General features: G+C 62.5%; 392 protein-coding genes, 5 tRNA genes, 1 other RNA gene, 2 pseudogenes and 2 riboswitches (1 of these 402 running past the window's edge). Of the genes and pseudogenes, 172 read left to right on the top strand and 228 right to left on the bottom strand.

Annotated features, from left to right (window positions below):
• Positions 1-521: 521 nt before the first annotated feature.
• Positions 522-1,955 (bottom strand): aldehyde dehydrogenase family protein, encoded by a 1,434-nt coding sequence (locus M8997_RS11495; RefSeq protein WP_250019822.1) that lies wholly within the window; start codon positions 1,953-1,955, stop codon positions 522-524.
• A gap of 191 nt (positions 1,956-2,146) precedes the next feature.
• On the opposite strand from M8997_RS11495, the gene M8997_RS11490 reads away from it, so the two are divergent.
• Positions 2,147-2,914, top strand: a complete 768-nt coding sequence (locus M8997_RS11490) for an SDR family oxidoreductase (RefSeq protein ID WP_250019823.1) — start codon at positions 2,147-2,149, stop codon at positions 2,912-2,914.
• Complete coding sequence (locus tag M8997_RS11485) at positions 2,911-3,411, top strand: gluconokinase (RefSeq protein WP_250019825.1); 501 nt, start codon at positions 2,911-2,913, stop codon at positions 3,409-3,411. Before M8997_RS11490 ends, M8997_RS11485 begins: the two co-directional genes overlap by 4 nt.
• A gap of 10 nt (positions 3,412-3,421) precedes the next feature.
• On the opposite strand, the gene M8997_RS11480 is transcribed toward M8997_RS11485, so the two are convergent.
• From M8997_RS11480 to M8997_RS11460, 5 genes are all read right to left on the bottom strand, one after another.
• The gene (locus M8997_RS11480; protein WP_250019826.1) at positions 3,422-4,312 is read right to left on the bottom strand and encodes a DMT family transporter; all 891 of its coding nucleotides are present in this window, start codon (positions 4,310-4,312) and stop codon (positions 3,422-3,424) included.
• Between the two features lie 35 nt (positions 4,313-4,347).
• Positions 4,348-4,761 carry a DUF1178 family protein gene (locus tag M8997_RS11475; protein WP_250019828.1) on the bottom strand — a complete coding sequence of 138 codons (414 nt, stop codon included), beginning with the start codon at positions 4,759-4,761 and terminating at the stop codon, positions 4,348-4,350.
• Positions 4,758-5,624 (bottom strand): carbon-nitrogen hydrolase family protein, encoded by an 867-nt coding sequence (locus M8997_RS11470; protein ID WP_250019830.1) that lies wholly within the window; start codon positions 5,622-5,624, stop codon positions 4,758-4,760. Before M8997_RS11470 ends, M8997_RS11475 begins: the two co-directional genes overlap by 4 nt.
• A gap of 9 nt (positions 5,625-5,633) precedes the next feature.
• Positions 5,634-5,903 carry a glutaredoxin 3 gene (grxC, locus tag M8997_RS11465; protein WP_250019831.1) on the bottom strand — a complete coding sequence of 90 codons (270 nt, stop codon included), beginning with the start codon at positions 5,901-5,903 and terminating at the stop codon, positions 5,634-5,636.
• A 977-nt stretch (positions 5,904-6,880) separates the two neighbouring features.
• Entirely contained in the window at positions 6,881-7,684 is an 804-nt protein-coding gene (locus M8997_RS11460; protein WP_371929551.1) for a ComF family protein, read from the bottom strand.
• A 44-nt stretch (positions 7,685-7,728) separates the two neighbouring features.
• Here M8997_RS11460 and M8997_RS11455 point away from each other — a divergent pair, with 44 nt between their 5' ends.
• Positions 7,729-8,622, top strand: a complete 894-nt coding sequence (locus tag M8997_RS11455) for a methyltransferase domain-containing protein (protein ID WP_250019833.1) — start codon at positions 7,729-7,731, stop codon at positions 8,620-8,622.
• A 5-nt stretch (positions 8,623-8,627) separates the two neighbouring features.
• Here the strand turns inward: M8997_RS11455 and M8997_RS11450 are convergent, their stop codons facing one another.
• The 5 genes from M8997_RS11450 to M8997_RS11430 all read right to left on the bottom strand — a co-directional run bounded on the left by M8997_RS11450 (position 8,628) and on the right by M8997_RS11430 (position 12,504).
• A complete protein-coding gene (locus M8997_RS11450; protein ID WP_250019834.1) occupies positions 8,628-8,948 on the bottom strand; it encodes a hypothetical protein in 321 nt (106 codons plus the stop codon).
• Positions 8,949-9,121: 173 nt separating this feature from the next.
• Entirely contained in the window at positions 9,122-9,535 is a 414-nt protein-coding gene (locus tag M8997_RS11445) for a (deoxy)nucleoside triphosphate pyrophosphohydrolase (protein ID WP_250019835.1), read from the bottom strand.
• Positions 9,532-10,284 (bottom strand): GNAT family N-acetyltransferase, encoded by a 753-nt coding sequence (locus tag M8997_RS11440; protein ID WP_250019836.1) that lies wholly within the window; start codon positions 10,282-10,284, stop codon positions 9,532-9,534. Before M8997_RS11440 ends, M8997_RS11445 begins: the two co-directional genes overlap by 4 nt.
• 11 nt (positions 10,285-10,295) lie before the next feature.
• Entirely contained in the window at positions 10,296-11,537 is a 1,242-nt protein-coding gene (gene argJ, locus M8997_RS11435) for a bifunctional glutamate N-acetyltransferase/amino-acid acetyltransferase ArgJ (RefSeq protein WP_250019837.1), read from the bottom strand.
• 73 nt (positions 11,538-11,610) lie between these two features.
• Complete coding sequence (locus M8997_RS11430) at positions 11,611-12,504, bottom strand: peptidylprolyl isomerase (protein ID WP_371929550.1); 894 nt, start codon at positions 12,502-12,504, stop codon at positions 11,611-11,613.
• A gap of 227 nt (positions 12,505-12,731) precedes the next feature.
• Here M8997_RS11430 and secA point away from each other — a divergent pair, with 227 nt between their 5' ends.
• From secA to bspF, 3 genes are all read left to right on the top strand, one after another.
• On the top strand, positions 12,732-15,443 hold the full coding sequence (gene secA, locus M8997_RS11425; protein ID WP_250019839.1) for a preprotein translocase subunit SecA: 2,712 nt from the start codon (positions 12,732-12,734) through the stop codon (positions 15,441-15,443).
• A 149-nt stretch (positions 15,444-15,592) separates the two neighbouring features.
• A complete protein-coding gene (locus tag M8997_RS11420) occupies positions 15,593-17,014 on the top strand; it encodes a lipopolysaccharide biosynthesis protein (protein WP_250019840.1) in 1,422 nt (473 codons plus the stop codon).
• Positions 17,014-18,324 (top strand): type IV secretion system effector crotonyl transferase BspF, encoded by a 1,311-nt coding sequence (gene bspF, locus M8997_RS11415; RefSeq protein WP_250019841.1) that lies wholly within the window; start codon positions 17,014-17,016, stop codon positions 18,322-18,324. The genes M8997_RS11420 and bspF overlap by 1 nt, the downstream gene beginning before the upstream one ends.
• A gap of 22 nt (positions 18,325-18,346) precedes the next feature.
• Here the strand turns inward: bspF and M8997_RS11410 are convergent, their stop codons facing one another.
• The 4 genes from M8997_RS11410 to M8997_RS11395 form a co-directional block, all read right to left on the bottom strand.
• Entirely contained in the window at positions 18,347-19,150 is an 804-nt protein-coding gene (locus M8997_RS11410) for a sulfotransferase (RefSeq protein ID WP_250019842.1), read from the bottom strand.
• 130 nt (positions 19,151-19,280) lie between these two features.
• A tRNA-Leu gene (locus M8997_RS11405) sits at positions 19,281-19,365 on the bottom strand.
• 182 nt (positions 19,366-19,547) lie between these two features.
• On the bottom strand, positions 19,548-20,555 hold the full coding sequence (locus tag M8997_RS11400) for an alpha/beta hydrolase (RefSeq protein ID WP_250019843.1): 1,008 nt from the start codon (positions 20,553-20,555) through the stop codon (positions 19,548-19,550).
• Positions 20,548-21,441, bottom strand: coding sequence for an MBL fold metallo-hydrolase (locus M8997_RS11395; protein ID WP_250019844.1), 894 nt, complete (start codon positions 21,439-21,441; stop codon positions 20,548-20,550). The genes M8997_RS11400 and M8997_RS11395 overlap by 8 nt, the downstream gene beginning before the upstream one ends.
• Before the next feature lie 87 nt (positions 21,442-21,528).
• Between M8997_RS11395 and M8997_RS11390 the strand changes: the two genes are divergently transcribed.
• The 4 genes from M8997_RS11390 to M8997_RS11375 all read left to right on the top strand — a co-directional run bounded on the left by M8997_RS11390 (position 21,529) and on the right by M8997_RS11375 (position 24,465).
• On the top strand, positions 21,529-22,464 hold the full coding sequence (locus M8997_RS11390) for a LysR family transcriptional regulator (RefSeq protein WP_250019846.1): 936 nt from the start codon (positions 21,529-21,531) through the stop codon (positions 22,462-22,464).
• Positions 22,465-22,614: 150 nt separating this feature from the next.
• Positions 22,615-23,214 (top strand): ankyrin repeat domain-containing protein, encoded by a 600-nt coding sequence (locus M8997_RS11385; RefSeq protein WP_250019847.1) that lies wholly within the window; start codon positions 22,615-22,617, stop codon positions 23,212-23,214.
• A gap of 113 nt (positions 23,215-23,327) precedes the next feature.
• The gene (locus M8997_RS11380; protein WP_250019848.1) at positions 23,328-23,918 is read left to right on the top strand and encodes a YqaA family protein; all 591 of its coding nucleotides are present in this window, start codon (positions 23,328-23,330) and stop codon (positions 23,916-23,918) included.
• Between the two features lie 40 nt (positions 23,919-23,958).
• On the top strand, positions 23,959-24,465 hold the full coding sequence (locus tag M8997_RS11375) for a disulfide bond formation protein B (protein ID WP_250019849.1): 507 nt from the start codon (positions 23,959-23,961) through the stop codon (positions 24,463-24,465).
• Positions 24,466-24,495: 30 nt separating this feature from the next.
• On the opposite strand, the gene M8997_RS11370 is transcribed toward M8997_RS11375, so the two are convergent.
• Positions 24,496-25,053 carry an HNH endonuclease gene (locus tag M8997_RS11370; protein ID WP_250019850.1) on the bottom strand — a complete coding sequence of 186 codons (558 nt, stop codon included), beginning with the start codon at positions 25,051-25,053 and terminating at the stop codon, positions 24,496-24,498.
• A gap of 109 nt (positions 25,054-25,162) precedes the next feature.
• A complete protein-coding gene (locus M8997_RS11365) occupies positions 25,163-25,807 on the bottom strand; it encodes a DNA-3-methyladenine glycosylase (protein ID WP_250019852.1) in 645 nt (214 codons plus the stop codon).
• 78 nt (positions 25,808-25,885) lie between these two features.
• On the opposite strand from M8997_RS11365, the gene gluQRS reads away from it, so the two are divergent.
• On the top strand, positions 25,886-26,737 hold the full coding sequence (gene gluQRS / locus M8997_RS11360; protein WP_250019951.1) for a tRNA glutamyl-Q(34) synthetase GluQRS: 852 nt from the start codon (positions 25,886-25,888) through the stop codon (positions 26,735-26,737).
• 73 nt (positions 26,738-26,810) lie between these two features.
• Positions 26,811-27,695 carry a DMT family transporter gene (locus M8997_RS11355; protein ID WP_250019854.1) on the top strand — a complete coding sequence of 295 codons (885 nt, stop codon included), beginning with the start codon at positions 26,811-26,813 and terminating at the stop codon, positions 27,693-27,695.
• Here M8997_RS11355 and M8997_RS11350 read toward each other — a convergent pair.
• The gene (locus M8997_RS11350) at positions 27,662-28,516 is read right to left on the bottom strand and encodes a YhjD/YihY/BrkB family envelope integrity protein (protein ID WP_250019952.1); all 855 of its coding nucleotides are present in this window, start codon (positions 28,514-28,516) and stop codon (positions 27,662-27,664) included. The two genes, M8997_RS11355 and M8997_RS11350, sit on opposite strands and share 34 nt — an antisense overlap.
• A 101-nt stretch (positions 28,517-28,617) precedes the next feature.
• Between M8997_RS11350 and M8997_RS11345 the strand changes: the two genes are divergently transcribed.
• The 10 genes from M8997_RS11345 to M8997_RS11300 all read left to right on the top strand — a co-directional run bounded on the left by M8997_RS11345 (position 28,618) and on the right by M8997_RS11300 (position 37,187).
• On the top strand, positions 28,618-29,448 hold the full coding sequence (locus M8997_RS11345; protein ID WP_250019855.1) for an SDR family oxidoreductase: 831 nt from the start codon (positions 28,618-28,620) through the stop codon (positions 29,446-29,448).
• A gap of 37 nt (positions 29,449-29,485) precedes the next feature.
• Complete coding sequence (locus M8997_RS11340) at positions 29,486-29,683, top strand: twin transmembrane helix small protein (protein ID WP_250019857.1); 198 nt, start codon at positions 29,486-29,488, stop codon at positions 29,681-29,683.
• Positions 29,684-29,691: 8 nt separating this feature from the next.
• Complete coding sequence (locus M8997_RS11335) at positions 29,692-30,273, top strand: cob(I)yrinic acid a,c-diamide adenosyltransferase (protein ID WP_250019858.1); 582 nt, start codon at positions 29,692-29,694, stop codon at positions 30,271-30,273.
• Positions 30,274-30,291: 18 nt separating this feature from the next.
• Positions 30,292-31,053, top strand: a complete 762-nt coding sequence (locus M8997_RS11330; RefSeq protein WP_250019859.1) for a rhomboid family intramembrane serine protease — start codon at positions 30,292-30,294, stop codon at positions 31,051-31,053.
• A gap of 192 nt (positions 31,054-31,245) precedes the next feature.
• Complete coding sequence (locus M8997_RS11325; protein ID WP_250019861.1) at positions 31,246-31,995, top strand: electron transfer flavoprotein subunit beta/FixA family protein; 750 nt, start codon at positions 31,246-31,248, stop codon at positions 31,993-31,995.
• Positions 31,996-32,017: 22 nt separating this feature from the next.
• Entirely contained in the window at positions 32,018-32,947 is a 930-nt protein-coding gene (locus tag M8997_RS11320; protein WP_250019863.1) for an electron transfer flavoprotein subunit alpha/FixB family protein, read from the top strand.
• A 124-nt stretch (positions 32,948-33,071) separates the two neighbouring features.
• Entirely contained in the window at positions 33,072-33,953 is an 882-nt protein-coding gene (locus M8997_RS11315; protein ID WP_250019864.1) for a 3-hydroxybutyryl-CoA dehydrogenase, read from the top strand.
• Positions 33,954-33,985: 32 nt separating this feature from the next.
• Positions 33,986-34,573: an exopolysaccharide biosynthesis protein gene (locus tag M8997_RS11310; protein WP_250019866.1), complete on the top strand. Its 588-nt coding sequence runs from the start codon at positions 33,986-33,988 to the stop codon at positions 34,571-34,573.
• A gap of 9 nt (positions 34,574-34,582) precedes the next feature.
• A complete protein-coding gene (locus M8997_RS11305) occupies positions 34,583-35,059 on the top strand; it encodes a YaiI/YqxD family protein (RefSeq protein ID WP_250019867.1) in 477 nt (158 codons plus the stop codon).
• A gap of 217 nt (positions 35,060-35,276) precedes the next feature.
• Positions 35,277-37,187 carry a DEAD/DEAH box helicase gene (locus M8997_RS11300; protein ID WP_250019869.1) on the top strand — a complete coding sequence of 637 codons (1,911 nt, stop codon included), beginning with the start codon at positions 35,277-35,279 and terminating at the stop codon, positions 37,185-37,187.
• Positions 37,188-37,194: 7 nt separating this feature from the next.
• On the opposite strand, the gene M8997_RS11295 is transcribed toward M8997_RS11300, so the two are convergent.
• Positions 37,195-37,872: a TlpA disulfide reductase family protein gene (locus tag M8997_RS11295; protein WP_250019871.1), complete on the bottom strand. Its 678-nt coding sequence runs from the start codon at positions 37,870-37,872 to the stop codon at positions 37,195-37,197.
• A gap of 31 nt (positions 37,873-37,903) precedes the next feature.
• Here M8997_RS11295 and argH point away from each other — a divergent pair, with 31 nt between their 5' ends.
• The 4 genes from argH (at position 37,904) to M8997_RS11275 (ending at position 43,679) form a co-directional block, all read left to right on the top strand.
• Complete coding sequence (argH, locus tag M8997_RS11290) at positions 37,904-39,304, top strand: argininosuccinate lyase (RefSeq protein WP_250019872.1); 1,401 nt, start codon at positions 37,904-37,906, stop codon at positions 39,302-39,304.
• A gap of 91 nt (positions 39,305-39,395) precedes the next feature.
• Positions 39,396-39,578: a lipoprotein gene (locus tag M8997_RS11285; RefSeq protein WP_250019874.1), complete on the top strand. Its 183-nt coding sequence runs from the start codon at positions 39,396-39,398 to the stop codon at positions 39,576-39,578.
• Positions 39,579-39,648: 70 nt separating this feature from the next.
• On the top strand, positions 39,649-40,914 hold the full coding sequence (gene lysA / locus M8997_RS11280) for a diaminopimelate decarboxylase (protein WP_250019876.1): 1,266 nt from the start codon (positions 39,649-39,651) through the stop codon (positions 40,912-40,914).
• A 158-nt stretch (positions 40,915-41,072) separates the two neighbouring features.
• The gene (locus M8997_RS11275; RefSeq protein WP_250019877.1) at positions 41,073-43,679 is read left to right on the top strand and encodes a TIGR02302 family protein; all 2,607 of its coding nucleotides are present in this window, start codon (positions 41,073-41,075) and stop codon (positions 43,677-43,679) included.
• 3 nt (positions 43,680-43,682) lie between these two features.
• Here the strand turns inward: M8997_RS11275 and hpt are convergent, their stop codons facing one another.
• Positions 43,683-44,219: a hypoxanthine phosphoribosyltransferase gene (hpt, locus tag M8997_RS11270; protein WP_250019878.1), complete on the bottom strand. Its 537-nt coding sequence runs from the start codon at positions 44,217-44,219 to the stop codon at positions 43,683-43,685.
• A gap of 192 nt (positions 44,220-44,411) precedes the next feature.
• Here hpt and ftsE point away from each other — a divergent pair, with 192 nt between their 5' ends.
• From ftsE to M8997_RS11250, 4 genes are all read left to right on the top strand, one after another.
• On the top strand, positions 44,412-45,071 hold the full coding sequence (ftsE, locus tag M8997_RS11265) for a cell division ATP-binding protein FtsE (RefSeq protein WP_256473233.1): 660 nt from the start codon (positions 44,412-44,414) through the stop codon (positions 45,069-45,071).
• Positions 45,064-46,062, top strand: coding sequence for an ABC transporter permease (locus tag M8997_RS11260; RefSeq protein WP_250019880.1), 999 nt, complete (start codon positions 45,064-45,066; stop codon positions 46,060-46,062). The genes ftsE and M8997_RS11260 overlap by 8 nt, the downstream gene beginning before the upstream one ends.
• A gap of 136 nt (positions 46,063-46,198) precedes the next feature.
• Positions 46,199-46,846 (top strand): ElyC/SanA/YdcF family protein, encoded by a 648-nt coding sequence (locus M8997_RS11255; RefSeq protein ID WP_250019882.1) that lies wholly within the window; start codon positions 46,199-46,201, stop codon positions 46,844-46,846.
• 81 nt (positions 46,847-46,927) lie between these two features.
• Positions 46,928-47,725 carry a 1-acyl-sn-glycerol-3-phosphate acyltransferase gene (locus tag M8997_RS11250; RefSeq protein ID WP_250019883.1) on the top strand — a complete coding sequence of 266 codons (798 nt, stop codon included), beginning with the start codon at positions 46,928-46,930 and terminating at the stop codon, positions 47,723-47,725.
• Positions 47,726-47,737: 12 nt separating this feature from the next.
• On the opposite strand, the gene M8997_RS11245 is transcribed toward M8997_RS11250, so the two are convergent.
• A complete protein-coding gene (locus M8997_RS11245; protein ID WP_250019885.1) occupies positions 47,738-48,265 on the bottom strand; it encodes a gamma-glutamylcyclotransferase in 528 nt (175 codons plus the stop codon).
• Positions 48,266-48,296: 31 nt separating this feature from the next.
• On the opposite strand from M8997_RS11245, the gene M8997_RS11240 reads away from it, so the two are divergent.
• A complete protein-coding gene (locus tag M8997_RS11240; protein ID WP_250019886.1) occupies positions 48,297-49,349 on the top strand; it encodes a DUF2125 domain-containing protein in 1,053 nt (350 codons plus the stop codon).
• 10 nt (positions 49,350-49,359) lie between these two features.
• Here M8997_RS11240 and M8997_RS11235 read toward each other — a convergent pair whose 3' ends face one another.
• Both M8997_RS11235 and hisC read right to left on the bottom strand, forming a co-directional pair.
• On the bottom strand, positions 49,360-50,286 hold the full coding sequence (locus M8997_RS11235) for a prephenate/arogenate dehydrogenase family protein (RefSeq protein WP_250019887.1): 927 nt from the start codon (positions 50,284-50,286) through the stop codon (positions 49,360-49,362).
• A 3-nt stretch (positions 50,287-50,289) separates the two neighbouring features.
• Positions 50,290-51,396: a histidinol-phosphate transaminase gene (gene hisC, locus M8997_RS11230; RefSeq protein ID WP_250019889.1), complete on the bottom strand. Its 1,107-nt coding sequence runs from the start codon at positions 51,394-51,396 to the stop codon at positions 50,290-50,292.
• A 178-nt stretch (positions 51,397-51,574) separates the two neighbouring features.
• Here hisC and M8997_RS11225 point away from each other — a divergent pair, with 178 nt between their 5' ends.
• Positions 51,575-52,756: a homoserine O-acetyltransferase gene (locus M8997_RS11225; RefSeq protein ID WP_250019891.1), complete on the top strand. Its 1,182-nt coding sequence runs from the start codon at positions 51,575-51,577 to the stop codon at positions 52,754-52,756.
• On the top strand, positions 52,753-53,367 hold the full coding sequence (gene metW / locus M8997_RS11220; RefSeq protein WP_250019893.1) for a methionine biosynthesis protein MetW: 615 nt from the start codon (positions 52,753-52,755) through the stop codon (positions 53,365-53,367). Before M8997_RS11225 ends, metW begins: the two co-directional genes overlap by 4 nt.
• 53 nt (positions 53,368-53,420) lie before the next feature.
• Here the strand turns inward: metW and M8997_RS11215 are convergent, their stop codons facing one another.
• A complete protein-coding gene (locus tag M8997_RS11215) occupies positions 53,421-54,179 on the bottom strand; it encodes a class I SAM-dependent methyltransferase (protein ID WP_250019895.1) in 759 nt (252 codons plus the stop codon).
• A 111-nt stretch (positions 54,180-54,290) separates the two neighbouring features.
• Here M8997_RS11215 and gloB point away from each other — a divergent pair, with 111 nt between their 5' ends.
• A complete protein-coding gene (gloB, locus tag M8997_RS11210; RefSeq protein WP_250019897.1) occupies positions 54,291-55,061 on the top strand; it encodes a hydroxyacylglutathione hydrolase in 771 nt (256 codons plus the stop codon).
• The gene (locus M8997_RS11205; protein ID WP_250019899.1) at positions 55,061-55,510 is read left to right on the top strand and encodes a cupin domain-containing protein; all 450 of its coding nucleotides are present in this window, start codon (positions 55,061-55,063) and stop codon (positions 55,508-55,510) included. The genes gloB and M8997_RS11205 overlap by 1 nt, the downstream gene beginning before the upstream one ends.
• Before the next feature lie 14 nt (positions 55,511-55,524).
• On the opposite strand, the gene M8997_RS11200 is transcribed toward M8997_RS11205, so the two are convergent.
• Positions 55,525-56,352 (bottom strand): EamA family transporter, encoded by an 828-nt coding sequence (locus M8997_RS11200; RefSeq protein ID WP_250019955.1) that lies wholly within the window; start codon positions 56,350-56,352, stop codon positions 55,525-55,527.
• A gap of 72 nt (positions 56,353-56,424) precedes the next feature.
• Positions 56,425-57,216, bottom strand: a complete 792-nt coding sequence (locus M8997_RS11195; protein WP_250019900.1) for a DUF3108 domain-containing protein — start codon at positions 57,214-57,216, stop codon at positions 56,425-56,427.
• Between the two features lie 282 nt (positions 57,217-57,498).
• On the opposite strand from M8997_RS11195, the gene rpmB reads away from it, so the two are divergent.
• Both rpmB and M8997_RS11185 read left to right on the top strand, forming a co-directional pair.
• A complete protein-coding gene (gene rpmB / locus M8997_RS11190) occupies positions 57,499-57,798 on the top strand; it encodes a 50S ribosomal protein L28 (protein ID WP_250019902.1) in 300 nt (99 codons plus the stop codon).
• Positions 57,799-57,876: 78 nt separating this feature from the next.
• Positions 57,877-58,527, top strand: coding sequence for a queuosine precursor transporter (locus M8997_RS11185; protein WP_250019904.1), 651 nt, complete (start codon positions 57,877-57,879; stop codon positions 58,525-58,527).
• Here M8997_RS11185 and M8997_RS11180 read toward each other — a convergent pair.
• From M8997_RS11180 to M8997_RS11165, 4 genes are all read right to left on the bottom strand, one after another.
• Positions 58,500-59,507: an esterase-like activity of phytase family protein gene (locus M8997_RS11180; protein WP_250019905.1), complete on the bottom strand. Its 1,008-nt coding sequence runs from the start codon at positions 59,505-59,507 to the stop codon at positions 58,500-58,502. The two genes, M8997_RS11185 and M8997_RS11180, sit on opposite strands and share 28 nt — an antisense overlap.
• Positions 59,504-61,393, bottom strand: a complete 1,890-nt coding sequence (gene cobT / locus M8997_RS11175; protein WP_250019906.1) for a cobaltochelatase subunit CobT — start codon at positions 61,391-61,393, stop codon at positions 59,504-59,506. Before cobT ends, M8997_RS11180 begins: the two co-directional genes overlap by 4 nt.
• A gap of 18 nt (positions 61,394-61,411) precedes the next feature.
• Positions 61,412-62,398 carry a cobaltochelatase subunit CobS gene (cobS, locus tag M8997_RS11170; protein WP_250019907.1) on the bottom strand — a complete coding sequence of 329 codons (987 nt, stop codon included), beginning with the start codon at positions 62,396-62,398 and terminating at the stop codon, positions 61,412-61,414.
• Between the two features lie 89 nt (positions 62,399-62,487).
• Entirely contained in the window at positions 62,488-63,138 is a 651-nt protein-coding gene (locus M8997_RS11165; protein WP_250019908.1) for a J domain-containing protein, read from the bottom strand.
• A gap of 146 nt (positions 63,139-63,284) precedes the next feature.
• On the opposite strand from M8997_RS11165, the gene M8997_RS11160 reads away from it, so the two are divergent.
• Positions 63,285-63,587 carry a BolA family transcriptional regulator gene (locus M8997_RS11160; RefSeq protein ID WP_250019909.1) on the top strand — a complete coding sequence of 101 codons (303 nt, stop codon included), beginning with the start codon at positions 63,285-63,287 and terminating at the stop codon, positions 63,585-63,587.
• Positions 63,588-63,626: 39 nt separating this feature from the next.
• Here the strand turns inward: M8997_RS11160 and aroB are convergent, their stop codons facing one another.
• Complete coding sequence (aroB, locus tag M8997_RS11155) at positions 63,627-64,751, bottom strand: 3-dehydroquinate synthase (protein WP_250019910.1); 1,125 nt, start codon at positions 64,749-64,751, stop codon at positions 63,627-63,629.
• Complete coding sequence (locus tag M8997_RS11150) at positions 64,738-65,364, bottom strand: shikimate kinase (protein ID WP_250019911.1); 627 nt, start codon at positions 65,362-65,364, stop codon at positions 64,738-64,740. The genes aroB and M8997_RS11150 overlap by 14 nt, the downstream gene beginning before the upstream one ends.
• A 116-nt stretch (positions 65,365-65,480) precedes the next feature.
• Here M8997_RS11150 and M8997_RS11145 point away from each other — a divergent pair, with 116 nt between their 5' ends.
• The 7 genes from M8997_RS11145 to M8997_RS11115 all read left to right on the top strand — a co-directional run bounded on the left by M8997_RS11145 (position 65,481) and on the right by M8997_RS11115 (position 70,183).
• Positions 65,481-65,639 (top strand): histidine kinase, encoded by a 159-nt coding sequence (locus M8997_RS11145; protein ID WP_250019913.1) that lies wholly within the window; start codon positions 65,481-65,483, stop codon positions 65,637-65,639.
• 2 nt (positions 65,640-65,641) lie between these two features.
• Positions 65,642-66,568 carry a site-specific tyrosine recombinase XerD gene (locus M8997_RS11140; RefSeq protein WP_250019915.1) on the top strand — a complete coding sequence of 309 codons (927 nt, stop codon included), beginning with the start codon at positions 65,642-65,644 and terminating at the stop codon, positions 66,566-66,568.
• A gap of 64 nt (positions 66,569-66,632) precedes the next feature.
• Entirely contained in the window at positions 66,633-67,115 is a 483-nt protein-coding gene (locus tag M8997_RS11135; protein ID WP_252597198.1) for a hypothetical protein, read from the top strand.
• 135 nt (positions 67,116-67,250) lie between these two features.
• The gene (locus M8997_RS11130) at positions 67,251-68,204 is read left to right on the top strand and encodes an acetyl-CoA carboxylase carboxyltransferase subunit alpha (protein WP_250019918.1); all 954 of its coding nucleotides are present in this window, start codon (positions 67,251-67,253) and stop codon (positions 68,202-68,204) included.
• 109 nt (positions 68,205-68,313) lie between these two features.
• Positions 68,314-68,390: transfer RNA gene (locus tag M8997_RS11125), tRNA-Arg, on the top strand.
• Between the two features lie 452 nt (positions 68,391-68,842).
• Positions 68,843-69,349 (top strand): GNAT family N-acetyltransferase, encoded by a 507-nt coding sequence (locus M8997_RS11120; protein ID WP_250019920.1) that lies wholly within the window; start codon positions 68,843-68,845, stop codon positions 69,347-69,349.
• Positions 69,350-69,607: 258 nt separating this feature from the next.
• Entirely contained in the window at positions 69,608-70,183 is a 576-nt protein-coding gene (locus M8997_RS11115; RefSeq protein WP_250019922.1) for a class I SAM-dependent methyltransferase, read from the top strand.
• Between the two features lie 292 nt (positions 70,184-70,475).
• Here the strand turns inward: M8997_RS11115 and M8997_RS11110 are convergent, their stop codons facing one another.
• Together M8997_RS11110 and M8997_RS11105 are read right to left on the bottom strand one after the other, a co-directional pair.
• Positions 70,476-70,874 (bottom strand): DUF805 domain-containing protein, encoded by a 399-nt coding sequence (locus M8997_RS11110; RefSeq protein WP_250019923.1) that lies wholly within the window; start codon positions 70,872-70,874, stop codon positions 70,476-70,478.
• 163 nt (positions 70,875-71,037) lie between these two features.
• Positions 71,038-71,976 carry an AraC family transcriptional regulator N-terminal domain-containing protein gene (locus M8997_RS11105; RefSeq protein WP_250019956.1) on the bottom strand — a complete coding sequence of 313 codons (939 nt, stop codon included), beginning with the start codon at positions 71,974-71,976 and terminating at the stop codon, positions 71,038-71,040.
• Between the two features lie 83 nt (positions 71,977-72,059).
• Here M8997_RS11105 and M8997_RS11100 point away from each other — a divergent pair, with 83 nt between their 5' ends.
• On the top strand, positions 72,060-72,887 hold the full coding sequence (locus tag M8997_RS11100) for an oxidoreductase (RefSeq protein ID WP_250019925.1): 828 nt from the start codon (positions 72,060-72,062) through the stop codon (positions 72,885-72,887).
• Positions 72,888-72,936: 49 nt separating this feature from the next.
• On the opposite strand, the gene M8997_RS11095 is transcribed toward M8997_RS11100, so the two are convergent.
• Positions 72,937-73,428, bottom strand: coding sequence for a DUF2195 family protein (locus M8997_RS11095; protein ID WP_250019926.1), 492 nt, complete (start codon positions 73,426-73,428; stop codon positions 72,937-72,939).
• Between the two features lie 72 nt (positions 73,429-73,500).
• On the opposite strand from M8997_RS11095, the gene M8997_RS11090 reads away from it, so the two are divergent.
• Positions 73,501-73,812, top strand: coding sequence for an I78 family peptidase inhibitor (locus M8997_RS11090; RefSeq protein ID WP_250019928.1), 312 nt, complete (start codon positions 73,501-73,503; stop codon positions 73,810-73,812).
• Positions 73,803-74,342: a hypothetical protein gene (locus tag M8997_RS11085; protein ID WP_250019929.1), complete on the top strand. Its 540-nt coding sequence runs from the start codon at positions 73,803-73,805 to the stop codon at positions 74,340-74,342. The genes M8997_RS11090 and M8997_RS11085 overlap by 10 nt, the downstream gene beginning before the upstream one ends.
• A gap of 6 nt (positions 74,343-74,348) precedes the next feature.
• On the opposite strand, the gene M8997_RS11080 is transcribed toward M8997_RS11085, so the two are convergent.
• Positions 74,349-75,269: an AraC family transcriptional regulator gene (locus tag M8997_RS11080; RefSeq protein WP_250019931.1), complete on the bottom strand. Its 921-nt coding sequence runs from the start codon at positions 75,267-75,269 to the stop codon at positions 74,349-74,351.
• Between the two features lie 140 nt (positions 75,270-75,409).
• On the opposite strand from M8997_RS11080, the gene M8997_RS11075 reads away from it, so the two are divergent.
• A complete protein-coding gene (locus M8997_RS11075; RefSeq protein ID WP_250019933.1) occupies positions 75,410-75,919 on the top strand; it encodes a nuclear transport factor 2 family protein in 510 nt (169 codons plus the stop codon).
• 25 nt (positions 75,920-75,944) lie between these two features.
• On the opposite strand, the gene ureG is transcribed toward M8997_RS11075, so the two are convergent.
• From ureG to urtA, 13 genes are all read right to left on the bottom strand, one after another.
• A complete protein-coding gene (gene ureG, locus M8997_RS11070; protein ID WP_250019935.1) occupies positions 75,945-76,586 on the bottom strand; it encodes an urease accessory protein UreG in 642 nt (213 codons plus the stop codon).
• Entirely contained in the window at positions 76,583-77,281 is a 699-nt protein-coding gene (locus M8997_RS11065; protein WP_250019958.1) for an urease accessory protein UreF, read from the bottom strand. Before M8997_RS11065 ends, ureG begins: the two co-directional genes overlap by 4 nt.
• A complete protein-coding gene (locus M8997_RS11060) occupies positions 77,256-77,729 on the bottom strand; it encodes an urease accessory protein UreE (protein ID WP_250019936.1) in 474 nt (157 codons plus the stop codon). The genes M8997_RS11065 and M8997_RS11060 overlap by 26 nt, the downstream gene beginning before the upstream one ends.
• A gap of 35 nt (positions 77,730-77,764) precedes the next feature.
• The gene (gene ureC / locus M8997_RS11055) at positions 77,765-79,477 is read right to left on the bottom strand and encodes an urease subunit alpha (protein ID WP_250019938.1); all 1,713 of its coding nucleotides are present in this window, start codon (positions 79,475-79,477) and stop codon (positions 77,765-77,767) included.
• Between the two features lie 16 nt (positions 79,478-79,493).
• Positions 79,494-79,799 (bottom strand): urease subunit beta, encoded by a 306-nt coding sequence (locus tag M8997_RS11050; protein ID WP_250019940.1) that lies wholly within the window; start codon positions 79,797-79,799, stop codon positions 79,494-79,496.
• Between the two features lie 3 nt (positions 79,800-79,802).
• The gene (locus tag M8997_RS11045) at positions 79,803-80,372 is read right to left on the bottom strand and encodes a HupE/UreJ family protein (protein ID WP_250019941.1); all 570 of its coding nucleotides are present in this window, start codon (positions 80,370-80,372) and stop codon (positions 79,803-79,805) included.
• A 27-nt stretch (positions 80,373-80,399) separates the two neighbouring features.
• A complete protein-coding gene (locus M8997_RS11040; RefSeq protein ID WP_034503828.1) occupies positions 80,400-80,702 on the bottom strand; it encodes an urease subunit gamma in 303 nt (100 codons plus the stop codon).
• 11 nt (positions 80,703-80,713) lie between these two features.
• Entirely contained in the window at positions 80,714-81,556 is an 843-nt protein-coding gene (locus M8997_RS11035) for an urease accessory protein UreD (protein ID WP_250019959.1), read from the bottom strand.
• Between the two features lie 22 nt (positions 81,557-81,578).
• Positions 81,579-82,274 (bottom strand): urea ABC transporter ATP-binding subunit UrtE, encoded by a 696-nt coding sequence (gene urtE, locus M8997_RS11030; protein WP_250019942.1) that lies wholly within the window; start codon positions 82,272-82,274, stop codon positions 81,579-81,581.
• A gap of 3 nt (positions 82,275-82,277) precedes the next feature.
• A complete protein-coding gene (gene urtD / locus M8997_RS11025) occupies positions 82,278-83,027 on the bottom strand; it encodes an urea ABC transporter ATP-binding protein UrtD (protein ID WP_250019943.1) in 750 nt (249 codons plus the stop codon).
• Positions 83,028-83,036: 9 nt separating this feature from the next.
• A complete protein-coding gene (gene urtC, locus M8997_RS11020; protein WP_250019944.1) occupies positions 83,037-84,197 on the bottom strand; it encodes an urea ABC transporter permease subunit UrtC in 1,161 nt (386 codons plus the stop codon).
• Complete coding sequence (urtB, locus tag M8997_RS11015) at positions 84,194-85,774, bottom strand: urea ABC transporter permease subunit UrtB (protein ID WP_250019945.1); 1,581 nt, start codon at positions 85,772-85,774, stop codon at positions 84,194-84,196. The genes urtC and urtB overlap by 4 nt, the downstream gene beginning before the upstream one ends.
• A 109-nt stretch (positions 85,775-85,883) precedes the next feature.
• Positions 85,884-87,176, bottom strand: a complete 1,293-nt coding sequence (gene urtA / locus M8997_RS11010; RefSeq protein WP_250019946.1) for an urea ABC transporter substrate-binding protein — start codon at positions 87,174-87,176, stop codon at positions 85,884-85,886.
• A gap of 210 nt (positions 87,177-87,386) precedes the next feature.
• Here urtA and M8997_RS11005 point away from each other — a divergent pair, with 210 nt between their 5' ends.
• Both M8997_RS11005 and M8997_RS11000 read left to right on the top strand, forming a co-directional pair.
• Positions 87,387-90,803, top strand: coding sequence for an ATP-binding protein (locus tag M8997_RS11005; protein ID WP_250019947.1), 3,417 nt, complete (start codon positions 87,387-87,389; stop codon positions 90,801-90,803).
• Positions 90,748-91,719 (top strand): response regulator, encoded by a 972-nt coding sequence (locus tag M8997_RS11000; RefSeq protein WP_371929549.1) that lies wholly within the window; start codon positions 90,748-90,750, stop codon positions 91,717-91,719. Before M8997_RS11005 ends, M8997_RS11000 begins: the two co-directional genes overlap by 56 nt.
• Before the next feature lie 24 nt (positions 91,720-91,743).
• Here the strand turns inward: M8997_RS11000 and M8997_RS10995 are convergent, their stop codons facing one another.
• Positions 91,744-92,385 carry a glutathione S-transferase family protein gene (locus M8997_RS10995; RefSeq protein ID WP_250019949.1) on the bottom strand — a complete coding sequence of 214 codons (642 nt, stop codon included), beginning with the start codon at positions 92,383-92,385 and terminating at the stop codon, positions 91,744-91,746.
• Positions 92,386-93,059: 674 nt separating this feature from the next.
• Positions 93,060-93,875, bottom strand: a complete 816-nt coding sequence (locus M8997_RS10990; protein WP_250020037.1) for a DUF2189 domain-containing protein — start codon at positions 93,873-93,875, stop codon at positions 93,060-93,062.
• A 239-nt stretch (positions 93,876-94,114) separates the two neighbouring features.
• Between M8997_RS10990 and M8997_RS10985 the strand changes: the two genes are divergently transcribed.
• The 3 genes from M8997_RS10985 (at position 94,115) to M8997_RS10975 (ending at position 96,728) form a co-directional block, all read left to right on the top strand.
• The gene (locus tag M8997_RS10985; protein WP_371929548.1) at positions 94,115-94,612 is read left to right on the top strand and encodes a low affinity iron permease family protein; all 498 of its coding nucleotides are present in this window, start codon (positions 94,115-94,117) and stop codon (positions 94,610-94,612) included.
• A gap of 209 nt (positions 94,613-94,821) precedes the next feature.
• Complete coding sequence (locus M8997_RS10980) at positions 94,822-94,971, top strand: DUF1127 domain-containing protein (RefSeq protein WP_250020039.1); 150 nt, start codon at positions 94,822-94,824, stop codon at positions 94,969-94,971.
• A 200-nt stretch (positions 94,972-95,171) separates the two neighbouring features.
• Positions 95,172-96,728, top strand: coding sequence for a VOC family protein (locus M8997_RS10975; RefSeq protein ID WP_250020040.1), 1,557 nt, complete (start codon positions 95,172-95,174; stop codon positions 96,726-96,728).
• Here M8997_RS10975 and M8997_RS10970 read toward each other — a convergent pair.
• Complete coding sequence (locus M8997_RS10970; protein WP_250020041.1) at positions 96,715-97,665, bottom strand: ring-cleaving dioxygenase; 951 nt, start codon at positions 97,663-97,665, stop codon at positions 96,715-96,717. The two genes, M8997_RS10975 and M8997_RS10970, sit on opposite strands and share 14 nt — an antisense overlap.
• A 168-nt stretch (positions 97,666-97,833) precedes the next feature.
• Between M8997_RS10970 and M8997_RS10965 the strand changes: the two genes are divergently transcribed.
• From M8997_RS10965 to M8997_RS10950, 4 genes are all read left to right on the top strand, one after another.
• Positions 97,834-98,775, top strand: coding sequence for a LysR family transcriptional regulator (locus tag M8997_RS10965; RefSeq protein WP_250020042.1), 942 nt, complete (start codon positions 97,834-97,836; stop codon positions 98,773-98,775).
• 204 nt (positions 98,776-98,979) lie between these two features.
• On the top strand, positions 98,980-99,255 hold the full coding sequence (locus M8997_RS10960) for an HU family DNA-binding protein (protein WP_250020043.1): 276 nt from the start codon (positions 98,980-98,982) through the stop codon (positions 99,253-99,255).
• Between the two features lie 253 nt (positions 99,256-99,508).
• Positions 99,509-100,762, top strand: a complete 1,254-nt coding sequence (locus M8997_RS10955) for a murein L,D-transpeptidase family protein (protein WP_250020107.1) — start codon at positions 99,509-99,511, stop codon at positions 100,760-100,762.
• 4 nt (positions 100,763-100,766) lie between these two features.
• A complete protein-coding gene (locus M8997_RS10950; RefSeq protein WP_250020044.1) occupies positions 100,767-100,994 on the top strand; it encodes a sulfurtransferase TusA family protein in 228 nt (75 codons plus the stop codon).
• Between the two features lies 1 nt (position 100,995).
• Here the strand turns inward: M8997_RS10950 and M8997_RS10945 are convergent, their stop codons facing one another.
• Both M8997_RS10945 and M8997_RS10940 read right to left on the bottom strand, forming a co-directional pair.
• Positions 100,996-102,183 (bottom strand): GTP-binding protein, encoded by a 1,188-nt coding sequence (locus tag M8997_RS10945; protein ID WP_250020045.1) that lies wholly within the window; start codon positions 102,181-102,183, stop codon positions 100,996-100,998.
• Positions 102,183-103,316 carry a D-alanyl-D-alanine carboxypeptidase family protein gene (locus M8997_RS10940; RefSeq protein ID WP_250020046.1) on the bottom strand — a complete coding sequence of 378 codons (1,134 nt, stop codon included), beginning with the start codon at positions 103,314-103,316 and terminating at the stop codon, positions 102,183-102,185. The genes M8997_RS10945 and M8997_RS10940 overlap by 1 nt, the downstream gene beginning before the upstream one ends.
• Before the next feature lie 153 nt (positions 103,317-103,469).
• Between M8997_RS10940 and M8997_RS10935 the strand changes: the two genes are divergently transcribed.
• From M8997_RS10935 to M8997_RS10910, 6 genes are all read left to right on the top strand, one after another.
• On the top strand, positions 103,470-104,639 hold the full coding sequence (locus M8997_RS10935; RefSeq protein ID WP_250020047.1) for a M20 aminoacylase family protein: 1,170 nt from the start codon (positions 103,470-103,472) through the stop codon (positions 104,637-104,639).
• 61 nt (positions 104,640-104,700) lie between these two features.
• Positions 104,701-104,777: transfer RNA gene (locus tag M8997_RS10930), tRNA-Arg, on the top strand.
• A gap of 230 nt (positions 104,778-105,007) precedes the next feature.
• A complete protein-coding gene (locus M8997_RS10925) occupies positions 105,008-105,511 on the top strand; it encodes a hypothetical protein (RefSeq protein WP_250020048.1) in 504 nt (167 codons plus the stop codon).
• The gene (locus M8997_RS10920; protein WP_250020049.1) at positions 105,495-105,869 is read left to right on the top strand and encodes a helix-turn-helix domain-containing protein; all 375 of its coding nucleotides are present in this window, start codon (positions 105,495-105,497) and stop codon (positions 105,867-105,869) included. The genes M8997_RS10925 and M8997_RS10920 overlap by 17 nt, the downstream gene beginning before the upstream one ends.
• Positions 105,862-106,320 (top strand): hypothetical protein, encoded by a 459-nt coding sequence (locus tag M8997_RS10915; protein WP_250020050.1) that lies wholly within the window; start codon positions 105,862-105,864, stop codon positions 106,318-106,320. The genes M8997_RS10920 and M8997_RS10915 overlap by 8 nt, the downstream gene beginning before the upstream one ends.
• 185 nt (positions 106,321-106,505) lie before the next feature.
• Complete coding sequence (locus M8997_RS10910; RefSeq protein ID WP_250020051.1) at positions 106,506-106,667, top strand: hypothetical protein; 162 nt, start codon at positions 106,506-106,508, stop codon at positions 106,665-106,667.
• A 24-nt stretch (positions 106,668-106,691) separates the two neighbouring features.
• Here the strand turns inward: M8997_RS10910 and M8997_RS10905 are convergent, their stop codons facing one another.
• A complete protein-coding gene (locus M8997_RS10905) occupies positions 106,692-107,729 on the bottom strand; it encodes a putative sulfate exporter family transporter (protein WP_250020052.1) in 1,038 nt (345 codons plus the stop codon).
• Between the two features lie 60 nt (positions 107,730-107,789).
• On the opposite strand from M8997_RS10905, the gene M8997_RS10900 reads away from it, so the two are divergent.
• Positions 107,790-108,677 (top strand): LysR substrate-binding domain-containing protein, encoded by an 888-nt coding sequence (locus M8997_RS10900; RefSeq protein ID WP_250020053.1) that lies wholly within the window; start codon positions 107,790-107,792, stop codon positions 108,675-108,677.
• Between the two features lie 6 nt (positions 108,678-108,683).
• Here M8997_RS10900 and M8997_RS10895 read toward each other — a convergent pair whose 3' ends face one another.
• Together M8997_RS10895 and M8997_RS10890 are read right to left on the bottom strand one after the other, a co-directional pair.
• Complete coding sequence (locus M8997_RS10895; protein ID WP_250020054.1) at positions 108,684-109,091, bottom strand: DUF6314 family protein; 408 nt, start codon at positions 109,089-109,091, stop codon at positions 108,684-108,686.
• Entirely contained in the window at positions 109,081-109,587 is a 507-nt protein-coding gene (locus M8997_RS10890) for a GAF domain-containing protein (protein ID WP_250020055.1), read from the bottom strand. The genes M8997_RS10895 and M8997_RS10890 overlap by 11 nt, the downstream gene beginning before the upstream one ends.
• Positions 109,588-109,700: 113 nt before the next feature.
• Between M8997_RS10890 and M8997_RS10885 the strand changes: the two genes are divergently transcribed.
• Positions 109,701-110,060: a winged helix-turn-helix domain-containing protein gene (locus tag M8997_RS10885; protein ID WP_250020056.1), complete on the top strand. Its 360-nt coding sequence runs from the start codon at positions 109,701-109,703 to the stop codon at positions 110,058-110,060.
• Here M8997_RS10885 and M8997_RS10880 read toward each other — a convergent pair.
• Together M8997_RS10880 and M8997_RS10875 are read right to left on the bottom strand one after the other, a co-directional pair.
• Positions 110,026-110,469: a DUF3592 domain-containing protein gene (locus tag M8997_RS10880; protein WP_250020057.1), complete on the bottom strand. Its 444-nt coding sequence runs from the start codon at positions 110,467-110,469 to the stop codon at positions 110,026-110,028. The two genes, M8997_RS10885 and M8997_RS10880, sit on opposite strands and share 35 nt — an antisense overlap.
• Positions 110,470-110,484: 15 nt before the next feature.
• The gene (locus M8997_RS10875; RefSeq protein ID WP_250020108.1) at positions 110,485-111,711 is read right to left on the bottom strand and encodes a sodium:proton antiporter; all 1,227 of its coding nucleotides are present in this window, start codon (positions 111,709-111,711) and stop codon (positions 110,485-110,487) included.
• Between the two features lie 288 nt (positions 111,712-111,999).
• Between M8997_RS10875 and M8997_RS10870 the strand changes: the two genes are divergently transcribed.
• A complete protein-coding gene (locus M8997_RS10870) occupies positions 112,000-112,893 on the top strand; it encodes a DMT family transporter (protein WP_250020058.1) in 894 nt (297 codons plus the stop codon).
• On the opposite strand, the gene M8997_RS10865 is transcribed toward M8997_RS10870, so the two are convergent.
• From M8997_RS10865 to M8997_RS10845, 5 genes are all read right to left on the bottom strand, one after another.
• Positions 112,894-113,637, bottom strand: coding sequence for a 5'/3'-nucleotidase SurE (locus tag M8997_RS10865; RefSeq protein WP_250020059.1), 744 nt, complete (start codon positions 113,635-113,637; stop codon positions 112,894-112,896).
• Positions 113,638-113,646: 9 nt separating this feature from the next.
• Positions 113,647-114,798, bottom strand: coding sequence for an MBL fold metallo-hydrolase (locus M8997_RS10860; protein ID WP_250020109.1), 1,152 nt, complete (start codon positions 114,796-114,798; stop codon positions 113,647-113,649).
• Positions 114,798-115,871, bottom strand: a complete 1,074-nt coding sequence (locus tag M8997_RS10855; RefSeq protein WP_250020060.1) for an ABC transporter ATP-binding protein — start codon at positions 115,869-115,871, stop codon at positions 114,798-114,800. Before M8997_RS10855 ends, M8997_RS10860 begins: the two co-directional genes overlap by 1 nt.
• On the bottom strand, positions 115,859-117,490 hold the full coding sequence (locus tag M8997_RS10850) for an iron ABC transporter permease (protein WP_250020110.1): 1,632 nt from the start codon (positions 117,488-117,490) through the stop codon (positions 115,859-115,861). Before M8997_RS10850 ends, M8997_RS10855 begins: the two co-directional genes overlap by 13 nt.
• Positions 117,491-117,566: 76 nt before the next feature.
• A complete protein-coding gene (locus M8997_RS10845) occupies positions 117,567-118,553 on the bottom strand; it encodes an ABC transporter substrate-binding protein (protein WP_250020061.1) in 987 nt (328 codons plus the stop codon).
• Positions 118,554-118,784: 231 nt separating this feature from the next.
• Here M8997_RS10845 and M8997_RS10840 point away from each other — a divergent pair, with 231 nt between their 5' ends.
• A complete protein-coding gene (locus tag M8997_RS10840) occupies positions 118,785-119,717 on the top strand; it encodes a sugar-binding transcriptional regulator (RefSeq protein WP_250020062.1) in 933 nt (310 codons plus the stop codon).
• Here M8997_RS10840 and M8997_RS10835 read toward each other — a convergent pair.
• The 5 genes and pseudogenes from M8997_RS10835 to cbiE form a co-directional block, all read right to left on the bottom strand.
• A complete protein-coding gene (locus M8997_RS10835) occupies positions 119,714-120,079 on the bottom strand; it encodes a hypothetical protein (RefSeq protein WP_250020063.1) in 366 nt (121 codons plus the stop codon). The two genes, M8997_RS10840 and M8997_RS10835, sit on opposite strands and share 4 nt — an antisense overlap.
• 64 nt (positions 120,080-120,143) lie before the next feature.
• Entirely contained in the window at positions 120,144-121,142 is a 999-nt protein-coding gene (locus tag M8997_RS10830) for an AI-2E family transporter (RefSeq protein WP_252597197.1), read from the bottom strand.
• Positions 121,143-121,259: 117 nt separating this feature from the next.
• Positions 121,260-121,904 (bottom strand): annotated as a pseudogene (locus tag M8997_RS10825) (UdgX family uracil-DNA binding protein); the annotation flags it as partial.
• Positions 121,905-122,102: 198 nt separating this feature from the next.
• Positions 122,103-123,149 carry a DUF475 domain-containing protein gene (locus M8997_RS10820; RefSeq protein ID WP_250020065.1) on the bottom strand — a complete coding sequence of 349 codons (1,047 nt, stop codon included), beginning with the start codon at positions 123,147-123,149 and terminating at the stop codon, positions 122,103-122,105.
• Between the two features lie 151 nt (positions 123,150-123,300).
• The gene (gene cbiE / locus M8997_RS10815; RefSeq protein ID WP_250020066.1) at positions 123,301-124,515 is read right to left on the bottom strand and encodes a precorrin-6y C5,15-methyltransferase (decarboxylating) subunit CbiE; all 1,215 of its coding nucleotides are present in this window, start codon (positions 124,513-124,515) and stop codon (positions 123,301-123,303) included.
• Between the two features lie 111 nt (positions 124,516-124,626).
• On the opposite strand from cbiE, the gene cobG reads away from it, so the two are divergent.
• The 5 genes from cobG (at position 124,627) to purU (ending at position 129,780) form a co-directional block, all read left to right on the top strand.
• On the top strand, positions 124,627-125,997 hold the full coding sequence (gene cobG, locus M8997_RS10810; protein ID WP_250020067.1) for a precorrin-3B synthase: 1,371 nt from the start codon (positions 124,627-124,629) through the stop codon (positions 125,995-125,997).
• Positions 125,990-126,616 (top strand): precorrin-8X methylmutase, encoded by a 627-nt coding sequence (locus tag M8997_RS10805; RefSeq protein ID WP_250020068.1) that lies wholly within the window; start codon positions 125,990-125,992, stop codon positions 126,614-126,616. Before cobG ends, M8997_RS10805 begins: the two co-directional genes overlap by 8 nt.
• Positions 126,616-127,356: a precorrin-2 C(20)-methyltransferase gene (locus tag M8997_RS10800; RefSeq protein WP_250020069.1), complete on the top strand. Its 741-nt coding sequence runs from the start codon at positions 126,616-126,618 to the stop codon at positions 127,354-127,356. The genes M8997_RS10805 and M8997_RS10800 overlap by 1 nt, the downstream gene beginning before the upstream one ends.
• Positions 127,353-128,768, top strand: a complete 1,416-nt coding sequence (gene cobJ / locus M8997_RS10795) for a precorrin-3B C(17)-methyltransferase (protein WP_250020070.1) — start codon at positions 127,353-127,355, stop codon at positions 128,766-128,768. Before M8997_RS10800 ends, cobJ begins: the two co-directional genes overlap by 4 nt.
• Before the next feature lie 157 nt (positions 128,769-128,925).
• Positions 128,926-129,780, top strand: coding sequence for a formyltetrahydrofolate deformylase (gene purU, locus M8997_RS10790; protein ID WP_250020071.1), 855 nt, complete (start codon positions 128,926-128,928; stop codon positions 129,778-129,780).
• Positions 129,781-129,845: 65 nt separating this feature from the next.
• Here purU and M8997_RS10785 read toward each other — a convergent pair whose 3' ends face one another.
• A complete protein-coding gene (locus M8997_RS10785) occupies positions 129,846-130,769 on the bottom strand; it encodes a 2-hydroxyacid dehydrogenase (protein WP_250020072.1) in 924 nt (307 codons plus the stop codon).
• Positions 130,770-130,950: 181 nt separating this feature from the next.
• Between M8997_RS10785 and M8997_RS10780 the strand changes: the two genes are divergently transcribed.
• Positions 130,951-132,141 (top strand): alpha-hydroxy acid oxidase, encoded by a 1,191-nt coding sequence (locus M8997_RS10780; RefSeq protein ID WP_250020073.1) that lies wholly within the window; start codon positions 130,951-130,953, stop codon positions 132,139-132,141.
• 181 nt (positions 132,142-132,322) lie between these two features.
• Here M8997_RS10780 and M8997_RS10775 read toward each other — a convergent pair.
• Both M8997_RS10775 and M8997_RS10770 read right to left on the bottom strand, forming a co-directional pair.
• A tRNA-Glu gene (locus M8997_RS10775) sits at positions 132,323-132,397 on the bottom strand.
• 100 nt (positions 132,398-132,497) lie between these two features.
• A complete protein-coding gene (locus tag M8997_RS10770) occupies positions 132,498-132,893 on the bottom strand; it encodes a fimbrial protein (RefSeq protein ID WP_250020074.1) in 396 nt (131 codons plus the stop codon).
• Between the two features lie 54 nt (positions 132,894-132,947).
• Here M8997_RS10770 and M8997_RS10765 point away from each other — a divergent pair, with 54 nt between their 5' ends.
• On the top strand, positions 132,948-133,952 hold the full coding sequence (locus M8997_RS10765; protein WP_250020075.1) for an RluA family pseudouridine synthase: 1,005 nt from the start codon (positions 132,948-132,950) through the stop codon (positions 133,950-133,952).
• Between the two features lie 230 nt (positions 133,953-134,182).
• A complete protein-coding gene (gene rpoH / locus M8997_RS10760; protein ID WP_250020076.1) occupies positions 134,183-135,094 on the top strand; it encodes an RNA polymerase sigma factor RpoH in 912 nt (303 codons plus the stop codon).
• Positions 135,095-135,179: 85 nt separating this feature from the next.
• On the opposite strand, the gene M8997_RS10755 is transcribed toward rpoH, so the two are convergent.
• From M8997_RS10755 to M8997_RS10645, 23 genes are all read right to left on the bottom strand, one after another.
• The gene (locus M8997_RS10755) at positions 135,180-136,925 is read right to left on the bottom strand and encodes a hypothetical protein (RefSeq protein WP_250020077.1); all 1,746 of its coding nucleotides are present in this window, start codon (positions 136,923-136,925) and stop codon (positions 135,180-135,182) included.
• Positions 136,926-136,980: 55 nt separating this feature from the next.
• Complete coding sequence (locus tag M8997_RS10750) at positions 136,981-138,273, bottom strand: adenylosuccinate synthase (RefSeq protein ID WP_250020078.1); 1,293 nt, start codon at positions 138,271-138,273, stop codon at positions 136,981-136,983.
• A 177-nt stretch (positions 138,274-138,450) separates the two neighbouring features.
• A complete protein-coding gene (locus M8997_RS10745) occupies positions 138,451-138,966 on the bottom strand; it encodes a GNAT family N-acetyltransferase (RefSeq protein ID WP_250020079.1) in 516 nt (171 codons plus the stop codon).
• An 11-nt stretch (positions 138,967-138,977) separates the two neighbouring features.
• Positions 138,978-140,573, bottom strand: coding sequence for a phosphoglycerate dehydrogenase (serA, locus tag M8997_RS10740; protein WP_250020080.1), 1,596 nt, complete (start codon positions 140,571-140,573; stop codon positions 138,978-138,980).
• A gap of 67 nt (positions 140,574-140,640) precedes the next feature.
• A complete protein-coding gene (locus M8997_RS10735) occupies positions 140,641-141,819 on the bottom strand; it encodes a phosphoserine transaminase (RefSeq protein WP_250020081.1) in 1,179 nt (392 codons plus the stop codon).
• A gap of 183 nt (positions 141,820-142,002) precedes the next feature.
• Positions 142,003-142,773 (bottom strand): outer membrane protein, encoded by a 771-nt coding sequence (locus M8997_RS10730; RefSeq protein ID WP_250020082.1) that lies wholly within the window; start codon positions 142,771-142,773, stop codon positions 142,003-142,005.
• Between the two features lie 221 nt (positions 142,774-142,994).
• Positions 142,995-144,338 (bottom strand): phosphoglucosamine mutase, encoded by a 1,344-nt coding sequence (glmM, locus tag M8997_RS10725; RefSeq protein WP_250020083.1) that lies wholly within the window; start codon positions 144,336-144,338, stop codon positions 142,995-142,997.
• Between the two features lie 175 nt (positions 144,339-144,513).
• Positions 144,514-146,445 (bottom strand): ATP-dependent zinc metalloprotease FtsH, encoded by a 1,932-nt coding sequence (gene ftsH / locus M8997_RS10720; RefSeq protein WP_250020084.1) that lies wholly within the window; start codon positions 146,443-146,445, stop codon positions 144,514-144,516.
• A gap of 93 nt (positions 146,446-146,538) precedes the next feature.
• On the bottom strand, positions 146,539-147,870 hold the full coding sequence (gene tilS / locus M8997_RS10715; RefSeq protein ID WP_250020085.1) for a tRNA lysidine(34) synthetase TilS: 1,332 nt from the start codon (positions 147,868-147,870) through the stop codon (positions 146,539-146,541).
• Positions 147,845-148,807 carry a tol-pal system protein YbgF gene (gene ybgF / locus M8997_RS10710; protein ID WP_250020086.1) on the bottom strand — a complete coding sequence of 321 codons (963 nt, stop codon included), beginning with the start codon at positions 148,805-148,807 and terminating at the stop codon, positions 147,845-147,847. The genes tilS and ybgF overlap by 26 nt, the downstream gene beginning before the upstream one ends.
• A 158-nt stretch (positions 148,808-148,965) precedes the next feature.
• Positions 148,966-149,466, bottom strand: a complete 501-nt coding sequence (gene pal, locus M8997_RS10705) for a peptidoglycan-associated lipoprotein Pal (protein WP_250020087.1) — start codon at positions 149,464-149,466, stop codon at positions 148,966-148,968.
• Positions 149,467-149,687: 221 nt separating this feature from the next.
• Positions 149,688-150,953: a Tol-Pal system beta propeller repeat protein TolB gene (gene tolB, locus M8997_RS10700; protein WP_250020111.1), complete on the bottom strand. Its 1,266-nt coding sequence runs from the start codon at positions 150,951-150,953 to the stop codon at positions 149,688-149,690.
• An 85-nt stretch (positions 150,954-151,038) separates the two neighbouring features.
• Positions 151,039-152,139 (bottom strand): hypothetical protein, encoded by a 1,101-nt coding sequence (locus M8997_RS10695; RefSeq protein WP_250020088.1) that lies wholly within the window; start codon positions 152,137-152,139, stop codon positions 151,039-151,041.
• Between the two features lie 5 nt (positions 152,140-152,144).
• On the bottom strand, positions 152,145-152,594 hold the full coding sequence (gene tolR, locus M8997_RS10690; protein ID WP_250020089.1) for a protein TolR: 450 nt from the start codon (positions 152,592-152,594) through the stop codon (positions 152,145-152,147).
• A gap of 45 nt (positions 152,595-152,639) precedes the next feature.
• A complete protein-coding gene (tolQ, locus tag M8997_RS10685; RefSeq protein WP_250020090.1) occupies positions 152,640-153,347 on the bottom strand; it encodes a protein TolQ in 708 nt (235 codons plus the stop codon).
• Between the two features lie 212 nt (positions 153,348-153,559).
• A complete protein-coding gene (gene ybgC, locus M8997_RS10680; protein ID WP_250020091.1) occupies positions 153,560-154,021 on the bottom strand; it encodes a tol-pal system-associated acyl-CoA thioesterase in 462 nt (153 codons plus the stop codon).
• Entirely contained in the window at positions 154,021-155,061 is a 1,041-nt protein-coding gene (gene ruvB, locus M8997_RS10675) for a Holliday junction branch migration DNA helicase RuvB (protein WP_250020092.1), read from the bottom strand. Before ruvB ends, ybgC begins: the two co-directional genes overlap by 1 nt.
• A gap of 152 nt (positions 155,062-155,213) precedes the next feature.
• Positions 155,214-155,831 (bottom strand): Holliday junction branch migration protein RuvA, encoded by a 618-nt coding sequence (gene ruvA / locus M8997_RS10670; RefSeq protein WP_250020093.1) that lies wholly within the window; start codon positions 155,829-155,831, stop codon positions 155,214-155,216.
• An 86-nt stretch (positions 155,832-155,917) separates the two neighbouring features.
• Positions 155,918-156,442, bottom strand: a complete 525-nt coding sequence (gene ruvC, locus M8997_RS10665) for a crossover junction endodeoxyribonuclease RuvC (RefSeq protein WP_250020094.1) — start codon at positions 156,440-156,442, stop codon at positions 155,918-155,920.
• Positions 156,443-156,525: 83 nt separating this feature from the next.
• Complete coding sequence (locus M8997_RS10660; protein ID WP_250020095.1) at positions 156,526-157,053, bottom strand: DUF1465 family protein; 528 nt, start codon at positions 157,051-157,053, stop codon at positions 156,526-156,528.
• A gap of 368 nt (positions 157,054-157,421) precedes the next feature.
• Positions 157,422-159,095: an acyl-CoA synthetase gene (locus M8997_RS10655; protein WP_250020096.1), complete on the bottom strand. Its 1,674-nt coding sequence runs from the start codon at positions 159,093-159,095 to the stop codon at positions 157,422-157,424.
• An 84-nt stretch (positions 159,096-159,179) separates the two neighbouring features.
• Complete coding sequence (locus M8997_RS10650) at positions 159,180-160,376, bottom strand: OpgC family protein (protein WP_250020097.1); 1,197 nt, start codon at positions 160,374-160,376, stop codon at positions 159,180-159,182.
• Between the two features lie 132 nt (positions 160,377-160,508).
• Positions 160,509-161,282 (bottom strand): sulfite exporter TauE/SafE family protein, encoded by a 774-nt coding sequence (locus M8997_RS10645; protein ID WP_250020098.1) that lies wholly within the window; start codon positions 161,280-161,282, stop codon positions 160,509-160,511.
• A gap of 199 nt (positions 161,283-161,481) precedes the next feature.
• On the opposite strand from M8997_RS10645, the gene M8997_RS10640 reads away from it, so the two are divergent.
• The 6 genes from M8997_RS10640 to M8997_RS10615 all read left to right on the top strand — a co-directional run bounded on the left by M8997_RS10640 (position 161,482) and on the right by M8997_RS10615 (position 166,926).
• Positions 161,482-162,144, top strand: a complete 663-nt coding sequence (locus tag M8997_RS10640; RefSeq protein ID WP_250020099.1) for a thiamine phosphate synthase — start codon at positions 161,482-161,484, stop codon at positions 162,142-162,144.
• A gap of 77 nt (positions 162,145-162,221) precedes the next feature.
• Entirely contained in the window at positions 162,222-163,193 is a 972-nt protein-coding gene (locus tag M8997_RS10635; protein WP_371929565.1) for a tetratricopeptide repeat protein, read from the top strand.
• Between the two features lie 117 nt (positions 163,194-163,310).
• Positions 163,311-163,874: an elongation factor P gene (gene efp, locus M8997_RS10630; protein ID WP_250020101.1), complete on the top strand. Its 564-nt coding sequence runs from the start codon at positions 163,311-163,313 to the stop codon at positions 163,872-163,874.
• A 62-nt stretch (positions 163,875-163,936) separates the two neighbouring features.
• Positions 163,937-164,728: an inositol monophosphatase family protein gene (locus tag M8997_RS10625; RefSeq protein WP_250020102.1), complete on the top strand. Its 792-nt coding sequence runs from the start codon at positions 163,937-163,939 to the stop codon at positions 164,726-164,728.
• 144 nt (positions 164,729-164,872) lie between these two features.
• Positions 164,873-165,892, top strand: coding sequence for a MotA/TolQ/ExbB proton channel family protein (locus M8997_RS10620; protein ID WP_250020103.1), 1,020 nt, complete (start codon positions 164,873-164,875; stop codon positions 165,890-165,892).
• A gap of 2 nt (positions 165,893-165,894) precedes the next feature.
• Entirely contained in the window at positions 165,895-166,926 is a 1,032-nt protein-coding gene (locus M8997_RS10615) for a peptidoglycan -binding protein (protein ID WP_250020104.1), read from the top strand.
• Positions 166,927-167,051: 125 nt separating this feature from the next.
• On the opposite strand, the gene M8997_RS10610 is transcribed toward M8997_RS10615, so the two are convergent.
• The gene (locus tag M8997_RS10610) at positions 167,052-168,857 is read right to left on the bottom strand and encodes an ABC transporter transmembrane domain-containing protein (protein WP_250020105.1); all 1,806 of its coding nucleotides are present in this window, start codon (positions 168,855-168,857) and stop codon (positions 167,052-167,054) included.
• A 207-nt stretch (positions 168,858-169,064) separates the two neighbouring features.
• Between M8997_RS10610 and rpmE the strand changes: the two genes are divergently transcribed.
• Both rpmE and M8997_RS10600 read left to right on the top strand, forming a co-directional pair.
• Positions 169,065-169,286 carry a 50S ribosomal protein L31 gene (rpmE, locus tag M8997_RS10605; protein WP_250020106.1) on the top strand — a complete coding sequence of 74 codons (222 nt, stop codon included), beginning with the start codon at positions 169,065-169,067 and terminating at the stop codon, positions 169,284-169,286.
• A gap of 1,426 nt (positions 169,287-170,712) precedes the next feature.
• Complete coding sequence (locus M8997_RS10600) at positions 170,713-172,131, top strand: APC family permease (protein ID WP_250020167.1); 1,419 nt, start codon at positions 170,713-170,715, stop codon at positions 172,129-172,131.
• 91 nt (positions 172,132-172,222) lie between these two features.
• Here the strand turns inward: M8997_RS10600 and M8997_RS10595 are convergent, their stop codons facing one another.
• The 7 genes from M8997_RS10595 to ssrS all read right to left on the bottom strand — a co-directional run bounded on the left by M8997_RS10595 (position 172,223) and on the right by ssrS (position 176,565).
• Positions 172,223-172,972, bottom strand: a complete 750-nt coding sequence (locus M8997_RS10595; RefSeq protein WP_250020166.1) for a YebC/PmpR family DNA-binding transcriptional regulator — start codon at positions 172,970-172,972, stop codon at positions 172,223-172,225.
• Positions 172,973-173,038: 66 nt separating this feature from the next.
• The gene (locus M8997_RS10590) at positions 173,039-173,485 is read right to left on the bottom strand and encodes a DUF1284 domain-containing protein (RefSeq protein WP_250020165.1); all 447 of its coding nucleotides are present in this window, start codon (positions 173,483-173,485) and stop codon (positions 173,039-173,041) included.
• Complete coding sequence (locus M8997_RS10585; RefSeq protein WP_250020164.1) at positions 173,482-174,057, bottom strand: biotin transporter BioY; 576 nt, start codon at positions 174,055-174,057, stop codon at positions 173,482-173,484. Before M8997_RS10585 ends, M8997_RS10590 begins: the two co-directional genes overlap by 4 nt.
• A 27-nt stretch (positions 174,058-174,084) precedes the next feature.
• Positions 174,085-174,828 carry a TerC family protein gene (locus M8997_RS10580; protein WP_250020163.1) on the bottom strand — a complete coding sequence of 248 codons (744 nt, stop codon included), beginning with the start codon at positions 174,826-174,828 and terminating at the stop codon, positions 174,085-174,087.
• A gap of 82 nt (positions 174,829-174,910) precedes the next feature.
• On the bottom strand, positions 174,911-175,735 hold the full coding sequence (locus tag M8997_RS10575) for a YmdB family metallophosphoesterase (protein WP_250020162.1): 825 nt from the start codon (positions 175,733-175,735) through the stop codon (positions 174,911-174,913).
• Complete coding sequence (locus M8997_RS10570) at positions 175,732-176,388, bottom strand: 5-formyltetrahydrofolate cyclo-ligase (RefSeq protein WP_250020161.1); 657 nt, start codon at positions 176,386-176,388, stop codon at positions 175,732-175,734. The genes M8997_RS10575 and M8997_RS10570 overlap by 4 nt, the downstream gene beginning before the upstream one ends.
• 20 nt (positions 176,389-176,408) lie before the next feature.
• Positions 176,409-176,565: non-coding RNA, 6S RNA (gene ssrS / locus M8997_RS10565), on the bottom strand.
• A 171-nt stretch (positions 176,566-176,736) separates the two neighbouring features.
• Between ssrS and M8997_RS10560 the strand changes: the two genes are divergently transcribed.
• Positions 176,737-177,183, top strand: a complete 447-nt coding sequence (locus M8997_RS10560; protein ID WP_250020160.1) for a GNAT family N-acetyltransferase — start codon at positions 176,737-176,739, stop codon at positions 177,181-177,183.
• Positions 177,184-177,236: 53 nt separating this feature from the next.
• Here M8997_RS10560 and phoB read toward each other — a convergent pair whose 3' ends face one another.
• The 6 genes from phoB to M8997_RS10530 form a co-directional block, all read right to left on the bottom strand.
• Entirely contained in the window at positions 177,237-177,923 is a 687-nt protein-coding gene (gene phoB, locus M8997_RS10555) for a phosphate regulon transcriptional regulator PhoB (protein WP_250020159.1), read from the bottom strand.
• A gap of 172 nt (positions 177,924-178,095) precedes the next feature.
• Positions 178,096-178,818 carry a phosphate signaling complex protein PhoU gene (gene phoU, locus M8997_RS10550; RefSeq protein WP_250020173.1) on the bottom strand — a complete coding sequence of 241 codons (723 nt, stop codon included), beginning with the start codon at positions 178,816-178,818 and terminating at the stop codon, positions 178,096-178,098.
• Positions 178,819-178,844: 26 nt separating this feature from the next.
• Positions 178,845-179,618 (bottom strand): phosphate ABC transporter ATP-binding protein PstB, encoded by a 774-nt coding sequence (gene pstB, locus M8997_RS10545; protein ID WP_250020158.1) that lies wholly within the window; start codon positions 179,616-179,618, stop codon positions 178,845-178,847.
• Between the two features lie 66 nt (positions 179,619-179,684).
• Positions 179,685-181,001 carry a phosphate ABC transporter permease PstA gene (gene pstA, locus M8997_RS10540; protein ID WP_250020157.1) on the bottom strand — a complete coding sequence of 439 codons (1,317 nt, stop codon included), beginning with the start codon at positions 180,999-181,001 and terminating at the stop codon, positions 179,685-179,687.
• On the bottom strand, positions 180,998-182,464 hold the full coding sequence (gene pstC / locus M8997_RS10535) for a phosphate ABC transporter permease subunit PstC (protein ID WP_250020156.1): 1,467 nt from the start codon (positions 182,462-182,464) through the stop codon (positions 180,998-181,000). The genes pstA and pstC overlap by 4 nt, the downstream gene beginning before the upstream one ends.
• An 83-nt stretch (positions 182,465-182,547) precedes the next feature.
• The gene (locus M8997_RS10530) at positions 182,548-183,591 is read right to left on the bottom strand and encodes a substrate-binding domain-containing protein (protein ID WP_250020155.1); all 1,044 of its coding nucleotides are present in this window, start codon (positions 183,589-183,591) and stop codon (positions 182,548-182,550) included.
• 194 nt (positions 183,592-183,785) lie between these two features.
• Between M8997_RS10530 and M8997_RS10525 the strand changes: the two genes are divergently transcribed.
• From M8997_RS10525 to ligD, 4 genes are all read left to right on the top strand, one after another.
• A complete protein-coding gene (locus M8997_RS10525; protein ID WP_250020154.1) occupies positions 183,786-184,463 on the top strand; it encodes a FadR/GntR family transcriptional regulator in 678 nt (225 codons plus the stop codon).
• Positions 184,460-185,743, top strand: a complete 1,284-nt coding sequence (locus tag M8997_RS10520) for an MFS transporter (protein WP_250020153.1) — start codon at positions 184,460-184,462, stop codon at positions 185,741-185,743. Before M8997_RS10525 ends, M8997_RS10520 begins: the two co-directional genes overlap by 4 nt.
• A 79-nt stretch (positions 185,744-185,822) precedes the next feature.
• Entirely contained in the window at positions 185,823-186,671 is an 849-nt protein-coding gene (locus tag M8997_RS10515; protein ID WP_250020152.1) for a Ku protein, read from the top strand.
• A gap of 3 nt (positions 186,672-186,674) precedes the next feature.
• Entirely contained in the window at positions 186,675-189,260 is a 2,586-nt protein-coding gene (gene ligD, locus M8997_RS10510; protein ID WP_250020151.1) for a DNA ligase D, read from the top strand.
• A 19-nt stretch (positions 189,261-189,279) separates the two neighbouring features.
• Here ligD and M8997_RS10505 read toward each other — a convergent pair whose 3' ends face one another.
• Complete coding sequence (locus tag M8997_RS10505) at positions 189,280-190,086, bottom strand: Ku protein (protein WP_250020150.1); 807 nt, start codon at positions 190,084-190,086, stop codon at positions 189,280-189,282.
• A 397-nt stretch (positions 190,087-190,483) separates the two neighbouring features.
• On the opposite strand from M8997_RS10505, the gene M8997_RS10500 reads away from it, so the two are divergent.
• Complete coding sequence (locus M8997_RS10500) at positions 190,484-190,780, top strand: hypothetical protein (RefSeq protein ID WP_250020149.1); 297 nt, start codon at positions 190,484-190,486, stop codon at positions 190,778-190,780.
• Positions 190,781-190,844: 64 nt separating this feature from the next.
• Here M8997_RS10500 and M8997_RS10495 read toward each other — a convergent pair whose 3' ends face one another.
• Positions 190,845-192,605 carry a bifunctional diguanylate cyclase/phosphodiesterase gene (locus tag M8997_RS10495; RefSeq protein WP_250020148.1) on the bottom strand — a complete coding sequence of 587 codons (1,761 nt, stop codon included), beginning with the start codon at positions 192,603-192,605 and terminating at the stop codon, positions 190,845-190,847.
• A 192-nt stretch (positions 192,606-192,797) separates the two neighbouring features.
• Here M8997_RS10495 and M8997_RS10490 point away from each other — a divergent pair, with 192 nt between their 5' ends.
• From M8997_RS10490 to M8997_RS10480, 3 genes are all read left to right on the top strand, one after another.
• A complete protein-coding gene (locus tag M8997_RS10490) occupies positions 192,798-193,400 on the top strand; it encodes a CDP-alcohol phosphatidyltransferase family protein (RefSeq protein ID WP_250020147.1) in 603 nt (200 codons plus the stop codon).
• Positions 193,401-193,537: 137 nt separating this feature from the next.
• Complete coding sequence (locus M8997_RS10485) at positions 193,538-194,158, top strand: lysophospholipid acyltransferase family protein (protein ID WP_250020172.1); 621 nt, start codon at positions 193,538-193,540, stop codon at positions 194,156-194,158.
• Entirely contained in the window at positions 194,151-195,089 is a 939-nt protein-coding gene (locus tag M8997_RS10480) for a phosphatidate cytidylyltransferase (RefSeq protein ID WP_250020146.1), read from the top strand. Before M8997_RS10485 ends, M8997_RS10480 begins: the two co-directional genes overlap by 8 nt.
• Positions 195,090-195,176: 87 nt before the next feature.
• Here M8997_RS10480 and M8997_RS10475 read toward each other — a convergent pair whose 3' ends face one another.
• On the bottom strand, positions 195,177-196,331 hold the full coding sequence (locus M8997_RS10475; RefSeq protein ID WP_250020145.1) for a fumarylacetoacetate hydrolase family protein: 1,155 nt from the start codon (positions 196,329-196,331) through the stop codon (positions 195,177-195,179).
• Positions 196,332-196,520: 189 nt separating this feature from the next.
• On the opposite strand from M8997_RS10475, the gene M8997_RS10470 reads away from it, so the two are divergent.
• The 6 genes from M8997_RS10470 to M8997_RS10445 all read left to right on the top strand — a co-directional run bounded on the left by M8997_RS10470 (position 196,521) and on the right by M8997_RS10445 (position 202,715).
• Entirely contained in the window at positions 196,521-197,417 is an 897-nt protein-coding gene (locus tag M8997_RS10470; protein WP_250020144.1) for a DMT family transporter, read from the top strand.
• An 86-nt stretch (positions 197,418-197,503) separates the two neighbouring features.
• Entirely contained in the window at positions 197,504-198,991 is a 1,488-nt protein-coding gene (locus M8997_RS10465; RefSeq protein ID WP_250020143.1) for an ATP-binding protein, read from the top strand.
• Positions 198,992-198,995: 4 nt separating this feature from the next.
• Positions 198,996-199,433 (top strand): response regulator, encoded by a 438-nt coding sequence (locus M8997_RS10460; protein ID WP_323748422.1) that lies wholly within the window; start codon positions 198,996-198,998, stop codon positions 199,431-199,433.
• An 11-nt stretch (positions 199,434-199,444) separates the two neighbouring features.
• A complete protein-coding gene (locus M8997_RS10455; protein ID WP_250020142.1) occupies positions 199,445-200,479 on the top strand; it encodes a histidine kinase dimerization/phosphoacceptor domain -containing protein in 1,035 nt (344 codons plus the stop codon).
• A 188-nt stretch (positions 200,480-200,667) separates the two neighbouring features.
• Positions 200,668-201,276 carry a TRAP transporter small permease subunit gene (locus M8997_RS10450; RefSeq protein WP_250020141.1) on the top strand — a complete coding sequence of 203 codons (609 nt, stop codon included), beginning with the start codon at positions 200,668-200,670 and terminating at the stop codon, positions 201,274-201,276.
• The gene (locus tag M8997_RS10445) at positions 201,273-202,715 is read left to right on the top strand and encodes a TRAP transporter large permease subunit (protein ID WP_250020140.1); all 1,443 of its coding nucleotides are present in this window, start codon (positions 201,273-201,275) and stop codon (positions 202,713-202,715) included. The genes M8997_RS10450 and M8997_RS10445 overlap by 4 nt, the downstream gene beginning before the upstream one ends.
• On the opposite strand, the gene M8997_RS10440 is transcribed toward M8997_RS10445, so the two are convergent.
• The 9 genes from M8997_RS10440 to M8997_RS10400 form a co-directional block, all read right to left on the bottom strand.
• Positions 202,716-203,258 (bottom strand): DNA-3-methyladenine glycosylase, encoded by a 543-nt coding sequence (locus tag M8997_RS10440; RefSeq protein ID WP_250020139.1) that lies wholly within the window; start codon positions 203,256-203,258, stop codon positions 202,716-202,718.
• A gap of 40 nt (positions 203,259-203,298) precedes the next feature.
• Complete coding sequence (locus tag M8997_RS10435; RefSeq protein ID WP_250020138.1) at positions 203,299-203,652, bottom strand: DUF779 domain-containing protein; 354 nt, start codon at positions 203,650-203,652, stop codon at positions 203,299-203,301.
• Between the two features lie 57 nt (positions 203,653-203,709).
• Entirely contained in the window at positions 203,710-205,227 is a 1,518-nt protein-coding gene (gene adh / locus M8997_RS10430) for an aldehyde dehydrogenase (protein WP_250020137.1), read from the bottom strand.
• A 177-nt stretch (positions 205,228-205,404) separates the two neighbouring features.
• A complete protein-coding gene (locus M8997_RS10425) occupies positions 205,405-206,376 on the bottom strand; it encodes a GAF domain-containing protein (protein ID WP_250020136.1) in 972 nt (323 codons plus the stop codon).
• A 120-nt stretch (positions 206,377-206,496) separates the two neighbouring features.
• Complete coding sequence (locus tag M8997_RS10420) at positions 206,497-207,276, bottom strand: ATP-binding cassette domain-containing protein (RefSeq protein WP_250020135.1); 780 nt, start codon at positions 207,274-207,276, stop codon at positions 206,497-206,499.
• Positions 207,273-208,268: an iron ABC transporter permease gene (locus M8997_RS10415; RefSeq protein WP_250020134.1), complete on the bottom strand. Its 996-nt coding sequence runs from the start codon at positions 208,266-208,268 to the stop codon at positions 207,273-207,275. The genes M8997_RS10420 and M8997_RS10415 overlap by 4 nt, the downstream gene beginning before the upstream one ends.
• Entirely contained in the window at positions 208,265-209,113 is an 849-nt protein-coding gene (locus M8997_RS10410; protein ID WP_250020133.1) for an ABC transporter substrate-binding protein, read from the bottom strand. The genes M8997_RS10415 and M8997_RS10410 overlap by 4 nt, the downstream gene beginning before the upstream one ends.
• Positions 209,114-209,118: 5 nt before the next feature.
• Positions 209,119-211,077 carry a TonB-dependent receptor gene (locus tag M8997_RS10405; protein ID WP_250020132.1) on the bottom strand — a complete coding sequence of 653 codons (1,959 nt, stop codon included), beginning with the start codon at positions 211,075-211,077 and terminating at the stop codon, positions 209,119-209,121.
• A gap of 34 nt (positions 211,078-211,111) precedes the next feature.
• Entirely contained in the window at positions 211,112-211,351 is a 240-nt protein-coding gene (locus M8997_RS10400; RefSeq protein ID WP_250020131.1) for a hypothetical protein, read from the bottom strand.
• 91 nt (positions 211,352-211,442) lie between these two features.
• A riboswitch (cobalamin riboswitch) is annotated at positions 211,443-211,699 on the bottom strand.
• Between the two features lie 241 nt (positions 211,700-211,940).
• On the opposite strand from M8997_RS10400, the gene M8997_RS10395 reads away from it, so the two are divergent.
• On the top strand, positions 211,941-212,600 hold the full coding sequence (locus M8997_RS10395) for a peroxiredoxin (protein ID WP_250020130.1): 660 nt from the start codon (positions 211,941-211,943) through the stop codon (positions 212,598-212,600).
• A 135-nt stretch (positions 212,601-212,735) separates the two neighbouring features.
• The gene (locus M8997_RS10390) at positions 212,736-212,954 is read left to right on the top strand and encodes a hypothetical protein (RefSeq protein WP_250020129.1); all 219 of its coding nucleotides are present in this window, start codon (positions 212,736-212,738) and stop codon (positions 212,952-212,954) included.
• A gap of 29 nt (positions 212,955-212,983) precedes the next feature.
• Here the strand turns inward: M8997_RS10390 and M8997_RS10385 are convergent, their stop codons facing one another.
• The 3 genes from M8997_RS10385 to M8997_RS10375 form a co-directional block, all read right to left on the bottom strand.
• The gene (locus tag M8997_RS10385) at positions 212,984-213,403 is read right to left on the bottom strand and encodes an OsmC family protein (protein ID WP_250020128.1); all 420 of its coding nucleotides are present in this window, start codon (positions 213,401-213,403) and stop codon (positions 212,984-212,986) included.
• A gap of 104 nt (positions 213,404-213,507) precedes the next feature.
• Positions 213,508-214,242, bottom strand: coding sequence for an SDR family oxidoreductase (locus M8997_RS10380; protein ID WP_250020127.1), 735 nt, complete (start codon positions 214,240-214,242; stop codon positions 213,508-213,510).
• Between the two features lie 34 nt (positions 214,243-214,276).
• Positions 214,277-214,618: an Atu4866 domain-containing protein gene (locus M8997_RS10375; protein ID WP_371929564.1), complete on the bottom strand. Its 342-nt coding sequence runs from the start codon at positions 214,616-214,618 to the stop codon at positions 214,277-214,279.
• Positions 214,619-214,853: 235 nt separating this feature from the next.
• Between M8997_RS10375 and M8997_RS10370 the strand changes: the two genes are divergently transcribed.
• A complete protein-coding gene (locus M8997_RS10370) occupies positions 214,854-215,768 on the top strand; it encodes a LysR family transcriptional regulator (protein WP_250020125.1) in 915 nt (304 codons plus the stop codon).
• A 36-nt stretch (positions 215,769-215,804) separates the two neighbouring features.
• On the opposite strand, the gene M8997_RS10365 is transcribed toward M8997_RS10370, so the two are convergent.
• From M8997_RS10365 to M8997_RS10345, 5 genes are all read right to left on the bottom strand, one after another.
• Entirely contained in the window at positions 215,805-216,059 is a 255-nt protein-coding gene (locus M8997_RS10365; protein ID WP_371929563.1) for a DUF2312 domain-containing protein, read from the bottom strand.
• A gap of 177 nt (positions 216,060-216,236) precedes the next feature.
• Entirely contained in the window at positions 216,237-216,542 is a 306-nt protein-coding gene (locus M8997_RS10360) for a DUF1244 domain-containing protein (RefSeq protein ID WP_250020123.1), read from the bottom strand.
• Entirely contained in the window at positions 216,539-217,342 is an 804-nt protein-coding gene (locus M8997_RS10355) for an N-formylglutamate amidohydrolase (protein ID WP_250020170.1), read from the bottom strand. The genes M8997_RS10360 and M8997_RS10355 overlap by 4 nt, the downstream gene beginning before the upstream one ends.
• A 65-nt stretch (positions 217,343-217,407) precedes the next feature.
• Positions 217,408-218,106: an RES family NAD+ phosphorylase gene (locus M8997_RS10350; protein ID WP_250020122.1), complete on the bottom strand. Its 699-nt coding sequence runs from the start codon at positions 218,104-218,106 to the stop codon at positions 217,408-217,410.
• Complete coding sequence (locus tag M8997_RS10345) at positions 218,100-218,513, bottom strand: MbcA/ParS/Xre antitoxin family protein (RefSeq protein ID WP_250020121.1); 414 nt, start codon at positions 218,511-218,513, stop codon at positions 218,100-218,102. Before M8997_RS10345 ends, M8997_RS10350 begins: the two co-directional genes overlap by 7 nt.
• Positions 218,514-218,878: 365 nt before the next feature.
• On the opposite strand from M8997_RS10345, the pseudogene M8997_RS10340 reads away from it, so the two are divergent.
• Positions 218,879-219,271 (top strand): annotated as a pseudogene (locus M8997_RS10340) (DUF1036 domain-containing protein); the annotation flags it as partial.
• A complete protein-coding gene (pyk, locus tag M8997_RS10335; RefSeq protein ID WP_250020120.1) occupies positions 219,268-220,704 on the top strand; it encodes a pyruvate kinase in 1,437 nt (478 codons plus the stop codon). The pseudogene M8997_RS10340 and the gene pyk, both read left to right, overlap by 4 nt.
• A gap of 47 nt (positions 220,705-220,751) precedes the next feature.
• On the opposite strand, the gene M8997_RS10330 is transcribed toward pyk, so the two are convergent.
• The 5 genes from M8997_RS10330 to M8997_RS10310 form a co-directional block, all read right to left on the bottom strand.
• Entirely contained in the window at positions 220,752-221,441 is a 690-nt protein-coding gene (locus M8997_RS10330) for a hypothetical protein (RefSeq protein ID WP_250020119.1), read from the bottom strand.
• A 59-nt stretch (positions 221,442-221,500) separates the two neighbouring features.
• The gene (gene ykgO / locus M8997_RS10325; protein WP_250020118.1) at positions 221,501-221,626 is read right to left on the bottom strand and encodes a type B 50S ribosomal protein L36; all 126 of its coding nucleotides are present in this window, start codon (positions 221,624-221,626) and stop codon (positions 221,501-221,503) included.
• 166 nt (positions 221,627-221,792) lie between these two features.
• A complete protein-coding gene (locus tag M8997_RS10320) occupies positions 221,793-222,872 on the bottom strand; it encodes a 5-(carboxyamino)imidazole ribonucleotide synthase (RefSeq protein WP_250020117.1) in 1,080 nt (359 codons plus the stop codon).
• Positions 222,869-223,366, bottom strand: a complete 498-nt coding sequence (gene purE / locus M8997_RS10315) for a 5-(carboxyamino)imidazole ribonucleotide mutase (RefSeq protein WP_250020116.1) — start codon at positions 223,364-223,366, stop codon at positions 222,869-222,871. Before purE ends, M8997_RS10320 begins: the two co-directional genes overlap by 4 nt.
• 66 nt (positions 223,367-223,432) lie before the next feature.
• The gene (locus M8997_RS10310; protein WP_250020115.1) at positions 223,433-223,636 is read right to left on the bottom strand and encodes a YdcH family protein; all 204 of its coding nucleotides are present in this window, start codon (positions 223,634-223,636) and stop codon (positions 223,433-223,435) included.
• 225 nt (positions 223,637-223,861) lie between these two features.
• Between M8997_RS10310 and M8997_RS10305 the strand changes: the two genes are divergently transcribed.
• Positions 223,862-224,041, top strand: coding sequence for a YdcH family protein (locus M8997_RS10305; RefSeq protein ID WP_250020114.1), 180 nt, complete (start codon positions 223,862-223,864; stop codon positions 224,039-224,041).
• Between the two features lie 91 nt (positions 224,042-224,132).
• Here M8997_RS10305 and M8997_RS10300 read toward each other — a convergent pair whose 3' ends face one another.
• From M8997_RS10300 to M8997_RS10290, 3 genes are all read right to left on the bottom strand, one after another.
• Positions 224,133-224,396 (bottom strand): helix-turn-helix transcriptional regulator, encoded by a 264-nt coding sequence (locus M8997_RS10300; RefSeq protein WP_250020113.1) that lies wholly within the window; start codon positions 224,394-224,396, stop codon positions 224,133-224,135.
• Between the two features lie 59 nt (positions 224,397-224,455).
• Positions 224,456-225,697, bottom strand: a complete 1,242-nt coding sequence (locus M8997_RS10295; RefSeq protein WP_371929547.1) for an MFS transporter — start codon at positions 225,695-225,697, stop codon at positions 224,456-224,458.
• An 89-nt stretch (positions 225,698-225,786) separates the two neighbouring features.
• Positions 225,787-225,972: a DUF1192 domain-containing protein gene (locus M8997_RS10290; protein ID WP_250020112.1), complete on the bottom strand. Its 186-nt coding sequence runs from the start codon at positions 225,970-225,972 to the stop codon at positions 225,787-225,789.
• Between the two features lie 885 nt (positions 225,973-226,857).
• Here M8997_RS10290 and M8997_RS10285 point away from each other — a divergent pair.
• The gene (locus tag M8997_RS10285) at positions 226,858-227,862 is read left to right on the top strand and encodes an NAD(P)H-quinone oxidoreductase (protein ID WP_250017174.1); all 1,005 of its coding nucleotides are present in this window, start codon (positions 226,858-226,860) and stop codon (positions 227,860-227,862) included.
• A 46-nt stretch (positions 227,863-227,908) separates the two neighbouring features.
• Here the strand turns inward: M8997_RS10285 and M8997_RS10280 are convergent, their stop codons facing one another.
• Complete coding sequence (locus M8997_RS10280; RefSeq protein WP_250017172.1) at positions 227,909-230,104, bottom strand: esterase-like activity of phytase family protein; 2,196 nt, start codon at positions 230,102-230,104, stop codon at positions 227,909-227,911.
• A 248-nt stretch (positions 230,105-230,352) separates the two neighbouring features.
• Here M8997_RS10280 and M8997_RS10275 point away from each other — a divergent pair, with 248 nt between their 5' ends.
• On the top strand, positions 230,353-231,045 hold the full coding sequence (locus tag M8997_RS10275; RefSeq protein WP_250017170.1) for a DUF1013 domain-containing protein: 693 nt from the start codon (positions 230,353-230,355) through the stop codon (positions 231,043-231,045).
• Between the two features lie 31 nt (positions 231,046-231,076).
• Here M8997_RS10275 and M8997_RS10270 read toward each other — a convergent pair whose 3' ends face one another.
• The 5 genes from M8997_RS10270 to M8997_RS10250 all read right to left on the bottom strand — a co-directional run bounded on the left by M8997_RS10270 (position 231,077) and on the right by M8997_RS10250 (position 235,657).
• The gene (locus M8997_RS10270) at positions 231,077-231,787 is read right to left on the bottom strand and encodes a YafY family protein (protein WP_250017168.1); all 711 of its coding nucleotides are present in this window, start codon (positions 231,785-231,787) and stop codon (positions 231,077-231,079) included.
• A 47-nt stretch (positions 231,788-231,834) separates the two neighbouring features.
• Positions 231,835-232,464: a DJ-1/PfpI family protein gene (locus M8997_RS10265; RefSeq protein WP_250017166.1), complete on the bottom strand. Its 630-nt coding sequence runs from the start codon at positions 232,462-232,464 to the stop codon at positions 231,835-231,837.
• Positions 232,465-232,517: 53 nt separating this feature from the next.
• The gene (locus tag M8997_RS10260) at positions 232,518-232,811 is read right to left on the bottom strand and encodes a DUF1127 domain-containing protein (RefSeq protein ID WP_250017217.1); all 294 of its coding nucleotides are present in this window, start codon (positions 232,809-232,811) and stop codon (positions 232,518-232,520) included.
• A 115-nt stretch (positions 232,812-232,926) separates the two neighbouring features.
• Complete coding sequence (locus M8997_RS10255) at positions 232,927-233,709, bottom strand: SDR family NAD(P)-dependent oxidoreductase (protein WP_250017164.1); 783 nt, start codon at positions 233,707-233,709, stop codon at positions 232,927-232,929.
• 31 nt (positions 233,710-233,740) lie between these two features.
• Positions 233,741-235,657, bottom strand: coding sequence for a propionyl-CoA synthetase (locus M8997_RS10250; protein WP_250017161.1), 1,917 nt, complete (start codon positions 235,655-235,657; stop codon positions 233,741-233,743).
• Between the two features lie 111 nt (positions 235,658-235,768).
• Between M8997_RS10250 and M8997_RS10245 the strand changes: the two genes are divergently transcribed.
• The gene (locus M8997_RS10245) at positions 235,769-235,933 is read left to right on the top strand and encodes a hypothetical protein (RefSeq protein ID WP_250017159.1); all 165 of its coding nucleotides are present in this window, start codon (positions 235,769-235,771) and stop codon (positions 235,931-235,933) included.
• Between the two features lie 6 nt (positions 235,934-235,939).
• On the opposite strand, the gene M8997_RS10240 is transcribed toward M8997_RS10245, so the two are convergent.
• The 5 genes from M8997_RS10240 to tkt form a co-directional block, all read right to left on the bottom strand.
• Complete coding sequence (locus M8997_RS10240) at positions 235,940-236,692, bottom strand: SGNH/GDSL hydrolase family protein (RefSeq protein WP_250017157.1); 753 nt, start codon at positions 236,690-236,692, stop codon at positions 235,940-235,942.
• Between the two features lie 83 nt (positions 236,693-236,775).
• Positions 236,776-237,801 (bottom strand): class I fructose-bisphosphate aldolase, encoded by a 1,026-nt coding sequence (locus M8997_RS10235; RefSeq protein ID WP_250017154.1) that lies wholly within the window; start codon positions 237,799-237,801, stop codon positions 236,776-236,778.
• Positions 237,802-237,978: 177 nt separating this feature from the next.
• A complete protein-coding gene (gene pgk, locus M8997_RS10230; RefSeq protein WP_250017152.1) occupies positions 237,979-239,172 on the bottom strand; it encodes a phosphoglycerate kinase in 1,194 nt (397 codons plus the stop codon).
• A gap of 92 nt (positions 239,173-239,264) precedes the next feature.
• Positions 239,265-240,272 (bottom strand): type I glyceraldehyde-3-phosphate dehydrogenase, encoded by a 1,008-nt coding sequence (gap, locus tag M8997_RS10225; protein WP_250017149.1) that lies wholly within the window; start codon positions 240,270-240,272, stop codon positions 239,265-239,267.
• A 55-nt stretch (positions 240,273-240,327) separates the two neighbouring features.
• Complete coding sequence (gene tkt, locus M8997_RS10220) at positions 240,328-242,313, bottom strand: transketolase (RefSeq protein ID WP_250017146.1); 1,986 nt, start codon at positions 242,311-242,313, stop codon at positions 240,328-240,330.
• A gap of 324 nt (positions 242,314-242,637) precedes the next feature.
• On the opposite strand from tkt, the gene M8997_RS10215 reads away from it, so the two are divergent.
• Together M8997_RS10215 and M8997_RS10210 are read left to right on the top strand one after the other, a co-directional pair.
• The gene (locus tag M8997_RS10215) at positions 242,638-242,910 is read left to right on the top strand and encodes a DUF4164 domain-containing protein (protein WP_250017136.1); all 273 of its coding nucleotides are present in this window, start codon (positions 242,638-242,640) and stop codon (positions 242,908-242,910) included.
• Between the two features lie 18 nt (positions 242,911-242,928).
• Positions 242,929-243,294, top strand: a complete 366-nt coding sequence (locus M8997_RS10210) for a cell division protein ZapA (RefSeq protein WP_250017134.1) — start codon at positions 242,929-242,931, stop codon at positions 243,292-243,294.
• Positions 243,295-243,304: 10 nt separating this feature from the next.
• Here the strand turns inward: M8997_RS10210 and M8997_RS10205 are convergent, their stop codons facing one another.
• From M8997_RS10205 to M8997_RS10190, 4 genes are all read right to left on the bottom strand, one after another.
• Positions 243,305-245,131 (bottom strand): ABC-F family ATP-binding cassette domain-containing protein, encoded by a 1,827-nt coding sequence (locus M8997_RS10205; RefSeq protein ID WP_250017131.1) that lies wholly within the window; start codon positions 245,129-245,131, stop codon positions 243,305-243,307.
• A 153-nt stretch (positions 245,132-245,284) separates the two neighbouring features.
• Positions 245,285-245,647 (bottom strand): YMGG-like glycine zipper-containing protein, encoded by a 363-nt coding sequence (locus tag M8997_RS10200; protein ID WP_250017215.1) that lies wholly within the window; start codon positions 245,645-245,647, stop codon positions 245,285-245,287.
• Positions 245,648-245,786: 139 nt separating this feature from the next.
• Positions 245,787-246,068, bottom strand: coding sequence for a hypothetical protein (locus M8997_RS10195; protein WP_250017129.1), 282 nt, complete (start codon positions 246,066-246,068; stop codon positions 245,787-245,789).
• Between the two features lie 85 nt (positions 246,069-246,153).
• Entirely contained in the window at positions 246,154-246,798 is a 645-nt protein-coding gene (locus tag M8997_RS10190; protein ID WP_250017127.1) for a thiamine diphosphokinase, read from the bottom strand.
• 149 nt (positions 246,799-246,947) lie between these two features.
• Between M8997_RS10190 and pcaD the strand changes: the two genes are divergently transcribed.
• The 5 genes from pcaD to M8997_RS10165 all read left to right on the top strand — a co-directional run bounded on the left by pcaD (position 246,948) and on the right by M8997_RS10165 (position 252,932).
• Positions 246,948-247,745 carry a 3-oxoadipate enol-lactonase gene (pcaD, locus tag M8997_RS10185; RefSeq protein WP_250017125.1) on the top strand — a complete coding sequence of 266 codons (798 nt, stop codon included), beginning with the start codon at positions 246,948-246,950 and terminating at the stop codon, positions 247,743-247,745.
• 41 nt (positions 247,746-247,786) lie between these two features.
• Positions 247,787-247,901, top strand: a riboswitch (TPP riboswitch).
• A 71-nt stretch (positions 247,902-247,972) separates the two neighbouring features.
• A complete protein-coding gene (gene thiB / locus M8997_RS10180) occupies positions 247,973-248,956 on the top strand; it encodes a thiamine ABC transporter substrate binding subunit (RefSeq protein ID WP_250017214.1) in 984 nt (327 codons plus the stop codon).
• Complete coding sequence (gene thiP, locus M8997_RS10175) at positions 248,956-250,566, top strand: thiamine/thiamine pyrophosphate ABC transporter permease (RefSeq protein ID WP_250017213.1); 1,611 nt, start codon at positions 248,956-248,958, stop codon at positions 250,564-250,566. Before thiB ends, thiP begins: the two co-directional genes overlap by 1 nt.
• Positions 250,553-251,305 (top strand): thiamine ABC transporter ATP-binding protein, encoded by a 753-nt coding sequence (thiQ, locus tag M8997_RS10170; RefSeq protein ID WP_250017123.1) that lies wholly within the window; start codon positions 250,553-250,555, stop codon positions 251,303-251,305. The genes thiP and thiQ overlap by 14 nt, the downstream gene beginning before the upstream one ends.
• A 145-nt stretch (positions 251,306-251,450) precedes the next feature.
• A complete protein-coding gene (locus tag M8997_RS10165) occupies positions 251,451-252,932 on the top strand; it encodes a M48 family metalloprotease (protein WP_267227202.1) in 1,482 nt (493 codons plus the stop codon).
• Positions 252,933-253,040: 108 nt separating this feature from the next.
• Here the strand turns inward: M8997_RS10165 and M8997_RS10160 are convergent, their stop codons facing one another.
• From M8997_RS10160 to M8997_RS10135, 6 genes are all read right to left on the bottom strand, one after another.
• Positions 253,041-253,652, bottom strand: a complete 612-nt coding sequence (locus M8997_RS10160) for a CarD family transcriptional regulator (RefSeq protein WP_250017121.1) — start codon at positions 253,650-253,652, stop codon at positions 253,041-253,043.
• A gap of 316 nt (positions 253,653-253,968) precedes the next feature.
• Positions 253,969-254,307, bottom strand: coding sequence for a ferredoxin FdxA (fdxA, locus tag M8997_RS10155; RefSeq protein ID WP_250017211.1), 339 nt, complete (start codon positions 254,305-254,307; stop codon positions 253,969-253,971).
• Positions 254,308-254,601: 294 nt separating this feature from the next.
• Entirely contained in the window at positions 254,602-255,003 is a 402-nt protein-coding gene (locus M8997_RS10150; RefSeq protein ID WP_250017119.1) for an RNA-binding S4 domain-containing protein, read from the bottom strand.
• Positions 255,004-257,979: a helicase-related protein gene (locus tag M8997_RS10145; protein WP_371929546.1), complete on the bottom strand. Its 2,976-nt coding sequence runs from the start codon at positions 257,977-257,979 to the stop codon at positions 255,004-255,006.
• Positions 257,980-258,348: 369 nt separating this feature from the next.
• Entirely contained in the window at positions 258,349-259,074 is a 726-nt protein-coding gene (locus tag M8997_RS10140; RefSeq protein WP_250017115.1) for a beta-ketoacyl-ACP reductase, read from the bottom strand.
• Between the two features lie 106 nt (positions 259,075-259,180).
• The gene (locus M8997_RS10135; RefSeq protein WP_250017113.1) at positions 259,181-260,365 is read right to left on the bottom strand and encodes an acetyl-CoA C-acetyltransferase; all 1,185 of its coding nucleotides are present in this window, start codon (positions 260,363-260,365) and stop codon (positions 259,181-259,183) included.
• 253 nt (positions 260,366-260,618) lie between these two features.
• Here M8997_RS10135 and phaR point away from each other — a divergent pair, with 253 nt between their 5' ends.
• Entirely contained in the window at positions 260,619-261,245 is a 627-nt protein-coding gene (gene phaR, locus M8997_RS10130) for a polyhydroxyalkanoate synthesis repressor PhaR (RefSeq protein ID WP_250017111.1), read from the top strand.
• 18 nt (positions 261,246-261,263) lie between these two features.
• Positions 261,264-261,545, top strand: a complete 282-nt coding sequence (locus M8997_RS10125; RefSeq protein WP_250017109.1) for a cupin domain-containing protein — start codon at positions 261,264-261,266, stop codon at positions 261,543-261,545.
• Here M8997_RS10125 and M8997_RS10120 read toward each other — a convergent pair whose 3' ends face one another.
• The 3 genes from M8997_RS10120 to mtgA form a co-directional block, all read right to left on the bottom strand.
• Entirely contained in the window at positions 261,546-261,950 is a 405-nt protein-coding gene (locus M8997_RS10120; RefSeq protein ID WP_250017107.1) for a hypothetical protein, read from the bottom strand.
• Between the two features lie 80 nt (positions 261,951-262,030).
• A complete protein-coding gene (gene rpmF / locus M8997_RS10115; protein WP_008121851.1) occupies positions 262,031-262,213 on the bottom strand; it encodes a 50S ribosomal protein L32 in 183 nt (60 codons plus the stop codon).
• 162 nt (positions 262,214-262,375) lie between these two features.
• Entirely contained in the window at positions 262,376-263,035 is a 660-nt protein-coding gene (gene mtgA / locus M8997_RS10110; RefSeq protein ID WP_250017210.1) for a monofunctional biosynthetic peptidoglycan transglycosylase, read from the bottom strand.
• A 234-nt stretch (positions 263,036-263,269) separates the two neighbouring features.
• Between mtgA and M8997_RS10105 the strand changes: the two genes are divergently transcribed.
• On the top strand, positions 263,270-264,187 hold the full coding sequence (locus M8997_RS10105) for a polyprenyl synthetase family protein (RefSeq protein WP_250017105.1): 918 nt from the start codon (positions 263,270-263,272) through the stop codon (positions 264,185-264,187).
• 9 nt (positions 264,188-264,196) lie between these two features.
• Here M8997_RS10105 and ispG read toward each other — a convergent pair whose 3' ends face one another.
• Positions 264,197-265,447, bottom strand: coding sequence for a flavodoxin-dependent (E)-4-hydroxy-3-methylbut-2-enyl-diphosphate synthase (gene ispG / locus M8997_RS10100; RefSeq protein WP_250017103.1), 1,251 nt, complete (start codon positions 265,445-265,447; stop codon positions 264,197-264,199).
• 186 nt (positions 265,448-265,633) lie between these two features.
• On the opposite strand from ispG, the gene M8997_RS10095 reads away from it, so the two are divergent.
• Together M8997_RS10095 and M8997_RS10090 are read left to right on the top strand one after the other, a co-directional pair.
• Positions 265,634-266,413, top strand: coding sequence for a 3-hydroxybutyrate dehydrogenase (locus M8997_RS10095; RefSeq protein ID WP_250017101.1), 780 nt, complete (start codon positions 265,634-265,636; stop codon positions 266,411-266,413).
• Positions 266,413-267,525 (top strand): patatin-like phospholipase family protein, encoded by a 1,113-nt coding sequence (locus M8997_RS10090; RefSeq protein ID WP_250017099.1) that lies wholly within the window; start codon positions 266,413-266,415, stop codon positions 267,523-267,525. The genes M8997_RS10095 and M8997_RS10090 overlap by 1 nt, the downstream gene beginning before the upstream one ends.
• Here the strand turns inward: M8997_RS10090 and M8997_RS10085 are convergent.
• The 10 genes from M8997_RS10085 to M8997_RS10040 all read right to left on the bottom strand — a co-directional run bounded on the left by M8997_RS10085 (position 267,514) and on the right by M8997_RS10040 (position 281,056).
• Complete coding sequence (locus M8997_RS10085) at positions 267,514-268,707, bottom strand: MFS transporter (RefSeq protein ID WP_250017097.1); 1,194 nt, start codon at positions 268,705-268,707, stop codon at positions 267,514-267,516. The genes M8997_RS10090 and M8997_RS10085 overlap by 12 nt on opposite strands.
• A 149-nt stretch (positions 268,708-268,856) precedes the next feature.
• The gene (gene pyc, locus M8997_RS10080) at positions 268,857-272,315 is read right to left on the bottom strand and encodes a pyruvate carboxylase (protein ID WP_250017095.1); all 3,459 of its coding nucleotides are present in this window, start codon (positions 272,313-272,315) and stop codon (positions 268,857-268,859) included.
• Positions 272,316-272,466: 151 nt separating this feature from the next.
• Entirely contained in the window at positions 272,467-273,585 is a 1,119-nt protein-coding gene (locus M8997_RS10075; protein ID WP_250017093.1) for a branched-chain amino acid ABC transporter substrate-binding protein, read from the bottom strand.
• 125 nt (positions 273,586-273,710) lie between these two features.
• Positions 273,711-274,064: a DUF6867 family protein gene (locus M8997_RS10070; RefSeq protein WP_250017082.1), complete on the bottom strand. Its 354-nt coding sequence runs from the start codon at positions 274,062-274,064 to the stop codon at positions 273,711-273,713.
• A 19-nt stretch (positions 274,065-274,083) separates the two neighbouring features.
• The gene (locus tag M8997_RS10065) at positions 274,084-274,815 is read right to left on the bottom strand and encodes an ABC transporter ATP-binding protein (RefSeq protein ID WP_250017080.1); all 732 of its coding nucleotides are present in this window, start codon (positions 274,813-274,815) and stop codon (positions 274,084-274,086) included.
• Positions 274,815-276,230, bottom strand: coding sequence for an ATP-binding cassette domain-containing protein (locus tag M8997_RS10060; protein ID WP_250017078.1), 1,416 nt, complete (start codon positions 276,228-276,230; stop codon positions 274,815-274,817). Before M8997_RS10060 ends, M8997_RS10065 begins: the two co-directional genes overlap by 1 nt.
• The gene (gene livM / locus M8997_RS10055; protein WP_250017076.1) at positions 276,230-277,627 is read right to left on the bottom strand and encodes a high-affinity branched-chain amino acid ABC transporter permease LivM; all 1,398 of its coding nucleotides are present in this window, start codon (positions 277,625-277,627) and stop codon (positions 276,230-276,232) included. Before livM ends, M8997_RS10060 begins: the two co-directional genes overlap by 1 nt.
• A gap of 4 nt (positions 277,628-277,631) precedes the next feature.
• Positions 277,632-278,540 carry a branched-chain amino acid ABC transporter permease gene (locus M8997_RS10050; protein WP_250017074.1) on the bottom strand — a complete coding sequence of 303 codons (909 nt, stop codon included), beginning with the start codon at positions 278,538-278,540 and terminating at the stop codon, positions 277,632-277,634.
• A 268-nt stretch (positions 278,541-278,808) separates the two neighbouring features.
• Positions 278,809-279,810, bottom strand: coding sequence for a 4-hydroxyproline epimerase (locus M8997_RS10045; RefSeq protein ID WP_250017072.1), 1,002 nt, complete (start codon positions 279,808-279,810; stop codon positions 278,809-278,811).
• Positions 279,811-279,817: 7 nt separating this feature from the next.
• On the bottom strand, positions 279,818-281,056 hold the full coding sequence (locus M8997_RS10040; protein WP_250017070.1) for an FAD-binding oxidoreductase: 1,239 nt from the start codon (positions 281,054-281,056) through the stop codon (positions 279,818-279,820).
• 322 nt (positions 281,057-281,378) lie between these two features.
• Between M8997_RS10040 and M8997_RS10035 the strand changes: the two genes are divergently transcribed.
• On the top strand, positions 281,379-282,032 hold the full coding sequence (locus tag M8997_RS10035) for a GntR family transcriptional regulator (protein WP_250017067.1): 654 nt from the start codon (positions 281,379-281,381) through the stop codon (positions 282,030-282,032).
• A 63-nt stretch (positions 282,033-282,095) separates the two neighbouring features.
• On the opposite strand, the gene M8997_RS10030 is transcribed toward M8997_RS10035, so the two are convergent.
• Complete coding sequence (locus M8997_RS10030) at positions 282,096-283,592, bottom strand: CoA-acylating methylmalonate-semialdehyde dehydrogenase (RefSeq protein ID WP_250017065.1); 1,497 nt, start codon at positions 283,590-283,592, stop codon at positions 282,096-282,098.
• A gap of 113 nt (positions 283,593-283,705) precedes the next feature.
• Between M8997_RS10030 and M8997_RS10025 the strand changes: the two genes are divergently transcribed.
• Both M8997_RS10025 and M8997_RS10020 read left to right on the top strand, forming a co-directional pair.
• A complete protein-coding gene (locus M8997_RS10025) occupies positions 283,706-284,587 on the top strand; it encodes a LysR family transcriptional regulator (RefSeq protein ID WP_250017063.1) in 882 nt (293 codons plus the stop codon).
• A 169-nt stretch (positions 284,588-284,756) separates the two neighbouring features.
• Complete coding sequence (locus tag M8997_RS10020) at positions 284,757-285,071, top strand: DUF3011 domain-containing protein (RefSeq protein WP_250017060.1); 315 nt, start codon at positions 284,757-284,759, stop codon at positions 285,069-285,071.
• On the opposite strand, the gene M8997_RS10015 is transcribed toward M8997_RS10020, so the two are convergent.
• From M8997_RS10015 to rplU, 11 genes are all read right to left on the bottom strand, one after another.
• Entirely contained in the window at positions 285,072-287,018 is a 1,947-nt protein-coding gene (locus M8997_RS10015) for a MacB family efflux pump subunit (protein WP_250017058.1), read from the bottom strand.
• A gap of 31 nt (positions 287,019-287,049) precedes the next feature.
• Positions 287,050-288,318: an efflux RND transporter periplasmic adaptor subunit gene (locus M8997_RS10010; protein WP_250017056.1), complete on the bottom strand. Its 1,269-nt coding sequence runs from the start codon at positions 288,316-288,318 to the stop codon at positions 287,050-287,052.
• A gap of 218 nt (positions 288,319-288,536) precedes the next feature.
• Positions 288,537-289,019, bottom strand: a complete 483-nt coding sequence (rlmH, locus tag M8997_RS10005) for a 23S rRNA (pseudouridine(1915)-N(3))-methyltransferase RlmH (RefSeq protein ID WP_250017054.1) — start codon at positions 289,017-289,019, stop codon at positions 288,537-288,539.
• Positions 289,020-289,112: 93 nt separating this feature from the next.
• The gene (gene rsfS, locus M8997_RS10000; protein WP_250017209.1) at positions 289,113-289,496 is read right to left on the bottom strand and encodes a ribosome silencing factor; all 384 of its coding nucleotides are present in this window, start codon (positions 289,494-289,496) and stop codon (positions 289,113-289,115) included.
• Positions 289,497-289,632: 136 nt separating this feature from the next.
• Positions 289,633-290,223, bottom strand: a complete 591-nt coding sequence (locus M8997_RS09995) for a nicotinate-nucleotide adenylyltransferase (RefSeq protein ID WP_250017208.1) — start codon at positions 290,221-290,223, stop codon at positions 289,633-289,635.
• Positions 290,224-290,270: 47 nt separating this feature from the next.
• A complete protein-coding gene (locus M8997_RS09990) occupies positions 290,271-291,554 on the bottom strand; it encodes a glutamate-5-semialdehyde dehydrogenase (protein WP_250017052.1) in 1,284 nt (427 codons plus the stop codon).
• A 3-nt stretch (positions 291,555-291,557) separates the two neighbouring features.
• Complete coding sequence (gene proB / locus M8997_RS09985) at positions 291,558-292,742, bottom strand: glutamate 5-kinase (protein ID WP_250017049.1); 1,185 nt, start codon at positions 292,740-292,742, stop codon at positions 291,558-291,560.
• Positions 292,743-292,759: 17 nt separating this feature from the next.
• The gene (gene obgE / locus M8997_RS09980; RefSeq protein ID WP_250017047.1) at positions 292,760-293,794 is read right to left on the bottom strand and encodes a GTPase ObgE; all 1,035 of its coding nucleotides are present in this window, start codon (positions 293,792-293,794) and stop codon (positions 292,760-292,762) included.
• Between the two features lie 107 nt (positions 293,795-293,901).
• Complete coding sequence (locus M8997_RS09975) at positions 293,902-294,522, bottom strand: GNAT family N-acetyltransferase (protein ID WP_250017045.1); 621 nt, start codon at positions 294,520-294,522, stop codon at positions 293,902-293,904.
• A 120-nt stretch (positions 294,523-294,642) separates the two neighbouring features.
• Positions 294,643-294,912, bottom strand: coding sequence for a 50S ribosomal protein L27 (gene rpmA, locus M8997_RS09970; RefSeq protein WP_250017043.1), 270 nt, complete (start codon positions 294,910-294,912; stop codon positions 294,643-294,645).
• Positions 294,913-294,936: 24 nt separating this feature from the next.
• The gene (rplU, locus tag M8997_RS09965) at positions 294,937-295,410 is read right to left on the bottom strand and encodes a 50S ribosomal protein L21 (RefSeq protein ID WP_250017031.1); all 474 of its coding nucleotides are present in this window, start codon (positions 295,408-295,410) and stop codon (positions 294,937-294,939) included.
• A 331-nt stretch (positions 295,411-295,741) separates the two neighbouring features.
• On the opposite strand from rplU, the gene M8997_RS09960 reads away from it, so the two are divergent.
• Positions 295,742-295,831, top strand: a tRNA-Ser gene (locus M8997_RS09960).
• A gap of 194 nt (positions 295,832-296,025) precedes the next feature.
• On the opposite strand, the gene M8997_RS09955 is transcribed toward M8997_RS09960, so the two are convergent.
• Positions 296,026-297,264 carry an MFS transporter gene (locus M8997_RS09955; RefSeq protein ID WP_250017029.1) on the bottom strand — a complete coding sequence of 413 codons (1,239 nt, stop codon included), beginning with the start codon at positions 297,262-297,264 and terminating at the stop codon, positions 296,026-296,028.
• Positions 297,265-297,447: 183 nt separating this feature from the next.
• Positions 297,448-297,915 (bottom strand): Lrp/AsnC family transcriptional regulator, encoded by a 468-nt coding sequence (locus tag M8997_RS09950; RefSeq protein WP_250017026.1) that lies wholly within the window; start codon positions 297,913-297,915, stop codon positions 297,448-297,450.
• Between the two features lie 104 nt (positions 297,916-298,019).
• Here M8997_RS09950 and M8997_RS09945 point away from each other — a divergent pair, with 104 nt between their 5' ends.
• A complete protein-coding gene (locus M8997_RS09945; protein WP_250017024.1) occupies positions 298,020-298,634 on the top strand; it encodes a LysE family translocator in 615 nt (204 codons plus the stop codon).
• Positions 298,635-298,636: 2 nt separating this feature from the next.
• On the opposite strand, the gene M8997_RS09940 is transcribed toward M8997_RS09945, so the two are convergent.
• Positions 298,637-298,858, bottom strand: a complete 222-nt coding sequence (locus tag M8997_RS09940) for a hypothetical protein (RefSeq protein WP_250017019.1) — start codon at positions 298,856-298,858, stop codon at positions 298,637-298,639.
• Positions 298,859-298,904: 46 nt separating this feature from the next.
• On the opposite strand from M8997_RS09940, the gene M8997_RS09935 reads away from it, so the two are divergent.
• On the top strand, positions 298,905-299,504 hold the full coding sequence (locus tag M8997_RS09935) for a TetR/AcrR family transcriptional regulator (protein ID WP_250017010.1): 600 nt from the start codon (positions 298,905-298,907) through the stop codon (positions 299,502-299,504).
• A 94-nt stretch (positions 299,505-299,598) separates the two neighbouring features.
• Positions 299,599-300,087 (top strand): Rrf2 family transcriptional regulator, encoded by a 489-nt coding sequence (locus M8997_RS09930; protein ID WP_250017002.1) that lies wholly within the window; start codon positions 299,599-299,601, stop codon positions 300,085-300,087.
• A 161-nt stretch (positions 300,088-300,248) separates the two neighbouring features.
• Here M8997_RS09930 and M8997_RS09925 read toward each other — a convergent pair whose 3' ends face one another.
• Genes M8997_RS09925 through M8997_RS09915 form a run of 3 tightly spaced genes read right to left on the bottom strand, consistent with a single transcriptional unit; the run spans position 300,249 to position 301,972 of the window.
• Positions 300,249-300,665, bottom strand: a complete 417-nt coding sequence (locus M8997_RS09925) for a cupin domain-containing protein (RefSeq protein ID WP_250016994.1) — start codon at positions 300,663-300,665, stop codon at positions 300,249-300,251.
• 11 nt (positions 300,666-300,676) lie between these two features.
• Positions 300,677-301,438 (bottom strand): SDR family oxidoreductase, encoded by a 762-nt coding sequence (locus tag M8997_RS09920; protein ID WP_250016987.1) that lies wholly within the window; start codon positions 301,436-301,438, stop codon positions 300,677-300,679.
• Between the two features lie 54 nt (positions 301,439-301,492).
• Positions 301,493-301,972 carry a carboxymuconolactone decarboxylase family protein gene (locus tag M8997_RS09915; protein ID WP_250016971.1) on the bottom strand — a complete coding sequence of 160 codons (480 nt, stop codon included), beginning with the start codon at positions 301,970-301,972 and terminating at the stop codon, positions 301,493-301,495.
• Positions 301,973-302,190: 218 nt separating this feature from the next.
• On the opposite strand from M8997_RS09915, the gene gcvA reads away from it, so the two are divergent.
• Positions 302,191-303,066, top strand: coding sequence for a LysR family transcriptional regulator (gene gcvA, locus M8997_RS09910; RefSeq protein ID WP_250016963.1), 876 nt, complete (start codon positions 302,191-302,193; stop codon positions 303,064-303,066).
• Positions 303,067-303,076: 10 nt separating this feature from the next.
• Here the strand turns inward: gcvA and M8997_RS09905 are convergent, their stop codons facing one another.
• The gene (locus M8997_RS09905) at positions 303,077-303,256 is read right to left on the bottom strand and encodes a hypothetical protein (RefSeq protein WP_250016948.1); all 180 of its coding nucleotides are present in this window, start codon (positions 303,254-303,256) and stop codon (positions 303,077-303,079) included.
• A 66-nt stretch (positions 303,257-303,322) separates the two neighbouring features.
• The gene (locus M8997_RS09900) at positions 303,323-303,613 is read right to left on the bottom strand and encodes a DUF6074 family protein (RefSeq protein WP_250016940.1); all 291 of its coding nucleotides are present in this window, start codon (positions 303,611-303,613) and stop codon (positions 303,323-303,325) included.
• A gap of 294 nt (positions 303,614-303,907) precedes the next feature.
• On the opposite strand from M8997_RS09900, the gene M8997_RS09895 reads away from it, so the two are divergent.
• Complete coding sequence (locus tag M8997_RS09895; RefSeq protein WP_250016936.1) at positions 303,908-304,267, top strand: hypothetical protein; 360 nt, start codon at positions 303,908-303,910, stop codon at positions 304,265-304,267.
• Positions 304,268-304,373: 106 nt separating this feature from the next.
• Positions 304,374-305,624, top strand: a complete 1,251-nt coding sequence (locus tag M8997_RS09890) for an aminopeptidase (RefSeq protein WP_250016930.1) — start codon at positions 304,374-304,376, stop codon at positions 305,622-305,624.
• A gap of 112 nt (positions 305,625-305,736) precedes the next feature.
• Here M8997_RS09890 and M8997_RS09885 read toward each other — a convergent pair whose 3' ends face one another.
• Positions 305,737-306,840: a saccharopine dehydrogenase family protein gene (locus M8997_RS09885; RefSeq protein WP_250016914.1), complete on the bottom strand. Its 1,104-nt coding sequence runs from the start codon at positions 306,838-306,840 to the stop codon at positions 305,737-305,739.
• A 121-nt stretch (positions 306,841-306,961) separates the two neighbouring features.
• Between M8997_RS09885 and M8997_RS09880 the strand changes: the two genes are divergently transcribed.
• Positions 306,962-307,390, top strand: a complete 429-nt coding sequence (locus M8997_RS09880; RefSeq protein WP_250016909.1) for an Lrp/AsnC family transcriptional regulator — start codon at positions 306,962-306,964, stop codon at positions 307,388-307,390.
• Between the two features lie 24 nt (positions 307,391-307,414).
• Here the strand turns inward: M8997_RS09880 and M8997_RS09875 are convergent, their stop codons facing one another.
• The 3 genes from M8997_RS09875 to M8997_RS09865 all read right to left on the bottom strand — a co-directional run bounded on the left by M8997_RS09875 (position 307,415) and on the right by M8997_RS09865 (position 310,159).
• Entirely contained in the window at positions 307,415-307,654 is a 240-nt protein-coding gene (locus M8997_RS09875; protein WP_250016902.1) for a DUF768 domain-containing protein, read from the bottom strand.
• A 92-nt stretch (positions 307,655-307,746) separates the two neighbouring features.
• Positions 307,747-307,938: a CsbD family protein gene (locus M8997_RS09870; RefSeq protein ID WP_250016894.1), complete on the bottom strand. Its 192-nt coding sequence runs from the start codon at positions 307,936-307,938 to the stop codon at positions 307,747-307,749.
• 226 nt (positions 307,939-308,164) lie between these two features.
• Positions 308,165-310,159, bottom strand: coding sequence for an AI-2E family transporter (locus tag M8997_RS09865; RefSeq protein ID WP_250016886.1), 1,995 nt, complete (start codon positions 310,157-310,159; stop codon positions 308,165-308,167).
• A 174-nt stretch (positions 310,160-310,333) separates the two neighbouring features.
• Here M8997_RS09865 and M8997_RS09860 point away from each other — a divergent pair, with 174 nt between their 5' ends.
• From M8997_RS09860 to M8997_RS09845, 4 genes are all read left to right on the top strand, one after another.
• Entirely contained in the window at positions 310,334-310,492 is a 159-nt protein-coding gene (locus tag M8997_RS09860; RefSeq protein WP_250016878.1) for a DUF3309 family protein, read from the top strand.
• Positions 310,493-310,618: 126 nt separating this feature from the next.
• A complete protein-coding gene (locus M8997_RS09855) occupies positions 310,619-311,479 on the top strand; it encodes a PRC-barrel domain-containing protein (protein WP_250016870.1) in 861 nt (286 codons plus the stop codon).
• Between the two features lie 127 nt (positions 311,480-311,606).
• Positions 311,607-311,942: a YqjD family protein gene (locus M8997_RS09850; protein ID WP_250016862.1), complete on the top strand. Its 336-nt coding sequence runs from the start codon at positions 311,607-311,609 to the stop codon at positions 311,940-311,942.
• A gap of 3 nt (positions 311,943-311,945) precedes the next feature.
• Positions 311,946-312,413 (top strand): hypothetical protein, encoded by a 468-nt coding sequence (locus tag M8997_RS09845; protein WP_250016853.1) that lies wholly within the window; start codon positions 311,946-311,948, stop codon positions 312,411-312,413.
• Here the strand turns inward: M8997_RS09845 and M8997_RS09840 are convergent.
• Positions 312,393-313,823: an HWE histidine kinase domain-containing protein gene (locus tag M8997_RS09840; RefSeq protein ID WP_252597196.1), complete on the bottom strand. Its 1,431-nt coding sequence runs from the start codon at positions 313,821-313,823 to the stop codon at positions 312,393-312,395. The genes M8997_RS09845 and M8997_RS09840 overlap by 21 nt on opposite strands.
• A 326-nt stretch (positions 313,824-314,149) precedes the next feature.
• Positions 314,150-314,902, bottom strand: a complete 753-nt coding sequence (locus M8997_RS09835; RefSeq protein WP_250016839.1) for a Crp/Fnr family transcriptional regulator — start codon at positions 314,900-314,902, stop codon at positions 314,150-314,152.
• Between the two features lie 171 nt (positions 314,903-315,073).
• Here M8997_RS09835 and M8997_RS09830 point away from each other — a divergent pair, with 171 nt between their 5' ends.
• Positions 315,074-315,433 carry a hypothetical protein gene (locus M8997_RS09830; RefSeq protein ID WP_250016835.1) on the top strand — a complete coding sequence of 120 codons (360 nt, stop codon included), beginning with the start codon at positions 315,074-315,076 and terminating at the stop codon, positions 315,431-315,433.
• 5 nt (positions 315,434-315,438) lie between these two features.
• Here M8997_RS09830 and M8997_RS09825 read toward each other — a convergent pair whose 3' ends face one another.
• Both M8997_RS09825 and M8997_RS22255 read right to left on the bottom strand, forming a co-directional pair.
• Complete coding sequence (locus tag M8997_RS09825; RefSeq protein WP_250016833.1) at positions 315,439-315,990, bottom strand: RNA polymerase sigma factor; 552 nt, start codon at positions 315,988-315,990, stop codon at positions 315,439-315,441.
• Positions 315,991-316,004: 14 nt separating this feature from the next.
• Entirely contained in the window at positions 316,005-316,211 is a 207-nt protein-coding gene (locus M8997_RS22255) for a NepR family anti-sigma factor (RefSeq protein ID WP_250016822.1), read from the bottom strand.
• A gap of 164 nt (positions 316,212-316,375) precedes the next feature.
• Between M8997_RS22255 and M8997_RS09815 the strand changes: the two genes are divergently transcribed.
• The 5 genes from M8997_RS09815 to M8997_RS09795 all read left to right on the top strand — a co-directional run bounded on the left by M8997_RS09815 (position 316,376) and on the right by M8997_RS09795 (position 321,580).
• Positions 316,376-317,170, top strand: a complete 795-nt coding sequence (locus M8997_RS09815) for a response regulator (RefSeq protein WP_250016820.1) — start codon at positions 316,376-316,378, stop codon at positions 317,168-317,170.
• A gap of 81 nt (positions 317,171-317,251) precedes the next feature.
• Positions 317,252-317,416 carry a DUF1328 domain-containing protein gene (locus M8997_RS09810; protein WP_027231091.1) on the top strand — a complete coding sequence of 55 codons (165 nt, stop codon included), beginning with the start codon at positions 317,252-317,254 and terminating at the stop codon, positions 317,414-317,416.
• A gap of 787 nt (positions 317,417-318,203) precedes the next feature.
• Positions 318,204-319,565, top strand: a complete 1,362-nt coding sequence (locus tag M8997_RS09805; protein WP_250016818.1) for a murein hydrolase activator EnvC — start codon at positions 318,204-318,206, stop codon at positions 319,563-319,565.
• Entirely contained in the window at positions 319,555-320,880 is a 1,326-nt protein-coding gene (locus tag M8997_RS09800; RefSeq protein ID WP_250016815.1) for a S41 family peptidase, read from the top strand. The genes M8997_RS09805 and M8997_RS09800 overlap by 11 nt, the downstream gene beginning before the upstream one ends.
• 166 nt (positions 320,881-321,046) lie before the next feature.
• A complete protein-coding gene (locus M8997_RS09795) occupies positions 321,047-321,580 on the top strand; it encodes an RNA pyrophosphohydrolase (RefSeq protein ID WP_250016813.1) in 534 nt (177 codons plus the stop codon).
• 93 nt (positions 321,581-321,673) lie between these two features.
• Here M8997_RS09795 and M8997_RS09790 read toward each other — a convergent pair whose 3' ends face one another.
• From M8997_RS09790 to M8997_RS09760, 7 genes are all read right to left on the bottom strand, one after another.
• On the bottom strand, positions 321,674-322,081 hold the full coding sequence (locus M8997_RS09790; protein WP_250016811.1) for a F0F1 ATP synthase subunit epsilon: 408 nt from the start codon (positions 322,079-322,081) through the stop codon (positions 321,674-321,676).
• A 133-nt stretch (positions 322,082-322,214) separates the two neighbouring features.
• A complete protein-coding gene (atpD, locus tag M8997_RS09785; protein WP_250016808.1) occupies positions 322,215-323,855 on the bottom strand; it encodes a F0F1 ATP synthase subunit beta in 1,641 nt (546 codons plus the stop codon).
• A gap of 18 nt (positions 323,856-323,873) precedes the next feature.
• Positions 323,874-324,752, bottom strand: coding sequence for a F0F1 ATP synthase subunit gamma (locus tag M8997_RS09780; RefSeq protein WP_250016806.1), 879 nt, complete (start codon positions 324,750-324,752; stop codon positions 323,874-323,876).
• Between the two features lie 19 nt (positions 324,753-324,771).
• Positions 324,772-326,301, bottom strand: a complete 1,530-nt coding sequence (atpA, locus tag M8997_RS09775; protein WP_250016803.1) for a F0F1 ATP synthase subunit alpha — start codon at positions 326,299-326,301, stop codon at positions 324,772-324,774.
• Complete coding sequence (locus M8997_RS09770; protein WP_250016801.1) at positions 326,301-326,861, bottom strand: F0F1 ATP synthase subunit delta; 561 nt, start codon at positions 326,859-326,861, stop codon at positions 326,301-326,303. The genes atpA and M8997_RS09770 overlap by 1 nt, the downstream gene beginning before the upstream one ends.
• 241 nt (positions 326,862-327,102) lie before the next feature.
• Positions 327,103-327,492 (bottom strand): DUF4345 family protein, encoded by a 390-nt coding sequence (locus M8997_RS09765; RefSeq protein ID WP_250016799.1) that lies wholly within the window; start codon positions 327,490-327,492, stop codon positions 327,103-327,105.
• A gap of 35 nt (positions 327,493-327,527) precedes the next feature.
• Complete coding sequence (locus M8997_RS09760) at positions 327,528-329,711, bottom strand: primosomal protein N' (RefSeq protein WP_250016796.1); 2,184 nt, start codon at positions 329,709-329,711, stop codon at positions 327,528-327,530.
• Positions 329,712-329,818: 107 nt separating this feature from the next.
• Here M8997_RS09760 and fsa point away from each other — a divergent pair, with 107 nt between their 5' ends.
• The gene (fsa, locus tag M8997_RS09755) at positions 329,819-330,472 is read left to right on the top strand and encodes a fructose-6-phosphate aldolase (RefSeq protein ID WP_250016794.1); all 654 of its coding nucleotides are present in this window, start codon (positions 329,819-329,821) and stop codon (positions 330,470-330,472) included.
• A 121-nt stretch (positions 330,473-330,593) separates the two neighbouring features.
• Here the strand turns inward: fsa and lptE are convergent, their stop codons facing one another.
• Positions 330,594-331,172: an LPS assembly lipoprotein LptE gene (gene lptE, locus M8997_RS09750; protein ID WP_250016792.1), complete on the bottom strand. Its 579-nt coding sequence runs from the start codon at positions 331,170-331,172 to the stop codon at positions 330,594-330,596.
• Positions 331,159-333,777, bottom strand: coding sequence for a leucine--tRNA ligase (gene leuS, locus M8997_RS09745; protein WP_250016789.1), 2,619 nt, complete (start codon positions 333,775-333,777; stop codon positions 331,159-331,161). Before leuS ends, lptE begins: the two co-directional genes overlap by 14 nt.
• 135 nt (positions 333,778-333,912) lie before the next feature.
• Between leuS and M8997_RS09740 the strand changes: the two genes are divergently transcribed.
• Positions 333,913-334,578: a YggS family pyridoxal phosphate-dependent enzyme gene (locus tag M8997_RS09740; RefSeq protein WP_250016786.1), complete on the top strand. Its 666-nt coding sequence runs from the start codon at positions 333,913-333,915 to the stop codon at positions 334,576-334,578.
• A gap of 173 nt (positions 334,579-334,751) precedes the next feature.
• The gene (gene acs / locus M8997_RS09735; protein WP_250016784.1) at positions 334,752-336,704 is read left to right on the top strand and encodes an acetate--CoA ligase; all 1,953 of its coding nucleotides are present in this window, start codon (positions 334,752-334,754) and stop codon (positions 336,702-336,704) included.
• A gap of 46 nt (positions 336,705-336,750) precedes the next feature.
• Here acs and M8997_RS09730 read toward each other — a convergent pair whose 3' ends face one another.
• On the bottom strand, positions 336,751-338,019 hold the full coding sequence (locus M8997_RS09730) for a cyclopropane-fatty-acyl-phospholipid synthase family protein (RefSeq protein ID WP_250016782.1): 1,269 nt from the start codon (positions 338,017-338,019) through the stop codon (positions 336,751-336,753).
• A 547-nt stretch (positions 338,020-338,566) separates the two neighbouring features.
• Between M8997_RS09730 and M8997_RS09725 the strand changes: the two genes are divergently transcribed.
• A complete protein-coding gene (locus M8997_RS09725) occupies positions 338,567-339,943 on the top strand; it encodes an MATE family efflux transporter (RefSeq protein ID WP_250016780.1) in 1,377 nt (458 codons plus the stop codon).
• Positions 339,944-339,979: 36 nt separating this feature from the next.
• On the opposite strand, the gene M8997_RS09720 is transcribed toward M8997_RS09725, so the two are convergent.
• Complete coding sequence (locus tag M8997_RS09720) at positions 339,980-340,222, bottom strand: DUF1674 domain-containing protein (RefSeq protein ID WP_250016769.1); 243 nt, start codon at positions 340,220-340,222, stop codon at positions 339,980-339,982.
• Between the two features lie 111 nt (positions 340,223-340,333).
• Between M8997_RS09720 and htpX the strand changes: the two genes are divergently transcribed.
• The 6 genes from htpX (at position 340,334) to purH (ending at position 348,587) form a co-directional block, all read left to right on the top strand.
• Positions 340,334-341,281, top strand: coding sequence for a zinc metalloprotease HtpX (gene htpX, locus M8997_RS09715; RefSeq protein WP_250016766.1), 948 nt, complete (start codon positions 340,334-340,336; stop codon positions 341,279-341,281).
• A complete protein-coding gene (locus M8997_RS09710) occupies positions 341,278-342,654 on the top strand; it encodes an RsmB/NOP family class I SAM-dependent RNA methyltransferase (RefSeq protein ID WP_250016764.1) in 1,377 nt (458 codons plus the stop codon). The genes htpX and M8997_RS09710 overlap by 4 nt, the downstream gene beginning before the upstream one ends.
• Positions 342,655-342,714: 60 nt before the next feature.
• Positions 342,715-344,424 carry a heparinase II/III family protein gene (locus M8997_RS09705; protein ID WP_250016762.1) on the top strand — a complete coding sequence of 570 codons (1,710 nt, stop codon included), beginning with the start codon at positions 342,715-342,717 and terminating at the stop codon, positions 344,422-344,424.
• Positions 344,425-344,575: 151 nt separating this feature from the next.
• Positions 344,576-345,631: an aldo/keto reductase gene (locus M8997_RS09700; RefSeq protein WP_250016760.1), complete on the top strand. Its 1,056-nt coding sequence runs from the start codon at positions 344,576-344,578 to the stop codon at positions 345,629-345,631.
• A gap of 36 nt (positions 345,632-345,667) precedes the next feature.
• On the top strand, positions 345,668-346,888 hold the full coding sequence (locus M8997_RS09695) for an MFS transporter (RefSeq protein ID WP_250016758.1): 1,221 nt from the start codon (positions 345,668-345,670) through the stop codon (positions 346,886-346,888).
• Positions 346,889-346,970: 82 nt separating this feature from the next.
• Positions 346,971-348,587 (top strand): bifunctional phosphoribosylaminoimidazolecarboxamide formyltransferase/IMP cyclohydrolase, encoded by a 1,617-nt coding sequence (gene purH / locus M8997_RS09690; protein ID WP_250016756.1) that lies wholly within the window; start codon positions 346,971-346,973, stop codon positions 348,585-348,587.
• 75 nt (positions 348,588-348,662) lie between these two features.
• Here purH and M8997_RS09685 read toward each other — a convergent pair whose 3' ends face one another.
• The 4 genes from M8997_RS09685 to M8997_RS09670 all read right to left on the bottom strand — a co-directional run bounded on the left by M8997_RS09685 (position 348,663) and on the right by M8997_RS09670 (position 355,673).
• Positions 348,663-353,441 (bottom strand): NAD-glutamate dehydrogenase, encoded by a 4,779-nt coding sequence (locus tag M8997_RS09685; RefSeq protein ID WP_250016754.1) that lies wholly within the window; start codon positions 353,439-353,441, stop codon positions 348,663-348,665.
• A gap of 108 nt (positions 353,442-353,549) precedes the next feature.
• The gene (locus M8997_RS09680) at positions 353,550-354,182 is read right to left on the bottom strand and encodes a TPM domain-containing protein (protein ID WP_250016752.1); all 633 of its coding nucleotides are present in this window, start codon (positions 354,180-354,182) and stop codon (positions 353,550-353,552) included.
• A 3-nt stretch (positions 354,183-354,185) separates the two neighbouring features.
• Entirely contained in the window at positions 354,186-354,974 is a 789-nt protein-coding gene (locus tag M8997_RS09675; RefSeq protein WP_250017207.1) for a YgcG family protein, read from the bottom strand.
• Between the two features lie 84 nt (positions 354,975-355,058).
• Positions 355,059-355,673, bottom strand: coding sequence for a LemA family protein (locus M8997_RS09670; protein WP_250016750.1), 615 nt, complete (start codon positions 355,671-355,673; stop codon positions 355,059-355,061).
• Between the two features lie 121 nt (positions 355,674-355,794).
• On the opposite strand from M8997_RS09670, the gene M8997_RS09665 reads away from it, so the two are divergent.
• The 4 genes from M8997_RS09665 (at position 355,795) to M8997_RS09650 (ending at position 359,147) form a co-directional block, all read left to right on the top strand.
• Positions 355,795-356,031, top strand: a complete 237-nt coding sequence (locus tag M8997_RS09665) for a hypothetical protein (RefSeq protein ID WP_250016748.1) — start codon at positions 355,795-355,797, stop codon at positions 356,029-356,031.
• 77 nt (positions 356,032-356,108) lie between these two features.
• On the top strand, positions 356,109-356,996 hold the full coding sequence (pdxY, locus tag M8997_RS09660; protein ID WP_250016745.1) for a pyridoxal kinase PdxY: 888 nt from the start codon (positions 356,109-356,111) through the stop codon (positions 356,994-356,996).
• A gap of 61 nt (positions 356,997-357,057) precedes the next feature.
• Positions 357,058-357,723 carry a carbonic anhydrase gene (locus M8997_RS09655; protein ID WP_250016743.1) on the top strand — a complete coding sequence of 222 codons (666 nt, stop codon included), beginning with the start codon at positions 357,058-357,060 and terminating at the stop codon, positions 357,721-357,723.
• Between the two features lie 320 nt (positions 357,724-358,043).
• Positions 358,044-359,147 carry an NADH:flavin oxidoreductase/NADH oxidase gene (locus tag M8997_RS09650; RefSeq protein ID WP_250016741.1) on the top strand — a complete coding sequence of 368 codons (1,104 nt, stop codon included), beginning with the start codon at positions 358,044-358,046 and terminating at the stop codon, positions 359,145-359,147.
• A 10-nt stretch (positions 359,148-359,157) separates the two neighbouring features.
• Here the strand turns inward: M8997_RS09650 and M8997_RS09645 are convergent, their stop codons facing one another.
• Both M8997_RS09645 and M8997_RS09640 read right to left on the bottom strand, forming a co-directional pair.
• Complete coding sequence (locus tag M8997_RS09645) at positions 359,158-360,615, bottom strand: sensor domain-containing diguanylate cyclase (protein WP_250016739.1); 1,458 nt, start codon at positions 360,613-360,615, stop codon at positions 359,158-359,160.
• 129 nt (positions 360,616-360,744) lie between these two features.
• Positions 360,745-361,566, bottom strand: coding sequence for a lytic transglycosylase domain-containing protein (locus M8997_RS09640; RefSeq protein WP_250016737.1), 822 nt, complete (start codon positions 361,564-361,566; stop codon positions 360,745-360,747).
• Between the two features lie 478 nt (positions 361,567-362,044).
• Here M8997_RS09640 and ffh point away from each other — a divergent pair, with 478 nt between their 5' ends.
• Genes ffh through rpsP form a run of 3 tightly spaced genes read left to right on the top strand, consistent with a single transcriptional unit; the run spans position 362,045 to position 364,393 of the window.
• Positions 362,045-363,622 carry a signal recognition particle protein gene (gene ffh / locus M8997_RS09635; RefSeq protein ID WP_250016735.1) on the top strand — a complete coding sequence of 526 codons (1,578 nt, stop codon included), beginning with the start codon at positions 362,045-362,047 and terminating at the stop codon, positions 363,620-363,622.
• 2 nt (positions 363,623-363,624) lie between these two features.
• Positions 363,625-363,933 (top strand): chorismate mutase, encoded by a 309-nt coding sequence (locus tag M8997_RS09630; RefSeq protein ID WP_250016726.1) that lies wholly within the window; start codon positions 363,625-363,627, stop codon positions 363,931-363,933.
• A gap of 16 nt (positions 363,934-363,949) precedes the next feature.
• Positions 363,950-364,393, top strand: coding sequence for a 30S ribosomal protein S16 (gene rpsP, locus M8997_RS09625; protein WP_250016724.1), 444 nt, complete (start codon positions 363,950-363,952; stop codon positions 364,391-364,393).
• Between the two features lie 87 nt (positions 364,394-364,480).
• Here rpsP and M8997_RS09620 read toward each other — a convergent pair whose 3' ends face one another.
• Positions 364,481-365,092 (bottom strand): TetR/AcrR family transcriptional regulator, encoded by a 612-nt coding sequence (locus M8997_RS09620; protein ID WP_250016722.1) that lies wholly within the window; start codon positions 365,090-365,092, stop codon positions 364,481-364,483.
• Positions 365,093-365,194: 102 nt separating this feature from the next.
• On the opposite strand from M8997_RS09620, the gene M8997_RS09615 reads away from it, so the two are divergent.
• Complete coding sequence (locus M8997_RS09615) at positions 365,195-365,935, top strand: 3-oxoacyl-ACP reductase family protein (protein WP_250016720.1); 741 nt, start codon at positions 365,195-365,197, stop codon at positions 365,933-365,935.
• A 12-nt stretch (positions 365,936-365,947) separates the two neighbouring features.
• On the opposite strand, the gene M8997_RS09610 is transcribed toward M8997_RS09615, so the two are convergent.
• Complete coding sequence (locus M8997_RS09610) at positions 365,948-366,517, bottom strand: methylated-DNA--[protein]-cysteine S-methyltransferase (RefSeq protein WP_250016718.1); 570 nt, start codon at positions 366,515-366,517, stop codon at positions 365,948-365,950.
• Between the two features lie 73 nt (positions 366,518-366,590).
• On the bottom strand, positions 366,591-367,358 hold the full coding sequence (locus tag M8997_RS09605) for a DeoR/GlpR family DNA-binding transcription regulator (protein ID WP_250016715.1): 768 nt from the start codon (positions 367,356-367,358) through the stop codon (positions 366,591-366,593).
• A 363-nt stretch (positions 367,359-367,721) separates the two neighbouring features.
• On the opposite strand from M8997_RS09605, the gene M8997_RS09600 reads away from it, so the two are divergent.
• The 6 genes from M8997_RS09600 (at position 367,722) to ppa (ending at position 375,986) form a co-directional block, all read left to right on the top strand.
• Positions 367,722-368,609: a choline/ethanolamine kinase family protein gene (locus M8997_RS09600; RefSeq protein WP_250016714.1), complete on the top strand. Its 888-nt coding sequence runs from the start codon at positions 367,722-367,724 to the stop codon at positions 368,607-368,609.
• 40 nt (positions 368,610-368,649) lie between these two features.
• Positions 368,650-371,091 carry an FAD-dependent oxidoreductase gene (locus M8997_RS09595; RefSeq protein ID WP_250016712.1) on the top strand — a complete coding sequence of 814 codons (2,442 nt, stop codon included), beginning with the start codon at positions 368,650-368,652 and terminating at the stop codon, positions 371,089-371,091.
• A 203-nt stretch (positions 371,092-371,294) separates the two neighbouring features.
• Entirely contained in the window at positions 371,295-372,668 is a 1,374-nt protein-coding gene (gene mgtE / locus M8997_RS09590; protein ID WP_250016709.1) for a magnesium transporter, read from the top strand.
• Between the two features lie 128 nt (positions 372,669-372,796).
• Complete coding sequence (gene typA / locus M8997_RS09585) at positions 372,797-374,626, top strand: translational GTPase TypA (protein WP_250016707.1); 1,830 nt, start codon at positions 372,797-372,799, stop codon at positions 374,624-374,626.
• A gap of 119 nt (positions 374,627-374,745) precedes the next feature.
• The gene (locus tag M8997_RS09580) at positions 374,746-375,252 is read left to right on the top strand and encodes a GNAT family N-acetyltransferase (RefSeq protein WP_250016705.1); all 507 of its coding nucleotides are present in this window, start codon (positions 374,746-374,748) and stop codon (positions 375,250-375,252) included.
• Positions 375,253-375,443: 191 nt separating this feature from the next.
• Positions 375,444-375,986 (top strand): inorganic diphosphatase, encoded by a 543-nt coding sequence (ppa, locus tag M8997_RS09575; protein ID WP_250016703.1) that lies wholly within the window; start codon positions 375,444-375,446, stop codon positions 375,984-375,986.
• A gap of 69 nt (positions 375,987-376,055) precedes the next feature.
• On the opposite strand, the gene M8997_RS09570 is transcribed toward ppa, so the two are convergent.
• Positions 376,056-376,370, bottom strand: coding sequence for a DUF167 family protein (locus tag M8997_RS09570; RefSeq protein WP_250016701.1), 315 nt, complete (start codon positions 376,368-376,370; stop codon positions 376,056-376,058).
• Positions 376,371-376,661, bottom strand: a complete 291-nt coding sequence (locus M8997_RS09565; RefSeq protein WP_250016699.1) for a YggT family protein — start codon at positions 376,659-376,661, stop codon at positions 376,371-376,373.
• A gap of 278 nt (positions 376,662-376,939) precedes the next feature.
• Between M8997_RS09565 and aqpZ the strand changes: the two genes are divergently transcribed.
• Both aqpZ and M8997_RS09555 read left to right on the top strand, forming a co-directional pair.
• Positions 376,940-377,626, top strand: coding sequence for an aquaporin Z (aqpZ, locus tag M8997_RS09560; RefSeq protein ID WP_250016685.1), 687 nt, complete (start codon positions 376,940-376,942; stop codon positions 377,624-377,626).
• Between the two features lie 141 nt (positions 377,627-377,767).
• Positions 377,768-379,009: an MFS transporter gene (locus M8997_RS09555; RefSeq protein WP_256473221.1), complete on the top strand. Its 1,242-nt coding sequence runs from the start codon at positions 377,768-377,770 to the stop codon at positions 379,007-379,009.
• A gap of 10 nt (positions 379,010-379,019) precedes the next feature.
• On the opposite strand, the gene M8997_RS09550 is transcribed toward M8997_RS09555, so the two are convergent.
• The 6 genes from M8997_RS09550 to hemC all read right to left on the bottom strand — a co-directional run bounded on the left by M8997_RS09550 (position 379,020) and on the right by hemC (position 385,068).
• Positions 379,020-379,781, bottom strand: a complete 762-nt coding sequence (locus tag M8997_RS09550) for a glutamine amidotransferase (protein WP_250016682.1) — start codon at positions 379,779-379,781, stop codon at positions 379,020-379,022.
• A 12-nt stretch (positions 379,782-379,793) separates the two neighbouring features.
• Positions 379,794-380,270 (bottom strand): TerB family tellurite resistance protein, encoded by a 477-nt coding sequence (locus tag M8997_RS09545; RefSeq protein WP_250017205.1) that lies wholly within the window; start codon positions 380,268-380,270, stop codon positions 379,794-379,796.
• Positions 380,271-380,366: 96 nt separating this feature from the next.
• Positions 380,367-382,040 (bottom strand): heme biosynthesis protein HemY, encoded by a 1,674-nt coding sequence (locus M8997_RS09540; protein ID WP_250016679.1) that lies wholly within the window; start codon positions 382,038-382,040, stop codon positions 380,367-380,369.
• On the bottom strand, positions 382,037-383,278 hold the full coding sequence (locus M8997_RS09535) for a mitofilin family membrane protein (RefSeq protein WP_250016675.1): 1,242 nt from the start codon (positions 383,276-383,278) through the stop codon (positions 382,037-382,039). Before M8997_RS09535 ends, M8997_RS09540 begins: the two co-directional genes overlap by 4 nt.
• A 156-nt stretch (positions 383,279-383,434) precedes the next feature.
• The gene (locus M8997_RS09530) at positions 383,435-384,139 is read right to left on the bottom strand and encodes a uroporphyrinogen-III synthase (RefSeq protein ID WP_250016642.1); all 705 of its coding nucleotides are present in this window, start codon (positions 384,137-384,139) and stop codon (positions 383,435-383,437) included.
• A complete protein-coding gene (hemC, locus tag M8997_RS09525) occupies positions 384,139-385,068 on the bottom strand; it encodes a hydroxymethylbilane synthase (RefSeq protein ID WP_250016639.1) in 930 nt (309 codons plus the stop codon). The genes M8997_RS09530 and hemC overlap by 1 nt, the downstream gene beginning before the upstream one ends.
• A gap of 83 nt (positions 385,069-385,151) precedes the next feature.
• On the opposite strand from hemC, the gene tsaD reads away from it, so the two are divergent.
• The 5 genes in view from tsaD to M8997_RS09500 are tightly spaced (at most 8 nt apart) and all read left to right on the top strand, a layout consistent with a single transcriptional unit that may run on beyond the window.
• A complete protein-coding gene (tsaD, locus tag M8997_RS09520) occupies positions 385,152-386,234 on the top strand; it encodes a tRNA (adenosine(37)-N6)-threonylcarbamoyltransferase complex transferase subunit TsaD (protein WP_250016636.1) in 1,083 nt (360 codons plus the stop codon).
• A complete protein-coding gene (locus M8997_RS09515; RefSeq protein ID WP_250016632.1) occupies positions 386,231-387,214 on the top strand; it encodes an NAD(P)H-dependent glycerol-3-phosphate dehydrogenase in 984 nt (327 codons plus the stop codon). The genes tsaD and M8997_RS09515 overlap by 4 nt, the downstream gene beginning before the upstream one ends.
• A gap of 3 nt (positions 387,215-387,217) precedes the next feature.
• Positions 387,218-387,508 (top strand): YciI-like protein, encoded by a 291-nt coding sequence (locus tag M8997_RS09510; protein WP_250016629.1) that lies wholly within the window; start codon positions 387,218-387,220, stop codon positions 387,506-387,508.
• A gap of 8 nt (positions 387,509-387,516) precedes the next feature.
• Entirely contained in the window at positions 387,517-387,945 is a 429-nt protein-coding gene (locus M8997_RS09505; RefSeq protein ID WP_250016626.1) for an EVE domain-containing protein, read from the top strand.
• Positions 387,942-388,115, top strand: the start of a protein-coding gene (locus M8997_RS09500; protein WP_250016622.1) for a methyltransferase. It continues 507 nt past the right edge of the window; only the first 174 of its 681 coding nucleotides appear in the window; it begins with the start codon at positions 387,942-387,944; the stop codon falls past the right edge of the window. Before M8997_RS09505 ends, M8997_RS09500 begins: the two co-directional genes overlap by 4 nt.

The following is a 388,115-nucleotide window of genomic DNA, read 5'->3' as shown; positions in this document are numbered from 1 at the left end:
ACAAACCATGCCGCCCACGTTTCTCTTTCTTCTGTATGAAATTGTCAAAGAACCGACAACGATAGAACCGCCGTCAAAATCAACCGGACAAAAAACACCGAAAAGGACCAAAGCCCTCCCCGACAATACCAATCCATCCAGTCAGGAACCACCGAGAACCTTAGGGCGCAACCAGCAACCGCCAGCGGCGTCCCGCCCTCGTTGGTGCCGTATATAGACAACCTAACTCATAAGTGTCAACTCCAACCGACAAGTTTTTTCTGCCTTTTTGCAACTATTCCAAAATCACCCTCAATCATCCAGGCCCAAACCCGCTTTCGGCCCACGTTCAAGCTGCATTTGGACCGCCTGCTCCGCCGCAAATCCCTCAAAACCAACGAAAATCCAGCCAGACCGCCCCAGCCCCGCAAAATCCATACTTATCCACAACCCCACCATCGCGGGCAGCCAGCCGAGAAACAGCACAAAACAAAATGGCGGGGCAAACGCCCCGCCAGCATGGCAGACTAAAGTTTCAGACCTCAGGCCAGCGTATAGGCCGTCTTCACCGTCGTATAGAACTCGGCGGCATATTTGCCCTGTTCGCGCGGTCCATAGCTCGATCCCTTGCGCCCGCCAAAGGGCACATGGAAATCGACGCCCGCCGTCGGCAGGTTCACCATCACCATGCCGGCCTCGGCATTGCGCTTGAAATGCGTCGCATGCTTGAGGCTCGTCGTGGCAATGCCGGACGAAAGACCGAACTGCGTGTCGTTCGCCGTATGCAGCGCCTCCTCGTAATCCTTGACGCGGATGACGCTCGCCACCGGCCCGAATATCTCCTCGCGGGAAATGCGCATCTGGTTGGTCGCCTCGGTGAACAATGCCGGCTGCAGGTAGAAGCCGGGCGTCGCCCGCTCCAACCGCTCGCCGCCATAGGCCAGCCTGGCGCCTTCCTGCTTGCCGATCTCGATATAATCGACGTCCTGCTTGAGCTGGCCCGCATCGACGACAGGACCGATATGCGTGCCGTCCTTCAGCGCGTCATCGACGACCACCTTCTGCAGGCGCTCGGTCATGGCCACGACGAAACGGTCATGGATCCCTTCGGTGACGATGATGCGCGAAGATGCCGTGCAGCGCTGGCCCGTCGAGAAGAACGCACTGTTGACGGCAGCATCGACGGCGACGCCGAGATCCGCATCGTCGAGCACGACGAACGGGTTCTTGCCGCCCATTTCCAGCTGGAACTTGCGCATGTGTTCGATGGAGGCCGCAGCGACGCGCTTGCCCGTGCCGACCGAGCCGGTGAAGGTGATCGCATTGACGTCGGCGCTGTCGAGAATGGCCTGGCCAACCACCGAGCCCTTGCCCATGACGAGGTTGAGCACGCCCTTGGGCAGGCCGGCGCGATGCAGGATATCGACGATCGCCCAGGAACAGCCCGGCACGAGGTCGGCAGGCTTGAACACGACCGTATTGCCATAGGCCAGCGCGGGCGCGATCTTCCAGGCCGGAATGGCGATCGGGAAGTTCCACGGCGTGATGATGCCGACGACGCCGACTGGCTCGCGGGTGATCTCGACGCCGATATTCGGCCGGGCGCTCGGCAATACCTCGCCGGCAAGCCGCAGCACTTCCCCGGCGAAGAAATCGAAGATCTGCGCGGCCCTCACGGTTTCGCCGATGCCTTCGGCGAGCGTCTTGCCCTCCTCGCGCGACAGGAGGCGGCCGATCTCCTCCTTGCGGGCGGTGATCTCATCGGCCGTCTTGCGCAAGATGGCATGGCGTTCGAGGATGCCGCTGCGCGACCATGCGGGGAGCGCCGCCTTGGCTGCAGCGATTGCCTTCAATGTATCGTCTGCCGTGGCGCGGGCATATTCGCCGACCACGTCATTTGTGTTGGACGGATTGATATTGGCGATCGCGTCCCCACCGACCCATTCGCCGGCAATCAGATTCTGGTGTAACGTCATTCTCTCATCCTCTTTGGCTGAAACAATAGTATAGGTACCGAGAGCCTCAACACCAAGTTGCAGCTCCCATTCTGTTCGAACTTTCTCCCCGGCATCGCCTGACGACACTCCCTGGTTGACTCGCACATAGGCGAATCGACCAAAGCGTGTAATGTGATCGCTCTGAGTGCATTATCGTAGGAACTCCCGTCATGCCATACCCTCTGTTCAGTCTCGAAGGCAGACTGGCGCTCATCACCGGATCCAGCCAGGGGATAGGCTTCGCCATCGCCCGCGGACTGGCGATGCACGGCGCCGCCGTCATCATCAATGGACGCGACGAGGCCAAGGCCGGGACCGCCGCGGAGGAATTGCAGCGCGAGGGCCTGACGGCCCATGTCTCGGCCTTCGACGTCACCGATCCGGCCGCCGTGCACGCTGCAGTCGATGCGATCGAGACCGAAAAAGGCGCCATCGACATATTGGTCAACAATGCCGGCATGCAGCATCGCGCGCCGCTGGAAGAGTTTCCCCATGACAAATGGCATCAATTGCTGGAAACCAACATATCGAGCGTGTTCTATGTCGGGCAAAGCGTGGCGCGGCACATGATCGGCCGCGGCCGCGGCAAGATCATCAATATCGCTTCGGTCCAGAGCGAGCTTGCCCGCCCGTCGATTGCCCCCTATACGGCGACCAAGGGCGCCGTCCGCAATCTGACGCGCGGCATGTGCACCGATTGGGCAAGACATGGGCTGCAAGTGAACGCGATCGCACCGGGCTATTTCAAGACACCGCTGAACAAGGCGCTGATCGAGAATGCCGAATTCTCCACCTGGCTCGAAAAACGCACCCCGGCGGGACGCTGGGGCGATGTGGAAGAGCTTGCGGGCGCCGCGGTCTTCCTGGCAAGCGACGCATCCTCCTTCATCAATGGCCAGGTCCTGCATATAGATGGGGGCATAACGGCTTCGATATGATTCGCGTGATCGTGATGGGAGTGAGCGGCTCCGGCAAATCAACCGTGGGCGAGGCTGTCGCCAAGGGACTTGGCCTGCCATTCGTCGAAGGCGACGTGCTGCACCCGAAAAGCAATGTGGAGAAGATGGCGGCGGGCATTCCGCTGACCGACGAGGATCGCTGGCCCTGGCTGCGGCGGATCGGGCGTGAACTGGCCGAGGCGGACAATGGCATCGTCGTCTCCTGCTCGGCGCTGAAGAAGAGCTATCGCGACCTGTTGCGGCAGGAGGCGGGCGGCCCCCTCGCCTTCATCTATCTCGATGGCAGCCTCGAGGTGCTGCGGGACCACATGGGCAAGCGGACCGGCCACTTCATGCCGCTTTCCATGCTCGACAGCCAATTGGCGACGCTCGAGGTTCCGACGGGAGAACCGCTGGTATTGCGGCAGGACATTTCGCACAGGCCGGAAGATATCATCTCGGCGAGCATGGAGTGGTTGCGGGAGACGAACGGCTGACAGGCGAGGTTCAGGCGCGCGCCATCTGCTGCGCCCGCGTCGTCATCAACACGCCGGCGACAATGATCGCCGCGCCGAGCCAGGTGGAGAGCCGGTAGGTCTCGCCGAGGAACAGGGTTCCCGCCAGCAGCGCGACCGCCGCGCCGACATAGCCGATCTGGCTGAGATAGACCGGGCCGCCGACTGCCTGCAGCCGGAAATACAGCGCGAACATCGCCGTCGAGGCGACGACCTGCAACAATACGAGCAGCGGCGCATTGCCGAGCGGCGCCAGCGGGAACGATCCCGTCAGGACGAGAATGGCCGGCACGAGCAGGACCGCCGTCATGATGTGGCTGCCCGCCGCAAGCTCGGTCGGATGGGCATCCTGCGGCCAGTCGAGCGTGCGATAGACATTGCCCAGCGCCAGCAGCACCGGGATGAGCAGCCCGACGATCACCCACAGCGTCTCGGCCGGCTGGCCGACCTGGCCGCGCGTGAACGCCACCACCACGGCACCGGCGAAACCGGTGAAAATACCGCACAGCCCCAGCATGTTGGGGCGGCGCATGCCGAACAGCAGCGACAGAAGCAGGGTGAAGATCGGCGAGAGCGTATACATGATGCCGGTATAGCCGGCGCCGAGATGGGGTATGGCGGAGAGCGTCATCACATTGGGCGCGGCATAGGATATGAGCGCCGCGACGAGATAATAGCGCAGCCTGTGCCCATCGAGGCGCGGCCGGCCGCCGGCGAAGAGATGGGCCGCCAGCAGGACCACGCCGGCCCCCGTCGATATCACCCAGGCCCAGACCGACGGGCTGATGCCGGCGGCGAAGGCAAGCTTGCCGAATGGCAGGGTGAGGCCGAGGAATGCGCCCGTCAGGACGAGAAGAACCGGCGCGGAGTTGAAAAGGGGCATGGCTGGCTTCCGCGCTGGGACTGGCTTCGAAAAGATCAGTTGTGGTCTTCCGGGAAGACCGGCAGAGGCATCACCTCGACCCCGTCATCCAGCAATTCCTCCACGTCGTCAGGCGTCGCTTCGCCATAGATGCCGCGCGGCGCGATCTCGCCGAAATGCATCTTGCGCGCCTGCTCGGCGAATTCCGCGCCGACATAATCGGCGTTTTCGCGGATCCTGCGCGCCAGTTCCTTCATTTCCCGGGTCATCTGGCTGACGGCGACGGCAATCTTCTCCTTCTGCCGCCCGGTCGAGACCGAAGGCGCCATCAGCGCCTTGCCGATCGCGCGCGAGCCGCAATTGGGGCAGGAGATCAGGCCTTTTTCCGTCTGCGCGTCGAAATCGGCATTGCTTCGGAACCACCCCTCGAATTCGTGATCCTTGTCGCAATGCAGCGAGAACCGTATCATGATGCAGCGGCCAGCCTCTCCGTCTCGCCCTTGTTCTCGACGATCACGCCGAAGGGCCGTGCATTCTTCAGATTGGGCACCTTGCCGCGTGCGGCGAGACTCAGCGACGGGTCGATATCGGCGACGATGACCGCAGGGTCGGCATGATCCGCCTCGGCCAGGACGTCGCCCCATGGGCCGACGATGATCGAATGGCCATAGGTCTCGCGGCCGTCCTCATGCACGCCGCCTTGCGCGGCCGAGATCATGAAGGCGCCGTTCTCGATCGCCCTCGCCCGTTGCAGCACCTGCCAATGCGCCTCGCCGGTCTGCCGGGTGAATGCCGCGGGCGCGGTGATCACCGCCGCGCCGGCCAGCGCCTGCGCCCTGAACAATTGCGGAAAGCGGACGTCGTAGCACACGGCAAGGCCGATCCGCGCGAAGGGCAGGTCGAGGACGACCGTATCGAGGCCCGGCTCGTAGGCTGCCGATTCGCGCCAGCTTTCGCCATTGTCGAGATCGACGTCGAACATGTGGATCTTGTCGTAGCGGCCGATCACCTTGCCGTCCGGGCCGAAAACAAAGGCCCGGTTGGCGATCTTGCCGTCGTCCCGCGCTATGGCCGTCGAGCCGATGTGAAGATGGATGCCGTGCCTTGCCGCAAGCTCGGAGGCGGTGCGAACGATGACGTCGTCACGCTCGTCCTTCAGCACGGCGCGCAGCGCGGCCCGGTCCCGCTGCAGCGAGCCGGTCATTTCCGGCGTCTGCACATAGGCGGCGCCCTTGCCGGCAGCCTCGGTGACAAGCCGGGTCAGGTCGGCGGCATTGCGCTCCGGATCGACCCCGGATCGCATCTGTATGGCGGCAGCTCGAAAAACGCTCATCTTTCTACCTCAAACCAGTTCGCCGGTGGCGAGGAGGCTGTCGAGCCGCCCGGCATTTTCCAGCGCATAGAGATCGTCGCAGCCGCCGACATGGGTCTTGCCGACGAAAATCTGCGGAAACGTCGTCCGGCCATTGGCTCGCGCCAGCATCTCCTGCCGCGCCGATGGATCGATGCTGGCATTGTGCTCGACGAATTCCGCCCCCTTCTTCTTCAGGAGGCTCACCGCAGCCGTGCAAAAGCCACAACCATTTCGCGTATAGATCGTTACATCAACCATAACACTCTCCACTTTAGCCCTATATAGGCAGCAAATAATGCGACGAAAAGAGCTGTTTTGCCGGATCGGTTGGGAGCTTGAGTATGAAACTTCGCAGAACCACCACCCTGCAAACCTCCATTTCCCTCATGCTGAGCTTGCCTCCCTCATGGTGAACTAGTCGAACCACGAACCACGCACGATCTTGATGCGACCAAAAAAAGAGATTGCACAAACGTTGCTGCGCCCTTCGACAAGCTCAGGATGAGGGAATTGGGTGTTTGGTAGGGGGATAATTCTGCGAGGTTTCCAATCTGGGCTCCCTGCTTTTCTGCAATCAAATCAATCATCCTCATCCTGAGCCCCTCATGCTGAGCCTGTCGAAGCACGAAGGACCCCACAACAGTAATGCAACACACGTCGCCTCTGGTGGGATAAATGGAAACTTATCCCACCACTTTGAAACCGGGTTATTGTGATTCGGTCCTTTCCAGTGGGGGAGCAGCTTCCGGTGCTGTTTCGATTGCTGGGAAAGGGTGGCGTTGCCGAATGGTCGGAAGTGACAACCCCGACCGGCCGGCAAACTGCAGAAGGAAACGGAGGTGGCGCTTCGTTTTCCGGGTTGTTGCGTCTGACAAGCGTAACAATAGCAGGCAAAGACGTCGCGGGCGGTCTTCGGACCTCGACCCTGATATAATACTGACGCGCTGAAGACCGCCCGTCTCCCCCATTTCAATGACCAGACGCGATTTCGCGGGCGTGGTGCGGATTTTCCGTATCCAGCATCTCGAAAAGGGATTGCACCCCACCTCCCTCATCCTGAGCTCCCACCTCCCTCATGCTGAGCTTGTCGAAGCACGCACTATCTTGATGCAGCTCTAGAGGGATTGCAGCAACGTTGCAGCGCCCTTCGACAAGCTCAGGATGAGGGGAAATAGAGTTTTGCAGGGTGGTAGTTCTGCCAGCACGCGGGAAGTGGCTGGCAAAAGCGGAAGAAGCTAGACCGGCAGCTCCTGTTTTATCGCGCGGCCGAATGTCAGCACGTCGACCCGCGCCGCGCCCGATCGCAGCAGCGCGCGCGCGGCGGCCTTCACCGTTGCGCCCGTCGTATAGACATCGTCGATCAGCAGCACATTGCGGCCGCGAACCAGTATTTCCCGGTCCGGCGGCACCTTGAAGGCACCCTGCACATTGGCCGTTCGCTGGCTCAGGCCCAGCCCGACCTGCTGGCGCGTGCGCTTCACGCGTTTCAGCGCGTCCGGCTCGAAAGGCCTGTCGCTCCGGCGGGCAACATGGCGGGCAAGTTCGGCGGACTGGTTGGAGCGGCGCATCCAGAAGCGGCGCGCATGCAGCGGCACCGGTACGATCACATCGCAATCGGCCAGCAGCTCGGCGCCGGCCCGCGCCAGCCACGCCGCCATCCAGGGAGCGAGATCGAGCCGGTCATTATATTTCAGGCTGTGGACCATCTCGCGGATGATGCCCTCATGCACCGCGACGGATCGCGACCGCGCGAATGGCGGCGGGTCGGCTATCGCTTCGGCCGAGAGAATCTCGGCACCGAGATCATGGCTGAACGGCGTGCCCAGCACGGGGCAATAGGGCTTGTCGATAAAGCGGACCTCGGCCCAGCATGGACCGCAGAGGCTGCCGGCCCGGGCCAGATGCTCGCCGCAGCCGGCGCAGGAGGGTGGGAACAGCAGGTCGGAAGCCGTATTCGCCAGCCGCAGAAAAGCACCGCGTGCCACCGCCAGGGAAGTTTTCAACCATGCCTCATTGCAATTCTCCCGGCGACGCCGCATTTAGCACGGGACTACTCATACACCAGCGATAAGAGACGCGAAACTTGGCAAAGGACAGCCACGCAATTTTCGATCGGGACCTGCTCCTCGCAAGGCAGAGGCGGGCATTGCGGCAGCACGGCCATGCCGGCGATTTTCTTCTCGCCCGCGCCGCCGATGACCTCGGGGAGCGGCTTTCGGCGGTCGAACGCCAGTTCGGCATTGCCGTGGCGCTGGCCAGTCTTGGACGTCACGCCGCCGACGCCGTGCGGCAAAGCGGCAAGGCCGATGCCATCTACCGGGCCGAACGCGACCCTGCCCTGCTCGACCCGGCCTATCCGGCGATCGTCGCCGATGAGGAATTCCTGCCGCTGCGGCCCGCCAGCGTCGATCTGATTGTCTCGCTGCTCTCGCTGCACCTGACCAACGACACGCCGGGAACGCTGCTGCAGATTCGCCGCGCGCTGCGGCCCGACGGGCTCTTCATCGGGGCGATGGCGGGCGAGGACACATTGTCCGAGCTGCGCCAGTGCATGATCGCCGCCGAGGCCGAAATCAGCGGCGGCGCCGCCCCGCGCGTCGCGCCCTTCGCCGATGTGCGCGACGTGGGCGGCCTGCTGCAGCGCGCGGGCTTCGCCCTGCCGGTCGCCGATATCGAGACCTATACGGTGCGCTATGATTCGGTATTCGGGCTGTTTCGCGACCTGAGGGCCATGGGCGCCCAGAACATCCTGTTCGGACGCTCGCGCAAGCCGCTGACCCGGCGCTTCTTCGCCCGGGTGGCGGAAATCTATGCCGAACGCTACAGCGATCCGGACGGCCGGATCAGGGCGACATTCTCATTCATATGGATGTCCGGCTGGGCCCCTCACGAATCGCAGCAGAAGCCGCTGAAGCCCGGCTCGGCCAAGGCGTCGCTTGCCGATTTCCTCAAGAATGCCGCCTCGGAGCCCGATTAGGGGCTTCAGCAGTCGCCCGACCTCGTGCCGTCGCGTTCGAGGATGCAGACCGCCGTCGGCGTGTTCTGCAGCACGCTGCGCCGGATCGTGGAGATGGACGGTTCCGCCCGCTTGATCGAACCGGTCGATATCTGGTCGATGGATTGTCCCGCCGAAACGTCGACGAGCGCGTCGCTGGTGCGATGCGCAAGGGGCGCGATGATCAGCGCCAGCGCAACTGCCGCCGAGCCGAACAGCAAGGCGCAGCGCAGCACGCTTCCCGCCGCCCGCTTATAGCCCCTCTGTTGCAGAAGATCGTCGTCAAGATAATCGCTCTTGCGCTGCATGCCCCACCTGAAATCACGTCACAACTATTGATTAAACCTCTCTTAAACCGGTGAAAGTTCCCTTAAGCATCAGGGTTAACGGGGAGATTTAGCGCGTGTGGTCGGGTGGGACGGGTTCTATGGATTGCATCAACATAGTGCGTGCTTCGACAAGCTCAGCATGAGGGGGGTGGTTAGAGCAGGTCGATCAGAAACGGGATCAATGGCAGGTCGGCCGGCGGCATCGGATAGTTGCGCATGTCGGTCGGGCGCACCCATTTGAGCGCCTGGCCTTCAAGCGGCTGGGCGATGCCCTCATAGCGCCTGCAGATGAACAATGGCATCAGCAGATGGAAAGTCTCATAGCCGTGGCTGGCGAACGTCAGCGGGGCGAGGCACGCCGGTTTCACCGTCAGGCCCAGTTCCTCCTTCAATTCGCGGATGAGGCTCTCCTCGGGCGATTCGCCCGGCTCCACCTTGCCGCCGGGGAATTCCCACAGGCCGGCAAGGCTCTTGCCCTCGGGTCGCTGCGTCAACAGCACGCGTCCGTCGGAATCGACGAGCGCGCAGGCGGTGACCAGCAGGATCGGCAGGGGGGCACTGCTCATCGGCCTGCCATCCGCATGTAATGATATCGGTAGATGTCCTGGAAGCCGAAGCGATGGTAAAGCGCGATCGCCGCGCCATTCGACAATTCCACCTGCAGCCAGGCCTTGCGCGCGCCCCTTTGCGCGGCCCAGTCCAGCGCTGCCCGCACCAGCCGCGTCCCGACGCCGCGGCGGCGCACATCCGGCGCCGAGATGATGTTGAACAGTCCGGCAAGGGCTCCGTCGCGCACGCAGATACCCGCCGCGACGACGCGCCCGTCATCGACGATCGTCAGCAGGGCCTTTTCCGGCTGGATTGCGTCGAGGGTCCCGGTCAGCCCGCGCCTCAGGCCGTCATTGCCCGGTTGCAGGACGAGATAGGCATCGACGAAACCGTCGACATCATTGTTCGTCACCCCGACGCCGGAAGCCGCCGGCAATGTATCGGCAAGATCGAAGGCCATGACCAGCGAATCGTCGAACCGCTCCCAACCGGAAGCCGCGAGATGCGCGGCCAGCGGCGGCGGGGCCAGCGGCGACAGGCGGAACATCGGTTTCACGCCCTGCTGCCGCATGCGCTCCACATCGGCGGCGATGCGCGACTCCATATTGCCGATATCGGAAGGATCGAGCGGATTGATGGAATTCAGCCGCTTTGCCGGATGGTTCGGCGTCGTCCGCACCGCCCAGCTGCCATCATAATGAACATGCGCCGCCGGCCAGGCGCGGAAGCCCGCTGCTTCGAATTGCCTGATCTGCGGTAATTCCATCATTCCTCCGATCAGCTGCGATAATCGCCGTTGATCGCCACATATTCCTTGGTGAGGTCGCAGGTCCACACCGTCGCCTTGCCCTTGCCGAGGCCAAGGTCGACGCGGATCCTGATATCCTCGTTCTTCATGTAGCTCGAAGCCGCGCTTTCCGAATAGTCCGGATCGCGCTCGCCCTCGCGCGCCACGCGAATATCGCCGAACCAGATGGCAAGCCGGTCGCGATCCGCCGGCTCCCCGGCCTTGCCCACGGCCATGACGACGCGGCCCCAATTGGCATCCTCGCCGGCGGCAGCTGTCTTCACCAGCGGGGAATTGGCGATCGACAAAGCGATGCGCTTCGCCGATTTCGCCGATGTTGCGCCGGTAACGGTGATCTCGAGCATCTTGCGGGCGCCCTCGCCGTCGCGCACCACCTGGAGGGCGAGGTTCTTCAGCACCCGCTCCAGCGCCCTGGCAAACGGCTTGAGCCGCCTGTCGGCGGCGTTGTCGATGGGTGCCGCGCCGCGCTCGGCGGCAGCGCCGGTGGCAAACAGCAGCAATGTGTCGGATGTGGATGTATCGCTATCCACCGTGACGGAGTTGAAACTGCCGCCCACGGCGGACGAAAGCAGCTTCTGCAGCACGTCGGCGGCAATCGGCGCGTCGGTGGCGACGAAGCTGAGCATGGTCGCCATGTCGGGCGCGATCATGCCTGCACCCTTGGCTATGCCATTGATCGTCACGGGCACGCCGCCGATGAGCACGGTTTCCGTCGCCACCTTCGGAAAGGTGTCGGTGGTCATGATCGCCTCGGCCGCCTCCTGCCAGCGGCCGGGGACCGCCTGCTTGGCCAGGCCGCCGAGAAGATGGCTGAACTTCGCCGCATCGAGCGGTTCGCCGATCACGCCGGTCGAAGCGAGGAAGACCTCGCTTGCCTTGCAGCCTACCGCCTCGGCGGCGGCGGCAGCGGTGAGATCGGTGGATTCGCGGCCCTTCCTGCCGGTGAAGGCATTGGCATTGCCGGAATTGACCACGACGGCGCGCGCCACGCCGCCGGCAAGGCTGGAGCGGCAGAAATCAACCGCCGCCGAGGGGCATTTCGACCGGGTGAACACGCCTGCGACGGCGGCCGGCCGGTCGAAAACCAGCATCATGACATCGGTGCGGTTCTTGTATTTGATCCCTGCTTCCGCCGTCGCAATGCGAAGACCCTGTATTTCGGGCATTGCTGGCACATGTCTGGGCGCCAAGGGGGAGACCGATGTCGACATCTGGAACCTCGAAATGGGCTGGCTTATCGTGGAGGTGGGACGAGCCCGGACGGATGCCGGGCTCGATGGAACGTTACTTCTGGGCTTCCGTCGCGGCCTTGAAGGCCTTTTCCACTTCCGGATCGGCATAGACGATCTTCAGGGAAGCGCGTTCCTTCTTGATCAGGTCCATGTAGCGCTCGCGGATGACCATCGACTTGACCTGCTCCTTGACCTGGTCGAATGCCGGCGGCTGCTTCGCCCGCTTGTCCTCGAGCTTGATGACGTGGAAGCCGAACTGAGTCTGCACCGGAACTTTCGTATATTTGCCGATTTCCAGCTCGTTTGCGGCCTTGTCGAACTCCGGAACCATCTGCCCCTGGCCGAAATAGCCAAGATCGCCACCCTGCGCGGCGGAACCGTCGGTCGATTTCGTCTTGGCGATCTCCTCGAAATTGGCGCCGCTGTCGAGCTGCTTGATGATCGCCTCTGCCTCTTCCTTGGTCTTCACCAGGATGTGACGGGCGCGGACTTCGTTCTCGGCCGGCATCGCGGCGATTTCCTTGTCGTAGCGGGCGCGAACGTCCGCATCGGTGATCTTGTCGACGATCTGCTGCTTGAAATATTCATTGTGCAGCGCGCGTTCCTTGAGGAAGTCCATGCGCGACTTGAATTCGGCAGTCTCGTCGAGCTTCTCGGCCTCGGCCTTCGTCGCGAACGACTTGATGTCGATGATGGCCGCAAGGGCGGCCAGACGCCGCTGGTCCTCGGGCAACTGCGAAATCTGCGGGTCGAGATCGGCGGAAGCCTGGTCCAGGTCCTTCTGGGTAATCTCGGTGCCATCGACCGTGGCCAGCACCTTGTTCGGCTCCTGCGCCAACGCAAAGGTTGAAACGCCAGCCAAAATAGCGGCCGTGGCCAGCAATGAAATTTTATTCTGCAAACGGGTCATCATCAATTTCTCCTTGGGAGGAACGGTACGAGCCATGAATATGGCAGAATTTGGCCATTTTGAAGCATTGGGCCGCAGCGCTTCAACATTGACATAATTCAAGGCCCCTCTTATCTGTCCAACGGCTTTGCGTCCAGATAGCTTGGCGGAAGATGCACTTATACCTTGGGAGTGGTGCCCGGGTCTATCGCAGCTTCTTGGTCTCAGTCCGGTGGCTCCACTCCGGGGTCCGCCGATGGAACGAATTATAGAGAGGACCAGGGATGGTCAGTTTCGGCGGCCTCGCCCGCAAGATTTTCGGCTCGTCAAACGAGCGTCGCGTCAAAGGTTACAAAGCGCGTGTGGACGCCATTAACGCATTGGAGCCCGAAATCGCGGCCCTGAGCGATGAGCAGTTGCAGGCAAAGACCGCAGAGTTCCGCGAAAACCTCGCTTCGGGCGTAAAGCTCGACGATCTTCTCGTGCCCGCCTTCGCCGTCGCCAGGGAAGCTGCAAAGCGCGTCCTCGGCATGCGGCCCTTCGACGTGCAGCTGATCGGCGGCATGGTCCTCCACCAGGGCGGCATTTCCGAGATGCGCACCGGTGAAGGCAAGACGCTCGTCGCGACGCTCCCCGTCTATCTGAACGCGCTCGAGGGCAAGGGCGTGCATGTCGTCACGGTCAACGACTACCTCGCCAGCCGCGACGCCCACTGGATGGGCCAGATCTACAATTTCCTCGGCCTGAGCTATGGCATCATCGTCCACGGGCTCGACGACGAGGAACGCGCCCGCGCCTATAATGCCGACATCACCTACGCCACCAACAACGAGCTCGGCTTCGACTATCTGCGCGACAACATGAAGTATGAGCGCTCGCAGATGGTGCAGCGCGGCCATCATTACGCGATCGTCGACGAGGTGGATTCCATCCTCGTGGACGAGGCGCGCACGCCGCTCATCATCTCCGGCCCGCTCGACGATCGCTCCGACTTCTACAATCTGATCGACACGTTCATCCTGCCGCTGAAGCCGGAGGACTACGAGATCGACGAGAAGCAGAAGACCGCGATCTTCACCGAGGAAGGCACCGAAAAGCTCGAGAACCTTCTGAGGGAGGCCGGCCATCTCAAGGGCGAGAGCCTCTACGACATCGAGAACGTCGCCGTCGTCCACCATGTCAACAATGCGCTTCGCGCCCACAAGCTGTTCCAGAAGGACAAGGACTATATCGTCCGCAATGACGAGATCGTCATCATCGACGAGTTCACCGGCCGCATGATGCCGGGCCGCCGCTTCTCCGAAGGGCTGCACCAGGCGCTGGAGGCGAAGGAACATGTGACGATCCAGCCGGAAAACCAGACGCTGGCCTCGATCACCTTCCAGAACTATTTCCGCATGTACAAGAAGCTTGCCGGCATGACCGGCACGGCTTCGACGGAAGCCGAGGAATTCGGCAATATTTACGGCCTCGAAGTCACGGAAATCCCCACCAACAACCCGGTGCAGCGCATTGACGAGGACGACGAGGTCTACCGGACCGTCGAGGAGAAATACCGCGCCATCGTCCGCGATATCCGCGAGGCCGCGGACAAGGGCCAGCCGGTCCTCGTCGGCACGACCTCGATCGAGAAATCCGAATTGCTCGCCGAGCGCCTGCGCAAGGAAGGCTTCAAGGATTTCCAGGTGCTGAACGCGCGCTACCACGAGCAGGAAGCCTATATCGTGGCGCAGGCGGGCGTGCCGGGCGCAATCACCATTGCGACCAACATGGCCGGCCGCGGCACGGACATCCAGCTCGGCGGCAATCTCGAAATGCGCACGCACCAGGAACTGGGCGACATGCCGGAAGGCGAGGAGCGCAGCGCCAGGGAAGCGGCGATCCGCGAGGATATCGCAAGGCTGAAGGAAAAGGCGCTTGCCGCCGGCGGGCTCTATGTCCTCGCCACCGAGCGCCATGAAAGCCGCCGCATCGACAACCAGCTGCGCGGCCGCTCCGGCCGTCAGGGCGATCCGGGCCGGTCGAAATTCTTCCTGTCGCTGCAGGACGACCTGATGCGCATTTTCGGCTCCGAACGCATGGACGGAATGCTGCAGAAGCTCGGCCTGAAGGAAGACGAGGCAATCGTCCATCCCTGGATCAACAAGGCGCTGGAGAAGGCGCAGAAGAAGGTCGAGGCACGCAATTTCGACATCCGCAAGAACCTGCTGAAATATGACGACGTCATGAACGATCAGCGCAAGGTGATCTTTGAGCAGCGCATCGAGCTGATGGACGGTTCCGATCTCAGCCAGACCACCCGTGAAATGCGCGAGGATGTCGTCGACGACCTGATCGCACGGCATACGCCCGAGGGCGCCTATGCCGAGCAATGGGCGGTGCAGCAGCTGGACGAGGATGTCCGCAACATCCTCAATCTCGACCTGCCCGTCACCGAATGGGCGATGGAAGACAATATCCAGCCCGACGACATCAGGGAGCGCATCATGGAAGCGGTCGAGAAGGCCGCCGCGGACCGCGCCGAACGCTTCGGGCCGGAAATCATGGCCTATGTGGAGAAGTCGGTCATCCTGCAGAGCCTCGATGCCCTGTGGCGCGAACATCTGGTCAATCTCGACCATCTGCGCTCGGTCGTCGGCTTCCGCGGCTATGCGCAGCGCGACCCGCTCAACGAATACAAGACCGAGGCCTTCGAGCTGTTCCAGGCGATGCTGGCGAACCTGCGCCAGAACGTGACATCGCAGCTCATGCGGGTCGAACTCGTCCGCGAGGCCGCCGATGCCCCGGAACCGGCGCTGCCGGCGATGGAAGGCCATCATATCGACGGCACCACCGGCCAGGACGATTTCAACGAGGCCGAGGAGGATCTGCGCATCGTCGATCCCGTCGATCGCGATCCGAACAATCCCCGCACATGGGGCAAGGTGGGGCGCAACGAGCTTTGCCCCTGCGGCTCCGGCAAGAAGTACAAGCACTGCCACGGCTCGTTTGCCTGATGAACAAGGAGGACCGCAGTTCAAAAGGCTGCGGTCCTTTTCTTTGCAGGAGGAGCCCGCCGCGCTGTAAACCGTCGTCCGGGCGCTAGAACCGTTTCTAAAGGTTTAGCCCCTTATAGAACTTGCGGTTGCAACATTTGGAGAGCTCCTTGCGAAATACTGCGGTCAAAACTGCAGGCCGGCTCCTGCCCGACAAGATGGCGCAGCGGCTGGTTCCCTTGCTGGCGAGGATCGACCAGGTTCTGGAGGGCAGCGGCGAGCAGGCCGTCGCACAGCGTGTCTCCCTTATCGCCTTCGCCATAAGGATCGTCAGTGCCGCCATCGCACTTCTGTCGCAGGTGGTTTTCGCGCGGTGGATGGGCCAGTTCGAATATGGGATTTTCGTTCTCGTCTGGGTGACCGTCGTCATCCTCGGCAATCTCTCCTGCCTTGGCTTCCAGACCAGCATCATCCGCTATGTGCCGCAATATCTGGACAGGAACGAGCCCGACCTGCTGCGCGGCATCCTGTTCACCAGCAAGACCTTCGCCGTTTCCGTCACCACGCTCATCGCGCTGCTCGGCGCCGCGGGCGTCCATGCCCTGCGGGACTCGCTCGAATCCTATTACGTCGCGCCATTCCTGATCGGCTTCATCTGCCTGCCGATGATCGCCCTCGGCGATACGCTGGACGGCACGGCGCGCTCGCGCTCCTGGGCGCTGATCGCCCTGACCCCGACCTATATCGTCAGGCCGCTTCTGACGCTGCTGATGATGAGCCTCGCCCACGTGGCCGGTTTTCCGCCGACTGCGGTCGTGGCCGTCATTTCCGCCATCCTTGCGACCTATCTCACCACGCTGACGCAGCTCGCCATCGTCTGCCGGCGTTTTGCCGAGGTCGTTCCGCCGGGGCCGCGGGAAATCCACTTCGCCGAATGGTTCAAGGTCTCGCTGCCGATATTCCTCGTCGAAGGCTTCTTCTTCCTGCTGACCAATGCCGACGTGCTGATGGTAGGGCGCTTCATGCAGCCCGACGAAGTCGCCGTCTATTTTGCCACCGTCAAGCTGCTCGCCCTCGTGCATTTCGTCTATTTCTCGGTCAAGGCCGGCGCCGCGCAGCATTATTCCGTGCTCATGCAGGGACAGGACCACCGGCAACTGGCGAAATTCGCCAGCGACACGGCGCGATGGACCTTCTGGCCCTCGCTCGCCATGGCAATCATCCTGCTCATCCTCGGCAAGCCCCTGCTCTACCTCTTCGGCGCGCAATTCACGGCCGGCTATCCGCTGCTGTTCATCATGGTTGTCGGCGTCGTCGCCCGCGCCTCGATCGGCCCCGCCGAAAGCCTGCTCAACATGGCCGGCAAGCAGAAGATCTGCGCGACGGTCTATGCGGTCACGCTGGCCGTTAACATCTCTCTCAGTATGGTGCTGATACCCTTGTACGGACTTGCGGGAGCGGCGATCGCCACGGGACTGTCCATGGTGTTCGAAGCCTCCGCCCTGGCCTGGACGGTTCGCAACAGGCTGAAGATAACCATGTTCGTTTTCGCCGGCAGTTCTGATCGAGAACCCGTCAAGGAAGAAATCTGATGGCAGCTATACCGATTCTCGAGGAATTGGCGGCGGGACCCTCCGCGCAGATCATCGCGCAATTGTCGGGCCTGGAGCCGATCCGGGAATCGACCCGCCATATCGAGGAGACCCTCGGCAGCACCCCTGGCAGCACCCTTGGCAGCAGAAACATTCCGCGCAAGCTTTCCATCTATTCGGCCTCGGCCGGCTTCGATCTTCTCGAAGAGCTGGACTATCTGACCTACCGGACCATCGAGCCGAACGTCTTCTTCAATCCGCGTTTCCTCGCGCCGGCAATGCCGCGCCTCGACGATCGCCAGGTTCGCCTGATGCTGATCCGCGACGAGAACGAGGTGAAGAGCCGCCTGCGTTTCCTCATGCCCTATACGATCGAGCGCGCCGGCTTTGCCATGTCGGGCGCGATCATGCGTGCATGGGCGACGCCTTTCGGGCCGCAGAGCACGCCCCTCATCGACCGGGACGATCCGGTCGGCGTGCTCAACGATCTCTTCGACATGCTGGGCCGCAAGCACCTGAAGCTGCCGGACATACTGGTGCTGCCCGAAATGCGCCTCGACGGGCCGGTCGCCCAGCTGATCCGCACCATCGCCATCGACCGCAACCTGCCGCTTGTGACGGCGAGCCAGGTCGAACGGCCCATCCTCCAGAGCGCCATGGACGGCGACGACTATCTTCGCCAGGCAATCGGCGGCCGCCGCGTCAAGGAATATCGCAGGCTTTGGCGCAGGCTCGCCGAAAAGGGCGACCTCGCTTATGTCGTCAGCCGCAACGAGGACGATATCCGCATCAAGCTCGAACAGTTCCTCGTCGTCGAGGCCAGCGGGTGGAAGGGCCAGCGGCGTTCGGCCATGGCCGTCGATCGCTTCCGCGCCGCCTTTGCCCGCGAGGCGGTCAACAATCTCGCGGCGCGCGACCTGGTGCGGATCCATTCCCTCGAACTCGATGGCCGGGTGATCGCCATCCTCATCGTCTTCGTCGAGGCCGGCGAGGCCTGGACCTGGAAGATCGCCTATGACGAGAAGCTCGCCGCCTTTTCGCCGGGCGTTCTGCTGATGGTCGAAATGCTGAAGAACCATCTCGACGACCCGAACATCGTCAGGACCGATTCCTGCGCCGTCCCCGATCATCCCGTCGCCTCCCGCCTGTTCAGCGAGCGCGAAAAGATCGGCACATTGGTGATCGGCCTCAATCCCGCAGCGGACCGCGCGGCCCGCAAGGCCGCCTCGCAGCTGCATCTCTATCGCCGCACCCAGAACCTGGCGCGGCTGGTGCGCGAGCGATTGCGCCAGATGACGGGACGCGATTAGGCGCCATCCCCTGCGACGCCCGCTAGCCTGCCGGCTCCGTCAGCGCATTCGCCTCCATATAGCCGAGCGCCCGCAGATGGCGCATCGCGCCTGCCGGAATATCGGCATCGGAGAACTGGTCGTGATAGGCGCCCTTGTGCTTGAACGGGTTCTTCGACACATAGTCCGCCGGCGACTCCGCATCCGCCCCGAGCACGACATAGCCGGCATGATCGGCACTTCTGAGCGGGAACGAGCAATATCGGGCGATATCGACGGCAACGCGCTCGGGCTGGCCCAGCAGGTCCTCCTGCCGGATGGCGAGATGGTCGAATTCCTTTTCCCAGCCGCGCCACGCCTCGATCGTATCGACCCAGAGGCGGAAGGCCTCCGCCACCGAGCCTGCCATGCCCTTCCTGAGCATGCTTGCAGCGACATCGCGGCCGTCACGGTAGATGTAGAGTATCTTCGCATCGGGAAAATGCGCCTTGATATCGCGCACGTGGAACACATAGTCCGACCATTTGTCGCCCCAGGTCCAGCGCGGCCTGTTGCCATAGACCGAATGCAGCGCGGGGGCGAAACCCTTGTCGGCCTCGTCGCCAGCAAGCACGATCTTGAGGTGCCAATGCTGCAGCCACGGATCCTGATCGACCGCCGCCCGCTTGTTCTCCAGCCATTGCCGCAGGGAGAGCTTGTGCTGCCAGCTCGGCCAGGCGAACAGCGCCCATTCGTTGGAGATCATGATGCCATTGTCATTCATGATCCGCACCAGGGCGGTGGTGCCGCTTCGCTTGCAGCCGCAAATGATGATAGGGGCAGATTCGCCGGAATTTGTCTCGCTCATTGGAAAATCATTCCACGGCGCCGCCAATCGCCGCAATACACATTGCGACAAACCGCCATAAAATAGTGCGGGGCGCGGTGAGGCCGCCGGCCGGCACCGACGATCGATTGTTCAGGCGCGTGGATAGGTATGGTGCCCCCTGCCGGAATCGAACCAGCACTCCTTTCGGAACCTGATTTTGAGTCAGGCGCGTCTACCAATTCCGCCAAGGGGGCCGCAATGAGCGCGGACCATGGCTCGCCATGATCCGAGCAGTGAAATACATGTATAGGCCGGCATCGGTCAACCGTCCTGAACGGTTTTCTTGCGAGAATGCACGCATGCGCCGGGGCCCCTGAAAGCTTCGCGGGAGCCGGCAGGGGCGCGACGGTCGCGATAGCGGCCGCCAGCTCGCCTGCTATTCCGGCTCGAAGCATTCGTCGAAGAACCGCGCTATCTCCACATAGGCCTGCATGCGGTTGCTCTCCATGAGCGCCAGATGCGTCGCCTCGCCCAGCTCGAGCCAGCGCCTGTAGCGCGCGCCGGTCAGTTCGCCGAAATAGGCGCGCGCCAGGTCGAGCGGCACGTCGATGTCCCATTCGCCATGCAACAAGAGCACCGGCGCTCGAATCTCGCCCGGCTGATAATAGGGGTTCCCGGCTCGCCAATAGGTCCGGATATCCTGTATCGGCCCATTCGTGGCCCGTATATGGCCTCGTTCCCTGTCGGCTTCCGACACTTCCTCCGCAAGGACGAACCTTGCCCAGAGGTCGAACCAGCCTTGCGGAACAAGGCGCTCGCGCGCATGTTCGGGCGCGGTGCCGAGCCAGCGCGCCAGCGCCGCATGGACCGGAACAAGCCTGTAGCAACCAAGGGCGCCACCGGAATCGATCGGAATGGGGGCTTCGCTCAGCCATTGCGGCGCGAGCAGCGCGAGCTTGAGCACCTTGTCGCCATTGCGCGCGGCGTAAGCGCCGGCCACGCTGCCGCCCCATGACATGGCGAACACATTGACTGCCTGCAAGCCGCGAAGCCGAAGGACGAATTCCACAGCCGTTGCGAGATCCGCGACGCCGGTGCCGGTGTCCACCAATGGCGGGTTGAGGTCGGGGGCTACCTGCATTTCGGGCGGGCGGCCCGATTTCCCATAGCCGCGCACATCGACCGCAAAGACGTCGAAACCCTGATGCGCGAGATAGTCCATGAAGGACATTCCGTTGAAGGGAACATCGTAAAGGCTTCCCGACGAGAAGGTTGCCCCGTGCATCATCACGATGGTCTTCTCCGCGAGAAATTCCTCGTGGTCCATCCTGCGCTTGTTGCGGAGATAGAGCTTGATGCCGTCGGTTCCGCTGTCGACATGATGCTCATCGAATATAATTTCGCCCGCGTCGAAGCTTGACGATGTGAGTTTGTCTTTAGGCATAGGACCACCTGAACCGGTTACCGTTGCGGGTGACATGACCCGCGGACGAGCCGGGGAAATGCGTGGAGAAATAAAGGGCGCGATTGTCGGCAGCGAGTTCGAGGATACGCCGTCTGGACCGGGTAGCCTGATCTGCGAATTCGCAGAAGACAGTGTTGAGATCGGGACGCTCCACCTGGATCGGATGGTGCATGACATCGCCGCCGAAGATCGCCGCTTCGCCGCCTGCTTCCACCAGAACCGACATGTGACCGATACTGTGGCCGGGCGTCGGCAGGAAGGTGAACCGATCCAGGAACGAACCGCCCGTGCTGTCGATGAAGTCGGCGAGCCCGCCGTCGATTATCGGCCAGACACTGTCCTCATAGACGCCAAGACTGGGAATGTTCACGTCATTGTGGCTGGCCGTCGACGAGTAATATTCCTGTTCGGCCCGCGGAAAGACATAACGCGCGTTCTTGAACGTCGGCACCCATTTTCCATGCTCCAGCACGGTATTCCAGCCGGAGTGGTCGACGTGGAGATGGGTATTGATGACGAAATCGACATCGCCCGGCTCCACGCCTGCATGGTGCAGCCGCTCCAGAAACGGAATGGACTGATGGTGAAAGCCGGGATTGCGCGGCCTTTCCTTGTCGTTTCCCGAGCCCGTATCGATCAGGATGACGTGATCGGGCGTCGTCACGAGCCAGGTGTGAATGCTCACGACCAGAGTTTCGCGCTCGTCGTCCATGTCAGCCGCGGCCAGACCGGGTTCGATCGCCTCGATCTCTTCTACCGTGGCGGCCGGATAAAGAAAGGAAGGCGCCACCTGGCGCAGATATTGCTCCTGCACCTTCCGCACCGTCACTCCGGCAATATGATATTCTTTTCCAAGATCGCTCATGGAATCTCCTGTCATTGATACTGAACGGGGACAGCGCTGCCTGATCGCTATGGACAAGTAGGGCATGTTCGTGCAACGATCAAATCGATGAATGAGATAGCCTCCATCGATCATTTCAATCTTTGGTCCTTCGACCTGAACCTGCTCGTCGCATTCGATGCGCTGATGCGCGAGCGGAGCGTGACGAAGGCGGCAGCCCGGCTGAAAATCCAGCAGCCGGCCATGAGCCACAATCTCGCAACGCTTCGCACATTGTTTCAGGACGAATTGTTCGTGCGTGTCGGCCAGGTCATGCAGCCGACGCATCGGGCCTTGCGCCTCGCCGAAGCCGTGGAGCAGATTCTGAGCCACACGCAGCAGACGATCGTCACGCCCGCGGCGTTCGAGCCTGCGCGGGCAAGGCAGATATTCCGGATCGGGTTTTCCAGCGAACTGGAGGTACTGCTCGTGCCTCGCCTTGCCGCGGTCCTGAACGAAGCTGCGCCCGGCATCAAGGTGCTTGCCCGCGCGGTCAACCCCGAACTGGTCCACAGGCTTCTCGACGATAACGTCATCGACCTGGCCGTAGGCTGCTATGAAGACGGCAGCAACAGGCATAGGCGCCGCCTGCTGTTCGAGCAGTCGCTCATGTGCTGCTACAATCCGGGCCTGCTCGACCTGCCGCAGGCGCTGGACCGCGATCTGTATCTCACGCTGAAGCATGCCCTCGTTTCACAGAAGGACGCGATCGAAGGCTGCATCGACGATGCTCTGAAGCGCGCCAACGTCCGCCTGGACGTATCGGTCGCGGCGCCGGAGTTCCTCACCGTGCTTACGGCCGTGCGCGAAACACCGTTGATCGCGACCCTGCCGACCAGAATCGTCAAGCGCTATGCCGGCCTGTTTGGCCTCGCAATGGCCGAGGTGCCGCTCGATTTGCGGGTCAGCCCGATTTCCATGGTGTGGTCAGCGGCAACGGACAACGACCCCGCCAACCGCTGGATGCGCGATCAGGTGATGCAGGTCGTTGCAGAATACAGCTAGACGCAGGCAGGCTCGCCTTCAGCGATGCCGCTGGAACAGGGAACAACCATATTGCGGAAACGATCCGGGCCGATGATGATCGCGACCATTCTTGGCCTCGTCTTGCGGGTCGGATTGCCGATCATGTTACTGCCGATAGTGGGGATGACCATGGCTGAAGCGACGGAGCAGGGATTGATCGAAGCCGCAGGCCGCGGCGATGCCACGACTGTTCGGCAGTTGCTGGCGGACGGCGCACCCATCGATGCGCGCGACGGCAGGGGGCGGACGGCCCTTCTCGCCGCCACCCATGCCAACCGGATCGAGACCGCGAAACTGCTGGTAGAGGCCGGAGCCGATGTCAACGCCAGGGACGACATCAACGACAGCCCCTATCTTTATGCCGGTGCGCGCGGGCATCTTGAAATCCTGCGCATGACGCTGGCCCATGGCGCCGATCTCAAAAGCACCAACCGCTATGGCGGCACCGCCCTGATCCCGGCCGCCGAGCGTGGCCACGTCGAGACCGTGCGTACCTTGATCGCCGCCGGTGTCGATGTGGATCATGTCAATAAACTTGGCTGGACGGCGCTGCTTGAAGCCATCATCCTCGGTGACGGCGGCAGCCGGCATTTCGAGATCGTCCGCCTGCTCCTGGAGGCCGGGGCGCGGCCCGACCTCGCGGACAAGGATGGCGTCACTCCGCTGCAACATGCGCAAGCCCGCGGATATGACGACATCGCCGCATTGCTGACGGCCGCCCGGCGCTGATACGAGCAGACCGCGATCTTGCCCGCGACCGAGGCAAAATCGACGCCCCCGATTCCCATCGGCGATAATTTGCTCTAAGAGACGCACCAGACCAACCCAATACAGGACCTCACATGCTGCGCAGACTCTATGACTGGACGATGTCCCTTGCTGCGCGCAAATCGGCCGAGGCCTGGCTGGCCGTCATTGCCTTCATCGAAAGCTCGGTGTTTCTGGTTCCCGCGGACGTGCTCTATCTGCCCATGGCGCTGGCCCGGCCCGACCGCGCCTATCGCTATGCGATCGTCGCCACCGTCGCTTCGGTGCTCGGCGGCATCGCCGGATGGATGCTCGGCTATTACGCCTATGAGGCGCTGGCGAAGCCCATCCTCGAAGTCTATGGCAAGCTCGATACCTTCGAGCAATTGCGCGGCTCGACCAGCGCCGACGCCATCCTGCTGCTGCTCATCACCTCCGGCCTGGCGCACCTGCCGCCGATCAAGGTGGTGACGATCCTTTCCGGTGCCGCCGGCATCAACATCTGGCTCTTCATCGTCTCGGCGGTGGTGGCGCGCGGCGCACGCTTCCTTTTCCTGGCATGGCTGCTGCGCCGCTATGGCGAGCCGATCCGGGAATTCATCGAGAAGCGTCTCGGATTGATTGCCGGAGCAGTGGCCCTCGTCTTAATTCTGCTCTACGCGCTGTTCCACTATCTCCATCTCTAGCAGGCTCCCTTCATACCAGACGAGGAATATCCACATCATCATGAGCAGCCAAAGCGCCCATCTGAAAACCGCCCTCTTCCTCCTCGTCGCGATGGCGGCGACGGTCGGCGCGGCCCTCGGCTTCCAGTATCTGGGCGGTTACCTGCCCTGCAAATTGTGCCTGGAACAGCGCTATCCCTATTATGCCGGCATACCGCTGATGCTCGTTGCCGCCGCTGCCGCGGCGTTGCGCTGGCCGGCCGGCCTGACACGGCTGCTGCTGGCACTGGGCGGCGTATTGATGCTGATCGGGCTCGGACTGGCGATCTTCCACGCCGGCGTGGAGTGGAAGTTCTGGGCGGGACCAGCGGATTGCACGGCCGTCTCGATGTCCATAACCACCGATGCCGGCAGCCTGCTGAACGACATGAACGCGATCCGTCCGCCCGCCTGCGACAACGCGGCGCTGCGCGTCCTCGGCCTGTCCTTCGCCGGATGGAACGCCATTGCAAGCTTCGTCCTGATGATCGTGGCGTTTCGCGGCGCCATGATCCCGGGCAGGCGCTAACCGACCCGGAAAAACGGACGAACCGGAAGATCAGGGCTCCAGTTCGACATCCCAGTAGAGATAGTCCATCCAGCTTTCATGCAGATGGTTCGGCGGGAAAAGCCGGCCATTATTGTGCAGGTCGTGCACCGTCGGCTGGTAGGGTTTCTGCCGCGGCCACATCTTGGCCTGGTTGGGCATCATGCCGCCCTTGCGCAGATTGCAGGGCGAGCAGGCCGCAACCACGTTTTCCCAGATCGTTTCGCCGCCCGCGCAGCGCGGCACGACGTGATCGAAGGTCAGATCCTCTTCGGAACCGCAATACTGGCATTCGAACCGGTCGCGCAGGAACACGTTGAACCGCGTGAAGGCCGGGTTGCGCGAGGGCTTTATGTAACTTTTAAGCGAAACCACGCTCGGCAGACGCATCGCGAAGGATGGCGAGGAGACCTCATGCTCATATTCGGCGACGATGTTCACACGGTCGAGAAAAACCGCCTTGATCGCGTCCTGCCAGGACCAGAGCGACAAGGGGTAATAACTGAGCGGACGATAATCCGCGTTGAGCACCAATGCCGGCAACCCGTCCGGCGAGACGGCTATTGTCAAGGAATCAACTCCCGTTCCAACCATCAGGCCCTAATATTGTAAGCCGGACGTGACAGGATTGTGAAGCAAATAGCGTTGGGGCCGTTGGAAAAACACCACAAATTCAACTTCATGCGACAGGTGTGCCATCCCGGCCACGCGTCGCGGCGTAATAGGCCCATAAAAGCCTGGCCGCAACGCCCCGCCAGGGGCTCCATCGTTCGGCAAAGGCGCGCAGGGATTTCGAATCGGGCCGCGCTGATTCGCCATAGGCATGGGCATAGGCATGCTGGAGCGCCACATCGCCGGACGGAAACACATCCGCATGGCCGGCTGAAAACAGAAGATAGACTTCCGCCGTCCACGGCCCGATGCCTTTCACCCGGGTCATCTGCTCGATCGCATCCTGGATCGGCACTTCCGTCAGGGCGGCAAGATCGAGCCCGCCCGCAAGGATGGCGCGGCTGATCCGTTCCAGCGTCGCCTGCTTGGCCCGCGACAGGCCGGCGGCGCGCCATATGTCCTCGCCGGCGGCGAGATAGGTCACGGGCGTCAGCGGCTGGACCAGTTCGTTCAACCGGCGCCACATGGAATCGGCGCTGGCCCTGGAGACCTGCTGCGACACGACGATCGATGCAAGACTTGCAAATCCCGGCTCCGAGCGCCGCAGCGGCAATGGCCCCGCCCGCTCGGCAATGGCGGCAAGTTCGGGATGCGTGCCTATGAGTTCGCTCAGTCCCTCTGCTATGTCGTCGAGCGTATCGATCCGCCGCATCGGCCGTTCCTTTGCACTTGCAACTGAAACACCGTATCAATCCGCGTCCCGTCCTTTCAAGATCATGCGTCGATGCTCATGACAAAACCGGTGTTCCGCTTCGCTCCAAGCCCCAATGGCCATCTCCATCCGGGCCATGCCTATTCGGCGCTGCTCAACCGGAAATTCGCCGATGACCATGATGGCCGGTTGCTCCTGCGCATCGAGGACATCGACCGCGAACGCTGCACGCCCGCCCTCGAACGGGACCTTCTCGACGATCTCGCCTGGATCGGATTCGAATGGGACGGCACTTTTCGGCGCCAGTCCGAGCATTTTGCCGATTATTCCGCCGCGCTTGGCAGGCTCGTGGAGCTTGATCTCGTCTACCCCGCCTTTATGAGCCGGAGTGAACTCAGGCAGCGTGTCGGAACCGGCGACTGGCCGAAAGACCCCGATGGCGCGCCGCTCTATCCGCATGACGAGCGCGAAATCTCCCGGCGGGAGAGGCAGGAAAGAACGACCGCCGGCATGCCTTTTGCCTGGCGGCTGAACATGGACAAGGCCGTGGCCCATATCGGCGCGGCGCTCGCCTGGGACGAGTTCGGTCCGGAAGGCGTGCGCCAGGTCGCGGCAAAGCCGGAGGCATGGGGCGACGTCGTCGTGGCGAGACGCGACACGCCGACGAGCTATCACCTCGCGGTGGTGGTGGACGATGCGCTGCAGGGCATCACCCATGTCGTGCGCGGCAGGGACCTGTTCTTCGCAACGGCGGTTCACCGCGTCCTGCAGCAGATCCTCGGCCTGCCCGCGCCGGTCTATCACCATCATGAACTCATTCTCGACGCATCGGGGGAGAAACTGTCGAAGAGCCGCCGCGATACCTCGCTGCGCTCATTGCGCCAGGCCGGGAAAACACCGGACGACATCAGGCGGATGGTAAATCTCTAGCGCCGCCGCTGTTCGCCGCCGCCGCGATGGTATATTGGAAAGCCCTCCGCTCCATCCAATCTGGTTCCCTCCCATGCCGGTCAGCCTGTTCCCCGCCTTGTTCGTCGTTCTCTGGGCCACCGGCTTCATCGGCGCGCGCTATGCGATGCCCTATATGGAGCCGTTTCTGTTCCTCATGCTGCGCTTCGCCATCGCCGGCGCCATTCTCGGCGTCTGGGTCGCCGTCACGGGCAACAAATGGCCGGACCGCCGCGGCGCGCTGCATGCCATCATTGCCGGATGCCTGATCCACGGCGCCTATCTCGGTGCGGTATTCTGGGCCATCCACAATGGCCTGCCGGCCGGCATGTCGGCGCTCGTCGTCGGCCTGCAGCCATTGATCACCGCCGTGGTGGCGGGCATCGCGCTCGGAGAGACGATCGAGCGGCGGCACTGGGCCGGCCTTGCAGTCGGCTTTATCGGCGTGTCGATGGTCCTGTGGCCGAAGCTTTCCATTTCGGCGCAAGGCATAACGCCGGTCAACGTCGCCGCGGCGCTGTTTTCCGTCGTCGCAATCAGCATCGGCACCGTCTGGCAGAAGCGGTTCGTCGGCCAGATCGACCTGAAAGCCGGCACAACGCTGCAATATTTCGGCGCGATGATCCTCATGGCGGCGATGACCTTCGCCTTCGAGACCCATCAGATCGTCTGGTCCGGCGAACTCGCATTCGCGATGGCGTGGCTGGTGCTGGTCCTGTCCATCGGGGCGGTCCTGCTGCTCATGGTGCTCATCAAGCAGGGCGCGGTTTCCAGGGTGGCGTCGCTGTTCTATCTCGTCCCCGCCGTGACGGCGCTGATGGCCTATGCACTCTTCGGCGAGACGCTTTCGCCGTTCCAGCTCGTCGGGATGCTGATAGCGACGCTCGGCGTCGCGCTCTCCACGGCTCAGAAATGCTCCGCCCGCTTGCCCTCCCGGTAACGGATGATGGCGGCATTGATCTCCGCGCCGATGATGAAGATCGCCGCGATGATATAGAGGAACACGATGGCGGCCATGATCGAGGCGAGGCCCGCATAGGTGGTCACATAGGAGGCGAACGTCTCGAGATAGCTGGCGAAGATGGTGGCGCCGATGGTCCAGGCGAGCAGCGTCAGCAATATGCCCGGCAGGATATCGAACAGGCCGCGCCTGCCCGCCGGCAGCCAGAGGTGAACCACCAGCAGCGCCACGATCAGCACGGCCGAGGCAATGCAATAGCGCCAGAAACGGATCGTCCCGGAAATCAGCGTCAGTTCGGGCAGCCATCGTGTGGCGATGCTCATCGCCAGCGGCGCGAGCACCAGCAGGAAGCTGATCGCCATGATGCCGATCGTGGCGATGATCACGTAGCCAAGGCTTTGCAGCCTGCAATAGATGATGGAGCGCGTGTCGATGACACGGTAGGCGCGGTTCAGCGCCACCCGCAGCGCTTCGACGCCGTTGGAGGCGAAATAGGCGGCGGCGATGACGCTGATCGTCAGCAATCCGCTGCGCTGGACATTGAGGACATTGCGCACTTCCTGGGCGATCGGCGTCGCTATGACCTCGGGCCAGGTGTCGAAAACCACATGCACCGCCGTATCCGTAAAGGCGCTGGCGCCGAGAAAGCTGGCGAGTGCCGTGGCGAAGATCAGGAACGGGAACAGCGCCATGATGCCGGAAAGCGCGACATGACTGGCCAGGGCCCAGCCATCATCGGAGTTGAAATGACCGAGCGCATCTGCGGCTATGCGCCAGGTGAAGGTCAGGACTTTCCGTATTCCCAATGATCGGCCCCTCTGATTTGATAAGCGAGATTGCAAGCCACAGGCAAATATGTGAAGTCATTTTCTGCGCAATCGATTGATTTAGATACCAAAACATGACCCCATCCAAAACGATCCTGATAACGGGAGGTTCCAGCGGAATGGGCGCCTATTGCGCCCGGGCCCTGAAGGCCGATGGCTGGACCGTGTTCGTCACCGCGCGGCGGGAATTCGATATCGATGCGCTGCGGGACGAAGGTTTCTCCGCCCATTACCTCGATTACCGCGATTCCGCCTCGATAGCATCGACCCTGGCGGCAGTCCTCGAAAGCACCGGCGGAACGCTGGATGCGCTCTACAATAACGGCGCCTATGCGATACCCGGCGCGGTGGAGGACCTGCCGGTGGCTGCATTGCGCGAGCAGTTCGACGTGGCATTTTTCGGCTGGCATGAGCTGACCCGGCTCGTCATACCCGTGATGCGGCGCCAGGGTCACGGCAGGATCGTCCATTGCTCGTCGATCCTCGGGCTGGTGCCGATGAAATGGCGCGGCGCCTATGTTGCGGCGAAATTCGCGCTGGAGGGGCTGATGACGACGCAGCGCATGGAGCTGGAGGGTAGCGGCATTCATGTCTCGCTGCTGGAACCCGGTTCCATCGAAACCCGGTTCAGGGCCAATGCGATCGAGCATGTCGAGAGCCATATCGATACGGGCAGCTCGCCCCATGCCGACGTCTATCGCAGGGAAATCGAGCACGCCCGCACCGGCCGCAGGCAGCCATTTGCCCTCGGGCCCGAAGCCATCTACAAGGTGCTCAAACACGCGTTGGAGAGCAAGCGGCCCAGACCGCACTACATCGTGACCCTGCCGGCGAAATTCGCCGATCTCGCCCGCCGGCTGCTGCCGTCACGTGCGTTATATCGTCTGCTTGCGGGCAAATCATAACAGGAGCAGACTGGCCGACAGTCTGAGGAATAGAGTTATGGACGTCATTTTCAAATTCCTGGCGGTTATCGCCATCGCCGCGGTCACCGTCGTGCTGCTCGTCGGCCTCCGCAACATGATGCGGGGCGGCGATGCGAACTTCTCGAACAAGATGATGCAGTTGCGGATATTCCTGCAGCTCGTCGCCATCATCCTGATCGTCGGCGCGATCTATTTCCACCGCACTGCGGGCTAGATCGGCGAATGGTAAAGCTCAACAAGATCTATACCCGTACCGGCGACGACGGCACGACAGGACTGACGCAGGGGCCCCGCCGGCTCAAGCACGACATCCGCGTCGAAGCCTATGGCACGGTGGACGAGGCCAATTCCTGCATCGGCCTGGCGCGCATCCATACGCAGAACCTCGATCCCGAACTGGATGCCGCCCTCTTTCGGGTGCAGAACGACCTCTTCGATCTCGGCGCGGACCTCTCGACGCCCGATACCGGCGAGGCCATGGCGCATGAACCGCTTCGGATCGTCGAAAGCCAGGTGCTGCGGCTGGAGCAGGACATCGATGCGCTCAACGAAAGGCTGAGCCCGCTTCGCTCATTCGTGCTGCCGGGCGGATCACCGGCGGCGGCGGCGCTGCATCTGGCGCGAACGGTGGCGAGACGCGCCGAGCGCCGCATGGTGGAACTGTCGCAGGTCCCCGGCGAGCGCGTGACGCCTGCCGCCCTGAAATATATCAACAGGTTGTCGGACCTGCTGTTCGTCGCGGCGCGCGCGGTCAATGACAATGGTGCGACGGACGTGTTATGGGTTCCGGGCCAACATCGTTGACATGGAGACCCGGCGCCAATGTTCATTCCCCTGCATGACGCCAACAGTCTCAAACATATCCGGCTTCAATATGTAACCCTCGGGCTGATCGCGGCGAACGTTCTGGTATATGCGCTCGTCAACATCAGCGGCAGTCATCTCGAAGCCGCCGTCCTCGGTTTCGGCTTCATACCGGCGCTCGTGCATGATCTGGCGACGCTTCCCGCCTCCTACGAGGTGATCCCGGCCGATTTCAGCTATGTGACCTATGCCTTCCTTCACGCCGATATTTTCCACCTCGGCGGCAACATGCTGTTTCTCTGGGTATTCGGCGACAATGTCGAGGATGCGCTCGGCCATCTCAAGTTCCTGCTGTTCTACCTGCTCTGCGCGGCGGCGGGCGCCTTCCTGCATGGGGTGATCATTCCGCAATCGGAAGCGCCGCTGATCGGCGCGTCGGGCGCCATAGCGGGCATCGTCGCCGCCTATCTCCTGCTCCACCCGCGCGTGAAAGTCTGGGTCCTGGCCTTTGGCCGTATCCCGCTGCGCATACCGGCGCTCTACCCCCTGCTTCTGTGGATCGCGGCGCAATTCCTGATGTTGTTCTGGAAAGGCGACGAGCAGGTTTCCTGGCCCGCCCATGTCGGCGGCATCGTCGCCGGCGCATTGCTGACCCTCGTCCTGAAACGCCGGAACGTGCCGCTTCTCGACCGCGAGGTCGTTTCGCCGAAAGCCGTCATTTCGGCACCGGTGGAGGATTCTGCCGCCGTGCCGCCGGAGCCGGTCAAATGGGGGCGCTGAGCCGCATATAATAATCGTTTGAAGTCGCAAAACTCCGGCGTTTCGCATTGACGTGTCCGGAAGTCATATTTACGGTCCCGCGCTGTTCGCACTGATGTGCGTCGCATTTTTTACCTCAATGTCGGCATCCGGCAAGCAGGTACCTTCGAATGGCGGCTAAAGCTGTCAAAGGTTCATTGAGAGGGAGTCCCCATGAAAGTCCTCGTACCGGTAAAGCGGGTGGTCGATTACAACGTCAAGATCAGGGTCAAGGGAGACGGGTCGGGCGTAGAACTGGCCAATGTCAAGATGTCCATGAACCCGTTCGATGAAATCGCGGTCGAGGAAGCGCTCCGTCTGAAGGAAGCCGGCAAGGCCGAAGAAGTGGTCGTGGTCTCCATCGGCCCGGCCCAGGCGCAGGAAACCATCCGTACCGCCCTTGCCATGGGCGCCGATCGCGGCATCCTCGTCAAGGTCGACGATGTGGTCGAACCGCTCGCCGTCGCGAAGATCCTGAAGGGCGTCGTCGATGCCGAACAGCCGCAGCTCGTGATCCTCGGCAAGCAGGCGATCGACGACGATGCCAACCAGACCGGGCAGATGCTGTCGGCGCTTCTCGGCTGGAGCCAGGGCACCTTCGCCTCCAAGCTGGAGCTGGATGCCAGCTCGGCCAAGGTCACCCGCGAGGTCGATGGCGGCTTGCAGACCATCGAGATCAGCCTCCCCGCGATCGTCACCACCGACCTGCGGCTCAACCAGCCGCGCTATGCCTCGCTGCCCAACATCATGAAGGCAAAGAAGAAGCCCTTGGACGAGAAGGCTGCGGCTGACTATGGCGTCGATACCGCGCCCCGCCTGAAGGTCCTGAAGACCGAAGAGCCGAGCGGACGCAAGGCCGGCGTCAAGGTGAAGGACGTCGCGGAGCTCGTCTCCAAGCTCAAGAACGAAGCTGGCGTGCTCTAAGGTCAGGAAAGGATTATTTGACATGGCTATTCTTCTGTTTGCCGAACACGACAACGAGGCGCTTTCCGACCAGACCGCCAAGGCCCTGACCGCCGCGCTCGCGATCGGTTCCGACGTCCACGTCCTGGTGGCCGGCAAGGGTGCACAGGGCGTTGCCGATCAGGCCGCCAAGCTTCAAGGCGTGACGAAGGTCCTGCTCGCCGACAGCGACGATCTTGCCAACCGCCTCGCCGAGGCCACGGCCGCACTGATCGTTTCGATCGCGGGCAACTACGACACCATCATTGCGCCCGCCACCACCAACGGCAAGAACGTCCTGCCCCGCGTTGCCGCCCTGCTCGACGTGATGCAGGTCTCGGACATCGTCGAGGTCGTCTCGCCCGATACGTTCAAGCGCCCGATCTATGCCGGCAATGCGATCCAGACGGTGCAGGCAACGGACCCGAAAAAGGTCATCACCGTGCGCACCGCGACATTTGCGGCGGCACAGGAAGGCGGCTCGGCGCCGGTCGAGACCGTCTCGGCAGCAGCCAATCCCGGCCTTTCCAAGTTCATCGAGGCAAAGCTTTCGGGCGGCGACCGGCCGGAACTGACTTCGGCGAAGATCATCATTTCCGGCGGCCGCGCGCTCGGCTCGAACGAGAAGTTCAAGGAAGTCATCCTGCCGGTGGCCGACAAGCTCGGTGCCGCCGTCGGTGCTTCGCGCGCCGCGGTGGATGCCGGCTACGCGCCGAACGATTGGCAGGTGGGCCAGACCGGCAAGGTCGTGGCACCGGATCTCTATATCGCGGTCGGCATTTCGGGCGCCATCCAGCACCTCGCCGGCATGAAGGATTCGAAGGTCATCGTCGCCATCAACAAGGATGAGGAGGCCCCCATCTTCCAGGTGGCGGATTACGGTCTCGTCGGCGACCTTTTTGTCGTATTGCCGGAGCTCGAAAAGGCGCTCTGACCGCTTAGCCACCGGGCGCGCCGCAACGGGATGCGCCCCGCAACGAAATTGTCTGGCCGGGGTAGACGAACGCTACCCCGGCCATTTAGTTTGTCTTTCGTCAAAACAAAAAATGGATGGAAACATGGCCGGGACAATCAAGACTGTAGGCATTATCGGCGCGGGCCAGATGGGCAGCGGTATAGCCCATGTATGCGCCGTCGCCGGCTATAAGGTCTTGATCCACGACCAGGCCCCGGAGCAGCTTGAAAAAGCCATCGCCACGATCAATGGCAACATGGCGCGCCAGGTTTCCCACGGCAAGCTCAGCGAGGCCGACCGCGTCTCGGCGCTCTCGCGGATAAGCCCGGCCTTGCGCATGGAAGACCTTTCCAGCGTCGATCTCGCCGTCGAGGCGGCGACCGAGGACGAAACCGTCAAGCGCAAGATTTTCGCCCAGCTTTGCCCGACGCTCAACCCCGAGGCGATACTCGCCACCAATACGTCCTCGATCTCCATCACGCGGCTTGCGGCGACGACGGACCGTCCGGAGCGCTTCATCGGCATTCATTTCATGAATCCCGTGCCGGTCATGAAGCTCGTTGAGCTTATTCGCGGTATCGCCACCGAGAATTACACCTTCGAAACGGCGCGCGATTTCGTCAACAGCCTCGACAAGACGCTGACCGTCTCCGAGGATTTCCCGGCCTTCATCGTGAACCGCATATTGCTGCCGATGATCAATGAGGCGATCTACGTGCTCTATGAGGGCGTCGGCTCGGTCGATGCCATCGACACGGCGATGAAACTCGGCGCCAACCACCCGATGGGCCCGCTGCAACTCGCGGATTTCATCGGCCTCGATACATGTCTTTCGATCATGCAGGTCCTCTATGACGGCCTGGCGGATTCCAAATACCGCCCCTGCCCGTTGCTGGTCAAATATGTCGAAGCCGGCTGGCTCGGACGGAAGACCGGGCGCGGCTTTTACGACTACCGTGGAGAGACCCCGGTTCCGACACGCTGACGGCACGCCACTTGACCCCGGAAAGCCAGCCTTTGCCGCGACTTTCGACGATCCTGCTGGGCCTGGCCGATGGACCGGCGGAGCGCGTCTCGTTCGACGATATCCTCACCGCCCTGTCGGACAGGAGCTTCGGCGCGTTGCTGATCCTCTTTGCCGCGCTCAACCTGCTGCCGCTGCCGCCGGGTTCCTCCACCATCTTCGGCATCCCGCTCGTGCTATTGTCGATCCAGATGCTGATCGGCTTCAAAAAGCCGTGGTTTCCCGCGTTCCTCCGGCGCAAATCCATGCGTTCGGCGACCTATCGCAAGGCCATTGCGCGGCTGGAGCCGATCCTGATGAAATTCGAGCGGCTGGCCCGGCCGCGCTACTGGCTCGTGCCGCAGATGATCGCCGAGAGGATCGTCAGCATCGTGGCGCTGTTCATGTCGCTGATCGTCCTTCTGCCGATCCCGCTGATCAACCAGATTCCGGCCTTGAGCATCGTTCTCCTTTCCATCGGCCTCGGCGAGCGCGATGGCGTCTGGCTGGGTACCGGACTGCTCGTCGCGGCGCTGGCGGCCGGGATCGCCATCGGGCTCGGCGCTTCGCTTGGCCTCGCCGCGCTGCAGATATTCGGATAGGCTGGCGCAATGGACCTCAAGCCGATCACAATCTACGTCGACGCGGATGCGTGCCCCGTCAAACCTGAAATATACCGCGTGGCGGAGCGGCACGGCCTGAAGGTCTATGTCGTTTCCAACGCGATGATGGCCATTCCGCGCGACCCGATGATCGAGCGGGTGATCGTCAGCGACGGGTTCGATGCGGCGGACAACTGGATTGCCGAGCGCGTATCGCGCGGCGACATCGTGGTAACCGCCGATATTCCGCTGGCGAGCAGATGCGTCAAAGCCGGCGCCGACGCCATTTCGCCGACCGGTCGCGCCTTCACCGAGGCTTCCATCGGCAATACGCTCGCAACCCGCAACCTGATGGAGGAACTGCGTTCCGCCGGCCAGATAACCGGCGGGCCAAGGCCATTTTCGCCGCGCGATCGCTCGGCATTCCTCTCGGCGCTGGACCTCGCCATCGTAAGGCTGAAACGGGCTGGCCATCCCGGCTCTTGATGCGGCTTCCGCAAGATGATCTGTTATCGCACATGGCTCGCGCAAAGCCGCAGCCGCCGGGATTGGAGGGCCCTGGAAAGGTCCGGCTGCAGGGGAGCTATGCGTTCCTGCCATTGACGGATGGCACGCCAAGCACTAGGGAGAGCGCAACAACGCGATTTATGTGCCGCTCGTCTCGATTGACGCCGCACACGCATCACATCACTGAAAGTTTGCAATGACCTCTTTCGATTCCATCGCTCCGGCGCTTTCCGGTGCATTGACTGCCCGTGGCTACACAAGCTTGACGCCTGTGCAGACCGCCGTTCTCGCACCTGAAGCTGCCGGCGCCGACCTTCTCGTTTCCGCCCAGACCGGCTCCGGCAAGACCGTTGCCTTCGGTATCGCCATTGCTCCGACCCTGCTCGGCGACAGCGACCGCTTCGCCACGATCGGCGCTCCCTTCGCGCTGATCATAGCGCCGACGCGCGAGCTCGCACTTCAGGTAAGGCGCGAATTCGAATGGCTCTACGAGAAGACCGGGGCGCGCATCGCTTCCTGCGTCGGCGGCATGGACATGATGAAGGAGCGCCGCGCCCTGCAGCAGGGCGCTCATATCGTCGTCGGCACGCCCGGCCGCCTGCGCGACCACATTACCCGCGGCTCTCTCGACATGTCCGAACTGCGCGCCGTCGTGCTCGATGAGGCCGACGAGATGCTCGACCTCGGCTTCCGCGAAGACCTTGAATTCATCCTGGCCGAAGCGCCGGAAGACCGCCGGACGCTGATGTTCTCGGCAACCGTGCCGAAACCCATCGCCGCGCTTGCCAAGCAGTTCCAGAACAATGCCCTGCGCATCTCGGCGACGAGCGAGCGGGAGCAGCATGCGGACATCGAATACCACATCATGCCCGTTGCCCCGCGCGAGCGGGAAAACGCGATCATCAACTCGCTGCTCTATTACGACGCCCAGAATACGATCATCTTCGGCTCGACCCGCGAGGCCGTGAAGCACCTGACGAGCCGCCTTTCCAACCGCGGATTTTCCGTGGTTTCGCTGTCGGGCGAACTCAGCCAGGCCGAGCGCACCAATGCGCTGCAGGCAATGCGCGACGGGCGGGCGCGGGTTTGCGTTGCCACCGACGTTGCCGCCCGCGGCATCGACCTGCCGAATCTCGATCTCGTCATCCATGCGGACCTGCCGAACAATTCCGAGACGCTGCTGCATCGCAGCGGCCGCACCGGGCGCGCCGGGCGCAAGGGCATCTGCGTGCTGATTGTCCCGGCATCGCGGCGCCGCACGGCGGAACGGCTGTTGCAGGGCGCCAAGCTCGCGACGACGATGGTGCCGCCGCCCAATGCCGATGCGATCAACCAGCGCAATCGCGAGCGGATCTTCAATGACGCCCAGCTGCGCGAGCCGATCGTCGAGGAAGAGGCGGAAGACGTTGCCGCGCTGCTCGAACTGCATTCGGTCGAACAGATCGCCGCCGCCTATCTGCGCCAGCAATTTGCCGCGCGCCCGGCTCCCGAAGAGCTTTCCAATACGCCGGCGCATGTGCTCCAGCCGATCCGTGAATCAGGCCGCAGGGGGAGTGACGACGACCGCCCGCAGCGCGGCGAGCGCGGCGCGCGTTCCGAACGCCGCGACCATTTCGAGAGCGGCGGCTGGTTTGCCCTCAATGTCGGCCGCAAGCAACGCGCCGAGCCGCGCTGGCTGCTGCCGCTGATCTGCAAGGCCGGCGACATCACCAAATCCGACGTAGGCTCGATCAAGATCCTCGATGGGGAAACCCGTTTCGAGATCTCCGCCGACAAGGCCGACGCCTTCCTCGCCCGCATCAAGCAGTTCGGCTCGGGTGAAAAAGGCGTGAACATCACCCGCAGCGACGCTCCCGGTTTCTCGGGACGCGGCAGCGGCGATTTCAAGCCGAAGAAGCAGTTCGGTCGCGAGCGCGACGAACGCGGCTACAAGCCGGACCGCACGTTCGAGCCTGCCGGCAAGCCGGGCGGCTGGACTGCCGAAAAGCCGGCAAAGGCGAAGAAGGCGCCGAAGGAACGCAAGCCAGGCGATCCTACCGGCTTCGAAAAATATCAGGCCAAGAAGGCCCGCAAGGCTGCCGCCGGCGGCGGCGACAAGGCCGAATAGGCCTCGCCTAGAGCTTTTTCGCCGCGTCTATCAGCCGGACTGCGTCCTCGCCGGACCAGTCCGCCGGGCCGTTCATCGCCGCCACCTGGCAACCATCCTTGTCCACCAGCATGGTGACAGGCAGCCCGAAGGCGAGGTTCTTGCGTTTCAGATCGTTGAAGACGCCCATCGTCGCATCGCGGTAGAGCGGTAGCGACTTCACGCCGATCTCGGTCATGAAAGCCTGCGGTTTCTCGGCATCGCCGGTGTCGATATTGATCGTCACCACCTCGAAATCGGCGCCGTTCTTCTTCGCGGCGAGCGCGTCCAGCGCCGGCATTTCTTCCCGGCACGGCGCGCACCAGGTCGCCCAGAGATTGACCAGCAAGGTCTTGCCCTTGAAATCGGAAAGCCGGGCGGGCTTGCCGTCCGGCGCCATGAACGAAAGCGACGCCATCGACTGGGGCGTGTCCGCACCGCGCATCGCCGCCACAGCGCCGGTCGCCAGTCCGTCCAGCGACTTTGCCGCTTCGGTCTTGAGGCTGCATTGATCGGTCGAAGCTACCCCAGCAACAATATTGCCAGATGGCCGTTCCATCACGTATACCCCAAGCGCACCGGCGGCGATGCCTGCGAGCGCAGCAAGAGCGATGATCTTCTTGCTGCTGTTGCGTGTCTGTTTCGGTGTGCCGTCGCCGTCTATCATCCTATTCCTACCCTTTCAGCCAAGGCTCATCATGTCCGACAAGAAGAACAGCAACGAAATGTGGGGCGGTCGTTTCGCTTCGGGTCCGGCCGCGATCATGGAAGAGATCAACGCTTCCATCGGCTTCGACCAGAAACTCTACGCCCAGGACATTCAAGGTTCTCTCGCCCATGCGGCCATGCTTGCAAAGACGGGCATAATTGCGGCGGACGATTACGACAAGATATCGGGTGGCCTGAACACGATATTGTCAGAGATCGAGAGCGGAAACTTCACTTTTTCACGCAAACTTGAAGACATTCACATGAATGTCGAGTCTCGCCTCGCCGAACTCATCGGCCCCGCTGCGGGCCGCCTGCACACCGCGCGGTCCCGCAACGACCAGGTGGCGGTCGATTTCCGCCTTTGGGTCAAGGCGGAGTTCGAAAAGACCGCCGCCGCATTGAAGAGGCTGATCGAAGCCTTCCTCGAAAGGGCTGCCGAACATTCGGCCACGCTCATGCCCGGCTTCACCCATCTTCAAACGGCGCAACCGGTGACATTCGGCCACCATTGCATGGCCTATGTGGAGATGTTCGGACGCGACGTCAGCCGCGCCAGGGACGCCATCGAGCGCATGGACGAATCGCCGCTCGGCGCAGCGGCCCTCGCCGGTACCGGCTTTCCCATCGACCGCCACATGACGGCGAAGGCGCTCGGCTTCCGCGAACCCACCCGCAACTCGCTCGACAGCGTCTCCGACCGCGACTATGCGCTCGAATATCTGGCGATGGCTGCCATTGCCGCGACGCATCTTTCCCGTCTTGCCGAGGAGATCGTCATCTGGTCGACGCCGCAATTCGGCTTCGTGCGTCTTTCCGACGGCTTCTCCACCGGCTCCTCGATCATGCCGCAGAAGAAGAACCCCGATGCGGCCGAGCTCGTCCGCGCCAAGACCGGCAGGATTACCGGCTCTCTCGTCGGGCTCCTGACCGTCATGAAAGGTCTGCCGCTGACCTATTCGAAAGACATGCAGGAAGACAAGGAAGCCGTGTTCGACGCCGCCGAGACGCTGGAACTCGCCATCGCGGCCATGACCGGCATGGTGCGAGACATGACGATCAATACCGCCGCAATGAAGAAGGCGGCGGGCTCGGGCTATTCGACGGCGACCGATCTCGCCGACTGGCTGGTGCGCGAACTCGGCCTTCCCTTCCGCGAGGCGCATCATGTCACGGGGCGCGCCGTGGCGATGGCGGAGCAGAAGAAGGTCGATCTGGCCAAGCTGTCCCTCGAGGACCTTCGGCAGATCCACCCTGATATCACCGATGCGGTGTTCGGCTTCCTGACCGTCGACAAATCCGTGCGCAGCCGCAAATCCTATGGCGGCACGGCCCCGGATCAGGTGCGCAGGCAGATAAGATCATGGCACAAGCGCCTCAGGACACTCTGACGGGCCTAAACGAAGTTTGAAAGGCAATGGGGGATGCAAACGCCGCCCCCATGGGCTAGAGATAGATACCTTGCTGATTACAGGATAACCCATGCGCCGTTCCTTACTGACGACAGTTCTGATGATTGCCGCGATCGCCGGCGCCGTTACCGCCTGTGGGCGAAAGGGACCTCTCGAAGCGCCGCCCGCTTCCTTGACCACCGCGCCGGGCGAGCCGAAGCCCGCGCCACAGCCGGCACAGGACAAACGGTTCATCCTCGATCCCTTGATCTGACAGCAATTCATTTCACCGGGCGTCGCTGAGCGGCGCTGTCTATCAAGCCAGAAGATTGCCAGGCTGTTTCGTGAACCATTTTCATTATATCGATGGCGTGCTGCATGCCGAATCCGTCAGCGTGGAAGAGATCGCACGCGCGGTCGGAACGCCGTTCTACTGCTACTCGACCGCCACCATCCAGCGTCATTACAACGTCTTCGCCGCAGCATTCGCCGATATGGATGCGCTGGTCTGTTATGCCTTGAAGGCCAATTCCAACCAGGCCGTGCTGACCACCCTCGCGAAACTCGGCTCCGGCGCCGACGTCGTCTCGGGCGGCGAATTGCGGCGCGCGCTTGCCGCCGGAATTCCGGCCGAAAAGATCGTCTTTTCGGGCGTCGGCAAGAAGGCCGACGAGATCGACCTCGCTCTTTCCGCCGGGATCCACTGTTTCAACGTCGAATCCGAGCCGGAACTGGAACTCCTGTCCAGCCGCGCCACCGCGGCGGGCAAGACGGCGCGCGTTTCGCTGCGCATCAATCCGGATGTCGATGCGCGCACCCACAAGAAGATTTCCACCGGCAAGTCCGAAAACAAGTTCGGCATTCCGCTCGCACGCGCCAGCACCGTCTATGCCCACGCCGCAAAATTGCCGGGGTTGAAGGTTGCCGGCGTCGACGTCCATATCGGCAGCCAGATCACCGATCTCGAACCATTCGACAACGCATTCCGGCTGCTCGCCGAACTGGTGGGGCAATTGCGGGCCGATGGTCATGACATAAGGCATGTCGATGTCGGTGGCGGGCTCGGCATTCCCTATCAGCTCGACAATGACCCGCCGCCCCTGCCCGATGCCTATGCGCAGATCGTGCAGAAGCACCTCAAGCCGCTCGGGTTGAAGACCATATTCGAGCCGGGACGGCTGATCGTCGGCAATGCGGGCGTGCTGGTAACCGAAGTGATCTTCGTCAAGGAGGGTGACGCGCGCAACTTCGTCATCGTCGATGCCGCGATGAACGATCTGATCCGGCCGACGCTCTATGAAGCCTATCATGCGATCAAGCCGGTAAGGGAACCGCGCGCCGATCATCCACGCATTCGCGGCGACGTCGTCGGCCCGGTATGCGAGACCGGAGATTATCTCGGCCTCGACCGGGACCTGCCGCGGCCGGCCGCGGGTGAACTCCTCGCCATCGGCAGCGCAGGCGCCTATGGCGCGGTGCAGGCGGGCACCTACAATACGCGCCTGCTGGTGCCCGAGGTGCTTGTCCATCAGGACCGTTTTCATGTCGTCCGGCCCCGTACGACCTATGAGGAACTGATCGGCCTCGATTCCGTGCCGGATTGGCTCTAGTTGTGAGCTTTCAAGGGCTTCGTTGACCCGCCCGCTGACCTGAACGCGGACCTACAACACGGAAGTATGATCGCATTTGGCGCCCTATGGCCTCGCCTTTGCCATTTTGAGTGCTATTCTTTCCCTGAGTTGACGGCCACCAAGCGGATGGAGTGAGAATGACCGGTCAACACCCCGATCATCGGGAAGAGGCCAAAAGGGGCATTGCGGCATTCGGGAAACCGGATGGGCCGCGCCTCTTTGCCTGGCTTGCCATTGCGCTGGAACGCCTGTGGCCGCTGCTTCTTCCGCTGCTGCTGCTGGGTACGGCCTTCCTCATTCTTTCCTGGTTCGGCATCTTCCGCGCTTTGCCGGATCTGGTGCGCATGGGGCTGCTTGGCGTGTTCGCGCTGGCTGCAGCAGCGGCGGCCTACCTGCTTTTCAAGTTTCGCCTGCCGAACCGGAGCGATGTCACCCGGCGGCTCGAAGGCGTCAATGCGCTCGAGCATCAACCGATTTCAATCCAGACGGAGGCGCTGGCCTCGAGTTCGGACGATCCCTTTGCGGTAGCATTGTGGAACGAGCATCGCCGGCGCATGGCCGAGCGCATCAACAATCTGAAGAGCGGTCTGCCGGCGACGCGCGTCGCCGAGCGTGACCCGCTGGCGCTGCGCGCCATCCTGGGCCTGCTCCTGATCGTTGCCTTCGCCTTTTCGACCGGACCGTTCGGAGGACGCATCAGCGACGCCTTCGTCAGCCATGCCCGCAGCAACGCCGTCCCGCCGCGGATAGACGCCTGGGTCACGCCTCCGCGCTATACCGGGCGGCCGCCGGTGTTCCTGACATCCACGGCCAATGCCGGGGATCAGCAATTTTCCGTTCCTGAGGGCAGTACGCTCATCGTCCGCATCATCGGAGGCTCGGGCTGGGAGAAACTGACGCAGACGCTGGACGGCAAGACGGTCGATGTCGAGGCGCGCAAGGCAGAGGGAGAGGCCACCCCGGAGGCCGCGAGCCAGAAGCCGCGCAACTTTGAATTGACCCTCGGTGCCAACGCAACCGTTGCTCTGGCCGATGGCGGCACCAGCCTGTCCAGCTGGACCTTCAACGTGAAGCCCGACGCCGCCCCGACGATCCGGTTTACCAAGGACCCGACCAGTGCCGCGAACGGCACCATGGACGTGTTCTACGAGATCGGCGACGATTATGGTGCGGCAAGCGCCGAGGCGAAGTTCGAGCAGGCGGTTCCGCCGTCGAAAGATGCCCGGCCGCTGTTCGCGCCACCGGAATTGCCGCTTGCCTTGCCGCGCCGGGGCGAGCAGCCGAAGGAGACGAAGACGACCAAGGACCTGACGGAACATCCATGGTCCGGCTCCGAAATCCGGATGAAGCTCGTAGCCGCTGACGATGCCAAGCAGGAAGCCAGCAGCGAGACCAAGACGCTGGTGATGCCCGAACGCCCCTTTGCCAATCCCCTGGCGCGGGCGGTGGTCGAACAGCGCCGCAATCTTGCGCTCGACGCCAATGCCAAGCAGGACGTGCTGAACGCGCTCGATGCGATCACGATGTGGCCGGAGGAGACGATCAACAACGCCACCCATTACATTGCCTTGCGCAGTATCCATACCCGGCTGCAGCTGGCGAAATCCGACGATCAGCTGCGCGAGGTCGCCGCCTATATGTGGCAGGTGGCGCGCGGCATAGAGGACGGCGCGCTATCGGATGCGGAGCGGCGCCTGCGGCAGGCGCAGGAGGCGCTGCGGCAAGCGATCGAACAGGGGGCGAGCCCCGAGGAAATCGAGAAGCGCATGGCCGAGCTGCGCGAGGCGATGAACCAGTACCTGCGCGAATTCGCCCAGAAGAACCAGAACAATCAGAACATGGCGCAGATGCCCAATCCCAATGTGCAGGAACTGCGGCAGGAAGACATCGACAGGATGCTCGATCGGATAGAGGATCTGGCGAAGCAGGGTTCCCGCGACCAGGCGCAGCAATTGCTGTCCGAACTCGAGAACATGATGAACAATCTGCAGATGGGCCAGCAGCAGGCGCAATCGGGCCAGCAGAACCCGATGAAGCAGCAGATGGACAAGCTCGGCGATCTGATGCGTCGCCAGCAGGACCTCATGAACCAGACCCATCGCCTCGAGCAGCAGCGCCAGAACGGCCTGCAGCAGGGCTTCGACCAGGAAGGCGAGCAAGGTCAGCAGGGCCAGCAAGGCCAACAAGGTCAGCAAGGACAAGAGGGGCAGCAGGGCCAACAGGGTCAGGAAGGGCAGATGTCGGAGGAGGACATCGCCCGTGCCCTGCGCGACCTTCAACAGGGCCAGGGCCAGTTGCAGTCCGAGCTCGGCCGGATGATGAAGGAGCTGGAAGGCATGGGCATCCAGCCGGGCGAAGGTTTCGGCGAGGCGGAAGGCTCCATGGGCGATGCGGGCAAGGCGCTCGGGCAGGCCGATGGCGGCCAGGCGCTGGATCGCCAGAGCAATGCGCTCGACGCCTTGCGGCGCGGCGGCCAGGATATGATGCGGCAAATGCAGCAGGCCATGGGCCAGGAGGGCCAGACCGGACAGTCGGGCCAGCAGCGCGGCGAAAACCGCGATCCGCTCGGCCGGTCCAACCGCTATGGCGGCCCGTTCGACGAAGGATCGCAGACCAAGGTTCCGGGCGAGATCGACGTGCAGCGGGCAAGGGAGATCCTCGATGCCATCCGCAAGCGGCTCGGCAATGCCCTCAGCCCCCAGATGGAAAAGGAATATCTGGAGCGGCTGCTCAACTTCAACTGAGGCCTAGTCGGTGACGATGCCCACATAGGGCAGTTGCCGGAACGAATGACCCACATCCATTCCATAGCCGACGACAAAATAATCGGGACATTCGAAGCCCTTGAAATCCGCCTCGATATCCATCTTGCGCTTGACGCTCTTGTCGAGCAGCACCGCGATATAGACATGCCGCGCGCCACGCTCCAGCATGAGTTCGCGCGTGAATTTGAGCGTCTTTCCGGATTCCAGTATGTCATCGACGAGAAGGACGTCGCGGCCGTGGACATCGCTGTCGATATCCCGCAACAGCCGCACCTCGCCGCTCTCGGTACCCTTGCCATAGCTTGAAACGGTGATGAACTCGACATCGGGCTCGGCCCCGGCATCATGCATCGCCCGGATGAGATCGGCGGCGAAGATGAAAGAACCCTTGAGGATCGAGATCACCAGGAGGTCCTTCATGTCATGCGCGCGGATCGCCTTCGCAAGTTCCAGATTGCGCGCCGCAATCTGTTCGGCGCTGAATAGAACCTCTATGTTTTTCCCGCCGACCTTTGGCATGCTGATTCCCGTTTTTTCCGATCTCGCCTGGGCGCAGCTATGCCCGATCCCGCCTGAAATTGCAAAAGCTGCTCCCGCCACGGTCTCGCCCCACAAATTTCATGTTTACGTCGATGGTGTGCACCATTGATGGGTGGTCAAACCCGCTCGGCCTGAATAAAACAGCGTCACGATGGCAATGGAATTCAACACTTGATTCGTTTTGAAAATGTCGGGTTGCGCTATGGAATGGGCCCGGAGGTATTGCGCGATGTCAGCCTCCACATTTCACCGCGATCCTTTCAGTTCCTGACCGGACCATCCGGAGCGGGCAAGACCTCGCTGTTGCGGCTGCTGTTCATGTCGCTGAAGCCGACGCGCGGGATGATCACCGTCTTCGGCAAGGACATTGCGACGATCTCTTCGAAGGAAATGCCACTCCTGCGGCGGCGCATCGGCGTCGTCTTCCAGGACTTCCGGCTGCTCGACCATATGACCACCTACCAGAACATAGCCCTTCCCCTGCGCGTGCGCGGCAAGGAGGAGGCTACCTACCGGGCGGAGGTGGAGGAACTCCTGCACTGGGTGGGGCTGGGCGAACGCATGCACGTCCTGCCGCCTGTGCTTTCCGGTGGGGAAAAGCAGCGCGCTGCCATTGCCCGCGCGCTCATCGACCAGCCGGAGATCCTTCTTGCGGACGAGCCCACCGGCAATGTCGATCCGCCGCTCGCCCGGCGGCTGCTGCGGCTCTTCGGCGAGTTGAACCGTTCCGGCACCGCCGTCGTCATAGCCACGCACGACCTGACCCTGATGGACCAGATCAACGCGCGCCGCATGATCCTCGATCAGGGAAGGCTGGACATCTATGATTGATGCCGCCGCACTGAAGGACCGGGCGGTCGATCTCGCGGCCGTGCTCTACCAGCGCCTGCGGCAGGGCAGCGGCCAGGCGCCAATCGTGCCGGCCGGCAATGTCGTCGGCCATGCGCTGATGATCGTCATCGCCATCATGACCTTTCTCGCCTGCCTGACCATCGGGGCGGTCAGCCTGGTGCAATCGACCGCCGCGACCTGGCAAAGCCAGATATCGACCGAAGCGACGATCCAGATCCGGCCCGTCGAGGGGCAGGACATGGACGAGATGCTCAATCGCGCCAGTGCCATCGCCCAGGGCTTCGCCGGCGTCACCGCGACGCGTATCGTCGATCGCGAGGCGACTTCGCGGCTGCTGGAGCCATGGCTCGGAACCGGGCTCGACCTCGATGAGCTTCCAGTCCCCCGCCTGGTGATCGTCAGCCTCGATGAAGAAACGCCGCCGGATTTCGGCGCGCTCCGGGCTGCCCTCGTCGGCGAAATACCGGCCGCCAGCTTCGACGACCACCGCAACTGGGTCGATCGGCTGGTATCCATGGCCCGTTCCACGGTGCTGATCGGCACCGGGGTGCTTGCCCTCGTCCTCGCCGCCACCGTGCTGACGGTGATCTTCGCCACGCGCGGAGCCATGGCAGGCAATGGTCACATCATCGAAGTGCTGCATTTCATCGGCGCGGACCAGAAATTCGTGGCACGCCAGTTCGAACGGCACTTCTTCTGGACCGCGCTAAAGGGGGCGCTTTGCGGCGGTGCGCTGGCAATGCTGATCTTCCTGATCATCGGCTGGTGGTCCTCGCGCAATCTCGCCACGCCCGAGGCCGACCAGGCGACAGCGCTGTTCGGCAATTTCTCGATCGGTTCTGGCGGCTATACGGGCGTCATCCTCATCATACTTGCCGTCAGTGTTCTAACCATGATTACGACAAGAATGACGGTCATTGCTCATCTGCGCCAGATTGACGGGCGCATGGGTGAAAGCCATGATGGGTAGGCGTCCATTAGAACCTTATTTCAATTGATATTGTAGCCATTCCCGAATTTACACCAACAAGGCAATTGCAGCGCAGATGGACCGCAACGACGACAGCAACGGACCACAGCCTGGCCGCCAGAGCAGAAGAAAGCGGGTGCTTTCACTGCTGCGCCGCAGCGTCGCTCCGGTGATCTTCATCCTGCTTGTCGGAGCCATCGGCGTCTTCATCGGCGGTTTCGTCATCTTCAGCGACAGGGTGACGACGCTCGACGTGCCTGAACTGGCGCAGCCGGCCGATGGCATCGTCGTGCTCACCGGCGGTTATTCGCGGATCGAGGGGGCGCTGGACCTGCTGAAATCCGGCCACGGCAAGCGGCTCTTCATCAGCGGCGTGCATTATTCGACCAAGCGCAGCGAACTGCAGCGCGTCACCGGCGGCGACCCCGAACTGTTCGAATGCTGCGTGGATATCGACAGGTCGGCGCTGGATACGGTCGGCAACGCCGAAGAGAGCATCAAATGGGCGACATCCCGCGGCTATCGGCGCCTCATCATCGTTACCAACAATTACCACATACCGCGCGCGATGGTCGAACTGGGCCGCGCGTCCAAGGATATCGAGTTCATCCCCTATCCGATCGTCAACACGGATCTGCGCCAGGGCGACTGGATTTCGCGCGGCCAGGTCGTAAGGGTGCTTTTCGTCGAATATGTCAAATATGTCGGCGCCCTCGCGCGCTCCTACCTGCCGGAGAACTGGTCGCAATTTGCATTGGACCTCGTTCATAGAATTAGACGCTAGCGAGAAATCAGGGTAAATCCACTTCACGCTGTGCCGCACCCAGGCTCCGCGGGCAGCAATCAGCACTCTTCCGGGATTTCCATGACGATCATCCGATCAATTCTCTTCAACACCTTCTTCTACGCCAATCTGATCGTGCAGATGATCATCTTCACGCCCTATTACTTCCTCAGCCCGCGCAAGCGGGCCTGGGCCATACCGAAGAACTGGGCGCGCTCGAATCTGTGGCTGCAGAAGGTGCTGGCGGGCACGGACATCAAGATCGACGGATTGGAGAATATTCCCGTTGGTCCCTATATCTGCGCCCCGAAGCACCAGTCCTTCTGGGACGTCTACGCTTTCCTGCCCCATATTGCCGATCCGGTCTATATCCTGAAACGCGAGCTGATGTGGATACCGCTCTTCGGCTGGTATGTGCAGAAGATGCGGATGGTGCCGATCGACAGGGGCAAGCGCTCGGCGGCCATGAAGGCGGCGGTGCGCGGCGCGCGCCTGGCCGTCGCGGAAGGCAGGCAGTTGATGATCTATCCCGAAGGCACCCGAACGAGCCCCGGCGCGCCGCCGAACTACAAATATGGCATAGCGCATATCTATGGCGAACTCGGCGTTCCCGTGCTGCCCATCGCCCACAATGCCGGGCTCTACTGGCCGAGGCGCAAATTCCTGCGCCATCCGGGCGTGATCCATTGCAAGATCCTGCCGCCGATCCAGCCCGGCCTCGACAACGATGCCTTCCTGAAAAAGCTGGCGGAGGTCACGGAGGCGGCGTGCGATGAATTGCTGGTCGAAGCGGCGCGCTCGCCCAATCCCCCGCCGATGCCGCCCAGCGCCATAAAGCGTCTGGCCGAGCTTGGCGTCACCGATATCGGAGCCCCGTAGTAGCCGGGAGCTTCAATTCCCGGGGCTATCCATGGCGGCAGCGACGGCTTCCATCCAATGGTCGCTGATGTTCATCTTGTGCATATGTTCGAGCGTGTTGCGGACGTAGTCCTCGTTCCGGCCCGATTGCCCCACCGAGCCGCGCACTGCCGCGGCGGCCTCCTCGACGGTCAGCGATCCCGCATATTGCACATGCTGCCTGTCGACGATGTAGGTCAGCGCTTCGACCTTGCGGCCATCGGCCAGGCGAATACCGAGCTTGCGCTCAAGATAGACGTGGGTGACGAGCTCGCGTTCACGCAGATAGGCCACCACTTCGTCTTCCAGTTCTCCCGGGACACGAAAGGCCATGCCCAGACAGGAACCACCGCGATCCAGCCCGAGCACGAGACCGGGCCGCTGCGGCGTGCCCCGATGCACATGCGAACGCACGCAAAGCGACCGGCGGTAGCCATGCAGACGGGCATGATGCGTCTCGACATGTGCAAAGCCGGGCTTCCACATAAGAGATCCGTAGCCAAAGACCCAAAAATCGCCCATATCCATCCTGATAGCTCACCTGATAGCTCAAATGACACATCTGACCGATAGCGAGGCCCGGACCATGCCGTCAAGCACTGCCGACACCGACCGCAAGCGAGGAAGGCTCGTCCTCTACATTCTGGCCTTCCTCGTCGCATTGGCCGTGATCTATACCGGCGCCTGGTTCTATTTCGCGCGCGAACTCGAAAACCGCGTGGCAACCAATCTCGCGGCATTCAAGGAGAGAGGCATAGACGCCGCCTGCGAGAATGCCAATGCGAGCGGCTATCCCTTGCGGCTCGGCCTGCATTGCACGCGCGTCATTTGGGCCGATCAGGCGAAGAACCTGTCGATCGCGACCGGCAGCCTCAACGCCTCCGCCCGCATCAACGACCCGATGCGGATCGTCAGCGATATCGAAGGCCCCGCCACGATCGATGCGCCCGGATTGATGCCGCTGGAGGTCGTTTGGGCGAAACTCAATTCCGACGTCCGGCTGGACAAGCCATTGCCCCGGCAACTGGCCGTCGAGGGCGCCGATCTGGTCGTGAAGGAGCGCGGCGCGGCGGCAGAATCTCCACCCCTGGCGGTCCTGAAGCAGGGCAGCCTGGCATTTTCGACCAATGAGCCGGAGATGAATGTGGCGCTTGCCTTCGCCAATCTGAAGCTTTCGGACAATGTGGTGTTCGATCGCCCCCTGCCCGAGCTGACGGGTTCGGCCGATATCCAGCTCGCCAATGGATTTGCGCTGCTTGGAAAGCCGGAGCGCGATCTTTCTGCCCTTCGCGGCCAGAGTGGCGTGCTGCGCAATGTCGATCTCGGCCTTGCCGATGGCAGCGGCCTTGTGGTGAGCGGCCCCTTCTCCATCGCCGAAGACGGACGCATCACCGGCGAGTTCAACATAACGATGCGCAATGCCGAGCGCGTGGCGCAGGCGCTGCAGGCCGTCTTTCCCGAGGAGAAGCGCACGATCTCGTCGGCGCTTCAGGCAATGGCGTTCATGCCCCGGGACGCCAGCGGCTCGCCGACGCTCCCCCTGAGCGTCAAGGAGGGCAAGATGTCGATCGGTTTCATCCGCATCGGCCGCCTGCCCCCCGTATAATTTCGAGGACTCAGCTCGGATTTATCTTCTGACGGCCGAAATCCGGTGCATCTATTTCCTGGCCGGCATCGATGATGCCTCGCCTTACGGCGCGCGTCCGCGTGAACAGATCGAACAATGCCTCGCCGTCTCCCCACCGCACCGAACGCTGCAGCGATGCCAGGTCTTCCGAGAAGCGCGCAAGCATCTCGAGGATGGCATCCTTGTTGTGCAGGCAGACATCGCGCCACATCGTCGGATCGGATGCGGCGAGCCGGGTGAAGTCCCGGAAGCCCGAAGCGGAATATTTGATCACTTCGGAATTGGTGACTTCCTCGAGATCGCTGGCGGTGCCGACGATATTATAGGCGATGAGGTGCGGCAGGTGCGAGACGATCGCCAGTACGCGGTCATGATGAACGGGGTCCATCGTGTCCAGCCGCGAACCGCAGGCCTCCCAGAACGCGCGCAGGCGCGCGAGAGCGTCGGGATCGGTGCCTTCGAGGGGTGTGAGGATGCACCAGCGATTGGTGAACAGCTCGGCAAAACCCGCATCCGGGCCCGAATACTCCGTGCCGGCCAGTGGGTGCCCCGGAATGAAATGGACATTGTCCGGCAGTTCGGGCTGCATCTGCGCTATGACGGAGCTCTTGGTCGAGCCGACATCGGTGACGATCGCTCCCGGCTTCAGGCTGGCGGCGATTTGCCTGGCAACGGCACCCGACGAGCCGACCGGCACGGATATGATGACGAGATCGGCATCATTAACCGCTTCGGCGCCGTCGATGGTGTAGGCATCGCCGAGGCCGAGTTCACGGGCGCGCGCCAGGGTGGCTTCGCTGCGCGTGGAAATGACGATGCGCTCGGCCAGCCCCTCGCGCCTGATGACGCGTGCCAGCGATGATCCGATCAGCCCGATGCCGATCAGGGTGATGGTGTTGAAATGTGCTTTGGACATTGTTTACTTCAGGAATTCGGAGAGTGCAGCGACTACGCCGCGATTTGCTTCTTCGGATCCAATGGTAAGGCGCAACGCGTTCGGAAATCCGTATCCCGTGACGCGGCGCAAGATATAGCCCTTGCTCGTCAGATATTCATCGGCCGCCGCCGCGGATTTCGAAGCGGCCTCGGGGAAGTGCACGAGCACGAAATTGGCGACGGAGGGCGTCACCCGCAGGCCGAGCGCCGTCAGCTCGGCAGTAAGCCATTCGCGCCATTCATCGTTGAACGCCACGGTTCTGTCGACATGGGCCCGGTCGCGGATCGCTGCCGCCCCGGCCTTGATCGCCGCCGAATTCATGTTGAACGGGCCGCGAATGCGGTTGAGCGCATCGACCACATGCGTCGGCGCGAACATCCAGCCGATCCGCAATCCGGCAAGCCCGTAGATCTTGGAGAACGTCCGCGTCATGACGACGTTTTCGAACGAAGAGACGAGCTCCATCCCGGATTCGTAGTCGTTGCGGCGCACATATTCGGCATAGGCCGCGTCGAGCACGAGGAGAACGTGCTTCGGCAGCCCGGCATGAAGCCGGCGGACCTCCTCGAACGGCAGGTAGGTGCCGGTCGGATTGTTGGGATTGGCCAGGAAGACGATCTTCGTACGCGGCGTCACGGCAGCGAGAATGGCGTCGACTTCCGCCATTTCATCGCGCTCCCTGGCGACGATGGGCGTACCGCCCGCCGCCATGATGTAGATCTTGTACACCATGAAGCCGTGTTCGGTGTAGACAGCCTCGTCCCCGGGCGAAAGATAGGTCTGGCACAGCAGTCCCAGCAATTCGTCCGAGCCATTGCCGCAGAGAATATTGGCGGTGTTCAGCCCATGCACTTCGGCAATCGCTTCCTTCAGCGCCATGGCCTGCCCGTCCGGGTAGATTTCGAGATTGGCCGCCGCCGCCGCGAACGCCTCGACGGCATGTTGGCTCGGCCCGAGCGGCGTCTCGTTCGAGGACAGCTTGTAGACCTTCGCCACCCCATGCGCATGCTCCTTGCCCGGCACATAGGCTGCAATATCGAGCAGTCCGGCTTTGGGGGTCGGTCGCAAGGGCTGGAGCGTCGTCGTCATGGCTTTCATCTGTCCCATGTCTTCGGGGTTTGGCGGAAAATGGACCGTGCGGACATACCGCTCCCCGGCTCATATGTCGAGAGCTACTATCGGCTGCGGCGGGCGGAACTCAAAGAAGCCATTGACTTTGCTGGCCGCACCCCGATAGCTACGCTCGGAAAAACCAGATACATGCACAATGACAAAAGCGGAACGACCCACAGCTCCAAACAGCCGGCACAATGAAGCGACGCACCCCCACAGCCCCGTGGTCGAGTTCGGCGCCGACAAGCCGTTGCAGCTCGACAGCGGCGTGCAGCTTTCACCCTTTCGCATCGCCTATCAGTCCTACGGGACGCTGAACGCCGACAAATCCAACGCGATCCTGATCTGCCACGCCCTGACAGGCGACCAGCATGTCGCCAATGAACATCCGGTGACGGGCAAGCCCGGCTGGTGGGAGCTGCTGGTCGGCCCTGGAAAGCCGATCGATACGGATCACTACTTCGTGCTTTGCTCCAATGTGATCGGCGGCTGCCTCGGCTCTACCGGTCCTGCCTCGATCAATCCTGCCACTGGCAAGCCCTATGCGCTGGACCTGCCGGTGATCACGATTGCCGACATGGTGCGAGCCCAGGCGATGCTGGTGGATCATTTCGGCATCGACCAGCTCTTTGCCGTCGTCGGCGGGTCGATGGGCGGAATGCAGGTGCTCGAATGGGCATCCAGCCATTCGGACCGAGTGTTCTCGGCCGTGGCGCTGGCGACGGGCGCCCGTCATTCATCGCAGAACATCGCGTTTCATGAAGTCGGACGCCAGGCTATCATGGCCGATCCCAAATGGAACAATGGCCGCTATCTCGACGCCGGCGCGCTGCCCCGCAAAGGGCTTTCCGTCGCCCGCATGGCAGCGCATATCACCTATCTTTCCGAGGCCGCCCTGCACAGGAAGTTCGGGCGCAACCTTCAGGACCGGCAGAGCGTCACCTTCGGCTTCGACGCGGATTTCCAGATCGAGAGCTATCTGCGCCATCAGGGCACGACTTTCGTCGATCGTTTCGACGCCAACTCCTATCTCTACATGACACGGGCCATGGATTATTTCGACCTGGCGGCCGAGCATAATGGCCGGCTGGCCGACGCGTTTGCAGGGACCAAGACCCGTTTCTGCATCGTGTCCTTCACCAGCGACTGGCTGTTCCCGACCAGCGAGAGCCGCACCGTGGCGCATGCACTGAACGCGGCAGGCGCTTTCGTTTCGTTCGTCGAGATCGAATCCGATCGCGGCCACGATTCCTTCCTGCTCGACGAGCCGGAGATGTTCTCCGCCATCAATGGTTTCATCCGCTCCGCGGCACGTGCGAGAGGGCTGGCGATATGAGCGTCAACAGCCACCCGCGCGTCGATTTCACCGTCATCGCATCGCTCGTCGAGCCGGGTTCCCGCGTGCTCGATGTCGGTTGCGGCGATGGCGAGCTGCTGGAGCTTCTGCAGACGACGAAGGCGGTCGATGGCCGCGGCGTCGAGCTTTCGCAGAAGGGCGTGAACGAATCGGTTGCGCGCGGCCTGTCGGTGATCCAGGGCGATGCCGACAGCGACCTGAAATATTATCCCGATTCCGGCTTCGACTATGTCATCCTGTCGCAAACGCTGCAGGCGACACGAAACCCGAAATATGTCCTGACCGAGCTGCTGCGTATCGGCGGGAAGGCGATCGTTTCCTTCCCCAATTTCGGCCATTGGCGCGTGCGCGCCTCGCTGGCCGTCAACGGCCGCATGCCGGTGACGCTGGACCTGCCCTATAGCTGGTACGATACGCCCAATATCCATTTCTGCACGATCAACGATTTCGTCGACGTGACGAAGGAAATCGGCGCCCACATCGAAGCCGCCGTGGCGCTGAACGCCATGGGCGAACGGCTGGCATTCAACATGCCGTGGGGCTTCTGGAACCTGTTCGGCCAGCAGGCGGTATTCCTGCTCCGGCGCTGAGGGCGCCGATCCTGCCTCAGGCGCTAGGGCGCCGGTCGATCCTGCCAAAGGCGCTAGGGCGCCGGTCGATCCTGCTTCTCGCGCCGCATCGCGGTGCCCTGGGGCGAGAGGACTGGCACGAATACGCGACGTGACGAGCGCTTGGCGACGGGCAGGCCCTGATAGACCCGCTTCTGCGCCTCGACGATCAGAACCCCGGAGAACATCGGCCAGAGGCGCCTGCCCATGCGCTCGATCAATGCGGATGGCCGCATCATGAGGCGACGCGAAGACGGGGCGAAATAGAGCGCCTCGCTCCACGGGCCGGGCGTGAAATTCGTCTCGCGCAGCAGCCGCGTCAGCTGGCTTCGGCTATAGGGCCGGCCGCTGCCGAACGGCGTATGTTCGAACCGCGCCCACAGGCCGCGCCTGTTCGGCACGATGATGACGAGGCGGCCATTGGGCGCCAGGACGCGCCACATTTCCTTGAGCGTCTCGCGGGGATCTTCCGCATGTTCCAGCGCATGAACGAGCAGGATCCTGTCCACCGCCGAATCGGGCAGCGGCAGTTCCTCCTCGAAGACCAGCGCGGTGGAAGATGCCTCGGCGGGAGGCCAGCTCGCGGCACCCTGCCCCGCCGGCATGAAGGCGAAGGTGCGTTCCGTATCGCCCCGAAACCTGTCCAGATAGGGCACGGCATAGCCAAGGCCGACGAGCCGCTCACCGGGCAGCTTCGGCCATAGGGGAACCAGCGCCATGGTGATGGACTGCTCGGCCAGATGCCCGAGCGTCGAGGCGTAGAACGAACGTAGATCGATAATATCGAGATGCATGCGCGGCACCGTAGCACGCGAAATGACAACTTCAAGAAAAGGCCGGTCAAATAGCTTGCGATTGAGCGCGGCCTGCTTATCCTGCATCCGAAGAACCAACAGAGCAGCAGCATGTCAGATTTGCAGATCGAACAATTTCCGGCACGTACCGACAATTACGGCGTTCTCGTCCATGATCCGGCCGCGGGCCTCACCGCCGCGATCGATGCGCCGGAGGAACAGGCCATCCTCGCGGCTTTGAAGCGGCGGGGCTGGAAGCTGACCCACATACTGACGACGCATCATCACAACGACCATGTCGAGGCCAATCTCGCTCTGAAGCAGCGCTTCGGTATCGAAATAATCGGTCCCGAGGCAGAAAAGGCCTCGATTCCGGGCATCGACCGCACCGTGAAGGACGGCGACCAGTTCAAATTCGGCAATTACGACGTCAAGGTGATCTCGACGCCGGGCCATACGGCCGGAGAGGTCTCCTATTTCCTGCCCGAGGCGAAGGTGGTGTTCGCCGGCGACACGCTGTTTTCGCTCGGCTGCGGCAGGCTGTTCGAGGGAACGCCCGCCACGATGTTCAGATCGCTGCAGAAGCTCGTGGCCCTGCCCGTCGAAACCACCGTCTATTGCGGCCACGAATATACCGAGAGCAATGCCCGCTTCGCCCTCGCGATCGATCCGGACAATTCGGCGCTCAAGGAACGGGCAAGGGAGGTCCAAGTCCTGCGCGAAGCCGGCCTGCCGACGCTGCCGACGACGATCATGCGCGAGATGGCGACCAATCCGTTCCTGCGCTGGCATGATCCGGCCATCCGCCGCAACCTGAAGCTGGAGCATGCCTCCGACGAGGCGGTCTTCACCGAGATCCGCAAGCGCAAGGACAATTTCTGATGGCTCTGACCGCCGACGACATCAAGCGCGTACTTGGATTGGAGCCGCATCCGGAAGGCGGCTGCTACGTCCAGACCTTCCGTGACAATCGTACCGAGTGGCCGGTTGGCGGGCGCGGCCATTCCACCGCCATCTATTTCCTTCTGGAAGAGGGCGAAGTATCGGCCTGGCACCGGGTGAAGGACGCAGCCGAGGTCTGGCACTGGTATGGCGGCGCGCCGCTGCTGCTTTCCATTGCCGCCGACGACGGCGTCACCGAAACGCACCGGCTGGGCATGTCGCTTCTCGAAGGAGAGCGCCCGCAGGCCATCGTTCCGGCGGGACATTGGCAGATGGCCCGCTCCCTTGGCGCCTGGACGCTCGTCGGCTGCACGGTCGCCCCCGGTTTCGACTTCGCGCAATTCGAAATGGCCGAGCCCGGCTGGGCTCCGGCTTCGACGAAGGACTGAGAACGGGCTTCCCGCTAGCGCCTCTTCAGCAGCATGTCCTTGGCGGCCAATGCGGCGCCAAGCGTGATGAGCAGGCAGGCGAGGAATATCCGCCAGCTCGGCTCGGTCGCCCCGGCGAAGATCAGCACCAGTGTCGACAGCAACGGTGCGGCATAGCTCGACGAGCCCAGCACCTGTATATTGCCGTGCTTCACGCCGTAATCCCAGGCATAGAACGCCGCTCCGACCGGAAACAGGCCGAGGCCGAGCACCGCCAGCCATTGCACGATCCCTTCGGGCCAGATCGTCTGCTCGAGCAGCAGGTGCGAGATCAGCGACAACAGCGCGGTAGCAATGCAGAAGCCGGTGACGGCATCGGTCGGCACCCGCGAAAACCGCCGCGACAGCAGCGAGTAGCCGGACCACGTCAGGGCACACAGGGCGGCCATGGCGTAGCCGAAGCCATAGCGGGCATCGAAGCCGAACCCGCCGCCCTTGGTGATGATCAGCACCGTTCCGGCAAGCCCGAGCAGCGTGCCGGCCACATGGAACCAGCGCAGCCGCTCGCCGGGCATCAGCGCCGAACCGACGACGATGAACAGCGGCCAGAGATAGGCGATGAGGCTGGCATCGATGGCGGGCGCATTGCGCAACGCGGTAAAATAAAGGAAGTGATAGCCGAACAGGCCTGCAACGCCGAGCAGCCACACCTTTGCCGGTTGGCGCAGATGTCGCGCAGCGCCGGGCCGCCAGAGCCATGAAACCAGGCCAAGGCAGGAACCGATTGCGAATGTCATGGCCGTCAGCTGGAAAGGCGGCACCTTGCCCGACACATCGGTGAAGAGCGCAAGCATCGCCCACATGATGATTGCCAGAAAACCGATTATCGTCGCCAATTGCCCCCTCCACAATCGAAGGCGGGCCCGGCGGCCCGCCTATTTCAGAACTTCGAGACGGGTCGCAGCAACCTTGACCGTACCGATTCGCGTGCCGATCGACGCCTGCACGGGCGAATAGATAGCGGAGTTGCCGAACGATGCAAAGGTGAGGCCGATCTTGCTGCTGTTCTTCAGATATTCGATTGCCTTGCGGTCAGAACGGTAACCGGAGATGGGGACGAACTTGGCGGCGCAATCGATCGATTGCCCCTTGAAGCCCTTAATGTCCAGGGGCTTCGGCCCTCCATTGGCCGAAAGCACGAGATCGACGCGGGTCTGGCCGTCATAAAGATGCAGCGTCCGGTTGCATATCTTGTTCAAATCGTCCGTTACGACCATTACGCCGGAAATGGGATCGAACACCGATCGCAGGTCTTCGGGCTTCAAATCCACCCATTTTCCCTTCTTCCTGACCGGCGGCACGTTGACGGTGTTGGCGACATCGCCATTGTTGAAGGCGATCGTCGTGCTCTTGTCCTTGTTGCCATGCTTGTATTTGACGACGTAATTGCTAGGCACGGGCCCTGACTTGCCGATGCGGCCTTCTACGTCCAGCGTACCGCTGGTATCGTCGAACAGGCTGCCTATGCCCGAGCTCGACAGGTGTCCCTTGACTTTAAAGGCCCCGTCGGGCGCGAGATCTGTCGAAAAACTCGCCTCCGCGATCGACAACCCGTAAAGCGAGACACGATAATCCGCCTTGTACGCGCGCGGTTGCTCCGCATGGGCGCCGCTCGGCATGAAAGCTGCGAGCATCAGCGTGAAAGTGAGATTCAAGCGAAGATTCATGGCTCTTTTCCTGCAGCCACGGCGTGGCGCGTGTTCATCCTTGCCCCCACTCATGGGTAGAATGCGGGCAAAGTTGTGTTAAACTCAAGCATCGATGCGTTATTGCCGCCAACCGGCTCGCAATAAAACACAAGCAGACTTGACGCAGAAGCCTCATATCACTATAGAAACGCGACTTCCCAAAAGGCCGCCTGTCCGATAGCGCGCCGCTGCATGGCAACGTGCGATGGTTCAACGAGACATTCGGACGGCCTGGTAACGAAATTTGAAGGTGAGACCAAAATGTCCCGCACATGTGAATTGACCGCCAAATCGGTACAGTACGGCAACAATGTAAGCCACGCGAACAACAAGACGCGCCGCCGCTTCCTGCCAAACCTGTGCCATGTCACGCTTATCTCCGAAGCCCTCGGACAGAGCTTCCGCCTGCGCGTTTCGGCAAATGCCCTGCGCAGCGTCGAGCATCGCGGCGGCCTCGATGCCTTCCTCGTCAAGGCTGACGAGAAGGAACTTTCGCAGCGCGCCCGCCTCTTGAAGCGTCAGATCGCCAAGAAGCTGCTCGAGGCTCCTGTCGCCGCTTGATAGGCTGACACTTCACGCTCGTTCGAAGGCCAGCCACGCGCTGGCCTTATTGCTGGTTCCATTACCCAGGATAAAAAAATGCCGGTTTCCCGCGCTTATACCCAGTCTGACTATATTCTTCCGGTCATCGCCATGTGCGCGGTCGTCGCCGCGTCGAACTTTCTGGTCCAGTTCCCGTTCGATCATTTCGGCCTCGGCCAGGTCCTGACCTATGGCGCGTTCACCTATCCGATAGCGTTTCTCGTCAACGACCTGTCCAACCGCCGCTTTGGCCCGACCTTCGCGAGACGCGTCGTCTATGCCGGCTTCACCATCGCCGTCATCCTGTCGATCTGGCTGGCAACGCCGCGCATCGCCGTTGCCTCAGGCACGGCGTTCCTCACGGCACAGCTCCTCGACATCACCGTGTTCAACCGGCTGCGGCAGCTCTCCTGGTGGAAGGCGCCCTTCGCCTCCGCCATCGTCGGCTCGATGCTAGACACGCTGCTGTTCTTCTCCATCGCCTTCGCCGCGCGCTTCGCCTGGATCGACGCCATGACGGGGCAACCGGATTCCTCGCTGGCGATGCCGGTACCTTTTCTCGGCCAGGAAATACCGCTCTGGGCATCTCTCGGCCTCGGCGACCTGGTGGTGAAGATCGTCATGGCCGTGGTCATGCTGGTGCCCTATGGCGCCATCCTGGCGATTTTCGCGCCGGCCATTTATTCCGCCAGCCGGAACTCAAGATAGAGATTGCGCTGCACGATCGAACGATTATCGTCCGAGATCATCGACAGATGCGTGCTTCCATCCTCGGCCTGCCATATGTCGAGCCCCTCCATGTTGTCGATCTGCGAGCGCAGATCGGCTTCCAGCATGGTCGTGCCCTGCAAGGTAGCACCCGCCCGGATATCGTCCGCCGCGATCCGCCGCAGACGAATTGAGACGCCGCTGATGACGCGGAACTTGCGCTCCAGCAGCACAAGATCACCGTTCGGAAGGAAATCGCCGTCGCTGATGTCGAAATCGTCGCGGCGAGCCACGTAGAACACGCCTTTTCGCGGCCCCTCCAGCACGGCGCCGAACATGTCGCCGGCGGCATTGAGGCTCATTTCGCTGACGGCGATCCGCGCGCCTTCGAGCGGGCTGGCCGCGGGCGATCGCGCCACTGTCTCGATGCCGCGATTGGTGCGCAGCTCGTGGCGGGGCATCGGCAGCGGCAATGTGACCGGCGTGGAGGCGAATTTATCGAGGTCCAGCGCATATTCGGCGATACGATGATTGCGTTCGAAGGAAATTGTAGCGATCCCATCGCTTACATCGAGCCCTTCCGCATCGCCATTACGCTTGCCGCGCACCGCGTCGCCCTCGCCGCTGCGTATGGGTGCCAGCCGGAAATCCGCGACTGAAACAGGCCTGCCATCGCCGTCGCGCTGCATTGTTCCGGCATACCAGAAACCGGTATCCGTCACTCCGACGAAGCTGCGGCCAACGTCGAGATAGCGGAAGGCGGAAAATCCGCCGAAATCATCATTGCTGGCGCGCAACTCCAGCCCGCCGACGAACTCCAGCGGACCGAAGCGCGTTTCGGCCGATCCGATGCGGAACTGGCTGAACGTCGCCGACCGAACGTCCAGCGCCGTGACATCGGTTTCGCTGGCGCAGGCGCTGATATCGAGCGCGAGCGAACACATCAACAGGATCGAGAAATGCAGCCGCTTGCGGCTCACCGGCTGCCATACTTCCTGGCGGCCCGCTGCTCCTGCTCCTCGAAGAGCGAAGCAAGCTGCTCGGTCATGGCGCCGGCAAGTTCTTCGGCATCGACGATGGTGACGGCGCGGCGGTAATAGCGCGTCACGTCATGGCCTATGCCGATCGCGATCAGTTCGACCGGCGAACGCGTCTCGATCTCCTCGATCACCGCACGCAAATGCCGCTCCAGGTAATTGCCCGGATTGACCGACAGCGTCGAATCGTCGACCGGCGCGCCATCCGAGATCATCATCAGGATGCGCCGTTGCTCGGGACGCGCCAGCAGTCTCTGGTGAGCCCAGATCAGCGCTTCGCCGTCGATGTTTTCCTTCAGCAGGCCCTCGCGCATCATCAGGCCGAGATTGCGCCGCGACCGCCGCCATGGCGCGTCGGCGCGCTTGTAGACGATGTGCCGCAGATCGTTGAGCCGCCCGGGCGTCGCGGGCTTGCCGCGCTCCAGCCAGGCCTCGCGCGCCTGCCCGCCCTTCCAGGCCTTTGTCGTGAAGCCCAATATCTCGACCTTGACGCCGCACCGCTCAAGCGTCCGCGCCAGGATGTCCGCGCATGTCGCAGCGACGGTGATCGGCCGGCCACGCATGGAGCCCGAATTGTCGATGAGGAGCGTCACCACCGTATCGCGGAAATCCGTATCGCGCTCCTGCTTGTATGAAAGCGGCTGGGTCGGATCGATCACGATGCGCACGAGCCGGGCAGAGTCGAGATATCCTTCCTCCAGATCGAAATCCCAGGAACGGTTCTGCTGGGCCATCAGCCGGCGCTGCAGCCGGTTGGCGAGCCGTCCGACGACACCGGAAAGATTGGCGAGCTGCTTGTCGAGAAAAGCCCGCAGCCGATCGAGCTCCGCCTCGTCGCAGAGCTCTTCCGCATCGGTCATCTCATCGAATTCCTGGGTGAAGACCTTGTAGCCGCTCTCCGCGCCGAGATTGGAGAAGGGTGGATTGGGCCGGCGCGCCTCGCCCGGAATCTCGGCATCCGCATCGGAATCATCATCCATGTCGTCGGAGGATGCTTCCGCCGCTTCCGTCTCGCCGGCCTGGCTGTCGTCGCTGGCATTCTCGGAATCGTCATTTTCGGACGAATCGCTGCCCTGCTCCTCTTCCGAGCCGCCCTCATTGTTCTCCTCGGGCTCGGGGGCATCGTCATCATTGTCCTGGCTCTCGTCTTCCTGGCTGTCCTGCGCCAGGTCCTCGGCCATTTCCATCGATGCGAGCATTTCCCGGATAACGCGGGCAAAGGCATTCTGGTCGTTGATCTTCTCGGAAAGGTGCTCGAACTTGGTGGCAGCCTTTTCCTCGATCCAGTCGCGCCAGAGATCGAGCACGTTGCCGGCCGTTTCCGGCGCCTTGCGACCCGTCAGCTTCTCCCGCACCAGAAGCGCAATCGCCTCTTCCAGCGGCGCTTCGTCCTTGTCGGTGATCGCCGGAAAATTCGCCCGGGCATATTTGTCGCTGAGCATCGAGGTGATGTTCTCGGCCACGCCATCCATGCGCAGCGAGCCGATCGCCTCTACCCGCGCCTGTTCGACGGCATCGAAAATGGCGCGCGCCTGCTTGCCTTCCGGCGCGAGCGTGGCGTGAATCCGGTCATTATGGCACGCACGGCGCAACGCCATGGAATCGCCGATGCCGCGCGTGACGGCGATATCATTGGCGCTCGGCCGCTTCGGCAGATCGGGGAGCCGGGCACGATGACCCGTCAGCGCCGGCTTGTCGTTGCTGAAGGCGACTTCCATTTCATGATCGCCGGCGATGGCGCGAACACAGGCCGTGACGGCGCGCTTGAACGGCTCGGCGTCGACCAAACCCTTCGCAGTCGCTCGTGAATTGTCTCCGGGTCCCGCCATGTTATCCCGATATTCCTACTACGCCATCACCACGTTGGCGGTGGATTCCGGCAGTTCCTTGCCAAAGGCGCGCTGGTAGAATTCAGCGACGATCGGCCGCTCCAGCTCATCGCATTTGTTGAGGAAGGTCAGGCGGAAGGCGAAGCCGACATCCTTGAAGATGTCCGCGTTTTCGGCCCAGGTGATGACCGTGCGCGGGCTCATCACCGTCGAAAGATCGCCATTGATGAAGGCGGCGCGGGTCATGTCGGCGACACGCACCATCTTGGAGACGATCTCCTTGCCTTCCTTGTTCTGGTAATGCTTCGCCTTGGCCGCAACGATGGCCGCTTCATTGTCATGCGGCAGGTAGTTCAGCGTGGTCACGATCGACCAGCGATCCATCTGCGCCTGGTTGATCTGCTGGGTGCCGTGATAAAGGCCGGTCGTATCCCCAAGGCCGACCGTGTTGGCGGTGGCGAACAGGCGGAAAGCCGGGTGAGGCCGAATGACGCGGCTCTGGTCGAGCAGGGTCAGGCGGCCCGACGATTCCAGCACGCGCTGGATGACGAACATGACGTCCGGACGCCCGGCATCGTATTCGTCGAATACCAGCGCTACATTGTGCTGATAGGCCCAGGGCAGGATGCCGTCGCGGAATTCCGTGATCTGCATGCCTTCCTTGACGACGATCGCATCCTTGCCGACGAGGTCGATACGGCTGACATGGCTGTCGAGATTGACGCGGACACAGGGCCAGTTGAGCCGTGCTGCCACCTGCTCGATATGGGTCGACTTTCCGGTGCCGTGATAGCCTGAAACCATGACCCGGCGATTGAAGGCGAAGCCGGCGAGAATGGCGAGCGTCGTCTGCTTGTCGAACAGGTAATCGGGATCGATCTCCGGCACATAGGCATCGCCGGCCTTGTAGGCGGGCACCCGCATGTCAGAATCGAAGCCGAACACTTCGGCAACGGAAACCGTCGTATCCGGCAAATTCGCAATATCGCGATCAACCTTGTTCATCATGCCTCCTGCGCGACTGCGGGCGCAGACGCATAAAGATAGTCACAGTCGTAAAACCCCGAAGGGTTTCGAATTCAGCCCGAGCGTGGTTAGCAGAAACCGGCCGTCTTGAGCAATTGATAGGCTTGGATCACGTCACGGAAACGGTCCTCGGAAGCCCGATCACCGCCATTGGCGTCCGGGTGATGGCGCTTCACAAGTTCTTTATAGCGCGACTTTATGTCTTCGCCAGTAGCTTTTGCACCGAGCCCGAGCGTATCCAGCGCTTTTGATTCGAGCGGCTTCAATTTGCGCACGTGAGTCCGCACGCCGCCGAACACGCTGTTCGGGTCGCGGAAGCGGTTCTGGTAGGCCGCCCGGCCGGAGCGCATCTTCGAGAAATCCGGCGATGCCTTGCCGGTGCCGCCGGCGCTGGCGGATCGGGCGCTCGGTCCGGCGCCGCTCCCCGGCAGGCCCGCAACGGTCCATGTCGGACGGTCGCCGGTCAGCGCTTCCTTCTGGTAGCGCGCCACTTCGACATCCGACAATCCGGAGAAGTAATTATAGCCCTTGTTGTATTCGCGCACATGATCGATGCAGAAATGGAAGAACTCGCCCTCCTTTTCGCGTCCGACAGGCGCGCGGTGCGGCCCCGGCTTGTCGCAGCCGTCCCACTGGCAGATATGCTTGTGTGATTTCTCCTCCTCTGCCTTTTTGGGGCGGATTCGGATACTGTCAAAATATTTCGAGTTCGAAGTCATCTATTCAGAGGATCGCTGCCTGATTGGTTAAGGACACAACAATTGACATTTGCCCATGGTTCAACCTAACGCCTGAAATGGCGGTAAATTTGTGATCATGTTCGGATTTGCCAAGTGAAACTACCATATGGGCGCAGGAGAGCGAAATGTCCACACAGTCAGCCATCGAAAACAAACTGACGAAGGCTTTTCATCCGATTTCATTGGCCGTGATCAATGAAAGCCATCTTCACGCTGGCCACCACCATTCCGACGGCGAGCATCATGCCACATTCGACGGCTCGGGCGAAACGCATTTTCGTGTGCGGATTGTCGCGGAAGCCTTTTCAGGCATGTCGCGTGTCGAGCGTCACCGTTCCATCAACAAGGTTCTAGAGGACGAGCTCAAGGGCACCGTGCATGCGCTGGCGCTGGAGCCATCGGCGCCGGACGAGGCGGCACGGCGCTAGGTCGAGCGAGACCACGCTTGCGGCTTTGCGGCCTGGGGCCTATTTGCCCCGCTTCTCCTGCAGAAAGCCCAGGACGGCCGAAGCGGGCACGTCCCTGGCGATGAACGAGCGGCCAATTCCCCGCGTCAGGATGAAGGTCAGCGCACCGCGCGAAACCTTCTTGTCCTGCGCGATGTAATCCATCAGCTTTTCCGCCGGCGGTATCTCCCCCGCGATCGCGTCGATCGAGACCGGCAGGCCGACCTCGCTCAAATGCGCCTCGACGCGGGCGGCATCGTCAGGGCTCGCAAGGTTCATCCTGGCGGAGAACTGATGCGCCAGCACCATGCCGATCGCCACGCCTTCGCCATGCACCAGGCGGGCGGAATCATATCCGGTCGCCGTTTCGAGCGCGTGGCCGAAGGTGTGGCCGAGATTGAGCAGCGCGCGGTCACCCGTCTCGCGCTCGTCGCGGGCCACGACATCGGCCTTTGCCCTGCAGGAAACGGCGATGGCTTCGGCTCTTTCGGGGCCGCCATCGAAGATGCCCTGCCAGCTCCGCTCCAGCCAGGCGAAGAAGTCCGGCCTGTCGATCAACCCGTATTTGGCGACCTCGGCATAGCCCGCCCGGAATTCGCGCTTCGACAGCGTGTCGAGCACGTCCATATCCGCCAGCACCAGTTGCGGCTGGTAGAACAGGCCGACGAGGTTCTTGCCGTGGGCGGTATTGATACCGGTCTTGCCACCCACCGAACTATCGACCTGGGCCAGCAGCGATGTCGGCATCTGCACGAAATCCATGCCGCGCCGCGCAATTCCCGCGGCAAATCCGGCCAGATCGCCGATCACGCCGCCACCAAGGGCGATCACGATATCGCCGCGCTCCAGCCGTGCCGAAAGAATGGCATTCGTGACCGTCTCCAGCGTACCGAAGCTCTTGGATTTCTCGCCGGGCGCGACGAGCACCGGCGTCGACTGGATGCCGGCCGCAGCCAGACTGTCCGCAAGGCGTCCGAGATGGAGCGCGGCCACGGTCTCGTCGCTGACGATCGCCGCCTTCACCTTGCCAAGACGGGCAGCGATCTCCTGCCCCGCCCGCTCCAGCAGGCCGGAGCCGATCAGAATGTCATAGGAGCGGTCCCCGAGCTGCACGGGTACGAGCGTCGGGGCATCATGCTTGGACATGGGCGTCTGTTCCATCATTGGCGGCGTCGAGAAGGTGGGCGGCAAGAGCCTGCATGGCTTCCAGCGCGATTATTTCTTTCTTTTCATCCCGCGAATGGATGGTCAGATCCGCCTGGGCATAGACCGGATAGCGTTCGGCCATCAGGCGCTCCATGACGCCGCGGGGGTCGCTGTTCTTCAGCAGCGGGCGGTTCTGCTTGCGCTGGACGCGCGCCATCAGGATGTCGAGCTCCGCCTTCAGCCACAGCGATATGCCTTCGCTGGCGATGGCGCCCCTCGTCTGCTCGTTCATATAGGCGCCGCCGCCGGTCGCAAGGACGATGGGGCCCTCCTCCAGCATGCGGGCGATGACCCGCCGCTCGAGATCGCGGAACTCAGCCTCGCCATAGGCCTCGAACAATTCCGGTATGGTCATCGTCGAGACTTTTTCGATCTCGTGATCGGCATCGAAAAACGGCAATTCGACCATCGACGCCAGCTTCTTGCCGACGGTCGACTTGCCGGCGCCCATCAGGCCGACAAGCACGATCGACCGATGACCCAGCTGCTCGCGGATCGATCGGGCGAGTTCCGGCAGGTCGGCAGGAAGCGTTGCATCGTCGGTCGTGTTCATAAAGCGTTTCGACAGGAAAACCCGGGCGGCGTCAAGCAGACTGTAGCGTCGATTCATCAAATGCTAAGGCTTTTTCGGCAGGATTATGGAACCGAAATCCGTATGATCGCTTCGCAATGCCAACGCTTACCAGATTGATCATCGTCCTCGCCGTTCTGGCCTGCATCATTTATGCGGGCATGCTCGCGCTTGCCGCGTTCGTGGAGCCCAGGCAGGCCGAGATGACGATTCGCGTTCCGAGCGAGAAACTCAACCCCAAGCCGCAGAAACCGTGACCATGCGTGCCGCAGCCGCTATCGAAACCTTCCTTGAGATGATGAGCGCCGAGCGCGGCGCCGCCCAGAATACGCTCGACTCCTACCGGCGCGATCTCGAGGATGCCGCCGCATTCACATCGGCGAAGGGAACGCAGCTGACCGTGGCCGGCTCCGACCTGATCCGCTCCTATCTCGACGATATTGCCGGGCGTGGCTTCGCGGCCACGTCACAGGCGCGGCGGCTTTCTGCCCTGCGCCAGTTCTTCCGCTTCCTCTACGTCGAGAATATCCGCACGGACGATCCGACCATCACGCTGGACGCGCCGAAAAAGGGCCGCAGCCTGCCGAAAATATTGAGCGAGGCGGATGTGGGCAAGCTTCTCGCGCGGGCGGAACTGGAAGCGCAATCGCCGGAAACCGCGCCGGGCGGACGGCTCCAGGCGCTTCGCCTGCATGCGCTGCTCGAAATACTCTACGCATCCGGCCTGCGCGTTTCGGAACTGGTCGGATTGCCGGCCACCGTGGCCCGTTCGGACAGCCGTTTTCTGATGGTCCGCGGCAAGGGCGCCAAGGATCGCATGGTGCCGCTTTCGGGCAAGTCGCGGACGGCGATGGCCAGCTATCTTGCGGCCCGCGATGCCATCGATAGCGCCGCCGACAATCCATGGCTCTTCCCGGCGCTGTCGGAGACCGGGCACCTCGCCCGGCAGGTGTTCGCCCGGGAACTGAAGGGACTGGCTGCCCGCGCCGGCCTGCGCAGCACCGCCATATCGCCACATGTGCTGCGCCACGCCTTTGCCAGCCATCTCTTGCAGAATGGCGCCGATCTGCGTGCCGTGCAGCAGCTTCTCGGCCATTCCGACATTTCCACCACGCAAATATACACACATGTGATGGAAGAGCGGCTGCACCAGCTTGTCACCGAGCATCACCCTCTGGCAGACTGATGAGGGAGGCGTCCGATGATCGGCGCCAGAGGCAAAGCCGGCCATGTGGCGCTTGTTGAAAAGGTTGTTCGGATCTGAAGCGGCATCCGCGCCGGCAGCCGACGACCGCGAGATGATCCGCATCGATGCGCAGGGCTTCCATCGCTCCACTCCGGCGACGCGATCGATGCGATGGCGCGAGGAATGGAGCTGGGACGAGATCGATGGCTTCGGTTTCTCGTTCAAGCCGGCATTGTTTCCCGACCCCTGGTTCGGCGACTATATGGAGAGCGAATGGTTCTTCATCGTTTCGAGCGGCAGCGGCCCGGAAAAGATCCATTTCGACGTGACCTGGCTGGATATCGACCGGCTTCCGGCGGCTCTCGCCGAAAACATGCCGGATATCGATCTCGGCAAATTGCGCACCGGCCTCGCCACTGCCGCCAGGGGCCCGCAACATTATGAAGGCGAGGGCGAATGGCTGGCCTGGAGCCGGCCGAAACGCCGACGGAAGAAAGCCGCACCCGCCAGGAAGCCGCGGCAGACGCGCACCAAGCGGGCCGGCTAGCCACCACACCTTTGCCCGAATCCGCCCTATAAATCCGCTGCCGGAGTTTCTTCCCACCATGCTTCCTTGACATGAGCGCCGGCAGCAGCCAGTTAGAAACAAAAAATTCACCGTTTGCAGGCAGACATTTCGCCCATGTACAACTATCTCGATTTCGAAAAACCGGTTGCCGATCTCGATGGCAAGATTCTCGAGCTGAAGAAACTCGCCGAAGAGGGCGGTGCGCTCGACACGAACGACGAGATAGCGCGGCTGGAGAAACGTTCTGCCGAAGCTCTGCGCGATCTCTATCGCAAGCTGACGCCATGGCAGAAGGCGCAGATCGCCCGTCATCCCGACCGGCCGCACTGCCTGGACTATATCGGCCGGCTGTTCACGGATTTCACCCCCCTCGCCGGCGACCGCAATTACGCCGACGACGAGGCGGTCCAGGCTGGCCTTGCCCGCTTCAACGGCCAGGCTGTCGCCGTTATCGGACAGGAGAAGGGCAGCGACACCAAAACCCGCCTGAAGCACAATTTCGGCATGGCCATGCCCGAAGGCTACCGCAAGGCGGTGCGCATCATGGAACTGGCGGACCGCTTCCAGCTTCCGGTCCTCACGCTCGTCGATACCGCCGGCGCGTTTCCGGGCATCGCCGCCGAGGAACGGGGACAGGCCGAGGCGATCGCCCGCTCCACGGCCGCCTGCCTCAATGTGAAGGTGCCGATCGTTTCCGTCATCATCGGCGAAGGCGGCTCGGGCGGCGCGATCGCGATCGCCACGGCGAACCGGGTCTACATGCTCGAACATTCGATCTATTCGGTGATTTCACCGGAAGGCGCCGCCTCGATCCTCTGGCACGATTCGACCCGGGCGAAGGACGCCGCCACCTCCATGCGCATCACGGCCCAGGATCTCTATGAACTGAAGATCATCGACGGGATCATCCCCGAGCCGGTCGGCGGCGCGCATCGCGGCAAGGATGCGGCCATCGAAGCAACCGGCAACATCATCAATGCCGCATTGAATTCGATGAGCAACATGGACGGCGAAACATTGAAGCGCGACCGCCGCGAGAAGTATCTCGCGATCGGCCGCAATCTCTAGAAACGACAGGCCGGCGATAAATTGTTGCGGTTTTTTGTCAAACCGGCTTGCAATTCATCGACCGACCCATTAGGAACCGCGCTGCGCAGACAAATGCGCAATGTGGCACGCGCCCGTAGCTCAGCTGGATAGAGCACCAGACTACGAATCTGGGGGTCAGAGGTTCGAATCCTTTCGGGCGCGCCATTTTTTCCCACTGTTGTCGAATGACACGATATTTGGCCTTTTGGCCACTATCTTGCCTTTCGGTCAGGATTGCTGACTTTTTCTCCGGTCGAAATCCCATCTGGCCAATGAAGTCCGAGCTGGGTTGCTCCATCGACAGCGATTTCGAACCCGATTGGGAGTACCTGGTCTCACGGCTGGACACTACGTAGGTGGCGAAGATCAGACGCCAGGCGGAGATAGAAAATACCCTTGTCCTGATTGATCATAAGGCCCTCGGAGACGAACCCTCGGAGTTCGGGTCCACCGGTAGGCTGACCTATCACGGGCGTCACAAAGCCCCTTCAAAATAGTCGTCGCCGACGCCTCCAGGATTGTAGCTATGTATTCGCGACATTTGCTTTCGGGGCCGCTGCCGCTAGTAATCTGTCCTAGCCCCCCCCCAGAACTCCGTCGAACACTGGACCTTACGCATGAATTTCCGGATCGCCCGACCATCTGACGCTCCAATACTGGCCGCCATATCAATCGAAGTTTGGCTCGGAACCTATATCCGGCGAGGAGTGAACGCCTTCTTCGCAGAATATGCGCTGAATGAGTTCACATCGGATAAGCTCAAAGCGTTGCTCGAAGATCGGAATGAACATGTCATCGTGTCAGAGAACGAAGATGGCCTTGATGGATTCATTCGCGTCAGTCACGGGAAAGCAGCACCCGTCGCGAATTGTCCCACCATGGAAATATCCACCCTTTACGTTCGGCCACGCCACCATGGGAAAGGACTTGGAAAGGCTCTCCTAGAACAAGGGTTGGATTACGTGCGGGCTAGTGGAAGCCCGTCGGTCTGGCTGACTACCAATTCCGAGAATACCTCGGCCATAGCTTTTTATCTGAAGCAAGGCTTCGAAAAAGTTGGCACCACGCACTTTCGCATACAGGATCAGGCATATTTGAACGATGTATTCAAACGTGCCTGTTGATTTCCGTTGAGTATGCCCCTCGGCACCAGAGGCTCACATCGCCAATTCATTGTCGCCGATCCTGATGGCTACCTATTGCGCTTTTACGAAGAGCTGGGAACGCGACATCGCTTGATTCCGAAGTCGTGAACGAAAGGACAATCTTCGCTTACGATGTTCATCGTCGAGCTTCGCGCATTAAAGCCAAATCTTTGTCCAAGGCAGCGCACTGCGATCGCCGTTTATGATAGCTTGATATGCGCTTAGGGTGGGCAGTACATGACAATAGAATTTTACAATTCCAACGCCGCTGAATATGCAGCCGATTGGAATACTCATAATCCAAGACTCTTTTCTTTCCTGAACCGCTGCAAACCGGGTGGCAGGATTCTTGAGTTAGGCACAGGCGGGGGCGTCGATGCCCAAGCGATCCTCAATGCAGGGTTCCATCTGGATGCTACCGATGGGTCTGCCGAACTGGCTGCAATTGCCTCGGCCCGCATAGGTCAACCCGTAAGAACGATGGTGTTCAACGAACTCTGTGCCATCGAAGAGTATGACGGCGTATATGCCTGCGCTTCACTGACTCATGCCCCCAGAAACGAATTGGGCCCTGTAATCCAGAAAATCTATTCTGCGCTTGTAGATGGCGGCATTGTCTGGGCCAGCTTCAAGACAGGGACGGCTGAGGGGCTGGACGGCCTTGGCCGATATTACAATTATCTGTCGGTCGCAGATCTTATGAAATGTTGGCACGATAACGCACCTTGGACCAGTCTCGATATAGAATGCTGGACAGGAGGTGCTTACGATCAGCGACCTACGGAATGGGCGGCGATCACCGCCGTTCGATAGAGCATTCTTTCCTTAATTCCTAAATTTCGCAGCGAGATCACCGATGCTGATTTTCCAGGGCAGTATGGTTGCCACGGCACGTGTCTCCGCCGCACCACCCTTGGGTCAGGATTGCCAACATTTTCCAGTGATTTCAGCCGTTGCCAGGCCGATACCGTCGCTTCCGCCGGTGATCACCACGACCTTGTCTTCAAAGCGCTTCGCCATCTGAATACCTTTGCTGAAAATGGAGGGTTGCTCCACTTATAATATGGAGGCTGTCTCCACTTAGCAAGGCCGTGCGGGAATGAGTTTAATCGCGTGGCTCTTCGTTGAGCCAGAACAGGGCGACGATCGTACCGATAGGCGGCATAACCCATGTGACGAGCTGAAACCAACCGCTTCTGTTCGTATCGTGCAGGCGGCGGGCGGTGACGGAGAAGAACGGCACCATCGTGACCACCAGCAATATCGTAACAACGAGGTCCGGGAGATTGAACAGGGCCAGCACGAACAGCAGCAACACATAGAAAAGCATGGCATACCAGAATTCCGTACGGCTCGCCCGGCCCTTGAAATCGAAGTATCCGGTAAAAAATCTCCGCACCGCGGTTTGAAAATTGACGGGCGAAGCCGCCATGCCGAAGCGGTTGGGGCCTTGCGGTGGTTTGTTCTTGTAGGACACCACAAACACAAAAAGCAGCGAAACCAATATGCCGAACGCGAAAACCCAATGCATTAATCCGGAATCTCCTTTTTACCCCACAAGCCGGAAATACCGTCAGACACTTGGCTTCGCAAGGAACCGATATCGAATATCGGTCGAGTGTCGTTCCACACGATTTGTGTCGAATGCAATGCTAAATTGCGTTCGCCTATAGTCCCAGGGCAAATGCGCCGAGATGCTGGCGGACCCATTTCGCCTCTTCCGAAGCGGTACGGCGGAAGTGTCGTTTGAAGTCGCGGCTGAACTGGGCGGGGCTGACATAGCCGACCGAGAGAGCGACTTCCGCGATCGTCCTGTCTTGGCGCGCCAGCATCAGTCTGGCCTCGTGAAGCCGCATGGCCTTGACATATTGCATCGGGCTGCTGCCCGTCAGCGCCTTGAAATGCGCGTGATAGGACGGAACGCTCATGCCGGCGTCGCTGGCCAGCGCAGCAACGGAAACCTCCGAGCAGCAGGTCTCGCGCAGCCGGGCAAGGCTTTGCACGATTTTCCCGGCCGTACCTCTCTGCTGCAGCGCCGCTATCATCGCCGCGCCCTGGGGACCGACGAGAACCCGATAGTGCAGTTCGCGCAGGATGCCTGGGCCCAGCACCGCCGTTTCCATGGGATCGGCCAGCACCTTCAACAGACGCAGCAGCACATCCTCGATATCGGGTTCCATCCTGCTGGAAACGAGGCTTTTCGCCCTGGCGGCCGACGGTGCCGAAGATCGCTTCTCGATTTCCGAGGCAATCTCGGCGGCCAGCGGCATGTCGAATTCCACATAGATCGCAAGCAGCGGCCGTTCCGCGCTGGCGACGGATTCCATCCGGAATGGAACGGGCACTGAAACCGCCAGATAGTGCTCCTCGTCATAGCGATACACATCGCCTTCAAGCATGCCCTGCTTGCGCCCCTGCAGCACGAAAACGGCTCCCGGCCTGTAGAGCACGGGAACATCGTGAAGGACCGCCTCGGTCCTGAGAATGCGGACATTGGCAAGCCCCGTCGGGTTGTATCCCTCGCCAGTGGCGATATTTCCGGCCAATTGCACCAGCGCCTGGCGCGTCGCCTGCGCGCACTCCAGACTCATAGGATTTGGCAAGATATTCATAGATTTTGCCCTCGGCACATTGAATATTGAAGACTATCAGTCAATAGCACCATCAAACAAGACCGGAAAGTGGAAACATGTCCAGGAAGACCTTCTTCATCACCGGAGCCAATTCGGGCTTCGGCCTTGCCATCGCCACGGCGGCCAGCAATCTCGGCCACACGGTTGTCGGCACCGTCCGCTCCGAGACATCGCGGGCAAGCCTTGCGGAGAGCCTGCCGGCGGTCCGCACCGTCCTGTGCGACGTCACCGAATTCGACCGGATAGCCGAAATCGTCGAACAGGTGGAGACAGACCACGGGGCGGTGGACGTCCTCATCAACAATGCCGGCTATGGCCACGAAGGCATTCTCGAAGAATCGCCGCTCGAAGAGATGCAACGCCAGTTCGATGTGAATGTTTTCGGCGCCGTCGCGGTCGCAAAGGCCTTCCTGCCGCGTTTCCGGCAAAGACGTCGCGGTTTCATCGTCAACGTCACCTCGATGGGCGGCATGATCACCATGCCCGGCATTGCCTATTATTGCGGCAGCAAGTTCGCCCTCCAGGGTATCTCCGAGGTCATGCGCGCCGAAATGGCGCCGTTCGGCGTGCATGTCACCGCGCTGTGCCCCGGCTCGTTCCGAACCGACTGGGCCGGGCGTTCGATGACCCGCACGGAGAGGTCTGTTGCCGACTACGATGCGCTGTTCGATCCGATCAGGCAAGCGCGCCAGGAAAAGAGCGGCAGGCAGCTCGGCGATCCGGCCAAACTCGCAATGGCCGTGTTGCGGCTGATCGCATCCGACGCGCCGCCGCCGCAACTGCTGCTTGGCAGCGATGCGCTCGAACTCGTCTCCGACAGGATCGCGCGCTTGCAGCAGGAGATCGAAAGCTGGAAATCCGTCACTGTGTCGACCGACGGCTGATGGACAATGCAACCATAGCGGCAAGCGCGTCCTTGCCGCAACTTGCCAATCAGGCCGGCGGCGCGCAAGCGAGCTGGATCGTGAATTGTCCGTCGGTAAACGAGGCTGCATCGGTCGCAAGCACCAGCTCTCGCCGTCCGCCGGCTGTGAGGCCAAAGGTTCCCTGCTGCACGATCAGTTGACGGCCGCCCTGCTCGACGCTGCTGACATAGGCCGCCAGCGCCGACTTGCAGCCGCACTCCGCAATCGAGCTGTTCAATTGAAAATCGGCATCGACGCGCAGGAGATTGACGGTCACAACCGGCTTTCCCGCGTCGACTTTCACGCAGGCCGCCAGCTGGTTGTCGATCGTGACGCTTTTGCCGCTGGCGCCAAAGGCCGATCCGCATACGAGTTGCACGAAAATTGCAGCGGTAATGAATTTACGCATAGATATCCCTGCGTTACCTTCCACGCGGAACTTGAGTCGGGTCTGCACTGAACCACTCGCCAGCGGCTGATAGTGTAGCCTGCGTTCGACGGCGCCGGCAAGCGCCGCCAATCGATCCGATGCTTACGCTTTTCGCCAGGGTGAGCTACCCTTGGCGTTGCAACGATCCCGAGGATGTCTCCCATGCTGTCTCCCATGCCCAGAACCTGCCGCCTTTTGCCCCTCCTGCTCATCGGCCTGCTGCCGGCCCTGGCGTCATGCCAGAACGACGTTGCCGCGACACAGCCATCTGGCGGCCCCTGCAAGGCCGAAGCGGCGCAGGCATTGGTCGGCAAGCCGAAGCCGACCGACGACGAGGCGATGCGCCTGACAAATGCGAAGACGGTGCGCCAGATTACGCCCGGCCAGATGGTCACGCAGGATTTCCGCGAAGACCGCGTCACGATCGAAACGGACCCTGCCACCGGCCGCGTCGTCGCTGCAAGATGCGGCTGATCGCCGGGGCCTGGCTACTGCTCGGCGCTATCCTGCTTGTCCCGGCCGGTACGCGCGAAAGCAGGTCGCAGGATGATTTCGCAGCGATGACGCCGGCCGAGCTCAAGAGCAATATCGAGGCCAGTCATCCGGCAGCCTACTATGTTCTCGCGTCGAAGCTGTTCAGTGGCGGCACGCGCGACGAAGCCGTCGTCTGGTTCTATGCCGGCCAGCTGCGCTATCGTTTTCATCTCGCCGCCCATCCCGACCTGCCGGCAGATGGCGACCGGGCGCTTCTCGCTTCGCTGTCCGAGGTAGTCGGCCGTCCGATCAATGAATATGCGGCCGGCAACGTCGAGGAATGGGCAAGCGCCATGCAGGGCGCGCTTGATTGGGACGAGCAGCACGACAACGGCTTCACATCCAAGTCGGCCTATGCTGAACAATGGTTGCAACAGCGCGCCGGCCTTGCCAAACTGCGCGCCAATGTTCGTGCACAGGCGGCCGAGATCCGCCAGCAGCGCCTGGAGAACGGCCTTGAAAACCGCTGAGCCGTCCTAGACGACAGTTTCCGACAGTCCCGGCCCGCCCAGCGTGCTGCGCAGCTTGCTTGCGTGCCTGGCCGGAGGCATGCCGAAAAGCCGGGAATAATCCCGGCTGAATTGCGAGGGGCTTTCATAGCCGACGAGAAAGCCGGCACTCGCCGCGTCGCTCGATCCGGTGACCATGAGACGGCGAGCCTCCTGCATGCGAAGATGCGTGCGGAATTCGAGCGGGCTCATCGTGGTGATGGCCTTGAAGTGCAGATGAAAAGTCGAACGGCTCATCCCCGCGACATCTGCCGCCTGGTCGATCGGGCAGGCATCGCGGAAATTGGCGCGTATCCACAATATCGCCCGCGATATCTGGTTCAACCGGCTGTCGCGGCGCGCCATGTGGCGAATGACGTTCCGGCTGCTACCCGTGAGCAGGCGGTAGAGCATCTCGCGGATTGTCAGCGGCCCCAGCGCCTCCAGATCCCGCGGCGCGTCGAGCAATGCGGTCAGCCGGACAGCCGCATCCAGCAGCTCCGGCGAGGTTGCATTCAAGGTCAGCCCGGCCGGCGAGATCTTCGGTTCGGCCTGTTCGTCGGGATAGCGGATCGCCAATTCGCCGAGCTCCGCCATGTCGAGGTCGAGCTGCAGGCAAAGATAGGGGCGATCCTCGCTTGCCTCGACGACCGAGCCCATGACCGGCAGGTCCACCGAGGCGACCAGGAAGTGGGCGGGGTCGTAGACGAAGGATTTCGTGCCCAGTGCCGCCTGTTTCCGTCCCTGCGCGACGAGGCAGACCGTCGGTTCGTAGATGACCGGCATCGGCGTGGTCGGCTGGGATGCCCGGATCAGCTTGACGCCCTTGAGGCCACATTCATGGGTACCGTCCGCGGGCGCGTGGCGGGCTATCGCGGCGGCAAGGATATCGAGCTTCCCGATGGTCATCTTCTTGCGCGTTCCTTGATCTGGACAGAGGTTTTTTACACCAATCGGATGATCCGGCAAGTTTTCCAGACAATCAAGCTACCCCATCGGAGGCGGCAATTGCGAGGCTGGAGGCATCGCAACTTCTGAAGGAGGCAAACATGGGCAACCATTTCAAGTCCACCAATTGGCTGATGGCCGTCATCCTGCTCGCATTCACGCTTGCCGCGGCCCCGGCCAGTTCCAATACCGCCGCCGACACGGCCGAAAGCCGCAACGAGGCGATCGTTCGCGAGGCATTCGACGGCTGGAGCAAGGGCGAGAACGTCTTCAGGATCCTGTCGCCGCAGGTGAAGTGGACCATCATGGGATCAGGCCCGATAGCGGGCGTCTATAACAGCCGGGACGATCTCGTCGGTCGCGGCGCCGGGCCGCTGGTGAGCCGCCTCGCCGGCCCATTGAAGCCCGTCCTGCATCATGTCTGGGCTTCGGGAGACAAGGTGATCATCAGGTTCGACGCCAGTGCGCCGACATCCTCGGGCGCCACCTACAGCAACAGCTTCGTCTGGATCTTCACGATGAAGGATGGCGAGGTGACGGAAGCCGAGGCATTCCTCGACCTCGTCGCCTATCAGGACGTGCTCGACAACAATTCGCCACGGTCGCAGTAATCTCGCCCGTTTTCCCCGGCCGGGACTACCCGGCCAAAGCGGCCGGCGCGCCTCGTACAAGGCCGCCTGCCGATTCGATGAAGCCGATGACTTCGTCCAGCCCTTGCCGGCGCAGCATGTCGGTGAAGACGAACGGTTTCGCTCCGCGCTGGACCTGCGCATCGCGGTTCATCACATCGAGATCGGCGCCGACATAGGGCGCGAGGTCCTTCTTGTTGATGATCAGCAGGTCGGAGCGCGTAATTCCGGGGCCGCCCTTGCGCGGGATCTTTTCGCCCTGGCACACCGAAATGACATAGATGGTGATATCAGCCAGATCCGGGGAGAAGGTCGCGGCCAGATTGTCGCCGCCGGACTCGATGAACACGATGTCGAGATCCGGGTGGCGGCGGTTCATCGCCGCTATCGCCTGAAGATTGATCGTCGCATCCTCGCGTATGGCGGTGTGGGGACAGCCGCCTGTCTCCACGCCCATGATCCGGTCTTCCGGCAGGGCCTGCAGGCGATTGAGGATGAGCGCGTCTTCCTTGGTGTAGATATCGTTCGTCACCACGGCGAGCGAATAATGCGCGCGCATCGCCTTGCACAGCATCTCCGTCACGGTGGTCTTGCCCGATCCCACGGGTCCGCCTATGCCGACGCGCAAGGGTCCATTGTTGAAGCTCATGATCTGAAAATCCTCGAATATTGCGTTTCATGCCGCATGGCCATGATTTCGGACATGATGGCGGCGCTGCCGAGATCGGCGAGCGACGAGCGGCAGCCCCGCTCCGCAACGCCCACCAGGCGATGCTCCAGGCCGGCCAATATGGCCACGCCGTCCTTCTGGCCAAGGGGAACGAGCCGGATGGCGCCCTGCACCAGATTGGCGACGAAACTGTGCAGATAGGCCGAAAGCGAAGCCTTCATGTCGATGCGATGCGCGCCGGCCAGCGCGCCGACCGCGACCGGCATTGCCGCTTGGCTCGGCAGGCTCTGCAGGATCGGATGCGGCCAGGCGCGGGCGGCAGCGAGAAAAGCCTCGCCCTGCAGCATCGTCTCCATATGGCGCTCGCTTGAACCGGCCATCGCTTCGGCAAGTTCGCAGATATCCACCCAGTCGGACTGTTCCCGAGCCCCCTGCTCGCGGTTGGCCAGCCGGTAGCTCCCGGCAAACAGCACCGCATCGTTCCAGGCCGAGCCATGGCCGAGGAGATCGACCAGCCATTCATGCAATGAACCGCGATCGACGACCAGCCCGTCATGCACCGCCCGCTCGATGCCATGGCTATAGGAGAAGGCCCCGACCGGGAACGCCGGGGACAGCCATGTCATCAACCGCAGCAGGGCGACATTATCAATCATGATGGTGGTCGTGCCCATCATGCCCATGCCCATGACCATGCCCGTGATAGGCGCCGCGCAAGGGCTGGAACGTCCCGACGACTTCCTTTACCTGCGCGCCCAGTCCCTCGAGCATCTGCTTGATGACATGGTCGCGGAGGATCAGGATATGGTCGTCCTCCAGCTGCGCCGGCAAATGCCGGTTGCCGAGATGCCAGGCCAGTTCGACGAGATGCTGCCGGTTGCGCGGCAGGACTTCGAACAGCGCTTCCTCTGCCGCGACGATCTCCGCCATGCGGCCGTCTTCAAGGACGAGAACGTCGCCATGGGCAAAGGCCACCGGCTCCGGCAGGTCGATCAATATCCTTTCGCCCTGCTGCAGGCTGATCACCTTGCGCCGCAGGTGACGTTCATCATGGGCAAGCACGACGCGATCGAAGGGAATGCCGTGATATTGGCCGTGATGATGGTCGATGACACGTTTCATTTCATATTCCTCCACGGTTGGGCTTCCGGCGGCGCCTAGAACAGGAAATAGCGCTGCGCCATCGGCAATTGGGTCGCGGGCTCGCAGGTGAGCAGTTCACCATCGGCACGCACTTCATAGGTTTCAGGGTCCACCTCCACATGCGGCGTGGCGCTGTTGTGGACCATCGACGCCTTGGATATGCCGCCACGGGTATTTTCGACGGCGACGAGCTGCTTTTCCACGCCGAGCCGCTCGGCAAGACCCGCCTCGATGGAGGCCTTGCTGACGAAAGTCACCGACGAGGCAGTAAGATTCCTGCCCAACGCGCCGAACATCAGCCGGTAGTGCACCGGCTGCGGCGTCGGTATCGAGGCATTCGGATCGCCCATGGGCGCGGCGACGATGGAACCGCCGAGCAGCACCATATCCGGCTTGACGGCAAAGAAGGCAGGGTTCCACAGCACCAGATCGGCGCGCTTTCCAACCTCGACGGAGCCGATATGGGCGGAAACGCCATGGGCGATGGCGGGATTGATCGTATATTTGGCGATATAGCGCTTCACCCGGTAATTGTCGTTGTCGCCGGTTTCCTGCGGCAGCGCGCCGCGCTGGCGCTTCATCTTGTCGGCCGTCTGCCATGTGCGGATCAGGACTTCCCCGACCCGGCCCATGGCCTGGCTGTCCGACGATATGATCGAAAAGGCGCCGATATCGTGCAGGATGTCCTCGGCGGCGATCGTTTCCTTGCGGATGCGGCTTTCGGCGAAGGCGACATCCTCCGGTATGGAGGCCGACAGGTGATGGCAGACCATCAGCATGTCGAGATGTTCCGCAATCGTATTGTGCGTATAGGGCCGGGTCGGGTTGGTCGACGAGGGAATGACATTGGGCAGGCCGCAGATCTTGATGATGTCCGGCGCATGCCCGCCGCCCGCGCCCTCGGTGTGAAAGGCATGGATGGTCCGGCCCTTGAACGCCGCGACAGTATCCTCGACGAAGCCGGACTCGTTCAGCGTGTCGGTGTGGATCATCACCTGCACGTCGAAGGCATCGGCGACCGCGAGGCAATTGTCGATCGCCGCCGGCGTCGTGCCCCAATCCTCATGCAGCTTCAGGGAACAGGCGCCGCCGAGGATCATCTCCTCCAGCGCCTGCGGACGCGAGGCATTGCCCTTGCCCGACAGGCCGAGATTCATCGGAACGCCGTCAAAGGCCTGGATCATGCGGCCGAGATGCCATGGCCCCGGCGTGCATGTCGTCGCCAGCGTGCCATGGGCCGGGCCAGTGCCTCCGCCGAGCATCGTCGTCACGCCCGACATCAGCGCCTCGTCGATCTGCTGCGGGCAGATGAAATGGATATGGGCGTCCATTCCGCCCGCCGTCAATATCCTGCCTTCGCCGGCGATGATCTCCGTTCCCGGCCCGATGACGATGGTCACGCCGGACTGCGTATCCGGGTTGCCGGCCTTGCCGATGGCGGCGATCCGCCCGTCGCGCAGGCCGACATCGGCCTTGTATATGCCGGTCGCATCGACGATCAGCGCATTGGTGATGACGGTATCGGCAGCGCCTTCGGCACGGGTCACCTGGCTCTGCCCCATCCCGTCGCGGATCACCTTGCCGCCGCCGAACTTCACCTCCTCGCCATAGAGCGTGAGATCCTTTTCGACCTCGACGAAAAGCTCCGTATCGGCAAGCCTCACCTTGTCGCCGGTGGTGGGGCCGAACATTCGCGCATAATCGGACCGGGAGATATTCAAGGGCATGGTAATTTCTTCCTGTTCAGAGCTTTCCCATGATCTTCTGCTGAAAACCATAGATCGTCCGGTTGCCGCCGATGGGGATCAGTACGACGTCGCGCTCCTGGCCCGGTTCGAACCGGACCGCGGTGCCGGCGGCGATGTCCAGCCGCTTGCCCCGCGCCCGTTCCCGGTCGAAGACAAGCCCCGCATTCGTCTCGTAGAAATGATAATGCGAGCCGACCTGTATCGGGCGGTCGCCGCTATTGGCGACCTTCAGGACAGTGGTTTCCGCACCGGCATTGAGCTCGATGTCGCCGGCGGCGGTGATGATTTCTCCCGGTATCATCGCTCAGCCTCCGATACCGGCTGCCAGGCACAGGCTGGCGAGCGCGGTAGCGGCGCCCGCGGTGCGAATGGCGATCCTGCCGAGGCCGTCGCCGAAGGCGATGCCGACGCCGTGCAGCACTGCCGTGGCGAGGGCGAAGCCGCCGGCATAGGCAAGCGCTCCGGCCGATCCCATCTCGCCGCCATGGGCATAGCCATGGAACAGCGCGAAGAAGCCGACGAGCGCGGCGCCGACGGCAATGTCCACCTTCAGCGCGACTGCCGCGAGCAGGCCGATGACCACGCCGGAGGCGAGGATCGCCGGTTCCACGAAGGGCAGGCTGCCGCCGAGAAGCGCGAGGAGGAAGCCGGCCATCATGGCGACCACGAAGGCCGCCGGCACGAGGAAGCGACCGCGCGGCGGAAGCAGTGCTGCCCACAGGCCGACGGCGACCATCGCCAATATATGATCGAGGCCGGAGACCGGATGGGTGAAGCCGGCGGCAAACGAGCCGTGCTCCACCGGATCGAGATGGGCGAGCGCCGGCGTCGCCAGAAACAGCATTGGCAGGAGGATGAACGCAGTTTTTCTCATGTCGGGTATCCCTTCTGGTCTCGCAGATTATCGGATCGGTTCGTGAACGGTGACGAGCTTGGTCCCATCGGGAAACGTCGCCTCGACCTGCACGTCATGGATCATTTCGGCGATGCCTTCCATCACCTGGTCGCGCGTGATCACATGGGCGCCGGCCTCCATGAGCTCGGCGACCGGGCGGCCGTCCCTCGCACCCTCGACGACGAAATCGGTGATCAGCGCTATCGCCTCCGGATGATTGAGCTTCACCCCCCTTTCGAGGCGGCGGCGTGCCACCATCGCAGCCATGGATATCAGCAGCTTGTCTTTCTCGCGCGGCGTAAGGTTCATTCGTTATTCCTCTATATCGACCAGACTCTGGGCAATGGCCGCCCCCGGTTAAGCAATGCCAGCAGCGGCAGCAGCCGCTTGCGCAGCTGGTAGGCATCGACATCCACCAGTCGGGCGAGCAGCTTGCCCATCCAGAAGGAAGCGCCGCCAAGCGCGCCGACGATCGAGCGCACCGGCTCCAGCAGCTTCTCGGCAGCGTCCGAAACCAGCAGGATCGTCGCCACCGCGCCATTGCCGCCGATGAGGGCGGGCCGCTGCATCGATTCGCCGTTGCTGGCGTTCAGCACAAAATTCTCCGCATGGATCAGCCGGCCGTTGCGGCGGATGCGCCATTGATCGGAAAAGCGCACATCGTTCACGACCTCCCCCATGGCCCGGCGGCCGAATATGGTCGATTCGACCAGCAGCGCCTCCGCATTTTCCGCAAGATCGACCTCGAGCCGGCGCTGCAGCGCGGAATTGTCGAAGAGGATAGCCTCCTGCGGCAACCATGCGGCATAGGCGCCGCGCCCGGCCCTTATCGAGGTGGTTACATTTGCAACCATCCCGTCCGAAGCCCGGTAGATCTTCTCGCAGGCCTGGGTCGTGAGCTGCGCGGAACAATGATCCGCGAGGTCGAAAGACCATCCGAGCCTGTCGCCGCCGGTCAGGCCACCGGCGGTATTGATCATCACGGCCTCCATCGCGCCGGTTTCGGACTGCGGGAACCGCAGTTTCGCACAGCCTTCCTGATAGAGGCCGGCTATGCGCGTCCTGCCGTTCGCCTGCTTCAACGACAGGGAGCCCTCGCCCGACGCACGCTGCGCCGACGGGCGGAGCAGCGGCCGCTCTTCAGTCGTTGCAAGGTGATGAATGTCCAACCGAGCCCCCAAAAGCCTAGACGGTCAAGTGCCGCCGCGCCGCTGCCGTATCCAGAATATCGGCAGCGCCTTCCAGCACGATCTCGCCACGATCCATGATGAGGACATGGTCGGCGAGTTCGCGGCAAAAGTCGAGATATTGTTCGACCAGAAGAACGGCCATGCCCATGGAATCGCGCAGATAAACGATGGCCCGGCCGATATCCTTGATGATTGAAGGTTGTATTCCTTCCGTCGGCTCATCCAGAACGAGCACTTTCGGACGCATCACCAGCGCGCGGCCAATCGCCAGCTGTTGTTGCTGCCCGCCCGATAGATCGCCGCCGCGCCGCGCCATCATGCTGTGTAGCACCGGAAACAGGCTGAAGACATCGTCCGGAATGGTTCTGTCCCGCCGCGCCAGCTGCGCAAAGCCGGTTTCGAGGTTCTCCTTCACCGACAGGAGCGGGAATATCTCCCTGCCCTGCGGCACATAGCCGATGCCGCGCCTGGCCCTCGAATAGGGCGCGAGGCCATCGATCGGCCGGCCGTCGAGGGATATGCTGCCGGAGCTGGTCGTGTGCTGGCCGGTGATGGCGCGCAACAGGCTGGTCTTGCCGACGCCGTTGCGGCCGAGCACGCAGGTGATGCGGCCGGGCGCCGCCGTCAGCGAGACCCCGCGCAGCGCCTGCGCCGCGCCATAATGCAAACCGATATTGTCGACCGCAAGCATGTTTCACCTGCCCAGATAGTTTTCAATGACGTTGGGATCGTTGCTGACGAAATCGATCGAGCCTTCGGCGAGCACCGATCCTTCCGCCAGGCAGGTCACCCGCACATCGAGATCGCGGATGAAGCCCATGTCGTGCTCGACGACGACGACCGCCCGCGTCCTGGCGATCTCCTTCAGCAGAACGGCCGTTTCCGCCGTTTCGGCATCGGTCATGCCGGCCACCGGCTCGTCGACGAGGAGAAGCTTCGGCTCCTGCGCCAGCAGCATGCCGATTTCCAGCCATTGCTTCTGGCCGTGGCTCAGATTGGCGGCAAGCTCGTCTCTCCGGCCGGTCAGCCGGATGGTCGCCAGTATCTCGTCGATCCGGTCGCTGTCGCGCGCGGTCAGCTTGTAGAACAGCGTCGCAAACGGGCTGCGGCCACGGTTCAGCGCCAGCTCGAGATTGTCCCAGACCGTATGGCTCTCGAACACGGTCGGCTTCTGGAACTTCCGCCCTATGCCCAGCCGCGCGATGCCGGCCTCGTCCCGGGTGGTAAGGTCGATCGTATCCTCGAAGAACACCTGGCCGCTATCGGGCCGCGTCTTGCCGGTGATGATATCCATCATCGTGGTCTTGCCGGCGCCGTTCGGCCCGATGATGGCGCGCAGTTCGCCCGGCGCAACCACGAAGGACAGCGCATTCAGCGCCTTGAAACCATCGAAGGAAACCGAAACATTGTCGAGATAGAGCAGGCTTCTCGGGCTTGTGTCCATGATGGGCTCCTATTCCGCCGCCAGAGGTTCGGCATCGGCCACGGCCGGCTTCGGCCGTTCAGCCGCCGGTTCGGCCTTCTTTCGCGGCGTCATCTTGTCCCGCAGGGTGCCGACGATGCCCTTCGGCAGGAACAGCGTCGTCGCGACGAACAGGCCGCCCAGCGCGAATAGCCAGAATTCGGGGAACTCGGCGGTGAATACGCTCTTGCCGAGATTGACCAGCACCGCGCCGAGCACGGGGCCGATGAGCGTCCCGCGGCCGCCGACCGCCGTCCAGATGACCACCTCGATCGAATTGGCCGGGGCGAACTCGCCGGGATTGATGATGCCCACCTGCGGCACGTAGAGCGCGCCGGCGACCCCGGCCATCATGGCCGAGACGGTGAACATCAGCAGCTTGTAGTTCTCGGGCCTGTAGCCGAGGAACCGGGTGCGGCTTTCCGCATCGCGGATGCCGACGAGGACCTTGCCGAACTTGGACCGCACCAGCAGCGAACTCACCAGCAGCGCCAGCGACAGCGCCAATGCCGAGGCGACGAAGAGGCCGAGCCGCGTGCCCTGCGCCTGGAGGTTGAAGCCGAGCAGCTCCTTGAAATCGGTCAGGCCATTATTGCCGCCAAAGCCCATCTCGTTGCGGAAGAAGGACAGGAGCAGCGCATAGGTCATGGCCTGGGTGATGATCGACAGGTAGACGCCGGTCACCCGCGAGCGGAAGGCGAGCCAGCCGAAGACGAAGGCAAGCGTTCCCGGGACGAGGAGGACCATCAGCGCCGCGAACCAGAAATGGTCGAAACCATACCAGTACCACGGCATTTCCTGCCAGTTGAGGAAGACCATGAAATCAGGCAGCAGCGGATTGCCATAGACGCCCCGGGAGCCGATCTGGCGCACGAGATACATGCCCATCGCATAGCCGCCGAGGCCGAAGAACGCCGCATGGCCGAGCGACAGGATACCGCAGAAGCCCCAGACCAGGTCGAGCGCCAGCGCCAGCAGGGCATAGGTCAGGTATTTGCCGAACAGCGATACCGCATAGGTCGGCACGTGGAAGGCGCTCTGCGCCGGCACCAGCAGGTTGAGCGCCAGCACCAGAATTGCAACCGCCATGATGGCGCCGGCAAAGAGCACGATGTTTCGGTGCGACGAACGTCTTATGGATGCTGAAATCATGCTTCGACCGCCCTGCCCTTGAGTGCGAACAGGCCGCGCGGCCGCCTCTGGATGAAAAGAATGATCAGCACCAGCACCAGTATCTTGCCGAGCACGGCGCCCGCATAGGGCTCCAGCAGCTTGTTGACGATGCCGAGCGAGAACGCGCCGACGAGCGTGCCCCAGAGATTGCCGACGCCGCCGAAGACCACCACCATGAAACTGTCGATGATGTAGCTCTGGCCGAGATTGGGCGACACATTGTCGATCTGCGACAGCGCCACGCCCGCCATGCCGGCAATGCCCGAGCCGAGCGCGAAGGTCAGCGCATCGACCCACGGCGTCCTTATGCCCATCGAGGAAGCCATGCGCCGGTTCTGCGTCACCGCCCGCATCTGCAACCCGAACCGCGAATGCTTGAGCAGCACGAGCAGCGTCACGAAGACGGCGAGCGAGAAGACCACGATCCACAGGCGATTATAGGTCAGCGTCAGGCCGCCGAAATCGAAGCCGCCAGACATCCATGTCGGATTGCCGACCTCGCGATTGCTCGGCCCGAAGATCGAGCGGATGGCCTGTTGCAGGATCAGCGATACGCCCCAGGTCGCCAGCAGCGTCTCCAGCGGCCGGCCATAGAGAAACCGGATGACACCGCGCTCCAGCAGGAACCCGGCAAAGCCAGCGACAAGGAAGGCGGCCGGCAGCGCCAATGCCAGCGACCAGTCGAACCATTGCGGAAAGGAGGCGCGGATGACGTCCTGCACGACATAGGTCGTATAGGCGCCGATCATCACCATCTCGCCATGGGCCATGTTGATGATGCCCATCACGCCGAAGGTGATGGCGAGGCCGATCGCCGCGAGCAGCAGCACCGAGCCGAGCGAGACGCCATACCAGACATTCTGCCCCATGTCCCACCATGCCTGCCGCGCCTGAAGATCGCCGATGGCGCGGTCGATGCCGAGGCGCAGATCGCCATCCGCGCCGGCGCGGAAGGACGACAGAATCGACATGGCGTCCCTGTCGCCGCGCGCGGCTATCCGCTCTATCGCGCCCTGCTTTTCCGCTATGGACCGGTCCGACTTCAGCAGTGCCGCCGCTTTCGCATCTTCGAGGGCGCTGCGGATTTCCGCATCCGTCTCGCTTGCCAGCGCCGTCTCCACCAGCTCGAGGGAATCGTCCGCCGGCGCCGCGAACACCGCTTTCGCCGCCTGCAGCCGGGCGGCCCTGTCCGGGCTCATGAGGCTCAGCGCGCCGATGGCGGTCCGCACCGCGCGGCGAAGATTGTTATTGACGCGGATGCGCTCGAACCCGGCTTTCGGCGCATCGCCCGCCGCCGCTCCCGTCAGCGCATCGGTCAGTGCCAGGCCGGAACCCTTTTCGCTGGCGATGAACACCGTGCCGTCCGACTTGCGCGCATAGAGCGCGCCATCGCCAAGCGCTTCGAAAACCGGCACCAGACGCAGATCGCCGCTGCGCGCGAGTTGCTGCACCCCTTTCGCGACCTGCGCGAAATTGCCCTTGCCGAGACCGTCTATGCCCGCGCGCAGGTCGTCAGCCCGCGCGCCTGCTGCGGCAGCGACGGCGAGAAGGAGCATCAGGACGATTCTGATTGCGATCTGCATGGCTAACGAGGGCGACGGGCCCTGTCCTCTGTGAGATTGAAGTGGGGGCCGCGGCTGATCCCGCGACCCCGCTGGAAGCGTGTCAGGAACCCTTGCCGCCGCACTTGCCGCTGACGACGTTGAAGTTTCCGCACGACATCGGCTTGCGCCAGTCGGAGATGAGATCCTTCGAGTCCGGCAGATAGTCGGACCATTCGTCGCCGACCACGAGGCCGGGCGTTTCGAACACGGTCTCGAACTGGCCATCGGTCTGGATTTCGCCGATGAGCACCGGCTTGGTGATGTGGTGGTTGGGCATCATCGTGGAATAGCCGCCGGAAAGGTTCGGCACCGAGACGCCGACGATCGAATCGATCACCTTGTCGGGCTCCGTGGTGCCGGCGGCCTCGACGGCCTTAACCCACATGTTGAAGCCGATATAATGCGCTTCCATCGGGTCGTTGGTCACCCGCTTGTCGTTCTTGGTGAAGGCCTTCCAGGTCTTGATGAACTCCGCATTGGCGGGCGTGTCGACCGACTGGAAATAGTTCCAGGCCGCGAGATGCCCGACCAGCGGCGACGTGTCGAGGCCGGCGAGCTCTTCCTCGCCCACCGAGAAGGCGACGACGGGAATGTCCTCGGCCTTGACGCCCTGATTGCCGAGCTCCTTGTAGAAGGGCACGTTGGCATCGCCATTGATGGTCGAGACGACGGCGGTCTTCTTGCCGGCAGAGCCGAACTTCTTGATGTCGGACACGATCGTCTGCCAGTCCTTGTGGCCGAACGGCGTGTAGTTGATCATGATGTCCTCGGCCGCGACGCCCTTGGCCTTGAGATAGGCTTCGAGGATCTTGTTCGTGGTGCGGGGATAGACATAGTCGGTGCCGGCCAGAACCCAGCGCTCGACGCCTTCGTTCTCGGCAAGGTAGTCGACGGCGGGAATGGCCTGCTGGTTCGGAGCGGCGCCGGTGTAGAATACGTTGCGCTGGCTCTCCTCGCCCTCATATTGCACCGGATAGAACAGGATATTGTCGAGTTCCTCGAAGACGGGGAGGACCGATTTGCGCGAAACGGAGGTCCAGCAGCCGAAAACCGCCGCCACCTTGTCCTTTTCGATCAGGTCGCGGGCCTTTTCGGCAAAAAGCGGCCAGTCGGACGCCGGATCGACGACGACGGCCTCGAGCTTCTTGCCGAGCACGCCGCCCTTCTTGTTCTGCTCGTCGATGAGCATTAGCATCGCATCCTTGAGCGTCGTCTCGGAAATCGCCATCGTTCCCGAAAGCGAATGGAGGATGCCGATCTTGATCGTGTCTTCCTGGGCGAAGGCGCCTTGAAACGCCGTCGCGGCCAGCATGCCGGCCAAGGCCGCCGCATGGATGCTTGTCCTGATTTTCATGTCTGATCCCCTTTTTTGCTTTGTCTGGCGCCGGAGGGCTGTGGCTTCAGCCGTTCGGGCGTGCTACCGGCCACTATCGGACAGGCGGGATCGAAGCCACATACGTTAAACGACGTAGCCGGCATGACCGAACATTGCATGTCGGCGCTTCCTTCCCGCGGCAAAGCCGTGCTTAAGTGGCCCGGATGAAATCAGGGGAAGCCAGGGTGTATGGTTGCGCGTCAACGCATCATTCCCGTAAGACGCGAGTACAATCGCTGGGTTGCGGATCAGACGCTGGAAGACTACGCGCTGCGCTTCACCGCCAAGAGCGCCCGGCGCTATTCCTCGCAGCGCATCGCGCAGACGGCGATCGGGGCGATATCGTTTCTCGCGCTTGAGGCGATCGGCGCGACGATCACCCTTTCCTACGGCACGACCAATGCCATTGCCGCAATTCTCGTCGCCTGCGCGCTGATGCTCGCGATCGGCCTGCCCATATGCCGCTATGCGGTTCGCCACGGCGTCGATATCGATCTCCTGACGCGCGGCGCGAGCTTCGGCTATATCGGCTCGACCATCACCTCGCTGATCTATGCGAGCTTCACCTTCCTGCTCTTCGCCATCGAGGCGTCGATCATGTCGGGCGCGCTCGAACTGGCATTCGGCATTCCGCTGTGGGCCGGCTACATCATAAGCTCGGTCGCGGTCATTCCCCTCGTCACCTATGGCGTGCGGATGATCAGCAAGTTCCAGCTGGCGACGCAGCCGTTCTGGATCATCCTGAACGTCGCGCCCTTCATCGTCATTGCGCTGGTCGACTGGGAAAAGTTCGACCTCTGGCGGGCATTTGGCGGCATAGCATCGCCCATGGCATCGTCCATGGCATCGTCCGGAACCGGGGAAGAACAGCGGATGATCGCGCCCTTCGTCCTGGCGCAGTTCGGCGCGGCGAGCGCGGTGATACTGGCCCTGATGGCGCAGATCGGCGAACAGGTGGATTTCCTGCGCTTCCTGCCGCCCGACGGCCACCGCAACTGGCGCCAGCGCATCGCGATCTTCCTCGCCGGCCCCGGCTGGGTGATCATGGGCGCGCCCAAGCTCCTCGCCGGCTCCTTCCTCGTGGTGCTGACGCTGAGCAGCGGCGTCCCCCTCGAAAAGGCCGCAGATCCCTCATGGATGTACCTGACGGCATTCGGCTACATGACCCCTTCCACCACCCTCGCGCTCGTCCTCATGGTCGTCCTCGTCGTGGTCTCGCAATTGAAGATCAATGTGATGAACGCCTATGCGGGATCGCTCGCCTGGTCGAACTTCTTCTCGCGCCTGACCCACAGCCATCCCGGACGGGTGGTGTGGCTGATGTTCAACGTCATGATCGCGCTGCTGTTGATGGAACTCGGCATCTACCGGCTGCTGGAGGAGACGCTCGGCATCTTCTCGCTGGTGGCGATGGCATGGCTCTGCACCATTTCCGCCGATCTCTTCGTCAACAAGCCGCTGGGGCTGGCGCCGCCCGGCATAGAATTCAAGCGCGCGCATCTCTACGATCTCAACCCGGTCGGCCTCGGCGCGATGGGCGCCGCCACCGCCACGTCGCTTGCCGCGCATTTCGGCCTGTTCGGCGCCATGGCAGCGGCGCTGGCGCCCTTCATCGCCCTTGCCGTGTCCTTCCTGGTCTCGCCGCTGATAGCCTGGTGGACGAAGGGCAGATATTACCTCGCCCGCACCGCCCCATCCCAATGGCGGAAGGTGCAGACGCTGCAATGTTCCATTTGCGAGCATCCGTTCGAGACGGAGGACATGGCCTGGTGCCCGGCCTATGCGGCGCCGATCTGCTCCCTCTGCTGCTCGCTCGACAGCCGCTGCCATGATCTGTGCAAGCCGACGGCTTCCACCAATGCCCAGGTCAGCGCCGTTGCCGCGTCGCTGTTGCCGGAAAGGGCGATCCGCGCCCTCGGCTCGCGGCTGGGGCGCTACGCCCTCACCGTATCGGTCTCGCTCACCGGCATAGCGGCGGTGCTGGCGATGATCGCCTACCAGACCAGCGGCCCGGCCGACGCATCCGCCGTGGTGCACCGGACGCTGCTGATCGTGTTCTTCGTTTTCGCGGTGGTGAATGCCATTGCCTGCTGGTTCTACGTGCTCGCCCATGACAGCAGGGTCTTCGCCGAGGAGGAATCCTCGCGCCAGAACACGCTGCTGCTCAAGGAAATCGCCGCGCATGAGAAGACGGATGCCGCGCTGCAGGAGGCGAAGGAGGCCGCCGAGGCCGCAAACCGCGCCAAGAGCCGTTATGTCGTCGGGCTGAGCCATGAACTGCGCACGCCGCTCAATGCGGTGCTGGGCTATGCGCAGATATTGGAGCGCGACGAGACGATACCCGCGCCGCGCCAGGCCGCGATCCGCGTCATCAAGCGCAGCGCCGACCATCTCTCCGGGCTGATCGACGGATTGCTCGACATTTCGCGGATCGAGGCCGGCCGCCTGAAAGTGTTCTCCAACGAGATCAATCTTGGCGATTTCCTCGACCAGATCGTCCAGATGTTCCAGCCGCAGGCGGATGCGAAGAAGCTCATCTTCAAGCACAGCCGCTCCGCCGGAATGCCGGTCTTCGTGCGCACCGACGAGAAGCGCCTGCGCCAGATACTGGTCAATCTCCTGTCGAATGCGATCAAGTTCACCGATGGCGGCACCGTCACGTTCGACGTCTCCTACCGCAGCCAGGTCGCGACCTTCACCATCAGCGATACGGGGCGCGGCATCCCCGAAAGCGAATTGCCGAGGATCTTCGAACCGTTTCACCGCGGCGAGGCCGAGAACATTCGGCCCATGCCGGGCCTCGGCCTCGGCCTCACCATCACGCGGCTGCTGACCCAGACGCTCGGCGGCGAGATCCTCGTCGACAGCACCCATGGCAAGGGTTCGACCGTCCGTGTCCGGCTCATGCTGTCCGCCGTCCTGCGGCCGCAGATCCCGGCATCGCCGTTGCGCAGGATCCGCACCTATTCCGGCCAGCGCCGCACCATCGTCGTCGTCGACGACAATGAGGATCATCGCGAAATGGTGCGCGAAATCCTTGCGCCGCTGGATTTCGTCGTCCTCACCGCCGCCAGCGGGCCGGAATGCCTGACGCTCATCGAAGGGGTGAAGGCGGATCTCTTCATCATCGACATATCGATGCCGCAGATGAATGGCTGGCAGCTCGTCTCCCGCCTGCGCGAGGCGGGAGATAAATCGCCCATCATCATGCTTTCGGCCAATATCGGCGATGGCCCTTCCTCCGAGCAATCCGACCAGCACAACGACACGCTGGCCAAGCCCTTCGACGTGCGGCAGCTGCAGGACCGGATCGCCCGCCTGCTGGGGCTGGAATGGGTCTATGAAGACGCCTCGCCCCAGCCGCCGGCACCGGAAGACCGCCCGCTCGTCAGCCCCGGCGAAACCCACCTGCGCGAATTGATCCGCCTCGGCGAGATAGGCTATGTCCGCGGTATCGAGATGAAGCTGACGGAACTTGCCAGGCTGGAAGAACATCGCCCCTTTGCCGACGAAGTGAGGCATTATGTCCAGGCATTCGACATGGCCGGCTATGAACGTTTCCTGCTCGACCTGGTGCACAACAAGGAAAGCGGCCACCGTGACTGAAGCCACCCCGCGCGATATCGTGCTGATCGTCGACGACTCGCCCCAGACGCTGGGCTTCCTGACCGACGCGCTGGAGCAGGCGGGATCGTCCGTGCTCATCGCCACCTCCGGCGCGGCCGCGCTGAAGGTCGTCGAGCGCATCACGCCCGACCTCATCCTCATGGATGCGGTCATGCCCGACATGGACGGCTTCGAGACCTGCCGCAAGATCAAGAGTACCGCCTCGGTGGCGCAGGTGCCGGTGATCTTCATGACCGGCCTTTCCGAGACGGAGCACATCGTTCATGCGCTGGAATCCGGCGGCGTCGACTACCTGACCAAGCCCATCAATATCGACGAGCTGCGGGCGCGCATCCGCGTCCACCTCGGCAATGCCCGCTCCGCCCAGAACGCCCGCGTGGCGCTTGATGCGGCGGGGCGGCATCTGCTGGCGATCGGCCGCGACGGCAGGCCGCGCTGGACGACACCGCAGGCGACGCATCTGATGGAGCAGACGCTGGGCAGGGCCGAGGAGGCGCATCGGCTCATCAGCGACAAGGTGGCGGCATGGCTGCGGGAGCGCGCGGCCGAACGCGCCGGCGCCCGCGACGAAACCGTCGAGATCGACGGCGCCATGGGCGGGCTGCACCTCACCTATCTCGGGGCGCTGACCGCCGACGAATATCTGTTCCGCCTGACGCTGGCGAACCAGGCCAGCGGCGATGAATTGCTGCGCCAGAGCTTCGGCCTCACCCAGCGCGAATCGGAGGTGCTGCTGTGGATAGCCAAGGGCAAATCCAACCGCGATATCGGCGAGATCCTCAATCTCAGCGCCCGAACCGTCAACAAGCACCTGGAACAGATCTATGTGAAAATGGGCGTCGAGAACCGCGCCACGGCAGCGGTCAAGGCGGCGCATGTCCTGCACGACCGTTGAGGCGGGCTTTCCAGGGCTCGATCGTTACTGACCCGTGAATACTGCCAATTGTGCCGCAAAGGCGCGTGCATAGGCCGGGCGTGCTTCGCCGCGGGCGACATAGGCCGACAGATTGGCATGGTCTTCCACGATACCGGACCCGCCCAGCCGTTGCAGCACCGAGATCATCAGCAGGTCGCCGGCGGTGAAGGTGCCCTCGAGCCATTCCTTGTCGCCAAGCCAGCGGGAAAGCTCGCCGAGCCGTTTGCGCACGTGCTCCTCGACGACGGACAGGCGCTGTTCGTACCAGGGCTCACCGCGCTCCAGCAACACGGTCGTCGACCGGTCGATAATGGGCGGCTCCACCGTGTTGAGCGCCGCGAACATCCAGGTGATGGCGCGCGCCCGCCCCTTCGCATCGTGCGGCAGCAGACCGCCATGGCGCTCCGCGACATGCAATATGATAGACCCGGATTCGAACAGAGCGAGATCGCCATCCTCATAGGTCGGGATCTGCCCGAATGGCTGGAGCGCGAGATGCGCCGGCTGCTTCAACGCCTGGAACGACAGAAGCCTGACATCATAGGGCTGGCCCACTTCTTCCAGCGCCCAGCGGACGCGCGTATCGCGCGCCAGGCCCTTGCCTCGGTCCGGCGACCGTTCGAATGCGGTGATAATGGCGGTCATCGGCGACCTCCTACGGTTGATCTCATGGCGTTTCTCCTTCGTTCCATTGCTCAAAGGACGAAGGACAAGGCGAGATCCCGACATCCGGCCGCCAATTAAACCGGGGACTGCCATCTCTCGTTCTCCGGGCCCTGAACGGGGGCAAACTGGCCCATGCGGTGGGATAGATTCTCGGCCTAAAAAAATATTTTGCCCTGCAAGCCAATGATTTCGCTCATTCTTCCTTCCGGCACGCAAAAAAACTTATCCCCCCTGTTTGAAGCCGGGGTATTCTGCACAAATCCTTTCCAGTGGGGGAGCAGCTTCCGGAGCTGTTTCGATTGCTGGGAAAGGGTGGCGTTGCTGAATAGTCGGAAGTGACAACCCCGATTGACCAGCAAACTGCAGAAGGAAACGGAGGTGGCGCTTCGTTTTCCGGGTTGTTGCGTCTGACAAGCGCAATGATAGCAGGCAAAGACGTCGCGGGCGGTCTTCGGACCTCGACCCTGATACCACTACTGACGCGCTGAAGACCGCCCGTCTCCCCCCATTTCAATGACCAGACGCGATTTTCGCGGGCGTGGTGAGGATTTTCCGTATTTAACAGGTGTTGCACCACCGTTGCTGCGTCCTTCGACAGGCTCAGGATGAGGGGTTGGGTTTGATTGCAGGGTGGTAATTCGCCAGCTTGAACCTCAGCGCCGGGTTTCATCGTGCGGCGAGACAACCACCGCACGATAGAGATGCCATGTTGCATGGCCGAGGACCGGAATGATGATGGCGAGGCCGACGAACAGCGTCAGGAACCCCACCGCCAGCAGGACCGCGACGATCAGCCCCCACAGCAGCATGGGCAGCGGATTGGTGAACACGGCCCTGGCCGATGTCGCCACCGCGGCATAGGCGCCGACGTCCCGGTCGAGCAGCAGCGGGAACGCGACGACCGTGGTGCACAGCACGAAGAGCGCGAAGACGAAGCCGATCGCATTGCCGACGAGCATCATGTTCCAGCCCTCGGGCGTCGTGAACAACTGGTCGAGGAAGACCGCCAGCGATGCGGGCGCGCTGTCGCCGAAATGGCTCGTATAGACGGCCTGCGCCGTGAGCAGCCATGCCAGAAACGTCGCGAAGAGCATGACGCCGACGGCGATGATCGAGGGGAGCGCGGGAGAGCGCACCACGTTCGTCGCATGGCGCCAGGAGGCGTCCATGTCCAGCTCGCGCCGCCGGCTGATTTCATAGAGGCCGAGCGCCGCAACCGGACCGATCAGCGCAAATCCCGACATCAGCGGAAAAACCAGCGGCAGCGCATTGGCCCCGGCCGACAGGCGCAGCAGCACCAGCCCGGCCACGGGATAGATAAGGCAGAGGAAGACGTAATGCGAAGGCTTGGCCCAGAAATCGCCCAGGCCGCAGCGCAGCGCCGTGAATATGTCGCTAAAGCCGATCTCCCGCACCTCGGGATGAATGATGGTCTCGCCATCGCCGGCTATGACGTGAAAATGTGCCATGATGGTACCTCCCTGATTCATAGAACCGGACAGTCCATGTGGCCGTGCCTGGCCCACAGGGACCCTCAGCATCATCGCCAAGCATACGCCTCCCGCCGACGTTTTTAAAGGATTATGTCGGCGCGAGCCGCACCCGGACTGCCGCAACCGCAACTGGAACCGCAACCGGAACCATTGCAGTCGCATTCCCGTTTAAGTGCCACTGCACGCTGATGCACGGTCTTCGGGGAGTCGCCACATTGAACCAGTTCTTCACCAATATCGCCAATTACGTCGCGATGCTGGCCGGGCGGCCGCTGACCTTCATCCTGTGCGTGACCATCGTCATCGTCTGGGCCGTAAGCGGGCCGATCTTCGGTTTCAGCGATACGTGGCAGCTCATCATCAATACCGGCACGACGATCATCACGTTCCTCATGGTGTTCCTCATCCAGAATACACAGAACCGCGACAGCGTGGCGCTGCAGACCAAGCTCGACGAATTGCTGCGGGTCAGCAAGGCCAAGAATTCCTTCATCGGCATCGAGCATCTCACGGAGGAGGAAGTGGAGGCCTATCGCGAACAGTCGGAAGCGGCGGCGAAGAAAGCCGATGCCGAAATGGAACGCCGCTCCCGCAAACGCGCGAGCAAGCGCACCGGCCCTGCAAAATCGGCGAATGCCCAGACGGGCACCAAGGCAAATGCCAGGGCGAGAGGCCAAAAATCGGGCAGCCAGGCGGCCAAAAGCACCGTTTGAGCCTGCTCCGGCAGCGCGATGATGCGGGATTCATGCCGCCAAAGCCGAATATGGTCAATTTGAAGGCATAATCCGCCGCAAACGAAGGCATTCAGCCCATATTTCTTGCAAACCAGCTATGCAAACTTGTCACTGCAAGTCTCGCCGGCACTCGCCTATATGCAGCTCAACAGAATGATCCACAAAATTTAAATCGCAAGGTGAGTGAAATGAACCTGATCCGCTCTTACAATAACTGGCGCCGTTACCGCGACACTGTCAACGAACTGAGCCGCCTTTCCGCACGTGAACTGAACGACCTCGGCATCTCCCGCGGCGACATTTCCTTCGTGGCAAAGAAGGCCGCTTCGGCGTTCTAAGAAATACCCCGATCGCGGCGACCTCCTCCTCCCAAGGCCGCGATTACCCAAGACGGTTTTCCTCCCAGAACCGTTCTTTGTGCAACACCCATCGCTCCTCCCAGCGGTGGGTGTTTCTTTTTTGCCTTCCGCCCAGACCTTGCGAGTTGCGCGCCGGGGACATTCTCCCTATCACTCCGGCCAGCAACGAGGACGCTTCCATGGCCGGCATTCACCACATCACGCTGATCGCGCGCAAGGTTCAGGCCAATGTCGATTTCTATGCCGGGTTTCTCGGGCTGCGGCTCGTCAAGCGCACCGGCGGCTTCGAGGATGCGGCGCAGCTGCACCTGATTTATGGCGATGCGATCGGCTCGCCCGGCACGCTGGTCACCTTCCTCGTCTGGGAAGACGGCTCGCCCGGCCGCGTCGGTTACGGCCAGCCCAGCGAGATCGCGCTGGCGGTACCGCTGGAAAGCATCGGCTACTGGCTGACACGGGCGATGACCCATAATGTCGCCGTCACCGGTCCCGCGCAGGAATTCGGCGAACCCGTCCTGCGCTTTCACGATCCCGACGGCGTCATCGTCAAGCTCGTCGGCGTGCGGCAGGCACGAGCCACGGAGCCATGGACGGGCAGCGGCATCCCCGCCGAAAGCGCGATCCGCTCCATCCATGCCGCAACGGTGCTGACGGAGCAGCCGGAAGCGACCGCGCAATTCCTCCAGCATTATTTCGGTTGCGATGCACGGGAGCAGAGCGGCACCATCACCCGCCTGACCTCGCCGGCCGGAGACCATGTCGACGTGCGCGATGCCTCCGGCTTCTGGAGCTCGGCGCCGGGCACCGGTACGATCGACCACATCGCCTTTCGCGCCGACGACATTGCGGCGGTCTCGACCGTCTTCGACAGGTTGATCGCGGATGGGGCCGATGCCACCGCCATACATGACCGCAAATATTTCCATTCGATCTATGTGCGCGAACCGGGCGGCAGCCTGCTCGAGCTCGCCTCGGACGGGCCGGGCATGCTGCTGGACGAGCCCTATGAAACGCTCGGAACGAAGCTGTTCATCCCGCCGCATTTCGAGGCCGAGGCGGAGAATTTCCGCATCGTCCTGCCCCAGTTCGGGATGCCCGGCGAGAAAAGATTCATCTACCGCGACCTGCCGTTCATCCACCGTGTCCATCTGCCGGAGGAGGCCGAGGATCTGACGCTCGTGCTGCTGCATGGCTCGGCGGGAAGCGAGACCAGCCTCATGCCGCTGGCGGCAGCCGCCGCACCCGGGGCAAGGCTGATCGGCCTGCGCGGCCGCAGCACCGAGGAGGGCATCGCCCGCTGGTTCCGCCGCTATGGCCCGCTGAGCTTCGACCAGGCCGACATCCGCTCCGAAGCCGAGGCATTCAATGCCTTCGTCGAAGGCGCGGTGGAGGCCTATGGGCTCGATCTCGACCGCACCGTTTTCATCGGCTATTCGAATGGCGCAAACCTGCTCGCGGCGATGATGCAGCTTCACCCCGGCCTCGTGAACAACGCCGTGCTGCTTCGTGCGGGGAAGGTGCTTAAGGAGACGCCCGGGGCGGATCTGTCGGGCGCGAAAATCCTGATGGTGGTCGGCGAACATGACGTCTTCGGCGCCCACGCCGCCGGCCTAGAGGCGGATTTGCGGGCCGCAGGCGCAGAGATCGACACATTGAGGATCGATGCGGGGCACGAGACCGGACCGCTCGATATCGAGGCGGTCCGGTCGTGGCTGGCGGGCTTCAGAGCGGCTTGAGGCCGGCTTCGATGGCTTCGCGCTTCGGCTCCAGGAATGGCGGCAGCGACAGAGCCTCGCCCAGCGTCTCCAATGGCTCGTCGACGGTAAAGCCGGGTCCATCCGTTGCGATCTCGAACAGGATGCCGTTCGGCTCCCTGAAATAGAGCGAGCGGAAGTAATAGCGCTCCACCTCGCCGCTGGAAGGCACGCGGAAGCTCTTCAGCCGCTCGGTCCATTCATGCAGCTGGGCGATGTCGGGCGCGCGGAAGGCCACGTGATGCACCGCTCCGGCGCCCTGCCGCGCGGCGGGAAGCTTGGGTTGGACCGCCACGTGAAGTTCGGCCGCCGGGCCGCCCTCGCCCATGGCGAACACATGCACATCCCCTTCGCCGTCCGGCGACGGATATTCCCGCACCTTGCTCATGTTCATGATGTGCACGAGGATGGCTTCCGTATTGGTTATGTCCGGCACGCTGATCACGATGGGTCCCAACCCCCTGATCTGATGCTCCGCCGGCACCGGGCTCCTGTCCCAGGGATAGGCTTCGCCGCTGCCGCCATCATCGACGAGGCGGAACCTCTGGCCTTCCGCATCCTCGAAATCGAGCGATGCGTGGCCGCCGGTTTCGGTGACCTCGCCCGATGTCACGCCGAGCTGCGCGAACCGTGCCTTCCACCAGTCGAGGCTGGCGCGGCTGCCGACCCTCAGGCCCGTGCGGGCGATGCTGTGCGTGCCCCGGCGTTCAGGCGTCGCCGGCCAGTCGAAGAACGTAAGATCGGTGCCGGGCGTCGCCTTTCCATCCGCATAGAACAGATGATAGGCGCTCGTATCGTCCTGGTTGACCGTCTTCTTGACCAGCCGCAGGCCGAGGGTCTGCGTGTAGAACCGCACATTCTCCGGCGCATTGGCCGTGATCGCGGTCAGATGATGAATTCCCGTCAGTTGCAAGCTCATGAGAGCCTCCTTGGTTCGATTGGGCCGGGCAATATTGCCGTTGGCTGCAATATCGAGGCTTCCGGGCGCCGCATAAAGCCCGCAAATTCCGTATCCGGGTTCGACAGCATCGAACCATAAGCGCTGTTTGCGCTGTTCCCGGTCGATCTTGTGCGATACAGTCGCACCATGAACTGGCGTTTTGACGATCTTCTCACTTTTCTCGACGTGATGGAAACCGGCAGCATCACGGCTTCCGCGGCACGGCTCAACCTGTCGAAATCCGTGGTCAGCAAGCGGATAGCCGATCTCGAGGCCGCGCTTGGCGTCGAATTCTTCCAGCGATCGCCGCGCAAGCTGCTGCCTTCGGCGCATGCGGTGGATTTCATGGAGCAGGTTCGCCCGCTGGTGAAGGACATCATGGACGCTGCCGAGACCGCCGGCCGGCGCAGCGGCGCCGTGCGGGGCACGCTGCGCATCACCGCGCCGATGACCTTCGGCACGCTCTATCTCGGCAGGATGATCGCCGACTTCGCCCGCCAGTACGGCGAGCTGGAACTGGCCGTGGAGTTCGACGACCGCATGACCGACCTCGTCCGCGGCGGCTATGATGTCGGCATCCGCATCGGGGTGCTGAAGGATTCCAGCCTCGTCGCCCGCAAGCTCTGCGAGGACCCGCGGATCGTCTGTTGCAGCCCGTCCTTCGCGCGCGAACACGGCCTGCCGCAATCGATCGAGGCGCTCGGCGATTATAGCTGCATCGATTATTCCAACGTCAATACGAGCCAGCTCTGGCAATTCGAGAATCCGGCAGATCCGCACGAACCGATCGCGGTTGCGATGCGCGGCAGGATCGTCACCAATAATGGCGAGGTGATGCGCGACATGGCCGTTGCGGGGCTTGGCCTGGCGCTGCTGCCCATGTTCATCGCCGCCGAGTCCCTGCGCAACGGAACGTTGATCCCCGCCCTGCCGGGCGCCACGCCGATACCCTATGCGATCCATGCGGTGTACCCGCCGACACGCCACGTTCCGCCGAAAGTTCGCGCCTTCATCGACCATGTGGTCCGCCATATCGGCAACCCGCCGATCTGGCGCCTCAGCGCGCAGTCACCGGCTTCCGGCAGCTGAATGCGATACAGGCAAGCCGAATCACTTGACCCTGCCCGGCGGCGACCGACGCGCGCATGGAGCGGTTTTTGGCGTCACTTTGCGAAAAAACCCCGTAAACACTGGGTATAAACGTGCATTTTGGGTTGTGCTGCTGATGACAGACCGGCCGCCCCATGCCATACAGACCCCTCCGATCAACGAATATACTGAGGAAACCGCCAAATGAATACGTCCGATCTCGTTGAAAAGCTCGTAGCTGATCAGGGTCTTACAAAGGTTCAGTCAAAGGCGATTGTTGACAGCATTCTTAAAAACATCACCGATTCAGTTGTAGCTGGCGATGAAGTTTCGCTGCCAGGCTTTGGCAAGTTCAAGGTACAGGCGCGCGCTGCTCGTGAAGGCCGCAACCCTGCAACAGGCGCAACCATCAAGATTGCAGCTTCCAAGAAGGTCGCGTTCCAGCCCGCAAAGGCGCTCAAGGATGCGCTCAACGGCTAATGTCGCGATCAATGGCATAAATTAACAAGGCGGCCTTTGTGCCGCCTTTTTAATTTTGCCGCTTTAGGTTAAAAATCATCCGCTGCTTCGCCATAAATCCGCCCTCACTCCATGACAGGGGACATCTGCGTGATCGCGAATTTGTGTGGTCGCAGTAAGTCTTTATCAACTATAACGGGTGCATTTAGTAGATTGGACCCGCGGTCGAACCGACCAGACGGACGTTTTTGTGGCCACTGCAACAGTTGAAGCGATGAAGATACCGACCAAGATCCTTGCGCCCCTGATGCTCACGCTCTTCCTTGCCGGCTGCCAGGGATCGTCGATCGACGACATGGTTCCGAATGGCGCGAACACGCCCATCCCGCCCAAGCTGGTGAAGGTGATGAAGACCAAGGGCATGACGACGACATCGCCGATCATGGTCCGCATCTTCAAGGAAGAGAATGTCCTCGAGATCTGGAAGCAGAAGGACAATGGCCGCTACGACATGGTGACCAGCTACCAGATCTGCAAATGGTCGGGCAAGCTCGGTCCCAAGTTCATCGAAGGCGACCGCCAGGCACCGGAAGGCTTCTACGCCGTCCGTCCCGCCCACATGAATCCGAAATCCAACTATTACCTCTCGTTCGACACCGGCTTCCCCAATGCGCTCGACCGTGCGCTTGGCCGCACCGGCGCCAACCTCATGGTGCACGGCGCCTGCTCTTCATCCGGCTGCTACTCGATGACGGATGCCCAGGTGGCGCAGATCTACGCCTTCGCGCGCGACGCCTTCAAGGGCGGCCAGCAATCGATCCAGCTGCAGGCATTCCCGTTCCGCATGACCGCCGCCAACATGGCGCGCTACAAGGATGACCCCAATTACGCCTTCTGGAAGAACCTGAAGGAAGGCTATGATCATTTCGAGATCACCAAGGTGCCGCCGAAGGTGGATGTGTGCGAGAAGAAATATGTCTTCAACCACACGACCGATCCCAATGCTCCGATAGCCGCCACCAGCATCTGCCCGCCGGCGAACCAGCCGGAATCGCTGCGCATGGCCTATCAATCCTATCAGAGCACCTATGAATCCGCTTTCTCGTCCATGGCCGGCAAGGGCAAGACCCAGCCGCCGAGCCGCTCGATCAAGGGCCTCGAGGAAGCCCGGATCATCGCCGACTGGAGCGCACGCCGCGCCCGCGGCGAACGGGTGACGATGGAGCCGCCATCGCTTTCGCCGCAGGACGAGGGCTCTGCCTCGAAGCCGCAGGTCATGGTGCGGCTGGCTTCGGCTGTCGCAGCCGACAAGGCGAAAGAGGAAAAGGAAGGAAGGCGGACCCGCATGAGCCGGCCAGCCTCCCAGACCGCAGCGACCACGGCAACGCCGCCGGGCACTTCGCCGCAGACCACGGCGTCGATTGCGCCGGCGCAGCCTGCCCAGACGCAGGCACAGCCGACGCAGGCACAACCGACGCAAACGCCCGCCCCCGCCAAGAAGGCCTGGTGGAAGATCATGGGCGAATAAGCCGATGACGGACCAGGAAATCTATGATCTGCGCGGGCTGAACTGCCCGCTTCCGGTGCTCAAGACCCGGCGGAAATTACAGGATTTTGCGCCCGGCGCGCGTATCTGGGTGGAGACGACCGATCCCCTCGCCGTCATCGACATGCCGAATTTCTGCATGACCGAGGGCCACCGCCTGATCGAAACCGTCAATGTCGATGGCGGGCACCGCTTCCACATCGAGCGCGGCTGACCTACTGCGAAAGCTTCATGCCTGAAATTGCCAGCGGATTGTCCTGCATCGCCGCCCGGTCGGGCGTGTCGATCTGCGGCTCGTTGAGGAACGCCGCGAACAGCTGCCGCACATAGGTTTCCGGCAGGTCCTTGACGATCATCACCAGCCGCGTTTCCCGCTTTCCGGCCGGCCAGGCCGGCAGCCGCGCCGGCGGATGGAATATCTGCTGGACGCCATGCAGCACGAGCGGATGTTCCGGATCGTCTTCCAATTGCACAATGCCCTTCACCCGCAGCAGCTTCTCGCCATGCGCCGAGCGCAGCAGGTCGATGAACATGTCGAGCGCCGACAGCGGTATCGGCCGGTCATGGGTCAGCGAGAACGAACGGATCGACGCGTCGTGCCGGGTGACGTCATGATGGTGATGATCGTGCGAACCATGGTCGTGATCATGATCATGATCATGGTGGTGATGATCGAGACTGTGATCGAGACTGTGATCGAGACTGGCGCGCTCCCGGTCCCTGTCGCGATAGGCCTCGCTGTTCAGCCAGCGCTGCACATCGACGGTCTTGGTCTCGGGATTGTAGACGCCGCATTCGAACAGCCCGGCATAGCCGGCGCGCTGTTCCGACGCGTCGATGATCTCGGCGCCGGGATTGAGATCGGCCAGCCGATCGCGCAGGAGCCTGCCCTGCCCCGCCGCCTGGCGCAGGTCGCCCTTGGTCAAGACGATGCGATCGGCCACGGCGGCCTGTTTCACGGCTTCCTCATGGGCATCCAGCGTTGCCATGCCATTGACCTGGTCGATGGCGGTGATCACGCCGTCGAGGCGGTAGGCATGCAGCAATACGGGGTGGCCCATGATCGCATGCAGCACCGGCGCCGGATCGGCGAGGCCTGTCGTCTCGATGACGACGCGCTTCAGCCGTTTGATCCTTCCGGTTTCCAGCCGGTCGATCAGGTCGGCCAGCGTGTCGACGAGCTCGCCGCGAACCGTGCAGCAGAGGCAGCCATCGGACAGTTCGATAATGCCCTCGCTGGCCTTCTCCACCAGCAGGTGATCGATGCCGACATCGCCGAACTCGTTGATGATCACGGCGGTATCGGAAAGCGCCGGGTCCTTCAGCAGCCGGTTCAGCAGCGTCGTCTTGCCGGCGCCGAGGAAGCCGGTCAGCACGGAAACGGGTATCGGCGCGGCAGCCATCAGTTGATCGCGGCCCTAGCCGCATTGCCGGCATCGCTCAAGGCGCGTTCCGGCCGCTGTCTCGGCACGGGAATGCGGTTCATTTCCATGCCGAGCGCATTGAGCTTGGCCGGGAGCAGCGCCACCTTCTCCGCCACGGGCTGGCGGTCCATGCGCTTCATATAGGGCGAGCCCGCGACGATATGGCCCTCGAGATCCTTGCCGTCCCAGCTGTCCGAGCCGGACGTCTTGGAGCAGACCTCGGGCCGCATGTTGATCGCGACATCCCTGGTCGCCTCGCCATAGGGCTGCAGCGTCTCGATGGTCTGCCCGGTGCCGCGCCCGGAGGCGCTCGTCTCGAAGCCTTTTGCCAATAGCTCCGCGGCCTTGGTCGCCCGCGAGGAAAGCTTCAATTCGCCGAGGACCACGGCGACGATCGTCCTGCCATTGCGCGTTGCGGAGCCGATGAGATTATAGCCGGAAGGGCAGACGAAGCCGGTCTTCATGCCATCGGCGCCCTCGAACCGGCCGATCAGCGCGTTGAGATTGGGCTGCGGTTTCTTGCCGCCGTAATCGATCGCCTCGATATCGAAATAATGGGCGAATTGCGGATAATCGCGGCGCAGATGCCATGTCATGATCGCAAGGTCGTGCGCCGTCGTATAATGATCGTCGGAATGCAGCCCGTTGGGATTGACGAAATGCGAACCGGTCATCCCGATGCGCCGGGCCTCCTCGTTCATCAGCGCCGCGAACTTCTCCGAGGAACCGCCCAGCGTTTCGCCGACGGCCATGGCGATGTCATTGGCGGATTTCACCATCATGATCTTCAGCGCGTCGTCGAGCGTCAGTTCCGAGCCGACCTTGTAGCCCATCTTGCTTGGCGGCTGCCTGGCGGCGAGCGCGGTGATGCGCACGGGCGTGTCGAGCCTGACCTGGCCGGATTCCAGCATGCGGAAAGCGACATAGACGGTCATCAGCTTCGTCAGCGAAGCCGGATACCAGCGCTGGAACGCATCCTTTTGCGACAGGATCTCGCCCGTGCCGGCATCGAAGGTGATATTCGCCTCGGCGCGTGCCGAAGAAACGGCGCCAGGGGCCGAAAGCGTTGACAACGCCGCGCCAAGTAGAAAAAGTGCTACAGTTTTCCGCATTCCTGAAACCCAGCCTGTCTGTATAAACGTGGAAGGCGGCCGATGCTGCGCTTCACGTGGGGCGGCAATGGCCTTATCTATCTTATGTGGCAGGCAAAAGGCAAAGCCCTTTAATCGCCATAAAAATTGCAATGAACCTGGAGTGATCCCCGAATGCCCTTGCTCAATCGCGCCATCGACATGCAGGAAGAAGTTGCGCAGTGGCGACGCCATCTGCACCAGCATCCGGAATTGATGTTCGACGTGCACCAGACAGCGCAATTCGTCGCGGAAAAGCTGCGGGAATTCGGCTGCGACGAGATCGTCACCGGCATCGGCCGCACCGGCGTGGTCGGCATCATACGCGGCGCGCGCGGCGAAGGCGCGACGATCGGGCTGCGCTCCGACATGGACGCCTTGCCGCTCGTCGAGATCACCGGCAAGCCCTGGGCATCGCGGACAGCGGGAAAAATGCACGCCTGCGGCCATGACGGCCACATGGCCATGCTGCTCGGGGCGGCGCGCTACCTTGCGGAGACGCGCAATTTCAGCGGTTCGGTCGCAATCATCTTCCAGCCCGCCGAAGAGGGCGGCGGCGGCGGCCGCGAGATGGTCAAGGACGGCTTGATGGAGCGCTTCGCCATTTCGGAAGTCTATGGCATGCACAATATTCCGGGCCTTGCCGTCGGCGAATTCGCCATCTGCAAGGGCCCGATCATGGCCGCCACCGACGAATTCAACATCACCATCGACGGCAAGGGCGGCCACGCCGCGCAGCCGCATACGACCATCGATCCGGTCGTCATCGGCGCGCAGCTCGTCGGCGCCCTGCAGACGATCGTTTCGCGCGGCACCGATCCGCTGGATTCGATCGTCCTGTCCGTCACCAAATTCCACGCGGGCGACGCCCATAACATCATCCCCGAAAAGGCCGAGCTGGCCGGAACGGTGCGGACATTGCGCGCCGAATCGCGCGACTTCGCCGAACGGCGCATCAAGCAGGCGGCGGAGGGCCTGGCTTCGGCATTCGGCGGCAGGATCGAGGTCGAATATATGCGCAATTATCCGGTGACCTTCAATCACGGGCGCGAGACGGAATTCGCCACGAAAATCGCCCGCACCGTCGCCGGCGACGGTCTGGTGGACGATGAAGCCGCACCGATGATGGCGGGCGAGGATTTCTCCTACATGCTGGAAGCGCGTCCCGGCGCCTTCATCTTCATCGGCAATGGCGTCAGCGCATCGCTGCACAACCCCGCCTATGATTTCAACGACGAGGCCATCCCGCACGGCATAAGCTATTGGGTGCAGCTGGCGGAAAATGCACTGGCGCCCGCCGCCTGACGCCATTTTCGCCATCTTCGGACTTGGCCTTTGCGACGAAAAACAGTATGTCTCGGCCGATGGTCCCGTAGCTCAGTAGGATAGAGCGACAGATTCCTAATCTGTAGGCCACTGGTTCGAATCCAGTCGGGATCACCACCTCCATCGCTCCCAGCCCGATACTCATGTTGCATCGTGTTGCGACTGGCGGAAGCTGATTTCCATCGATCTTCTGCGACACTCGGTGGCAAGCGCAAGCCTGCACATCGAAGGGCTGCCACGGCGCTGGCAGTTCGATATTTCAAATTTAATTCAATAATGTATATGGTCCGACTCGCACTCTGAATGCCGCGATCTGGAAAAATTAGCGCCTTGATAAGAAAAGTGTGTTGACTTATATGGCAACAATACATCAACTCGAAAGAGAGGGAGTGTTAGCAAGAATCCAGTTCAAACTAACGCGCTTTGAGTTTCCTTCTCGGGAGCTATACGCATCTCCTGGTCTTGTCGAGTGGATCAAGGGACCGCTGCACAAAATGAAACCGATCGACAATTTGAACAGTCAACCGCGCGAACAAGCTCATGCGCTGTTGAAGAAGTTTGTCCTTGGGGGAAGTTTTACGACACCACGGATGTTTAGACAGCTTCGGCCCTTGGAAAGCGACGTCTACGAACTGAAAACTCCGGACCTGCGCTTCTTTGGTTGGTTTCATCAGCGAGACAGGTTTCTGGCAATATGCGCGGAGCATATCGAAGTGCTGAAGGAACCAGAGAGCGGTCCCCTGCGATACGACGCTTTGATACGAGAGGTTTGTGCTTTTCGCGATACGATAGACTTGGATGAACCCAAATGCCTGACGGGAGCGCGTGTTAGCGATGTCATATCTCTTTGAACTAGACCCGAAGGCGGAAGCAGCATCTGCCCTCATTTCCGATGTTGGATCGCAGCTTCAAGAGGCTGTTCTTTGCGAGCGGGCTAAAAGAAAACTTACTCTGCAAGAAATTGCCAACCGCTTGGACATTGGCCGCGCCCAAGTGCATCGTATGCTGTCAGGACACAGCAATCTAACCTTAAGATCGCTGGCCGAGATAGTTTATGCACTCGACTATACCGTGACGATCAATATCGAACCGAAGACCAACGAACGTGACTGTAACTTTTTCGAACCACATGAGTTCAGAACCATATTGGGAAAGACTCCGCCGTCTCAGAGCCTTTCGCAAGTGATTTATGAGTTTGACGATGCCTGACCTGTCCGGACACGTAGTCTTCTGCGAAGATATTCGATCGGAACTTGGGGACCAGGTAAGTTATATCGGAGTGTATCCCCGAAACCGGGGGACATTCGAGGTTGATGACGATGGCGATATTGTTCTTTCGAGATTCGCTTTAGCCTGTTATCTGGCGATGCCAGTTGAGTTTAAAGGCGAAAGCCCATCGTTAACGATAACCCAAATAGATAAAAATAAACGGGAAAAGCAAATCGCGTCAGAAATACTTCCTGAAATTCCGGATCGATCAGAACGGGAAGTAGTTACCGCAATGCTGCACTTTCAGTTCCAAGGTGTTCTCGCAAAGCCAAGCGATATAATTGTGGTCGATTTGTCGGTTGCTGGAGAAACTGCCAGGATCGGTTCGTTCCGGTTCGCTCCCAAGAAGCCCTCTGCGGGCTCCTCGAAGCCAGACGAAACGAATCCATAGTCCGCATTGTGCTTGCATTGCGAGGGTATCTTACAGCTCATTATGCTGGAGCACGTTAGCTTTCCAACAAGGTTGACATGACTTGTAGGATCGCCCGTACGCCGAAGTCGGGATCACCACCCTCCATCGCTCCACATCGGAACCATCTTTTCGCTCCGTGGTTCGTTTTCAAACGGAGAGAGTGGATGACAGAATATTTCTGGTTTTTCGTCGTCGTGGGTGGGCCCGTCATCCTGGGCATCGTCATCGCCTATGGCATGGCCAGGCGGCGGCGGCTGACGGCAGCCGAGAAGACGGCGCGGGATCGCCAGACCCGCGCGGGCTATCATGACCGCAGCGACATGTGACCCCGCACAGTAAGTGTGGCCGGCTCAGGAAATCCGCAGCGCCAGGATCAGCAGATAGCCGATAGCGGCAAGTGCCCCAAGAGAGAGCGTGGCGGCGGCTATCACCCTGCCGCCGGCATGGGCGATAGTGCGGATATTCACCGACAGGCCAAGCGCCGCCATCGCCACCAGCGTCAGCGCTTCGGCCGCGTCGGCGACGGGCCTCTGAACCGCATCCGGCAGGAGCCCCATCGACTGCATCGCCATCATCAGCCCGAAGCCGACGATGAACCAGGGCAGGACAGGTGCCGACCGCCGCGCGCCTGCATCCCTGCTGATCGTTCCGAGAACCATCAGGACCGGACCAAGCATCAACACGCGGACGAGTTTCACCAGCGTGCCGATCTGCACGCTCAGCGCTCCCGCGGGAGCGGCGGCCGCCAGCACCTGCGGCACGGCATAGACGGTCATGCCCGCGAGAACGCCGTATTTCGATGCGCCCATTCCGGCATAGGCGTAAAGCAGCGGCAGGAGGAAGACCGTGGCGATCCCCAGCACCGCGGTGAACGCCAGCGCGGCGGCGATTTCCTCGCGCCCGGCCTTGATGACCGGGGCGACGGCGACGATCGCCGAGTTGCCGCAGATGGAATTGCCACAGGCAATCAGCGTGGCAAGCCTCGGCGCAAGGCCCATCCAGCGGCCGATCATATAGCTGACGCCGATCGAGACGAACACGGCCAGCGTGATCCCGGCGACGAGAGCCAGGCCGGCGCCCTGCAATGCCTGCAGGCTGATCGAAGCCCCGAGCAGCACGATCGCGACTTCGAGCAAGGTCTTCGAACTGAACATTATTCCGGCCTCGAAGCGACCGCCCGGCGCCAGCGCCTGGGCGACGACCAGCCCCAGCGCGATAGCCAGGATCGGCCCGCCCAGCCAGACAGCACCGGCAAGCGCGAACTCGGCCTTCGTCGCGACAAAGGCGGCCGCGGCGACGCCGAAGGAAAGGGCCATGCCAGGCAGGCAGTTGATCAGGTTTTTGCAGGACGGAATTTCATTGTGCATCGTACCTGAAGAATAGGTCACTCGATATATCGACTTCCATCGAATATTATTCTACAAATCATTCGATAGGATCGAACGATCATGACATTCGAACAATTGGCCATCTTCGTTGCCGTCGCCGAGCGCGAGCATCTCACCCGCGCCGCTGCCGATATCCATCTCACGCCGTCCGCCGTCAGCAGCGCGATCAGGAACCTCGAGAATTTCCATGGCGTCGAGCTTTTCCATCGTGTCGGCCGCCGCATCGAACTGACCGAGCTCGGCCGCGATTTTCTCGGCGAGGCCAAGGCGACATTGGCGCGCGTGCGCTCGGCGGAACTGCTGCTGTCCGAACTCGGCGGCCTCAGCCGGGGCCGGCTGGCGCTATGGGCGAGCCAGACCATTGCGAGCTACTGGCTACCCCCGGTCCTGATGCGTTTTCACCGGTCCTATCCGGGCATCGAGATCGACCTCAAGATCGGCAATACCCGCTCGGTCGCCGAGGCAGTATTGAATGGCGAGGCGGAACTGGGCTTTGTCGAAGGGGTTTTCGACGCGCCCGTGCTGGCCTCGCGCGAAATCGCCGAGGACGGGCTGATCGTCATCGTCGCCCCGGATCATCCATGGGCGGCGGGCGAGCCGCTCGGCGTCGACGATCTCGTGCAGCGGACGAGCTGGGTCTTTCGCGAGGAGGGTTCGGGGACGCGCTCGGAATTTCTCGCCGCCATAGCGAGAATGGGCGCCGATCCGCGCGAATTCCGGGTGGCGCTGACACTGCCTTCCAATGAAGCCGTGCTTGCCGCCGTGGCGGCGGGCAGCTGCGCGGCCGCGCTTTCCGGCGCCGCCGCCCGGCCCTATCTCCAGCAAGGCTTGATCCGCGTAGCGTCGTTCGATCTTCCGCCGCGCCGCTTCCGCATGCTGCGGCACAAGGAAAGGCGCGGCAGCAAGGCGTCGAAGATGCTGGAAGACCTGTGCACGGCGCGGGGCTGATCGCGCCTAGGCCATCCTTCGGTAGAGGCTGAGGCTCGCATAGTTCTTCCTCGGCCCGATCACGCGCCAGCGCTCCGCCCATTCGTCATTGCCGCGAAAGAAGAAGCGCCCGCGATAATCATCGGCGCCGCAGAGATGATGCACCCGCTGGTCCGGCATCGCGGCAAGCGTTATGAACGGACGGCCATCGGCGAAAAACACCTCGATGCCCGTGTCCTTCGCCACGAGATCATACTGTCTCGTCGCAGGAAACTCGTTTGCGCCGAGTGAAACGGTTCCGGTTTCGGCGAAGCTGCCGCCGTCGATCGTCGCCGTACCGGCGAAGCGGTAACTCGACCTCGCCAGATAGTCGATGACAAGGCGGCGGACCATCCACCTGCCTTCATAGCGGGGCGCGGCGTTGTCAGCCGGCATGTTCTTCCCATTTGCAGGCGGCGACATAGATGGCGGCCAATTGCTCGAAACCCGCCCGGTCGAGGACGTCGAAGCGGCCCGGCGAGGGACTGTCGAGATCGAGCACGCCGAAGACCCGATCCCGATGGATCAGCGGCACGACAAGTTCGGAGCGCGAGGCGGGATCGCAGGCGATATGTCCGGGGAAGGCGTGCACGTCTTCGACGATGATGGATTCGCCCTTTTCCATGGCGGTGCCGCAAACGCCGCTGCCGATGGCGATGCGAACGCAGGCCGGCTTGCCCTGGAACGGCCCGACGACGAGTTCGCCTTCCGGCCGGAGAAAATAGAACCCGGCCCAGTTCAGGTCCGGCACCATCTGGAAGATCAGCGCCGCGGTATTGGCGGCATTGGCGGTCGGGTCGCTCTCGCCATCCAGAAGCGCGCCAAGCTGTGTCGCCAGCTCGCGATAGAACTCGGATTTGTCGTCCTGGACGATCTCTTGTGCCGCAAACATCGCTGGCTCCTCTGTCTCGCTTTTCGGCCCCTGCCGCGGATCATGTACAATCACAGTTCGATCGTTATAGATAGGGTCTCGATCATTGCGGTCAATATGAAGAGAGGGAGCAAGTGCGAGGCGGCCTGAAGACCCATGTTCGCATCGATTTCCCCGACAGGCAGCGCCTGGGCCCGGGCAAGATGCAGCTTCTCGAACTCATCCGCCTGACGGGCTCCATCTCCGCTGCCGGCAGGGCAATGGACATGTCCTATCGCCGCGCCTGGCTGCTCGTCAGCGCCATGAACGCGATGTTCGCCGCGCCCGTGGTCGATTCCCAGCGCGGCGGCAGGCAGGGCGGAGGCGCCGCGGTCACGCCATTCGGCGAAGAATTGCTGCAGCGCTATCGCGCCATGCAGGAAAAGGTGGATCAGGCGCTGGCGGGCGATTTCGAATGGATCAACGCGAACCGCGCGCCCGACGCTGACGATTGAAGCTGACCCTGTAATAAAGCCCGCAGGTGAGCGCTGCGAACACCAGCGCAAGTGCGCCGACGATCGCCGCGCCGCCCCAGAGCGACAGCCAGTCGCCGACCTGGGCCGAGTGCGGATCTTCCGGATCATAGAACACCTTGACGATGTCGCCGGCTTTGTTCGTCGGTTCCGATGAACTCCATGCCGAGGAAAATTCGATCACTTCGCCGGAACCGGAGCGGAATTCCACCACCGGATAATAGAGCATCTGCCGCTTGCCCGGCTTCTCTTCCAGCCTGACCACCCGGCCCTCCGCCTGTTCGGCATTGCGAATGAAGAGGCGTTCCTGGATGACGCAGAAGCCGAACACGCCGAACAGGATAGTGGTGACTGCAATGAGCAGTCTTCTATGCCAGACCGTCGCTTTCATGGCGTCCCGAATTCCTCAACCGCGTTCCAGATAACGCATCACCGGCGTCACCGCAATTCCGTGCAGGATGATGGAGATCAGCACTACGAGCGAAACCGTCACCCAGAGAACATCCGCTCGGGCGAAGCCGGCATGGCCGAGCGCATAGGCGAGGTAATAGAAGGAGCCGAGGCCGCGAATGCCGAAGAACGAAATCGCGGCGGCCTCATGCGGCGGTATGCGGCTGCCGATCAGCCCGATCCAGCCGCAGATCGGCCGCACCAGAAAGATGATCGCGAGCGCCGTGGCGAAGATGCGCCAGTCGAGCGCCGCAAACACCGTCCCCTCGGCGATGGCCGCGCCGAAGCAGACGAGGACGACCATCATCAGCAGCCGCTCGATCTGCTCGGCGAAATCATGCAGGTCTTCGTGATAGCCGCTGTCCCGCTCGGCATTGCGCAGCGTCAGCGCGGCGACGAAGACGCCGATAAAGCCATAGCCATGCGCGATCTCGACGAGCCCATAGCTGAGGCAGGTTATGCCGAGCGCCACGAAGCCGTCGCCGGTTCGCGCCAGCTTTGCCGGTTGCGGCAGGCGGAATGTCAGATAGCCGAGAATCTTGCCGACGCCCCAGCCGATGCCCGCGCCTGCGCCGATCCGCCAGATGACGTCATAGAGCATCCAATGGCCGAACCACGCGCCGTCATGGGCCGATATGCCGGCAATCGCTATGGCGAGATGCACGAAGGGAAAGCTCAGCCCGTCATTCAGCCCCGCCTCGGATGTGAGCGCAAAGCGAACCTCCTTCTCCTCGCCGGACTGGGGCGGACCGACCTGAACGTCGCTGGCCAGCACCGGATCGGTCGGAGCGAGCGCGGCGCCCAGCAGCAATGCCGAGGCGACGCCAAGCCCGAGATAGCTCCAGCCGAGCACCGCGATCGCAAGGATCGTCAGCGGCATGGAGATCGCCAGCAGCCGCCACGTCGTCTGCCAGCTGCGCCAGCCGAAGATCCTGTCGATCTTGAGCCCGGCGCCCATCAACGAGATGATGACCGCAAATTCCGTGACTTTCTCGGTAATATAGCGGCTATCGAGCGGATTTTCTCCGAGAACGCCGGATAATGGCGGCCAAACGAAGATCGTGCCGAAGGCGATGCAGATGATGGGCAGGGAAAGCGGATAATCCTTCAGCACCATCGGCAGCCACGCCGTCAACAGCACGACCAGTCCAAACAGCGCCAGGAGGAGAATGTGGGTGTCCAGCGGCGGCATGGCCGGTTACGCCCGGGCCGCGGAAAAAGACCGGCGACAGGTCAAGGCGCCCCCGCGGCATCGCCTGGCTTTACGGTGGCAGTGAGGGTTTCCATGGCGTTTTTCCTTCGTGGGGACTGCTCAAAAACCCTCCGGAAGCGGCTTTGGTTCCACCATGGCAGGCGGGAGCGCTGGTCCAGACGCGGCGGCTCTTCAATTTTATGAATGAATGGCTGAAATCATCTGAATATTCACGCTCTGCCAATTGCTGTAGAGGAGAGGTCAATCCGGAAACATGACATGGCCACTTCCTCGTCCGACGCTGCCCCAGCCACCAATCATCTCGCCCTGGCAGCATTGCTGCTCGGCGGCATGGCCATCGGCGGTTCGCCGATTTTCGTTCGCCTGTCGGAAGTCGGGCCCATGGGCACGGCCTTCTGGCGCGTGGCGATCGCGTTCCTGCCGCTGCTGCTTTGGCCCAATCCGGCGGGAGCCATTGTCAGGAATGCCCGCCCGCAGGGCCTGTCCGATTATTTCTGGCTGGCGGCCCCGGGTGTCTTCCTTGCCGCCGATCTCGCGGCCTGGCATCTCGCGCTCCACATGACGTCTGTCGCGAACGCTACCCTTCTGGCAAATCTGGCCCCGATCTTCGTCACGCTCGGCAGCTGGCTCCTGTTCAGGTCCAGGGTCAGCGGCGTCTTTCTGATGGGCCTCGCCCTTGCCGTCGTCGGCGTCATCGTGCTCAAGGGCGGGCCGGCCGCGCTTGGCGACGGCCACCTCGCCGGCGATGCGACGGCCGCTTTCGCAGCGGTGTTCTATGCGGGCTATATTCTGGTCATCGGCCGCCTGCGCTCGCGCTTTTCCACGCGGACGATCATGCTGTGGAGTACGGCGACGGCTGCGGTGTGCATGCTGCCGATCGCGCTGATCTTCGAAACCGATCTCCTGCCGCTGACAATGTTCGGCTGGGCGATGCTGGTCGGCCTCGCCTTCGTCTCCCATGCGGGCGGGCAAGGCATGATCACCTTCGCGCTGGCATTTCTTCCCCCGGCCTTCTCCTCGCTGACGCTGCTGCTCCAGCCTGTCGTCGCAGCGATCCTCGCCTGGGTCCTGCTCAGCGAGCCGATCGGTCTCGTTCAGGCGATCGGCGGCGTCATCGTCATCTGCGGCATCCTTGTCGCCCGGCGCGGATGATCAGGCCGAAAGCCGCGCCAGGAACGCCTGATCTAGCCCGGCCTGGCCGAACCAGTTCAGCCGGTTGATACAGACATTGCCGCTATCTATAAGGTCGTTCTCGTCGCCGGCTTCGGTGCTGTGCGCCCGGCCGCGCGGCACGATGAGCGTGGTCAAGTCGCCATCGCTGGCCGTGACTTCAGAGCGGGTCGCGATCTTGTCGCGGCCGATGCGCGGCTGCCGGATCGGAGCGGGCAATGAATGCGGGAGATTGACGCCCAGCCAGTGGCCCTCCAGCACCCAGTCCTGCCGCTGCTGCCAGGCGGCCCGGATGAAAGCGGCGAGCCATTCGACATCGCCGTCGCCGGGTTCGAAATTCTTCACGCGGGAAAAGCCGATCGCCGGCACGCCCCAGAACGATGCCTCGCGGGCAATGCCCAGCGTGCCGGAATAGACGATATCCTCGGCGACATTCCGGCCATCATTGATGCCCGACAGAACGATGTCGGGCCGTTGCCGATCCTTGAACAGCCAGGTCATCGCGGTCACGACGCAATCCGCCGGCGTTCCCGAACAGGAAAAGCGGCGCGGCTCGATCTCGCGCATCACCAGCGGCCGGCCCACCGTTATGGATGCGCTTGCCGCAGTGCGCTTGCCGTCCGGCGCCACGATCCAGACATCGTCGCTGATCCTGGCGGCAGCTTCGGCAAGCACGCCGAGACCCGGCGCCTCTATTCCATCGTCGTTACAAACGAGTATTCGCATGCGCATGCCTCACAGAAACAGATGGTCGCCGGATATAATGGCGTCGTCGAGCCTCGGCATATGCGCTTTCAGGGCTTGCAACGCGCCACGCTCGCAGGAATGGCCGACCGCCAGTGGCTGACCGGCCTCGTGCCAGATTTTCACGTTTGCCGGCCTCGTCGGGTGCGTCGGCAGGCGGATCCACGCCGCGCGGCCCGCCCCGTGCAGCGAACTTGCCGGCGTATTGGCCGGAATATGGCCGGTCAGCAGAACGGGATAGTCCTGCGCGGCGGCGGCGGCGATGGCTTCAACCGAGGGGCCGGCGCTGCCCATGCCGTCAAAGGTCAGCAAGGGGCAATCGGGCAGCGCATCGCCGTCCGACCAGTCCACCGCCCGTTGCAGCTTGCGCTCAAGCAGCGCGCGGGCGCCATGCTTCAGCGCATTGCCGGCGGAGACCTGCGCCGCAATGGCGTCGCGCATCGACGCATGGACGGCGAAGCGCTCCGGCAGGATGGCGATCAATTCCAATGGCTTGCCCGATAGCGGTACCGGCAGGAGGCAGCCGCTGGACTGTTCTTCTATCCAGGCCTTTATGGCATGGGCGCGATCCGCCCCTGAAATGGCGTCATCGCCATAGGAGGCGTCGAAGACCAGCAGGTCGCAGGCCGGTATCGGGTCCATGGCGAAGACAGCGCTGTCGGGAACGATGTCGGCGGTGTAGACGATGCGCCTGCCCTCCAGCCTCGCCGCATACCAGACCCCGCCGGCGACATGGCCGGAGCGGCCGGTGCCGACCTCGATGCCGCCTATGGTGATATCGTCGCCGGGTTCGAACAGTTCGACATGCGCCGCAAGCTCCGGCAGCGCGCCGAGATGCTCGGCCTCGCCATATTGTGCGAGCATGGCCGGCATCTCGGCCAGAGTTTCCGCCGTCATGGCGATGCGGCCGCGAAAGCCCTGCGCCCAGAGCCAGGCCAGGCCGCCAATATGATCCTCATGCGCATGGGAGATGAACACCGCGTCGAGTGCCGCCGCGGCGTCGGCCTCGATCATGGGGTAGTAGTCGCGCCCCTTCGCGCCGACCTTGATGCCGGCATCGAAAAGCAGGTTTGAATTGCCCTCGGATATGCCGAGGCTGGTGCGGCCCTTTTCACCAAAGCCGCCATGGAAGTCCACGCGCATCAAGCTGCCCCCTCGGCGGGTATGACCCAGCCCGACCCGATGGAAATGCGCGCGGTGGCGCCCTCCTCCAGCCGGTGCGGATCGGCGAGCTCGAAATGCAGGTCGACGGATTCATCCGCCTTGGCGACTGCCTCGATGCGCGAGCCGCCGCCCTTGTAGACGCTGCGCCTGACGATGACGCCGATGGGGCCATCGCCGCCGGCGCTGATATCGGCCGAGCGTATGCACACCTTTGCATCAGCGGTCACGCCTTGGCCTTTGCGGCAGCGGAATTCCGCCTCCTGTCCCAGCACCCGCACCCGGCAGCGACCGTTCGTCTCGTTGGAGAGAACTTCGCACGGTACGACCATGCCCTGCGCGATGAAGGAAGCGACCATTTCCGTTGCGGGCTCCTCGTAGAGTTCGCGCGGCGTCGCGAACTGGATCAGGCGGCCGCGATCCATCACCGCAATCCGGTCCGCGAGGGCCATGGCTTCCGCCTGGTCGTGGGTGATGTAGATGATCGTCGTGCCGGTGCGCTTGTGAAAGGCGGCGAATTCATCCTCCATCGCGGCGCGGAGATGCACGTCGAGATTGGCAAGCGGCTCATCGAATAGCACCAGCGACGGCGCGGATACGAGGCAGCGCGCAAGCGCCACGCGCTGGCGTTGGCCGCCGGAAAGATTGGCCGGCCGGCGGTCGCCATAACCCTGCAGATCGACCAGTGCCAGCGCATCGGCCACCCGCTTCTCCCGCGTCGCCCTGTCGACCTTGGCGACTTTCAGGCTGTAGCCGACATTTTCCGCCACGGTCATGTGCGGCCACAGCGCGTAGTTCTGGAAGACGATGCCGACGCGCCGCAGTTCCGGCGGCACGCTCTGCCCGGGCGCGGACATCACCTCGCCGCCGACGATGATCTGCCCGGCGTTCAATTGCTCGAAGCCCGCCACCAGCCGCAGCAGCGTGGTCTTGCCGCAGCCCGAAGGGCCGAGCACGGCAACGAACTCGCCATTGGCGACATTCATGGAGACATTCGAGACGGCGTCATGATCGCCGAATGTCTTGGTGACGTTTTCAAGCTTCAATCCCGCCATGGGAGTACTCCGGATGGTAGATGCCGTGCAAAGAGGTTGGTGAAGAGCATCAGCACGAAGGTGACCAGCACGGTCAGGGTCGAGACCGCGGCGGCATAATTGGAATCGCCGCCCTGTTCGAACGAGAAGATGACGACGCCGATCGTCTCCGAGCCGGAGGCCCAGAGCAGCGCCGAAACCGTCAATTCGCTGAAAGCGGTCATGAATATCAGCACGCCGCCCGCCAGCGTCGCCGGTGCGACAAGCGGGAATACGATGGTCCGCAAGCGGCGATACAGACCGGCGCCGGCGACCTGCGCCGCCTCTTCGAGCGACCTGTCGATCTGATGCAGCCCGCTGATGGTCGGCCGCAGCGCAAGCACCAGGAAGCGGGCAAGATAGGCATAGAGGATGATCCAGATCGTATTGTAGATGTGGAGCCCGATCACCGGCAGCGGCTTGAGAAACAGCAGCAGCGAGGCGATGGCCAGCACCACGCCCGGCAGCGCATAGGGAAGCTCGGCGGAAAGATTGAGGAAACGTGTCCACCAGCGCTTGCGCCAGGTGATGAGATAGGCGAGCGGCACCGCGATCACCACGGCGAAGGCCGCGGCGGCCAATGACAGGCCGAAGCTGTTGAAGAAGGCGCGCCTGGCGGCCGCGTGCTCGAACAGGACGAACTCGTAATTGGCGAGGGTGACCGTCTTCATGGTGAGCGGCACGCCATAGGCCGCGACGAGCGAGGTCAGCAGCAGTCCGAGGATCGGCAGGACCAGCACCACGATGACCACCAGCCACATCAGCAATTCGGCGAGCGGCCGCCACTTTCCAAGCGTGAATGGCGCGGCGGTGAGAGAGGCGGATGTGATACGATAGTCGCGCCGCCTGGCGGCGAAATCCTGCGCCAGTATCCCCGCCATCGCGATCAGCCCGATCAGCATGGAGAGGACGGCGACCTCCGACAATACTGCGGGCCCGCCGCTTGCAAGCCGCTGATAGATCAATGTCGGCAGGACGAGATAGCCGGCGGGAATGCCGAGAAAGGCGGGAATGCCGAAATTCCCGACGCAGGAGACGAAGGCAAGGGCGGTCGCCCCGATGATGGAAGGCGTCATCAATGGCAGGATGATCGTGCCGACCACCGTCCACCGCCCGGCGCCGCTGCTCAAGCCCGCCTCGACCAGTTCGCGCGGCAGCTTGCGCAGCCCTGCCCGCACCATCAGGAACACCAGCGGCGCATATTGCACGCCGAGCAGCGCGATGATGCCGCCGGTCGAATAAAGCGGATTGCGGGTGCCGAGCGGCGGCGCCATGCCGATAAGCTTCAGGAAGGGGCTCGCCGGGCCGAAAAGCTGCAGCCATGCAAGGGCGGTCACCTGCGGCGCGATCAGCAGCGGCACGACGTAGAAAAGCACGAAGGGGCCACGGCCGCGCACATCGGTCAGGCTGACGAGAAGCGCAACCGCCGTGCCGAGCACGACGGCAAGCAGGGTGCCGCCAATGCCGACCTGAAGCGAATGCAGCGTCGCCGTCCAGGTGGCCGAACCCGAGAGCGCGGCGATGGTGGGGGCCGCCGAGAGGCTGCCCTGAGGCATGACAATTTCGAATGCGAGACGAAACATCGGCACGATGGACAGCATCGCCACGATGATCGCCACGCCGGCAATCAGGGCTCCATCCGAGCCCTGATATTTCCTTGCGCCAGTCAATGGCAAATCAGCCACCGAACATTTGGCCGAACTTCGCCTTGTCGGCATCGGTCTGCTGCAGAACCTTCTGCGTCTCGATCGGCATGACCTTGACCTCGACGCCTTCCGGCAGCCAGCCCGGCCGGCCGATGCTGGGCTTCGCCGGCAGATATCCCTGTTCGAGCGCCAGTTTCTGGCCTTCGTCGGACAGGATGAAGTCGACGAATTTCTGCGCTGCCGGTACGTTCTTGGCGCCGGCCATGATCGCAACCGGCTCGGTGACCGCAGGAACGCCTTCGCTCGGGAACACGAACTCGATCGGCGAACCCTTGGCCTTGGCGTTGAGCGCCATGAAGTCGACGAGAATGCCATAGGGCTTCTCGCCGCTGGCGACCGACTTCAACACCGCGCCATTGCCACGGACGCTGACCGTTTCATTGGCCTTCAGCTTCTCGAAATAGTCCCAGCCGAACTCGGGATTGGCGACGAAGCCGCTCAGGAGATAGGCGGCAGCGCCCGAGTAAAGCGGGCTCGGCATCACGATCGCGCCCTTATATTCCGGCTTCGCCAGATCGGCCCAATGCGCGGGCTTGCTCGGAGCGGCCGAATTGTAGGCGATGCCGGTGGTGATCAGCTTGCTACCGAAATAGGTCTTGCCGGGATCGTAGGAATCAGCGGCGAAACCTTCGACATTGGCTTTCTCGTAAGCCTGGAGCTTGTCCTGCTTCTTCAGGCTTTCCATGCTGACGGCATCGGCGATGAGCAGGACGTCGGCCTGGGCGGCACCGGCGGCGAATTCCGCCGCAAGCTTGCTCATGATCTCGCTCGTGCCCGAACGATAGACCTGGACTTCGATATCCGGATTGACCTTCTTGAACGCTTCCACCGTCTTGGCGGCATCGGCATCGGGTTGCGACGTGTACAGGGTAAGATTTTCCGCCCAGGCACTGCCCAGGGCCAGCGAAGCTGCCAGCAGTACCGGCGCGCCCAACAACATTCTTGCGACTTTTTTCATTTTCTTTCTCCTCCCAGGGATTCTGGTGTTCGGTGGAAAGGTTGCGGTTCCACGAAAATCATCCTCCACGCATGGCCGGCCATTGTATAGCTTCGACCATGCTGGCAATGATAGTTCATGTTCATTTGTCACTTGTCAAATACATTTGAACAATGAAGCTTATATGACAGTTTGGGCATGCTAGCAGATATTCCGAAGGGGGAGATTGGGATGGAACAGGCGGAACTTCCGATGACTTCGTCGAATTTGAAGGTGAAGACGGCCTGGCTCTATTATGTCGAGGGGCTGACGCAGGAACAGATCGCGGAAAAGCTGCAGGTGAGCCGGGTAAAGGTGATGCGCACGCTGGCGGCGTGCACGTCCGAAGGCATTGTCGTCACCACCATCAACGGCGTGACGGCAGAGCAGATCGCGCTGGAGCGGGAACTCGAAAAACGCTGGAACCTGTCTTCGGCCATCGTCATCCCGACGCCCAGCAGCGAAGAACACCTCGAAACGGCGATAGGCCATGCGGTGGCCTCCTATCTCGGCGAATCGATGCAGGACGGCATGACGCTCGCCATCGGCGGCGGCGCCACCCTCTATGCCAGCCTGCGCTTCATCGAAAAGCGCCAGCTGAAGGATGCGTCGGTCGTGGCGCTCGTCGGCAGCCTGCCGCATTCCCGCTGGGTCAACCCGTCGATCGTCGCCGCCCGCGTCGCGGAGGCCTATGGGGTCGACAGTTACCAGATCACCGCGCCGGTGGTGGTCGACAATGCTTCCTTGCGCGACGCACTGTGGCAGCAGGAGTCGCTGAAGGACGTCAAGCAGCGCGCGGAGGCGGCTGACATCGCCCTCCTGACCGTCGGGGGCATAACGCCGGAATCGACCATATTCAGGCATGACATCCTGTCGGCGAGCCTGATCGGGCCTTTGACCGCCAAGGGCGCGGTGGCGAACATATTATGCTACGTCATCGACGCGGAGGGGCGCCTGATCGACCACGAGGTGAACCGGCAGATCATGGCGATCGACCTTCCAACAGTGGCGCGCATTCCGAATGTGGTGCTTGCCGCCGGCGGAACTGCCAAGACCGAGGCCATCCGCGCTGCATTGAAGGTCGTCGCCGCCAAGGTGCTGATCACCGACAGCGATACCGCCGCGGCGCTGCTGGCGAAATATTAGAGGACGCCGCGGCTGCGCAGGAAATCCATCAGCCCCATATGCGTGATCGCCTCGAACTCCGCCGCCGCATCGGCAAACTTCTTGCGCTGCTTGATCAGCATGCCGAATACCTGCTTCATCTCCGACGACACGCCGAAGCGCTCCCAGCGCTCCGCCACATGCGCCGGCAGCTCCAAATCCTTGCAGAAATCGGAAATATTGCCGTAGCCGAGTTCGGCGAGATGGGATTTCACCTCGTCGGCCGGCATGCGCTCTTCCACCGCATGATCGTGAAGCCGCTGCGCCATGAGCCGCAGATCCGCCGGCGACGAACCCATGACCCGGTTGAGAATGGATCTGACCTCATTGGGAAATGGCGGCATGGTGGACTCCAGATTTGCTGTGCCGCCAGTCTAGCCGCAACCGGTTGGCCGGACCAGAGGATTCTCAGATGAGGTGGCGCTGTTTCAATTCATCCTTGGCGTAGGCGTAGTAGATCGGCGCCGCTATCAGCCCCGAAATGCCGAACCACGCCTCCAGCACGATCATGGCGAGCAGCAATTCCCACGCCCGCGCCTTGATGCGCGACCCGATGATCTTCGCATTCATGAAATATTCGAGCTTGTGGATGATCACCAGGAAGGCCAGCGAACCGACCGCGGCGACGAAGGAAACGCTCAGCGCCACGATCACGATCACCGTGTTGGAGATGAGGTTGCCGATCACCGGCAGCAGCCCGACCAGGAATGTCACGGCGATCATCGTCTTGACGAGAGGCAGATGCACGCCGAAGGCCGGAAGCACCCCGGCAAGGAATATCGCGGTGAAGAAGGTATTGAGCGCTGAAATGCGCAGCTGCGAAAAGACGATGTTGCGGAAGGCGTTGCTGAGGAATTCCGCCCGCTCCGTCAGCGCCACGGCCAGCGGCCCGGGCCACCTGCTGTCAGCAAAGGAGGTCAGGGCAATGAGGCCGCCGACGACCATGCCGAGGACGACGCGGATGATCAGCACGCCGATGTCCCTGCCGACGAGCTGCAGTTGCCCGGCATGATCGCGGAGCCAGCGGGCTGCGAGACTCTCGAGTTCTTCGAGATTGCTCGGGAAATATTCGCGCGCCCAGGCCGGCAGGTGAACCTGCGCCGTATCGATGATCTCCGCCATCTTCTGAAACAGCGACACGATGCCTTCCGTATTGTCGGCGAGCAGCGAAACGGCGCTCGTCACCCCGACGACGATGAGCACGATGAAGATCAGGCTCAACAGCGCGAGAGCGAGCGTCCGCGTGAATCCGTTCGACACACCGAGGCGGCCGAGAACGGGAGCCGCCATGTGGACGAGACTGTAGACCAGCAGGCCCGACAGCAGGGCCGAGAGCAGACCGAGTTGCAGCACGCCGAACAGGGCGGCCGCGGCCAGAACATAGGAAGCGATCTGGGACTTTGACAATGTTTGCAAATCTGGCACCGGCAATGAGCGATTGGGTCTTGAGTTTTTGTCGCACAGTCAATCCAGCGATTGGCCCGCCCAGTCAAGTAATATCTCCAATCGGCGCCGCACGGCGGACTAGTCCGGATAGGCCAGCTTCCTGATCTGCCGCATATCCCTGACGAACTTCGCGGTTTCCATCTGCTTCGAACCGGCATCCGGAATCCGCAGCAGATAGGAAGGATGAACGGTCGTATAGAGCTGCTGGCCGTCACCGAAAGCCACGGCGCGGCCGCGGAAATCCGCAAGCCTTTCCGTTCTTTGCATCAGGGCGGTCAAGGCCGTTGCGCCGAGCGCGACCACCAGCTTCGGCTTGACGATGCCGAGCTCATGTTCGAGCCACCAGCGGCATGGCCGGATTTCGCCCATGTTCGGCTTCTGATGGATGCGGCGCTTGCCGCGCGGCGTGAACTTGAAATGCTTGACGGCATTGGTGACATAGACCTGCGACCGGTCGAGTTCCGCCTCCTTCAGCGCCGCATCGAGCATCTTGCCCGCCGGGCCGACGAAGGGCTGGCCGGCAAGATCCTCCTGATCGCCCGGCTGCTCGCCGACGAACATGATCCTCGCATCCTGCGGCCCTTCGCCGAATACGGTCTGCGTCGCCGATTTGTAGAGATGGCAGCGCGTGCAATGTTCCGCCTCGTGCCTGACCTCTTGCAATCCTCCCGGCAGCGTTTCGACTTTGGACGCACGCGGTCGGGCGTTGCCGGCCCGGGCGGCGGGGCCGTTCGACGCTGCAATGGTCCAGCCCATGAGCAAGCCTCCTTTGGCAGAACGGAGCTTCACGTCTCCATAAAGCCCGACGGCACGGCAAATGTTCCCCGGTCCGCGCACCTGGGCATTTTCCAGGGCGCAAAAGGAAAGGCGCCGGACTTTCGCCCGGCGCCTTGCGAAACCTCGAAAGAGCCTGCCTGGACTTCAGGCCGCTTCCACCTCGCCGTTCCGCCGCCGATAGACGATGGACGAGAACAGCGACATCAGGATCAAGGCAGCGCCGATCAGGCCGGTGATGACCTCGGGGATGTGCACCAGCGTCTGGCAATACATGATCACGGCGAGCACCAATATCGCGTAGAATGCGCCATGCTCGAGGTAGCGGTACTGGCCGAGCGTCTGTTTCTCCACCAGCATGATCGTCAGCGAGCGCACATAGAACGCGCCGATGCCGAGACCGATGGCGATGACGAAGAGATTGGTCGAAAGCGCGAAGGCGCCGATGACGCCATCGAAGGAGAAGCTCGCATCGAGCACTTCGAGATAGAGGAACGCGCCAAGGCCGCCCTTGTGCACGCTGTCCATCTGCTCCTGGGTCGCGTCGAGAATGGCACCGAGACCTTCGACCACGAGGAAGGTGAGCAGGCCATAGATGGCGGAGGTAAGGAAGGTGATGGATTCCGCTCCTTCCAGCTGGCGCGAGAAGAAGATGATCAGGGCCAGCACCACGCCGACCTCGATGCCCTGGATGGAGGCAAAGCGCGAGGCCCGGCTTTCGATGACCTTGATCCAGTGAATGTCCTTCTCATGGTCGAAGAAGAATTTCAGCCCGACCATCATCAGGAACGTTCCGCCAAAGGCGGCGATGCCCACATGGGCTTCATTCATGATGCGCGCATATTCGCCCGGATTGGAAATCGCGAGCTTCAAGGCCGAAATCGGATCGATCCACGCCGCCACGGCGACGATCGCCAGCGGAAAGATGATGCGCATGCCGAAGACGGCGATGATGATGCCCCAGGTCAGGAAGCGATGCTGCCATTTCGGCGTCATATCCTTCAATATCTTGGCATTCACGATGGCATTGTCGAAGGAAAGCGAAATCTCGAGAATTCCGAGTACGGTACAGATGAACAGAACCGACAAGGCGCCCTGCAATGTTCCCGAATAGACGAACCCTATCCAGGCTCCCAGCGCCAGACCCACGATCGTGAACATGATGGGCCATATGAAGTACCTGTAAGTTGCCATGCGTGTTTCCTGCTCCTGACTCCCGATCTGCATGGGATCCCCCTGCCTAGCCGAAGCTAAGAACAGGAATAGTCGCCCAAATGCAATCTCCCGCCTCCCTTAGAGAGCATAATCCTGTCGTAATCCTGTCGCGGGACGAGGCCGAACAAGGCTATCTCTGCTTGCGAACGCTATAGATAGTGACGGGAAGCGCCGCCCGCCAGCCATCAAAGCCGCCAATTGCCTGAATGTGCGAAATCTGCAGCTTGGCGAGATCGCCGCCATGCGTCGACCGCCAGTTGAACAACAACATCTCGCTTTGCACGGTGACCGCATTGGCGACGAGCCGGCCGCCGGGTTTCAAGGCCTCCCAGCACGTTTGAATGACGCCTTCATCCGTGACGCCGCCGCCGATGAAGACAGCGTCGGGTGCCTCGAGGCCGGTCAGTGCCGCCGGCGCCTCGCCGCATATCAATGTCAGGCCCGGCACGCCGAGGGAGCGGGAATTATGCGTTATGAATTCCTGCCGCGCCTGATTGGCCTCGATGGCGATGGCCCGGCATGATGGATGCGAGCGCATCCATTCGATGCCGATGGAACCGCAGCCCGCCCCCACGTCCCACAGCAGCTGGCCGGGCAGCGGCGCAAGATGCGACAGCGTAACGGAGCGGATATCCCGCTTCGTCAATTGCCCGTCGTGGCGAAAAGCCCCGTCGGGCAGGCCCGCCACCAGCGGCAGGCTGTCCGTGTCAGATGAAGGCTCGCCGCATTCGATGGCGAGGACGTTGAGATCGGCGCAGCGTCCATGCGGCCAGTCCCTCGCAGTCGCGTCGATGCGGCGCTCGCTCCCGCCGCCCAGATGTTCGAGCACCGTAAGCCGGGAGCTACCGAAGCCGGCATCGCAAAGCAGCCGCGCGGCCGCGGCGGGCGTATCGCCATCATTGCTCAGGACGAGCAGGCGCGCACCGGGCGCAAGATGGGCGCGGATCGTTTCCAGCGGCCGGCCATGGACGCTCAGAAGCACGCTGTTCTGGATCGGCCATCCCATGCGCGCCGCGGCCAGCGAGAAGGATGACGGCGCCGGCAGGATGTGCATTTCCTCGGCGGCGACATATCTCGTCAGGGTCGCCCCCATGCCGAAATACATGGGATCGCCGCTCGCCAGCACGGCGACGGGCTCGCCGCGCCGTTCGAGCAGCAGCGGATAGGCATCGGAGAAGGGCGTCGGCCAGGCTATGCGCCGCGCCGAAACCTGCTCGGGCAGATGGTCGAGATGGCGCTGTCCGCCAAAAACCGTTCGCGCTTGCGCCAGCGCATTGCGCGCCGCCTCACCCAGCCCCGAATAGCCATCTTCCCCGATGCCGATGATTGTCAGCCACTGTCTCATCATGTTTCCCGAAACTCGCTGCGCCCCTGCATGCCCGAAACCGCGGAACCGGTCAACGACAGGGTGATGGCGGCAGTTGGCAGGCGCAAAGCCATACTGTAGTTTCGCCCGATGATTTCCGCTTCCACCATAGACCGCCCGCGAAGCAGCGGCGACCGGCGCTCGGCCTGTCCAGGCCTGTTTCGCATGGTCGAAGCGCGCGATGGCGGCATTTGCCGGCTCAAGCTCACCTTCGGCGAACTGACGGCGCAGCAGGCACGCGGCATCGCCGATGCAGCGCGACGCTTCGGCAATGGCATCATCGATATAACCAACCGCGCCAATCTGCAGCTGCGCGGCGTCGCGCCGGAGCACCGGACGGCGCTGATCGATGCGCTGCTGGCGGCCGGACTCGGTCCCTTGACGGATGAGGGCGACGATGTCCGCAATGTCATGATCAATCCGACGGCGGGTTTCGAGCCGGCGCTGATCGATGCCCGGCCTCTGGGCCTGCAACTGCTCGCGGCGCTGCAAACCCGCACCGATTACCAGTCTCTTTCACCCAAATTCTGCATCCTGATCGATGGCGGCGAAACCGTCGCCAAGCTCGATCACCCGCATGATCTATGGCTCTCTGCCGCCGATATCGCCGGATCAGGGCCGGGTTTCTGCTTCGGCTTCGCCGGCGTGCCGCCGATCGCCGCCGACGACAGGCCGGCCAGCGGTTTCGTCATGCGCTCCGGGGCCGGCCACTTCATCGAAGCAGTGCTCGATCTCTTCCTGGATTGGCGCGCCGATCGGCCTGAATCGCTGCGCATGCGGCATTTGCTGGCGGAAATGCCGGCGGAAACCATCGTGGCGAAGCTCCGGCAGGGCGCAGGGATAGAACCGGCCGGGAACTGGCGGCGCGCGGCGCCGGACCGTGGCGGACATCTCGGCCGGATCCATGCGGCAGGAGACCATCATCTTGTCGGCGCACTGCCTGCGCTGGGGCGGCTATCCGCGGCATCGATGCAGCGGCTCTCCGCGCTCGCCCTTTCCCATGGCGACGGCCGCATCCGCATGACCCCGTGGCAGAGCGTGCTCATCGCCGCCACATCGCCGGATATTGCGGCGGCGCTCATTGGCGAGCTGCAAGCGGCTGGCTTCACGACCGATATCCGTGCGCCGCTTGCCAACATGATCGCCTGCTCGGGCTCGACCGGATGCGGCGCGGCATTGGCCGATACGCAGGCGGATGCGGCGCAACTGGCCGACAGGCTTGCCGGCGTACCGGGTCTTCCGCATGTCCACCTGACCGGCTGCGCCAAATCATGCGCTTCGCCATTGGCGCGGCAGGTGACGCTCGTCGCCACTTCTCCCGGGCATTATGACATCTTTCTGCATGCGACCGGTGGACCGTCGCGATTTGGCAAGCTATTGGCTGGCGACCGCACTATCGAGGAAGCCGCCGAATTGATCGGCGCCAGATTTTCCGGCTCCGGGGGGCCATTTGATGCTTGACTATATCCGCGATGGCCAGGCGATCTATGATCGTTCATTCGCCATCATCCGCGCCGAAGCCGACCTCAGCAGGATCCCGGCCGATCTCGAAAAGCTCGCCGTGCGCGTGGCCCATGCGAGCGGCATGGTGGATGTCATCGACGAACTGGCCTTTTCCCCGGGCGCCGGTGATGCCGGCCGGCAGGCGCTGCTGCGCGGCGCCCCGATCCTGTGCGATGCCCGCATGGTATCGGAGGGCGTGACGAGGGCCCGCCTTCCGGCGGCAAACGAAGTCATCTGCACCCTGGGCGAAGCGTCGGTGCCCGAACTTGCCCGCAAGATCGGCAATACGCGCTCGGCGGCCGCGCTTGAATTGTGGCGGCCCCGGCTCGCAGGTTCGGTCGTCGCCTTCGGCAATGCACCGACCGCGCTTTTCCGCCTGCTCGAGATGATCGCGGAAGGTGCGCCGAAACCAGCGCTCATCCTCGGCTTTCCAGTCGGATTTGTCGGCGCGGCGGAATCCAAGCAGGCGCTGGCGGAGAATGATTTCGGCATCCCCTATGTCGTGGTGCACGGCCGGCGCGGCGGCAGCGCCATGGCCGCCGCCGCGGTCAACGCGCTGGCTTCGGAGAAGGAATAATGCCGCACAAAGGACGGCTTTTCGGCCTCGGCGTCGGTCCGGGAGACCCTGAACTCATCACCTTGAAGGCCCTGCGCCTGCTGCGGGCGGCACCGGTGGTCGCCTATCACGCGGCGCGCGGCAAGAAGGGCAATGCCCTTTCGATCGTGGAAGAATACCTGACGGCGGAACAGCAGCTGGTCCCGCTGATCTATCCGGTGACGACGGAGATCCTGCCGGCCCACATGAATTATGATGCGATCGTCAGCGACTTCTACGGCGACATAACGAGGCTGCTGCGTGAACACCTCGATGCCGGGCGCGACGTCGCCGTCATCGCCGAGGGCGATCCGTTCTTCTACGGCTCCTTCATGTATATCCACGACCGCCTGGCCGAACATTACGAGACGGTGGTCGTGCCCGGCGTCTGTTCCATTCTCGGCGGTGCCGCGGTGCTCGGCGCGCCGCTCGTCTACCGGAACCAGACGCTGACGGTTCTGTCCGGCGTGCTCGAAGCCGACGAACTGAAAAGCCGGCTGGCCAATACGGAAGCCGCCGCCATCATGAAGCTGGGCAAGAACCTCGACAAGGTGCGCGGCGTCATCTCCGAGCTTGGACTGATGCAGCGGGCCCTCTATGTCGAGCGCGCCACCATGGACGCGCAGCGTATCCTGCCCTTGAGCGAGGTCGATCCCTCCAGCTCTCCCTATTTCTCGCTGATCCTCGTCCCGGGCGAAAAGTGGAAGGGAACCGGAGAATGACCGCTCCGGCGCCGATCCTGATCGTATTGTCGGCACTCGGGCTCGAAACCGCCCGAAAGATCAAGGCTGGCCTGCCGCAGGCGATCATCCACGGCCTCGCCAGCCGCGCTGCCGGCGCGGACGAGCCATTCGACGATTTCGGCGCCACGGTCCGCGGCAAATATCGCGAGGGGCATCCGATCGTCGCGCTCTGCGCGGCGGGTATCACCATTCGCGCCCTCGCGCCCATCCTCGGCGAGAAGGGTGCCGAGCCGCCGGTGCTGGCCGTCGCCGATGATGGCAGCGCCGTGGTTCCCCTGCTTGGCGGGACGACAGGCGTCAATCCGCTCGCCCGCACCATTGCATCGATCCTCGGCATAGCGCCCGCCATAACGACATCCGGGGAATTGCGCTTCGGCACGTGCCTGCTCAACCCGCCGCCGGGCTATGTGCTGAAGAACCCGGAGGACGCCAAGACCTTCATCGCCGACATGCTGGCCGGAAAGAAGGTCCGCATCGAAGGCGACGCGCCGTGGCTGGCCGATGCCCGCCTGCCGGTCGACGACGAAGGCGAGCTTCGCATCCGCATAGGCAGCGACGACGCGGCGCCCGGCGAGGCGGAACTCCTGTTCGTGACAACGCCCGAAGCGGCGCCGGCATCACCCCGGCGAGGTCGGCTGGTCGTCGTCGGCCTCGGTCCTGGCGATCGCGACTACATGATCCCCGCCGTTCAGCAGGAATTGCAGCGGGCGGAAGACGTTCTCGGCTACGAGACCTATGTGCGCATGGCCGGGCCGTTTCGCCCGGATCAGCGCCTGCACATGACCGACAACCGGGAAGAGATGCAGCGGGCGCGGCACGCGTTCGAACTTGCGGCGGGCGGACGTTCGGTGGTGATGATTTCTTCCGGCGACCCCGGAATCTTCGCCATGGCCGCCGCCGTCATCGAAGCGCTGCACGAATCCGCCGACCCGGCCTGGCATGAGATCGAACTCGTCGTTCTGCCGGGTGTCTCGGCCGCGATGGCGGCAGCGAGCCGCAGCGGCGCGCCGCTTGGCCATGATTTCTGCATTCTGTCGCTCTCCGACAATCTGAAGCCCTGGGAAATCATCGAGAAGCGCATCGCCCTCGCCGCCGAAGCCGATCTCGCCATGGCATTCTACAATCCGATTTCGAAGCATCGCCCCTGGCAATTGCCGCGCGCCATCGAAATATTGCGGCAACATCGTTCGCCCGCGACACCCGTCGTTCTCGGCCGCGACATCGGCCGCCCCGGCGAAGCGCTCACCACCATCGCGCTCGGGGAGCTGACGCCGGAACAGGTGGACATGCGGACTGTCATCATAGTCGGCTCCTCGCTCACCCAGCGCTTTCCGCGCGCTGCGGGCGGCGAATGGGTCTATACGCCGCGCTGGTACGGCGCCAAACCGTAGACCGTGACCGCGCCGAAATTCATCGCCGGATGAGCAAACTTCGTTTGACGCCGGCGGACGATGCCGGAAAAAGGACTATGCGCTTCGCTTTTGCATCGCCGGAAGCCGGGCGCGCGCCCTATCATCCCGCCACATTCATTTGACAGCCGGAGTTCCCATGCCAGACAAAAACTACGTTCTGACCCTCACTTGCGAAGACCGTCCGGGCATCGTCGCCTCCGTCACGACCGAGCTGGCGGGGATGGACGCGAATATCGCCGAGAGCAATCAGTTCTGGGACCGGCAGACCAACAGGTTCTTCATGCGCATCGCCTTCACCGCCGCCGAGGGCACCACGAAGGACGACGTGGAGCGCGGATTGCGGCCGGCGATCGAACGCTTCGACATGAAGACGACATTGGTCGATCAATCGAAGAAGCCGAAGATCGTCATCATGGTTTCACGCTTCGACCACGCGCTGCAGCACCTGATCTACCAGATCAATGTCGGCTGGCTCGATGCCGAAGTCGTGGCGATCGTCTCCAATCATGAAGACAGCCGCCGCTTCGCCGATCATGAGGGAATTCCCTACCATGTCCTGCCGGTATCGCGGGAGAACAAGAAGGAGCAGGAAGACGCCCTGCTGAAGATCGTCAAGGACACCGGCGCCGATCTCGTGATCCTGGCGCGCTACATGCAGGTCCTGTCCGACAATCTGTCGAAGCGCCTGTTCGGCAAGGTCATCAACATCCACCACTCCTTCCTGCCGAGCTTCAAGGGTGCAAAGCCCTATCACCAGGCTTTCGAGCGGGGCGTGAAGCTGATCGGCGCCACCGCGCATTACGTCACGCCGGACCTCGACGAGGGCCCGATCATCGAGCAGGAGACGGAACGCGTCACCCATGCGATGAGCGCCGAGGATTTCGTGGCGACCGGCCGCGACATCGAAAGCCGCGTCCTCGCCCGCGCGGTCAAGAAGCATCTCGAATCCCGCGTCATGCTCAACGGTCACAAGACCGTGGTCTTCGGTTGAGCAGAATCGCGACGGCACAGCGCTGACCGCCGGGCCGCCAAGCGCCCGGCGATGTGGAACAGGCTCTACTTCGCGGCGAAATAGGCTTCCAGATTGGTCACGACGCGGTCGGCCATGGCCTTGCGCGTCTCGACGGTGGCGCTGCCCATATGCGGCTGCAGCACGACATTGTTGAGCGCGAACAGCGCCGTCGGTACATTCGGCTCATCGACGAAGACATCGAGCCCTGCCCGGCCAAGCTCGCCGGATTGCAGCAGCTCGACCAGCGCCTCCTCGTCGACCACCGTCCCGCGCGCGACATTGACGAACGTGCCTTGCGGCCCGAGCGCCTTCAACACGTCGCGCGAGATGACGCCCCGGGTCGCTTCGCCGCCGGGTAGAATGGCTATCAGCGCCGCGCAGTCGCGCGCCATTTCGATCAGGTCGCCATAATAGCCATAGGGGCTGTCGGTGCGCTGATTGCGCGTGTGATAGACGATTTCACAACCAAATGCGGTGAGCTTTGCGGCAATGACGCTGCCGATCCGGCCGAGCCCGACGAGCCCCACCTTCTTGCCCTCGATGCCCTGGGCCAGCGGCGCCGTCTCGCCGCGCGCCCAGCGGCCTTCACGCACGAAACGGTCATTGGCGACGATGTCGCGCGTCGACGCCAGCAGCAGGGATATCGCCATATTGGCCGTATCCTCGTTCAGGACGTCCGGCGTATTGGCGATCTTGATGCCCTTCGTCGCGGCATAGGCGACGTCGAGCGAATCCATCCCGACGCCGAAGGAGGAAACGATCTTCACCGCGGGCAGCAGATCTATCATATCCGCCTTGAGGCCGGTAAAGGTGCTGGTGACCGCAGCTTCGAAGCGATGCGCATTTTCCTGGAGATATCCGAGCGCATCCTCTTTCTCATAGAGCTTTTCCAGCGCATATCTCTTTTCGAGCTCCTCGATCAGATAGGGCATGAGGGGTCCAAGCACGAGAATGGGTGGTTTCGCCATTGTATTTCCTGTGGGTTGCGGGGATGCGGACAGCAAGGCATACAACATAGACAATGTTGCGGATGGACAACAAGCCATTTACTCGTGAAGCGCCTGCCCGTATATGATTATCCAAGCTCCAGGCTTGCCTACCAGCCTGCAACAGGTTGAAACAACCTCGTCGAAACGAAGAGAATAATCCATGGCCAAGACAGTAGAGATCGCCGATCTGAAGCGGATTGCAAAGCGCCGGGTGCCCAAGATGTTTTTCGACTACGCCGATTCCGGCGCCTGGACGGAAACCACCTATCGCGCCAATGAGGCGGATTTCGCCAAGATCCAGCTGCGCCAGCGCGTGGCGGTGGACATGACCGAGCGCACGCTGGAAAGCACCATGGTTGGCCTGCCCGTTTCGATGCCGGTCGCGCTCGCGCCCACTGGCCTCACCGGCATGCAGCATGCGGATGGCGAAATACTGGCCGCACAGGCCGCCGAGGAATTCGGCGTGCCGTTCACCCTGTCGACGATGAGCATCTGCTCGATCGAGGACGTGGCGGCAGCGACCACCAGGCCGTTCTGGTTTCAGCTCTATGTCATGCGCGACCGCGAGTTCATCTATAATCTGATCGATCGCGCCAAGGCCGCAAAATGTTCCGCGCTGGTGCTGACGCTGGACCTGCAGATACTCGGCCAGCGGCACAAGGATTTGCGCAACGGCCTTTCCGCCCCGCCCAAATTCACGCCGAAGCACATCTGGCAGATGGCGACGCGGCCGCAATGGTGCCTCGGCATGCTGAACACGAAGCGCCGCACCTTCGGCAATATCGTCGGCCATGCCAAGGGTGTCGCCGATCTCTCCTCGCTTTCCGTCTGGACCGCCGAACAGTTCGATCCGCGCCTTTCATGGAGCGATGTCGGCTGGATCAAGGAGCGGTGGGGCGGCAAGATCATCATCAAGGGCATTCTCGACGTGGAGGATGCGAAGATGGCCGCTGCGACCGGCGCTGATGCCATCATCGTCTCCAATCATGGCGGACGCCAGCTCGATGGCGCCCCCTCCTCGATCTCCGTGCTGGCCGAGATCGTCGATGCGGTAGGCGACAAGATCGAGGTGCATTTCGATGGCGGCATCCGCTCGGGACAGGACGTGCTCAAGGCGCTGGCCATCGGCGCCAAGGGCACCTATATCGGGCGCGCCTTCCTTTACGGCCTCGGCGCCGGCGGCAAGCGCGGCGTGACCGAGGCCCTCGAGATCATCCGCAAGGAGCTCGACATAACCATGGCGCTTTGCGGCGAACGGGACGTGAAGGTGCTCGATCGCAACAATCTCTACAAGAGCGGCCTCGAAACCAAGCCGCGCATGGCGCAGGTGAAGAAGAAACGCCAGGGATGAGCGGCAACCCGGCGAAGCGGCCGGAAACACGCGTCGTCATCGCCGTGGCGCATCCGAAATCCGACCTTCTGTCCCGCCTCGGGCCGGATGGTCGATTGGACGCGTAAACGCTGGAACGGATCGATCGGCCGAAGCCAGGCCTCGGCAGCCGAGGCTGTGATAGGACAATATATTTGGAAATTGGTACGCCCAAGGGGAATCGAACCCCTGTTTGCGCCGTGAGAGGGCGCCGTCCTGACCGCTAGACGATGGGCGCAAGCAGTTTGTGAGCGCGATATAACCAAGCGGAACGAAAAGTGCAATGACTAATATGCGGTTCGTTCCATGCGCGGCCGACCAAACCTCCGGGCTCGACGCTAGTTGATGGCCTCGCCGATCCTTGCGACCACCCGCTTGGTGGCGATGTCATAGATCAGGATCTGCCGCGTACCGTCGACGAGGCGCGTTTCCAGCGAAAGCTGCCCGCCGGAAAGATTGTGCGACAGGATGCGCGTGCCGGGATCGAGCGTGATCGCCTCGCCAGCCAGCGCGTCGCCGAGCGGCTGGCCAGGGACCGCCGGCGCTGCAGGCCTCGCCACCTCGCCGATCGGCTGGTTTATCTTGTAGACAATGGCGGCGAGCACAGCCATAAGACCAACGACCATGATGCCGATGGAAACAGCCAGAAGGCGGATCATCTTGCGGCGCACCCGCTCCATGGTCGGGTCCAGCGGCTGTTCTTCGCCATCCATATCTGGGCTGATATTCGCCATGCAAGGCATCTCCGAGGTTTCAGTCGAGGCCTCTGTAACGAAGGGACCGGTTTTTTGAAAGTCTTAATTGCCGATACGGAAGCGACTGGCAAGCGGCTGGATGCCTGGCTCACCGCGCAGCTTGCGCCGGATCTTTCGCGCAATCGCATACAAGCTCTCATAGCCGATGGCCAGGTCCAGGTCGACGGCCGCACCACGCTCGAGACGAAGCACAAGCTTCGCGAAGGCAATGAGGTCGCCATTGTCATCCCGGAGCCGGCGGAAGCCGAGCCCAAGGGCGAGGAAATCCCGCTCGACATCCTGTTCGAGGACAATGACCTGATCGTCATCGACAAGCCCGCCGGCCTCGTCGTGCATCCGGGCAATGGCAATTGGACAGGCACGCTCGTCAATGCGCTGATCCACCATTGCGGCGATACGCTTTCGGGCATAGGCGGCGTCAAGCGGCCGGGCATCGTCCACCGCCTCGACAAGGATACCAGCGGCGTCATCGTCGTGGCGAAGAACGACAATGCCCACCGCCATCTCAGCGCGCAATTCGCCGATCATGGCCGCACCGGCGATCTCGAACGCGCCTATCTCGCCCTCGTCTGGGGCGCTCCCGACCGCGCGACCGGCACGATCGATGCGCCACTGGGCCGTTCGCACAAGGATCGCACCAAGCAGGCCATCGTGCACGAGGAACGGGACGATGCCCGCCATGCGGTGACGCATTTCGAAGTTCTCGAACGCTATGGCGCCAGGGAAGATGCCACCGCCTTCGCCTCATTGGTGGAATGCCGGCTGGAGACCGGACGGACGCACCAGATCCGCGTGCACATGGCGCATATCGGCCACCCGCTGGTCGGCGATCATGATTATGGCAGCGCGTTCAAGACCAAGGCGAACAAGCTCGGCGAGCCGCTGCAGACTTTGGTGAAAGGCTTTGCCCGCCAGGCGCTGCACGCGCGCCTCCTCGTCTTCGAACATCCGACGACCGGCGAGATCATGGAATTCGAGGCGCCGCCGCCGAAAGACATGGCAGAGCTTCTGGCAGCGTTCCGCACGCATTTTTCCTGATCTGGCGGGAACTTTTCGGCCCTTTGGCCGTTCACGAGAATAAATGCAAACATGAGCGCGTCGTTCACATTCATGTGACGGTTTGTTTCGCGACGCAATGCACCGTGTTTTTGCCAAAATACTACCTATATATGCATAGCATCAGAGTGTCCGCGCCAGTTCCTGGGCGGGCAGACGCTGCGAACCTGCCGAAAATGGAGGTTCATATTCTAAATGAGGAGGGGTGCTAAGTGGCCCAAAATCTTCCGACTATCCTGAGTGGTGACGGTGGACTTACCCGCTACCTGGAAGAAATCCGTAAGTTTCCCATGCTGGAACCGCAGGAAGAGTACATGCTCGCCAAGCGGTATCTGGAACATACCGACGCCAAGGCGGCACACAAGCTGGTGACAAGCCATCTGCGGCTCGTCGCCAAGATCGCCATGGGCTATCGCGGCTATGGCCTGCCGATCGGCGAAGTGATCTCCGAGGGCAATGTCGGCCTGATGCAGGCGGTCAAGCGCTTCGAACCGGAGCGTGGTTTCCGTCTGGCGACCTATGCAATGTGGTGGATCAAGGCTTCGATCCAGGAATATGTGCTGCGCTCCTGGAGCCTGGTCAAGATGGGTACGACCGCCAACCAGAAACGCCTGTTCTTCAACCTGCGCAAGGTCAAGAGCAAGATCCAGGCGCTGGACGACGGCGATCTGAACCCTGAGCAGGTCAAGGAAATCGCGACGCGCCTGAGCGTTTCGGAGGACGAGGTCATCTCGATGAACCGCCGCCTGTCCGGCGATGCCTCGCTCAATGCTCCCATCCGCTCGTCGGATGGCGAAGCGGGCGGCGATTGGCAGGATTGGCTCGTGGACGACCATGACAGCGCCGAGACCATGCTGATCGAGCAGGACGAACTCGAAAACCGCCGCGAGATGCTGACCGGCGCAATGTCATCGCTGAACGACCGCGAACGCCGCATCTTCCAGGCGCGGCGCCTGTCGGACGATCCGGTGACGCTCGAGGACCTTTCGACCGAGTTCGGCATCAGCCGCGAGCGCGTGCGCCAGATCGAGGTCAGGGCGTTCGAGAAGGTGCAGGACGCGGTCAAGGCGGCCGCGCTGAAGCAGCAGAAGGCTCTCGTCAGCACGGGGGCCGACGCCCGCTAGGAACCGGAAATTCGAATGATGAAGAAAAGGCCGCGGATGCGGCCTTTTTGTTATCTATTCCCGCCGACTATTGTGTGCCGGCAGATTATTGTGTGCCGGCAGATTTGGCGGCCCAGGATCGCAGCACTTCCTCGAAGGCTTTTTCACCCGGCAGGCCCTTCTCCAGCGTGATCAGGGCACGGCGGCCGGTCTTGTAGGCGATGGGGATGTCGATCCAGGATTGCCGGCGCATCAGCGACATGTTGGTGTCGATCGCGGTCTTTGCGTCGTTCATCGCGATGATGAAGAAATTGTCGGCGATCTTTGCCGGAATGGCGACGAGCGGGCTTCCCGGCGCCTGTTCGGTATCCTTGAAGGTCATCCGCGACACGGTTTCGATCGCGCCGCCGGCAAAGCCTTCGGGCACGGTGAAGATCATCTCGATCAGATGGCTGGCCGGCAGGGTCTTGTCGCCATTGCGGCGAATGATCATGCGCAGGTTGATGCCACGCTCCGGCACCGTGACTTCCGCCTTGATGGCCGGTTCCGGCGGCAGATCATTGCCCGGCGATTCCTGGACGACCGACCAGACGACACCGCCCGATTCGGCAGTGCCCGCATCCTGTCCCGAGCGCTCCTCGTAGAAAAATGCCTTCTGGCCGATCGGCAATGCCGCCGGTGCCTGTGCGTTCGGCTCGTTCGGCGCGGCAGGCTGGTCCGGCGTCGAGGTCGCTACGGACGTGCCCTCGCCGAGCGACGGCGTGTCATTGGCCCGGCCGGGATCGACCTCCTGCCCATCCGGCAGCAGGCGCTGCGTCAATTTCGGCTCGGCCTGCGGCTCGGGCGTTGCCGGCGCGGGCGAAGCCTCGTTCGTCGGCGCAGGCTGCCCCGGCGTTGCCGGCTGCGGCTCCTGGCTGGCCTGCTGTTCGGCGGGCGCTGCCGGTGGCTGCTGCCCGCCCTCGTCGCTCGACGAAGTGAGGCTGGCGAGATAATCCTTGGCCGCGCCCGCACGCTCGACGAGCGAATCGCGCCAGACATAGCCGGCATAGCCCAGGCCGGCCAATGCTATCAGCACGACGGCGGCGGCGATGATCGGCGTCAGCGAACGGCGCTGCGTCGGATGCTTGAGTGGTTTGCGCGTATAAACGCCGTAGTCGCTGCGGTCTTCACCATCAGCGGCGATGGCTGGTTCGCCCTCCACGCGGTGGTCGGCAAGATCGTCCTGCCACTGCGGTCCCGTCGAAACGGGCTGGTCTTCCTGCGGTTCGTCACGCTTGTCCGCCTGACGCTGGCCGGTAAGAAAATCCTCCAGCGCGTCCGGCTGCGACTGCACCGGCGTGTAGTTGGACGGCGCGTAACTGGTCGGCGCAGCCTCTACGGGCACGTCCTCGCGATCGAACTCATAGCCTGTCTCGCCCTTCTCCGCCCGCAGCAGCTCCGACATTTCCGACGAAGGAGCCGGCTCGGGCACGGAAGACGGTGCGGGTGCCACGAAAGACGGCGGAGCGACGGGCGTCGGCGGCAGTGGCCGGGGCTGGGGTTGGGACGCTACCGTTTCGGGTTGAGGCTCGGGTTGGGGGCCCTGTTGGGACTCGGCGGGTGCGGGTGGTGGTTCGACCGGTTCGGGAGCGGCGGCCGCCGGCGGCGGCGGTGCGAAGCTCGATTCGACTTCGGCGATTGCATCGTCCAGCGCCTGCGTCTGCCGCGCAGCCACCGCTTCGGACGCATTGAGGGCGACCAGTTTCTGCTCAATCGTTGCACGAGCCTTGGCATATACGCGTTGCCGGAGCTCCGGCGTAGGATCCGCGAGACCGTCAATTGTCTTTCTCAATACTGCAACGAAATCGGCCATTCACCCAAACCTATGGTTTTACTGCGAGATTGCTTCGTAATTCTCGCGCCCGAGTCTAATCATGAAACGGGTCAGTAACAAGTATCGTATCGTCCCGCTCCGGACTGGTCGAAAGCAGCGCGATCGGCGCACCGATCAGTTCCTCGACATAGCGGACATATTTGACGGCCTGCGCCGGCAATTCGCTCCAGCTGCGCGCGCCGGCAGTGGTGCCTTCCCAACCTTCCATGGTGGTGTAGATGGGTTTCACCCGCGCCTGCTGGCCCTGGCCCGCCGGAAGATAATCGATGGTCTCGCCATCGAGCTCATATCCGGTGCAGACCTTGATCTCCTTCAATCCGTCCAGCACATCGAGCTTTGTCAGCGCAATGCCGCTGATGCCATTATTGGCGACGGCCTGGCGCACCAGCACCGCATCGAACCAGCCACAGCGGCGCTTGCGGCCGGTGACCGTGCCGAATTCATGGCCGCGCTCGCCGAGGAACTGCCCGACCTCGTTGTCCTGCTCCGTCGGGAACGGCCCTTCGCCGACGCGCGTGGTATAGGCCTTGGTGATGCCGAGCACGTAATGCAGCGAACCCGGGCCGATGCCCGAGCCGGCGGAGGCCTGGCCGGCAACGGTGTTCGACGAGGTGACGAAGGGATATGTCCCATGGTCTATGTCGAGCAGCGTGCCCTGCGCGCCCTCGAACAGGATGCGTTCGCCCGCCCGCTTCTTCTGGTCGAGAACATACCAGACGCGGTCCATGAAGGGCAGGATGTGCGGCGCCGCCTCGTTGAGTTCCGCAAGCAGCTTCGCCGCATCGACTTCTTCTATGCCGAGGCCGCGGCGCAGGGGATTGTGGTGCGCAAGCAGCCTTTCGATCTTGGAGGGCAATGTTTCGGGGTCCGCCAGATCGAGCACATGGATGGCGCGGCGGCCGACCTTGTCCTCATAGGCCGGGCCGATGCCGCGGCCGGTCGTGCCGATCTTCGTGCCCGAATTGGAGGCCTCGCGGCGGCGGTCGAGCTCGCCATGGATCGACAGGATAAGCGTGGTGTTCTCGGCGATTTTCAGCGTTTCGGGCGTGACCTTCACCCCCTGCGCCTCAAGGCGGCTTTTCTCGGCGATGAACGCATGCGGATCGAATACGACGCCATTGCCGATGATCGAAAGCTTGCCCTGGCGCACGACGCCGGAGGGAAGCAGCGAGAGCTTGTAGGTGACGCCGTCGACGACCAGAGTATGGCCGGCATTATGACCGCCCTGGAAGCGAACGATCACATCGGCGCGCTCGGAAAGCCAGTCGACGATCTTGCCCTTGCCCTCATCGCCCCACTGCGAGCCGATCACAACCACATTAGCCATTCAAAACTCCTCGAGCCACATCCTCTTATCGCGCATTTTTTCGGTAAATGCGGTGCTTCTATACAGGCTGGATTGGAAAAGTGCGACCATTCTTTGAGTTCGGGGGGAAATTGTTAAGCAAAACCATGATCCGGAGGCATGGGCCGCGAATGGTCGCGCAACTGAGCCGCCGAAGCGTCAGCGAAGCCGCCGCAGCATGAACCGGGCATCGTCCGAATAGGTCCTGAGCTTCGCTTCGAGCTCGGGCCGGTCGTCGATCTCGAAGCCGTGCTTCTGCCAGAAGCCGGCCGAATTATTGACCGCCACCAGCGACATCGTATCGAACCCCTGCTCGCCGGCATGAGCCGCCAGGAGCGAAACGATCCTGCCCGCCGCGCCGGTGCCGCGCGCCGCCGGCATCAGGGCGATGTCGTGCAGGTAATAGGTGCTCGGCGTCGTCGGCAGCCGCTCCAGCATGCTGTTGAGCGCCGGCATGGAATAGAGGCGCCAGGGATGGGTTATGGCATAGCCGAGCGCCTCGCCCGACGCCGCCTGCAGCAGATGGCAGCCTTCGGGATAGAGTTCGAGGCGCTCGCTGTAGATCGCGTCTTCCTCGAAGAAGCCGGTATGGATGATGGCGGCCATGCGGCTGACGGCGGCGAGATCACCCGCCGCCATCCTCCGCCAATGGAGTGCATTGCTATCCGCCGACATCACCCTCTCCGTCAGGCGACGTCGAATTCCAGCGGCTTTGCCGAAACGATGACCTTGTTGACCCGCAATTCCTCGAGGACGTGATCGGGGATGCGCTCGTCGAGATAGAGCATGGCAATGGCATTGCCGCCCGGATGATCGCGGCCGAGCGCGAAGTTTGCGATGTTCACATTGTTCTTGCCGCAGATGGTGCCAAGCAGGCCGATCATGCCCGGCGTATCATTATTGGTCGTATAGAGCATGTGCTGCCCGACTTCCGCATCGAGGTTGATGCCCTTGATCTGGATGAAGCGCGGCTTGCCATCCGAGAAGCAGGTGCCGGCTATGGCCCGCGTCAGGGAAGCGGACTTGACCGTGAGCTTGATATAGCCGTCGAACACGCCCGACTTGTCGCGCCGCACTTCGGAGAGGATGATGCCGCGCTCCTTCACCATGATCGGCGCCGACACCATGTTGACGTCCGCCACCTGCGGCCGGATCAGTCCGGCAAGCGCCGCGCTGACCAGTGCCCTGGTGTTCATGCCCGCCGTCGAACCGTCGAACAGGACCTCGACTTCCTCGATGGGCTCTTCCGTGACCTGGCCGACGAATGCGCCGAGAACTTCCGCGAGCTTGACGAAAGGCTTGAGGCGGGGCGCCTCTTCCGCCGTGATCGAAGGCATGTTGATGGCATTGGAGACGGCGCCCTTGATGAGGTAGTCCGACATCTGCTCGGCAACCTGCAGGGCGACATTCTCCTGCGCCTCGCTGGTCGATGCGCCGAGATGCGGCGTGCAGACCACGTTGGGCAGATGGAAAAGCTCGTTTTCCGTCGCGGGCTCGACCTCGAACACGTCGATGCCGGCGCCGGCGACCTTGCCCGACTTCAGTGCCGCCACGAGGTCCTTCTCGACGATCAGGCCGCCACGCGCGCAATTGATGATCCGCACGCCGTCCTTCATCTTGGCAAGGGCTTCGGCATTGATGATGCCGCGCGTCTTGTCGGTCATCGGCGTGTGCAGGCTGATGAAATCGGCACGGGCAAGGAGTTCGTCGAGCTCGACCTTTTCGACGCCGAGCTCCTCGGCGCGATGATCGGAAAGGAAGGGATCGAACGCCACCACATGCATCTTGAGGCCGACGCCGCGGGTAGCGACGATGGAGCCGATATTGCCGCAGCCGATGACGCCCAGCGTCTTGCCGGTGATCTCGACACCCATGAAGCGGTTCTTCTCCCACTTGCCGGCGCGCGTCGAAGCATCGGCTTCCGGCAGTTCCCGGGCAACGGCGAACATCAGCGCGATGGCATGTTCGGCCGTGGTGATGGAATTGCCGAAAGGCGTGTTCATGACGATGATGCCGCGGCGCGATGCAGCGGGAATGTCCACATTGTCGACGCCGATGCCGGCGCGGCCGATCACCTTGAGGTTCTTCGCGGCGGCGATGAGCTTCTCCGTGACCTTGGTGGCCGAGCGGATGGCCAATCCGTCATATTGCCCGATGACCTCGAGCAGTTTCTCCTTGTCCTTGCCGAGATCCGGCAGGTAATCGACCTCGACGCCGCGATCCTTGAAAATCTGCACGGCAGTGGGCGAAAGTTTGTCCGATACGAGTACGCGCGGTGCCATGAAGGCCTCCATTCATGAAAATCGAAAGGGATGATTTGTCGGTGGCGGCCATTGCCGCCACGCCTGGTCAGGCAGCCGCTTGCCGCAGCGCCGCTTTTTGCGTCTGGAATGCCCATTCGAGCCAAAGCGTCAACGCCTCGAGATCGGAGGCCTCCACCGTGGCGCCGGCCCAGATGCGCAGGCCCGAAGGCGCGTCGCGATAGGCGCCGATATCATAGGCGACGCCCTCTTTCTCGAGCAGGGCGACCAGGTTCTTGGCGAAACCGGCCTGTGCCTCGGCATCGAGCGCGACGATCTCGGGATCGGCGATCGTCAGGCACACCGACGTGTTGGACCGGGTCTCCGGCACGCGGGCGAGATTGGCGGCCCAGGTCGATTTCGCGACGAAATCGTCGAGCACGGCGAAATTCGCCTCTGCCCGGGCGACAAGCCCGTCGAGGCCGCCGATGGACTTGGCCCAGTTGAGCGCGTCCAGATAATCCTCGACGCAGAGCATCGACGGCGTATTGATGGTCTCGCCGGCAAAGATGCCTTCGATCAGCTTGCCGCCCGATGTCAGGCGGAAGATTTTCGGCAAGGGCCAGGCCGGCTTGTAGGTGAGCAGGCGCTCTACCGCGCGCGGGCTGAGGATGAGCATGCCATGGGCGCCCTCGCCCCCGAGCACCTTCTGCCAGGAATAAGTGACGACATCGAGCTTGTCGAAGTCGAGACGTTGCGCAAAGGCCGCCGACGTCGCGTCGCAGATCGTCAGGCCTTTGCGGTCGGCCGGGATGAAATCGCCATCGGGCACGCGCACGCCGGAAGTCGTTCCGTTCCAGGTGAAGACCACGTCGCGGTCGAAATCGATGGAGGAAAGGTCCGGCAATTCGCCATAGCCGGCCTCGATCAGCCGCGTGTCGGCCAGCTTGAGCTGCTTGACGACATCCGTCACCCAGCCGGCGCCGAAGCTTTCCCAGGCGACCATGTCGACACCACGTTCGCCAAGCAGCGACCACAGCGCCATCTCGACGGCGCCGGTATCCGAAGCCGGAACGATCCCGATGCGGTAATCCGCCGGAACCTGCAGAACTTCACGTGTCAGATCAATGGCTTGCTTGAGCTTTGCCTTGCCGACCTTGGCGCGGTGGGAGCGGCCGAGGGGCGCATCGGCAAGCGCTTCGAGCGACCAGCCGGGACGTTTGGCGCAGGGGCCAGATGAAAAATTGGGATTGGCCGGGCGCAATGCCGGCTTCGAAAGCGTCGTCATGTTTTCTCCTATCCTCTCAGATAGCACGCCTTTCGTTGGGGAAAGGTGGCCCGCTGCGGGAATTAGGAGAAATGTCGCTGACAGTCAAGAAATATGTTCCGCGGCGACACGATTTCCCTGCCGCCCATGAAAAATGGCGGATCCCGTGGGACCCGCCATCCAAATAAAGCCTGTGCGACCGGCCTAGAAGGCGTAGCGCACGCCCAGCTTGAAATCATGCGAGGTGATATCCTTGAACGTCACCTGCTCGCCGCGCGTCGAGCCATTGTCATTGTAGAACGTGCCCGTCTTGGCATCGCCCAGATCGACATAGCTGTAGCCGAGATCGATGGTCATCCGCTCGGTGGCCTGGATGCCGACACCGGCATGAAGCGCCCAGGCAAGGTTCCATTCGGAATTGCTGCCCGCATAGCCACCGCCGGCATTGAGGACGTTGACGTCCCTGAATTCGGAGATCGTATTGCGCGAGGCGCCGATACCCGCGCCGATATAGGGCGTGATGCCGGCATAGGTGCCGAGATCGGCATAGGCATTGGCGAGGAACAGCCATTCGGACTTCTTGGCGCTGTATTCATTGGTGCCCGATCCGAACGCCGGATTGCTCGGGTTCGAATAATAGTCGAGCGCGCTGAATTCGGTCTTGCCGCGATACTGCGCCGTGACGTCCGCACGCAGCCAGTCATTGAACTGGTAGCCGACGCCGATCTGGCCGGTGATGCCGGCATCGAAATCGCCATCATTGTGCCAGCCGAAGATTTCCGGCGCGTCGAAGCCGGAATAGTCGAGCTTGTCGAGACGCTGGTTGCTCATGCCGATATCGCCGCGCAGATACCAGCCGCCGAATTGCTGGACCTCGACGACGGGCGCCTCCTGAATGTCCGCCGCGAGGGCCGGAGCGGAAAGGAGACAGGCGCCCAAGGCCGCCAGTACATTGTATTTAGTCAGGATCGTCATTTCCGTTTCCCTCGTCAGGCCCATGGACCGGTGCACGCGATGCAGCCGGTGATTGCAGCCGACTATCGAGGAAAAAAGTTAAATCCCGCTTAACCGTGTTTGTTCACCATATCCGTTAAGGAAATTGCCCGCATGGTGGCGCAACCTGGCGCTATTCAGGACAAGCCAAACAAAAAGAGCCCCGCGAGGGGCTCCTTGCATGTTCTCGTCGGCAGGGCCGATCAAGCCGCCGATGAAATGACCGAGATGATGTCGTTGACGACGGTTTCGACCAGCTTGCGGTCGTCGCCTTCGGCCATGACCCTGATGAGCGGCTCGGTGCCGGAGGGGCGGATGACCAGGCGGCCGGTATTGCCCAGCCTGTTGCGCGCCTCGTCGATGGCGCTCTTCACCTGCTTGTTCTCCAGCGGCTTCTTGCCGGTCGTACGCACGTTCTTCAACAGTTGCGGCACGGCGTCGAACTTGCGGCAAACTTCGCTCACCGGCCGTCCCTGCTCCTGCACGACGGCAAGGATCTGCAGCGCCGAAACCAGGCCGTCGCCCGTCGTCGAGAAATCGGAAAGCACGATATGGCCGGATTGTTCGCCGCCGACATTGAAGCCATGATTGCGCATGTGTTCGACCACGTAGCGGTCGCCCACCTGGGTGCGCGCCAGCGTCAGGCCGCGATCGCCGAGGAACCGCTCGAAGCCGAGATTGGACATGATCGTCGCCACCACGCCGCCGCCGACGAGGCGGTCCGATTCCTGCCAAGACTGCGCGATGACCGCCATGAGCTGGTCGCCGTCGATCACGGCGCCATTCTCGTCGACGATGAGCACGCGGTCCGCATCGCCGTCCAGCGCGATGCCGATATCGGCCCGCACCTCATGCACCTTCTTGATGAGGCCGAGCGGATGGGTGGAGCCGCAATCCTCGTTGATATTGGTGCCGTTCGGCTCGTTATTGATGGTGACGACTTCGGCGCCGAGTTCCCAGAGCGCCGCGGGAGCCACCTTGTAGGCGGCGCCGTTGGCGCAATCGACAACGATGCGCAGGCCGCTCAGCGAGATGTTCTTCGGCATGGTGCGCTTGGCGAACTCGATATAGCGATAAATGTCGCCATCGACGCGTTTGGCGCGGCCGAGCGCCTCGGAACCGGATAGCCGGTCGCCCAGATCCTCATCCATCAGCCGCTCGATATCGAGCTCGATCTCATCGGAAAGCTTGAAGCCGTCCGGGCCGAAGAGCTTGATGCCATTGTCGCTGAAAGGATTGTGCGAGGCCGAGATCATCACGCCGATATCGGCACGCAGCGAGCGGCACAGCATGGCGACGGCCGGAGTGGGGATCGGGCCGAGCAGGAATACGTCCATGCCCGTCGAAGTGAAGCCCGCGACCAGCGCGTTTTCGATCATGTAGCCGGAAAGCCGCGTATCCTTGCCGATCACCACGCGATTGCGATAATCGCCTCGCTTGAAGGCGAGGCCGACGGCCATGCCGACTTTCATCGCGATATCGGGGGTCATGGGATAGGAATTCGCTCTGCCGCGGATTCCATCTGTGCCGAAATATTTGCGCGCCATATTGAAGGTCCAGTTACGGGGCGAGGACCGTCCCAATCAAGTCTGTTCTGCTTATGGCAGAAGGCCGGTCATGCCGCATTTCACAAATTGTGTTGCTAATATACTAAAAGCAAGAGGTGAACAATTAGTACAAAATGGCCGGAAATGACCGGCCATTTTATCTATGTATTCAAGCTCAGGATTGCGGCTGAGGCTCGAAACCCTTGTCGGGCTCGTCACCCTTGCGCGGCTTCTTCGCCCCCGCCTTCGGCACGGCGGAGCCCCGCGAAGGCGGCGTATCGTCGCCGAGATCGCGCGCAGGCTTGTCGCCGGCCATCAGCGCCTTGATCTCCTCGCCGGTCAGCGTCTCGTATTCGAGCAGCCCCTCGGCAATGGCGATCCATTCCTTCTTCTTCTTGGTCAGGATGCTGCGCGCATGCGAATAGGCATCGTCGATGAGCTTGCGCACCTCGGCATCGATGAGCTGGGCGGTCTCTTCCGAGACGTTCTGGGTCCGTGCGACCGAGTGGCCGAGGAATACTTCCTCCTGGTTCTCGCCATAGGCGACCTGGCCGAGCTTGTCGGAAAAGCCCCAGCGGGTGACCATGGCGCGGGCCAGTTTCGTCGCCTGCTCGATGTCGGAAGACGCGCCGGAGGTGATGTTCTCCTTGCCGAATTTCAGCTCCTCGGCGATACGCCCGCCCATCATGATGGCGAGGCGGGAAATCATCCATTTGTAGCTCATCGAATAGCGGTCGGCTTCGGGCAGCTGCATGACCATGCCGAGGGCACGGCCGCGCGGGATGATCGTCGCCTTGTGCAGCGGATCGGCCGCCTCGACATTCAGCGCGACAATGGCATGTCCGGCCTCATGATAGGCGGTGAGTTCCTTTTCCGCCTGCGTCATGGCCGTGGATCGCCGCTCGGCGCCCATCATGATCTTGTCCTTGGCGTCCTCGAATTCCAGCATGGTGACGAGGCGCTTGTTGCGTCGCGCGGCCATCAAGGCGGCTTCGTTGACGAGGTTCATCAGGTCGGCGCCGGAGAAGCCGGGCGTGCCGCGGGCAAGCACCTTCAGATCGACATTGGGCGCCAGCGGCACGTTGCGCGCATGGACCTTCAGGATCTTCTCGCGGCCGGAAACGTCCGGGTTCGGCACGACGACCTGGCGGTCGAAGCGGCCCGGGCGCAGCAGCGCGGGATCGAGAACGTCGGGACGGTTGGTGGCGGCGATCAGGATCACGCCCTCATTGGCTTCGAAGCCGTCCATCTCGACCAGCAGCTGGTTCAGCGTCTGCTCGCGTTCATCATTGCCGCCGCCAAGTCCGGCGCCGCGATGGCGGCCGACGGCGTCGATCTCGTCGATGAAGATGATACATGGCGCGTTCTTCTTCGCCTGTTCGAACATGTCGCGGACGCGCGATGCGCCGACGCCGACGAACATTTCGACGAAGTCCGAGCCGGAGATGGTGAAGAAGGGCACATTGGCCTCGCCGGCGATGGCGCGGGCAAGCAGCGTCTTACCGGTACCGGGAGGGCCGACGAGCAGCACGCCGCGCGGAATCCGCCCGCCGAGCCGCTGGAACTTCTGCGCATCGCGCAGGAACTCGACGATTTCCTCAAGGTCTTCCTTGGCCTCGTCAACACCGGCCACGTCCTGGAACGTCACGCGGCCATGGGCCTCGGTCAGGAGCTTCGCCTTGGATTTTCCGAACCCCATGGCGCCGCGCGAACCACCCTGCATCTGGCGCATGAAGAATATCCAGACGCCAAGGATGAGGATCATCGGCAGCCAGGAAATCAGCATTCCGACCAGCGAGGTCGAACCATCGGATTCAGGCCGTGCGGCGATCTGTACATTCTTGCTTTCGAGGCGGCCCACAAGCCCGGCATCGCCCGGCGAATAGGTCTGGAAGCTGGCATTGCTGTCGGAATATACGCCTGTAATGCGGTTGCCCGAGATCGTTACCGATTTGACGCGCCCGCTGTTCACATCGCTGATGAACTGGGAATAGGGAACATCGCTCGATCCCGAACGCGATGTGGGGCTCTGGAATAGGTTGAACAACGCGATCAGGAGCAAGGCGATAATCGCCCACAGCGCGAAGTTCCTGTAGTTAGGATTCATATCGGGTCCCATCAATTGCAACCGCACATGCGGAATTCTATCGTAACATAGGTTCGAAGCGTGGCCTTGCCAAGGCTAGCAGTCCAACTCGGGTCAATTCTTGTTAATCTGGTTTACAGGCGGCGCCGGATAGGCCTGCAACTTCAAGATGTGCGCAAAAGATTGAGCCAGTGCCACATCATATCCTGAAAGAACCCGGTCGAACAGGGAAAGGTGCCGGGTGACGCTGACGCAGGCCGAGGCGAAGTCCTCGACCAGCGTGCCGTCGCTTCGCACGAGCGAGGGCGCCGATGCGGCCGCCCGCCGCTGCAATGGCGAAGGCTGGCCCGCCGCATCCGCCCGGTAGCCGCGCGGCATGATCGTGACCGGCGTATGGCCGCCATTGCTCACGCGGTAGCGGCCGTCCCAGACGATCGTCGCGCCGGGCTCGACGATATGGGTCGGGATTCCCCGCAATTCACGGTAGATCGCGGTGGATTGGCGCCGGCTTTCGAGGATGCAGCGGGCAAGCGAGGCTTTCTTGCCGGCCTCGCCATCGGCCAGAAACGCAACTGCCCTGTCGCATTGCGCGGCAGCGGGCAGGAATTCCTGGCCGCCGATGATGGCGAGAATGGCGCCGGTCGCCAGCCGCTGCGGATCGGGCCCGGCAGGCTGGCGCGAGACGACCGCAAGGTCGTCACCCTCCATCGCCAGAAGCGACGGCAGCAGCGTCGCCGCATCCGCGCTCAGCCCCTGCCGCCGCGCTGCATGTCCGGCAATGTGCTGCTGCAGCGGCGCCCGGTCGCCGCCGCGCAGCCGGTTTCGTACCCGCACGCGCTCATAGTCGACGTTTTCGTTGCTCGGGTCGTCGCGCCACTCGATACCGGCCTGTTGCAGATAGCGACGCAGCGTCTCCCGGGACGTGCCGAGCAAGGGCCGGAGCAGCCAGTAGCGCCGCTCGAGCAGGGTCGCCGGCGCCATTGCGGCAAGGCCGCGCGCATCGCTGGCTTCCTTTGCCCGCTCAAGGCGCATGGCATAGGTTTCGATCTGGTCGTCGAGCGTGTGGCCGGTGAGGATCGCCTGCGCGCCAAGATCGGCGGCAGCCTCGCACAACAGCCGGTAGCGCGCTTCCCTGGCCTTCGACGAAAGTGCACTATCGGGCTTCGGCCCCTCCCACCGCATGGTGCGATGGGCGATGCCGGCCCGTTCGCACAGCTGCGCGACATAGGCTGCCTCGGCGGCGGATTCAGGCCGCAGCCCGTGATCGACGGTCACCGCGGCGATCCTCGGAAAAGCCGCTTCCCGCTTCGAACGGTCGAGCAGGAGATATAGCAGGGCCAGCGAGTCGCTGCCGCCGGAGACGGCGACCACGACCGAGTTCAGGCTGGCGAAGTCGATGGACGCGAAGGCTGCCGCAGGATCAGCACTTGTTGGCGGCACGTTCATTCTTCACGCGCTCTTTAACCGCCTGCGAAACATTGGGGTAGCGCGATGTGACGGAGGAAAAGGTGGCGCAGGCCACTTCATGATCCTTCATCCTGGCCAGCGTCATGCCGAGCTTGAGCAGATTTTCCGGGCTCTTCTTGGCGTCCGGATATTGCTTGTGATTGTCGAGAAAGACCGACGCCGCCTGCTGGTAGCGCCCGAGGCCGTAGAGCGATTCTCCCAGCCAGTAGCGGGCATCGGGATTGGCCGGATCATTGGGGAAACGCTCGACATGGCTGCGGAACGCCGCCTCGGCGCTGCGATAGTCGCCCGAGAGGAAAAGCTGGTAGGCCTGGTCGTAGAGCGATTTCGGATCGTCGGTCTGCGGCAGGGCGGCGACGATGGTATTGTCGGCACCGGCCGGCGCATTGCTGGCCGTTCCACCGATTACGTTGCCATTGGCATCAAACTGTATCTGGCCGAGCGTGCGCGGCGGGGCGCCGAACAACACGTCGCCGGAAGAATCAGGCTGATTTTCAACAGCAGCGGAATCGGTGGCGGAGGCATCGTCAGATGCCTCCCCATCGTCCGGCCGGGCTGGAGCGGAGGCGACGGCGCGGTCGCTCTTCTGCCCGGCATCGCTGCGCTTGCCCTTTTCGATTTCCTCGAACCGGAATTCATTGTCTTCCTGGACCTTGCGCATCTGCTCCTGCATCTGCAGCAGCTGGAAGTTCAGTTCCTCGATCTTGCCCGTCAGCTGGCGCACCTGCTCTTCAAGCTGGCTGACACGCGGATCGCCCGCCTGCGCCATGATGATCGGGGCGCCGCCCTGGCCGATATCCGTCTTCGGCGCGGGCGGAAAAAACCCGCCGCCAATGCCGGCCGCATGGCTCGCGCCGCCAGCCAGAAACGGCACGACGGTCATCGCCCACACGAAATACTTCAAACGTCTCTTCATCCTTCACCGCCCTGAAAATGGGAAATTACCTTGGATTTTCATCCTGGCGTCGTATTTAACACGAGCAGTGTGACTTCGGCCAAATTTTGTTTCAAGACAATACAAAACGAAAAAAGCGGCCGTTACAGCCGCTTTTTTCCTGGTGTTGTTGCTTTGTATCAGCTGCCGGCGCCGCCGAGAACGGTGATGGCGCGGCGGTTCTGCGACCAGCAGGATTCGCTGTCGCAAACGGCGACCGGGCGCTCGTTGCCGTAGGAAAGCGTCTTGATGCGCTGGGCCGGGATGCCGCGGGCGGCAAGGAAGTTGCGGGTGGCAGCCGCACGGCGCTGGCCGAGCGCCAGATTGTATTCACGCGTGCCGCGCTCGTCGGCATGGCCTTCGATCGTGATCGAGTAATTGGGGTAGCGCTGCAGCCACTGGGCCTGCTTGGACAGCGTCTGCTGGGCATCGGCACGGATGACGGACGAGTCGACATCGAAGAAGATGCGGTCGCCGACATTGACGGTGAAGTCCTGCGTCGAGCCGGGCGTGGCGCTTCCGGCAAGACCAAGATCACCGGCGTTGTTGATGTTTTTCTTCGAAGCGCAACCTGCAACGGCGAGCGACAGGAAGAGGGCGACGAAAACGGGACTGCGGGCGATCATTTCGAAGCGGCGCATAGCCTGGACTCCTTAGGAATTGAATTGTGTCTGTCAGCAAGCAGTAACCATATCGAGGTTAAGGCTCGCTCAAGAAACAGGGTTAATCCACTCTTAACACCAGGACTAACGGCGAATTTATTGGTTGTGCCGCATCCTTAAGGGGAGGAATGCGGCGGAAAAACGACGATCGCGGCGAAGTGGGAACTCCGCCGCGATTAACCTTGCAATGATCCGCCATCCTATTCGAGCAAAGGCGACCAGGCCGGGTCGGACGCCAGGTTGGGCGTCTGGATCTGGCGGAGATTGCGGCCGGTCAGGTCCACGGTCATCAGATGCGGGCTGGCGCTGCCGGGAGGCATCCTGAAGAACATCAGCACGCGGCCGTTCGGCGCCCAGGTCGGGCCCTCGTCATGATAGCCGCTGGTCAGGATGCGCTCGCCCGATCCATCCGTCTTCATCACGCCGATCGAGAACTGGCCGCCCGACTGCTTGGTGAAGGCGATGAGATCGCCGCGCGGCGACCAGACCGGCGTCGAATACGAGCCGTCGCCGAAGGAGATGCGCTGCGGATTGGAACCGTCGGCGCCCATCTTGTAGATCTGAGGGCGGCCGCCGCGATCGGATTCGAACACGATCTGCGTTCCGTCGGGCGAATAGGACGCGCCCGTATCGATGGCGCTCGTGCTCGTCAGCCGGGTCGTGGTGCGGCTGCGCAGATCCATCGAATAGACATTGGCACTGCCATCTTCCTGCAGCAGGCTCATGATGACCTTCTGCCCGTCCGGCGAGAAGCGCGGCGCGATGGTCATGCCGGGGAAATTGCCGACAAGCTCGCGCTGGCCCGTTTCCAATTGCAGCAGGTAGATCTGCGGCCGGCCATGCTCATAGGACATGTAGGTGATTTCCTGGCGGCTCGGCGAGAAGCGCGGCGTCAGGACGAGATCCTTGCCATTCGTCAGATAGCGCACATTGGCGCCGTCCTGGTCCATGATCCCCAGGCGCTTGATGCGCTTTTCCTTGGAACCGGACTCGTCGACGAACACGACGCGCGTATCGAAATAGCCTTTTTCGCCGGTAAGCCGCTCATAGATCGCATCGGCGATGATATGGGCCACCCGGCGCCAGCTGTCCGGCGAGGTGAAGAACTGCTGCCCTTCCAGCTGCTGGCCGGCAAACGTATCCCAGAGACGGAATTCCGCCTTCAGCCTGCCGTCGCCCTGCTTGGTCACCCGCCCGGTCACCAGCGCCTGCGCATTGATGACCTTCCAGTCGTCGAAGCGCGGCTGTGCGTCCGGGTTGGAGATCTTCTCGATGAAGGCGCCCTTGTCGATCGGGGCGAAGAGCCCCGACCTCTCCAGATCGGCGGCGACCACGCTCGATATCTGCGCGCCCAGCTGATCGCCCGACAGGAAGTCGGTGATGGCGATCGGCAGCGGCTCGACCGTGCCCTTGGTGATGTCGATGACGACTTCTGCCCGGGCCGCCGCATTCATGGTCATGACCATGGCGAAGACCGCCGCAAAGGTTGGAAGAAGTATCCGGATTAGTTTCATCATAGCTTGGGGGCCCTCATCTGGCTGGCCGATTGGTTCAGAACATGTCACGCGGGTCGAAATTGACCGTCACGTCTGCCCAGGTGTCGTATTTCTCTTGCGGCAGGGAGTATGGTGCACAGCGCAGCACGGCGCGGCGTGCGCTCTCGACTGCCGCGCGCTGTACAGGCGAACTTCCCGAACCCGACACTTCGGGCGTGCCTTCTATCTCGCCGGAACGGGTCAGCCGCATCTTCACGGTAACCAGCAGTCCGTCGGCATCTTCCGCGCCTGCCGGAACGTTCCAGCACTTCTGGATGGCGCCCTTCAGAGCGTCCATCTCGCTCTGGCTGAGCTTCTCGCCCGTGCTCGGCTTCTGCGAACCGAGGGATGCCCGATCCGTCGACCGTTTGGCACCGCCGCCCGCCGGCTTCTGATTGTTGAGGAGCGCCGCGACCTCGTCGGCAATGCCCTTGTCCTTCGAAGGCGTCGAGGCCGTCTGCGTCTTCTTCGGCTTCTCGGTCGGTTCCTTGCGCTCCGGCGTCTTGGCGGTCTGGGCCGGCGGCGTCGGCTTTGCCTGGGGCATCGCCACCTTTTCCGGCAGCTTCATCTGTTCCTCGGCCGGCTTTTCGGCCACCGGCGCAGGCTCCGCCTTCGGCGCCTCGGTGGGGATCGTCGCCGTCCTGGTCTCGTTGATGGCTTCGGCAACGGGGTCGGGCTTGACCTCCTGCTGCGGCTCCGGTTTCGGCTTCACCTCGGTCGCGGGCACCGGCGTCGGCTCGGGCTGCACTTCGGGCTTCGGATCGGGCTGCGGTTCGGGCTTCTCGACCGGCATCTCGGAAGGCTTCGGCGCCTCGGCCGCCTCGACCGGCTTGGGCTTGGTCTCCGGCACCGGCTTGGTGTCGGTATCCGTATCGCTCTCGCCGATATTCTGCGCGTCGGGCACGGTCTGCGGCTTCTCGCTCGGCTTCGGTGCCGGCTTGTCGTTCTTCGCAGCGGTCTTGTCGCCCTGCTGCAGCTGGCTGACATCCGAGATGATTTCCACGGGCATCGATTCCGAATTCGCCATGTCCATCGGGCTCGGGGCGGAAAAGGACAACAGTCCCCAGCCCAGCACGACGGCGTGGATGATTGCGGATGATGTTATGCTGGCCCGCATTTGGATCAGTTGCCTTCCGGAAGGCTCACAAGGCCTATATTGCTGAAGCCCGAGCCCGAAATCCTGGCCATGACCTTCATGATGGTGCCGTAATCGGCGGCCTTGTCGCCCTTGACGAAAATCCGCTCCTTATAGCCTGTCTTGGCAATCGCCTGCAGCCGCGGCACCACCTCGTCGATGGTGATCTCGGTTTCCTGCAGATAGATCTGGCCCTGCGGATTGATCGTCACATAGATCGGGTCGGCCTCGCTGTTCAGCGTCTGGGCCGACGTCTCAGGCATGTCGATCGGCACGCCGACGGTCATCATCGGCGCGGTGACCATGAAGATGATCAGCAGCACCAGCATGACGTCGACGAGCGGCGTCACGTTGATCTCGCTCATCAAACCCTTGGAATGACGTCCGCGGCGCCGGCGCCCGCCGGCAGAACCGCTGTTACCCACTGACATGCCCATATCGTCAATCCCGTAAATGATATTGTTGCGCCATCAGTCCGGTACTCACGCCCGCGGCAGCTTCTCATCGATTTGCCGCGAGAGTATGGCAGAGAATTCATCGGCAAAGCCTTCCATGCGCGCGGTCAGCTTGCCCGCATCGCTCGACAGCTTGTTATAGGCGATGACCGCCGGAATGGCCGCGACGAGGCCGATCGCCGTCGCCAGCAGGGCCTCGGCGATACCGGGCGCCACCACGGCAAGGCTGGTCGATTTCGAACCGGCAATGCCCATGAACGAGGTCATGATGCCGATGACCGTTCCGAACAGCCCGATGAACGGGCCGGCCGATCCGATCGTCGCCAGCGAAGTGAGCCGTGCCGACAGGTAGTCGCTCTCGCGGGCCAGCGCCACGTCCATCGCCTTGTCGATACGCATCTGCAGGCCGATCGGCGAGCGCGCGCCCTTTTCGAACGATTTCTTCCATTCGCGCATCGCTGCGACGAATATCGCGCCCATGCCGACCGTTCGCTTGTCGCCGAGATTGCGATAGAGCTCCTCGAGCGACTGGCCCGACCAGAACACCTGCTCGAACCGGTCGAAGGCGCGCTTGGCCCGGCCGAAGCCGAGCATCTTGTCGATGATGATCGCCCAGGTCCAGATCGAAGCGCCCAACAACCCGATCATCACCAGCTTGACGATGAGGCCAGCCTGCCAGAACAATCCCCACAAGGATACGTCCGACGCTTGAACGGCAACCGCTAAATCTTCCATATTATCCTCGAATCCGAAAACCCGGCTTGGCGACCGGGCTGCAATCGTCTCTCATCCAGTAAACCTTAACGCGGCTTCTTGACGTTAATTTTGGTAAAACGAAGGCGTTAACGCCAAACGCCTCGTTCCCTGCCGTCTATTCATGATTTGTTATGGTTAAGGATCAGTTATGATTCAAATATTTGTTCGATTATAAGTTTTTTTACTCGAACTCACCGATGCGGGCGGAAAAGTTCGACCCATTCGGCCGGAAACCGCCGCGGCCGCCCTGCCCCGTTGACCAAGGCGGCTTCCACCGTCGCCGTCAGCAGCAGCTCGTCGCCGCGGCTGATCGACTGGGCCATCTTCACCCTCGCGCCGGAAATGGCTGCCGTATGGGTCTCGACGGTCAATATGTCGTCGATGCGCGCGGCCGAGCGGAAGTCGATCTCCATGCGCCGCACCACCCAGACGATGCTCTCGCCGAGCTTGCCCTCCGCAAGTTCCGAATGATGGACGCCGAGCAGGCGCAGGTAATCCGTCCTGCCGCGCTCGAGGAATTCGAGGTAGCGGGCATGGTAGACGACGCCGGAGAAATCCGTGTCGGCATAGTAGACGCGCGCCTGGAGACGATGGCCGTCGGCCGTCAGTTCACCAGCCAGCGCTGCGGCTGCATCCATCGGTTTGTCGGCCATCATTCGTCATCCTGGAACAGTGCGATCTGCTGCTGCACGATATCGGCCGGCGCGCTGAGCCCGAGATGCTTCCACGCATTGGCAGTCAGCACCCGGCCGCGCGGCGTCCGCTGGATGAACCCCTGCTGGATCAGATAGGGCTCGATAATGTCCTCGATCGCATCGCGCGGCTCCGACAGGCCCGCGGCGATGGTCTCGATCCCCACCGGCCCGCCGCCGAAATTATGCGCGATCATCGCCAGGTAGCGGCGGTCGAGCTGGTCGAGCCCGAGCTTGTCCACCTCGAGCCGCAGCAGCGCGCTGTCGGCTATCTCGCGGTCGATCCTGTCGCGGCCGTCGACGATGGCAAAATCGCGCACGCGGCGCAGAAGCCGCCCGGCAATGCGCGGCGTGCCGCGCGCCCGCCGCGCCACTTCCAGCGCGCCGTCATCGGTCATGCCTATGCCGAGGATGCGGGCGCCGCGGCGCACGATATGTTCCAGCTCCTCCACCGTATAGAAATTGAGCCGCACCGGAATGCCGAAGCGGTCGCGCAGCGGCGTCGTCAGCAGGCCGAGCCGCGTGGTGGCGGCGACGAGCGTGAATTTCGCCAGGTCGATCTTCACCGAACGCGCCGCAGGTCCCTCGCCGATGATCAGGTCGAGCTGGTAATCCTCCATCGCCGGGTAAAGGATCTCCTCGACAGCCGGATTGAGCCGGTGGATCTCGTCGATGAAGAGAACGTCGTTCTCTTCGAGATTGGTCAGAAGCGCCGCCAGATCGCCGGCTTTCGCGATGACCGGCCCGGAAGTGGAGCGGAAATTGACGCCGAGCTCCTTCGCCATGATCTGCGCGAGCGTGGTCTTGCCGAGGCCGGGCGGCCCGACGAAGAGGACATGGTCCAGCGCCTCGCCGCGAGCCTTCGCCGCATCGATGAAGACCTTGAGATTGGCGCGCGCGGCGGCCTGGCCGACGAAATCGGCCAGCGTCTGCGGGCGAAGACTGGTATCGAGGTCCTCTCCGCGTTTCTCCGGCGCCAGAAGGCGGTCGGTCTCACTCATTGGCGCCTCCCGCATGCGCTGCGATTGGGTGGAAGGTCGATATTGCCATGTGACGTGCGCTCAGCATGTTCCATGCAGCCTTATAGAAACTCTTTGCCGCAAATACCAAGCCCGGGCCGCCCGGCATAGTCGGGAACAGGTCTTTTCATCGTTCATCGCGCCAGTTCTTTGAGCCCCAGGCGGATCAGCTTGGCCGAATCGGCGCCCTCCCCGGCATCCTTGAGCGCGGCGGCAACGGCATTGGCGGCCTGGTCGCGGGAATAGCCGAGATTGGTCAGCGCCGAAACCGCATCGGTCACCGGCGCGGCGGCGACGCCTTCGCCGAGTTCCTGCTTCAGGCCGATCGTGCCCAGCGCCTCGCCCGCAAAGGCCGGCGCCTTGTTCTTCAGTTCCGTGACGATCCGTTCCGCCACGCGCTTGCCGACGCCCGGCGCGCGGCTGACCATGGCTATGTCGCGCAACGCGATCGCATTGGCGAGGTCCGATGGGGACAGCGTGCCGAGCACGCTCAGCGCCACCTTTGCGCCGATGCCCTGCACATTCTGCAGCAGGCGGAACCATTCACGCTCCAGCACCGTGCCGAAGCCGTAGAGGCGGATGAGATCCTCCCGCACATAGGTCTCGATCAGCAATGTCGCCGCTTCGCCCGCGCCGGGCAGGCTGGACAGCGTCCGCATCGAGCAATAGGCGACGTAGCCGACGCCGTGCACATCGAGAATGACGTGATCTTCGCCGATCTCGTCCACCGTGCCCTTCAACTTTCCGATCATGCCGCCACCCCGTGTTCAGAGCATCCCGATTGTCATGGTGCCGCCCGGAATCGGTGCCGCCCCAAAATTCCACCGCTTCCGGCAGCCTACAGCGCCGCCAGCTTCTGTTCTATCGCCAGCCGCCCGATCGCGCTCTGCCGGTGGTGCGCATGGCAGATCGCCACCGCAAGGGCGTCGGCCGCATCGTCGGTGTCGAATGTCGCCTTCGGCATCAGCACTTTCACCATCATGTGTATCTGCGCTTTTTCGCCATGGCCGACGCCGATCACCGCTTTTTTCACGGCGTTCGGCGCATATTCCGCCACTTTGAGGCCGGCCAGCGCCGGCACCAGCAGCGCTATGCCGCGCGCCTGCCCGAGCTTGAGCGTCGCCGTCGCATCCTTGTTGACGAAAGTATGCTCCACCGCCGACTCATGCGGCACGAGCTGGTGGATCACCGCTGCGAGGCCGTCATGAAGCTGGCAGAGCCGCGAGGCGAGGTCGAGCTTCGCATCCGAGCTGATCGTGCCCGAGGCAACGAAGCGCAGCGAATTGCCGAGCGTCTCGATAATGCCCCAACCGGTGCGCCTCAGCCCCGGATCGATGCCGATGATGCGAATCGCTTCTTTCATGTGCGGACCTTAATCCCGTGTCAGGCGACTTGACAGCAGAAAGGTGAACAAAAGAGAAACAAATTGTCGTTTCGACCGGCTTTTTACCGATGACCGAATGCGGTGGCGAGCAGGCTGATCTGGTCCGAAACCGGATTTGGCGTCAGGAAGCTCGGGCGCGGGGTCCTGCCGCCGCTGTAGATTTCGTCGTCCATCTGCCGCACCCGCGCCTGCAGGCGCAGCGAGCGGTGGACGATACCGCGATAGTCCTCCGGGATATCTTCCCAGCCGGCGGCGCTCTCGGGCGCCGAATCGGTATCGAGGCGAACCTTGGCCTTTTCGGAGAGGACCTGCTCCAGCGTCATTTCCCCGCTGCGCGAAGCCCGCTGCAGCAGCAGCCATGAGGCGACCTGCATCAGGCGCGTCGTCAGGCGCATCGATTCGGCCGCATAAAGCGTCGCGGCCGTGCGCGACATCGAGCGCGCCGCCTCGCGCCCCTCGCCGTCGAGATAGGCCGCAGCCTCCTCGACCAGGTTCATGCCCTCGTCGTAAAGCAGGTTGAAGCCCTCGGAGCGGACCATGCGGTCCGCCAGTCGAATCGTATTGTCAGCCCGAAATTCGTGTTCACCCATCATATGCCCTGTCATCTAATGCGCTGCCGCAATCCGCAATTTCGTCAAAGCAGTGCTTCTTACTGGCGCAGCAGGTCGAACATCACAACGGTTGGCGGGCGGTATTCCCCAGCAACCTGCCCGGTCGGATACATCAGCGCAAGTTTATCCTTAATAAAGGGTTAACGGCAGCGTGCCCGCGAGGATATGAACATAAAAAAAGAGCCGCAAAACGAGGCGGCTCTCAGGAGTCTAACAGGGAGGCGTCAAACAAAGTGGCCAAACCACTTGGTAAGAATCCAGAAAACTGGATGATCAATTTATAGATTGTAATGCTTAATGATCGGTTAACGCCGACAAGCGAATTGCATTTTCGCAGCCGCCCGGCCTCATGCGGACGGCCGTGCCTCCTGCCCGGCCATGGCGAATTCCTCCGCCCGCCTGCGCAGGGCGAATTTCTGGATCTTGCCGGTCGACGTCTTCGGAATGTCCTCGAACAGGACATGGCGCGGACATTTGAACGGGGCGAGCACCTTCCTGCAATGGGCGAGGATTTCCGCCGCCTCCGCCGCATGTCCCGGCTTCATCTCCACGAATGCCAACGGCGTCTCGCCCCATTTTTCGTCGGCACAGGCGACCACGGCACAGGTGCCGACACCGGGAAACTTGTAGATGGCATCCTCGACCTCGATCGACGAAATGTTCTCGCCGCCCGAAATGATGATGTCCTTGGAGCGGTCCTTCAGCTGTATGTAGCCGTCCGGATAGAGAACGCCGAGATCGCCCGAATGGAACCAGCCGCCGGCGAAGGCCTCGGCGCTGGCCTTGGCGTTCTTCAGATAGCCCTTCATGACGATATTGCCGCGGAACATCACCTCGCCGATGGTCCTGCCATCGGCGGGAACCGGCTCCAGCGTCTGCGGGTCGAGCACCGCGAGGTTCTCGAGCGAGGGATAGCGCACCCCCTGCCGGGCCTTGCGCGCCGCCCTTGCGCCCGGCTCCAGCGCATCCCACTCCTGCTGCCATTCATTGACCACTGCCGGGCCATAGGTCTCCGTCAGCCCGTAGAGATGCGTCACTTCGAACCCCGCCTCGGCCATGCCGGCGAGGATCGCTTCCGGCGGCGACGCGGCGGCGGTATTGAACGACACCGTATGGGGGAAGCGCCGCTTCTCCTCCTCCTTCGCATTGATCAGCGTCGACATGACGATGGGCGCGCCGCACAGATGGGTGACGCCATGATCGGCGATGGCATCGTAGATCGGCTTCGCCCGCACCCAGCGCAGGCAGACATGCGTGCCGAACTGCAGCGCCAGCGTCCAGGGAAAGCACCAGCCATTGCAGTGGAACATCGGCAGCGTCCAGAGATAGACGGCGTAGCGGCCGAGCCCCGAGGCGACGATATTGCCATAGCCCATGAGGGCGGCGCCACGGTGGTGGTAGACGACGCCCTTGGGATTGCCCGTGGTGCCGGAGGTATAATTGAGGCTGATCGCGTCCCATTCGTCGTCCGGCATCGACCAGGCGAATTCCGGATCGCCGGAAGCAAGGAAGCTCTCGTAGTCGAGGTCGCCGATCATCGCCCCCGCCGGATGCGGGGCATCGGCCGGATATTGCCCGTCCACCACATTGATGACCAGCGGCTTGACGCTGCACAGGTCGAGCGCGGCGGCGAAGACCTCCGCGAATTCCGTATCGACGATGGCGATCCTCGTCTGCGCATGGTCGAGCTGGAAGGCGATGATCGCGGCGTCGAGCCTGGTATTGAGCGAATGCAGCACGCCTTTCGTCATCGGCACGCCGAAATGCGCCTCCAGCATCGGCGGCGTATTGGGCAGCATCACGGTTACCGTGTCGCCCTTGCCGATGCCGGCGCGCTGGAGCGCCGATCCCAGCCGGCGCGATCTCGCGTAGAAGGTGGCGTAGTCCGTGCGTTCGGCGCCGTGGATGATGGCGGTGCGGGACGGATAGACCCGCGCGGCACGCTCCAGGAAGGAAAGCGGCGTCAGCGGCTGGTGATTGGCTTCGTTCCGGTCAAGATCCCGATCGAACATTCCACCCATGCACTGCCTCCCACATCACCAGACGACTCCCTGATGCGATAGAAGCAGGTCCGGCCGCCCTTGGCCAGTCTCTTTAGCCGAAACCTAGGCGAGGACGTTGCCGGCAACCTTGACCGAACCGGCCACCTGCACCTTGCCGGCGACAGGGCCCTTGGCCGGCAGGGCCGGCTTCGGAGCGGCCTTGGCGCCCCAGCCGATCCGCGGCAGCCATTCGAGGTAATAGGCAAGGGCGAACTGGGCCATGATGCCGCTGGCGATCAGCAGCGTATCGTCGAGCAGGCCGCCGGGATTCATCACCTTGACCACCTGGGCCACCATTGCGAGGATCGTTCCCGCCACGAAGACCGGCAGCGAATGCTTGCCGAGAATGGCCAGCGGATGATCGACCGCGGTGCGGGCGAGATTGGAGATCGCCGGCACCGAAACGATGATATAGGCCAGCGCAAGCACATGGGCGAGCCGCGTCAGCGACAGGAAGGTCTTGTCGAAGCCGGTGACCACCATCGGCAGGCCGAGCGAGGTATCGACGCCCCAGAGCGGCCAGCGCACCCAGACGAGCGCGATGAGGATATAGGCCGCCGACAGGGCGAACAGATATTTGTTGAAGGCGATGCTGCCGCCGCGGCGCACGTGCATGATGCCGGCGATGCCGATGACGAACAGGAACTGCCATGACAGCGGGTTGAGGAACCAGACGCCATCGGTCGGATAGTTCGGCGGCGCGATCTGGTAGACGCCGGAAACCAGCCACAGCACGCCCGAAATGCCGACCATGGCGCTGATGCTGACGCTGCCTATCGCCAGGAACAGCGGCAGCATGAGCAGGAGGACGCCATACATCGAAAGGATGTTGTTGTAGCCGAGCTGGTGGCCCATCGTCGCAAGGCCGATCAGCGCCTTGGCCGGCTCGTCCATCAGCGGGCCGATATTGATGAAGGACATGAAATCCGGCCGCTTCAGGTAGATGCCGGCGGCGCAGAAGATCGCCAGCGTCGCGATCGTCGTCAGTATATGGGTGCTGTAGAGCGTCGCCGCCCGCCGCCATGCCTTCAGCGTCATCAGGAAACGGCTGCCGGCCGAGAATTTGGAGCCATAGGCAAGCCCGACGGCTATTCCGGAGATGAGGACGAAGGCCTCGGCCGAGTCGGAAAAGCCGAAATTCTTGTGGGTCAGGTGCTCGTAGATCGTTCCCGGCACGTGATTGATGAAGATGGTCAACAGCGCCAGCGCCCTGAAGACATCGATGCGGGTGTCCCGCTGTTTTGTCTGGCTCTGTGTCATGTTGTTCACCACTTCCTGTCAGCAATCCGCAAGCTCGATGCCCGGGATTCGGGCTAGCGATTCAGCTTGGCTAGTCGGTTTGATTAATGTCTTCCTAAGGCAAAAGTTGCGGTATTGCCGATCAACTTTAGTTCAAGAATATAACAGGGCGACCACTCCGTCATATGTGAGCTTCAGCCCCATCAGCAGAATCATGCCGTACATGAAGGGGTAGAAAATCTCGGGTCGCATGCGCCTCACGATCCACGCGCCGGCGAAGGTCGCCAGCGGCGCCAGCGGCATCAGCGCCGCCGAGGCAAGGAGGTTCGTCCGGTCGAACTGGCCGAGCGCGAAATAGGGAATGACCTTCACCGCATTGATGATGGCGAAGAAGATCACGCTGGTTCCATTATAGACGCGCGGGTCCTGCCGCAGCGGCAGGGCATAGATCTGGTAGGGCGGCCCGCCGGCATGGGCGACGAAGCTGGTGAAGCCCGCAAGGCTGGACCACAGCGTCGCGGAGCCGGCATTGTGCGGCTGCGGCGTCGCGCGTCTTGCAGGGCTCGCCAGCATGTAGCGCGCGAAAAAGATGATCGCGATCAGCCCGACGATGAGCTTGACCATGTCGTCCGAGATCACCGAGGCCGTCAGCCAGCCGACGAATATGCCGACGAGGCCGCCGGGCAGCATGAGCCTGAGCGTCTGCACGTCCCTGAAGCCGCGCCAGGTCCAGAGGCTTGCGACATCCATCACCAGAAGAATCGGCAGCATGATCGCCGCCGCCTGCACCGGCGGCATGACCAGTGCCATCAGCGGCACGCCGATCTGTCCCATCGCGCCGCCCAGCCCGCCCTTGGAAAGGCCGATGAGGATGGTTGCGGGGACCGCAGCGGCAAAGAACCAGGGATTCGTCAGAAGATCGGGCATGGCGGAGATATCCGGGCGGGAGACACTGCCGTTTACGCCTGTTTGCGCCGGTTGAAAATGGCTGCGGCCGGCAAATCCCCTGTTTTGGCTGCAAAAATTCGCCGCCGCGCCAAATCGCGGCCTGTTCAAAACGCGCCCTATCCTTTATGCCCGAATTCCATCACTATTCTTGGACAGAACGGCCGACAGGGTAATCAGCATGAGTAACGACACCATTCCCCACCGTTGCCGCATCGTTCTTGTAGCGCCTGAAGCCGCTACCCCGGAAGAGCTGGCCGCGCGCCTGTCGCAGGCCCTTGCCGGGGGAGATGCGGCGTCGGTCCTGTTGCCGCCATACGATCTGGACGAGGCGCGTTTCCAGGATATGTGCGAGGCCGCGGTGCCGGTCATCCAGCAGGCCGGCGCGGCCGCCATCATCGTCGGCAACACCCAGATCGCCGGGCGCATCAAGGCCGACGGCGTGCATGTGGAAGGCAAGGCCGCCGAAATCGCCGACCTCGTTTCCCGACTGTCGCCGCGGCTGATCGTCGGTACGGGCAATATCAAGAACCGGCATTCGGCGCTCGAAATCGGCGAGGCGCAGCCGGACTACGTCCTCTTCGGCAAGATCGGCGCGGATGCCAGGCCCGATGCGCATCCCCGCAATGTCGAGCTCGCGGACTGGTGGGCCTCAATGGTCGAGATCCCCTGCATCATCCAGGCCGGCAGCAGCATGGAGAGCATAGGCGATGCGGCAAGCACCGGCGCCGAGTTCATCGCGCTCGGCTCGGCCATTTTCGGCGGCGACGACCCGGAAGCGGCGATGCGGGAAGCCAACCGGCTTCTGGACGAGACCGCGCCCATGTTCGAAGACCAGGAATGAAGGAGAGCAGATTGATCCGCTCCAGCCGTCTTGCCGCCAGAAACACAGCGCTCGCCCTGGTGCTGCTGGCCCCCGGCATGGCTTTCGGCCAGGACGCTTCCCCTGCTGCTGGATCGCCTGCTGCCCCTCAGGAACAGGCACCGGCGACGGCGCCGAAGCAGGACAAGCCGAAATCCGCCAACGAGAATGCGCAGGCGGTCAATCCGACGCGTTTCGGCAAGCCGCCGGAGGACGACGCCTTCGGTGCCTATCAGCGCGGCCTCTACAAGACCGCCTATAATCTCGCCCTGCCGCGGGCCGAGGCGGGCGACGCCGCGGCGCAGGTGCTGGTGGCGGAGATATTGTCGCGCGGCCTCGGCGTGCCGTTCAATCCCGCCGAAGCCGCCAAATGGTACGGCAAGGCAGCCGAACAGGGCTCGCCCGAAGCGCAGTTCCGCTACTCCGCCATCCTTCTCGACGGCCAATATGTGGCGAAGGACCCGGCAAAGGCCCGGCAGCTGACCGAGGCGGCCGCCAATGCCGGCAATGCCGCCGCCCAGTTCAATCTCGGCCAGATGCTGATGCAGGAGAAGCCCGGTTCGACCGGGCTCGACAATGCCTATCCATGGTTCGAGAAGGCGGCGAAGAAGGGCCTCGCGGACGCCGAATATGCGGTGAGCCAGGTTCTCGCCAATGGCACGCCCGGCATCAAGCGCGACGAGGCGCGGGCGCGGGTCTTCCTCATCAGCGCGGCGATCAAGGGCCACGATACGGCGCAGCTCGATCTCGGCACCTGGCTCGTCGAGGGGCGCGGCGGCAAGCGCGACTACAAGACCGGCTTCGGCTGGATGCTGCGGGCGGCGACCGGCGGCAATGTGGCAGCGCAGGCGAGGCTGGCGAAGCTCTATCGCGACGGGCTCGGCGTCGAGGGCGACAGCGTCAAGGCGGCCGCCTGGTACATCGTGGCACGGCGCGCCGGCTTGAACGATCCCGACCTCAATTCCTTCCTCGACGGGCTGGACGACAGCCAGATGGCGGCCGCCATCTCGGAGGCCAACAGGCTGCGATAAACCGCGCCCGGCTGCGGTTTTTCGCGCTTTCTCTTGCCTATCGCGTGATTTTGTGGTCTTGGAGCGCCATTATCGGTCGCCGCGGGCGCCAGTTCAAACTTCAATCCGGATAGACAAATGAAAATCAACGGCAATGAAATCCGTCCAGGCAATGTGATCGAACATGATGGCGGCCTTTGGGTCGCGGTCAAGACCAATGCCGTGAAACCGGGCAAGGGCGGCGCCTACAACCAGGTCGAGCTGAAGAACCTCATCAACGGCACCAAGCTGAACGAGCGTTTTCGCTCGGCCGAGACCGTCGAGAAGGTCCGCCTCGAACAGAAGGATTTCTCCTTCCTCTACGAGCAGGGCGACGCGCTGATCTTCATGGATACCGCAAGCTACGAACAGCTGGAACTGCAGAAGGATTTCGTCGGCGACCGCGCCGCCTTCCTGCAGGACGGAATGATGGTCACCGTCGAACTCTACGACGAGCGCCCGATCGGCATTTCGCTCCCCGACCAGGTGACGCTGACGATCACGGAAGCCGACCCGGTGGTCAAGGGCCAGACCGCTGCATCGTCCTACAAGCCCGCAGTGCTGGAAAACGGCATCCGCGTACTGGTTCCGCCGTTCATCTCGTCCGGCGAGCGCATCATCGTCGACACCAACGAACTCACCTATGTCCGCCGCGCGGACTGAGCATCGGCATGCGGCGACCGCATGTTGCCGCAACCCATCCTGACTGACGGAGATAAATTCGAATGGCGCGTTCAGCGATCCTCAATGTAATGGTGCAGGCTGCCATGAAGGCTGGCCGCTCGCTGGCGCGCGATTTCGGCGAAGTGCAGAATCTCCAGGTGTCGCTGAAGGGCCCGGGCGATTATGTCAGCCAGGCCGACAAGCGTTCCGAAGAGATCGTCTTCAGCGAATTGAAGCGCGCCCGCCCGGATTACAGCTTCCTGATGGAGGAGACCGGCGCGGTCGAAGGCAGCGACGGGCAGCATCGCTGGCTGGTCGATCCGCTGGACGGCACCACCAACTTCCTGCATGGCATCCCGATGTTCGCGGTATCCATCGCGCTGGAGCGCCAGGGGCAGATCGTCGCCGGCGTCATCTTCAATCCGGCCATGGACGAGCTCTATACGGCCGAGCGCGGCGGCGGTGCCTTCCTCAACGACCGCCGGCTGCGCGTTGCCGGGCGCACGAAGCTGGTCGATGCCGTCATCGGTACCGGCGTGCCGCATCTCGGCCGCGGCGACCATGGCAATTACCTGCTCCAGCTTCGCAATGTCATGGGCGAGGTTTCCGGCGTGCGGCGCCTCGGCGCAGCGGCTCTGGACCTCGCTTACGTGGCGGCGGGACGCTTCGACGGCTTCTGGGAAGACGGCCTCCATCCCTGGGATACGGGCGCGGGCATCGTCCTGATCCGCGAGGCCGGCGGCTTCGTCACCGATCTCGACGGCGGCCAGAACGTCATCGAGAGCAAGGCGCTCGTCGCCGGCAACGAAGCCATCCAGCGCGCGCTGCTGAAGACGCTCAAAAAGCCGGTCTGATCCGATTTGAAAGGCTGCGGCGGACAAAATGTCTTGCCGCCGCATTCCAACCTTCCAATTCGACCATATTTTCGGTTAGGCTCCGCGCAACCCCCTTGGTTTGCATACATATGATGTATGTACGGGCGATGCGGAGACGAGAATATGGCCGATTTCAGTTCGACCCATCACGGTCTGGACAATGATGATTACGACCCCTACCGGCTTTCAAGCCCACGTTTCGTACTTCTCTCCATGGCGATCTTCCTCGTCATCGTGGGTTTCCTCGGGGCAATCCTTTTTCGGCAGATATCGCAGTTCTTCACCACCAATCCCGGTCTGAACGGGCTTATCCTCGGCGTGCTGCTCGTCGGCATCCTGCTCGCCTTCGGCCAGGTCATCCGGCTGTTTCCGGAGGTGCGCTGGGTCAATTCCTTCCGCCGCGGCGACCACGATACCGACGCGAAGCCGACCATGCTGGCGCCGATGCGGGCGCTGATCGGGCGCCGGCAGTCCATGGCGCTTTCGACGAGCGCCATGCGCTCGATGCTCGACTCCATCGCCACGAGACTTGACGAAACCCGCGACATCTCGCGCTATCTCATCGGCCTGCTGGTATTCCTCGGCCTGCTCGGCACGTTCTGGGGCCTGCTCGAAACCATCGGCTCGATCGGCCAGACCATCCAGTCGCTCGATCCGCGCGCCGGCGACGCCAACAGCGTGCTCGATTCGCTGAAGGCGGGGCTGCAATCGCCGCTGCGCGGCATGGGCACGGCCTTCTCGTCGTCGCTGTTCGGCCTGTCCGGCTCGCTGATCCTCGGCTTCCTCGACCTGCAGGCCGGCCGCGCCCAGAACCGCTTCTATACGGAGCTCGAAAACTGGCTCTCCAGCGTCACCGATCTCGGTTCGGACCTTCACGCCCTCGATGCCGCAAGCGCCGGCACCTCGGATGAGCTGCGCGCGCTGGCGGAGCGCCTGCAGAACATGCAGGAGAGCGGCGGTTCCAACCAGCGCACCACGGCCGCGCTCGCCAACCTTGCCGAGGGCATCCAGGGCCTTGTCAAGAACATGCGGTCCGAACAGCAGATGATGCGCGACTGGGTGGAGAAACAGGCCGACGACCAGAAGGCGATACGCCACACGCTCGACCGGCTGGCCGACGCCATCCAGCGGAAAGAGCCCTGACGATGGCGCTTGCCCGCAACCGCAGACCTGTCCGCCATGTGGATTACTGGCCAGGTTTCGTCGATGCGCTGTCGACGCTGCTCCTCTCGATCATGTTCCTGCTCTCCGTCTTCGTGCTGGCGCAGTTCCTGCTCAGCCAGGAGATCACCGGCAAGGACGCCGTGCTCAACCGGCTGAACGCCCAGATCAACGAGCTGACGCAGCTTCTGTCGCTCGAACAGGGCAACAAGCAGGACCTGGAGGATACGATCGCCAACCTGCAGGCGTCGCTGTCCAATGCGCAGAACGAACAGTCGCGGCTGCAGTCGCTGCTGTCGCAAGGCGCTGGCGCCGGCGCGGCGGCCGAGGGCAGGATCAACGAGCTTTCCACCGGGCTCGAGAACGAAAAGCAGATCAGCGCGCGGGCGCTGTCGCAGGTGGAGATATTGAACCAGCAGATCGCGGCGCTGCGCCGGCAGATCGGCGCGCTCGAGGAAGCGCTCAATGCGTCGGAATCCCGCGACCGGGAGTCGAATGCCAAGATCGCCGATCTCGGCAAGCGCCTCAATGTCGCGCTGGCGCAAAGGGTGCAGGAGCTCAACCGCTACCGTTCGGATTTCTTCGGCCGCCTGCGCGAAATATTGTCGGACCGCGAGAATATCCGCATCGTCGGCGATCGTTTCGTCTTCCAGTCCGAAGTCCTGTTCGCCTCCGGCACGGCCGAGCTGAACCCTGCCGGATCGGAGGAGATGAAGAAGCTCGCGGTCGCCCTGATCGACCTGCAGCGGGAAATCCCCGAGGAGATCAACTGGGTATTGCGCGTCGACGGCCATACCGACGATGTCGCGCTGTCCGGCACCGGCCAGTTCAAGGACAATTGGCAGCTTTCCTCCGCCCGCGCCATCTCGGTGGTGAAGTTCCTCATGGCCAATGGCGTTCCCGCCAATCGGCTGGTCGCTGCGGGCTTCGGCGAATTCCAGCCATTGGAGCCGGGGAATTCGCCGGAAGTGCGGGCGCGCAACCGCCGCATCGAATTGAAGCTGACGGAACGCTAGTGACCCGAATCTGAAGTTCATCTGACGCTGCTGCAATAATGTCGTGAACTTCAGATTCGAAAGGATCACTAGCAACTATATATTTCTAGTGTGACCCGAGCTGAAGTTCACTCCAAGGGCTACCGCTATTCGGCGGCGCCCCTGAAGGCATTCGCGCCGGCCTCGAATTGCAGCTTGGCGAGGCTCGCATAGACGCCATTGGCCTTCACCAGCGTCTGGTGCGTCCCCTCTTCGACGATGCGGCCATGCTCGAGCACCAGTATGCGGTCGGCCTTCAGCACGGTGGCGAGGCGATGCGCGATGACGAGCGTCGTGCGACCCTGCATCAGATGGTCCAGCGCCTGCTGCACCAGCATCTCGCTCTCCGCGTCGAGGGCCGAAGTCGCCTCGTCGAGCAGCAGGATCGGCGCGTCGCGCAGGATCGCCCGGGCGATGGCGATGCGCTGGCGCTGGCCGCCGGAGAGCATGACGCCGCGCTCGCCGAGCTGCGTGTCATAGCCATGGTCGAGCTCAAGGATGAACTCATGCGCCAGCGCCGCCTTCGCCGCGGTCTCGATTTCGGCATCGTCGGCGCCCGGCCGGCCAAAGCCGATATTCTCGCGCGCCGTCGCGGCAAAGATCGTCGTATCCTGCGGCACGATGGCGATGCGGCTGCGTATATCGGCCGGATCGGCATCCTTCAGGTCGACGCCGTCGATGAGAATCCGCCCCGAAACCGGATCGTAATAGCGCAGCAGCAGCGCGAAGACCGTGCTCTTTCCCGCCCCGGACGGGCCGACGATGGCGATGGTCTCGCCGGGCCTTGCGGCAAAATCCAGCCCGTTCAAGGCCGGCGCATCCGGCCGCGCCGGATAGTTGAAGCCGACCTTCTCGAAGCTGATGCCGCCCCGGGCAGGACTCGGCAGCGGCACGGGCCTTGCCGGCGCGCGGATGGCCGGTGTCTCGTCGAGTATCTCGGCGAGGCGCTCCGCCGCGCCGGCAGCCTGGCTGAGTTCGCCCCATACCTCCGACAGGGCGCCGAGCGCACCGGCGGCGAAGACTGAATAAAGCAGGAACTGGCCGAGCGTCCCCGGCGTCATCGCGCCGGAGAGCACATCGCGCGACCCGAACCAGAGCACGGCGACGACGCTCGAAAAGATGAGAAAAATGGCAAAGGCGGTGAGGAATGCGCGGGCGAGCACCGAGGCGCGCGCCGCCGCGAAGGCGTCCTCCACCGCCTGGCCGAAGCGCGAGGTGGCGAGATGCTCGTTGGTGAAGGCCTGCACCGTGCGCATGGACACGATCGACTCGCTGGCATAGGCGGTGGCGTCGGCCAGCTGGTCCTGCGCCCGCCGCGAGCGCCGCCGCACCGAACGGCCGAAGGCGATGAGCGGTATGATGATGACCGGTATCGCCAGGATGACGAGGCCCGACAACTTGGCGCTGGTGATGATCATCATCGCCATGGCGCCGAGCGCCAGGATGATGTTGCGCAGCGCGATGGAGGCTGTCGCCCCCACGGTGGATTTGATCTGCGTCGTGTCGGCGGTCAGCCGCGAGACGATCTCGCCTGAGCGGCTATTGTCGAAGAAGGACGGCGACAGTGTGGTCAAATGTCCGAAGACGTCGCGCCTGAGGTCGGAGACGATGCGCTCGCCAAGGGTAATGACGAAATAATAGCGGCCGGCCGAGGCAATGGCGAGCAGCGCCGCGAGCAGCACGAGCATGCCGAAATAATTGTTGATGAAGGCGCCGTTGGACCCGGAGAAGCCGTGATCGATCATGCGGCGCACCGCGAGCGGCAGCGTCAGCGTCGTCCCCGCCGCAAGCGCCAGCGACACCAGCGCGCCCGCCAGCCACGGCTTGTAGCGCGTCATGTAGGGGATTATCCGCCGCAACGGTTTCAGCGTCCGCCGCTTCTTTTCGGCATCTTCAAACGCCAGTTCGGCCATTACCTCGATCTTCCTAACGCCGCGATGCGACTTTGCAGCCATACGGCCTTGTTATTGCTCCAAGGCTGATGTATAGGCTCGCCAACAGTTTTGGAAGCCCATGCCCTTGCGGCGTTTGGCTTCATCTCTAACAATCGGCACATGACCGACCAAATCCACGCAACCTCGTGGAACCGGTCCTGCGCCCACCAGTTCAGGAATAGACCGATGAAAGCCAATATTCATCCCGACTACCACAACATCAAGGTCGTCATGACCGACGGTACCGAATACATGACCCGTTCGACCTGGGGCAAGGAAGGCGACACGATGAACCTCGACATCGACCCGTCCACCCATCCGGCATGGACCGGCGGTTCCGCACAGCTCACCGATCGTGGCGGCCGCGTTTCCAAGTTCAAGAGCCGTTTCGCCAATCTCGGCATATAATATCTGCCTCCATGGCTTGTCTGACGGCTCCGATCTTTCGGGGCCGTTTTCTTTTTGGGGCCATTTTATTTGTGGCCACTTTATTTTGGGAGAGTGCAGTGCAGCCTTCCGGTAGATTGCAGTGATGTACCGCGTGCTTCGACAAGCTCAGCATGAGGGGTGTGGGCTGGTGGCAGGGTGGTAGTTCTGCAAGTCCTCACCACTTGCAAGCTCGCACAGCTACAACCCTGCAAAACTCTACTCTCCCTCATCCTGAGCTTGTCGAAGGGCGCAACAACGGTGATGCAGTCCCCTTACAGCGCTGCATCGAAATAGTGCGTGCTTCGACAGGCTCAGCATGAGGGAGGTTGGCTCACCATGAGGGAGGTGGGGTGCAATCCCTTGTTGGAGATGCCGGATACAGAAAATCCGCACCACGCCCGCGAAATCGCGTCTGGTCATTGAAAATGGGGGGAGACGGGCGGTCTTCAGCGCGTCAGTAGTGGTATCAGGGTCGAGGTCCGAAGACCGCCCGCGACGTCTTTGCCTGCTGTTCCTGCGCTTGTCAGACGCAACAACCCGGAAAACGAAGCGCCACCTCCGTTTCCTTCTGCAGTTTGCCGGCCAATCGGGTTTGTCACTTCCGATCTTTCGGCAACGCCACCCTTTCCCAGCAATCGAAACAGCACCGGAAGCTGCTCCCCCACTGGAAAGGATTTGTGCAGAATACCCCGGTTTCAAACAGGTGGGATAAGTTTCCATTTATCCCCCACGGAGGGCCGCGCGTTGCATTACTGTCGTGGGGTCATTCAACAAGCTCAGGATGAGGATGATTGATTTGATTACAGAAAAGTCGGGAGCCAGGATCTGAAACCTCGCTGAATTATCCCCCTGCAAAACTCTACTCTCCCTCATCCTGAGCCTGTCGAAGGGCGCAGCAACGTTTGTGCAATCGCTTTTTTATAGCACCGCATCAAAATAGTGCGTGCTTCGTGGTCGACGAACTCACCATAAAGGGCTCAGCATGAGGGACGTGGGTTGGTGGCGGGAAGGTTGGGAACCAAGATCTGAAACCTCGCAGAATTATCCCCCTGCAAAACTCTACTCTCCCTCATCCTGAGCTTGTCGAAGGGCGCAGCAACGTTTGTGCAATCGCTTTTTTATAGCACCGCATCAAAATAGTGCGTGCTTCGTGGTCGACGAACTCACCATAAAGGGCTCAGCATGAGGGACGTGGGTTGGTGGCGGGAAGGTTGGGAGCCAGGTTTGAAACCTTGCAGAACTATCCCCTCTGCAAAACTCTACTCTCCCTCATCCTGAGCCTGTCGAAGGGCGCAGCAACGTTGCTGCAATCCCTTTAAAGCGCTGCATCACCAGGCCTGTTTGACAAGTTTCTGATTCGCCAATAGCTTTTCCAACAGTTGTGGCGCGCAAGGGAGGATTATCCATGGCAAACGCGGCTTCCGCGACGAGCAAGACTGGCGCCGAAATCGAGCCCAGTCTGCATAGGGTCATGGGACCCTGGCTACTTCTTCTCTTCATAGTCGGCGATATTCTGGGCACGGGCATCTATGCCCTGACCGGCCAGGTCGCCAAGCAGGTTGGCGGCGTGGTCTGGCTGCCCTTCCTCATCGCGTTCGTCGTGGCCGTGGTGACAGCCTTCAGCTATCTCGAACTCGTCACCAAATATCCGAAGGCGGCGGGCGCCGCGCTTTATACCCACAAGGCTTTCGGCATCCATTTCATCACATTCATCGTCGCCTTCACCGTCATGTGCTCCGGCATCACCTCGGCGTCGACGGCATCGCGGGCATTCGCGGCCAATCTTTCAGGCGCGTTCCAGCTCAATCTCGAGGCGGGCATAGGGATCTCGCTTGTCGGCCTCGCCTTCATGGCGCTCGTCGCGATCATCAATTTCCGTGGCGTCGGCGAAAGCGTCAAGGCCAATGTCGTATTGACCATGGTCGAACTCACCGGCCTGCTGATCATCATCTTCATCGGCCTGTGGGCCATCGCCGGGGGACAGGGCGATGTTTCCCGCATCACCCAGTTCGCCTCGACGCCGGACAGCAGCATATTCTGGTCGGTCATGGCGGCAACCACCCTCGCCTTCTTCGCCATGGTCGGTTTCGAGGATTCCGTCAACATGGCGGAGGAATGCAAGAATCCGTCGGGCATCTTCCCGAAGGTTCTCCTTACCGGCCTGCTGATAACCGGGCTGATCTACGTGCTGGTCTCGATCTCGTCGATTACGCTCGTATCCCCCGCAGAGCTTGGCGAGGGCGAGACGCCCCTGCTCAAGGTGGTGCAGGCCGGAGCGCCCGGATTTCCGATCTGGATCTTCGGCTTCATCACCATGTTTGCCGTGGCGAACAGCGCGCTCATCAACATGCTGATGGCGAGTCGCCTCGTCTATGGCATGAGCCGCGAACATGTGCTGCCGCCGCTTTTCGGCAAGGTGCATCCGACGCGCCGCACGCCCTATTGGGCCATCGGCTTCACGACGCTGCTCGCCTTCGGCCTGATATTGTTCGTGGGCGAGGTGCCGGCCCTCGGCGGCACCACGGCGCTTCTGCTGCTCTTCGTGTTCACGATCGTCAATGTCGCGGTGCTCGTCCTGCGCCGCGAGAAGGTGGAGCACGACCACTTCCGCACCCCGACCCTGCTGCCGATCGTCGGCGCCATCTCCTGCGCCTTCTTCGCCGGCCCTTGGACCGGGCGCGATCCGGTACAATACAAGATCGCCGGCGTGCTCATCGCCGTGGGCGTGGTGCTGTGGGTCGTCACCGTGCTGGTGAACCGGGCAACGGGCGTGCAATCCACCGGCGATCTATCGGCGCTCGGCGGCGACGGGCCGGTAAACTAACGCGCACTCCTGTCTCCGGACGCTCAAGAAAACAAAAGCCCTGCCCGACACGCGTCGGGCAGGGCTTTCATCATCTGGTCGAGGCCGCGGTTCAGGCGGCGCTGAGCTTGGCGAGAACCTCGTCGCTGACTTCGAAATTGGCATAGACGTTCTGCACGTCGTCATCATCGTCGAGCGTCGCGATCAGCCGCAGCACCGATTGTGCCTTGTCTTCATCGACGGGAGCGGTGGTCGCCGGCTTCCAGATCGCCTTGACCGATTCGGCCTCGCCGAGCGCAGCTTCCAGCGCCTTGGAGACCTCGCCAATATCCTCGAAGGCGCAGAGGATGACATGGCCGTCCTCGTCGCTCTGCACATCCTCGGCGCCCGCCTCGATGGCGGCTTCCATGATCTTGTCGGCGTCGCCCGCCTCGGGCTTGTAGGTGATTTCGCCGACGCGGCTGAACATGAAGCCGACGGAGCCGGTTTCGCCCAGCGCACCGCCGGCCTTGGTGAAGGCGGCGCGCACATTGGAGGCGGTGCGGTTGCGATTGTCGGTCAGGGCTTCGACGATGACGGCGACGCCACCCGGGCCGTAGCCCTCATAGCGCACTTCCTCGTAATTGTCGCCATCGCCGCCGGCCGCCTTCTTGATCGCCCGCTCGATATTGTCCTTCGGCATGGACTGAGCCCTGGCGTTCTGCACCGCCAGGCGCAGGCGCGGGTTCATTGCCGGGTCCGGCAGGCCCTGCTTGGCGGCGACGGTGATTTCGCGCCCGAGCTTGGAGAAGATTTTCGACCGCACGGCGTCCTGACGCCCCTTGCGATGCATGATGTTCTTGAACTGTGAATGGCCGGCCATGGCGCCCCTGCATAGATTATCGCGATTTTGGAATGGCGCCCTTATAGGGAAAAACGCCCTGTTCGTCTACTGTGCCGTGTGCCGAACCGCACCGGCCACCAGCCTGACATTGTCGAAGCCCGATTTCGCCACGCGCGAGCAGAGATCCGCCCATTCGCAGCCGCCGCAGGCGCTGCGCGTCGCACCCTTGGCAAAGGCGTCGCGAAACGCCGCCAGCAGCCCGGCATCGAGCCGCATCGTGTCGCCGACGGCAAGGGGCCGCCCCTGCAGCAGCCCGACTTCGCGCAAGGCGTTGCGGTCGCGGACGGTTACGCTCTCCCGGTGGCAATGCGCATCGGCGGAAACGAGCAAGGGGCCGCAGACATCGTCCGGCCCCTCACATATCAGCACATCCTCGCCCGCCGAGAGCCTTGCTATGATCCTGTCGTAATTGTCGACGAAGGCCTCGCTATAGCCCTTGCCGACATAGGTCAGCATGCACAACAAGTGATGCGGGCGAAGCCTGACCGTCAAGACAGGCGCAGACCCCGGCGGCGCATGATCTCGATCGTCGCGGCCGCCAAGGCGGATTTGAGCACCGCGCCGGCAAGGAACGGTGCAACGCCGCTCGTCCAGGCGATTTCGAATCCGAACAGGTAGCTGAGCCATGCCGCGCCGAGCGCCAGGCAGATGACATTGCCGGCGAGCATGACGAGCGACGACGCCAGCGGATTGCGGGTCAGGCCGCGCTCTGCGAGGAAGCCGGCCGCTGCGGCTGCCGCCACGAAGCCCGCGAGATAGCCGGCCGTCGGCCCGACGAAATGGACGAAGCCGCCTGCCCCGCCGGCAAGAACCGGGAAACCGATCATCGCTTCGCCCAGCCAGGCGAGCACCGTGACAGCGCCGAGGCGCCAGCCATAAAGCGCGCCGACAAGCGTCACCGCGAAGGTCTGCATCGTCACCGGCACCGGATACATCGGCACCTCGATCCACGAGCTCGCGGCGAGAAATGCCGTGCCGAGGAGGACGGCGAGAACCTGGTAGGCGAGGTTCCCGTTCGCCAGTTTCAGCGGCACATAGGCCTCTGGCAGCACATTCGGGGTCATTTGGTACTCCTTGAAATCCGTTCGTTTCTAATGCTTCTTCTTGCGGCGCCGGGCAAGCATGTTGAGCCCTTCGACCAGTGCGGAGAAGCCCATGGCCGCGTAGATATAGCCCTTCGGCACGTGGAAGCCGAAGCCATCGGCGATCAGCGTCATGCCGATCATCAGCAGGAAGCCGAGCGCCAGCATCACGATCGTCGGATTGGCGGCGATGAAGCGCGAAAGCGGTTCCGCCGCGAACAGCATGACGCCGACGGCGGTGATGACCGCGATGATCATGATGACGATCTCATCGGTCATTCCGACCGCGGTAATGATGGAATCGACGGAGAAAACCAGGTCCAGCAGCAATATCTGCGTGATGGCGCCGCCCATCGTCAGGGTCACCTGCTTGCCGATCACGTCTTCCTTGGCATCCTCGTGGTCCACCGTGTGGTGGATCTCCTTGGTAGCCTTCCACACGAGGAAGAGACCACCGGCGATGAGGATAATGTCGCGCCAGGAGAAGCCATGCCCGAACGCCTCGAAGACCGGCTCCGTCAGCTGGACGATGATCGAAATGGTGAACAGCAGCGCGAGCCGCAGGATGAGGGCGGCGCCGATGCCGAGCCGGCGGGCACGGGCCTGCTGCTCCTGCGGCAGCTTGTTGGTCAGGATCGATATGAAGATCAGATTGTCGATGCCGAGCACGACCTCCATCACCACCAGGGTGACGAGCGCGATCAGGCCGGCTGGCTGATAGATGAAATCGAAATGAGAGAGCAGGGCTTCCATGGGGTCTTACATTCCTTGTTGAGTGACCGGATGGTGCGAAGCATTTGGGCGAATTAAGTCTGCATGTGCTGAAATGGTCAACTTATTTCCAGAATGCCGGTATGGTTTCTTCAAGCCGCGGTCCGATGCGCAGCGGTGCAATCCTTTCGGCAAGGCCGGTGCGGTCGGAAATATCGACACCGACGCCGCAGATCGTGGCCGGGCCGCTGGCGGCTTCGAAGCGGCCTTTCGGCACTTTCGACAGGAAACGGTTGAGCGGCTCCTCCTTTTCCATGCCGAGGGAGGAATCATAATCGCCGCACATGCCGGCATCGGACATATAGGCCGTGCCGCCATTGAGTATCTGCGCGTCGGCGGTCGGCACATGCGTATGGGTGCCGACGACGAGACTGGCCCTTCCATCGACGAAATGGCCGAAACACTGCTTCTCGCTGGTGGCTTCCGCGTGAAAATCGAAGACGACCGCATCCGCCTGCTCGCCGAGCGGACAGGCGGCGAGGATCTCCTCCGCCACCGTGAAGGGGTCGTGCAGGTCGGGATGCATGAAGACCCGGCCCATGATGTTGGATACGAGGATGCGCGCGCCGTTCCTGGCGAGATAGACGCCCGAGCCCTTGCCGGCCGTGCCGACCGGAAAGTTGGCGGGGCGCAGGAACCGTTCCTCGCGGGCGGCGAAGATGAGCGCCTCGCGCTGGTCCCAGACGTGGTTGCCGGTCGTCACCACATCGGCGCCGGCGCCGATCGTATCGCGGAAGATTTCCTCGGTAATGCCGAAACCGCCCGCCGCATTCTCACCGTTGACGATGACGAAATCGAGCTTCAGATCGACGATCAGCCCCGGCAGCTTCTCATGGACCGCGGTGCGTCCCGTGCGTCCAACCATATCACCAAGAAAAAGTAATCTCACACATCCATCCTGAAGGTATTTTCACTGGCTTTATCGGTCGTTGCGAAGCGGCGCAAGCCGCTTTCGGTGAGGATGGCCGCCAGCGGCACATCATGCGGCTCGTCGGGCACGGTCGCCACCTGCTGGCAGTCGAAGGCGATGCCGACGAGGCGCGGCCGGGCGCCCTTGCGGCGAAGCGCGGCGATCGCCCGGTCGTAATAGCCGGCGCCATAGCCTATGCGATGGCCGCGCGCATCGAAAGCGGCCAGCGGCACCAGCATCAGCCGCGGATCGAGCACGGGCGCATCCTCGGCGGGACCCGACGTGCCGAAGCCCGTCTCCACCATCGCCGCATCGTCGCGATGCTCGCGGAAGACAATGGTCTGCTTGTCGATGATGGCCGGCAGGCAAAGCCGCGCACCGCCCTGGGCCAGCGCGTGCAGCAGCGGCCGCAGGTCGACCTCGGAGCGGATGGGCCAGAAGCCGGAGACGATTTCGCCGGGCGCGACAGGAATAGTCTCGAGCCCCGCTGCCGCGATCCGCTGCGAGGCCTGCGCCCGATATTCGGCGGACAGCGCGTCGCGCCTGGCCAAAGCCTCGAGACGCAGCGTTTTTTTCAGCTCTTTGACGGAAGACGGATGATGCACGCGCTTGTTTTCATGAGGCGCCGGCAAGCCGGCTCGGGATGAAACAGTGGCGTCCACACAACCGATGGAGAAGTCGATCCCGGGAACCTACAAAGTAGGTGGGCGCCGTGTGAAGAGGCCCACGGGCCTCCTCAGGGACAGCTCCCTAAGGGATCATTAAGGCCCCGGGGAATATGTCTCTCCTGTCGAGAAGCGCAGAGCGCCGCGACGAATATAGGACGGGGCACGGTTTTCTGCCAGAGCGCCGATGACGATTTCTGCCGCCGGCGCCGGGCGATGCTTGTTGAAGGCCGGACACCGGACTACGATGCCGCACCACAGCGCTCACCCGCCCCCTCACACCCGACCCCACACACCCATGAGACGAGGAAAATCATGACCATCCTGATCCGCCCCCTGCGGCGTTCGGACGAGACCGAATGGCGCCGCCTCTGGACCGGCTATCTCGACTTCTACGAGACCAGCGTTGCCGAGGAAGTCTACCGGACGACGTTCGCACGCCTGAATTCCGCCAGCGATGGCGAATTCCGCGGCCTCATCGCCGAATGGGACGGCAAGCCGGTCGGGCTGACGCATTTTCTCTACCACCGCCACTGCTGGAGCGTGGCCAATGTCTGCTATCTGCAGGATCTCTATGCCGATCCGGACAGCCGCGGCAAAGGCGTCGGCCGCGCCCTGATCGAGGCGGTCCACGCGCAGGCGAAGGCGGACGATATCCACTCCGTCTACTGGATGACCAACCGGGACAATGAGACGGCGCGCCTGCTCTATGACCGGCTGGCCAAGGTGACGCCCTTCATCAAATATGTGAAGGCGATCTGAGCCATCCCAAGACGGGCGGCGCGCCCGCTGGAATATGCCCTGCCGGCAAACGCCTAGCCGAATGAATAGCCGGCGCCGCGTACCGTGCGGATCGGGTCCGGCGAGCGGCCGACATTGATCGCCTTGCGCAGGCGGCCGACATGGACATCGACCGTGCGGTCGTCGACATAGATATCGGCGCCCCAGACATTGTCGAGCAACTGGCCGCGCGAGAAAACCCGCCCCGGCGATTGCATGAGGAACTCCAGCAGCCGGAATTCGGTCGGCCCGAGCTTCAGTTCACGCTCCTTGCGGAAGACGCGATGCTGCTCGCGGTCGAGCTTCAGATCGCCGAAGCTGAGGACGTGCGACAACAGGCTTGGATTGACCCGGCGCAGCATGGCCTTGATCCTGGCCAGCAGTTCCGGCGTCGAAAACGGCTTGACCATGTAGTCGTCCGCGCCGGTGGCAAGGCCGCGCACCCGCTCGCTCTCCTCGCCGCGCGCCGTCAGCATGATGATCGGCAGCGTCTCGGTTTCGCGGCGCGTGCGCAGCCGGCGGCATAGCTCGATGCCGGAAAGGCCCGGCAGCATCCAGTCCAGTATGAGCAGGTCCGGAACCTTCTCGCGCAGGGCGATTTCCGCCTCGTCGCCACGGGCGATGGTGTCGACGAGATAACCCTCTGCTTCAAGATTGTATCGAAGCAGGACGCTAAGCGCTTCTTCATCTTCAACTACAGTGATCTTCGGAGCTATGGCCATGAGATTATCCGCTGACTAGAGCAAATCCTGGACGGTGGAACCGGCTTTCCGCGCGGGAACCGAGTGTGACAGGAGGCACCGCAAGGCGCCTCCTCCTGAAAACACCGGCATTCCCGATCCTGGGATCGCCGGTACCGGGTTGCGACGGGTTGCGAAATTCGGCATTGCGATCCTAGGACAGGTTGGCTTCATCGACCACGATGCTGTGGGTCTGGTCTTCCTTGGGCCGCTCGGCCGGCAATTGCGCACCGGTGACGATATAATAGACCGTTTCCGCGATATTGGTCGCGTGATCGCCGATCCGCTCGATATTCTTGGCGCAGAACAGCAGATGCGTGCAGGCCGAGATATTGCGTGGATCTTCCATCATATAGGTCAGGAGCTCGCGGAAGAGCGAGGTGTACAGCGCGTCGATCTCGTCGTCGCGCTCGCGCACGATATTGACCTGCTGGATCGAGCGCGTCGCATAGGCGTCGAGCACGTCCTTCAGCTGCGTCAAGGCGAGTTCGGCGATGGTCTGCAGGCCGCGATAGACGGAGAGCGTCTGCCGCGTTTCCGTCACGGCCACCACGCGCTTGGCAATGTTCTTGCCGAGGTCGCCGATGCGCTCGAGATCGGAGGAAATGCGGATCGTGCCGATGATCTCGCGCAGGTCGATCGCCATGGGCTGGCGCTTGCCGATGATGGTGATCGCCCGCTCGTCGATCTCGCGCTGGCCCGCATCGAGGATGAGGTCGTCCGAGATGACCCTTTGCGCCAGCGCGTTATCGGCATTGACCATGGCCGTGATGGCCTGTTCGACCATGCGCTCGGCATGGCCGCCCATCTCGGCGATCTTGTGGGTGAGGAACTTCAGTTCCTCGTCGTAGGCGCGTACCGTATGCTGGGATTGCAGGTCGGTCATGATTGTTCCTCCACCGCTTAGCCGAAGCGTCCGGTAATGTAGTCCTGTGTGCGCTTTTCGGTCGGATTGGTAAACATCGTCTCGGTATCGCCGACTTCCACCAGATTGCCGAGATGGAACATCGCCGTGCGCTGCGATACGCGGGCGGCCTGCTGCATCGAATGCGTCACGATGACGATCGTATAGTTCTGGCGCAGCTCGTCGATCAGTTCCTCCACCTTGGCGGTGGCGATCGGATCGAGTGCCGAGCAGGGCTCGTCCATCAGGATGACTTCCGGGCTGACGGCGATGGCGCGGGCAATGCACAGGCGCTGCTGCTGGCCGCCGGAAAGACCCGTGCCGGCCTCGTGCAGGCGGTCCTTCACCTCGTCGAAGAGGCTGGCGCGGCGCAGGCTCTTCTCGACGATTTCCTCGAGCTCCTGCTTGCCGCGGGCAAGGCCGTGGATGCGCGGGCCATAGGCGACGTTCTCGAAGATCGACTTCGGAAACGGATTGGGCTTCTGGAACACCATGCCGACGCGGGCGCGGAGTTCGACCACGTCGATCTTCGGATTGTAGATATCCTCGTCGTCCAGCGTGATCTGGCCGCCGACACGGCAACCTTCGATCGTATCGTTCATGCGGTTCAAGCTGCGCAGGAAGGTGGATTTGCCGCAGCCGGAAGGCCCGATCAGCGCCGTCACCATCTTCTCAGGAACATCGAGGCTGACACCGAACAGGGCCTGCTTGTCGCCGTAATGGACGGTGACATCCTTGCCTTGCATCTTGATCGCGTTGAACTGTGCGTTCATTTTTTCATTCACCGCTTTTTCGAGATTTCGTTCCGTCATCAGGTTCATAGGACAAGCCTTTTCGTTTTACCAGCGACGCTCGAAGCGCCGGCGCAAGATGATAGCCGTTATATTCATGACCGCCAGGAACAGCAGCAGGACGATGATCGCGCCGGAGGTGCGCTCGACGAAGGCGCGCTCCGCCTCGTTCGCCCACATATAGATCTGCACCGGCAGCGCGGTTGCCGGATCGAGCGGCGTTACCGGGCTGTTGGCGACGAAGGCCACCATGCCGATCAGCAGCAGCGGCGCCGTTTCGCCCAGCGCATGGGCAAGGCCGATGATCGTGCCGGTGAGGATGCCGGGCGCGGCGAGCGGCAGGACGTGATGGAACACCATCTGCGTCTTCGAGGCGCCGACACCGAGCGCCGCCGAGCGGATGGATGGCGGCACGGCGCGCAAGGCCGCGCGGGTGGCGATGATGATCGTCGGCAGCGTCATCAGCGTCAGCACCAGTCCGCCGACCAGCGAGGCCGAGCGCGGCAGGTTGAAGAAGTTGATGAAGACCGCGAGGCCGAGCAGGCCGAAGACGATGGAGGGCACGGCCGCGAGATTGTTGATATTGACCTCGATAATGTCCGTGAGGCGGCTCTTCTTGGCGTATTCCTCCAGGTAGATCGACGCGGCGACACCGATCGGCAGCGACAGGCCGAGCACGATCAGCATCATGTAGAGCGAACCGACCAGGGCGACGCCGAGGCCCGATGTCTCGGGGCGGCTCGACGCGCCATAGGTGAAGAGCCCGGAATTGAAGCGCTGCGTCATGGCGCCCTCGCCCTTCAGCTGCTCCATCCAGCCGAGCTGCCGGTCGGAGACCTTGCGGCGGCTTTCCTCGACGCTGATGTCGATCTGGCCCTTGAAGGCTGAATCGATGTCCGCGCCGGTCAGGACCCAGATATTCTGCGTCGTGCCGATGAGCGACGGATTGGCGGCAACGAGCTCGCGCAGCTGGCCGCGCACGCCATCCGAGAACAGCTTGCTCATCTCGCGCATGGCCGGGCGGTCCGTCTTGCTGACGCCGAGCTTCTCGGCCAGCGCATTGCGCGCCAGGACCGGATAATTGGCCGTCAAAAGCACCGAGGGATCGGTCGCGCGCTTGTTGTCGGGATCGATGACTTCCGGATCGAAATTGATCGCCAGGTTGACCTCGGTCTGCCAGAACGCCGTGTAGCCGTTCGAAATGACCGAATACAACAGTGCGGCCAGGAAGAAGATGCCGATGGCGATGGCGATGATCCCGTACATCTTGAACCGGCGCTCGGCGGCATAGCGGCGCTTCAGGCCGATATCGCGCCGGGCCGGCCTGGCCGCAACGGCCGGGGCATTGAGTGTCGTATCGGTCATTCGTATTGCTCCCGGTACTTGCGCACGATGTAGAGTGCGAAGATGTTCATGGCCAGGGTAATGAAGAACAGCGACAGGCCAAGCGCGAAGGCGACGAGGGTCTGCGGCGAGTTGAATTCGAGGTCGCCCGTCAGCTGGTTGACGATCTTGACCGTGATCGTGGTCATCGCCTCGAAGGGATTGATGGTGATCCGCGCGGCGACGCCCGCTGCCAGCACCACGATCATCGTTTCACCGATGGCGCGCGAGGCCGTGAGCAGCAGGGCGCCGACAATGCCTGGGAGGGCGGCGGGCAGGACCACCCGCTTGATGGTTTCGGAAGGCGTCGACCCGAGGCCGAGCGAGCCGTCGCGCAGCGAACGCGGCACGGCGGTGATGATGTCGTCCGACAGCGAGGAGACGAAGGGGATGAGCATCACGCCCATGACGATGCCGGCGGTAAGCACGCTCTGCGCCTGGATGAAGGCATAGCCGCCCGCCAGCGCCGCGCTCAAATCGCGCAGGAATGGCCCGACCGTGACGAGGGCGAAGAAGCCGTAGACGATGGTCGGGATGCCCGCCAGCACCTCGAGCAGCGGCTTGACCACCGAGCGCACCTTGGGACTGGCATATTCCGCCATGTAGATGGCCGCGAAAAGCCCGACCGGGACCGCGAAGAGCATGGCGACGAAGGCGATATAGAGCGTACCGGCCAGAAGCGGGATCAGGCCGAACTGGCCCTGCGAGCCGCCGGAGCCGGCATCGGCAAAACGCGGATCCCAGACGGTGCCGAAGAAGAAATTGAGCGGCGATACGGACTGGAAGAATGTGATGGTCTGGAACAGCATCGACAGGATGATGCCGACCGTGGTCAGGATGGCGATGGTCGAGGCTGCGAGCAGGCCCCAGAGCACGATCCGCTCGACATTGTTGCGGGCGCGCGAGCGCACCCCGACGCGCGACAGGCCGAATATCGCGCCGGCAAGCGCCAGTCCAATGGCGATCGTGCCGCCTATGACGCTCAGCCGCGTGGCATTCCTGTTCCATTCGACGGCGATCGGGATCATGAAATCCTGGCCTTCCGTCGCGAGAGCCACGCCCTTGCTGGAAAGAAGCGGCCGCAATTCGGCGAAGGTTTGCGGCAGGCTGGCCTTTTCCTCCTCGCTGAGGCGGGCGAGGCCGCGCGCAATGCCGCTGACCATGCCGATCTCGAGGCTCTGGCTGGCGATCACGCTTTCCGCATTGTGGACGGGAAGTTTCGAAATGGCGTTGCGCTCCAGATAGAGGCTGGATGCGGATGCCCATATGCCGAGGAAGATGATTGCGGGCAGGACGGAAACGAGAAAGACCCACCATCCGTGATAGTGCGGCAGGGAATGCGCCTTGGCGCCCGACTTCTCGTTGTGCACCGCGCGTTGCCGGCCGATGAAATAGCCGACGATGCCTATGGCAACGACAATCACAAATACCAGCAATGTGGACATCAGGGCTTCCTCGATCCGTCCGCCAATTCAGATTTTACAAGACCATGCGGCCACCTCGCGGCGGCCGCATGTTTCGATCATGCTTAGTTCTTGAGCGTTTCGCCGGCAGCGAAGGCGTCGCGCTGAGCCTTGCGTTCCGCTTCCGGGGCAGCGACGAGACCGTATTCGACCAGCGGACCGTCTTCACCGACCATCTGGTCGTCGAGGAAGAAATCCACATATTCCTTCAGGCCGGGGATGACGCCGAGATGTGCCTTCTTGACGTAGAAGAACAGCGGGCGCGAAACCGGGTACTTGCCCGAAGAGATGGTCTCGGTGCTCGGCACGATGCCGTCGACCGTTGCGACCTTCAGCTTGTCGGCATTGTTTTCGTAAAATGCCAGGCCGAATACGCCGACGCCGGTCTTGTTTGCATCGATGCGGGCGAGCGTCTCGGCATAATCGCCGTCGATGTCGATCGCCTTGCCGTCCTTGCGCACGGCGATGCAGGCTGCGGCAGCAGCCTTCTTGTCGAGGCCGAGCGTTGCGATGGTCTCGGATGCCTTGGTGGCTTCGCAGCCGGCAGCGAGGAGCTTTTCCTCGAAGACTTCACGGGTGCCGTGCTTTTCGCCCGGGATATAGGCGGCGATGTCCCAATCCGGCAGCTTCGGATTGACCTGGTTCCACTTGGTGTTCGGATTGTCGACGAGCTTGCCGTCGACGACGACCTTGGCTGCGAGGGCCAGGTATACGTCGCTCGGGCTCAGTGCCCAATCGGGGCCCTTGATGTCCGTGGCGAAGACGATGCCGTCATAACCGATGCGAACTTCCTGAACGTCCTTGACGCCGGCATCGACGCACGACTTCAGCTCGGTATCCTTCATGGCGCGCGAAGCATTGGCGATGTCGATGGTGTTTTCGCCGACGCCCTTGCAGAATTCCTTGATGCCTGCGCCCGAACCGCCGGATTCAACGACCGGGGTCTTGAAGTTCGGGAAGGTCTCGCCGAAAGCCTCGGCAACGATCTTGGCATAGGGAAGAACCGTGGAGGAACCTGCAACCTGGATCTGGTCGCGGGCGGATGCGGCGCCTGTCGAGGCGGCCACCGCAATGGCAAGCAAAGCGGCTTTGGAGAAATATTGGGTCATAGGAGCAGCTCCTGGGGTTGTAAAATCCGTGTGACGACTGCCGTCTATAGGACCAATATAACAGTCATATGACAGTTATTTAACAGTTCTGCGCACGTCGCCGGGATTCCCGTCGCGGACGCCCGTTGCGCCTGTTTGACGGCGGCCGGATTATCGTCTAATGATCAAATCATCAGATGACTTGAGGACTTCGCATGCAATCCGTCAACCGCACCAATCTTGCGGATGCCGCCATCGACAATATCCGCGCCGAGATCGTCTCGCGCCGCTGGAAAGTCGGCGAACGCATCCCCAACGAGACCGAACTCGCCGCCATGCTCGGCGTCAGCCGTGGCCCGGTGCGCGAAGCCGTGCGGGTGCTGGCCGCCAAGGGGCTGCTCGAGACGCGCCAGGGTTCCGGCACCTATGTGAAATCGACGCTGGACGTCGAAGAGGGCATGCTGCGCATGCGCCGCACCAGCCTGCGGGACCAGGTCGAGACCCGGTGCGCGCTGGAAGTCGAGGCAGCGCGGCTTGCAGCGCTGCGCGCCAACCCCGACGCCATCACCGACCTGCGCGTCCTGCTGGCGCGGCGCGGCGAATACGAACCTTCCCGCCGCTCGGTTTATATCCAGCGCGACTTCGCCTTCCACCGCGCGGTCGTGACCGCCTCCGGCAACAGGGCCTTGCTCGAAGTCTACGATTTCTTCTCGGCCTCGATCAGCGACGTCATCCAGGCGACGGTGACGGGCGAACTGCCGGAGCCCGACATGGCGGCGCATGTCGCCATCATCGACGCCATAGCCTCGGGCAAGCCGGACTTCGCGGCGGAGACCGCGCGCAAATTCATGGCGCCCATCATCGCCAAGCTCGACCGGTTGCTGGCATCATGAACCGCCAGATCGCCACCGACCTGTCGGGCGAACAGCTGATCGATGCCGAACTGGACAGCAAGCCCAGTCCGCGCCCGCCGGTTTTCCCGAACCGCGCCATCGCGATCGCCACCGGTCTCAGCCTCGTGCTGATCGCGCTCAACCTGCGACCGCTGTTTTCGAGCGCCTCGGCGCTGCTGCCGGAAATCATCGAGCAGACACGCCTCTCCTCCTTCGGCGCCGGTGTCCTTACCACGCTTCCCGTGGTCTGCCTCGGCGTCTTCGCGCCGCTGGCGCCCAAGCTGGCGCAGCGGATCGGCGCCGAGCGCACCCTGCTGGTCGTGCTTCTGCTGCTGGCGCTCGGCACGGCGCTGCGCGGTTTTTCGTCCCTGCCGCTTCTCTTCGCGGGGACGGCGCTTGCCGGCGCCTGCATCGCCACCGGCAATGTCCTTCTGCCCGGCCTGGTGAAACGGGATTTCCCCTCGCGCATGGGCATGATGACCGGGCTCTATACGATGGCGCTCTGCGCCGGCGCTGCCGGGGCCGCCGGCCTCACCGTGCCCTTGCGCAATCTCGCATCCGGCTCATGGTCGCTGGCGCTCGGCCTCTGGGCGGTCCCTGCCCTTGCGGTCGCCCTGCTCTGGCTGCCGCTTGCCGCCGGACGCAAGGTGCGGGTGAAACGGACCGGCTTCAAGGTGGAAGGCCTCTGGACGGATCGCCTCGCCTGGCAGGTGACGTTGTTCATGGGCTTCCAGTCGTCGCTGGCCTATTGCGTCTTCGGCTGGCTGTCGCCCATTCTTCGCGACCGTGGGCTCGATGCCGTCGCCGCCGGCGGCCTCGCATCGCTGTCTATCATGGCGCAGGTGCTCACCTGCCTCGCCATCCCTTCCATTGCCGTGCGCTGCGCCGACCAGCGCCTTATCGGCGCCGCGCTCGTCGCCTGCGCGACGGTCGGCCTCCTCGGGGTGCTGTTCGCGCCGATTTCCAGCCTCTGGGTCTGGGGCATCGTCCAGGGCATCGGCCAGGGCGGCCTCATCGCGCTGGCCATGACGATCATCGTGCTGCGCTCGCCCGATCCCCATGTCGCCGCCCATCTTTCCGGCATGGCGCAATGTATCGGTTACATGCTTGCCGCCATCGGCCCACTGCTGGTAGGATTGATCCACAGCCTGACGGAGAGTTACGGAGCGACTGCCTTTCTGTTCGTTTTTCTTGGCCTTGCCGCGGCGATCTTCGGGTGGGGCGCGGGCCGCGCCCTCCATGTCGGAGCACGCACGGTGGAACTGGCGGACAGAGACTGACCGGGCCATAGATTGCAGAGGCCCGGAACAAAATGCGCTCCACCGGCATTCCCTTCGTTGGTGAGTATGGGAGCGTATCGTGGCACCAAGGGCAAACTGGAAGGGCTTTCTCAAGGTCGGTGAGCTGACGGCGCCGGTAGCGCTCTACACCGCCGCATCCACCTCGGACCGCATCGCCTTTCACACGCTGAACCGCGAGACGGGCAACCGCGTGCACCGGCAATTCATCGACAGTTCTACCGGCAAGCCGGTCGAGCGCGAAGACCAGACCAAGGGCTACGAGGTTTCCGGCGGCGAGTATATCGTGCTCGAACCTGAAGAAGTGGCCGCAGCCGTGCCCGAAAGCGACAAGACGCTGGCGGTCGATGCCTTCATCCCCAGCGCCGATCTCGACGACGTCTATTTCGACAAGCCCTATTATCTGGCGCCGAGCGACAAGCATGGCGAAGAAGCATTCAACCTCATCCGTGAGGGCCTGAAGGCCAAGAAGGTGATGGCGCTGGCGCAGACGGTCATCTTCCGCCGCGTGCGGACCTTCCTCATCCGCGCCGAGGGTCGTGGCCTGGTGGCGACGACGCTGAACTTCAATTACGAGGTGCGCTCGGCCAGGGAAGCCTTCAGCGACATTCCAGACATGAAGATCAAGGGCGAAATGCTCGATCTTGCCAAGCATATCATCGAAACCAAGCATGGAAGCTTCGATCCTTCCGAATATGAGGACCGCTACGAGGCGGCGCTGGCCGAGCTGGTCAAGGCGAAGATGGAAGGCAAGGCCATCCCGAAGCAGAAGCCGCGCAAATCCGAAAAGGTCGTAGATCTCATGGAAGCCCTGCGGGAAAGCGCCGGCATCGGCAAGAAGACGGCGGCGCCGAAGAAGAAAACCGCGCGCAAGGCCACGGCAGAACCGGCCCGCCGGAAAGCGAGCTGATCCATGCCCGCGCTGGAGACCTATTGGAGGAAGCGCGACTTCAAATCGACCCCGGAGCCGCGCGGCCGCAAGGCACGCAAGGCGGGCAACAGCTTCACCATCCAGAAGCACGACGCCACCCGGCTTCATTACGATCTGCGCCTGGAAATGGACGGCGTGCTGAAAAGCTGGGCCGTGACGAGAGGACCGAGCCTCGTGCCGGGCGAGAAGAGGCTGGCGGTCCATGTCGAGGATCATCCGCTCGACTACGGCGATTTCGAAGGCACGATCCCGAAGGGCGAATATGGCGGCGGCACCGTGCTGCTGTGGGATCGCGGCACGTGGGAGCCCGTCGGCGATCCGCACCGCGGCTACAAGAAGGGCCATCTCGAATTCGAACTGCATGGCGAAAAGCTGGGCGGCCGCTGGCATCTCGTGCGGATACATGGCAGGCCGCGCGAAAAGCGCGAGAACTGGCTGCTGATCAAGGCTGAGGACGAGGTTGCCCGCGCGGCCGACGCCCCCGACATCCTCGAAGAGGAACCGGATTCGGTGAAGACCGGCCGCGATCTGGAGGAAATCTCCAAGGACGCGCCGGGCTGGTCGTCCAGGACCGGCAAGATCGAAAAGAAACCCCGTGCCAGGCAGAAAAATGGGGCAAGGAAAGCGAATGGAACCGGCAATGCCGGCGAGGCGGCCGGCACGACGGAAACCGATGCCATGCCCGATCCGTCATCGCTCAAGGGCGCGAAGAAGAAGCCGTTGCCGGATTTCGTCGAACCGACGCTTGCCTCGCTTTCGCCCAAGCCGCCGGAAGGCGACCGCTGGCTGCACGAGATCAAGTTCGACGGCTACCGCCTCCAGGTCCGGGTGGAGGCAGGCCGGGTGAAGTTCCTCACCCGCAGCGGCCTCGACTGGACCAAGAAGTTCGGCAAGGAGATAGCCGCCGCGTTCCAGGCGCTGCCGATGGGAACCGCCCTGATCGATGGCGAACTGGTGGTGGAAAACGCCGGCGGGGCCTCGGATTTCTCGGCCCTGCAAGGGGATCTGAGCGAGGGCCGCACCGACCGTTTCGTCTTCTACGTCTTCGACATGCTCTATCTCGACGGCTATGACATCACCAATGCGCCGCTGATCGAGCGCAAGCGGCTGCTGGAACAGCTCGTCGGCGCCGGCGCCGAGCCGATCCGCTATAGCGGCCACTTCGAAGCAAGCGGCGCCACCGTCCTCAGCCATGCCTGCCGCCTCAGCCTCGAGGGCATCGTCTCGAAGCTGCGCGACGCGCCCTATCGCTCCGGCCGCAGCAAGAGCTGGATCAAGTCGAAATGCTCGTCGCGGCAGGAATTCGTCATTGCCGGCTATGTGCCCTCCACGACCTCGCGCAAGGCCATCGGATCGCTGGTCATGGGCGTCTACAATGGCGGGAAGCTGGAGCATGTCGGCAGGGTCGGCACCGGCTACAGCGCCAGCGTCGCCGAGGATCTGTTCAGGCGGCTGGAGCGCATCCGCATCCCGTCCAGCCCCTTCGCCGAAAAGCTCGGCGCCGACGCCGCGCGGCAGGTGCGCTACACCAGGCCGGAGCTTGTGGCGGATGTGGAGTTCCGCGCCTGGACAGCCGACAACAATCTGCGCCATGCGGCGTTTCGCGGCCTGCGCGAGGACAAGGAGCCGACGGAAGTGGTGCGCGAGACGACGGCGGCCACTGCCAAGGCCGAACCCAGAGAGGAGAAGCCCGCCGTGAAGCTCACTCATCCCGATCGGATCTACTGGCCGGACGAAGGCGTGACCAAGCAGGGGCTGGCGGATTACTACACCGAGGTCTGGGATTGCATGGCGCCCTTCGTTACCGGACGGCCGCTGGCGCTGCTGCGCGGTCCGGAAGGCATCACCGGGCAGAGCTTCTTCCAGAAACATGCGTGGAAGGGGCTCAACGAGAACATCGTGCTGGTCAAGGACGCAACGGACGAGGAGAGCGAGGAGCCGCTCATCAGCATCAACGATCTCGATGGGCTGCTGGGGCTCGTCCAGTCGGCCGTGCTCGAGATCCATCCCTGGGGATCGACCGTGGCCGATTGGGAACATCCGGATACGATCATCATGGATCTCGACCCGGGCGATGGCGTCGAATGGCAAGACGTCATCGAGGCCGCGCAGGAGACGCGCCAGAGGCTGGAACAGGCGGGCCTCAACGCCTTCCTCAAGACCTCCGGCGGCAAGGGGCTGCATGTGGTGGCGCCGCTCAAGCCCAAGGCCGACTGGCCGCAGGTGAAGGAATTCACCAAGGCGATCGCCGATTCCATGGCGGCGGATACACCGGACAAATATGTCTCGACGATCACCAAATCGAAGCGCAAGGGCAAGATCCTCATCGACTATCTGCGCAACCAGCGCGGCGCAACGGCGGTGGCGCCCTACTCCACCCGCGCCCGTCCCGGCGCCGCCGTTTCCATGCCTCTCGACTGGGAGGAACTGACGCCGGGGATCGGGCCGGCCTATTTCACCGTGCTCAACACGCCGACGCGCCTCGCGGCGCTGTCGAAGAATCCGTGGGCGGATTTCAGGAAGGCCGAGGCGCCGCTGGCGCGCAAGACGCCATCAAAGCGGCGATAGCGAGGCTCCCATATGCGGCCTAGCCCTTCTTGCCCTTGCCTTCCCTGGCGAGGCTCTTGCGCAGCGCGTCCATGATATTGATGACATTGCTCGGCTCTTCCGCCCCGGCCGCCGGCTTCGGCTTGGCAGCGCGCTTGCCCTTTTTCTTGGCCGCGATGATATCGAGCAGCCGGTCCTGCACCGGATCCTCGATCATCTTCGGTTCCCATGATTTCGTCCGTTCGTCGATCAGTTTCTTGACCATCGTCATCAATTCGCCATCGGGCTTGCTGTCGCCGATCTTCTCGAAATAGGCTTCCTGGTCGCGCACCTCGTCGCCATAGCGCAGGGTCCAGAGCACGATGCCCTTGTCCCGCGGCTCGAGCATCACCGCGCGCTCGCGCCGATACATGACCAGCCGCGAAATGCCGACCCGGTCCGTGGCTGCCATCGCATCGCGTATGACGGAAAAGGCTTCCTCGCCCACCGGATCGTCCGGCACGAGATAATGCGGCTTGTCGTACCAGATCCAGCCGATACTGTCGCGCGGCACGAACATCTCTATGTCGATGGTGCGGGTGCTTTCGAGCGCCACGGCATCGATCTCGTCATCCTCGAGGACGATATATTCGTCCTCGCCGCGCTGATAGCCCTTGACCTCCTCGTCCTCGTCGACCGGCTTGCCGCTGACGGCATCGACATATTGGCTGACGACGCGATTGCCGGTCTTGCGGTTCAGCGTATGGAACTTGACCTTCTCATTGTCGGTCGTCGCCGGCGACATCGCCACCGGGCACGTTACGAGCGACAGTTTCAGATACCCCTTCCAGAATGAACGCGGCGCCATGGGCGTACCTTTCCGATCCAGTGCCGACAACGGACAGCCGGCATATTTGGTTCCACGGCGGGAACCGGTGTCGTGCGTCCGGCATTTCAAGGGGCCGGCACAGGAACAGTAAAACGCAGTTCGACCACCCCCATCATGCAGCAACTATCGGTTACAATCCAGGCGATCCGCAAAGGCGGACCGCCGCGCCAGAACCTGGCCGCGACCCTTCCTGCAAATTCCCGCCGCGGCTTCGCGATGATGCGGTGCGGTAAGTCCGCGACCATGCAGGCGAATCATTTTCGGTTTGATGTGGCAGGAAAAATGCGCTTAGCTTCATCATCATTGCCGAGCGCGGACCCGACGATCGCAGCGTCTGTCACCCCTCGCGCTTGCGCCACAAAAATGGAGGCGTGTAATGGCATTACTTGACAAGGATCGACGAATATTCGCTTCGAGCGATTGGGAAATCATGCAGGCGGCCCATGAACGGGCGTCGCGCATGCTCGACCGTTGTCCCAAGACTCATCCAAGGTGCAACGAGCTGGCCCGTACCATATTGACGCTGTTCGACAGCGGCATCCGGGACGAGGAGGAACTGGCGGCCATGGCCGCCAACCGCGAGCTCGGCGTACTCGCGGCGCGTGGACATTTCCACAAGCCGTTCCTGGCCCGCACCGCGGCCTCGGGGCTCACCTCCGATACCCGGCATTAGCACCCTGGCGAGACAGGCATTGCCCGGCGCAACCGGGCAATGCGGAGTACGGTAATATGAGGTCTCAGCGGCTGAGGACGAGCGTTGCCGCGCTCTGTTCGGCCAGCAACCGGTCGCCGATTGCCGCGGCGGCCGCCGGATAGGCAATGGCATAGCCCTGCAGCGTATCGCAGCCGAGGCGGCGCAGCAGCCGTGCATGTTCGGGCGTCTCGACGCCCTCTGCAATGACGCCGATGCCCAATGCCTTCGCAATGTCGACGATCGAGCGGACGAGGATGCGCTGCTCGCGCGATGTGGTGATCGGCATTACCAGCCGGCGATCGATCTTGAGCCGCTTCGGCTTCAGCTTCAAAAGGCCGATGATGGAGGCATGGCCCGAGCCGAAATCGTCGATCTCGATATCGACATCCATCCGCTCGAGCGTGGCGATGTTCATCAGCACGTCGTCGTCGATCTCGTCGAGGAACACCGATTCCAGCAATTCGAAGGAGATGGAGTGCGGCTCGATCCGAAGATGGCGCAACTGCTCGGAAAGACCGGGATCGGACAGCCGCGACGCGGATGTGTTGACGGCGATGCGAGGCACCGAAAGGCCGCACCCCTGCCATGTCCTGCGATCCTTGAGCACATGTTCGAGAATGACGGTGTCGAGTTCGGCCATGAGACCAAGCGTCGCCATGACCTTGAGGAAAGCTTCCGGGTCAAGCAAACCGCGCGTCGGGTGCTGCCAGCGCGCGAGGGCTTCCATGCCGACGATCTGCTGGGAACGGGCATCCACCTGCACCTGGTAATGCGGAATGAACTCGCCGCGTTTCAGGCCGAGTTTCACGTGTTCGGCGATGCGCCGGTCCCGCGAAAGCTCGACCTTGTGATGCGGCGCGAAGAATTCGACGCGGTTGCGGCCCCGCTTCTTGGCGCGGTAGAGCGCAAGATCGGACTCGGCCAGGAGATTTTCCGACCGGCCGTCATCGGTCCAGGCGACGCCGATCGAAACACCGGTCTGCAGCAGGACCTCGCCATAGGTCACGCCCTGCTTGAGCAGCCGAACGATATGCTGCGCCACCATTTCAAGTTCGGCCAGCGAGCCGAAATCCGGCAGGACGACGACGAACTCGTCCCCGCCCATGCGCGCGACGAAGCCGCTGGACGGCACCACCGACGCAACCATCAGCGCCGCCGATTTCAACACGAAATCGCCCGCCGCATGGCCGGCCGTATCATTGACCTGCTTGAAATAGTCGAGATCGACATGCAGCACCGCCAGGCGCTCGACATCGGCCTTGACCAGTTCGCGCAGGCGCTTGTCGAAATAGCGGCGATTGGGCAGGCCGGTCAGGTAGTCGTGCTCCGCCGCATAGGCGATCTGCGCCGTGCTTGCCTCCAGCGCGATCGAGCGCGCCTCGGCGATTGCCGTCTGGTTCTGCAACTCACGATTGAGCTGCACATCCGCGCTCACGTCCCATTCCGCGCCGATATAGGTCGTCGCCGCACCGTCTTCGTAGCGATAGGCGCGCGAGCGCATGTAGTGAATGCTGCCATCCGGCCAGACGATGCGGTAATCCGAGGAATAGTCGCCATGATTGCGCGCCGCCCGGTTGAAATCCTCGAGAGCCCGCGCCCGGTCGTCCGGGTGGATGGAATTCAGCCACAGCGCCGAATTTACCTTCTGTACGGAGAGGCCGGTGGCGTAGAGCCGGTGCATCTGCACGTCCCAATGCAGCTCTTCCGTATCGACATTGTGCTCCCATACGCCGATCTGCGAGGCATCGAGCGCAAGCTCCAGCCGCCGCAGAATGGCTTGAAATTCCCGTTCCGATCTGACCATCGTTCTGTTTTGGCTTCTTATACCTGCTCCCCTGCGAGCTTATCCTGAATGTATTCGTTTAAGAAACCATTGTTTTTCAAGGCGCAGTTGCATTTTCGTCCGGGCGCCGGGCCACTTACCGAGACCTGCGGATTTGGCTATAGATCGGGTTGGCGCCTGCGCCATGTCAAGGATCCAACCAGCGAGCCGCCCATGCCGACACTCTATTCGATCAAGCCCGCCTTCCAGAACCTGTTGCGTCCGCTCGTGAGCCACTTGGTGAAGGCCGGCATGACCGCCAACCAGGTGACGCTCGGCGCGGCGGCGCTGTCGGTGGCGGGCGGCATCGCCATGGCGGTCTTTGCCGCCAATCCCGGCATCTTCTGGATCGTGCCGGTCATCCTCTTCGTCCGCATGGCGCTCAATGCCATCGATGGCATGATGGCGCGCGAGTTCGGCCAGGCCTCGAAGCTCGGCGCCTATCTCAACGAGATCGGCGATGTGGTTTCCGATGTGGCGCTGATCCTGCCCTTCGCGCTCGTCGCGCCTTTCGGGGCTGCCGGCGTGGTCGCCTTCGCCATCGCCGCGCTGCTCGTCGAATATGCCGGCGTGCTCGGGACGATGGTCGGCGCCGGGCGCATCTATGACGGTCCGTTCGGCAAGAGCGACCGCGCGCTGGCGCTGGGCGTGCTGGCGGTCCTCATCGCCCTGCAACTCGTCCCGCGCTGGTTCGAGTGGCTGTTTCCGGTGCTCGCCCTCGTCTCGCTCTATACGATGGTCAACCGCATCCGCGCCGGCCTCGCCCGCGCCGGCTGAGCGGCGACCCGCATCCATCGAAACGGCATCTTGCTTTTGCCTCGCCGATTGTTCTATCTGCCAATCGGCCGGCACCCGACAACGACCGGCATTGGGGGGAAATTCACGTGAAAGCGGCGATCCAGCGGCTTGCGGCGATGGGACTGGCGGGCCTGGCGCGCGCCATAACCGGCGTGCGTCCGATATGGCAGGGCTGCGCGCCATCCGGCCGGCAGCGCATCTATTTCGCCAATCACAGCAGCCATGGCGATTTCATCCTGCTCTCGTCCAGCCTGCCGCCCTCCGAGCGCAGCCGCACGCGCGCCGTGGCGGGAGCCGATTACTGGCGCCGGAACAAGGTCCGCCATGTGCTGGCGCGGGACATTCTCAACACCGTGCTGGTGGAGCGCAACTGGGTGGAGCGGTCCGAGGACCCCATGGTCATCATGCTCGGCGCGCTCGAGCAAGGCAGCTCGCTGATCTTCTTTCCCGAAGGAACGCGCAACATGACCGAGGAGCCGCTGCTGCGCTTTCGCTCCGGGCTCTACAATCTTGCCGTCGCCCGCCCGGATGTCGAACTCGTGCCCTGCTGGATCGAGAACATGTCGCGGGTCCTGCCGAAGGGCGCGCTGCTGCCCGTACCGCTGCTCTGCCGCGTGATCTTCGGGGCGCCGGTCGTCCTCGAAGAGGGCGAGGACCGGCATGTTTTCCTCGACCGCGCGCGGGAGGCTCTCCTCGATCTTTCGCCGGAACGGCAGAAGGCGCTGGCCCATGGCTGAAACGATCTGGCTTTTCCTCGGGCTCCTCGGCGTCCTCACCCTCGCAAGCGCCATCGCCACGCTGCTCAGCTGGAAGAGCCGGCGCACCAGCGATGTCCTCCCCTCGACATTGGTCAATCTCAACGCCCGCATAAAGGCGTGGTGGATCATGATCGCGGCGATTTCCATCGCCTTCCTCTTCGGCAAGGGCGGGGTGATCTTCCTCTTCGCCTTCGTTTCCTTCGCCGCCCTGCGCGAATATGTGACGCTGACCCATACGCGGCGCGGCGACCACCGCATCCTGATCGGCATGTTCCTGGTGGTCATCCCGGTGCAGTACTACCTGCTCTGGATCGAATGGTACGGGCTCTATTCGATCTTCGTGCCAGTCTACTGCTTCCTCGCCATGCCGGCCCTGACCGCGATTTCCGGCGATACGGAGCGCTTTCTCGAACGCGTCAGCGAGCAGCAATGGGGGATCATGCTTTCCGTCTACTGCATCAGCCACGTGCCGGCACTGCTGACGCTCGCCATTCCCGGCTTCGAGGGCAAGGGCCTGCTGCTCATCGCATTCCTCATCGTGACGGTTCAGGGCAGCGACGTGCTGCAATATGTCTTCGGCAAGCTCTTCGGCAAGCGCAAGGTGGCGCCCAAAATATCGCCCTCCAAGACGTGGGAGGGCCTGATCGGCGGCATTGTCAGCGCCTCGCTGCTCGGTGCGGCGCTGGCCTGGCTGACGCCATTCGCACCGGCCGAGGCAGGCCTGATGGCGGCGCTGGCAGCGATCATGGGCTTCTTCGGCGGGCTCGTCGCCTCCGCCATCAAGCGCGACCGAGGCGTGAAGGACTGGGGCCACATGATCGAAGGCCATGGCGGCATGCTGGACCGCGCCGACAGTCTCATATTCGCCGCCCCGATATTCTTCCACATCGTCCGTTATTTCTGGACCTAGTGACCCTATGTTTCTAGTGTGCTGGAATTGAAATACGCCTCACTATGGCGGCAGGGGCCGGAGCGTATTTCAATTCCGAAACCCACACTAGAGAAGGCCCGCCTTCGCCAGATCGCGCATCAACTGGCTCGCGCCATAGGTCCAGGGCGCACATTCCGTCGAGAGCCGCACCCGGTTGGCCAGCGTGCCGAGCGTCGGCGTCGAAATGGAAACGACGTCGTTCATCTTGTGGGTGAAGCCCATGCCCGGGCCATCGCGATCCTTCACCGGCGCAAACATCGTGCCGAGATAGAGCACCAGCCCGTCCGGATACTGGTGATGCCGGCCGATCGTCGCCTCGACCAGCGATTCCGGCGTGCGCGAAATCTTCGCCATGTTGGAGTGACCTTCGAGGACAAAGCCGTCCGTACCTTCGACGCGCATGCTCAGCTCGGCGGATTTCACCGTTTCCAGGGTGAACGAGGCATCGAATAGCCGGATGAACGGCCCGACCGCGCCGGAAGCATTATTGTCCTTGGCCTTGCCGAGGAGAAGCGCCGAACGGCCTTCCACATCGCGCAGGTTCACGTCATTGCCGAGCGTCGCGCCGATGATCTCGCCCCTGCTGGTCACCACGAGCACGATTTCCGGCTCCGGATTGTTCCAGCTCGATACGGGATGCAGGCCGACATCGGCGCCATAGCCGACCGTCGACATGGGCTGGCCCTTGGTGAAGATCTCCGCATCGGGGCCGATGCCGACCTCGAGATACTGGCTCCAGACGCCGCGTGCGAGCAGTGCCTCCTTGACCTGCATGGCCGAGGGCGAGCCCGGAACGATCTGCGAAAGATCGGCGCCGATCAGTTCGAGCACCTCGCTGCGCAGAAGATCGGCCTTGGCCTTGTCGCCCTTGGCCTGTTCCTCGATAACGCGCTCCAGCAGCGAAGCGACGAAAGTGACGCCGGATGCCTTGACGGCCTGGAGATCGATCGGCGAGAGCAGGCTGGGCGCGGCCTCGTCGTGTTCCTCCTGCCAGCTGTTGGCGATGAGGGCGTCGATCTTTCCGACGGGCGTACCCGCAGCGCCGGCGACATAGGCGGCCGGATTGTCCAGTTCGCCGATATCCCGCACCGTCGGCGCCGCCTTGGCGGTAATGTCGAAGACTTCGCCGTTTCGCACCGTGACGACACGCGGATGATCATGGCCGGGCACCCTGGCCCTGCCGAGAAGAACAGCATTATCCGGAACGATTACATCAGGCATGGCGAAGCTTTCTGAATTGACTTGTGTTGCGTGAAGTGGGTGTGAGTTGCACTGCTTTATGCGGCAGGCCGCCCCCGCGATCAAGGCTGAAACCACTCCTGACATGGGGATGGCAGCATTGCACGCCGCGCCGCTTGCCAAAGGGCCGCACCGGCCCCACCATGGCCGCCACGCTCGCAAAGGACATCCATGACATCCGCATCCCGCGCCCTCGGCCTCGTTCTCGTCGCGCTTTCGGCGCTGGCCTGGAGCCTCGCGGGCCTCTTTACCCGCGTCATCCCGCTCGACAGCTGGACGATCCTTGCCTGGCGCGGCATTTTCGCGGCGCTCGGCCTGGCGCTGGTCGTCGCCATCATGGAGCGCGGCCGTACATTCCGGGTGTTCCTCGACATGGGCGCGGCGGGATGGTCTTTCGTCGCCGTCTCCGGCCTCGGCACGCTATTCTTCATCACCTCGCTGAAGGAAACCACCGTCGCGCATGTCGCCGTCGTCTACGCGACCATTCCCTTCGTCGCGGCGCTGCTCGCATGGCTGGCGCTGGGCGAACGGCCGCGGCGCAGCGCGATCATCGCCAGCGCCACCGCGCTCATCGGCATCGTCATCATGATCGGCATCAACAATGAGGGCACCATCCATGGCGATCTCCTCGCCTTCGGCATGACGCTGTGCATGGCGGTGCTGATGGTCATCGTCCGCCGCTCGCCCGACATCGCCATCATGCCGGCGGCCTGCATATCGGCGCTTGCGAGCGCGCTGGTCTGCTGGCCGATCGCCGCCGCCCCGCTCTCCGTCGCGGGCCCGGACCTGTTGATGCTGGCGCTGTTCGGACTGCTCGTCTCGGCCGTCGGGCTCGCCTTCTTCACCCTCGGCGCACGGCTGCTGCCGCCGGTCGAAACCGCGCTGCTCGGCTCGCTCGATGCGCCGCTCGCACCCTTGTGGATATGGCTCTTCTTCTCGGAAATGCCGGGCGGCAGCACTATCGCCGGCGGCACCGTGGTGTTTGCGGCCGTTCTCGCCTATGTGGCGGCGGAGGCGGCGCGGGCCGATCCGGTACTGGCGCAGCGACAGGAACCATCCACCGAATAGCGCTACTCCAGGTTGACGTTCTGGCTCCCACGGGTCAATTTGCGCTGGCCTGTCGATACGGCACGAACCCTAGCAGCAACGGTCGAATGTTCAGCACCAGATCCAGTTTCGCCCGCTCCACCCTCATCATGATTTCGATCGGCGGACTGATCCTGCTCGGGATCGTCGGCTCGACCATCTGGCTCGTACAGCAGAGCCGTCACTATTTCGACGAAGTCGTCTCGGCGCGCGCCATTCGCAGCGGCTCGACCGACCTGTTGTCGACGCTGCAGGACGCCGAAACCGGCCAGCGCGGCTATCTTCTTTCCCAGGAGGACAATTTCCTCGAGCCCTACAAATCGGCGCTGGAAAGTCTTTCCGCGCGGCGCGATACGCTCAGGCGCAGCGTGACGGGCAGGCAAAGCTATGAGAAGGACTTTCCCCGGCTCGACCAGCTGATCACGCAAAGGCTGGACGATCTCAATCATACCGTCGATCTCGCCATGGAAGGCAAGGCCGCGGAGGCCATTGCCATTACCCGCCGCGGCGCCGGCGAGCAAACCATGTCCGGCATCCGCGAGATCCTCAACAATTACATGGTGGCCTCGGAGATCGATCTGCAGGCCGCCCTCGACGAACAGTCGGAGGCGCTGGCCACATTGCAGCGCGCCACGATCATCGGCGCCGGCGCGATCGTGCTGGTGCTGGCCGGCGCCCTTTCCGTCATCTACCAGCACATCCGCGATCTCTCCCGCGCGCGGAGCGAGGTCGAGACCCTGAATGCCAGCCTCGAGGAGCGGGTGAACGAGCGCACGGAAGACCTCATCCGCGCCAACCAGGAGATCCAGCGTTTCGCCTATATCGTCACGCATGACCTGCGGGCGCCGCTCGTCAACATCATGGGTTTCACCAGCGAACTCGAAACGTCGCTCAATGCCATCCAGCCCTATGTCCTTTCCGAAGGCGAAATCCTCTCCGAGGACGAGATAAAGCTTGCCCGCGTCGCGGCGGAGGAGGACCTGCCGGAAGCCATCACCTTCATCCGCTCTTCGACCAAGAAGATGGACGGCCTGATCAACGCCATCCTCAAGATCTCGCGCGATGGCCGCCGCCAGTTGAAGCCCGAGCCTATCGACCTCAGGGAATTGCTCGAGACGAGCGCGGCGAGCATCCAGCATCAGGTCGCCGACCTCGACGGCAGCATCGAGATCGGCGGCAGGATGCCCAAGATCACCACCGACAAATTGTCTCTGGAGCAGATTTTCGGCAATCTCTTCGACAATGCGGTGAAATATGCCAGCCCCGACCGGCCGCTGCACATCGAAGTGCATGCCAGGCCGCAAGGGCCGAGGTTCATCCGTGTCGAAGTCAGCGACAATGGCCGGGGCATCGCGGAGGAGGATCTGGAGCGGATTTTCGAGCTCTTCCGCCGTTCGGGCCAGCAGGACAAACCGGGCGAAGGCATCGGGCTAGCCCATGTCCGCTCCCTGACCCGCAACCTCGGCGGCGACATCACGGTCCAATCCGAGATTGGAAAAGGTTCCACCTTTGTGCTACGGCTTCCCTCGGATTTGACGAAAGTCGCAGGAGTATGATGGCGTGAAAGGCACCGGCAAAGAAGTTACCATTGTCATGGTGGAGGATGACGAAGGTCACGCGCGCCTGATCGAGAAGAATGTGCGCCGCGCCGGCGTCAACAACGAGATCATTCCGTTCACGGACGGCAATTCCGCGCTCGATTTCGTCCTCGGCAAGGATAGAACCGGCGAGACTTCGAAGAACAGCTATCTGCTGATCCTGCTCGACCTCAACCTGCCGGACATGTCGGGCATCGACATCCTCGCCAAGATCAAGTCCAACCCGCACACGAAGCGACTTCCCGTCGTCATCCTCACCACGACGGATGACGAGGGCGAGATACAGCGGTGCTACGATCTCGGCGCCAATGTCTATATTACCAAGCCCGTGGAATATGACAGTTTCGCCAATGCCATCCGGCAATTGGGGCTGTTCTTTTCCGTCATGCAGATTCCTTGACAGGTAGGATCGTGCCAGGCCGCATTCTTTATGTCGATGATGATCCGGCATTCGTCCGCCTGGCGCAGAAGGCGCTCGGCCGCGCCGGCTATGAAGTCGTCCACGCCGCAACGACCGCCTCCGGCCTCGAAATCCTGGGCGGCGAGCAGGTCGACGTCATTGTCCTCGACCACTACTTGCAGAACACCACCGGCACTCAATTTCTCGGTGTGCTGCGCGAACATGGCATCACCGTCCCCGTCGTCTATGTCACCGGATCGAGCGAGGCGAAGATCGCCATTGACGCCCTGAAGGCAGGCGCTGCCGACTACGTCATAAAGACCGTCGGCGACGAATTCATGCCGCTGCTCGAAAGCGCCATCGCCCAGGCCATCGCCACCGCCGAGCTGCACCGCGACCGCGAGCGCGCCGACATGGAGATCCTGCGCGGCAAGGAACGGGCCGAAGTGCTGCTCGCCGAGGTCAATCACCGCGTCGGCAACAGCCTCGCCCTGGTGGCGGCGCTCATCCGCCTGCAGATCTCGAACAGCGAAGACGAAGCCGTGAAACATGCGCTGACGGAGGCGCAGGCGCGCATCACCGCCATCGGCGGCATGCATCGCAGCCTCTACAGTTCCGACGATGTGCGGCAGGTCGAGATGGACAAATACCTGACCAGCCTGATTTCGGAACTGCGCAGTTCGCTCGAACATGCCTCGCAGCGGCTGGAGATAAAGCAGGACGTCGAGGATATCCGCCTCTCCTCCGACCAGGCCGTCTCCATCGGCATGATCGTCACCGAACTCGTCACCAATGCGTTCAAATATGCCTATCCCGAGGGATCGAAGGGCACGATCCGCGTCTCGTTCCTCAAGAAGGGCGATGGCAAGGCCACGCTTTCGGTCGAGGATGACGGCATCGGCTGGTCCGAGGGCACCCAGCCCAAGGGCACTGGTCTCGGCACGCGGATCGTCAAGGCGATGGCGTCGAGCCTTGGCAGCAGCATCGAATATGTGACGCGGGACCGCGGCACGCGGGCCGAACTGACCATCGAGGCGAAAGCCTGAGGATTGCTGCTCACAGCCCACGCTTGGCCTATTCACGGCCCGTTCATTGGCCCGGTCAATGGCCCGTTCAATAGCATTGCATCACGCTGATCCATGGGGTAACTCTGTCGCCATCACAAGGCGGGCCGATACGAGCAAAGGGACGGTCGGCCCCGGCTCTCTTCATGTCGGCAATCGGGAGGGGATCAATGGCGCGGTGGCTCAGGGTCACAGGGTGGATCGACGAATTCAACCGTCGCATCGGCATCATTGCCATCTATTTCGTACTGTTCGCATCCATCGTATGCGCCTTCAATGCCCTGCTGCGCTACAGCATCGGCACGCTGATCTGGCTCGACCAGACCGTCGGCGCCGGCGGCATCTTCCGCGGCATCCTCGCCGTCTATGGCAGGAACTCCAATTCGCTCTCCGAACTGCAATGGTATCTCTTCGCCGGCATGGTGATGCTGGGCGGAGCCTGGACGCTCAAGCTGAACGAGCATGTGCGCGTCGATCTCGTCTATGGATCGGTCAGCGAGAAGACGCGGACGTGGATCGACCTTCTCGGCACGCTGCTTTTCCTGCTGCCGATCTGCGCGCTGATGATCTATTTCACCTGGCCATGGTTCGTTCTTTCCTATGTGACGAATGAAAGTTCGTCTAATGCCGGCGGCCTGCCGCTCTGGCCGGTCAAGCTCAGCCTGCCCATCGGCTTCTTCCTCGTCGGACTGCAGGGCGTGTCCGAGCTCATCAAATGCTATCTCGCCCTCACCACGGATTACGTGCGTGAGTTCGCCTACGAGAAACCTGTTCAATGATGCAATTCTTCTCCGACAACCTCGCCCCGTTGATGTTCTTCGGGCTGGTGATCTTCATGGTCATCGGCTACCCGGCTGCGTTCTCGCTGGCTGCCGTCGGGCTGTTTTTCGGTTTCGTCGCCATCGAGATGGGCGCGATCGGGCCGGATTTCCTCGGCAACCTGACCTATCAGATGTTCTCGGTCCTTTCGAACGAATTGCTGCTCGCGATCCCGTTCTTCACCTTCATGGGCGTCATCCTGGAGAAATGCGGCCTCGCCGAGGATCTTCTCGACGGCTTCGGCCAGCTCTTCGGCGGCGTCCGCGGCGGCCTTTCCTATGCGGTCATCCTCGTCGGCGCCATCCTCGGCGCGATCACCGGCACCGTGGCCGCATCCGTCATCGCCATGGGCCTGATATCCCTGCCTGTCATGGCCAAATACGGCTACAATATCCGCCATGCCACCGGCGTCATCGCCGCGTCCGGCACCATAACCCAGCTCATTCCGCCGTCGCTCGTGCTCATCGTCCTCGCCGACCAGCTCGGCAGGTCGCCCGGCGACATGTATATCGGCGCCACCGGAGCCAGCATCGTCCAGGTGCTGCTCTTTGCCGGCTGGGTCTTCGTCCTCAGCATCATCCGGCCGCACCACCTGCCGGCGCTGCCGCCGGAAGCGCGCACCCTGCGCGGCTGGCCGCTGTTCCTGCGCTGCGCGCGCGGCATGATCCCGTCGCTCGCGCTGATCTTCGTCGTCCTCGGCACGATCTTCCTCGGCCTCGCAACACCGACCGAGGCCGGCGCCATGGGCGTCGTCGGCGCCATGTTCATGGCGTGGATCAATCGCCGGCTGACCTGGGACCTCGTCTACCAGGCGATGACGATGACCATGCGCCTGACGGCCATGGTGGTCTTCATCCTGCTCGGCGCCCGCGTCTTCAGCCTGGTCTTCCAGGGCGTCGGCGGCGGCCACTGGATCGAGACCATGCTGACCTCGCTGCCGGGCGGCATCGTCGGCTTCCTGATATTCGTCAACATATTCATCTTCGTGCTGGCGTTCTTCCTCGATTTCTTCGAGATCGCCTTCATCATCATTCCGCTGCTGGCGCCGGCGGCAAGCGCGCTCGGCATCGACCTCGTCTGGTTCGGCGTCATGATCTGCGCCAACATGCAGACCAGCTTCATGCATCCGCCCTTCGGCTTCGCCCTGTTCTACCTGCGCGGCATCGCGCCGAAATCGATCAAGACCAGCGATATCTACATGGGCGCCATACCCTTCCTGTGCCTGCAATTGCTGCTGGTCGGCCTGCTGATCGCCTTCCCGGAAATGGTGACCTATTTCCTCGATGTCGCCGAGCCGGTGGACCTGAAGAATTTCCAGATCGAGCTGCCCAATGCGCCGGGGAACGATCTCGGCAGCCCGCCCTCGTTCGATCTCGGCCAGCCGCCGAAGTTCAACTGATCAGGCGAACCGGCGGCTGAGGAAAGGCGAGCCCTTCAGCCCGAAGCGCCACGGCGTTTCGGCGCCCTTGCTGATGCCGATGCGCGGCCCGAACGCGATTTCGCGCGCTGCGCCGGGCATCAGCTCGAAGGGCGGCTCGAACAGCGAAAGCCCGTCATGCGCCTTCGTCACGCCAAGCGCCTGCGCCAGCTTTCCGGGCCCCGAACAGAGCTGCGACGGCAGTTCGACGCCCCGCCTCAGCCGCATCGGCTCCAGCCCCGCCTGCGGCTCCAAGGCGCGGATGAGCACGGCGGAATCCGGCAGGCACACCATGTTGAGGCACCAGTGAATGCCATAGGAGCGATAGACATAGGCGTGGCCGGGCGGGCCGAACATGCTGCGGTTCGACGGCCCCTCGCCGCGAAAACTATGCGAGGCCGGATCGTCCTGCCGGTAGGCCTCGGTCTCGACGACCATGCCGCCGACGCCATCGACGAGCAACGTCGTGCCGATGAGCTCGCGCGCGACGACCACCGCATCACGGTCGAAAAAGTCGGGATTCATCCGCGCCGGGCCCCGCCTCCCGCCTGAAGCCCTGCTCGCCTCAAGAGGGAACGGCGCAGACGCGCGAACGGGTGAGGAACCGCACTTCGCGGCCATTGTCGAGCGAGAACATGCCGCCCCTGCCCGGCACGACGTCGATGATCAGTTCCGTATGTTTCCACACATCATATTGCGAGGCGCTGATATAGACCGGCGCACCGCCGATCTCGCCGAGCTTCACGTCATTGTCGCCGACGATGAAATCGCCCTGCGCATAGCACATGGGCGATGAGCCGTCGCAGCAGCCGCCCGATTGATGGAACATGATCGGTCCATATTCGGACTGCAATGTCGCGATGAGTTCGAGAGCCGCCGGTGTCGCGCTGACCTTGTCTTCCATGCCTGCGTCTTCCATCTCTGCCTCCTCGCGCGCCGGTGCCGCTGCTGCGGGCCGGCGCGCGGGCTGGTCCTGTCAGAAGAAGCCGAGCTTCTTCGGGCTGTAGCTTACCAGCATATTCTTCGTCTGCTGATAATGTTCAAGCATCTTCAGGTGGTTTTCACGGCCGATGCCCGATTGCTTGTAGCCGCCGAAGGCCGCATGGGCCGGATAGGCGTGGTAGCAATTCGTCCAGACACGGCCGGCCTGGATCGCCCGCCCGAAGCGATAGGTGGTGTTGACGTCGCGGCTCCAGATGCCGGCGCCAAGGCCGTAGAGCGTGTCGTTGGCGATGGAAAGCGCCTCGTCCTTGTCCTTGAACGTCGCCACCGAAACGACCGGGCCGAATATCTCCTCCTGGAACACCCGCATGCGGTTATGGCCCTTGAACACCGTCGGATGCACGTAATAGCCGCCGGCGAGATCGCCCGCGAGCATGTTGCGCTCGCCGCCGATCAGCACTTCCGCGCCCTCCTGCTTGCCGATGTCGAGATAGGAGAGGATCTTTTCCAGCTGCTCGCTCGACGCCTGCGCGCCGATCATCGTTGCCGGATCGAGAGGATCGCCCTGGACGATGGCCTCCACCCGCTTCAGCGCCCGCTCCATGAAGCGGTCATAGATCGACTCGTGGATGAGCGCGCGGCTCGGGCAGGTGCAGACTTCGCCCTGGTTGAGCGCGAACATGACGAAGCCCTCGATGGCCTTGTCGAAGAAGTCGTCATCTTCGGCAACGACGTCCTCGAAGAAGATGTTCGGCGACTTGCCGCCGAGTTCGAGCGTCACCGGAATGAGGTTCTGGCTGGCATATTGCATGATCAGCCGGCCGGTGGTGGTTTCGCCGGTGAAGGCAATCTTGGCGATGCGCGGGCTCGATGCGAGCGGCTTGCCGGCCTCGAGGCCGAAGCCGTTGACGATATTGACGACGCCGGGCGGCAGGATGTCGGCGATGAGCTCCATCAGGACGAGGATCGACGCCGGGGTCTGCTCGGCAGGCTTGAGCACCACGCAATTGCCCGCCGCGAGCGCAGGGGCAAGCTTCCACACCGCCATGAGGATGGGGAAATTCCACGGGATGATCTGTCCCACCACGCCGAGCGGTTCATGGAAATGATAGGCGACCGTATCATGGTCGATCTCGGATATCCCGCCTTCCTGCGCCCTGATGACGCCGGCAAAATAGCGGAAATGGTCGATGGCGAGCGGGATGTCGGCCGCGGTCGTCTCGCGGATCGGCTTGCCATTGTCCCAGGTCTCGGCCTGGGCCAGGACGGAGAGATTGTCCTCCATCACCTGCGCGATCCTGTTGAGCATGACGCTGCGTTCGGCAGCGCTGGTACGGCCCCAACCTTCCTTGGCGGCATGGGCGGCGTCGAGCGCCGCTTCCACGTCGCTGGCGTCCGATCGCGCCACCTCGCAAAGGACCTGGCCGTTCACCGGCGAGGTGTTCTCGAAATATCTGCCGGCCTTCGGTTCGACGAACTTGCCGCCGATGAAATTGCCGTATCTGGCCTTGAAGTTGGGTTTTACAGTGCGGTTGAATTCTACCTTGTTCATGGTTTCCTCCCTTGCGCCGGCTCCTGCAGCGGACTGCTGCAGATGCAATACGCGCGAATTTCCAGGCCGCCTCCTGCGGCTATGGAGAGCTTCGCGCGCCATGGCGCGGCTGTCATCCCGCCATGGCGAGTTGATGCCGGCATTTGTCGCATATCTGCGACAGGCGATCATCCCACACTAGTTCAGGCCGAGCTTCTTCAGCTTGCGGTGCAGCGTGGCGCGGCTCATGCCCATCATGCTGGCGGCAACGGAGACATTGCCATTGGCCCGGCGCAGCACGCGCTGGATGACGCTGCGTTCCGCCGCGGCGAAATCGGCGGCGGCGTCGCGTTCATGGCCCAGCAGATTGGCTGCCGGCAGCGGCGTCCGCAGGTTCTCGTCGGTGAGGCCCAGCAATTGCCGGGCGGAGCGCGACGCGCCGATGACGAGATCGTCCTGGTCGACCGCGATCAGCGCATTCAGCGCGCGCTCGCTGCCGGGGTCGCCCTCGGCCATGACGATGCGCGCCCGCGGGAAGGCCAGGCGGAAATTCTCGGCCTCCACCCGCCGCGCCGCGTCTGAGACCGCCATGCCGATCAGCCGCACCACGCCCTCGGTCAGGTCGGCGCGCGCCGAGGAAACGTCGATGACGGCCATCAGCCGGCCGCAATGATCGAAGATCGGCGCCGACGTACAGGAAAGCGCCGTATTACGGCTGCGGAAATGCTGGTCGCGATGGATCGTCAGCGGCCGCTGTTCGGCGATCGCCGTGCCTATGCCGTTGGTGCCCTCGCTTTCCTCGCTCCATACGGCGCCGGTCCACAGGCCGACCTTCGAGAAAGTCGCATCATCGCCCTCATAGCCGCGCCGGTCGACCGGCACGCCGTTCTTGTCGGCAAGCAGTACGCAGCAGCCGGCGCCGCCGACGGCGGAATAGAGGCGGTCGAGGGAAGCGGAGGCGGTGGATATCAGGGAGCCGAGCCTCTCGCGCGCTTCGCGCAATTCACGGTCGGTGAGGATGATGGTCGGCCTGCGCTCGTCATCCGGCTGCAAGCCATAGAGGCGCATCGATCGCCCCCATGAAGCGACAAGCGCCGATTTCGCCGCTGCATTGCCGGTCAGCGCCGTCTGAATCTGTTCGGCATGCAAGCCGTTCTGACTTTTCTCCAAGTCCCTCCTCCCGAAGTCTTGGTCATCAACTTCAACACTAGGCCAGAACCGCCGCAGGTCAAGCCCTGACGGGCGTTTGCGCCATCGATTCAGTGCTTCGGTTGCGCTCGAAAATTCAGTTCAACCTTGCCGTGTAGCAGCCATGGGCTGGAGGACGAGCCCTTGGGGCGTCTGCTCGATATGGGCCTCGATGCCATAGACGGACCGCAACCGTTCCGCGGTCAGCACTTCGCCCGGCGGTCCGTCGGCGACGATCCTGCCCTTGTCGAGGAGGACGAGCCGCGTGCACCAGCGTGCCGCCAGTCCGAGATCATGCAACGAGGCGATGACCGCTGATCCATCCGCCGCTATGTCGGCGAGCGATTGCATCAGCGCGATCTGGTGCGCCGGATCGAGCCCCGCAGTCGGCTCGTCCGCAATGAGCAGCGGCGCATCCTGCGCCAGCGCGCGGGCGATGAGGACGCGGGCTTTCTCGCCGCCGGAAAGCTCCGTCACCGGCCTTTGCCGCAAGGCGTCGAGCTCCATGCGCCGGATCGCCCTTTCGACGACTGCCCTGTCATGTGCGCCGGCCGCGGCGAAGAAGCCCGTATGGGGCGTGCGGCCAAGGGCGACCAGCTTTTCGACGGAGATCGCCCAGCCGATCTCGCGTTCCTGCGGCAGGAGCGCAACGAGCCTTGCCCGCTCGCGCAATGGCAATCGCCGCGCCGGCCTGCCATCGATGGCGATCTCGCCGACGGAAGGGACAAGGCCGAAGACGCTGCGGATGAGGGTCGATTTTCCCGCGCCATTCGGCCCGATGAGCCCGACCAGTTCGCCGCGCGAAACCGATAGATCGATCCCGTGCAATATCGGCCTCGGGCCGAGGGACACGCCCAGATCTGTCAGCTTCAGCAGGCTCACAGCATGGCCCTCCGCGTGCGGAAGACGAGCCAGAGGAAAAAAGGCGCGCCGACGAGTGCGGTCAGCACTCCGAGTTTCAGGTCCTTGCCCGGCGCGATCACCCGCACCAGCACATCGGCGAGAAGCAGCATCGACGCGCCACCAAGCGCGGACGCTGGCAGGAGCCGCGACGGTTGCGAACCGACAAGCGGCCGCAGGATATGCGGAACGACCAGTCCGACGAAACCGATGGCGCCGGCGACGGCGGTTGCCGCGCCGACGGCGAGCGCCGTGCCGGCAACCGCGACAAACTGCACCCGGCCTGTGTCGATGCCCATGCTGGCCGCGGCATCCGGCCCGAGCGTCAGCGCATCCAGAGACCGGCCGAGCCCGAGCAGCATCAGGCAGCCGAGCAGCATGAAAGGCGCCGAGAGCTGGACATGCAGCATCGACCGATCCGTGAGCGAGCCCAGCAGCCAGTAGACGATTTCCATGGCTGCGAAGGGATTGGGCGAGAGGTTGAGCGCCAGCGAGGTCATCGCCGCTGCGAAGCTCGAGACCGCGATGCCGGCAAGGATGATGGTGAGCGTGCCTGATCCGCGTCCCGCAAGTGCCTGCACGACAAGAACCGCAAGCCCGGCTCCGACGAGCGCCATGAGCGGCAGTGCCAGCGGGAAGACGAGGCTGAGCCCGGTATAGAGGGCGATGACAGCGCCGAGCGAAGCGGAAGCGCTGACGCCGAGCAGCGCCGGCTCCGCCAGCGGATTGCGCAGATGGCCCTGCAGCGCCGCGCCGGAAAGGCCGAGCGAAGCGCCGATCATCAATCCCAGCAGTGCGCGCGGCAGGCGGATCTCCCGCATGACCAGCGCAATCGCCTCATCATTGCCGGTCACGATCGCGGACAGACTGGTGCCGATGTCGAGCGCGGCAGGGCCGGTAAGCATCGACAGCAGGAACAATAGCAGCGTCAGCACGGCGAGACACAGGATGAGGGGGCCGGCGCGGTCCTTCATCGGCTCGCCGCCAGGATGCGAACCGCGGTCGCCGTGAACGGCCCGCCGCAGATCGTATATCGGTCGGGCACGTCTATCAGTCTTGACTCGCCCGACAGGGCGCGGAACGCCGGATGAAGCTGCGCCTCATAGGCAAGGGCCGGCGCCTTGTAGGGATTGTGCATGGCGATCAGGTCCGGCCGGGCCATGATCATCTGTTCCAGCGAGAGTTTCTGCGTACCGGACAGCCCAAGCTTCGCGCCGAGATTGACCGAGCCGGAATGCCGGATGACGTCATCGACCAGCGTGCCGCTGCCGGCCGTATATTGATTGGCGTAATAGAAGGCGACCAGCGGCACGCGTCCTGCCGGCGGCTGCACCCTGGCCAGCGTGGCGTCGAGCCGGAGCACCAGATTCTCCGCCGTCGCCTCCCGCCGCAACAGGGCGCCGATACGGCGCAGCTGGGCCCGGATATCGGCGAAGGACATCGCCGGTTCGAAAAGCTCTACCCGGAAGCCGAGCCGCTTCAGCATGTCCGTCGTCGGCCGTGCCGTATAGGAGCCAGCCAGGACGAGGTCGGGCTTCATGAGGAATATCTCCTCCGCCAGCCCGTGATTGGCGACAAGACCGCGCGCCCGCTCCGCCAGCACCGAGACATTCTCGTCGAGCGCCATGTCGGAGACCGAGTGCAACTGCCCCTCCGCCGCGACGAGCATGGCCAGTTCGTCGGTGCAGAGATTGAGCGAAACCACCCGCTGCGGCGCCGCCATGACCGCGCCAGCCAGGAGCAATAGCGCCGCCAGCGGCAGGACATGGCTGGCGATACCGCCGATCCAGCCCATGCGGGCGGAGTGTTTCGCTGTCATCCGCGTCAGAAGCTCCCCTTCAGGCCGACGAAAGCCGTGCGGCCGGGGGTGTTATAGCCATAAACTTCCTCATATTCCTCATCGAAGAGATTTTCGATACGGGCATAGGCTTCGATCCTGTCGTTGAACTTGAAGCTCCCGCCCAGATTGACCAGCATATATTCGTCCAGCGCCACGCGCCGCGCAACCGCCGTCCTGTAGCTGTCGTCCTGCATCCTGCCGTTGAAGGTCAGCTCGCTGAATATCCGGGCGCGGTCGTCGAAGAATTCATAGGCGGCATTGACCGAACCCGCATGTTTCGGGCGGCGGACCTCCTCTCGGCCGTCGGGATCGGTCGCATCGGTATAGGTATAGCTCAGGCCGGCGCTGAAACCGTTCATCAGGTCGAGCGTCGCCGATATTTCGATGCCCTGCCGCTCGCTGCTGCCACCCTGGTTGACCGGCATGTAGCGGAAATCGGCCGAGGGCGTCGTGATGATCTCGTCGGTCAGGTCCTGCCTGAAATAGGTGATGTCGAGCACGAGGCGTTCGTCGAAGAATTTCTGCTCGACGCCGATATCCCAGCCGAAGCTCTTTTCCGGCGCCAGATCGGGATTTCCCCGATAGGTGGAAGGGATGAAGCCGAACTGCTCATAGAACGTCGGGTTGGTCACGCCCGTCCCGACCGACGCATGCAGGCGCGTGCCCATGCCCGGAACCTGCCAGGCCGCCGCCACGCTATAGGTGGAAGCATCGCGGAACCGGTCATTGGCATCGCGCCTGATGGCGGCGTTGAGGTAGAACTGCTCGAGGAATTCGCCGCGATACTCGCCGATGGCCGAATGCACCACCCGTTCATGCTCTTCGAACTGCGTCGGGTCGTACCAGGGGCTGGCGATATCGATCTCGGTCGGCATCTGCCGGAAGTTCTCGCGCTCGCCCTCATAACCGGCGGTGAAACGATGGCTCGAGCCACCCAGAAGTTCGCTATCGAGCTGATAGCTCGCCTGATAGGAGCCGAGCAGCCGGCTGCCCTCATTGCCGGCAATCACATCGCTGTTCTTCAGATAGTCGCGGCGGGTATCGCTGTCCGATATGCGCGCCTTTTGCGTCAGCGCGCCGCCCAGCGATGTCCAGGTGAGGCCGATCGCACCGAGCAATTCGCGTCTCTCGGTCTGGTCGTCGCCATCGATGATGATGCCCTGCAGCGGCGTGCCGAACGTCCCCTCCGGGTCGAAATCGCTTCGGCTGACGGCGTAACGTAACGTGCCGTCGAGAACGATGTCGGGCGTGATGTCGATCTTGAACTTGCCATTGAGCGTGCCGTTGCGGTCGCCATCCTTCTCCGAGCCGAAATCGGAGATGTTGAAGCCATCGGCCTGCCTGTAGGCGCCGGACAGCGCGAAATCATAATTGTCGGCGCCGCCCTGCAGCAGGACATTGCCGAGCCAGGTTCCATCCGTTCCGGCCTCGCTGCGCCCGCTGATCCTGTAGCCGTCCCGCGTGCCGCCCCTGGTGATGATATTGACGACGCCGGCCATGGCATTCGAGCCCCAGAATGCGCTCTGCGGCCCGCGCAGCACTTCGATACGGTCGATGTCGGCCACCTGCAGGCCGCCGAAATCGAACTCGCCATTGCCGGTCTCGCTGGCCTCGATGCCGTCGATCATGACGAGGAGATGATTGGATTCGGCGCCGCGCACCCTGACCGATGTCTGGCCGCCATAGGAGCCGATGCGCGACACCGCAAAGCCCGGCACCTGCCGCAACGCATCCGCAACGTAACGCGTCTGGCTGCGCGCCAGCTGCTCGCCGCTGATGATGGTGAAAGCACGGCCGGATTTCTCCGCCTCGACCTGCTGCTGGCCGAGCTGGATGTAAATCGGATCGAGCTTGATGGATTTGCCCATCTCCGCCTCCTGTGCCGTTACGACACGGCAGAAGGCCAGGAGCATGGCTCCGGCAATATGAATTGGTCTGAACATCGATATCCTCATCGGGAAGCAACGGCGAAGACGCTCACTGCATCGCCGGCGTCTGCGCCTCGATCAGCGCACGGAACAATTCGTGCAGCCGCCGCGCTCCTTCATGCCGGCTGGCGGGAGATTCAAGCCGCGCCACTTCGCGCCGCGCCGCCTCGGCAATATCCGAGCCCTGCGGGCGCGACAGCAGCCAGCGCATGAAAACATCCTCGGGCGCGGTGGAGGCATCGACATCGCGGCGGATGCCGCTCCTGTTTTGGCAGAAGGAAAGACTCATGATAAAAACCCCGATCATCGTGATGGACGGGGCTTTGCGTCTGAATTGCAGCAGCGGGCCGATGCAAAGCGACACAGGACACCCCGCCCGTGGACATTCAACATGTTTCGGCAGGTCTCCTGGCTCACAGGTCATCATTGCTGGCCGGCCTTCCCGAAGCGGAAATTGCTTCAGTGGCTTACCGCACCATCCGCGAAACCCAGGGTTTGCGAATGGACGGGGACAGCAACTCGCTGTTTACAGTTGCGGGGGCAGCGTCAGCTTCGGCAGGCGTTCAAACCTGCCTCACGGACTTCCCTCTTAGCTCCCTGCCTTGCGGCAGGAAGAACCGGAACGGCGCTATAAGAGCCACCGCCGGCCGATCCGTCAAGGGAGCATCGGCGATATACCGGGGAAACTCGGGCATGGCGGAACCCGCCGGCCTTGCGGCGCTCCCGGAGGCCGGCCCCATTCTCCGCCTTTGCCATTGCTTCTTGCCTCTCTCGCGCTACAATCCCGGCGAAATTGGCGTGAACGGGAGCTTTTTGCGCGAGGAACGCGTCAAATCCTTCCGTTCTGGTGCCTGAACTCAGCGAAAATGGAGACAGCGATGGGCTTACGCATTAACGACACTGCGCCGGATTTCACTGCCGATACCACCCAGGGCGAGATCAGGTTCCACGACTGGATCAGGGACAGCTATGCGGTGCTTTTCAGCCATCCGAAGAATTTCACCCCGGTCTGCACCACCGAACTCGGCTATATGGCCGGTCTTGCGCCCGAATTCGAGAAGCGCAACGCCAAGATCATCGGCATCTCCGTCGATCCGGTCGAGAGCCATTCGAAATGGAAGAACGACATCAAGACGGCGACCGGACACGAGGTCGACTATCCCCTTATCGGTGACAAGGACCTGAAGGTCGCCAAGCTCTACGACATGCTGCCGGCCGAAGCCGGCGATTCTTCCGAGGGCCGCACCCCCGCCGACAACGCCACCGTGCGTTCGGTTTTCGTCGTCGGCCCCGACAAGAAGATCAAGCTGATCCTGACCTATCCGATGACGACCGGACGCAATTTCGACGAGATCCTGCGCGCCATCGACAGTATCCAGCTGACGGCAAAGCACCAGGTGGCGACCCCGGCGCAATGGAAACAGGGCGAGGATGTCATCATCACCGCCGCCGTTTCCGACGAAGACGCGGAAAAACGCTTCGGCGGTTTCGAGCGCGTCCTGCCCTATCTGCGCAAGACCAGGCAGCCGGCAGGCTGAGCGGCATCATCGCGACTTGATGGCTTGCGGGAGAAAATTCTCCCGCAGGCCGCTCCCGCGCAATGACATGCCCTGACGGGCGGGCCGAAACATGGTCTAATCCAACGTCGGAAGATCCGTGGAGGGATGTCTCCGATGAAGCCGTGCAAGAAGGTGAAATATTCCGACGGGGACCTGTATCTGCGCCTGCGGGAACTCCGCGACATGCTGCAGGCGATCGAGCCGGACAGCGTGAGCGCGCGGCGCGAACTGGCGATCATCCGCGACGCCATCTCCTTTTCGCTGACGCGCCTGGCACTTCCCGGCCGCAACGACGCCGCCAATGACGATCCCCCGGTAAAACCCGTGAGCTAGGGTTGGGCCCGTGAAGCCTGCCCCGGCAACTAGACCCGCGTGATGAATTGCGGTGCACCGCGCAGCGTGTTGCTGACGGTGCAGATTTCCTCGGCGGCCTCGACGATCCTGTGTTTCGTCTCGTCGTCGAGTTGCCCGTCGATCTCGATCTCGATGATGAAGCGTTCGACCCGCGACGGCTCGTCGGCGGCCTTCTCGCCCGTCACCCGCACCCTCACCTCGCCGAGCCGTTCGGCGACGCCGAGCCGCGCCGCCGCCATGCGCGCGCTGAGCGCGATGCAGGCCGACAGCGAGGCATAGATGAGGTCGAGCGGGCTGAAGCCGGGTTCCGACACGGCGGTGACGATATCGAGGACGCCGCCGGTATCCGAGGTGACGACCGGAAGTCGCCCGGGCGCCATGGCGGTCTGCGCGCCCACCGCGCGGGTTCGAATCTTCAACGCTGCCATCCCTTGATTGCCTGCCAGACGAGCCTGTTTTCAGGCTTCAGTCTTTCCATGAAAGTACCGCCGCCGCAAGGCGCCCCGGACAGGAGCACCTCGCGGCTTCGGCCTCAGAAGGGGCTCGCCGTCGGCCGCACGATGATCTCGCTCACATCGACATCGTCCGGCTGGCTGACCGCATAGGCGATGGCCCGGGCGATCGCCTCGGCGCTGATGGTGATGGCCCGGAACGGCGCCACGGCATCGCGTCCGGCAGGATCGGTTATGGTATTGGCAAGCTCGGATGTCGTCGTGCCGGGAGAGACGACGGTGACGCGGAGCCTGTCCGTTTCCTGCCGCAGCCCGTCGGAAATGGCCCGCACCGCGAATTTCGTGCCGCAATAGACGGCGCTCATCGGCCAGACGATATGGGCGGCGATCGACGAGATATTGACGATATGGCCGCTGCCCTGCTCCTGCATGATCGGCAGCGCGGCGGCAATGCCATAAAGCACGCCCTTCACATTGACGTCGATCATGCTGTCCCATTCATCGACCTTCAGCGCGGCGAGCGGCGAAAGCGGCATGATGCCGGCATTGTTGACGAACACATCCAGCCGGCCGAACTCCGACAGGGCAAGGGCGGCGAATTGCTCCATATCGGCCCGCCGCGTCACATCCACGCCGAGAAAGCGCACCGATCCGCCGCGCGACGAAATCTCTTCGGCCAGCTTTTCCAGCCGGTCCGTCCGCCGGGCGCCGATGACGAGCCGCGCGCCCTCCGTCGCCAGAAGCCTCGCCGTTGCTTCGCCGATGCCGCTGCTGGCGCCGGTGATCGCGATGACCTTTCCTTCAATTCCAACCATTTTGCTTCTCCATCATCTGTTTCTGAACGGGCTTCTAGCGGCGCCTGAAGACCATGCCGCCATGATGCAGCGTATCGGCATCGACAAAGGTGCCGTCGGCGGTGAAGCCGGTATCGTCCCAGTAGCGGATTTCGTTGCCGCTCACCTCGTAGCGCCCCTGATAGGCGCTCTGGCGCGTGCCGCGCGCTTCGTCATAGCGGCCATTCTCCAGGAGTTCCTGGCGTACATGGCCGTCATCGGTGACCCACATGCCGATATAGGGGTGTTGAGACATTGCTTCCTCGTTTTCGGATTGTTGCACTGGCAAGGCCTGCCCGGCATGGCCCGTTCCGGCCAGAACCAGCGCGGTGCCGCCAAGGATGGCCGCGCGAAGCATGGCGCGCCGCGCCGGTGAATTGCGTTTCGGTGCCCTGAACGTCTTGATGAACGTCTCGACGAACGTTTCGATGAACATTTCGACCTCACCTGTCTTGGTTGTTGCCTGGGGGTATTTGCTTGCGGTTGCTGCATGTTCGGGGCGCCTTCCGGCAGGCCCGCAGGCACAAGATAGGTCGCGGTCTGCGGCTGAAAAAGTTGCCAATTCCAAACAGACTGGTTAGTGATGCTAACCAATGAACAATGATCTCGATGGTATTTCGGTCTTCATGGCGATTGCGGAAGCGGACAGCTTCCGGCTCGCCGCCGAAAGGCTGGGCGTGACGCGTTCTGCCGTCAGCCAGGCGCTGCAACGGCTCGAGGACCGGCTGGGCGTGGCGCTGGTGCAGCGCACGACGCGAAGCGTGCGCCTGACCGAGGCCGGCGAAAAGCTTTATGAAAGTGCGCGTCCGCCGTTGCTCGATCTCGCGGCGGCGCTGCAGGCGACACGGGAATTGCGCCAGGAGCCATCCGGCATGCTGCGCCTCGCCGTTTCCTCCATCGCCGAGAGTTTTCTCTCCGGCCCGTTCATTGCGGAATTCCTCGCGCTCCATCCGGCGATCGACATGGATATCACGATTACCGACGAAACATTCGACATCGTCGCTGCCGGCTATGATGCGGGCGTGCGCCTCGAGGAAGTGATCGAGCAGGACATGATCGCCGTGCCGGTCTCGTCCCGGCAGCGCCAGCTCGCGGTGGCTTCACCGGATTACATCGCGGCACGGGGCGCGCCGCTGCATCCGCGCGATCTCCTCGACCACAGTCTCGTCGGCTGGCGCCCGCGGCCGGACACCGCGCCCTATCGATGGGAATTCACCGAGGACGGGCGCGACTTCGATGTGGCGGTGCAGCCGCGACTGACGACGAACGACATGGAACTGATGCTGCGCACGGCCTGCGCGGGCGGCGGCATCACCTTCGGCATGGAGGAAACCATGCGGCCCTACATGGCAAGGGGCGAGCTCGTGCCGCTGCTCGAGCCCTTCTGCGCGCCGTTTCCGGGTTTTCATCTCTATTACCCGCGCCGGCAGCACCAGCCGGCCAAGCTGCGGGCGCTCGTGGACTATCTGCGGCGCTGGAATCGCCGGCCCGATCAGCCCGATTCATGATGAGCGGCCCGCTCTCTCATGGCGACCGTCGGGTCGTCACACCATGCCGAGGGCGTTCATGTACAATTCGAGGATCGCTTCTTCTTCCTTGCGTTCATTGGCGTCCTTCTTGCGAAGGCGCACGATGGTACGGATGATCTTCGTGTCGTAGCCCCGGCCCTTTGCCTCGGCCATGACTTCCTTGATGTCATCCTGCAGCGTAGCCTTTTCTTCCTCGAGCCGCTCTATGCGCTCGATGAACTGCCGCAATTCCGCTGCGGCAACACCTTCTACACCCGCCGGCGCCGACATATCATCCATGGTCATCTCATGCTCCGTGATCATTCAACTGGCGACTCGACTGGCCGCGCTCGACGTTCCGATGCCCGACCACGACCCGCGGAGTCAAGCCAATAGAGTCCGCGACGGCGGTTTCTCATGCCGGGGATCAGTGCGAAGGGATCGCGAAGGGATCAGTGCCAAGGGGACTCAGTGCGAAGGCTTGCTGGTCTCGAAGGCCGCCTTCTGTTCGTCGCTCGCCTCGCGCTGGTGCTTGGCCTGCCACTGCGCATAGGGTTCGCCATAGATCAGCTCGCGCGATTCATCCTTGCCAAGCGCGATGCGGGAAGCCTCGGCCGCCTCCCTGTACCAGTTGGCGAGGCAATTGCGGCAGAAGCCGGCGAGATTCATCAGATCGATATTCTGCACGTCGCTGCGGCTGCGCAGATGCTCGACGAGCCGGCGAAACGCCGCGGCTTCGAGTTCGATCTTCTGCCTTTCGGTCAGTTCAGTCATGTTCCAGTTCCATCTTCCATCGGCCCGGTGCGCGACGTGTAATGCCGCACCACATGGATGTCGGGCGTTGCGTTCATGCCTTCAAGGATCGGCGCCAGCAAATCGCGCCACCGCGTGGTGCCGGCATCGTCGCCGATGAGATCCTGCCGCACCTCGATCAGCGCATGCGCATAGCCCGGCACCACGCAGTGGCGGAACATCGTATCGTTGCGCAGGGCGCCATCATAGGGCTCGTTGTCGCCCACCACCAGCAGCGGATCGGCGCGCAGCCCGGCCAGCAGCGGCAGCACAGCGCGCGGGTCGCTGTCCCACAATATGCCCGCATGCCAGGGGCGCGGCGTCTCCTTCCAGAAGGCGGTGAAGGAATGGACCGAGATCACCAGCGGCGCTGCGCCACTCGCCGCCGCGACGCGGGCGATGGCGGCGGACACGGCATCGTGATAGGGGCGGTAATAGCGCTCGATGCGCCGCCGCCGTTCTTCCGGCGGCATCGGATTGTTGCGTGGAATGATGGCGCCGTCCGAAAGCCGCATGATCAGCGTCGGATCGTCCTCGCCGCGGTTCGGGTCGATCAGCAGGCGCGAGAAGCCGCCCAGCACCGCCGGCACGCCGAGCCGCGCGGCGAGCTTGCGGGTCAGGTCCTCGACGCCGATATCATAGGCGATGTGGCGGTCGAACTGCGCCGCGGGCAGGCCGAGCGAACCATATTCCTCCGGCAGATCGCGCCGCGCGTGATCCGCGAGCAGGACCATTCCCCTGGCATCGTCGCCATCGACATGGTGAAAGGGGGCAAAGGACATGCGGCTACTCTGTATCCATGGCAGGTCGGTCCTGTTTTCCACGCGCCGCCCCGCTTTGCAAGCCTTCAACTCACCGCCAGCACCGCTTCCGTATCGTATTGGCGCACGAAATCCACCCGCGTGCCGTTCCAGTGATAACAATAGTGCCGGCCCTGGACAGGAATGGGGATGACGTCGGGCCAGAAGATGCCGATGCAGCGTCCGCCGCGCATTCGCACGCTGTTCCACAACAGGCCGTCGCTGCCCGCGGCCCGGAGCTCGCGGCCCTCGATGTGGGAAGCCGCATAATCATGCGGGTCAAGGACGCCCGGCACCGCGTTCACATCGTCCAGTGCCCGGTCGATGCTGCCCACCAGGACGCGAAAATCCGAGGTCCAGCCCGGCGGCTGATCGGTCGAACGCATGAACTTCTGGTGGTGATGGATGGTTTCGGCGACGGCGACTTCCTCGCTCTCGCCGGCATAATAGATGCCATAGCTCCCGTCGGAGAAGCGTCCCGGCCGCGCGGTCGAACAATGGACGAAGGGGGCCATGACAAGGCTGGCGCCGGTGCCCGAAACGCGGCGGTTCGCCGGCACCTTGCCGAGATCGCCGACCTCGAAACGAAGACGCGGATTGGTTTTCGCCTCGACGGCGACAAGCGCCTCCCAGTCGCGGGGATCGGCGATGTCTTCAAACAGGTCCACCGGCGGATATATGGAGCGGATGATGCGGTAGGTGCCGGGCCATCGTACAGGGGATCGGACGGCAAGCCCGCTCACCATGCGCTCCGCTCCGCATCGAGCCACTCCCGCATCACGGCAAGATCGGAAAGCTCGCCCTGCAGCATCATTTCGAGCGCCGACTTGCCGCCGAAAGCCGCATTGGGCGCCTTGATCCACGCATAGCCCCTGGCCGGGTCCTTGAACAGGTATCGCAGCCCCTTGTGGATACCCATCAGGTGAGCCAGCCGCATCTTCAGGTCGCGATCGACACGCCCGATATTGCCTTCCTTCCAGCGCGCCCAGGTGCGAGCCGACAAACCGCCGAGCAAGGTACAGGCCTGTGAATCGGTGAGCTTCCACGCATTGAAGAGATTGACCGTCGTGCGGGCGAGCGCGCCGGCTTCCTCCTCGGTGATTTCGGCCGAAGATTTGCTGGATGGGGTCGACGCAATGGGCTGGAGCTGCATGGCACTCTCTCTTTCTGGCATAAAAATAGCACAATATTGCCATTTGGCAAGATGCGTGCCGTGAGAGTGCTGCATCGACAGGCTCGGCATGAGCGAAGCAGGCCCGGCGATGCGGTGGGCTCGGCATGAGGGAAAGCGGGCGATTGCAGCGCGTGAAAACCAGCGGATTGCGAGATAAATGGTGCACCCAAGGCAAGAAAGGCTATACGACTTATTCCCGCGTTGACAATGGGTGCGAAACTACCGAAAAGAAGGTCAAAGACCGGACGGAGGCAATATTGAGTAGGGGTATTAAGGCGAGATCGGGCACTTTCCTCGCGGCATTTCTATTCATTCTCATTGCGGGCAGTATTTTCAAGCCGAGTGAAGCGAGGGCGGATTTCCGCGTTTGCAACACGACGCAGAACCTCGTGGGTGTCGCTATCGGTTACCGCGCCAAGTCGGGCTGGATCACGGAAGGCTGGTGGCATGTCAATGCCTCCTCCTGCACCACGCTCCTTGTCGGGCCGCTGACATCGCGTTATTATTATCTCTATGCAGAAGACGCCCAGAGCGGCGGACGCTGGGACGGCAAGATCAACATGTGCGTTGCCGAAAACCAGTTCAAGATCACCGGGATCAATGATTGCTTCGCGCGCGGGTTCCAGCGCGCCGGCTTCCAGGAATACGATACCGGCGAACAGACGAGCTGGATGGTCCAGCTGACCGAAGAAACCCCTCCCTCCTCCCCAATTGTAACGGATACCCCTCCTCAATGAGACGCCGCCGTAAGGTAAAGATACTCGCCACCCTTGGCCCCGCTTCCTCCGACGAAGCGATGATTCGCAAGCTTTTCGAAGCCGGTGCCGACGTGTTCCGCATCAATATGAGCCATGCGAGCCACGAATTGATGCGCGAGCTGGTGCGGCGCATCCGCAATGTCGAGAAGGAACTCGGCCGCCCGATCGGCATTCTCGCCGACCTGCAGGGTCCGAAGCTGCGCGTCGGCAAATTCGCCAATACGCGGGTCGACCTCGTGCCGGGCCAGACCTTCACGCTCGACGACAATGAAGCGCCGGGCGACGAAACGCGGGTCTACCTGCCCCATCCGGAGATTCTGGCGGGGGTCGAGCCCGGCCACCGGCTGCTGATCGACGACGGCAAGCTGGCGCTGATCGCCGAGGCGACCGATGGCAAATCCATCCGCTGCCGCGTCGTTTCCGGCACCAAGATTTCCGACAAGAAGGGCGTCAGCCTGCCCGACACGACGCTCGGCGTCGGTGCGCTGACCGAGAAGGATCGCCGCGATCTCGATGCCGTGCTGCAGGAAGAAATCGACTGGGTGGCGCTGTCCTTTATCCAGCGGCCCGAGGATCTTGCCGAAGTACGCAAGATTTCCCGTGGCCGCGTCGCTCTCCTGTCGAAGATCGAGAAGCCGCAGGCCGTGGCGCGTCTCGACGAGATCATCGAATTGTCCGATGCGCTGATGGTGGCGCGCGGCGATCTCGGTGTCGAAATGCCGCTGGAATCGGTTCCCGGCATCCAGAAGCAGATCATCCGCGCCTGCCGCCGTGCCGGCAAGCCCGTGGTCGTCGCCACCCAGATGCTGGAATCGATGATCACCGCGCCGGTGCCGACGCGCGCCGAAGTGTCGGACGTCGCGACCGCCGTGTTCGAAGGCGCCGACGCCGTCATGCTCTCGGCTGAATCCGCCGCCGGCGAATATCCGGTCGAAGCCGTGGCCACCATGGCGCGCATCGCCGAGGAAGTCGAACTCGATCCGAACTATCCCGGCATCATCCACGCCCAGCGCCCGGAGCCGAACGCGACCGGAGCGGACGCCATTTCGCTCGCTGCCCGCCAGATCGCCGAGACGCTCAACCTTTCGGCCATCGTCACCTATACGGCATCGGGCACCACGGGCCTGCGCGCCGCGCGCGAGCGGCCGCTGCTGCCGATCATCGCCCTGTCGCCGGTCGTCGAGACCGCCCGCCGGCTGTCGCTCGTCTGGGGCCTGCATTGCGTCGTGACCGAGGATGCCACCGACCTCGACGACATGGTCGATCGTGCCTGCCACATTGCCTATCAGGAAGAATTCGGCAATCCCGGCGATCGCATCATCATCTCGGCCGGCGTGCCGCTGCGCACCCCCGGCTCGACCAACATGCTGCGCATCGCCTATATCGGTTCGGATGGGCTGACCGGCATCTGATCTGCCGCGAAAAGGAGCTGGTGCCGGCGCCCGCTGCCGGCGCCGGTTCAGGTGCGCTGGCCGGCCAGTTGCTCGGCGAGTTCCCCGGCTTCCCGCTGCGCCTCGCGCAGCATGGGATAGACTTCAAGCGCGCGCTCCAGTGCATGGAACGCCGCTTCCGTCTGGCCATTGCTCTTCAGGATCGCCGCCATGCCGGTGATGGCGCCGAAATGGCGCGGCTCCAGCGCCAGCGTTCGCCGTATGTCGGCCATCGAGCGCCCATAATCGCGGTTGAGGAAATTCACCGTCGCCCGCCTGTTCCAGCCTTCGGCATAATCGGGACGCATGACGGTGACCTGGTCGAGGAAATCCATCGCCATCGCATATTTCTTGTCCTCGATGGCCTTCGCCGCCCAGCCCATCATCAGATCGACCGTCGCGCTGCCGGAATTCTGCCATTGCGACTGGATCTGCGTGGCGATGCGCGAAGCCTTGACCGCATTGCTCTCGCGCTTGAGCGAGGCAAAGAGCTCGTCCAGCCGGGCCGCCTTTTTCTGCGCCAGCGTCATGTTCGGCGTGGCCGGCGCAGCCGCCTTCACGGCGTCCCGGACCTGCTGGTTCAGCGCTTCCGGAGCCGGCGATTCCGGAGCTGATGATTGGGGGCCAGACGATTGGGGGTCAGACGATTCCTGCGCCGTAGCCAGGCCCGGCACGGCCAGAAGGAGAATGAGGGCAAAAAAAGCAAAAACGTTCCGCATGGCAGGAATGTTAGTTCCTGTCAGCGAAACGTCAAATGCAAATAAGCGTGAGCTTGGGCTCAGCCCTGGCGCGCCTTGAAGCGCGGAGCCGTCTTGTTGATGATGTAGATGCGACCCTTGCGGCGAACCAGCTGGTTGCCACGATGACGGGCCTTCAGGGCCTTGAGCGAATTCTTGATCTTCATTTTAGCACCGGTATCTTTACGCCCGAAACCGGGCATTACGAAAAAGCGCGCCTCAATCAGCGCGCCACAAACACGTTGCGGGGAAATAGCCAAGGAATGGCTGGATTGTCAACTCCCGAGTAGCGATCCAGCGTGCGATTCCTTGCGCTTTCGGCAAATTGTCGCGTCAGAGCCGCTTGGTGATGCGGGTGACATGGCCCATTTTCCTGCCGGGGCGCGATTCCGCCTTGCCGTAGAGATGCACGACCGCGCCGGGCTCGCCGAGGAGGTTCGGCACGCTCTTCCACTCGTCGCCGATCAGATTGTCCATCACGCAATCCGAATGCCGCCTCGTATCGCCGAGCGGCAGGCCGGCAATGGCGCGGATATGCTGCTCGAACTGCGAAACCGCGCAGGCCGCCTCCGTCCAATGGCCGGAATTGTGCACGCGCGGCGCAAATTCGTTCGCCAGCAGCGTACCATTGGCCAGCGCGAAGAATTCCACGCCGAGCACGCCGACATAATTCAGCGCTTCCAGGAGCTTGCGCGCCGCATCGGCCGCGAGGCCCGCCATGGTCGAGGAAACGGAGACCGGCACGGTGGACCGTATGAGGATGCCGTCCTTGTGGACATTCTCGGCGGCATCGTAGATGCGGATATTGCCGGCCTGGTCGCGCGCCGCGATGATCGAGATCTCATGGGTGAACTCCACCATCGCCTCGAGGATCGAGGGCGCATTGCCGACGGCCGCAAACCCGGCCGCAGCGGTTTCGCCGGGCGCGGCGCTGAACTTGTACTGGCCCTTGCCGTCATAGCCGAAGCGGCGGGTCTTGAGGATGCCCTTGCCGTCGAAGGCCAGCAGCGCCGCCTCGAGCTCGGCCTCGGTTTCCACCACCCGCCATTGCGCCGTCTTGATGCCGGCCTTCGCCAGGAAGCGTTTCTCGGTGACGCGATCCTGCGAAACCTTCAAGGCCTCGCAGGGCGGAAACACCGGCTTGCTGTCGCTGAGCTGCTCGGCGGTATCGACCGGCACGTTCTCGAATTCATAGGTGATGACGTCGCTGAGCTCCGCCAGTTGGTCGAGCGCCTGCGGATTGTCATAGGCGGCGGTGATGACCTCGTTCGCAACCTGCGCCGCCGGGCAATCCGGCTGCGGCTCGAGCACCACCGTCCGATAGCCAAGCCTTGCCGCCGCCATTGCCAGCATGCGTCCCAGCTGTCCCCCGCCGATTATGCCGATCGTCGCGCCCGGTAGTATCATCGTCATGCCTCGTCTGATGGCCGCAGGGCGACCTTTTCGCTTTGCGCCTGGCGGAACGCATCGAGCCGCCGGGCCAGGTCCTCATCGCCAAGGGCGAGCACCGCCGCCGCCAGCAGCGCCGCATTGACCGCGCCTGCCCGGCCGATCGCAAGCGTTCCAACCGGTATGCCCGCCGGCATCTGCACGATCGAGAGCAGCGAATCCTGCCCCGACAGCGCCTTGGATTCGACCGGGACGCCGAAGACCGGCAAGGGCGTGATCGCGGCCGCCATGCCCGGAAGATGCGCCGCGCCGCCGGCGCCGGCTATGACCACCTTGAAACCCGCGTCGCGTGCGCCCCTGGCAAATTCAACCAGCCGATCCGGCGTGCGATGCGCCGAAACGATCCTGTCATCATGCGAAACCCCGAGACTGTCGAGCGTTTCCGCTGCATGGCGCATGGTGGCCCAGTCGGACTGGCTCCCCATGATAATTGCGACGTCAGCGCGGGTGTCTGCCATTGAGCATCCTTCAATCATTGCTTTGGGAAACGGAGTGAAAGGCGCGCCCGGCGCCTCCTGATGAAATCATGCGATGATATCGGGAATGATCTTGTCTTCAAGCTCGATCAGCTTGTCCTTGATCACCAGCTTTTTCTTCTTCATGCGCTGAATGCGAAGCTGGTCGCAACCCACCTGAATCATCGCCTGTATCGCGGCATCGAAATCGAGATGCTCTTGTTTCAATCTTGCGACTGCCAGTCGAATGTCAGCCTGATCCTGGTCGGACATGCAGTGAATCCCGATCATTTATAGTAAAGGAATCGTGTTCGGCATGGACCAATTCCTGTTCCTTACCGGCGCGCTGCCATATCATATTTTACACCACAAGAAAATCCTACGAAACAAATTCGACATTCGCGCAAAGTGGTGGCACAGTGTCACGGCTCTGTCATAAAGTCGCCACGCGGCGGGCAGAGCATTTACGAGCAAGGACACCAACAAGGGAGAAGCTGCATGGCCATTGAGTCTCATCTTGAAACGCTTGAACGTAAGCATGGCGCACTCGAAAAAGAGATTTCCGACGCGCTTCTAAGTCCCGCCACCGACGACCTCAGAATCACCGACCTCAAGCGGCGAAAGCTTGTTCTGAAGGATCAAATCGAAAAGCTGAGATCAATCGTCACCCATCATTGATGACAAGGCCGACAGGCTCGACCAAGGAATTTCGCGTGCTTCCGGCACGCGCCATAAAAAGGGCCCGGCTCCGCATTGCGTGAGCCGGGCCCTATTCGCTCCAGAACTGGTCCAGCCAGATATTCAGGTGGAGAAAACCGTCATTGTCGACGGAATAGATCCTGCGCGTGCCCTCGGCGGCGACGCTCACCAGCCCTGCATCCAGCAGCGCGCGCAAATGCTGCGATACGGCCGGGCGTGAAATCGGCAGTCCGGCCGCAAGCTCGCTCACCGTCCTCGGCGCGCGGCGCAACTCCTCCAGCAGATAGCGGCGATTTGGATCGGCAATGGCCAGGAACGGGTCGGTTTGAACCATGATGCGCCAAGTTTCGGTTCAATCCTGCCCCGGAGTCAATGCGCCTTGTGTCGATCCGTCTATTCAGGCGCGCTTTCAGCCCGGGGATCGAGGCGTACGCCCTCCGGCGTCGCCCGCTCCGAATGGGCGGTCTGGAAATTGTCGCGCTGGTCGATCGGCACGGGAGCGCGCATCCGCGAGCGGATGATGGCGTGGACCATGATAGCCGCATGCGCCAGCGCGGTTATGGCGAACAGGCCTTCCGGCTTCACCGCCTCCATCGCCCAGGCGCCGAGAACCGGCCCGATCATCGTGCCGAAGCCATAGAGCAGCAGCAGGCCGCTCGTCACCTTCACGAAATTCTCCGAATCGGAAAAGTCGTTCGCATGGGCGACGGCGACGGGATAGAGCGTATAGGCGAGCCCGCCATAGATGGCGGTCATGATCAGGATCAGCGTCGCATTGTGCGGAGCGAAGGCGAAGATCATCAGGCCGATCAGCGCCGCCGCGCCGCCGACGCAGGCAAGCACGTAGCGCCGGTCGGTGCGGTCGGACATGCGCCCGACGGGGATCTGCATCAGCGCGCCGCCGAGGACCGCGGCGCTCATCATCAGCGCGATCTCGGCCGTCGATATGCCGGTCGCGGCGCCATAGACGGCGCCGAGCGTGCCGAATGCCCCATTGGCGACGCCGATGAGGATGCAGCCGAGAAATGCCACCGGCGAATTGCGGTAGAGCGCCTTCAGGTCCAATTGCACCTCCGTCAGCGGCTTGGGGCTGCTCGCGGTGGAAATCGCCGTCGGGATGAGGGCCAGGCAGAACAGGATGCCGGTCAGCATGAAGAAGGTTCCGTTGCGCACGTCGCCGAAGCCGATCATCAATTGCCCTGCCGTGATCGAACCGAAGTTGACCACCATGTAGAGGCCGAAGATCTGGCCGCGATTGGCGTTGCTCGCCCGCTCGTTCAACCAGCTCTCGATGACCATGTAGGAACCGGCCATGGCAAATCCCGTCAGGGCGCGCAGGGCGATCCAGGCGGTCGAATCGACCAGCAATCCGGTCATCAGCGCCACGATGGCGGCGATGGAGGCGAAGGCGCTGAAGGCCCGCACATGCCCGACCCGCTGGACGAGGCGCGGCGCCAGCAGGCAGGCGGTGATGAACCCTCCGGCCCAGGCGGTGCCGAGCAGGCCGAGCGAGGTGGTGGAGAAGCCTTCGACGCCGCCGCGCAACGGCAGCAGCAGGCCGTGCAGGCCCGATGCCATGACGAGGAAGGATGTGCCGCAGAGCAACGCGAAGACCTGTACGAACGAACGGAACACGGGAGAATCCCCTCTGGCGAATCAAACTGACCGGTGGCCGATCACGTTCATCTACATGTATTGCGGAGAGTTGATGGCCGCATGAACATTCAGCGGAAAAGCGCTTCGGCGGCAAGCTTGCTGCTGCCCTTGCGGCCGCGTTCCTCTTCCAGGCGGACGATCTCGGTCTTGAGCAGTTCGATCCTCTCGTCGAGTTCGGCAACGGACAACAGGGACAGGTCCTGGCCGATCTCGTGAGCGACCTTGCGCCTTGGCTCTTCATCGAAAACTGACATCGTCTCCTCCGCTTGCCGTCCGAAGCGGTCAGGATACAGCGCAACCGCTTGGAACCGCAAATATTTTCCTGAGCTGCTACTTTGCGATCAATCCACCTGCCTCATGCTGAGCCAACTTTCCGATTGATTGCATCACCATTGCTGCGTGCTTCGACAGGCTCAGCATGAGGGGATTGATTTGATGGCGGTAAGGTTGGGAGCTTGGGTCTGATACCTTGCAGAACTAGAACCCTGCAAAACTCTACTCTCCCTCATCCTGAGCTTGTTGAAGGGCGCAGCAACGTTTGTGCAATCCCTTTTCGAGATGCTGGATACGGAAAATCATCACCACGCCCGCGAAAATCGCGTCTGGTCATTGAAATGGGGGGAGACGGGCGGTCTTCAGCGCGTCAGTAGGTATCAGGGTCGAGGTCCGAAGACCGCCCGCGACGTCTTTGCCTGCTGTTCCTGCGTTTGTCAGACGCAACAACCCGGAAAACGAAGCGCCACCTCCGTTTCCTTCTGCAGTTTGCTGGATAGTCGGGGTTGTCACTTCCGACCATCCGGCAACGCCATCCTTTCCCAGCTTGTCGAAACAGCACCGGAAGCTGCTCCCCCACTGGAAAGGACCGAATCACAATAACCCGGTTTCAAAGTGGTGGGATAAGTTTCCATTTATCCCACCAGAGGGGACGGGCGTTGCATAAATAAAGTGCGTCCTTCGACAGGCTCAGGATGAGGGAAGTAGAGGCTTGCAGGATGGCAGTGTGGAGCGGCCCGGTCCGACCATTGCCGTCTCCACGGCGATTTGTGCCTTGTGTCCACGCAAGCGGGCTCCTACGATTTCGCCGAGTCAATGCAAGCAATCAATACAAGCAGTCAATGAAAGCGATGCTGGAAGCGAATATGAGCGAGACGATCCCCACCGAGATGACGGCAATCGAAATCACCGCGCCGGGCGGGCCGCGCGTCCTGAAGGCGGCGGAGCGCGCGGTACCGGAGCCGGGCGACAATGAAATCCTGGTCCGGGTCCGCGCCGCCGGCGTGAACCGCCCCGACGTTCTGCAGCGGCAGGGGCATTATCCGCCGCCGCCCGGCGCGTCGGATATTCCCGGGCTCGAAATCGCCGGCGAGATCGTCGCCACCGGCAGTCGCGTGACGCGCTTCCGGCCGGGCGAACGCGTGACCGCGCTCGTCGCCGGCGGCGGCTATGCCCAATATTGCGCCGTCCACGAAACCAATGCGCTGCCCATCCCGGCCGGCTACGGCTTCATCGAGGCGGCTGCGATACCGGAGACCTATTTCACCGTATGGCACAATGTGTTCGAGCGCGGGCGATTGCAGGAGGGCGAGGATTTCCTCGTCCATGGCGGTTCATCGGGCATCGGCACCACGGCGATACAGCTCGCCGCCGCCTTTGGCGCGCGCGTCATGACCACGGCGGGCTCCGACGAGAAATGCGAGGCCTGCCGCAAGCTCGGCGCCGAAACGGCGATCAATTACCGGACGGAGGATTTCGTCGATGCGGTCAAGCGCGTCACCGAAGGCCGGGGCGCCAATCTCATCCTCGACATGGTCGGCGGCGATTATATCGGCCGCAATTACGACGCAGCCGCGATGGACGGGCGGATCGTCCAGATCGCGTTTCTGAACGGCGCCAAGGCCAATGCGGATTTCACCAAGCTCATGGTCAAGCGCCTGCAGCACACCGGCTCGACTCTGCGCGCCCGGCCCGTGGAGTTCAAGGCCGGCATTGCGCGCGAACTCGAATTGAAGGTCTGGCCGCTGCTGGTGGAACGGCGCGTGGCGCCGATCATCGACATGGTCTACCCGCTGCACGAGGCATGGCGCGCGCATGAGCGCATGGAGGACGGCAGCAATATCGGCAAGATCGTCCTCGACGTCAGCTAGTGGAGACAAAGGAGGGACGGCCGGGCCGCCCCTCGCCTTGCAGAGCTCAATGCGTCGCCGCTACCTTGCCGATGTTGAAGAACAGCGTTTCACCGGATGAATCGTCGACCCCATCATTGTCGGTCACCGCGAAGCCATTGCCGTCGGCGTCGATTGCGAAGCCTTCGAGCTTCTCGGCGACATAGCCATTGGTGCCCTTCAGGTCGCCGAGGAAATCATGGGCGAGCGCCTTCTTGGCCACGGGCAGCTTTTCACCCAGCTTTGCCGGCTTCAGCTCTTCCAGCGCCACGCGATAGAGGCGCTTGTTGGCCGCCTTGCCGCCAATCTGGTTGTCCCTCTCGATCAGGTAAAGCTGGCCGTCATGGGCGGTTATCTCCGACAGGCCGACCCAGCCGGCATCCGTCTTGTCCAGCGGATAGGCCACGGCGCTCCAGCTCTTGTCCTTGATGTCGTAGCGAAGCAGCTTGGTGAAGCCCTTTTCGTCGTCGGACCATTCGCGCTGTATCGCCATCCACAACACCGCATCGTCGCCCTCGCCGACCCGCGTGATGCCCTCGAGGCCAAATCGCGTCTGATGCGCGAGAAGCTCGGCGGGAAGCGCGATCTCCTGCTTGATCTCGCCCTTGGCATTGACGTTGAGGATCGCATGGGGAACGAGCTTGGCCGCATCGCCCTCATTGGCGAGCCAGTAGCCGCCATCGCCATCGGTGGTGATGCCTTCGAGGTCGAGCTTCTGCGCGGCAGCGCCGCCGCGGGTGACGGGCAGCGCCTGCGTGATGCGGGCCGGGCTGCGGTCCGCCTCGATGGTGAAGATCGTCGGCGCGGCGGAATAGAACGAGTCGGCGACGGCGTGGAGCCTGCCCGGCTTCTCCGCATCGGCCGACAATCCGGACAGCGCGCCCCAGCCGAGCGGAACATCGCCGGTGGCTTCGGAAACGATCTGCGGATAGTTCGGCGCCTGCTCCTTCAGCTCGTAGACCATGACATGCGCCCTGGCGCCGCCATCCTCCACCAGATCGGTCTCATTGGCCGTCACCAGCAGATTGCGCGACGGGATGGCGAGGATGCCCTCCGGGCCGACGCCCGAGGGCAGAAGCTGCACGAATTCCGGCTCCGCCTTCGTATCCTTGTAGACGCCGACGATCGAAGCGCGCTCGCTGGCCACGAACAGATAGTTCGTCTCGCCGAAACGACCGACTTCCGCGCCTTCGAGCTCGACGCCCTTCTTGTTGCGCTTGTCTGGATAATGCCCGGCGGCGGCGATCCGGTGTTCGAGTGAAGCGCCCGATTCATACGCGACCTTGCCGTCCCTGGTGAAGATGGTGAAGCTGCGCGATCCGCCCTTGTAGTCGCCCTCATTGGCCGTAACGAGGCGCTCCTCATCCAGCCATTTTACCGCGTCCGGCTCGCGCAGCGCGCCCTTGATGCTGCCATCGAAACGCAGCGCGCCATCCTTGCCGGTGTCGATGCCGTCAAGATCGACCGCGCCGGCGGAGAAATGCGAGGCGATCTTGCCGCTTGCCGCATCGACGATGGCGATGTGATTGTTCTCCTGCAGCGTCACGGCGATCTGGTTGCCGGCATTGATGGAGACGAATTCCGGCTCCGCATCTTCAGGGGCGATCTCGGCAATACCGGTAAGATCGACGGTTTTGGCCGCCGCGCAATCCGGCAGGCCGTCCTTGAGCGCGAAGATCTTCAGATTGCCGGACGGCAGCTGCGGCAGGGCGCCCTCGTTCAGCTCTTCGTCGCGCTCGTTCTCGATGGCGATGGCGGCGAAGGATTTGTCGGGCGAAATCGCCACCGAGTCCGGCTGGCCGCCAAGGTCGCAGCTCAGCACGGATTTCTTCGACGCGAGGTCGATGATTTCGAGCTTGCCGGACGGATTGGCCTTGTCCTTCGACGTGTTGATGGCGGCGAAGATGTTGCCGCCGACGATGGCGACGGAGGTCGGCTCGCCATCCACCTTGTGCTGGCCGCCCGGCTTCGGATGGGCCGCATCGGTGATGTCGACGAAGCCGATCGCCTCGTTCGGACTGTCGGAATAGACGAGCGTCATGCCGTCTTCCGAAGCTGTGATGATCTCCGCCGAAGTCGGCTTCGACCGGTCGGCGCTTTCGGGCAGATTATCGATGACGGGGAAGCTCGCGATGCGGTTGAAAACCGGGTCGGCCGCCGCCGGCAGCGCCACGGAAGTGGCAAGCGCGGCAAGGAGGGCGAGTGAAACTGTCTTGTGCGACATGGGTCCGTGCTCCATTGAAGATTGCCATCAAGATGGCCAATAAGATGGAGTGACTGTTCTCGCGGCTCTATTTCAATCTGATGACGGATGCGTGACAGTTTGATGAACATTCGCGAGCCCGGTGCGCAGCCAAAAGGCTTTCTTGCCCATTGGCGAAAATACCGCTATATAACGGCCCGAATTCCCGGAAATTGTGGTTGAACCCACGTCCCGCGCCACCGGAGCGGACGAACAAGAGGACTATATTCATGGCCACCCAGCTTCTTATGCCAAAGGCAACGGCCGTCTGGCTTGTCGACAACACCGCGCTCTCCTTCGACCAGATCGCAGCCTTCTGCAAGTTGCATCCGCTGGAAGTAAAAGCCATTGCCGATGGCGAGGCGGCGCAGGGGATCAAGGGTCTCGATCCCCTGATCACCGGCCAGCTGACGCGCGAGGAAATCGCCAGGGGCGAAGCCGACATCAATCACAAGCTCAAGATCTCCGATCCGAAGGTACGCGTGCCGGAGACCAAGCGCAAAGGCCCGCGCTATACGCCGCTTTCCAAACGTCAGGACCGCCCGAACGCCATTCTTTGGCTGGTCCGCAACCATCCGGAACTGAAAGATGCCCAGATCTCGCGCCTGATCGGAACGACGAAATCGACGATCGAGCAGATCCGCAACCGCACCCACTGGAACTCGAACAATCTGCAGCCGATGGATCCGGTAACGCTCGGCCTCTGCTCGCAGATCGACCTCGACATCGAAGTCGAGCGTTCCTCGCGCGGCCGCCCTGCGCAGGTCGAGACCGGCGATACGCTGCTGCCGGCTTCCGCCACAGAGAACCTCGATATCCAGCCGGCGCCCCGCGAAGAGGATGAGGAGCTCGATGCGGACAAGGTGTTCGCCAAGCTGTCCTCGCTCAAGGGACGGCAGGAAGACGAAGAAGACGAAGAATAAGACAAAAGGGCCCGGTTCTGCCGGGCCTTTTTCACGAAGCGCGGGCTTCCGTATCGGGCGTTTCGCTCAATTCCACCCGCCGGTAGAAATCCGCCAGCGTCTTACCGCGCTCCGGGCGGAAGATGCGGTCGGCCTTGTCCACCCTGGCGATACGGTCGATGCGGAACGTGCGGAAATCATTGCGCAGTTCGCACCAGCTGATCAGGGTCCAGACCTTGCCCCAGAACCACAATCCCAGCGGACGGATGTCGCGCTGGCTCTCATTGCCCTCGAGGTCGGTATAGGTGATGGTCAGGACGCGGCACTGGTCCGCCGCCCGCTCCGCCAGGTCGATCAGGTCCCGGTCCCGGTCGCTGATATTGGTGCCCGAGGCGTGGATATGCGTATTGGTGATGCGCGGACGCTCTTCCTTCGGCAGCACCGCGCCGATCTTGATGATCGCTTCTTCCGCAGCCCGCGCCATCGACGCCCCGCCCCAGGCAGTGATCAGCCGCGCGCCGGCGACCAGTGCGACGACTTCGTCGCGGGTGAACATCAATGGCGGCAGGTCGAAGCCCTCGCGCAGCAGATAGCCGACACCGGCCTCGCCGTCGATCGGCACGCCGGTGGATTGCAGGTCGGCTATGTCGCGATAGATCGTGCGCTCCGATACTTCGAGTTTCTCGGCCAGCTGGCGCGCGGTGACCAGCCTGCCGCCCCGCAATCTCTGCACGATCTGGAATAGACGGTCTGCTCTGCGCATGGGATATCCTTCAAATCCATTCGAGGGCCAGTTCGGCCATTGCGGCGCTATGCCCGTTCTTCACCCGCTTCATATTCGCGCCCGACCAGCTGGCGCATCTCGGCGACCTGCGCCGCCTGTTCGGGAAAGACAGCTTCGAGGAATGTGGTGGCGAAAGTGCCCGGAGCCGTGCCCGCGGCACTGACGACATGCCCGTCGCGTATGGCATAGGGCACGTCCTGGTAGAATTGCGCGCCGACATAGCGGCCGATCCTGGATTCGAGCCAGCCCGGCCCGTTGCTGGTATGTTTGCGCCCCTCGAACAGGCCGGCACGCGCCAGCGCCAGGGTTCCCGCGCAAATGCCGCCGACGATCCCGCCGCGCGACAGCACAGTCTTCAGCAATTCGCCGATGTCGGGGGCGTCTTCATCGGACCATTTATCCGATCCGATGACCGCAACCGCGTCGAGATCTTCATTGTCGGCAAGGCCGGTGCCGCGATCCGGCAGAAGGCGAAAGCCGCCTATGGATTTGAGCGGGCCGGGTTCAGGAGACCCCGAGCCAGGAGACCCCAAGACGGGAGACAATGCCACCGCGCGACCGCCGAACCAATCGGCTGTGGCGCCCGACAGCATGCCGAACTCCCAGTCCGCGAAGCCATCGATGAAAACAAAGCCGATCGTCTTCCTGTGGTCCATGGACATTGTTCCTCCCGTTCGGGCTCCTGCCATATCAGCGCCGGCCATTCCGCTCAGCAGCCTATCTCGACGGTATTCGATTTGCGCCGCCGCAGGCGTTCATATTGATGCGGCCAGTCGAGGCTCCACGGCTGATGCCCGGCGCTATCCGCCTTCTGCGTCTCCGCAGCATCGTCTTCCCGCCGTGCCAGCCGTTCCGCATAGGCGTCCGGCCAGCCGATATCCTTCAACAGGTGTTCCGGAAGTTCGCTGATATGCCGTTCCGTCCGCAGCTCTTCCCGATAGGCGGCGATGTCAGAATACCACCGAGCGACCGTGCGAAACATTCCGAATAGATCCTTTGCCATATCCCTATCTCCTCTGCTTACAGTGAAGACTATGACACAGGGCTGCTGACAACCTTCTGTCAGGAGCATGTCATGAGGGGGTACAAAAGTCGAACCTCGGCGGCGGCGCCCGGACTCAGGTGTTGACCGGGACCATATAATTGAGCGGCAGCCTGCCCCCATCGGCAAAAATCGTCTGGCCGGTAATGTAGCTTGCATCGTCGGAAGCGAGAAAGGCGGCAATCGCGGCGATCTCCGCGGGATCGCCGGCACGTCCGAGCGGCGTGCGCGACAACATGCGTTCCTTGGCGGCCGGATCGGACAGGACGTCCTCCAGCATGTCCGTGCGGATCGAACCCGGACCGATGGCGTTGACGCGGATGCCATATTCCGCCAGCGACAGCGCGAGAACCCGCGTCAACTGGGCGATGCCGCCCTTCGACACCGAATAAGGCACCTGATCGGGGATGGCGACGACCGCATTGATCGACGACATGTTGATGATCGAGCCGGGGACCCCGCCATTCCTGACCCTTTCGACCATGTGGCGCGCCACCGCCTGCGAGCACAGGAACGGCCCCTTCAGATTGATGCGCAGCACGCGGTCGAAATCTTCCTCGGCAAGATCGAGGAAATCCGCCGCATGCACGACGCCGGCATTGTTGACAAGGATATCGACATCGCCGAAGGCCTCCACGGTGGCGGCCACCAGATTGTGCACGTCGAGCCTGCTGCTGACATCCGCCGCCATGAAGCGGGCATCGCCGATGGCGGCGAGTTCCCTGAGCGTCGCTTCGCCGCGCTGTTGATTGGTGTCGCCGATCATGACCCGCGCGCCGTCGTGGAGGTAGCGCTTGGCGATCGCCGCACCGATACCCTGCGCGCCACCGGTGATGATTGCTATCTTGCCTTCCAGCATTCGGCTTCCTTTCGCATGTTTGGCCGTCTCGTCATGGGCTTGCCGGCGCCCGCCCGAAGCCGCGCTGCTGCAGCTGTTCCGAAATCTCGTCGAGGATCGCCGGATCGTCGATCGTCGCGGGCATCGTCCAGTCCTGCCCGTCGGCGATCTTCTGCATGGTTCCGCGCAAGATCTTGCCGGAACGCGTCTTCGGCAGCCGCTTGACCGTGATCGCCGTCTTGAAGGCGGCAACCGGGCCGATCTTGTCCCTGACCAGCGCGATGCACTCGGCCTCGATATCCTCGGCCTTGCGCTCCACGCCGGCCTTGAGAACGAGGAACCCGCAGGGAACCTGGCCCTTCAGTGGATCGGCGATGCCGATGACGGCGCATTCGGCAACATCCCTGTGGCTGGCAAGCACCTCCTCCATGGCGCCGGTCGACAGGCGATGGCCGGCGACATTGATGATGTCGTCGGTGCGGCTCATGATGTAGATATAGCCGTCTTCATCGATGATGCCGGCATCCGCCGTCTTGTAATAACCCGGAAACTCGCTGGCATAGGCCTCGTGGAAGCGCGCATCGGCGTTCCACAGCGTCGGCAGGCAGGCCGGCGGCAGCGGCATCCTCACGACGATATTGCCGAGTTCGCCCGCGGCGACGGGATGGCCCGCATCGTCCACCACCTGCACGTCATAGCCCGGCATCGGAACGGTGGGCGAACCATGCTTCACCGGGAGCATGCCGAGCCCGGCGGGATTGGCCGCCATGGGCCAGCCGCTTTCCGTCTGCCACCAATGGTCGATGACCGGGACGCCGAGCTTCTCCTCCGCCCATCTGATCGTATCCGGATCGGCCCTTTCGCCGGCGAGGAAGAGATATTTCAGCGATGAAAGGTCGTAATTCCGGATGAAGGTGCCGTTCGGGTCTTCCTTCTTGATGGCGCGGAAGGCCGTCGGTGCGGTGAAGAGCACCCTTACCTTATGATCGCTGACCACGCGCCAGAAGGTTCCGGCATCGGGCGTGCCGACGGGCTTGCCTTCATAGACGATGCTCGTCGCGCCGATGAAGAGCGGCGCATAGGCGATATAGGAGTGGCCCACGGCCCAGCCGATGTCCGAAGCCGCCCAGAAGACGTCGCCGGGCCTGGTGTCGTAGACCGCGGCCATGGACCAGGCCAGCGCCACGAGGTGGCCGCCATTGTCCCGGACGATCCCCTTGGGCTGCCCGGTCGTGCCGGACGTATAGAGAATGTAGAGCGGGTCCGTGGCCTTGACCGGCACGCATGGCACCCGCCGGCCTGCCGCAGCGGTGACGGCTTCGGCAAAATCATGATCGCGCCCTTCCACGAGTTCGTGCGGCTGCTGCGGGCGGACGAGGATGAGGCAGGCGGCGACCTTGTGACTGGCGAGCTCGATCGCCTTGTCCAGCATCGGCTTGTAGGCCACCACCCGCCCCGGCTCCAGGCCGCAGGAGGTCGCGATAATCATGACCGGCTTGGCGTCGTCGATGCGCGTCGCCAGTTCATGGGCCGCAAAGCCGCCGAAGACCACCGAATGAACGGCGCCGATCCGCGCGCAGGCCAGCATGGCGACGATCGCCTCGGGCACCATGGCCATGTAGATGATGACGCGGTCGCCCTTCGCAACGCCCTTGTCGATGAGAACCGCCGCCAGCGCCTCGACCTGCGAGAGAAGCTGCGAATAGGTGATGGTGCGCTTCGTTCCGGTGATGGCGCTGTCGTGGATCAGCGCCGGCTGGTCGCCGCGGCCCCGCTCGACATGCCGGTCCACGGCATTGTGGCACGTATTGCACTCCGCACCCGGAAACCAGCGGCCATAGGGGCCGGTATTGGCGTCGAAGATCGTTTCCCAGGGCCTGAACCAGTCGATGGCCTGCGCCGCCTTGGCCCAGAAGGCCATCGGATCGGCCTGCCACTCCCGATAAACTTCAGAATATTTCGATGTCATGGACGTCCTCCCGCCGGCCAGCATCCCCAATAGAGGCCGCGAAGTCAAAGGGCGAATTGACAAATCCGGTGCTCTGACCCACAGCTCTGGCCTGTCCTGCCGGAGCCGAACATGCTCAAGATCATTCCCCTGCTGCTACTGATCCTGATGGCGCTTCACATCGTGAAGCCCCTCGGCTGGCCGGGCTTGAAAAAGCGTGGCGATTTCTGGAAGATCGCGGCCTTTGCCATACTGGCGATGCTGGCCATGGTGCTGCTGAGCCATGCGGGGCTGTGAGGGGCCTCACTTGCCCATGGGAGCGGCAGCCTCGGAATCCGGCATGTTGAGCACATAGGGCACCAGATGCCGCGCCCAGGCATCATAGCCGAGCGCCGAGGCATGGAAACCATCGGTGGAGAAGCCCTCGGCCGCTTCGACCGGGAGCCGCGAGGCGGGCACGGCGCGGCGTTCGCGGCACAGGGCGGTACCGAGCGCATTGATGGCAGAGGCGCGCCCCTCCAGTATCCGGCCGAGCAGCGGCGGCATGGCAGGCACGTCGCGGAAATCGATGATCTGCGACCAGACGATATGGGCATCGGGCCATTTGGCGCGGACGGCGTAGAGCAACCCGCCGAAATCGCGCTTGAAGCGCGGCAGGGAGTGGAAGTTCTTGGCGTCGTTGGTGCCGATGGTCAGCACGATATGGGTCCACATCCCGCGCTCGAGATTGGGCACCACATGATCGCGCAGCTGGCCGGACGTCGCCGAATTGAACCCCGCCGCCCGCCAGATCACCTTGCGGCCGGTGCGGCCCTGCAGATGCACCGCCAGCCGGACGCAGATGCCGTGCCAGGCATCGGTCACGCCGACGCCCGCCGCCGAGGAATCGCCAAGCACGAGAAGCCGGATCGCCGGGTCCTTGCCGGCTATCTCACCCACCGGCAGGCCGGTCGGCGGAAGCAGCCGCTCCCTGCTCCTGCGCACGCCCAGGCCCTGCCACGCATAGAGCGGGAAAAGCAGCCAGCTCACCAGCGGATGAAAGGGTTCTGGTTTCATGGCGCGGCGAAATACCTCCAAAGAAAAAGCCCGGACTGATTCCAGCCCGGGCTCCATGAGACAGGTTTTTGGATAAGAAACGCTTAAGCGGCGATTTCCAGGTCTTTTTTCCAGCCGCCCGTGGCTGCGAGCGCGTTCATCTTTGCCCGGTGGGCGAAGGCGCGCTGGCCGGCGGCGACATTCTCCGACTTGCCGTTCCAGGCGCTGAGCGCAGCGGCCTGCAGGGCACGGCCATAGGAGAAGGTCAGCTTCCACGGCATGGTGTAGTTGGCGTTCATCGCGGAAAGATGCGCCGTCGCTTCCTCGTCGCTCTGGCCACCCGACAGGAAGGCGATACCCGGCACCGCCGAAGGTACGGTCGACTTCAGCAGCCGCACGGTCTTTCCGGCAACTTCCTCGACGGAAGCCTTGCGGGCATTCTTGCCGTCGATCACCATGTTCGGCTTCAGGATCATGCCTTCCAGCACGACGCGGGCGTCATAGAGTTCGGCAAACACCGTCTTCAGCGTCCATTCGCTCACTTCATAGCAGCGATCGATGGAATGCGTGCCCGGCGTGCCGTCCATCAGCACTTCCGGCTCGACGATCGGCACGATGCCGGCTTCCTGGCACAGCGCCGCATAGCGGGCGAGCGCCTGCGCATTCTGCTTCACGGCGCCCCAGGTCGGCAGGCCTTCGGCAATGGCGATGGTCGCCCGCCATTTGGCGAAGCGCGCACCGAGCTTGTAATATTCCTTAAGGCGTTCGCGCAGGCCGTCCAGTCCTTCGGTGATGGTTTCGCCGGGGAAGCCGGCCAGCGGCTTGGCGCCCGCATCGACCTTGATGCCCGGAATGCAGCCATAGGACTGCATGACCTTGACCAGGCTCGTGCCATCCTTCGCCTGCTGGCGGATCGTCTCGTCGTAGAGAATGACGCCGGAGATGTAGTTCTTCATCGCGTCTTCGGAACGGAAGAGCATCTCGCGGTAGTCGCGGCGGCTATCGGCCGTCGATTCCAGACCGATCGAGTCGAATCTCTTCTTGATCGTTCCTGAACTTTCGTCTGCGGCAAGCAGTCCCTTGCCATCAGCAACCATTGCAATCGCGATATCCTCAATGCGTTCGCTCATCGAATACTCCACTCCAGTTTCAAGGTTCATCTGGCCATAACAGAAGCCCGGGATAAACGGAATGGCGATCCAACTAATTGAAACGATTGAAATTTTTTCAAACGATTTAAGGAGATAACATTTTCTTTTGGTTTGTAAATCGGGCCCTGCAGCGGGCCCGATCGAGGCTCGAAACCGCTATTTCTTCAATACTTCCACGCCGGGCAGCGGCTTGCCTTCCATCCATTCCAGGAACGCGCCGCCAGCCGTCGAAACATAGCTGAAATCATCGGCGACACCCGCATGATTGAGGGCTGCAACCGTGTCGCCGCCACCGGCGACCGAGACCAGCGAACCGGCCTTGGTGCGTTGCGCCGCATGGCGCGCCGCCGCAACCGTCGCCTTGTCGAACGGCGAAAGCTCGAAGGCGCCGAGCGGCCCGTTCCAGACCAGCGTGGCGGCATCGTCGATCGCGCCCTTGACGCGCTCGATCGATTGCGGGCCGACATCGAGGATCATGCCGTCAGCCGGAATGGCATCGAGCCCATAGGCCTGCGACGGAGCATCCGCCTGGAAGTGCCAGGCTACGATGGCATCGACGGGAAGGATGATGCTGCAGTTCGCAGCGTTGGCCTTGGCCATGATCTCGCGCGCTGTCGCGGCGAGGTCGTGCTCGCACAGGGATTTGCCGACGCCGACGCCCTGCGCCGCAAGGAAGGTGTTGGCCATGCCGCCGCCAATGACCAGCGCATCGACCTTCTGCACGAGATTGCCGAGAAGATCGAGCTTGGAAGAGACCTTCGCGCCGCCAACGATCGCCACGACCGGCCGCTTGGGCGAGCCGAGACCGTTTTCCAGCGCCAGCAATTCCGCCTCCATGGTGCGTCCGGCATAGGCGGGCAACAGATGGGCGAGGCCTTCCGTCGAGGCATGCGCCCGGTGGGCGGCCGAGAAGGCGTCATTGACATAGATGTCGCCATTGGCCGCCAGCGCCTTCACATATTCCGGGTCGTTCTTTTCCTCGCCCTTGTGAAAGCGGGTATTCTCCAATAGCAGGATTCCGCCATCCTTGAGCTTCGCGACCGCTTCGGCGGCTTTCTCGCCGATGCTGTCCTCGGCAAAGTGAACGCTGCGGTCGATGACCTTGGCGACGGCGTGGGCGATGGGCTTGAGCGAGAATTCGGGCGTCGGACCATCCTTCGGCCGGCCGAAATGCGCCAGCAGGATGACCTTGGCCCCCTTCTGCGCAAGCTCCAATATGGTCGGAGCGACCCGTTCGATGCGCGTCGAATCCGTCACGATGCCATCGGCCACCGGAACATTCAGATCCACGCGCAGCAATACGCGCTTTCCGGCGACATCGGCATCATCAAGCGTCTTGAAAGCAGTCATGGGGGCAATCCTCGTCAACGGAACAGGTATCAAAAACAAAAATGGCGGGTATGTCGACCCGCCATTGATCAGTCAAAGCGGCAAGGCCATGCTCAGATCAGCTTGCCGAAGGCAACGGCGGTATCGCCCATGCGGTTCGAGAAGCCCCACTCATTGTCGTACCAGGAAAGCACGCGCACGAACGTGCCGTCCATGACCTTGGTCTGGTCGAAATGGAAGATCGACGAATGCGGATCATGGTTGAAATCGACCGAGACATTCGGCGCATCGGTATAGCCGAGAATGCCCTTCAGCTTGCCATCGGCCGCTGCCCGGATCGCATCATTGACCTCGGCAACGGTGGTGGAGCGCTTGGCGATGAACTTGAAGTCCACGACCGAGACGTTCGGGGTAGGCACGCGGATCGACGTTCCATCGAGCTTGCCGTTGAGTTCCGGCAGCACGAGGCCGACGGCCTTTGCCGCACCGGTCGATGTCGGGATCAGCGACAGCGCCGCAGCGCGGCCGCGGTAGAGATCCTTGTGCATCGTGTCGAGCGTCGGCTGGTCGCCCGTATAGCTGTGGATCGTCGTCATGAAACCATGGTCGATGCCGAGGGCTTCATGCAGCACATAGGCGACGGGCGCCAGGCAGTTGGTGGTGCAGGAAGCATTGGAAATGACCTTGTGCTCCTTGGTCAGCTTGTCGTCATTGACGCCATAGACGACCGTGAGGTCGGCTCCATCGGACGGCGCCGAGACGATGACGCGCTTGGCTCCGGCCTCGAGATGGACCGCAGCCTTGTCGCGGGCGGTGAAGATGCCCGTGCATTCCAGCGCGATATCGACGTCGAGTTCCTTCCACGGCAGTTCGGCCGGGTTGCGGACGGCGGTTACCTTGATCGGGCCGCGGCCGACATCGATCGTATCGCCGGCGACGGTCACCGTGCCGGGAAAGCGGCCATGAACGCTGTCATAACGCATCAGATGGGCATTGGTCTCCACGGGTCCGAGATCGTTGATCGCCACCACCTCGATGTCGGTACGGCCCGACTCGATGATGGCGCGAAGAACGTTCCGCCCGATGCGCCCAAATCCGTTAATAGCAACGCGAACTGTCATATCTGTGTCTCCCTAGGCTCGATGGCGCCCATTCTATTCTTCAATTCCGAGAAAATTACTTCAACCGCGCTTCTGCCGCAGTGACGATGTGTCCCGGTGTGATGCCGAAATGTTCGTACAGCGCCTCGATCGGGCCGCTGGCGCCAAAGCCGTTCATGCCGACAAAGATGCCATCGACGCCGATGAACCGGTCCCATCCGAGACGGATCGCCGCTTCCACCGCGACCTTGACCGGCGCATTGCCGATGAGGGTGCGCTTGTATTCGTCGCTCTGGGCTTCGAACAGCTCGAAGCAGGGCACCGAAACGACGCGCGTCGCGTGGCCGTTCTTCTCCAGCTGCGCCTGGGCATTGAGCGCGATCTCGACTTCGGAGCCGGTTGCGAAGATGGTCACCTTCGCCTCGCCGCTTGCCGGCGACAGTTCATAGGCGCCGTAGGCAGAGCGGTTCTCGTCGGAGTGGACCGTGCGCACCGTCGGCAGGTTCTGGCGGGTCAGGGCGATGGTCGAGGGCGTCTTGCGCGATTTGAGCGCGATTTCCCAGCACTCCGCCGTCTCGACCACGTCGGCCGGGCGGAACACGTAATTATTGGGGATCGCCCGCAATGCCGCCAGATGCTCGACCGGCTGGTGCGTCGGGCCATCCTCGCCGAGACCGATGGAATCATGCGTCATGACATAGACGACGCGGATGCCCATCAGCGACGAAAGGCGCATGGCGCCGCGCGCATAGTCGGAGAAGGTCAGGAAGGTGCCGGAATAGGGGATCAGGCCGCCATGCAGCGCGATTCCGTTCATGGCCGCCGCCATTCCATGCTCGCGTATGCCGTAATGGACGTAGCGCTGGCCATAATCGCCGGCATTGATGCTCTTCGTCTGGCTCGTCTTGGTATTGTTCGAGCCGGTCAGGTCGGCCGAACCGCCGATCGTTTCGGCGACGACGCCATTGATGACTTCCAGTGCCATTTCCGAAGCCTTGCGCGTCGCGACTTTCGGCTTCTCCTCGGACAGCTTCTTCTTGTATTCGATGATGGCCGCGTCGAAGCTCGCCGGCAGGTCGCCGCGGATACGGCGTTCGAATTCGGCGCGCGTCTCGGAATCGACCTTCGCCAGCCGCTCCTGCCACGCCGTGTGTTCCTTGGCCGAGCGCAAGCCGGCAAGGCGCCATTCGTCGAGGATTTCGGACGGCACGACGAAGGGTTCCGACGACCAGCCGAGCGCCTTGCGGGCACCGGCGATTTCCTCGGCGCCGAGCGGCGATCCATGCACCTTGTTGGTGCCGGCCTTGGTCGGCGCACCGAAGCCGATCGTGGTCTTGCATGCGATCATCGTCGGCTTGTCGGACTTCTGCGCGCGCTCGATGGCGGCAGCGATAGCATCCTGGTCGTGTCCCTCGACGCGGATCGTGTTCCAGCCGGAAGCTTCGAACCGCGCGCACTGGTCGGTGTTGTCCGACAGCGAGACCGGGCCGTCGATCGAGATATTGTTGTCGTCCCAGAACACGATGAGCTTGTTGAGGCGCAGATGGCCGGCAAGCGCGATCGCCTCCTGGCTGATGCCTTCCATCAGGCAGCCGTCGCCGGCGATGACATAGGTGAAGTGATCGACGAGATTGTCGCCGAAATGGGCATTGAGGATGCGCTCCGACAGCGCCATGCCGACGGAAGTGGCGAGACCCTGGCCGAGCGGACCGGTGGTCGTCTCGATGCCCGCGGCATGACCATATTCCGGGTGGCCGGCGGTGCGCGAACCGAGCTGGCGGAAATTCTTCAGCTCCTCGATCGGCATGTCGTCATAGCCGGTAAGATAGAGCAGCGAATAGAGCAGCATCGAACCATGACCGGCGGACAGCACGAAACGGTCCCGGTCGGGCCAATGCGGCGCCTTGGGGTCGTACTTCAGAAAGCGGGTATAAAGCACCGTCGCAATATCGGCCGCGCCCATGGGCAGGCCCGGATGTCCCGAATTTGCTTTTTCCACTGCATCCGCCGAGAGGAAGCGGATCGCATTGGCCATTTGGTTGGATTTCTCAGAATTGGTCATAGCCACCGTCTTTCGAAGTGAGAAGGATGCCGTTTCTGGACGCCGGTCAGACAAAATCCAAAAGGCACGCGACACATAGCAGGTGTCTTGAGGGAGTCAATCAAACCTAAATCAAAATTGGGTCAAACCATGGCAAAGCTCCCTCCGGCGACGAGTGCTGTTTCGGCAAAGGATTATTATCGGTGCATGAACAGCGTGTGACGCCCCGGCTTGATTGACGCGACGCCGCACCAGCCTCTAGACTTCGGCGTCATAAGTTGTTCGTCTTTTTGCGATTCGCTGATGCATCGCCCGGAAGATAGAAGACAAGGGGAAACGCTGAAAATGGCATCGGAAGCCACCCTCAAACAGGTGCTCGAACGATTGGGAAAGGCACTTTCAACCCTTGAGAACGCGGTGGACCTGCGTCTTGAGCGCGAGGGTGATTTTGCCGAAGCCGAAGAGGAAGTTCAGCGCATGAACATGGATCGGCGCAAGCTCGCCCAGGAACTCGATGCTTCCGAGGGGCGGGCAGAGCGCCTCGAAGCGGCGAACAAGGAGGTCTCCCGCAGGCTCGTCGCCGCGATGGAATCGATCCGAACGGTCCTCGACCGCTAGCGCTGAAAGAGAAGAGTCATGGCAACTGTTACGGTAACGATCGACGGCAAAGCTTACAGAATGGCCTGCGACGAGGGCCAGGAGCAGCATCTGACCGGGCTCGCGGAACGTTTCGACCGTTACGTTACGCATCTGAAATCATCCTTCGGCGAGATCGGCGACCTCAGGCTCACCGTCATGGCCGGTATCATGGTCATGGACGAATTTCACGAATTGCAGATGCGGGTGACGGGCCTCGAGAACGAGGCGGACGCCCTGCGCAAGAGCCGCGACGAGGCACTGGCCAAGGCGGACAAGAACGATACCGCCATCACCGGCGTCCTGTCCGAAGTGGCGACCAGGATAGAGACGCTGGCGGCACGAGTGGCGCCCAAGGCAAGCTGAGCCGGTCGCCTCAGCCTTCGATTTCTTCGCGAAGCATCTCCAGTTCGAGCCATTCATGCTCGAATTTCTCCAGATCGGCCTGTTTCGCGGCCGATTCCGCAACGGTTTTCTGGAAAAGCGCCGGATCCTTGCTGAAAAGCTCCGGGTCCGCCAGTCGCTTTTCGAGGACCGCCAATTCCTTCTGCAATACTTCGATCCTGCCCGGCAGGGATTCCAGCGCGAATTTCTGCTTGTAGGAGAGCTTGCGTTTCTCCTCGCGCGCCGGAGCCGCATTCGCCGGCGTCGCGGCCGCCTCGGATGTGCTGGCCTGTTTGCCGCCGCGCAATTCCTTGCGCGTGGCAAGCGCCTCCTTGCGCTGGGCCAGCATGTCGGTATAGCCGCCGGCATATTCGAGCCAGCGCCCATTGCCCTCCGGCGCGATGACCGACGTTACGGTACGGTCGAGGAAATCGCGGTCATGGCTCACGAGCAGGACGGTTCCGGCAAAGCCGGCGACGAGTTCCTGCAGCAGGTCGAGCGTCTCCATGTCGAGATCGTTGGTCGGCTCGTCCAGCACCAGAAGGTTTGCCGGGCGGGCCAGCACGCGGGCAAGCATCAGCCGCGCCCTTTCGCCGCCGGACAATTCCCGGATCGGCGTACGCAACTGCTCGGGCTGGAACAGGAAGTCCTTCATGTAGGACGCCACGTGCCGCTGCTCGCCATTGACGATGACATTCTCGCCGCGGCCATCGGTGAGATAATCCGATAGCGTCTGGTCGAGGTCCAGGCTTTCACGCTTCTGGTCGAGCGTCGCTATTTCAAGGTTCGTGCCGAGACGCAGCGTGCCGCTGTCCGGCTGCAGCGTGCCGGTCAGCATGGAAAGCAGCGTCGTCTTGCCCGCTCCGTTCGGCCCGACGAAGCCGACGCAGTTTCCGCGCTGCACGCGCGTCGAAAAATCGTTCACCAGGACGCGGTCGCCATAGGCTTTCACCAGATGTTCCGCTTCGATGACGAGCTTTCCGGATTCCCGCGCATCGCTGGCCTTCAGGACCGCCTTGCCCTGCGCGCCGCGATGGGTGCGGAACTCGGTGCGCATCGATTGAAGTTCGCCGAGACGCCGCATGTTGCGCTTGCGCCGCGCCGTAACGCCGTAACGTAACCAGTGTTCCTCGCGCACGATCTGGCGGCCGAGCTTGTGCAGATCCCGCTCCTCTTCCTCCAATATCTTGTCGCGCCATTCCTCGAATGCGCCAAAGCCCCGCTCCAGCCGTTTCGTAACGCCGCGGTCGAGCCAGACCGTCGAGCGGCTGACATTCTCCAGGAAGCGCCGGTCATGGGAAATGACCACCATGGCGGAGCGGATCTGCCGCAACTCGTCCTCGAGCCATTCGATGGTGGTCAGGTCGAGGTGGTTGGTCGGCTCGTCGAGCAGCAGGATGTCCGGTTGCGGCGCAAGTACCTTGGCAAGTGCCGCGCGGCGGGCCTCCCCTCCGGAGAGCTGGCCCGGCGCCTCGTCGCCGCTGAGCCCGAGATGTTCGAGCAGGTAGGAAACCCGGTAGATATCGTCGGCCGGCCCGAGGCCCGCTTCGACATAGGCCCTCACCGTGTCGAAGCCCTCCATGTCCGGCGCCTGAGCCAGGTAGCGGACCGTGACCGCCGGATGCTTGAACACTTCTCCATCGGTCGGCGTCACCATGCCGGCGGCGATCTTCAGCAATGTCGATTTGCCCGAGCCGTTGCGACCGACGAGCGCTATGCGCTCATTCTCGCTCACCGACAGGGCAGCATCGGTCAGGAGCGGCGTCCCACCGAATGTGAGAGCGATCTTGTCAAGGCGAAGAAGCGGTGGAGAGGCCATCGGGGATACTATTCTAAAAAGCTATGGGTCTAAATGCCATGGGCGCAGATCATGGGCGGAGATCAAGCCGCTTCTCGGCGAGATTTCATCGTCTGTCAAACGAAACAGGCCGGTTTTACCCGGCCTGTCTGCACAAATGCTGAATTGTCCGGATCAGTAGCCGCCGTCCGAATCGCGGTAATAGCGGTCATCGCGATAGCCGCGATCATAGGCCCCGCCGCCATTGCCTTCGCAAGGCGCATTGTAGATGGAACCGTCGCGACGCTGGTAGCGGCAGAGATTCTCATTGCCGCGGCGCGGCGTCGTTGCAGTACCGACAGCAGCGCCGAGAATACCGCCGGCAGCGGCACCGACGACGGTGCTCTTCGTGTCGCGGCCAAGCGCCTGTCCTGCCAAAGCACCCGCTCCGGCACCGATCAACGCCCCTGTCCCGGCTCGCTGGTTCTGCTCTGTGGTCTCGCAGCCGGCGACCGAAATCGCCAGAAGTGCGGTCGCCGCGATGGCGGCAATGCGCATATTCATCATATTACCCTCTCAAATAACAACCGATCCATGCTGCAATCCCAATGCGGCAGAACAAAGATCGGTAGAAGCTGGCCTCTTAATGAAAACAGGCCGGTTGCCCGGCCTGCCTGGTCCAATATGGATCATGTTATCAGCGGCAAGGCGCCCGATAGCGCTCGCCATAACGATTTTCATAGGTGCAGTAACGCCGTCCGTCATTCGACGTGGCCGCGCCGACGACGACGCCGGACGCACCGCCGATTGCCGCACCCGCCAATGCGCCGCGACCGCCACCGATGGCGCCGCCGGCCAATGCGCCGAGAGCAGCACCACCCACGCCATAGCCAGCTGTCCGCTGCTCGCTGGTTGTGCAACCGGCTACTGAAAACGCCAGGACCGCGGCGACTGCGACTGTAGACAATGTTTTCAACATGGAAGACCTCTCCCGTTCTAATACCAAACTAACCCAGCTTGCGTCCCCAACGCTGTGCGGCGAAGATTGCATTTTCCGCTTTTCTTTACAAGCGGGACGCAATCGGCGGCGCAGCGATCAGGATTGCCTTGCCTGAATGGAGCGATACGTGGAGGCGTCCACATACGGCATTCGACACTGTAAGCGATGAACCGAAGGAAAGTTCCATATTTTCCAACGGCCAGGACGCGCCGCTGATAAAAAGACCGTGTAGTTCCGAGAATGCAACAATGCTGAACGGCGTTCCATCCTCGAAGTCGAAATCATAATCGCCCGCAACGACCGGATGCGCCTCCTCCGTGCCGCTGCACAGCGTCAGCAGCCTTCCCTCGGCGGCGAATCGCACCGCCATGGTCAGATGCAGCAGCATGTGATCGGTCCGCTCGCCGCCAAAGGCGCCGCAAAGGATGACATGCGTCGCCCCTCGCCGGAACGCTTCCTCGACGGCCAGTTCGCCATCGGTCATGTCCTTCCTGGCCGGGAATGTCTGGCGCGGCACCTCGGCATATTGGCGTTCGAGTTCGGGCGAGGTGGAATCGAAATCACCAAGCCAGAGTTCCGGCACCAGTCCGAGCGGTTCGGCATGGGCCGCGCCACCATCGGCTGCCAGCACCCGCGCACCCTCCACCAGCCTGAGGAGACGGGGCGTAACGACCAGGGAACCACCGAGAAGCACGACGAATTTGCTCATGCAGGCCCATTACCACGCGTTTTGCGCAAGGGCCAGCCAAGGAACAGCCCCAAAGGCGAAGGAACAGGATGCCGGAAGAACTGCGGTTCACCGGGCGGCGAATTCAAGTATCATGGCCGCAACCAGCCGCCTCAATCCGGGAGATCAACGTGCAATTTGCCGATATCAACGGTATCAACATTCATTACCAGCTCATCGGCGGACCGGCCGGCGCGCCGGTTCTCGTCTTTGCCAATGCGCTCGGCACCGATTTTCGCATCTGGCGCGATGTCGTCATCCGCCTCGCCGGCGATTTCCCCATCATAACCTATGATCTGCGCGGACAGGGCCTCTCGGATATCGGCACCTCGCCCTATTCCATGGATGATCATGTCGATGATCTGATCGGCCTGCTCGACCTGCTTGCCGTCAGGAATGCGGTGATTTGCGGGCTTTCGGCCGGCGGCGTGGTCGCGCAGGGCGTCTATGCGCGGCGGCCGGATCTCGTGCATGCGCTCGTTCTTTGCTGCACGGCCCACAAGATCGGCACGGCAGACAGCTGGAATGGCCGCATCGCCGCGGTCGAAGCCAATGGCATCGCCAGCATCCTCGACGATGTCATGCAGAAATGGTTCACGCCCGAATTCCGCCAGCCCGGCAATGCCGAACATGCCGGCTATCGCAACATGGTGGCGCGCCAGCCCGTCGCCGGCTATGTCGGCACCTGTGCCGCCATTCGCGATGCGGACCTGACGCAATCGTCGGCGCGCATCGCCGTGCCGACGCTTTGCGTGGCGGGCGACCAGGACGGCTCCACCCCGCCCGAAACGGTTCTCGGCCTGGCGCGGCTCGTCCCGGATGCCCGCTATGAGCTCATAAAGGGCGCGGGCCACATGCCCTGTATCGAGCAGCCGGACCATCTCACCGCGATGATCCGCGCCTTTCTCCAGGAGGTCGACGCCGCCTGAAAGCGCGCTTGCGCCCGGAACAGGTTTTCTCTAGTCTTTGCAATGCTCTAACGGGGTGCCCATCCGCAAGATGGGCTGAGAGGCATGAGTCATTCGCGCCAACCCGCGGAACCTGATCCGGCTTGTACCGGCGGAGGGATTAGATGCGGCGATGAACAGCCCGCCTATCCTCTTGAAACATAGAATAGGAGGCGCTGATGCGGCCAGTTCAGACGATCCATGCACTCATGCTTGCGCTTGCGGCGACGCTCGGTGCGAATGCCGGCGCCCATGCGGCGGGCAAGCTTACGGTCTATACCTATGAGAGCTTTACCGCTGAATGGGGCCCCGGCCCCAAGGTGAAGGAAGCCTTCGAGAAGGAATGCGCCTGCACGGTGGATTTCGTGGCCGTTGCCGATGGCGTCGCCCTCCTCAACCGGCTCAAGCTCGAAGGCGCCTCGACCAAGGCCGATATCGTTCTCGGCCTCGACACCAACCTCACCTTCGAAGCGGCAAGGACCGGGCTTTTCGCTCCGCACGAAACCGATGTCAGCGCGGTCAAGATACCGGGCGGCTTCGAGGACGACGTCTTCGTTCCGTATGATTACGGCTATTTCGCCGTGGTCTATGACAGCGAGAAGATGAAGGACCCGCCTGCCAGCCTCAAGGCGCTGATCGAGGGCGATCCCGGCGAAAAGATCGTGATCCAGGACCCGCGCACCTCGACGCCGGGCCTCGGGCTCCTGCTATGGGTGAAATCCGTCTATGGCGACGATGCGGGCAAGGCATGGGAGAAGCTGAAGGGCCGTGTACTCACGGTCACGCCCGGCTGGTCGGAAGCCTATGGCCTGTTCACCAAGGGCGAAGCGCCGATGGTGCTGTCCTATACGACCTCGCCCGCCTATCATCTGATCGCCGACAAGAGCGACCGCTACAAGGCCGCGTCCTTCGACGAAGGTCACTATTTGCAGGTCGAGGTGGCCGCTCGCACCGTCAATGGCGCCAAGAACCCGCTTTCGGCGCAATTCCTGAAATTCATGATCGGAACGGCGTTCCAGGATGCAATTCCCGAAACCAACTGGATGTATCCGGCGGCTGCGACGAGCGCCCCGCTCAACCCGGCATTCGACCAGCTTGTGAAACCCGCCAAGACGCTTGCGCTTGCCCCGCAGCAGGTGTTTGAAAACCGCAAGAACTGGATCGACGAGTGGCTTCTGGCGATGAGCAAATAATGCCATTCCGGGCGAGACAATTGTCGGGCATCCTCGCTCTGGTCTTGCTTTCGCTTCTCGCCGGCGGGGCCCTCATGGGTCTCGTCTTCGAAGTCCTGGGCGGCGTCGGCGGCTTCACCGGCTTCGACTCCTATATCTGGCGGATTGCGCGCTTCACCCTGCTCCAGGCTTCGCTCTCCACCCTGTTGTCCGTCATCCTCGCGCTGCCGCTGGCCCGCGCGCTGCATGCCCGGCCGGATTTCCCGGGGCGCAGCATGATCCTGCGCCTGTTCGCCCTGCCGCTCGCCTTGCCGGCGCTGGTGGCGGTGCTCGGCATCACCAGCATCTATGGCCGCAATGGATTGCTCGCGGCCGGCATGGCCTATCTCGGCATGCACCAGATTCCCGACATATACGGCCTGACCGGCATTCTTCTGGCCCATATATTCTTCAACCTTCCGCTCGCCACGCGGCTCATTCTTGCCAGCCTCGATACGATCCCGGAAGATTACTGGAAACTTGCGGCACAGCTCGGCATGAGCGAACCGACCCGGTTCCGCCTGATCGAATGGCCGGCAATATTGCGCAACCTGCCCGGTATAGCGGGGCTCATCTTCATGCTCTGCGTCACCTCCTTCACCGTGGTGCTGACGCTCGGCGGCGGACCGCGCGCAACCACGCTCGAAGTCGCGATCTATCAGGCCCTGCATTTCGATTTCGACATTGCCCGGGCCGTGGCGCTGACGCTGCTGCAGCTTGCGCTGACGCTTGCCATCCTGGCATTTCTCGGCCTGGCAGGGCGGCCCACCGAGGAAGGCCAGACCTTCCGCACGACCACGCGCAGGTTCGACGACCCGGAGAGAGCCACCCGGCTCTTCGGCAGCGTTCTCATCGCCTGCGGCTTTCTCTTCGTCGCCGCGCCCATCGCCGGCACCGTGGTTTCGGGCGCCTCGGCCGATTTTGGCCGGCTGCTGTTCGAGCCTGTCGTCTGGCGCGCCATCATGACCAGCATCTGCCTCGGCGCCGCCGCGGCTTTTCTCTCGGTGCTGCTGGCGCTCGCGCTGGTCTCTTCGCGGGAACATGTGGCCACGGCGCGCGGCTACGGCCCTGCCCGCCCCCTGGAGCGCGTGCTGGACCTCGGCGCCAGCCTTATCCTCGTCGTGCCGCCCATCGTCATCGGCGCGGGCTGGTTCATCCTTTCGCGGCATTATGTCGATCCGTTCAGCCTCGCTCCGGTGATGGTCGTCGCCGTCAATGCCGCCATGGCGGTGCCCTTCGCCTTCCGGGTGCTGCGCCCGGCATGGGATACGATGGCAGCCAGGAACAACCGGCTCTGCGCTCAGCTTGGCATCGCCGGCTGGACCCGTTTCCGCCTGATCGACTGGCCGGGGCTGAAGCGATCGCTCGGCGCTGCCTTCGCCTTCGCCATGGCGCTTTCGCTGGGCGATCTCGGCACGATTGCGCTTTTCGGCAATGATACCGTACAGACATTGCCCTACCTCCTGTTGCAAAGGATGGGCAGCTACCGCACGGCCGATGCGGCCGGATTGGCCTTGATCCTCGGAATATTGTGCATGGGGCTGATGATGCTTGCGGATCGGGCCCAGGGAGACGCCGATGCAGGACGATAGAGCCGATATTGCCAAGGGCGGCGCCTCCGTCAGGCTTGACAATGTCACCTTTCGCTATGGTTCGATGGAAATGCTTTTCGACCTCACCGTCGAAGGCTCCGCGATCGCCGCCATCATCGGCCCGAGCGGCTCCGGCAAATCGACCCTGCTCAATCTCGTCGCCGGCTTCGAGAAGGCGGAGTCCGGCCGTGTTTGGATCGGCGGCAAGGATGTCACGCTGCTTCCGCCATCCCGCCGCGCGGTATCGATGGTGTTCCAGGACAACAATCTCTTCGCGCATCTCGACGTCTTCTCCAATGTCGGCCTCGGGCGCCGCCCGGATCTCAAGCTGAGTTCGGCCGATGAGGATGCGGTCTCGTCGGCTATCGCCAAGGTAGGGTTGGCCGGCAAGGAGAAGCGCAGGCCGGAAGCGCTGTCCGGCGGGGAACGGCAAAGGGTGGCGCTGGCCCGCACGCTGGTGCGCAACAGCCCGGTCCTGCTGCTGGACGAAGCCTTTGCTTCGCTGGGACCGGCGCTGCGGCATGAAATGCTCGATCTGATCGGTGATCTTCGCGACGAAACCGGCATGACCGTGATCATGGTGACGCATCACCCGGACGACGCGCTGCGCCTTTCCTCGATGCTTTTTTTCCTCGAAGAGGGCCATATCGCCGCCTCGGGGCCCGCCGAACAGATGCTTTCGCCGGACGGTCCGCCGCTGTTGCGAAAATATCTCGGTTCGCAGGAGTCTGAAGTTTGACATATTTTCGGCGCCTTGCCTCCCTTAGACAAGGCAATGAAATCTTGCCCCAAACTCTTTACCGGGCTAGCAAGAACAACGACATACGAGTCTCCCGACGCGTTCACACGAGGAAATGATTCTGAGGCCGCACACCGCATCACCCATGAAGGGCTGGTTACAGCCCGCCAGCCGCAGCCGGAATCCCGCCGCGGCCATGCTGGTGCTCGCCTTTCTTTCCGGCTGCCAGGTGCTCAACGTTTCCAAGGAAGATGCGCTCGGCCCGTCGTCGAATCCCGTCACCGTCGACAATGTCAACAAGAACGACCGCCTGGCGCGGCTCAGCGCGGAGCAGCATCCGCGCATCCTCGCGACCTATGGCGGCGAGTACAAGGACGCCAAGCTCGAGCGGATGGTGGCCAAGGTCGTCGGCAATCTGACCACCGTGTCCGACAATCCGACGCATACCTATCGCATCACCATCCTGAATTCGCCCAATATCAACGCCTTTGCCCTGCCCGGCGGCTATCTCTACGTGACGCGCGGATTGCTGGCGCTCGCCAATGACAGCGCCGAGCTTGCAGCGGTGATCGCCCACGAAATGGGCCATGTGATCGCCAATCACGGCATAGAGCGCCAGCAGCGCGAACAGGAAGCCGTCATTGCCGGGCGCGTCGTTTCGGAAGTCTTGCAAGGGGACAGGGCGGCGCAGGAAGCGCTGATCCGCGGCAAGTTGCGCATGGCGCAGTTCTCCCGCAACCAGGAACTCCAGGCGGATGCGATCGGCATCAAGATGATCGGCGAGGCGGGCTATGATCCCTTCGCCGCGCCGCGCTTTCTCCAGTCGATGGCGTCCTATTCGGATTTCCGCAATGTCTCGGGCGCAACCGATGCCAGCCTCGACTTCCTCGCCAGCCATCCCTCGGCTCCCCAGCGCATCGAGCTGGCGCGTGGCCATGCCCGCCGCATCGGCGCACCCGGCATAGGCACGACAGACCGCGATTCCTTCCTGCAGGGGATCGACGGGGTGCTCTATGGCGATACGCCGGAGGAAGGCTATGTGCGCGGCCGCACCTTCGTCCACCCGCTTCTCGGCGTGAGTTTCGCGGTGCCGGAAGGCTTCACGATCGATAACAGCGCCGACGCGGTCATGGCGACGGGGCCGGGCGAGATCGCCATCCGGTTCGACGGAACGCAGGTTTCCGGCACGCCGTCGATGACCGACTACATGCGCAGCGGCTGGGTGACCGGCCTCGACGAGGCCAGCGTGACCGCAACGACATTCAACGGCATGCCTGCGGCAACGGCGCGCGCCAAGGCGGATCGTTGGGAATTCGACATCTTCGTCGTCAATGCGGGAAACAGGATTTACCGGTTCCTGACCGCCGCACCGACCGGAAGCACGTCGCTGCTGCCGGTATCGCAGGCCGTCACGCAGAGCTTCCGCGTCCTGACAGACCAGGAAAAGGCGGCGATCAAGCCGCTCCGCATCCGCGTGGTCACCGTCAAGCCGGGCGACACATTGCCCAGCCTTTCCAACCGCATCATGGGAACGGACCGCAAGCTCGACCTGTTCAGGCTGATCAACGCCATGCCGCCGGGCGGTACGGTCTCCGTCGGCGACAAGGTGAAGCTCATCAGCGAATAAGAAAGCCCGGCAACAGAACCGGCTCCATAAACGGACTGGCCCCCGAAGTTGGGTGTCCAACTTTCGGGGGCCAGTTCAAGGCTTGGCTTTTCGAGAAGTCGGCGTTGTTTACGCTGCTTCTTCCTGTTCGTCTTCCACCAGCGTGTCGGCATCGGCCTCGACATCGGCATCCGCCTTGGCGCCGCGCTTCGGACCTTTCGCGAGGTTGACCTCGATCAGTCGAACCGCTTCAGTCTCCGACATCTTGTTGACGGCGGAAATCTCGCGAGCCATGCGATCGAGGGCTGCCTCGTAAAGCTGACGCTCGGAATAGGACTGTTCGGGCTGGTTGTCGGCGCGGAAAAGATCGCGCACCACCTCGGAGATCGAGATCAGATCGCCAGAATTGATCTTCGCATCATATTCCTGCGCGCGGCGCGACCACATGGTGCGCTTGATGCGCGCACGGCCCTGGACCACCTTGAGCGCGCGCTCCACATAATCCGTCTCGGAAAGTTTGCGCATGCCGATTGCAGTCGCCTTGGCAACTGGAACTTTAAGACGCATCTTGTCTTTCTGAAAATCGATAACGAACAGTTCGAGCTTGTGGCCCGCGACTTCCTGTTCTTCAATATTGACGATTTGACCCACGCCATGCGCCGGATATACAATGAATTCACCGGTCTTGAATCCAATCCGCTGGGCGGTCTTTTTCTGCTGAACTGCTGTCATGCGCTTCATTACTCCCTGCTGCGCCCGGCAAAACGCACCGGTTAAAAACCAACCACTGGAAGCCGGAAAACCCGGTTTGTCGGCCGTCTATGATGTCGCGCAAAAGCATTCCGGATGGAGCAGTTGGATGCGGTGAATACACGACCATATCCTGAACTGTTACGTCCGGAAAAAATCTAGCCTATTGGTGATTTATGCCTTAGCGCCACGAAATTGACGTCCAATGATCAACATTTCTGTGACCATATCACAAAATGTGCCTAGAATCAAATTATGCTGCGTTTGCTCAGCAAACACAGGCCCTTGCAACCTGGAGGCGATGCGATCAATCGCCCTCGCCCGGCTCCGGCGAAAAGAACTTGGCGAATTTGTCCGGAACGCCGTCCATGTCCTTGGCATCCGCCGGTGCATCGCCCTTGGTTGAAATATTCGGCCATTTCTCCGAATATTCGGCATTGAGCTGCAACCATTGATCCAGGCCCGGCTCGGTGTCCGGCTTGATCGCCTCGGCCGGGCACTCCGGTTCGCACACGCCGCAGTCGATGCACTCGTCCGGGTGGATGACGAGCATGTTCTCGCCTTCATAGAAACAGTCGACCGGACAGACCTCAACGCAATCCATATATTTGCAGCGGATGCAATTGTCGGTCACAACGTAAGTCATTTGCAGGCTCCAGAACACCACGGTCAGCGGTACAAGAGTGGAGGTAGCGGTTTGCCACTTGCCTGACAAGGGGGAAGCACAAACTGCGGCACCAGAACGCAACTTGGCAGGAAAACTGCCGGCCCGGGCCAAATCCCGCCGCAAGATCCCGCCACTGCGCTCGCGCGGCATTGATCGCACTCCGATACCGGCCATACAAGGAATTGTAGTCCGCGAAACGAGCAAATGACGGCTCGGATGTTGCTCCGCTAACCAATTCCTTGGAAATTTGTTCCAGCAAGTAACCGCGATGGATTACACGCCGGAATTATCGTCCCTGTCGATGAGGCGGTCGATCTCGCGCCGTTCCTTCTTGGTGGGCCTGCCGCTGCCCGGATCCCGGCGCGGCAGCGTGTCGAGCGCACTCTCCGCGTCCCTCGGCAATGCCGGCGGTGAGATGTCGCGATAAAGCGTGCGCGCCTCGTCGGCCGGGCCGCGCCGCGTGCCGCCATCCACCACCTCATAGACGAGAATGCGCCGGTCGAGAGTGATCGTGAGAACGTCGCCCGGCTTCACGATCTGCGCCGGCAGATCGATCTTCTCTCGATTGAGCCTGACGCCGCCGCCCGTAACGAGCTTGGCGGCGAGTGATCGGGATTTGACCACCCGCGCGAAAAACAGCCATTTGTCGATGCGCTGCCGTTCGGTCGCCGCCATCTATTTCTTCATCTGCTCCTTCAGCGCAAGCAGCTTGGCGAACGGCGAATCCATGTCGATCTTCACGGGCCGTTCCTGGCGCTCGGGCCGTTTCGCGGTCATCGGAGGCTTGCTGCCACCACGATTCCGGTTGCCGTCCTGCTTGCCCTTGCCCTGGAAGTTGTCCTTCCGGTTGTTGCGTTCATTACGCCCCTTCGCCGCCTGATCGGCATTGCGTTCACCCGCTGCAGCATTACCGCGCTCCGGGCGACCGCGCCTTTCCTGCCCGCCGCGATGATTGCCACGGCCCTCGAAGCGGGCCGGCTTCCACACGAGAACCGGCTTTGGCGCCTCTTCGGCATCGGTTGCGGGTGCGGGCCGTTCGGCCGCCGGCGCTTCCACCGCGGCTTCGCTCGGCCGAACCCAATCGGCCCACATCGGCCCGACCGTCTCGGCGGCGGGAACATTGCCCGCAGCGGCAGGCGCCGCGTCCTTCTGCACCGCATCGAGTTCCGCCAGCTTCGCCGCGACGGCGGCCGCTTCCAGCGGTTCCTGGCGATAGCCGAGGCTCTTGAGAATCTCCTCCATATCGTCGGGCGTTGCACCGAGTATGGACATCATGGCCGGCACGACGATGAAACGGGAGCCGTCATAGGCCGCGTCCGGACGCGGGCCGGAACCGGGCTTCCAGGCGAGAGCCGGCCGGATGAGATCGGCGAGACGCTCAAGAATGTCGATCCGCACTGCCCGGCGCCCAAGCAGCCTGTAGCCGGCGAGCTTGTAGAACATCGGATCGAAGCCGGGATCGGTAACCACGGAAGTACGCCCGGCGGCAAGAACCTGCACGACGTCGCCATAGCCGGGGCGATCTTTCGCGTCCTCTTTCAGGGCCCAGAGCAAAGTCAGGAGACCGGCCGGCGCAGGCTTCAGCAAGGCCGGGAGGAACACATGATAGGCGCCGAAGCGCACACCGAGGCGGCGAAGCGCCGCGCGCGATTCCTGATCGAGGCCACGGACCTCCTCGGCCACTTCGCGGCGCTGCAGAATGCCGAAATTCTCCACCAGCCGGAATGCCAGGCCCTTGGTGATGCCGGTCAGCGCATCGGCGCCCGACAGGTCCACCAGCGGCTTCAGCAGCGTCTCGATGTGATGCGCAAGAAACCGGTCCACCCGTGCCGCGACCTTGTCGCGAGCCGGCCCGGTCAATTGCTCGTCGGCCAGAAGCACGGCGCGCGGACGCAGCGGCTGCTCGCCGGCCACGACGGTAGCGATCGGCGCGCCGATCCATCTCAGTGTGCCATCCGAGGCCAGCGCGAAATCGCCATTGGCGGAAGCGGCAAAGCGCTCCGCCCGACTTTCGAACTCGGCAGCCAGCGCTTTCTGCGCGGCCGACCTTATCGCCTTGGCGTCGCTGCCATCATCGTGAGCATCCGCCGTAAACCGGAACCCATCCAATCGTCCAACATGGTGCCCTTCGACGATGACGTCCCCGGTAGGGCTAATTTCGGCTTCTAGCATTGTATTCTCTCTCAGGCGCCTCATAAGCACGCTTGTCCTGCGGTCTACGAAGCGTTTCGTCAACCGTTCATGCAGTGCATCGGATAATCTGTCTTCAATTTCACGCGTCTTTTCTTGCCAATGTGCCTGATCTGCAAGCCAACCGGGCCTGTGGGACACAAAAGTCCAGGTTCTTATCTGTGCTATGCGGCGCGACAAGGCATCGATATCGCCGTCCGTGGAATCAGCCCGGCGCACTTCCTCCGCCATGTAGTTCTCGTTGACATGGCCCCGTTCGACGAGGTCCGTATAGATCGTTGCGATGATGTCGGCATGCTGTGCCGGCGCAATCTTGCGATAATCCGGTAGCGAACAGGCATCCCAAAGCAGCGCCACCCTCTCCGGCCCGCTCGCCAGCGGCGCTACGTCCGGATCGCGCGAAAGGAACTCCAGCGCCTGCTGATCCACCGCGGGCAAGGCGCGCGTCAGCCCCTCGCCCGGAGCGGGCGTATCGATCGAGCGCTTGAGGGCGTCGATGCTGGAAAAGTCGAAATTCGCGGTTCGCCATTGCAGGATGCGCACCGGATCGAATGTATGCGACTCGACCTTCTGCACCAGCGGCTCGGAAAACGCAGCGACCTGGCCGGTGACGCCGAAGGTGCCGTCACGCAGGTGGCGCCCTGCCCGCCCGGCGATCTGTCCGATCTCCGCCGGCGAGAGATCGCGGAACTGGTAGCCGTCGAACTTTCGATCCTGCGCGAAGGCGACATGATTGACGTCGAGATTGAGCCCCATGCCGATGGCGTCGGTCGCCACCAGATAGTCTACATCGCCGGATTGATACAATTCCACCTGGGCGTTGCGCGTGCGGGGGCTCAACGTGCCCATGACCACCGCCGCGCCGCCGGACTGCCGGCGGATCAGTTCGGCGATCGCATAGACCTCATCGGCGGCGAAGGCGACGATGGCGCTACGAGGCGGCAGGCGCGTGATCTTCTTCGACCCGGCATAGTGAAGGTTGGACAGCCGAGGCCGCGTGACGACCGAAATGCCGGGCAGCAGTTTTTCCAATATGGCGCGCATGGTGGCGGCGCCGAGAAGCAGGGTTTCCTGGCGCCCGCGCAGATGCAGGATGCGATCCGTGAAGATATGGCCGCGCTCGAGATCATTGGCGAGCTGAACCTCGTCGATCGCGACGAAGTCCATGTCCGTCTGGCGCGGCATGGCCTCGACCGTGCAAACCGCATAGGCCGCGCCCGGCGGGCTGATCTTCTCTTCGCCCGTTATCAGCGCGACATTGGCCGTGCCGACCCGCTCGGCGATCTTGTTATAGACCTCGCGCGCCAGCAGGCGCAGCGGCAGGCCGATGATGCCGCTGCGATGCGCCAGCATCCGCTCGATGGCGAGATGGGTCTTGCCGGTATTCGTCGGACCGAGAACGGCAGTGACGTCTCGGCCTGTCGGAAACCGGGAAATTTCGGGCATGGGCATCACAGTCATCGGCGAGTTCAAATCCGCAACTTGGGGAACCCATCAATTGCAGCCAGTACAGCTGAACGGGTCGTTTAAACCGTGTACAGAACCTAGGTGGGGCATTCCAGATAAACAATCACAAAACGATTCACGGAATATACCGTTAAGAAACAGAACGCGAGGAGAACGAATCGGCGACGAATCGCTTCCGCGTTCTGTTTCCCGTTTTGTTCACCGCTATATATGGATCTCGCAGCCGCATTCCAACCATATGCTGAATCGAATTTTCGCTGTCCTTCGGCGTTTTCGTGCCGATCTTAAGGATTTAGCGAGATTGGCGATGAAATATTAACCATGGCGGCGGAGGAATGCCGCGCCTCGCGGCGCGGCAAAGTCTCAACAGAAATACTGGCCGCCATTGGCGGAAAGGGTCGATCCGGTGATGAAGCCGGCCTCGTCGGAGGCGAGAAACACCACGCAGCGCGCCACTTCTTCCGGCTCGCCCAGGCGCCCGACGGGAATTTGCGGAATGATGCGCTCATTCAGCACCTTTTCATCGATGGCGCGCACCATCTCGGTTCCGATATAGCCGGGGCAGATGGCATTGACGGTGATTCCCGCCCTGGCCCCCTCCTGCGCCAGCGCCTTGGTGAAGCCGATATCCCCGGCCTTGGCAGCTGAATAATTAGCCTGCCCGGCCTGCCCCTTCTGGCCGTTGATCGACGAAATATTGATGATGCGACCGAACTTCCGATCCCTCATCCCGCTCCAGACCGGATGGGTCATGTTGAACAACCCGTTGAGGTTGGTATTGACGACCTCGTTCCATTGGCCAGGCGTCATCTTGTGGAACATCGCGTCGCGGGTAATGCCGGCATTGTTGACGAGCACGGCGACCGGGCCATACTCCTCCTCAACCCGGGCAATACCGGCGGCGCATTCCTCATAATTGGAAACGTCCCATTTGTAGATCGGAATGCCGGTTGCTTCCCTGAACTTCTGCGCTGCCTCGTCATTGCCCGCATATGTGGCAACCACATTATAGCCCGCTGTCTTCAGAGCCGTACTGATTGCAGCGCCTATGCCTCGCGTTCCCCCGGTTACGATAGCCGTTCTTGTCATTTTGCCTCCTCAAATTAACGCTTAAATCAAATCAACAAAATCTTGTGCCGCAGACCTCCACCTGCCGGCACCCGGCCCGAAAACGGCGGGCCGGGTCAGTACGGCGTCAATCCTTGACGCGTTCCACGCACAGGGCGACGCCCATGCCGCCGCCGATGCAGAGCGTTGCGAGCCCCTTGCTGCCATTGCGGCGCTTCAGTTCGAAAAGAAGCGTGTTCAAAACACGCGCCCCGGACGCACCGATCGGGTGGCCGATCGCGATCGCACCGCCATTGACGTTGACGATGTCCGTGTTGAAGCCGAGGTCCTTGTTGACCGCGCAGGCCTGGGCGGCAAAGGCTTCGTTCGCCTCGACGAGATCGAGATCCTCGACCTTCCAGCCGGCCTTCTCCAGCGCCTTGCGCGACGCCGGTATCGGTCCGGTTCCCATGATCGCCGGATCGACGCCCGCCGTCGCCCATGACACGATGCGGGCCAGCGGTTTCACGCCGCGGCGGCTCGCTTCCTCCTCGCTCATCAGCACCACCGCCGCGGCGCCGTCATTGAGGCCGGAGGCGTTGCCGGCGGTCACCGTGCCTTCCTTGTCGAAAGCGGGCCGCAGCTTGGTGAGCGAGTCCAGCGTGGCGCCATGGCGGATATATTCGTCCTCGCTCACGACCACATCGCCCTTGCGCGTCTTGATGGTCACCGGGACGATCTCGTCCTTGAAACGGCCGGCCTTCTGCGCGGCCTCCGCCTTGTTCTGCGAAGCGAGCGCGAAATTATCCTGCTCCTCACGCGTTAACTGCCATTTGCGCGCGATATTCTCCGCCGTTATGCCCATGTGATAGCCGTGGAATGCGTCCGTCAGGCCATCCTTGATCATGGTGTCGATCATCTTGTAATCGCCCATCTTCACGCCCGCCCGCAGATGCGCGCAATGCGGGGCCATGGACATGGATTCCTGCCCGCCCGCCACGATGATCCCCGCGTCGCCCGTGGCGATCTGCTGCATTCCGATGGCCACGGCGCGCAAGCCCGAACCGCAGAGCTGGTTCAACCCCCAGGCCGTCTTTTCCTGCGGAATGCCGGCTTCCATGGCCGCCTGCCGGGCGGGATTCTGGCCTTCGCCGGCGCTGAGCACCTGGCCCATGATGACTTCGTCCACGTCGGCGGCGTCCACGCCCGCACGTGCCAGCACCTCCTTGATCACCGCCGCTCCCAGTTCATGTGCAGGGACATTGGCAAAGGCGCCGTTGAACGAGCCGACCGGCGTGCGGGCCGCGCTTGCTATGACGATGGACTGGGTCATTGGAAATTCCTCATTTCTGAAAGCAGGATGCACAGTTGGATGACAGAATTCCCTTCCCCACGCCGTTTGACAAGGGCCCCTGCGATGCTTTGTGGCGATTTATCCGCGCTGCGGCGCAGCATAATCGGGTTGCATGAAGTTGAATGCACTGCACAAATCACTTTGATTTGCGCGGCTTTGCACCTATCCTTCCTTATCTGTCCGTGGGACCTGCGGAACAATGTCGGCATGGGAGCGAGTGGGGAGCGAAGTAATGGCAGGAAAAACCGGCGAAATCATCATCAAGAAATACGCCAATCGAAGACTCTACAATACCGGCACGAGTACCTATGTAACGCTGGAAGACCTGGCCGGCATGGTCAAGCGCAATGAGGATTTTACCGTTCAGGATGCCAAGACCGGCGAGGACATCACCCATTCGGTGCTGACGCAGATCATATTCGAGCTGGAGAACAAGGAGGGCCAGAACATGCTGCCCATCCCGTTCCTGCGCCAGCTCATCGCCTATTATGGCGACCAGATGCAGGTCGTGCTGCCGACATTCCTCGAACAGTCCATGTCCGCCTTCGCCAGGGAGCAGGAGCGCATGCGCGAGCAACTGACCGCCGCCTTCGGCAAGACGCCGATGGACATGATGCCGATGGACATGATGAATGTGAGCGCGCCGATGAAGCTCGTCGAGGAGCAGGTACGGCGCAATACGGAGCTCTTCCAGCAGGCGATGCAGATGTTCGCGCCCTTCGGACTGAACAAAACGCCGGGCGGGGCACAGGCTCCGGCCGAGGCCGCCACGGACAAGGCTTCCGACTCGAGCGGGCTGGACGAACTGAAGGAACAGATCGCCGCCATGCAGCGCAAGCTCGACTCCCTCGACAAATAAGCGTCAGGAAAAGGCATCATGAGCGGTTCGGCCAAGGCCACGGTCTTCATCGACAATGAGAAGGTGATCGTCACCGAGTACAGATTTGCCGCCGGCGACAATACCGGCTGGCACCGGCATGAGCGGGATTATGTCGTGGTCCCCCTCATGGACGGCCGGGTAAAGCTGGTGACGAGCGCCGGAGAGAATATTGCCGAGATGAAGAAGGGCGTGCCCTATTTCCGCAGCGAGGGCGTCGAGCATGATGTCGTCAACGCCAATGAAGGCGAATACGCCTTCATCGAGATCGAGCTGAAATAGTCAGCGGAAATTGACGTCGCGTCCGGCGGAGCGCAGCGAGACGGCGAAGCCGGCCAGTATGTCGAAGAATGCCATCACCAGCAGGATGAAGAACAGCGCGTGCGACGCGGCGGGAACGAGCAGGAACTCCACCAGGAACGCGACGAAGACGAAGGTGGACAGAAGATGGTCGATCACCGAGGCATTGCTGGTGCGCGTCGATTTCATGATTTCGAAGAACAGCAGCGCCAGCGACAGCACGATCATCAGATCGCCGAGCGTCATGGTCCAGATGCCGCCCGATAGCATCGGCGTCGAATAGAGTTCCATAGCCCAGGGATCGGGGCCGCTCACACCTGCGAAACCGCCAATCACCAGATTGAAGACGATGAGTGGCACTACCATAAGGGGTATGTTCGAAACCATGCGCGTTCTCCCTCAATGCTCCCGCCAAAAAGAAAGACCGGCGCGAGGCCGGTCCTTCTAGCATGAAAGAACAGGAAGAATCAGCCTTCTTTCGGCGTCAGCACCTGACGGCCGCGATACATGCCGGTCTTCAGATCGACATGGTGCGGGCGGCGCAGTTCGCCGGAGTTCTTGTCTTCCACATAGGTCGGGGCCTTGAGGGCGTCAGCCGAGCGGCGCATGCCGCGCTTCGACGGCGAAGTCTTTCGTTTAGGTACAGCCATTGTTCAGCTCCAGTAACTCAGTCAAAATCCGGCACTGGCCCGATTGAGCCTGTCACAATGGACAAAATTCCGGAAAGTTCGGCTGGGCTATACACCGCTTGAGGGCTTTTGACCAGATGCGAGTCGTATTTTTTGCAAGCTGGCGCGCAGGTGGCCCTGCCATCAGCTCACGCAGCCGACATATGCCCCCGCACCGCGCGCTCGGCGTTCATTGACGCGGGCCAGCGTCTGCAGCCCGCGCCCGGGCTTTGCCGGGTTCCTGATCTTCGGATTTGGCAGCGTCACCGCGAGATAGGCTGCCTGCCTGGAGGAGAGCCTGGCGGCGCTGGTGCGAAAATGGTGCCGGGCGGCAGCTTCTATTCCATATATTCCAGGACCCCATTCCGCGATGTTGAGATAGATCTCCATCAGGCGCCGCTTGGGCAGCATGAGGTCGGTCATGACCGCAAGCGGTATCTCCAGCCCCTTGCGGATGAAGGATCGTCCGTTCCACAGGAACAGGTTCTTCGCGGTCTGCATGGGTATGGTGGAGGCTCCGCGCGTCTGCTCCCCGTCGATCGTATCCGAGACCACGGAGTTCAGCGCATCCCAGTCGATACCGGCATGGGAGCAGAATTTCGCATCTTCGGACATCATGACGGAATTCACCAGCACCGGCGAGATTTCGTCGAGCGAGACCCATTGCCGCTCATAGCCGGAAAAGGTGGCGAGGTCCTTGACCATCAGCGTCGATATCGGGTGGACGAACGGCAGCCGGTAGAGCATGAGCAGGACGATCGGCAATATCGCCAGGACGATGGCGGTCAGGATCAGATAGCGCATGACGCGCCCGAATGGCGAACGCCCGGGGTCCACAAGATAACCCCTGCCTCGCTTGTTTCTGACCAGAACTCTTGCCACGCCCACCTTCCATCTAACGCCCTGCATGGGACATAGAGCAAACCGGGCGGGAATGGAATTCTTTCTCGACACTCTGCGACTTTCGTGGCGGATATTTTTTGCGTCCGAACCGAGCTCCCCCATTGACCGGCGCAGCGTTTATTGATCATTGGCGGCATGACCGAAGAACACACTGCTCTCTTTCAGCTCAGCTTGCAGCAGCACGCTCTTGCCGTCGAAACGCTTCTGAACGAGGTTCTTTCCGACAGGACGCGCAGCGGGGAAATCTACCGTCCGGCCCGCCTCATGGCTGCCATGCGGCATGGCGTGCTCAATGGCGGCAAGCGCCTTCGGCCCTTCCTCGTCATGGAGAGCGCCGCTTTGCTGGGTGGAGACGCCATGGCTGCATTGCGCGTGGCCGCGGCCCTCGAATGCGTCCACAGCTACTCGCTGATCCATGACGACCTGCCGGCGATGGACAATGACGATCTCCGGCGCGGCCAACCGACTGTGCACCGCAAATTCGACGAGGCGGCGGCCATCCTTGCCGGCGACAGCCTGCTCACCTATGCGTTCGAACTGATCGCCAGCGACGAGACGGAATTGCCGGCGAAAGCACGACTGACCCTGGTGCATGAACTGGCCCGTGCAGCGGGCGTCGGCGGCATGACCGGCGGACAGGCGCTCGATCTCGAAGCCGAGACCGTCAAGCCTGACGAGCAGGGCATCATCCGGCTGCAGGCGATGAAGACCGGCGCGCTCATCCGCTTCGCCTGCGACGCCGGCGCGATCATCGCGGGAGCCTCCGATAGCGACCGCCAGCGCCTTGCCGAATATGGCTCGGCCATCGGCCTCGCCTTCCAGCTCGCCGACGATCTGCTCGACGTGACGGCCAATGCCGGGCAATTGGGCAAGGCCGTCGGCAAGGACGCAGCCGCGGGCAAGGCGACGCTGGTCTCGGTCCACGGCATCGAATGGACGCGCCGGCAACTCGCCGGGCTGGTCGATCAGGCGCAGGAGCTGCTGTCGCCCTTCGCTGATAAGGCCGGCCTGCTCAACGCCGCCGCCAGCTTCATCGCGGAGAGGGAAAACTGAGAGGACGGCTCATTCCGCCGCCTGTGCGCCCCGCCCAAAACGGTTTTCGATATAGTCCGCCACCATCTTCTGGAATTCGGTGGCAATGCCGGCGCCGCGCAGCGTCGCGACCTTCCGCCCATCGATGAAGACCGGGGCGGAAGGCGTTTCGCCCGTGCCGGGAAGAGATATGCCGATATCGGCCATCTTGGATTCGCCCGGTCCATTGACGATGCAGCCCATCACCGCCACGTTCAGCGCCTCGACGCCGGGGTATTTTTCGCGCCAGACCGGCATGTTCTTGCGGATGTCGCTCTGGATCGACTGGGCGAGTTCCTGGAATACGGTCGAGGTCGTCCGCCCGCATCCGGGGCAGGCGGCGACGATCGGAATGAACTGCCGGAAGCCCATCGTCTGCAGCAATTCCTGTGCGACCTGGACCTCGCGCGTCCTGTCACCGCCGGGTTCCGGCGTCAGCGAGATGCGAATAGTGTCGCCGATGCCCTGTTGCAGCAGGATTCCCATGGCCGCGGACGAAGCCACGATGCCCTTGGTGCCCATTCCGGCTTCCGTGAGCCCGAGATGCAACGCGTGGTCGCATCGCCTGGCAAGTTCGGCATAGACGGCGATCAGGTCCTGCACCTGGCTGACTTTCGCGGAAAGTATGATCTTCGAGCGCGCCAGGCCGATCTCCTCGGCAAGCTGGGCCGAGATCAGCGCCGACTGGACAATCGCCTCGCGCGTAACGGCGGCAGCCGTCAGGGGCGAGCCCGCGGCACTGTTCCGGTCCATCAGGCTTGTCAGCAGCTCCTGGTCGAGCGATCCCCAATTGACGCCGATACGCACCGGTTTGTCGTAGCGGATCGCCATTTCGATGATCGCGCCGAACTGGGCGTCCTTCTTGTCCTTGAACCCGACATTGCCCGGATTGATACGGTATTTCGCCAAAGCCTCGGCACAATCCGGATTATCGGCGAGGAGCTTGTGGCCGATATAGTGGAAATCGCCGACGAGAGGCACGTCAAGCCCGAGCCGGTCCAGCCTGTCGCGTATGCGCGGCACCGCCCTGGCGGATTCGTCCCTGTCCACGGTGATGCGGACGATCTGAGAACCCGCGCGCGACAACGCCGCCACCTGCGCCACCGTGCCGTCAATATCGGCCGTGTCCGTATTGGTCATGGACTGCACCACGACCGGTGCACCGCCGCCGACCATCACACCGCCGACATCAACGCCGACCGAGCTGCGCCGGGCAAAGGGGTGTGGGTGATATTCTGTCATCATCGAGCTCCAGAGATGCAGATCAGGTGGCGCAGCCATGGCCATTTGTCAACACTGCGCTTGCACCCGCCCTCGGCACGAGGTGCGGAATCATCGCCGGATTTGCACCGCCCTAGCATTTTTGCTGCAACGCAATATATTTAGACTATCCTAACAGGCAATGTCGCCGAACAAGAAAGAAATATCATGGGCAGGAAGACAGCTATCGTTACGGGTTCGAATTCTGGCATCGGGCTGGGCGCCGCCGAGGCGTTGGCCGCTGCCGGCTATAATGTGGTGGTCAACTCATTCACCGACCGGCCGGAGGACCACGCCCTGGCCCAGCAGATCGCCGAAAGGCACTCGACCGGCGTCGCCTATATCAAGGCCGACATGTCGAACGGGGCCGAGTGCCGCTCGCTGATCGACAAGGCCGTGGCTGCATTCGGATCCGCCGATGTGCTGGTCAACAATGCCGGCATCCAGTTCGTCGCACCTGTCGACGAGTTCCCGGCGGAAAAATGGGACGCCATCATCGCGATCAATCTCACATCGGCCTTCCACACCACCGCTGCCGTGCTGCCGCATATGAAGAAGGCCGGATGGGGACGCATCATCAATATCGCCTCGGCCCATGGCCTCAGGGCTTCCCCGTTCAAATCCGCCTATGTTGCCGCCAAGCACGGCATTGTCGGCTTCACCAAGACCGTGGCGCTGGAAACGGCTGAAAAGCACATTACCAGCAATGCCATATGTCCCGGCTATGTGCTGACCCCGCTGGTCGAGGCGCAAATTCCCGATCAGATGAAGGCCCATGGCATGGATCGCGAGACGGTCATCCGCGAGGTCATGCTCGACAAGCAGGCGACAAAGGAATTCGCCACCGTCGAGCAGATCGGCGCGACAGTGGTGTTTCTTGCCAGCGATGCCGCGGCCCAGATCACCGGCACGACGATCTCGGTCGATGGCGGCTGGACGGCAGCCTGATGAAGACGACCAAGAAGATCAATGTCGCCCTGCAGGGCGGGGGCTCGCACGGCGCTTTCAGCTGGGGCGTGCTGGACCGTATCCTGGAGGACGACCGGCTCACCATCGAAGGCATATCCGGAACCAGCGCCGGCGCAATGAACGCCGTTGCCATGGCCGATGGCTGGTCCAGGAACGGCGCCGATGGCGCACGCGCCAAGCTCTACGAGTTCTGGCGGGCGGTCGGCCGGACAGGCCGTTTCAGCCCGGTCCAGCGGGCGCCATGGGATGTGTTCTTCGGCAATTGGTCCGTCGAGAACGGCATAGGCTACAATCTCTTCGAGATGGTTTCCCGCATGCTGTCGCCCTACGAATATAACCCCTTCAACATCAATCCATTGCGCGACCTGGTCGAACGCGAGATCGATTTCGAGCGGGTCAAGTCCTGCTCGGCGCTCAAGCTCTTCATTTCGGCGACCAATGTCGAGACAGGCCGCTTGCGGGTGTTCTCGCAGTCCGAGCTCAACGCAGACGTGGTCATGGCTTCCGCCTGCCTCCCCTATATCTTCCAGGCGGTGGAGATCGATGGCCAGCCCTATTGGGATGGCGGCTATGGCGGCAATCCGGCGCTGTTTCCGTTCTTCTATTCCAGCGCAAGCGAGGATGTTCTGCTCATCCAGATCAACCCGATCGAACGGGCCGGAACGCCGAAAACCGCGCGGGAAATCAGCGATCGCATCGACGAAATCACGTTCAATGCCGCGCTTCTTCGCGAATTCCGCTCCATTGCATTCATAAATTCGCTGATCAAGGCGGGGCGGATCGAGCATGGCGAATACAGGAATATCCGCATGCACCGGATCGACGCCGATGAGGCTTTCAAGGGGCTGTCGGCGTCGTCAAAGGTGAATGCCGAATGGGCATTCCTCGAATATCTGCGTGACCTCGGCCGCGCCGCCGCCGAGGATTGGCTGGAAGAGAATTACGACGCCATCGGCCAGACCGCGACGCTCGACCTTTCCGACGAACTGGCGCCCGAGATGAATATCGGCCTGCGACAGTCGCGGCCGGGCCGCCGCGTCACCGATTTCCTCACCCGGCGCGCAAAGCCGGCGGTCGCATCACGGCGCTAGTCCGGACTGGGAAGTCTCGTCTACCGGGCGGTCTGCCGTCGCCGCTAGCCTTGCCATGATGGCGACAATGACGAGCAGGCCGGCCAGAACCATATAAATCGGTCCGAAGCCGGTCTTGCCGCCGACGAAACCGATCGCCGATGGGGCGACGAGGATGCCGGAATAGCCCATCAGCGTCACCATGCTGAGCGCGACACCGGACGAGGTCCCCGGCTGGTTGCCGGCGGCGGAAAAAGCAATCGGCACCATATTTGCGATACCGAGGCCGGAGAAAGCGAAGGCCAGTACGGCGATCCAATCGGTCGAAGCAAAGCTGGCGCCGAAAAGGCCCACCGCACCGATCAAAGCGGAGGCGCGCAGCGTCCTTACGGCGCCGAAACGATTGCGTACGCCATCGCCGAGGAACCGCATCACCGCCATCGTGCCGGAGAAGGCGGCAAAGGCAAAGCCGGCGGTTGCTATGTCGGCGCCCCGCTCCTGCTGCAGGTACAGCGCGGCCCAATCGAGAACAGAACCCTCCGGCACCATGGAGAAAAGCGCCATCAGGCCGAGCAGGTAGATCAGCGGATTGGATGGGAATGCCAATTTCTGGCGTTCATGAACGACCGGCTTGGTTTCGGTGATCATGTGGCGAAACGCCAGCAGGCCGATGGCAGCGGCGATGAGCGTCGCCACGATCGCATGGACGAGATAACCCTGCGCTTCGATCAGCAGGCCGCCGAGGCCGCCGCCGGCAAAGCCGCCAAGGCTCCAGAAACCGTGCGAAGACGACATGACGGCCCGGGAAAGCCGCTTCTCCACCTCGACGGCGTTGGCATTCATCGCCACATCCATACCGCCGATGACCGCGCCGAAGAAGAACAGCGCCGGCACGGCGATTGCCGGATTGGGTGCAAGAACGACAAGCAGCAATGAGAAGCTGCACAGCGCCGCGAAGGCAAGGACGACGCTGCGCGATCCGAAACGGCCGATCAGATAGCCGCACCAGGGCATCGAGCACAAAGCTCCAATGCCGAAAACGAGGATGAGCAGTCCAAGTACGAACTCGCTTATCTGAAGGCGCGTCATGAAGACCGGGATTTGCGGCGCCCAGCTGCCAATGAGAAAGCCGTTGAAGAAAAACGCGGAGGCGACAGCCCACCGCCCGTAAACGGCACGTTTCTGATAGACCGAGGCATCCATGATTACTGCTTCACCGTTCGACAGGAGGATTCCTGCACCCTTAAATCGGTTGAAGGCGAAGTCAATTCACTCTTTTTGATCTTCTCATACGCAATTTGACATGGATTGCCCGGGTCCGGCGTGGCCGTGACCCGGTTCCAAATCCACGCCTATTCGTAGATTATGAGCAGATCCTTGGCATCGATCTGGTCCCCTGACTTCACCAGGACTTCGCCGACAACGCCATCGCGTTCGGCGCGCAGGGCCGTTTCCATCTTCATCGCCTCGATCGAGAGCAGGACGTCGCCGGCATTCACCTTCTGCCCGGCAGAGATGCCGACCGTCGAAATGATGCCCGGCATCGGCGCACCCACATGCTTGTCATTGGCGAGTTCCGCCTTGCGGCGCACCCCGGCGCCGCCGGCCGCGCGGGTGCGGTCCGGCACCTTCACCCGCCTTGGCTGTCCGTTCATCTCGAAAAAGACCGTGCACATGCCTTTTTCATCCGCCTCGCCGACTGCCTGGTTGCGCACGACGAGCGTCTTGCCCTTCTCGAGGTCCAGAAACACTTCCTCTTCCTGGGCAAGGCCGTAGAAATAGACATGCGTCGGCAATACGCTGGTCGGCCCGTAGGTATTGTGGGTGACGGCGAAATCCGTATAGACCTTCGGATACATGAGATAGGAAGCGAATTCCTGGTCGCTGATCTTCCGCTCCAGCTTTTCCTCGATCTCCTTGCGCTCGGCATCAAGATCGGCCGGCGCCAGCAGCGAACCCGGCCGCTCGGTGAACGGCTTCTCGTCCTTCAGCACCTTCTTCTGGATATCCTTCGGCCATCCCTTCGGCGGCTGGCCCAGATCGCCGCGCATCATGGACACGACGGAATCCGGAAACGCGATGTCCTTTTCCGGGTTCTTCACATCCGCCACGGTCAGGTCCTGGCTGACCATCATCAGCGCCATGTCGCCCACGACCTTCGACGAAGGCGTGACCTTGACGATGTCCCCGAACATCTGGTTCACATCGGCATAGGCCTGCGCGACCTCGTGCCAGCGCGTTTCGAGCCCAAGCGAGCGCGCCTGTTCCTTCAGATTGGTAAACTGCCCGCCCGGCATCTCGTGGAGGTAGACCTCCGATGCCGGTCCCTTCAGATCGCTCTCGAAGGCGGCATATTGGGTGCGAACGGCTTCCCAATAGAACGAAATCCGGCGGATCCACTCTGTGTCGAGGCCGGGATCGCGTTCCGTCCCCTTCAGCGCCTCGACGATGGAGCCAAGGCAAGGCTGCGAGGTATTGCCGGACAGGGCATCCATGGCGGCGTCGACCACATCCACCCCCGCATCGACGGCGGCCAGTACCGTCGCAGCGGCGATACCCGAAGTATCGTGCGTGTGGAAATGCAGCGGCAGGTCCGTCGCTTCGCGCAAGGCCTTGAACAACAGGGTCGCCGCGCCGGGCTTCAACAGGCCGGCCATATCCTTCACCGCGATGATGTGCGCGCCGGCCTTCTCCACTTCCTTGGCGAGGCCGACATAATATTTGAGGTCGTATTTCGGGCGGGCGGAATTCAATAGGTCGCCGGTATAGCAGATCGCCGCCTCGCAGAGCTTGTTCTCCTCAAGCACAGCATCCATGCTGACCCGCATGTTCTCCACCCAGTTCAGGCTGTCGAATACCCGGAACACATCGATGCCGCCGCGCGCCGCCTGCTGGACGAAATATTTCACCACATTGTCGGGATAACTCTTGTAGCCGACGCCATTGGCGCCGCGAAGCAGCATCTGCAGCAGGATGTTTGGCGCCTGCTCGCGGATGGCGGCCAGCCTCTCCCAGGGATCTTCCGTCAGAAACCGCATGGCCACGTCGAATGTAGCGCCGCCCCAGCACTCGAGCGAGAACAGCTGCGGAAGCGCCCGCGCATAGGTGCCGGCGATACGTGAGACATCATAGGTGCGCATGCGCGTCGCCAGCAGCGACTGGTGGCCGTCACGCATCGTCGTATCCGTTACGAACACCTGCTTTTCGTTACGTAACCATTCCGCGAACTTCTTCGGACCCAAAGCATCAAGCCGCTGCCTGGTGCCGTCCGGTATGGAGGTTTCGACGAAAGGAACCCGTGGCAGGGCGGCTTCCTTCGGCGGCTTGGCCCTGCCCTTGGTCTCGGGATGGCCGTTGACCGTAACGTCGGCCAGATAGGTCAGCAGCTTCGTTGCCCGATCCTGGCGCTTGACCTGCTCGAACAGCTCCGGCGTCGTGTCGATGAACTTGGTCGTATAGGAATTGTCGGTAAATTTCGGATGCGTAATGATCGCTTCGAGGAAGGTGAGGTTGGTGGCGACGCCGCGGATGCGGAACTCCCGCAGCGCACGGTGCATACGGTGGATGGTCTCTTCCGCCGTCGGCGACCATGCGGTGATCTTCTCCAGCAGCGGATCATAATAGCGGGTGATGACCGCGCCAGAATAGGCAGTGCCGCCGTCGAGCCGGATGCCGAAGCCGGTCGCGCCGCGATAGGCTGTGATGCGGCCATAATCCGGAATGAAGTTCTGCTCGGGATCTTCCGTGGTGATGCGGCATTGCAGGGCGTGGCCGTTGAGCTTGATATCCTTCTGCGCGGGAACGCCGGATTCGGGCGTTCCGATCGCTGCACCCTCCAGGATGCGGATCTGCGCCTTGACGATATCGATGCCGGTCACTTCCTCCGTTACGGTATGCTCGACCTGGATACGCGGATTGACCTCGATGAAATAGAACTGGCCGGTATCGGCATCCATGAGGAATTCGATCGTTCCGGCGCCGATATATTGCGTCTCATTGGCGATTTTCAGCCCGTAGGCCGCGAGTTCCGCCCGCTGCGATTCCGTCAGATAAGGCGCGGGAGCACGCTCCACCACCTTCTGATTGCGCCGCTGGATCGAGCAGTCGCGCTCGAACAGATGGACCGCATTTCCATGGGTATCGCCGAGAACCTGCACCTCGACATGCCGCGCCCGCTCGACCAGCTTTTCGAGATAGACCTCGTCCTTGCCGAACGCCGCCTTGGCCTCGCGCTTGCCTTCGGTGACTTCCCGGGCAATGTCGTCCGGCTTGAAGATTGCGCGCATGCCGCGCCCGCCGCCGCCCCATGAGGCCTTGAGCATGACCGGATAGCCGATCTTTTCGGCGAGTTCCTTCACCGCGTCCATGTCGTCGGGAAGCGGGTCGGTCGCCGGAACGACGGGAACGCCAATCTCGATTGCCAGGTTGCGCGCCGCGACCTTGTTTCCGAGCCGCCGCATGGTTTCGGGCTTCGGCCCGATGAAGATCACGCCGGCCGCAGCACAGGCTTCGGCGAATTCCGGGCTCTCGGAAAGCAGCCCGTAACCCGGATGGATCGCATCCGCACCGGAGAGCTTTGCCACCCGGATGATCTCCTCGATCGAGAGATAGCTCTCGATCGGCCCCATATCCTTCGTCAGATGCGGTCCCCGTCCAACCTGGTAGGATTCGTCCGCCTTGAAGCGGTGCAAGGCGAGCTTGTCCTCTTCAGCCCAGATGGCAACGGTTTTCATGCCGAGCTCATTGGCGGCGCGGAAAACCCGGATGGCGATTTCGGAACGATTGGCAACGAGAATTTTCTTGATGGGCAAAACGGAACTCCGGGGCGCAATGATATAAGGCAGACGGCAATGGCGCCGACACTATGTTGCAGTGCAAACAAACTATATTGAGGAAATCGAATTTTCCAATAGCAAAATGCCCGGCGCAATGGCCGGGCATTTTTAAGTGGCAGGATGAAAATTACATCTGCTGCTGGTAGGAGAACTTGCCGTCGGCGTCCTTCTTCCACTCATACATGACGTAGCCCGGTAGCTTGGGATCGCCCTTCTCGTCGAAGGCGAGGTCGCCCAGAACGGTCTTGAACGGGCCGCTTTCCTTCATCGCCTTTCCGACAGCCTCAGGGTCATTGGACTTGGCTGCGGTTGCAGCGGCAGCGATGACCTGTGCGGCAGCATAGGAGTAGAGCGTGTAGGCTTCCGGCTCGAAGCCCTGGGCGCGGAACTTCTCGACCAGCTCCTTGTTGGCCGGGTTCTTGCTGGGGTCGGGACCGAACGTGTTGAGCGTGCCTTCCACTGCGTCGCCGGCGATCGAGGCGAGTTCGTTGGAAACGATGCCGTCACCGGAGATGAAGGTGACCTTGAGGCCCTGATCGGCCAACTGGCGGATGATCAGGCCGGCTTCGGTGTGCAGGCCGCCCCAGTAGAGAACGGTAACGCCGGCCTGTTTTGCCTTGGCGATAAGGGCGGAGAAGTCCTTGTCGCCGACGTTCACGCCCTCGTAGAGAGCCTCGGTGACGCCCTTGGAATTCAAGGTCTTCTTGGTTTCGTCAGCCAGGCCTTGGCCATAAGGCGTCTTGTCGTGGACGACGGCGATCTTCGCGTCCTTGAACTTCTCGGCGATGTAGCCGCCGGCGACGATGCCCTGCTGGTCATCGCGGCCGCATGTGCGGAACGTGTTCCACAGGCCGCGTTCCGTGAACACCGGATTGGTTGCGGCAGGCGTTACCTCCAGGATGCCGTTTTCGGCATAGACTTCCGACGCCGGGATGGAAACGCCCGAGTTGAAGTGGCCGATGACGAACTTCACACCGTCCGCGACGAATTTGTTGGCGACCGAGATGCCCTGCTTCGGGTCGGAAACGTCGTCGCCAAGTGTGATCTTGACCTGCTCGCCATTGATGCCGCCGGCTGCATTGATCTCGGCGATCGCTGCTTCCGCGCCCTTCTGTATCTGTGCGCCGAATGCTGCGTTCGGACCCGTCAGCGGAGCGCCGACCGCGATCAGAAGGTCAGCATAGGCCTGACCGCTCAGGGCGAGCATCGCAGCAAGCGCTACGCCTGAGAACAGTGACTTCTTCATTTGAAAACTCCCATTTTCCTAGCTATTTGCCAAACCCCTCGCGATGGTTCCGCATCGCTTGAAGATTACATTTGCCGATTTCCCGGCCGTTGTCACGCTGATTCATTTCGCACCAGCGAGATAGATCAAGCTCCTGTTTTTTCTCTCCATCCGAATGGAGAAGTTTTCTCGTAGAGCCAATGATACTGGCGAACCATCTGGTTCGTGCGGGTATAGCGATAGCCGAGTGTTCCGATGATCAGGAGCACGATCGTATCGACTATGTAATAGTGCAGCGTGAGCATGGTGCCGCCGAAGAGGGCGAAATGGATGAACCGCACGCCGACGCCCAGCAGCAGCATGTAGAACAGCAGGATGGGAAGCGGCCGCCATGTCTTGGCACAGGCGCGTCCCGCCATCCACGCGGCCCAGCCGCCCATGATGCAGGTAACGAGGATGAACAGCCAGATGGAGGGTTCTTCGTACAAAATGCCTTGCATGGCTTTCTCCTTGCGGCTTCTAGTGGCGTCCGCCTTCGAGGTAGGCTGCACGAACTTCCGGATTGGCGAGGAGGTCCTTGCTGGAACCGCTCATCGTGACAATTCCATTGACCATGACATATCCCCGATCCGCCAGTTTCAATGCGCCGAATGCGTTCTGCTCCACGAGGAACACGGTGAGCCCGGTACTCTTGTTCAGTTCCTTGATCGCCTCGAAAATATGCTTGATGATGAGCGGCGCAAGGCCGAGCGAGGGTTCGTCGAGCAGGAGCAGCCGCGGCCGCGCCATCAGCGCCCGCCCTATCGCCAGCATCTGCTGCTCGCCGCCGGACAATGTGCCGCCGCGCTGGTTGATACGCTCCTTGAGCCGCGGGAACAGATCGAAGACCATGCGCACGTCCTCGTCATAATATTCCATCTTGTCGAGGCCGGCACCCATCTGCAGGTTTTCCTGCACCGTCATGCGCGGGAAAATGCGCCTTCCTTCGGGCGACTGCGCGATACGCAGCCTGGCGATCTCATGCGCCGGCAGCTGCGTGATGTCCTTGCCGTCGAAGACAATGCGGCCGGTACGCGCGCGCGGCATGCCGAATATGGTCATCATGAGGGTCGACTTGCCGGCGCCGTTCGCGCCGATGAGCGTGACGATCTCGCCGGGATCGGCGTGGACGCTCACGCCGCTCAGGGCGCGGATATTGCCGTAATAGGTCTCGACGTTCTCAACGCTGAGAAGGGCTTTTTCCTGTGACATTATTTAGCCCCCCCAGTCTTTTTCCCCGCTGGCTTCGCGTTCCCCGCTGGCTTCGCACTGGCCGCTTTGGCGAGCTTCTTGGCCTGACCGATCCAGTCCTCGCGGGCTATGCGCCCGTCAAATGCCAGATAGGCTTCGGCGGCGACGATGTCCGCCTTCTTCCAGGCTGCGATCTGGTCGAAATGATAGATGCCGTGTTCGTTGAGCTTGCGCTCATTGACCGGCCCGATGCCCTTTATGTCGATCAGGCGATCCGGCACGCCGCCGCGCGGCGCGGCGATCGCGTTCGATGTCGCGCCTTTCTTGACCGGTTCCGCAGCGCCGGATGATGGCTTCGCCGGCGCCTTGGCGGTCGAAGGCCGCTTCGCCGCAGGCTTTGCCGCGGATTTGACTGCCGGTTTTGCCGCCCGCTGTGCCGAGGAAGGGCTCGTTGGCTTCAATGGCGCCACCGGTCCCGTCGCAACGAGTTCGACCGGCGCGACATCGGCTTTCGTCTCTTCGAGCTCATGGATGGCGTCGGTCGACAGAAGGTCCACGGCGGCCGTGATGTCGTCGGCACCGGCCGCTTCGGCCTGTTCGATCAGCTCTTCCATCTCCTCGTCTTCGACGCCGAGATAGGCGGCGATGACCTTCGGGTCGTTCTTGACCATCTCGGGCGTGCCGTCGGCGATCTTCGTGCCGTATTCGAGGACGACGACATGATCCGAAATCTCCATGACCACCGACATGTCGTGCTCGATGAGAAGGATCGATGTTCCGGTCTCGTCACGAATGTCGAGCAGCAGCTTGTTCAGCTCGGCGGACTCGCGGGCATTGAGGCCGGCAGCGGGCTCGTCGAGGCAAAGCAACTCCGGCTCCGTGCACATGGCGCGGGCGATTTCCAGCCGGCGCTGGGCGCCATAGGGCAGGTCACCGGCGGGATCGTCGGCACGATCGACAAGATTGATCTTTTCGAGCCAGAACCTTGCCTTCTCGATCGCCTGCGCCGCAGCCGCCTTGTAGGTCGGCAGGCCGAGCAAGCCGAGAATGGTGAAGCCCGACGACAGCATCAGCGCATTGTGCTGGGCGACAAGCAGGTTTTCCAGGACGGTCAATCCCGAAAACAGGCGGATGTTCTGGAAGGTACGGGCGACCTTCGCCTTCTTGGTGATGACGAAATCGCTCATGCGTTCGAGCAGGAACTGTTCGCCGCCCTGGCGCGTCAGCGTCAGCATGCCTTCGGTCGGCTTGTAGAAGCCGGTGATACAGTTGAACACCGTCGTCTTGCCGGCGCCGTTCGGCCCGATCAGCGCCGTGATGGCGCCGCGCTTCGCCTCGAAATTGAGGCTGTTGACCGCGACAAGGCCACCGAATTTCATCGACAGGCGTTCGACACGCAGTATGGGACCGCTATTGACTTGAACTTCAGACACCATCAGCCGTGCCCTTCTTTCGTAAATTCGCTCGAAACCATCTTGCGTTTGTGCAGGAACGCGCTCGGTTCTCGATTGCCGACGAAGCCGCGCGGCTTCCACACCATCACCACGATCATCGCGAGACCGAAGAGCAGCATGCGGTAAAGCTCGGGCGTGAAATCATTGCCGAATATGCGCTTCAGGAATTCAAGTTCACGCAGCAGCTCCGTGCCGCCGATCATTACCGCAGCGGCGACAGCGATGCCGACCAGCGAACCCATGCCGCCAAGGACGACGATGGCCAGGATGATGGCGGATTCGAGGAAGACGAAGCTTTCCGGGCTGACGAAGCCCTGGCGGGCTGCGAAGAACGACCCCGCAAAACCGCCGAACATGGCGCCGGTGGCAAAGGCGGTCAGCTTTGTGGTGGTCGTGTTGATGCCGAGCGAGCGGCAGGCGATCTCGTCTTCGCGCAATGCTTCCCAGGCGCGTCCGATCGGCATGCGCCGCAGCCGGATCGTGACCCAGGCGGTCAGCAGCGCAAGCAGAAGGATCAGGTAATAGAGGAATATCTTGTAGTAGACGCCGGACATCGGCAATCCGAAGGTCTTGGCGAAACCGCCGTCGCCGGCAGTGAAGGGGATGCCGAACAGCGTTGCCTTGGCGATGCCGGAGATGCCGAACGTGCCCTTGGTAACCACCGTCCAGTTGATCAGCACGAGACGGATGATCTCGCCGAACGCCAGCGTGACGATGGCAAGATAGTCGCCGCGCAGGCGCAGCACGGGGAAACCGAGCATGATGCCCCACAAGGCCGCGAATATGCCGGCCATCGGCAGAAGCAGCCAGAAGGACAGGCCGAACTGGGCCGAAAGCAGCGCATAGGAATAGGCGCCGACGGCGTAGAAGGCCACGTAGCCGAGATCCAGCAGGCCGGCGAGGCCGACGACGATGTTCAACCCCCAGGCCAGCATCACATAGATCAGTATCTGGATGCCGAAATTGTCGACATATTTCAGCGAACCCTGCAGCCCTCCCATCCAGGAGCCATTATAGGCGGCAAGGACGCCGATCACGACAAAGGGATAGAGAAACAGCAGCAGCAGGCCGATCTTCGGGAAGTATTTCCGTATGCTGGACGGCTCCCTGACAGCCGCAACGCGCTTCGTCCTGCTGCGGGCAGCAAACCATGGCGTGATATAGGCAGTCAGCAGGAAACGGCCGACAGCGGCGATGAGGACGAAGATGGCGAGGAGACCCCATCTCTGCGTCAGCACCAGCTCGTTGCGGATGTTCTGGTCGGTCCTGAAGCCGACGATGAGAAGGAAGAGCCCGAGGGCAAGCGCACCGGCGACGAAGCCCTCCTTGATCGCCTTGGCGAATACGGGGCTCCGACCTGAAACTTGAGTATCGGCCATGCGCTTAAACCTTTTCGACTTCAGGCCGGCCAAGAATGCCGGACGGCAGGAAGATGAGCACGATCGCGAGAATGGAGAAGGCTGCAACGTCCTTGTAGTCGATCGAGAAATATGCCGACCACAGCGCCTCGATCAGGCCGATCAGCAATCCGCCTATGACCGCGCCGGGCAGGGAGCCGATACCGCCCAGAACAGCCGCCGTGAACGCCTTGACACCGGGCGTGAAGCCGTCCGTGAACGAGATGACGCCGTAGAACATCAGGTAAAGCGTACCGGCGACGGCGGCGAGCATGGCGCCCATGACAAAGGTCATGGAGATTGTCTTGTCGACGTCGACACCGAGCAATGCCGCCATCTTGCGGTCCTGCTCGCAGGAGCGCTGCGCGCGTCCGAGCGTGGTCTTGTTGACCAGGTACCAGAAGGCCGCCAGCAGCACTGCCGTGACGATGATGATCACCATCTGCTTGTAGGCGATGCTGATGCTGGTGCCGGGAATGATGATGCCGCCATTGACCAGCGGGGGGATCGGCTTGTTGCGCGGGCCCTGCGTGACCTGGACGAAGTTCGAAAGCGCGATCGACATGCCGATGGCAGTGATGAGCGGCGCCAGCCGGAACGATCCGCGCAACGGCCTGTAGGCCAGCCGCTCGATGGTCCAGCTCCACAGGCCCGTCAGCAGCATTGCCACGATCATCATCAGCAGCAGCGCTATGACGACCGGCACACCGCCGAGGAATGTGACAAGAGCAAGAAAAACGATCATGGCCATGAAGGCGCCCAGCATGAAAACGTCGCCATGCGCGAAGTTGATCATGCCGATAATGCCGTAAACCATCGTGTAACCAATGGCGATCAGGCCGTAGATGGAACCAAGCGTCAACCCATTGATCGATTGCTGGATGAAATACTCCATTGCAACGATACCCCTCGTTTTATTGGGAAATTCTTATTCGGATTTTCTTATCCGATTTGTCTTTTGCCCCACGCGATACACCTACCCTTTGCGCTAAAGAAAGCAACTCATTTTTTGCCCCATTCGGCACACATTTATTTGCTTGCACACATTTGAAGAATTTTTTCACCAAATTTGACATGCCTTATAGTTTTTTGCCCTATGAATGGACGGATATGAGATTAATTCACCAGCACTGCCTTAATTTCAGACACCGGCCAACATTCGGTCATTTGACCACAAAACCGTGGGCAAAAGGATCCCTGTCGTCAATAAAGATTGTGTTGTAGCCGGTCATGCACGCCCAGCCTGCAATCGAGGGGATGATGGCGCCTTTTTCGCCCACGCTGGCCTCGCCCTCCACCCGGCCGTGGAACAGCGAACCGATGATCGATTCATGGACGAACTCCTGGCCAACCGCGAGTTTCCCCTTCGCGGCCAGTTGCGCCATCCGGGCCGACGTGCCCGTGCCGCATGGCGAGCGGTCGATGGCCTTGTCTCCGTAGAACACCGCATTGCGCGCATGCGCCTGGGGATTGGTCGGCGCGCCGGTCCACAGGATGTGGCTGAGGGCGTTGATATCGGCCTTTTCCGGATGCTGGAATTTGTAGGCCGCATTGAGCCGCTCGCGCAGAACCGGGCTCCAGCCGATCAGGTCGATCGCCCTGTAATCCGCCATGTCGCGGTAATTCTCCTGCGGTTCTATGATGGCATAGAAATTGCCGCCATAGGCCACATCGACGACCAGCCGCCCGAGGTCCGGGCACTCGACTTCGAGCCCTTCGGCATAGAGAAAAGCCGGCACATTGGTCAGGCGGACGCGGGTTACGTATTGGCCCTCTTGCTCGTATTCGGCGACGACGAGCCCTGCCGGCGTATCGAGCCGCAGGACACCTGGCGTCTTGGGCTGGACCAGACCGTGCTCGATGGCCATGGTCACGGTGCCGATCGTTCCATGACCGCACATCGGCAGGCAGCCGGAAGTCTCGATGAACAATATCGCGACGTCGCAATCATCGCGCGTCGGCGGATAGAGGATGGAGCCGGACATCATGTCGTGGCCGCGCGGCTCGAACATCAGGCCCGTGCGTATCCAGTCGAACTCCCTGAGGAAGTGCGCCCGCTTTTCCATCATTGTCGCGCCCTGGAGATTGGGCCCGCCGCCGGCGACGAGCCGGACGGGATTGCCGCAGGTATGGCCGTCTACGCAGAAGAAGGAATGTCGTGCCATGGGAACCTCAGAACCTTTGCGGATTGAATGGATCGAGTGCGATCGCCGGCTGCCTGCCGGCAACAAGATCGCCGACGAGCCGCGCCGTCGCGGCCGATTGCGTCAGCCCGAGATGCCCATGCCCGAAGGCATAGAGCACGTGCGGCGAATTGCGGGAGCGGCCGATGACCGGCAGCGAATCCGGCAAGGACGGCCTGTAGCCCATCCATTGGCGCCCGCCCTCGGATTTGAGGCCGGGCAGGAATTTCTGCGCCTTGGACAGCATCGCGGCCGCACGGGCGTAATTCGGGGGAAGCGCCAATCCGCCAAGCTCGACCGCTCCGCCGACGCGAATGCCGGTTTCCAGCGGGGTAACGACAAAGCCATGGCCGGAAAAGATCAACTGCCTGCGCAGGTCGAAGGCACCGGCGGGAAGCGTCGTATTGTAACCCCGCTCCGTTTCGAGCGGTATGATATCGCCAAGCCCCTTTGCGAGACGGTGCGACCAGGCCCCTGCCGCGACGACGATCTTGCCTGCGCGCAGGATGCTGCCATCCGCCATCGTCGCCTGTGCCCCCGCTGGCGCGTGCTCCACCGACATGGCCCGCGCCTGGCGAAATACCGCGCCGAGACGCTGCGCATGGTCCCACAGGCCCTTGCCGATCTGCTTCGGGTCGCTGACGGTCTTCCAGCCGGGGACGAAGGTACCAATGATGAAACGCCTGTCGAGCCCGGGCTGGCATTCTTCCAGCGCATTGCCACGCAGATGCCGGAAACCTATCCCGGCCTCGCGGCGGACGTCCCAGCCCGGAAGGGAAGCGTTCCATTCCCTTTCGCTTTCGTAAAGCTCCAGCGATCCGTCATGTCTTATCATGCCGGCAATACCGGCGCGCTCGGCCAGTTCGAGGAATTCCGGCTCCGCGAGGCGCATCATTTCCCCTTGCGTCCGCGCCGTTGCCGCCAGCATTGCCGGACGGCTCGCCCGCCAGAAGCGGTAGAGCCATGGCGCCAGCTGCGGCATGTAGGACGGCCTTATGGTGAAGGGCCCGAGCGGGTCCACGAGCCATCCCGGAACTTTCGCAAGAATGCCTTTGGAAGCCATCGGCAGGATATCGGAGAAGGCCAACGCCCCGGCATTGCCCGAACTCGTGCCCTCGCAGATGCCCTGCTCGTCGACGACAAGCACGCGGTGGCCTTCCTCGGCAAGACGGGCGGCCGCGGCAATGCCGACAATGCCGGCACCAATGATGAGGATCTCACTGTCCAAGGCGGAGACATCCCATGGAAATAGTTGCGACCAGCGTCGGGGCGCAAAACGGGTTCCGGCTGCCGCTCGCTGCGCTTCGATCCGCAGCACCAGCCGTTGCACCGGATGCACAACGCCTAGCAGCGCCTGTCTTTTGCACGAGATTTACCACGACATCAAGCACGGGAAAGCGCCGTTCCATTTCCGCATGATGAGGCATATCATGGGCGGCGTATTGGGTTTGCATTTTTGTTCGTGCCTGACCATGGTAACCGGGCCGCTGTTGATATATCAGAAATATATCTATACTGATGTTAGTGTCAATCCACGGGGGATTGGATCAATGCTGCAGAATATTGGTGAAACCACGGTTCAGACGGGAGAGAGCCAGGCGGAACTCGCCTATCGGCAGATCGAGGAACTGATCGTTACCTTGCAGCTCGAGCCCGGAGCCGTCGTCAACGAGCGCGCGCTCATCGATATCACCGAAATGGGCCGCACGCCGGTGCGGGAGGCGGTCCAGAAGCTTGCATGGGAGGGGCTGATGGAAGTGCGGCCACGCTCCGGCATAGCCATCGCAGCGCTCAACCCGCAGGATTTCGGCAAGGTGCTCGATGCGCGCGAGGGCGCGGAGAAGGTGCTGGCTCGAGGCGCGGCCCAGTTCGGCGCCGAACTTCATTTCAACAGGCTCAAGCAATCCGCCGCTGCCATGGCGGCCGCCGTTGCCACGAATGACGTCGGCGGCTTCCTCGTGGCGGACAAGACGCTCGACATCGCTCTCGGACAGGCCGCCGGAAACGTCTTCGCTGCACGGCTTGCGGCACCGCTGCAGACCCATAGCCGGCGCTTCTGGTTCCGCCTTCAGCGTCCGGGTAGCCTGCAGCATTCGGTCGATGCGCACAGGGCATTGATCGATGCGGTCATCCGGCGGGACGTCGATGGTGCGGTGGCTGCGGTGTCGCGCCTGATCGAACATTTGCGAGCTTTGGCACCCTGAAGGCAAGCGGAAACCGCCGCACCTGGGGCGCGGCGGTTGCCATTCCTTATTTCATGGTCGGCCCTATTTCATGGTCGGAATGACGAATTCCGCGCCGTCCTTGACGCCCGACGGCCAGCGGGAAGTGACCGTCTTGGTCTTGGTATAGAAGCGGAATGCGTCAGGGCCGTGCTGGTTCAGATCGCCGAAGCCGGAAGCCTTCCAACCGCCGAACGTGTAATAGGCGATCGGCACCGGGATCGGCACATTGACGCCGACCATGCCGACCTGGACCCGCGAGGCAAAATCACGCGCCGCATCGCCATCGCGGGTGAAGATGGCAACGCCATTGCCGAATTCATGCTCGTTGGGGAGGCGTATCGCATCCTCATAGGTGTCGGCCCGGACAATGCCGAGGACCGGCCCGAAAATCTCTTCCTTGTAGATGCGCATGTCCGGCGTCACATGGTCGAACAGGCAACCGCCCATATAGTAGCCGTTTTCGTAGCCCTGCATCTTGAAGCCGCGGCCATCGACGACCAGTTTCGCGCCTTCCTGCACGCCGAGATCGACATAATCGCGGATACGCTCGAGCGCCTGCTTGGTCACCACGGGACCGTAGTCGGCAGACGTGTCGGTCGAAGGACCGACCTTGAGGCTCTCGACCCGTGGGATGAGCCGCTCCACCAGCCGGTCCGCCGTCTCCTTGCCGACGGGAACGGCCACCGAAATGGCCATGCATCTTTCGCCGGCCGAACCATAACCGGCACCGATCAGGGCATCCACCGTCTGGTCCATGTCGGCGTCCGGCATGATGATCATGTGGTTCTTGGCGCCACCGAAACATTGCGCGCGCTTGCCGTTCGCCGTTGCGCGCGAATAGATATATTGTGCGATAGGCGTCGACCCGACGAAGCCGACGGCCTTGATGTCGGGATCGTCCAGCAGCGTGTCCACGGCTTCCTTGTCGCCATTGACGACGTTGAAGATGCCCGCCGGCAGACCCGCTTCGATGAAGAGTTCGGCAAGACGCATCGGCACGCCCGGATCCCGTTCCGAAGGCTTCAGGATGAAGGCGTTGCCCGAAACGATCGCCGGACCGGCCTTCCACAGCGGGATCATGGCCGGAAAGTTGAACGGCGTGATGCCGGCGACGACGCCGAGCGGCTGGCGCATGGAATAGACGTCGATGCCCGTGCCCGCATTGTCGGAATATTCGCCCTTCAGCATATGGGCGGCGCCGAGACAGACCTCGACGACCTCAAGCCCGCGCTGGATGTCGCCCTTGGCGTCCGGAATCGTCTTGCCGTGCTCGCGCGCCAGAAGCTCCGCCAGCGAGTCATATTCCGCTTCCACCAGTTCGAGGAACTTGCGCATCACGCGGATGCGGCGCTGCGGGTTCGTCGCCGCCCAGCCGGGCTGTGCCGCCCTGGCATTCTCGACCGCCGCGCGCACCTCGTCCTTGCCGGCGAGGGCAACACGCCCCTGGACGGTTCCGTCCATTGGCTGAAAGATTTCGGCCGTGCGGCCGCTGGTGCCGGCGACATGCTTGCCACCAATGAAATGTCCGACTTCGCGCATTGCGAGCAACCTCCCTGAGAAAAATCGAGTTGCACCATCATTGCGCTTGAAAATACATATGGCAAGAGCCGCAAAAGCGTAGCCGTTGTGCAAAAATCGATGTAAGAAGGCTGATGAACTGGGACGATGTACGCATATTCCTGGCCGTGGCGCGAGCGGGCCAGATTCTCGGCGCCGCCAGGCGGCTCGGCGTCAACCACGCCACCGTTGCCCGAAGGCTGACCGCGCTCGAGGCCGATCTCAACACCAAGCTTCTTACCCGCAGGACCAATGGCTGCGAACTCACACAGGCGGGTGAGGAGTTCCTGCTATCGGCCGAGCGCATGGAAGCGGAGATGCTTGGCATCCGTTCCTCCCTCGGCGATGCCGACGTCGCCATCGCCGGATCGGTGAGAATAGGCGCGCCGGACGGTTTCGGCGTCGCATTCCTTGCACCGCGCCTCGGCGCCTTCACCGCAAGATATCCCGATCTCAAGGTCCAGCTCGTGCCCGTGCCGCGCTCCTTTTCGCTTTCGCGGCGCGAAGCCGACATAGCCATCACCGTCGATCGTCCGGACCAGGGGCGGCTGGTGGCCCGCAAGCTCGTCGATTACAGCCTGTGCCTTTATGCGAGCAGGGCGTACCTGGAGCAGAACCCGCCGCCACGCGCCGTGGAGGAACTCGACCGGCACAGGCTCGTCGGCTATGTCGACGATCTCATCATCAGCCCGTCCTTGAACTACGCGCCAGAGATCAGCCGCGACTGGCGTGCCTCCTTCCAGGTTTCGAGCGCGCTCGGCCAGGTCGAGGCGGTGCGGTCGGGTGCCGGGATCGGAATCCTGCACAATTTCATCGCACGGGAATATTCCGAGCTCGTCCCGGTGCTGCCGGAGCGCCGGATCGACCGGTCCTATTGGCTCTCCTATCACGAATCGGTCCGCACGCTGCGCCGGATCATCTCGGTATCGAGCTTCATATCCGATCTCGTCGGCAACGAAGCCGGCAGGTTTGCATAAACACGGCGTATATCAACCTGGCGTTGATTTGTGATGGTCGCTCAACGAATGCAGATTGACGTTGGCCGCGCCTCTTGGTGCATTGTCGAAGCGTTCGAATCGCGTTGGAGAGGGTTAAATGTATCGAGCAATATTAGCGCTGAGCGTTGCGCTTGCCGGAGCGACGTTCATGACACTTCCGGCACAGGCGGACGATGTGAAGTGCGAATCCCGCAAGTTCGACTACAGGGAATGCCGCACCGATATTCGGCGCCCTCGCGTGGCGCGCCAGATTTCCAAGACGCCCTGCATTGCCGGCGAAACCTGGGGCTTCCAGCGGGGCCGCATCTGGGTCGATCGCGGCTGCGCGGCCGTGTTCAGCGATTCTCGGCGGGACCGCGACCGTGATCGCCCGCGCTGGCGCGACCGCGACAGGCATGAGGGCAACTGGGACGACAATCGGCGCCGCCGTCGCGACGATGATCGCTACGACGACGATTATTGATCATTCCGAGCTGAGGGCGACTGCCGGCTGGAGACGGGAAGCGTTTCTTGCCGGCAGATAGCCGAAGACGAGGCCCGTCAGGAACGAGCAGGCGAAGGCAAGCACGACCGGTCCGAGCGTGAAGCTGATCGGAGCGCCAAGCGCCTTGGCGAGAACGCCCGTCCCGAGGCCTGCCACCACGCCGATTGCGCCGCCGACGGCGGAAACCACCAGTGCTTCGATAAGAAACTGCAGCAGGATATCGCGCTGGCGTGCGCCCGTGGCCATGCGCACGCCGATTTCGCGCGTTCGTTCGCTGACGCTGACCAGCATGATGTTCATCACGCCGATACCGCCGACCAGCAGCGATATCGCCGCCACCGCCGCCAGAAAGAGCTTCAGGGTATTCGACGTCTCGGTGACGGCTTCCCGGATCGACGCCATGTTGACGATCTGCGTGTCCTCGCGCTTGTGACGCTGGTCGAGCAGGCCCTGGATCGCCGTCTGCGTAGCGTCGATAGCCGAACCGTCCTCCACCTGAACGGTGATCGTTCGCACGTTTCGCTGGCCGAAGAGCCGGTTGCTCCCGGTCGTCAATGGAATGAGCACCGTGTCGTCCTGGTCGTTGCCTCCGGGACCTGCGCCCATCTCGCTCATCACGCCGATGATCTGGAACGGTATCTTGCTGACGAGCACATATTTGCCGAGCGGGCTCTCGCCATCGGCAAACAGCTTCTTCGCCACGGTCTGCCCCAGAACGGCGACCGGCGCATAGGTGCTCATGTCGCGCGGATTGATGAATTCTCCCGCGCCGACCTTCCACGACTTGGCTTCGGTGAACTGCGGAACGGTGCCGTTGACGGTGGTCTGGTAGTCGATATTGCCGTAGCGCACGGTCACCGTGCTCGTCATCTCCGGCACCGCGAACGCCACATTGGGTACTTCAAGGATGGCGTCGGCATCGGCAGGTACGAGCGAAACGATGCTGCCGCCCTCCCCGCCGCGGAAATTCGCCATGTTCGGCCGCACGATAAGCAGGTTCGAACCCATCGAAGATATGCGGTCGAGCACCGAATTCTGCGCGCCCGTGCCTATTGCCAGCATGGCGACGACCGAGCCGACGCCAATGACGATGCCGAGCAGCGTCAGGATCGTCCGGAAGAGATTGGCGCGCAGCGCCCTTACCGCCATCTTCACGGCTTCGGAAACATCGGCGAGCGCTGCGGCGCCCTCGCCCATCTGCCGCGCCAGCACGCCCGCCGCCTCGGGGTTGCTCCGCCCCTTCTTGGTGCGGTCCGAGATGATGCGGCCGTCGCGCAATTCGATAAGGCGGTCGGCCTGCTCGGCGATCTCGCGTGAGTGGGTGATGACGATGATCGTATGGCCGTCCTCGTTCATCTTGCGCAGCAGCGCCATCACGTCTTCGCCGCTCTGGCTGTCGAGGGCTCCCGTCGGCTCGTCCGCCAGGATGATGCGGCCGCCATTCATCAGCGCCCGGGCAATCGACACGCGCTGCTGCTGCCCGCCGGACAATTGATTGGGACGATGGTCCAGCCGGTCGCCGAGCTTGAGCGAGGTCAGCAAGGTTTCCGCCCGTTCCTGCCGATCCCGCAGCGACAACCCCGCATAGACCGCCGGAACCTCGACATTCTCCTGCGCGCTGGCAGTCGGGATGAGATTGTAGTTCTGGAACACGAAGCCGAAGGTGCGCCGGCGCAGCGCAGCAAGCGCGTCGGCGGTAAACCCCGATACATGCTCGCCATCCAGCAGATAATCGCCGCTGGTGGGCTGGTCGAGACAGCCGAGTATGTTCATCAGGGTGGATTTGCCCGACCCGGACTGGCCGATGATGGCGACGAATTCTCCAGCCTCTATATCGAGCGAAATCCCATGCAGAACCTCAACGGCGATATCGCCATTGTGATAGGTCTTGGTGATATCCTTCAGCGAGACTACCGGCGATGCCATTGCCGCAAACCCTTTCTGTACCCGGCCTGCACTAGAACATCCTCGGCATGCGTGTTCGCCTTCCGCCGCCATCGCCATTGGCCTGCGGATTGCCGGCGGGTGCTGCGACGACCTTTTCGCCTTCCTGCAGCCCGCTGACGATCTCGACGCTTACCCTGTTGCGGATGCCAGTCTCCACCTGGCGCGCTGCGCTCTGGCCCGCGCCGTCGACGACAGTGACCTCAAAGGTCCTGGCGCCCGTCCCGTCTGCCGCCTTGACAGGGCGAACGGCGGAAGCCGGCACAAGAAGCACGTCCCGGGCGGCGGATTCGACGAAGAATACCTGCGCACTCATCGATATCATCAGCTCGCCATCGGGATTGGGCACGTCGAACAGCGCGTAGTAGAGCACGACATTGTTCTGGATGTCCGGCGTCGGCTGGATCTGCCGCAGCTTGCCGGCATAGCGCTTGCCGGGTTGGCCGAGCAGGGTGAAATAGGCGTCCATGCCTGGCTTCAGCTTGCCCACATCGGCCTCCGAAACCTGCGCCTTCACGGTCATGGTCGAAAGATCGGCAATGGTGACGATGGTCGGCGCCGTCTGCACCGCATTGAGGGTCTGCCCCTCCTTGACCGGCACGGCCGCAATGGTGCCGGTCATCGGCGCGTAGATCTTGGTATAGCCGAGATCGACCTGATCGCCCGCCAGCGTTGCCTGCTGCTTGCGTATCTGCGCTTCGAGCGCGTTCACATCCGCTTCGGCGACCGCAAGGTCGGCGATTGCCTGGTCCAGCGTCGATTGCGCTGCCGATCTCGTGCTGACGAGCGAGCGCTGCCGTTCGATATTGGCTTTCTTGAGAACGAGCTGGGCATTCTTGGAGACGAGCTGTGCCTGAAGATTGGCGAGTTCGGCCTGGTCGATCTCGATACGGTTCAGGATCGTCGCCGGATCGATCTCGGCGATGAGCTGGTTTTGCGTCACCTTGTCGCCGATTTCGACATGCAGCACTTTCAGCTGGCCCGATACTTGCGCGCCGGCATCGACGGATTTGATCGAGTCGAGCGTGCCTACGGCGGTGACGGCATTTTCGATGTCACCCCTGACTACGGGTTGCGTGACGACTGCCGCGGTCGTTGCCGATGCACCATATTGCTGCCAGCCGTAATAGGCGCCGCCAACGGTCACGAGCAGTACGACCGGCAGCCAGAACCATCTGCCTCGCCTGCGCCGTTTGCCGCGCGGTTTGTCGGCGACCGGTATGAAGGTCACATTCGACTGGCCGGGGACGGCTTCCTTGGCTGATCCTGTTGCCTTGTCCATTGACGGTTCAACTCCGAAACTTGCTCACACGCCTGTTCAATCAGTGAGGCCCATTCTAACAGTGAGCCCATTCTAACAGTGAGATAGTGATCCATCGCACAGCAAAAACCCTTGAGATCATTATATTTTGGTAATGATCGCCGCGGCGGATTATGGCCGAAGCGCCTGAACCCGCCATGAATGACGTCATTGTTGCGCCAGCCGGGCGCGTCACGGGCTCAGGCCCGGTGATATGGATGACCGGAGAGAATCGTGGTTGCGCGGTAAAGCTGCTCGGCCACCAGTATGCGAACGATCTGATGCGGCCAGGTCATTGCGCCGAGCGCCAGCACGATGTCCGCACGGTCGCGCAGCGAAGCATCATGGCCATCGGGACCGCCGATAGCGACGACAAGCTGGCGCTTGCCCTCGTCACGGAACCGGCCGAGATCGTCGGCGAACTTTTCGGAAGTGCATGTCTTGCCGCGTTCATCGAGCAGGATGAGCACGGCGCCGGGCTCGAGGACGGCCAGCAGCCGTTCCGCCTCTTCCCGCTTGCGCAATTGCGCTTGTGGTGCCCGGCTTTCGGCGATTTCGGAGACGCCGGAAAATTCGAGGCCAAGCGGACCGCAGGTCTTTTTCAGTCGGTCGAAATAGCGATCGGCCAGCTCTCGTTCGGGCCCGGATTTCATCCGGCCGACGGCAAATATACCGATACGCATTCAGGCTCCCAGCCAAAGGCACAAACATCATGCCGGGCTGCTCCAGGCCTCCCGCCAAATGTTCCATCGCCCGTCCTGCAGGACGGCGATCTCTTAGTGTACGGTCTCCCCGTCCAATTCCGGCGCCTGCCACATCTTTTCGATGTTGTAGAACTCCCGAACTTCCGGACGGAAAATATGGATGATGATGTCTCCGGTGTCGATCAGCACCCAATCACCGCTCGACAGGCCCTCGACCCTTGCATTGTGGCCATGGCCGCTTTCCTTCAGGGATCGCAGCAACTGATCGGCGACCGCCGTCACATGCCTGTGCGAACGCCCTGAAGCGATGACCATGTGGTCAGCGATCACGGATTTGCCTCGAAGGTCGATGGGTACGATGTTTTCAGCCTTGGAGTCGTCGAGACTGGCAAGAACTGACTGAAGGGCAAGAGTTACGGAATTGATTCCGCTGACTTCCGCCGTCGAAGGAGCAATGGCATCCCTCTTTTGAATTGCTGTTCTCAGTGTATTTCCTTTCTCTTAAGAACAACGCGAACAGTCTTACTGACTGTCACTATAAGATAGGCAGAGTCGCATGGCAGTTTCAAGACGGGCCCAGGTAATAGTGCGATCACGATTTACCGCGTCCATTGCGGATCGCCGTCGAGGACAGGAGCGACCGCGGACCATGGATGAATGTCCAGGCCGGCGCCCGTGAACGGGCCAGCAGGGGGGCATCGTCCTCGTCGATGCGGGCGAAATCGAACGTCTTGGCGACGCGTGACGAAAGAAACGCCAGCGTCGAGCCAGGCCTGTCGATGACGGCGATGGGAAACGTCGAGACGATCGTCCGCCATCGCTGCCAATGGTGGAAATTCGCCAGATTGTCGGCACCCATGATCCAGACAAAATGCACGCCGGGGTTGCGTGCCTTGATCAATGCAAGCGTATCTGCGGTGTAGCGGATCTGGTGCTCCGCCTCGAAAGCGGTGACTTTCACCCGCGGGTCGTGAATCATCGTCTCGCAAAGCGTCAGCCGTTCGCCGAGAGGCGCCAGTTCGCGCGTATCCTTCAACGGATTTCCGGGCGTTACGATCCACCAGAGCTGGTCGAGCTTGAGCCGCCGCAATGCGATCTCGGCGACAAGGGCATGGCCCGCATGGGGAGGATTGAAGGACCCGCCAAACAGGCCGACCGCCATGCCTTTTTCCACATGCGGCATGCGCAGATGCCGGGCGCTGACGCCTGGATATTCCTCCCGCCTGAAACTCACGGGCGGATTTGGCCGCTGCCGCGAACGCGGTATTTGAACGAGGTCAGCTGTTCGACGCCGACCGGGCCACGCGCATGCATCTTGCCTGTGGCAATGCCGATTTCCGCGCCCATGCCGAATTCGCCGCCATCGGCAAACTGGGTTGAAGCATTGTGCAGGAGAATGGCCGAATCGAGCTCATTGAAGAAGCGCTCGACGATGGCAGGATCCTCGGCAATCACCGCCTCCGTATGGTGAGACGAATATCTGTCGATATGTTCGATCGCGCCATCGATGCCATCGACGGTGCATACCGAGATGATCGCGTCCAGATACTCCGTGGACCAGTCGCTTTCGGATGCAGGCAGGGCAGCGGGGAAGAGCTGCTTGACCGACTCATCGCCCCTTATCTCGCAGCCCGCCTTCGCCAGGTCCTGCAGCAAGGGAACGAGATGCGTCGGCGCGATGAGCTTGTCGATCAACAGGGTCTCGGCTGCTCCGCAAACGCCGGTGCGGCGCATCTTGGCATTGACGATGATCCGGCGCGCCATGTCGAGATCGGCCGAAGCATCGACATAGACATGGCACAGGCCTTCGAGATGAGCGAAGACCGGTACGCGGGCCTCCGACTGCACGCGCGCCACGAGGCTCTTGCCGCCGCGCGGAATGATGACGTCGAGGTTTCCGTCCAACCCCTGCAGCATTTCGCCGACGGCCGCGCGATCGGATGTCGGTACGAGCTGAATCGCATCCTCCGGCAGGCCCGCTGCCGCGAGCCCTTCGAGCAAGGCGCCGTGGATGGAGGCGGCGCTGTGGCGCGAATCCGAGCCGCCGCGCAGGATGACGGCATTGCCCGATTTCAGGCAGAGGCTGCCTGCATCCGCCGTGACGTTGGGCCGGCTCTCATAGATCACGCCGATGACGCCAAGCGGCGTCCGCACGCGCTCGATATGCAGTCCATTGGGGCGGTCCCATTCGGCGATGATCTGGCCGACGGGATCGTCCAGCTCCGCAATCGTCCTTATGCTCGCGGCGATGGAGAGGACCCTTGCCTCGTCAAGCTTCAGCCGATCCAGCAGTGCCTCGGTCATTCCGGCCGCGCGACCATTGGCCATGTCGATGAGGTTCGCTTCGAGGATCTGCGGCATGCGCCGCGTCACGGCATCGGCCATCGCCAGAAGTGCGGACGTCTTGGTCTCCGCCGCAGCGATGGCGAGCGGCCCGGCGGCAGCCCGTGCCCTGCGCCCGATCTCGGCCATAAGCCCAGCGACGGAAATCTCTGCCTCGGCACGTATCAACATTGTTCACTCCCCGGCGCTTGGCCGCTTGGCGCGTACCACAAGATCATCGCGATGTATCATGGCAGAGCGGGCATCATATCCCAGAATGGTGGAGATTTCATTGGTCTTGTGGCCGGCGATCCGGGCAGCGTCAGCTGAATCATAGGCGATCAGCCCGCGCGCCGCCTCCTGTCCGTCCGGCCCATAGACCGCGACCGTATCGCCGCGCATGAAATCGCCTGCGACGTCGCGCACGCCGGCCGCCAGCAGCGATTTTCCCGAACGCAGCGCTGCCAGCGCGCCCGCATCGATGACGAGGCGCCCGGAAGGTTCGAGATTGCCGGAGATCCACGTCTTCCAGGCATTGACCGGCGTGGGACTCGGCCCGAACAATGTCGAGCGTTCGCCCGCATCTATGGCCGCGAGGGGATTGAGACGATTGCCCGAAGCAATGATCATGGCAGTGCCGGCGGCATTGGCGATCTTGCCTGCATCGAGCTTGGTCTTCATGCCGCCACGGGAATATTCCGACGCGGCAGCCCCTGCCATCGCCTCGATTTCCGGCGTGATCGCTTCGACGAGCGGCAGAAACCGCGCATCGGGGTTCTGATGCGGCGGCGCGGTATAGAGCCCGTCAATATCCGACAGGAGTATGAGCAGGTCGGCGCGCAGCATCGTGGCGACGCGGGCCGCGAGGCGATCATTGTCGCCATAGCGGATTTCCGTGGTCGCGACCGTGTCGTTCTCGTTGATCACGGGGATCGCCTTCATCCGCAGCAGGGTGCCGATGGTTGCCCGGGCATTGAGGTAGCGGCGGCGCTCTTCAGTATCCGAAAGGGTGAGCAATATCTGCCCGGCGCGCAACCCGTGGCCGCTCAGGACCTCGGCATAGGCCTTGGCGAGTTCGATCTGGCCGGCCGCCGCAGCAGCCTGGCTCTCCTCCAGCCGCAGCGCGCCTCTCGGCAGGCCGAGGACATTGCGCCCCAGCGCGATGGCTCCCGACGATACGATCAGCACTTCGACGCCGGCGGCGGCGAGCGCGGCGACATCCGCGCCGAGGCTGGCAAGCCATTGCTGTTTCAGGCCGCTGGCGCGATCGACAAGCAGCGCGGAGCCGATCTTCACGACGATCCGGCGATAGGAGCTCAGTTTCGGTCGCTGAACCACCCTGTCGAACTCATCCAGAACGTTTGCGGATTTCACGGACATGCTGCGACCTGACGGGACTATCGTTTGAAACGGGTATCTTCCTCGACAGGCGCCTCGGCCTCCCGGGATTGAACAATGATCGCCGAGAGAGCGCGCAGGACCTGCTCGACGCCTTCGCGCGTGGCGGAGGAAAGCAGCATCGGCTCGACGCCGGCAGCCTTCTTCAACGCCGCAAGCTTCTTCTTTCGCGTGGCTGCATCAAGAATATCGACCTGGCTGAGGGCGACGATCTCCAGCTTGTCCACAAGGCCGTGGCCATAGGCTTCGAGTTCGCCGCGCACGGTGCGGTAGGCGCCGGCGACATCCTCTTCCTGGGCAGAGACGAGATGGAGAAGCACGCGCGTCCGCTCCACATGGCCGAGGAAGCGGTCGCCGATGCCGACGCCCTCATGCGCGCCTTCGATCAATCCGGGAATGTCGGCGATGACGAGCTCCCGCCCGTCCACACGCGCGACGCCGAGATTCGGATGCAGCGTGGTGAACGGATAATCGGCGATCTTCGGCTTCGCCGCCGTGACGGTGGCGAGGAACGTGGATTTGCCGGCATTGGGCTTTCCAAGCAGACCGGCATCGGCAATCAGCTTCAGCCGCAGCCAGAGCGTGCGCTCCTCGCCGGCGAGGCCGGGATTGGCGCGGCGCGGCGCCTGGTTCGTCGATGTCTTGAAATGCGCATTGCCGAAGCCGCCATTGCCGCCTTTCGCGAGCCTGTAGCGCTGCCCGACGACCGTGAAATCGCAGATCAGCGTTTCATTGTCTTCCTCGAATATCTGGGTTCCGACGGGAACCTTGAGGATGACGTCGTCACCCTTGCCGCCCGTCATGTTGCGGCCCATGCCATGCATGCCGATCTTGGCGCGGAAATGCTGCTGGTAGCGATAGTCGATAAGCGTATTCAGGCCATCCACCGCCTCGGCCCAGACATCGCCGCCGCGTCCGCCATCGCCGCCATCCGGCCCGCCGAACTCCAGAAACTTTTCGCGGCGAAACGAAACCGAACCGGCGCCGCCATCACCCGAGCGGATATAGACTTTCGCCTGATCGAGGAATTTCATGAAGGTTCAGTCCTTTTTTATCGTCCGAGCCATTACAGCAATTTCAGACAGATGAAAACATATTGTCATAGCCGGAAGCCGCCCCGGCCAGACCGGGGCGGTCGGCGTCACGAGCTCCAGCTGCGCAGTCCGATCCATGTGCGCCGGTCGAGCGTATAGCGTTCGACCGGCACGTTGCCGGCATTGATCGAATCCATCATGCCGGTTGTCATGTACTGGAACCCGCTCTTGTAGAGCACCCGGCGCGAAGCGATGTTCGAGACGCGGCAGGAAGCATAGAGCTTCTCCACCTGCGTTGCCCGGAACACCAGATCCACCAGGGCATGTGCGGCCTCGGTCGCATAGCCCTTGCCCCAGAAAGGTTCGCCCAGCCAGTAACCGATCTCGAGCGTATCCCTGCCGTCGCCGGCATGGTCGTCCCGGTTGCGCCTGTAATTTATGCCGCAACAGCCGACGAAAGTCCCGGATTGCGCGAGGGTGACCGCATAGACGCATTTGCCGATCTCGCCCGCATTGGCGCGGCGCACGAAATCCACCGCATGTTCTTTCGTGTAGGGGTGGGGCATGCGGGAGAGCATTTCGGCCACACGAATATTATCGGCGAGATTGGCAATTGCATCGACGTCTTCGAAGTGCGGGGCGCGCAGAACCAGGCGCTCCGTTACCAGGACGGGACAATCTATCAGATCCAGCCGTTCTTCACTGTCCTCGGCTATTTCAGCAACCATTTTTCTATCCTCCAGATACGAAAAGGGAGACGGGCATCAATCCCATCTCCCCTTTTGATCTTTTGGCGGTTGCCATTGAGCCCGGGTCCGATGGGACGCCGGTGCTTCGAGCAGGACCGGCTATTCTGCTGCTTCGGCGATCGGGTTGATCGACACGTAGCTACGGCCGTTGGCTTTGGTGCGGAAAGAAACTGTGCCTGCTTCGAGCGCAAACAGAGTATGATCCTTGCCAATGCCGACATTGACGCCGGCATGCCACTTGGTGCCGCGTTGACGCACGATGATGTTGCCGGCGAGCACGCGCTCTCCGCCAAACTTCTTCACGCCAAGACGCTTTGATTCTGAATCGCGACCGTTACGCGAAGAACCGCCAGCTTTTTTGTGTGCCATTGGATTGCTCCTTCAAACTCTCTCTTACTCGCCCTTGGCGGGCTTCTCAGCCTTGGCAGCTGCCTTCTTGGGCGCTGCCTTGGCCTTGGGGGCGGCTTTCGTCTCGGTTGCCTCGGCGGCAGCCTCGGCTTTCGGCTCTGCCTTCTTGGCCGGCTTTTCAGCAGCCTTCTTGGAAGGCTTCGCACCACCGGTGAGGATCTCGGCGATACGGATCGTCGTCAGTTCCTGACGATGACCGCGCGTACGCTTCGAATTCTGGCGGCGGCGCTTCTTGAAGGCGATGACCTTGCGGGCACGACCCTGCTCGACGACCTCGGCGGTGACCAGCGCACCTTCGACGACCGGCGCTCCGATCGTTGCGTCTGCTCCGACGCCGACGACGAGCACCTCTGGGAATTCAACGATATCACCGGCATTGCCGGTAACCTTCTCGACCTTGAGAAGGTCATTGGCGGCAACGCGATACTGCTTGCCTCCGGTCTTGATGACTGCGAACATTTTTTGCCCTTTCGGCGTTCGGTCCGGTTTTCTGCCTTGATGGCAATAACCGTCTTTTTGTCAGTCGTGACAGATTGATCGAAAGGCGTTCTACCGGTAAAGGCAACGCCCACACTCACAAAACAAATGGCGCGGGAAAGCCCCACGCCGGTCGTTTGGCCGCATATAGGCGAAGCTTTGGCGCCGAGTCAAGAAATTTAACGCAAAATGCTCTTGTATCTGCGCGCTTTGCCCGCTATCTAGCGCGTCGCACACTCAAGCCAATGCCCTTAGGGCAGCGCGCCGGCAGGATCCATGATCCCGCCAACCCCAGGATCCCGATCCTTGACGCGGAGAGGTGGCAGAGTGGTTGAATGCACCGCACTCGAAATGCGGCATGGGGGCAACTCCATCGGGGGTTCAAATCCCTCCCTCTCCGCCATTTAATCTGGGTCTTTGATTTTGCGCCTGCGTGCCACCCTTCAGCCCGCCGATACACAAAGCAAAAACCGCCTTCGCAAAGCTGCGACGCGGCGAAGCTGTCCGAATTTCGCCCCCGCTCCGGCTTGAAGCGGGGGACATGGCGCGGCCTGGCTGGAGCTGGCTGTCTCAATGACTGCCGTGCAGCACTAAGAACTAGCTGCGGCGCTGCAACAGCGCCAGCACCAGTGTCGATGCGGCGAGTAGCGCGGTCAGCGTCAACGGGGCCGTGGCGCCATAAGTATCCACGGCATAGCCGCCGACGACAGCGCCAATGGTGATCGCAACCTGGAACGAGGTGACCATCAGGCTGCCCGCGGCCTCCAGCGCGTCGGGCGCGGCGCGCGACAGGTTGGTGGGCAGCACGACCGGCGCCATGCCGAAGGCGAAGCCCCACAATGTCGCAAAACTGAAGGCCGCGACGATGTTCACGCCCCAAAGCACCAGGGCGAGCGCCGCAAATCCCATCAACCCGGCGGTGGCAACCAGCGCCATGCGGATATCGGCATCGGCCAGACGACCGCCGGCGATATTGCCGATCACGGCGGCCACACCGAAGCCGAGCAGGGCCAAGGCAATCGGGCCAGTCGCCAGGAGCGTAACCTGTTCGAGGAAAGGGCGCACATAGACCGAGCCGGCGAAATGCCCCGTCATCAGCAGGAGGATGGCGAGCATGCCGATCTGAATGCCGCGGCGCCGCGTCAACCGGAAGACATCGGCAAGGCTGTTGCTCGTGGTGGCCGGCAGCGGCGGCAGGCTGAGAAACTGCAGCAGCATGGCCACCGCGGCCAGTCCCGCCGTCATTGCCATGGCAGTGCGCCAGCCCAGCCAGTCACTGATCAGCGCACCCATCGACGGCGCGGCGATGGTGGCAAGGGAAACGCCGAGCGTGACGATCGCCATGCCGCGACCCGTTGCACTGGCACCCACCAGCCGCGCTATGACGGCAACTGAAAGCGCCCAGAACGCGCTGAGGGCGATCCCCAGTCCGGCCCGGCCCAGCAGCAGCAGCCAGAAATCGGTCGCCACCGCCGCCAGAATATTGGAAGCGATCGCCAATGCGCTGAGGCCAACCAGAACCGCCTTGCGGTTCAGGCGCCCGATGAGAACATTGCTGAACAGGGCTGTCACGGCACCGACGGAAGCGGTTGCGGTGACGACCTGTCCCGCCGTGCCCTCGCTGATGCCGAGGTCCCGCGCCATTGGCGTCAACAGGCCGGCTGGCAGGAACTCGGCCGACACCAGCGCAAAGCTGGCGGCCGCCATCGAAAGAACCGCGCACCAGGTGCCGGCGCTCCATGTGGTCGGTGCAGTTGCCTCAAGGTCCGTGGCCTCAAGGTCTGGGGCCTCAATGTCTATCGCTGTATCATTGAGCTGTAATGTTGTGTCCGTCATGGCAGAATCTCCAAGGTTTGGGAGATAGTAATAGACGAGCCCCCTCGGATGATCTGTATCTTAAAATCCGAAATCCATGACTGTCCGTCCGGAAATTGTGCGGCGCACAATGCGAAATCGGTTATTGCCCCGACAGGCCGCTCGCAGCGCGATGTTTGAAGGCTTTGATGGCCCCGCTTCGCCTCAATCGATCGGCAAGGCGTAGGTCTGCTTGACGATCTGGCTGGGCACGTCGGTTTTCACATTCTGTATGCCATTTATCCGGGTCAGATGCGTCGATTGAAACCGCCGGTAGTCATCAAGGTCGGCGACCACAACCCGCAGCAGCGCGTCGCTCTCGCCCAGCATGATGTAGCATTCGACCACCTGCGGCAGCCGCTTCATTGCCGCCATGAAACGATCGATCGTTTCCGCATCCTGGGAAACCAGCCAGACGCGCGCGAACATCGACAGCGAAAGATTGACCTTGCCGGGGTTCAGCACCGCTACGTAACGATCGATGATGCCGGCCTCTTCGAGAAGACGCACCCGCCGGAGACAGGGCGACGGGGACAGGCCCACCTCCTTCGCCAGATCGACATTCTGCATTCGCGCATCCCTTTGCAGCGCGCGCAGGATCCGCTTGTCGATGTCGTCGAGGATCATTGGCATCTCCTGCTATATCAGGGTTATTTCATGGCAGAATATGCCAGTAATATCTCAAATTGCGCTATCTTTGCAATCCTGCGGCACCGGTTCCGAGCTAGGCTTCGCCCATGGAACCACAAATGATCCTGCTCTTCACCCTCACCGTCCTTCCCCTGATCTGCACGCCCGGTCCGGACATGATTTTCGTTACGTCACAGGCCTTGTCGGGCGGAACTGCCGCCGGCCTGCGCGCCACATTCGGCATCTGTCTCGGCTATGGCGTGCATTCAGGCCTGGTCGCAGCGGGCCTGGCCGCAATCATCGCGGCGTCGCCGATCCTGTTCGAAGCGCTGCGCTGGGTCGGGATCCTGTATCTGCTCTACCTTGCCTCGACCCTCATCCGCTCCGCGCTCGGCCACACAAAGGCGGGCGCGGCCACCGTTACTTCGGCGCGGCAGATCCGGCGTGGCTTCCTGACCTCGGTTCTCAATCCCAAGGGGATGATGATCTATTTCGCCATACTGCCGCAGTTCATCATCGATCGAGCCAGTGTCGCATGGCATGCGGTGCTGCTCTCGCTGGTCTTCATCGCCTGGTGCGGCATCGTCTATGCGGCGCTGAGCCTCATGCTCGGCAGAATCCGCACGCTTGGCGCAATCGACAATCGCGGCCGCCGGATCGTCGAGGGCAGCGGTGGTGGCCTGCTGATGATCGCCGCCGCCGCGATGGCGGTCCTTGGATAGCGCTATCGCCTGCCGCCATCCCAGCCGCGCAGCAGATCCAGCGGCTCCAGGCCATCGCAGCCTGGATCGGTGCGGGCGGGCGCGAGGCGCAAGCGCTGCATCAGCCGCCGGATAACGCCGTGATCATGCGCCGCCGGCCTCTGTTCGGGAGTGCTCGGCAGCAATATCCGCTCCTCATCGACCATGGACAATCCTCCCCGTGGTAGTTCTATGGTGATCGCCATAGAACTACCACTAGACCGATCGCCATACAACTGGCATAATCACGCAATGGCACGCCCCTCCGATGCAAAAGCCCGCTTTATCGATACCGCCGTCATTCTCTTCAGGGAACGCGGCTATCATGGCGTCGGCCTCGCCGAGATCATCGCACAGGCCAAGGCTCCCAAGGGCTCCTTCTACTTTCATTTTCCCGGCGGCAAGGAAGAACTGGCCGAATGCGCCATTCGCTATGCCGGCGGCTACCTGCCCTACATGCTGCAGAAGAGCCTGCGCGACGCTCCGGATTTCAGGACCGGCATCGAAGCGCTGGTCGGCCATCTCGCGCGGGCTTTCGAAGCTTCCAACTGGACGAAAGGCTGTCCCATCGCCAGCATATTGCTCGACACGGCGCCCTACTCGGAGCGCTTGTCGCAGGCGATACGGAGCGTGACCGATGAATGGATCACCGCCTTCGGCGAGGCGACGCGGCGTTTCGATCTCGGTGAAGACCCGCGCGCGCTGGCGATGAGAATCCTCGTCTCGCTGGAGGGAGCCTGGATCATGGCGCGCATCTTCAAGTCGCGCGAGCCGTTTCACGAGGCGGTGGACATGATCGTGGCCGGGCACGCTATTTCGGGAGCGCCGCCGCAGCCCGCCTCTGCAGGCTGAGCCAAAGTTTACAGCGCGGCTTTAAGGATATAGTATATCCATAATATTGGCCCGCGCCAATTCGCCGGCGCCGCAGCATGAGACGAGATACGCAATGATCCTCAAGAGCCAGGTGGAGTGGGCGCTGCATTGCTGCGCCATATTGGCCAGCGTGCCGCCCGGCCGCTACCTCTCCACCAAGGCACTGGCCGAATTTCACGGCCTGCCGAAGGAATATCTTTCAAAGGCGTTGCAGAGCCTGTCGCAGGCGGGGATCGTCGAAACCACGCTCGGCCCGAGCGGCGGCTACAGGCTGGCGCGGCCGCCGTCGGAGGTGAATTTCCTGCAGATCGTCGAAGCGGTGGAGGGCAAGGCGAGCACCTTTGTCTGCACCAACATCCGCGCCAACAATCCGTGCAGGCCGGCGGGCTTTTGCGATGACAAGCCCTGCGCGGTCGCAAGGGTGATGTGGCAGGCCGATGCCGCCTGGCGCGGCACGCTGGAGAAGGTCTGGCTGTCGGACCTTGTCGATACGTTGACGGACGAGGTGCCGGACGACATCTGGAAGGGCACCTATGACTGGGTGGTCAAGCGCGCCGGTTGAATATTGATCGCATCGAGCCAACCTTCCTCATGCTGGGCCAACCTTCCTCATGCTGCGCATGTCGAAGCACATGACTGCATCCCCGACAAGCGCGGCACACGAGGGAGGTTGGCCGCTCAATCTTTCCCAGATCAGTCCTTCCCAGATCAGTCCTTCCCAGATCAGTCCTTCAACGGGAACGTCAGTTCCTTTTGATTGGTGTCGACGACGAACACCGCCAGCAGGCGCGCAGGCTTGTCATCGCTGGCATTGGCGCTCACGCCGTGCCGGTCGCCTGGATATTCGGAGAAACTCTCGCCTGCCTTGTAGACCTTGACCGGCCCGTCATTGACCTGGCTGCGAATGGCGCCTTCCAGCACTGTGGCGTAGATGAAGGCGCTGCTCGGATGCGTATGGCCCTCGGACGATCCGCCGGGACCGTATTCGACGAGGACGCCGCGCATGCTCTTGCCCGGCACGTTGGGCAGCACATGATCGTAGACGAGCGTGACCTTGGCCGCCTTGCCGCTATCATGCGCGGCGACGGGCGAGATGCCGATGAGACCGCAAAGCAATGCGGCTGCTATTCTTCCGTACATTTGGATGTCCTTTACGCGGTTCGAGATTGTTTCTGCGCCGCGAACCATTGCTCGAACGTGATCGAGCCAAGGCGCTGCGCGTCGTCGGTGACGAGGGAATTGTCGCTGAGCCGCGCCCCGAAATAGCGCGCCTCGGGGTCGGGTTCGACCGTGCGCGCATCGCCGGAGGCGCGCAGGTAGCGGGCGACGAGATCGCTCAGTTTCGACCGTTCCGGCCCCGCGATCTCTATGGTCGCATTGGCCGGCGCCGACAGTGCGATCTCGGTTACGGCGTCGGCCACGTCGTCGGAGGCGATCGGCTGGACATAGGCAGGCGAGAGGCGAACGGTCTGGCCGACCGTTCCCGACTGCGCTATGCCGGCAAGGAATTCCATGAACTGCGTGGAATGGATGATGGTGAAGGGAATGCCCGATTCCCTGATCAGCTTTTCCTGCACCAGCTTGCCGCGGAAATACCCGCTCTCCTGCAGCCTTTCCGTGCCGACGACCGAAAGCGCGATATGATGCCGGACACCGGATTTCCGTTCGGCCGCAAGCAGGTTGCGTCCGGCCGTGTCGAAGAATTCCAGCACCGCCTTGTCTTCGAACGATGGCGAATTGGCGAGATCGATGACGACATCGGCGCCTTCGAGCGCCTCGGCCAGCCCCTCCCCGGTCATTACGTTGACGCCGGTATTGGGCGAGGCCACCACGACGTCATGCCCGCGCTTGCGCAGGCGCTCCACCGTTTTCGAACCGATGAGGCCGGTTCCGCCGATAATCACGAATTTCATGATGTTTCCCCTTCCGCAGCCGCAGCCGCAATGGTTACCCCTGGTTCAGGCCCTCTAGTTCAGGCCCGCCTTGTCGAGACCGAAGGCCTTGTCGGCCGAGCCCGGTACGGCCTTGAAGCCGATGCTGACGCGGTTCCAGCCATTGATCGCCATGATCGAGAAGGTGAGGTCGGAAATTTCCTTTTCCGACAACTGGCCTCTCACGCGCTCATAGGTTTCGTCGGGTACGCCGCCTTCGGGCAGCCTGGTCAGCACTTCCGCCCAGGCGAGCGCCGCCCGTTCCTTGGGCGCAAAGAGATTCGATTCGCGCCAGATCGCCACGTGATAGAGCCGCAGCTCGCTCTCGCCATGGATCTTCGCTTCCTTGACATGCATGTCGACGCAGAAGGCACAGCCGTTCAGCTGCGAAACACGGATGTTCACGAGATCGCGCAGGCGCGGCTCGATGGCGCCGTCGCGCAGGGCGAGGCTGAAATCCATGAACTTCTTGAGCAGGTCGGCCGATTGCTGGGAGTAGTTCAAACGCTGTGTCATTTTGGTCCCTCTTGGTATTAAGGATATTTGTTGTCCTTATGGATATTTAATATCCGAATTAGAAAATGTAAAGCGGATTTCGTTTCGGCCTGCACATGAGGCTCATGCTCACGGCGCGGCCAGGCAGGCGCGGCTTGCCAGACGTTGCCTGCCAGACGCCCTTGATCGCCGCGGCGGAAGCACGCTAAGTGGCGATGACGAACTGAACCAAGGCTGCCATGGTCCGCCCACATCTTCCCTTGAACGCCCTGCGCGCCTTCGAAGCCTCCGCCCGGCATCTGAGCTTCACGCGGGCCGCGATCGAACTCTGCGTGACCCAGGCTGCCATCAGCCATCAGGTCAAATTGCTGGAGGAACGGCTCAAGGTCAGCCTCTTCAAGCGGCTTCCGCGCGGCCTCAAGGTGACGGCGGAAGGCGAGGCGCTGCTGCCGGTCGTGCGTGATTCCTTCGATCGCATGGCCGACATGCTGGAGCGCTTCGAGAATGGCTATGTGCGCGAAGTGCTGACGGTCGGCGTCGTCGGAACCTTCGCCGTCGGCTGGCTGCTGCCGCGCCTCGGCGCGTTTCATGAGAGGCATCCCCACATCGACCTGCGGCTGTCCACCAACAATAATCGTGTCGATATCGCAGCCGAGGGCCTCGACTACGCGATCCGCTTTGGCAGCGGTGCGTGGCACGACACCAATGCGGAACGGCTGTTCGAAGCGCCGCTTTCGGCGTTGTGCGTGCCGGAAATCGCCGAACGGCTGCAGCGGCCGGAGGATCTGGCGGGTGAAACCCTGCTCCGCTCCTATCGCGCCGACGAATGGGCAGGATGGTTCGAGGCGGCCGGCATGCGAAGCGACCCGCCGATCGCACGGGGCATGACGTTCGATTCGTCGCTGGCCATGGTGGAAGCAGCGATCCAGGCCACGGGCGTGGCGCTGGCGCCGCCGAAAATGTTCGACCGCCTGCTAACCTCGGGCGCGCTCGTCAGGCCGTTCGACGTCTTCGTCTCACGCGGCAGCTACTGGCTCACATCGCTGAAATCGCGCGCCGAGACCAGGGCCATGGCGGCGTTCAGACATTGGCTGCTCGACGCCGCCACGGAGTGAGCCTGTTCGGCTACTCGTCCTCCAGCATGCCGAGCTCGCGCAATTCGCGTTCGCCTGCCGTTCGCGCATCGTCTTCGGTATCGTGCGGCCCGCTCACGGCGCCGGTCTCGCCATCGATGACGAGGACATAATACCAGTTGCCATCGCTTTTCTGATGGGTCTGGACAAGGCAGGTCTGCTCGCTGGTCATGCGGCCATCTTCGGCCGCCCGGCATCAAAATGCAAATGGCGGCATCCCGGTTTTGGAGGAAGAGCCTCAGTAGGAAGACAGGTCGCCATATATGCCGCGCGAGGCGAACAGCCGGTCGAGTTCATATTCGACGGCGGTGAAGAATGCGCCGATCTGTTCGTCCTGCTCGTCCTCGCACACGCCGGATTTGCTCAACTGCCGGAAAAGCGCGTTCGCCACCTGGTTCCTGTAGGCCTCGGCGTTGCGCTCGCTCGTCTTTTCCATGAGCCTCGCGGCGACTTCGCGTATCTTGGCCGCGCGGCGGGCGAGCGGAAAGGCGATGATCCGGCAGGGGGCGGCAGTTTCGGCGTCGTTCATGTGCGGTACTTTCCAATGCGGCCGAATCGCCGCGTTGCATTCTGATTCGCCGGAAGAATAGGGCCGAGGTTCCTAACAATTTGTTCAGCATGATAGCGATCGGCCGCCGCCGGGCGTTACGTAACCGGCGGTCATCTGTGCGTAACGGCAGCCGAAACTTGCTCGTAACGGCAGGGAGGCCTATCCCTGAATGGGTAGTGATTCGGGTTGTAACGACATATTTGCACAATGGCTCTTAGCAACGCAGAACGGCAGAGAAGGCATCGAGCCCGGCAAAAGCAGAAGCTGGCCGCGGTGGCGCCTGATCTCGATGCCCAGTACGAGAACGTCGGAGCGGACCTGCGCGACAGGCTCTACAAGCTCATCGAAGAGGAAAATGCCGAGCGCCAGCGTGCCGTAACGGACCGGCCGGCGGAGCTGACGGATTTTCGCCGCGTCATTCTCGACATCGCGCTCAATGAAGACCAGTCGGGCATAGCCGATGCCGCCTGCATGGTGCTGCTCAAGGCGCTGTGCATGGGCGAAAGCTCGGAACGGGAGATCCTCGAGGCCCGGCGCCAGAAGGTTCAGAGGGCGCTTGCCCGCAAGGAGGCGCAGCCGCGGGACCAGTTCACGCCTCTCCCGCATTTCGTCCGGGTGCCGAATTTCGGTTGATCCGAATCCCGCGCTGCCGCTGGATCATTGCTTGATGTTGTGACGGGCCGGGCTATGCTTGGCGCGGGCCATGCCTGGCCTGCAAACGTAACAGCATGGATTTGCGATGACTTCCCCGACCAAGATTTTCAATGTCGACCCGATCAAGCTGGACCGCCTGGCCGAAGTTGCCGTCAGGATCGGCCTTCAGCTGCAGCCCGGCCAGGACCTGCTGATAACGGCGCCATTGCCGGCGCTGCCGCTGGTGCGCCGCATCACCGAACATGCCTACAAGGCGGGCGCCGGGCTGGTGACGACCTTCTACAGCGATGAGGAAGCCACCCTCATGCGCTACCGCAATGCGCCGGACGACAGTTTCGACCGCTCGCCCTCCTGGCTGTATGACGGCATGGCGCAGGCATTCTCCGCCAATACGGCCCGGCTGGCCGTCGCCGGCGATAATCCGATGCTGCTCGCCAATGAAGACCCGGACAAGGTTTCGCGCGCCAACAAGGCGCAGTCCAGGGCCTACAAGCCGGCGCTGGAAAAGATCGCGGGCTTCGACATCAACTGGAACATCGTCTCCTACCCCAATCCTTCCTGGGCCAAGCAGATGTTCCCGGACGACGACGTCGAAGTCGCGGTGACCAAACTTGCGGATGCGATCTTCGCGGCGTCCCGCGTCGATATCGACGATCCTGTCAGCGCCTGGCGGGAGCACAATGCGACGCTGAACAAGCGCACGCTCTGGCTGAACGAGCATGCGTTTTCGGCGCTCCACTTCAAGGGGCCGGGCACGGACCTTACCGTGGGGCTAGCCGATGAGCACGAGTGGCATGGCGGGGCGGCGACGGCCAAGAACGGCATCAGCTGCAACCCGAATATTCCGACGGAAGAGGTCTTCACCACGCCGCACGCCCTGCGCGTCGATGGCCATGTTTCAAGCACCAAGCCGCTGTCGCATCAGGGCAGCCTGATCGAGAATATCAGGGTCCGGTTCGAGGGCGGCAAGATCGTCGAGGCGAAGGCCACGCGTGGCGAGGAAGTCTTCAACAAGGTGCTCGGCACGGATGAGGGTTCGCGGCGGCTCGGTGAAGTCGCGCTTGTTCCGCACTCCTCGCCGATCTCGGCCTCCGGCCTGCTGTTCTACAATACATTGTTCGACGAGAATGCCGCCAGCCACATCGCGCTCGGCCAATGCTACTCGCAATGTTTCGTCAATGGCGGCAAGCTCTCCGCTGACGAAGTCGCCGCGCGCGGCGGCAATAGCAGCCTCATCCATATCGACTGGATGATCGGCTCGGGCGAGATCGATGTCGATGGCATCGACAGGAACGGCGCGGCCATCCCTGTCATGCGCAAGGGCGAATGGGTCTGAAACAATCGCCTCGCTCGCCGTTGTAGCCACGACGGCGAGTGATCCGTCCTGATTCGGGCCCAGGCCAGATCAGGCCCAGCTCGGGTTAGGTCAGGCCCAGGTCAGGGTTAGATCAGGCAACGAGCCTTCCGGCTGCTTCCACCTGCGCATAGGCCTTGCCGAAACGGTTGGCGAGGAAGGTATCGAGGGCGATGTCCTCCTGCCTGATGAAACCCTGCTGCGGCAGGTCGCCATTGGCGAGCATGTCCAGCACGGCGCAGATGGCGGAGGCGGTGGTGATCTGGATACCGCTATAGAGCCGCGCCCCGATATGGCCGCTATAGACCTTGTTCGCATAGGTCTCCTGCAACAGCCTGCCCTTCTTGCGGCCGCTGACCGTCACGAAGATGACGACCACGTCCTGCATCGTCGTCGGCAGGGCGTTTTCCAGGATGTCCTTCAATATTTCACGCCGGTCGCGCAGGCCGAGATCATTCAGCAGCGCCTTCATGATCGCCGCATGGCCGGGATAGCGTATGGTGCGGTAATTGAGCGTGCGGACCTTGCCCAGCAGCGTCTCGCAAAGCGTACCGAGGCCGCCCGACGTATTGAACGCTTCGTAGGTAACGCCATCGAGGGAGAATTCCTCGCGCTCCTCGAGCGCCGGAACCTCCGTCAGCTCGCCATCGACGATCGCCTCGCAAGGTTCGCAATATTCGTTGATCACGCCATCGGTGGACCAGGTGAGATTGTAGTTCAACGCATTGGAAGGATATTGCGGCAGGGCGCCGACGCGCATGCGGATGCTTTCGAGCGAGTCGAAGCGCTTCGCCAGATCGTTGGCGACGATCGAGATGAAGCCCGGGGCAAGGCCGCATTGCGGGATGAACGCGCCGGCAGCCGTGGCGGCAAGCTGCTTGACGATCCGCGTGCTGGCGACATCCTCGGTAAGATCGAGGTAATGCACGCCGGCCTTCGCCGCAGCCTGGGCGATATGGGTCGTCAGATGGAATGGAGCGGCGCTGAGGACAGCGAATTTCCCGGCGAGCAGGGCTTCGAGCGCGCCCGCCTCCGTGATCTCGACCATGGCCGTCGCCACCGCCGACGTCACTTCCAGCGCATCGAGCTGCGCCTGCGACCGATCGACGACGGTAACGCGATAATCTCCTGAATCGGCCAGAAGATTGGCAATGGTTGCGCCGATCTTGCCCGCGCCGACGACTACGATGTCCTTCATGTGGAATCCCCCGGATTGATATGCGATCTGCCGATTCTGCCATATTGCCCTGCGCTTTGAAGCCTCTATACTGACGATACAACGACGCATTTTACGCATATTGCCGAGAGGATTTTACATAATGCTGTCCGAAGCGGATCATGCGCTCCTGTCCCTGCTGCGCGAGAACGCCCGCGCCTCCACCGCCGAGCTTGCCCGCAGGCTCGACCTTTCGCGCACGACGGTGCAGAGCCGCATCGAAAGGCTGGAGGCGCGCGGCGTCATTCGCGGCTATGGCGTCCAGCTTTCACCGGAGTATCAGGAGAACCTCGTCAAGGCGCATGTGCTGGTCACGGCGCTGCCCAAGCTCGCACCGCGGGTCGAGAACGCGCTGCGCAAGATCACATGGGTCCGCACCCTGCATTCGGTGAGCGGGCAATTCGACATGATCGTCATCGTCGAGGCTCCGTCGATCCAGGAACTCGATCGCCTTCTCGATGAGATCGGCGCGCTGGAGGGTGTCGAAAGGACGATGTCGTCCATCATCCTGTCGACGCGGATCGAACGCTAGTGGCCGAAGCTGACGTTCACCACACTAGCCGCCTGCGCCCCTGGCGAGGGCGGCGCGGTCGATGGCGGTGATCATGCAGATCTCCAGATCGCCCAGCCCGTCCTTGATCTCGGATTCGCTGATGCCGGCAGCCGCCGCGGCCGCGGCGCATTGTTCCGCCAGCTTCTTTGGCCGGCTGTCATGGTGCTCCATGTCCGCCGGGCGACTCGTATCCACATTGGCGTCTATCCAATTGTTGACGAAGTCGATTGCTCTCTGACTCATTGTCTGCTGCTCCGGTTCATAGATTTCGGCCGCGCCGGGCATAGGGTGCAGTCAGCGGCTGGAAACCGGCCGTAGCCGGTTCCCGATCGGCATCAGGCCTTGTCGATGACTTTCTTGACTGCGTCCTTGGCCTTGCCTTTTGCGTGCTGGGCGTCGCCCTTCATCTGCTGCGCCCTGCCCTCCGCCTCCATTTGCCGGGACCCGGTTGCCTGTCCCACTGCCTTTTTGGCGCCTCCGGCTGCCTTGTTGGCCATGCCGGACATCTTGTCACTCGTGCTTCCCATGGAAAACATCCTTTCCTGAAACGACCACGTCCTAGAACGCTGGCAGGCGCAGCTTGTTCCGGATCGTCCGCCTCGGGTGCAAGGAAAAATCGGGGGACGACCCGGCGCCCACGGGGGAACAGGCACCGGGTCTGGAGTTGCCGGCCGAAACTCGGCTAGCGTGGGCAACAACGAAGTAGGCCGGGCTTGGTTCCCGCCCCGCTCGGCCATGGCTCAAGAATTCGCTTCAGGTCGACATTTCATCGATGACCGTCTCCATCGAGGCGGCAAAAACGCAGTTGCGGGTCGAAGCGACGATCTTCTCGCCGTCGATCGTATCGCTGTCGTCGCCGAGGAATCCGAGGACGATCTTCATGCGCGCGTGACGCCGGCGCAGGCGCCGTACCAGATAGCGCGCATGGGCCACGGAAGCGGAGTCCAGGTAATTGATGCAGATGGCACTGACCCCGCTCAGGTCCAGCTTGCCTATGTTGGCGGCAACCAGCTCGTCATGGGTTATATCGCGCACCTCGAAGCCGCGCCGCTCCAGTATATCGCCGATGATGAAGCCGGCTGCATCGTCGAGATTGCTGCGCCCGCCGCCCGAAAGCACGATCTTCGGCTTCGGTGCGGCAGTTGACCCGGCCTTCGTCCTGGCCGCCCGGGTCTTCCCGCCGTTCTGCTCCTTCTCCTCCTTCGGCTCCTGCTCTTCCGCTTCGTCATCGTCATGATCGGAAAGATTTTCGACGAGGAAGGCCATGCCCTGGGCGACGCGGTTGCGACGCGGCACATCGAGGACGCCGCGCTTTCGATCGTGCTCGGCCAGTTGCAGCGACGGAATGGCGACCGAACCGTAATATTCGAGAATCGGCGCCGTCTGCAGATATTCCTCCGCCTTCTCCGTCGCTTCGTCCGGATCGCCGGAAAGCAGCCGCTGGTAGAGCTGCTGCGGCGGCATCAGCACCGGCTCGTTGCCGAGCAGAACGTCGAGAAACTCGAATTTCGGCACGTGCCGCCCGAGCACCACCAGGCACACGGTGAGCGGCGTCGAGAGGATCAGGCCGATCGGACCCCATATCCACGTCCACACGATGGCGGCGACCAGGATCGCCACCGGGGACAGCCCGGTGCGCGAGCCATAGAGCAGCGGTTCCATGACATTGTTGCTGAGAAGTTCGAGCACGATGAACAGCGCCGCCGTCCACACGAGCGTCATCCAGCCGGGATCGACCGCGATCGCCAGAAGCAGGGGAAACGCCGCCGCGATGATCGGCCCCACATAGGGCACGAAGCGGAACAGGATCGCCAGCAGGCCCCAGAGAACCGGATTGGGAATGCCGATCACCCACAGCCCGATGCCCACCGGCACGCCATAGCTGATATTGATGATGAGCTGCATGAGCAGATATTGGCCGACACGCTTGCCCGCGTCGTGCAGCGCGGTCGTCGTTCGATGGATATCGCTCGCACCGACCAGCTTTATGAAGCGGTCGCGCAGGTCCTCGCGCCGCATGAGCATGAAGATCACGAAGACGATGACGATGCCCACCGTCGCCATCGGCTGCACCAGCGGCCCGGCCACGGTCTGCAGGACCTGCAGAGGATCGGGCGGCGGCGTGCGGATCTCCACCGGCACCGGCTTGCCTGTCTCGGCGGGCCGGAGCGGTGCAGATTGCGCCGGCGGGTCCGAGGTCACGTTCTGCGGCGGCCGCTGCGCTTCGGCTGGTTCAGGCGCCGGCTCCGTCGCCGGCGAGAAGCGCTCGACCTCGTCGGATCGGCCGATCTCCTCGTTGAGCCGCCTGAACGTGCGCGAGGCACGGTCGAAGATGCTGTTTCCGGATTGGGCATCCTTCACCGTCCTGATCTTCGCCTGAATATTGTACTGGTAGCTCGGTATGTTCTGCGCCAGCACGCTCAACTGGCTGACAAGCACCGCAACGAAGAGCGCAATGACAAGGAAGGCGGCAATGACCACGCCGACGACCGCGACGCCCTTCGGCACGCCGCTTCGATGCAGGCGCGTCACCAGCGGCGAGAGGGCGAATGTCAGCAACAGCGCCAGAGCGAGGGGCACGAAGACATCGCTTGCCCAGTAAAGCGCCGCGACGATGGCGATGGCGACGATGACCGGCGGAAATTGCGTGCCGCCATCGGGCTCCGCCGGTACGGCCACATAGGCGGCCCGCCGGGTCACGCGCTCGACGGCGCGCTGCGGCACGACTTCCGGTTCATCCGCAGGCATGATCGGTCCCCACTTCGTAAGCCATCGGCAGTATCTCCCTCAACCCCGGTGCTGCAACGCGGATCGCGCCTTTTGGTTGCAGTCTCGCCATTCGCCCGGCCAGCGCCGCGGCCTGGAACGAAACCGGCGCCGGCGTGTTTTATGACACAACAGGTTCAACCGCCGGGAGACATCATGTCCATTACCACAATCCTAGTTATCATACTGATTTTGGCCCTCATCGGCGTATTCCCGACCTGGCCTCACGCCCGGAACTGGGGTTATGGACCGTCCGGCCTGCTCGGCATCGTCGTGGTGGTGCTTCTCATCCTGATATTGATGGGCCGCATCTGATCGAGCCCGATTTCGCTTAATCGAACGCATCGAAAGGAGAATGCGCATGTTCCGCGGTGTCCTGCTATGGCTTATCGGCCTTCCTCTACCGATCATCCTGATCCTCTGGCTGCTTGGATATCTGTCTTGAGCGACGACAGGCCCCTGAGAGGCGCGGCGACGAAGTCAGCCTTCGTCGCCGCTGCGCTCGCCCTGCTTGCCGTCAATGCCGCGGCTCAGGATACGAAGGAGACGCGCGGGCTGTTCGGGCAGATGCCGGAGAATGCGGACCCGCAGCAGAACCAGTATCTCACCGGCGAGGCGGGACAGGTTCTCGTCTCCAACCTGATCGGCCAGGACGTCTATAACGGAACAGGCGGCGATGCGGCCGCCATCGGCAAGGTCACGGATATTCTCGTCGGCGCAGATGGACCGCTGGCGGCCATCATCGGCGTCGGCGGCTTTCTCGGGATCGGCGACAAGGAAGTCGCAATCGGCATCGGCGAACTTTCCTGGGCGGGAGAAGGCGACCAGGCCCGGCTCGTGGTCGCAGCCGGCAAGGAGGAACTGCAGGCCGCGCCGGCGTTCGACCGCAGCGCCCTCACCAAGACGGAGCCGCTTGCCGGCGCCTCGCCCGCCGCGGAGCCGGAGCCTGCCGATCGCAGCGCGCTGAAGGCGGTGCCTTCCGCCGCGGTCAGTGCGGACCGGCTGATCGGTGCGGCCGTGTTCGGACCCGAGGATGAATCGCTCGGCAATGTCAATGACGCGCTGATGATGCCTGACGGACAGGTGGAAGCGCTGGTGGTCGACGTGGGCGGCTTTCTCGGCATCGGCAAGAAGCCCATCGCCATTTCCATAGAGAATCTCGACCTTCTGGCCGACGAGGCGGGCAAGGTTTCGGTGTTCACGCCATTCACCAAGCAGGAACTGGAGGCTCATCCGGCCTATAGCGCCGAAGCCTATAATGCCGACCGGGACAGGATATTGCTGCGGGGAACCGCGGAATAATAGGCGGAACCAACGCCGCCATATATTGCCCTCGGCAACGCAGCGTGGAACAAATGAAATTCACCTGCGTTCCAAACCCATGAGCGTTCCGAACCCATGAGTTGCAACCTCTCTCAGGAGTTATCGTATGGCCACTGTGTCCTCCAAGATCGACAAAGCAGTTAAAGAAGCCCAGACCGACCAGGATCTGCAGGCGCAGGTTGCGGCCTTGAAAGAGGACATAGCCAATATCGCCGCAACCCTTTCCAGGATCGGCAAGGATTCCACCCGGGGCGCGCGGGCGAATGCCGCCGAAACCCTGGAAACTGCGCGCCTGAAGGGCGAGGAAGCCCTTGACGACCTGCGGCTGCGCGCAAAGGATCTCGAAGAACAGCTTGCCGAAACGGTGCGGGAAAATCCGCTGACGACGGTTGCCGTCGCCGCCGGCATCGGGTTCCTTCTTGCCTGCCTGACCCGCCGCTAGAAAATGCTGAAGCTGCTGACACCATTCCTGACCAGCGTCGCCGCCGGCGAAGTTGGCACAGCCGTCAACCGTATCAAGCGCAATGCGCTTTACATGGCTGTGATCGCCGTTCTCGGGGCGATCGGCGTCGTCTTCCTTCTGGTCGCCGCCTATATTGCCCTGTCGGAACGCTACGGGCCGCTCTACGCCTCCCTTTCCATCGGCATCGGGGCGCTGGTGCTGGCGTTGATCCTGTTCGTGATCATGAAGGTAACGGCGGCCGCGGCCCGCAAGCGCCAGAAGGAACGGGCGAAGGTCGATACGTCCGCGCTGCTCACGGTCGCGGCAGTCGCCGCGGCCCCCGCCTTGCTCAAATCGCGCGGCCTGACATTGCTGGCCGTGCCGGCCATTGCATTGGGTGCATTGATGTTCCTCGGCGATAAGCCAGAACGCCGGGCGCGGCGCAAGCGCTCAGCCGGTGACGGTACTTGACCCATCCTCGATCGGCATGGAGATAAGCGCTTCCATGCCGGTCGGCGGATAGCTCAATCGCACGCTGCTCGATATGACCTTGTCGAGGCTTCGCTCGATCAATCGCTCGCCGAGCCCCCGTTCGTCCCGCGGCATGACCGGCGGGCCGTTCATCTCGGTCCATTGGATCACCACGCGCGAACCGTCCAGCCCCCGCTCCATCTGCCACGACACCCGCACCTTGCCTGCCGCGGCCGAGAAAGCCCCGTGCTTGGCGGCATTCGTCGCCAGTTCGTGCAGGGCAATGCCGAGCCCGAGCGCATGGTCCGGCGGCAGGATCATATCCTCGCCGACAAGCTCCAGCTGATGCGAATCGTAGAGCGCATAGGGTTCGACCTGCCTGGTCACGAGATCCACCAGGCTGATGCCGCTCCATTCGCGGTCGGAAAGCAGCGTATGCGCTTCTGAAATGGCGCGCAGCCGGCCGGAAAAGGCCTCCATGAACTCGGCGGGATCGGATGTCCGGTTGAGCGTCTGCCGCGCCAGCGATTGCAGCATCGCCAGCGTATTCTTCACCCGGTGATTGAGCTCGCGCAGCAGGAGCCGGGTCTTTTCTCCCGCGCTCTTCGCCTCGGTAATATCGATATTGACGCCGACCGCCACGGCCGGCCGGCCGGTCTCGTCGCGCTCGAATATGCGCCCGCGGCCAAGCAGCCACTGGCCGGAGGAAGCGGCGCGGAACTCGCCGACATAATCCTCATTATGAGCCATTGCCCGCGTGATCGCCATTTTCATCAGCGGAAAATCGTCGGGATGCATGGCGCGGAACACGTCCTCGCCGGTGACCGGATTCTCCTCGCTGAGGCCAAGCATGGAATAGGCCATCTTGTTGCCAGTGAAGAGACCGGTCTTGAGGTCCCAGACCCAGCTGCCGACATGGCCGGCTTCCAGCGCCACGGCGTTGCGATCCTCCTCGCGGTGAAGCGCTTCCATTGCCGATCTTCCGAGCCGCGCATTGCGCTTGAGCTCGACGAGCGAGCCTGCGAGCTTCGCCAAGCGCTCGAGCTGCTGCTGCCCCTGCCCCTGCTGCCCCTGATCGTCCGATTCGAAAGTGGGCTTGTCCACGGCGGAGAGGATGCTGATGACGCCGACCGGTTCGCGGGCCACCGTGAAAGGCGCCGTCGCCACGAAGCCCGGATTGCCGGAGCCGTCGCGGCGAACGAGGCAGCGCGCGCCGGTCAGCGCCTCGGCTTCGAGCGGCCAGAGATCGGGCAATTGCGCCGTGCCGGCGGATGCAAGCCGGTGGCTGATGTCCTTGTCCACGAGTGATATGCTGACGCCATCGACCGAAAACATGGCGAGGGCCATGCTGCAAAGGTTCTTCAGATCCGCATCGTTTTCATTCGTTGCTGCGAGCAGCGCCGAAATCACATCCTGCCGCGACTCTGCGGAAAGAAACGACTGAGTGCTTTCTGAGATTCCGTTTGACTTCATACTCGATGACGGCCCGCTCAGTGGCGCCCCCTGATTTCGGCTAAGTTATCTACGCCACGTCTTCAACGCAACGTTTTCGCCAAGGTTCCTCAACTCGGTGATTTAGTTACAATACTCCGCTGCTGCCGCCGAAACGGCGGGCAGGTCTGGCGGGTTCCATCCCCGGATTGCTGCCCCTGGCAAACGTTTCAGGCGGCCGTCGGTTCCGGCCCTCCTCGACGTCGAAAGCTCCATCGGGTTCCTCCAGTCCATATATATGCAGCCTAGATATAAGGCCGGGCCACTTCAGGGAGCCCCTGCCATTTTGATATGGCCATCAGGACCGAGATATCAAGCACCTCGCAGCCGCGGTCGATCCAGCGCAGCGCGCCGCTGGTCGCCAGCTTCTTCAATGTCTTGTTGGTGTGCACGATGGAAAGGCCGAGCGTATCCGCTACATGCTGCTGGCGCAGGGGGATGACCAGACGATCGTCGCGGGTCAGGCCCACCGATCTGGCGCGCTGATAGAGGAAGGCGAAGAGATAGGCCGCCCGCTCGAGCGCCGTGCGCCGCCCGACGCTCAACAATATCTCGTCGAGCATCTGTTCTTCGCGCGAGGCCAGCCATGTGATGTCATAGCCGAGGCTTGGAAAGCTCTGGAACAGCTTCGGCAGATTGTCGCGCCGGAAGACGCACAGGGTGAGGGGCGAGAGCGCCTCGACCGAATGCTGCATCTCCGTCATCAACGAGCCTTGCAGGCCGATCAGATCGCCCGGCAGCACATAGTTCAATATCTGCCGCCGCCCGTCTTCGAGCGTCTTGTGGCGGAAACCCCAGCCCGAAAGGACAGTGAACAGATGAGCGCTGGTGGCGCCCTCGACCAGCACCGTGGCGCCGGCCTCGACAACGAGATCGCCATTGCGGAAATCCGACAGGAAGGCGATTTCGTCCGGCGTATGGTTCTGCAACTGGCGATGGAACTGCAGCGGGCAATTCGCGCAAAGATATTTTGTTGCCGGGGCCGAAATGCTCTTCATGCTGCAATTCCGGACATGGCATCATTTTCCCTGATCATCGACCTTCCGACCCCCGCACATCCTAGCATGCCCCGCATGAGTTCCTTGTATTTCTTCACGTTCGACATGTCTTAGTTAAATGACAGGCCGTCCGGCCCTTTCCATAAGGACCCACAACGATGTGGAGAGACCATGGACCTGAACGGCCGGAAACTGGCAATTCTCGAGGACGAATATCTCATCAGGCTGGAACTGGAGCGTATCGTTCTCGAATGCGGGGCCGCATCGGTGCATGCCACCTCGACGGTGGACGAGTTGGCCCGCTGGCTGAACGAAGGCCATCCCTGCGACCTTGCCATTGCCGAGCTGACGGCACGCGGCCAATCCGCATTGCCGCTGATCCTGCGCGTGCGCGCACTGGGCATCCCCGTCATATGCACGACGGCATATGAGGTCGACGCCGCAATGATCATTGCCATGCAGGGCGTGCCCGTCGTGACCAAGCCTTACGGGAAAGCGCAGATCCTGCGGGCCGCGGCCTCGCTCGGCTGAGCCCTCTAGGCAAATTTGTTGGAAGTGACCTGCGTCGCGATAGAGTCTGGGCCATAATCCACCTCGCCCTGTACCTCCAGCAGCTCCTGCAGCCGCGTGCGGGCACGGCTTACCCGGCTCTTGATCGTTCCGACGGCGCAGCCGCAGATATCGGCGGCTTCCTCGTAGGAAAAGCCCGAAGCGCCGACGAGGATGATCGCCTCACGCTGATCGTCCGGCAGTTTCTCGAGCGCCTTGCGGAAGTCCTGGAGATCCAGCGAACCATATTGCGAGGGATGCACGGAAAGATGTTCGGTGAATATGCCGTCGGAATCCTGCACTTCACGCCCGCGCTTGCGCATCTGGCTGTAGAATTCATTGCGCAGGATGGTGAAGAGCCAGGCCTTTATATTGGTGCCGAGTTCGAACGAATCCTGTTTTGCCCAGGCTTTCATGATCGTGTCCTGGACAAGATCGTCGGCGCGGTCGGGATTGCCGATGAGTGAAACCGCAAAGGCGCGCAGCTTTGGCAGCGACGCGATCAGGTTCCGTTTGAAGTCTTTCGATTCATGTACCATTCACTGGTCCCGTTCTATTTCGAGGATTGTGAATGTTTGCGCTCGGCTTCGTCCAGTTTCTCCAGGAGATCGAGAAACCGGGTCGGTATTTCCTCATCCTGCACGGAGGCGTAGAGGGCGCGAAGCTTGAGGCCTATTTCGGTTTCTGCATTTTTTGTATCACGTCGACGAATGCGCGCTGCGGAAGCCGGCGCGTCAGAAGAGCTGTTCTTTGGGTTCATTGCCTGATCTTTTCCGATGTCAACGCTTTTTCACTAGACACAATACATGCCCTAATCCTGAACGAAGCGAAAAGTTCCAGCCATGGAACTTTTTTTTCACCAATGTGTTTAAGTCCGCTACTCTTTAAAATTCCGATACCATCTGAACATGGGAACCCATCATAATGTCATTGTCCACCCGGATAGCTCCACATTTGCCGTATCTCCGCCGTTTTGCCCGCGCCATCACCGGCTCTCAATCCTCCGGCGATGCCTATGTGGCGGCGACGCTTGAAATTCTCATCACGGATGTGTCGCTCTTTCCCCAGGCGGGCTCCGACAGGGTCGGGCTCTACAAGCTTCTGATCAAGCATTTCAACTCGGTCAATGTGCGGCCATTGGAACTGCAGTCGGAATTCGGCTGGGAGAAGCACGCCGCCGCCAATCTCACCTCCATCGCGCCGCGGGCGCGCCAGGCTTTCCTGCTCATCAGCCTCGAAGGCTTCAGCCAGGCCGAAACGATGGAAATCCTCGATGTGAGCGAGGAAGAGCTCTACGCGCTGCTCGACGAGGCTTCCGTCGGCATATCGCAGCAGATCGCCACCGATATCCTCATCATCGAGGATGAGCCGCTGATCGCCATGGATATCGAGCACATGGTCGAAAGTCTCGGACACCGGGTCGTCGGCATTGCCCGGACCCGGGACGAGGCGCTGAAGATCTATTCGACGACGCAGCCGAGCATGATCCTCGCCGATATCCAGCTTGCCGATGGCAGTTCCGGCATCGACGCCGTGAACAACATATTGAGCCAGGATTCGATCCCCGTCATCTTCATCACGGCGTTCCCGGAGCGGCTCCTGACCGGCGAGCGGCCGGAACCGACCTTCCTCGTCACCAAGCCGTTCAACCCGGACATGGTGAAGGCGCTGATCACCCAGGCGCTGTTCTTCAAGGAGAGCAGCCGCGCCAAGGTCTGAGCCGAACGCTGAAGGCGTCTCCCCGTGGAACCAATCCGGCACTTTCACCGTTGTCGGTTCAACAATTAAAGGGAGACGATGATGCTTTATTACGCGGTAATCTTTCTGATCATAGCATTGGTGGCGGGTGCCCTGGGCTTCGGAGGCATCGCCGGCGCCTCGGCGGGCATTGCGCAAATAATCTTCTACGTATTCCTCGCCCTTCTGCTGATTTCGCTGATCGCAAGCATAATCAGACGTGCCTGATAGTCTTTGACGACAATGACACCCGCCTCGCAGCGGGTGTTTTTGGTTGCCCAAAAGGGGCCCACAAAGGGCCCACAAAGAGATTGCACCATCGTTGCTGCGTGATTCGCAGTGCATCATTGCCATCTCTCGTTTCCGGGCCTTGAACGGGGGCAAACTGGCCACGTGGTGGGATAGATTTTCGGCCTCAAAAAATATTTCGCCCTGCAAGCCTATGATTTCGCTCATTCTTCCTTCCGGCACGCAAAAAAACTTATCCCCCCTGTTTGAAGCCGGGGTATTCTGCACAAATCCTTTCCAGTGGGGAGCAGCTTCCGGTGCTGTTCGAAAGCTGGGAAAGGATGGCGTTGCCGGACGGTCGGAAGTGACAACCCCGACTGGCCGGCAAACTGCAGATGGAAACGGAGGTGGCGCTTCGTTTTCCGGGTTGTTGCGTCTGACAAGCGCAGCAATAGCAGGCAAAGACGTCGCGGGCGGTCTTCGGACCTCGACCCTGATACCACTACTGACGCGCTGAAGACCGCCCGTCTCCCCCCATTTCAATGACCAGACGCGATTTCGCGGGCGTGGTGCGGATTTTCTGTATTTAATCCACTCTACCCTCATGACTCCTGCGCTCCCCACCGCTGATGCTGGTCACTGCAGCCCAACCGACAAACGGCCCCGCCGCAATTTGGCCATCTCGCTTACCCAGAACGCTACTGTCCAAACGGACCGCTTATGGTTAATGGTTCGTTAGTGGAAGCCGAATAGGCTCCGTATCGATTTGCATAGTCCGGACAGGGTGATGGTTTTCAGGCGATATCAGGCGATCCCCTTGGCGGGCCACGGCTCGCGGCGGCTTGCAATTGCCCTTCTGTGCCTGCTTTGCGCCGCGCCCGTCCAGGCCCAGACACCCGCACCACCCGCACAGGCCACGCTGCCCGCGGAAGCGAAGAAGGCGGAAACCCAGAAGGAATTGCAGGACCTGACGAACGCCATGTCGGTTTCGTCGGAAAAGCTGGCGCAGCTCGATCAGGAGATCGCCGGGCTTCGCAAGGACCAGACAACGCTCACCGCCGCGCTCATTCAATCGGCAAAGACCGAGAAGAAGATGAGCGAGGATATTGCCGGCTTCCAGGACAAGCTGACCGGGCTGCGCGAGCGGGAAGACGGGCTGAGGCTGTCGCTGCGGCAGCGGCGCGGCGCGCTGGCCGAGGTGCTTGCCGCGCTCCAGCGCATGGGGCTGAACCCGCCACCGGCCCTGCTCGTCCGCCCGGACGACGCGCTGTCATCGGTCCGCAGCGCGGTCCTGCTTGGCGCGGTCGTCCCTGAAATGCGGCATGAGACCGAGACATTGCTTGCCGACCTGCGCGAACTGACCCGGGTGAAGACCTCGATTTCGGAGGAGCAGGCTCGGCTGACGCAGGCGTTGGCCGGGCAGGCGGAGGAGCGGAAGAAGCTCGACCTCCTGCTGGCCGAGAAGAAGAAGCTGCAGGAGAGTTCGGAGGAAACCCGCCTGGCCGAGCAGAAGCGGGCGGAGGATCTGGCGCGGCGCGCCAATTCGCTGAAGGACCTCATCGCCTCGATTGAAAAGGAAATGCGCGAGGTGGAACGCGCCGCGAGCGAAGCCAGCGCGCAGGAGCAGGAGCGGCTTGCCGCGAGCCAGAAGCGCGCCGACGAATTCGCCTCCAACCAGAAGCGGCTGTCGTCGCAGGTGAATTTCGCCTCGCTGCGCGGCAGGCTCGCCTTTCCCGCGGCCGGCAAGCTGGTCCGGCACTTCGGCGACGATGACGGATTTGGCGGCACCGTCCAGGGAGATACGCTGGAAACCGGTGCCGGAGCCACGATTACAGCGCCCGTGGACGCGGTTGTCCTTTATGCTGGCGCATTCCGCTCCTATGGACAACTCTTGATACTTGATGCCGGGAACGGGTATCATGTCGTTTTGTCGGGCATGGCTAAGATCAATGTCTCGCAGAATCAGTTTGTACTGGCGGGAGAACCGGTGGGTGTGATGAACGAGCAACTTATCGCCAGCAGCACGCCTGTTCCAATTAGAAATGGAGCTCCAATGCTTTACATTGAGTTCCGAAAGGATACAAAACCCATTAATCCCGCTCCCTGGTGGGCGGATAGGCTTGCTGGAAGGACCGCAAATGATACGTAGACTGTCGCTTCTCTTGGCTGGAGCGCTGCTGGGCGCGACGGCTATGGTCGTCGTGCAGGGTGCTTTGCCCACCACCGCCGCGGAAGCTGCGGGCACCGATACCTACAAGCAGCTTTCAATTTTTGGTGATATCTTCGAGCGTGTGCGAGCCCAGTACGTCACGCCGCCCGACGACAAGAAGCTGGTCGAAAACGCCATCAACGGCATGCTCACCTCGCTCGATCCGCATTCGTCCTACATGAATGCGGAACAGGCGCAGGACATGCGCGTGCAGACGAAGGGTGAATTTGGCGGCCTCGGCATCGAAGTCACCATGGAAAACGAACTCGTCAAGGTCATCGCGCCGATCGACGATACGCCCGCTTCCAAGGCCGGCGTGCTCTCGGGCGACTACATTTCCAAGATCGACGGCGTCGAGGTTCGCGGCATGACCCTGACCGACGCAGTGGACAAGATGCGCGGCGAGGTGAATACGCCGATCGAGCTCACACTGATCCGCAAGGGCGCCGACAAGCCGATCACGCTGACGATCGTGCGCGACGTCGTCAAGGTGAAGGCGGTGAAATACCGCGTCGAGAACGATATCGGCTATGTCCGTGTCATCTCCTTCACCGAAAAGACCTCCGACGATCTGCAGAGCGCGATCAAGGACATCCAGAGCAAGATCCCCGAGGACAAGCTGAAAGGCTTCGTGCTCGATCTCCGGCTCAATCCGGGTGGCCTGCTCGACCAGGCCGTGGACGTCTCCGATGCGTTCCTCGACAAGGGCGAAGTGGTTTCGACTCGCGGCCGCGACCCGAACGACATCACGCGCTTCGATGCGCGCGCCGGCGACCTGACCAAGGGCAAGCCGCTGATCGTGCTGATCAATGGCGGGTCCGCCAGTGCCTCGGAGATCGTGGCCGGTGCGTTGCAGGACCACCGTCGCGGCACCGTGCTCGGCACGCGCTCGTTCGGCAAGGGCTCGGTGCAGACCATCATCCCGCTTGGCGAGAATGGTGCGCTGCGCCTGACCACGGCGCTCTATTACACGCCGGCCGGCAAGTCGATCCAGGGCAAGGGCATCGTGCCCGACATCACCGTGGAACAGCCGCTGCCCGACGAGTTGAAGGGCAAGGCCGAGGCCATCAGCGAATCGAGCCTCAAGGGCCATATCAAGGGCGCGGAGGAAGATGCGGAAGGTTCCGGCTCCATCGCCTATGTGCCGCCGGAGGCCAAGGACGACCTGCAGCTGATCCAGGCAATGAAGCTTCTGCGCGGCGAACAGGCCAACGCGGCCTTCCCTGCTGATCCGAAAAAAGGCGTTCCCAACTGAGACCAGAGGGCCGGATCATCATCCGGCCCTTTTCACGACAGCCGTCCGGTTTCAAACTTCCTCGATGTGCCGCCTGCCCGGGCCGGCAGCGTTCGGGCGGTATGGCCGGCTGCTTTCCGCGCTTGCCCGCACCTTGAGAAAAGACTAGCCAGATCCGGAGTGAATGATGAACAAGAGAGCCAAGATGGCCAAGATGGTTGACCCCGCATCTCTGCCCTATCGCCCCTGCGTCGGGATAATGGTGCTCAACCGGGATGGGCTGGTCTGGGCGGGACACCGCATCATCATTCCGAACGACGAGATGGACGGCGCGGCGCAGCTCTGGCAGATGCCGCAAGGCGGTATCGACCCCGGCGAAGAGCCGGAACCCGCCGCGCTGCGCGAACTTTACGAAGAAACCGGCATGCGCTCGGTCAAGCTCCTCGCCGAAGCGCCGGACTGGATCAATTACGACCTGCCGCCGCAGCTCGTCGGCGTGGCGCTGAAGGGCAAATATCGCGGCCAGACACAGAAATGGTTCGCCTACCGCTTCGAGGGCGACGAGAGCGAGATTGCTATCAACCCGCCACCCGGCGGCCACACCGCCGAATTCGACTCCTGGGAGTGGAAGCCGATGGCCGAGCTCCCGAACCTGATCGTGCCGTTCAAGCGCAAGGTCTATGAGGAGGTCGTGGCCGTATTCCGCCATCTGGTTGCATGAGGTCACAGGGAGAATGGCCGATGGAAGCGGCCATCCGAACAACAAAAAAGCAGGCCTGGAGCCTGCTTTTCCAATTGGATATGCGCCGCGCGATCAGGCTGTCTTGATCGCTTCCTGCAAGGTCATCAGCTGGCCGAGAAGGTCTTCGGCTCTGGCCTTGGCCTCACGCGTCGTCGCGTCCTCGAAATCCTCGCGGGCATCCTGGATACGCCGCTGCAATTCGTCAGCCTTTATATCGGTGACGTGTACCGCCGATTCCGCCAGCAAGGTGCAACCATCCGGCGTGATGTCGACGAAGCCGCCAAACACGACGTAATTATCCGGCTTGCCATCGGCTGTCTTGACCGAAACGACGCCCGGCTTGACCGTCGCCATCAGCGGAGCGTGATGGGCGAGCACCGTCATGTAACCTTCCGTACCCGGAATCACGACTTCGGAAACCTGCGCGGAAAGCAGCAGGCGTTCTGGCGATACGAGTTCGAACTTGAAGGCTTCAGCCATGATATTCACTCAGTTCCTGTGATCGTAACCTGATCAATTCAGGCAGTTCCGGGAGCAGGCGGTGAAACCTGTCCTGGAACTGCAATTCGGCAGCGGATAGCGGCTGAAAACATCAGCCGCTATCGAAACCTCATCAGGCCGCTTCGGCAGCCAGACGCTGTGCCTTCTCGATGGCCTCGTCGATCGAGCCGACCATGTAGAAGGCGGCTTCCGGCAGATGATCGTAATCGCCGTTGCAAAGGCCCTTGAAGCCCTTGATCGTATCGGCGAGATCGACCAGCTTGCCCGGCGAACCGGTGAAGATTTCGGCAACGAAGAACGGCTGCGACAGGAAGCGCTCGATCTTGCGGGCACGCGCCACGGCAATCTTGTCTTCTTCCGACAGCTCGTCCATGCCAAGGATGGCGATGATGTCCTGGAGCGACTTGTAGCGCTGCAGGATCGACTGGACCTGACGCGCAACCTGGTAGTGCTCTTCGCCGACGATGATCGGATCGAGCATGCGCGAGGTGGAGTCGAGCGGATCCACAGCCGGGTAAATACCCTTCTCGGAAATCGCACGGTTCAGGTTGGTCGTGGCGTCAAGATGGGCGAACGAGGTCGCTGGCGCCGGATCGGTCAAATCGTCGGCGGGCACGTAAATGGCCTGAACCGAAGTGATCGAACCCTTGTGGGTCGTGGTGATGCGTTCCTGCATCGCGCCCATGTCGGTTGCGAGCGTCGGCTGATAGCCCACGGCCGAAGGAATACGGCCAAGCAATGCCGACAATTCCGAACCCGCCTGGGTGAAGCGGAAAATATTGTCGACGAAGAACAGAACGTCCTGACCTTCATCGCGGAAATGTTCCGCAACCGTCAGGCCCGAGAGGGCGACGCGGGCACGGGCACCTGGCGGCTCGTTCATCTGGCCGTAGACGAGTGCGGCCTTGGAGCCTTCGCCGCCGCCTTCCTTGTTCACGCCGGACTCGATCATCTCGTGATAGAGGTCATTGCCTTCGCGCGTACGTTCACCGACACCCGCGAACACCGAGTAACCACCATGCGCCTTGGCGACGTTGTTGATCAGTTCCATGATCAGAACTGTCTTGCCGACGCCGGCACCGCCGAACAGGCCGATCTTGCCGCCGCGTGCATAGGGCGCGAGAAGATCGATAACCTTGATGCCGGTTACCAGGATCTGCGCTTCCGTCGACTGCTCCACATATTCCGGAGCAGGCTGGTGGATCGCGCGGGTCAATGTCGTCTTGATCGGGCCGGCTTCGTCAACCGGCTCACCGATAACGTTCATGATGCGGCCGAGCGTTTCCGGTCCGACCGGAACCATGATCGCGGAGCCCGTATCATAAACGACCTGGCCGCGAACCAGACCTTCGGTCGAGTCCATGGCGATGGTGCGGACCGTGTTCTCGCCGAGATGCTGCGCGACCTCGAGAACCAGGCGGTTGCCGAGATTGTCGGTTTCCAGAGCGTTGAGGATCTTCGGCAGAACACCGCCCTCGAAGGTCACGTCGACAACAGCGCCGATGACCTGGCTGATACGGCCGGAGACGCCATTGGCCTTCAACGTTGCCTTTGGAGCAGCCGTCGTCTTGGCAGCTGTCGTTTTGGCGGCCGGCTTCGCTGCAGCCTTGGGCGCAGTCTTCGCGGCAGCCTTGACCGGCTTTGCAGCGGCTTCGGTCTTGGCGGCCGCCGCCTTGGGCGCAGCTGCCTTTGCAGGCTTGGCTGCTGCAGCCGTTGCGGCTGCGGGTGTTTTCGGGGTCGCTGCTTTTGCCATCGATCCTTACCTTCGCGATTAGAGCGCTTCCGCGCCCGAAATGATTTCAATCAGTTCTTTGGTGATCTGGGCCTGACGCTGGCGGTTGTACGACATTGTCAGCTTGCTGATCATGTCACCGGCATTGCGGGTTGCGTTGTCCATGGCGGACATGCGCGCACCCTGTTCCGATGCCGCGTTTTCAAGGAGAGCGCGGAAAACCTGGACGGAAATATTGCGCGGGATCAGATCGCCGAGAATGGCAGCCGGATCCGGCTCATATTCATAAACTGCATCGCCCGCTGTTTCCGGCTCGGCATCGTTGATGGAGTTCGCCGGTATGAGCTGCTGGGCGGTCGGTATCTGGGAAATCACCGACTTGAACTCGGAGTAGAACAATGTCGCGACGTCGAAGGCGCCTTCATTGTACAGACCGATGATCTTGCGTCCGATCTCATCCGCATTGGTAAAGCCGACCTGCTTTACCTCACGCAGATTGACGTGATCGATGATGTGCTTGCCGAGATCGCGGCGCAGTATGTCGGCGCCCTTCTTGCCGACGGTGATGATCTTCACCGTCTTGCCATCGGCGAGCAGCCGGCGCGCATGTTCGCGGGCCAGACGCGCAATCTGCGCGTTGAAACCGCCGCAAAGGCCGCGCTCGGACGTGCAGACGACGAGCAGATGCACATCGTCCCTGCCGGTTCCGCTCATCAGTGCGGGCGCATCGTCACCATCCACGTTGGAAGCGATATTCGCCAGAACCGCAGCCATGCGCTGCGAATAGGGGCGTGCGGCTTCCGCAGCTTCCTGGGCACGACGCAGCTTCGCCGCGGCGACCATCTGCATCGCCTTGGTGATCTTCTGCGTCGCCTTGACCGAGGCGATCCGGTTTCTCAGATCCTTTAACGAAGGCATCCGTTCATCCCGTCAGTGGTTAAGCGAAGGACTTGGCAAAGGCGTCGATTGCCGCCTTGAGCTTGCCCTTGGTGTCGTCGCTGATCTGCTTGTCCTTGGCGATCGCCTGGAGAACATCCTTGCTCTCCGTGCGCAGCCAGGTCAGCAGGCCCTGCTCGAACTTGCCCACGTCGCTGACGGCCAGCTTGTCGAGATAGCCGTTGACACCGGCGAAAATCACCGCGACCTGCTCTTCCGTCTTCAGCGGCGAGAACTGCGGCTGCTTCAGCAGCTCCGTCAGACGCGCACCGCGATTGAGCAGGCGCTGCGTCGAGGCATCGAGATCGGAACCGAACTGGGCAAAGGCCGCCATTTCGCGATACTGCGAAAGCTCACCCTTGATGGAACCGGCAACCTGCTTCATCGCCTTGATCTGCGCCGAGGAACCGACGCGGGAAACCGACAGGCCGACGTTAACGGCCGGACGGATACCCTGGTAGAACAGGTTCGTCTCGAGGAAGATCTGGCCGTCGGTGATCGAAATCACGTTGGTCGGAATATAGGCGGAAACGTCGTTGGCCTGGGTCTCGATGACCGGCAGCGCCGTCAGCGAACCTGCGCCATTTTCGTCGTTGAGCTTTGCAGAGCGCTCCAGCAGACGGGAATGCAGATAGAACACGTCGCCGGGATAGGCTTCGCGGCCCGGCGGGCGGCGCAGCAGCAGCGACATCTGGCGATAGGCAACGGCCTGCTTGGAAAGATCGTCATAGGCGATCAGCGCGTGCATGCCATTGTCGCGGAAATACTCGCCCATCGCGCAGCCGGCGAATGGCGCCAGATACTGCATCGGAGCAGGATCGGAAGCGGTCGCGGCAATGACGATCGAATATTCGAGGGCGCCGCGCTCTTCGAGGATCTTCACGAACTGGGCAACCGTCGAACGCTTCTGGCCGATGGCGACATAGACGCAATACAGCTTGTCGTTCTCGTTGCCGGCATCATGGGCCGGCTTCTGGTTGAGGAACGTGTCGAGGATGATGGCGGTCTTGCCGGTCTGGCGATCGCCGATCACGAGCTCGCGCTGTCCACGGCCGACCGGGATCAGGGCGTCGATGGCCTTGAGGCCGGTCGACATCGGCTCGTGCACCGACTTGCGCGGGATGATGCCGGGAGCCTTGACGTCGACGCGCGAACGCTGGGTTGCCTTGATCGGGCCCTTGCCGTCGATCGGATTGCCGAGGGCGTCGACAACGCGGCCGAGCAGCTCCTTGCCGACGGGGACGTCGACGATGGCGCCGGTGCGCTTGACCGTGTCGCCTTCCTTGATGTCACGGTCGGAGCCGAAGATAACCACGCCGACATTGTCGCTCTCGAGGTTGAGAGCCATGCCGCGGGTACCACCCGGGAACTCGACCATTTCACCGGCCTGAACATTGTCCAGACCATATACGCGAGCGATACCGTCACCGACGGACAGAACCTGCCCGACCTCGGAGACTTCCGCCTCCTGGCCGAAGTTCTTGATTTGCTCTTTCAGGATTGCGGAAATTTCCGCGGCGCGGATGTCCATCAGCCGACCTCTTTCAGTGCAAGCTTAAGCGAAGAAAGTTTTGTGCGAAGTGAAGTGTCGATCTGGCGGGAACCCAACTTGACGATGAGACCACCGAGAATCGACGGATCAACAGTGACATTGATTGTCACGTCCTTGCCGGCCACGCCCTTGAGCGCCGCCTTCAGTTCTGTCTGCTGCGCAGCGGTGAGTGCATGCGCCGAAATGACGTCGGCGGCAACTTCGCCGCGATGCGCGACTGCGATTTGACGGAAAGACCGGATCATTGCCGGCACTGCGAACAGGCGGCGATTTTGCGCGACCACGCGCAGGAAATTGCCGACGAGGCCGCCGATGCCGGCCTTGGTGAGGATGGCGGAGACCGCCTTCACCTGATCACCGGATGAGAATACCGGGCTGGCAATGAGACGCTTCAATTCGGCGCTGCCATCGACAAGAGCCTCGAACCTGCCGAGATCCTTTTCCACTTGCGGGATGGATTTTGCCTCCAGCGCGAGGTCGAACAACGAGCCTGCATAACGCTGGGCAACACCGGAAATGAGCGACGAAGTTTCTGCCACGAACGACAAGCTCTCTGTGTTGGAGCCAAAAATCTGCAAACCGAAGGATAGAAACGGTCAAATCTTTGGCGTTATTGATTATTTTTCCGCCAAGAACATAACTCAAGAGCCGCCCCCGACGAGATTTGAATGCCGTCTAGCATAGGAACACTGGACTCGCAACAAGCGAATCCCCGAAAATGGCGGTGCGCATTGCCGCAACCTGCGTAATATGAGCGAACGATTCAGGAATGTGACGGCGTTACGCCACGAAACCGAAAGCGAAGAGCAGCGGCCCCGCTGCAAGCGCGAGTTCCAGGATCACGTAGACCCAGTTATAAAGGGTGTTGCCGCGATCCGACATCATCGAGATCAGCCTGCCGAACACGGTGAAGGCCCAGGCGACGCCGAGGGCGATCCAGAGGAAGGGCTGCGCGAATATCAGGGCGCTGAAACCGAGCCCGACATAGAACCCGGCGAGCGGTCCGCGCAGCGCCGACACCGCTTCCGGATGGGCGGGCACCGTCTGCAGCCGCAGGGCGCGCATGGCGAGGCGAGGCGCAAGAAAGGCGAACAGGCCGAGCAGCACCGTCACCGCCGCCGACAGGAAGGCCAGCCATTCGCCCTGGCTCGATGGCCAATAGAGTTCCATGATATTCGTCCCCCGACTGAGTTCCTGCTACTTGCTTATAGAAAGTTTTGCGGATCGACATCAACTTGGACACGCAATGATCCACGCTCTTTTGGCCCGGCCTGCAGCATCGCCCGGATGAAGCCCTGGATATCCGCCTTGCGGTCCGCATGGACGAGCAGCCTGAACCGGTGGCGCCCCCTGATGAGCGCGAGCGGCGCCTCCGCCGGGCCCAGCACCGCGATCTGCGGCGAAGCGGGGGCGGCGCGGCGCAGCGCGCGGGCGTGGCTCTCCGCCTCCTGCCGCGTCGGCGCCGATATGATCAGCGCCGCAAGCCGGCCATAGGGCGGCAGGCCGGAACGTTCGCGCTCCTCAATCTCCCGCTCGTAGAACGTCTTCGCATCGCCGGAGACGATGGCCCGCATGACGGGATGGTCCGGCTGGTAGGTCTGGAGCAGGCCGAGGCTCTTCTTGCCGGTACGGCCGGCGCGGCCGGTGACCTGGTTGAGCAATTGAAACGTGCGCTCCGCCGCGCGCGGGTCGCCATTGGCAAGTCCGAGATCGGCATCGACCACGCCGACCAGCGTCATGTTGGGGAAATTGTGCCCCTTGGCGACGAGTTGCGTGCCGATGACGATATCGGCATCGCCCCGGGCGATGGCATCGAGTTCCAGCCGCAATCGCTTGACCCCCATCAGGTCCGACGAAAGGACGATGATGCGCGCCTCGGGAAAGGATTTCTCGGCTTCCTCGGCGATGCGCTCGACGCCCGGGCCGCAGGCGACGAGATGATCGAGCGTGCCGCAGGACGGGCAGGCTTCCGGCCGCGCTTCGTGATGTCCGCATTGATGGCAGACGAGTTGCCCGCGGAAGCGATGCTCCACCAGCCAGCTCGAACAGCTGGGGCATTGGAACCGGTGCCCGCAGACGCGGCAAAGGGTCAATGGCGCATAGCCGCGCCGGTTGAGGAACAGCAGCGATTGCTCGCCGCGCTTCAGCGTCGCCTCGACCGACTCTACCAGTGCCGGCGAGAGGAACCCGCCCGGGCGCGGCGGCGACCGGCGCATGTCGATCGTCTTCAGGTCGGGCATCGCCGCCTCGGCATAGCGGCCGCTGAGCCTTATCCGGCTGTAGCGGCCCTGGTTGGCGTTGACCTGGCTTTCGATCGACGGCGTCGCCGAGGCGAGAATGACCGGGAACTGGCCGATATGGCCGCGCACCACCGCCATGTCGCGCGCATTGTAGAAAACGCGGTCCTCCTGCTTGTAGGCAGGATCGTGCTCCTCGTCGACGACGACGAGCCCGAGTTCCCTGAATGGCAGGAACAGCGCCGAGCGCGCACCCGCGACGACGCGCACCTGGCCCTCCATGACCTGCCGCCACACACGCTCGCGCATTCGGGGCGCAAGTTCCGAATGCCACTCCGCCGGCCGCGAGCCGAAACGGTCGTGGAACCGGTCCAGGAACTGCTGCGTGAGCGCGATTTCCGGCAGGAGGATGAGCACCTGCCTGCCCTGCTCCACCGCCTTGGCTATGGCCTCGAAATAGACTTCCGTCTTGCCCGATCCGGTCACGCCGTCGAGCAGCGACACGGAGAAACCGCCGGCCGCGACGGCTTCGACGAGCTTTTCGGCCGCCTGCGCCTGGTCGAAGGTCAGGGTCGGCTCGGCATAGGCCGGATCGGGCGTCGCCACCACCGGGCGCGGCGGTATCATCACCGTTTCGAATAGTCCCTGCGCGACGAGGCCGTCCACCACCGTCGCCGAGACGCCGGCGGCGTGGGCGAGGCCGGTGCGCGTCCAGGCCATGCCTTCCGCCGCCATCTCCAGCACGCGCGACCGCGCACCGGTGATGCGGTCCGGGCTGCCGCCCGCGAAGCGCAAGCCCGGCCCGGGCGGTTCAGGATCGAAGGCCGCCGGCACGCGCAGCACCATGCGCGCCACCATTCCAGGCGGCGAAATGGTGTAGTCCGCCGCCCATTGCATGAAGCGCAGCATGCCGGCATCCACCGGCGGGCAATCGAACAATGCGGATATCGGCCGCAGTTTCTTGGCATCGACCTTGTCGGTGCCGCCTTCCGTGACGATGCCCGCCACCTCGCGCGGCCCCAGCGGCACACGAACGATGGAGCCCGCCTTGACGTCCATCCCCGCCGGCACGACATAACTATATGGACGCTCGGCCGGCAAAGGCACGAGCACTGGAACTATTTTTTGCGGAATGGACGAATCCTCGGTCATATATGCGTGACCTTGGCGCAGCTTTCCGCTAAAGAAAAGCCAATTTTCGGGAGACGCCCCACGTCTCTCGTCATAGGCCACCTGTCATACTAGGAAGGACTGCTACGATGAAGTTTTTTGTCGACACTGCCGATGTCAAGGACATCCGCGAGCTCAACGACCTCGGCCTGCTCGACGGCGTTACCACGAATCCTTCGCTGATCCTGAAATCGGGCCGCAGCATCCTGGAAGTCACGAAGGAGATTTGTGACATCGTGAAGGGCCCCGTTTCGGCCGAAGTCACGGCGACGGAATATGATCAGATGATGAAGGAAGCCGCGGTTCTGGCCAAGATTGCAGACAATATCTGCATCAAGCTGCCGCTGACGCTGGACGGGCTGAAGGCCTGCAAGGCCCTCACCTCCGACGGCCACAAGACCAACGTCACCCTCTGCTTCTCGGCCCCGCAGGCCCTGCTGGCGGCAAAGGCCGGCGCGACGTTCATTTCGCCGTTCATCGGCCGCATCGACGACATGGGCGTCAACGGCATGGAGCTGATCTCCGAAATCCGTACGATCTACGACAATTACGATTTCAAGACGGAGATCCTCGCCGCCTCGATCCGTACCGTCAACCATGTGAAGGAAGCAGCGCTCATCGGCGCCGACGTCGCAACGGTGCCGCCGGCAACGCTGCGCGCGCTCGTCAAGCACCCGCTGACGGACAAGGGTCTGGAATCGTTCCTCGCCGATTGGGCGAAGACCGGCCAGTCCATCGCCTGACCCGATCCGAAGTCGAAAAAAAGGCGCCCGTTGCATCGCAGCGGGCGCCCTTTTCATTGGGCCGGAACGGGAAGAGTCATTGGGCCGGAACGGGAAGAGCCGCCGCCCCTCCGGCCGGCGATCAGAACTTGGCGAGATCCTGGGCGACGCTCAGATTGAGCGCTTCGGCCAGTTCGCGGGCAGCGCGGTTGTTTGCGTCGCGCTGTGCCCTGACAACGGCGAAACGCTGGCGCGGCGCGTCGTAATCGGCCGTGACGATGCGCGTACCCCTGCCCACCACCTGGCCGTCCGAAACGCGCGTCAGCACGTAATTGCCGGTCATGCGGATCGAACCGGCGGTCGGCTGGCCCGACTTGTCGTTGATGGCGTTCTGGACGAGCGCCAGCGAAAGATCGCGCGCATATACGACCATCTGCAGATTGTAGGCCGGGCTTGCCGGCTGGCCTGCGCCTCCGGCGAAGAGGAAGATCAGATGGTTGCGCACTTCCTGCGTAACGCGGTCGCCGGGCTGGTTGATCGCCACGGTGCTGAGCTTGGAACGCACGCTGCCGCTTGCGCCGCCGCTGCCGATCGCCGGCGCCGCCTCCGAATAGAGCGGGCGCACCTGGCAGCCGGCCGCGATCAGCGACAGTCCGACGACGCCAAGGGACAGGAAGCGCTTTGCGGACAGGACCCGCGACCGGTAATCAGGCAACGACATTGACGATCCTCTGCGGTACGATGATGACTTTCTTCGGTGGATTGCCGTTGAGTGCAGCCTGGACGAAATCCAGAGCCAGGGCAGCCTTCTCGACGGTCAATTGATCCGCATCGCGGGCAATTGTCAAATCCCCGCGCTTCTTGCCATTGATCTGCACGGGCAGCGTGATGTCGTTCTCGACGATCAGCTCTTCCCTATGGGCCGGCCAGGGCTGCTGGGCGACGAAGCCCTCGCCGCCGAGAACCTTCCAGCATTCCTCCGCCAGATGCGGCATCATCGGAGCGATCATCGTCACCAGCATGGAGGTCGCCTCGCGGCAGGCGCCGATCAGCGCCGGGTCCGCCTCGCCGGCGGCGATCTTCTGCAACGGGCCGGAGAGCAGGTTGACGAGCTCATAGAGGCGGGCCACGGCCTTGTTGAAGCCCAGCTTCTCGATATCCTCGCCAACGAGCTTGACCGCCTTGTGCGCGGCTTTCGAAACCTGCAGTGCCTCGCCTTCGCCGGCCGCCACGGGCTCGACCGAGCGCAGCGCATCCGCCGCCTCCGAGATCAGGCGCCATACGCGCTGGACGAAGCGATGCGCGCCCTCGGCGCCGGCTTCGGTCCAGATCACGTCGCGTTCGGGCGGAGAATCCGACAGCACGAACCAGCGCGCCGTATCGGCGCCGTAGGATGCGATGATGTCATCCGGATCGACGACGTTCTTCTTCGACTTCGACATCTTTTCGATGGCGCCGATCTCGACCTCGTCGCCCGACGAAATCAGCACGGCGCGGCGCTTGCCGTCGATCTCCTCGAGGCGGACTTCGGCCGGCGTGACCCAGGCGCCATCGTGCCGGTAGGTTTCGTGCACGACCATGCCCTGCGTGAACAGGCCCTTGAACGGCTCGCTGACATCGAGATGCCCGGCGATCTTCATCGCCCGGGTGAAGAAGCGCGAATAGAGCAGATGCAGGATCGCGTGTTCGATGCCGCCGATATACTGGTCGACCGGCAGCCAGTGATTGGCGGCACGCGGGTCGGTGGGATCGTTTTCCCACGGAGCCGTGAAGCGGGCGAAATACCAGGACGAATCCACGAACGTATCCATCGTGTCCGTCTCGCGGCGCGCCGGCTTGCCGCAATTCGGGCAAGGCACGTTGCGCCAGGTCGGGTGCCTGTCGAGCGGATTGCCGGGGCGGTCGAACTCGACATCGTCCGGCAGCTTGACCGGCAGGTCAGCCTTCGGCACCGGGACGACGCCGCAATCGTCGCAATGGATCATCGGGATCGGGCAGCCCCAATAGCGCTGGCGCGAGATGCCCCAGTCGCGCAGGCGGAAGTTCACCTTGCGCTCGCCTTGCGGGCGGCCATCGATGGACTGCTTCTCCAGGCGCTCCGCCACCGCCTCGAATGCCTCCGCCGGCGTCATGCCGTCGAGGAAGCGCGAATTGATCATCACGCCGTCGTCGACATAGGCCGTATCGGTGATCTGGAATGTCGCGGCATCCGCCTCCTTCGGCATCACCACCGGAACCACCGGCAGGCCGTATTTATTGGCGAAATCGAGGTCGCGCTGGTCGCCGGAGGGGCAGCCGAAAATGGCGCCGGTGCCATATTCCATCAACACGAAATTGGCGACATAGACCGGCAGCGACCAGCTGTCGTCCAGCGGATGCACGACGCGGAGGCCGGTGTCGAAACCCTTCTTCTCGGCGGTTTCCAGCGCCGCGACGGACGTTCCCGCGCGCCGGCATTCCTCGTTGAACTGCGCCAGGGCGTCGTTGGTCTCGGCCGCCTTCTTCGCCAGGGGGTGATCGGCCGCGATCGCCAGGAACGACGCGCCGAACAGCGTGTCCGGCCTCGTCGTATAGACCTCGATCTCGCTGGTGCCATCCTTGGCCGATGCGCTATCCAGCGCCCAGCGGATCAGCATGCCCTCGGACTTGCCGATCCAGTTGCGCTGCATCAGGCGCACCTTGTCCGGCCATTGCTCGAGGCCATCCAGCGCTTCCAGCAGTTCGTCGCTGAAATCGGTGATGCGGAAGAACCATTGCGTCAGCTCGCGCTGCTCCACCAGCGCTCCCGAGCGCCAGCCGCGGCCATCGATCACCTGCTCGTTGGCAAGCACCGTCATGTCCTCGGGGTCCCAGTTGACCTTCGAGGATTTGCGCGTCACCAGCCCTTTTTCCACGAAGTCGAGGAAAAGCATCTGCTGGCGGTGGTAATATTCGACGTCGCAGGTGGCGAATTCGCGCGACCAGTCCAGCGACAGCCCCATGGACTTGAGCTGGCTGCGCATGGATTCGATGTTCTGGTACGTCCACTGCTTGGGGTGGACCTTGTTCTGCATGGCGGCATTCTCCGCCGGCATGCCGAAGGCATCCCACCCCATCGGGTGCAGGACATTGAAACCCTTGGCGCGCTTGTAGCGGGCAACGACATCGCCGAGGGCATAATTGCGCACATGGCCCATATGGATGCGGCCGGAGGGATAGGGAAACATTTCCAGCACGTAATAGGGATCGCGCGGGTCGTCATTGCTGGTCTCGAAGAGCTTGGCGTCCTGCCATGCCTTCTGCCAGTGCTTCTCGGCTACACGCGGATTGTAACGTTCGGTTGCCATGAACGGGATTCTCTTGCAAAGGAAAGGAATGTGTCGGCGGACCTTCACCACGTATTGGCGATAGGGTCAACCACCGGATATTGGGCGAGCGGGCGAAAATCCGCTCCAAACGGATAAATAGGATGAGAAGCTGCCATGTCGACCGCTGTTGAACAACTTTTTTCCGTTCGCTCCGCCATCGATGCGGCTGTCGCGCAGGCGGACAGGGGCGATGATCCGGTGACGCTGGTTGCGGTGTCGAAGACCTTCGCCGCCGACGAGATCCGCCCTGTCCTCGAGGCCGGGCAGCGAATTTTCGGCGAGAACCGCGTCCAGGAAGCGCAGTCGAAATGGCCCGGACTGCGCAGCGATTATGAGGATATCGAGCTCCATCTCATCGGCCCGCTGCAATCCAACAAGGCGGCCGAGGCAGTTGCCCTGTTCGACGTGATCGAGACGGTCGACCGCGAAAAGATCGCCGCCGTGCTCGCTGCCGAAATGGCGAGGCAGAACAGATTTCCGCGGCTCTATGTGCAGGTGAATACCGGCAAGGAGCCGCAGAAGGCGGGAATAGAGCCGGAACAGGCCGTCGCCTTCGTCAAGCGCTGCCGCGACGTCCACAAACTGGCGATCGAGGGCCTGATGTGCATTCCGCCGGCGGACGAGAATCCGGGGCCGCATTTCGCGCTTCTGCGCAAGATCGCGCGCGAGGCCGGCATTGCGAAACTCTCCATGGGCATGTCCGGCGACTACGAGACCGCGATCGGCTTCGGCGCGACGTCGGTACGCGTCGGGTCGGCGATTTTCGGCAGCCGCGCCTGAGTTTTTGCCGCCGGATGTCGCAAAACTGCGACGCCGGGGAAGCGCCTGCCACCATTTGGCGTATTTACGCGGTGAATTGCTTGGTGATAATGAACCCAGGCCTTCCGCGGTGCCATGCCTTCCGCGGTAAAGGATTTCCGGGTGGAGGCCCGCAGCATCGTTGGAGGAAATGAATGTCCGAGAAGGTTTATCCCGTGCTTGCCGGCGCGAAGAAAAACGCGCTCATCGACAATGATACCTATCTCAGCTGGTACAAGCAGAGCGTCAAGGACCCGGAGAAGTTCTGGGGCAAGCATGGCAAGCGGATCGACTGGTTCAAGCCCTACACCAAGGTCAAGAACACTTCCTTCACCGGCAAGGTCTCCATCAAATGGTATGAGGACGGCGTCACCAACGTCTCCTATAATTGCATCGACCGCCACCTGAAGAAGCGCGGCGACCAGGTGGCGATCATCTGGGAAGGCGACAATCCCTATATCGACAAGAAGATCACCTATAACGAGCTCCATGAGCAGGTCTGCCGTCTCGCCAATGTCATGAAGAAGCATGGCGTCAAGAAGGGCGACCGGGTGACGATCTACATGCCGATGATCCCGGAAGCCTCCTATGCCATGCTCGCCTGCGCCCGTATCGGCGCGGTTCATTCCGTGGTCTTCGGCGGTTTCTCGCCCGATGCGCTGGCCGGCCGCATCATCGATTGCGAATCCACCTTCGTCATAACCGCCGACGAGGGACTGCGCGGCGGCAAGCCGATCCCGCTCAAGGACAATACCGACAAGGCGATCGATATCGCCGCCAAGCACCACGTCATGGTGAAGAACGTGCTCGTGGTGCGCCGCACCGGCGGCAAGACCACCTGGGCCAATGGCCGCGATCTCTGGTATCACGAGGAGATCGGCACGGTTAAACCCGACTGCAAGCCGGAAAAGATGAAGGCGGAAGACCCGCTTTTCATCCTCTACACGTCCGGCTCGACGGGAAAGCCCAAGGGCGTCCTGCATACGACCGCCGGCTATCTCGTCTATGTCTCGATGACGCATCAATACGTCTTCGACTATCAGGACGGCGATATCTACTGGTGCACGGCCGATGTGGGCTGGGTCACCGGCCATTCCTATATCGTCTACGGGCCGCTCGCCAATGGCGCGACGACGCTGATGTTCGAGGGCGTGCCGAACTACCCCTCCGTTTCGCGGTTCTGGGAAGTCATCGACAAGCACAAGGTCAATATCTTCTACACGGCGCCGACGGCAATCCGCGCCCTGATGAGCGCCGGCGACGAACCGGTGAAGAAGACCTCGCGCAAATCCCTGCGCGTCCTCGGCTCCGTCGGCGAGCCGATCAATCCCGAGGCCTGGGAATGGTACTACCAGGTCGTCGGCGACAAGCGTTCGCCCATTGTCGATACCTGGTGGCAGACCGAAACCGGCGGCATCCTGATCACGCCGCTGCCGGGCGCGACCGCGCTCAAGCCTGGTTCGGCCACGCGGCCCTTCTTCGGCGTCCAGCCGCAGCTGGTCGACAATGAGGGCGATGTCTTGGAGGGAGCCGCGGACGGCAATCTGTGCATCGTCGATTCCTGGCCGGGCCAGATGCGCACCGTCTATGGCGACCACAAGCGCTTCGTCGAAACCTACTTCTCCACCTACAAGGGCAAGTACTTCACCGGCGACGGCTGCCGCCGCGACAAGGACGGATATTACTGGATCACCGGCCGCGTCGATGACGTGCTGAACGTCTCGGGCCACCGCATGGGAACCGCCGAGGTCGAATCGGCGCTCGTATCGCATGATACGGTGTCGGAGGCGGCGGTGGTCGGCTATCCGCACGACCTCAAGGGCCAGGGCATCTATTGCTATGTCACCCTGATGGCCGGGCTGGAAGGCAATGACGATCTGCGCAAGGAACTCGTCACCCATGTGCGCAAGGAGATCGGCCCCATCGCCACGCCGGACAAGATACAATTCGCGCCCGGCCTGCCGAAGACCCGCTCCGGCAAGATCATGCGGCGCATATTGCGCAAGATCGCGGAAGACGATTTCGGTGCGCTCGGCGACACCTCGACCCTCGCCGATCCGGCAGTCGTCGACGATCTCATCGCCAATCGCCAGAACAAGCGGGGCTGACCGCGCCAGAGAGCCGTGTGCCTTACCGGCACGCGGCGCTTTTCACTCAGCGATAAAGATCCGCCCGCGTCTGCGGCACGGCTGAAATGCCGCGCTTGCGCTTCGAAGCCAGGGTCTGGTTGATCTGGACGGTGCCGCGCTCGAAGGCAAGGGCGCAGCCGGTCAGGTAAAGCAGCCAGAGACGGGCCTTGGGCGCGCCGACTTCGCGGATCGCCTCGTCCATGCGCGCATGGAGCCGGTCCGCCCAGATGCGGCAGGTCTTGCCGTAATGCTCGCGCAGGTTCTCGGCGTCATGAACCTCGAAGCCATGGCCTTCCAGATTTTCGATCGTCATGCCGAGATGGTCGAGCTCGCCGCCCGGAAAGATGTATTTCACCAGCGCGAGATGCTCGGCGCTCTTGCGGCTGAACATCTTCTTGTTGCGCTTCATGCGCCGGGTGATGGCGTGATGGAGATAGAGACCGCCCGGCTTCAGCAGCCGGCGCACGCTGGAGAAATACGTGTCGTAATGGGCGATGCCGACGGCCTCGAACATGCCTATCGACGAGATCTTGTCGAACTGGCCTTCCAGTTCCTCATAGGACTTCACGTGGATAGTGATCTTGTCCTCGAGGCCTTCCGCCTTGATGCGCTCGCGGGCGAGAGCAGTCTGCGCTTCGGAAAGCGAGACGCCGGTCCCGACGACGCCATAATGCTTGGCGGCGTAGATCAGCATCGCTCCCCAGCCGCAGCCGATATCCAGCAGGCGCTCGCCCGGCTTCAGGCGCAGCTTGCGGCAGATCAGCTCCAGCTTGTCGGCCTGGGCCTGGTCGATACTGTTGTTCCAGTCGGTGAAATACGCGCAGGTATAGACCATGCGCTCGTCGAGGAAGAGCTGATAGAAGGCATTCGACACATCGTAATGATGCGTGATCGCCTCCTTGTTCGAACCGCTGACGAAAGGGTCCTTGCCGCCGAGGCCGGAAGCCGCGCTCTTGCCGCGGGCAAGGAGAAGCGCCGGTATGTCCTTGAGCAATTGCCACTTCGGCAATTTGTCCAGCCTGTGCTTCAGCTTGCCCTTGGGACCGCGCTCGACGAGATCGAACAAGGTGCCGTTGCGCACGTCGATCTGGCCGGACACCCACAATTCGACGACCGTTCCGATATTGGGCCGCAGCGCCAATTGCCTGACGACCGATGGGTCGTTCACGACGAAACGCACGCCGTCCGTATCCTCGCCGAGGCGCGTGCCATCCCACAACTCAACTGGGAATTGCGGCTGGATAACATCCACTGCCGTACGGATTATACGTGCTGCCCTGTGCTCAGCTGCCATTCCTGCCTCCAAACACCGCGCGAGTGCTCTTTGTGAAAATCCATTAATTCAACGGCGACAATCGGACCCGCTTTATGGCGGGAGTCGCCGATTTGCAAGCCGCCGCGAGCCGGCTTGCATATTTTCCCTTGAAACCCGGGCAGGATGGCACCATTCTAAGATCGTGTTCAACGAACGAAAAGGAGGTGATCCGATGTCTCGTGATTTCGCTAACGGCCACAAGGCGTCTGATGCTTTCCATCGGGGATCGTCTCTCCTTTGAGTGAGCAGCCCGGTTCTGCCGGGCAAGGCCAAAGACTGCTTTGTGCCAGACGGAATTGCGGGGCCACCCTTCGGGGTGGCCCTTTCCGTTTCTCGACTTCCCTCGTCGACTTCCCCCGGCGACTTCCCCCGGGGCCCCATGGCGCCCCGGATGGCAAGCCCCCGATGGCAAGCCCCCGATGGCCTTTGTAGCCCTTTGCTTCCCGGTCGAATCAATGATAGGAGGCAATGCCTCTAATCAGTGCAAATTGCCTTTTCGTTAGGCAGGCCCTCGGAAGTTTCAGAAATGGTTTCGCTCAGTGCTCAAGATGCCGTGTCGCGGCGGGTTTGGCGCGATGAAATAGTCGCGATGCTCCGGCTCGGCTGGCCTATGATCCTGACGAATCTTGCCCAGGTCGCCATGACCGCGACCGACGTGATGATGCTGGGCTGGATCGGCTCCGATGCGCTGGCGGCCGGGGCGCTCGGCACCAACCTCTATTATGTGCCGATGATCTTCGGCCTTGGCCTCATGCATGCGACGACGCCGATGATGGCGCGCGAGCTCGGACGCAACCGCTTCACCGTGCGCGAACTGCGCCGCACCGTCCGGCAGGGTCTGTGGATCGCCGTCACGATATCAGTCCCGATCTGGCTGCTTCTGTGGAACGCCGCGCCGATCCTGCGCGCCCTGGGACAGGACCCGGCGCTTGCCGAACAGGCCGGCACCTATGTCCGCGCGCTGCAATGGGCGGTGCTGCCCTTCTACTTCTACATCATATTGCGGTCGTTCATCGCCGCGCTGGAGCGTCCCGGCTGGGCGCTGGTCATCGGCATTCTCGCAGTGGGCTTCAATGCGCTCGCGAACTGGTGCCTGATCTTCGGCAATTTCGGCTTTCCCAGGCTCGGCGTCGTCGGTTCGGGCATCGCGACGACATTGTCGTCCTTCATGCTGTTCGCCGGCCTCGTCATCGTCATCGTCGTGGACAAGAAGTTCCGGCGCTATCGCCTCTTCGGCCGTTTCTGGCGCGCCGACTGGCACCGCTATTTCCAGCTGTTGCGGCTCGGCCTGCCGATTTCGGCCATCCTCAGCTTCGAAGTGACGATCTTCAACGCCGCTGCCTTCCTCATGGGCCTGATCGGCCCGCATCCGCTTGCCGCCCATGCGATCGCCATCCAGATCGCCGCGATCAGCTTCATGGTGCCCATGGGCGTCGGCCAGGCCGCGACCGTCCGCGTCGGCCGCGCCTTCGGGGCGCAGGACAGCGACGGCATCAAGCGCGCCGGCTGGGTGGCGTTCTCCGCCGGCACCGGTTTCATGGTGATCACCGCCCTGCTGATGATCCTCGTGCCGCACACGCTGATCCGCGCCTTCATCGACATCCATGATCCGGCCAATGCCGATGTCGTCGCGCTCGCGGTCAGCTTCCTCGCCTTTGCCGCCCTGTTCCAGATATTCGACGGCGCACAGGCAGTCGCCAGCGGCATGCTGCGGGGCCTGCACGATACGACGGTGCCGATGATCTATGCGGCCATCGCCTATTGGGGCATCGGCCTGCCGCTATCGCTGCTGTTCGGGTTCTGGCTCGGGATGGAAGGCGCCGGCATCTGGCTCGGACTGGTTTGCGGCCTCGCCGCGGCGTCGTTCCTGCTGCTTGGGCGCTGGCTGAGGCGCAGCATCTGAGCTGCGGCCATATCGATCAGGCTAGAGAAAAATGGGCTAGAAATCGATCGTCCGGCCCTTGATTTCCCAGTCTCCGAACCGGGCCGGGTCCTTGCCGCCGCGGCCGCCGATCTCGCGCGGGCGGGCCGGCTCCTCGCCCTCGCCGCGCGCCCGCCTGGCCTCGGCTTCCCGCAGGGCACGTTGCGCAGCCGGCGGCAGCCTGTCGAAAGATCTGCCTTTCTCGGCTTCTCCTGCGCCAGCTTCTCCTGTCCGGGCATCATCTGGTTTGGTTGCACTCATGCTATACTCTTCATTGAACCTTGCGACCTGAAGCACCATCATATACCGCAGGACCAACATTAAAAGGAACGATTTGTCCGTGAGTTCAACTGCGATAGAAGGATTTATGCCATGAATGTGATGCGCACAGCGATGCTGATTGCCTTCATGACAGCTCTGTTCATGGGAGTGGGCTTTCTGATCGGCGGTTCAAGCGGCATGATGATCGCGCTGGTGATCGCGGCCGGCATGAACATTTTCAGTTATTGGAATTCCGACAAGATGGTGCTGCGCATGCACCATGCCGTGGAAGTGGACGAGCGCAACGCGCCGGAATATTATTCGATCGTACGCGATCTCGCCGCGCGGGCGAACCTGCCCATGCCGCGGGTCTACCTCATACAGAACGACCAGCCCAATGCTTTCGCGACCGGCCGCAATCCGCAGAATGCCGCCGTTGCCGCCAGCACCGGCCTTTTGCAAAGGCTGAGCCCGCAGGAAGTCGCGGCGGTCATGGCCCATGAGCTCGCCCATGTCGAGCACCGCGATACGTTGACGATGACGATCACCGCCACGCTGGCCGGCGCCATATCGATGCTCGGCAATTTCGCCATGTTCTTCGGCGGCAACCGCGAAAACAACAATCCCCTCGGCTTCATCGGCATCCTTGTCGCCATGATCGTCGCCCCCTTCGCCGCCATGCTGGTGCAGATGGCCGTCAGCAGGACCCGGGAATATGCCGCGGACCGGCGCGGCGCGGAAATCTGCGGCAATCCCATGTGGCTCGCCTCGGCGCTCAACAAGATCGCAAGGGGCGCCGGCCAGATCGTCAACGAGGATGCGGAGCGCAATCCGGCATCGGCGCATCTCTTCATCATCAATCCCCTGAGCGGTCGCGGCGCCGACAATCTCTTTTCGACGCATCCAAGCACGGAGAACCGCATCGCCGCGCTGCAGGCCATGGCCGCCGAATTCCGCCAGGCTCCCGCGCAGCCGGCAGCGCCTGCGCCCGACGCGACCGATGACGGCCCCTCACCCTGGGGGCGCGACGGCGGCGGGCGCAAAGGCCCGTGGGCATGAGGCAGCAGCATCGCAGCAAGCGCAGTTCGTTTTCGTCGAGAGAGAATGCAGGCGCAGAGGATCGCCCGGGCCTGGCCGCGCGCCAATGCGCCGCTCGCCTTCTCGGCGCAGTGATCGAAAAGCACACATCGCTCGACGGGCTGACTGACAATGGCAATGGTCATCCGCAATATATGGCGCTCGAGGAGCGCGACAGGTCGCTGGTGCGGGCGATCCTCGGCGCCGCCCTGCGCAATCGCGGCACGATCGAAGCCGCTCTCGCCGCCATGGTGGATCGCCCGCTGCCCGAAAATGCCGTCGGGCTGCGCCAGCTGCTGCATGTGGCGGCGGCGCAGATCCTCTATCTCGACGTTCCCGACCGTGCCGCCGTGGACCTCGCCGTCACCGCCTCCAATTTCGACCCGCGCAACCGCCGCTTCGCCTCGATGGTCAATGCGGTGCTCCGCCGCCTGTCGCGGGAGAAGGAGGTTCTCGGTGCGAACACTTCCGCCCCGAACGTGCCGCAATGGTTCGAGCGCATGCTGGTCGATGCCTATGGCGCGGACAAGGCCGCCGCCATTATCGAGATCCAGCGCGTCGAGCCGCCGATAGACCTGACCGTCAAGGGCGACAGCGAGGCCCTTGCGCAAAGACTGGGTGGCATGGCCCTGCCGACAGGCTCGGTCCGGCTTCCGGTGTTCCAGGGTTCGCTCACGGCGCTCGACGGCTTTGCCGAGGGCGAATGGTGGGTGCAGGACACCGCCGCCAGCCTTCCGGCCAGGCTGTTTGGCGACATGGAAGGCAAGCGCATCGCCGATCTGTGCGCCGCGCCGGGCGGCAAGACAGCCCAGCTCGCTTACGCCGGCGCGCATGTGACCGCGCTCGACCTTTCCGCCAACCGGCTCAAGCGGCTGCGGTCGAACCTCGACAGGCTCGGCCTGAGCGCCGACACGGTGGAAAGCAATCTCCTCGACTACCGGCCGGCGGAGCTGCTCGACGGCGTGTTGCTCGACGCTCCCTGCTCGTCCACCGGCACGGTGCGCCGCCATCCCGACGTTCCGTGGACGAAGACGGCCGACGACGTCGTCAAGCTGGCGAAGCTGCAGGCCCAGCTTCTGGGCCACGCGGTTACCCTCGTTCGGCCGGGCGGCATCATCGTATTTTCCAATTGTTCGCTGTCTCCGCTCGAAGGAGAGGATGTGGCGCGCAACCTCCTCGCCGCCAATCCGGCGATCGAGCATGTACCGGTGACGGCAGAGGAGGTCGGCGGCCTGTCCGAACTCATCACGGCGGAAGGTTTCGTGCGATCGACGCCGGCCGATCTTCGCCATGACGATGCCGCTTTTTCGGGCATGGACGGCTTCTTCGCCGCACGCTTTCGTCGGAAATACTAAAGTCTTAACCAAATCGGCCGCATAAATGCGTCCTGTCGACGAAAATGAAGCAATATTGATATGGTCGCTCTGAGCGAAACACCGCAATTGTGGGGATTGGCCACAGCGCAACTGTGGCGGCGCTTTCGCCGGCGCGTGCGGATGGGCCCGCTCTATCGCTGGCGTTTCACCGGATTCACGCCGGAACGCGTGCTGATAGCGCCGCAAGATCTCCGCCCCGCCGATCCGCAACTGGCGGAAGAGTTCTACCATGGCCGATTCGCGCTGGCAGGCCGGGTCGTCGAGACCGGCGGCAAGTCGCCCTTCCTCGTCGAACCGCCGAACGCCGCATGGCAGGCGGCCTTGCACAATTTCGGCTGGCTGCGGCATTTGCGGGCGGCGGGCACCGAACTCGCGACGGCGAATGCACGCGCCCTGGTCGGGGACTGGATCATAACGCATGGCCGCTCCATCGGCGGCGTGGCCTGGGCGCCGGAAATCACCGCGCAGCGCATCATAGCGTGGCTGCAGCACTCGAACCTCATCCTCGCCGGCACCGATCTGCGCTCCTATCGCCGCTTCATGCGTTCGCTGGCCGTGCAGGTACGCTATCTGCGCACCATGGCGGCGGTCATGGACGATGGCGAGGAAAAGCTGCGCGCGCGCATTGCCCTCGCATTGGCCGCGCTTGCCCTTCCCGTCGCCGCCAGCACAAGCCGCTCGGCCCGCCGCAACCTCGAAATCGAGCTGACAAGGCAGATATTGCCCGATGGCGGGCATATTTCCCGCAATCCCCTGGCCATTCTCGAATTGCTCGCCGATCTGCTTCCGCTGCGGCAGACCTATGCCAGCGGCAACGAGCCACCGCCGAAAGCGCTGATCGAGGCCATCGAGCGGATGCTGCCCGCCCTGCGATTTTTCCGCCACCATGATGGAAACCTGGCGCTTTTCAACGGCGTCGGCGCCACCATGCCGGAACGCGTCATCGCCGTGCTGCGCCATGACGACATCGGCGGACTGCCGCTGGTCCATGCGGCCCATTCCGGCTATGAGCGCCTGTCGATGGATTCGACCACCATCATCGCCGATACCGGCCTCGCTCCGCCCGTCACCGCGTCGCGCGATGCGCATGCGGGCTGCCTGTCATTCGAGATGTCGTCCGGCCGGAACCGCTATATCGTCAATGCCGGGGTCGATCGCTACGGCCCCGAAGAGTTCAGGCCACTGGCGCGCTCCACCGCGGCGCATTCGACCGCCACCGTGAACGACACTTCCTCCTGCCGCTTCAGCACGACATCCGGCCTCGCCACCATGATCGGCACGCCGATCATCGCCGGTCCGACCAAGGTCAATGTGGAGCGTATCGAGCGCGAGGGCGCCGTCGGCTTCGTCGCCAATCACAATGGCTATGTCCGCCCCTTCGGCATATTCCACGAGCGCCAGATCGTGCTTTCGCACAATGGCAGCGTCATCGAGGGCATCGACAGCTTCTTCGCCGCCGGGCGCAACCCGTTGCGGCAGACGGGCGCGGAGGAAATCGTCATCCGGTTTCATCTCCATCCCGCCGTCAGCGTATCGATCGACGATCACGGCCTGATCATCCTGCAGGTGGAAAACGACGATGTCTGGATGTTTTCCTCCACCGTGCAGCCCTTCATCGAGGATTCGCTGTTCTTCGCCGGGTTCCGCGGTCCGGTGAAAACCCGCCAGATAACGCTCTCGGTCAATGCCGCCAACAGGCCGGAGATCGAATGGCAGTTCACGCGCACCAGCCTCGGCGCGCACAATTGAACGGCGCCTTCATCACCAAAGTTTGACATCGCGCCATGGCAATTTCCCGCCTGACGGTTTAGCATGCCGCCAGCCCGCACCTCTGCTGGCATTTCTGTCTCGTCACCATCGGCTTTATCGCGTCATTCTCTAAAACAGGGAGTTCCGGTTCATGGAATATCGTCAACTTGGCCGTTCCGGCCTCATGGTCTCCACCTTGAGCCTCGGCACCATGACCTTCGGCGGCAAGGGTAAATTCGTGAAGACCGGCGACACCAATCTCGAAGGCGCCCGGCGTCAGGTCGGCATGGCGCTCGACGCCGGCATCAATCTTTTCGACACCGCCGACGTCTATTCCAATGGTGCATCCGAGGAGATCCTCGGACAGGCGCTGAAGGGCAAGCGGGATGCCGTCATCCTCGCCACCAAGGCGCGCTTTCGCATGGGCGACGCGCCGAACGATGCCGGTCTGTCGCGCTATCATCTGATACGCGCCGCCGAGGCCAGCCTGAAGCGGCTCGGCACCGACCATGTCGACCTGTATCAATTGCATCAATGGGATGGCCTGACACCGCTGGACGAGACGCTGGAAGCCGTCGATCGCCTCGTCAGGGACGGCAAGGTGCGCTATGCCGGCGTCTCCAATTTCTCCGCCTGGCACCTGATGAAGGCGATGGGCGTCGCGGCAATGGAAAAGTTCATCGCGCCGGTAAGCCAGCAGATCCATTACAGCCTCGAGGCGCGCGACGCGGAATATGAACTCATCCCGGCGACGCTCGACCAGAAGCTTGGCGTTCTCGTCTGGAGCCCGCTCGCGGGCGGGCTGCTGTCCGGCAAATACCGCCGCGACCAGGCGGCGCCGGAGGGCACGCGGCAATTGGCCAATTGGGGAGAGCCGCCGATCCGCGACGAGAACCGCCTCTACGACATTGTCGACGTGCTCGTCCGCATCGCGGCGGATCGCGGCGTCTCGGCGGCGCAGATCGCCCTCGCCTGGCTGATCGGCCGGCGCGGCGTGACCTCGGTCATCGTCGGCGCCCGCACCGATGCCCAGCTCGCCGACAATCTCAAGGCTGCCGAGGTGATCCTGACGCCGGAGGAACGGGCCGATCTCGACCACGTCAGCCAATTGCCGCTGATCTACCCCTACTGGCACCAGGCCATGACGGCGTCGGACCGGCTGTCCGAGGCCGACCTTTCATTGATCGCGCCGCATCTGAACAGCTAGTGTGATGCAACAAGGGAGGATAACAAGTGAGATATAATGGCCTATTCATCAAAGACGTCCTCTCCCGCCGTCACGGCTGCTGAACCGCTGCCGGAAGCTGCCGGCCTCTCGCCGGCACTGACCTTCCTCTTCGCTTTCGCCTGCGGCGCGATGGTCGGCAACATCTATTATGCGCAGGCGCTGATCGGCCTCATCAGTTCCGATCTCGACCTGCATGGCGGCATGGCCGGCTTCATCGTGACGGTGACGCAGCTCGGCTATGGCGCGGGGCTCCTGTTCCTGGTTTCGCTCGCCGATCTCGTCGAGAATCGCCGCCTCGTGCTGATAACGCTGCTTGGAACCGCCGCAGGCCTGCTCGGCGCCGCGTTTTCGCAATCGGCGACGAGTTTCCTGCTGTGCTCCTTCCTCATCGGTTTCTTCGCCTGCGGTGCCCAGGTCCTCGTCCCCTTTGCCGCCCATCTCGCACCGGCGGCCAGTCGCGGCAGGGCCATCGGCAATGTCATGGCCGGCCTGCTGACGGGCATCATGCTGGCGCGGCCGATCGCCAATTTCATCGCCTCCGCGCTCGGCTGGCGCGCCATATTCTGGATCTCCGCCGCCGCGATGCTCGGAGTGATGATCCTGCTGCGGGCCGCGCTGCCAAAGCGCCGGCCCACCGGCGCCGCGAGCTACGGCGCGATCCTGCGGTCCATGCTGCACCTTCTGGTGACCTTGCCCGCCTTGCGCCGCCGCGCGCTCTATCAGGGAATGTTCTTTGCCAGCTTCAACCTGTTCTGGACCGGCATCCCGCTATTGCTGGCCGAGAAATTCGGCTACGGCCAGCGCCAGATTGCCCTGTTCGCCCTCGCCGGGGCCGCCGGCGCACTGGCGGCGCCCATTGCCGGCCGGCTCGCCGATCGCGGCTATACGCGCCAGGCAACGGCGATCGCCATGCTGACCCTGACCATATGGTTCGTCATTGCTGGCTGGGCCGGCACCGCGATTTCCATCGCCGCGCTGGTGCTCGCGGCCATTTTCATCGACAGTGCGGTGCAGACGAACCAGATCCTGAGCCAGCGCATCGTCTTCTCGCTCAATGACGAGGCCCGCGGCCGCCTCAATGCCGTCTACATGACGATCGTGTTCCTGCTGGGCTCGACCGGCTCTGCCATCGCTGCCGCCACCTATTTCTACGGCGGATGGTGGACCACGGCGCTTGCGGGCGCAGCCATGGGCATCGTCCTGCTCGGCATCTTCCTCACCGAGAAACGCACCTGAAGCAAAAGGGTAGGATTCCGCGGCCGCCTGTGCTAACCGGCTGCACATCCTTCCCCAATCCGCATGAACCGAGGACGAATCCATGGCCGTCGCCGCGAAATCAATTCCAGCTCCCGACCTGTTTCCAGTAAAGCGGGCGCTTCTTTCCGTTTCCGACAAGACCGGCCTCATCGCGCTCGCCCATGCACTTCACCGCCATGATGTGGAAATCCTCTCGACCGGCGGCACGTCGAAGGCCATCGCCGCCGAAGGCATCCCGGTCATCGACGTCTCGGATATTACCGACTTTCCCGAGATCATGGACGGGCGCGTCAAGACGCTGCATCCGAAGGTCCATGGCGGCCTTCTGGCCGTTCGCGACGATCCCGAACATCAGCAGGCCATGGCGACGCATGGCATCGGCGGCATCGATCTCGTCGTCATCAATCTCTACCCCTTCGAGGAAGTCCGCCATTCGGGCGCCGATTACGCCAATATCGTCGAGAACATCGACATTGGCGGCCCGGCGATGATCCGTGCTGCCGCCAAGAACCATGCCTATGTCGGCGTCGTCACCGAGGCTGGCGATTACGACATGGTCATCGCCATGCTGGACAAGCATGAGGGCTCGCTGCCCTATTCCTTCCGCCAGCATCTCGCGGCCAAGGCCTATGCCCGCACCGCGACCTATGATGCCGCCATCTCCGGCTGGTTCGCCGAGGCGCTCATGACCGAAACGCCCTCGCGCCGCGCACTTGGCGGCCATCTTCATTCGGTGATGCGCTATGGCGAGAACCCGCACCAGTCGGCCGGCTTCTACCTCACCGGGGAGAAGCGTCCGGGCGTTGCCACCGCGAAACAGCTCCAGGGCAAGCAGCTTTCCTACAACAATATCAACGATACCGATGCGGCTTTCGAGCTCGTCGCGGAATTCGATCCGGCACGAACCGCAGCGGTCGCCATCATCAAACATGCCAATCCCTGCGGCGTGGCCGAGGCTTCGGACCTGAGGCAGGCCTATCTCAAGGCGCTCGCCTGCGACCCCGTCTCGGCTTTTGGCGGCATCGTCGCCTTGAACCGCACGCTGGATGCCGAGGCTGCCGAGGAGATCGTCAAGATCTTCACCGAGGTCATCATCGCACCGGATGCCACGCCCGAAGCCCAGGCCATCGTCGCGGCCAAGAAGAACCTTCGCCTCCTGGTGACCGGCGGCCTGCCCGATCCGCGGGCGGGCGGGATCAGCGCCAAGACGGTTGCCGGCGGCATCCTCGTGCAGTCGCGCGATAGCGGCGTGGTCGACGATCTCGACCTCAAGGTCGTTACCAGGCGCGCGCCGACCGATGCTGAAATGGCGGATCTGAAGCTCGCTTTCCGCATCGCCAAACATGTGAAGTCGAACGCCATCGTCTATGTGAAGGACGGCGCGGCCGTCGGCATCGGCGCCGGCCAGATGAGCCGGGTGGACAGCGCCCGCATAGCGGCGCGCAAGGCCGAGGATGCGGCGGAAGCCGCCGGAAATGCGCAGCCTTTGACCAAGGGTTCGGTGGTCGCTTCCGACGCCTTCTTCCCCTTCGCCGACGGCCTGCTTTCAGCCGTGGCCGCGGGTGCGACGGCGGTGATCCAGCCCGGCGGATCGATGCGCGACGATGAGGTGATCGCTGCCGCCGACGAGCATGATATCGCCATGGTCTTCACCGGCATGCGGCATTTCCGGCACTAGACTAGCCCCTCCGGCAGATCGCCGCTCGTGCCTGGCACCAGCGGCGATGGCCAAGCCGTTACGACTGCCAAGCCGTTACGACAGGTCCGACAGAAGCCCGGCGGCGACCGCAAGCCGCGATACCGTCAGGTCGCCGGCCTCCACGATACTGGCCATGCGCTGGCGCACTTCGTCGATACGCGCGCCACGGCTTGCCAGCCACTCGGCGGCTGGCGTGGCATTCTTCCCGAACTGGGTCAGCGCGGCGACGGCTATCGCCCGTCGCGCCTGGCTGATGAGATCGGTGGCCCGCGCCAATGCCAGCCCGTCATAATAATCGGCGACGGAGACATTCCGCGCGGCATCCTCGATGCGGCCGATGCGGAAGGCTTCCGAGACGTCGAAATAGGCCTTGGCCGCATTGCCGATGTCGACATTGGCCTGCTGCGCAACGGCGGCGATATCCGGAATGATCGGCGCGATTTCGAGCCTTGCCATCTGCGCCGCCAGTGCCTGCGGCGTACCGAGCGCTTCGTTGCCGAGCGTATCCTCGCGGATGGCAGCCAGCGCCGAGGCGGGCAGAAGCTTGTCGAGCCGCGGCTGCAGGGCCTTGCGCGCGCCACGGATTTCCTCGACGGCATCGCCGATGGATGCGGCACGACGATTGCGCAGGACCCAGGCGGTCGTCCAGTTCAGCATCCGCGCCACGTTCTCGTAGAGGCCGTTCTGGACATCGCCCGGCATCACATTGTCGAGCGCATCGATGGCTGCGAAGAGCTTGTCGACCTCGTAACCGTCGCGGACGATCAGATAGGCCCGGACGATCTCGGGGCCCGACTGGCCGGTCAGATCGGAAAGGCGGCTGACAAAGGTCGGCCCGCCGCGATTGATGACATCATTGGCGAGCTGCGTCGCGATGATCTCCCGGCGCAGCCGATGCGTGCGCAGCTCGTCGCCGAACTGTTCCTTCATCTGCTTCGGGAAATAGTCCATCAATTCGCGTTCGAGATAGGGATCGTCCGGCACGTCGCTGGCCAGCAGCTGGTCCGACAGCACGATCTTGGCATAGGCCAGCAGCACGCCGAGCTCGGCACGCGTGAGCGGGATACCCTCGATCTGGCGCTCCGCCAGTGCCTTGTCGTCGGGCAGCGTTTCGACCTTGCGGTTCAGGAGCTTGCGCGCCTCGAGATCGCTGATGAAGCGCGCCTGGTAGGCAAGGTCGGCAAGCCCGCGCCGCTGGGCGAGCGACAGAGCCAGCGTCTGCAGGTAATTGTTGCGAAGCACGAGGCCTGCCACCTCTTCGGTCATCGCCTCGAGGATGGCGTTGCGGCGATCGCGCTTCAGTTTGCCGGACCGCATGGCCTGGGCCAGGGCGATCTTGATATTGACCTCGACGTCCGAGGTATTGACGCCGGCGGAATTGTCGATGGCGTCGGAATTGCAGCGCCCGCCGAGCAGGTTGAACTCGATGCGCGCCTTCTGCGTCATGCCGAGATTGGCGCCCTCGCCCACGACCTTCGCGCCGATATCGGCGCCGGCGATACGGATGGCGTCATTGGCGCGGTCGCCGACTTCCGCATCGTTTTCCAGCGAGGACCGGACATAGGTGCCGATGCCGCCGAACCAGAGCAGATCGACGGGAGCCTTGAGAATGGCCGTCATGATCTCCAGCGGCGTCGCCGTCGTCTTGCCGAGGCCGATGGCCTTGGCAGCCTCCCGCGACAGGGTGATCGATTTCTGCGCCCGGGAAAACACGCCGCCGCCGGCCGATATTTTCGACTTGTCGAAATCCTGCCAGCTCGAACGCGGCAGGTTGAACAGCCGCTGGCGTTCCTTCAGCGTGGCTTTGATGTTCGGCTCCGGATCGATGAAGATATCGCGATGGTCGAACGCCGCGATCAGCCGCGTCTGCGGCGAGAGCAGCATGCCATTGCCGAAGACGTCGCCGGACATGTCGCCGACGCCCACCGCGGTGAACGGCGTGGTCTGGATGTCGCGCCCGAGCTCGCGGAAATGGCGTTTCACCGCCTCCCAGGCGCCGCGCGCGGTGATGCCCATCTTCTTGTGGTCGTAGCCCGCCGATCCACCGGAAGCGAAAGCATCGTCCAGCCAGAAATCATGCGCCTGGCTGATCGCGTTCGCCGTGTCCGAGAACGTCGCGGTGCCCTTGTCTGCCGCCACGACGAAATAGGGGTCGTCGCCATCGAGCCGAACGATATTGTCCGGCGGGACCACGGTTTCGCCCTGCAGATTGTCGGTGACGGACAGGAGTGTGGCGATGAACGTGATATAGGCAGCCCTTCCCGCCTCGAATACGGCCGAGCGGTCGCCTCCGACCGGCAGTTGTTTCGGATAGAACCCGCCTTTCGCCCCGACCGGGACGATCACCGCGTTCTTCACCTGCTGCGCCTTCACCAGCCCAAGCACTTCCGTGCGGTAGTCCTGGGCGCGGTCGGACCAGCGCAGCCCGCCGCGAGCCACGGGGCCGAAGCGCAGATGCACGCCTTCCACCTCGGGGCCATAGACGAATATCTCGCGATAGGGCCGCGGCGCCGGCAATTCATCGATCGCGCCGGGGTCGAGCTTGAAGGCAAGGGATAGCCGCTCCGAACCGTCTTCTTCCGGTGCGAAGGCATTGGTGCGCAGCGTCGCATCGATGAGATTGAGGAAACGCCGCAATATCCGGTCGTCATCCAGGCTGGGCACGGTCTGGAGGGCCTGCTCTATCTGCGCGCGCATATCCGCCTGGCGTCGCTTGGCAGTCGAGGCGCCGGCCTTGCCCGGCGCCAGCTTCAGTTCGAACAGATCATAGATCTGGCGGGCGATCTGCGGATAACGGTTGAGCGTACCGGCGATGAAATCCTGCGAATAGGGGATGCCTGCCTGCTGCAGGTAGCGCCCGTAGGCGCGCAGGATGATGATCTGGCGGGCGGTGAGCTTGCCCGCCAGCGCCAGGCCGTTATAGGCGTCATTATCCGATGTCCCGCCCCAGATGTTGCGGAACACATCCTCGAAAAGATCGCCATTGTCGGCAAGATCGATGGCTGCGCCCGACGCACTGACAAGCTCCATGTCGTGCACGAAAAGCGGGCTGCCATCGGCGGCCGGCAGCGCGAAAGTCTGCTCGCTGATGACCCGGAAGCCCATATGTTCGAGCAGCGGGACCCGCTGCGACAGCGCGACCGCACCGCCATAATGATAGATCTTGAGCGAAGCAGCGTTCGGTCCATCCGAATGGTGCCGGTAGAAATCGACGAAAAGCGGATTGTTGCGGGTCAGGCCGGCAATGCGGCTTGCATCGAGCAATGCGTCTTCGGGCGAGAAATTCTCGCGGTAGGAATCCGGAAAGGCCGCGGCCAGTGGTGTGAATTCCGGCGTTCCGGCGCGATCGCCGACCTCGGCGACGGCATCTTCCCAGGTCCGGACGATGGCGCGGACATTTTCTTCCAGCACCTCGCGCTTGACCTTGGGAAAGTCACTATCCGCATGGCCGATGATGAAGTGGACGCGTGTCAGCGTGCCTTCCGGAAAGGCCGGGTAATAGGCCGATACGTGGCCATCATAGACTGAGGCGAAATAGGAGCCGATCTTCTCGCGCACGACGGAATCATAGCGTTCGCGCGGCACGAACACGATGATCGAGGCGAAGCGTCCGAAGGGATCGATCCGCGGCAGGACACGCACGCGCGGCCGCTCGCCCAGCGCGAGGATGGTCTCGGCATTGCGGGTAAGGGTCTTCACGTCGATCTGGAACAGGTCGTCGCGGGGATAGCCTTCGAGCACCTTGATCAGCGCCTTGCCGGAATGATCCTCCCGGTTGAAGCCGAGCCGGGCAATGACGCTTTCGGTCTTGGAGCGAAGATAGGGAATCTTCAGCACCGAACTCGTATAGGCGCCGGAGGTGAAGAGCCCGACGAAACGCAGTTCGCCGGCGATCCTGCCGTTCTGGTCGAAGGTCTTCACGCCGATATAATCCATGTAGCCGCGCCGGTGCACCAGCGACTTGGTATTGGCCTTGGTAACGATCAGCGGCTCGGGACCGGTGAGAAAGGCTATGATCTGCGGCGTGGTCGTCACGCCCTGATTGCCGCGCTTGAGCACGCGAACGTCGGGATCGCCGAGAATGCCGAGACCGGGCTTGCTGGAACGCTCCAGTTCCCCGGTGCTCTCATCGCCGAGATAGTCGTATTCGCGCACGCCGAGAAAGGTGAAATTATTGTTGCGCAGCCATTCGAGGAAGGCAGCGGCTTCCTCGGCCACGCCCTTCTTGAACGGGGTCCTGTCATTGCGATATGCGGCAATCGCATCGTCGAGCCGCGCCACCATGGCCTTGCGGTCGCTCACCGCTTCGCGCACATGCTTCAGCAACGTCGTCAGCGCGGCGGTAATGATCTCGCGCACCGGCGCATCCACGGCCGGCACATGAATCTGCATGACGCTGACGCGCATGACGTTCTCGCCCGGGTCTTCCGGCCCGGCGCCGCCGATGAGCTTGCGGCTCTTGCGGTCGATCTCCATGACGGGATGCAGGACGAGATAGACCGAGCTGACGCGCTCGCTGATTTCGCCAAGAACCGAATCCAGCAGGAACGGCATGTTGTCATTGATCAGCGTCACCACGGTCACGGGCCTGCCGTCACGGGAGATGGTGCCCGGCCCGGAAAATTCGATGACCGACTTGCCGGGCTCAAACCTGCTGAGTGCCTCTTCGGCGAGCTTGGCCGAGGCTTTCAGCGCATCGGCGTCATAGACGGCGAGATCTTCTTCGGGGGCGCGGGCAAAGAGCAGTTCGTAAAACAGTCCCACCTTGTTTTGAACAATCCCGGCTTTTGCCTGTTTTGTTGCTTTTGTGCCGGAATTCTTGCTGGAAACCATAAAATATCCCCTCCGATCCCCTGATTTCAGGCGATCATAGCGCTTCGAGAAGCATTTTCGACCCCAAACTGTCGCAATGGAGTGAAAATCGTGTGACACGCAACAAAATTATAATTCGACCAGATGATCGTCCAGTTCATTGGCCGTATCGGGGCCCGCGGGGAAATGTTTCTCCAGCAGGATGCCGGCCTTTTCGATCGCGATGAGGAACCCCTCGGCCAGACTGTCGCGCCGCGCGTGTCCGACAAGCACCGAGACGATGGAATTCCACTCGTCCTGCTCGACCTTGGCGTGAATGCCGGCATCGGCGATGACTTCCGCATAGCGCTCGGCCAGCGAGACGAACAGCAGGATGCCGGTGCGCTCGCTGGTCAGGTGCACGTTCCGCGCCAGGAATTGCTGGACGGCATTGAGATGCGCGCGCTTGTAGCGGATGCGCCGGGGAACGAGCCAAAGCGAAACGCCCGGCAGGAGCCAGAGCACCAGCATGCAGGAAACGAAGGCAGCCAGGATAGCGAGGCCGAATGTCGGCAGGGTGATGTGGGTCCAGTACCAGTGCGCGGCGATGGCCACGATCGCGGAGGCGAGCAGGACGCATATCGCCAGCGTGAAACCGGCGACGTAGAAATAGCTGTCGCTGCGGCGCGCCACGACCGCATAGATTTCGCCGCTCGTACGGATCTCCGCGGCGCGTATCGCTTCGGCTATGCGTTGGTGGTCGTCATCGGTCATCAGTTTCATGGTCTACCAGCTCCCCGAAGCGCCGCCGCCACCGGACGAACCGCCGCCGCCCGAAAACCCACCGCCGCCGCCACCCGACCAGCCACCGCCGCCGGACCAGCCGCCACCGCCGGAGCTCCATCCGCCGCCGCGCCCGCTGCTCGATGGACGTGTGTCGATGTTCATGCCCAGCCAGCGATAGCGGCCCGGGCCGATCTTGCGGCCGAAGATGGGGGCGAGAATGGCCATGGCGAAGCCACCGAAGAATATGGTGGCCCAGATGGTGATGAACGCCACCATGAACCAGTCAATATCGGATTCCGGCTCCTTCACATTGCGTTTCGCCCGAGCTTCCAATTCTGCGGTATCGCCGGAGAGGACCGTCAATATGTCATCGACACCCTTGGCGATGCCGCCTGAATAGTCACCGGACCGGAAACCCGGAATGATCGCATTCTCGATGATCAGCCGCGACAGGAGGTCGGTCAGCGTGCCCTCGAGCCCATAGCCGACCTCGATGCGCACCTTGCGGTCGTTCGGGGCGACCACGAGCAGGACGCCATTGTTCTCCTGCTTCTGTCCAAGCGCCCAGCTGCGGTAGAGCCGGTTGGAATAGGGTTCGATCGCCTCGCCCGCGAGGTCCGGCACCGTGACGACCACGACCTGATCCGACGATTTCGTCTCGAACGCCTCAAGCTTGCGGGTGATCGCCTGCTCCGTCGCCGCGTCGATGATATTCGCACTGTCGACGACGCGTCCTGTCAGTGCCGGAAGCTCCGCCGCAAGAGCTGCGACGACCAGCAGCGACAGCATGACGATCGAGGCTATCGGCCACAGCCAATGCCTCGTCGCCCATGACGGCACGGAAGGACGCGCGATCACCGCCTGCTACCGGGCTTAGAACTTCACCTGCGGATTCTGCGTTGCCGCATCATCGATCGTAAATGTCTGGTAAGGCTCGTTGCCGGTGAACCAGATCCAGCTCCAGATCATCGTCGGCATGGTCTTGAGCGACGTATTATAGACGCGGACCGCCTCGATATAATCGCGCCGGGCGACGGCGATGCGGTTTTCGGTGCCTTCCAGCTGCGATTGCAGCGCGAGGAAGTTCTGGTTGGATTTGAGGTCCGGATAGTTCTCGACCACCGCCAGCAAGCGCGACAGTGCGCCCGTAAGCTGCGCCTGGTTTTCCTGGAAGGTCTTGAAAGCATCGGGATTGGTCAATGTCTCGGCGGAAACCTGGACCTGCGTCGCCTTGGCGCGGGCCTCGACGACCGATGTGAGCACATCCTTTTCCTGCGCCGCATAGCCCTTTACCGTTTCCACGAGGTTGGGAATGAGGTCGGCCCGGCGCTGATACTGGTTGAGGACTTCGCTCCAGGCAGCCTTGGCGCGCTCTTCATTGGTCGGTATCGTGTTGAAGCCGCAGGCGGACACGAGAGGTGCCAGCAGAACGAGCGCAAGTATTGTGAGCATGCGCCGCGGCGCAACAGATATGGTCATAAGCTGCATGTTCCCTCTCCGGTTTGTCATCGCCGACTGGCGCTTGGACGAACTGCCGGAAATCTAAACAGTTTTTTCTCCAAAAGGAACTGGCAAAGCGCTATGCTGTTCGCGTAGCAGGGGAAGAGCGATGGCCGAGGACAAGAACGACAACGACGCAGCACGGATACTCGATCGCGTCGCCAGGGAATCATCATCCGACGGACGCTCGCTTGCCAGCCGCACCAGGGGACATTTCTCTGCCCGGGATGCCGACCCCGCGGATTCGATCGAGGTCTGGGGCACCCGCATCGGCCGGCTGCTCGGGCTGCTCGTGCTCATCGCCATGTTTGTATGGCTGATGGCCTCGATCTTCGGCTATGTTTGACGCGCCGGTGATTCCGCCACCGCCCCCCGGCTGCAAGCGATCCGCCCCTTCGAACACCGAACCTCTGTGAGCAAAGAATGACGACTGGAAATGCCAATGGATCTAACAATGCCATCCTCGTCATTTCCAGCCATGTCGTGCGCGGTTCCGTCGGCAACAGAGCCGCGGTGTTCGCGCTGGAGACGCTCGGCCATCCGGTCTGGGCCGTGCCGACGGTCATTCTCCCCTGGCACCCCGGCCATGGTCCGGCCAGGCGTATCGTGCCCGATGCGGCGCAATTCGACGAACTCGTCGCCGATCTCGAACGCGCCCCCTGGATAGGCGAAATCGGCGGCATTCTCACCGGATATCTCGGCAATTCCGACCAGGCGCTCGCCGTCGCCCGGCTGGTCCGCACCATAAAGGCCGGGAACCCGGCGGTGAAATATCTTTGCGATCCGGTCATCGGCGACGAAAAGGGCCTCTATGTGCCCGAGGCCACTGCCGTGGCCATCCGCGATCACCTGATGCCGCTGGCCGACATGGCCACGCCCAATCGGTTCGAGCTTGCCTGGCTCGCCGGGGCGGACCTGCCCGACAACCGCTCCGTGATGCAGGCCGCGCTTCATGCCGGCCCCGCAACGATGCTGGTGACCTCCGCCCATCCGATGATTGCCGGGGGCACCGGCAACCTCCTGGTCAACCACACCCTGGCGCTGCTCGCCGAACATCGTCTCGTCTCAGGGCCGAGCAACGGCCTTGGCGACCTGACATCGGCGCTTTTCCTCGCACGGATGCTCGGCGGCTCCGATCTGGAACAGGTGCTGCAACGCACGACAGCGGCCGTGTTCGAGATCATGGCCCGCTCGGCCAAACGCGGTGCGGACGAGCTGATGCTCGAGGCCGACGCCTCCAGTCTCGCCTCGCCCATGGCCATGGTGCAGATGCGCCGCCTCGTGCATCCGAGCAAAGGCGTTCGCGCCTGACCCCGACACGCGATACGGAAGTGGATTGAATTTCGCCAGGATCAGGAATAGACCACTTGCCATGACATTGCTTCCCGAGAAACTTCTCCGCGGTTATCGCAACTTCATGGAGCATCGGTATGCTAATGAAACCTTGCGTTACCGACAATTGGCAGAGCAGGGCCAGACTCCCGAGACATTGGTCGTCGCCTGCTGCGACTCCCGCTCCGCGCCCGAAATCATCTTCGATACTGCGCCAGGCGAAATCTTCGTCGTGCGCAACGTCGCCAATCTGGTGCCGCCCTACGCCCCCGACGATGAGTATCACTCGACGTCCGCCGCGCTCGAATTCGCCGTCCAGAGCCTCAAGGTCAAGAACATCGTCGTTCTAGGCCATGGACGCTGCGGCGGCATCAAGGCCGCCCTGGACCCGGATAGCCAGCCGCTTTCGCCGGGCGATTTCATCGGCAAATGGATGAGCCTCGTCGCCCCGGCGGCGGAGGCCGTCTCAGCCAATGAGCTGATGACGCCTTTCGAGCGCCAGACCGCGCTGGAGCGCATCTCCATCCGCTATTCCCTGAGGAACCTTCGCACGTTTCCTTGCGTCGATATTCTCGAAAAGAAGGGGAGGCTGACGCTTCACGGCGCCTGGTTCGACATTTCGACAGGCGAATTGTGGGTGATGAATCCCGAGACCGGCGATTTTCTCCGGCCTCACCCAAGCGAAACCGGCGCTGCTGCCGAATAGAGCACGACGCCCAGCGATTGGGCGCCACTGATGGCAATTTAGCCTCCTTGCATAGCTGCTATGCATTTTTCGTCATTGTTGCGCCGGCTGAATGGCCCTATGTCCACATCAGCCGGCGCGGTACTCCTCCCATTTTGCCGCGTCGGCTGTTCCCCTCTGGAGGTTTTTTGACCTTCAAAACTCAGGCCGGGCTTTTCAGTCCGGCTCTTTTTTTGCCCATTGCCCGGCCGAATTACAAAACAGTGACTTGAAACGTCGGCATTGCCGCCCCATCCTTGGCGAAGTTCCTTTCCCATTGACGGCAATCCCGAGGTATTTTCATGAGCCAACTGTTCCAGCCGATGAGTCTCGGCACAATGCAACTTGCCAACAGGATCGTCATTGCTCCCATGTGCCAATATTCGGCGGAGGACGGTGCCGCCACCGATTGGCACATGATGCATCTCGGCAATCTCGCCCAGTCGGGCGCTGGCCTGCTGGTCACCGAAGCCACGGCGGTTTCGCCGGAAGGCCGCATTTCGCCGGCGGACCTCGGCCTTTATTCCGACGAGACGGAGCAGGCGCTGGAGCGCGTCGTTCAGTCGATCCGCAAGTACTCCTCGATGCCGATCGCGCTACAGCTGGCACATGCCGGCCGCAAGGCCTCGGTCAAGGCGCCCTGGGAGGGCGGCAAGCAGATCGCGCCGGACGAACCGGGCGGATGGAAGACGGTATCCGCCTCTTCCATCCCTTTCCTGGCTGAATATGACGCGCCGGAGGCGCTGGACGCCGCAGGCCTCGCCCGTGTGCGCGAAGCCTTCGCCGAGGCGGCGCGGCGCGCGGACCGGCTGGGGATCGACGGCATTGAGGTGCATGGCGCCCATGGCTACCTGCTACACCAGTTCCTTTCGCCGCTCTCCAACCGGCGCGAGGACGAATATGGCGGAAGCCTCGAAAATCGCATGCGCTTTCCGCTCGAGGTGTTCGACGCGGTCCGGGCGGCCTTCTCGCCCGACAAGCCGGTCTGGATCCGGATATCGGCGACGGACTGGGTCGATGGCGGTTGGGATGCCGATATGAGCGTCGCCTTCGCCAATGCGCTGAAGCAGCGCGGCTGCGACGCCATCCATGTCAGCAGCGGCGGGCTTTCGCCATTGCAGAAGATGACGCTCAGCCCGGGCTACCAGGTCGGGCTCGCCCGCAAGATCAAGGCGGAGACGGGCATGACGACGATCGCCGTCGGACTGATCAACGAGCCCGAACATGCGGAGTCGATCATCGCCGGCGGTGACGCCGATGCTGTCGGCATTGCACGCGCCGTCCTCTATGATCCGCGCTGGCCCTGGCACGCAGCCGCCGCGCTTGGCGGCAGGATCGAGGCTTCGCCCCAATATCTGCGCTGCCAGCCCAGAAGCCAGCCAGACCTGTTCAAGCCCTTGGCGTGACCGAACGGAGCTAGGTTCGTTCGAGGCGCTCCAGGCTGGAATAGTGCCGGTGCTTGTCCTCATACATCATGAGGTCGGCGCGCTTCACCACCGCCTCCAGCTTCTCGCCGGCGGCGCTGGTGGCCCAGCCGATCGAGACATTGAGCGGTATGTTCGAATAGAACTGATTGTTGATCTCGATGAGACTGCGAATCTCGTCGATCATGCTGGTGGCGCCGAGCTCGTCCACCGCAGGCAGCAGTACGGCAAATTCGTCCCCGCCTATGCGCGCCGCATAGGAGGGATGTTTCACTGCCTCGCCGAGCACTTCGCCGACCCGGCGCAGCAGGCCGTCGCCGACACCGTGTCCCCATTGATCGTTGATCGTCTTCAGGCCGTTCAGGTCGAGGATGAGGATCGAGACCGGGAAATATTCACGCCGCTCCAGCCTGTTCAGCTCGTCGACATAGAAGGCGCGGTTGTGCAGCTTGGTCAGCACGTCGTGCTTGCCGAGATATTCGAGATAGGCTTCGGCCTTCTTGCGGGCCGTGATATCCGTCAGCGATATCTGCACCAGCGACCAATCCTCTTCCCGCCCCGGCAGGATGGAGAACTGCAGCAGCACGTGGCGTTCCGTTCCATCGAGGGCGTAGTTCAGCGTTTCGCGCTGGTGGAACAGGTTGCCGTTCCAGAGTTCGATCAGCTGCTCGCGGAAATGGGCGTTGACCTCCTCGCGCAGGATATCAGGCAGGCGGCGCAGCACCGTCACCTTGTCCGGCGCAAGGAACAGCCGCATCGTCTCCCGATTGATGTCGATGACGCGGATTTCACGCGCGCATTGCCCGACGAATTCCGGATGGACATCGGTGAATACGCGGAAATCGGTGATGCCGCGCTCCCGCAATTCGTCCAGCATCTTCTTGATGCGGCTGAAATCTTCCACCCAGAGCGAAACAGGCGAATGTTCGAAGAGACCCTCGGCATAAAGCTGGCTGTCCACCAGGCGGCGGCGCGCCTCCTCCCGTTCGGTCACATCCTCGATCGACAGCAGCACCCGGTCCCAGCCCGCTTCATGTCCCGGCAGGATAGTGCCGCGCAGCTGGATATCCAGCCGGCGCCCGGAAAGCGTGTAATTGACGGTGCTGCTTGAGAATTCGGTCTTGCCCTCCCAGAGCGCCGACAATTCCTGCACATGCGAATGCAGCATGTCGTCACGGAAGATGGTGGCGAGATTGGCAGTCAGATGGTCGAAATCATCGGCCTCGAACAGCGACAGCGTCTTCTTGTTGACCCTGATGACCCGGATCAGCGCCGAACATTCGCGGATGCGATTCACATCCGCCTGCAAATAGGCCTTGATGTCGGTGACGCCCGCCGCGCGCCATGTATCGAAAAGCTTGCGGACCGCGCTGAAATCCTCCAGCCAGAGCGAAATCGGCGCGAGATCGAAGATTTCGTTCTCGCCATGGCTCTCGATTGAATGCGGCATGGGTCGCGCTCCGACGGTGGCGCAGCGCTGGGATCGGAAGCGGCCTGCGAAACAAACTGGTGAAGCGTGCCCCGATGGCCGCTTCGGCGATATCGGGCCGGGCGCCTGACGGCACCCGGCGCACTGGTCTTATTCGCCGTCGATCTTCGCGCCCATGATCGCGATCGCCTGCTGGTAGACGCTGGCGGCGTTCCAGCCCTGGATGGCGCCGAAATTGGCCTGGCCCGGCTGGTAGCCGGCACCGCGACGCCAGCCATGGCCGACGAGGAAGTTGGCCGTCGACGCAAGGGCGTCTGCCTTCGAGCGAACCATGTCTATGCGGCCATTGCCATCGCCATCGGCACCGTAGCGCAGCACATTGACCGGCAGGAACTGGGTCTGGCCGATTTCGCCGTGCATCGCTCCGCGCGCGTCTGGCGACAGGGTGCCATTGTCGACGAGCTGCAGGGCCGCATCGAGCTGGTTGCGGAAATAATCGCTGCGGCGGCAATCATAAGCGAGGGTGGCGACGGCCGAGAGCGTATTCTGGTTGCCCATATAGCTGCCGAAACCGGTTTCCATGCCCCAGATCGCGATCAGCGGCCCTGCCGGTACACCATAGCGCTGCTCCAGGCGGTCAAACAGCGCGGCGTTCTGTGCCTTGAACTTGCGTCCCCGCGAAATGATCGTCTGGGCGCCGCGAACCTGCATGAAGCGATCGAGCGAATATTTGAAGCTCTTCTGGTTGCGGTCTGCATTGATGGTCTTCGTTGCGTAGCTGAGACCGTCCAGCGCGCGTATGGCGCGGCTGCCGCGTCCCTGGGCCTGGGCGACCTGCTTGTAATCCTGGATCCACTCCTTAAATCCTGCAGAATTATTGCCACACTGGGAGGCGGCTTGCGCGATGCCTGCCGTGCTGAGAAGGGCGGCGGCCACGACCGCGCAAAATCTGCTTTTGGCACGAAATGCCATGGATATCTCCTTGAAAGTTGAATCGTCGTTTCTATCTGCCATTTTTCTCGACCGCTGTCATCTGGCTGTTTGAGCCGGTTCATGCCCAATTTTCGGTGTTTAGGTCTCGAATTGCGCCGATATTTCAGTTTTTGCACCAATCGGACCCTGGACGGCCGATCCGCAGCCCTGCGGCCAAGTGCACGCATAGAGTGCATAAAGCAACATGAAAGCTGGCGTGCGGGCCGGAAACGCCCATCCGCCGGCCCGCCTGCCAACTTGACTCTTGCCGCCATTTCCTGTTTAAGCCGTCCAATTCACCGCGACGAGACTTGTCCTCCGAGCAACCTACCGGGACCCCGCAAGGGTTCGACGATCCCGGCGGTCCACATCCGACAGCGCAATGCGCCCTCGGATGTCATATTGCTTTGGCGTCTTGCCTGGCGCGGATGATGGCTTACCTTTCAGGAACGAGTTCTGAAAGGATAAAGGAAGACGGATGTTCGAGAGCTTACAGGAACGACTGGGTTCGATACTGAACGGCCTTACCGGCCGTGGCGCTTTGTCGGAAGCGGATGTCGCTGCCGCATTGCGTGAAGTGCGCCGTGCGCTGATCGAAGCCGACGTCGCGCTGGACGTGGTGCGTTCGTTCACGGACAAGGTGCGCGCCAAGGCAGTCGGCGCCGAAGTTCTCAAGAGCATCAAGCCCGGCCAGATGGTCGTCAAGATCGTCCATGACGAACTCGTCGACATGCTCGGTGCCGAGGGCGTCACCATCGATCTCAATGCTCCCTCCCCTGTCGTCATCATGATGGTCGGCCTGCAGGGCTCGGGCAAGACCACCACGACGGGCAAGATCGGCAAGCGCCTGACCGAACGCCAGAAGAAGAAGGTTCTCCTCGCCTCGCTCGATACGCGCCGCCCCGCCGCGCAGGAGCAGCTGCGCCAGCTCGGCGTGCAGACCGGCGTCGATACCCTGCCCATCATTGCCGGACAGAGCCCCGTGGAGATTGCGGCGCGCGCCGTACAGGCGGCGAAGCTCGGCGGTCATGACGTCGTCATCCTCGATACTGCCGGACGCACCCATATCGACGAGCCGCTCATGCTCGAGATGGCGGACATCAAGAAAAAGGCAAGCCCGCATGAGATCCTGCTCGTCGCGGATGCGCTGACCGGGCAGGATGCGGTCAACCTCGCCCGCTCCTTCGATGAGCGCGTCGGCATTACCGGTCTCGTCCTTACCCGCATGGACGGCGACGGACGCGGCGGTGCCGCTCTTTCCATGCGCGCCGTCACCGGCAAGCCCATCAAGCTCATCGCCACCGGCGAGAAGATGGATGCGCTGGAGGAATTCTACCCGAGGCGCATCGCCGACCGCATTCTCGGCATGGGCGACATCGTCTCCCTGGTCGAGAAGGCAGCCGAGAACATCGATGCCGAAAAAGCCGCGGCGATGGCCCGCAAGATGCAGACCGGCAAGTTCGATCTCAACGATCTTGCCGACCAGATCGGCCAGATGCAGAAGCTCGGCGGCATGGGCGGCATCATGGGAATGATGCCCGGCATGGGCAAGATGAAGGACCAGATGGCTGCGGCCGGACTGGACGATTCCATATTCAAGCGCCAGCTCGCGATCATTGCTTCGATGACGCCCGCCGAACGAAGCAACCCGGATGTGCTGAAACATTCGCGCAAGCAGCGTATCGCCAAGGGCTCGGGCACCAATGCCGCCGACATCAACAAGCTGCTGAAGATGCATCGCCAGATGGCCGACATGATGAAGGCCATGGGCGGCAAGGGCAAAGGTGGCATCATGAAACAGATGATGGGCGGGCTCGGAGCCAAGATGGGCCTCGGCGGTCTTGGGGGCATGGGGGGCATGGGCGGAATGCCGGACCTGTCCAAGATGGATCCGAAGCAGCTCGAAGCTCTGCAGAAGCAGGCGGAGGCGGCCGGTTTCGGCAAGGGCCCCGGCCTGCCAGGTCTCGGCGGCGGAATGCCGGGGGGCATGGGCGGAATGCCGCGCTTGCCCGGATTGGGCGGCGGCCTGCCCGGCCTGCCGAAGAAGAAAGGGTGATCATGAGCACGCCATCTCTCCCGAAGGAACTGCTCGAACTGCGCGCTTCCATCGACAATATCGATGCGGCGCTTATTCACATGCTCGCAGAACGCTTTCGCTGCACCAAGGCAGTCGGCGTCCTGAAGGCACGAAACGGTCTTGCGGCCGCCGATCCGGCTCGCGAGAAGCTACAGGTCGAACGCTTGCGCAGTCTGGCGCAATCGGCGGACCTCGACCCCGATTTTGCCGAGAAGTTCCTGAACTTCATCGTCAAGGAAGTGATCAGACATCACGAAACAACAGCTGCCAGAGAGAACGGCGCTCGATAAAACTAGGAGACCAAGAATGTCATTGAAAATCCGCCTGGCCCGCGCAGGGTCGAAGAAGCGTCCTTACTACCACGTCGTCGTTGCCGACGTCCGCGCACCGCGCGACGGCCGCTTCCTTGAGGCAGTCGGCTCGTGGAACCCGATGCTGCCGAAGGATGGCGACCGCGTGAAGCTCAACGAAGAGCGCATCCAATACTGGATCGGCCACGGCGCCCAGCCGACGGACCGCGTATTGCGCTTCCTCGACCAGGCCGGCATTGCCAAGCGCGATGTCCGCAACAATCCTGAGAAGGCACAGCCCGGCAAGAAGGCCCAGGAGCGCGTTGCCCTGGCCAAGCAGGCTGAAGAAGATGCCCGTGCAAAGGCAGAGGCCGAAGCTGAAGCCGCCAAGGCAGCTGCCGAAGCTCCGGCGGAAGCCGCTGCAGAAGCTCCGGCAGAAGAAGCCGCCGCTAGCGAATAAGCTTGCTGCGCTAATGATGATTGAATGGGCGGCCTGGCCGCCCATTTGCATTTATGCCGCCAATTGCATTTATGCCACCAATTGCATTTATGATTGCGTCCCGGCGAGCCCATCCCAGGCTGCCATGGCCGCCGCTGCGGTTCTGCGCAGCTGTTCCAGCGATCCGCCGTCACGCGCCATGATCGACATGCCGTGCTGGACCGTGGCGTAAAACTCCGCGATCTGTCGGCAATCCACGCCCTCGGGCACGTCGCCATCCTCGATGCCCTGCGAAAGTCGTTCATGGAGAAGGCGAATATTCTCCAGCCGCTTCTCCCTCAGCATTCCGCAGGCGGGAACGATGTCCGCACCGCCATGCAGGGCGCCGAGCGCGATCATGCACCCATGCGGCTGGTCCGCCCGCGTATAGGCGAGCGCCGTCTGGTCGAGAAAATCGGCGAAACCCTGTCTGGCGGTTTCCGCTTTGGACAGCGCATCCCAGATTTCAGCGCCGACATGTTCCGAATAGGCTTCGACTGCAGCCTTGAACAGCTCCGCCTTGCTGCCGAACGCGGCATAGACGCTGGGCGCATTGAGACCCATGGCGCTGGTAAGCTCCGCCATGGACGTGCCCTCATAGCCTTGCTCCCAGAACACCCGCATGGCGCAGAAAAGTGCAGCATCCCTGTCGAAAGCGCGTGGTCGGCCCCTCGCCGGCATGTCGTGAAACTCCTTTTGTAACGATTGATACATAAATCACTTGACGGCGCGTTGCAAGCTTGCCATGTACTTCTGTAGTAATCATTACAGAAAGGAAACATGATGTCGCGCCTGCAGAACAAGACCGCTTTCGTCACCGGAGGAAGCCGTGGCATAGGTGCCGCCATCGCCTTGAAGCTCGCGGAGGACGGCGCCGATATTGCGTTGACCTATGCGAGTTCCCCCGACAAGGCGGATGCGGTCGCCAATTCGATCAAGGCGCTGGGCCGCAAGGCTATCGCCATAAAGGCCGATAATCGCGATGCGGTCGCGGTGGAAAACGCAGTGGAAGAGGCCCATCGCACGCTTGGCGGGCTGGATATTCTCGTCAACAGCGCCGGTGTGTTTTCGGTCGATACGATCGACCAGCTCAGCCTCGAAGAGTTCGACCGGGTGATGGAGATCCACGTCCGTGCGAGCTTCGTCGCCGCGAAGGCCGCCGCCGCGAAGATGCAGACCGGCGGGCGCATCATCACCATCGGCAGCAATCTCGGCGAACAGGTGCCATTCCCCGGCCTTGTCGCCTATTCGACCAGCAAGTTTGCGCTTCTCGGCCTGACGAAGGCTCTGGCGCGCGATCTCGGTCCGCGTGAGATCACTGCGAACATCGTCCAGCCCGGCTCGACCGATACGGACATGAACCCCGCCAGTGGCGATCACGCCGATGCCCAGCGCGCACTCATGGCTATTCCGCGTTTCGGCGAGGCGCGCGATGTCGCCGCGCTGGTCGCCTTCCTTGCGAGCAATGAAGCAAAATCCATCACCGGAGCAAGCTTCACCATCGACGGCGGGGCCAATATCTGAACCCGCCAGACGCTAGAACATCGAAGCCTGCGCCGTCACCGGATGAAACACCGGCGTCCCGGCGGCGGCGGCGCGGACGCGATGCTCGAGGTCCAGCAGATACCGTTTGCGGCGCTGGCCGCCGCCATAACCGGTCAGCGAACCGTCCGCGCCGAGCACCCGGTGACAGGGTACGATGATGGAGACGCGGTTCTGGCCATTGGCCGCACCGACCGCCCGGCTGGCGTGGGGATTGCCCAATTGCTGCGCCAGTTGACCATAGGTGCGCGTGTGGCCGAACGGCACGCCCTGCAGCGCTGTCCATACTCTTTGCTGGAACTGTGTCGCCGGAAGCGATAGCGGCGTGCGGAAACCCGTCAGCTCGCCGGCGAAATAGGCCCGCAATTCGGATTCCACCTGCCTGAGAACAGCATTGTCGCCCGGGCTGATCCGATAACAATAGCGCTGTTCGAGTTCATCCCTCTCGCGTGGCAAGGCGGGACGATCGGAGAACTCCAACAGCACCAGCCCACTTTCCCCGGCCATGGCGACCATGGGCCCAAGCGGTGTCTCTATCTCGCGGCTCACCAATATCTGCTGCACGAATCTGCTCCGCTGCGTCGAACTCCCCCGATGCTAGAAGGCTCCCGCCGTGCCGCCAATCCGTTTCTTGCCGTCAGGCGCGTGCAGGCGCGATGTGAACCGATACGCCGGCAGCCTTCAGCGCCTGCGCCAGTTCCGCCGGCGGCTCCCGCTCGGTGACGAGTTCATCGACGCCGCCCAGGCCGCACACCTGAACCAGGCCCCGCCGGCCAAATTTGGTCCCGTCCGTGACCGCGAGCTTGCGGGCCCCGCGCGACAGAACTGTCCGCGCAAATTCCGCTTCCTCGAGATCGTAGTCCATGATGCCGCCCTGCCTATCGATGGCGCCGACCGAGATGACGGCGTGGTCCACATGGAACCGGCCGACGAATTCCAGCGCCAGCACGCCGAAGGCCGCGCCATTGTCGCTGCGCAGTTCGCCGCCCGCCATGAACACCTTGTTGCCGTTCATGGTGGCAAGCGTGCGGGCAACATCGGAAGAATTGGTGACGACGGTAAGGTTGCGGTGCTGCAAAAGCTCGCGCGCCAGGAAGCTCGTTGTGGTTCCCGTGTCCAGCATGATCGAGTCGCCATCATGAATAGTGGCAGCAACGAATTGCGCGATGCTTCGTTTGGCCGCCGCATTCTCCCGCATGCGCGCCTCGAAGGGCGCCTCGCCAAGGTGCTGCGGCAGGCCCACCGCGCCATGGGTCCGCACGATCGCACCCTCATCGACGAGCGGCTTCACGTCCCGCCGGATCGTCTCCAGCGACACGCCGAGCCTATCGGCAAGACCGGAGATCGACAGGGCGCCATGCTCCTGCACAAGCTTTTTGATCTCACCGCGCCTTTTGGATGCCATTGACCGAATCCTGACCGTTTCTGGCTGTTAATGGTCTTGATTACCACAAGATCACAACAAAAGCGGTGCAAAAACCACATTATACCTCATATTTCTGTTGACAATACATTCTTCTTGGCAGAGCATCGGATCATAAAAATGAAGCGTGGTTCGACAGGCTCATCATGAGGGGAAGTTTCCGGTAAAAACCAAAAAGACCTTGATCCGGATGCACGAACTATCAATGCCATAGACACCGCCATTGTTCCGTGGAGAGCTCACAACCTCATGAAACGAATGCGTTGCTCATGGTGAGTCTGCCGAACCACGCTGCCCCGCCCGCTTTATATGCGACAGGCAATGTATCCGGGCTCGGGTGAGATCATGCCCGAAGCCACAGCGCACAGCCGGATTGCCTCCTTGCCGCTTTGGCAAGGCAAGCTGCATGTGTCGGCGCTGAAGGGCGGCATCAGCAATGAGAGCTATCTGGTGGAGGACGCGACGGGCAGGTATGTCGTGCGTTTCGGCCAGGACTACCCCTTCCATCACGTCTCGCGCCATCGAGAAGCAATGATCACGCAAGCCGCGCATCGTGCGGGTTTTGCGCCGAGGCTCTGCCATTCCGGCGATGGCGTCATGGTCAGCGAATATCTCGGCGCCAAAACCTGGGAAGCCACCGATGTGCGCGCGAACATCGAACGCGTCGCCAGCCTGATCCGCGATTTCCACCATACCATGCCGGAGCATATCGAGGGCCCGGGATTCATGTTCTGGGTGTTCCATACGATACGTGACTATTCCCGTACGCTGATCGCCGGCAAAAGCCGTCTCGCCGATCAATTGCCCGAATTCCTGCGGGTCGCAGCGGAGCTTGAAGCGGCGCAGAAGCCGCTGCCCATCGTCTTCGGCCATAATGACCTTCTGCCGGCGAACATCCTTGAGGATGCCCAGCGGCTCTGGCTGATCGATTTCGAATATGCCGGCTTTTCCACCGCCATGTTCGACCTCGCGGGCCTTGCATCCAATGCCGGTTTCGACGATGCGGAATCGGAAGCGCTGCTCAGTGCCTATTTCCAGGCGCCGCCAGACCCGGAACTGAGGCGCGCCCACGCCGCCATGCAATGCGCGTCGCTGCTGCGCGAGGTGATGTGGAGCCTGGTTTCCGAACTGTACCTGAACGCCCCCGGCGTCGACTACGCTGCCTATACCGACCAGAATCTCGACCGCTATCACGCTGCGCTGGCGCGATTTCGAATGAACCACACATCCTGATCTCTACTGGATCTATCCCTGTACAATGACGGAAAACAACATGAGCCTGCCCTCCCACGCGGAAATCATTGTCATCGGTGGCGGCATAATCGGCTGTTCCACCGCCTACCATCTGGCAAGAGACCACAAGGCCGATGTCCTGCTGCTCGAAATGGGGCAGCTGACATCCGGTTCCACCTGGCATGCTGCCGGGCTCGTCGGCCAATTGCGCTCGTCGGCGTCGATCACCCGCGTGCTCAAATATTCAGTCGATCTGTACAAGCGGCTGCATGAGGAAACAGGTCTCGAAACCGGCTGGAAGATGACCGGCTGCCTGCGGCTCGCGACCAATGATGACCGCTGGACGGAATATAAGCGGCTGGCGACCACGGCGCGCAGCTTCGGCATGGAGATGGAATTGCTCTCGCCCGGCGAGGTGAAGGCCATGTGGCCACTGCTGAACACCGATGATCTCATCGGCGCGAGCTGGCTGCCGACCGATGGGCAGGCAAGCCCTTCCGACATCACGCAATCGCTGGCGCGTGGCGCCCGCATGCACGGGGCGAGGCTTGTCGAAAACGTGCAGGTTACCGGCTTCGATCTCGTAGACGGCCGCATCGTCCGCGTCAGGACGGACAAGGGCGACATCGGCTGCGAAAAAGTGGTCAATTGCGCCGGGCAGTGGGCGCGGCAGGTGGGCGCGATGGCCGGCGTGAGCGTGCCGCTGCAGCCGGTAAAGCACCAATATATCATCACGGAGAGGCTGGAAGGGCTGGCTCCTGACGCACCCACGCTCCGCGATCCGGACCGGCGCATCTATTTCAAGGAGGAGGTCGGCGGCCTCGTCATGGGCGGCTACGAGCCGAACCCTCAGGCCTGGACCACGGGCGATGTACCCGATGACTGGCAGTTCCGCCTTTTCGACGATGATTACGATCATTTCGAACAGCATATGGTCCAGGCCATCGCCCGAGTGCCGGCATTGGCCGATGCCGGCGTCAAACAGATGGTGAATGGGCCGGAAAGCTTCACTCCCGACGGCAACTTCATCCTCGGCCGCGGCCCGGAATGCGCGAATATGTTCGTCGGAGCGGGTTTCAACGCCTTCGGCATCGCCTCGGGTGGCGGCGCAGGCTGGGTTCTCGCCCAATGGGTGGTGGACGGCGAGGCGCCGCTCGACCTCTGGACGGTGGATATTCGCCGTTTCTCCGAGCTTCACCGCGACCGCAACTGGGTGCGCGACCGCACATTGGAAGCCTATTCGAAACATTACACGATCGCCTTCCCGCACGAGGAATATGCGACCGGACGGCCCGCCATCACTTCCCCGCTCTATGAGCGGCTCAAGGCTCACGGAGCCGTCTTCGGCTCGAAACTCGGCTGGGAACGGCCGAACTGGTTTGCTCCCCACGGAACCGCGCCGGCGGACGTCTATTCCATGGGACGCCAGAACTGGTTCGATGCGGTGGGGCAGGAACATGCGCTCGTCCGGAAGGCGGTCGGCATCTTCGATCAATCCTCCTTCGCCAAATTCGAACTCGCGGGAACAGATGCCGCCCGGGCTTTGAACTTCGTCTGCGCCAACAATGTCGCCAAGCCGGCCGGACGATTGACCTACACGCAATTGCTCAACAGCCGCGGCGGGATCGAATGCGATGTCACGGTTGCGCGGCTGGCCGATGACCGGTTCTACATCGTCACCGGAACCGGGTTCCGCACCCATGATTTCACCTGGATCAAGGAACACATTCCGGCCGGCCTCGATGCAGAACTGAGCGATGTCACCGAGGAATACGGGACGCTGTCGCTCATGGGTCCCAAGGCGCGCGACGTCCTTGCCCGGCTGGTTTCGCTGCCTGTCGGCAATGACGGGTTTCCCTTTGGCAATGTGCGGCAGATCATGATCGGCGGCGTATCCGTGCGCGCCTTGCGCGTCACCTATGTCGGCGAACTCGGCTGGGAGCTGCATGCGCCCATGGCCGATCTCGGCACGCTGTTCGACGCGCTCATGGCGGCCGGCGAGGAATTCGGCATTCGCCCGGTCGGTTATCGCGCGCTTGAATCGCTGCGCCTGGAAAAGGCCTACCGGGCATGGGGCGCCGACATCACGCCCAATGATTCACCTTTCGAGGCCGGCCTTGGCTGGGCCGTGAAGCTCGGCAGCGGTGAGGACTTCATCGGGCGCGAAGCCTGCGAGATCACAAGTTCAGCGCCTTTGACGAAGCGCTTGATGACCTTCACGGTGGACGATCCCTATGTGGTACTCCTGGGGCGCGAAACCATATTGAGAAATGGCGAGCCGGTCGGCTATCTCACGAGCGGCGGTTTCGGATATACGGTGGCAAAGCCCATCGGTCTCGGCTATGTGCGCAATTCAGACGGCGTTTCCGACGAGTTTCTGTCCGCCGGGACCTACGAACTCGTGGTGGCAGGCGACCGTTTTCCGGCGACCATCCATTCAGGCGCATTGTATGATCCGCGCAATGAGACAGTCCGCTCATGACGCAACTTGACTTTTGGCGCCTGCGGAGCCAAATGACGCCCAGGCGGCTGCATTCCGGCAACCGCTCATTTTCAACCGGGAAAAGATCCATGCCCAACGACGACAGTAGTCGATTGTTTGCGCCGTCGATGGCGACCGTGGACTGATTGAAAATCAGCTCGCTCGGTCCCCTTTGACGGCGGATCGACAGAAAGCGAGCTATAATGAACGAAATCCGTATCAACGAACGGACGGCGCGCGCCGATTTCGACCTTGCAGCACGGCTTGCCGCGATGCACACCGCGGACGCGATCGAGCTCTTCGAAGAACTCGAACTGGACGACATCATCAATATTTTCACCGCCCTGCCACTCGATCAGGCGGTCCAGATACTTGACCAACCCGAGATGCGGCAGGCTCCGGCCGTACTTGTCGGATTGCCGCTACACACGGCCTGCGCGATCATCGAAGCAATGTCGACGGACCGGGTGACCGACATCTTCCACGAACTCGACCCCTCGCAGAGGGCAAGACTGGTGGAGGGACTGCAGCCCGAAACCATCGCCGCGCTGCGCAACCTGCTGCGCTATCCGCCCAATACCGCCGGAAGCCTCATGACGGTCGAATATGTCAGCGTGCCGTCCGATTGGACGGTCGCGGCAACCTTGCGGCACATCAAGGAGGTGGAGCGTTCGCGCGAGACCGTCTACGCCATCTATGTGGTAGACAAGCAGACGAAGCGCCTTCTTCGCGCACTCGCCCTGCGCACCCTGATCAGCGCGGCGCCGGATATGCCGATCATGCAGGCAGGGCGCGATATCACGCCCGTGACGGTGCATCCGCTGACAGATCAGGAGGAGGTCGCCCGCCTCTTCCGGCGACACGATCTTCTGGCCGTGCCTGTCGTCAACAAGAGCGGGCGCCTGCTCGGCATCGTGACGGTCGATGACGTGATCGATGCGATGACGCAGGAGATGACCGAGGACACGCATAAGTTCGGCGGCATGGAAGCCCTCAACCGGCCCTACATGCAGATCGGCTTCCTCCAGATGATACGGAAGCGGGCCGGATGGCTCGGCGTGCTGTTCCTCAGCGAAATGCTCACCGCCAGCGCGATGCAGTATTTCGAGGTCGAACTCGAAAAGGCGGTCGTGCTGACCTTGTTCATTCCGCTGATCATGAGCTCCGGCGGCAATTCCGGCTCGCAGGCCACGTCTCTGCTCATTCGGGCACTGGCGCTCAACGACATTCGCCTGAGGGATTGGTGGAAGGTGGCCCTGCGCGAAATACCGACCGGGCTGGTGCTCGGCTCGTTTCTCGGCGCGATCGGCATTGCGCGCATCACCACCTGGCAGATGCTCGGCCTCTATGATTACGGCCCGCACTGGATACTGATCGCCGCCACCGTTGGAACCGCGCTGATCGGCATCGTCACCTTCGGCTCGCTCGCCGGTTCGATGCTGCCCTTCGTCATGCAGCGGCTGGGATTTGATCCGGCCAGTGCATCGGCGCCATTCGTGGCGACTCTCGTCGATGTTTCGGGCCTCGTTATCTATTTCAGCATAGCGCTGCTCATACTTTCGGGCACGCTTCTCTAGGCCTCGGCGATGACGGGGGCGGCAGAAAGGCACGCCGCCCCCTTTCGCAAATGCGAAAAAACATGTATGGAGCGCGCAAATGTAGAGCGGCGCTTCCGTTTAGCCCCGATATTTCCAAAGAGACACTCATGAAACTGCGCAACATCGCGATCATCGCACACGTTGACCATGGCAAAACCACGCTTGTTGACGAACTTTTGAAACAGTCCGGCAACTTCCGCGATAATCAGCGTGTCGCCGAACGCATGATGGACTCCAACGACATCGAAAAGGAGCGCGGGATCACCATTCTTGCCAAGGCGACCTCCGTCGTCTGGAAGGATGCACGCATCAACATCGTCGATACGCCCGGCCACGCCGATTTCGGCGGCGAAGTGGAGCGTATCCTCAGCATGGTCGATGGCGCGATCGTTCTCGTCGATGCTGCCGAAGGCCCGATGCCGCAGACCAAGTTCGTCGTCGGCAAGGCGCTGAAGGTCGGGCTTCGTCCCATCGTCGCCATCAACAAGATCGACCGCCCGGACGCCCGGCACGAAGAGGTCGTCAATGAGGTGTTCGACCTTTTTGCGGCGCTCGATGCTACCGATGAGCAGCTGGATTTTCCGATTCTCTACGGTTCCGGGCGCAATGGCTGGATGGCGAAGGACCCGAGCGGTCCCAAGGACCAGGGCCTTTCGGCATTGTTCGACATGGTTCTGGACCACGTACCGGAGCCGACGGTGGGCGATGGACCGTTCCGCATGATCGGCACCATCCTGGAAGCCGATCCATTCCTCGGACGCATCATCACCGGCCGCATTCATTCCGGTACGGTCAAGTCGAACCAGCAGGTCAAGGTCCTCAGCGCCGACGGCACCCAGCTCGAGACAGGCCGTATCTCCAAGATCCTCGCCTTCCGCGGCCTCGAGCGCCAGCCGATCGATGAGGCCCATGCAGGTGACATCGTCGCCATTGCCGGCCTGCAGAAAGGCACGGTCGCCGATACTTTCTGCGCAACGGAAGTGACCGAGCCGCTGCATGCGCAGCCGATCGATCCGCCGACGGTTACCATGTCCTTCATCGTCAACGACTCGCCGCTGGCGGGTACCGAAGGCGACAAGGTGACGAGCCGCGTCATTCGCGATCGTCTCCTCAAGGAAGCTGAAGGCAATGTTGCCCTGAAGGTCGAGGAATCCGGCGACAAGGACTCCTTCTTCGTGTCCGGCCGCGGCGAATTGCAGCTCGCGGTTCTCATCGAGAACATGCGCCGCGAAGGTTTCGAGCTCGGCGTCTCGCGTCCGCGCGTCGTGATGCAGAAGGACGAGGACGGCAATCTTCTGGAGCCGATCGAGGAAGTCCTGATCGACGTCGATGAGGAATATTCCGGCACCGTGGTACAGAAGATGTCCGAGCGCAAGGCCGAGATGGTCGAGCTTCGCCCATCCGGCGGCAATCGCGTGCGCATGGTTTTCTACGCTCCGACGCGCGGCCTGATCGGCTACCAGTCCGAGCTTCTGACGGATACCCGCGGCACCGCGATCATGAACCGTCTTTTCCGGGCCTACGAGCCCTTCAAGGGCGAGATTGCCGGCCGCAATAATGGCGTCCTCATCTCCAACGACCAGGGCGAGTCCGTCGCCTTCGCCATGTGGAACCTCGAAGATCGCGGTCCGATGGTCATCGATGCCGGCGTCAAGGTCTATGCGGGCATGATCATCGGCATCCATTCGCGCGACAATGATCTCGAAGTCAACGTGCTGAAGGGCAAGAAGCTGACCAATATCCGTGCCGCCGGCAAGGATGAGGCCGTCAAGCTTACGCCGCCGATCCGCATGACGCTCGAGCGTGCATTGTCCTGGATCCAGGATGACGAGCTGGTCGAGGTCACGCCGAAGTCCATTCGCCTGCGCAAGCTCTATCTCGACTCCAACGAGCGCAAGCGCTTCGAGAAGAGCAGCAAGACTGCTGGCGCAGCTTGAACCTGAAAGGCGGTCCACGGACCGCCTTTTCTTTTCCTCCCGGTTTGCCCCTTTTTCTTCTCCACCCGGGTTCATTGCGTGTTGCGAACCGCCGGGCGGCGGGTTTATGCTCGCGGACGATGAAAACGCATGTCACCGAAATCCGGCGGGCAGCGCCTGCCGATGCCGTGACGATCTCAGCCATCCATATGGCTGCGTGGAAGGGCGCCTATAGCGGCATCATCCCGCACAAGACCCTTAACACCATGCTGGAGCGGCGCGGTCCGGAATGGTGGCGCCGGGCGATCATGCGCTCGACGCAGATCCTGCTGGCGGATGTGGGCGGCATCGTTGCCGGCTACGCCACGCTCGGCCCGAACAGGGCGCGGCAGCTGCCGCAACGCGGCGAGATCTATGAGCTTTATGTTCGCCCCGAATATCAGGGAACCGGCATCGGCTCCCGCCTGATGGCGGCGGCCCGCCAGAATCTCGCCGGACAGGGGCTCAAGGGCACCGTTGTCTGGGCTCTGGAAGACAATGAACTCGCCATCGCCTTCTATATCGGCGCCGGCGGGCGCGACATTGCGGAAGGCGTGGAGTGTTTCGAAGGGCGCACGCTGCGGAAAGTCGCCTTTGCCTGGAGCTGAGCCCGCCCGGCGATGGCTGGGCGAGGTGAGTTGCACCACCGCGCCGCGGCTCTCGAACGCTGCCGAACGGCCTTTTCCCTAGCCTAATTCAACCACAAATCGATTCTACCCAGGCCAATAGGCGTGCAATTGTTGCGCAACCGGCCAAAAATCAGTACAGCACTTCACAAACCAACAAGGACTCCCAGACTATGCGCATTGATGCCATTCCTGTCGGCAATAATCCTCCTGAAGATGTCAACGTCATCATAGAAGTTCCTGTCGGCGGCCAGCCGATCAAATATGAGCTGGACAAGGATTCCGGTGCCCTCTTCGTCGATCGCTTCCTGCACACGCCGATGACCTATCCGGGCAATTACGGTTTCGTGCCCCATACGCTGTCCGATGATGGCGATCCCATCGACGTGCTGATCTGCAATACCCGCGCCCTGATGCCGACCAGCATCATCAATGTCCGCCCCATCGGCGTGCTCGTGATGGAGGACAACAAGGGCCAGGACGAGAAGATCATCGCCGTGCCTTCGCCGCACCTGACGCTGCGTTACGAGAAGGTGCACAATTACACGGACCTGCCGGAAATCACCCTGAAGCAAATCCAGCATTTCTTCGAGCACTACAAGGATCTCGAGCCCGGCAAATGGGTCAAGATCGGCGATTGGGGCGATGAAGATGCGGCGCGCCAGCTTATCACCGAAGCGATCGAGCGCTACCAGGCCAAGGGCAACGACGCCTGAAACCGACGACATCGAAAATGCGGAGCGCGCCGGCTGGATCGCTCCGCATTTTTCATTGCACAGGTTCGACTAGACCAGCAGGAGCAATTTCTGCTCCAGTTCTCCGGGTTCGCCCTGCAGCCTGATTTGCTTCAGCCGCGACGTCATTCCCGAAATCACGCTGATCTCCCGTGGCGCAATCGCCAGTTCCTTCGCCAGCAACCGGATCAGGGCATCATTGGCCTTGCCGTTTTCGGGAACGGCGCGAACGCGCGCCTTCAAATGGCAACGTCCGTCCGCGGCAAGCTCCGGCCCTTCCAGACAATCGCGCGATGATTTCGGCGTCAGCCTTACAAAAAGCGTGACGCCCTGCGCGTCCTTGCGGAAGAAAGCGGCGGCCTGCACTTAAAGCAGCAGCGGGGCGATCGTCGTCCAGAGCAGTTGCCGTGCGAAGAAGATCAACAGCAAGAGCACGATCGGCGAAATGTCTATACCACCGAGATCCGGCAGGAAGCGGCGGATGGGGCGCAGGACCGGCTCGGTCACGCGGTAAAGGAACTCGCCGATGGAGGCGACAAATCTGTTGCTCGAATTGATGACGTTGAATGCATAAAGCCATGAAAAGATCGCGCTGGCGATAATGATCCACGTGTAGATATCAAGGGCCAGATCGATGGTGCGAATAAGAGCGAGCATATGTTTCTCCTGAAAACCCTGGGTTATGTAGCCATTGGGCCGCTCGCGGGCAAGGGGTGACCGGAAGGACCGTCTCCGAGTGCGGCATCCGATGCGGCGAAAGGCGCTATCCAGATGCCACGGCGCCATTTGTAATGGCCAAGTATTGAAGCCGGCAAAGCGGCATTCGGCATGTATATCCGCTGCTTTACTCCGAATATTGTTGAAATCCGCAAACCGGAATAAATTTACTCCTTGTGATTCGGTCCATCCCGGGCCGTTTTTCTAGGGGGTTTACCATGCTCAATAAGCTTTCTGCCGAATTCTTCGGTACTTTCTGGCTTGTCCTTGGTGGCTGCGGCAGTGCCGTTCTGGCCGCCGCCATACCGGATGTCGGCATTGGATATCTTGGCGTTTCACTGGCTTTCGGCCTGACCGTTCTCACCATGGCCTATGCCGTGGGCGGCATATCCGGTGGCCATTTCAACCCTGCCGTATCGCTCGGCCTGGCATTGGCCGGCCGCTTCGAGGCAAAGAACCTCATTCCCTACTGGATCGCCCAGGTCATCGGCGCGATTGCTGCCGCAGCGGTCCTCTACCTCATCGCCTCGGGCAAGGCAGGTTTTGCCCCCGGCGGCTTCGCCTCCAACGGATATGGCGAACTTTCGCCAACCGGATACGGCATGACCGCGGCACTCGTCACCGAAATCGTGCTGACGGCGTTCTTCGTGATCATCATTCTGGGAGCCACCTCGGCAACGGCGCCTGCGGGATTTGCGCCCCTTCCGATCGGCCTCGGCCTGACGCTGATCCATCTCGTATCCATCCCGGTCACCAATACTTCGGTCAATCCCGCCCGCTCCACCGGCGTCGCGCTGTTTGCCGAAACCGCTGCGCTCGGCCAGCTCTGGCTCTTCTGGGTCGCGCCGCTGGTCGGTGCCGCGATTGGCGCCATCATCTGGAAGGCGCTCCTCGGACGCGATTGATCCGACGCGGTTGCGCAAGCCTGAAACGAGCCGGCCGAACCGGCTCGTTTCCATCGCCTACCGACCGGGTCACAGTTCAACTTGATCTGCCAGCCACCGAGGCCTAAGAGATAGGTCCCCCTCCAGGAGCTATCCGTCCAAATGATTCCTTCCGAAACGAGCGCTGCAACGGACCGCTATGCGGCGTTCCGCAATTCATCATTTGCTCGCTACTGGCTCGCCCGCTTCTTTGGCTCCTTTGCCATCCAGATCATCAGCGTCGCCGTCGGCTGGCAGATCTATGATCTGACGCGCGATCCTTTTCATCTCGGCATCGTCGGCCTGGTGCAGTTCGCGCCGGCGCTCCTGCTGGTGCTGATCACAGGGGCAGCCTCGGACCGCTTCGGCCGGCGCCTCATCATGGGGTTGTCGCTCGGGCTCGAAGTCATCTGCTCCTTCCTTCTCCTGCTTCTGACCATTACCGGCGAATTCAGCCCGATACCGGTTTTCGCAGTGCTCGTCGGCTTCGGCATCGGCAGGGCCTTCCTCGGACCCGCCTCAGCCTCGCTCGTGGTCAATCTCGTGCCGACGGAAATCTTCGCCAATGCGGTTTCGTGGAATTCCTCCGCATGGCAGATAGCCACCATCGTCGGACCAGTCGCCGGCGGACTGCTTTACGGAATTTCGCCGATAGCCGCCTATGGCGTCGCCGCGGCGATGCTGACGATCGCGATGATCTCCACCTTCTCCATACCGAAGCCGGCCCAGCACAATCTGGCGGAAGACCGCTCGATGAAGACGCTTTTGGCCGGATTTCATTATATCTGGAAGGAAAAGGTCGTTCTGGGCGCCATTTCGCTCGATCTTTTCGCCGTCCTTCTCGGCGGCGCCGTTGCGCTGCTGCCGGTCTATGCGCGCGATATATTGCACCTCGGGCCCTGGGGGCTTGGCATGCTGCGCGCCGCGCCCGGGATAGGCGCGATCCTGACTGCGGTATGGCTGACGGGTCACCCGATCCGCGATCATGCCGGGCTGACGATGTTTGCTTTCGTCGCGCTGTTCGGCGTGCTGACGATCATGTTCGGTGTCTCGAACATCGGCTGGCTGTCGATCGTTCTCCTCGCTTTGATGGGTGCCGCCGACATGATCAGCGTCTATATACGCGAGACCCTGCTACAGCTGTGGACGCCCGATCATGTTCGCGGCCGCGTCAATGCGGTGAACATGGTCTTTGTCGGCGCCTCCAATGAGCTTGGGGAGTTCCGTGCCGGCATCATGGCTTCGTTGATCGGCACCATCCCGGCCGTCGTGTTCGGCGGCGTCGGCACTGTCGCAGTTGCCGGATTGTGGGCCTACTGGTTCCCGCAATTGCGCAAGGCGCGCAACCTGCAGGGCCGCACCTGACGTCGCCGGGTCAGGACCTGGCTGTCTCCTGTCGACTGCCCTCGAGCTCGGGCTTGCCGAACACCAGCGTGAGGAAGCGTTGCAGCCAGGCCTTCAACAGGGCGTCATGGATCATCCGGCCCTCCAGATGTTGCCTTCCATGCTGCGCTCCCGACAGCGAGAACCTCTCCCAGCCGCGTACCACCCACCGCTGCATCATTGCGCGCGTCAGCTCCGCATGGAACTGCACGCCCCAGGCATTGGCACCGTAGCGAAACGCCTGGTTGGCATAGCTGTCGCCGGTTGCGAGCAGCGTGGCGCTCGCCGGCAGCGCAAAGCCTTCCCGATGGAAATGATAGACCATCGACGGCCATTCCATCAGCTCGCTGCCGGCCTCGGTGGCCCGCAGCGGATACCAGCCGATTTCGACCAGGCCCTCGGGGTGGGGCGCGACCTCGCCTCCGAGATGTTTTGCCAGCATCTGCGCACCTAGGCAGATGCCGAGAAACGGCTTGTCCTCCGCCAGCGGCACTTTCAACCAATCGGTTTCGGCGTGGATGAATTCCTCGGGATCATTGGCGCTCATCGGCCCGCCGAAGATCACCGCACCGGCATGATCGGCCAAAGTCTCGGGCAGCGGGTCGCCAAGCGCCGGGCGCCTTATGTCCAGCGCGAAGCCGGCCTGGATGAGCAGCTGGCCAACCCGGCCGGCGCTGGAGCGTTCCTGATGTAGAATTGCCAGTATCTTCGGAGGGCGCAACACATCGCTATCGATCCATCCGTTCTGGAACATGCAAGTCCGGTCCTATTCGTCCTGTGCGATCTGACTGGCGCGCTCAGCCACTTTCTGCTTCATCGCAATCCGGTCGCGCGTCGAAACGCCGATCAGTTCGGCAACGCGCCAGACGACATTGTCCTCCAGCTCGTGCGCCGTGCCGTCAGCATAGACGACATCCCACATGAGCTCAATGAAGCGGATACGCGCTTTCTCGTCCAGATTGCGCTTGATGATGCTGGTGAAACTGTAGAGATCGACCGCCTCCTGATCGGCACGCTCGCCATCGTTCAGCAGGCGCTGCAATGCCTCGCCCTTCAACCCATAGGCATCGGAGATCAGCTGGGAGATGCGCTTGCGCTCTTCCCGGCCACTGTCTCCGTCGGCGTCCATGACATGGAACAGCAATGCCGCCGCCGCCAGCCGCGGATCGGAGCGCGAGAATTTCTCCTTTCCGCTTTCGCCTGAAGGGAGGGTCTTGAAGAAGGTGACGAGACGATCCAGCATCCATCCATCTTTCGTGTTCACGCAAGTTTGCTCGTTCATAACCTGCGGAATCCGCGACCGCCATTGTGCATCTTGCCGCAAAAGCCCGAATGACGCCTAGAACAGGCGGCCTTTTTTTGCGGTACTGCGCGATTGATGCTCCGGCCGCACTCCCGGATCGTCCGGCACCGGCGCGACGAATATTTCGTCGCTTGACCCTTGTTCGGGTTCGTCTTCCGCCAGGCGCGGCAATACCGAGGCCACCGGCCGCTGGTCGGTGCTGGTCTTGTCAGCCTTCTTCGGTTCCGGGGCGGTGCGCGCCGGTTCGAATGCGACGACCTCTGCCTCGGCGATTTCAGCCGGGGCTTCATGCGCCCGGGACCTGGCCGGCGCGGGCGGCGGCAATATCGGCTCCGACTTTGCATCGGCATTGGCTGCCGGCGCCGCATCGATATCCGGAATAGTCGGCAGATCGTCGTCGCCGACGTCGATGACGGGTCCGAGCTGCTCTACCGGAACCTTCCATTCGAAGGCGTTGATCCGGCCGGTGACCGGCGAGGCTGGGGCCCATTGCGGTGAAACGAACCCGTCGGCCGTCCAGGCGGGATCGCGCGGCGCCTTTACCGCGCGGGAGAGCCATTGGCGCACCCGGCCCTGATCGCCTGTCTGCGCCTCTTCGATATCGGCCAGAAGCAGATATGCCCCTTCCCTCGGCTTGTTCCGCACCACCTCTTCGGCGGCCTCGCGCGCGATCCTGAATTCGCCGGCATCGAGCGCCGCACGGGCGATAGCGAGGCCCGATTCCGGATGGCTCGGATAGAGGCCGGCGAGACGGCGGGCACGTTTCAGCCGGTCGACCGCCGAATCGCCGACACGGGCATGCACATAAATGTCCGCGGCATCGGGATGGGGCGTCCGTTTCCAGCTTTGCTCGATTATCTTCGAGCCCTTGCGCAGATCGCCCTGCTCGAACAGCGTCCTCGCGGCAATGATGGCGGCGGGAATGAGGTCGGGCGCAAGCTTGTTCGCCTCGATGGCCAGCGGCCGGGCCGAGAGCGGGTCGGTCTCGAACAGTTCTGTCGCCTTGGCCGTCAGGATGGCGGCGCGCTCCTGTTTTGCCTTGTCCTTGTCGATCTGCCGCGCCGATTTCTGCTTGTCGAGAAGTACCAGGGCGCCATCCCAATCGCCATGCGTCACCTTCTGGCCAAGCGCCGCGGTCGCAGCCCATTCCACACTGGGCGCGAGGGCCGCAGCCTCTTCGGCGTAGTGCCGCGAGGCATCCCTTGCACCAAGGCGCTGCGCCTCGAGGTAAAGCCCCCTCAGGCCCAGAAGCCGTGTCTCGGGATCATCGAGCATGGCCTCGAATTTCTGCCTCGCATCATCGGTGCGCCCCTCAAGCATCGCAGCCTGGGCATCGAGCAGCTTTATCAGCGGTTCCTGGTCGGAATTGAGAAGTTTCTCGGCCTGTTTGATCATCAGGCGCGCCTTTTGACCATCCCCCGCCCCCGCCGCTATCAGGCCGGTTGAAAGCGACTGGTAGCCGCGGTCGCGCTTGCGGGCGCGAAAGTGGCGGCGCAGGGCATAGGGCGAGGCGACGATGCTCTTGATGAGCCACCAGGCCAGCATCACGGTCGCAACGATGGCCACGACAGCCGTCGCTGCCACCATGAGGCTCACCTTGTACTGCATGCCGGAGAAAGTCAGCACCAGGTCGCCCGGCCGGTCCGCCAGCCAGGCGAAACCGACGCCCAGCATCAGGACGACGATGAAGAAGAAGAGAATGCGCATCATGGCCCGACTCCCTGGCTCGCCGTCGACTTGACACCGGAGAGAGCACCGGTCAGGGCTTCGGACATCGTCTTGTTGGCGTTGAGCCTCGCGGACATGGCATCTCCAAACGCCTGCGAGGCGGATTTCGCATCGGGCGGCAGCGAGTTCCATTCGTCTATGGCAGCCTGGAGGTTTCCGGAGCGGAGATGGGCTTCGATGCGCGCGGATTTCGCATCGACACCCTCACCCTCGACCATTCCAACCGGCCGCGCCTCGACGAGACTGGCGGCACTGGCCCAGAGCCGATCGACAATACCGGCATTGGGATCGACCTGGCGGGCACTGGCGACGATGCGCGGCGCAACATCGGCGAACTGATCGGCAAGCGCGGCAAGCGTCGGCACGCCCGCATCCGCTTGCGGCGCCAGCGACTGGATCGCCTTGTCCTCGGGCGCTACGGAAAGATAGGTATCGAGTTCGGCCCTGAACGGTTGACCGCGGTCCACCGCCGCTTTCAGCCCCGTTGCAGCCAATGCCAGCGCCATATTGGCCTGGCCAGCCGGATCATTGACCTTGGCTTCGATGGCGTCGAGCCGCTGGGTCAGGCCATTCAGGCCCTGTTCCAGCTGCTGCCGGGCCTCGGGCAACGAATTCTCGAGCCCTGCGATACGGCCGTCGAGCGCACTCGTATCCACGGGAGCAGCATTTGTGGCCGCATCCTTGACCGCGGCAAGCTCCTGCCGGATGGACGCGATCTCAGCATTGACGCCCTCGGCGCGTTCGACAGCGCTTCTGGCGTTGCCGGCCGCCTCTTCGATCCTGGCCACACTGGCCTGATCGAGCGCGGGAGCCGGCGCCTGGCGCAATTGGGCGATATCGGCTTCCAGCTTCGAAATATCCTGCCCCGGCGAAGGCAATACACCGCCCCATTGCAGCGCAGCGGCACCCAGCAAGGCCAGGATGCCGCCGGCAAGTCCGGCCAGGACCAGGCGAGCAGACGATTCGGCCCTTGCCGGCGGAACCGGCGTTGACGTCGATGCCGCACCCGGCCCGGCGGCAGGTCTTCCAAAGTTGTCGCCCGGCTGCGAAACGCTGGGCTTTTCGGTTTTCGGCGGCTGTGGCGGAGCGGCCACGCTTGGGCCGGACGAAGTTGGGCCGGACGAAGAGGCGGGATCGAAGCCGACAGGCTCGGGATCGGGAAGCTTTTCGTGGGCGGCCCGCGCAGTCTCTATGGATTCAGGCTTCAGTTCGATCGTCACCGGTTTTCTTGCGGGTCGGGAATGACGAGGAACGGATGATTTGGCCATGAATTCTCTCTTCTCAATAGGGCTGGCGGATCCAACCAAGGATAAGGCTTAAGCTAGCAAGGAAGTTCCATGGAGGAAACACCCGCGCGGCCGAACATCGGCGACCGGCTAGCCCTCGATCAATCGCAGCAGGGCCTCCTCCTGCGGTCGATTCGCGACACCGATTTTCGTCAGGCCATTGGCGTTCAATATTGTGGCGATTTTCTCGGAGAGGCAGAGAAACTTTGTATTGCTGAACGGCCCGGCCGCGCGTCGCACCAGCTCGACCAGCGCCTCGCCGCCCTTGGCGGAGTAGACGAGGCAGAAATCGAGCACGATGTCCTTGAAAATGGAGCGGATGTCATTCTCCTGATAGGTGATGAATTTCGTGTCGTAGAGTTCCACTGCGATCATCTGTCGCTCGCCAGCCATGACGAGGCGCTCGAATTCCGCCGTGCGCACCCGCCCGGTCAGATAGGCGATGCGGGCGCCCCGCGGCAGTTCCTCGCGCAACACGGCCGCCAGTTGCTCCCCGTCGCCAGCGCCCTCCGTCACGGTGCCGAAGCCGGCCTTGCGCCCCTCGTCGGCGGTCGCCTCGCCCACGGCGAACAGCGGCAGATGGGTCAGGCGCGCAAGCATATCCGGCGGTGCGTGCCGCAGGGCGTTGGCACTCGTCACGGCAACCGCATCGAAGTCCAGCCCCGGCAGCTCGCAAGCGATCGCCTCGATCGACGTCAAAGGAAGGACAATTGGCTGGTAACCACGCCTTTGGAGCCTTTCGGCCGTTCTGGTCGCTCCGGGTTCGGGCCTCGTCACCAGAACCGTCTTCAGCATCACACCCAGTCCGCGAAGAAATGTTGTCCTGCAACCGCGCGCAGGCGCCTTGCTGCATCCTGGCCGATGTCGGCGGCGTCCGACAACGCCCCCTCGAGCCGTATCTCATGCGCCTCGCTTCCATCCGGCACGAGTATCATGCCGTGAAAATGCAGCGTGTCGCCATCAATGGTGGCGAGCCCGGCTATGGGCGTACGGCATGAACCGTCCAGTTCGGCGAGAAATGCGCGTTCGCAGGCAAGGGCGGTGGATGTCGGCAGGTGATTGAGCGGCGCGAGAAGCCCGTCGATGCGGCTATCCCCGATCCGGCTTTCCACGGTGATGGCGCCCTGTCCTGGCGCCGGCGGAAAATCGGCCACGTCCATCAGCTCGGTCACCACATCGCCGAGCCCCAGCCGGCGCAGGCCGGCATTGGCGAGGAAGGTTCCGTCCACATCGCCATCGGCCAGCTTGCGCAGCCGCGTCTCCACGTTGCCGCGGAAGTTGACGACCTTCAGATCCGGCCTTGCCCGCCGGATCAAAGCCTGGCGCCGCAGCGAAGCAGAACCGACCGTGGCGCCGTGCGGCAGGTCGAGAAACGCGCCCGCATGGCGGCCTATGAAGGCGTCGCACGGATCCTCGCGCTCGAGATAGACCGAAAGATGCAGTCCGTCCGGCAGGAAGGTCGGCATGTCCTTCGACGAGTGCACGGCGAAATCTATCCTGCCGTCGAGCAATTGCTCTTCGATCTCCAGCGTGAACAGCCCTTTGCCGCCGACCTCGGACAGGGGCCGGTCCTGGATGCGGTCGCCGCTGGTGGAGATGACGATGATTTCGATCTGCTCCTGCGCGAAACCATGTGCTGCCATCAAGCGCGAACGCGTTTCCCCGGCTTGTGCGAGCGCTAGAGCGCTCCCACGTGTACCGATCTTGAGCGTTTTTGTTTGCATTGGCAGCTGTCCGTGTTAGGCGAATTGAATACGGCCCTCTACTAACGGGCTTTTATTGCAGGGGCAATGCGACGAAGGGTATGATGCGCGTACTGGGTATCGAAACGAGCTGCGACGAAACGGCGGCGGCTATTGTCGAGAGAGACGAGGCCGGCGGCGGCGCCATTCGATCCAATGTCGTTCTCAGCCAGATCGGCGACCATGCGCCCTATGGCGGCGTGGTGCCGGAAATCGCCGCCCGCGCCCATGTGGAAGTTCTCGACGGCCTCATCACCCGCGCCCTCGACGAAGCCGGCATGACGCTCGACGAGGTCGACGCAGTTGCGGCGACAGCGGGACCGGGCTTGATCGGCGGCCTCATCGTCGGCCTCATGACCGGCAAGGCGATCGCGATGGCGGCCAGGAAGCCGTTCTACGCGATCAATCATCTCGAAGGCCATGCGCTGACGCCGCGCCTCACCGATGGTATCGCATTTCCCTATCTTCTGCTGCTCGTATCCGGCGGCCATACCCAGATGGTGCTGGTGAAGGGGCTGGGCGACTATGAGCGCCTGGGCACGACGATAGACGACGCCCTCGGCGAAGCTTTCGACAAGACGGCGAAAATGCTCGGCCTGCCATATCCGGGTGGGCCGCAGGTGGAGATCGCTGCCCGTTCAGGCAATCCGGAACGCTTTGCCCTGCCGCGCCCGATGAAGGGAGAGAGCAGGCTGGATTTCTCGTTTTCAGGTCTCAAGACGGCGGTGCGGCAGCTTGCTTCCAGCCTGCAGCCTTTGTCGCAGCAGGACATCAACGATATCTGCGCCGCCTTCCAGAGTGCGGTCGCCGATACGCTCGATGACCGCGTTTCGCGTTCGCTGGCCCGCTTCCGCAGCCAGTTCCCGCAAATATCGGAGCCTTGCCTCGTCGTCGCCGGCGGCGTTGCAGCCAATGCCGTATTGCGCGATGGCCTGCAGCTTCTGTGCGCCCGCAACGGCTTCCGGTTCATCGCGCCGCCAATGGCGCTGTGCACCGACAATGCCGCGATGATCGCGTGGGCGGCAGCGGAAAGGGCGCATGCACAAATTGCAACGGACAGCCTGGACATCGCGCCGCGCTCGCGCTGGCCGCTCGACCAGCACTCGGTGCCGCTGATCGGAACGGGACGGCGGGGGGCCAAGGCATGAGCGGAAGCACGATCGCCGTGCTCGGCGGCGGCGCCTGGGGCACGGCGCTTGCCACCATGTGCGCCCGCCACGGCAATGATGTGACGCTCTACCTGCGCGATCCTCTGGTGGCGGAGGAGATCAATCGCAGCCACCGCAACGGAGCCTATCTTCCCGGCATCGATCTGCATCCCGGCCTGGCCGCCAGCACCGATGCAGCGGAAGCGGTCAAGCGCGCCGATCTCATCCTTTGCGTCATCCCCGCCCAATCGCTGGCGCAGGCGCTCGAATCCCTCGGCGCTGTGATCCCTGCCGACCGGCCGCTGGTGATCTGTGCAAAGGGGATCGAGCGCAGCACCGGCCGCCTGATGTCGCAGCTTGCCGGCGATATCCTGCCCGATCACCAGCTCGGCGCCCTGTCCGGCCCAAGCTTTGCGACCGATCTCGCGCGCGGATTGCCGACGGCGGTCACCGTCGCGGCGGAGGATGGCGATCTCGCCGATCGCATCGCCGCAACGCTGTCCGGCCCGACCTTCCGCTGCTATTCGACAGACGACCTGATCGGCGTTGAAATCGGCGGCGCCCTGAAGAACGTCCTGGCGATCGCCGCCGGCGCTGCCATCGGGCGCGGCTTCGGCGCCAGTGCGCAGGCTGCGTTGATCACGCGCGGTTTCGTGGAGCTGCGGCGGCTGGCCGGCGCATTCGGCGCTCGCCCGGAAACGATCATGGGACTTTCGGGCCTCGGCGATCTCATGCTTACCTGTTCGACACCGCAATCGCGCAACTATTCCTATGGAATAGCGCTGGGGCGCGGCGAGGACCTGACCGCCAGGCCGCTTGCCGAGGGTGTCGCAACGGCGGAAATTGCCGTGAAGCTCGCCGCCGCGCGTGGCATCGAGACGCCCATCCTCAGCGCTGTCGCAAACATTCTTGCCGGCTCCGTGACCATCGACCAGGCCATGGAGGCGCTTCTGTCACGCCCACTAAAGAATGAGGACTGAACCATGCTCTATGCACTCATCTGCAACGACAAGCCGGGCCAGCTCCAGCTGCGCCTCGATACCCGTACGGCCCATCTCGCCTATCTCGACGGACTCGGCGACGCACTGAAATTCGCAGGACCATTCCTCGATACCGACAGCAAGCCGAATGGCAGCCTCGTCGTCATCGAAGCCGCCGACGCTGCTTCGGCGCAGGCTATCGCCAGCGAAGACCCCTATGCGAAGGCTGGCCTGTTCGCCTCGGTCGATATCCGCCCATGGAACTGGGCCATCAAGAATCCAGCAGCGAAATAGGCGACATCATGGCATTCTGGTTATTCAAATCCGAACCGCACAAATGGTCGTGGGAAAAGCAGAAGGCCGCCGGCTCCAAGGGAACCCAGTGGGACGGCGTCCGCAATTATCTGGCCCGCAACAACATGCGCGCCATGAAAATCGGCGACAAGGGCTTCTTCTACCATTCCAATGAGGGGCTTGAGGTCGTCGGTATAGTGGAAGTCTGCGCCCTGGCCCACCATGACAGCACCACCGACGATCCGCGCTGGGAATGCGTGGACATCCGCGCCTACAAGGACGTTCCGACCCCGGTGACGCTGAAGGACGTGAAGGCCAACCCGAAGCTCGAGAAGATGGCGCTCGTGACATCCATGCGTCTCTCGGTCCAGCCGGTGACGCCGGATGAGTGGGAAGAGGTCTGCCGCATGGGCGGCCTGGTTCCGGCACCCGAATGAACGACGCTCCGCTGGACCCGGACAGCGAGCGTTTTCGGCAATTCGTACTGAACAACACGTCACTGCAGGCCCCTCCGCACGTGCCGGAGATAAGGCTCCGGCTGGCGGATGAAGCCCACGACCTATGGCACAAGACCGAAGAGGAATTGGCGGTTCTTGGGCTTCCCCCG

The sequence above is a fragment of the Phyllobacterium sp. 21LDTY02-6 genome (genome assembly GCF_023554255.2).
Taxonomy (GTDB): domain Bacteria; phylum Pseudomonadota; class Alphaproteobacteria; order Rhizobiales; family Rhizobiaceae; genus Phyllobacterium.
The sequence above is the reverse complement of the archived record's forward strand: the minus strand, read 5'-3'. Positions and strand labels throughout refer to the sequence as shown.

Excerpts from the sequence above, each read along its gene's own strand:
- M8997_RS11495 (WP_250019822.1), bottom strand. The coding sequence starts at position 1,955 with ATGACGTTACACCAGAATCTGATTGCCGGCGAATGGGTCGGTGGGGAC.
- M8997_RS11490 (WP_250019823.1), top strand. The coding sequence starts at position 2,147 with ATGCCATACCCTCTGTTCAGTCTCGAAGGCAGACTGGCGCTCATCACC.
- M8997_RS11485 (WP_250019825.1), top strand. The coding sequence starts at position 2,911 with ATGATTCGCGTGATCGTGATGGGAGTGAGCGGCTCCGGCAAATCAACC.
- M8997_RS11480 (WP_250019826.1), bottom strand. The coding sequence starts at position 4,312 with ATGCCCCTTTTCAACTCCGCGCCGGTTCTTCTCGTCCTGACGGGCGCA.
- M8997_RS11475 (WP_250019828.1), bottom strand. The coding sequence starts at position 4,761 with ATGATACGGTTCTCGCTGCATTGCGACAAGGATCACGAATTCGAGGGG.
- M8997_RS11470 (WP_250019830.1), bottom strand. The coding sequence starts at position 5,624 with ATGAGCGTTTTTCGAGCTGCCGCCATACAGATGCGATCCGGGGTCGAT.
- grxC (WP_250019831.1), bottom strand. The coding sequence starts at position 5,903 with ATGGTTGATGTAACGATCTATACGCGAAATGGTTGTGGCTTTTGCACG.
- M8997_RS11460 (WP_371929551.1), bottom strand. The coding sequence starts at position 7,684 with ATGCGGCGTCGCCGGGAGAATTGCAATGAGGCATGGTTGAAAACTTCC.
- M8997_RS11450 (WP_250019834.1), bottom strand. The coding sequence starts at position 8,948 with ATGCAGCGCAAGAGCGATTATCTTGACGACGATCTTCTGCAACAGAGG.
- M8997_RS11445 (WP_250019835.1), bottom strand. The coding sequence starts at position 9,535 with ATGAGCAGTGCCCCCCTGCCGATCCTGCTGGTCACCGCCTGCGCGCTC.
- M8997_RS11440 (WP_250019836.1), bottom strand. The coding sequence starts at position 10,284 with ATGGAATTACCGCAGATCAGGCAATTCGAAGCAGCGGGCTTCCGCGCC.
- argJ (WP_250019837.1), bottom strand. The coding sequence starts at position 11,537 with ATGTCGACATCGGTCTCCCCCTTGGCGCCCAGACATGTGCCAGCAATG.
- M8997_RS11430 (WP_371929550.1), bottom strand. The coding sequence starts at position 12,504 with ATGGCTCGTACCGTTCCTCCCAAGGAGAAATTGATGATGACCCGTTTG.
- secA (WP_250019839.1), top strand. The coding sequence starts at position 12,732 with ATGGTCAGTTTCGGCGGCCTCGCCCGCAAGATTTTCGGCTCGTCAAAC.
- bspF (WP_250019841.1), top strand. The coding sequence starts at position 17,014 with ATGGCAGCTATACCGATTCTCGAGGAATTGGCGGCGGGACCCTCCGCG.
- M8997_RS11410 (WP_250019842.1), bottom strand. The coding sequence starts at position 19,150 with ATGAGCGAGACAAATTCCGGCGAATCTGCCCCTATCATCATTTGCGGC.
- M8997_RS11400 (WP_250019843.1), bottom strand. The coding sequence starts at position 20,555 with ATGCCTAAAGACAAACTCACATCGTCAAGCTTCGACGCGGGCGAAATT.
- M8997_RS11395 (WP_250019844.1), bottom strand. The coding sequence starts at position 21,441 with ATGAGCGATCTTGGAAAAGAATATCATATTGCCGGAGTGACGGTGCGG.
- M8997_RS11390 (WP_250019846.1), top strand. The coding sequence starts at position 21,529 with ATGAATGAGATAGCCTCCATCGATCATTTCAATCTTTGGTCCTTCGAC.
- M8997_RS11385 (WP_250019847.1), top strand. The coding sequence starts at position 22,615 with ATGGCTGAAGCGACGGAGCAGGGATTGATCGAAGCCGCAGGCCGCGGC.
- M8997_RS11380 (WP_250019848.1), top strand. The coding sequence starts at position 23,328 with ATGCTGCGCAGACTCTATGACTGGACGATGTCCCTTGCTGCGCGCAAA.
- M8997_RS11375 (WP_250019849.1), top strand. The coding sequence starts at position 23,959 with ATGAGCAGCCAAAGCGCCCATCTGAAAACCGCCCTCTTCCTCCTCGTC.
- M8997_RS11365 (WP_250019852.1), bottom strand. The coding sequence starts at position 25,807 with ATGCGGCGGATCGATACGCTCGACGACATAGCAGAGGGACTGAGCGAA.
- gluQRS (WP_250019951.1), top strand. The coding sequence starts at position 25,886 with ATGACAAAACCGGTGTTCCGCTTCGCTCCAAGCCCCAATGGCCATCTC.
- M8997_RS11355 (WP_250019854.1), top strand. The coding sequence starts at position 26,811 with ATGCCGGTCAGCCTGTTCCCCGCCTTGTTCGTCGTTCTCTGGGCCACC.
- M8997_RS11345 (WP_250019855.1), top strand. The coding sequence starts at position 28,618 with ATGACCCCATCCAAAACGATCCTGATAACGGGAGGTTCCAGCGGAATG.
- M8997_RS11340 (WP_250019857.1), top strand. The coding sequence starts at position 29,486 with ATGGACGTCATTTTCAAATTCCTGGCGGTTATCGCCATCGCCGCGGTC.
- M8997_RS11335 (WP_250019858.1), top strand. The coding sequence starts at position 29,692 with ATGGTAAAGCTCAACAAGATCTATACCCGTACCGGCGACGACGGCACG.
- M8997_RS11330 (WP_250019859.1), top strand. The coding sequence starts at position 30,292 with ATGTTCATTCCCCTGCATGACGCCAACAGTCTCAAACATATCCGGCTT.
- M8997_RS11325 (WP_250019861.1), top strand. The coding sequence starts at position 31,246 with ATGAAAGTCCTCGTACCGGTAAAGCGGGTGGTCGATTACAACGTCAAG.
- M8997_RS11320 (WP_250019863.1), top strand. The coding sequence starts at position 32,018 with ATGGCTATTCTTCTGTTTGCCGAACACGACAACGAGGCGCTTTCCGAC.
- M8997_RS11315 (WP_250019864.1), top strand. The coding sequence starts at position 33,072 with ATGGCCGGGACAATCAAGACTGTAGGCATTATCGGCGCGGGCCAGATG.
- M8997_RS11305 (WP_250019867.1), top strand. The coding sequence starts at position 34,583 with ATGGACCTCAAGCCGATCACAATCTACGTCGACGCGGATGCGTGCCCC.
- M8997_RS11300 (WP_250019869.1), top strand. The coding sequence starts at position 35,277 with ATGACCTCTTTCGATTCCATCGCTCCGGCGCTTTCCGGTGCATTGACT.
- M8997_RS11295 (WP_250019871.1), bottom strand. The coding sequence starts at position 37,872 with ATGATAGACGGCGACGGCACACCGAAACAGACACGCAACAGCAGCAAG.
- argH (WP_250019872.1), top strand. The coding sequence starts at position 37,904 with ATGTCCGACAAGAAGAACAGCAACGAAATGTGGGGCGGTCGTTTCGCT.
- M8997_RS11285 (WP_250019874.1), top strand. The coding sequence starts at position 39,396 with ATGCGCCGTTCCTTACTGACGACAGTTCTGATGATTGCCGCGATCGCC.
- M8997_RS11275 (WP_250019877.1), top strand. The coding sequence starts at position 41,073 with ATGACCGGTCAACACCCCGATCATCGGGAAGAGGCCAAAAGGGGCATT.
- hpt (WP_250019878.1), bottom strand. The coding sequence starts at position 44,219 with ATGCCAAAGGTCGGCGGGAAAAACATAGAGGTTCTATTCAGCGCCGAA.
- M8997_RS11260 (WP_250019880.1), top strand. The coding sequence starts at position 45,064 with ATGATTGATGCCGCCGCACTGAAGGACCGGGCGGTCGATCTCGCGGCC.
- M8997_RS11250 (WP_250019883.1), top strand. The coding sequence starts at position 46,928 with ATGACGATCATCCGATCAATTCTCTTCAACACCTTCTTCTACGCCAAT.
- M8997_RS11245 (WP_250019885.1), bottom strand. The coding sequence starts at position 48,265 with ATGGGCGATTTTTGGGTCTTTGGCTACGGATCTCTTATGTGGAAGCCC.
- M8997_RS11240 (WP_250019886.1), top strand. The coding sequence starts at position 48,297 with ATGACACATCTGACCGATAGCGAGGCCCGGACCATGCCGTCAAGCACT.
- M8997_RS11235 (WP_250019887.1), bottom strand. The coding sequence starts at position 50,286 with ATGTCCAAAGCACATTTCAACACCATCACCCTGATCGGCATCGGGCTG.
- hisC (WP_250019889.1), bottom strand. The coding sequence starts at position 51,396 with ATGACGACGACGCTCCAGCCCTTGCGACCGACCCCCAAAGCCGGACTG.
- M8997_RS11225 (WP_250019891.1), top strand. The coding sequence starts at position 51,575 with ATGACAAAAGCGGAACGACCCACAGCTCCAAACAGCCGGCACAATGAA.
- metW (WP_250019893.1), top strand. The coding sequence starts at position 52,753 with ATGAGCGTCAACAGCCACCCGCGCGTCGATTTCACCGTCATCGCATCG.
- M8997_RS11215 (WP_250019895.1), bottom strand. The coding sequence starts at position 54,179 with ATGCATCTCGATATTATCGATCTACGTTCGTTCTACGCCTCGACGCTC.
- gloB (WP_250019897.1), top strand. The coding sequence starts at position 54,291 with ATGTCAGATTTGCAGATCGAACAATTTCCGGCACGTACCGACAATTAC.
- M8997_RS11205 (WP_250019899.1), top strand. The coding sequence starts at position 55,061 with ATGGCTCTGACCGCCGACGACATCAAGCGCGTACTTGGATTGGAGCCG.
- M8997_RS11200 (WP_250019955.1), bottom strand. The coding sequence starts at position 56,352 with ATGTGGGCGATGCTTGCGCTCTTCACCGATGTGTCGGGCAAGGTGCCG.
- M8997_RS11195 (WP_250019900.1), bottom strand. The coding sequence starts at position 57,216 with ATGAATCTTCGCTTGAATCTCACTTTCACGCTGATGCTCGCAGCTTTC.
- rpmB (WP_250019902.1), top strand. The coding sequence starts at position 57,499 with ATGTCCCGCACATGTGAATTGACCGCCAAATCGGTACAGTACGGCAAC.
- M8997_RS11185 (WP_250019904.1), top strand. The coding sequence starts at position 57,877 with ATGCCGGTTTCCCGCGCTTATACCCAGTCTGACTATATTCTTCCGGTC.
- cobT (WP_250019906.1), bottom strand. The coding sequence starts at position 61,393 with ATGGCGGGACCCGGAGACAATTCACGAGCGACTGCGAAGGGTTTGGTC.
- cobS (WP_250019907.1), bottom strand. The coding sequence starts at position 62,398 with ATGAACAAGGTTGATCGCGATATTGCGAATTTGCCGGATACGACGGTT.
- M8997_RS11165 (WP_250019908.1), bottom strand. The coding sequence starts at position 63,138 with ATGACTTCGAACTCGAAATATTTTGACAGTATCCGAATCCGCCCCAAA.
- M8997_RS11160 (WP_250019909.1), top strand. The coding sequence starts at position 63,285 with ATGTCCACACAGTCAGCCATCGAAAACAAACTGACGAAGGCTTTTCAT.
- aroB (WP_250019910.1), bottom strand. The coding sequence starts at position 64,751 with ATGTCCAAGCATGATGCCCCGACGCTCGTACCCGTGCAGCTCGGGGAC.
- M8997_RS11150 (WP_250019911.1), bottom strand. The coding sequence starts at position 65,364 with ATGAACACGACCGACGATGCAACGCTTCCTGCCGACCTGCCGGAACTC.
- M8997_RS11145 (WP_250019913.1), top strand. The coding sequence starts at position 65,481 with ATGCCAACGCTTACCAGATTGATCATCGTCCTCGCCGTTCTGGCCTGC.
- M8997_RS11140 (WP_250019915.1), top strand. The coding sequence starts at position 65,642 with ATGCGTGCCGCAGCCGCTATCGAAACCTTCCTTGAGATGATGAGCGCC.
- M8997_RS11130 (WP_250019918.1), top strand. The coding sequence starts at position 67,251 with ATGTACAACTATCTCGATTTCGAAAAACCGGTTGCCGATCTCGATGGC.
- M8997_RS11120 (WP_250019920.1), top strand. The coding sequence starts at position 68,843 with ATGAATTTCCGGATCGCCCGACCATCTGACGCTCCAATACTGGCCGCC.
- M8997_RS11115 (WP_250019922.1), top strand. The coding sequence starts at position 69,608 with ATGACAATAGAATTTTACAATTCCAACGCCGCTGAATATGCAGCCGAT.
- M8997_RS11100 (WP_250019925.1), top strand. The coding sequence starts at position 72,060 with ATGTCCAGGAAGACCTTCTTCATCACCGGAGCCAATTCGGGCTTCGGC.
- M8997_RS11090 (WP_250019928.1), top strand. The coding sequence starts at position 73,501 with ATGCTGTCTCCCATGCCCAGAACCTGCCGCCTTTTGCCCCTCCTGCTC.
- M8997_RS11085 (WP_250019929.1), top strand. The coding sequence starts at position 73,803 with ATGCGGCTGATCGCCGGGGCCTGGCTACTGCTCGGCGCTATCCTGCTT.
- M8997_RS11080 (WP_250019931.1), bottom strand. The coding sequence starts at position 75,269 with ATGACCATCGGGAAGCTCGATATCCTTGCCGCCGCGATAGCCCGCCAC.
- M8997_RS11075 (WP_250019933.1), top strand. The coding sequence starts at position 75,410 with ATGGGCAACCATTTCAAGTCCACCAATTGGCTGATGGCCGTCATCCTG.
- ureG (WP_250019935.1), bottom strand. The coding sequence starts at position 76,586 with ATGAGCTTCAACAATGGACCCTTGCGCGTCGGCATAGGCGGACCCGTG.
- M8997_RS11065 (WP_250019958.1), bottom strand. The coding sequence starts at position 77,281 with ATGGGCACGACCACCATCATGATTGATAATGTCGCCCTGCTGCGGTTG.
- M8997_RS11060 (WP_250019936.1), bottom strand. The coding sequence starts at position 77,729 with ATGAAACGTGTCATCGACCATCATCACGGCCAATATCACGGCATTCCC.
- ureC (WP_250019938.1), bottom strand. The coding sequence starts at position 79,477 with ATGCCCTTGAATATCTCCCGGTCCGATTATGCGCGAATGTTCGGCCCC.
- M8997_RS11050 (WP_250019940.1), bottom strand. The coding sequence starts at position 79,799 with ATGATACCGGGAGAAATCATCACCGCCGCCGGCGACATCGAGCTCAAT.
- M8997_RS11045 (WP_250019941.1), bottom strand. The coding sequence starts at position 80,372 with ATGAGAAAAACTGCGTTCATCCTCCTGCCAATGCTGTTTCTGGCGACG.
- M8997_RS11040 (WP_034503828.1), bottom strand. The coding sequence starts at position 80,702 with ATGAACCTTACGCCGCGCGAGAAAGACAAGCTGCTGATATCCATGGCT.
- urtE (WP_250019942.1), bottom strand. The coding sequence starts at position 82,274 with ATGCTTGCGGTCGACAATATCGGTTTGCATTATGGCGCGGCGCAGGCG.
- urtD (WP_250019943.1), bottom strand. The coding sequence starts at position 83,027 with ATGGACACAAGCCCGAGAAGCCTGCTCTATCTCGACAATGTTTCGGTT.
- urtC (WP_250019944.1), bottom strand. The coding sequence starts at position 84,197 with ATGATTTCAGCATCCATAAGACGTTCGTCGCACCGAAACATCGTGCTC.
- urtB (WP_250019945.1), bottom strand. The coding sequence starts at position 85,774 with ATGCTCCTTCTCGCCGTCGCTGCCGCAGCAGGCGCGCGGGCTGACGAC.
- urtA (WP_250019946.1), bottom strand. The coding sequence starts at position 87,176 with ATGAAAATCAGGACAAGCATCCATGCGGCGGCCTTGGCCGGCATGCTG.
- M8997_RS11005 (WP_250019947.1), top strand. The coding sequence starts at position 87,387 with ATGGTTGCGCGTCAACGCATCATTCCCGTAAGACGCGAGTACAATCGC.
- M8997_RS11000 (WP_371929549.1), top strand. The coding sequence starts at position 90,748 with ATGAACGTTTCCTGCTCGACCTGGTGCACAACAAGGAAAGCGGCCACC.
- M8997_RS10995 (WP_250019949.1), bottom strand. The coding sequence starts at position 92,385 with ATGACCGCCATTATCACCGCATTCGAACGGTCGCCGGACCGAGGCAAG.
- M8997_RS10990 (WP_250020037.1), bottom strand. The coding sequence starts at position 93,875 with ATGGCACATTTTCACGTCATAGCCGGCGATGGCGAGACCATCATTCAT.
- M8997_RS10980 (WP_250020039.1), top strand. The coding sequence starts at position 94,822 with ATGAACCTGATCCGCTCTTACAATAACTGGCGCCGTTACCGCGACACT.
- M8997_RS10975 (WP_250020040.1), top strand. The coding sequence starts at position 95,172 with ATGGCCGGCATTCACCACATCACGCTGATCGCGCGCAAGGTTCAGGCC.
- M8997_RS10970 (WP_250020041.1), bottom strand. The coding sequence starts at position 97,665 with ATGAGCTTGCAACTGACGGGAATTCATCATCTGACCGCGATCACGGCC.
- M8997_RS10965 (WP_250020042.1), top strand. The coding sequence starts at position 97,834 with ATGAACTGGCGTTTTGACGATCTTCTCACTTTTCTCGACGTGATGGAA.
- M8997_RS10960 (WP_250020043.1), top strand. The coding sequence starts at position 98,980 with ATGAATACGTCCGATCTCGTTGAAAAGCTCGTAGCTGATCAGGGTCTT.
- M8997_RS10955 (WP_250020107.1), top strand. The coding sequence starts at position 99,509 with ATGAAGATACCGACCAAGATCCTTGCGCCCCTGATGCTCACGCTCTTC.
- M8997_RS10950 (WP_250020044.1), top strand. The coding sequence starts at position 100,767 with ATGACGGACCAGGAAATCTATGATCTGCGCGGGCTGAACTGCCCGCTT.
- M8997_RS10945 (WP_250020045.1), bottom strand. The coding sequence starts at position 102,183 with ATGGCTGCCGCGCCGATACCCGTTTCCGTGCTGACCGGCTTCCTCGGC.
- M8997_RS10940 (WP_250020046.1), bottom strand. The coding sequence starts at position 103,316 with ATGCGGAAAACTGTAGCACTTTTTCTACTTGGCGCGGCGTTGTCAACG.
- M8997_RS10935 (WP_250020047.1), top strand. The coding sequence starts at position 103,470 with ATGCCCTTGCTCAATCGCGCCATCGACATGCAGGAAGAAGTTGCGCAG.
- M8997_RS10920 (WP_250020049.1), top strand. The coding sequence starts at position 105,495 with ATGTCATATCTCTTTGAACTAGACCCGAAGGCGGAAGCAGCATCTGCC.
- M8997_RS10915 (WP_250020050.1), top strand. The coding sequence starts at position 105,862 with ATGCCTGACCTGTCCGGACACGTAGTCTTCTGCGAAGATATTCGATCG.
- M8997_RS10910 (WP_250020051.1), top strand. The coding sequence starts at position 106,506 with ATGACAGAATATTTCTGGTTTTTCGTCGTCGTGGGTGGGCCCGTCATC.
- M8997_RS10900 (WP_250020053.1), top strand. The coding sequence starts at position 107,790 with ATGACATTCGAACAATTGGCCATCTTCGTTGCCGTCGCCGAGCGCGAG.
- M8997_RS10895 (WP_250020054.1), bottom strand. The coding sequence starts at position 109,091 with ATGCCGGCTGACAACGCCGCGCCCCGCTATGAAGGCAGGTGGATGGTC.
- M8997_RS10890 (WP_250020055.1), bottom strand. The coding sequence starts at position 109,587 with ATGTTTGCGGCACAAGAGATCGTCCAGGACGACAAATCCGAGTTCTAT.
- M8997_RS10880 (WP_250020057.1), bottom strand. The coding sequence starts at position 110,469 with ATGAAAGCGACGGTCTGGCATAGAAGACTGCTCATTGCAGTCACCACT.
- M8997_RS10870 (WP_250020058.1), top strand. The coding sequence starts at position 112,000 with ATGGCCACTTCCTCGTCCGACGCTGCCCCAGCCACCAATCATCTCGCC.
- M8997_RS10865 (WP_250020059.1), bottom strand. The coding sequence starts at position 113,637 with ATGCGAATACTCGTTTGTAACGACGATGGAATAGAGGCGCCGGGTCTC.
- M8997_RS10860 (WP_250020109.1), bottom strand. The coding sequence starts at position 114,798 with ATGCGCGTGGACTTCCATGGCGGCTTTGGTGAAAAGGGCCGCACCAGC.
- M8997_RS10855 (WP_250020060.1), bottom strand. The coding sequence starts at position 115,871 with ATGGCGGGATTGAAGCTTGAAAACGTCACCAAGACATTCGGCGATCAT.
- M8997_RS10850 (WP_250020110.1), bottom strand. The coding sequence starts at position 117,490 with ATGCTGTCCATCGTGCCGATGTTTCGTCTCGCATTCGAAATTGTCATG.
- M8997_RS10845 (WP_250020061.1), bottom strand. The coding sequence starts at position 118,553 with ATGAAAAAAGTCGCAAGAATGTTGTTGGGCGCGCCGGTACTGCTGGCA.
- M8997_RS10840 (WP_250020062.1), top strand. The coding sequence starts at position 118,785 with ATGACTTCGTCGAATTTGAAGGTGAAGACGGCCTGGCTCTATTATGTC.
- M8997_RS10835 (WP_250020063.1), bottom strand. The coding sequence starts at position 120,079 with ATGCCGCCATTTCCCAATGAGGTCAGATCCATTCTCAACCGGGTCATG.
- M8997_RS10820 (WP_250020065.1), bottom strand. The coding sequence starts at position 123,149 with ATGGCAACTTACAGGTACTTCATATGGCCCATCATGTTCACGATCGTG.
- cbiE (WP_250020066.1), bottom strand. The coding sequence starts at position 124,515 with ATGAGACAGTGGCTGACAATCATCGGCATCGGGGAAGATGGCTATTCG.
- cobG (WP_250020067.1), top strand. The coding sequence starts at position 124,627 with ATGATTTCCGCTTCCACCATAGACCGCCCGCGAAGCAGCGGCGACCGG.
- M8997_RS10805 (WP_250020068.1), top strand. The coding sequence starts at position 125,990 with ATGCTTGACTATATCCGCGATGGCCAGGCGATCTATGATCGTTCATTC.
- M8997_RS10800 (WP_250020069.1), top strand. The coding sequence starts at position 126,616 with ATGCCGCACAAAGGACGGCTTTTCGGCCTCGGCGTCGGTCCGGGAGAC.
- cobJ (WP_250020070.1), top strand. The coding sequence starts at position 127,353 with ATGACCGCTCCGGCGCCGATCCTGATCGTATTGTCGGCACTCGGGCTC.
- purU (WP_250020071.1), top strand. The coding sequence starts at position 128,926 with ATGCCAGACAAAAACTACGTTCTGACCCTCACTTGCGAAGACCGTCCG.
- M8997_RS10785 (WP_250020072.1), bottom strand. The coding sequence starts at position 130,769 with ATGGCGAAACCACCCATTCTCGTGCTTGGACCCCTCATGCCCTATCTG.
- M8997_RS10780 (WP_250020073.1), top strand. The coding sequence starts at position 130,951 with ATGGCCAAGACAGTAGAGATCGCCGATCTGAAGCGGATTGCAAAGCGC.
- M8997_RS10770 (WP_250020074.1), bottom strand. The coding sequence starts at position 132,893 with ATGGCGAATATCAGCCCAGATATGGATGGCGAAGAACAGCCGCTGGAC.
- M8997_RS10755 (WP_250020077.1), bottom strand. The coding sequence starts at position 136,925 with ATGGCCGATTTCGTTGCAGTATTGAGAAAGACAATTGACGGTCTCGCG.
- M8997_RS10750 (WP_250020078.1), bottom strand. The coding sequence starts at position 138,273 with ATGGCTAATGTGGTTGTGATCGGCTCGCAGTGGGGCGATGAGGGCAAG.
- M8997_RS10745 (WP_250020079.1), bottom strand. The coding sequence starts at position 138,966 with ATGTCGGCGGATAGCAATGCACTCCATTGGCGGAGGATGGCGGCGGGT.
- serA (WP_250020080.1), bottom strand. The coding sequence starts at position 140,573 with ATGGCACCGCGCGTACTCGTATCGGACAAACTTTCGCCCACTGCCGTG.
- M8997_RS10735 (WP_250020081.1), bottom strand. The coding sequence starts at position 141,819 with ATGACGACGCTTTCGAAGCCGGCATTGCGCCCGGCCAATCCCAATTTT.
- M8997_RS10730 (WP_250020082.1), bottom strand. The coding sequence starts at position 142,773 with ATGACGATCCTGACTAAATACAATGTACTGGCGGCCTTGGGCGCCTGT.
- glmM (WP_250020083.1), bottom strand. The coding sequence starts at position 144,338 with ATGGCGCGCAAATATTTCGGCACAGATGGAATCCGCGGCAGAGCGAAT.
- ftsH (WP_250020084.1), bottom strand. The coding sequence starts at position 146,445 with ATGAATCCTAACTACAGGAACTTCGCGCTGTGGGCGATTATCGCCTTG.
- tilS (WP_250020085.1), bottom strand. The coding sequence starts at position 147,870 with ATGAACGTGCCGCCAACAAGTGCTGATCCTGCGGCAGCCTTCGCGTCC.
- ybgF (WP_250020086.1), bottom strand. The coding sequence starts at position 148,807 with ATGAAGAGACGTTTGAAGTATTTCGTGTGGGCGATGACCGTCGTGCCG.
- pal (WP_250020087.1), bottom strand. The coding sequence starts at position 149,466 with ATGCGCCGCTTCGAAATGATCGCCCGCAGTCCCGTTTTCGTCGCCCTC.
- tolB (WP_250020111.1), bottom strand. The coding sequence starts at position 150,953 with ATGGTCATGACCATGAATGCGGCGGCCCGGGCAGAAGTCGTCATCGAC.
- M8997_RS10695 (WP_250020088.1), bottom strand. The coding sequence starts at position 152,139 with ATGCGGGCCAGCATAACATCATCCGCAATCATCCACGCCGTCGTGCTG.
- tolR (WP_250020089.1), bottom strand. The coding sequence starts at position 152,594 with ATGGGCATGTCAGTGGGTAACAGCGGTTCTGCCGGCGGGCGCCGGCGC.
- tolQ (WP_250020090.1), bottom strand. The coding sequence starts at position 153,347 with ATGGAAGATTTAGCGGTTGCCGTTCAAGCGTCGGACGTATCCTTGTGG.
- ybgC (WP_250020091.1), bottom strand. The coding sequence starts at position 154,021 with ATGGCCGACAAACCGATGGATGCAGCCGCAGCGCTGGCTGGTGAACTG.
- ruvB (WP_250020092.1), bottom strand. The coding sequence starts at position 155,061 with ATGAGTGAGACCGACCGCCTTCTGGCGCCGGAGAAACGCGGAGAGGAC.
- ruvA (WP_250020093.1), bottom strand. The coding sequence starts at position 155,831 with ATGATCGGAAAGTTGAAGGGCACGGTGGACGAGATCGGCGAAGATCAC.
- ruvC (WP_250020094.1), bottom strand. The coding sequence starts at position 156,442 with ATGAAAGAAGCGATTCGCATCATCGGCATCGATCCGGGGCTGAGGCGC.
- M8997_RS10660 (WP_250020095.1), bottom strand. The coding sequence starts at position 157,053 with ATGGGTGAACACGAATTTCGGGCTGACAATACGATTCGACTGGCGGAC.
- M8997_RS10655 (WP_250020096.1), bottom strand. The coding sequence starts at position 159,095 with ATGGGTGGAATGTTCGATCGGGATCTTGACCGGAACGAAGCCAATCAC.
- M8997_RS10650 (WP_250020097.1), bottom strand. The coding sequence starts at position 160,376 with ATGACACAGAGCCAGACAAAACAGCGGGACACCCGCATCGATGTCTTC.
- M8997_RS10645 (WP_250020098.1), bottom strand. The coding sequence starts at position 161,282 with ATGCCCGATCTTCTGACGAATCCCTGGTTCTTTGCCGCTGCGGTCCCC.
- M8997_RS10640 (WP_250020099.1), top strand. The coding sequence starts at position 161,482 with ATGAGTAACGACACCATTCCCCACCGTTGCCGCATCGTTCTTGTAGCG.
- M8997_RS10635 (WP_371929565.1), top strand. The coding sequence starts at position 162,222 with ATGGCTTTCGGCCAGGACGCTTCCCCTGCTGCTGGATCGCCTGCTGCC.
- efp (WP_250020101.1), top strand. The coding sequence starts at position 163,311 with ATGAAAATCAACGGCAATGAAATCCGTCCAGGCAATGTGATCGAACAT.
- M8997_RS10625 (WP_250020102.1), top strand. The coding sequence starts at position 163,937 with ATGGCGCGTTCAGCGATCCTCAATGTAATGGTGCAGGCTGCCATGAAG.
- M8997_RS10620 (WP_250020103.1), top strand. The coding sequence starts at position 164,873 with ATGGCCGATTTCAGTTCGACCCATCACGGTCTGGACAATGATGATTAC.
- M8997_RS10615 (WP_250020104.1), top strand. The coding sequence starts at position 165,895 with ATGGCGCTTGCCCGCAACCGCAGACCTGTCCGCCATGTGGATTACTGG.
- M8997_RS10610 (WP_250020105.1), bottom strand. The coding sequence starts at position 168,857 with ATGGCCGAACTGGCGTTTGAAGATGCCGAAAAGAAGCGGCGGACGCTG.
- rpmE (WP_250020106.1), top strand. The coding sequence starts at position 169,065 with ATGAAAGCCAATATTCATCCCGACTACCACAACATCAAGGTCGTCATG.
- M8997_RS10600 (WP_250020167.1), top strand. The coding sequence starts at position 170,713 with ATGGCAAACGCGGCTTCCGCGACGAGCAAGACTGGCGCCGAAATCGAG.
- M8997_RS10595 (WP_250020166.1), bottom strand. The coding sequence starts at position 172,972 with ATGGCCGGCCATTCACAGTTCAAGAACATCATGCATCGCAAGGGGCGT.
- M8997_RS10585 (WP_250020164.1), bottom strand. The coding sequence starts at position 174,057 with ATGACCCCGAATGTGCTGCCAGAGGCCTATGTGCCGCTGAAACTGGCG.
- M8997_RS10580 (WP_250020163.1), bottom strand. The coding sequence starts at position 174,828 with ATGGAAGCCCTGCTCTCTCATTTCGATTTCATCTATCAGCCAGCCGGC.
- M8997_RS10560 (WP_250020160.1), top strand. The coding sequence starts at position 176,737 with ATGACCATCCTGATCCGCCCCCTGCGGCGTTCGGACGAGACCGAATGG.
- phoB (WP_250020159.1), bottom strand. The coding sequence starts at position 177,923 with ATGGCCATAGCTCCGAAGATCACTGTAGTTGAAGATGAAGAAGCGCTT.
- pstB (WP_250020158.1), bottom strand. The coding sequence starts at position 179,618 with ATGAACGCACAGTTCAACGCGATCAAGATGCAAGGCAAGGATGTCACC.
- pstA (WP_250020157.1), bottom strand. The coding sequence starts at position 181,001 with ATGACCGATACGACACTCAATGCCCCGGCCGTTGCGGCCAGGCCGGCC.
- pstC (WP_250020156.1), bottom strand. The coding sequence starts at position 182,464 with ATGTCCACATTGCTGGTATTTGTGATTGTCGTTGCCATAGGCATCGTC.
- M8997_RS10530 (WP_250020155.1), bottom strand. The coding sequence starts at position 183,591 with ATGACCCAATATTTCTCCAAAGCCGCTTTGCTTGCCATTGCGGTGGCC.
- M8997_RS10525 (WP_250020154.1), top strand. The coding sequence starts at position 183,786 with ATGCAATCCGTCAACCGCACCAATCTTGCGGATGCCGCCATCGACAAT.
- M8997_RS10520 (WP_250020153.1), top strand. The coding sequence starts at position 184,460 with ATGAACCGCCAGATCGCCACCGACCTGTCGGGCGAACAGCTGATCGAT.
- ligD (WP_250020151.1), top strand. The coding sequence starts at position 186,675 with ATGCCCGCGCTGGAGACCTATTGGAGGAAGCGCGACTTCAAATCGACC.
- M8997_RS10505 (WP_250020150.1), bottom strand. The coding sequence starts at position 190,086 with ATGGCGCCGCGTTCATTCTGGAAGGGGTATCTGAAACTGTCGCTCGTA.
- M8997_RS10500 (WP_250020149.1), top strand. The coding sequence starts at position 190,484 with ATGGCATTACTTGACAAGGATCGACGAATATTCGCTTCGAGCGATTGG.
- M8997_RS10495 (WP_250020148.1), bottom strand. The coding sequence starts at position 192,605 with ATGGTCAGATCGGAACGGGAATTTCAAGCCATTCTGCGGCGGCTGGAG.
- M8997_RS10490 (WP_250020147.1), top strand. The coding sequence starts at position 192,798 with ATGCCGACACTCTATTCGATCAAGCCCGCCTTCCAGAACCTGTTGCGT.
- M8997_RS10485 (WP_250020172.1), top strand. The coding sequence starts at position 193,538 with ATGGGACTGGCGGGCCTGGCGCGCGCCATAACCGGCGTGCGTCCGATA.
- M8997_RS10480 (WP_250020146.1), top strand. The coding sequence starts at position 194,151 with ATGGCTGAAACGATCTGGCTTTTCCTCGGGCTCCTCGGCGTCCTCACC.
- M8997_RS10475 (WP_250020145.1), bottom strand. The coding sequence starts at position 196,331 with ATGCCTGATGTAATCGTTCCGGATAATGCTGTTCTTCTCGGCAGGGCC.
- M8997_RS10470 (WP_250020144.1), top strand. The coding sequence starts at position 196,521 with ATGACATCCGCATCCCGCGCCCTCGGCCTCGTTCTCGTCGCGCTTTCG.
- M8997_RS10465 (WP_250020143.1), top strand. The coding sequence starts at position 197,504 with ATGTTCAGCACCAGATCCAGTTTCGCCCGCTCCACCCTCATCATGATT.
- M8997_RS10450 (WP_250020141.1), top strand. The coding sequence starts at position 200,668 with ATGGCGCGGTGGCTCAGGGTCACAGGGTGGATCGACGAATTCAACCGT.
- M8997_RS10445 (WP_250020140.1), top strand. The coding sequence starts at position 201,273 with ATGATGCAATTCTTCTCCGACAACCTCGCCCCGTTGATGTTCTTCGGG.
- M8997_RS10440 (WP_250020139.1), bottom strand. The coding sequence starts at position 203,258 with ATGAATCCCGACTTTTTCGACCGTGATGCGGTGGTCGTCGCGCGCGAG.
- M8997_RS10435 (WP_250020138.1), bottom strand. The coding sequence starts at position 203,652 with ATGGAAGACGCAGGCATGGAAGACAAGGTCAGCGCGACACCGGCGGCT.
- adh (WP_250020137.1), bottom strand. The coding sequence starts at position 205,227 with ATGAACAAGGTAGAATTCAACCGCACTGTAAAACCCAACTTCAAGGCC.
- M8997_RS10415 (WP_250020134.1), bottom strand. The coding sequence starts at position 208,268 with ATGAAGGACCGCGCCGGCCCCCTCATCCTGTGTCTCGCCGTGCTGACG.
- M8997_RS10410 (WP_250020133.1), bottom strand. The coding sequence starts at position 209,113 with ATGACAGCGAAACACTCCGCCCGCATGGGCTGGATCGGCGGTATCGCC.
- M8997_RS10405 (WP_250020132.1), bottom strand. The coding sequence starts at position 211,077 with ATGTTCAGACCAATTCATATTGCCGGAGCCATGCTCCTGGCCTTCTGC.
- M8997_RS10400 (WP_250020131.1), bottom strand. The coding sequence starts at position 211,351 with ATGAGTCTTTCCTTCTGCCAAAACAGGAGCGGCATCCGCCGCGATGTC.
- M8997_RS10395 (WP_250020130.1), top strand. The coding sequence starts at position 211,941 with ATGGGCTTACGCATTAACGACACTGCGCCGGATTTCACTGCCGATACC.
- M8997_RS10390 (WP_250020129.1), top strand. The coding sequence starts at position 212,736 with ATGAAGCCGTGCAAGAAGGTGAAATATTCCGACGGGGACCTGTATCTG.
- M8997_RS10385 (WP_250020128.1), bottom strand. The coding sequence starts at position 213,403 with ATGGCAGCGTTGAAGATTCGAACCCGCGCGGTGGGCGCGCAGACCGCC.
- M8997_RS10380 (WP_250020127.1), bottom strand. The coding sequence starts at position 214,242 with ATGGTTGGAATTGAAGGAAAGGTCATCGCGATCACCGGCGCCAGCAGC.
- M8997_RS10375 (WP_371929564.1), bottom strand. The coding sequence starts at position 214,618 with ATGCTTCGCGCGGCCATCCTTGGCGGCACCGCGCTGGTTCTGGCCGGA.
- M8997_RS10370 (WP_250020125.1), top strand. The coding sequence starts at position 214,854 with ATGAACAATGATCTCGATGGTATTTCGGTCTTCATGGCGATTGCGGAA.
- M8997_RS10365 (WP_371929563.1), bottom strand. The coding sequence starts at position 216,059 with ATGTCGGCGCCGGCGGGTGTAGAAGGTGTTGCCGCAGCGGAATTGCGG.
- M8997_RS10360 (WP_250020123.1), bottom strand. The coding sequence starts at position 216,542 with ATGACTGAACTGACCGAAAGGCAGAAGATCGAACTCGAAGCCGCGGCG.
- M8997_RS10355 (WP_250020170.1), bottom strand. The coding sequence starts at position 217,342 with ATGTCCTTTGCCCCCTTTCACCATGTCGATGGCGACGATGCCAGGGGA.
- M8997_RS10350 (WP_250020122.1), bottom strand. The coding sequence starts at position 218,106 with ATGGTGAGCGGGCTTGCCGTCCGATCCCCTGTACGATGGCCCGGCACC.
- M8997_RS10345 (WP_250020121.1), bottom strand. The coding sequence starts at position 218,513 with ATGCAGCTCCAGCCCATTGCGTCGACCCCATCCAGCAAATCTTCGGCC.
- pyk (WP_250020120.1), top strand. The coding sequence starts at position 219,268 with ATGAGACGCCGCCGTAAGGTAAAGATACTCGCCACCCTTGGCCCCGCT.
- M8997_RS10330 (WP_250020119.1), bottom strand. The coding sequence starts at position 221,441 with ATGCGGAACGTTTTTGCTTTTTTTGCCCTCATTCTCCTTCTGGCCGTG.
- ykgO (WP_250020118.1), bottom strand. The coding sequence starts at position 221,626 with ATGAAGATCAAGAATTCGCTCAAGGCCCTGAAGGCCCGTCATCGTGGC.
- M8997_RS10320 (WP_250020117.1), bottom strand. The coding sequence starts at position 222,872 with ATGACGATGATACTACCGGGCGCGACGATCGGCATAATCGGCGGGGGA.
- purE (WP_250020116.1), bottom strand. The coding sequence starts at position 223,366 with ATGGCAGACACCCGCGCTGACGTCGCAATTATCATGGGGAGCCAGTCC.
- M8997_RS10310 (WP_250020115.1), bottom strand. The coding sequence starts at position 223,636 with ATGTCCGACCAGGATCAGGCTGACATTCGACTGGCAGTCGCAAGATTG.
- M8997_RS10305 (WP_250020114.1), top strand. The coding sequence starts at position 223,862 with ATGGCCATTGAGTCTCATCTTGAAACGCTTGAACGTAAGCATGGCGCA.
- M8997_RS10300 (WP_250020113.1), bottom strand. The coding sequence starts at position 224,396 with ATGGTTCAAACCGACCCGTTCCTGGCCATTGCCGATCCAAATCGCCGC.
- M8997_RS10290 (WP_250020112.1), bottom strand. The coding sequence starts at position 225,972 with ATGTCAGTTTTCGATGAAGAGCCAAGGCGCAAGGTCGCTCACGAGATC.
- M8997_RS10285 (WP_250017174.1), top strand. The coding sequence starts at position 226,858 with ATGAGCGAGACGATCCCCACCGAGATGACGGCAATCGAAATCACCGCG.
- M8997_RS10280 (WP_250017172.1), bottom strand. The coding sequence starts at position 230,104 with ATGTCGCACAAGACAGTTTCACTCGCCCTCCTTGCCGCGCTTGCCACT.
- M8997_RS10275 (WP_250017170.1), top strand. The coding sequence starts at position 230,353 with ATGGCCACCCAGCTTCTTATGCCAAAGGCAACGGCCGTCTGGCTTGTC.
- M8997_RS10270 (WP_250017168.1), bottom strand. The coding sequence starts at position 231,787 with ATGCGCAGAGCAGACCGTCTATTCCAGATCGTGCAGAGATTGCGGGGC.
- M8997_RS10265 (WP_250017166.1), bottom strand. The coding sequence starts at position 232,464 with ATGGACCACAGGAAGACGATCGGCTTTGTTTTCATCGATGGCTTCGCG.
- M8997_RS10260 (WP_250017217.1), bottom strand. The coding sequence starts at position 232,811 with ATGGCAAAGGATCTATTCGGAATGTTTCGCACGGTCGCTCGGTGGTAT.
- M8997_RS10255 (WP_250017164.1), bottom strand. The coding sequence starts at position 233,709 with ATGCTGGAAGGCAAGATAGCAATCATCACCGGTGGCGCGCAGGGTATC.
- M8997_RS10250 (WP_250017161.1), bottom strand. The coding sequence starts at position 235,657 with ATGACATCGAAATATTCTGAAGTTTATCGGGAGTGGCAGGCCGATCCG.
- M8997_RS10245 (WP_250017159.1), top strand. The coding sequence starts at position 235,769 with ATGCTCAAGATCATTCCCCTGCTGCTACTGATCCTGATGGCGCTTCAC.
- M8997_RS10240 (WP_250017157.1), bottom strand. The coding sequence starts at position 236,692 with ATGAAACCAGAACCCTTTCATCCGCTGGTGAGCTGGCTGCTTTTCCCG.
- M8997_RS10235 (WP_250017154.1), bottom strand. The coding sequence starts at position 237,801 with ATGAGCGAACGCATTGAGGATATCGCGATTGCAATGGTTGCTGATGGC.
- pgk (WP_250017152.1), bottom strand. The coding sequence starts at position 239,172 with ATGACTGCTTTCAAGACGCTTGATGATGCCGATGTCGCCGGAAAGCGC.
- gap (WP_250017149.1), bottom strand. The coding sequence starts at position 240,272 with ATGACAGTTCGCGTTGCTATTAACGGATTTGGGCGCATCGGGCGGAAC.
- tkt (WP_250017146.1), bottom strand. The coding sequence starts at position 242,313 with ATGACCAATTCTGAGAAATCCAACCAAATGGCCAATGCGATCCGCTTC.
- M8997_RS10215 (WP_250017136.1), top strand. The coding sequence starts at position 242,638 with ATGGCATCGGAAGCCACCCTCAAACAGGTGCTCGAACGATTGGGAAAG.
- M8997_RS10210 (WP_250017134.1), top strand. The coding sequence starts at position 242,929 with ATGGCAACTGTTACGGTAACGATCGACGGCAAAGCTTACAGAATGGCC.
- M8997_RS10205 (WP_250017131.1), bottom strand. The coding sequence starts at position 245,131 with ATGGCCTCTCCACCGCTTCTTCGCCTTGACAAGATCGCTCTCACATTC.
- M8997_RS10200 (WP_250017215.1), bottom strand. The coding sequence starts at position 245,647 with ATGCGCATTGCCGCCATCGCGGCGACCGCACTTCTGGCGATTTCGGTC.
- M8997_RS10195 (WP_250017129.1), bottom strand. The coding sequence starts at position 246,068 with ATGTTGAAAACATTGTCTACAGTCGCAGTCGCCGCGGTCCTGGCGTTT.
- M8997_RS10190 (WP_250017127.1), bottom strand. The coding sequence starts at position 246,798 with ATGAGCAAATTCGTCGTGCTTCTCGGTGGTTCCCTGGTCGTTACGCCC.
- thiB (WP_250017214.1), top strand. The coding sequence starts at position 247,973 with ATGCTTGCGCTTGCGGCGACGCTCGGTGCGAATGCCGGCGCCCATGCG.
- thiP (WP_250017213.1), top strand. The coding sequence starts at position 248,956 with ATGCCATTCCGGGCGAGACAATTGTCGGGCATCCTCGCTCTGGTCTTG.
- thiQ (WP_250017123.1), top strand. The coding sequence starts at position 250,553 with ATGCAGGACGATAGAGCCGATATTGCCAAGGGCGGCGCCTCCGTCAGG.
- M8997_RS10165 (WP_267227202.1), top strand. The coding sequence starts at position 251,451 with ATGAAGGGCTGGTTACAGCCCGCCAGCCGCAGCCGGAATCCCGCCGCG.
- M8997_RS10160 (WP_250017121.1), bottom strand. The coding sequence starts at position 253,652 with ATGAAGCGCATGACAGCAGTTCAGCAGAAAAAGACCGCCCAGCGGATT.
- fdxA (WP_250017211.1), bottom strand. The coding sequence starts at position 254,307 with ATGACTTACGTTGTGACCGACAATTGCATCCGCTGCAAATATATGGAT.
- M8997_RS10150 (WP_250017119.1), bottom strand. The coding sequence starts at position 255,003 with ATGGCGGCGACCGAACGGCAGCGCATCGACAAATGGCTGTTTTTCGCG.
- M8997_RS10145 (WP_371929546.1), bottom strand. The coding sequence starts at position 257,979 with ATGACTGTGATGCCCATGCCCGAAATTTCCCGGTTTCCGACAGGCCGA.
- M8997_RS10140 (WP_250017115.1), bottom strand. The coding sequence starts at position 259,074 with ATGACAAGAACGGCTATCGTAACCGGGGGAACGCGAGGCATAGGCGCT.
- M8997_RS10135 (WP_250017113.1), bottom strand. The coding sequence starts at position 260,365 with ATGACCCAGTCCATCGTCATAGCAAGCGCGGCCCGCACGCCGGTCGGC.
- phaR (WP_250017111.1), top strand. The coding sequence starts at position 260,619 with ATGGCAGGAAAAACCGGCGAAATCATCATCAAGAAATACGCCAATCGA.
- M8997_RS10125 (WP_250017109.1), top strand. The coding sequence starts at position 261,264 with ATGAGCGGTTCGGCCAAGGCCACGGTCTTCATCGACAATGAGAAGGTG.
- M8997_RS10120 (WP_250017107.1), bottom strand. The coding sequence starts at position 261,950 with ATGGTTTCGAACATACCCCTTATGGTAGTGCCACTCATCGTCTTCAAT.
- rpmF (WP_008121851.1), bottom strand. The coding sequence starts at position 262,213 with ATGGCTGTACCTAAACGAAAGACTTCGCCGTCGAAGCGCGGCATGCGC.
- mtgA (WP_250017210.1), bottom strand. The coding sequence starts at position 263,035 with ATGCGCTATCTGATCCTGACCGCCATCGTCCTGGCGATATTGCCGATC.
- M8997_RS10105 (WP_250017105.1), top strand. The coding sequence starts at position 263,270 with ATGACCGAAGAACACACTGCTCTCTTTCAGCTCAGCTTGCAGCAGCAC.
- ispG (WP_250017103.1), bottom strand. The coding sequence starts at position 265,447 with ATGACAGAATATCACCCACACCCCTTTGCCCGGCGCAGCTCGGTCGGC.
- M8997_RS10095 (WP_250017101.1), top strand. The coding sequence starts at position 265,634 with ATGGGCAGGAAGACAGCTATCGTTACGGGTTCGAATTCTGGCATCGGG.
- M8997_RS10090 (WP_250017099.1), top strand. The coding sequence starts at position 266,413 with ATGAAGACGACCAAGAAGATCAATGTCGCCCTGCAGGGCGGGGGCTCG.
- M8997_RS10085 (WP_250017097.1), bottom strand. The coding sequence starts at position 268,707 with ATGGATGCCTCGGTCTATCAGAAACGTGCCGTTTACGGGCGGTGGGCT.
- M8997_RS10075 (WP_250017093.1), bottom strand. The coding sequence starts at position 273,585 with ATGAAGAAGTCACTGTTCTCAGGCGTAGCGCTTGCTGCGATGCTCGCC.
- M8997_RS10070 (WP_250017082.1), bottom strand. The coding sequence starts at position 274,064 with ATGCAAGGCATTTTGTACGAAGAACCCTCCATCTGGCTGTTCATCCTC.
- M8997_RS10065 (WP_250017080.1), bottom strand. The coding sequence starts at position 274,815 with ATGTCACAGGAAAAAGCCCTTCTCAGCGTTGAGAACGTCGAGACCTAT.
- M8997_RS10060 (WP_250017078.1), bottom strand. The coding sequence starts at position 276,230 with ATGGTGTCTGAAGTTCAAGTCAATAGCGGTCCCATACTGCGTGTCGAA.
- livM (WP_250017076.1), bottom strand. The coding sequence starts at position 277,627 with ATGGCCGATACTCAAGTTTCAGGTCGGAGCCCCGTATTCGCCAAGGCG.
- M8997_RS10050 (WP_250017074.1), bottom strand. The coding sequence starts at position 278,540 with ATGGAGTATTTCATCCAGCAATCGATCAATGGGTTGACGCTTGGTTCC.
- M8997_RS10045 (WP_250017072.1), bottom strand. The coding sequence starts at position 279,810 with ATGGCACGACATTCCTTCTTCTGCGTAGACGGCCATACCTGCGGCAAT.
- M8997_RS10035 (WP_250017067.1), top strand. The coding sequence starts at position 281,379 with ATGCTGCAGAATATTGGTGAAACCACGGTTCAGACGGGAGAGAGCCAG.
- M8997_RS10030 (WP_250017065.1), bottom strand. The coding sequence starts at position 283,592 with ATGCGCGAAGTCGGACATTTCATTGGTGGCAAGCATGTCGCCGGCACC.
- M8997_RS10025 (WP_250017063.1), top strand. The coding sequence starts at position 283,706 with ATGAACTGGGACGATGTACGCATATTCCTGGCCGTGGCGCGAGCGGGC.
- M8997_RS10020 (WP_250017060.1), top strand. The coding sequence starts at position 284,757 with ATGACACTTCCGGCACAGGCGGACGATGTGAAGTGCGAATCCCGCAAG.
- M8997_RS10015 (WP_250017058.1), bottom strand. The coding sequence starts at position 287,018 with ATGGCATCGCCGGTAGTCTCGCTGAAGGATATCACCAAGACCTATCAC.
- M8997_RS10010 (WP_250017056.1), bottom strand. The coding sequence starts at position 288,318 with ATGGACAAGGCAACAGGATCAGCCAAGGAAGCCGTCCCCGGCCAGTCG.
- rlmH (WP_250017054.1), bottom strand. The coding sequence starts at position 289,019 with ATGCGTATCGGTATATTTGCCGTCGGCCGGATGAAATCCGGGCCCGAA.
- M8997_RS09995 (WP_250017208.1), bottom strand. The coding sequence starts at position 290,223 with ATGCCGCATGTGGAAAAAGGCATGGCGGTCGGCCTGTTTGGCGGGTCC.
- M8997_RS09990 (WP_250017052.1), bottom strand. The coding sequence starts at position 291,554 with ATGTTGATACGTGCCGAGGCAGAGATTTCCGTCGCTGGGCTTATGGCC.
- proB (WP_250017049.1), bottom strand. The coding sequence starts at position 292,742 with ATGTCCGTGAAATCCGCAAACGTTCTGGATGAGTTCGACAGGGTGGTT.
- obgE (WP_250017047.1), bottom strand. The coding sequence starts at position 293,794 with ATGAAATTCCTCGATCAGGCGAAAGTCTATATCCGCTCGGGTGATGGC.
- M8997_RS09975 (WP_250017045.1), bottom strand. The coding sequence starts at position 294,522 with ATGGTTGCTGAAATAGCCGAGGACAGTGAAGAACGGCTGGATCTGATA.
- rpmA (WP_250017043.1), bottom strand. The coding sequence starts at position 294,912 with ATGGCACACAAAAAAGCTGGCGGTTCTTCGCGTAACGGTCGCGATTCA.
- rplU (WP_250017031.1), bottom strand. The coding sequence starts at position 295,410 with ATGTTCGCAGTCATCAAGACCGGAGGCAAGCAGTATCGCGTTGCCGCC.
- M8997_RS09955 (WP_250017029.1), bottom strand. The coding sequence starts at position 297,264 with ATGACGGACACAACATTACAGCTCAATGATACAGCGATAGACATTGAG.
- M8997_RS09950 (WP_250017026.1), bottom strand. The coding sequence starts at position 297,915 with ATGCCAATGATCCTCGACGACATCGACAAGCGGATCCTGCGCGCGCTG.
- M8997_RS09945 (WP_250017024.1), top strand. The coding sequence starts at position 298,020 with ATGGAACCACAAATGATCCTGCTCTTCACCCTCACCGTCCTTCCCCTG.
- M8997_RS09940 (WP_250017019.1), bottom strand. The coding sequence starts at position 298,858 with ATGGCGATCACCATAGAACTACCACGGGGAGGATTGTCCATGGTCGAT.
- M8997_RS09935 (WP_250017010.1), top strand. The coding sequence starts at position 298,905 with ATGGCACGCCCCTCCGATGCAAAAGCCCGCTTTATCGATACCGCCGTC.
- M8997_RS09930 (WP_250017002.1), top strand. The coding sequence starts at position 299,599 with ATGATCCTCAAGAGCCAGGTGGAGTGGGCGCTGCATTGCTGCGCCATA.
- M8997_RS09925 (WP_250016994.1), bottom strand. The coding sequence starts at position 300,665 with ATGTACGGAAGAATAGCAGCCGCATTGCTTTGCGGTCTCATCGGCATC.
- M8997_RS09920 (WP_250016987.1), bottom strand. The coding sequence starts at position 301,438 with ATGAAATTCGTGATTATCGGCGGAACCGGCCTCATCGGTTCGAAAACG.
- M8997_RS09915 (WP_250016971.1), bottom strand. The coding sequence starts at position 301,972 with ATGACACAGCGTTTGAACTACTCCCAGCAATCGGCCGACCTGCTCAAG.
- gcvA (WP_250016963.1), top strand. The coding sequence starts at position 302,191 with ATGGTCCGCCCACATCTTCCCTTGAACGCCCTGCGCGCCTTCGAAGCC.
- M8997_RS09905 (WP_250016948.1), bottom strand. The coding sequence starts at position 303,256 with ATGACCAGCGAGCAGACCTGCCTTGTCCAGACCCATCAGAAAAGCGAT.
- M8997_RS09900 (WP_250016940.1), bottom strand. The coding sequence starts at position 303,613 with ATGAACGACGCCGAAACTGCCGCCCCCTGCCGGATCATCGCCTTTCCG.
- M8997_RS09890 (WP_250016930.1), top strand. The coding sequence starts at position 304,374 with ATGACTTCCCCGACCAAGATTTTCAATGTCGACCCGATCAAGCTGGAC.
- M8997_RS09885 (WP_250016914.1), bottom strand. The coding sequence starts at position 306,840 with ATGAAGGACATCGTAGTCGTCGGCGCGGGCAAGATCGGCGCAACCATT.
- M8997_RS09880 (WP_250016909.1), top strand. The coding sequence starts at position 306,962 with ATGCTGTCCGAAGCGGATCATGCGCTCCTGTCCCTGCTGCGCGAGAAC.
- M8997_RS09875 (WP_250016902.1), bottom strand. The coding sequence starts at position 307,654 with ATGAGTCAGAGAGCAATCGACTTCGTCAACAATTGGATAGACGCCAAT.
- M8997_RS09870 (WP_250016894.1), bottom strand. The coding sequence starts at position 307,938 with ATGGGAAGCACGAGTGACAAGATGTCCGGCATGGCCAACAAGGCAGCC.
- M8997_RS09865 (WP_250016886.1), bottom strand. The coding sequence starts at position 310,159 with ATGCCTGCGGATGAACCGGAAGTCGTGCCGCAGCGCGCCGTCGAGCGC.
- M8997_RS09860 (WP_250016878.1), top strand. The coding sequence starts at position 310,334 with ATGTCCATTACCACAATCCTAGTTATCATACTGATTTTGGCCCTCATC.
- M8997_RS09850 (WP_250016862.1), top strand. The coding sequence starts at position 311,607 with ATGGCCACTGTGTCCTCCAAGATCGACAAAGCAGTTAAAGAAGCCCAG.
- M8997_RS09845 (WP_250016853.1), top strand. The coding sequence starts at position 311,946 with ATGCTGAAGCTGCTGACACCATTCCTGACCAGCGTCGCCGCCGGCGAA.
- M8997_RS09835 (WP_250016839.1), bottom strand. The coding sequence starts at position 314,902 with ATGAAGAGCATTTCGGCCCCGGCAACAAAATATCTTTGCGCGAATTGC.
- M8997_RS09830 (WP_250016835.1), top strand. The coding sequence starts at position 315,074 with ATGGACCTGAACGGCCGGAAACTGGCAATTCTCGAGGACGAATATCTC.
- M8997_RS09825 (WP_250016833.1), bottom strand. The coding sequence starts at position 315,990 with ATGGTACATGAATCGAAAGACTTCAAACGGAACCTGATCGCGTCGCTG.
- M8997_RS22255 (WP_250016822.1), bottom strand. The coding sequence starts at position 316,211 with ATGAACCCAAAGAACAGCTCTTCTGACGCGCCGGCTTCCGCAGCGCGC.
- M8997_RS09815 (WP_250016820.1), top strand. The coding sequence starts at position 316,376 with ATGTCATTGTCCACCCGGATAGCTCCACATTTGCCGTATCTCCGCCGT.
- M8997_RS09810 (WP_027231091.1), top strand. The coding sequence starts at position 317,252 with ATGCTTTATTACGCGGTAATCTTTCTGATCATAGCATTGGTGGCGGGT.
- M8997_RS09805 (WP_250016818.1), top strand. The coding sequence starts at position 318,204 with ATGGTTTTCAGGCGATATCAGGCGATCCCCTTGGCGGGCCACGGCTCG.
- M8997_RS09800 (WP_250016815.1), top strand. The coding sequence starts at position 319,555 with ATGATACGTAGACTGTCGCTTCTCTTGGCTGGAGCGCTGCTGGGCGCG.
- M8997_RS09795 (WP_250016813.1), top strand. The coding sequence starts at position 321,047 with ATGAACAAGAGAGCCAAGATGGCCAAGATGGTTGACCCCGCATCTCTG.
- M8997_RS09790 (WP_250016811.1), bottom strand. The coding sequence starts at position 322,081 with ATGGCTGAAGCCTTCAAGTTCGAACTCGTATCGCCAGAACGCCTGCTG.
- atpD (WP_250016808.1), bottom strand. The coding sequence starts at position 323,855 with ATGGCAAAAGCAGCGACCCCGAAAACACCCGCAGCCGCAACGGCTGCA.
- M8997_RS09780 (WP_250016806.1), bottom strand. The coding sequence starts at position 324,752 with ATGCCTTCGTTAAAGGATCTGAGAAACCGGATCGCCTCGGTCAAGGCG.
- atpA (WP_250016803.1), bottom strand. The coding sequence starts at position 326,301 with ATGGACATCCGCGCCGCGGAAATTTCCGCAATCCTGAAAGAGCAAATC.
- M8997_RS09765 (WP_250016799.1), bottom strand. The coding sequence starts at position 327,492 with ATGGAACTCTATTGGCCATCGAGCCAGGGCGAATGGCTGGCCTTCCTG.
- M8997_RS09760 (WP_250016796.1), bottom strand. The coding sequence starts at position 329,711 with ATGACCGAGGATTCGTCCATTCCGCAAAAAATAGTTCCAGTGCTCGTG.
- fsa (WP_250016794.1), top strand. The coding sequence starts at position 329,819 with ATGAAGTTTTTTGTCGACACTGCCGATGTCAAGGACATCCGCGAGCTC.
- lptE (WP_250016792.1), bottom strand. The coding sequence starts at position 331,172 with ATGTCGTTGCCTGATTACCGGTCGCGGGTCCTGTCCGCAAAGCGCTTC.
- leuS (WP_250016789.1), bottom strand. The coding sequence starts at position 333,777 with ATGGCAACCGAACGTTACAATCCGCGTGTAGCCGAGAAGCACTGGCAG.
- M8997_RS09740 (WP_250016786.1), top strand. The coding sequence starts at position 333,913 with ATGTCGACCGCTGTTGAACAACTTTTTTCCGTTCGCTCCGCCATCGAT.
- acs (WP_250016784.1), top strand. The coding sequence starts at position 334,752 with ATGTCCGAGAAGGTTTATCCCGTGCTTGCCGGCGCGAAGAAAAACGCG.
- M8997_RS09730 (WP_250016782.1), bottom strand. The coding sequence starts at position 338,019 with ATGGCAGCTGAGCACAGGGCAGCACGTATAATCCGTACGGCAGTGGAT.
- M8997_RS09725 (WP_250016780.1), top strand. The coding sequence starts at position 338,567 with ATGGTTTCGCTCAGTGCTCAAGATGCCGTGTCGCGGCGGGTTTGGCGC.
- M8997_RS09720 (WP_250016769.1), bottom strand. The coding sequence starts at position 340,222 with ATGAGTGCAACCAAACCAGATGATGCCCGGACAGGAGAAGCTGGCGCA.
- htpX (WP_250016766.1), top strand. The coding sequence starts at position 340,334 with ATGAATGTGATGCGCACAGCGATGCTGATTGCCTTCATGACAGCTCTG.
- M8997_RS09710 (WP_250016764.1), top strand. The coding sequence starts at position 341,278 with ATGAGGCAGCAGCATCGCAGCAAGCGCAGTTCGTTTTCGTCGAGAGAG.
- M8997_RS09705 (WP_250016762.1), top strand. The coding sequence starts at position 342,715 with ATGGTCGCTCTGAGCGAAACACCGCAATTGTGGGGATTGGCCACAGCG.
- M8997_RS09700 (WP_250016760.1), top strand. The coding sequence starts at position 344,576 with ATGGAATATCGTCAACTTGGCCGTTCCGGCCTCATGGTCTCCACCTTG.
- M8997_RS09695 (WP_250016758.1), top strand. The coding sequence starts at position 345,668 with ATGGCCTATTCATCAAAGACGTCCTCTCCCGCCGTCACGGCTGCTGAA.
- purH (WP_250016756.1), top strand. The coding sequence starts at position 346,971 with ATGGCCGTCGCCGCGAAATCAATTCCAGCTCCCGACCTGTTTCCAGTA.
- M8997_RS09685 (WP_250016754.1), bottom strand. The coding sequence starts at position 353,441 with ATGGTTTCCAGCAAGAATTCCGGCACAAAAGCAACAAAACAGGCAAAA.
- M8997_RS09680 (WP_250016752.1), bottom strand. The coding sequence starts at position 354,182 with ATGAAACTGATGACCGATGACGACCACCAACGCATAGCCGAAGCGATA.
- M8997_RS09675 (WP_250017207.1), bottom strand. The coding sequence starts at position 354,974 with ATGCTGTCGCTGCTGGTCGTCGCAGCTCTTGCGGCGGAGCTTCCGGCA.
- M8997_RS09670 (WP_250016750.1), bottom strand. The coding sequence starts at position 355,673 with ATGCAGCTTATGACCATATCTGTTGCGCCGCGGCGCATGCTCACAATA.
- M8997_RS09665 (WP_250016748.1), top strand. The coding sequence starts at position 355,795 with ATGGCCGAGGACAAGAACGACAACGACGCAGCACGGATACTCGATCGC.
- pdxY (WP_250016745.1), top strand. The coding sequence starts at position 356,109 with ATGACGACTGGAAATGCCAATGGATCTAACAATGCCATCCTCGTCATT.
- M8997_RS09655 (WP_250016743.1), top strand. The coding sequence starts at position 357,058 with ATGACATTGCTTCCCGAGAAACTTCTCCGCGGTTATCGCAACTTCATG.
- M8997_RS09650 (WP_250016741.1), top strand. The coding sequence starts at position 358,044 with ATGAGCCAACTGTTCCAGCCGATGAGTCTCGGCACAATGCAACTTGCC.
- M8997_RS09645 (WP_250016739.1), bottom strand. The coding sequence starts at position 360,615 with ATGCCGCATTCAATCGAGAGCCATGGCGAGAACGAAATCTTCGATCTC.
- M8997_RS09640 (WP_250016737.1), bottom strand. The coding sequence starts at position 361,566 with ATGGCATTTCGTGCCAAAAGCAGATTTTGCGCGGTCGTGGCCGCCGCC.
- ffh (WP_250016735.1), top strand. The coding sequence starts at position 362,045 with ATGTTCGAGAGCTTACAGGAACGACTGGGTTCGATACTGAACGGCCTT.
- M8997_RS09630 (WP_250016726.1), top strand. The coding sequence starts at position 363,625 with ATGAGCACGCCATCTCTCCCGAAGGAACTGCTCGAACTGCGCGCTTCC.
- rpsP (WP_250016724.1), top strand. The coding sequence starts at position 363,950 with ATGTCATTGAAAATCCGCCTGGCCCGCGCAGGGTCGAAGAAGCGTCCT.
- M8997_RS09620 (WP_250016722.1), bottom strand. The coding sequence starts at position 365,092 with ATGCCGGCGAGGGGCCGACCACGCGCTTTCGACAGGGATGCTGCACTT.
- M8997_RS09615 (WP_250016720.1), top strand. The coding sequence starts at position 365,195 with ATGTCGCGCCTGCAGAACAAGACCGCTTTCGTCACCGGAGGAAGCCGT.
- M8997_RS09605 (WP_250016715.1), bottom strand. The coding sequence starts at position 367,358 with ATGGCATCCAAAAGGCGCGGTGAGATCAAAAAGCTTGTGCAGGAGCAT.
- M8997_RS09600 (WP_250016714.1), top strand. The coding sequence starts at position 367,722 with ATGCCCGAAGCCACAGCGCACAGCCGGATTGCCTCCTTGCCGCTTTGG.
- M8997_RS09595 (WP_250016712.1), top strand. The coding sequence starts at position 368,650 with ATGAGCCTGCCCTCCCACGCGGAAATCATTGTCATCGGTGGCGGCATA.
- mgtE (WP_250016709.1), top strand. The coding sequence starts at position 371,295 with ATGAACGAAATCCGTATCAACGAACGGACGGCGCGCGCCGATTTCGAC.
- typA (WP_250016707.1), top strand. The coding sequence starts at position 372,797 with ATGAAACTGCGCAACATCGCGATCATCGCACACGTTGACCATGGCAAA.
- M8997_RS09580 (WP_250016705.1), top strand. The coding sequence starts at position 374,746 with ATGAAAACGCATGTCACCGAAATCCGGCGGGCAGCGCCTGCCGATGCC.
- ppa (WP_250016703.1), top strand. The coding sequence starts at position 375,444 with ATGCGCATTGATGCCATTCCTGTCGGCAATAATCCTCCTGAAGATGTC.
- M8997_RS09565 (WP_250016699.1), bottom strand. The coding sequence starts at position 376,661 with ATGCTCGCTCTTATTCGCACCATCGATCTGGCCCTTGATATCTACACG.
- aqpZ (WP_250016685.1), top strand. The coding sequence starts at position 376,940 with ATGCTCAATAAGCTTTCTGCCGAATTCTTCGGTACTTTCTGGCTTGTC.
- M8997_RS09555 (WP_256473221.1), top strand. The coding sequence starts at position 377,768 with ATGATTCCTTCCGAAACGAGCGCTGCAACGGACCGCTATGCGGCGTTC.
- M8997_RS09550 (WP_250016682.1), bottom strand. The coding sequence starts at position 379,781 with ATGTTCCAGAACGGATGGATCGATAGCGATGTGTTGCGCCCTCCGAAG.
- M8997_RS09545 (WP_250017205.1), bottom strand. The coding sequence starts at position 380,270 with ATGCTGGATCGTCTCGTCACCTTCTTCAAGACCCTCCCTTCAGGCGAA.
- M8997_RS09540 (WP_250016679.1), bottom strand. The coding sequence starts at position 382,040 with ATGATGCGCATTCTCTTCTTCTTCATCGTCGTCCTGATGCTGGGCGTC.
- M8997_RS09530 (WP_250016642.1), bottom strand. The coding sequence starts at position 384,139 with ATGCTGAAGACGGTTCTGGTGACGAGGCCCGAACCCGGAGCGACCAGA.
- hemC (WP_250016639.1), bottom strand. The coding sequence starts at position 385,068 with ATGCAAACAAAAACGCTCAAGATCGGTACACGTGGGAGCGCTCTAGCG.
- tsaD (WP_250016636.1), top strand. The coding sequence starts at position 385,152 with ATGCGCGTACTGGGTATCGAAACGAGCTGCGACGAAACGGCGGCGGCT.
- M8997_RS09515 (WP_250016632.1), top strand. The coding sequence starts at position 386,231 with ATGAGCGGAAGCACGATCGCCGTGCTCGGCGGCGGCGCCTGGGGCACG.
- M8997_RS09510 (WP_250016629.1), top strand. The coding sequence starts at position 387,218 with ATGCTCTATGCACTCATCTGCAACGACAAGCCGGGCCAGCTCCAGCTG.
- M8997_RS09505 (WP_250016626.1), top strand. The coding sequence starts at position 387,517 with ATGGCATTCTGGTTATTCAAATCCGAACCGCACAAATGGTCGTGGGAA.